At 59.8% G+C, this 449,143-nt stretch carries 431 protein-coding genes, 11 tRNA genes, 1 other RNA gene, 2 pseudogenes and 2 riboswitches (1 of these 447 running past the window's edge); of the genes and pseudogenes, 205 read left to right on the forward strand and 240 right to left on the reverse strand.

Annotated elements, in window-relative coordinates; genetic code table 11:
• Both SynA1560_RS00290 and SynA1560_RS00295 read left to right on the forward strand, forming a co-directional pair.
• Nucleotides 1-701, forward strand: the 3' portion of a protein-coding gene (locus SynA1560_RS00290; protein WP_186500840.1) for a SpoIID/LytB domain-containing protein. It extends 889 nt beyond the left edge of the window; only the last 701 of its 1,590 coding nucleotides appear in the window; the start codon falls outside the window, past its left edge; it ends in the stop codon at nt 699-701.
• Between the two features lie 30 nt (nt 702-731).
• Complete coding sequence (locus tag SynA1560_RS00295) at nt 732-2,066, forward strand: glycosyltransferase family 2 protein (protein WP_186500841.1); 1,335 nt, start codon at nt 732-734, stop codon at nt 2,064-2,066.
• 56 nt (nt 2,067-2,122) lie between these two features.
• Here SynA1560_RS00295 and SynA1560_RS00300 read toward each other — a convergent pair whose 3' ends face one another.
• The 6 genes from SynA1560_RS00300 to tig all read right to left on the reverse strand — a co-directional run bounded on the left by SynA1560_RS00300 (nt 2,123) and on the right by tig (nt 9,788).
• Nucleotides 2,123-4,027: a DNA polymerase III subunit gamma/tau gene (locus SynA1560_RS00300; RefSeq protein WP_186500842.1), complete on the reverse strand. Its 1,905-nt coding sequence runs from the start codon at nt 4,025-4,027 to the stop codon at nt 2,123-2,125.
• 23 nt (nt 4,028-4,050) lie between these two features.
• Nucleotides 4,051-4,755 (reverse strand): lecithin retinol acyltransferase family protein, encoded by a 705-nt coding sequence (locus SynA1560_RS00305; protein WP_186500843.1) that lies wholly within the window; start codon nt 4,753-4,755, stop codon nt 4,051-4,053.
• 92 nt (nt 4,756-4,847) lie between these two features.
• A complete protein-coding gene (locus SynA1560_RS00310) occupies nt 4,848-5,909 on the reverse strand; it encodes a hypothetical protein (protein WP_186500844.1) in 1,062 nt (353 codons plus the stop codon).
• Nucleotides 5,910-6,156: 247 nt separating this feature from the next.
• Entirely contained in the window at nt 6,157-7,512 is a 1,356-nt protein-coding gene (clpX, locus tag SynA1560_RS00315) for an ATP-dependent protease ATP-binding subunit ClpX (protein ID WP_186469795.1), read from the reverse strand.
• A gap of 88 nt (nt 7,513-7,600) precedes the next feature.
• Nucleotides 7,601-8,287 carry an ATP-dependent Clp endopeptidase proteolytic subunit ClpP gene (gene clpP / locus SynA1560_RS00320; RefSeq protein WP_186500845.1) on the reverse strand — a complete coding sequence of 229 codons (687 nt, stop codon included), beginning with the start codon at nt 8,285-8,287 and terminating at the stop codon, nt 7,601-7,603.
• A gap of 43 nt (nt 8,288-8,330) precedes the next feature.
• Nucleotides 8,331-9,788, reverse strand: coding sequence for a trigger factor (gene tig / locus SynA1560_RS00325; RefSeq protein ID WP_186501518.1), 1,458 nt, complete (start codon nt 9,786-9,788; stop codon nt 8,331-8,333).
• Nucleotides 9,789-9,952: 164 nt separating this feature from the next.
• On the opposite strand from tig, the gene SynA1560_RS00330 reads away from it, so the two are divergent.
• The 3 genes from SynA1560_RS00330 (at nt 9,953) to SynA1560_RS00340 (ending at nt 14,070) form a co-directional block, all read left to right on the forward strand.
• Nucleotides 9,953-10,996, forward strand: coding sequence for an aspartate-semialdehyde dehydrogenase (locus tag SynA1560_RS00330; protein WP_255477000.1), 1,044 nt, complete (start codon nt 9,953-9,955; stop codon nt 10,994-10,996).
• A gap of 5 nt (nt 10,997-11,001) precedes the next feature.
• Complete coding sequence (dapA, locus tag SynA1560_RS00335) at nt 11,002-11,910, forward strand: 4-hydroxy-tetrahydrodipicolinate synthase (RefSeq protein ID WP_186500846.1); 909 nt, start codon at nt 11,002-11,004, stop codon at nt 11,908-11,910.
• 69 nt (nt 11,911-11,979) lie between these two features.
• Nucleotides 11,980-14,070, forward strand: coding sequence for a ribonuclease J (locus SynA1560_RS00340; protein WP_186500847.1), 2,091 nt, complete (start codon nt 11,980-11,982; stop codon nt 14,068-14,070).
• Here SynA1560_RS00340 and SynA1560_RS00345 read toward each other — a convergent pair.
• Together SynA1560_RS00345 and tilS are read right to left on the reverse strand one after the other, a co-directional pair.
• The gene (locus tag SynA1560_RS00345; RefSeq protein WP_186500848.1) at nt 14,056-14,937 is read right to left on the reverse strand and encodes a tol-pal system YbgF family protein; all 882 of its coding nucleotides are present in this window, start codon (nt 14,935-14,937) and stop codon (nt 14,056-14,058) included. The two genes, SynA1560_RS00340 and SynA1560_RS00345, sit on opposite strands and share 15 nt — an antisense overlap.
• A 6-nt stretch (nt 14,938-14,943) precedes the next feature.
• The gene (gene tilS, locus SynA1560_RS00350) at nt 14,944-15,957 is read right to left on the reverse strand and encodes a tRNA lysidine(34) synthetase TilS (RefSeq protein ID WP_186500849.1); all 1,014 of its coding nucleotides are present in this window, start codon (nt 15,955-15,957) and stop codon (nt 14,944-14,946) included.
• A gap of 73 nt (nt 15,958-16,030) precedes the next feature.
• Here tilS and SynA1560_RS00355 point away from each other — a divergent pair, with 73 nt between their 5' ends.
• Together SynA1560_RS00355 and SynA1560_RS00360 are read left to right on the forward strand one after the other, a co-directional pair.
• Complete coding sequence (locus SynA1560_RS00355) at nt 16,031-16,804, forward strand: DUF561 domain-containing protein (protein ID WP_186500850.1); 774 nt, start codon at nt 16,031-16,033, stop codon at nt 16,802-16,804.
• Nucleotides 16,805-16,862: 58 nt separating this feature from the next.
• The gene (locus SynA1560_RS00360) at nt 16,863-17,393 is read left to right on the forward strand and encodes a hypothetical protein (RefSeq protein WP_186500851.1); all 531 of its coding nucleotides are present in this window, start codon (nt 16,863-16,865) and stop codon (nt 17,391-17,393) included.
• Between the two features lies 1 nt (nt 17,394).
• On the opposite strand, the gene SynA1560_RS00365 is transcribed toward SynA1560_RS00360, so the two are convergent.
• Both SynA1560_RS00365 and SynA1560_RS00370 read right to left on the reverse strand, forming a co-directional pair.
• Nucleotides 17,395-17,850: a GNAT family N-acetyltransferase gene (locus SynA1560_RS00365; RefSeq protein WP_186500852.1), complete on the reverse strand. Its 456-nt coding sequence runs from the start codon at nt 17,848-17,850 to the stop codon at nt 17,395-17,397.
• A 67-nt stretch (nt 17,851-17,917) separates the two neighbouring features.
• Entirely contained in the window at nt 17,918-20,020 is a 2,103-nt protein-coding gene (locus tag SynA1560_RS00370) for a S8/S53 family peptidase (protein ID WP_186500853.1), read from the reverse strand.
• A gap of 108 nt (nt 20,021-20,128) precedes the next feature.
• Between SynA1560_RS00370 and uvrB the strand changes: the two genes are divergently transcribed.
• Nucleotides 20,129-22,165: an excinuclease ABC subunit UvrB gene (gene uvrB / locus SynA1560_RS00375; protein WP_186500854.1), complete on the forward strand. Its 2,037-nt coding sequence runs from the start codon at nt 20,129-20,131 to the stop codon at nt 22,163-22,165.
• 3 nt (nt 22,166-22,168) lie between these two features.
• Here the strand turns inward: uvrB and SynA1560_RS00380 are convergent, their stop codons facing one another.
• Both SynA1560_RS00380 and holA read right to left on the reverse strand, forming a co-directional pair.
• Nucleotides 22,169-23,971, reverse strand: a complete 1,803-nt coding sequence (locus SynA1560_RS00380) for an aspartate kinase (RefSeq protein WP_186500855.1) — start codon at nt 23,969-23,971, stop codon at nt 22,169-22,171.
• Between the two features lie 81 nt (nt 23,972-24,052).
• The gene (holA, locus tag SynA1560_RS00385) at nt 24,053-25,033 is read right to left on the reverse strand and encodes a DNA polymerase III subunit delta (RefSeq protein WP_186500856.1); all 981 of its coding nucleotides are present in this window, start codon (nt 25,031-25,033) and stop codon (nt 24,053-24,055) included.
• Between the two features lie 50 nt (nt 25,034-25,083).
• On the opposite strand from holA, the gene SynA1560_RS00390 reads away from it, so the two are divergent.
• Nucleotides 25,084-25,734, forward strand: coding sequence for a precorrin-8X methylmutase (locus SynA1560_RS00390; protein ID WP_186500857.1), 651 nt, complete (start codon nt 25,084-25,086; stop codon nt 25,732-25,734).
• Between the two features lie 289 nt (nt 25,735-26,023).
• On the forward strand, nt 26,024-26,893 hold the full coding sequence (locus SynA1560_RS00395) for a hypothetical protein (RefSeq protein ID WP_222930216.1): 870 nt from the start codon (nt 26,024-26,026) through the stop codon (nt 26,891-26,893).
• Nucleotides 26,894-26,951: 58 nt separating this feature from the next.
• Here SynA1560_RS00395 and mutS read toward each other — a convergent pair whose 3' ends face one another.
• Complete coding sequence (gene mutS / locus SynA1560_RS00400; RefSeq protein ID WP_186500859.1) at nt 26,952-29,684, reverse strand: DNA mismatch repair protein MutS; 2,733 nt, start codon at nt 29,682-29,684, stop codon at nt 26,952-26,954.
• 134 nt (nt 29,685-29,818) lie between these two features.
• On the opposite strand from mutS, the gene psbZ reads away from it, so the two are divergent.
• On the forward strand, nt 29,819-30,007 hold the full coding sequence (gene psbZ / locus SynA1560_RS00405) for a photosystem II reaction center protein PsbZ (RefSeq protein ID WP_115071274.1): 189 nt from the start codon (nt 29,819-29,821) through the stop codon (nt 30,005-30,007).
• Nucleotides 30,008-30,083: 76 nt separating this feature from the next.
• A complete protein-coding gene (gene ribH / locus SynA1560_RS00410) occupies nt 30,084-30,572 on the forward strand; it encodes a 6,7-dimethyl-8-ribityllumazine synthase (RefSeq protein WP_186500860.1) in 489 nt (162 codons plus the stop codon).
• A 37-nt stretch (nt 30,573-30,609) separates the two neighbouring features.
• Here ribH and SynA1560_RS00415 read toward each other — a convergent pair whose 3' ends face one another.
• Entirely contained in the window at nt 30,610-31,503 is an 894-nt protein-coding gene (locus SynA1560_RS00415) for a glycosyltransferase (protein ID WP_186500861.1), read from the reverse strand.
• Between the two features lie 134 nt (nt 31,504-31,637).
• On the opposite strand from SynA1560_RS00415, the pseudogene SynA1560_RS00420 reads away from it, so the two are divergent.
• From SynA1560_RS00420 to SynA1560_RS00470, 11 genes and pseudogenes are all read left to right on the forward strand, one after another.
• Nucleotides 31,638-32,441 (forward strand): annotated as a pseudogene (locus tag SynA1560_RS00420) (helicase-related protein); the annotation flags it as partial.
• Between the two features lie 15 nt (nt 32,442-32,456).
• Nucleotides 32,457-33,476 carry a UDP-N-acetylglucosamine 4,6-dehydratase (inverting) gene (gene pseB, locus SynA1560_RS00425; protein ID WP_186500862.1) on the forward strand — a complete coding sequence of 340 codons (1,020 nt, stop codon included), beginning with the start codon at nt 32,457-32,459 and terminating at the stop codon, nt 33,474-33,476.
• Complete coding sequence (gene pseC / locus SynA1560_RS00430) at nt 33,473-34,672, forward strand: UDP-4-amino-4,6-dideoxy-N-acetyl-beta-L-altrosamine transaminase (RefSeq protein ID WP_186500863.1); 1,200 nt, start codon at nt 33,473-33,475, stop codon at nt 34,670-34,672. Before pseB ends, pseC begins: the two co-directional genes overlap by 4 nt.
• Complete coding sequence (gene pseF, locus SynA1560_RS00435) at nt 34,669-35,373, forward strand: pseudaminic acid cytidylyltransferase (protein WP_186500864.1); 705 nt, start codon at nt 34,669-34,671, stop codon at nt 35,371-35,373. Before pseC ends, pseF begins: the two co-directional genes overlap by 4 nt.
• A gap of 1 nt (nt 35,374) precedes the next feature.
• The gene (locus SynA1560_RS00440) at nt 35,375-36,061 is read left to right on the forward strand and encodes a PIG-L deacetylase family protein (RefSeq protein WP_186500865.1); all 687 of its coding nucleotides are present in this window, start codon (nt 35,375-35,377) and stop codon (nt 36,059-36,061) included.
• A complete protein-coding gene (gene pseG, locus SynA1560_RS00445) occupies nt 36,058-37,722 on the forward strand; it encodes a UDP-2,4-diacetamido-2,4,6-trideoxy-beta-L-altropyranose hydrolase (RefSeq protein ID WP_186500866.1) in 1,665 nt (554 codons plus the stop codon). Before SynA1560_RS00440 ends, pseG begins: the two co-directional genes overlap by 4 nt.
• A gap of 29 nt (nt 37,723-37,751) precedes the next feature.
• Nucleotides 37,752-38,315, forward strand: a complete 564-nt coding sequence (locus SynA1560_RS00450) for a formyltransferase family protein (protein ID WP_370523168.1) — start codon at nt 37,752-37,754, stop codon at nt 38,313-38,315.
• Nucleotides 38,316-38,377: 62 nt separating this feature from the next.
• Entirely contained in the window at nt 38,378-39,127 is a 750-nt protein-coding gene (locus SynA1560_RS00455) for a methionyl-tRNA formyltransferase (RefSeq protein ID WP_222930218.1), read from the forward strand.
• Entirely contained in the window at nt 39,124-40,173 is a 1,050-nt protein-coding gene (gene pseI / locus SynA1560_RS00460; RefSeq protein WP_186500867.1) for a pseudaminic acid synthase, read from the forward strand. Before SynA1560_RS00455 ends, pseI begins: the two co-directional genes overlap by 4 nt.
• A gap of 126 nt (nt 40,174-40,299) precedes the next feature.
• On the forward strand, nt 40,300-41,154 hold the full coding sequence (locus tag SynA1560_RS00465; protein WP_186500868.1) for an SGNH/GDSL hydrolase family protein: 855 nt from the start codon (nt 40,300-40,302) through the stop codon (nt 41,152-41,154).
• A gap of 156 nt (nt 41,155-41,310) precedes the next feature.
• Entirely contained in the window at nt 41,311-43,131 is a 1,821-nt protein-coding gene (locus SynA1560_RS00470; protein ID WP_186500869.1) for a carbamoyltransferase C-terminal domain-containing protein, read from the forward strand.
• Nucleotides 43,132-43,374: 243 nt separating this feature from the next.
• Here the strand turns inward: SynA1560_RS00470 and SynA1560_RS00475 are convergent, their stop codons facing one another.
• On the reverse strand, nt 43,375-44,835 hold the full coding sequence (locus tag SynA1560_RS00475; RefSeq protein WP_186500870.1) for a hypothetical protein: 1,461 nt from the start codon (nt 44,833-44,835) through the stop codon (nt 43,375-43,377).
• Nucleotides 44,836-44,936: 101 nt separating this feature from the next.
• Complete coding sequence (locus tag SynA1560_RS00480) at nt 44,937-46,481, reverse strand: DUF563 domain-containing protein (RefSeq protein ID WP_186500871.1); 1,545 nt, start codon at nt 46,479-46,481, stop codon at nt 44,937-44,939.
• Nucleotides 46,482-46,560: 79 nt separating this feature from the next.
• Between SynA1560_RS00480 and SynA1560_RS00485 the strand changes: the two genes are divergently transcribed.
• From SynA1560_RS00485 to SynA1560_RS00520, 8 genes are all read left to right on the forward strand, one after another.
• Complete coding sequence (locus SynA1560_RS00485; protein ID WP_186500872.1) at nt 46,561-48,036, forward strand: hypothetical protein; 1,476 nt, start codon at nt 46,561-46,563, stop codon at nt 48,034-48,036.
• A 296-nt stretch (nt 48,037-48,332) separates the two neighbouring features.
• A complete protein-coding gene (locus tag SynA1560_RS00490) occupies nt 48,333-48,518 on the forward strand; it encodes a hypothetical protein (RefSeq protein ID WP_186500873.1) in 186 nt (61 codons plus the stop codon).
• Between the two features lie 228 nt (nt 48,519-48,746).
• Nucleotides 48,747-48,818: transfer RNA gene (locus SynA1560_RS00495), tRNA-Gly, on the forward strand.
• Nucleotides 48,819-48,920: 102 nt separating this feature from the next.
• Nucleotides 48,921-49,862: a glucose-1-phosphate thymidylyltransferase RfbA gene (gene rfbA / locus SynA1560_RS00500; protein ID WP_186500874.1), complete on the forward strand. Its 942-nt coding sequence runs from the start codon at nt 48,921-48,923 to the stop codon at nt 49,860-49,862.
• Nucleotides 49,852-50,469, forward strand: coding sequence for a dTDP-4-dehydrorhamnose 3,5-epimerase (rfbC, locus tag SynA1560_RS00505; RefSeq protein ID WP_370523169.1), 618 nt, complete (start codon nt 49,852-49,854; stop codon nt 50,467-50,469). Before rfbA ends, rfbC begins: the two co-directional genes overlap by 11 nt.
• On the forward strand, nt 50,466-51,353 hold the full coding sequence (gene rfbD / locus SynA1560_RS00510; protein WP_186500875.1) for a dTDP-4-dehydrorhamnose reductase: 888 nt from the start codon (nt 50,466-50,468) through the stop codon (nt 51,351-51,353). The genes rfbC and rfbD overlap by 4 nt, the downstream gene beginning before the upstream one ends.
• Nucleotides 51,340-52,695 carry a sugar transferase gene (locus SynA1560_RS00515; RefSeq protein ID WP_186500876.1) on the forward strand — a complete coding sequence of 452 codons (1,356 nt, stop codon included), beginning with the start codon at nt 51,340-51,342 and terminating at the stop codon, nt 52,693-52,695. The genes rfbD and SynA1560_RS00515 overlap by 14 nt, the downstream gene beginning before the upstream one ends.
• 110 nt (nt 52,696-52,805) lie before the next feature.
• Nucleotides 52,806-54,317: a hypothetical protein gene (locus tag SynA1560_RS00520; protein ID WP_186500877.1), complete on the forward strand. Its 1,512-nt coding sequence runs from the start codon at nt 52,806-52,808 to the stop codon at nt 54,315-54,317.
• Nucleotides 54,318-54,346: 29 nt separating this feature from the next.
• Here SynA1560_RS00520 and SynA1560_RS00525 read toward each other — a convergent pair whose 3' ends face one another.
• Both SynA1560_RS00525 and gmd read right to left on the reverse strand, forming a co-directional pair.
• Nucleotides 54,347-55,360 carry a GDP-L-fucose synthase gene (locus SynA1560_RS00525; protein WP_186500878.1) on the reverse strand — a complete coding sequence of 338 codons (1,014 nt, stop codon included), beginning with the start codon at nt 55,358-55,360 and terminating at the stop codon, nt 54,347-54,349.
• A 14-nt stretch (nt 55,361-55,374) separates the two neighbouring features.
• On the reverse strand, nt 55,375-56,484 hold the full coding sequence (gmd, locus tag SynA1560_RS00530) for a GDP-mannose 4,6-dehydratase (RefSeq protein WP_186500879.1): 1,110 nt from the start codon (nt 56,482-56,484) through the stop codon (nt 55,375-55,377).
• A gap of 64 nt (nt 56,485-56,548) precedes the next feature.
• Between gmd and SynA1560_RS00535 the strand changes: the two genes are divergently transcribed.
• The gene (locus SynA1560_RS00535; RefSeq protein WP_186500880.1) at nt 56,549-57,295 is read left to right on the forward strand and encodes a glycosyltransferase family 25 protein; all 747 of its coding nucleotides are present in this window, start codon (nt 56,549-56,551) and stop codon (nt 57,293-57,295) included.
• Between the two features lie 6 nt (nt 57,296-57,301).
• On the forward strand, nt 57,302-58,453 hold the full coding sequence (locus SynA1560_RS00540) for a glycosyltransferase (protein WP_186500881.1): 1,152 nt from the start codon (nt 57,302-57,304) through the stop codon (nt 58,451-58,453).
• Here the strand turns inward: SynA1560_RS00540 and SynA1560_RS00545 are convergent.
• Nucleotides 58,450-59,379 (reverse strand): calcium-binding protein, encoded by a 930-nt coding sequence (locus SynA1560_RS00545; protein WP_186500882.1) that lies wholly within the window; start codon nt 59,377-59,379, stop codon nt 58,450-58,452. The genes SynA1560_RS00540 and SynA1560_RS00545 overlap by 4 nt on opposite strands.
• 161 nt (nt 59,380-59,540) lie before the next feature.
• Between SynA1560_RS00545 and SynA1560_RS00550 the strand changes: the two genes are divergently transcribed.
• Both SynA1560_RS00550 and SynA1560_RS00555 read left to right on the forward strand, forming a co-directional pair.
• Nucleotides 59,541-60,425: a hypothetical protein gene (locus SynA1560_RS00550; protein ID WP_186500883.1), complete on the forward strand. Its 885-nt coding sequence runs from the start codon at nt 59,541-59,543 to the stop codon at nt 60,423-60,425.
• A 5-nt stretch (nt 60,426-60,430) separates the two neighbouring features.
• On the forward strand, nt 60,431-61,300 hold the full coding sequence (locus tag SynA1560_RS00555) for a hypothetical protein (RefSeq protein ID WP_222930219.1): 870 nt from the start codon (nt 60,431-60,433) through the stop codon (nt 61,298-61,300).
• Here the strand turns inward: SynA1560_RS00555 and SynA1560_RS00560 are convergent.
• Both SynA1560_RS00560 and SynA1560_RS00565 read right to left on the reverse strand, forming a co-directional pair.
• Nucleotides 61,297-62,307 (reverse strand): glycosyl transferase family 90, encoded by a 1,011-nt coding sequence (locus SynA1560_RS00560; protein WP_186500885.1) that lies wholly within the window; start codon nt 62,305-62,307, stop codon nt 61,297-61,299. The genes SynA1560_RS00555 and SynA1560_RS00560 overlap by 4 nt on opposite strands.
• The gene (locus SynA1560_RS00565) at nt 62,297-63,436 is read right to left on the reverse strand and encodes a glycosyltransferase family 9 protein (protein WP_186500886.1); all 1,140 of its coding nucleotides are present in this window, start codon (nt 63,434-63,436) and stop codon (nt 62,297-62,299) included. Before SynA1560_RS00565 ends, SynA1560_RS00560 begins: the two co-directional genes overlap by 11 nt.
• A gap of 29 nt (nt 63,437-63,465) precedes the next feature.
• Here SynA1560_RS00565 and SynA1560_RS00570 point away from each other — a divergent pair, with 29 nt between their 5' ends.
• From SynA1560_RS00570 to SynA1560_RS00615, 10 genes are all read left to right on the forward strand, one after another.
• Nucleotides 63,466-64,512 (forward strand): hypothetical protein, encoded by a 1,047-nt coding sequence (locus SynA1560_RS00570; protein WP_186500887.1) that lies wholly within the window; start codon nt 63,466-63,468, stop codon nt 64,510-64,512.
• A gap of 2 nt (nt 64,513-64,514) precedes the next feature.
• A complete protein-coding gene (locus SynA1560_RS00575) occupies nt 64,515-65,654 on the forward strand; it encodes a hypothetical protein (protein ID WP_186500888.1) in 1,140 nt (379 codons plus the stop codon).
• 18 nt (nt 65,655-65,672) lie between these two features.
• Nucleotides 65,673-66,554 (forward strand): calcium-binding protein, encoded by an 882-nt coding sequence (locus SynA1560_RS00580; RefSeq protein WP_186500889.1) that lies wholly within the window; start codon nt 65,673-65,675, stop codon nt 66,552-66,554.
• A complete protein-coding gene (locus tag SynA1560_RS00585; RefSeq protein ID WP_186500890.1) occupies nt 66,551-67,768 on the forward strand; it encodes a glycosyltransferase in 1,218 nt (405 codons plus the stop codon). Before SynA1560_RS00580 ends, SynA1560_RS00585 begins: the two co-directional genes overlap by 4 nt.
• A gap of 75 nt (nt 67,769-67,843) precedes the next feature.
• On the forward strand, nt 67,844-69,025 hold the full coding sequence (locus SynA1560_RS00590; RefSeq protein ID WP_186500891.1) for a glycosyltransferase family 4 protein: 1,182 nt from the start codon (nt 67,844-67,846) through the stop codon (nt 69,023-69,025).
• A 266-nt stretch (nt 69,026-69,291) separates the two neighbouring features.
• Nucleotides 69,292-70,830: a glycosyltransferase family 4 protein gene (locus SynA1560_RS00595; protein ID WP_186500892.1), complete on the forward strand. Its 1,539-nt coding sequence runs from the start codon at nt 69,292-69,294 to the stop codon at nt 70,828-70,830.
• Between the two features lie 50 nt (nt 70,831-70,880).
• A complete protein-coding gene (locus tag SynA1560_RS00600) occupies nt 70,881-71,834 on the forward strand; it encodes a hypothetical protein (RefSeq protein WP_186500893.1) in 954 nt (317 codons plus the stop codon).
• The gene (locus tag SynA1560_RS00605; protein WP_186500894.1) at nt 71,835-73,070 is read left to right on the forward strand and encodes a glycosyltransferase; all 1,236 of its coding nucleotides are present in this window, start codon (nt 71,835-71,837) and stop codon (nt 73,068-73,070) included.
• A gap of 160 nt (nt 73,071-73,230) precedes the next feature.
• Nucleotides 73,231-74,862 (forward strand): calcium-binding protein, encoded by a 1,632-nt coding sequence (locus SynA1560_RS00610; protein ID WP_186500895.1) that lies wholly within the window; start codon nt 73,231-73,233, stop codon nt 74,860-74,862.
• Nucleotides 74,863-74,913: 51 nt separating this feature from the next.
• Nucleotides 74,914-77,061 (forward strand): hypothetical protein, encoded by a 2,148-nt coding sequence (locus tag SynA1560_RS00615; RefSeq protein ID WP_186500896.1) that lies wholly within the window; start codon nt 74,914-74,916, stop codon nt 77,059-77,061.
• Between the two features lie 10 nt (nt 77,062-77,071).
• Here SynA1560_RS00615 and SynA1560_RS00620 read toward each other — a convergent pair whose 3' ends face one another.
• Nucleotides 77,072-79,252, reverse strand: a complete 2,181-nt coding sequence (locus SynA1560_RS00620) for a tetratricopeptide repeat protein (RefSeq protein WP_186500897.1) — start codon at nt 79,250-79,252, stop codon at nt 77,072-77,074.
• Nucleotides 79,253-79,280: 28 nt separating this feature from the next.
• On the opposite strand from SynA1560_RS00620, the gene SynA1560_RS00625 reads away from it, so the two are divergent.
• The 4 genes from SynA1560_RS00625 to SynA1560_RS00640 are packed head-to-tail and all read left to right on the forward strand — an operon-like array spanning nt 79,281 to nt 86,053.
• Nucleotides 79,281-81,005, forward strand: coding sequence for a tetratricopeptide repeat protein (locus SynA1560_RS00625; protein ID WP_186500898.1), 1,725 nt, complete (start codon nt 79,281-79,283; stop codon nt 81,003-81,005).
• Entirely contained in the window at nt 81,002-81,760 is a 759-nt protein-coding gene (locus tag SynA1560_RS00630; RefSeq protein WP_186500899.1) for a peptidylprolyl isomerase, read from the forward strand. The genes SynA1560_RS00625 and SynA1560_RS00630 overlap by 4 nt, the downstream gene beginning before the upstream one ends.
• On the forward strand, nt 81,757-84,726 hold the full coding sequence (locus tag SynA1560_RS00635; protein WP_186500900.1) for a peptidase domain-containing ABC transporter: 2,970 nt from the start codon (nt 81,757-81,759) through the stop codon (nt 84,724-84,726). Before SynA1560_RS00630 ends, SynA1560_RS00635 begins: the two co-directional genes overlap by 4 nt.
• The gene (locus tag SynA1560_RS00640) at nt 84,719-86,053 is read left to right on the forward strand and encodes an HlyD family efflux transporter periplasmic adaptor subunit (protein ID WP_255477002.1); all 1,335 of its coding nucleotides are present in this window, start codon (nt 84,719-84,721) and stop codon (nt 86,051-86,053) included. The genes SynA1560_RS00635 and SynA1560_RS00640 overlap by 8 nt, the downstream gene beginning before the upstream one ends.
• On the opposite strand, the gene SynA1560_RS00645 is transcribed toward SynA1560_RS00640, so the two are convergent.
• Entirely contained in the window at nt 86,016-88,280 is a 2,265-nt protein-coding gene (locus tag SynA1560_RS00645) for a tetratricopeptide repeat protein (RefSeq protein ID WP_186500901.1), read from the reverse strand. The genes SynA1560_RS00640 and SynA1560_RS00645 overlap by 38 nt on opposite strands.
• Before the next feature lie 120 nt (nt 88,281-88,400).
• Here SynA1560_RS00645 and SynA1560_RS00650 point away from each other — a divergent pair, with 120 nt between their 5' ends.
• A complete protein-coding gene (locus SynA1560_RS00650) occupies nt 88,401-90,095 on the forward strand; it encodes a glycosyltransferase 61 family protein (RefSeq protein WP_186500902.1) in 1,695 nt (564 codons plus the stop codon).
• Between the two features lie 95 nt (nt 90,096-90,190).
• Complete coding sequence (locus SynA1560_RS00655) at nt 90,191-91,468, forward strand: glycosyltransferase (RefSeq protein WP_186500903.1); 1,278 nt, start codon at nt 90,191-90,193, stop codon at nt 91,466-91,468.
• A 4-nt stretch (nt 91,469-91,472) separates the two neighbouring features.
• Here the strand turns inward: SynA1560_RS00655 and SynA1560_RS00660 are convergent, their stop codons facing one another.
• Both SynA1560_RS00660 and SynA1560_RS00665 read right to left on the reverse strand, forming a co-directional pair.
• Nucleotides 91,473-92,312 (reverse strand): sulfotransferase domain-containing protein, encoded by an 840-nt coding sequence (locus tag SynA1560_RS00660; protein ID WP_186500904.1) that lies wholly within the window; start codon nt 92,310-92,312, stop codon nt 91,473-91,475.
• Nucleotides 92,312-94,606 (reverse strand): glycosyltransferase, encoded by a 2,295-nt coding sequence (locus SynA1560_RS00665; RefSeq protein ID WP_222930220.1) that lies wholly within the window; start codon nt 94,604-94,606, stop codon nt 92,312-92,314. The genes SynA1560_RS00660 and SynA1560_RS00665 overlap by 1 nt, the downstream gene beginning before the upstream one ends.
• A gap of 55 nt (nt 94,607-94,661) precedes the next feature.
• Here SynA1560_RS00665 and SynA1560_RS00670 point away from each other — a divergent pair, with 55 nt between their 5' ends.
• The 5 genes from SynA1560_RS00670 to SynA1560_RS00690 are packed head-to-tail and all read left to right on the forward strand — an operon-like array spanning nt 94,662 to nt 101,006.
• The gene (locus tag SynA1560_RS00670) at nt 94,662-97,109 is read left to right on the forward strand and encodes a glycosyltransferase (protein ID WP_186500906.1); all 2,448 of its coding nucleotides are present in this window, start codon (nt 94,662-94,664) and stop codon (nt 97,107-97,109) included.
• On the forward strand, nt 97,106-98,227 hold the full coding sequence (locus SynA1560_RS00675) for a glycosyltransferase family 4 protein (protein WP_186500907.1): 1,122 nt from the start codon (nt 97,106-97,108) through the stop codon (nt 98,225-98,227). The genes SynA1560_RS00670 and SynA1560_RS00675 overlap by 4 nt, the downstream gene beginning before the upstream one ends.
• Nucleotides 98,228-98,279: 52 nt before the next feature.
• Entirely contained in the window at nt 98,280-99,050 is a 771-nt protein-coding gene (locus tag SynA1560_RS00680; RefSeq protein ID WP_186500908.1) for an ABC transporter ATP-binding protein, read from the forward strand.
• Entirely contained in the window at nt 99,050-99,871 is an 822-nt protein-coding gene (locus SynA1560_RS00685) for an ABC transporter permease (protein ID WP_186500909.1), read from the forward strand. The genes SynA1560_RS00680 and SynA1560_RS00685 overlap by 1 nt, the downstream gene beginning before the upstream one ends.
• Nucleotides 99,872-99,899: 28 nt before the next feature.
• Nucleotides 99,900-101,006: a glycosyltransferase family 1 protein gene (locus SynA1560_RS00690; RefSeq protein ID WP_186500910.1), complete on the forward strand. Its 1,107-nt coding sequence runs from the start codon at nt 99,900-99,902 to the stop codon at nt 101,004-101,006.
• Between the two features lie 16 nt (nt 101,007-101,022).
• Here the strand turns inward: SynA1560_RS00690 and SynA1560_RS00695 are convergent, their stop codons facing one another.
• The 3 genes from SynA1560_RS00695 to SynA1560_RS00705 are packed head-to-tail and all read right to left on the reverse strand — an operon-like array spanning nt 101,023 to nt 104,810.
• Entirely contained in the window at nt 101,023-102,522 is a 1,500-nt protein-coding gene (locus SynA1560_RS00695; RefSeq protein WP_186500911.1) for a glycosyltransferase, read from the reverse strand.
• A 2-nt stretch (nt 102,523-102,524) separates the two neighbouring features.
• The gene (locus tag SynA1560_RS00700) at nt 102,525-103,490 is read right to left on the reverse strand and encodes a glycosyltransferase (RefSeq protein WP_186500912.1); all 966 of its coding nucleotides are present in this window, start codon (nt 103,488-103,490) and stop codon (nt 102,525-102,527) included.
• Between the two features lie 45 nt (nt 103,491-103,535).
• A complete protein-coding gene (locus SynA1560_RS00705; RefSeq protein WP_186500913.1) occupies nt 103,536-104,810 on the reverse strand; it encodes a rhamnan synthesis F family protein in 1,275 nt (424 codons plus the stop codon).
• A gap of 82 nt (nt 104,811-104,892) precedes the next feature.
• Here SynA1560_RS00705 and secA point away from each other — a divergent pair, with 82 nt between their 5' ends.
• On the forward strand, nt 104,893-107,757 hold the full coding sequence (gene secA, locus SynA1560_RS00710) for a preprotein translocase subunit SecA (RefSeq protein WP_186500914.1): 2,865 nt from the start codon (nt 104,893-104,895) through the stop codon (nt 107,755-107,757).
• 54 nt (nt 107,758-107,811) lie between these two features.
• Here secA and cysE read toward each other — a convergent pair whose 3' ends face one another.
• Both cysE and SynA1560_RS00720 read right to left on the reverse strand, forming a co-directional pair.
• Nucleotides 107,812-108,555, reverse strand: coding sequence for a serine O-acetyltransferase (gene cysE, locus SynA1560_RS00715; protein WP_186469841.1), 744 nt, complete (start codon nt 108,553-108,555; stop codon nt 107,812-107,814).
• A 55-nt stretch (nt 108,556-108,610) separates the two neighbouring features.
• Entirely contained in the window at nt 108,611-109,600 is a 990-nt protein-coding gene (locus SynA1560_RS00720; protein WP_186500915.1) for a GntR family transcriptional regulator, read from the reverse strand.
• Between the two features lie 79 nt (nt 109,601-109,679).
• Between SynA1560_RS00720 and SynA1560_RS00725 the strand changes: the two genes are divergently transcribed.
• Nucleotides 109,680-110,489, forward strand: a complete 810-nt coding sequence (locus tag SynA1560_RS00725; protein ID WP_186500916.1) for a dienelactone hydrolase family protein — start codon at nt 109,680-109,682, stop codon at nt 110,487-110,489.
• On the opposite strand, the gene infC is transcribed toward SynA1560_RS00725, so the two are convergent.
• Nucleotides 110,490-111,146 carry a translation initiation factor IF-3 gene (infC, locus tag SynA1560_RS00730; protein ID WP_186469844.1) on the reverse strand — a complete coding sequence of 219 codons (657 nt, stop codon included), beginning with the start codon at nt 111,144-111,146 and terminating at the stop codon, nt 110,490-110,492.
• A gap of 53 nt (nt 111,147-111,199) precedes the next feature.
• Nucleotides 111,200-112,132: a tRNA (adenosine(37)-N6)-dimethylallyltransferase MiaA gene (gene miaA / locus SynA1560_RS00735; RefSeq protein ID WP_186500917.1), complete on the reverse strand. Its 933-nt coding sequence runs from the start codon at nt 112,130-112,132 to the stop codon at nt 111,200-111,202.
• Between the two features lie 116 nt (nt 112,133-112,248).
• Between miaA and gyrB the strand changes: the two genes are divergently transcribed.
• From gyrB to SynA1560_RS00760, 5 genes are read left to right on the forward strand one after another with little or no spacing between them, the layout of a single operon-like run.
• Nucleotides 112,249-114,216, forward strand: a complete 1,968-nt coding sequence (gene gyrB / locus SynA1560_RS00740; protein ID WP_186500918.1) for a DNA topoisomerase (ATP-hydrolyzing) subunit B — start codon at nt 112,249-112,251, stop codon at nt 114,214-114,216.
• Nucleotides 114,216-114,554 carry an SH3 domain-containing protein gene (locus SynA1560_RS00745; RefSeq protein ID WP_186500919.1) on the forward strand — a complete coding sequence of 113 codons (339 nt, stop codon included), beginning with the start codon at nt 114,216-114,218 and terminating at the stop codon, nt 114,552-114,554. Before gyrB ends, SynA1560_RS00745 begins: the two co-directional genes overlap by 1 nt.
• Nucleotides 114,547-114,963, forward strand: coding sequence for a CrcB family protein (locus SynA1560_RS00750; protein WP_186500920.1), 417 nt, complete (start codon nt 114,547-114,549; stop codon nt 114,961-114,963). Before SynA1560_RS00745 ends, SynA1560_RS00750 begins: the two co-directional genes overlap by 8 nt.
• The gene (locus SynA1560_RS00755) at nt 114,956-115,348 is read left to right on the forward strand and encodes a CrcB family protein (RefSeq protein WP_186500921.1); all 393 of its coding nucleotides are present in this window, start codon (nt 114,956-114,958) and stop codon (nt 115,346-115,348) included. Before SynA1560_RS00750 ends, SynA1560_RS00755 begins: the two co-directional genes overlap by 8 nt.
• A 3-nt stretch (nt 115,349-115,351) precedes the next feature.
• The gene (locus tag SynA1560_RS00760) at nt 115,352-116,110 is read left to right on the forward strand and encodes a glycosyltransferase family 32 protein (protein ID WP_186500922.1); all 759 of its coding nucleotides are present in this window, start codon (nt 115,352-115,354) and stop codon (nt 116,108-116,110) included.
• A gap of 161 nt (nt 116,111-116,271) precedes the next feature.
• Here the strand turns inward: SynA1560_RS00760 and SynA1560_RS00765 are convergent, their stop codons facing one another.
• Nucleotides 116,272-116,751 (reverse strand): glutathione peroxidase, encoded by a 480-nt coding sequence (locus SynA1560_RS00765; RefSeq protein WP_186469850.1) that lies wholly within the window; start codon nt 116,749-116,751, stop codon nt 116,272-116,274.
• A 74-nt stretch (nt 116,752-116,825) separates the two neighbouring features.
• Between SynA1560_RS00765 and mgtE the strand changes: the two genes are divergently transcribed.
• Nucleotides 116,826-118,307: a magnesium transporter gene (mgtE, locus tag SynA1560_RS00770; RefSeq protein ID WP_255477003.1), complete on the forward strand. Its 1,482-nt coding sequence runs from the start codon at nt 116,826-116,828 to the stop codon at nt 118,305-118,307.
• Nucleotides 118,308-118,359: 52 nt separating this feature from the next.
• Nucleotides 118,360-119,448, forward strand: coding sequence for an RpoD/SigA family RNA polymerase sigma factor (locus SynA1560_RS00775; RefSeq protein WP_255477004.1), 1,089 nt, complete (start codon nt 118,360-118,362; stop codon nt 119,446-119,448).
• An 18-nt stretch (nt 119,449-119,466) separates the two neighbouring features.
• On the opposite strand, the gene SynA1560_RS00780 is transcribed toward SynA1560_RS00775, so the two are convergent.
• The 3 genes from SynA1560_RS00780 to SynA1560_RS00790 are packed head-to-tail and all read right to left on the reverse strand — an operon-like array spanning nt 119,467 to nt 124,869.
• Nucleotides 119,467-120,465, reverse strand: coding sequence for an alpha/beta fold hydrolase (locus SynA1560_RS00780; RefSeq protein ID WP_186500923.1), 999 nt, complete (start codon nt 120,463-120,465; stop codon nt 119,467-119,469).
• Nucleotides 120,428-123,718, reverse strand: coding sequence for an efflux RND transporter permease subunit (locus tag SynA1560_RS00785; protein ID WP_186500924.1), 3,291 nt, complete (start codon nt 123,716-123,718; stop codon nt 120,428-120,430). The genes SynA1560_RS00780 and SynA1560_RS00785 overlap by 38 nt, the downstream gene beginning before the upstream one ends.
• Before the next feature lie 8 nt (nt 123,719-123,726).
• Nucleotides 123,727-124,869: an efflux RND transporter periplasmic adaptor subunit gene (locus tag SynA1560_RS00790; protein ID WP_255477005.1), complete on the reverse strand. Its 1,143-nt coding sequence runs from the start codon at nt 124,867-124,869 to the stop codon at nt 123,727-123,729.
• Nucleotides 124,870-125,318: 449 nt separating this feature from the next.
• On the opposite strand from SynA1560_RS00790, the gene SynA1560_RS00795 reads away from it, so the two are divergent.
• The 3 genes from SynA1560_RS00795 to SynA1560_RS00805 all read left to right on the forward strand — a co-directional run bounded on the left by SynA1560_RS00795 (nt 125,319) and on the right by SynA1560_RS00805 (nt 127,042).
• Complete coding sequence (locus SynA1560_RS00795) at nt 125,319-125,546, forward strand: DUF2811 domain-containing protein (RefSeq protein ID WP_186501525.1); 228 nt, start codon at nt 125,319-125,321, stop codon at nt 125,544-125,546.
• 465 nt (nt 125,547-126,011) lie between these two features.
• Complete coding sequence (locus SynA1560_RS00800) at nt 126,012-126,179, forward strand: hypothetical protein (RefSeq protein ID WP_186469854.1); 168 nt, start codon at nt 126,012-126,014, stop codon at nt 126,177-126,179.
• Entirely contained in the window at nt 126,176-127,042 is an 867-nt protein-coding gene (locus tag SynA1560_RS00805; RefSeq protein WP_186500926.1) for a sugar phosphate isomerase/epimerase, read from the forward strand. Before SynA1560_RS00800 ends, SynA1560_RS00805 begins: the two co-directional genes overlap by 4 nt.
• On the opposite strand, the gene SynA1560_RS00810 is transcribed toward SynA1560_RS00805, so the two are convergent.
• The 7 genes from SynA1560_RS00810 to speB are packed head-to-tail and all read right to left on the reverse strand — an operon-like array spanning nt 126,964 to nt 132,988.
• Nucleotides 126,964-128,049 carry an aromatic ring-hydroxylating dioxygenase subunit alpha gene (locus SynA1560_RS00810; RefSeq protein ID WP_370523170.1) on the reverse strand — a complete coding sequence of 362 codons (1,086 nt, stop codon included), beginning with the start codon at nt 128,047-128,049 and terminating at the stop codon, nt 126,964-126,966. The two genes, SynA1560_RS00805 and SynA1560_RS00810, sit on opposite strands and share 79 nt — an antisense overlap.
• Entirely contained in the window at nt 128,043-128,798 is a 756-nt protein-coding gene (locus tag SynA1560_RS00815; RefSeq protein WP_186469856.1) for an ABC transporter ATP-binding protein, read from the reverse strand. The genes SynA1560_RS00810 and SynA1560_RS00815 overlap by 7 nt, the downstream gene beginning before the upstream one ends.
• A gap of 3 nt (nt 128,799-128,801) precedes the next feature.
• Nucleotides 128,802-129,629 carry an ABC transporter permease gene (locus tag SynA1560_RS00820; RefSeq protein ID WP_186500927.1) on the reverse strand — a complete coding sequence of 276 codons (828 nt, stop codon included), beginning with the start codon at nt 129,627-129,629 and terminating at the stop codon, nt 128,802-128,804.
• On the reverse strand, nt 129,629-130,630 hold the full coding sequence (locus SynA1560_RS00825) for an ABC transporter substrate-binding protein (protein ID WP_186469858.1): 1,002 nt from the start codon (nt 130,628-130,630) through the stop codon (nt 129,629-129,631). The genes SynA1560_RS00820 and SynA1560_RS00825 overlap by 1 nt, the downstream gene beginning before the upstream one ends.
• A 38-nt stretch (nt 130,631-130,668) precedes the next feature.
• Entirely contained in the window at nt 130,669-131,373 is a 705-nt protein-coding gene (hypB, locus tag SynA1560_RS00830; RefSeq protein ID WP_186501527.1) for a hydrogenase nickel incorporation protein HypB, read from the reverse strand.
• Nucleotides 131,374-131,395: 22 nt separating this feature from the next.
• The gene (locus SynA1560_RS00835; RefSeq protein WP_186500928.1) at nt 131,396-131,794 is read right to left on the reverse strand and encodes a hydrogenase maturation nickel metallochaperone HypA; all 399 of its coding nucleotides are present in this window, start codon (nt 131,792-131,794) and stop codon (nt 131,396-131,398) included.
• A 3-nt stretch (nt 131,795-131,797) separates the two neighbouring features.
• Nucleotides 131,798-132,988: an agmatinase gene (gene speB / locus SynA1560_RS00840; RefSeq protein WP_186500929.1), complete on the reverse strand. Its 1,191-nt coding sequence runs from the start codon at nt 132,986-132,988 to the stop codon at nt 131,798-131,800.
• Nucleotides 132,989-133,014: 26 nt separating this feature from the next.
• A riboswitch (guanidine-I (ykkC/yxkD leader) is annotated at nt 133,015-133,109 on the reverse strand.
• A gap of 593 nt (nt 133,110-133,702) precedes the next feature.
• Between speB and SynA1560_RS00845 the strand changes: the two genes are divergently transcribed.
• Nucleotides 133,703-133,957 carry a hypothetical protein gene (locus SynA1560_RS00845; protein ID WP_186469861.1) on the forward strand — a complete coding sequence of 85 codons (255 nt, stop codon included), beginning with the start codon at nt 133,703-133,705 and terminating at the stop codon, nt 133,955-133,957.
• Complete coding sequence (mutT, locus tag SynA1560_RS00850) at nt 133,954-135,147, forward strand: 8-oxo-dGTP diphosphatase MutT (RefSeq protein ID WP_186500930.1); 1,194 nt, start codon at nt 133,954-133,956, stop codon at nt 135,145-135,147. Before SynA1560_RS00845 ends, mutT begins: the two co-directional genes overlap by 4 nt.
• Before the next feature lie 53 nt (nt 135,148-135,200).
• Here the strand turns inward: mutT and SynA1560_RS00855 are convergent, their stop codons facing one another.
• Both SynA1560_RS00855 and SynA1560_RS00860 read right to left on the reverse strand, forming a co-directional pair.
• The gene (locus tag SynA1560_RS00855) at nt 135,201-136,796 is read right to left on the reverse strand and encodes an urea transporter (protein WP_186500931.1); all 1,596 of its coding nucleotides are present in this window, start codon (nt 136,794-136,796) and stop codon (nt 135,201-135,203) included.
• Nucleotides 136,786-138,294, reverse strand: a complete 1,509-nt coding sequence (locus tag SynA1560_RS00860; protein WP_186500932.1) for an arginase family protein — start codon at nt 138,292-138,294, stop codon at nt 136,786-136,788. Before SynA1560_RS00860 ends, SynA1560_RS00855 begins: the two co-directional genes overlap by 11 nt.
• Before the next feature lie 187 nt (nt 138,295-138,481).
• Here SynA1560_RS00860 and SynA1560_RS00865 point away from each other — a divergent pair, with 187 nt between their 5' ends.
• Both SynA1560_RS00865 and SynA1560_RS00870 read left to right on the forward strand, forming a co-directional pair.
• A complete protein-coding gene (locus SynA1560_RS00865; protein WP_186469865.1) occupies nt 138,482-138,724 on the forward strand; it encodes a hypothetical protein in 243 nt (80 codons plus the stop codon).
• Nucleotides 138,725-139,054: 330 nt separating this feature from the next.
• Complete coding sequence (locus tag SynA1560_RS00870; protein ID WP_186500933.1) at nt 139,055-140,098, forward strand: carbohydrate kinase; 1,044 nt, start codon at nt 139,055-139,057, stop codon at nt 140,096-140,098.
• A gap of 14 nt (nt 140,099-140,112) precedes the next feature.
• Here SynA1560_RS00870 and SynA1560_RS00875 read toward each other — a convergent pair whose 3' ends face one another.
• Entirely contained in the window at nt 140,113-141,060 is a 948-nt protein-coding gene (locus SynA1560_RS00875; protein WP_186500934.1) for a carbohydrate kinase family protein, read from the reverse strand.
• A gap of 2 nt (nt 141,061-141,062) precedes the next feature.
• Nucleotides 141,063-141,545, reverse strand: coding sequence for a tRNA (adenosine(37)-N6)-threonylcarbamoyltransferase complex ATPase subunit type 1 TsaE (gene tsaE, locus SynA1560_RS00880; protein ID WP_186500935.1), 483 nt, complete (start codon nt 141,543-141,545; stop codon nt 141,063-141,065).
• A gap of 24 nt (nt 141,546-141,569) precedes the next feature.
• Here tsaE and ahcY point away from each other — a divergent pair, with 24 nt between their 5' ends.
• Together ahcY and SynA1560_RS00890 are read left to right on the forward strand one after the other, a co-directional pair.
• Nucleotides 141,570-143,000 (forward strand): adenosylhomocysteinase, encoded by a 1,431-nt coding sequence (gene ahcY, locus SynA1560_RS00885; RefSeq protein WP_186500936.1) that lies wholly within the window; start codon nt 141,570-141,572, stop codon nt 142,998-143,000.
• A gap of 225 nt (nt 143,001-143,225) precedes the next feature.
• On the forward strand, nt 143,226-143,885 hold the full coding sequence (locus tag SynA1560_RS00890) for a DedA family protein (protein ID WP_186469870.1): 660 nt from the start codon (nt 143,226-143,228) through the stop codon (nt 143,883-143,885).
• Nucleotides 143,886-143,950: 65 nt separating this feature from the next.
• Here SynA1560_RS00890 and SynA1560_RS00895 read toward each other — a convergent pair whose 3' ends face one another.
• On the reverse strand, nt 143,951-144,346 hold the full coding sequence (locus SynA1560_RS00895) for a single-stranded DNA-binding protein (RefSeq protein WP_186469871.1): 396 nt from the start codon (nt 144,344-144,346) through the stop codon (nt 143,951-143,953).
• Nucleotides 144,347-144,499: 153 nt separating this feature from the next.
• Between SynA1560_RS00895 and SynA1560_RS00900 the strand changes: the two genes are divergently transcribed.
• The 7 genes from SynA1560_RS00900 to SynA1560_RS00930 all read left to right on the forward strand — a co-directional run bounded on the left by SynA1560_RS00900 (nt 144,500) and on the right by SynA1560_RS00930 (nt 150,941).
• The gene (locus tag SynA1560_RS00900) at nt 144,500-145,552 is read left to right on the forward strand and encodes a rod shape-determining protein (RefSeq protein ID WP_304623067.1); all 1,053 of its coding nucleotides are present in this window, start codon (nt 144,500-144,502) and stop codon (nt 145,550-145,552) included.
• 5 nt (nt 145,553-145,557) lie between these two features.
• The gene (gene mreC, locus SynA1560_RS00905; RefSeq protein ID WP_186469873.1) at nt 145,558-146,301 is read left to right on the forward strand and encodes a rod shape-determining protein MreC; all 744 of its coding nucleotides are present in this window, start codon (nt 145,558-145,560) and stop codon (nt 146,299-146,301) included.
• Nucleotides 146,302-146,304: 3 nt separating this feature from the next.
• Complete coding sequence (locus SynA1560_RS00910) at nt 146,305-146,808, forward strand: rod shape-determining protein MreD (protein WP_186500937.1); 504 nt, start codon at nt 146,305-146,307, stop codon at nt 146,806-146,808.
• The gene (locus SynA1560_RS00915; protein ID WP_186500938.1) at nt 146,805-148,112 is read left to right on the forward strand and encodes an ABC transporter substrate-binding protein; all 1,308 of its coding nucleotides are present in this window, start codon (nt 146,805-146,807) and stop codon (nt 148,110-148,112) included. Before SynA1560_RS00910 ends, SynA1560_RS00915 begins: the two co-directional genes overlap by 4 nt.
• Nucleotides 148,113-148,235: 123 nt before the next feature.
• Nucleotides 148,236-149,042 (forward strand): response regulator transcription factor RpaB, encoded by an 807-nt coding sequence (gene rpaB, locus SynA1560_RS00920; protein WP_255477007.1) that lies wholly within the window; start codon nt 148,236-148,238, stop codon nt 149,040-149,042.
• 87 nt (nt 149,043-149,129) lie between these two features.
• Nucleotides 149,130-150,599 carry a lysine--tRNA ligase gene (lysS, locus tag SynA1560_RS00925; RefSeq protein WP_186500939.1) on the forward strand — a complete coding sequence of 490 codons (1,470 nt, stop codon included), beginning with the start codon at nt 149,130-149,132 and terminating at the stop codon, nt 150,597-150,599.
• A 78-nt stretch (nt 150,600-150,677) separates the two neighbouring features.
• A complete protein-coding gene (locus SynA1560_RS00930; protein WP_006042532.1) occupies nt 150,678-150,941 on the forward strand; it encodes a hypothetical protein in 264 nt (87 codons plus the stop codon).
• Nucleotides 150,942-150,950: 9 nt separating this feature from the next.
• Here SynA1560_RS00930 and SynA1560_RS00935 read toward each other — a convergent pair whose 3' ends face one another.
• From SynA1560_RS00935 to egtB, 4 genes are read right to left on the reverse strand one after another with little or no spacing between them, the layout of a single operon-like run.
• Nucleotides 150,951-151,436, reverse strand: a complete 486-nt coding sequence (locus SynA1560_RS00935) for a hercynine metabolism protein (protein ID WP_186500940.1) — start codon at nt 151,434-151,436, stop codon at nt 150,951-150,953.
• Nucleotides 151,436-151,678 carry a hercynine metabolism small protein gene (locus tag SynA1560_RS00940; RefSeq protein WP_186500941.1) on the reverse strand — a complete coding sequence of 81 codons (243 nt, stop codon included), beginning with the start codon at nt 151,676-151,678 and terminating at the stop codon, nt 151,436-151,438. Before SynA1560_RS00940 ends, SynA1560_RS00935 begins: the two co-directional genes overlap by 1 nt.
• Nucleotides 151,679-151,703: 25 nt before the next feature.
• Nucleotides 151,704-152,675, reverse strand: coding sequence for an L-histidine N(alpha)-methyltransferase (gene egtD / locus SynA1560_RS00945; RefSeq protein ID WP_186500942.1), 972 nt, complete (start codon nt 152,673-152,675; stop codon nt 151,704-151,706).
• A gap of 9 nt (nt 152,676-152,684) precedes the next feature.
• Entirely contained in the window at nt 152,685-153,902 is a 1,218-nt protein-coding gene (gene egtB / locus SynA1560_RS00950) for an ergothioneine biosynthesis protein EgtB (RefSeq protein WP_186500943.1), read from the reverse strand.
• 93 nt (nt 153,903-153,995) lie between these two features.
• Here egtB and SynA1560_RS00955 point away from each other — a divergent pair, with 93 nt between their 5' ends.
• The gene (locus tag SynA1560_RS00955) at nt 153,996-156,065 is read left to right on the forward strand and encodes a protein kinase (RefSeq protein ID WP_255477111.1); all 2,070 of its coding nucleotides are present in this window, start codon (nt 153,996-153,998) and stop codon (nt 156,063-156,065) included.
• Between the two features lie 9 nt (nt 156,066-156,074).
• Here SynA1560_RS00955 and smpB read toward each other — a convergent pair whose 3' ends face one another.
• Complete coding sequence (gene smpB, locus SynA1560_RS00960; protein ID WP_186469880.1) at nt 156,075-156,569, reverse strand: SsrA-binding protein SmpB; 495 nt, start codon at nt 156,567-156,569, stop codon at nt 156,075-156,077.
• A 65-nt stretch (nt 156,570-156,634) separates the two neighbouring features.
• On the opposite strand from smpB, the gene ruvB reads away from it, so the two are divergent.
• The 6 genes from ruvB (at nt 156,635) to thiC (ending at nt 162,126) form a co-directional block, all read left to right on the forward strand.
• Nucleotides 156,635-157,717 (forward strand): Holliday junction branch migration DNA helicase RuvB, encoded by a 1,083-nt coding sequence (gene ruvB / locus SynA1560_RS00965; RefSeq protein ID WP_186500945.1) that lies wholly within the window; start codon nt 156,635-156,637, stop codon nt 157,715-157,717.
• Nucleotides 157,714-158,508 carry a tetratricopeptide repeat protein gene (locus SynA1560_RS00970; protein ID WP_186501528.1) on the forward strand — a complete coding sequence of 265 codons (795 nt, stop codon included), beginning with the start codon at nt 157,714-157,716 and terminating at the stop codon, nt 158,506-158,508. The genes ruvB and SynA1560_RS00970 overlap by 4 nt, the downstream gene beginning before the upstream one ends.
• On the forward strand, nt 158,505-159,680 hold the full coding sequence (locus tag SynA1560_RS00975; RefSeq protein WP_186500946.1) for an amidohydrolase: 1,176 nt from the start codon (nt 158,505-158,507) through the stop codon (nt 159,678-159,680). Before SynA1560_RS00970 ends, SynA1560_RS00975 begins: the two co-directional genes overlap by 4 nt.
• Nucleotides 159,677-159,907 (forward strand): DUF3188 domain-containing protein, encoded by a 231-nt coding sequence (locus tag SynA1560_RS00980; protein WP_186500947.1) that lies wholly within the window; start codon nt 159,677-159,679, stop codon nt 159,905-159,907. Before SynA1560_RS00975 ends, SynA1560_RS00980 begins: the two co-directional genes overlap by 4 nt.
• A 4-nt stretch (nt 159,908-159,911) precedes the next feature.
• Nucleotides 159,912-160,538, forward strand: a complete 627-nt coding sequence (locus SynA1560_RS00985; protein WP_186469884.1) for a HEAT repeat domain-containing protein — start codon at nt 159,912-159,914, stop codon at nt 160,536-160,538.
• 32 nt (nt 160,539-160,570) lie between these two features.
• Nucleotides 160,571-160,679: riboswitch (TPP riboswitch) on the forward strand.
• Between the two features lie 46 nt (nt 160,680-160,725).
• Nucleotides 160,726-162,126, forward strand: a complete 1,401-nt coding sequence (gene thiC, locus SynA1560_RS00990) for a phosphomethylpyrimidine synthase ThiC (protein ID WP_186500948.1) — start codon at nt 160,726-160,728, stop codon at nt 162,124-162,126.
• A 138-nt stretch (nt 162,127-162,264) separates the two neighbouring features.
• On the opposite strand, the gene SynA1560_RS00995 is transcribed toward thiC, so the two are convergent.
• The 8 genes from SynA1560_RS00995 to acpP form a co-directional block, all read right to left on the reverse strand.
• Complete coding sequence (locus SynA1560_RS00995) at nt 162,265-163,902, reverse strand: hypothetical protein (protein WP_186500949.1); 1,638 nt, start codon at nt 163,900-163,902, stop codon at nt 162,265-162,267.
• 14 nt (nt 163,903-163,916) lie between these two features.
• Nucleotides 163,917-165,929 carry a hypothetical protein gene (locus tag SynA1560_RS01000; protein ID WP_186500950.1) on the reverse strand — a complete coding sequence of 671 codons (2,013 nt, stop codon included), beginning with the start codon at nt 165,927-165,929 and terminating at the stop codon, nt 163,917-163,919.
• 8 nt (nt 165,930-165,937) lie between these two features.
• Entirely contained in the window at nt 165,938-166,876 is a 939-nt protein-coding gene (locus SynA1560_RS01005) for a UDP-glucuronic acid decarboxylase family protein (RefSeq protein WP_186500951.1), read from the reverse strand.
• Between the two features lie 8 nt (nt 166,877-166,884).
• Nucleotides 166,885-167,577: a glycosyltransferase family 2 protein gene (locus SynA1560_RS01010; protein ID WP_186500952.1), complete on the reverse strand. Its 693-nt coding sequence runs from the start codon at nt 167,575-167,577 to the stop codon at nt 166,885-166,887.
• Nucleotides 167,577-167,999, reverse strand: coding sequence for a GtrA family protein (locus SynA1560_RS01015; protein ID WP_186500953.1), 423 nt, complete (start codon nt 167,997-167,999; stop codon nt 167,577-167,579). Before SynA1560_RS01015 ends, SynA1560_RS01010 begins: the two co-directional genes overlap by 1 nt.
• A gap of 70 nt (nt 168,000-168,069) precedes the next feature.
• Nucleotides 168,070-170,079 (reverse strand): transketolase, encoded by a 2,010-nt coding sequence (tkt, locus tag SynA1560_RS01020; protein ID WP_186500954.1) that lies wholly within the window; start codon nt 170,077-170,079, stop codon nt 168,070-168,072.
• An 86-nt stretch (nt 170,080-170,165) separates the two neighbouring features.
• Nucleotides 170,166-171,413, reverse strand: coding sequence for a beta-ketoacyl-ACP synthase II (gene fabF, locus SynA1560_RS01025; protein WP_186500955.1), 1,248 nt, complete (start codon nt 171,411-171,413; stop codon nt 170,166-170,168).
• A gap of 11 nt (nt 171,414-171,424) precedes the next feature.
• Complete coding sequence (acpP, locus tag SynA1560_RS01030; protein WP_066910276.1) at nt 171,425-171,667, reverse strand: acyl carrier protein; 243 nt, start codon at nt 171,665-171,667, stop codon at nt 171,425-171,427.
• A gap of 151 nt (nt 171,668-171,818) precedes the next feature.
• Here acpP and psaC point away from each other — a divergent pair, with 151 nt between their 5' ends.
• Together psaC and glmS are read left to right on the forward strand one after the other, a co-directional pair.
• On the forward strand, nt 171,819-172,064 hold the full coding sequence (gene psaC / locus SynA1560_RS01035) for a photosystem I iron-sulfur center protein PsaC (RefSeq protein WP_006850103.1): 246 nt from the start codon (nt 171,819-171,821) through the stop codon (nt 172,062-172,064).
• 65 nt (nt 172,065-172,129) lie between these two features.
• A complete protein-coding gene (gene glmS, locus SynA1560_RS01040) occupies nt 172,130-174,034 on the forward strand; it encodes a glutamine--fructose-6-phosphate transaminase (isomerizing) (RefSeq protein ID WP_186500956.1) in 1,905 nt (634 codons plus the stop codon).
• Here the strand turns inward: glmS and rfbB are convergent.
• The 3 genes from rfbB to rimM all read right to left on the reverse strand — a co-directional run bounded on the left by rfbB (nt 174,021) and on the right by rimM (nt 177,213).
• On the reverse strand, nt 174,021-175,151 hold the full coding sequence (rfbB, locus tag SynA1560_RS01045) for a dTDP-glucose 4,6-dehydratase (protein WP_186500957.1): 1,131 nt from the start codon (nt 175,149-175,151) through the stop codon (nt 174,021-174,023). The two genes, glmS and rfbB, sit on opposite strands and share 14 nt — an antisense overlap.
• A complete protein-coding gene (locus tag SynA1560_RS01050; protein WP_186500958.1) occupies nt 175,151-176,620 on the reverse strand; it encodes a mannose-1-phosphate guanylyltransferase/mannose-6-phosphate isomerase in 1,470 nt (489 codons plus the stop codon). The genes rfbB and SynA1560_RS01050 overlap by 1 nt, the downstream gene beginning before the upstream one ends.
• A 65-nt stretch (nt 176,621-176,685) precedes the next feature.
• Complete coding sequence (rimM, locus tag SynA1560_RS01055) at nt 176,686-177,213, reverse strand: ribosome maturation factor RimM (RefSeq protein WP_186500959.1); 528 nt, start codon at nt 177,211-177,213, stop codon at nt 176,686-176,688.
• A 68-nt stretch (nt 177,214-177,281) separates the two neighbouring features.
• Between rimM and SynA1560_RS01060 the strand changes: the two genes are divergently transcribed.
• Nucleotides 177,282-177,464 carry an NAD(P)H dehydrogenase subunit NdhS gene (locus SynA1560_RS01060; RefSeq protein ID WP_186500960.1) on the forward strand — a complete coding sequence of 61 codons (183 nt, stop codon included), beginning with the start codon at nt 177,282-177,284 and terminating at the stop codon, nt 177,462-177,464.
• Nucleotides 177,465-177,469: 5 nt separating this feature from the next.
• Entirely contained in the window at nt 177,470-178,300 is an 831-nt protein-coding gene (locus SynA1560_RS01065) for an ion transporter (protein ID WP_186500961.1), read from the forward strand.
• Here the strand turns inward: SynA1560_RS01065 and SynA1560_RS01070 are convergent.
• On the reverse strand, nt 178,282-178,983 hold the full coding sequence (locus tag SynA1560_RS01070; RefSeq protein ID WP_186500962.1) for a ribonuclease III family protein: 702 nt from the start codon (nt 178,981-178,983) through the stop codon (nt 178,282-178,284). The genes SynA1560_RS01065 and SynA1560_RS01070 overlap by 19 nt on opposite strands.
• 98 nt (nt 178,984-179,081) lie before the next feature.
• Here SynA1560_RS01070 and SynA1560_RS01075 point away from each other — a divergent pair, with 98 nt between their 5' ends.
• Nucleotides 179,082-181,934 carry a M10 family metallopeptidase C-terminal domain-containing protein gene (locus SynA1560_RS01075; protein WP_186500963.1) on the forward strand — a complete coding sequence of 951 codons (2,853 nt, stop codon included), beginning with the start codon at nt 179,082-179,084 and terminating at the stop codon, nt 181,932-181,934.
• Here SynA1560_RS01075 and rnpB read toward each other — a convergent pair.
• Nucleotides 181,929-182,314: RNase P RNA component class A (rnpB, locus tag SynA1560_RS01080), an RNA gene on the reverse strand. The genes SynA1560_RS01075 and rnpB overlap by 6 nt on opposite strands.
• A gap of 23 nt (nt 182,315-182,337) precedes the next feature.
• On the opposite strand from rnpB, the gene SynA1560_RS01085 reads away from it, so the two are divergent.
• The 3 genes from SynA1560_RS01085 (at nt 182,338) to SynA1560_RS01095 (ending at nt 183,356) form a co-directional block, all read left to right on the forward strand.
• A tRNA-Arg gene (locus SynA1560_RS01085) sits at nt 182,338-182,411 on the forward strand.
• 95 nt (nt 182,412-182,506) lie between these two features.
• Complete coding sequence (locus SynA1560_RS01090) at nt 182,507-182,863, forward strand: hypothetical protein (RefSeq protein WP_186469900.1); 357 nt, start codon at nt 182,507-182,509, stop codon at nt 182,861-182,863.
• 37 nt (nt 182,864-182,900) lie between these two features.
• Nucleotides 182,901-183,356, forward strand: a complete 456-nt coding sequence (locus tag SynA1560_RS01095; protein WP_186500964.1) for a hypothetical protein — start codon at nt 182,901-182,903, stop codon at nt 183,354-183,356.
• A 78-nt stretch (nt 183,357-183,434) separates the two neighbouring features.
• Here the strand turns inward: SynA1560_RS01095 and SynA1560_RS01100 are convergent, their stop codons facing one another.
• Complete coding sequence (locus SynA1560_RS01100; RefSeq protein WP_186500965.1) at nt 183,435-185,957, reverse strand: glycogen/starch/alpha-glucan phosphorylase; 2,523 nt, start codon at nt 185,955-185,957, stop codon at nt 183,435-183,437.
• Between the two features lie 260 nt (nt 185,958-186,217).
• On the opposite strand from SynA1560_RS01100, the gene SynA1560_RS01105 reads away from it, so the two are divergent.
• Complete coding sequence (locus SynA1560_RS01105; RefSeq protein ID WP_186500966.1) at nt 186,218-187,612, forward strand: cation:proton antiporter; 1,395 nt, start codon at nt 186,218-186,220, stop codon at nt 187,610-187,612.
• Nucleotides 187,613-187,615: 3 nt separating this feature from the next.
• Here the strand turns inward: SynA1560_RS01105 and SynA1560_RS01110 are convergent, their stop codons facing one another.
• Entirely contained in the window at nt 187,616-187,924 is a 309-nt protein-coding gene (locus tag SynA1560_RS01110; RefSeq protein WP_186469904.1) for a hypothetical protein, read from the reverse strand.
• Nucleotides 187,925-187,997: 73 nt separating this feature from the next.
• Here SynA1560_RS01110 and SynA1560_RS01115 point away from each other — a divergent pair, with 73 nt between their 5' ends.
• A complete protein-coding gene (locus tag SynA1560_RS01115; RefSeq protein WP_370523171.1) occupies nt 187,998-188,927 on the forward strand; it encodes an alpha/beta fold hydrolase in 930 nt (309 codons plus the stop codon).
• A 36-nt stretch (nt 188,928-188,963) separates the two neighbouring features.
• On the forward strand, nt 188,964-189,821 hold the full coding sequence (locus SynA1560_RS01120) for a galactose mutarotase (RefSeq protein WP_186500968.1): 858 nt from the start codon (nt 188,964-188,966) through the stop codon (nt 189,819-189,821).
• Between the two features lie 7 nt (nt 189,822-189,828).
• Here the strand turns inward: SynA1560_RS01120 and SynA1560_RS01125 are convergent, their stop codons facing one another.
• Entirely contained in the window at nt 189,829-191,058 is a 1,230-nt protein-coding gene (locus SynA1560_RS01125) for an FAD-binding oxidoreductase (RefSeq protein WP_255477009.1), read from the reverse strand.
• A gap of 14 nt (nt 191,059-191,072) precedes the next feature.
• On the opposite strand from SynA1560_RS01125, the gene SynA1560_RS01130 reads away from it, so the two are divergent.
• Entirely contained in the window at nt 191,073-192,524 is a 1,452-nt protein-coding gene (locus SynA1560_RS01130) for a four-carbon acid sugar kinase family protein (RefSeq protein WP_186500969.1), read from the forward strand.
• A 27-nt stretch (nt 192,525-192,551) separates the two neighbouring features.
• Here the strand turns inward: SynA1560_RS01130 and SynA1560_RS01135 are convergent, their stop codons facing one another.
• Together SynA1560_RS01135 and SynA1560_RS01140 are read right to left on the reverse strand one after the other, a co-directional pair.
• Nucleotides 192,552-193,907 (reverse strand): (Fe-S)-binding protein, encoded by a 1,356-nt coding sequence (locus SynA1560_RS01135; RefSeq protein WP_186500970.1) that lies wholly within the window; start codon nt 193,905-193,907, stop codon nt 192,552-192,554.
• Nucleotides 193,908-193,952: 45 nt separating this feature from the next.
• Nucleotides 193,953-195,377 carry an NADP-dependent isocitrate dehydrogenase gene (locus tag SynA1560_RS01140; protein ID WP_186500971.1) on the reverse strand — a complete coding sequence of 475 codons (1,425 nt, stop codon included), beginning with the start codon at nt 195,375-195,377 and terminating at the stop codon, nt 193,953-193,955.
• Between the two features lie 88 nt (nt 195,378-195,465).
• On the opposite strand from SynA1560_RS01140, the gene SynA1560_RS01145 reads away from it, so the two are divergent.
• The gene (locus SynA1560_RS01145) at nt 195,466-196,404 is read left to right on the forward strand and encodes a glycosyltransferase family 2 protein (RefSeq protein WP_186500972.1); all 939 of its coding nucleotides are present in this window, start codon (nt 195,466-195,468) and stop codon (nt 196,402-196,404) included.
• Here the strand turns inward: SynA1560_RS01145 and SynA1560_RS01150 are convergent.
• Nucleotides 196,392-197,645 (reverse strand): ChbG/HpnK family deacetylase, encoded by a 1,254-nt coding sequence (locus SynA1560_RS01150; protein WP_186500973.1) that lies wholly within the window; start codon nt 197,643-197,645, stop codon nt 196,392-196,394. The genes SynA1560_RS01145 and SynA1560_RS01150 overlap by 13 nt on opposite strands.
• Nucleotides 197,636-198,391: a 5'-methylthioadenosine/adenosylhomocysteine nucleosidase gene (locus SynA1560_RS01155; protein ID WP_186500974.1), complete on the reverse strand. Its 756-nt coding sequence runs from the start codon at nt 198,389-198,391 to the stop codon at nt 197,636-197,638. The genes SynA1560_RS01150 and SynA1560_RS01155 overlap by 10 nt, the downstream gene beginning before the upstream one ends.
• A gap of 113 nt (nt 198,392-198,504) precedes the next feature.
• On the opposite strand from SynA1560_RS01155, the gene SynA1560_RS01160 reads away from it, so the two are divergent.
• The 9 genes from SynA1560_RS01160 to SynA1560_RS01200 all read left to right on the forward strand — a co-directional run bounded on the left by SynA1560_RS01160 (nt 198,505) and on the right by SynA1560_RS01200 (nt 208,701).
• Nucleotides 198,505-198,918, forward strand: coding sequence for a hypothetical protein (locus tag SynA1560_RS01160; RefSeq protein WP_255477113.1), 414 nt, complete (start codon nt 198,505-198,507; stop codon nt 198,916-198,918).
• A gap of 73 nt (nt 198,919-198,991) precedes the next feature.
• Nucleotides 198,992-199,705 carry a heme oxygenase (biliverdin-producing) gene (locus SynA1560_RS01165; protein ID WP_186469914.1) on the forward strand — a complete coding sequence of 238 codons (714 nt, stop codon included), beginning with the start codon at nt 198,992-198,994 and terminating at the stop codon, nt 199,703-199,705.
• Entirely contained in the window at nt 199,705-200,808 is a 1,104-nt protein-coding gene (locus tag SynA1560_RS01170; RefSeq protein WP_186500975.1) for a glycosyltransferase, read from the forward strand. Before SynA1560_RS01165 ends, SynA1560_RS01170 begins: the two co-directional genes overlap by 1 nt.
• A gap of 80 nt (nt 200,809-200,888) precedes the next feature.
• The gene (locus SynA1560_RS01175) at nt 200,889-202,706 is read left to right on the forward strand and encodes an ABC transporter ATP-binding protein (RefSeq protein ID WP_186501530.1); all 1,818 of its coding nucleotides are present in this window, start codon (nt 200,889-200,891) and stop codon (nt 202,704-202,706) included.
• Nucleotides 202,707-202,712: 6 nt separating this feature from the next.
• Nucleotides 202,713-204,923, forward strand: coding sequence for a glycosyltransferase (locus tag SynA1560_RS01180; RefSeq protein WP_186500976.1), 2,211 nt, complete (start codon nt 202,713-202,715; stop codon nt 204,921-204,923).
• Nucleotides 204,923-206,071, forward strand: a complete 1,149-nt coding sequence (locus SynA1560_RS01185; RefSeq protein ID WP_186469917.1) for a glycosyltransferase — start codon at nt 204,923-204,925, stop codon at nt 206,069-206,071. Before SynA1560_RS01180 ends, SynA1560_RS01185 begins: the two co-directional genes overlap by 1 nt.
• Before the next feature lie 334 nt (nt 206,072-206,405).
• Nucleotides 206,406-207,332, forward strand: coding sequence for a glycosyltransferase (locus SynA1560_RS01190; RefSeq protein WP_370523172.1), 927 nt, complete (start codon nt 206,406-206,408; stop codon nt 207,330-207,332).
• Nucleotides 207,329-208,510 (forward strand): glycosyltransferase, encoded by a 1,182-nt coding sequence (locus tag SynA1560_RS01195; RefSeq protein WP_186500978.1) that lies wholly within the window; start codon nt 207,329-207,331, stop codon nt 208,508-208,510. Before SynA1560_RS01190 ends, SynA1560_RS01195 begins: the two co-directional genes overlap by 4 nt.
• On the forward strand, nt 208,510-208,701 hold the full coding sequence (locus SynA1560_RS01200) for a hypothetical protein (RefSeq protein WP_370523173.1): 192 nt from the start codon (nt 208,510-208,512) through the stop codon (nt 208,699-208,701). The genes SynA1560_RS01195 and SynA1560_RS01200 overlap by 1 nt, the downstream gene beginning before the upstream one ends.
• Before the next feature lie 241 nt (nt 208,702-208,942).
• Here SynA1560_RS01200 and kdsA read toward each other — a convergent pair whose 3' ends face one another.
• Nucleotides 208,943-209,794 (reverse strand): 3-deoxy-8-phosphooctulonate synthase, encoded by an 852-nt coding sequence (kdsA, locus tag SynA1560_RS01205; protein WP_186500979.1) that lies wholly within the window; start codon nt 209,792-209,794, stop codon nt 208,943-208,945.
• Nucleotides 209,795-209,872: 78 nt separating this feature from the next.
• Between kdsA and SynA1560_RS01210 the strand changes: the two genes are divergently transcribed.
• From SynA1560_RS01210 to SynA1560_RS01220, 3 genes are read left to right on the forward strand one after another with little or no spacing between them, the layout of a single operon-like run.
• Nucleotides 209,873-210,589, forward strand: a complete 717-nt coding sequence (locus SynA1560_RS01210; RefSeq protein ID WP_186500980.1) for a hypothetical protein — start codon at nt 209,873-209,875, stop codon at nt 210,587-210,589.
• Nucleotides 210,590-210,594: 5 nt separating this feature from the next.
• The gene (gene kdsB / locus SynA1560_RS01215) at nt 210,595-211,437 is read left to right on the forward strand and encodes a 3-deoxy-manno-octulosonate cytidylyltransferase (protein ID WP_186500981.1); all 843 of its coding nucleotides are present in this window, start codon (nt 210,595-210,597) and stop codon (nt 211,435-211,437) included.
• A 7-nt stretch (nt 211,438-211,444) separates the two neighbouring features.
• Nucleotides 211,445-212,905: a hypothetical protein gene (locus SynA1560_RS01220; RefSeq protein ID WP_186500982.1), complete on the forward strand. Its 1,461-nt coding sequence runs from the start codon at nt 211,445-211,447 to the stop codon at nt 212,903-212,905.
• Between the two features lie 24 nt (nt 212,906-212,929).
• Here SynA1560_RS01220 and SynA1560_RS01225 read toward each other — a convergent pair whose 3' ends face one another.
• Nucleotides 212,930-214,096: a glycosyltransferase family 2 protein gene (locus SynA1560_RS01225; protein ID WP_255477011.1), complete on the reverse strand. Its 1,167-nt coding sequence runs from the start codon at nt 214,094-214,096 to the stop codon at nt 212,930-212,932.
• On the opposite strand from SynA1560_RS01225, the gene SynA1560_RS01230 reads away from it, so the two are divergent.
• Nucleotides 214,082-215,269 carry a CCA tRNA nucleotidyltransferase gene (locus SynA1560_RS01230; RefSeq protein ID WP_255477012.1) on the forward strand — a complete coding sequence of 396 codons (1,188 nt, stop codon included), beginning with the start codon at nt 214,082-214,084 and terminating at the stop codon, nt 215,267-215,269. The two genes, SynA1560_RS01225 and SynA1560_RS01230, sit on opposite strands and share 15 nt — an antisense overlap.
• A gap of 9 nt (nt 215,270-215,278) precedes the next feature.
• On the opposite strand, the gene SynA1560_RS01235 is transcribed toward SynA1560_RS01230, so the two are convergent.
• Nucleotides 215,279-215,842 (reverse strand): HAD family hydrolase, encoded by a 564-nt coding sequence (locus tag SynA1560_RS01235; RefSeq protein ID WP_186500984.1) that lies wholly within the window; start codon nt 215,840-215,842, stop codon nt 215,279-215,281.
• Nucleotides 215,843-215,859: 17 nt separating this feature from the next.
• Nucleotides 215,860-216,900, reverse strand: coding sequence for an SIS domain-containing protein (locus SynA1560_RS01240; protein WP_186500985.1), 1,041 nt, complete (start codon nt 216,898-216,900; stop codon nt 215,860-215,862).
• 39 nt (nt 216,901-216,939) lie between these two features.
• On the opposite strand from SynA1560_RS01240, the gene SynA1560_RS01245 reads away from it, so the two are divergent.
• Both SynA1560_RS01245 and SynA1560_RS01250 read left to right on the forward strand, forming a co-directional pair.
• Nucleotides 216,940-218,154: an O-antigen ligase gene (locus tag SynA1560_RS01245; protein WP_255477013.1), complete on the forward strand. Its 1,215-nt coding sequence runs from the start codon at nt 216,940-216,942 to the stop codon at nt 218,152-218,154.
• Nucleotides 218,151-220,547: a UvrD-helicase domain-containing protein gene (locus SynA1560_RS01250; protein ID WP_186500986.1), complete on the forward strand. Its 2,397-nt coding sequence runs from the start codon at nt 218,151-218,153 to the stop codon at nt 220,545-220,547. Before SynA1560_RS01245 ends, SynA1560_RS01250 begins: the two co-directional genes overlap by 4 nt.
• A 24-nt stretch (nt 220,548-220,571) precedes the next feature.
• Here the strand turns inward: SynA1560_RS01250 and selD are convergent, their stop codons facing one another.
• Together selD and galE are read right to left on the reverse strand one after the other, a co-directional pair.
• Complete coding sequence (selD, locus tag SynA1560_RS01255; protein ID WP_186500987.1) at nt 220,572-222,701, reverse strand: selenide, water dikinase SelD; 2,130 nt, start codon at nt 222,699-222,701, stop codon at nt 220,572-220,574.
• Entirely contained in the window at nt 222,698-223,765 is a 1,068-nt protein-coding gene (gene galE / locus SynA1560_RS01260; protein ID WP_186500988.1) for a UDP-glucose 4-epimerase GalE, read from the reverse strand. Before galE ends, selD begins: the two co-directional genes overlap by 4 nt.
• Before the next feature lie 75 nt (nt 223,766-223,840).
• On the opposite strand from galE, the gene hisS reads away from it, so the two are divergent.
• From hisS to SynA1560_RS01275, 3 genes are read left to right on the forward strand one after another with little or no spacing between them, the layout of a single operon-like run.
• Complete coding sequence (gene hisS / locus SynA1560_RS01265; RefSeq protein ID WP_186500989.1) at nt 223,841-225,166, forward strand: histidine--tRNA ligase; 1,326 nt, start codon at nt 223,841-223,843, stop codon at nt 225,164-225,166.
• Between the two features lie 36 nt (nt 225,167-225,202).
• Nucleotides 225,203-226,645, forward strand: a complete 1,443-nt coding sequence (locus SynA1560_RS01270; RefSeq protein WP_186500990.1) for a nucleotide sugar dehydrogenase — start codon at nt 225,203-225,205, stop codon at nt 226,643-226,645.
• Entirely contained in the window at nt 226,642-227,685 is a 1,044-nt protein-coding gene (locus SynA1560_RS01275; RefSeq protein ID WP_186500991.1) for an NAD-dependent epimerase, read from the forward strand. The genes SynA1560_RS01270 and SynA1560_RS01275 overlap by 4 nt, the downstream gene beginning before the upstream one ends.
• A 110-nt stretch (nt 227,686-227,795) precedes the next feature.
• Here the strand turns inward: SynA1560_RS01275 and SynA1560_RS01280 are convergent, their stop codons facing one another.
• The 6 genes from SynA1560_RS01280 to SynA1560_RS01305 all read right to left on the reverse strand — a co-directional run bounded on the left by SynA1560_RS01280 (nt 227,796) and on the right by SynA1560_RS01305 (nt 230,081).
• The gene (locus SynA1560_RS01280; protein ID WP_010312227.1) at nt 227,796-227,996 is read right to left on the reverse strand and encodes a photosystem II reaction center protein J; all 201 of its coding nucleotides are present in this window, start codon (nt 227,994-227,996) and stop codon (nt 227,796-227,798) included.
• A gap of 11 nt (nt 227,997-228,007) precedes the next feature.
• A complete protein-coding gene (locus tag SynA1560_RS01285; protein WP_066904825.1) occupies nt 228,008-228,127 on the reverse strand; it encodes a photosystem II reaction center protein L in 120 nt (39 codons plus the stop codon).
• Nucleotides 228,128-228,144: 17 nt separating this feature from the next.
• On the reverse strand, nt 228,145-228,282 hold the full coding sequence (psbF, locus tag SynA1560_RS01290; RefSeq protein WP_011932177.1) for a cytochrome b559 subunit beta: 138 nt from the start codon (nt 228,280-228,282) through the stop codon (nt 228,145-228,147).
• A gap of 8 nt (nt 228,283-228,290) precedes the next feature.
• Nucleotides 228,291-228,539 (reverse strand): cytochrome b559 subunit alpha, encoded by a 249-nt coding sequence (gene psbE, locus SynA1560_RS01295; protein WP_186469934.1) that lies wholly within the window; start codon nt 228,537-228,539, stop codon nt 228,291-228,293.
• Nucleotides 228,540-228,645: 106 nt separating this feature from the next.
• Nucleotides 228,646-229,656, reverse strand: coding sequence for a photosynthesis system II assembly factor Ycf48 (locus SynA1560_RS01300; protein WP_186500992.1), 1,011 nt, complete (start codon nt 229,654-229,656; stop codon nt 228,646-228,648).
• Nucleotides 229,657-229,697: 41 nt separating this feature from the next.
• Nucleotides 229,698-230,081: a rubredoxin gene (locus SynA1560_RS01305; protein WP_186470931.1), complete on the reverse strand. Its 384-nt coding sequence runs from the start codon at nt 230,079-230,081 to the stop codon at nt 229,698-229,700.
• Nucleotides 230,082-230,296: 215 nt separating this feature from the next.
• Between SynA1560_RS01305 and SynA1560_RS01310 the strand changes: the two genes are divergently transcribed.
• The 3 genes from SynA1560_RS01310 to SynA1560_RS01320 are packed head-to-tail and all read left to right on the forward strand — an operon-like array spanning nt 230,297 to nt 231,981.
• Nucleotides 230,297-230,659: an NAD(P)H-quinone oxidoreductase subunit 3 gene (locus SynA1560_RS01310; RefSeq protein WP_186469936.1), complete on the forward strand. Its 363-nt coding sequence runs from the start codon at nt 230,297-230,299 to the stop codon at nt 230,657-230,659.
• 30 nt (nt 230,660-230,689) lie between these two features.
• Nucleotides 230,690-231,436: an NADH-quinone oxidoreductase subunit NuoB gene (nuoB, locus tag SynA1560_RS01315; protein WP_186470932.1), complete on the forward strand. Its 747-nt coding sequence runs from the start codon at nt 230,690-230,692 to the stop codon at nt 231,434-231,436.
• Nucleotides 231,433-231,981 carry an NAD(P)H-quinone oxidoreductase subunit J gene (locus tag SynA1560_RS01320; protein ID WP_186469937.1) on the forward strand — a complete coding sequence of 183 codons (549 nt, stop codon included), beginning with the start codon at nt 231,433-231,435 and terminating at the stop codon, nt 231,979-231,981. The genes nuoB and SynA1560_RS01320 overlap by 4 nt, the downstream gene beginning before the upstream one ends.
• Nucleotides 231,982-232,025: 44 nt before the next feature.
• On the opposite strand, the gene yvcK is transcribed toward SynA1560_RS01320, so the two are convergent.
• On the reverse strand, nt 232,026-233,402 hold the full coding sequence (gene yvcK / locus SynA1560_RS01325) for a gluconeogenesis factor YvcK family protein (RefSeq protein ID WP_186501532.1): 1,377 nt from the start codon (nt 233,400-233,402) through the stop codon (nt 232,026-232,028).
• A 235-nt stretch (nt 233,403-233,637) separates the two neighbouring features.
• Between yvcK and SynA1560_RS01330 the strand changes: the two genes are divergently transcribed.
• Both SynA1560_RS01330 and SynA1560_RS01335 read left to right on the forward strand, forming a co-directional pair.
• The gene (locus tag SynA1560_RS01330; protein ID WP_186470934.1) at nt 233,638-234,381 is read left to right on the forward strand and encodes an ABC transporter ATP-binding protein; all 744 of its coding nucleotides are present in this window, start codon (nt 233,638-233,640) and stop codon (nt 234,379-234,381) included.
• A 3-nt stretch (nt 234,382-234,384) separates the two neighbouring features.
• Nucleotides 234,385-235,314 carry an MlaD family protein gene (locus SynA1560_RS01335; protein WP_186500993.1) on the forward strand — a complete coding sequence of 310 codons (930 nt, stop codon included), beginning with the start codon at nt 234,385-234,387 and terminating at the stop codon, nt 235,312-235,314.
• A 10-nt stretch (nt 235,315-235,324) separates the two neighbouring features.
• Here SynA1560_RS01335 and SynA1560_RS01340 read toward each other — a convergent pair whose 3' ends face one another.
• A complete protein-coding gene (locus tag SynA1560_RS01340) occupies nt 235,325-237,490 on the reverse strand; it encodes a magnesium chelatase subunit D family protein (RefSeq protein ID WP_255477014.1) in 2,166 nt (721 codons plus the stop codon).
• A 3-nt stretch (nt 237,491-237,493) separates the two neighbouring features.
• Between SynA1560_RS01340 and folK the strand changes: the two genes are divergently transcribed.
• Nucleotides 237,494-238,003, forward strand: coding sequence for a 2-amino-4-hydroxy-6-hydroxymethyldihydropteridine diphosphokinase (gene folK / locus SynA1560_RS01345; protein ID WP_186500994.1), 510 nt, complete (start codon nt 237,494-237,496; stop codon nt 238,001-238,003).
• Nucleotide 238,004: 1 nt separating this feature from the next.
• Here the strand turns inward: folK and SynA1560_RS01350 are convergent, their stop codons facing one another.
• The gene (locus tag SynA1560_RS01350) at nt 238,005-239,738 is read right to left on the reverse strand and encodes an ABC transporter ATP-binding protein (RefSeq protein WP_186500995.1); all 1,734 of its coding nucleotides are present in this window, start codon (nt 239,736-239,738) and stop codon (nt 238,005-238,007) included.
• Between the two features lie 78 nt (nt 239,739-239,816).
• Here SynA1560_RS01350 and SynA1560_RS01355 point away from each other — a divergent pair, with 78 nt between their 5' ends.
• Both SynA1560_RS01355 and SynA1560_RS01360 read left to right on the forward strand, forming a co-directional pair.
• On the forward strand, nt 239,817-240,377 hold the full coding sequence (locus tag SynA1560_RS01355) for an NUDIX hydrolase (RefSeq protein WP_186501534.1): 561 nt from the start codon (nt 239,817-239,819) through the stop codon (nt 240,375-240,377).
• A gap of 14 nt (nt 240,378-240,391) precedes the next feature.
• Complete coding sequence (locus tag SynA1560_RS01360; protein ID WP_186469942.1) at nt 240,392-241,870, forward strand: FAD-binding domain-containing protein; 1,479 nt, start codon at nt 240,392-240,394, stop codon at nt 241,868-241,870.
• 3 nt (nt 241,871-241,873) lie between these two features.
• Here SynA1560_RS01360 and SynA1560_RS01365 read toward each other — a convergent pair whose 3' ends face one another.
• Together SynA1560_RS01365 and SynA1560_RS01370 are read right to left on the reverse strand one after the other, a co-directional pair.
• The gene (locus SynA1560_RS01365; protein WP_186500996.1) at nt 241,874-243,097 is read right to left on the reverse strand and encodes a DegT/DnrJ/EryC1/StrS aminotransferase family protein; all 1,224 of its coding nucleotides are present in this window, start codon (nt 243,095-243,097) and stop codon (nt 241,874-241,876) included.
• Between the two features lie 9 nt (nt 243,098-243,106).
• Nucleotides 243,107-243,724: a thioredoxin family protein gene (locus tag SynA1560_RS01370; protein WP_186500997.1), complete on the reverse strand. Its 618-nt coding sequence runs from the start codon at nt 243,722-243,724 to the stop codon at nt 243,107-243,109.
• 93 nt (nt 243,725-243,817) lie between these two features.
• On the opposite strand from SynA1560_RS01370, the gene SynA1560_RS01375 reads away from it, so the two are divergent.
• Nucleotides 243,818-244,315, forward strand: coding sequence for a hypothetical protein (locus SynA1560_RS01375; protein ID WP_186501535.1), 498 nt, complete (start codon nt 243,818-243,820; stop codon nt 244,313-244,315).
• Here the strand turns inward: SynA1560_RS01375 and SynA1560_RS01380 are convergent.
• Complete coding sequence (locus SynA1560_RS01380) at nt 244,312-244,740, reverse strand: hypothetical protein (protein ID WP_186500998.1); 429 nt, start codon at nt 244,738-244,740, stop codon at nt 244,312-244,314. The genes SynA1560_RS01375 and SynA1560_RS01380 overlap by 4 nt on opposite strands.
• A 6-nt stretch (nt 244,741-244,746) precedes the next feature.
• Nucleotides 244,747-245,679 (reverse strand): FAD-binding domain-containing protein, encoded by a 933-nt coding sequence (locus tag SynA1560_RS01385; protein ID WP_186500999.1) that lies wholly within the window; start codon nt 245,677-245,679, stop codon nt 244,747-244,749.
• Between the two features lie 120 nt (nt 245,680-245,799).
• On the opposite strand from SynA1560_RS01385, the gene fabI reads away from it, so the two are divergent.
• Nucleotides 245,800-246,582, forward strand: coding sequence for an enoyl-ACP reductase FabI (gene fabI / locus SynA1560_RS01390; protein WP_186470937.1), 783 nt, complete (start codon nt 245,800-245,802; stop codon nt 246,580-246,582).
• Between the two features lie 956 nt (nt 246,583-247,538).
• Here the strand turns inward: fabI and SynA1560_RS13905 are convergent.
• Complete coding sequence (locus tag SynA1560_RS13905; RefSeq protein WP_370523204.1) at nt 247,539-247,712, reverse strand: NAD(P)/FAD-dependent oxidoreductase; 174 nt, start codon at nt 247,710-247,712, stop codon at nt 247,539-247,541.
• Between the two features lie 167 nt (nt 247,713-247,879).
• Here SynA1560_RS13905 and hisB point away from each other — a divergent pair, with 167 nt between their 5' ends.
• The 3 genes from hisB (at nt 247,880) to SynA1560_RS01410 (ending at nt 250,845) form a co-directional block, all read left to right on the forward strand.
• Complete coding sequence (hisB, locus tag SynA1560_RS01400; RefSeq protein ID WP_186469948.1) at nt 247,880-248,488, forward strand: imidazoleglycerol-phosphate dehydratase HisB; 609 nt, start codon at nt 247,880-247,882, stop codon at nt 248,486-248,488.
• Between the two features lie 57 nt (nt 248,489-248,545).
• Nucleotides 248,546-250,033, forward strand: coding sequence for a carotenoid oxygenase family protein (locus tag SynA1560_RS01405; protein ID WP_186501001.1), 1,488 nt, complete (start codon nt 248,546-248,548; stop codon nt 250,031-250,033).
• Between the two features lie 107 nt (nt 250,034-250,140).
• Complete coding sequence (locus SynA1560_RS01410) at nt 250,141-250,845, forward strand: SIMPL domain-containing protein (RefSeq protein WP_186501002.1); 705 nt, start codon at nt 250,141-250,143, stop codon at nt 250,843-250,845.
• A 36-nt stretch (nt 250,846-250,881) separates the two neighbouring features.
• On the opposite strand, the gene SynA1560_RS01415 is transcribed toward SynA1560_RS01410, so the two are convergent.
• The 6 genes from SynA1560_RS01415 to SynA1560_RS01440 form a co-directional block, all read right to left on the reverse strand.
• Nucleotides 250,882-252,420, reverse strand: coding sequence for a BCCT family transporter (locus SynA1560_RS01415; protein ID WP_186501003.1), 1,539 nt, complete (start codon nt 252,418-252,420; stop codon nt 250,882-250,884).
• Between the two features lie 18 nt (nt 252,421-252,438).
• On the reverse strand, nt 252,439-253,629 hold the full coding sequence (locus SynA1560_RS01420) for an FAD-dependent oxidoreductase (RefSeq protein WP_186501004.1): 1,191 nt from the start codon (nt 253,627-253,629) through the stop codon (nt 252,439-252,441).
• Complete coding sequence (locus SynA1560_RS01425; protein WP_186501005.1) at nt 253,626-254,681, reverse strand: Glu/Leu/Phe/Val dehydrogenase dimerization domain-containing protein; 1,056 nt, start codon at nt 254,679-254,681, stop codon at nt 253,626-253,628. The genes SynA1560_RS01420 and SynA1560_RS01425 overlap by 4 nt, the downstream gene beginning before the upstream one ends.
• Nucleotides 254,681-255,718, reverse strand: coding sequence for an SAM-dependent methyltransferase (locus tag SynA1560_RS01430; protein ID WP_186501536.1), 1,038 nt, complete (start codon nt 255,716-255,718; stop codon nt 254,681-254,683). The genes SynA1560_RS01425 and SynA1560_RS01430 overlap by 1 nt, the downstream gene beginning before the upstream one ends.
• A gap of 73 nt (nt 255,719-255,791) precedes the next feature.
• Nucleotides 255,792-256,379, reverse strand: a complete 588-nt coding sequence (gene rdgB / locus SynA1560_RS01435) for an RdgB/HAM1 family non-canonical purine NTP pyrophosphatase (RefSeq protein WP_186469954.1) — start codon at nt 256,377-256,379, stop codon at nt 255,792-255,794.
• A 2-nt stretch (nt 256,380-256,381) separates the two neighbouring features.
• Nucleotides 256,382-257,845, reverse strand: coding sequence for a phosphoglucomutase/phosphomannomutase family protein (locus tag SynA1560_RS01440; RefSeq protein WP_186501006.1), 1,464 nt, complete (start codon nt 257,843-257,845; stop codon nt 256,382-256,384).
• A 53-nt stretch (nt 257,846-257,898) separates the two neighbouring features.
• Between SynA1560_RS01440 and SynA1560_RS01445 the strand changes: the two genes are divergently transcribed.
• Complete coding sequence (locus SynA1560_RS01445; protein WP_186501007.1) at nt 257,899-259,410, forward strand: TM0106 family RecB-like putative nuclease; 1,512 nt, start codon at nt 257,899-257,901, stop codon at nt 259,408-259,410.
• On the opposite strand, the gene SynA1560_RS01450 is transcribed toward SynA1560_RS01445, so the two are convergent.
• Entirely contained in the window at nt 259,368-260,225 is an 858-nt protein-coding gene (locus tag SynA1560_RS01450) for a folate-binding protein YgfZ (RefSeq protein ID WP_186501008.1), read from the reverse strand. The two genes, SynA1560_RS01445 and SynA1560_RS01450, sit on opposite strands and share 43 nt — an antisense overlap.
• Nucleotides 260,225-260,806, reverse strand: a complete 582-nt coding sequence (gene pyrE / locus SynA1560_RS01455; protein ID WP_186501009.1) for an orotate phosphoribosyltransferase — start codon at nt 260,804-260,806, stop codon at nt 260,225-260,227. Before pyrE ends, SynA1560_RS01450 begins: the two co-directional genes overlap by 1 nt.
• Nucleotides 260,807-260,865: 59 nt before the next feature.
• Here pyrE and SynA1560_RS01460 point away from each other — a divergent pair, with 59 nt between their 5' ends.
• The 4 genes from SynA1560_RS01460 to SynA1560_RS01475 all read left to right on the forward strand — a co-directional run bounded on the left by SynA1560_RS01460 (nt 260,866) and on the right by SynA1560_RS01475 (nt 263,849).
• A complete protein-coding gene (locus SynA1560_RS01460) occupies nt 260,866-261,375 on the forward strand; it encodes an occludin/ELL family protein (RefSeq protein WP_255477016.1) in 510 nt (169 codons plus the stop codon).
• A gap of 14 nt (nt 261,376-261,389) precedes the next feature.
• Nucleotides 261,390-261,462, forward strand: a tRNA-Ile gene (locus SynA1560_RS01465).
• 13 nt (nt 261,463-261,475) lie between these two features.
• A complete protein-coding gene (locus SynA1560_RS01470) occupies nt 261,476-262,789 on the forward strand; it encodes a hemolysin family protein (protein WP_186501010.1) in 1,314 nt (437 codons plus the stop codon).
• 55 nt (nt 262,790-262,844) lie between these two features.
• Nucleotides 262,845-263,849: a Gfo/Idh/MocA family protein gene (locus tag SynA1560_RS01475; protein ID WP_186501011.1), complete on the forward strand. Its 1,005-nt coding sequence runs from the start codon at nt 262,845-262,847 to the stop codon at nt 263,847-263,849.
• A 10-nt stretch (nt 263,850-263,859) separates the two neighbouring features.
• Here the strand turns inward: SynA1560_RS01475 and SynA1560_RS01480 are convergent, their stop codons facing one another.
• On the reverse strand, nt 263,860-267,045 hold the full coding sequence (locus tag SynA1560_RS01480) for a glycoside hydrolase family 15 protein (RefSeq protein ID WP_186501012.1): 3,186 nt from the start codon (nt 267,043-267,045) through the stop codon (nt 263,860-263,862).
• Nucleotides 267,046-267,094: 49 nt separating this feature from the next.
• Here SynA1560_RS01480 and SynA1560_RS01485 point away from each other — a divergent pair, with 49 nt between their 5' ends.
• On the forward strand, nt 267,095-267,841 hold the full coding sequence (locus tag SynA1560_RS01485) for a WecB/TagA/CpsF family glycosyltransferase (protein WP_186501013.1): 747 nt from the start codon (nt 267,095-267,097) through the stop codon (nt 267,839-267,841).
• Between the two features lie 4 nt (nt 267,842-267,845).
• On the opposite strand, the gene SynA1560_RS01490 is transcribed toward SynA1560_RS01485, so the two are convergent.
• Both SynA1560_RS01490 and tgt read right to left on the reverse strand, forming a co-directional pair.
• Complete coding sequence (locus SynA1560_RS01490) at nt 267,846-267,989, reverse strand: photosystem II reaction center protein K (RefSeq protein ID WP_186469963.1); 144 nt, start codon at nt 267,987-267,989, stop codon at nt 267,846-267,848.
• Nucleotides 267,990-268,018: 29 nt separating this feature from the next.
• Nucleotides 268,019-269,137: a tRNA guanosine(34) transglycosylase Tgt gene (tgt, locus tag SynA1560_RS01495; protein ID WP_186501014.1), complete on the reverse strand. Its 1,119-nt coding sequence runs from the start codon at nt 269,135-269,137 to the stop codon at nt 268,019-268,021.
• 64 nt (nt 269,138-269,201) lie between these two features.
• On the opposite strand from tgt, the gene cobS reads away from it, so the two are divergent.
• Nucleotides 269,202-269,981: an adenosylcobinamide-GDP ribazoletransferase gene (gene cobS, locus SynA1560_RS01500; protein ID WP_186469965.1), complete on the forward strand. Its 780-nt coding sequence runs from the start codon at nt 269,202-269,204 to the stop codon at nt 269,979-269,981.
• On the opposite strand, the gene SynA1560_RS01505 is transcribed toward cobS, so the two are convergent.
• Nucleotides 269,938-271,074: a sensor histidine kinase KdpD gene (locus SynA1560_RS01505; RefSeq protein ID WP_186501015.1), complete on the reverse strand. Its 1,137-nt coding sequence runs from the start codon at nt 271,072-271,074 to the stop codon at nt 269,938-269,940. The two genes, cobS and SynA1560_RS01505, sit on opposite strands and share 44 nt — an antisense overlap.
• Before the next feature lie 394 nt (nt 271,075-271,468).
• Between SynA1560_RS01505 and SynA1560_RS01510 the strand changes: the two genes are divergently transcribed.
• Nucleotides 271,469-271,837: a DUF3155 domain-containing protein gene (locus SynA1560_RS01510; protein ID WP_186469967.1), complete on the forward strand. Its 369-nt coding sequence runs from the start codon at nt 271,469-271,471 to the stop codon at nt 271,835-271,837.
• A 51-nt stretch (nt 271,838-271,888) separates the two neighbouring features.
• Here the strand turns inward: SynA1560_RS01510 and SynA1560_RS01515 are convergent, their stop codons facing one another.
• Nucleotides 271,889-272,497, reverse strand: a complete 609-nt coding sequence (locus tag SynA1560_RS01515) for an alpha/beta hydrolase (RefSeq protein ID WP_186501016.1) — start codon at nt 272,495-272,497, stop codon at nt 271,889-271,891.
• A gap of 58 nt (nt 272,498-272,555) precedes the next feature.
• Between SynA1560_RS01515 and purH the strand changes: the two genes are divergently transcribed.
• The gene (gene purH / locus SynA1560_RS01520) at nt 272,556-274,142 is read left to right on the forward strand and encodes a bifunctional phosphoribosylaminoimidazolecarboxamide formyltransferase/IMP cyclohydrolase (protein ID WP_186501017.1); all 1,587 of its coding nucleotides are present in this window, start codon (nt 272,556-272,558) and stop codon (nt 274,140-274,142) included.
• A 79-nt stretch (nt 274,143-274,221) separates the two neighbouring features.
• Nucleotides 274,222-274,680 (forward strand): DUF4079 domain-containing protein, encoded by a 459-nt coding sequence (locus SynA1560_RS01525; protein ID WP_186469970.1) that lies wholly within the window; start codon nt 274,222-274,224, stop codon nt 274,678-274,680.
• Nucleotides 274,681-274,780: 100 nt separating this feature from the next.
• Here the strand turns inward: SynA1560_RS01525 and SynA1560_RS01530 are convergent, their stop codons facing one another.
• From SynA1560_RS01530 to sfsA, 5 genes are all read right to left on the reverse strand, one after another.
• Nucleotides 274,781-275,188, reverse strand: coding sequence for a hypothetical protein (locus SynA1560_RS01530; protein WP_186501018.1), 408 nt, complete (start codon nt 275,186-275,188; stop codon nt 274,781-274,783).
• Nucleotides 275,189-275,194: 6 nt separating this feature from the next.
• Complete coding sequence (locus SynA1560_RS01535) at nt 275,195-275,827, reverse strand: DUF1997 domain-containing protein (RefSeq protein WP_186469972.1); 633 nt, start codon at nt 275,825-275,827, stop codon at nt 275,195-275,197.
• Nucleotides 275,828-275,887: 60 nt separating this feature from the next.
• The gene (locus tag SynA1560_RS01540) at nt 275,888-277,087 is read right to left on the reverse strand and encodes a 4-hydroxy-3-methylbut-2-enyl diphosphate reductase (RefSeq protein WP_186469973.1); all 1,200 of its coding nucleotides are present in this window, start codon (nt 277,085-277,087) and stop codon (nt 275,888-275,890) included.
• 146 nt (nt 277,088-277,233) lie between these two features.
• Complete coding sequence (locus SynA1560_RS01545; RefSeq protein WP_186469974.1) at nt 277,234-278,697, reverse strand: ammonium transporter; 1,464 nt, start codon at nt 278,695-278,697, stop codon at nt 277,234-277,236.
• A 150-nt stretch (nt 278,698-278,847) separates the two neighbouring features.
• The gene (gene sfsA, locus SynA1560_RS01550; RefSeq protein ID WP_186501019.1) at nt 278,848-279,612 is read right to left on the reverse strand and encodes a DNA/RNA nuclease SfsA; all 765 of its coding nucleotides are present in this window, start codon (nt 279,610-279,612) and stop codon (nt 278,848-278,850) included.
• 82 nt (nt 279,613-279,694) lie between these two features.
• On the opposite strand from sfsA, the gene murJ reads away from it, so the two are divergent.
• The gene (murJ, locus tag SynA1560_RS01555; RefSeq protein ID WP_186501020.1) at nt 279,695-281,302 is read left to right on the forward strand and encodes a murein biosynthesis integral membrane protein MurJ; all 1,608 of its coding nucleotides are present in this window, start codon (nt 279,695-279,697) and stop codon (nt 281,300-281,302) included.
• On the opposite strand, the gene SynA1560_RS01560 is transcribed toward murJ, so the two are convergent.
• From SynA1560_RS01560 to SynA1560_RS01570, 3 genes are read right to left on the reverse strand one after another with little or no spacing between them, the layout of a single operon-like run.
• Nucleotides 281,289-281,552, reverse strand: a complete 264-nt coding sequence (locus SynA1560_RS01560; RefSeq protein ID WP_186469977.1) for a cytochrome-c oxidase — start codon at nt 281,550-281,552, stop codon at nt 281,289-281,291. The genes murJ and SynA1560_RS01560 overlap by 14 nt on opposite strands.
• A gap of 24 nt (nt 281,553-281,576) precedes the next feature.
• Nucleotides 281,577-281,867 (reverse strand): DUF3181 family protein, encoded by a 291-nt coding sequence (locus SynA1560_RS01565; protein ID WP_186501021.1) that lies wholly within the window; start codon nt 281,865-281,867, stop codon nt 281,577-281,579.
• A 30-nt stretch (nt 281,868-281,897) separates the two neighbouring features.
• Nucleotides 281,898-282,152, reverse strand: coding sequence for a hypothetical protein (locus SynA1560_RS01570; RefSeq protein ID WP_186501022.1), 255 nt, complete (start codon nt 282,150-282,152; stop codon nt 281,898-281,900).
• A 92-nt stretch (nt 282,153-282,244) separates the two neighbouring features.
• On the opposite strand from SynA1560_RS01570, the gene SynA1560_RS01575 reads away from it, so the two are divergent.
• The 7 genes from SynA1560_RS01575 (at nt 282,245) to SynA1560_RS01605 (ending at nt 288,867) form a co-directional block, all read left to right on the forward strand.
• Nucleotides 282,245-282,318: transfer RNA gene (locus SynA1560_RS01575), tRNA-Arg, on the forward strand.
• 90 nt (nt 282,319-282,408) lie between these two features.
• On the forward strand, nt 282,409-283,698 hold the full coding sequence (glyA, locus tag SynA1560_RS01580; protein ID WP_255477017.1) for a serine hydroxymethyltransferase: 1,290 nt from the start codon (nt 282,409-282,411) through the stop codon (nt 283,696-283,698).
• Between the two features lie 90 nt (nt 283,699-283,788).
• Nucleotides 283,789-284,946, forward strand: a complete 1,158-nt coding sequence (locus tag SynA1560_RS01585; protein WP_186501023.1) for a glycosyltransferase family 4 protein — start codon at nt 283,789-283,791, stop codon at nt 284,944-284,946.
• Nucleotides 284,939-286,213: a competence/damage-inducible protein A gene (locus SynA1560_RS01590; RefSeq protein WP_186469981.1), complete on the forward strand. Its 1,275-nt coding sequence runs from the start codon at nt 284,939-284,941 to the stop codon at nt 286,211-286,213. The genes SynA1560_RS01585 and SynA1560_RS01590 overlap by 8 nt, the downstream gene beginning before the upstream one ends.
• Before the next feature lie 41 nt (nt 286,214-286,254).
• A complete protein-coding gene (gene leuC / locus SynA1560_RS01595) occupies nt 286,255-287,658 on the forward strand; it encodes a 3-isopropylmalate dehydratase large subunit (RefSeq protein WP_186501024.1) in 1,404 nt (467 codons plus the stop codon).
• Nucleotides 287,659-287,726: 68 nt separating this feature from the next.
• Complete coding sequence (locus tag SynA1560_RS01600; RefSeq protein ID WP_186501025.1) at nt 287,727-288,341, forward strand: 3-isopropylmalate dehydratase small subunit 2; 615 nt, start codon at nt 287,727-287,729, stop codon at nt 288,339-288,341.
• A 55-nt stretch (nt 288,342-288,396) separates the two neighbouring features.
• Nucleotides 288,397-288,867, forward strand: a complete 471-nt coding sequence (locus SynA1560_RS01605; protein ID WP_186469984.1) for a pentapeptide repeat-containing protein — start codon at nt 288,397-288,399, stop codon at nt 288,865-288,867.
• 12 nt (nt 288,868-288,879) lie between these two features.
• Here the strand turns inward: SynA1560_RS01605 and SynA1560_RS01610 are convergent, their stop codons facing one another.
• Nucleotides 288,880-292,089, reverse strand: coding sequence for a DUF3769 domain-containing protein (locus SynA1560_RS01610; protein WP_186501026.1), 3,210 nt, complete (start codon nt 292,087-292,089; stop codon nt 288,880-288,882).
• A 129-nt stretch (nt 292,090-292,218) separates the two neighbouring features.
• Nucleotides 292,219-292,338 (reverse strand): photosystem II reaction center protein I, encoded by a 120-nt coding sequence (locus tag SynA1560_RS01615; RefSeq protein WP_006042333.1) that lies wholly within the window; start codon nt 292,336-292,338, stop codon nt 292,219-292,221.
• Between the two features lie 60 nt (nt 292,339-292,398).
• Between SynA1560_RS01615 and SynA1560_RS01620 the strand changes: the two genes are divergently transcribed.
• Entirely contained in the window at nt 292,399-295,368 is a 2,970-nt protein-coding gene (locus SynA1560_RS01620; protein WP_255477018.1) for a glycoside hydrolase family 38 C-terminal domain-containing protein, read from the forward strand.
• On the opposite strand, the gene psbN is transcribed toward SynA1560_RS01620, so the two are convergent.
• Nucleotides 295,356-295,496 carry a photosystem II reaction center protein PsbN gene (gene psbN / locus SynA1560_RS01625; RefSeq protein ID WP_011932239.1) on the reverse strand — a complete coding sequence of 47 codons (141 nt, stop codon included), beginning with the start codon at nt 295,494-295,496 and terminating at the stop codon, nt 295,356-295,358. The two genes, SynA1560_RS01620 and psbN, sit on opposite strands and share 13 nt — an antisense overlap.
• A gap of 86 nt (nt 295,497-295,582) precedes the next feature.
• On the opposite strand from psbN, the gene psbH reads away from it, so the two are divergent.
• From psbH to SynA1560_RS01645, 4 genes are read left to right on the forward strand one after another with little or no spacing between them, the layout of a single operon-like run.
• Nucleotides 295,583-295,783, forward strand: a complete 201-nt coding sequence (psbH, locus tag SynA1560_RS01630) for a photosystem II reaction center phosphoprotein PsbH (RefSeq protein ID WP_006042330.1) — start codon at nt 295,583-295,585, stop codon at nt 295,781-295,783.
• Nucleotides 295,784-295,805: 22 nt separating this feature from the next.
• Nucleotides 295,806-296,042, forward strand: coding sequence for a TatA/E family twin arginine-targeting protein translocase (locus SynA1560_RS01635; RefSeq protein WP_186501028.1), 237 nt, complete (start codon nt 295,806-295,808; stop codon nt 296,040-296,042).
• A 4-nt stretch (nt 296,043-296,046) separates the two neighbouring features.
• Nucleotides 296,047-296,679: an aminoacyl-tRNA hydrolase gene (gene pth / locus SynA1560_RS01640; protein ID WP_186469988.1), complete on the forward strand. Its 633-nt coding sequence runs from the start codon at nt 296,047-296,049 to the stop codon at nt 296,677-296,679.
• A complete protein-coding gene (locus SynA1560_RS01645) occupies nt 296,679-296,936 on the forward strand; it encodes a DUF3146 family protein (protein ID WP_186501029.1) in 258 nt (85 codons plus the stop codon). The genes pth and SynA1560_RS01645 overlap by 1 nt, the downstream gene beginning before the upstream one ends.
• Here SynA1560_RS01645 and SynA1560_RS01650 read toward each other — a convergent pair.
• The 4 genes from SynA1560_RS01650 to rph form a co-directional block, all read right to left on the reverse strand.
• On the reverse strand, nt 296,920-297,351 hold the full coding sequence (locus SynA1560_RS01650) for a RuvX/YqgF family protein (protein ID WP_186501030.1): 432 nt from the start codon (nt 297,349-297,351) through the stop codon (nt 296,920-296,922). The genes SynA1560_RS01645 and SynA1560_RS01650 overlap by 17 nt on opposite strands.
• On the reverse strand, nt 297,348-298,553 hold the full coding sequence (locus SynA1560_RS01655; protein ID WP_186501031.1) for a DUF3084 domain-containing protein: 1,206 nt from the start codon (nt 298,551-298,553) through the stop codon (nt 297,348-297,350). Before SynA1560_RS01655 ends, SynA1560_RS01650 begins: the two co-directional genes overlap by 4 nt.
• Nucleotides 298,554-298,611: 58 nt before the next feature.
• Nucleotides 298,612-299,346, reverse strand: a complete 735-nt coding sequence (ntcA, locus tag SynA1560_RS01660; RefSeq protein WP_255477019.1) for a global nitrogen regulator NtcA — start codon at nt 299,344-299,346, stop codon at nt 298,612-298,614.
• A gap of 78 nt (nt 299,347-299,424) precedes the next feature.
• Complete coding sequence (rph, locus tag SynA1560_RS01665) at nt 299,425-300,147, reverse strand: ribonuclease PH (RefSeq protein ID WP_186469992.1); 723 nt, start codon at nt 300,145-300,147, stop codon at nt 299,425-299,427.
• A 135-nt stretch (nt 300,148-300,282) separates the two neighbouring features.
• Here rph and SynA1560_RS01670 point away from each other — a divergent pair, with 135 nt between their 5' ends.
• Together SynA1560_RS01670 and dcd are read left to right on the forward strand one after the other, a co-directional pair.
• A complete protein-coding gene (locus tag SynA1560_RS01670; RefSeq protein ID WP_186501032.1) occupies nt 300,283-300,891 on the forward strand; it encodes a cob(I)yrinic acid a,c-diamide adenosyltransferase in 609 nt (202 codons plus the stop codon).
• Nucleotides 300,891-301,484: a dCTP deaminase gene (gene dcd, locus SynA1560_RS01675; RefSeq protein ID WP_186469994.1), complete on the forward strand. Its 594-nt coding sequence runs from the start codon at nt 300,891-300,893 to the stop codon at nt 301,482-301,484. Before SynA1560_RS01670 ends, dcd begins: the two co-directional genes overlap by 1 nt.
• A gap of 20 nt (nt 301,485-301,504) precedes the next feature.
• Here dcd and thyX read toward each other — a convergent pair whose 3' ends face one another.
• A complete protein-coding gene (thyX, locus tag SynA1560_RS01680) occupies nt 301,505-302,230 on the reverse strand; it encodes an FAD-dependent thymidylate synthase (RefSeq protein WP_186469995.1) in 726 nt (241 codons plus the stop codon).
• A gap of 69 nt (nt 302,231-302,299) precedes the next feature.
• The gene (locus SynA1560_RS01685) at nt 302,300-302,845 is read right to left on the reverse strand and encodes a thioredoxin domain-containing protein (protein WP_186501033.1); all 546 of its coding nucleotides are present in this window, start codon (nt 302,843-302,845) and stop codon (nt 302,300-302,302) included.
• Between the two features lie 121 nt (nt 302,846-302,966).
• Here SynA1560_RS01685 and SynA1560_RS01690 point away from each other — a divergent pair, with 121 nt between their 5' ends.
• Complete coding sequence (locus SynA1560_RS01690; protein ID WP_186469997.1) at nt 302,967-303,464, forward strand: hypothetical protein; 498 nt, start codon at nt 302,967-302,969, stop codon at nt 303,462-303,464.
• Here the strand turns inward: SynA1560_RS01690 and SynA1560_RS01695 are convergent.
• Nucleotides 303,438-305,492, reverse strand: coding sequence for a transglycosylase SLT domain-containing protein (locus tag SynA1560_RS01695; protein ID WP_370523174.1), 2,055 nt, complete (start codon nt 305,490-305,492; stop codon nt 303,438-303,440). The two genes, SynA1560_RS01690 and SynA1560_RS01695, sit on opposite strands and share 27 nt — an antisense overlap.
• Nucleotides 305,493-305,541: 49 nt before the next feature.
• On the opposite strand from SynA1560_RS01695, the gene SynA1560_RS01700 reads away from it, so the two are divergent.
• Together SynA1560_RS01700 and glmM are read left to right on the forward strand one after the other, a co-directional pair.
• Nucleotides 305,542-305,745, forward strand: coding sequence for a hypothetical protein (locus SynA1560_RS01700; protein WP_186501035.1), 204 nt, complete (start codon nt 305,542-305,544; stop codon nt 305,743-305,745).
• 86 nt (nt 305,746-305,831) lie between these two features.
• Nucleotides 305,832-307,220, forward strand: a complete 1,389-nt coding sequence (gene glmM, locus SynA1560_RS01705) for a phosphoglucosamine mutase (RefSeq protein WP_186501036.1) — start codon at nt 305,832-305,834, stop codon at nt 307,218-307,220.
• Here glmM and SynA1560_RS01710 read toward each other — a convergent pair.
• Genes SynA1560_RS01710 through SynA1560_RS01725 form a run of 4 tightly spaced genes read right to left on the reverse strand, consistent with a single transcriptional unit; the run spans nt 307,207 to nt 311,496 of the window.
• On the reverse strand, nt 307,207-308,190 hold the full coding sequence (locus tag SynA1560_RS01710; protein WP_186501037.1) for an N-acetylglucosamine kinase: 984 nt from the start codon (nt 308,188-308,190) through the stop codon (nt 307,207-307,209). The genes glmM and SynA1560_RS01710 overlap by 14 nt on opposite strands.
• A complete protein-coding gene (locus SynA1560_RS01715; RefSeq protein WP_186501038.1) occupies nt 308,187-309,485 on the reverse strand; it encodes an IctB family putative bicarbonate transporter in 1,299 nt (432 codons plus the stop codon). The genes SynA1560_RS01710 and SynA1560_RS01715 overlap by 4 nt, the downstream gene beginning before the upstream one ends.
• Nucleotides 309,485-310,192, reverse strand: coding sequence for a tRNA (guanosine(46)-N7)-methyltransferase TrmB (gene trmB, locus SynA1560_RS01720; protein ID WP_186501039.1), 708 nt, complete (start codon nt 310,190-310,192; stop codon nt 309,485-309,487). Before trmB ends, SynA1560_RS01715 begins: the two co-directional genes overlap by 1 nt.
• Nucleotides 310,192-311,496 (reverse strand): FIST N-terminal domain-containing protein, encoded by a 1,305-nt coding sequence (locus SynA1560_RS01725; protein WP_186501040.1) that lies wholly within the window; start codon nt 311,494-311,496, stop codon nt 310,192-310,194. The genes trmB and SynA1560_RS01725 overlap by 1 nt, the downstream gene beginning before the upstream one ends.
• A gap of 71 nt (nt 311,497-311,567) precedes the next feature.
• Between SynA1560_RS01725 and SynA1560_RS01730 the strand changes: the two genes are divergently transcribed.
• Both SynA1560_RS01730 and SynA1560_RS01735 read left to right on the forward strand, forming a co-directional pair.
• Entirely contained in the window at nt 311,568-312,179 is a 612-nt protein-coding gene (locus tag SynA1560_RS01730) for a DUF3177 family protein (protein ID WP_186501041.1), read from the forward strand.
• Nucleotide 312,180: 1 nt separating this feature from the next.
• Entirely contained in the window at nt 312,181-312,474 is a 294-nt protein-coding gene (locus SynA1560_RS01735; RefSeq protein WP_186501042.1) for a hypothetical protein, read from the forward strand.
• On the opposite strand, the gene ileS is transcribed toward SynA1560_RS01735, so the two are convergent.
• On the reverse strand, nt 312,459-315,383 hold the full coding sequence (ileS, locus tag SynA1560_RS01740; RefSeq protein ID WP_186501043.1) for an isoleucine--tRNA ligase: 2,925 nt from the start codon (nt 315,381-315,383) through the stop codon (nt 312,459-312,461). The two genes, SynA1560_RS01735 and ileS, sit on opposite strands and share 16 nt — an antisense overlap.
• Before the next feature lie 22 nt (nt 315,384-315,405).
• Nucleotides 315,406-315,942, reverse strand: coding sequence for a hypothetical protein (locus SynA1560_RS13725; protein ID WP_255477020.1), 537 nt, complete (start codon nt 315,940-315,942; stop codon nt 315,406-315,408).
• A 54-nt stretch (nt 315,943-315,996) separates the two neighbouring features.
• Here SynA1560_RS13725 and SynA1560_RS01750 point away from each other — a divergent pair.
• Nucleotides 315,997-316,078: transfer RNA gene (locus SynA1560_RS01750), tRNA-Leu, on the forward strand.
• Between the two features lie 54 nt (nt 316,079-316,132).
• Complete coding sequence (gene crtR / locus SynA1560_RS01755; RefSeq protein WP_186470008.1) at nt 316,133-317,161, forward strand: beta-carotene hydroxylase; 1,029 nt, start codon at nt 316,133-316,135, stop codon at nt 317,159-317,161.
• Here crtR and gatC read toward each other — a convergent pair whose 3' ends face one another.
• The 10 genes and pseudogenes from gatC to SynA1560_RS01805 all read right to left on the reverse strand — a co-directional run bounded on the left by gatC (nt 317,162) and on the right by SynA1560_RS01805 (nt 325,414).
• On the reverse strand, nt 317,162-317,455 hold the full coding sequence (gatC, locus tag SynA1560_RS01760; protein ID WP_186501044.1) for an Asp-tRNA(Asn)/Glu-tRNA(Gln) amidotransferase subunit GatC: 294 nt from the start codon (nt 317,453-317,455) through the stop codon (nt 317,162-317,164). It lies immediately after the preceding gene.
• On the reverse strand, nt 317,452-318,240 hold the full coding sequence (locus SynA1560_RS01765) for a creatininase family protein (RefSeq protein ID WP_186501045.1): 789 nt from the start codon (nt 318,238-318,240) through the stop codon (nt 317,452-317,454). The genes gatC and SynA1560_RS01765 overlap by 4 nt, the downstream gene beginning before the upstream one ends.
• 32 nt (nt 318,241-318,272) lie before the next feature.
• Nucleotides 318,273-318,416, reverse strand: coding sequence for a hypothetical protein (locus SynA1560_RS01770; protein WP_186470011.1), 144 nt, complete (start codon nt 318,414-318,416; stop codon nt 318,273-318,275).
• A 19-nt stretch (nt 318,417-318,435) separates the two neighbouring features.
• Nucleotides 318,436-319,212 carry a queuosine precursor transporter gene (locus SynA1560_RS01775; RefSeq protein ID WP_186501539.1) on the reverse strand — a complete coding sequence of 259 codons (777 nt, stop codon included), beginning with the start codon at nt 319,210-319,212 and terminating at the stop codon, nt 318,436-318,438.
• Between the two features lie 43 nt (nt 319,213-319,255).
• Nucleotides 319,256-319,846 carry a hypothetical protein gene (locus SynA1560_RS01780; protein ID WP_186501046.1) on the reverse strand — a complete coding sequence of 197 codons (591 nt, stop codon included), beginning with the start codon at nt 319,844-319,846 and terminating at the stop codon, nt 319,256-319,258.
• A 129-nt stretch (nt 319,847-319,975) separates the two neighbouring features.
• Entirely contained in the window at nt 319,976-320,392 is a 417-nt protein-coding gene (locus SynA1560_RS01785) for a hypothetical protein (protein WP_186501047.1), read from the reverse strand.
• Between the two features lie 414 nt (nt 320,393-320,806).
• Nucleotides 320,807-322,201 carry a SagB family peptide dehydrogenase gene (locus tag SynA1560_RS01790; protein WP_186501048.1) on the reverse strand — a complete coding sequence of 465 codons (1,395 nt, stop codon included), beginning with the start codon at nt 322,199-322,201 and terminating at the stop codon, nt 320,807-320,809.
• A 1-nt stretch (nt 322,202) separates the two neighbouring features.
• Nucleotides 322,203-324,500, reverse strand: coding sequence for a TOMM precursor leader peptide-binding protein (locus SynA1560_RS01795; RefSeq protein WP_186501049.1), 2,298 nt, complete (start codon nt 324,498-324,500; stop codon nt 322,203-322,205).
• A 407-nt stretch (nt 324,501-324,907) separates the two neighbouring features.
• Nucleotides 324,908-325,063: a Nif11-like leader peptide family RiPP precursor gene (locus SynA1560_RS01800; RefSeq protein WP_186501050.1), complete on the reverse strand. Its 156-nt coding sequence runs from the start codon at nt 325,061-325,063 to the stop codon at nt 324,908-324,910.
• A gap of 99 nt (nt 325,064-325,162) precedes the next feature.
• A pseudogene (locus SynA1560_RS01805) lies at nt 325,163-325,414 on the reverse strand (Nif11-like leader peptide family natural product precursor).
• 61 nt (nt 325,415-325,475) lie between these two features.
• Between SynA1560_RS01805 and SynA1560_RS01810 the strand changes: the two are divergent.
• Nucleotides 325,476-326,129, forward strand: a complete 654-nt coding sequence (locus SynA1560_RS01810; RefSeq protein ID WP_186501051.1) for a DNA-3-methyladenine glycosylase — start codon at nt 325,476-325,478, stop codon at nt 326,127-326,129.
• A gap of 57 nt (nt 326,130-326,186) precedes the next feature.
• A complete protein-coding gene (locus tag SynA1560_RS01815; protein ID WP_186470021.1) occupies nt 326,187-327,227 on the forward strand; it encodes an aspartate carbamoyltransferase catalytic subunit in 1,041 nt (346 codons plus the stop codon).
• Here SynA1560_RS01815 and SynA1560_RS01820 read toward each other — a convergent pair.
• The 6 genes from SynA1560_RS01820 to SynA1560_RS01845 form a co-directional block, all read right to left on the reverse strand.
• Nucleotides 327,176-328,681: an NAD(P)/FAD-dependent oxidoreductase gene (locus SynA1560_RS01820; RefSeq protein WP_186501052.1), complete on the reverse strand. Its 1,506-nt coding sequence runs from the start codon at nt 328,679-328,681 to the stop codon at nt 327,176-327,178. The genes SynA1560_RS01815 and SynA1560_RS01820 overlap by 52 nt on opposite strands.
• Before the next feature lie 80 nt (nt 328,682-328,761).
• The gene (locus tag SynA1560_RS01825) at nt 328,762-329,103 is read right to left on the reverse strand and encodes a DUF565 domain-containing protein (protein ID WP_186501053.1); all 342 of its coding nucleotides are present in this window, start codon (nt 329,101-329,103) and stop codon (nt 328,762-328,764) included.
• A gap of 227 nt (nt 329,104-329,330) precedes the next feature.
• Nucleotides 329,331-329,531, reverse strand: a complete 201-nt coding sequence (locus tag SynA1560_RS01830) for a hypothetical protein (protein ID WP_006042295.1) — start codon at nt 329,529-329,531, stop codon at nt 329,331-329,333.
• Between the two features lie 66 nt (nt 329,532-329,597).
• On the reverse strand, nt 329,598-329,750 hold the full coding sequence (locus tag SynA1560_RS01835) for a hypothetical protein (protein ID WP_186501054.1): 153 nt from the start codon (nt 329,748-329,750) through the stop codon (nt 329,598-329,600).
• A gap of 3 nt (nt 329,751-329,753) precedes the next feature.
• On the reverse strand, nt 329,754-329,915 hold the full coding sequence (locus SynA1560_RS01840) for a PCP reductase family protein (RefSeq protein ID WP_186480544.1): 162 nt from the start codon (nt 329,913-329,915) through the stop codon (nt 329,754-329,756).
• A gap of 20 nt (nt 329,916-329,935) precedes the next feature.
• Nucleotides 329,936-330,008 (reverse strand) — tRNA-Ala (locus SynA1560_RS01845).
• Between the two features lie 71 nt (nt 330,009-330,079).
• On the opposite strand from SynA1560_RS01845, the gene SynA1560_RS01850 reads away from it, so the two are divergent.
• Complete coding sequence (locus SynA1560_RS01850) at nt 330,080-330,283, forward strand: DUF2555 domain-containing protein (protein ID WP_186470025.1); 204 nt, start codon at nt 330,080-330,082, stop codon at nt 330,281-330,283.
• A 2-nt stretch (nt 330,284-330,285) separates the two neighbouring features.
• Nucleotides 330,286-331,548, forward strand: a complete 1,263-nt coding sequence (coaBC, locus tag SynA1560_RS01855; protein WP_186501055.1) for a bifunctional phosphopantothenoylcysteine decarboxylase/phosphopantothenate--cysteine ligase CoaBC — start codon at nt 330,286-330,288, stop codon at nt 331,546-331,548.
• On the opposite strand, the gene SynA1560_RS01860 is transcribed toward coaBC, so the two are convergent.
• Nucleotides 331,545-331,805: a hypothetical protein gene (locus tag SynA1560_RS01860; protein ID WP_186501540.1), complete on the reverse strand. Its 261-nt coding sequence runs from the start codon at nt 331,803-331,805 to the stop codon at nt 331,545-331,547. The two genes, coaBC and SynA1560_RS01860, sit on opposite strands and share 4 nt — an antisense overlap.
• 164 nt (nt 331,806-331,969) lie before the next feature.
• Between SynA1560_RS01860 and psbO the strand changes: the two genes are divergently transcribed.
• From psbO to SynA1560_RS01885, 5 genes are all read left to right on the forward strand, one after another.
• A complete protein-coding gene (gene psbO, locus SynA1560_RS01865; protein ID WP_186501541.1) occupies nt 331,970-332,791 on the forward strand; it encodes a photosystem II manganese-stabilizing polypeptide in 822 nt (273 codons plus the stop codon).
• Nucleotides 332,792-332,937: 146 nt separating this feature from the next.
• Nucleotides 332,938-334,104 carry a sulfate adenylyltransferase gene (sat, locus tag SynA1560_RS01870; RefSeq protein WP_186501542.1) on the forward strand — a complete coding sequence of 389 codons (1,167 nt, stop codon included), beginning with the start codon at nt 332,938-332,940 and terminating at the stop codon, nt 334,102-334,104.
• A gap of 46 nt (nt 334,105-334,150) precedes the next feature.
• Nucleotides 334,151-336,004, forward strand: a complete 1,854-nt coding sequence (ftsH, locus tag SynA1560_RS01875) for an ATP-dependent zinc metalloprotease FtsH (protein ID WP_186470027.1) — start codon at nt 334,151-334,153, stop codon at nt 336,002-336,004.
• Nucleotides 335,979-336,638, forward strand: coding sequence for a bifunctional 4-hydroxy-2-oxoglutarate aldolase/2-dehydro-3-deoxy-phosphogluconate aldolase (locus SynA1560_RS01880; protein WP_186470028.1), 660 nt, complete (start codon nt 335,979-335,981; stop codon nt 336,636-336,638). Before ftsH ends, SynA1560_RS01880 begins: the two co-directional genes overlap by 26 nt.
• 45 nt (nt 336,639-336,683) lie before the next feature.
• Complete coding sequence (locus SynA1560_RS01885; RefSeq protein WP_186501056.1) at nt 336,684-337,355, forward strand: hypothetical protein; 672 nt, start codon at nt 336,684-336,686, stop codon at nt 337,353-337,355.
• Nucleotides 337,356-337,376: 21 nt separating this feature from the next.
• Here the strand turns inward: SynA1560_RS01885 and aroC are convergent, their stop codons facing one another.
• From aroC to psbA, 5 genes are all read right to left on the reverse strand, one after another.
• Complete coding sequence (gene aroC / locus SynA1560_RS01890) at nt 337,377-338,465, reverse strand: chorismate synthase (protein WP_186470030.1); 1,089 nt, start codon at nt 338,463-338,465, stop codon at nt 337,377-337,379.
• Nucleotides 338,466-338,499: 34 nt separating this feature from the next.
• Nucleotides 338,500-339,003, reverse strand: a complete 504-nt coding sequence (locus SynA1560_RS01895) for a cupin domain-containing protein (protein WP_186501057.1) — start codon at nt 339,001-339,003, stop codon at nt 338,500-338,502.
• A gap of 187 nt (nt 339,004-339,190) precedes the next feature.
• A complete protein-coding gene (locus tag SynA1560_RS01900) occupies nt 339,191-340,147 on the reverse strand; it encodes a bile acid:sodium symporter family protein (RefSeq protein ID WP_186501543.1) in 957 nt (318 codons plus the stop codon).
• Between the two features lie 24 nt (nt 340,148-340,171).
• Complete coding sequence (locus SynA1560_RS01905) at nt 340,172-341,506, reverse strand: DUF2252 family protein (RefSeq protein ID WP_255477021.1); 1,335 nt, start codon at nt 341,504-341,506, stop codon at nt 340,172-340,174.
• A 139-nt stretch (nt 341,507-341,645) separates the two neighbouring features.
• Nucleotides 341,646-342,725, reverse strand: a complete 1,080-nt coding sequence (psbA, locus tag SynA1560_RS01910) for a photosystem II q(b) protein (RefSeq protein WP_006040880.1) — start codon at nt 342,723-342,725, stop codon at nt 341,646-341,648.
• Nucleotides 342,726-342,900: 175 nt separating this feature from the next.
• On the opposite strand from psbA, the gene SynA1560_RS01915 reads away from it, so the two are divergent.
• Nucleotides 342,901-344,517, forward strand: coding sequence for a photosystem II high light acclimation radical SAM protein (locus tag SynA1560_RS01915; RefSeq protein WP_186501059.1), 1,617 nt, complete (start codon nt 342,901-342,903; stop codon nt 344,515-344,517).
• On the opposite strand, the gene SynA1560_RS01920 is transcribed toward SynA1560_RS01915, so the two are convergent.
• From SynA1560_RS01920 to SynA1560_RS01930, 3 genes are read right to left on the reverse strand one after another with little or no spacing between them, the layout of a single operon-like run.
• Nucleotides 344,481-345,329, reverse strand: a complete 849-nt coding sequence (locus SynA1560_RS01920; protein ID WP_370523205.1) for a lysostaphin resistance A-like protein — start codon at nt 345,327-345,329, stop codon at nt 344,481-344,483. The genes SynA1560_RS01915 and SynA1560_RS01920 overlap by 37 nt on opposite strands.
• Before the next feature lie 11 nt (nt 345,330-345,340).
• Nucleotides 345,341-345,661, reverse strand: a complete 321-nt coding sequence (gene clpS, locus SynA1560_RS01925; protein ID WP_186501545.1) for an ATP-dependent Clp protease adapter ClpS — start codon at nt 345,659-345,661, stop codon at nt 345,341-345,343.
• Between the two features lie 46 nt (nt 345,662-345,707).
• Nucleotides 345,708-346,934, reverse strand: coding sequence for an LL-diaminopimelate aminotransferase (locus SynA1560_RS01930; protein WP_186470034.1), 1,227 nt, complete (start codon nt 346,932-346,934; stop codon nt 345,708-345,710).
• 147 nt (nt 346,935-347,081) lie between these two features.
• On the opposite strand from SynA1560_RS01930, the gene SynA1560_RS01935 reads away from it, so the two are divergent.
• The 3 genes from SynA1560_RS01935 to SynA1560_RS01945 all read left to right on the forward strand — a co-directional run bounded on the left by SynA1560_RS01935 (nt 347,082) and on the right by SynA1560_RS01945 (nt 352,429).
• Nucleotides 347,082-349,661, forward strand: a complete 2,580-nt coding sequence (locus SynA1560_RS01935; protein ID WP_370523206.1) for a TIGR03960 family B12-binding radical SAM protein — start codon at nt 347,082-347,084, stop codon at nt 349,659-349,661.
• 264 nt (nt 349,662-349,925) lie between these two features.
• The gene (locus SynA1560_RS01940) at nt 349,926-351,860 is read left to right on the forward strand and encodes an Rne/Rng family ribonuclease (RefSeq protein WP_186501061.1); all 1,935 of its coding nucleotides are present in this window, start codon (nt 349,926-349,928) and stop codon (nt 351,858-351,860) included.
• Nucleotides 351,857-352,429 (forward strand): ribonuclease HII, encoded by a 573-nt coding sequence (locus SynA1560_RS01945; protein WP_186501062.1) that lies wholly within the window; start codon nt 351,857-351,859, stop codon nt 352,427-352,429. Before SynA1560_RS01940 ends, SynA1560_RS01945 begins: the two co-directional genes overlap by 4 nt.
• Here SynA1560_RS01945 and SynA1560_RS01950 read toward each other — a convergent pair.
• Nucleotides 352,424-352,972 (reverse strand): DUF1997 domain-containing protein, encoded by a 549-nt coding sequence (locus SynA1560_RS01950; RefSeq protein ID WP_186501063.1) that lies wholly within the window; start codon nt 352,970-352,972, stop codon nt 352,424-352,426. The genes SynA1560_RS01945 and SynA1560_RS01950 overlap by 6 nt on opposite strands.
• 50 nt (nt 352,973-353,022) lie before the next feature.
• Here SynA1560_RS01950 and pheA point away from each other — a divergent pair, with 50 nt between their 5' ends.
• Nucleotides 353,023-353,862: a prephenate dehydratase gene (gene pheA / locus SynA1560_RS01955; protein WP_186470951.1), complete on the forward strand. Its 840-nt coding sequence runs from the start codon at nt 353,023-353,025 to the stop codon at nt 353,860-353,862.
• On the opposite strand, the gene SynA1560_RS01960 is transcribed toward pheA, so the two are convergent.
• The 9 genes from SynA1560_RS01960 to SynA1560_RS02000 form a co-directional block, all read right to left on the reverse strand.
• The gene (locus SynA1560_RS01960) at nt 353,838-354,803 is read right to left on the reverse strand and encodes a methyltransferase domain-containing protein (protein WP_186470039.1); all 966 of its coding nucleotides are present in this window, start codon (nt 354,801-354,803) and stop codon (nt 353,838-353,840) included. The two genes, pheA and SynA1560_RS01960, sit on opposite strands and share 25 nt — an antisense overlap.
• Nucleotides 354,803-355,468 carry an LON peptidase substrate-binding domain-containing protein gene (locus SynA1560_RS01965; protein ID WP_186470040.1) on the reverse strand — a complete coding sequence of 222 codons (666 nt, stop codon included), beginning with the start codon at nt 355,466-355,468 and terminating at the stop codon, nt 354,803-354,805. Before SynA1560_RS01965 ends, SynA1560_RS01960 begins: the two co-directional genes overlap by 1 nt.
• 57 nt (nt 355,469-355,525) lie before the next feature.
• A complete protein-coding gene (gene rpsJ / locus SynA1560_RS01970; protein ID WP_006042265.1) occupies nt 355,526-355,846 on the reverse strand; it encodes a 30S ribosomal protein S10 in 321 nt (106 codons plus the stop codon).
• Nucleotides 355,847-355,994: 148 nt separating this feature from the next.
• Nucleotides 355,995-357,194 (reverse strand): elongation factor Tu, encoded by a 1,200-nt coding sequence (gene tuf / locus SynA1560_RS01975; RefSeq protein WP_186470041.1) that lies wholly within the window; start codon nt 357,192-357,194, stop codon nt 355,995-355,997.
• 41 nt (nt 357,195-357,235) lie between these two features.
• A complete protein-coding gene (fusA, locus tag SynA1560_RS01980) occupies nt 357,236-359,311 on the reverse strand; it encodes an elongation factor G (RefSeq protein ID WP_186470042.1) in 2,076 nt (691 codons plus the stop codon).
• Nucleotides 359,312-359,400: 89 nt separating this feature from the next.
• Nucleotides 359,401-359,871 carry a 30S ribosomal protein S7 gene (rpsG, locus tag SynA1560_RS01985; protein WP_011932305.1) on the reverse strand — a complete coding sequence of 157 codons (471 nt, stop codon included), beginning with the start codon at nt 359,869-359,871 and terminating at the stop codon, nt 359,401-359,403.
• 77 nt (nt 359,872-359,948) lie between these two features.
• On the reverse strand, nt 359,949-360,323 hold the full coding sequence (rpsL, locus tag SynA1560_RS01990) for a 30S ribosomal protein S12 (protein WP_186470043.1): 375 nt from the start codon (nt 360,321-360,323) through the stop codon (nt 359,949-359,951).
• Nucleotides 360,324-360,400: 77 nt separating this feature from the next.
• Complete coding sequence (locus SynA1560_RS01995; protein ID WP_186470952.1) at nt 360,401-360,727, reverse strand: AIR synthase; 327 nt, start codon at nt 360,725-360,727, stop codon at nt 360,401-360,403.
• Between the two features lie 42 nt (nt 360,728-360,769).
• Nucleotides 360,770-362,467: a phosphodiester glycosidase family protein gene (locus SynA1560_RS02000; RefSeq protein ID WP_186501064.1), complete on the reverse strand. Its 1,698-nt coding sequence runs from the start codon at nt 362,465-362,467 to the stop codon at nt 360,770-360,772.
• 99 nt (nt 362,468-362,566) lie between these two features.
• Here SynA1560_RS02000 and gltB point away from each other — a divergent pair, with 99 nt between their 5' ends.
• Nucleotides 362,567-367,165: a glutamate synthase large subunit gene (gene gltB, locus SynA1560_RS02005; RefSeq protein WP_186501065.1), complete on the forward strand. Its 4,599-nt coding sequence runs from the start codon at nt 362,567-362,569 to the stop codon at nt 367,163-367,165.
• Between the two features lie 13 nt (nt 367,166-367,178).
• A complete protein-coding gene (locus tag SynA1560_RS02010) occupies nt 367,179-367,502 on the forward strand; it encodes a YciI family protein (RefSeq protein WP_186470046.1) in 324 nt (107 codons plus the stop codon).
• A 45-nt stretch (nt 367,503-367,547) separates the two neighbouring features.
• Here SynA1560_RS02010 and lipA read toward each other — a convergent pair whose 3' ends face one another.
• On the reverse strand, nt 367,548-368,426 hold the full coding sequence (gene lipA, locus SynA1560_RS02015; protein ID WP_186470047.1) for a lipoyl synthase: 879 nt from the start codon (nt 368,424-368,426) through the stop codon (nt 367,548-367,550).
• A gap of 18 nt (nt 368,427-368,444) precedes the next feature.
• Between lipA and SynA1560_RS02020 the strand changes: the two genes are divergently transcribed.
• Nucleotides 368,445-368,518: transfer RNA gene (locus tag SynA1560_RS02020), tRNA-Pro, on the forward strand.
• 15 nt (nt 368,519-368,533) lie between these two features.
• Here the strand turns inward: SynA1560_RS02020 and cobJ are convergent.
• Together cobJ and SynA1560_RS02030 are read right to left on the reverse strand one after the other, a co-directional pair.
• Nucleotides 368,534-370,288, reverse strand: coding sequence for a precorrin-3B C(17)-methyltransferase (cobJ, locus tag SynA1560_RS02025; RefSeq protein WP_186501546.1), 1,755 nt, complete (start codon nt 370,286-370,288; stop codon nt 368,534-368,536).
• A 117-nt stretch (nt 370,289-370,405) separates the two neighbouring features.
• Nucleotides 370,406-371,758 carry a hypothetical protein gene (locus SynA1560_RS02030; RefSeq protein ID WP_255477023.1) on the reverse strand — a complete coding sequence of 451 codons (1,353 nt, stop codon included), beginning with the start codon at nt 371,756-371,758 and terminating at the stop codon, nt 370,406-370,408.
• 394 nt (nt 371,759-372,152) lie between these two features.
• On the opposite strand from SynA1560_RS02030, the gene psaA reads away from it, so the two are divergent.
• Together psaA and psaB are read left to right on the forward strand one after the other, a co-directional pair.
• On the forward strand, nt 372,153-374,456 hold the full coding sequence (gene psaA / locus SynA1560_RS02035) for a photosystem I core protein PsaA (RefSeq protein ID WP_186470049.1): 2,304 nt from the start codon (nt 372,153-372,155) through the stop codon (nt 374,454-374,456).
• A 22-nt stretch (nt 374,457-374,478) separates the two neighbouring features.
• The gene (psaB, locus tag SynA1560_RS02040; protein ID WP_186501066.1) at nt 374,479-376,695 is read left to right on the forward strand and encodes a photosystem I core protein PsaB; all 2,217 of its coding nucleotides are present in this window, start codon (nt 374,479-374,481) and stop codon (nt 376,693-376,695) included.
• A 124-nt stretch (nt 376,696-376,819) separates the two neighbouring features.
• Here psaB and SynA1560_RS02045 read toward each other — a convergent pair whose 3' ends face one another.
• Complete coding sequence (locus SynA1560_RS02045) at nt 376,820-377,746, reverse strand: cupin (RefSeq protein ID WP_186501548.1); 927 nt, start codon at nt 377,744-377,746, stop codon at nt 376,820-376,822.
• A 158-nt stretch (nt 377,747-377,904) separates the two neighbouring features.
• Here SynA1560_RS02045 and SynA1560_RS02050 point away from each other — a divergent pair, with 158 nt between their 5' ends.
• Nucleotides 377,905-378,192, forward strand: a complete 288-nt coding sequence (locus SynA1560_RS02050) for a hypothetical protein (protein WP_186470051.1) — start codon at nt 377,905-377,907, stop codon at nt 378,190-378,192.
• A 43-nt stretch (nt 378,193-378,235) separates the two neighbouring features.
• On the opposite strand, the gene SynA1560_RS02055 is transcribed toward SynA1560_RS02050, so the two are convergent.
• From SynA1560_RS02055 to SynA1560_RS02065, 3 genes are all read right to left on the reverse strand, one after another.
• Nucleotides 378,236-381,373, reverse strand: a complete 3,138-nt coding sequence (locus SynA1560_RS02055) for an efflux RND transporter permease subunit (protein ID WP_186501067.1) — start codon at nt 381,371-381,373, stop codon at nt 378,236-378,238.
• A 110-nt stretch (nt 381,374-381,483) separates the two neighbouring features.
• Entirely contained in the window at nt 381,484-381,975 is a 492-nt protein-coding gene (locus SynA1560_RS02060) for a photosystem I reaction center protein subunit XI (RefSeq protein WP_186470053.1), read from the reverse strand.
• Nucleotides 381,976-382,015: 40 nt separating this feature from the next.
• Complete coding sequence (locus SynA1560_RS02065) at nt 382,016-382,132, reverse strand: photosystem I reaction center subunit VIII (protein ID WP_186470955.1); 117 nt, start codon at nt 382,130-382,132, stop codon at nt 382,016-382,018.
• A gap of 114 nt (nt 382,133-382,246) precedes the next feature.
• On the opposite strand from SynA1560_RS02065, the gene SynA1560_RS02070 reads away from it, so the two are divergent.
• On the forward strand, nt 382,247-382,741 hold the full coding sequence (locus tag SynA1560_RS02070) for a hypothetical protein (RefSeq protein WP_186501068.1): 495 nt from the start codon (nt 382,247-382,249) through the stop codon (nt 382,739-382,741).
• On the opposite strand, the gene SynA1560_RS02075 is transcribed toward SynA1560_RS02070, so the two are convergent.
• Nucleotides 382,699-383,661 carry a glycosyltransferase family 2 protein gene (locus tag SynA1560_RS02075; protein ID WP_186470055.1) on the reverse strand — a complete coding sequence of 321 codons (963 nt, stop codon included), beginning with the start codon at nt 383,659-383,661 and terminating at the stop codon, nt 382,699-382,701. The two genes, SynA1560_RS02070 and SynA1560_RS02075, sit on opposite strands and share 43 nt — an antisense overlap.
• An 82-nt stretch (nt 383,662-383,743) precedes the next feature.
• The gene (locus SynA1560_RS02080; protein WP_186501069.1) at nt 383,744-384,484 is read right to left on the reverse strand and encodes a C40 family peptidase; all 741 of its coding nucleotides are present in this window, start codon (nt 384,482-384,484) and stop codon (nt 383,744-383,746) included.
• A gap of 17 nt (nt 384,485-384,501) precedes the next feature.
• Here SynA1560_RS02080 and SynA1560_RS02085 point away from each other — a divergent pair, with 17 nt between their 5' ends.
• Nucleotides 384,502-385,398, forward strand: a complete 897-nt coding sequence (locus SynA1560_RS02085) for a serine hydrolase (RefSeq protein WP_186501070.1) — start codon at nt 384,502-384,504, stop codon at nt 385,396-385,398.
• A gap of 19 nt (nt 385,399-385,417) precedes the next feature.
• Here the strand turns inward: SynA1560_RS02085 and SynA1560_RS02090 are convergent.
• Together SynA1560_RS02090 and alr are read right to left on the reverse strand one after the other, a co-directional pair.
• Nucleotides 385,418-385,506, reverse strand: a tRNA-Ser gene (locus tag SynA1560_RS02090).
• A gap of 34 nt (nt 385,507-385,540) precedes the next feature.
• Nucleotides 385,541-386,722 carry an alanine racemase gene (gene alr / locus SynA1560_RS02095; RefSeq protein ID WP_186501071.1) on the reverse strand — a complete coding sequence of 394 codons (1,182 nt, stop codon included), beginning with the start codon at nt 386,720-386,722 and terminating at the stop codon, nt 385,541-385,543.
• 74 nt (nt 386,723-386,796) lie between these two features.
• On the opposite strand from alr, the gene SynA1560_RS02100 reads away from it, so the two are divergent.
• A complete protein-coding gene (locus SynA1560_RS02100) occupies nt 386,797-387,294 on the forward strand; it encodes an HNH endonuclease (RefSeq protein WP_186470059.1) in 498 nt (165 codons plus the stop codon).
• A gap of 11 nt (nt 387,295-387,305) precedes the next feature.
• On the opposite strand, the gene prfA is transcribed toward SynA1560_RS02100, so the two are convergent.
• The 30 genes from prfA to rplC all read right to left on the reverse strand — a co-directional run bounded on the left by prfA (nt 387,306) and on the right by rplC (nt 403,831).
• Nucleotides 387,306-388,403 (reverse strand): peptide chain release factor 1, encoded by a 1,098-nt coding sequence (gene prfA, locus SynA1560_RS02105; protein WP_186470060.1) that lies wholly within the window; start codon nt 388,401-388,403, stop codon nt 387,306-387,308.
• A 111-nt stretch (nt 388,404-388,514) separates the two neighbouring features.
• Nucleotides 388,515-388,772: a 50S ribosomal protein L31 gene (rpmE, locus tag SynA1560_RS02110; RefSeq protein ID WP_186470061.1), complete on the reverse strand. Its 258-nt coding sequence runs from the start codon at nt 388,770-388,772 to the stop codon at nt 388,515-388,517.
• A gap of 8 nt (nt 388,773-388,780) precedes the next feature.
• Nucleotides 388,781-389,185, reverse strand: a complete 405-nt coding sequence (rpsI, locus tag SynA1560_RS02115) for a 30S ribosomal protein S9 (RefSeq protein WP_186470062.1) — start codon at nt 389,183-389,185, stop codon at nt 388,781-388,783.
• Nucleotides 389,182-389,634 (reverse strand): 50S ribosomal protein L13, encoded by a 453-nt coding sequence (gene rplM / locus SynA1560_RS02120; protein WP_186470063.1) that lies wholly within the window; start codon nt 389,632-389,634, stop codon nt 389,182-389,184. Before rplM ends, rpsI begins: the two co-directional genes overlap by 4 nt.
• Before the next feature lie 153 nt (nt 389,635-389,787).
• The gene (truA, locus tag SynA1560_RS02125; RefSeq protein WP_186501072.1) at nt 389,788-390,657 is read right to left on the reverse strand and encodes a tRNA pseudouridine(38-40) synthase TruA; all 870 of its coding nucleotides are present in this window, start codon (nt 390,655-390,657) and stop codon (nt 389,788-389,790) included.
• Between the two features lie 44 nt (nt 390,658-390,701).
• Nucleotides 390,702-391,052, reverse strand: coding sequence for a 50S ribosomal protein L17 (rplQ, locus tag SynA1560_RS02130; protein WP_186470065.1), 351 nt, complete (start codon nt 391,050-391,052; stop codon nt 390,702-390,704).
• Between the two features lie 40 nt (nt 391,053-391,092).
• Nucleotides 391,093-392,031, reverse strand: coding sequence for a DNA-directed RNA polymerase subunit alpha (locus tag SynA1560_RS02135; RefSeq protein ID WP_186470066.1), 939 nt, complete (start codon nt 392,029-392,031; stop codon nt 391,093-391,095).
• 44 nt (nt 392,032-392,075) lie between these two features.
• Nucleotides 392,076-392,468, reverse strand: coding sequence for a 30S ribosomal protein S11 (gene rpsK / locus SynA1560_RS02140; protein WP_007099867.1), 393 nt, complete (start codon nt 392,466-392,468; stop codon nt 392,076-392,078).
• Between the two features lie 57 nt (nt 392,469-392,525).
• A complete protein-coding gene (rpsM, locus tag SynA1560_RS02145; protein ID WP_186470067.1) occupies nt 392,526-392,891 on the reverse strand; it encodes a 30S ribosomal protein S13 in 366 nt (121 codons plus the stop codon).
• 73 nt (nt 392,892-392,964) lie between these two features.
• Nucleotides 392,965-393,078 carry a 50S ribosomal protein L36 gene (gene rpmJ / locus SynA1560_RS02150; protein WP_186470068.1) on the reverse strand — a complete coding sequence of 38 codons (114 nt, stop codon included), beginning with the start codon at nt 393,076-393,078 and terminating at the stop codon, nt 392,965-392,967.
• Nucleotides 393,079-393,124: 46 nt separating this feature from the next.
• Nucleotides 393,125-393,676, reverse strand: coding sequence for an adenylate kinase (locus SynA1560_RS02155; RefSeq protein ID WP_186470069.1), 552 nt, complete (start codon nt 393,674-393,676; stop codon nt 393,125-393,127).
• A 42-nt stretch (nt 393,677-393,718) separates the two neighbouring features.
• On the reverse strand, nt 393,719-395,038 hold the full coding sequence (secY, locus tag SynA1560_RS02160) for a preprotein translocase subunit SecY (RefSeq protein ID WP_186470070.1): 1,320 nt from the start codon (nt 395,036-395,038) through the stop codon (nt 393,719-393,721).
• Nucleotides 395,039-395,144: 106 nt separating this feature from the next.
• The gene (gene rplO, locus SynA1560_RS02165; protein WP_186470071.1) at nt 395,145-395,597 is read right to left on the reverse strand and encodes a 50S ribosomal protein L15; all 453 of its coding nucleotides are present in this window, start codon (nt 395,595-395,597) and stop codon (nt 395,145-395,147) included.
• A 6-nt stretch (nt 395,598-395,603) separates the two neighbouring features.
• Nucleotides 395,604-396,245 carry a 30S ribosomal protein S5 gene (gene rpsE / locus SynA1560_RS02170; protein WP_186470072.1) on the reverse strand — a complete coding sequence of 214 codons (642 nt, stop codon included), beginning with the start codon at nt 396,243-396,245 and terminating at the stop codon, nt 395,604-395,606.
• 14 nt (nt 396,246-396,259) lie between these two features.
• A complete protein-coding gene (gene rplR / locus SynA1560_RS02175) occupies nt 396,260-396,628 on the reverse strand; it encodes a 50S ribosomal protein L18 (RefSeq protein ID WP_186470073.1) in 369 nt (122 codons plus the stop codon).
• A 33-nt stretch (nt 396,629-396,661) separates the two neighbouring features.
• Nucleotides 396,662-397,201 carry a 50S ribosomal protein L6 gene (gene rplF, locus SynA1560_RS02180; RefSeq protein ID WP_186470074.1) on the reverse strand — a complete coding sequence of 180 codons (540 nt, stop codon included), beginning with the start codon at nt 397,199-397,201 and terminating at the stop codon, nt 396,662-396,664.
• Nucleotides 397,202-397,216: 15 nt separating this feature from the next.
• Nucleotides 397,217-397,618, reverse strand: coding sequence for a 30S ribosomal protein S8 (gene rpsH / locus SynA1560_RS02185; protein WP_186470075.1), 402 nt, complete (start codon nt 397,616-397,618; stop codon nt 397,217-397,219).
• 19 nt (nt 397,619-397,637) lie between these two features.
• Nucleotides 397,638-398,177, reverse strand: a complete 540-nt coding sequence (gene rplE / locus SynA1560_RS02190; protein WP_186470076.1) for a 50S ribosomal protein L5 — start codon at nt 398,175-398,177, stop codon at nt 397,638-397,640.
• 49 nt (nt 398,178-398,226) lie between these two features.
• On the reverse strand, nt 398,227-398,583 hold the full coding sequence (gene rplX, locus SynA1560_RS02195) for a 50S ribosomal protein L24 (RefSeq protein WP_186470077.1): 357 nt from the start codon (nt 398,581-398,583) through the stop codon (nt 398,227-398,229).
• Between the two features lie 2 nt (nt 398,584-398,585).
• Entirely contained in the window at nt 398,586-398,951 is a 366-nt protein-coding gene (gene rplN / locus SynA1560_RS02200) for a 50S ribosomal protein L14 (RefSeq protein WP_038543134.1), read from the reverse strand.
• A complete protein-coding gene (gene rpsQ, locus SynA1560_RS02205) occupies nt 398,948-399,214 on the reverse strand; it encodes a 30S ribosomal protein S17 (protein WP_186470078.1) in 267 nt (88 codons plus the stop codon). The genes rplN and rpsQ overlap by 4 nt, the downstream gene beginning before the upstream one ends.
• A gap of 17 nt (nt 399,215-399,231) precedes the next feature.
• Entirely contained in the window at nt 399,232-399,441 is a 210-nt protein-coding gene (rpmC, locus tag SynA1560_RS02210) for a 50S ribosomal protein L29 (RefSeq protein ID WP_186470079.1), read from the reverse strand.
• 2 nt (nt 399,442-399,443) lie between these two features.
• Nucleotides 399,444-399,917, reverse strand: a complete 474-nt coding sequence (rplP, locus tag SynA1560_RS02215; RefSeq protein ID WP_186470080.1) for a 50S ribosomal protein L16 — start codon at nt 399,915-399,917, stop codon at nt 399,444-399,446.
• 16 nt (nt 399,918-399,933) lie between these two features.
• The gene (gene rpsC, locus SynA1560_RS02220) at nt 399,934-400,665 is read right to left on the reverse strand and encodes a 30S ribosomal protein S3 (protein WP_186470081.1); all 732 of its coding nucleotides are present in this window, start codon (nt 400,663-400,665) and stop codon (nt 399,934-399,936) included.
• 19 nt (nt 400,666-400,684) lie between these two features.
• Nucleotides 400,685-401,050 (reverse strand): 50S ribosomal protein L22, encoded by a 366-nt coding sequence (rplV, locus tag SynA1560_RS02225; RefSeq protein ID WP_186470082.1) that lies wholly within the window; start codon nt 401,048-401,050, stop codon nt 400,685-400,687.
• A gap of 4 nt (nt 401,051-401,054) precedes the next feature.
• Nucleotides 401,055-401,330, reverse strand: a complete 276-nt coding sequence (gene rpsS, locus SynA1560_RS02230) for a 30S ribosomal protein S19 (protein WP_006854824.1) — start codon at nt 401,328-401,330, stop codon at nt 401,055-401,057.
• A gap of 35 nt (nt 401,331-401,365) precedes the next feature.
• Nucleotides 401,366-402,229, reverse strand: coding sequence for a 50S ribosomal protein L2 (rplB, locus tag SynA1560_RS02235; protein ID WP_186470083.1), 864 nt, complete (start codon nt 402,227-402,229; stop codon nt 401,366-401,368).
• A 15-nt stretch (nt 402,230-402,244) separates the two neighbouring features.
• Nucleotides 402,245-402,547, reverse strand: a complete 303-nt coding sequence (locus tag SynA1560_RS02240; protein ID WP_186470084.1) for a 50S ribosomal protein L23 — start codon at nt 402,545-402,547, stop codon at nt 402,245-402,247.
• The gene (rplD, locus tag SynA1560_RS02245; protein WP_186470085.1) at nt 402,540-403,175 is read right to left on the reverse strand and encodes a 50S ribosomal protein L4; all 636 of its coding nucleotides are present in this window, start codon (nt 403,173-403,175) and stop codon (nt 402,540-402,542) included. Before rplD ends, SynA1560_RS02240 begins: the two co-directional genes overlap by 8 nt.
• Entirely contained in the window at nt 403,175-403,831 is a 657-nt protein-coding gene (gene rplC / locus SynA1560_RS02250) for a 50S ribosomal protein L3 (protein WP_186470086.1), read from the reverse strand. Before rplC ends, rplD begins: the two co-directional genes overlap by 1 nt.
• 397 nt (nt 403,832-404,228) lie before the next feature.
• Between rplC and SynA1560_RS02255 the strand changes: the two genes are divergently transcribed.
• The 6 genes from SynA1560_RS02255 (at nt 404,229) to recA (ending at nt 409,738) form a co-directional block, all read left to right on the forward strand.
• Complete coding sequence (locus tag SynA1560_RS02255; protein ID WP_186470087.1) at nt 404,229-404,690, forward strand: NAD(P)H-quinone oxidoreductase subunit N; 462 nt, start codon at nt 404,229-404,231, stop codon at nt 404,688-404,690.
• Between the two features lie 12 nt (nt 404,691-404,702).
• Entirely contained in the window at nt 404,703-405,767 is a 1,065-nt protein-coding gene (locus SynA1560_RS02260; RefSeq protein ID WP_255477024.1) for an LdpA C-terminal domain-containing domain, read from the forward strand.
• A 38-nt stretch (nt 405,768-405,805) separates the two neighbouring features.
• Nucleotides 405,806-407,488 (forward strand): AAA family ATPase, encoded by a 1,683-nt coding sequence (locus SynA1560_RS02265; protein WP_186470088.1) that lies wholly within the window; start codon nt 405,806-405,808, stop codon nt 407,486-407,488.
• A 105-nt stretch (nt 407,489-407,593) separates the two neighbouring features.
• Nucleotides 407,594-407,665 (forward strand) — tRNA-Gln (locus SynA1560_RS02270).
• Nucleotides 407,666-407,681: 16 nt separating this feature from the next.
• Nucleotides 407,682-408,446 carry an HAD family hydrolase gene (locus tag SynA1560_RS02275; RefSeq protein ID WP_255477025.1) on the forward strand — a complete coding sequence of 255 codons (765 nt, stop codon included), beginning with the start codon at nt 407,682-407,684 and terminating at the stop codon, nt 408,444-408,446.
• Between the two features lie 152 nt (nt 408,447-408,598).
• Nucleotides 408,599-409,738 carry a recombinase RecA gene (recA, locus tag SynA1560_RS02280; protein WP_186470090.1) on the forward strand — a complete coding sequence of 380 codons (1,140 nt, stop codon included), beginning with the start codon at nt 408,599-408,601 and terminating at the stop codon, nt 409,736-409,738.
• Here recA and SynA1560_RS02285 read toward each other — a convergent pair whose 3' ends face one another.
• The 3 genes from SynA1560_RS02285 to SynA1560_RS02295 all read right to left on the reverse strand — a co-directional run bounded on the left by SynA1560_RS02285 (nt 409,739) and on the right by SynA1560_RS02295 (nt 411,886).
• The gene (locus SynA1560_RS02285; RefSeq protein ID WP_186501550.1) at nt 409,739-410,089 is read right to left on the reverse strand and encodes a DUF1815 family protein; all 351 of its coding nucleotides are present in this window, start codon (nt 410,087-410,089) and stop codon (nt 409,739-409,741) included.
• Nucleotides 410,090-410,164: 75 nt separating this feature from the next.
• Nucleotides 410,165-410,404, reverse strand: coding sequence for a DUF2839 domain-containing protein (locus SynA1560_RS02290; RefSeq protein WP_186470091.1), 240 nt, complete (start codon nt 410,402-410,404; stop codon nt 410,165-410,167).
• A 39-nt stretch (nt 410,405-410,443) separates the two neighbouring features.
• Entirely contained in the window at nt 410,444-411,886 is a 1,443-nt protein-coding gene (locus tag SynA1560_RS02295; protein WP_186470092.1) for a helicase, read from the reverse strand.
• A gap of 101 nt (nt 411,887-411,987) precedes the next feature.
• Between SynA1560_RS02295 and SynA1560_RS02300 the strand changes: the two genes are divergently transcribed.
• A complete protein-coding gene (locus SynA1560_RS02300; RefSeq protein ID WP_186501073.1) occupies nt 411,988-412,890 on the forward strand; it encodes a prephenate/arogenate dehydrogenase in 903 nt (300 codons plus the stop codon).
• Here SynA1560_RS02300 and crtD read toward each other — a convergent pair.
• On the reverse strand, nt 412,874-414,388 hold the full coding sequence (crtD, locus tag SynA1560_RS02305; protein ID WP_186470094.1) for a C-3',4' desaturase CrtD: 1,515 nt from the start codon (nt 414,386-414,388) through the stop codon (nt 412,874-412,876). The genes SynA1560_RS02300 and crtD overlap by 17 nt on opposite strands.
• 64 nt (nt 414,389-414,452) lie before the next feature.
• On the opposite strand from crtD, the gene SynA1560_RS02310 reads away from it, so the two are divergent.
• A complete protein-coding gene (locus SynA1560_RS02310; RefSeq protein WP_186501074.1) occupies nt 414,453-415,322 on the forward strand; it encodes a fructosamine kinase family protein in 870 nt (289 codons plus the stop codon).
• 43 nt (nt 415,323-415,365) lie between these two features.
• On the opposite strand, the gene SynA1560_RS02315 is transcribed toward SynA1560_RS02310, so the two are convergent.
• Nucleotides 415,366-415,725 carry a CAAD domain-containing protein gene (locus SynA1560_RS02315; RefSeq protein WP_186470096.1) on the reverse strand — a complete coding sequence of 120 codons (360 nt, stop codon included), beginning with the start codon at nt 415,723-415,725 and terminating at the stop codon, nt 415,366-415,368.
• An 11-nt stretch (nt 415,726-415,736) separates the two neighbouring features.
• Between SynA1560_RS02315 and SynA1560_RS02320 the strand changes: the two genes are divergently transcribed.
• Entirely contained in the window at nt 415,737-416,333 is a 597-nt protein-coding gene (locus tag SynA1560_RS02320) for a M67 family metallopeptidase (protein ID WP_255477026.1), read from the forward strand.
• Nucleotides 416,293-417,456 carry a molybdopterin-synthase adenylyltransferase MoeB gene (moeB, locus tag SynA1560_RS02325; RefSeq protein WP_186501075.1) on the forward strand — a complete coding sequence of 388 codons (1,164 nt, stop codon included), beginning with the start codon at nt 416,293-416,295 and terminating at the stop codon, nt 417,454-417,456. Before SynA1560_RS02320 ends, moeB begins: the two co-directional genes overlap by 41 nt.
• Before the next feature lie 19 nt (nt 417,457-417,475).
• Here the strand turns inward: moeB and SynA1560_RS02330 are convergent, their stop codons facing one another.
• Nucleotides 417,476-418,672: a cob(I)yrinic acid a,c-diamide adenosyltransferase gene (locus SynA1560_RS02330; protein WP_186501076.1), complete on the reverse strand. Its 1,197-nt coding sequence runs from the start codon at nt 418,670-418,672 to the stop codon at nt 417,476-417,478.
• Between the two features lie 60 nt (nt 418,673-418,732).
• Between SynA1560_RS02330 and larE the strand changes: the two genes are divergently transcribed.
• Nucleotides 418,733-419,572, forward strand: coding sequence for an ATP-dependent sacrificial sulfur transferase LarE (gene larE, locus SynA1560_RS02335; RefSeq protein ID WP_186501077.1), 840 nt, complete (start codon nt 418,733-418,735; stop codon nt 419,570-419,572).
• A gap of 15 nt (nt 419,573-419,587) precedes the next feature.
• Here the strand turns inward: larE and speD are convergent, their stop codons facing one another.
• Both speD and recF read right to left on the reverse strand, forming a co-directional pair.
• The gene (gene speD, locus SynA1560_RS02340; protein WP_186470100.1) at nt 419,588-420,076 is read right to left on the reverse strand and encodes an adenosylmethionine decarboxylase; all 489 of its coding nucleotides are present in this window, start codon (nt 420,074-420,076) and stop codon (nt 419,588-419,590) included.
• Nucleotides 420,077-420,104: 28 nt separating this feature from the next.
• Entirely contained in the window at nt 420,105-421,202 is a 1,098-nt protein-coding gene (recF, locus tag SynA1560_RS02345) for a DNA replication/repair protein RecF (protein WP_255477116.1), read from the reverse strand.
• 82 nt (nt 421,203-421,284) lie between these two features.
• Here recF and SynA1560_RS02350 point away from each other — a divergent pair.
• Nucleotides 421,285-421,358, forward strand: a tRNA-Arg gene (locus SynA1560_RS02350).
• A 20-nt stretch (nt 421,359-421,378) separates the two neighbouring features.
• Here SynA1560_RS02350 and SynA1560_RS02355 read toward each other — a convergent pair.
• From SynA1560_RS02355 to SynA1560_RS02390, 8 genes are all read right to left on the reverse strand, one after another.
• Nucleotides 421,379-421,840: an N-acetyltransferase gene (locus SynA1560_RS02355; RefSeq protein WP_255477027.1), complete on the reverse strand. Its 462-nt coding sequence runs from the start codon at nt 421,838-421,840 to the stop codon at nt 421,379-421,381.
• A complete protein-coding gene (gene ppc, locus SynA1560_RS02360; RefSeq protein ID WP_186501078.1) occupies nt 421,841-424,852 on the reverse strand; it encodes a phosphoenolpyruvate carboxylase in 3,012 nt (1,003 codons plus the stop codon).
• Nucleotides 424,849-425,997 (reverse strand): glutamate--cysteine ligase, encoded by a 1,149-nt coding sequence (gene gshA / locus SynA1560_RS02365; protein WP_186501079.1) that lies wholly within the window; start codon nt 425,995-425,997, stop codon nt 424,849-424,851. The genes ppc and gshA overlap by 4 nt, the downstream gene beginning before the upstream one ends.
• Nucleotides 425,994-427,526 carry an anthranilate synthase component I family protein gene (locus SynA1560_RS02370; protein WP_186501080.1) on the reverse strand — a complete coding sequence of 511 codons (1,533 nt, stop codon included), beginning with the start codon at nt 427,524-427,526 and terminating at the stop codon, nt 425,994-425,996. Before SynA1560_RS02370 ends, gshA begins: the two co-directional genes overlap by 4 nt.
• Before the next feature lie 74 nt (nt 427,527-427,600).
• Nucleotides 427,601-428,032 carry a photosystem I reaction center subunit II PsaD gene (locus SynA1560_RS02375; RefSeq protein ID WP_186470104.1) on the reverse strand — a complete coding sequence of 144 codons (432 nt, stop codon included), beginning with the start codon at nt 428,030-428,032 and terminating at the stop codon, nt 427,601-427,603.
• Nucleotides 428,033-428,124: 92 nt separating this feature from the next.
• Nucleotides 428,125-429,486, reverse strand: coding sequence for a sensor histidine kinase (locus SynA1560_RS02380; protein ID WP_186501552.1), 1,362 nt, complete (start codon nt 429,484-429,486; stop codon nt 428,125-428,127).
• Nucleotides 429,487-429,524: 38 nt separating this feature from the next.
• Nucleotides 429,525-430,850, reverse strand: coding sequence for a rod shape-determining protein RodA (rodA, locus tag SynA1560_RS02385; RefSeq protein WP_186470105.1), 1,326 nt, complete (start codon nt 430,848-430,850; stop codon nt 429,525-429,527).
• Between the two features lies 1 nt (nt 430,851).
• Nucleotides 430,852-431,928 carry an Mrp/NBP35 family ATP-binding protein gene (locus tag SynA1560_RS02390; RefSeq protein ID WP_186470106.1) on the reverse strand — a complete coding sequence of 359 codons (1,077 nt, stop codon included), beginning with the start codon at nt 431,926-431,928 and terminating at the stop codon, nt 430,852-430,854.
• Between the two features lie 114 nt (nt 431,929-432,042).
• Between SynA1560_RS02390 and hemF the strand changes: the two genes are divergently transcribed.
• On the forward strand, nt 432,043-433,143 hold the full coding sequence (gene hemF, locus SynA1560_RS02395; protein WP_186501081.1) for an oxygen-dependent coproporphyrinogen oxidase: 1,101 nt from the start codon (nt 432,043-432,045) through the stop codon (nt 433,141-433,143).
• A 221-nt stretch (nt 433,144-433,364) separates the two neighbouring features.
• On the opposite strand, the gene SynA1560_RS02400 is transcribed toward hemF, so the two are convergent.
• Nucleotides 433,365-433,919 carry a cofactor assembly of complex C subunit B gene (locus SynA1560_RS02400; RefSeq protein WP_186470108.1) on the reverse strand — a complete coding sequence of 185 codons (555 nt, stop codon included), beginning with the start codon at nt 433,917-433,919 and terminating at the stop codon, nt 433,365-433,367.
• A 26-nt stretch (nt 433,920-433,945) separates the two neighbouring features.
• Nucleotides 433,946-434,329, reverse strand: coding sequence for a helix-turn-helix transcriptional regulator (locus SynA1560_RS02405; protein ID WP_186470109.1), 384 nt, complete (start codon nt 434,327-434,329; stop codon nt 433,946-433,948).
• Between the two features lie 129 nt (nt 434,330-434,458).
• Between SynA1560_RS02405 and SynA1560_RS02410 the strand changes: the two genes are divergently transcribed.
• Nucleotides 434,459-435,103 carry a ribonuclease D gene (locus SynA1560_RS02410; RefSeq protein WP_186501082.1) on the forward strand — a complete coding sequence of 215 codons (645 nt, stop codon included), beginning with the start codon at nt 434,459-434,461 and terminating at the stop codon, nt 435,101-435,103.
• 41 nt (nt 435,104-435,144) lie between these two features.
• Here SynA1560_RS02410 and SynA1560_RS02415 read toward each other — a convergent pair whose 3' ends face one another.
• Together SynA1560_RS02415 and SynA1560_RS02420 are read right to left on the reverse strand one after the other, a co-directional pair.
• A complete protein-coding gene (locus SynA1560_RS02415; protein ID WP_186470111.1) occupies nt 435,145-435,408 on the reverse strand; it encodes a hypothetical protein in 264 nt (87 codons plus the stop codon).
• Between the two features lie 42 nt (nt 435,409-435,450).
• A complete protein-coding gene (locus tag SynA1560_RS02420) occupies nt 435,451-436,668 on the reverse strand; it encodes a lipid-A-disaccharide synthase-related protein (RefSeq protein WP_370523175.1) in 1,218 nt (405 codons plus the stop codon).
• 60 nt (nt 436,669-436,728) lie between these two features.
• Between SynA1560_RS02420 and SynA1560_RS02425 the strand changes: the two genes are divergently transcribed.
• A tRNA-Cys gene (locus tag SynA1560_RS02425) sits at nt 436,729-436,799 on the forward strand.
• Between the two features lie 26 nt (nt 436,800-436,825).
• Here SynA1560_RS02425 and SynA1560_RS02430 read toward each other — a convergent pair.
• Both SynA1560_RS02430 and SynA1560_RS02435 read right to left on the reverse strand, forming a co-directional pair.
• Complete coding sequence (locus tag SynA1560_RS02430) at nt 436,826-437,338, reverse strand: hypothetical protein (RefSeq protein WP_186501083.1); 513 nt, start codon at nt 437,336-437,338, stop codon at nt 436,826-436,828.
• 4 nt (nt 437,339-437,342) lie between these two features.
• Nucleotides 437,343-437,501, reverse strand: a complete 159-nt coding sequence (locus tag SynA1560_RS02435) for a hypothetical protein (protein WP_186470113.1) — start codon at nt 437,499-437,501, stop codon at nt 437,343-437,345.
• Between the two features lie 49 nt (nt 437,502-437,550).
• On the opposite strand from SynA1560_RS02435, the gene SynA1560_RS02440 reads away from it, so the two are divergent.
• Nucleotides 437,551-438,510, forward strand: coding sequence for an aldo/keto reductase (locus SynA1560_RS02440; RefSeq protein WP_186470114.1), 960 nt, complete (start codon nt 437,551-437,553; stop codon nt 438,508-438,510).
• On the opposite strand, the gene SynA1560_RS02445 is transcribed toward SynA1560_RS02440, so the two are convergent.
• Nucleotides 438,498-439,118 carry a histidine phosphotransferase gene (locus SynA1560_RS02445; protein ID WP_186501084.1) on the reverse strand — a complete coding sequence of 207 codons (621 nt, stop codon included), beginning with the start codon at nt 439,116-439,118 and terminating at the stop codon, nt 438,498-438,500. The genes SynA1560_RS02440 and SynA1560_RS02445 overlap by 13 nt on opposite strands.
• 130 nt (nt 439,119-439,248) lie before the next feature.
• On the reverse strand, nt 439,249-440,286 hold the full coding sequence (gene purM / locus SynA1560_RS02450) for a phosphoribosylformylglycinamidine cyclo-ligase (RefSeq protein ID WP_186501085.1): 1,038 nt from the start codon (nt 440,284-440,286) through the stop codon (nt 439,249-439,251).
• Between the two features lie 346 nt (nt 440,287-440,632).
• Here purM and SynA1560_RS02455 point away from each other — a divergent pair, with 346 nt between their 5' ends.
• Nucleotides 440,633-441,199: a septal ring lytic transglycosylase RlpA family protein gene (locus SynA1560_RS02455; protein WP_186470117.1), complete on the forward strand. Its 567-nt coding sequence runs from the start codon at nt 440,633-440,635 to the stop codon at nt 441,197-441,199.
• 62 nt (nt 441,200-441,261) lie between these two features.
• Nucleotides 441,262-442,755, forward strand: coding sequence for a bifunctional pantoate--beta-alanine ligase/(d)CMP kinase (locus SynA1560_RS02460; RefSeq protein ID WP_370523207.1), 1,494 nt, complete (start codon nt 441,262-441,264; stop codon nt 442,753-442,755).
• 2 nt (nt 442,756-442,757) lie between these two features.
• On the opposite strand, the gene SynA1560_RS02465 is transcribed toward SynA1560_RS02460, so the two are convergent.
• From SynA1560_RS02465 to SynA1560_RS02510, 10 genes are all read right to left on the reverse strand, one after another.
• Complete coding sequence (locus SynA1560_RS02465; RefSeq protein ID WP_186470118.1) at nt 442,758-443,258, reverse strand: low molecular weight protein-tyrosine-phosphatase; 501 nt, start codon at nt 443,256-443,258, stop codon at nt 442,758-442,760.
• Nucleotides 443,255-443,881 (reverse strand): HEAT repeat domain-containing protein, encoded by a 627-nt coding sequence (locus tag SynA1560_RS02470; RefSeq protein WP_186470119.1) that lies wholly within the window; start codon nt 443,879-443,881, stop codon nt 443,255-443,257. Before SynA1560_RS02470 ends, SynA1560_RS02465 begins: the two co-directional genes overlap by 4 nt.
• A 5-nt stretch (nt 443,882-443,886) precedes the next feature.
• Nucleotides 443,887-444,657 (reverse strand): HEAT repeat domain-containing protein, encoded by a 771-nt coding sequence (locus tag SynA1560_RS02475; protein ID WP_186470120.1) that lies wholly within the window; start codon nt 444,655-444,657, stop codon nt 443,887-443,889.
• Entirely contained in the window at nt 444,657-445,247 is a 591-nt protein-coding gene (locus SynA1560_RS02480) for a chromophore lyase CpcT/CpeT (RefSeq protein WP_186501086.1), read from the reverse strand. Before SynA1560_RS02480 ends, SynA1560_RS02475 begins: the two co-directional genes overlap by 1 nt.
• Before the next feature lie 79 nt (nt 445,248-445,326).
• Entirely contained in the window at nt 445,327-445,815 is a 489-nt protein-coding gene (cpcA, locus tag SynA1560_RS02485; protein ID WP_186470122.1) for a phycocyanin subunit alpha, read from the reverse strand.
• A gap of 42 nt (nt 445,816-445,857) precedes the next feature.
• Nucleotides 445,858-446,376, reverse strand: a complete 519-nt coding sequence (locus SynA1560_RS02490) for a phycocyanin subunit beta (protein ID WP_186501087.1) — start codon at nt 446,374-446,376, stop codon at nt 445,858-445,860.
• A gap of 182 nt (nt 446,377-446,558) precedes the next feature.
• Nucleotides 446,559-447,326 carry a phycoerythrobilin:ferredoxin oxidoreductase gene (locus SynA1560_RS02495; RefSeq protein ID WP_370523176.1) on the reverse strand — a complete coding sequence of 256 codons (768 nt, stop codon included), beginning with the start codon at nt 447,324-447,326 and terminating at the stop codon, nt 446,559-446,561.
• 2 nt (nt 447,327-447,328) lie between these two features.
• Complete coding sequence (locus tag SynA1560_RS02500; RefSeq protein ID WP_186470125.1) at nt 447,329-448,036, reverse strand: 15,16-dihydrobiliverdin:ferredoxin oxidoreductase; 708 nt, start codon at nt 448,034-448,036, stop codon at nt 447,329-447,331.
• 4 nt (nt 448,037-448,040) lie between these two features.
• Nucleotides 448,041-448,652, reverse strand: a complete 612-nt coding sequence (locus tag SynA1560_RS02505) for a phycobiliprotein lyase (RefSeq protein WP_255477029.1) — start codon at nt 448,650-448,652, stop codon at nt 448,041-448,043.
• A gap of 45 nt (nt 448,653-448,697) precedes the next feature.
• Entirely contained in the window at nt 448,698-448,931 is a 234-nt protein-coding gene (locus tag SynA1560_RS02510) for a hypothetical protein (RefSeq protein WP_186470126.1), read from the reverse strand.
• Between the last annotated feature and the right edge of the window lie 212 nt (nt 448,932-449,143).

A 449,143-nucleotide genomic window follows, 5' to 3' on the forward strand; every position in this document is an offset into this window, starting at 1 on the left:
GCCAAGCCAGTGAATCGGTGCGGGAGGCCATCCGAGCCACCTCAGGCCAGGTTCTGCAATTGGATAGTCAACCCATCCAGGCGTGGTATCACGCCACCAACGGTGGTGTGAGCGCAGGGGCAGAGGAGGCCTGGTCGATGGATCCCTTGCCCTATGTGCAGGCGCGGGCCGATGGGTCATCGGATTGGGTGGGTTCGATCACCTTGCCCATCCAGAGCGCCGAGGATGTGAGGCTCCTGCTCAATCGTTGGGACGGTGCCTTCGGCGCAGGTCATCCACGCTTCCGCTGGAATCGCCTCTACACCGCTGGTCAGCTCAGTCGTGCGTTAGCGGCAGCGGGTCAGGGTGATGCCCTGCCCACGGCGCTGCGGGCGGTGTCCCGTGGCCCCAGCGGCAGGGTCTTGGCCCTCGAGATGGATCGAGAGGGTGGAGCGGCGCCGGTGACGCTGCGTCTAGATGCAATCCGTCGCACCCTGCGGCGGTTGCCCAGCACCTTGTTTGTGATCCAGCCGGAGGGTGCCGGTGCCTGGCGTTTCCAGGGGGGTGGCTTCGGTCACGGTGTGGGTCTGTCCCAGGCCGGTGCGATCGATCTCGCCGGTCGTGGCTGGAGTGCTGAGCGGATCCTGGATCACTACTACCCAGGAACCAAGCTGGCACCGCTGGCACCAGCACCTGAAACCACCCCTGCTCAGGCCCCCTAAAGTCCCCGTACTTCGTGGAATGGGAGGGTCGTGGCCGCAGGGACTGGTAACCACCGACGCGGCAAGACGGCTTTCTTCCTGGCGGCCTGCGGCTGTGCCGGTGCTGCGCCCCACTGGTTGGATCCTTCCCGCAGCCTGATCCCTGCCTTCACCCTCGCTGTGCTGTTGGGCGGCTACGGCCTGCGCACGCTGTTGCGCCGAGTGGATCCAGCCCTTGTTGGTAGTAACGATGATGGGACGTTGGCTTCCACACCGTTGGATGGGCAGTCCTGTCCCACGGTGGATGTCGTCGTGGCGGCTCGCGATGAGGAAGCAGTGGTCACCCGGCTGGTGGAGCGGCTTTCAGCACTCCGGTATCCCGATCGGCGGCTCACGTTGTGTGTGGTGGATGACGGCAGTGAAGATCACACGCCGGAGCGCCTGAGCGAGCTGCAGAGCCGGTTTCCTTCTCTCAAAGTAATCCGACGGCCTCGTAATGCAGGCGGTGGTAAGTCGGGGGCCCTCAACGCAGCTTTGAAGCAGACTCAGGGGGAATGGCTGTTGATCCTGGACGCGGATGCGCAGCTGGCGGAAGATCAACTGGAGCGACTGATCCCCTTCGCCACAGCAGGAGATTGGTCCGCTGTTCAGATGCGCAAAGCGGTCACGAACCCTGACACCAATTGGTTGACGCGGGTGCAGGCCATGGAGATGGCGTTTGATGCCCAGCTGCAGCAAGGTCGCCTTTGCGGGGGAGGCGTGGCCGAGTTGCGGGGCAATGGCGAGCTTCTGCGTCGCGACCTGCTCGAGGCATGCGGCGGCTTCAACGAAGACACCGTGACGGACGATCTCGATCTGAGTTTCCGGCTGCTCCTCGAGAATGCTCGTGTGGGCATCCTCTGGGATCCGCCAGTTCAAGAGGAAGCTGTTGAATCGGTTCCCGCGCTCTGGAAGCAGCGGCAGCGTTGGGCAGAGGGTGGCCTTCAACGGTTTCTGGATTATTGGCCGGGGTTGTTCTGCCGTCGCCTGACCCTCGCCCAACGCCGCGATCTGGCCTGTTTCTTTCTGCTGCAATACGCGCTGCCTGTGGTGTCTTGGGCGGATCTGCTCACCAGCGCCCTCAGTCGCACTGCTCCGCTCTACTGGCCTTTGTCGATTGTGGCGTTCAGTGTGTCTGGCGTGGCCTACTGGCGGGGTTGTCGCCGTCCAAGCGAGGGGCCTGAGTTACCGCCGCCGGATCTGTTCAATCTGCTGCTGGGGATTGCTTATCTCAGCCATTGGTTCGTGGTCATCCCTTGGGTCACCCTGCGCATGGCGTTGCTGCCCAAGCGTCTGGTCTGGGCGAAGACGAGCCATCGCGGCCAGGAAGAGACGCTTCAGGTCTAAGCACAGTCCCCTTCAGCACAGTTTTCAGTTGTCGGTCTGCTGAGAAGGTTTTGTGCTCAACCGTTCAGGTCCACGTCCAGCACTTGACCGTTAAAGAAGTCGGCGAAGCGCTTCACCTTTTCATCCATCACGGAGGGTTCGCTGCGCTGTTGAGCTTGTGCTTCTGGCGTCGCATCCGGAGCTGGAGAGGTTAGTCCTGGTTCTGAGGGGGCCTGTGGGACAGCCTGGGGTGCTGGCGCTGAAGGCGTGGGTCGCGGGGGCAGCTGGGCTCCTCCACCGCCGGATACCGATGGCGCGGTTGCGGTGGGTGCTGCTGTCGTTGTGGGTGTCGGGGCGGCGGGTCCACTTTTCGCGGGCATCGCGGCCGTCGGTGCGGGGCCGCTGTGGTTTTCCAGCACCAGTTGACGCGTTCCGCCCATGGTGCGGGCGATGGCCTGTTCCAGCAGGGCCACTCGGCTCTGCACCATGCCCATCCAGTTGCCCGCCACCTGCACGACGGCGCGCTGGTTGTCGATGCGCACGAGCTGTGCCTGCTGCGACAACAGCATCCTTGTGGAGGGCAGCTCCAGGCCGGCCAGGATCTGCTGCCACAGTTCCCCGAGATCGTCGGTGGATAGCGCCGGCATTGCCGGTTCGGCAACCTCTGCTTCAGGCGGCGTTGGGCTGGAGGTGTTGGGAAGGCTGATCGCCGTTGGGGCCGATGGGGCCGATGGGGCAGGTGGTGGCGATGCAGGAGGTGGCGGTGCGGAGGCTGCAGCTGTTGGTGCGATGGTTGTTGACGCAGCAGTTGTGGCGGAAACGTTCGCGGTTGCGACAGGCGTGGTGGTCGCTGGTGCGGTTGCAGGCCGGCTGACACTGGCCGTCATCGATTCAGCCAGCAGTCCCAGCAGCAGTACTTCAAGCCAGAGGCGGGGTTGCACGCTCTGGCGCAGTTGTTGCTCGCTTCCACGCAACTGGCCCTGCCACTGCAGCAACCGGGAGCGCCCGATGCTCTTGGCCAGAGGCGGTAGCTGATCACGGAACTGGGGAGAGACGCTGGTGAGCTCCGGCCGCTCAGGAGCAGCGGCCATCAGCACCAGATCCCGCAGGATTCCTGCCAGGCCCTGGAGCACGGATCCCGCATCCCGTCCGCGATCCAGCAATTGGCGCGTGGCCTCCAAGAGCGTCACCGGTTCGCTGGTGCTCATCGCTTTCACCAGTTCCAGCAGCTCCTGTTCAGGAACGGCACCCAGCAGATCCCAGACCGCATTGGCTTCGATGGGGCCGGGCAGCAGGCTCAGCTGATCCAAAAGGCTTTCGGCATCGCGCAGGCCGCCCTGAGCCCTCTGGGCCACCACATGCAGTGCGTCGGCTTCGATGGGAATCGCTTCCTGTTGGGCAATCCAGCTCAGGTGCTGTTCCAGCGCATCCAGGGGAATCCGTCGGAAGTCGAAACGCTGACAGCGGCTCAGAATGGTGGGCAGCACCCGTTGGGGATCGGTGGTCGCCAGCACGAACACCACCCGTGGCGGCGGTTCTTCCAGGGTCTTGAGCAGCGCATTGAATGCTGCGGTGGAGAGCATGTGGCATTCATCCACGACGTAGACCTTCCAGCGCGCCTGAACGGGCGCGAACCGGGAGCGTTCGATCAGGTCGCGGATGTTGTCGACGCCCGTGTTGGAGGCCGCGTCGATTTCGATCACATCCAGGGCAGTGCCCGCCGCGATCGTGGTGCAGAGCTCGCAGGTACCGCAGGGTTCTGGTGTCGGCCCCTCACTGCTTAGGCAATTCAGCGAGCGGGCCAAGATGCGAGCGCTGGAGGTCTTGCCGGTGCCGCGAGGTCCACTGAACAGATAAGCGGGGGCGATCCTGCTAGAGCGCAGGGCGTGGCCAAGGGTGGCGGCGATGGCTTCTTGCCCCACCAGCTGATCCAGGCGTTGGGGCCGGTATTTGTGATGCAGTGGCTGGTACGGCTGGCTCATGCACTGCCGGCAAGACGCTGAGGTTACCGGGGTTTGGGCTCAGCTTTGGTGCTCGTTGCGGGCGATGTGTTCTCCAGCAGGGCATTGAGCTTGGCTTCCATGTCCTCCACGGCCGCCAGCTCATCAGCGATGGTGCGGCCGGTCAACAGAAGCTGGCGGCTGTGGCGATTGACTCGATCATCCGCTCCCTGACCGGGCATGCCCTCTGTCCAGCTCTCAGCCTGTTCGAGGGTGCTTTCCAGCTTGTCGAGCAGACGCAGACGCAACTGCTGCAATTGGTCCAGGCCGCGTTGGGCCCGTTCCCGTGAGCGCTCATCGATCAGGCCCTTGCGCAGCAGCAGCCCCAGGCCTGTCAGGAGTGCCGCTGGCATCAGTTGCCCCAGTGCGAGAGCGCCGAGGCTGCCGGTGTGCAGCCAGTCTTCGACTTGACCGCTGCGGTGGCGACCGGTCTTGCACCAGTTCGCGAAATGCTCGCAGTTGTTGAACAACAGGTTGTAGTTCTGCTCGCCGATGCGGCTCATGGCCCGGCGCAGGGTCACGCTCGTGGGTGAGGCCCCCTCATGGCTGACCACGCTCAGCGCCTGGCCGCGGCGGAACTCATCCACGGGGCTGCGCAGGATTTCCCGGCCTTCCAGATAGTGGGCAACGGTGCCATCTCCCAGGTCAATGCCGTGATGCAGAAACAGCCCGTGCTGGCGTGGAACTTTCAGATGGTCTGCGGCGGCCATGGCCGTGATCAGCGGCTGGCTTCAGTCTGTCGCGCATAGCCATGAAAAAGCCCCGCTTAGGGCGGGGCGTTGTGATGGTTTGGTGGTTTGGATCAGATGCCCTGCGGGGCTTCGTTGCCGAAGTTGTAGGACCAGATCTGGTTATTCATGGCGGCATCGGAGTTGTCGCCAGTGGTCATGGATTGCAGTTCTTCCATGGTTAGGTTTCCGCCCGTGTAGAGGGCTTCTAGGGCACCGTCGGCATAGATGGCGATGCCTTCTTGGCCATGGGCGGAACCTTGAGCAAAGGTGATCTGCTCGGTGGAGACGCCGAGGAACTTGATCTTGTCAAAGGCATCCAGTCCCTCAATGATGTCGGCCTTTTCACCATTGGGGTTGTTGCCATCGGTGCCGTACCACCAGTTGGAGAGGTGTTGGTCGGATTTGATGACGACGAGATCGGTGGAGCCGTCGACCTGACTGGTGTAAGTGTTCCAGCCGAAATCACCGTGGAGTTCATCTTCTCCAACACCGCCGGAGATGATGTCGCGGCCGTTGCCGCCCCGCACAAGGTCGTTGCCGCCTTTGGCATCAATGACATCCCAGCCGCCAAGGCCGTGGAGGATGTCGGATTGCGAGGAGCCCTCGAGGATGGAGCCTGAGACCGTCACGTCCTGTGACGCCGGCAGAACGGAAGAATCAATGTCCATCTGCTTCGCTTGCAGATAGTCACCGTTGACGGATGCACGGGCGACACGGCTGATGGCGTAGGTGTCTTCCCAGGACGCCGCATCCACGGTCATTTCGGTGTTGCCGACGAGCGCATTGGGTGCGTCGCCGAAATCAACCGATTGGATCAGCTGGTTGCCATCGTTCAGCCAGCGGTCACTCAATGCAGTGGTGAAGGTGGGGACCTTGTAGGCGTTGTTGTCAATGGACACCGTGGTGGTGTCAAACAGGCCTGGAATGATTTCGAATTCAGGGGGGAGCAGGTTTTCCCAGTCGAAGTCGGGAATGATTTGATCGGGGGGAAGCAGATCTTCCCAAGGGAAATCGGGGAGGACGGGGAAATCGGGGATTTCGTTGCCGGGAAGTTCAGGAAGTTGAGGAATTTGAGGAAGCGGGACGGGAAGTTGAGGAAGTTCAGGCAGGTTCGGGAATCCAGGAATAGCCATGAGATTGAAGAGAGAAAGAGTGAAGGTGGAGGACGGATGTGCGCCTCCGGTAAACACAAGATCTCTGGAACTCAGGGTTCAGTTGTTGATGCATGTCTCATGGGCCTGTGAGTTTCATCACAGGTGCTGAAAAGCACTGCAAGGCGATGGATTTCGACTGCGTCGACCTGTTATTTCCACGCCAGTTGAGCATCAAAAAGCCCCGCCTGAAGCGGGGCAGAAGTGTTGTGTTGGGTCCGGATAGTTGTTATGCCGATTCCTGCTGACGGTCCGTGCCGGGCAGCGGCAGCACCTTGCCTCCCGTGTGCTCTTCCACCATGGCTCTGGTGATCGTGAAGGCATCGACATTTTTGCTGGAGGGAAGCTCGTACATCAGATCGAGCATCAGCTCTTCCACGATGCCGCGCAGGGCTCGTGCTCCGGTCTTACGCCGGTGAGCCTCCTGGGCAATGGCTTCGATGGCGCCTGCTTCAAAGTCCAGCTGGACGTTGTCCATGCTCAGGAGGGTGCGGAACTGTTTCACCAGAGCATCCCGCGGTTCGGTGAGGATCGACTCCAGGGCGTGCTCGTCGAGGGGATCAAGCACGGCGCTGACGGGCATGCGGCCGATGAATTCCGGGATCAGTCCGTACTTGACCAGATCATCGGGCTCCAGGTGCCGCAACACCTGTGAGGCCTGCAGGTCGCGGGTGGCCTTGCCGCGGCCGCGACTGTCGCTGGGCACAAAGCCGATGGCGTTGCGTCCCATGCGTTTTTGCACCACATCGTCGAGACCAACGAACGCCCCACCACAAATGAACAGGATCTGGCTGGTGTCGATCTGGATGCAGTCCTGGTAGGGATGCTTCCTGCCTCCCTGGGGCGGCACGTTGGCCACCGTGCCCTCGAGCATCTTCAACAGTGCTTGCTGCACACCCTCTCCGGACACATCCCGCGTGATCGAGGGGTTTTCGCTTTTGCGGGCGATCTTGTCGATTTCATCGATATAGATGATCCCGCGCTGGGCTAGATCCACATCCATGTCGGCCTTCTGCAGCAACCGCAGGAGGATGTTCTCCACGTCTTCACCCACGTAGCCCGCTTCGGTGAGAGTGGTGGCATCAGCCACGGCGAAGGGCACATCGAGCATCTCCGCCAGGGTCTGGGCCAAGAGGGTCTTACCGCAGCCGGTGGGACCGATCAGCAGGATGTTGCTCTTGTGTAGGCGTGTGGCGGTTTCCTCGGTCTCGCCGTTGCCATCGCCCTGCCAGGCCAAGCGTTTGTAGTGGTTGTAGACCGCCACGGACATCACTTTCTTGGCGGCGTCCTGGCCCACCACCTGTTGATCCAGGAACCCCTTGATGTCGTGGGGTTTGGGGATGGAGGCCAGGGTCGGAGCGGGTTTGCTGCTCTTCTTGGTCTGGGTTGCTGTTCCTTTACGGGTTGGCTCAGCTCCCTGGCGTGCGCTGCCCTGCGCGTCGATCAACTCTTCATCGAGGATCTCGTTGCAGAGATCGATGCACTCATCGCAGATGTACACGCCCGGGCCGGCGATCAGCTTGCGTACCTGCTCCTGGGACTTGCCGCAGAAGGAGCACTTCAGATGGGCGTCGAACTTGGCCATCAGGCGCGTCGCAGATCAGTCGGAGCAAGGAACCAGATCAAATGGATCCCAGCGTGAACACTGAGCATCGCGACGAAAAGGGTTGGTGTCAGCCCCCCGTAACGATTTCTCCGTCTCCGAAACTGTCCACCACCCGATCGATCAGCCCGTACTCCACGGCTTGGGCCGGCGACATGAAGTTGTCCCGGTCGGTATCTTCAGCAATCTTGTTTAAGGGTTGGCCTGTGTGCTCGGCCATCAGGCCGTTAAGGGTCTCCTTCAGGAAGAGGATTTCCTTGGCTTGGATCTCGATGTCCACCGCTTGACCCTGGGCTCCTCCAAGGGGTTGGTGGATCATGATCCGGGCGTTGGGCAAAGCCAGGCGCTTGCCTTTGGCGCCGCCAGTCAGCAGAAAGGCGCCCATGGACGCGGCCAGGCCATAACAGATGGTCACCACGTCAGGGGCCACCTGCTGCATGGTGTCGTAGATCGCCAGGCCTGCGGTTACGGAGCCACCGGGAGAATTGATGTACACCTGAATGTCTTTCTCAGGGTCCTCGGCTTCGAGAAACAGCATCTGGGCGACCAGGGCATCGGCAACGGCGTCATCCACACCGGTGCCCAGAAAGATGATCCGTTCCCGCAGCAGGCGTGAATAGATGTCGAAGGCCCGGTCACCGCGGCCGGATTGCTCGACCACCGTCGGCACCCCTGGCGAGGATTGGGGATGCATGGAGGTCGGCTGGATGCCCCGCCAGCGGTTCTGAATCGGATGGTGACTGCGGGCGTTGATCACGCTGCGACTGGGGGGCTGAATGAGAGCAATCTATGGGTGCCGATCAAGCATCGGCGTCCGCAGGGTCACTCTTCGCGGTTTTGGTCTTGGTGGTTGAGGCCTTCTTGGTGGTTGTTGCCTTAGCGGTGGTTTTCTTGGCTGCGCTTTTCTTGGCCGTTGGCTTGGCCTCGTCTTCAGCCGCTGCAGGCGCTTTTTCGGTGATGGTGCTGTTCTCTTCCAGCCAACCCAGCAGCTTGTCCTGGAGCAAGTCATCCAGCACCGCCTGACGCAGCCGCTCGGGATCGATGTCCCGTTCGCCGGACAGCTGCTGCTTCACTTCAGCGAGTTTGGCGTCCACATCGGCGTCCTCCACCACCAGCTTCTCGCTGTCGGCCAGGGCCGTGAGGGCCAGGCTGCGGCGCAGGCGTTCTTCGGCCTCGGGACGTGAAGACTCCATCAGGTTGCGCACCAGTTCAGGCGTGAACAGTGACTTCACATCCATGCCCTGCTGGGCGAATTGACCGGCGGTCTGTTCCACCAGATTGCGCACTTCCTGTTGGATCAGGCTTTCGGGCAGTTCCACCTCCAGTTGCTCCACCAGGGCACCCAGCAAGGCGTCGTGACGGTTGCTGCGGGAGCGGCGTTCCGCGTCGTCCTTCAGGCGCTTTTCAAGATCGCTGCGCAGGTCGGCCAGAGATTCCTGCTCACTGGCCTGCTTGGCGAATGCGTCATCCAGGGCCGGAAGTTCACGGGTCTTCAGATCTTTGAGCTCGATCTCGAAGTTGGCTTGGCGGCCCCGTGCGTCTTCTTTGGGGTAGTCGTCGGGAAACTGGCACTCCACGGTCTTGCAATCGCCGACAGCCATGCCCACCACGCCTTCGATGAAGCCGGGGATCATGCGGCCGTGCTCCAGATCCACATCCATCGAATCAGCAGTGCCGCCTTCGATTTCACTGCCGTCATCGCTGTAGGTGCCCTTGAATCCCACCACGGCGATGTCGCCTTTTTCAGCCTTGCGGCCTTCCACTGGAACCACAGTGGCCAGCTGACGTCTGGATTGCTCCAGCATCTCGTCGACGCGCGCCGGGTCATAGCTGACGCTTTCGGCCTCGGCCTTCAACCCTTTGGTGCTTTTCAGCTTCGGTGTGGGGGCCACATCCGTTTCCAGGGTCACGGTGAGGCCTTCACCCGGTTTGAAGCTCTCCAGCAGTTCTTCAAAGCCTCCGCTGAGTTCTGGCTGGCCGAGGGCTTCGATGGTTTCTTGCTCGAGGGCATCACGCCAGATGCTGTCCACCAAGGTTTCCAGTGCATTGGCGCGGATGCGAAGCGCACCCAGCTGCTGCACGAGCACGGTGCGGGGCACCTTGCCTTTGCGGAAGCCAGGGAGGTTCACGTTGCGGCTCAGCCGATTGATCGCTTCCTCGTAGCTGGCCTGACACCGCTCCGCGGGAACGGCGACCTCCACAGCCAGGCGGCTGCCGGGACGGGAGGAGGTGGAGACCTTCAGGCTGGCGGCACTCATTAGGGGACGCAGGGACAAGCAGCCCAATACCTTAATTAAGTGCCTGACCGTGGCCCTCCACGTAAGCTGAGGCCAAGTTTCAGCTGTGCCCCTGCCTCGAGGTTTTCAGGGTTGTCACGGCCGGTGGTTGCTCCACCCCGTATCTGTTGTTGAGTCCCGTCCGCTTGTCCACCGCGTCTTCTTCCTCTGCCTCACTGCCGAATCGACCGCTCACGGTGGCTGTGCTTGGGGCCAGTGGTGCTGTGGGTCAGGAGTTGCTTCAGCTGCTCGAGGAGCGTCGTTTTCCTGTTGGTGAACTGCGGCTGCTGGCTTCGGCACGCTCTGCAGGCCAGACCTGCCTTTGGAATGGTCAGTCCCTCACCTTTCAGGAAGTGACAGCTTCCGCCTTTCAGGGCGTGGATCTGGTGCTGGCTTCCGCCGGTGGATCGGTGTCCAAGATGTGGCGCCAAGCCATCGTGGCGGCCGGCGCTGTGATGGTGGATAACTCCAGTGCGTTCCGCATGGAGGACGGAGTGCCTTTGGTGGTGCCGGAGGTCAACCCGGATGCGGCGCTTGCGCACAGTGGTGTGATCGCTAATCCGAATTGCACCACGATCCTGCTTACCCTGGCGCTCGCTCCCCTGGCGGCCCAGCGTCCGATGCAACGGGTGGTGGTGAGCACCTATCAATCGGCCAGTGGTGCTGGAGCTCGGGCGATGGACGAGCTCAAGGACCTCTCCCGTGCGGTGCTGGACGGAGAGACACCAAAGAGTGAGGTGTTGCCCCATTCCTTGGCGTTCAACCTCTTCCTTCACAACTCGCCGCTTCAGCCCAACAGCTACTGCGAAGAGGAAATGAAGATGGTGAACGAAACCCGCAAGATCATGGGTTTGCCGGATCTGCGATTCACCGCCACCTGCGTGCGGGTGCCGGTGCTGCGTGCTCACTCGGAAGCGGTGAATGTGGAGTTCACAGAGCCCTTCCCTGTGCAGGAAGCCCGCGATCTGCTGGCGGTCGCTCCAGGGTTGGAACTTCTGGAGGATCCCATCAATAACCGTTTCCCTATGCCCACCGATGTCACGGGTCGTGATCCGGTGGTCGTGGGCCGTATCCGCCAAGACATCAGCGAAGACAAGGCACTTGAGTTCTGGCTCTGTGGCGATCAGATCCGCAAGGGTGCGGCCCTGAACGCCATCCAGATCGCTGAATTGCTGTTGCCCGCCGCCTGATCTTTATGAGCATCGCTGCAGAGCCATCTCCCACTCCCTTCGGTCGTCTGCTGACGGCGATGGTCACTCCCTTTGACGCCAACGGGTCCGTTGATCTCGAGCTCGCTGGTCGTCTGGCACTGCACCTTGTGGAAGAGGGGTCTGACGGGATCGTGGTCTGCGGTACCACTGGTGAATCGCCAACCCTCAGTTGGGAAGAACAGGGTCGCCTGCTGGTGGCCGTGCGTGAAGCCGTGGGATCACGCGCCAAGGTGCTCGCCGGCACCGGCAGCAACTGCACCTCGGAGGCGGTGGCGGCCACCGCCCATGCTGCAGACGCCGGTGCGGATGGTGCTCTCGTGGTGGTTCCTTACTACAACAAACCGCCCCAGGCCGGCCTTGAAGCCCATTTTCGAGCGGTCTCGGAGGCGGCTCCCTCGCTGCCGTTGATGCTCTACAACGTGCCAGGTCGCACCGGTTCCAGCCTGTCGCCAGCCACCGTTGCTCGCTTGATGGACTGCCCCAATGTGATCAGCTTCAAGGCTGCCAGCGGCACCACGGATGAAGTCACCCAGTTGCGGCTGACCTGCGGGTCAAGGCTCGCTGTTTACAGCGGTGATGATGCACTCACGCTGCCAATGCTGTCGGTTGGCGCGGTCGGTGTGGTCAGTGTCGTCAGCCATGTGGCCGGTCGTCAAATGAAAACCTTGATCGATGCTTTCCTGAGTGGCCGTCACTGCGAGGCTCTGGCCCAGCACGAAGCGCTGCTGCCCGTCTGTAAGGCCCTGTTTGCCACCACCAATCCCATCCCCGTGAAAGCAGCCCTTGAACTGAGTGGCTGGCCCGTTGGTGCGCCTCGTCTTCCCCTTGTTCCCCTGGACCCCGCCATGCGCGCTGCTCTCTCCGACACCCTCGCTGCCCTGCGTCCCACCTGACGCCACGGCTGCTGAGAGCGCTGCCATGCGCCGACCTGATCGATTTCTCTTTTTCTTCCAAGCAACCCCATGACTGTGAGCAACGCCAAAACCCAGCAACCCACTCTGCGGGTGATCCCCCTGGGTGGTCTGCACGAGATCGGCAAGAACACTTGCGTGTTCGAGTACGGCGACGACCTGATGCTGGTGGATGCCGGTCTGGCTTTCCCGAGCGACGGCATGCACGGCGTGAACGTGGTGCTGCCCGACACCAGCTTCCTGCGCGAGAACCAGAAGCGCATCCGCGGCATGATCGTGACCCATGGTCATGAAGACCACATCGGTGGCATTGCCCACCACCTCAAGCACTTCAACATTCCGGTGATCTACGGGCCGCGGCTGGCCCTCTCGATGCTCACCGGAAAGATGGATGAGGCCGGTGTCACCGATCGCACCACCCTCCAGACCGTTGGTCCCCGCGACGTGGTCAAGGTGGGTCAGCACTTCTCGGTGGAGTTCATCCGCAACACCCACTCGATGGCCGACAGCTTCTCGCTGGCCATCAGCACCCCAGTGGGCACGGTGATCTTCACGGGTGACTTCAAGTTCGATCACACCCCGGTGGATGGCGAGCACTTCGACCTGGCCCGCCTGGCCCATCACGGCGACAAAGGGGTGCTCTGCCTATTCAGTGACTCGACCAACGCGGAGGTCCCCGGCTTCTGCCCCCCTGAGCGGTCGGTGTTCCCCAACCTTGATCGTCACATTGCGGAAGCCGAAGGACGGGTGATCGTCACCACCTTCGCCAGCTCGATCCACCGGGTGTCGATGATTCTGGAGCTGGCGCTGAAGAATGGCCGCAAGGTGGGCCTGCTGGGCCGCTCCATGCTCAACGTGATCGCCAAAGCGCGGGAGCTGGGCTACATGCGTGCGCCCGATGAGTTGTTCGTGCCGATCAAGCAGATCAACCACGTGCCCGATCGCGAGACCTTGCTGCTGATGACCGGCAGTCAGGGTGAGCCGTTGGCGGCCCTGAGTCGCATCTCGCGCGGGGAACACCCGCAGGTGAAGGTGAAGAGCTCCGACACGATCATCTTCTCCGCCAGCCCGATCCCTGGAAACACCATCTCCGTGGTGAACACCATTGACCGGTTGATGATGCTGGGGGCCAAGGTGGTCTATGGAAAGGGCGAAGGCATTCACGTGTCAGGCCATGGCTTCCAGGAAGACCAGAAGCTGATGCTGGCACTCACCCGTCCAAAGTTCTTCGTGCCGGTGCACGGTGAGCACCGAATGCTGGTGCGTCACGCCCGCACCGGTCATTCCATGGGTGTGCCGGAAGACAACACCTTGATCATCGATAACGGTGATGTGGTGGAGCTCACTGAGGATTCGATCCGCAAGTCCGACCCCGTGAAGGCCGGTATCGAGCTGTTGGATCAGTCCCGCAACGGCATCGTTGACGCTCGCGTGCTCAAGGAACGTCAGCAGCTGGCGGAAGACGGCATCGTCACGATCCTGGCGGCCATCAGCACCGATGGCGCCATGGTGGCCCCCCCGCGCGTGAATCTTCGCGGGGTGGTCACCACCGCCGATGCCCGCAAGATGTCGCTCTGGACCGAGCGGGAAATCAAGTGGGTGCTGGAGAACCGCTGGAAGCAGCTCACCCGCAACACCGGTGGCAAGGCACCTGATGTGGACTGGATGGGCGTGCAGCGTGAGGTGGAAGTGGGCCTTGGCCGACGCATGCGCCGCGAATTGCAGGTGGAGCCCCTGATCCTTTGTCTGGTGCAACCGGCCCCTGCTGGGACCCCGGTTTACAAGGGTCGTGCCGATTCTGAACCCGACGATCGTCCGGCACCGCGCGGCCGTGGCGGTCGCCAGGGTGGTGGTCGTCACGGTGGCGGCGGCAATGGCGCTGGTCGCAACCGGGATGCCGGTCGCACTCGCGAGGCGGCCCCTGCACGGGTGATCACCACAACGCCTGGAGCGGGTGCGGCCTTAGCCGCAGCAGCCGCTGCGGCTAAGGCCGCTCCTGCACCGGCTGCTGCTGCGTCCTCCGCACCGGCCAAGGAACCTGCGCCTGCTGCTGCTGCCGCCACCACTGCTGCTTCGGCTGCCTCCGTCGATCAAGACATGCCAGCCGGTCGCACCCGTCGCCGTCGTTCAGCTGCGGCCTGAGCGTCTCTTTAGCCACGACCAGCGACTGCTGGTTTGACCGCTGTCTGAGCTGGGCTCAGATGGCGGTTTTTGTTGGGTTGGAAGGGTCACCTGAAGCCGTCCCTGCTCCAGCCGTTGCCGGATGGATGGGCTGACGACAAGTGCTGGCCCTTGCTCTGTCGGTTGCTCAGGCTCTGGGACGGGCTCTGGTCCTTGGATCACGTCCGCCTCGATCATGTCGTCCGGTTCAGGACGGGCTTGAACCTCAATCACGGGGGTTGGCTCGGCGTCAGCCTCGGCTACTGCATTCGCCACCTCTTCTTCTTCGACCACGTCCTCGTTGATGGCAACAGGAGCCGTGGTGAGTGGGGATTGGACTTGAGATGTGTCGGTGTCGGGGGCAGTGGGTGCATCCAGCCAGGGTGTTGCGGAGGCTTGTCTTGTTGTCTGTTGCGGGTCAAGACCACCCGTGAATCCAAAGGTGGTGGGCTGAGTCAGGAAGGGGTCCTGGATCAGCGTGGATGTCGGTGGTGATGCTGGTGTCGGTGGCGGAGCAACCGCCTTAGCGGGGTTTTCCTGTCGCCCATGGATCCGTTCCAACCCCTGCTCAGCCAGATCTTTCAGGGTGTCCTGGGGATGGCTGGCAAGCACTAGTTCAAAAAAACCACGGGCCTGGTCCGGCTCATTCAGGCCATAGAGGTGAATGTTGCCGGCTAGCAAGGCCACGAAGGCGCGCCAGGCCAGAAGCGCATCCCGGTCGGCGTCGGTCTCGGCCATGCCATTCAGTTGGCCGAGCAGATCAACTGTGATGGATTGGGCTGTGCGGAAGTCACCAGCGCCATAGGCCTGTTCAGCAGTGAGGTAGTGCGCCTGGAAATCGCTGTCCACGCCGGTTCAGTCCTGTTCATCCAGTTGTACCCAGTTCCTGCACCAATGAATCCGCCGGCCGCCGGCCAGATGGCGTTCGCCTGGGGGTTGGCCCGTGGCAATGGCAGCACTGAGTTCTTCCAGCTGCCGCGCTGACAGGGACCCCACACCTTGGCTCTGCAGCCAGTGCAGCAACAGTGTCCGCCGCACGGCTGCGGGTTGCTGCTGCAACGCCAGACGTTGCAGTTGCCCTGCCGTGGATTGGAGCTGTTGGACACTCAGCTCCACCAAGGCGAGCTGAGTGTCCCGCACCTGGGACATCCGCTCACTCAAGGCCGCCATGCGTTGGCTGCAGCCGGGGTGCAGGGCTTCCAGCACCGGCAGCACCTCCTGGCGGATGCGGTTGCGGTCAAAGTGAGGGTCGCTATTGCTGGGATCCAGCCACACCGGCAGTTGCAGGTCGTGGCAGATGCTTGCGGTCTCATCGCGGCTGAAGTCGAGCAGCGGACGACTCAATTGGATGCCATTGCCGGCATCGGCGTTGAGGGGGCGCTGGCGCCTGAGGCTGCCCAGGCCGGCCAGATCCGTGCCGCGGCTGAGCTGCATCAGCAGCGTTTCGGCCCGGTCGCTGGCGGTGTGACCGGTTACCACCGTGATGCGGGCCTCGCCATTGGTCTGCCGTTGCTGGCAAAGCCGCGTGAGTTCGGCGTAACGCCAGTCTCGGGCTTTGGATTCACTGCTGGTGATGCTGACATCGGCGCGGCTGAGGCTCAGCTCCAGCTGTTGGTCCTGGCACCACTTCTGCAGCTCGCGGGCGATCTGAGCCGAGCCCGGATGCCAGCCATGGTCGCCGTGCCAAAGCTGCAGCGTCCACTGGTGTCGGCGGCGGAGATCCCGCAGCAGTCCCAGCAGCGCCATCGAGTCCTGGCCGCCGGAGACCGCCAGAACGAGGGTGCTGCTCTTGGGCAGCCACTGCGGATCCTGCAGCAGCTGTCGGTGCAGCCGGTTGTGCCAGTTCAGCCACGGCGTGCCGGCTGTCATTGCGCTGCATCAACACCGCTTTGATCCTGCCCGCTCATGCGGTGGGAGGATGGATTGATCTGATCTCAGCTGGATGTCCCGCCTTTCTCTGCTGCCCGCCGCCCTTCGCCGCAGCCTGGAACAGCGTTCCGCGCTCAAGGTGATCGCCGGACTGATGAACTTTGAGGCTGACTCGGTCGCTTGCGTGGCGCGTGCCGCAGGCATGGGTGGTGCCGACCTGATCGATGTGGCCTGTGATCCCGCGCTGGTCAAGCTGGCCATCGAGGCCTCCGGGGGTGTGCCGGTGTGCGTGTCGTCGGTGGAGCCCGAGCAGTTCCCCGCTGCTGTTGCTGCCGGTGCCGTGATGGTGGAAATCGGCAACTTTGATGCCTTCTATCCCCAAGGCCGCATCTTCGGGGCTGAGGAAGTGCTGGAGCTCACGCGTCAAACCCGGGCGCTTCTTCCTGAGGTGGTGCTGAGCGTCACCGTGCCCCACGTGCTGCTCATGGATCAGCAGCAGCAGCTGGCGGTGGATCTGGTGGCGGCCGGTGCCGACCTGATCCAGACCGAGGGCGGCACCAGCGCCAAGCCCTTCAGCCCCGGCAGCCTTGGCCTGATTGAGAAAGCGGCTCCCACCCTGGCCGCTGCCCACAGCATCAGTGCTGCGCTGCAACAGGCCGGTGAAAGCACACCGGTGCTCTGCGCCTCTGGTTTGTCTGCGGTGACCCTGCCGATGGCGATTGCTGCCGGTGCGGCTGGTGTGGGCGTCGGTTCTGCTGTGAATCGCCTCAACGATGAGCTGGCGATGGTGGCTGTGGTGCGCGGACTGCGCGAGGTCCTCGGTTCGGTAGTGGTCAGCCAGGTCTGATTTCGGCGCCAGGCCATGAATCAAGGGCTTGAATCGATTCATCGCTGTTCGTTGGTTCATGCGCCGCTGGCTCCCCATGCTGTTTCCACTGGCGGTGTTGCTGATTGGCAGTTGGCGTCTGGCGAGTAACTCGTCAACGCCAACACCAGTGCCTGTGATGACGCGGCCTGATCTCAGCGTCAGTCCCCCAGGGACCTACGCCACGTGTACGCAGGATCCCGCATTGGATAAGTCTTTGCTCAGCGAAGGGCGACGTCTTGGCGTGGCCGTGAAGGCTGGTGAGCCGGAACTGCCGGGCAAGGATGCCACTTATCGCGCTGAGCCTGGACGGTTGGGCACCATCACCTTGAAGCAGCGGCCGATGAGCGATGAGGTGCGCTGCTTGCTGATCAGCCATGAATTCATCCATGTGCTCCAGCATTTGCATGGCGATCTCAAGGGGGTGTCACCGTTGGGATGGCCGGTGTCGCCGCAGGGCATTGAGCGTTTCGGCGCTGTCCAGGAAGCCGAGGCGTATCGCTACCAGAACAATGCGGGCTATGTGCTGATGCTGCTGCGTAACACCCCGACTCCAACAACAGCTGATTGAGTCAGCGGCGCAGCACCATCAGTTGTTGAGGGTCGGCGTCACGGAAGCCCAGTTGGCGGTAGAAACCAGCGCTGTTGGTGGTCATCAGATAGACCCGCTCCACACCCACCACGGCGGGGGCATGCAGCAGCTCCTCCAACACGCGCCGGCCGAGGCCATGGCCTTGAAGATCGCCGGCCACGACGATGTCCCAAAGAACGGCGCGACTGAAACCATCCGAGGTGGCGCGCCCGAAGCCCACCAGTCGTTTTCCGCGCCATAAGCTCACCACAGCATCACTGCCCGAGAGCAGGCGCCGTAGCTGTCCAAAGCTGCGTCCCCGGGCCCAGAAGGCGTGGCGATCAAATAAACGCTGCAACTTGAGCAGCGCCCGTGTGGGGCAGAGATTCGGACCGATGCCAAACCAGCGCAGACCTGGTGCGCCAGGCGCATGGTGAACCAGCTGGATCGGAGTCACGGGTTGCACCGCCAGAGGGTTTCATCTTGCCCGCTGGCGGCGGCTCTGCCGAGTGTCTTTCTGGCGGTTAGGCCAGGAAGGTGTCGTTGCCCCAGAACAGGGCCAGCTCGGGATTGGCATCCAGCGCATGGGCCCGCCGGATGGCGCTTTCGGCGTTCACCAGGCCATGGCCGAAGGTGGTGTCAAAGCCACCAGTGCCCAGATCCATGGCACTGCTGATCAGGATTTCGCGCAGTTCACCACCATCGATGTTGGTGTTCTCGCTCCAGACCAATGCCGCGACACCGGCCAGGTTGGGATTGGCGGCTGAGGTCCCATTCATCCATCGAAGTGTGCCGTCAACGTTCAAGGCCCAGCTATCGGTGGGGGCAACGAGGGTGAGGTTGCTGCCGCGATTGGAATAATCCGCCAGTTTGACGTCGGTGGCATTGATCAGTCCGTCAATCGGTTCTCGCGTTCCGCTTTCCAGCGCTCCAACGCTGGTGATGTGGTCGTAGCTGGTCGCAGCTTCTGCCACGCCTGAGACGGTCGTCAGGTAATCGTCTTCGACAAAGGTGGTGCTGCCGCCATTGCCGGCTGCGATCGCAAAGAAGCCCCAGGGCCTGCTGGCGGCGAATTCCGCTTCCAACTCCTCCCGCGTGTTGAGGTCATTCGAGGTCCAGGGCCAGTCGCCTTGGACGCCGCCTTGGAAAACGACGCGTTGCTGCCCTTCGCGTCGATCACGGGTTTGCTCGAGGGCTGCTTCGAAGCCGATGCCGTTCTGTGAGGCGGTTTTGGCGTTGAAGCTCCAGAGCGTGCTGTTGGGTGCGATCCCCGCTACACCGTTGCCGTCGTGGCGGGCTGCCATCAGGCTCATCGACCAATGGCCATGCTCGGAGCTGTAGCTGTTGACATCGGTCAAGTACTCGACATGACCGATGTCGGCGTTGATGGCCGCTGAACCGCTGCCGTCATCACGAAAGCCACTGTCCAGGGACACCAGCACCACATCCTTGGAGCCTGTGTTGAAACGCCAGGCCCCTGGCACATCCATCACGTGGGTCTGCCACTGGCGCCAGCTGGTGGAATCCAGGTTCGGGCTGAGATCGATTGTTGTATCGCGGAAGCGCAGCCGTTCGATGCCCTGCAGATACAGCTCATCGCCATTGCTCAGCGTGAGGCTGTCAAACACGGTTCCGCCATAGAAGGCCTGACGACCAAGATCGGCTGCACTGGCCTGATCAATGCCTGCGCGGCCGTTGAACGACACCACATCGCCACTGTTGATGTTCTCGAGATGGAGGAAATCGGTGCCGCCACGGCCTCGATAAATCCGTCCGGATCCGATGGCTGGACCCACGTTTCGATAGATCAAATCGTTGCCTGTCTCATCGCCAACGTGTTCTGAACCCCACTGCAGCGGTCTGATCAAGGTGATCGGTTCTTCGAAGGATTCAAAAACTTGCTTGTTGGATCCTGAGCCCAACGATGTTTCGACCTGGATCGCGTATTGATCACGCAGGCTCCAGCTGGAAAGCGCCTCCAGCTTGTCTTTGAGGTTCACCAGAACCGTTCCATTGAGCGGGTCGACAACGTCTGTTTCCAGGTTGACCACCTCCCCCGTTTCCATGTCGGTTGCGGTGATGGCGATGTCCACCTGGCTCAGCTGTTGGGAGCTGCGTCGGCCAAAGCGGTCGACGCTGATGCGGTTGAGATGGCGATAGGCATTGGTATCGAGGCTGATGGTCAGGGCGCCATCTTCAAAAACCTCCGCCAAGCTGCCGTCGCCTGCAGCATCAATGATGCGTCGTTGCTTAATCTCTGGAAGGGGAGGTTCAAACTCGATTCCGGGTTTGAGCCAGGCTGGATTGAATAGTTTGGGATCGATGCCACTGGCTTCGGTGATCAGTTGATCCAGTGGTTGGTCGATTTTGAAAACACGGTCATCGACGGCTTTGTCGGTGAGTGTCTCGGGTGTTTTGGAAAAGGGTTGCTGTTCAAAATCGCTGGCGGTGCTGATGCCCTTGCTTGGATCTTCGAGCTGTGCGTTGTGGTGCCTGGAGGGCGGTTGGCTGTACAGCGTTCTGAAATGGTCTTGGAAGTGGATGCGTGACATTGCGGAGCGTGCGAAGAGGGTTTGGCTCGTCTCACCGTCTCCAAGCCCTGGTGATCGTTGGGTGATCTGAGTCACGCCGTGTGGTGATGTTTCTCGTCACCCTTGCCCCCGCTGCTGATGGACCGGCATTCACTGGATCAAGCGCCTTAACCTGGCCCGACCGGCCGCAAGCACTGCTCTGACATGCCCGCTTACGACCTCTCCGCGCCCTACAGCCCCAAAGGGGATCAGCCGACGGCGATCAAGCAACTGGTGGAGGGTGTCAACGGCGGTGAGCGCTATCAGACGCTGCTGGGTGCCACGGGCACGGGCAAGACGTTCACGATGGCCAACGTGATTGCCCAGACCGGTCGTCCGGCCCTGGTGCTCGCCCACAACAAGACGCTGGCCGCGCAGCTTTGCAATGAGCTGAGGGAATTCTTCCCTCACAACGCCGTTGAATATTTCATCTCTTACTACGACTACTACCAGCCGGAGGCCTACGTTCCGGTCAGCGACACCTACATCGCCAAGACAGCATCGATCAATGAAGAGATCGATATGTTGCGCCACTCAGCGACACGTTCATTGTTTGAACGCCGCGATGTGATCGTCGTGGCCTCGATCAGCTGCATCTACGGCCTGGGCATTCCCAGCGAATACCTCAAGGCAGCGGTTGAGTTCCGCGTCGGTGAATCGCTCGACTTGCGCGGATCCCTGCGGGAGTTGGTGAACAACCAGTACAGCCGCAACGATCTCGACATCACCCGCGGTCGTTTCCGTGTCAAGGGGGATGTGCTGGAGATCGGCCCTGCCTATGAAGACCGTCTGGTGCGGGTGGAGTTGTTCGGCGATGAGGTGGAGGCGATCCGCTATGTCGACCCCACCACCGGAGAAATTCTCCAGAGCCTCGACAACATCAACATCTACCCGGCGAAGCACTTCGTCACCCCGAAGGATCGCCTGGATGCGGCGGTGAAGGACATCCGTGTGGAGCTCAGGGATCAGCTGGAGTTTTTGAACACCGAAGGCAAGCTCTTGGAGGCCCAGCGGCTGGAGCAGCGCACCACCTACGACCTGGAGATGTTGCAGCAGGTGGGCTACTGCAATGGCGTGGAGAACTACGCCAGGCATCTGGCGGGCCGTGAGCCCGGCTCAGCGCCCGAATGCTTGATCGACTACTTCCCCGATGACTGGCTGTTGATCGTGGACGAGAGCCACGTCACCTGTTCGCAGTTGCAGGCGATGTACAACGGCGACCAGGCGCGCAAGAAGGTGCTGATTGACCACGGGTTCCGCCTCCCCAGTGCTGCGGACAACCGTCCGCTCAAGGGCGAGGAGTTCTGGACCAAGGCGCGTCAGACCGTGTTTGTCAGTGCCACACCCGGCAACTGGGAGATGGAGGTGAGCGATGGTCAGGTGGCGGAGCAAGTGATCCGGCCCACAGGTGTGCTCGACCCGATTGTGGAAGTGAGGCCCACCACCGGACAGGTGGATGACCTGCTTGGGGAGATTCGTGATCGGGCCAAAAAGCAACAGCGGGTGCTGGTGACCACGCTGACCAAGCGGATGGCGGAAGACCTCACGGATTACTTGGCGGAGAACGAAGTGCGGGTGCGTTATCTGCATTCGGAAATCCATTCGATCGAGCGCATCGAGATCATTCAGGACCTGCGCCTCGGTGAATACGACGTGCTGGTGGGTGTGAACCTGCTGCGGGAAGGCCTGGATCTGCCCGAGGTGAGCCTGGTGGCGATCCTCGATGCCGACAAGGAGGGTTTCCTGCGGGCCGAGCGCTCACTGATCCAGACCATCGGCCGTGCTGCGCGTCATGTAGAGGGTGTGGCGCTGCTCTACGCCGACAACATGACCGACTCGATGGCTAAGGCGATCGAGGAGACCGAACGGCGTCGCAAGATCCAGCAGACCTACAACGAGAAGCACGGCATCGTGCCCACCGCGGCCGGTAAGAAAGCCAGCAATTCGATCCTGTCGTTCCTGGAGCTTTCGCGAAAACTCAAGACCGACGGCCCAGATGCCGACCTGGTGGAGGTGGCTGGCAAGGCGGTGAAGGCGCTGGAAGACGATGCCGATGGCATGGCTCTGGACGCGTTGCCTGAACTGATCGATCAGCTCGAATCCAAGATGAAAGATGCGGCCAAAAAGCTCGACTTCGAGGAAGCGGCCAACCTGCGGGACCGCATCAAGAAGCTGCGCCAGAAGTTGGTGGGGAACGTCTGAGGCTCAGACCGCCAAGGGTGATTCGCTTCCTTGAGCCTCGTGGCGAGTATCGCCCCCGAGTTGGAAACCAGCGTGAACAGCCTGCAAGGCGGCGATTCCGTCTGCTTCAGCCACCACACAGCTGGTGCGGATTTCACTGGTGGCGATCATTTCGATGTTGACGCCTGCATCTGCCAAAAAGCGGAACATCCGTCCCGCCGTCCCAGCGGTCGCGGGCATGCCCGCACCCACTGCACTCACCCGTGCGATGGCCGGGCCATCTTCCAGCAGGGCTCCGGGCCATTGCGCCAGCAGGGCACTGAGGGCGCGATCGGCCGCGGCACGGTCTTCACGCTTGAGCGTGAAGCTGATGTCTCGGCTGCCGTCCTCGTGCTGGCGTTCTGACTGCACGATGGCGTCGAGGCTGATGCCGGCATCAGCCAGGGCATTGCAAAGGGCTCCCGCCGTCCCAGGGATGTCGGGTACGCGTCGCACACTCACCTGGGCCTGGTCGCGGTCCAGAGCCACGCCGCGCACCTCTGGCTCGCCGTCGCCGCTAGCGGGGGGGTTGAGGTTGATCTGACCCGCTTCCAGCTCGAAGGCTTCCTGGGTGGCTTGAAGGGCTTTGCTGCCCACATCAGCCCCCACCACACAGCTCACCTTCACTTCGCTGGTCGCGATGAGGCGCAGGTTGATGCCGGCGCGCGAGAGGGTCTGGAACAAACTGGCAGCGATGCCGGGGCGCCCCATGATGCCGGCTCCGCTGATGCTCAGCTTGCTCATGCCCGGTTGCGCCACCAGCTCGCCGCCGAGGCTCTGGATCAAGGTTTGGCAGATGCTGCGCGCTTTTTCCAGATCGGCTTCCGCCACTGTGAAGGTGATGTCGTTGCTGTTGCCCTCGTGGGTGGACTGGATGATCAGATCCACGTTCACGTCCCCTGCGGAGAGGCTTTCGAACAGCTGGGCCGCCACACCGGGTTGATCAGACACATGGGAGAGGGCCAGCACGGCCTGATGCTCTACCAGTTCGGCACCATCAATGGATCGGCCCAGCTCAAGGCCGTCGCGACCGATCGGACGTGCGCTGCGGCTGGTGAGCGTGGTGCCCGGTTCATCGCTCCAGCTGGAGCGCACCACCATGGTGACCCCGTAGTTGCGGGCGATCTCCACCGCTCGGGGGTGCAGCACGGCCGCACCGAGGCTGGCTAGTTCCAGCATTTCGTCGCAGCTCACCTGTGACATCAGCTGCGCGTCATCCACCTTGCGAGGGTCGGTGGTGAGCACGCCGGGCACATCGGTGTAGATCTCGCAGGCGTCAGCGCCAAGGGCGGCGGCCAAGGCCACGGCGGAAGTGTCGGAGCCACCGCGGCCGAGGGTGGTGATTTCCGCGGTGCCGCCACTGCTCTGACTGGTGCCTTGGAAGCCAGCGACCACCACGACGCGGCCTTCCGCCAGTCGGCTGCGCAGCCGGTCGGTGCGCACATCGAGGATGCGCGCTTTGCCGTGGGCGGATTCGGTGACGATGCCCACCTGAGGGCCGGTCATGGAGATGGCCGGTACGCCCACCTCATGCAGGGCCATCGACAGCAAGGCGATCGACACTTGCTCGCCAGTGGCCAGCAGCATGTCCATTTCCCGTTGGGGCGGATTGCTGCTGATGGCGTTGGCCTTGGCCGTGAGTTCATCGGTGGTGTGACCCATGGCCGACACCACGATCACCAGCTCATGCCCTTCGTCCTTGCGGGCGGCAATACGCTGCGCCACGGCCTGGATGCGCTCCACGCTGCCGACGGAGGTGCCGCCGAACTTCTGCACCAGCAGGGCCATCCACGCCGCCTCAGGTCGCTGGCGATTGTCTCACTGAGCGTTCTGATTCAGCCAGGAAGCTTGTTCATCCCAGCAGCATCTTTATCCGAGCAGCCCGTCGCGGAAGGCATCACCCGGCTGTGCCCCACGCTTCACGGCTGCTTCGACATCCAGAAGCCGGCCCAGCAGGTTGAGGCAGCGCTGGGGTGAGCGGCCCTGCAGTTGCTTGCGCATCACGTAGATGCGCTTCGGGTTGCCTATGCCTGCTGCTTTGGCAATCACCGCCACATCCCGTTCTCCCTGCTGTTCGAGCAGCAGCACCCACAGCCATCCCCGGATCTGACCGGTGAGGGTGGCGACCACCCGCAGGGCCGGTTCGCCCGCATCGATCAGGGCATCGAGCAGGGCGATGGCTTGGCCGGGGTCGCCGGCCAGCAGGGCGTCACCCACCTGCAGGGCGTTGGTGCTCAGGCCACTGATCAGGGTCTCCACGGCTTTGGCGCTGATCCTGACCTCGCCACTGCTCTCGGCATGGAGGGCCAGCTTCTGCAGCTCCATGGTTAGCCGTGCACTGTCGCTGCCGATGGCATCGATCAGCGCATCAACGGCGGCGGGTTCGAGCTTGAGCTTGAGATCATCGGCGGTGCGTTCCACCAGTTGGCGCTGACCGGCGCCATCCCAGACGGCCGGCAACTTGAAGCTGCGTTCGCTGGCGGCGCCCGCCTTCACCCGCTTCATCAGCGCCTTAGTGGTGCGCAGGCGGCCGTCGGGCTTGGCGGGATTGCAGAGCAGCAGATGGGTGCTGTCTGGGATGCCGTCGAGAGCGCCTTCGAAGCGCTCCGCCAGTTCGCTGGGGCAGGCGTTGCAAAACGGCGAGCGCTGCAACAGCACCACCCGGGCGCCGCCACCGAAGGGCGGGGTGCTGGCCTCTTCCAGCGCCTGGCGGGCCTGACCAGACTCACTGCCGTCGAGGCGGCTCACATTGACGCTGGCCCAGCAGGGATCGACGTCCTTGTCGATCACGGCTTGGATGGCGCGCTCCAGAGCAGCGGAATCGTTGCCCCACAGCAACTGGATCGGCATCGCGGCAGGTCGTCGGAGAATGCCGAAGTCTGCCCTGATTGGCAGTCGCCGTGACAGGAGCACCTTTGGCTGATCACCCGATCTTCACCGAGAGCATTCGCCGCATCCGTGTTCTGCTCGGTGAGACGGGTCTGGATCCCCTCCAGCAGCAGGTGCTGGAGCGCTTGGTGCACAGCAGTGGGGACCCTGGCTTGGCATCGTTGCTGCGTTTTAGCCCCGGTGCCTGTGAGTGCGGGCTGGAGGCCCTGCGTCAGGGGGCCTTGGTGCTCACGGACACGGCGATGGCCGCGGCGGCGGTGTCGCCCATGGCCCGTCGCACGCTCGGCACCTCCGTGCGCTGTCTGCTGGATTGGGCACCGCCGCAGTCACCGGAGGGGTCCACGCGCTCGGCCGCGGCGATGCAGCGCTGCTGGCCTGAGCTCACCACTGCAGCCCAGACGGCCGGTCAGCCGATGCCGTTGCTGTTAGTGGGCAGTGCGCCAACGGCGTTGGAGCAGTTGTTGGATCAAGTGGATGAAGGGGCCCCCAGACCTTCGTTGGTGATCGGCATGCCGGTGGGTTTCGTGGGGGTGCCGGAGTGCAAGCGGCGGTTGGCGGCCACGTCCTTGGATCAGATCCGTCTGGAGGGCACCCGCGGCGGCGCTGGCTTGGTGGCCGCGGCGGCGAATGCGCTGCTCAGGGCTGCTCAGGTTGAAGATTGACTGGGAATTCAATTGGTTTGGCCGCTTGTAATATGTGTGCATAAGGATGCAGATAGCTCTTGCTGAAATCTTTGTCGGTCGTTGTTTCTTGTCTCGGATGCCTCTTTATCGCGGAAGAGTCCTTCTCTTCGTGATTGTTGAATACATTGTCTGTGACAAGGCTGCTGGCTGAGTTGTTTTTTGCAATGAATTTTCGTGATATGTTTCTAGGGACTGGTTGTTTGGTCTGTAATTGATTGTGGGCCCTCGAAATATGCCTCGCTTGTATTCCGAATGGCCTGAGCTTCCTTTGTGGCTTCAGGAGTTATTGCCAGAAGGCTTGGTTGTCAACCGCTGGATGAAAGGCGAAGAGATTAGTGATGATAATATTAGTGATTGTTCCATTCTTGTTTGCGGGGGTGGGGAGGAGAGTTTCGCTGCTCATTGTGAGCGTCGTGGATTTAGGTATGGGGTGATTTCATTGCATGATGAAACGCTGAAAAATTATATGGGTTATTCGGTTAGTCAGAATTGTCAATTTGTAGTGAGAGATTACTTGAATCCGCTTCTTGTTCAGATGTTATCAGGGGCTGGATTGAGTGGCAAGCTTCTGCACTTGTATCCGGGATTGTCAAACAGGATTTTTGCTGTATCTGCGGATAATGAGCCTGTGGATAATCCTGAGTACACTTGGTGTTTTGCAGGGCAGCCAAAATCAGATCGGCTTGAAATGTTGAAATGTTTTGATGGTTTGAAACGGGGCCAGGTAGTCTTGACCGATCAGGGCTTCAGTGAAGACCATAAAAAGGTCACTGCGTTAAATTCCAAAGAATATTTCTCTCTTCTGAGAAATTCTTTGTTTACCCCCTGTCCGCTTGGATGGGTCAATATCGAAACTTATCGATTTTATGAGGCGTTACAAGCTGGCTCGATTCCTGTGGTCTTGAAGAATGCCAGCCCCGATTTGTCTGATGTTAGTTATTGGGAGGCGAAATTCGAATGTCACCAAAAGCCCCCATTTGTTCAGGCAAGTACATGGGATGAAGCTCGAGAGCGTTGTCAGTATCTGATTGATTCTGGTAAGGCTCCTCAGGTAAGGCAGGAATGCATTATTTTTTGGCAGCTTTTAAAAGAGCACTGGAAAAGGAAGCTTACTAGCTACTTCTTTGATTCTTGGTAGATTTGACGATTTTTTTGTTCGTTTTTAAACAGGTTGGGGTGGGAATGATTTTTTCTTTTTACGCGGCTAACTGATCCAGCACCTGGCGGGCCCGTTGAACCACCGGTTGAGGCACGCCTGCCAAACGGGCGGCTTCAATGCCGTAGCTGCGGCTGGCACCGCCGGCCTGCACCTGATGCAAGAACACCAGGTCGTGGCCGGTTTCCTCCACCATCACCTGGAAGTTGGCCACGTTGGTGCGCTCGCTCGCCAGGTTGTTGAGCTCGTGATAGTGGGTTGCGAACACGGTGCGCGCCTGAAGGTCACCGGCCAGGTGCTCGCTGACGGCCCAGGCGATTGAGAGGCCATCAAAAGTGGCGGTGCCCCGGCCGATCTCATCGAGCAGCACCAGCGATCGCTCGCTGGCGTGGTGAAGGATGTTGGCGGTTTCGGCCATCTCCACCATGAAGGTGGACTGGCCGGCCGCCAGGTCATCCACGGCGCCGACACGGGTGAAGATACGATCAGCTAGTCCGATCTGAGCAGAGCTGGCCGGCACCCAGCTGCCGATCTGGGCCAGCAGCTGAATCACACCGATCTGGCGCAGGTAACAGCTTTTGCCGCTGGCATTGGGGCCGGTGAGGACGATCAGGTCAGTGCCGCTTCCCAGCTGCAGGTCGTTAGGGGTGAAGCTGGTTTCCACCAGCAGCTGCTCCACCACGGGGTGCCGGCCGTCCTCAATCAGCAGGGTGCGCGTGTCGTTCAACTCCGGTGCGCACCAGCCGCGGGTGGCGGCGGTGTCGGCTAAGGCCGCCAGGGCATCAAGGCTGGCGATGGCGCGGGCGGCTTCCCGGATCGGGGCTGCCATCAGGCCCACCTGTTCGCGCAGCTGGCAGAAAAGTTCGTATTCCCGCTGGCAGGCGCGCGCGCGCAGCTGGAAGATGCGGCCTTCGCGTTTTTTCAGTTCCGGGGTGATGAAGCGTTCTTCATTTGCCAAGGTCTGACGCCGGATCCAGTGATCCGGCACGGAGGAAGCCTTGGCTTTGCTTACGGCCAGGAAGTAGCCGAAGGTGCGGTGATACTGCAAGCGCAGGTTGCTGTTGCCGCTGCGCTCCCGTTCCAGGCGCTCCTGCTCGGCCAGCCAGGCGTTCTGGTCATCGAGCTGATTGCGCAGGCCATCCAGCAGGGGGTCCACCCCATCGTGGATCAGGCCGCCTTCACTGAGGGAGAGCGGTGGGGCGTCCACCAGGGCGTGGCGGATCTGGTTGGCCAGATCGCTGAGGTCGGGATTGGCGATCAGCAGCGCGTCCAGTCCCTGGGGCCAGTGCTCCAGGCTGTTGTCGAGCCGTGCTGAGAGCTGTGGCAACCGTTCCAGACCATCGGCGATGGCCACCAGGTCGCGGGCACCGGCATGCCCCGCGCCAGCCCGGCCCGCAAGCCGTTCCAGATCGCCCATGGGCCGCAGCAGTCGGCGCAGCGCTTGGCGCAAAGGCCGTTGCTGCACCAGCAGGCTGACCACCGCCTGGCGCAACAGGATTTCCTGCAGATCCATCAGGGGAGCTTCCAGCCAGCGACGCAGGCAGCGGCCGCCCATGGCGGTCAGGGTCTGATCAATGGCCCAGAGCAGCGAGCCCTGCAGTTGACCGTCCCGTTGGGTGGCGGTGAGCTCCAGGTTGCGGCGGGTCTGGGCATCTAGCACCAGGGCATCGCCGCTGTGCACGATCTGGGGCACTTCGAGAGGGACGCGCGTCTCCTCGTCGAGGGGCTGGGTGTCGTTGACGTAGTGGAGCAGTCCCCCGAAGGCACGCAGGGCCAGGGGCAGCTCTTGCAGGCCCAGGCCATCGAGACCCGCCAGGCGGTAATGGATTTTGAGGGCCTGTTCGGCCTCGGGGGCAGTGAAGGGGGTGCGTGCCATCGGGCTGAGCCGCAGCCGTTCGGGGCACCAAGCGGGTTTGCCTGTGCTGGCCTCGTCGCTGCTCTCGTCAGAGGCAGCCCACAGCAGTTCCGAGGCCTCCAGCTGGGCCAGTTGCTGATGCAGCGCGTCGCTGCCGTTGCGCTCCATCACCAGCACGTCGCCGGTGCTCACGTCAGCGCTGGCCAGTCCCCAACGCAGGGGGTGCCGAGCTGTGGCCGGCTCCACCACGACGGCTGCCAGCCAGTTGTTGCGTCGGGCCGCCAGCATTCCCTCTTCCAGGACCGTGCCTGGGGTGAGCACCCGGGTGATGCCGCGTTTGAGCAGGGCGCCCTTGGCGGGAGTGGTCTCCAGCTGATCGCAGAGCGCTACGGAGTAGCCGCGGCGGATCAGCTCGGTGCAGTAGCGCTCGGCGGCGTGGTGAGGGATGCCGGCCATGGGAACCCGGCCGATCGCCTTGCCCCCTTCCTTGCCGGTGAGTGTGAGCTCCAGCACCCGCGAAAGCTCGATGGCGTCTTCGAAGAAGCACTCAAAGAAGTCGCCGAGGCGGTAAAGCAGCACGCGGTCGGGATGCTCAGCCTTGAGCTCCACGTAGTGCCGCAACATCGGCGTCAGCAGGGTTTGATCCACCTCGCTGTGGTGGCACCAGGCCGGAGCATCGCTGTCGTCGTCGTTCTCGCTCTCGTTGCTGGCTTTCTCCGGCTGGTCGCTGGCGCTGATCTGCCGTTGCCTCGGGCGAGCCGCTGCATCGGCGCTGAGGCTGGCATCGCTGAGGTCCTCCAGCTCGGCTGTGATGCGGGCCGTCGCGGCGTTGGTGGTTGGCTTCTGCGTCGGATCGGGGCCGCCGAACAGATTGCCCTGCAGGGCCAGCTCCTCAGGTTGGGCAGCGGAGCGGGGCATCGGGCGATGGAGAGTGGCTGGATCGTACCGATGCCGTTCACCACAAGCTGTGAAGCTTGATGCGAGCCATGGCGCGGGACGCTTCCCCAGCGTGGGACAATCGTCGGGCACGACCAGGCGTCGACTGAACTCCCATGCAGATCCTTAACACCCTCACCGTTCTGGCCCTGGTGGTGATGTCTTTCGCTCTGATCGTTGCTGTGCCGGTGCTGTACGCCTCCAATGAGGACAGCGGCCGCTCGAATCGACTGATTCTTCTGGGCGGCATTGCCTGGGTGGCGCTGGTGCTGGTGAACTGGGGCGTCAGCTTCTTCGTGGTCTGAATCCACATCGTGCTTCGCTTGATTTCCTTGTTCTCTCCGATGGGGTGGGAGCATGGATTGAGAAAAAAGCTGCCCAATGGCCACTTTTGAAGGACGTTTTACCGATTTGCAGGGCTTGCGCATTGCCGTGGTCATTGCCCGCTTCAACGATCTGGTCACCGGCAAGCTGCTGAGTGGCTGCCTTGATTGTCTGGGTCGGCATGGTGTCGACACCAGTGCCGAGAGCACTCAGCTGGATGTGGCTTGGGTGCCGGGTTCCTTCGAGCTTCCCCTGGTGGCCCAGAAGCTGGCCGCCAGCGGTCGTTATCAAGTGGTGATCACCCTGGGTGCGGTGATCCGTGGTGACACCCCGCACTTCGATGTGGTGGTGGCGGAAGCCAGCAAAGGGATCGCCGCGGTGTCGCGTGACACCGGCGTGCCGGTGATCTTTGGTGTGCTCACCACCGACACGATGCAGCAGGCGCTGGAGCGGGCCGGCATTAAGAGCAATCTGGGTTGGAGCTATGGACTGCAGGCTCTTGAGATGGGGAGCTTGATGAGGGCGTTGCCCAAGGTGTCTGCCTGAAAACGGTTTTTCGCCTGATAGGGGTCACTAGGCTTGCTCATCTAGGGGCCAGGGATTGTTTCAGCAAGGCTTTGAGATCCCAGTACGGCGGAGGGTCTACAACGCTGGTTTGGAGTCTGGTGGGCTTGGAGAACAGTTGCTTCACCAATGCTTCCAAGTCCTCGATGGATTGTGCCCAAAACAGATCGGGTCGGTTGCTCAGTGGGCTGTGGTCTCCCAGCAGGCTGCGATCACCAAAAATCACCTGGGGAACTCCGGCGGCCATCACTTCAAACAGGCGGTGGTTGAGGTCCTGGTTCAAGGGCACATTCAGCACCAAGGCGTGCTGGGCGTAGAGCTGGGCTGCTTCTTCCGCGCTGCGGGTGGTGGCGTGGCGGAACGGAACCTGTTGTCGCTTGAGTAAGGCTTCCACGAGCTCACGGCGGCGGGGGTGATGGGGCCCGAGGCTGCCCACGTGCAGGAGCTCTAATCGCGGTGTTGGGCTGGGTGTGGCGTGCGGGTAGCGAAAGAAGGTGGGGGCCAGGCAGCGCACGGGCATTGGTAGTCGGTGTTGCACCTCCTGCAGCAGCGCCGGATTGAAGGTGAGCAGCACCGCGTCGTGTGGTTCAGCGTCGCAGTACTGCTGCAGGGTTCCGATTGGATCGGGTCCGTGATGGAGATCGCCGCAGGCGAGCAGGCGTGGTCCGGGCCATTGGCGGATGCCCCGCATCGGAGCAGCACGGAGCAGAAATGGATCGGTGTACTGAAGCAGCACCCCCTTAGCGGCCCAACCCCGGCGCTGTAGGGCATTTTTCAGCCCAACCACTGACAGCTCCATCAGCTGCAAACTCGCAGGTCCATCAGTGATCTGGGGCCCCACCTGGATCAACCCCGGTTGTTGCCAGAGCGGTTGGAACGCCCCGTGATGGACCAGCAAGGTGGGGGTTCGCATGGCATTGCTCGATCTAGCGATAATTGCGTTCCGTCGTTTGGCCTTGCAACCCATGCCCGCCTACGACCTCACGGCGCCCTATAGCCCCAAGGGCGACCAGCCCACGGCAATCAAGTAGCTGGTGAAGGGCGTGAATGGCGGGCAGCGTTACCAGACCCTGCTTGGGGCAACTGGAACGGGCAAGACCTTCACGATGGCCAACGTCATCGCCCAGACCGGCCGGCCAGCACTGGTGCTGGCCCGCAACAAGACGTTGGCCGCGCAGCTTTGCAACGAACTGCGGGAGTTCTTCCCCGAAAACGCCGTTGAGCACTTCATTTCCTATTACGACTACTACCAACGAGCGCATCGAGATCATTCAGGACCTGCGCCTCGGTGAATACGACGTGCTTGTGGGGGTGAACCTGCTGCGGGAAGGCCTGGATTTGCCGGAGGTGAGCCTGGTGGCGATCCTCGATGCCGACAAGGAGGGTTTCCTGCGGGCCGAGCGCTCACTGATCCAGACGATTGGCCGGGCTGCCCGACATGTGGAAGGTGTGGCGCTGCTCTACGCCGACAACATGACCGATTCGATGGCCAAGGTCATTTCTGAAACGGAGAGGCGCCGGGCGATCCAGCAGGCTTGCAACGAGAAGCACGGCGTGATGCCGACGGCAGCGGGCAAGAAGGCCAGCAACTCGATCCTTAGTTTTCTTGAGCTGAGCCGTAAGCTGAAGCAGGTCGGGCCTGATGCGGATCTGGTTGAGCTTGTGGGTAAGGAGGCACAGGCTCTGGAGAACGATCAGAATGCATGTCTAGCCCTTGAGGCCTGGCCGGATTTGATTGATCAGTTGGAGGGCAAAATGAAGGAGGCGGCGAAGAACCTTGACTCCGAGGAGGCGGCGAACCTGCGCGATCGCATGAAGCTACTTCGCCAGCAAATGGCCGGAACCATTTGATTTCACTTTCAACTCATGCACTTCAACTCTGCTTCTCGACTCCTGATCACTGGCGGCACGGGCAGTTTCGGCAAGGCATTCATTGCCAGCGTGTTGCAGCGTTTCCCAGATATCAGTCGCATTGTGGTTTACAGCCGGGATGAGCTGAAGCAGTGGGAGCTCCAGCAGCAATTTCCAGAATCGCAATATCCGCAACTACGTTTTTTTCTTGGAGATGTTCGCGATCAGGATCGCCTGCGCAGGGCGCTGGAGCAAGTTGACACTGTGGTGCATGCTGCGGCCCTTAAGCAGGTGCCGGCGGCTGAATACAATCCGATAGAGTTTGTTAAGACAAATGTTCTCGGTGCTGAAAATATTATCCAGGCATGCCTGGATACAGACGTGCAGCGTGTGGTGGCCCTAAGCACCGATAAGGCTGCCGCTCCGATTAATTTGTATGGTGCCACAAAGCTCTGCTCAGACAAACTTTTTGTTGCTGCCAATAACATCAAAGGTTCTCGTGATCTCCGATTTTCGGTGGTGCGTTATGGCAATGTGATGGGCTCGCGTGGTTCGGTGATTCCCTTCTTTCTTGATAAGGCAAATACAGGCATTCTGCCCATTACGGATCCGGAAATGACGAGGTTCAATATCTCTTTGAGAGAGGGTGTCGATATGGTGCTTTGGGCGTTGCAGAACGCTTTAGGTGGCGAATTGTTCGTGCCTAAAATTCCCAGCTACCGAATCACCGATATAGCTGAGGCGATCGGTCCCAGTTGTGAGAAGCCAATTACAGGTATCAGACCCGGCGAGAAAATTCACGAAGAAATGATTACGGCTTCTGATAGCTTCACGACGATTGATCTAGGTGCTTATTACGCCATCCTGCCCAGCGATGGCCGGGTGCAGCAGCGTTATCAGGATGCCGGAATTAGCAGCATCGCAGTGCCTCCAGGTTTTGCATACAACTCCGGTTCCAATCCTGATTTCCTCAGCGTGGAGCAGCTGCGGGCTTTGATCAGTGAGCACGTGGATCCTGCCTTCCAGCCTGTATGAGCAGCGATCCGCAGGCCTTTATTCCCTACGGCCGACAAACAATCTCAGAAGCAGACATCTCCGCGGTTAAATCTGTGCTGCGCAGTCCTTTCCTTACCAGTGGTCCTGCTGTTCCAGCCTTTGAGCAAGCTGTAGCTGCCAAGGTGGGCGCCCACCATGGCGTGGCCGTGAACAGCGCCACCAGCGCTTTGCATATTGCCTGCCTGGCTCTTGGATTGGGACCGGGCGATCGTCTCTGGACTTCACCCATCACCTTCGTGGCATCCGCCAACTGCGGCCGCTACTGCGGCGCGGAAGTCGATTTTGTCGATATCGATCCCGCCACTGGGTTGATGAGTGTGCAGGTACTGGAGCAGAAGCTGCAGCAGGCCCAGCAAGAGGGAACTCTGCCGAAGGTGGTGGTGCCGGTGCATCTCACGGGCAGCAGCTGCGATATGGCGGCGATTGGATCTCTGGCTGAGCGCTATGGATTTGAAGTTCTGGAGGATGCCAGCCATGCGATCGGCGGCCTCTATCAAGGTGCGCCGGTGGGCAACTGTCGCCATAGCGCTATCACGGTATTCAGTTTTCATCCGGTAAAGATCATCACCACCGGTGAGGGCGGGCTAGCCACAACCAATGATCCGGTTTTGTCCCAGCGCATGAGGGAGCTACGCAGTCACGGCATCGTGCGCGATGCCGAGCGCTTTGAGCAACCTGCTGCTGGCTCTTGGGTCTATGAGCAGCAGCAGCTGGGTTTCAACTACCGGATCACCGACATACAAGCGGCGCTGGGCTTAAGCCAGCTGCAACGGCTCGACGAGATCGTGGCCGAGCGCAACCGACAGTTGCAGCAGTACATGGAACTGCTGGCTGAACTGCCTGTTCAACTGCTTGAGGTTCCAAAGGATGTGCTCAGTTCAGTGCATCTGGCCGTGATCCGTCTGCAGCACGCCACAGGCAAGCAACATCGCCAGGTGTTTGAGGGGTTAAGAGCTGCAGGAGTAGGTGTGCAGTTGCACTACAGCGCAGTGCATCTCCAGCCTTACTACCGAAAGCTGGGGTTTGCGGAAGGGCAATTCCCAGAGGCTGAGGCTTATGCAAGTAGTGCAATCAGTCTCCCTTTGTTTCCTGGTCTCAGCGGTTTGGATCAACAGCGAGTGGCGGCTGAGTTAGCGAAGCAAATACGTGCTTTTGCCCCGGAGTTTGCGGTATGAAACTCTGCGTGATTCCGGCACGCGGTGGCAGTAAACGCATTCCACGTAAAAATATTCGTGGGTTTTCTGGCAAGCCGATGATCGCCTGGTCGATCGAAGCTGCCCAAGCAAGCGGTTGCTTCGATCAGATCATCGTCTCCACTGATGATTCAGAGATTTCTGATGTGGCAGAGCAGTGCGGTGCGAAAGTTCCCTTTAGGCGTCCAGCAAAGCTTGCTACTGATTTTGCAGGTACCACGCCGGTTATCGCTCATGCCGTCAAGTGGCATCAAGATCGTGGTCATGAGCTTGCAGCGGTCTGCTGCTTGTACGCCACTGCACCTTTCGTTGTCCCTAATGACATTAAAAGAGGACTGGACTTGCTTGCGGAATTAACTCCTGATCGCTTTGTGTTTACGGCCACTGACTATGCCTCACCAATTCAGCGAGCATTGAAGATCGACCTGGCTTCGGGAGTAGCTCGTATGTGGCAGCCAGAGCAATTCACCAAGCGGAGTCAGGATCTTGAGCCAGCCTTTCATGATGCTGGACAGTTTTATTGGGGGCGACCGCAGGCATGGCTGAACTCTCAAAACCTGTTCGAAGGCAGTAGACCTTTGCTTTTGCCCCGGTGGCGCGTTCAAGATATTGATACGGAAGACGACTGGAGCCGAGCCGAGTTGATGCGACGGGCTCTGGCGGAAGAGGGGGTTTGGTCCTGAAATGTCACGTGTCCTCGTTGTAGCCGCCCATCCCGATGACGAAGTGCTCGGTTGCGGCGGAACCATTGCTCGCCATGTCGATGCAGGCGATCAGGTGCAAGTATTAATCGTTGCGGAGGGCTCAACGTCACGCCAGCAAGAGCGCGATCGAGCCCAAGTTCGAGATGAACTTTCAGCCCTTGCTCAAGCTGCACAAACGGCTGGATCCATCCTTGGTGCAGCGGGGGTGGAGCTCCTCGATCTTCCTGATAACCGCTTGGATTCCTTGGATCGTCTGGCTCTCATTAAGCGCATTGAAGAATGCGTTGAGCGCCATCAACCCAAGTGTGTTTACGTTCACCATGCTGGTGATGTGAATGTCGACCATCGCCGATTGCATGAGGCGGTGGTGACGGCATGCAGGCCTACGCCGGGTCATGTGGTGAAGCGGTTGCTCAGTTTTGAAGTGGCGAGCAGCACGGAATGGCAGCCACCGGGCTCTGCCCCGGCCTTCCAGCCCAACTGGTTTGTGGACATTTCAGATCAATGGGAGCGCAAACGGGAAGCTCTGATGGCCTACTCAAGCGAAATGCGCGACTGGCCCCATGCCCGCTCCCTTGAGGCTATAGAGCACATAGCACGCTGGCGCGGCGCGCAGGTGGGAGTTGCGGCAGCAGAAGCGTTTTGCCTGCTTCGGCAGCTCGTATGACACGCATCCTCATCCGCTGCGATGCATCCCTGCTGATCGGCAGTGGTCATGTGATCCGCTGCCGCACATTGGCTCGTGAGCTGCAGCGCCGTGGTGCAGAGGTTTGTTTTTTATGTCGTCGCCAGCCCGGTGATCTGATTGGCCTGCTGGAGCAGGAGTTCCAGGTATTGGCCTTGCCAGAGCAGCCCTTGGTCGCCTGCGAAGGCTTGGAGGGAAGTGATCTTTATGGTGCCTGGCTTGGTTGTACTCAGGAGCAGGATGCCGCCCAGTGCCTTGAGGTTCTTGCTGTAGCCGGGATCAACCGCATTAGCTGGATCGTGGCAGACCACTACGGCCTGGATGTCAGCTGGGAAGAGCAACTGGTTGCGGGTTTGCCCGGGACCGATGCAGGCCCCCAGCTCCTGGTGATCGATGACTTGGCCGATCGGCCTCACCAGGCTGATCTGTTGCTGGATCAGAACTTCTTTGGTGAGGCCACGCATCAGCGTTATCAGGATCTGGTGCCGCCGCAGTGCCGCCAACTTCTTGGCCCCCATTACGCCCTGCTGGGGCCGGAATATGCCCAGCTGCATCCTCTGGTGGTGCCCCGCACCGAGCTGCGTCAGGTGTTGGTGTTCTTCGGGGGAGTGGATCCGTCCAATCTCACTGGTCGGGCGCTGGAGGCCTTGATGGATCCCCCGCTGGCTGATCTGGCGGTGGATGTGGTGCTAGGGCTTCAAAGCCCCCACCGCCAGCCGGTGGCCGAGCTAGTGGCCCGTAGGCCTCACACCACCCTGCACGGACCACTGCCGAGCTTGGCGGGGTTAATCGCCAGGGCAGATCTGGCGATCGGCGCAGGTGGTGCCACCACGTGGGAAAGATCCTGTCTTCGGCTTCCGACCTTAGTGGTGGCCATTGCTGCAAATCAGCTCCCTTTCGCGGAGGCCCTTGATCAGGCTGGTCATCTCCAGCTCTTGGGAGTTGGCGCCAGCGTGACGGCTGAGCAGATCCGCTCCGCGCTGTTGGCTCGAATGACCGAGTCGAAGCCTGAAAAAGCAGCTCCTGCGCTGACTGATGGCTGGGGTGCACTCCGCCTCTCGATGGCGATGCTGGGCCACCAGGGGGCAATCAGTCTGCGACCGGCTACAGCTGCCGACGAAGCCCTGCTGTTGCACTGGGCCAACGATCCTCAGGTGCGCGCCAACAGCTTCTCGTCGGAGCCAATTGCACCAAAGGATCACCACCACTGGTTTCAGAAAGGTCTGACAGACCCGAACCGACTATTGCTGATCGCCACGACAGTAGACGGGTGTCCCATCGGCCAGATCCGCTTTGATCGACAGTTCGGCAGCGCTCAAGCTGATGTCAGTGAGGCTGCTGTTGATCTTTCTCTCGATCGTTGTGCCCGTGGCCATGGTCTGGCTGCTGCGCTGGTGCGCTTAGGTCTTCAAGCACTGGAACAACACTGGGGTCCTTCTGTTGAGGCCGTGGCTGAGGTGCTCACGAGCAACATTGCCAGCAATGCCTGCTTTGCGCGCGCTGGCTTCACATCTGACTCAGAACTCCTTTCGGAGTCCTCCCTCCCCCGCTCTCGGGCGGTGAAGCGTTGGCATTGGCGCCCAGCCGCATTACTCTGCTCAGCGATCGTGGCAGTTGGCTCAATGCTTCTCTTCCAGATCTGATAACCGCGCTGTGGCAGCGGGGCCATGCAGTGCGCTGGATCCACACTCCGTCAGCTCTAGTCGCAGGCGATGTTTGCCTGTTGCTGAGCTGCGGTCGTTTGCTCAATGCTGATGAACTGGCGCTCCACCGCTACAACCTGGTGGTGCATGAGAGCGCCCTGCCTCAGGGTCAGGGCTGGAGTTCGATGACCTGGCAGATCCTGGAGGGGGCCAGCTCCATCCCAATCACCCTGTTTGAGGCTGTTGCTGATCTCGACGCCGGTCCCATCCACTTACAGCAGGAGATCACGCTCCACGGCCATGAGCTGGTGGATGAGTGGCGTGCCTTGCAAGCACGTGCCACTTTCGATCTCTGTTTGACCTGGTTTGATTGCCACCATGAGGTGGTCAAGGCAGCTCAGCCTCAGTGCGGCGAAGCCAGCTATTATCCCCACCGTCGGCCGGCTGACTCCAGGTTGGATCCAGAGCTTTCCCTAGCGGAGCAGTTCAATGTGTTGCGGGTGGTTGACAACCAGCGTTATCCGGCGTTTTTTTATGCGCACGGCCGGCGCTACATCCTGAATTTTCAATCTGATTGCGCTGATGAGGGGTAACGGAATCCCCCTGTTTGTCATGATGAGCAAATCGATTCCGTCGCTTGAGCATTGGGAATCACGTGCAACTGATAGGACACATTTCACCTCACCACCAATCCTCCTTGCTGCTGATCTCCAACCGTCCTTGGAACAGTGCATTGGCTGATCGACTTAGCCGACAACTCAGTCGTCCCGTTGAGAGCATTGCCGAACCCACCAAGCTCACCTCGGAAGCTGTAGCAGCGATCGATCCGCAGTGGATCTTCGTGCCACATTGGAGCCATCTGATCCCCGAATCGATCTGGGGCTCTTGGCCAACTGTCATCTTTCATATGACCGACCTGCCTTATGGGCGGGGCGGAAGTCCACTGCAGAACCTGATCGAGCGAGGCCACAGCAGCACCATGATTTCAGCCCTGCGCTGCGGCGCTGGCCTGGATACTGGTGACATTTACATTAAGCAGCCTTTGAGCCTTCATGGCAGCGCAGAAGAAATCTTTCTCAGGGCTGATGGGGTGATTGAGAAGATGATTGAAAAAATCGTGCGGGAGGAGCCTGTTGCCACACCCCAGCGGGGAGATCCAGTGCTGTTCAGCCGACGAACTCCATGCCAGAGCAACCTGGTGACCTGCTCAAAAGGCGACTTGAGTTCCTGGTACGACCAGATTCGTATGCTCGACGCCGAGGGTTATCCCCATGCATTTCTAGAAGCTCTCGGCATGCGGCTGGAGTTTCGTCGCGTGTCCCAGCGCACTGATGGTCTTTATGCCGATGTGAGGATCGTGCCAATGTCACCAGACCAATCTGTGAACCAAGACATCCCCTCATGACCATCGAGATAGCCGGTCGTCCTATCGGTGCTGACCATCCGCCATTTGTGATTGCTGAAATGAGTGGCAATCACAATCAGAGCCTTGAACGAGCTTTAGAGATTGTTGAGGCTGCCGCCCAAGCTGGGGCTCACGCCATCAAGTTGCAGACCTACACCGCCGATACGATGACACTCGATGTGCGTGGCGGCAGCTTCGAGATCAACGATCCCGATTCCCTTTGGTCAGGCAAGAACCTGCATGATCTCTACAAACAGGCCTACACCCCCTGGGAATGGCATGCCCCGATCATGGACCGGGCTCGCGAGCTGGGGCTGATCTGCTTCAGCTCACCCTTTGATGAGACGGCAGTCGACTTTCTGCTGGATCTCGATGTGCCTGCTTTCAAGATCGCCAGCTTCGAGAACAGCCACCTGCCGCTGATAGAAAAGGCTGCGTCGACGGGTAAACCACTCATTATCTCCACAGGTATGGCAACTCTTGGGGAGTTGGAGCAGGCTGTTACAACCGCTAGAGACGCAGGTTGTGAACAACTTATTCTTCTAAAGTGCACGAGTACTTATCCAGCGACTCCTGAAAACACAAATATTTCAACAATTCCCCATTTGAAACAGTTGTTTGGAGCTGAAGTGGGGTTGAGTGATCACACCATGGGAGTAGGTGTTTCTGTTGCTTCAGTTGCTCTCGGTGCATCCGTGATTGAAAAGCACTTCACCCTCTCGCGTGCTGATGGTGGTGTCGACAGTGCATTTTCCTTAGAGCCGGCTGAGCTTAAAAGTCTGGTTGTAGAATCAAATCGTGCTTGGCAATCGATGGGTGAGGTTGCTTACGGCCCGACGGACGCAGAGATGAAGAATCTGGTTTTTCGACGTTCTATTTATGTTGTTGCAGACATAGCAATGGGAGAAATGTTTACAAATGAAAATTTGCGGATCGTTCGTCCAGGTGATGGTGCACCACCCTGGATGCTAAATATGCTATTGGGCCATGCTTCAAAATACAATTTTAAAGCCGGCACTGCACTAAGTATTCATAAGTTGTTTTGATTTGTTTTGCACTCTTGGGATGCCCGATATAGTCCCTATGAATTTTAGTGTGGACAATAGTGAGCCATGGCTTCCGACAGCGCCAGAAAGTAATTCATGCTATGATTGTAATATTTAATTATGATTATGGACCCAATTCAAAAACAAAAGATATTGAATAACTGGGCTTACGATTGTTGCTGTACTTATGATCACAACTATCAGGACGAGTATGTTCAAGCTAATCATAAAACCATTGGCAACTATGTTGTACACGGCTCTCTTTCCTCTAGGCCGTGGATAATGACATTAGGTGGTTCGACGACCTCCGCGGTACAAGGCGCAATGTGGAGCGAATATTTATATAATATTTTCAAGAGTGAAAATACGGAATGTTGCATCTTCAATGGAGGTTGTGGAGGCTATAATTCTTGGAACGAGTTGAATAAACTTGCTAGAGATATCCCAACTTTTAGGCCTGACATTATTATTTCCTATTCCGGGATTAATGATTACTATCTTCAGATTCATCAAGACAATCCATTGATGAACCAAACTGGCTTAAAAGAAATTTCTTCTCTAGATCTATTCAGATCTACTAATATTCCCAAGACGTCACTGGATCATGCTGATGTTTTTTTAGCTAGAAGCATTCAAATGAATGCTATATCAAGTTCATTCGGTTCTAAGTTTCTGCGAATTCTTCAGCCTACATTGGGATATGGCAATTACAAATACGACATCTTTGATCCTTTGGATTATAGTTTCATGCAAGTTGTTAATGAAAATAGTCTTGAAAGAGTCAAAAGACTTAAGCCTTTTTATGAAAAAATTATAGATAAGCTTTCCTCTGAGCCAGAAAGGTATAGTTTCCTCAAAAATGAAACATCATTATTCGATGATCAATCACGTTTGTTTGCTGATTTTAGGCATCCAAACCCCAGTGGCTATAGAATAATTGCACAAAGAATTTATCAACTGATTAAGGAGCTGCCATGTTGACGCTCGGTGAGGCTAAAAAGAGAAACATGCTCAAATTTCTGATCATGTGTAGTATTGTACCATTGACAAATATTTTTAAAATATCAAATCTTTTTAATCGAACTAATTCTAAGACGATCAAAACTACTTCCCTTTCTTATCCAATCCATTAATACGATGTCTAACGAAGTTCTCCTCGGAATATCTTGTGGTTTTCATGATTCGTCTGCAGCGCTTGTCGGGATAGATGGCAAGCAGTTATTTGCAAGCAGTGAAGAACGTTTTACTAGAATAAAAGGTGACAAATCCTTCCCCACACAATCCATTGAATACTGTTTAAGACTTGCAGATTCTTATGCATTTAACGTTAAGACTATTTGTCTTCATGAAAATATATTCAATAGAATATACAGTAAAAATATAATGACTCCATTGGTTGCATTGAAGTCATTATATAAAACTCTAAAGGCCAGCAATACACATTTAGATCAAGTCCATTTGGTTGCTAATCGACTCGGTCTTAATGCTAATGACGATGTTTACTTTAGCTCTCATCATCATTCGCATGCTTATGCCGCGTACTCAGCTGGTGATGGAAATGATGGCATGGTAATTGTCAATGATGCCATTGGTGAGAGATCAAGCGGGTTAGTTGCTGAGATAGTCAATGGAAAGCTGCTTAACACTACTTTAACACCAGTAAATCGTAGTTTAGGCTTAATGTACAGCCTGATTACAGTTTATTGTGGCTTTAAAGTGTTGACCGGAGAATATAAACTTATGGGGCTTGCTCCATATGGTGATCCAGTTTATTTTGAAGAACTTTGTTCTCTTTTCGGAGAACCAGATCGCAATGACTCCCCTAATCTTGGTGAGCTTGACATTTACAGCGACGAGTTATTTTATAAACCTTTAACTGATAAATTGAAATTTTTACCTAGGCCTACAAATTCAAAAGCGCCGATCCATCAGCGTTTCGCCGACTTGGCTTCTAGCATGCAAAAATACCTTGAAATAAGCACAATAACTTTAATTGAATCTCAATTAAATAGATCCACCGTTAGCCCGTGCAATACACTTTATTTAGGCGGTGGGGTTGCTTTAAACTGCAAGTTAAATTACATAATAGCAACCACCTTCAAGAGCCAATTTAATAATATTTATGCTTATCCTGCGAGTGGTGATGCTGGCTCATCAATTGGTGCTTGTATTAATTATATAGCTAATGCATGCTCGAAAACAATAAGTTCTCGACTTCCTTCGGTTATGTTGGGAGTAGATTCAACAGATATATCTCAATCAAAATCTGCCGATCTATTAATACGCCGACCTAACATTAATGATCAACGTTCACTTGAGTACGTAATACAGTCTCTCCAAAAGGGAAGGGTAGGAGCCGTCTTTGAAGGCCGAAGCGAATTCGGTCCACGAGCTTTAGGTAATAGATCAATAATTGCTGATCCGAGAAATCCCAAAGCTCTTGAATTCATCAATAGCAATATTAAAAATCGCGAGGATTTTCGCCCTTTAGCACCTGTTGTATTAGAAAGTGATGCCAGCGATATTTTTGAAATGCAACCAAACTCCTCCCAGCTTTATAAATATATGCTCACTCTGGCTCTTTCAAAAAACTATTTGCCAGTTAATGATAAAAAAAATAAAAACAATGAATCACTTGTAAAGTATATTACTGACGATCTATATCCTGCGATAGTGCATCAAGATGGCACAGCACGTATCCAGATTGTAAGTGAAAATGACAATACAATTATCTCTTCTTTGCTCACAGCCTATAAATTAGAATGTCAGTGTCCAATCCTTATAAATACATCATTTAATGTTAGAGGCGAGCCGATCGTTAATTCAAAAGAAGAAGCCATCAATTGTTTTATCAATTCATCATTAGATTTCATCATATTTGATGATTCTCTTGTCGTTAGAGAAGATCAAAATCCGCTTTCTTTAATTAAAGACACTACCACATTTGCATTAGATTAATGCCTTACATCTGATCACTCCTTTATGTGATTGTGCATTTGAGGCTATATTTTTGAAATTACGGCTATAGTTGTTTGACGAGTTAACAATCTCACCTCTACTATCCCACTCTCCCCAAAAGTTATTTGTGACAAAGGATCCTCTCTTGATATCCCTGATGTTTTACTTTGAATCAAACTTTTTTTGGGTAGAGTTTTTATTATAAATAATCAAGCCACAACATGTATGACTATAAAATCATATTTATTCAATGCTGATATATCCTTTTGAGCACAAAGCCCTCCAAATGATATTATTAATCAATGAGATATCGTGTTCAGAGCTTACATTATTGCTATCAATAGTCTTTTTCAATTTTTCCATATCTGGAAGAAAAGGGTTGTTAGGGTCTGAGCCGATTCCTTCGAATTTTATTGATATATTCATCTCTGTATTCCAAAGTGAGTAAGCTATTTCTTCGTATTTGTATATATCTTTCTTCTTGTCTAAAAGCATTCTCTTTGATTTTATCTCATTTATAAACCTATAGGTATCACGACTTAAATTTTCTGCTATATAGTCTCCACATTCTTCATATAACGAGGTTTTAGCAACAAGCATATTAAGTCTTACTGTTTGTGTAGTTAAGCGAATATCGAGCGCGAGGGATGAGTTGGGTACGATGGCGGCATCAATATATTTGCATAGGTCAATAGAGTTAATTCCATTTTGTTCCACTATGTGGAAGTTCTGAACTGCCCTATTTCTTAGCTTTTGAATCATTCTAGTAACAATTAGATCTTTATTATGAACACCCATTCTTCGCCAAAAATTAGGATGTATCCTTACTATGATCGCTATGTCATTGTCCATACTTGCAAGTCTATTTAAATCAAATAATAACTTTAACTGCTGCATCGGCAGAACACTCTGTGTATATCCTTCATCAAAGGTAGATGGAAAATATCCAATTATTTTTACATGGTTTGCCCTCATTTTATTTAGCCAATGAGTGTCATTACTGCTTTCATTGGACTCATTCAAAAATGCATAATGTGATGTTTGCTTATGCCCTTGTGAAATTTTTTCTTTTAATTCATGCACATGAGATAGTATTTTCTTTTTATTGATAGTTTTTCTCATACTCCTCTCTTTATGTTTCAAGAGTTTGTTTATCTTGTCTTTATCTAATGAGCATGTATTTCCTATCAAGAACTTAAATGAATTAGCAGTTACTCCTTTTTCATGCAAAATACAAGGAATGCCTTCTTTTTTGCATAAATTAAAAAACATATTAGACGTCGAAAATCTGCCATTAAAACAAAAGCCAATGTCAAATTCTTGAGATTTAAGCGCTTCAACCATGTTGGGTAATATCTTTTGCAGTTCCTTTCTTGTAGACACATAGTATTCACTTATGTTGTGATCTATCAGTCCATATGATCCAGTTCGTTGAGCAGTAAAAGTAGTTTCAAGCGAGGCTAGATCTAGAATATCGCTATAAGTTTGATCTAAAGGATATGACTCATCCCGATCCCGAGTGGACAATTCATGTACATCTATTGAGTATTTCCTTTTCAACAAGTCTTTTATCCAGCCACCCTGTGCTTGACACTCAAGGCATACATTTAATTTCTTGTCATTTGGGGTTGATTCTAAAGCCGGACATTTTGAGTAATAAGACTTACACATTAATATCGAAACATTAAAGCCCATCTCCTTCATTATTATCGACATATATATGTCTAATTGTGAATGAATCAACCAAATTGGAAATGGGATGAAAATAAGGATTTTGATGTTCTTATGATTGCTTATCCTGCTCTTCATAATATATTCATAAGAGTCTGTTGAATTAAATCTAGGGGGGCTTCAATGTCCGCAGTTCTTACTATATCTTTTTTATAATGATCGGTTAGATCATCTGACCTCACGGGGGACTTACATTTTATTGGATAATAGTTGAATTTACAGTAGCAAGCCATTTGAGCCATAGTTAATCCTGAACCATGATGGCAATAGTCCGGATGGTGTAGTTCTATAAGTGATAGGTTATGTTTTGAATACAAACAATTAATCAATCCGGCTGAATGTGCGCCTACTACGATGCGAGCATTGGAAAAAAGGCTGATTTGTTCGAAAATTGTTAAATTTGATGCCTTTATTGTTTCAAAATTTAGTTGTTTTAGCAAGCGTTGTAACTCTTCTTCGTTAAGAACTTTTCTGTATTCTGCGTCATCTCTGGATAAATAAAGATAATGCCCGCCATGCTTTATTTTTTCTTCCTCTTTCTCTTCGGCTAGCTCCTGGAACCATTTTTCTGTCGTACTAAAAGATAATGTTTTGTCAAATTTTGGAGGTAAAACTATTCTATTGGCTTTTAAGATTATCGAAGGGGGAATTCTTAAAGAATTAATTATATTTTTTTTGTCGATATCCAGCATTTTTAATGTGTCAAGCTGATATTTCTTTTCTATATTGTCAAAAATAAAGTTGTTTATTTTGAATGATATTCCTTTTGCTTTAATATGGAGCAGCTTTGATAAAACATCTCTTGTCCAATGAGCATAATTAGGGGCATGTCGAACTGTACAGATTGCAGTCAGTCCCTCACAATTACTTATTTGGCTGCTATTTGTAATGTATCTGATTTTCAATGAGTAGCCTAAAAGTTTCGTTGAGTGATGAGAATGGCTTTCTATTACCGCATCTCTATCTATGTCATATATAACTATTCCATAGCCAGTAGATAAAATCAGAAAGTTCCCTTTTACATAGTAGGTATTTTGATCTTTGCAAGATTTACTTAGCTGGAGGCTATTCCGAAAATTAATGATGCTTCTGTCTATCTTATTCTCATTTTTGCTCTCAAAAATACCTTTCATTTCAAATTCATCCGTAGGAGATCTTAATTGTGGAAACAATGTGCTTTTTTTAAAGTCTTGAGCATTTACAGTCTTCGGCTCTAAGGATGTTTCCCATGCCGACCTAATAATATTAAAAGGAATATCAAGAATATCAAAAGATTGCCAATTGCTTATAAATTTTAGTTTCTGATTCAACAGGTAGGTTATTATTCTTAGCTCGGGATTGCAGGGGTCTAAAACAAGATTAATTGCGATAAGTCTATTTATGCATAATCTTGCCACCTCTTTGCCCCTTCGCGATCTTATCTCATAGTAATAATGCAGTGTTTGTTCCACATGTTGTAGATCTATATCTGTATGGCATTCACTTTTTGTATTAATCGCGTAACCGTATAAGTCCTTTACTCCTTCAATTGTTTCTTGACTGATCAGAGCTTCGATCTTTTGTATGGCTTCACTCTCCTTTGTTTCTGATTTTTGCTGTTGATCTCCGAAGATAGCCATCCTTTTACCAAAACACATTGTCTTGCAACCTTGGTGCGATATCTATATAATTTAATATTATACCTGGCGAGGTATCTGTATGCAAGCTGATCCTTTTTATGGTGAATATTTGCGACAGTATTATTTGATTTCTGACTTAATAACTACCCGTAGTATTGACGGATTGTGCCAATTTAGGTCATCTCCATTTGTTCGCTTAGACAAGCAGTGTTGGGGTTCGGCTGCAACGATTTTTTTCCCAGAAACTGTACTTCGCGTACTTATGTCTTTAAATAGTTTCAATTACAGCTCGTTTGATATTCACTCTCTGCATATATGTTTTCTGATTGTTATTCGAGATCGTTATCTCCGCTCGGCTTTTTGTGGCTGGCTGCACTCTTCTAGTATGCCTTCTCTCAGTCACTTCGCCAATTCGCTTGAGCTGTCTGATTTTGATGGCATAAGTTTGCATATCCATGCTCAGATTATGAAATATTATAGGGAGTGTGCTGACTTTTCCGGCTTCTTGGCCACCACTGTTTTACGGGATCCACTTGTTCTTGGTTATGATATTGAAGTTGTGGATTCTCGTAGATCTTGTTATTTAAATACCTACGAGCTTAGGTCAAAATTTGATTCGCAATCTAAAAAAGACGCTCCTGGAATTGATTGTTGCTTGTCGCCCTCAGTGGTTCACTGGCTGCGTGCCCATTCGATCGATTTTTGGAGTATTGAAGAGAGAAAAAATTTAAAAAATTTTCTTACACCCTCATTGTCTAATCACCTAACCTTGGTTCTGCCTGACGCCAATCTAGGTATTGGGGATTATGTCTGGGAGATATCCAAAATCTTATCTTGCAGCGCTTTCTCCGGATGCTATCAAATCGTGCCATTGAAACAATCTTATGCTCTTATTGATTTCATCAGCAAAAGATTTCGAGCCCGTAAAAGCAATTTTGAGATTTTAGCGCGATATCCTGCATGTCTCGATCGATACGATCGCATTACATCGCTTTATTATTTATGGTCAGACTTAATTCCCTATTTGCCACTTGAACCGGAATCAAATTTTTGCATCCCTTCCTTGGTTGAGAATACTACTCTTTGCCTCTCTGGGAGTTTGAAAATTGGTATCCATGCGTACTCCAGGAATAAAAATAAAAAAGGCCATTCTTATGGGATCTCTTGGGTAGATTGGATTCTTCAGAATACATTGCATTCTATTATCCTCCTCCATCCCGTTTTAGATAAAAATGATATTGATTTCTTTGCTCATGCTTTGGCAGCTTATCCAGGCAGAATATCTTTTCCCCCTAGACCAGTTGCCGCTAATCCAGACGAGCTTTTTCGATGTATTCAGGGCCTTGATGTTGTTATAGGTGTCTCCTCTACCTCGGTTTGCATCTCGTCTGTAATTGGCGTGCCTACTTATGTTCTTCTTCCCTCATCATTAATTATGAGCAAATGGTCCGCCATGCCTGAATATCTCCAATCTAATACTACGTTGATTTGCATTGCTAAGCGTGATAGTGCCGTTGAGTCAATTGGCCAAATTTTTTCTAAGGTTGATGCCTGATTTAATTGTTCAGAATTTATCTGCTTGTGTTAGCTCGGGTTGTTGTGCTTGTAATGTGTCGGGTGGTAGGTTTATGATTTCGGGCTGCTGTTGTTTATTCGTTTAGGTTTTTTGTTTTTGGACAAGATGGGTCTTAATACTTTAGGGCTCAATTTATATTGCCTGGGTGTGTATCTCCTTTAATGCTTTGTTTTTATAATTCAACTCTTTTGATTATTGCTGTCTTGGAAAAAACTTTTGCTTGTATTGCTTGCATGTTTTCTTCGTCGGTGTGTGTTTGAGCCTTGTCTGTAATTATGGCGAGTGATTACTTTTTCGGCGATACACCTTCCCTGGCCGTTTTGTCTTTGGCAAACGCAGCCTTGGCTCTGTCGATTCATTGCCGTTTTGTTGAAGTGTTGCTGAGCGGAATTTTGGGTCGGGGTTTGTATGGGGCTGCCGTTGTTGACTCAACCCTGTCTGCGCAACTGCGTGAGCTCTAATAGTTGGTCTTGGCTTCGGTCGGATCGTTTTGGTCCCCGTAAGCTCTCCGTGTCGTTAGCCATTGATGAGCTTGTGAGACTGAGGTTTTGGCTGACTCCCATGGTCCTCACTCGCTTTTTGGCCGCTCCCTGGAAGTCTTGTGCATCCCATTGCTGCCTCCCGCTTGACCCAGGGGCCCTCTGTGCTGCATCCTTTCCAAGTCGCGGGGGGTTGCCCAGGCGTCAACTGCGGATGTAGCTCAGTGGTAGAGCATCTCCTTGCCAAGGAGAGGGTCGAGAGTTCGAATCTCTTCATCCGCTTTTGAGTTCTCACTGTTTGTTCAGGCAGTATTTCTTAGAGGTAACAGCCGAGCGCAAGTGATCTTCATGCTGAAATAGCTCGGCTTACTGCCTATTCACTCGATGCGGCGCAAGGGGATCATCTTGGCTGGCGGCAGCGGAACCCGATTGGCACCGCTCACCACAGCGGTGAGCAAGCAGCTGATGCCGGTCTATGACAAGCCGATGATCCATTACCCGCTTAGCACGCTGATGCTGGCGGGCATCCGCGAGGTGCTGATCATCACCACCCCCCACGATCAGGCGGCGTTTCAGCGCCTGCTTGGGGATGGCAGCGCCTGGGGGATGACCATCGCCTACGCCGTGCAGCCGAGCCCGGATGGTCTGGCCCAGGCGTTTCTGATCGGTGCTGATTTTCTCGATGGTGCCTCTGCGGCTCTGGTTCTGGGCGATAACCTCTTCCATGGCCATGAACTGATCCCGCAGCTGCAGGCGGCCACAGCGCGTGACCAGGGGGGCACCGTGTTTGGCTATCCCGTGCGTGATCCCGAGCGTTACGGCGTGGTGGAGTTCGATGCCGACGGCTGCGCCCTGAGCATCGAGGAGAAACCGGCCCAGCCCCGCAGCCGTTACGCCGTCACCGGTTTGTATTTCTACGACGCTTCGGTGGTGGAGCGGGCCCGTGCGGTGCAGCCCTCGGCACGTGGTGAGCTGGAGATCACAAGCCTGAACCAGATGTATCTGGAGGAGCAGCAGCTCACGGTGGAACTGATGGGCCGTGGCATGGCCTGGCTCGACACCGGCACCTTTGACTCTCTGCACGAGGCGGGGTCCTACATCCGCACTCTTGAGCAACGGCAGGGGTTGAAGGTGGGCTGCCCGGAGGAGGTAGCCTGGCGCCAAGGTTGGATCGATGCCGATCAGTTGGAGCAGCTGGCCCAGCCGCTGCTCAAGAGCGGTTATGGCCGCTATCTGCAGCAGCTGCTGGAGGAGCCCAGCGGGGTGCATGCGTTGCTGCAGCGCAACCTGGAAGGCCGCACCTCGGAGATCAGCCGTGCCCGCTGAAACGCTGCTGATGGTCTCCGGTCAGCCCATGGCCGGCCCGCTGTTGATCACCCCCCAGGTGTTCGGTGATGACCGCGGCTTTTTCTACGAGAGCTGGAATGAGCGCCGCTTTCGCCAGGACCTGATCGCAGCCGGTGTGCCCGCCGCCGAGGCTGAGGGCCTGCAGTTCCGTCAGGACAACCATTCCCGCTCCAGCCGCGGCGTGTTGCGAGGGCTGCATTTCCAGTTGCCGCCTGAACCCCAGGGCAAGTTGGTGCGTTGCAGTGAGGGCAGCATTTTTGATGTGGCGGTGGATCTGCGCTGCACCTCCCCCAGTTACGGCCAATGGGTGGGGGCGACGCTGTCGTCAGAGAACCATCAGCAGTTGTGGGTGCCGGTGGGGTTCGCCCATGGCTTCCTCACTCTCAGCGATGTGGCCGAAGTGCAATACAAGGCCAGTGGCTTCTGGAACCGCGACTGCGAACGGTCCTTGCGTTGGGACGATCCATCGATGGCGATTGATTGGCCGTTGCCGCAGGCCGGTGTGAGCGAACCGCTCCTGGCCGCAAAGGATGCAGAGGCGCCTGATCTAGCGGCCTTGGTTGCTGCGGGTGAGGTTTTCCCTTGAAGGTTCTGCTTACTGGTGCCGGCGGACAGCTGGGTCAGGCGTTGTGCGACTCGGTGCCGTCAGGCCTTGAGTTGATCGCCACAGGCCGCCAGCAGCTGGATCTGGCCGATGCCCAGGCCTGCCGTGCAGCGGTGGCTCAGCACCGGCCGGATTGGGTGCTGAATGCCGGTGCGTACACCGCTGTGGATAAGGCGGAATCGGAACCCAAATTGGCGCAGGCGGTGAATGCTGGGGCACCGCGTGCTTTCGCTGAAGCGTTGGCGGAGCACGGCGGCCGCTTGCTGCAGGTCAGCACTGATTTTGTGTTCAACGGCCAGCAGGGTCACCCCTACTATCCCGACCAGCTACGCCAGCCCCTCGGCGTCTACGGCGCCAGCAAGGCTGCGGGGGAAGAGGCGGTAGCAGCGGTCCTGGGATGTGGCGACTCTGGCGTGGCCACGATTCTGCGCACCAGCTGGGCGTATGGCCCGGTGGGCCGCAATTTTCTGCTCACGATGCTGCGCTTGCATCGCCTCAAGGCTGAGGCGGGTGAACCGTTGTCGGTGGTGGCCGATCAGGTGGGGTGTCCTACGTCAACGCTGGGTTTGGCCCAGGCTTGCTGGGCGGTGATCCAGCAGCAGGTGGCGGGCATCCATCACTGGAGCGATGCCGGTGCGGCCAGTTGGTACGACTTCGCAGTCGCCATTGGTGAGCTGGCGTCCGCCCATGGCTTGATCGCCAAGGCCGCTCAGGTGCGGCCGATCATGGCAGCGCAGTACCCCACACCAGCCCAGCGTCCCGCTTATTCCCTGCTCGACTGCGCGGCCACGCGTCAGCAGCTCCACCTGCAGCCGCAGCACTGGCGCGTGGCCCTGGAGGAGGTCATCCATCATGTGGATGCATGATCCGCGCACGCTGATCCTGCGGGCGTTGCTGCTGGATGCGGCCGGTCAGCTGCTGATCCTGGGCTTGATCCTCTGGATTCCGTCCTTGCTCGGGTGGACGATTGGTGGCAGCAGCCTGGAGTGGCAGGGCGGCTGGCTGTTGTTCTCGCTGCTGCTCTATCCCCTGCTGGGCTGGCTGTTCGGTAGCTATACGGTTTTGCGCTGGCGTCGTCTCACCCTGCCGGTGCTGTTGCAGCGGCTGGTGATCACCGCTGCCGTGTTCGTGATGGTGGTGGCTTTCGCCCGCTGGCTGATCAATCCTGTCGATGCGGTGTGGCTGGTGTACCGGCGGGTGCAGTTGGTGTGGATGCTGGGCCTCACCGGCTGGGCTCTGCTGGTGCGCCTAGCGCTGCGGCGTGGGCTGCTGCTGCCTGACGCGCCCCGACTGTTGCTGTTGGCCCAGCCGAACGACATTCACACCGTGCTCACCGCCTGGCGGCGCGTGCCTCACCGCCAGCGCCTGTCGCCTGTGGATGCGCTGCGCTTGCAACGGCGCCTGGATCAACCCGAGCAACCGTTGCTGGTGGCCGTGAGTGCGGAGCTGCGACGGGATCCCAGCCAGCGTGCGTTGCTGGAGAGCCTGGAGATGCGCGATCCCCGCGTCGTCCGCAGCGTGTCGGTGCTCAGCCTGTTTGAACAGCAGCAGGAACGGCTGCCACCCGTGTTGATGGGGGACGTTCCCTTCACCTACGACGATCTGCCCTGGGCCGCCACCTTCAGCGTTCAGGCCCAGCTCAAGCGCATGGCTGATCTGGTGGTGGCACTGGTGTTGTTGCTGCTGACGGCGCCGTTCATCGCCGTGGCGGCCTTGCTGATTTGGCTTGAGGATCGAGGACCGATCTTTTATTCACAGCAGCGCAGCGGCTGGCTGGGGCGGCCCTTCACCGTCTTGAAGCTGCGCACCATGTCGGTGCAACCGGCCGATGCCCCGGCGGAGTGGACCCTGGTCGGCGACCAGCGCATCACCGCCATCGGTGGCGTCCTCCGCCGGGTGCGGCTGGACGAGCTACCGCAGCTGCTGAACGTGCTCAACGGCGAGATGAGCCTGATCGGTCCTCGGCCTGAGCGGCCGGAGCTGGAGCATCAACTGGAGCGCAGCATTCCCCATTACCGCAAGCGTCACTGGATGCGCCCTGGCCTCAGTGGTTGGGCCCAGGTGTGTGCTCCCTATGCCAGCAGCATCGAGGATTCAGACCTCAAGCTCTCTTACGACCTCTATTACCTGCGGCACTTCAGCACCTGGCTGGATCTGGTGATCCTGTTCCGCACGATCAAGACGGTGCTGAAGGCGGGAGGGCGCTGAGCTCTCAGCGCTTCCTCAGTAAGTCGTCACGGCTTGGACAGCATTCAGTCACATCTCGGCCATGCGCTTTCTGTACGTTGAACATGTAAAGCTTCGAGGTGGCGTCCGCCATGTGCCTGCTGTGTGATCAAGCACGCGGACAGCAGTTTCAGGCTAGTCAGCGTGCGGATGGACGGGCCTTGTACGGGCTTTCGATCGCGCCAGCTGAATTGCTTGACGATGGCAGTGTGGCGGTGACGCGCCAGTCGATAGCCACCGATAGCGTGCTCGATTACTACTTGCATACGCCTGGCGGTGCGGTGACCGTGTCCGGGGGCGGATTCGGCGAGCAAATCATCCAATCGGTGTCGATCTCAGCGGCGGATCAGCACTATTTCAACGCCATGGTGCGTCGACTCGACAGCCTTATTGAGTTGGATTTCCGTCAGGTGGGTTCTGCGGATGCGGCCGATGTTGATCTCTACTACGACACTGAGATTGATATTGGTGGTGGTGGCAACACGCTCGGATTAGCCACCACCAGTGGGTTTGGGGGTTGGGAGCTTTTCATCAACTATCCCGAGGTTGAATTTGACGAGGCTTATCGCCGCTATGTGCTGATCCATGAGTTCGGTCATGCTCTTGGCCTGGAGCACCCCTTTGAAGCCGGTGATGGCGACGTCTTGAACGGCATCACTGATCCTTGGCGCAGTGCCTACCCGGAAGACACGGTGATGGCCTACCGCAATCCGGCTACTGGGGTTTGGCCTGAGTTCTTTACCAGTAACGATCTACAGGCTTTGATTCAGATTTGGGGCTCGGAATCCTCCGATGGAGCCACCGACACTCGATTATTGGTGGTGAGTGGTGGCAGTGAGGTGTCCGATCTCACGAGTCAGTGGTTGGGGGCTAATGCTGGTGCTTTGGCGATTCAAGACGATGTGTCCCGCAGTGTGCAGGTAAGCACCAGCAGCTGGAGTGACACGCTGCTGGTGAATCGGGTTGCTCGCGCTGGTATTGGTGGTAACGACATCCAGGCCAAGCAGCTCATTTTTGACGCCTCCCGTTCGCCTGTGGAACAGGACATCACCGTCATGGCATCCGTATTGGAGGGCAGCGATCAGGCGGAAACCCTGCGTGGCCTGGCTGGTTGGGACATCCTGGATGCCAGAGGTGGTGATGACCTGGTGCATGGCGGCAACGGCCGCGACATCATTTCCGGTGGCACCGGTGCGGATGAGCTGCACGGTGATTTCGGTTGGAACACGTACACCGATCAGCGCGATGCGGCGGCAGATTTGATTGCGATCAAGTCGGATCAGTTCCTCGAGAATTACTGGTATGCCTCCGCTGGCAACAATCCATTAGGGCAGAAGGCAGACATCATCGAGGGCCTTGATGCCGTCGACCAGATCAAGATCCTGGGCGTGAGCACAGATCGTCTGTCCTTTGCCGATGCTTCAGTCCATGGACTCTCAGGGGTCGGCATCTTTGCCGATGGCATCCTCGAAGCGCTCTATACCGGCGGTGACTTGAACAGCGACCAACTCTCTGCCATGACAAGCGGCGATGCATCAGAAGCGATCTTGAACAATCAGTTCTGGAGCTACCGCTTTGGGCCGGAAGCGCCTGCCCTCACTTGATCGCTCGGCGCAGGCAGGTCCACAAATGATCACTGCCGCAGTTGACCGGTCGCCAGTGTTTGCTCGAAATCCTGAACTGCCAGGGGGAGCCCCGCCGCCAGGGGAATGCGTGCAGACCAGCCGAGATCGCGGAGCTGGCTCACATTCAGCTGTTTCTTTGGTGTGCCGTCGGGCTTGCTGGTGTCCCAGTGAATGGTTCCGCCGTAGCCGACAGCTTGGGACACCTGTTCGGCCAGTTCACGAATGCTGAGGTCGATGCCGGTGCCCACGTTGAGGAATGCAAGCGGTGCGCCCTGATCGTCTTTCGGTGCATCGGGGGCCAGAGCTGACCAATGCTCGAGGGCAAACACGCAGGCGTCTCCCAGATCATCGGCGTGGAGAAATTCGCGCAGGGGCGTGCCGCTGCCCCAGCAGGTCACTGATGGGGCGTTCGATAGTTTGGCTTCATGGATGCGGCGGATCAAGGCAGGCAGCACATGGCTGCCAGTGGGGTGATAGTTGTCGCCAGGCCCGTAGAGATTGGTGGGCATCAGGCTGATGGCATCAAAGCCGTGCTGGCGGCGCAGGGCCTCCGCGAGCTTGATCCCGGCGATTTTGGCGATGGCGTACCACTCGTTGGTGGGCTCCAGAGCGCCGGTGAGCAGTGCTTCCTCGCGGATCGGTTGCTTGGCAAATTTAGGGTAGATGCAACTGCTGCCGAGAAACAGCAGTCGGCGCGTGCCGGCTTGCCAGGCCGCTTCCATCACGTGGGTCTGGAGGCTGAGGTTTTGCAGCAGGAAATCGGCGGGTCGGCTGCGGTTGGCTTCGATGCCGCCGACGGTGGCGGCCGCCAGCACCACCACATCGGGTTGGTTGGTTTGCATCCAGGCGCTGACGGCCTGGCCATCGAGTAGATCGAGCTGCTGACGGGTGGGGGTGAGCAGCGCACCGCCGCGTGCTGGATCGCCATACCCCTTACGCGTCAGCGCGCGGCGAATAGCACTGCCGGCCATGCCGCGGGCACCAGCAATGAAGATGCTGTCACTGGGGCGGAGCAGAGACATAGCGGCAGCGTCCGTCATTCCCGAGTACTCACCACCTGAAAGCCTTTGGCCTGCAGGTAGGCCTCTTTGCGGGCTTCATCCTGGTCGACGGCGATCATGTCATTGACCAGTTCTTCCAGGGTGGTGGTGGGCGTCCAGCCCAGTTTCTCGTGAGCCTTGGTGGGATCTCCCAGCAGAGTCTCCACTTCCGCGGGGCGGAAATAACGGGGATCGATGCGCACCACGATGGCGCCGGTGTCGCTCCGGTGGCCTGTTTCTTCCAGTCCCGATCCCTCCCATTGGAGCTTTCCCCACCCAAGGGCCTGGGCAGCGAGCTCAATGAAGCGGCGCACCGATTCCTGACGGCCGGTGGCGATCACGAAGTCTTCCGGAGTGTCCTGCTGGAGCATGCGCCACTGCATCTCCACATAGTCGCGGGCGTGGCCCCAGTCGCGCAGGGAATCGAGGTTGCCCATGTAGAGGCACTGGTCGAGGCCGGCATCAATGCGGGCAAGGCCGCGGGTGATCTTGCGGGTGACAAAGGTTTCGCCGCGCCGGGGGCTTTCGTGATTAAACAGCAGGCCGTTGCAGGCATACATGCCGTAGGCCTCGCGGTAGTTGACGGTGATCCAGTAGGCGTAAAGCTTGGCGACGCCGTAGGGACTACGGGGGTGAAAGGGGGTGGTTTCCTTTTGCGGGACCTCTTGCACGAGGCCGTAGAGCTCGGAGGTGGAGGCTTGATAGATGCGGGTTTTTGGGGTGAGGCCGCAGATGCGCACGGCCTCAAGGATGCGCAGGGTGCCAAGGGCGTCGACGTTGGCGGTGTATTCAGGAGCCTCGAAACTCACCGCCACATGGCTCTGGGCGCCGAGGTTGTAGATCTCATCGGGCTGAACCTGCTCGATGATGCGTTGCAGGTTGCTTCCGTCAGACAAATCGCCGTAATGGAGGGTGAGGCGCGGAGGTTGCCCTGTGGGATCAGTCTCGTGGGGATCTTGATAGAGGTGATCGATGCGGGTGGTGTTGAAGGAGGAGGCGCGGCGTTTGATGCCGTGGACGGCGTAGCCCTTCTCTAGGAGGAGCTCAGCGAGATAGGAGCCGTCCTGGCCGGTAATCCCAGTGATGAGAGCGACGGGGCGGTCCATGCAAGCGATCGTGCAAAGGTCTGGCAGAGTCCCATCATCTCTTGAGCCGCGGGTCGGGTCTGTGATGGCAATGCGCCTAGAAGACCTGGATGCCTTGGTGATCAGTCTGGAGCGCACGCCCCAACGCCTCGATGCATTTCGCCGGCGGTTTGCGGGATACCCAGGCGAGATCACCCACCTACCCGGGGTGGATGGCGCTGAATTGAATCTCGCCCAGTTGCAGCAACAGGGTCTGATCGACCCGTCCGTTCTGACGTGGCCGCGCGGGCAGGTGGGTTGTGCCCTGAGCCATATCAAGGCGTTGATGCATTGTCGCCGTCATGGCCGTTCGCTGTTGATTTTTGAAGATGACGCGCTGCCGGCGCCTGAGTGGCCGGACCATCTCCAGGCCCAGTTGCAGCAGGCACCGGACGCCTGTGACCTGCTGCTGTTGGGTTGGAATCTGGATTCGTGTCTGCAGCTTGATTGGGCTCCGGGGCAGACCTTCACGAGTCTGTTTCAACCTCGTTTCCCCGATGAGCAGCAGCTCAGTGCAGCCTTGGCTGCCGTGGGGCAACGTCAGTGGCTGCGTCTCCAGAAGGGGCTTGGACTGGCGGGCTATGTGGTCACCCCGGCCGCAGCGGACACCATCCTCAACTGGGCATTTCCGCTGCGCACGCTGCCCATCCAAGTGCCCGAACTGCCGGAACGGCTTTGTTTCAGTTTCGACGGTCAGCTCAACAGCCTGTACCCCAGCTTGCAGGCCTGGGCTCTGTTCCCTCCTTTAGTGCTCGGCATTAACGACAAACGCAGCTCAGAAACGGCCGGTTGACGAGCGATGAAGGCGCCGATTTTCTATTACGTCGATCACACCAGTCGCTTTGCGCACAACAGTGGGATTCAACGTTGCGTGCGCCTGCTGGCCTCTGCCTTGATTGACGAGGGTCAAGGCTTGATCCCCGTGGTTTGGGATCGCCATGGGCAGCGGTTTGTTCCGCCTTCCACGCTGCGCTTGGCCCATCTTTCCCGCTGGAATGGACCGCCGCTGGAGGCTTGGCATCCCTGGCAAGACCCTGCAAGCGTCTCCAGCGGTTGGTTGTTGATCGTGGAGCTGGTCTGTGGACCGCGTAATCCATCCGCTCAGCAATTGAGGGTTGCGGCACCTGGCTTGAAGCTGGCCTGGCTGTTCCATGACGCGATTCCATGGCAGCAGGCGGTGGCTGCTGGTCAACCAGAAGCGCCCGCAGCCGTCGCCCACGCCAACTACATGCAAGCCATTGCGGCGGACGCCCGCGTGTTTTGCAATTCGTGCACCAGTCGCTTGGATTTGCTCTGCTTTCTGGCGGAGCACGGCGCTCACGCCTTGCCGCAGCTGCTCAACCGGATTATTCCGCTGCCTCTGGCGGAAACCTTCCCTTTCAAACGACTGCCGCCGCCGTCGAATGCGACCGGTCCTCTGCAATTGCTGATGGTGAGCACGCTGGAGCCGCGCAAGAACCACCAGGGACTGATCAAGGCTCTCGCTTGGCTCCACAGTCAGGGTGTGCACCAGTGGCAATTGGAGCTGATCGGTTGGGGTGCGGATGCGTCGATCATCGCCATGTTGCGGCGAGCACGGAAGCTGGGATTGCCCCTGGCGTGGCGAGGGGGCGTCTCGGATGAACGCCTGCAGGCTGCCTATGCCGATGCGGATGTGTGCGTCTACCCCTCATTTCAGGAGGGGTTTGGTTTGCCGGTGGCTGAAAGCTTGTGGCATCGCCGACCCTGCCTGTGCAACAACGCCGGTGCTTTGGCTGAGCTGTCCCGTGGCGGTGGCTGTGTTGCGGTGAACACCCATCAATGGCGCTCGATTGTTGAAGGATTGAGCCGATTAATCGAAGAACCCCAGTATCGCAAAGAGCTGGGGTTCGAGTTGGAGCAACGCTCTTACCGCACCTGGCATCAGGTGGCAAAAGAGTTGTTGTCAGATTTGGAGACTGGAATTAATTAAGCAACGTCAAAAATGTTGGGATTGTTCAGGAAGCTCGTGGGGTCATTGCCGTCCGCTGCATTGTAAGCAGTTGTTGCTTTGTCTCCAACAATGATATCTCTTTCAGGAACAACAATACCATCGGAATTGACTCTTCCAGCATATAGAACGCTAAAATCCTGCTGAATGATACCAACATAGTAATCATTTGCGGTTCCAGGGACTGCCTCTAGCTTGACCTCGTTTAACGTGCTGATTCCTGGTAGTAAAATGTAATCGTCCGCAATATTAAAGTCTGTAATAGTGTCGATGTCATTGGTGCTGCCGCTCAGATTGTTGAGATCGCCATTGCTATCAGTGCGTAGCACAAAATAGTCCTTGTTTAAGCCTCCGAAGAGGAAGTCAACGCCAAAGTCTCCGATCAGGAGGTCGATGCCGTTAGCTCCATTAAGACTGTCGCTTCCCTGCCCACCCCGTAAAATATTGTTTCCTGCAACCGATGCAAAGACTGTGTCGTCTTCAGCGTCTCCGAGAAGGAAGTCATCGCCACCGTCGGTTCCGCTTATAAAATCGGCTTCTCTTCCGCCGCGCAAAAAGTCGCGACTGAAAAGAGATCCGATGAGGTTGTCGACGCCTCGGTTTCCATTGGCAATATTGTCCCATCCAGGTGAGTTGAAGCTGGTTCCGGTGAAGATATCGTCTCCAGAATGGAGTAATATATATTTTCCACGGAGCGACTGTGGATAATTGAGGTTAGTGATCGTGTCGCTTTGGTTTGATAATTGCCCAATATCGTCAACGATGAGAAACGTATTTGCATTGTCAGTGGGTTGGTATTGACTTGGGAACGCAGGATTGAAACCCATGATGAGGACTGGATGAAGTGGGGAGGGTTTCTCTTCATGGCCAATGCATAGCCAAAGAGTGAAGAGATTCTCCTTGTCCATTCACCATGAGAATCGCTTTGGGTAGGTCCTTCGTTTTTGAGAATTTTTTAAGGAATCACTGGAAGTCGTTGTTGCTTGTGAGGCAGATCTGGTTTGTCCGTCAGCTCTGCTAGGAGCAATGGTCTGGTCGTGCAGACTGATCTTCTCTTGCAGAGCTCGTGTTGCGGCGTGCATTGATCACGGGATGCGTCCGCGACTCAGGCCGTCATCTGCCTGCGCTGTTCCGCAACATTGAGTTGTTGCGCTCGCTGTTTGAGCAAACAGACGTACTGCTCCTCGAAAACGACAGTTGCGACGACAGCGTTGCTGCGATTCGCGCCTATGCCGCCGAGGCACAAGCTGTGCATGCCATTGGCTTTCCTGGTCTTGCGGAGCAAATTCCGATCAAGACTGTGCGGCTGGCACACCTGCGTAATACGGCCCTGGCATGGCAGCAGCAACGCGGTGGTTGGTCTGACCTCGATGTGTTGGTGGTGCTGGACTGTGACAGCGTCAATGCGGATCCGTGGGATCTGCCGAGCTGTGCCGAGGCGTTGCGCTGGTGGTGGCAGCAGCCGGATGGGGCTGGCCTGTTTGCCAATCAGGATGGTCCCTATTACGACCTCTGGGCTTTGCGCCACCCTCAGCAATGTCCCGATGATGTCTGGGCTGCGATTGCTCAATTGCATGGCCAGCATCCGGACATGACGGATCTCCAGTTGCTGGAGGCGGTTTACACTCCGCGTCAATTCGTGTTGGATTCCGCCGCTGCGCCCCTGGAGGTGGAGAGCGCCTTTGGCGGATTGGGTTTCTATCGGGCCAGTTGGCTGCAGCGCGTGCAGCCGCGCTACTGCGGCGAGCAGCCGCTGGCGTGGGATGGCCCAGAGGGGCGACGTTGGTGGCGTTGGCAATGCTGCGAGCACGTGAGCTTCAACCAGGCCCTCAGCTGCGCCGGTGCCAAGCTCTGGATCCACCCAAGCCTGATCAACTGGAACACCCGGCGATTGCAGCAGCAGGGTGGTCTGCGGCCAAACCCGTCCGGGTGGCGCCATCTTCCGGTGTGTTGAACGCGATGCGTCTTGTCATTCATGCCGGTCCACGCAAAACGGCGACCACATCGTTTCAACGCGGTTGTGATTTAGCCCGCTCGGCCGGTGTGCTTCAGCAGGTGTTGTATCCCCGGTTAAGGGTTGAAGGCCTCCCGGTGTTTCAACACAGCCCATTGCTCTGGGCGTTGCAAGTGGGCCGGCATGAAGCGGTGCTTTCTGCACTCCGGATCATGCATCAAGACGCCTGTGAGGCCGGTTGCACGGCGGTGCTGCTGAGTGGAGAGGATTTTGAAAACTTCTTGATTGATGACGTCAATCATCGTCATTTTGAGCAGTTGCTGGTGCAAGCAGGTTTTCGTACTCCTGAGTGGATTTGGGTGGAACGCGATCCTGTGGATCGCTTGGAGTCGGTGTATTCCGAGGCTGCGAAACATGGTCTGGTGGCATCGATTCAGGCGTGGACGGCGAGTGTGCGTCGTACCGGCTGGTTTGCAATGAGCACTGAGGCTTGTCACAGCTTGATGGCCATCGACCTGCGGCGTTGTCTGCCGTCGTTTGCTGATCGCACGCTGGGCAGTGTGCAGCTGATCCCGTTTGAATCCTTTGTGGCGACTCAGCCTGTGGGATCAGACCTGCTAGTGCGGTGTTTCGGCGGTCACTGGCTTCAAGCTTCTGAACCCGACAATGTTCGACTCCGGCCTGAACAGATCGAGCGCAGGTATTTGGCTTCGTTTTTGAATTCGGGCTTGGTTTCCGAGGATGATCTATCTCATGTCGAAGAGAGTTTGGCTGCTTTGGCGACGATGTTTGAACGCATCGTGGCCAGTCGTCAGACACGGCTGAACAACGAACTCCAAGATCTGCGTGTTTTCTTTCGCGGTCGGCCCGGTTAAAGGGCCACCGATCGAATCGACGTCAACACGTCAGCGCCTAAGTCTTCGAGCACTTGGATGGCAAGTTGCTGGCCTTCGTATGCAATTTCTTCGCACTGTTGCGGGTGCTCCTGGCACCAGCTGAGCTTGTCTTCGAGATCGTTGAGGTCAGGTTGCACCGCAACCAAGTGCCGCCCTGGAATCAAACGGTGATGAAACCATTGCCCGCGGCTGCTGGTCACGCGGATCACGCAACAACCACTGAGCAGCTTCCAGAGTAGGCCCCAGGAATTGACGTTGCCATCGAGGTCAAGAAGCCAGCGGCATTGCGCCATGGCCCGTGGTTCGAGTCTTGGTGCCAGGAGGTGCTGCTCGTTTAGGTGCTGTTCCACCGCCTGTTGATCGCTTGCACTCGCGCACTGCACCACATTGCTGAAGCGGGCATCCAATAAATCCGGTCGGCGTCGCGACAGTTGGCAGAGCTGGTAGCGCCGACTGTTCCCCAAGGTTGTCAGCGTGATGTGTTTGCTGTCGGTGCTGGCGCCGCGCCAGCAGGCGATCGGCTTGCGCGCCTGCCATGGCGGTAAGGGATGTTTGACAAGTTGCTGACGCAAGAGCAGGAAGCCGTGGCTTCCTAGGCAATAGGCATCGGGGATGACACCGTGTTGTGGTTTGCATGCATAGCGCGGTGCATCCATCCGCAAGCTGCCCGGGCCTGGGTCTTCATCATGCAGTTGTACCACCAGCTGCCCATCGGGCTGGCGCCGGCGCAGCAGGGCGGCGCTCATCTGGGCCACCTGCAGTAGCGGATGAAGACGGCCCCCCATGCGCAGCGCAATCGGCGGCACCGCAAACTCTGGGAGTTGATTGGGTCTCCAGCGCACCGTGAGGTTGGCGTTCGCAGGGGCGCTGGCAACGGGCTCCGGTGCGGGACTGCTCCAAAGGCTGCGCAGCAGCGGCTCGCCGAGTCCATCGCCCAGTTCCGCTAGCCAGTGCGGCGGCAGCAACGGATCGTCGTCAGTGCGCATACCACCGTTCTTGCAAGCCGGGCACAGCGGAGAGCCAGTCGATCACTTGTTCCGGCAGTACGTCGCTCATGCAGGGGTGCCCCTCCACCAGACAGCCGTCGTTGCGGAAGCGGTTGCTGGCGCATCGGTCGCAGCTGTGGGGACTGACGGTGCGCGACAGGTTGCGCGTGCGTGGCAGCCACAGACGAATAGGGCTGGCGCCGGTGCCATCTGCATCATTTCCCACGAGGGCCAGGGTGGGGGTGCCCACGGCTGCGGCGATGTGCATTGGCCCCGCGTCCACACTCACCACAGCAGCGGTTTGGCGGCAGGCACCCGCGAGCTCCATCAGTGTGGTTTGGCCTCGCAGGTCGATCAACGCTGTGGTCTGCAGCAGCCAGTCTTCGCCGTCGCCAGCGTTGTAGGCCTCCTGCTGGGCTTTGGGGGGACTACCCACGAGTCCCACACTCAGGTCGCGGTGGTTGCAGGCATCGATCACGCTGCGCCAGTGCGCGAACGGCCACACCTTGGCGGCCCGAGCCGTGGTGCAGTGGATCAGTACATCGGGGACGCTGAAGTTCGGTGCCGTGCTGCTGAGTGCAATGGCATGCACGTCGGTGTCGATCCATGCCAGGCGGCAGAACAGTTCCGAGATGGAGTTCGTGCTGAGCCAGCTGCTGTGCCGTTTAAGGAAGGCAGGGCTGTCCCAGTCGGGCTCTTCAAGAAAGCGCTGTTGCGGCAGATCACCCCAAGGAAACGTCCGGCGTAGATCGTTTGTGAGCGTGCCACCAGCGATAAACAGCGGTCTTAGCCAACTGGCCACCACCTGGGTCACCGGATTGAATCCATCGAGATTGATAGCCAGACTCACAGGACCGCATTGGTTCTGGCGTTGTTCCAGTGTTTGCAACAGATCCAGGCCTGCGCTGGCCTCCCGGGAATCCCAGCTGCAGCGCCAGTCGATCCAGGGGCAGTTCGACTCGAAGTCGGCGGTGACTGCACTACCGATGAAGTCCATCGTTGCGTCAGGCCAGCGTTCCTTGAGGCCGCGCAGCAGTGGGGTGGACACAACGAAATTGCCCACCTTGCAGGAACCCAGCACAACGATTCGGGGGCTATCGCCCAGGGATTCACCGGCGTAACGCTGCACGAGGAGAATGGCGGTCGCCTCAGATTGCCATGACCGCGCGCATTCCCGTACTGAGGCCCATCGATGTGGTGGTGAACTCCGCTGGACCGTGGTCCACGGTGCGGGTGGAGCAGCCTTTCCGCGCCATGCAGCAGCATGGTTGGGATGTGTGCTTTGTGGCGACGCCCTTTGATCCAGTGCTCCAGATTCGAGACAGTGCGTTGGTGATCTGGCAGCGCCCACTGCCTGAGTCAGTGGAGCAGTGGCGCTCGGTTGTGGAAGGTTGGCGCCGTAGAGGCTGCCTGGTGTTAGTCGAGTGGGATGACCACCCCGACCTGTTCCGCTTGGCGATCCGAGAACAGTGCAAGGCTGTTGACCACATTCATCTGCGTTGCTGCCACGGTGTGCAGACCAGCAACCCGCTTCTTGCGGAAGTTCTGCGTCGCTTCAACCCGCATGTGTTTGAGCTCGAGAATGGCGTTCAGCCCATTCCTTCCTTGCGGCACGAGCAAAGTCAGCCATCAGCACGGGTGTTTCTGGGCAATTTCAACCGTGAACAGGAGCAGCGTCAGTTGGCTCCTGCTTTAAAGCGGTGGTTTCACGAATCAGAAGCCCCCCAGCTGGTCACGGTGGGTCCGTCGGGGTTGGAGGGGCTGTTGCCTCCCGAGCGACTTGAGAGCCATGCCCCTTTGGCATACCCCGACTATCGCGAGCTGTTGGCCAGTTGTCAGGTGGCCTTGTTGCCGTTGCAGTGCGGTGAGCCCCAGGCTTGCAAGACCCCGATTAAGTGGCTTGAGGCAGCCGCAGAGTCCGTGGCTGTGGTGGCGGGCCCGGAGCTCTACAAGCCTTGGTTGGAGCAGGGTCGGTATGGCCTGTTTGCCTCTGAGTTGTCAGCAATGGTGCCTTTGGCACGTCAGCTGGTGGAGCATCCGCAGCAACGAATGGAGCTGGTGGAGCGGGCCCATGCACGGTCCCATGATTTCCAGCTGGAGCGCTTGCTCCCATGGCGCATGGCGCTGTACCGCCACCTGAATCGCTTGGCACAGCCTTTGGAACGAGCGTTGGGGCGACGTTTTCCGATCCGGCAGGGCGTGTAGTGATGGTTGCTGCAAGGCACAGAGAACGTTGGTACCTCTATGGCGATGACGATGTGCTTGCCGACGATTTGCTGCGCCGCGATCTCGCCCGGGCCCAAAGCGCCTCGGAACGCGCATGGCTGCTGAAACATTGGCCCAGCCTGGGTGGCTTTGATGCGGCTGAGCAGTGGCTCGTTCAGAGGGAGCCGGCGCTCCTGGAGCACGTGCCCGGGCGAGCTGCGATGTTGCGTGTCTTGCAACACCATGGCGATCCCAATCCCTGGTTGGCTTTGATGCCCAAGACGGTGGAGCGCAGTTTTCAGGATCTTTGCCAGGTTACGACGGATGGACAAAGCGCATTAGAGCTTTGGTTGGGGGGTGGATTGGGGGATCAATTGGAATGCCTTGCACAGCTCCATGACCCGGTTCTGAAAGCTTGGATGCCACGATTGCTCGTACGCCTGCCGCTGCAGAGTCGACTTGCCTTGGGGCCATTTCTTCAAGAGTTCTGGCCTAAGCAGGCGCCTTCTTTGACCTTCTTGCCAGCTGCAGCTGAAGATAACGATCAACCTGTCTGGTTTAGTCAGATGGGCTGGTCATGTTTGTTGGGGCAGGCAGGTCTGCAACCAAAACCTCAGGTCCTCCAGCCTGCTGTTGTGGATGATTCGCAAGTCCCCAGCTTGCTGTGTTGTTGGCGCTCGAAGATCGATCCCGACGATCGCCACTGGGCGCATCTGCGCAGTTGGCCATTCCCTGAGATCGCCAGGCTGTATGGGCGTTTGGTGCCCTGGGCGCGATGCCGTGGCATTCGCCTGATCGATATCACCGCCTACCGATCTGATGAACGCCAGACGCTCCTGCGCCATATCCCTACCTTGGAGCTGGCTCAACCTGGAATCCGCAGTTTGTGCGATACGGCGGCTTTGCTGCGTGTAAGCCGAGGCGTGATCAGCGTGGATACGGCGCTGGTGCATTTGGCAGCTTGGTTTGGTTGGCCAACGTTGTTGCTGTTGCATCAGTACTTTGATTCGCGCTGGAATAATCGCCCTTTGGGGTTGAACCAGCCGCATCCGATCCAGGTATTGCGGCAAACGCGTTACAACAGCTGGCGAGAGGTCAGCGACACGTTGCTTTCATCTCTGGCAGATTGGCCTTGGCTTTGAGGCTGAGTGAGCCACAGAATGCGAATCCTGGTCACCATCGTCCATCACTGGAATCCGAGGGGTGCAGGTCGCCATGCCTCACTTCGGCCTGAGCTTGAGCCTCGTTTATACGCTCTTCAGGATCAATTACTGTCACTGCGCCGTCTGGACACGCGCCAGGGGGTACTGAACATCGCAACCAAAACGGTGGATGACGCCAATCATGCGTTGCGTCATCGGTTCACAATCAAAGTGGTAACCGATGGTCAGCACCACGTGCTCGACCACTTAGAGCCTTCTTACCGCGAATTGCTTGAGGAGGTGCCAACGACGCCTTTAGACCCTAAGCATCTGGGCTTCGAAGCGCAGAGAGTTCTTGCTGAACATCTAAATGATCAATACGACCTTTATGTGTATTTGGAAGATGATTTGTTAATTCACGATCCGCTCTTTTTTCGGAAGATCTTTTGGTTTCAGCTCAATGTTGGAGAGCATTGTGTGCTGATGCCTCACCGCTATGAGTCCTTCTGGAAGCCTTCTAACAGTGTGGATCGTTTTTTCATAGATGGGCCCATGATTGAACATGAGCTCAAGGCTCTGATTCCAGATCCGCCGCCGCCGCTCTCTACCCCATTGCCAGCAGGTCAAGTGACGTTTGAGAGTCCGAAAAATCCCCATAGTGGGTGTTTTGCTTTGACACATGCGCAGCTGCGTCATTGGAGCGAGCAGTCGTGGTTCTTGGATCGTGATTGCGGCTTAATCTCCCCCTTGGAGAGTGCGGCCACACTCGGCCTAGTGAAAACATTCACGCTCTACAAGCCGAGTTGGGCTTATGCCTCATTTCTGGAATTGCAGCACTGGGGCGTGAGCTTTCGCAACTTGATTGGTGGAGAGATTCGTGTGAAGGGTGCGGTTGGATGAAGCTTTTACTGCTGCATCAAAATTTCCCTGGCCAGTTCCGTCAGCTCACGCCTTGTTTGATCGAGCGAGGTCACCAGCTGCTTGCAATTTGCAGTCATCAACGCCCCTTGCCTGAAATTGAGGGGTTGCGGGTCTTGCGATATGACCAGCCCCCGCCAATGTCGGGTGAATGGCCCTATGGAACCCAGCTTTGGCATGAGGCCTTGCGACGGGCTGAATCAGTTGGAGGTTTCCTCCAGCAGCTTGCGTCTGAGGGTTGGCGACCGGATCGGGTGTTGGCTCATTGCGGCTGGGGTGAAGCCTTGCCGGTGAAGGAACAGTGGCCTGAGGTTCCACTGCTGGTATGGCCTGAGTTGTGGTTGCGGCCCGAGCATATGGGCTTCGGCAGTGACCCCCTCAAGGGGCCGGTCACGTCCGCATCATTATTGGCAAATGTGGGTCGCAACGCGCTAGCTGAAGCCTCCCTTGCACAAGCAACCGCATGGATTGTCCCCACGCGCCATCAGGCCAATAGTTTTCCAGCGGCTTATCAGAATGATCGAATGCATGTCGTGCATGAGGGAATTGATACGCAATTGGCGTGTCCCAACCCCGAAGTGAGTTACGAGGTGCGTGGGGTTCGAGTGAATCGTTCTGTGCCCACGATCACCTTCGTGAATCGCAATTTGGAGCGTTTGCGTGGCTTCGACACCTTCATGCGGGCCTTGCCCATCATCCAGCGCCAGCACCCAACCGTCCGGGTCGTCATTGTTGGTGACAACGAGGGGGGTTATGGAGGAGCTGATCCTTCAGGTTTGCCTCTTCGGGAGGTGATGTTAAAGGAGTTGCAGGGGCAGCTTGATCTCGAGCGGATTCATTTTCTTGGTCGTATCCCCCATCCCTATCTGATCTCCATGCTTCAGGCCAGTTGGGTGCATATTTATCTCAGTTACCCCTTTATTTTGGGTTGGAGTTTGCTCGAAGCCATGGGATGTGGCTGCTGCATTGTCGGCAGCCGTGGCATGCCGGTAGAGGAGGTCATTCACGACGGAGTGCAGGGAGTGTTGGTGCCGATGGACGATCATGAGCGCCTGGCGCAACGTGTGTTGGCTCTGATTGCTAATCCCCAGCTTCGCGATCAGTTAGGTAGGGCTGCGCGTCAAGCTTCACTGGCTTGGGATCAAAGTGTCACTCTTCCGAAATTGACAGCCTTGATTGAAGGGTTGACTGGCTAATAGGTGGTATTTTGAAATTATTTTTTCTCCCAATAAGCAGGATGATTTGAGATGCGTATATTGATTGTTTCAAACTTGTATCCGCCTCAGGAGTTGGGCGGCTATGGGCGTTCAATGGCCGATTTCGCTTGGGGGTTTTTGCAGCGTGGTCATCAGGTCACAGTGCTCACCAGCGATGCTCCTTACCTGCATGCCGATGCATGCCTCCCTTCAGATGTTGGGCCTAACGGCGAAGTGGTGGACCGCAGGCTGCAGCTCAAGGGCAGCTACCAAAGGGGCGTCACCTTGATGACAGACCTGGCTCAATGCTTGTCTGTAGACCGCGCCAATCAATTTGTTGTGCGGTCGATCATGGAGCAATCCTGGGATGGGGTTGTGGTCGGCAACATTGATTGTTTGGGGCCAGAATTACTGGGCATGTTGTTGCAGGGATCGATTCCTATACTTCACCATATCGGTTTCATGGATCCGCCCTTTTTGCTGCAACAGTGGCCTTCAAGCAGCCAATACATTCCTGTCGCCGCTAGTCACGCGGTTCGCTCTAATCTTCAACGCCATGGATTGCCGGTAGCCCATGCTCCGGTTGTGTATCCCGGAGTGAGAAGTGAATTGTTTGGTGATTCCAATCGTCCACTCACGCCTGCATTGCGTTTTGCGCAAAGGTTGCAGTCAGTGGGGCTACCTCTCGGCTCAAAGACCAACCCTTTGAAGGTGGGATTTGCAGGCTTGTTGATGGGTACTAAGGGTGTGCATACCTTGGCCGAGGCTCTTGTGATCTTGCATCAGCAAGGGATTGCAGTGCAAGCTTGTTTCGCTGGTGCTGAATTCCAGTTGGGCTATCTGCAGACACTTCAACAATATTTGGACCACGCCGGAATGCATGGGTTGGTGCATTTTGTTGGCCAACTCAGCCGTTCAGCTTTAAGTCGTTTTTGGAATCTTCATCATATCGGTGTGTTCACGTCGATATATCCAGAGGCGTTCGGCATTGTTGCGGCTGAAGTGATGGCTGCAGGGGCTACATTAGTTTCTAGCGCTGTTGGCGGTGCAGCGGAATTGGTGCCTTCGGATCTCACAGGGCGTCGTTACACTCCTGGAGAAGCCTCCGAACTTGCGTCGGTGTTGCGTTGTCTGGTGCGCGATCCTCAAGTCTTGTTTGAGTGTGCGCAGCAGGGCCAATCTCTGGTTCGCTCACGCTTTGATGTGCTTGCGTCCGTGGTGCAGCTGGAGCAGCTAGTTCTTCAGCAACGCAAATAACCATAAAATGGTTTTTGATTTTGATGAAAGACGGCGTCGATGCGCTTTAAGTCTTGGCAACGCCTTGTGATTCGTATGCGTTGGCGTCGCTGGCTCGGACCTGTCATCTGTGCAGTGCCTTACATCGCATCCATTGTCTGGCTCCTGAGTTTCAGCCAAACTTGGATCGCCTTGGTGATGCTTGTGCCTGCTGTTTTGATGCTGGTGTTGGGTTTGCTTACCTGGGTCCTCGCCAGGCTTGAGTTTTATGGTCGCCTGAGGCGTCGATGAGTTGGCCTGCTTTGATTTTCAGCAGCGATCTGCTGCCCGATCAAGGGCCGTTGAATGGGCGTCGTTGGGTATCTCAGTTGCTGTTGCGGCTTTGGCTTGAAGCCACTGAACAGGAAGGCTTGGATCTGTTGGCGGCAGATCCCCAATTGTTGGAACTAATGGGTTCTGCGCTGCCAGAGAGCTATCAGCAGCATTGCCTGCGTTATTGCTCGATCACCAACCCCAACAGTCTGGTTAAGAACGGTGCGCTGTTTGTCCCCGATCCGTCGCTGGGTTCTTGGGCTGCCTGGCGACAGTCGGTCGGGCATGAAGCGTTCTCTTTGATTGGTCAGATCCACACCCTCAGCACCACAGCGGTGATGACCATGCTCGATGCACTTGTGGTGGACCCGGTTCAGGAGTGGGATGCCCTGATCTGTAGTTCAAGGGCAGGGCGTGATGTAGTGGAGCAGGTGATGGAGGATCGCCGTGATCAGCTCAGGCAACGCTGCGGGGCTAGTCATTTCCCTGAGCTTCAATTGCCGGTGATCCCGCTTCCTCTTGATGAGAGTTGCTTTGGGGTAGCTGATGGCAGCCGACAGAAGGCCCGCTACCAGCTGAGTTTGCCCCCGGGTGACGGTGTGGTGCTTTGGTTAGGGCGCCGATCCATGCTGACCAAAACGGACCCCTGGCCGGCCTATCAGGTTTTGCAGCGCGTCGCCACGCGTTTGGGGAGACCGCTCTGGCTCGTGGAATGTGGACCCGATGACACACCTGAGCAAGCGGAGCATTTTCAGGCTCTGCAGAGCCACTGCCCTGATCTACATACGTTGCGTTTGGGTGGTGAGGGTCATGTGCCTGAGGCAGTCAAGAGACAGGCGTTATTAGCATGCGATTTGGTGCTGTCGTTGGTCGACAACATTCAGGAAACCTTTGGCCTTTCTATCGCTGAGGCCATGGCGGCGGGTCGGCCTGTGGTTGCATCCGACTGGGATGGATATCGCGATCTGGTGCGCAACGGCATCGATGGTTTTTTGATTCCTAGCCGCTGGGATGAGCAGGCGGATGCAGTGTCTTTTCCCTTGGGTTGGATGCAGAAGCTGGAAATCAGCAGCTTCCCCCACATCAGTGGCTCCCTGGCTCAGCTAGTCCAATTGGATTTAGCAGCAGCAGAAGCAGCTGTGTTTACGTTGCTGAGGGAGCCAGTGATGGCGCGCGCGATGGGGCGCGCTGCTCAGCAGCGTGCTCTTGAGCAGTTTGCGCCCCGTCAGGTGATGAGCCGTTTTGAGGAGCTGTTTGACCAGCTTGCTGCACGGCGTAGGGCAGCACAGAGGGGGTCTGATGATGCGAAGCCGCCGATGCGTTTCGACCCTGTGCGTTGTTTTGCTGGTTACGCCAGCCATCAGCAGCCTTTTGTGAAAGGGTCTTTTGGCTCGAAAGGCTTGCCAGACTCATTGGTGCAAGCGCGTCAACCCTTGGCCGATCAGCTCAGTCGCGCTCTTCCGGCGAATCGTGTTTTGGACTGGAACCAGTTGCTTCTGCGCAAGCATGTTTGACACTTGTGACCAGGAGTTGTGAAAGAATCTGGGGATGCCGCAGTCTCGTCGTGGGTTCCTCGTCAGTCGTTGAGTCTTGGTCGATCACATCGGCGGTACTGCGCGAGCAGCGCGATCAGCTCATCAGATTTTGGTTGGCATGTCCTGATGATGTTCTTGAACACCTCTGGGTTGGAACGGCAGGCCAAGTGACCCGTGAAATGGTGGCACAGCTCAATCTGACCTCGTACTTCTCAGAGCCTCAGTTGGCGTTACGCAATCGCTTGGGGGAGTTTTTGAGAGAGGGGTTTCAGCAGCCTGGCGCGGTGAAAGCAACAATCGCTACCTTCCTTCTCTCGCCCCCAGGTCAGTTTCGGATTGTGAATCCTGAGAGCCATCTTCCAGGCTGGTTGGTGCCCACATACCGCACTTTGTACGAGCAAGGTCAATCATCCTTCAATCAAGCTACTACTGTTGAACAATCGCCTGTTGCAGCATCTCCCCAGCCACCTGCAATCCCTTCGGCCACACCAAGTTCGCTTCCTACGCCTCAATTTGGTGAATTCCCAGCCACTTTGGCTGAGTTAATTAACAACCGTTTGCAGCTAAATAGGTTGCTTGGCCTGTCGAATTTGTATTACATTGATCCTGAGGATGAAGAAATCCGAGATGAGTTATTGCAGCTGCGCCAACATTTAGCTGAGGTCCTTCTTATTGCCGACGATACCACTTTGGAAGCTGCATTCACGTCGGACTTTTCTGACCGTTATTGGGCTTTAGTGCGATCCGGTATCCAATCGGTCCCTCTCAGCTCTGAGATGGAGCAGTTGAAAGAAAGGATCAAACATAAATTGAATCCACTCCAAGGTGGAGGTTTTGGTCAGCCTGGTGCAGCAGCAGCATTCGTGGTTGCCATGATGTTGTATCAGCCTGGCACTATGCAGGTGGATTCTGCTGAACAGAAATTGCCCTCTTGGTTGTTGCCGGGCTATCAGGAGATTTTTTCTTCAGCACTGAACGCCTGAGTGCGGATTCTCTTCTGCCATACCAATTTTCCAGCTCAGTTTCGCCGTTTGGCACCGTCTCTCGCTGAGCAAGGGCATGAGATTGTGTTTTTGCACAAGGGCATTGAGTGGCATGCGCAAGATGCTCGTGCAGTTAAGCGTCATATCTACAAAGTCTCCCGTTTATCGAGCTCGGTAAGTGGCGCTCTTCATCCCTATCTTGGGCGTTTTGAAGATGCCGTGCTTGAGGGTCAGGCGGCTGCCAGGGAAGCTATACGACTCAAGGATTCAGGATTCTATCCGGATGTGATTGTCAGTCACGCAGGGTTTGGAAATGGTCTTTATTTGAATGATGTATTCCCAAATGCGCGGCGTATTGGTTTTTTTGAGTGGTATTACACATCGGGAGTCGGTGGCGATGTTCACTTTTTGCATACTTTGCATGGTGAAGAAGTCCCCTTGGATCGAGCCATGCGCTTACGTACCTGGAATGCGGTGACGTTGTTGGAGCTGGCGCAATGCCATGAGCTGGTGACACCAACGCAATTTCAGTGCCAACAATTTCCCGAGCCCTTTCGTTCAAAATTTCACGTGATTCATGAGGGAATCGGTGCAAAGCACTTGCAGACGCTCAAGAGTCAAAGGCCTCCAAGGCCTTCATGTTTACCCAAAGACTCAAACATTCGGATTGTTACCCACGTTGCACGTGGCTTTGAGCTCTATCGCGGTTTTCCACAGTCCATAGCAGCTTTGGCAGCTCTACAACGTTCAATGCACGATGTACACGTACTGATTGCGGGTGTGGATCAAATCTGCTACGGCGGGCCAGGTCATGCTTCCACCGGTGAGACTTGGGGAGTCTGGGCAAAGCAATCATCGGGGCTGGATCCTAAACGCACTCATTGGCTTGGAGCGCTTGGTACCAACGACTATCAGGCTTTATTGGCACACAGCGAAGCACACCTCTATCTCACGATTCCGTTTGTTCTTAGCTGGAGTCTGCTGGAGGCCATGGCCATTGGAGCTCCTCTGGTTGCGAGCGACACGCAGCCGGTTCGCGAGGTGTTGACTCATGGGGTTGATGCGTTATTAGCGCCGTTTGATCAGCCAGAAAGCTTGGCTGCATCGTTGCAGGCATGTTTGCTCGATCGCGGGGCATCTCAGAACAGAGCCGCTCGGGCACAAGAGCGTTCCCTGCAATATGACGCCAGCCTTGGTATGGAGGGGTGGACGCGCCTCTTGACTTCGGCGAGGTGACAGTCAGCAAAGCGTGATCCCACCATTGACTTGCTGGCATCAGGACTGTAAAAAAGGTCCGTTGAATGGATAAAATTTCCTTCGGCAAGCTCTACTCCGACCCTCAGTGGGTCGGTTGTGAGGAGACCAAACCACCCACTGACCCACTGACCGTCCAGAAATGACGACCAGTTACAACACCATTCTCGGTACTGAGACTGCTGACTCTCTAGTCGGCACATCCGGTGCCGACTCCATCAGCGCCCTCCAGGGCAATGACACCATCGACGGCAAGGGAGGAGCTGACCTCCTGTTCGGTGGCCAAGAGAACGATGTTCTTACAACTTCTCTTGCTTCAAATGGAGCTACTTACTCCGGTAACAAGGGCAACGACACTCTCAGTATCGGTTCCCTGAGCTCCAACAGCACCACCTTCTTCGGCGGTGTCGGAAACGACTCTCTCATCATGGGAGGCACCTCCGTTACGGGTGCGGTTTTGTCAGGTGACGCTGGCTCCGACATTATCTCCGCCGCCATTCTGAGCAGTTCAACTGTCTATGGTGGCAATTCCACTGGGACCTACTCATCAGACAGTGATGGTAATGACACCATCACCCTGACATCAGTCCTCTCCAGTTCATTCATTAATGGCAACCAGGGCGCTGACACAATTAATGTCGCCACCTCGTTTGCTTCATCCACCATTCATGGTGGTGCTGGAGACGATTCTGTAAATGCAGCTATCACCACCAGTAGTTCAACCATTTTTGGTGACAAAGGTGCTGACACCATTTCCTATGGTGTTGCAGGGCAAACCATCGTCAGTGGCGCTGTTTACGGCGACGCAGCCGATACAACTGTCACCGATGGTGCTGGTAATGATTCCATTACAGTTACTGCTGGTACTTCTCTAATCAGCATCGCGACCATTTCCGGTGGTGCAGGCGAAGACACCATCGCCTTCACAGGTGGTGAAGTAATTAAAGCCACTCTTAACGGCAACCAAGGCAACGACACCATTACGGTTACTGCGTCACAGTCGTTCATTTCCTCTTCCGTTTACGGTGGTTCAGGTAACGACAGCATTTCCTTGGTTTCTGCTTCCTCCGGTTTCATTTATGGAGACAACGGAGCAGATTCAATCACTGGTGTTTTCACCAGTGCTGAAGTTCGTGGAGATGGTATTGGTCAGTCCAACGCTGACTCCTTCTCCTTCGCCACTGGTGCATCTACATCTGCAACCGTTTACGGCGGTGGTGGTAATGATGCGTTCACCATTGGCCAAGCTCTCCAAACTTCTACCCTTTACGGTGGCTCCGGTGCAGACACCTTCTCTGGAACTACACAGGTAACCTTGTCTCGTGTGATTGGTGAAGGTGGTGCTGACAGCATTGCATACACCAATCTCGACGCTTCCACTGTTCTTGGTGGAGATGGTGCTGACACGATCGGTACTACTGCTGCCTCTTATGTAGGTTCTTCTGTTGTTGGTGGTTCGGGTAACGATGATTTCCTTCTCCAAGGTGCCGCAACTAGCACAGGAAGTACTTTCTTCTTCGGCTTTGGTAGCGGTGCTGACACCCTCACAGCTGGGGCATTCACTGGTGCTGCGACCGTTACGGCTACTAAAAATGTCATCGCTGTGTCTGCCACTTACGGTGGTACTGGTTCTGTTTCCACTCAGTCCGGTGCGAACATTGTCACCTTTGGTACTGGAAACAGCCTGACCATTACTGGTCTTGCATCTGCAGGCTATGTGACAAACCTGTCTTTCGTCACTGTGAGCCAGGCTTCGATCGATGCCTTAGGTTGATCGAGTTCAGAAGTAAAACATCAAGGAGGGGCATATGCCCTTCCTTTTTTTATGCTTAATCAGCCTTCCTTGTGTTGTTCTCGCAAGCAAGCCGTCCAGGCTCTTGATAGCGAGAACCATCATTTTTTGTTTGAAGAGCGTTTTCTTCTTTTGCTTCGTGCAGCTCAATTCTCTCAGGCCGAGGCCGAGTTGTTGTCTTCTTCTCGACAGCCAGCTTTTGTGTCGATATTGTTGCTACGCATTTATCAAGGCCATCGTTCCGAAGTGGAGGCTTTGGTAGAGATTGCTCCGTCTTCCGGTGATGATGCAGGTTTACTTTGGTTTGCCAAGCAAGCGCTTTTGTTGTGGAAGGCGGAGTATCACAAAGTTATTGATCTTGGCTTGCCTCCAAACAACGAGTCGCTCTGCTCTCCTTGGCACCGTATGTTGTTAGCTAATGCCTTGGTTTGGCTTGGTAGGTTTTCTGATGCAGAGTGGCACAGGCAGAAATTGGGAAATGAGTTTCTGCCCCCAGAAAGAGTCGAATTAGATGCACGTTTGGCCTTTCATCGCGGGGAACCAGCCGCAGCCCTAATGATGCTTTCTCCACTGCTTGAGGCTGGTGATGCATCTTCGCTTGGTTGGGAGATGGCGTTTCATGCTCTCAACGCTACAGACCAGAAGTGGGCTGCTCAAACGGTGTTGACGCGTGCGCGCAGTCTGTTTCCAGATAGTGCTCGTTTAATTGGAAGAGCTGTGATTCATAGTATTAATGAGAGGCAGCCGATCAATGGAAGACGATTGGCTCTTTTAGAGCGCTCAAAGGTCAGTTCTGATGGTTGGTTTCAATTAGACCAGTTGCGAAGCCATCAAAACCTTGGTCATGCCTTTGAGACTGGAGGTCGCGCGGACTTACTCTGTTCGGTGCACCCTTCGACTCTGGCTGAAAGTCGAACTTGGGAGGCATTGGGTAATTATGCATTGCAAATGGCCTCGTTGGCTAGTCCCATGGCGCAACAGGCTTTGTTAGCGGCTCAAGAGTTACTGCCCCGAGAGAGTGACTCTTGGGATGTAAATCGAGTCCAGAGGGATAGAGATCCAGGGCGTCAGCTTCGTATCGGCTTGATCACTCCTGATGTCAGTTATCACCCTGTGTGTCGATTTCTGTTGATGCAACTCAATCGGTTCTCGCAAAAGAGTTGTGAATATTATTTTGTAAAATTAGCTGGTTTGGATGATTGGGCGACTGATGTCGCAAAAAATCTTGTTTTGCGATGTGGTGTTTGGAATGATTTAAGTGGGAAATCTTATTCTCATCAATTGGCTGCGATTCGAGAATTGAATCTTGATATTGCGGTTGATTTGGCAGGGTGGACTGGCAGTGCAGTTCCAGGTCTATTTGCGTCACGAATTGCGCCAATTCAAGTAAATTACCTCGGTTTCTTTGCTTCGACTGGTATCCCTGAAATGGATTATTGGCTTGGCGATTCAGCTTTGTTTCCGCAGACATTGCAGGAATGGAGTTCTGAATCAATCTGGCGTATGCCCCGTTGCTTTTTGGCGTGGCAACCCTTCGAGCAGTTGCCCGAAGGAAGAGTTGTTGTGCCGGCAGCGCCAGCGTCACCTGATCTGGTGTTTGGCAGTTTCAATCATGTTCGCAAGTTGGCAGACGCCACCTTGCGCCTCTGGGGCCGCATTCTTGAAGCTGTTCCAGGCAGCCGCCTGGCACTTAAGGCTTACACATCAGACGATCCAGGTACTGCCACGTTGTTGCGCAGGCGCATGAAGCGTTGTGGTTTGGACCCTGATCGGGTGACCTGGTTGCCCACTTGTGCTTCACCTGAAGACCATTTACGTCAATACGGTCTGGTGGATGTGGCGTTGGATCCTTTTCCCAATGGTGGCTGCACTACATCTTGCGAAGCGCTTTGGATGGGTGTCCCTGTGATAACTCTGGCAGGTGATCGCTATGTCAGTCGCATGACGACGGCAGTGCTAAGTGGCGCAAAACTGCCGGAATGGATTGCTTCATCCGAAGAGGATTATTTCAATAAAGCGGTTCAAGCTGCTTCCCAGCGTCAGCATGTTCGTCAGTCTCGCGAGCAGCTGCGTCGGCATTTGCAAGCCAGTCCACTCGGAGACGCAGCTGGATTGAACGCAGCGTTAGCCTCGGTTTGGCGGGCCATGGTCCAGCAGAAGTTTCAAGGTGATCCAGCATGAGCTCTTTTGTCTAGCCGCCTCCTAGCCATTGATGCCAGCATTTTCGATAGAGGGCTTCCATCGCCTCTGCAAGCCCTAATCCATCCATCAAGGTACTGCGTTGCAGTTGCTGTCTAATTGCAACGCGTTGTTTAGCGCTGCGCGGCCCAACTGAGGCGAGTCGCTGAGCGCGGGATACGTACCCCTGAAGATCGGGAGCGATGGCCGCATCCAGGCCTGCGCCGGCTAATACGGCCGCGGTGAGTCGTCCCACCATCCCTTCTCCTGCCAGGCAAATCACAGGAACGCCCATCCACAGGGCTTCGGCGCTGGTGGTTGCCCCGCCGTAGGGGATTGGGTCGAGGGCTGCATCCATGCGTCCGTAGAGGCTGAGATGGTGTTGAGCCTTATCACTGCGCTCCAGCAGTTCCAAGCGTTCCTTTGGAATTCCGCGGGCTTCGAGGCGGTTAGCGATTCGTTGTCGCTCTGCCGCTTCGCCAAAGGTCTGACTTTTTAGCACTAGTAGGCTTTGGGGGACGGCTTGGAGCACCGCGGCGAACAAATTCAGGCAGGGATCGCTCAATTTGCGGCTGTGGTTGAAGCACCCGAAGCGGAAGCGCTGGTCGGGTGCGGTCCTGACGAGATCAGGAGTGCGATCCGGCTGATAAGCCATGTAGCAGCGCGGCAATCGGTGCAGTGTTTGCCCTGGCGCCTCCTGCTCAAGGCCGTTGGGAAATACCACCGGATCGCCAATCCAGCCATCGAGGCATTCCAGATGGGTGCTGGCGAAAAAGCCCAGGTAACTCAGTTGGATCGGTGCCGGCCGGGCAGTGAGCAGCCGTAACCGCTGGCCGCCGGTGTACCCTCCCAGCTCCACCAGTAGATCAATTTCCAGCTCGGCAATCTGGCGGGCGGCGGCCAGATCCGTGCTTGGTCCCAGTTGCAACCAGCGATCACATAAGGCTTTTAATGTCTGACTGTGTGGGTCGTGGATCGATCCGCAGCTGATGCCCGTTATCTCTACCTGTTGGCGATTGTGGCCGCGAAGCAACGGTTCCAGAAAGCGTCCGACGGGGTGGTTGTGCAGATCCTGTGACAGGTAACCGATTCGCAGGCGACGATCCGGTGAGCGGTCTTTGATGTGGTCGCTCCACAGTGGTGCCGGTTTTAGGCTGCGGCTCGATTCCCACTCACGGGCTCGTGCTGCTAGCACATTCGATGGAAGGAGACGGTTGCCCGCAGCAGCGAATTGTAGGTTGAATTGCTGCACATCGCTGCTGTTGGCATAGCTGACGCTCCGCTGCATCAACGGCAGACCTTCATTCCAGCGACCGTGTTCGATCAAAACACTGCCAAGAGCTTGCAGAAGATCAGGTCGCTCTGGATGCAATTCCACAGCAGCTTGTAAAGTCTGAAATGGGCCCACCATCTGCTTGAGGGCTTTTTGGCAGGCCGCATGGTTGAGCCAATGATCGCCTTCTTGCGGTTCCAATTCGGTGAGCTGATCGAACAGCGGCAGGGCCTCTTGGTGGCGTTGATCTGCCATAAGCAGTACGGCTTTGGTGCGAAGCAGTTCTTTTTCAGTGAGGATGGTCTGTTCGCCAAGCAGTGCCCAAGCATCCTGGCTGCGTTGTAAGCGCTGCAGCAGAGTCAGATGTTGCAGCAGCAGCGTCGTGTCGTCTGGCTTGTGTTGACGCAGACTTTCCAGGGCCGAAAGCGCTTCTTTGCTGCGTCCACAACTCAGCAAGCAGGCCACTAACTCTTGTAGCAACAATGGACGCTCACCTTGTTCATGGATCAGTGCTTCCAGCTGCCTGAGGGCTTGCTCTGGTTGATCAGCGTGGTGAAGGCTGAGTACCAGCCCCCAGCGCAGATGCAGATCTTGGGGCCACTGCTCGAGACCCTTTTGAAGCCAGACCAGGCTCTCGCTGGCGAGTCCCTGCTCACGTAACCAATTGCAGGCGTTGCTCAGCAGAATCGGCGACCACCTGCAGTGCTCCAGGGCCCAGCGGTAGTGCAGACCTGCTTCCTTGTTAAAGCCGTTGCCGCGCAGCAAGGCCCCGAGGCCAGCTGCCGCATCGCCGGCATCATCAGCTCGGGGCGCCAGATTGAGCAGGGTCCTATACAGATGTTCGGCCTCAGCCACTCGCCCAGCCTGATGGGCGGCACGCGCCCGTTCTAACAGGGTTGCATCGGGTGAATACGCTGACATGCCAATTGTGTGATGGAGTTCTTCCCCCGTGGTCAAGTTGCTGGAGCCCGAACTTGCCCCCATCCTGAATGGTTCCGTCAGTTCTGAGGAAGCGATTGAAGCCTCCCGTCAACATCTGGAGCAGGACAACCCGAATCCCCGATGGTGCATACCTTGGGCTTATGTGCTCTGGCAACAGGGGGATTACAGCGGTGCCTATGCCTTGGCCGCTCGCTATCACACGCTTCTGCAAGACGATGGTGACTTCTTGCTGTTATTCGGGATGATTGCCCGGCAAGTCTCGAAACGCCGCGACGAAGCCGAAGCGGCGTTTCAGGCGGCAATTCGTTTGCAGCCGGATCGACACGATGCTTACTACAACCTTGGCAATCTTTATTTCGCGGAGGAGCGATTTGAGGAGGCGGCCCGGGAGTACCGACGCAGTCTGGATCGTTACCCTGATGGATCACTGAGTTGGCTCAACCTGGGCCTTGCGGCCCGTGCATTGGATCAACTGGAGCTGTCGCGTTCTGCGTTGCAACGGTGCCTGCAACTTGATCCGCGCAGTATCAGGGCATGGTGCAACTACGGCATCACCTGTCACCAGTTGGAGCGCTTTGATCAGGCGATCGAGGCCTATTACCAAGCCCTGAGTCTGGATCAGGACCATGGCCCCAGCTTGGTCAACCTAGCCCAATCGCTCAATGCCTCCAATCGCCACCCTGAAGCGGTGGGTTATCTCCAGGCGGCGTCGTCGCTGACCTTGCAAGAGGACTGTGGTGATGCGTTGTTCAACTTGGCCCTCACTCGCTTGCTCCTGGGTGAGTATGAGCTGGGGTGGGAGCTTTATGAGTGCCGTTTCAAAACCCGCCAACATGATTCCTACACACGCGTGCCCAAGGGCGAGTGGATTCAATCCCCTGAGCGCCTGCGCCAGCTGGCCGCTGATCAAGCAGAGATTCTTGTCTGGAGTGAGCAGGGCTTAGGCGACGCCATTCAGTTCGGCCGATATTTGCATCTGTTGCAAGCCATGGGTCTGCGTCCTGTGTTGGCCACGCGGCCGGTGCTGGTGCGTCTGTTTCAGGAATGGCTGCAGCCGAGTGTGCCTGTGATCGACGACAACCATGTCGACATCACCACCGAGATGCGCCCTCACACCGCCATGCTCAGTTTGCCCCACCTGTTTGGTACGACGCGTCACACGGTTCCTGCCTCGATGCCTTGTTTGCATCCCCCTGGCCCGCCGCCGGAGACTCTTCTGGTGCCTCCACCCCCCGGCGGCTTGGCCATTGGCTTGGTTTGGGCCTCTAACCCTGATAACAAAATGATGTATCGGCGTAAAAGTCTTCCTTTGCCGGAGTTGCTGGAGTCTCTTCTACCGGCCCTGCGCGAAGACCTCTTGGAGCTGCATTGCCTTCAAGTGGGTGAAGACGCCGATGCGTTGCAGCCCTATGCCGACCACCCCAACATTGTCGATTGGAATGGGCGATTGGGTGATTTTGCAGATACCGCTCACGTAGTGCGTCAGTTGGATCTGGTGATCAGCGTGGACACGGGCGTCGCCCATCTGGCGGGTTCCCTAGGTGTCCAAACATGGCTGATGCTCCACTACGACGCGGATTTCCGCTGGATGCGAAACTGCGAGACGTCTCCCTGGTACCCCGGGATGCGTTTGTTCCGTCAAAAAGCCTATGGCGATTGGTCAACTATTGTTCAACCCCTTATGGATGAATTGGGTCGGATCTACGGCTTGGATCTATTAGCTCTGCAATGAGTGATGTTCTTCTGAGCCATTGGTCCTTGCCAGACCCTGAGCTGCGTTCCCTGATCCGTCGCTGTGAGCTGGTGCCTGCCTTGCTGCGTCGTCAGGTTGAGGAGGAGATTGTGGCCTTGGTGGTACCTAATTTAGAGCCCTCCGAAGAACTCTGGACGGCGTTCCATAAGCAGCACAATTTTGAAAATGCCAACGATGCGGCGTTGGAAGAATGGCTGGAACAGCGTGGCTGGGACCACCGTGATCTTTGTCTGCACCTGCTTCGGCCGACGGTTTTAGAACGCTTCAAAGAGCAGCGCTATGGCCCTGGGGTGGAAGAGTTGTTTTTGGCGAAAAAAAATGAGCTCGACTCCGTGATCTATTCACTCTTGCGTGTGAAAGATACTGGCCTGGCTCGTGAGCTTTGGATCAGTCTCAGTGAAGGCGAAGTGGCCTTTGCCGAATTGGCCGCGCGCTACAGCGATGGGCCGGAGGCGCAAACCAAAGGAGTGATCGGTCCTCGACCGCTCGGCAGCATTGAACCGGCCATCGCGGAGCGTCTGCGTAGTCTTCGCGCAGGTCAGCTGCGTCCCCCGGAAGCACTTGGTGAGTGGCACGTGTTGCTTCGTCTGGAATCGCTCAACCCGGCACGGCTCGATCAGCCCACTCGCCAGAAGCTGCTGCAAGAGCAGTTTGAGCTTTGGATCTCACAGCGGGTTGATGCGATCCTGGCCGGTGAAGTCCCAGATCCTCTCCACTTCGATCCCGACGCATGACCTCCGCTTCCACTCTGCAGGGATTGTTGGCCCGTTTTGAGGCCTTTCGTGGTGTTGAGGAGGCGCTGCTGGCCGAAATCACACCCTTGGTACGTCCCTGCAGCTGTGCTGCCGGTCATGAGCTCTTGGTGGCTGATCAACTCCCCGATCAGGTCTACGCGGTGGTGGAGGGGCGCGCTCGCCTGCTCCACCATGATCCTGGTGTGAGCCGACCCCTCACCCTGGCCCTCAGCCACCCGGGTGATCTGGTGGGCTGGGCCGGCCTGGTGCGTCGTCACCCCTGTGAATGGCTCACCGCCTCCACCGATCTCAAGTTGATCGGCATCCCTTCTGAAGCTTTTTATCGCTTGGAGCGCGAATCGCCTGCCTTCCGCGCCTGGCTCGATCGCAGCAGCACCCCATCGGAATTGATACAGGTGCTGGAGCCCAGCTTGCGTCGCCGCCCCCATGCGGAGCCCGATGAGCGGGAAGTAATGCGGCGCCTATTGCCCCACATGCAAGTGTGCAGCTACCGCGACCAGCTGCCCAACCTCGACGCGAGTAGTCGGTGGTTCTGGAACTGCAGCGCTCAGGCTGTCGGTCAGGAGGTGCAGCCCGATCAGTGGGATCCGGCCTTGCTCCGCTCCGACCAGCCCCTGCGCCTAGTGCGCATCGACGCCAGTGCGTTTGAGAGTGCTATGGAGCCGCCGATCGAAGCACCTGAGGAGCTCGATCTCGCCGGTGGCACCGCACCCTGGCAGGGGGATCGCTATTCCGATCTGGGTCCCAATGATTCCGTCGCTCGAGGGGAAGCGCCAGTCACTCAGCTCACAGTTGATCTGGCACGCTTGCCGGTTGTCACCGGTGTGGGCCCGGTGGAGCAGGCGATGGCCTGCCTGGAGATGCTGGCAACCAGTTTCAACATCCCCTTCCGGCGCGATGTGATGGAGCGGATCTGCCGCCAGGAATTGCGTGATCGGCCCGCTAGCTTGGGTCAGATCGCAGGCATGGCTGCAGTGATGGGTTTTCAGCCCACCTTGCTGAATTTGCCTGCCGCTCAGCTGCCGAGGGCCCAGACGCCTTGTCTGGCCATTATTCGTGATCAACCTGCGATGGTTTATCGCATCGAGAAGGCGGAGGTGCTGGCAGTCCTGCCGGAGTTTGGGCGCGTTCGTCTCACCCTCGAAGAATGGATTTGCGAGCAGTCCGGTGTACAGCTGTTGGCGGTGGCCCCCGGCAGGGATGCGCAGCAGCGCAAACTCGGTTTCAGCTGGTTTTTGCCACAGCTGCGCAAATACCGCCGCAGTCTGATCGAGGTGCTGGTGGCCTCACTGGTCCTTCAGCTGCTCAGCCTGGCCAGCCCTCTGATTATTCAGCAGATCATCGACAAAGTGATCGCTCAGCAGAACTTCGACACCTTGTATGTGCTCGGTGCCTTGCTCTTAGCCGTGGCAGCATTTCAGGGCATTCTTTCGGCGGTGCGGACGTATCTGTTTGCCGATACCACCAACCGCATCGACATCGCCCTCGGCGGTGAGGTGATTCAGCATTTATTGCGCCTTCCCCTGCGTTATTTCGACAGGCGGCCTGTAGGTGAATTAACAACTCGGATTGCTGAGCTGGGCACCATTCGCAACTTCCTTACCGGCACGGCGATCACCCTTTTGCTGGATTCTGTGTTCTCGGTGGTTTACATCGCTGTGATGGTTTTCTACAGCGGCGTGCTCACTGTGGTGTCGCTTGGTGTGGTCCCCTTGTTCCTGGGCCTCACTCTGGTGGCGTCCCCATTGATCCGCGGCCAGTTGCGCAAGGCGGCCGAACGCAATGCAACCACCCAGAGCCAGTTGGTGGAAGCGCTCAATGGCGTCCAGACCATCAAGGCTCAGAACGCCGAAGTGAACATGCGTTGGCGTTGGCAACGCAACTACTCGGCCTTCATGACAGAGAACTTTCGCTCTCTGTTGATTGGGGTCAGCTCAGGTACCGTTGGCAACTTTCTCAATCAGTTGACAGGCTTGCTGACCCTCTGGGTTGGTGCGTTCCTGGTGATCAGCGGCGATCTCACCATCGGTCAACTGATCGCTTTTCGGATTATTTCCGGCTACGTCGTCAGCCCTCTGCTGCGGCTGGCAACGTCTTGGCAGAGCTTCCAGCAGGTGGCGCTCTCCATCGAGCGTCTTAGCGATGTGGTTGATGCCCGGGCGGAAGGGGAAAGCGATGCTGTGGATCTGTTACCCCTGCCGCCGGTGGCCGGTGAGGTCGCCTTCCAGGACGTTGATTTCCGCTTCAACGAGTCAGCACCGTTGGTGGCTAAAAATGTCAGCTTCAAGATCCCTTCAGGAGCTTTCGTTGGCATCGTTGGCCGCAGTGGTAGCGGCAAGAGCACAATCATGAAGTTGCTGCCGCGCCTCTATGAGCCCGAGAACGGTCGCATCCTTCTTGACGGCTACGACATCGCCAAGCTGGAGCTGGGGTCGGTGCGACGACAGATCGGCATCGTCCCTCAGGACAGTCTTCTGTTTGATGGCTCTGTGCGCGAGAACATCATCCTCACCTGCCCGGAAGCCACGCCGGAAGAAATCACTGCGGCCGCCAAGGTGGCTTGCGCCCATGACTTCATTATGGATTTGCCTCAGGGCTATGGCACTCGGGTGGGCGAGCGTGGTAGCGCCCTTTCTGGCGGTCAACGCCAGCGCATCGCCATTGCCAGGGCCGTGCTTCAGAAGCCTCGCCTGCTGATCCTGGATGAAGCCACCAGCGCCCTGGATTACATCACCGAACGTCAGGTGTGCCTCAATCTCAAAAAAGCCTTTGAAGGGAGCACAGTGTTCTTCATCACCCACCGCCTCTCCACCATCCGCTCGGCTGATCAGATCCTCATGATGGACCAGGGTTCGCTTGTGGAAATGGGCTCCCACAAGGAACTGATCGAGCAGCAAGGTCGTTATTTTGCCCTCTTCAGTCAGCAGGAGGTGGGTCTTGACTGACTCCAGCACCAAGTCTCAACAGCCTGCTGCAGCCTCCAAAGTGGAAACCCCTGCCAATAGCAGCTCCGGTTCTCAACCGCCAGAGGCTCCCTCCAACAACACGCTTCCTCAAGGATTTACCCCCTGGGAAGGGAGTTCGATGGCCGTGCGTCAGGGACGCCATTGGTCATCCAGCCTGATCTGGGTTAGTGCCGCCATCTTTGGGGGGGCCGTGATTTGGGCGTTCAGCGCCAAGGTGGATCAAACAATCACGGTGGCGGGCCGACTTGAGCCTCAGGGCAGTGTGGAAGAAGTGGATGCACCAGCCACCGGTGTGGTGAGCCAAGTGTTCGTGAAGGATGGCCAGAACGTCACAGCAGGCACGCCGTTGGTGGCCATCGAAGCCAAGGGCCTTGCAAGTAGGCGTCAGGCTGTGGAAACCACCATTGAATTGTTGCGGGCTCAAAACGACTCCCTGCAAAGGATTCTCTCTTCTGGCGGTACTTCGGATGCGATGCCACCGATTGCTTCGTTGCCCACTGGCATCGAGTCGTCCTTTCGCGACAAGCTTGCGACCGCTGTTGAGCAGACACGCCAGATCAGTTCACGCCTGCGGCAGATTGATGAGCGGATCGCCAGCAAGACCAAAACTTTGCAGTTGACGGAGCGTATTGCCGAGGATCTACGCCCGCTTTACGAGAACGGCGGTTATGCCCGTCTCCAGTACCTACAACAGCTCAACGCCATCCAGGAGCAGACGGCCGAACTGGCCACATTGAAAGAGGAGCGCAGCTCTACCTTGGGTGCCGTGGCTGGTCAGATCAACGCAAATAATCGGGAGCTGGAAGAATTGCAATCTGAGTTGATCAAGTTGCGAGAAGAGCTCTCTTACCGGTTGATCAAGGCTCCGATTGATGGCAAAGTTTTTGATATTCAGGCCACACCTTCTGCTCTGATTCCTGCAGATCAGGTAGTGCTGAAGCTGGTGCCGGATAGCCGACTGGTGGCCAATGTGAACATCACCAATCGCGACATTGGTTTTGTTAAAACTGGTCTGCCGGTGTCGGTGGGCGTTGATTCTTTTTCACCCGGTGAATTCGGCTACATCCGAGGCACGTTGGTGAGCATTGGTTCGGATGCACTGCCGCCCGATCAGGAGAATCCTTATTACCGCTTCCCCGCCACGGTGGAACTCAAGCAACAGACCGTGGAATCAGGTGGCAAGCTTCTGAATTTGCAAAGCGGCATGTCGGTGTCGGCCAACATCCGTTTGCGTTCTCGTCCGGTGATCAACATCATCAGCGACATGTTCACCAAGCAGCTGGAGGGGGTGAAGCGCTTCCGTTGATTGGCTGCCACCGCTGCCGACTCAGCAAAAGATCGGGATACCAATGGCTGCTGCTCTCAGTTATTCCCCAGCGCCAGTCGCAGGGGTTATTCAGCATCAGCACGGTGGGTAATCCCACCAGGCCCGCCAGGTGGGCTATTGCGGTGTCGACGCAGAGCAAGCCATCCAGCTTTGTGAGCTGCTTATAGGTGTCCAGCCAGCTGCTGCTGGTTGCAGCCTTGTGAAGATGCTCTCGTAGCAAGGGGTGGTTGGGCACCGGTCGGTCCTGCTGGAGATTCACCAGCTGGATCTGCCCTGTTTGCCAGCTGTTCCCCAGCTGTTGGTTCAGCACCGCTATCACCATCTCCGGCGGCAGGCTGCGCTGTTCGCTGCGGGTGCGGGCATCTGCATCCGGTTTGTGGCCTGCGGCCCACACCAAACCGATGCGCCCCTCGGTGGGAAGGCCTGGAGGTTGATCATCTGAGGGCTTTTGTTGAGCGCTGAGCGCTGCTGGTCCATCCAGCGCCAACGCCACAGGCAGGCTCATCAGCGGGCAGTGCGGCCTGTGGTGCTCCCATGGTTGGGGGCCCTTGTTCTCCATGGGTTGCATGTCCACGGCGTGCTCACCGTTGTGTTGGCTAAGCCAGTGCTTCACCAAAGAGATCAGTGAGGGCCGCAATAGCAGAGTGAGTCGCTTGCAACGCGGCAACAGCAGCGGCAGCCAGCGCAGACACTGCATCGCATCGCCGAAACCCTGCTCATCCCACACAAGCAGGCTGTCCACGGTTTCGCCTCGCCAAAGATGCTGCGCTGCAGCAGGGCCTTCGGATCCGGAACTCCATGCCCCTGGCAACACGCCCAGGCGGGCTTCCAGCAGTTGCCAGTGTTCAAGCTTCCAGGGGTCGCGTCGCAGCTGCTGTACGGCCAGGTTCTGCAGCAGACGATGTCGCTGGCTGCTGGCCGCTGGGCTGCCGGCGCTGGACCACAGCAGCTGTCTCGCGTCCTCATGGAGCTTCAGCCCAAGGGCCAGACGCTGGCAGCGTTCTGCGGCGGCGGGTTGGTTGTTATCACTAAGCGCGAGGGCCAGATTAGTCCAGCTGATCGCATCGGGGGCGAGTCGGGCCCGTTGCCGCCCCAGTTGTGTTGCGACGTCTGGCCGGTGCAGGCGCAACTGCAGTTGGCAGCAGGTGTTGAGCAGCAAGGCCTGCTCCTCTGGATCCTGGCTGTGTTGCTGCTCGGCTTCTGCCAGCAGGGAGGCGGCTTTCTGCAGATCGCCTTGTTGCATCACCAGAGCAGCCAGATTGTTGAGGCTGCGCACCAGACCGGGTTCCAGCCTCAATGCCTCTTGGTAGGCACTGGAAGCGCGCTCTAAATCCCCGGCCCGCTGGGCGGACAGGCCCCGCTGATGGGCGGCTTCGGCTGGGCTGTTCAGGATCACGCGGTCGCGGCAGTGCTTGTAGTGGGGGGTGGCCAGCTGCATGAGTTGGGCCCCGTTGGGGTAGCGCAAACTTCCCTGGAAGTCGATACCTGCTTGCACCAAGCCAGGGTCAGGACCTGCCTGCAGGTGTTGCTGAACGCTGTGGGTGAACAGGCCGGGTCCGGTGAAGCTGCGGATCGCTTCGCTGGGTTGATCAAAGCGCTGGCCTGCATAAACGTCGGCATGGGAGCAGATGGCATCAATCATCCTCGTCAGTAGTGGATGACCGGCCCGAAAACCAAAGCCCCACTGCACCACCAGACGGTCATGGTGCTGGAGTCGTGAAGCCGCAGCCGGTGGGGGTGGCAGGGGGCACCAGGTGCTCTCAAAACTGATCAGTCCGTCGCAGCCCTGATGCAGCAGTGAGCGCAGCGGCACGATCAGGATTTTGTTGATGTCGAGGTAAAAGCCGCCCCGGTCGTGAATCACGCAGTAGCGGAATAGATCCGCCTGCATCACGCCGAATTGGGCGCGCTGGTAAAGGTCGCCGATCGGATGGCTGCCCCAGCGCTCCTGCATGTAGCGATCGCGCCGCTGCCGATCCCAGAACTCGAAGCTCAGCTCCGGGTTGCGCTCGCGCAGGTCCAGCAGTGTGGTGTGGTGGTTGCGGCCAAAACGGTTCTGTTCGGCGGTTTGAATCAGCCTGGGGGGAATCGCACTGTCCCAGGGAGGGTTGGCAGGGGATCCGTGCCGATCTCCGATGGCGCGCAGTGGAAATTCGCCGTTGAGGCGACGGGCCAGCTCCAGGCGCTTCTCGAAAGACGGGGCCATCACCCTGGGTGCGATACCAGCAAATTAGGCGGCCTGCTGACAGCAAACGCTTCGGTGCGGGCTTCAGTCGTGTAAAGCGGTGCTTGTCAAAATGCAGGCAGTCATCGAGACGCTTCCGACATGCGGGTTTTGCATCTGCTCGCAGAGGACCGCGTCCTGTTTCATTTGTTCGCTCTCGAGTTGAAAGCGGTTCACGATCGCTTGACGCTCGAACCAGATCAGGATTGGGCTGCTTTGATCCCTGCTTCGTTTGCAGGGAGTTGGCGGCACCGTGCTTTGGAAGGTCTGCTTCCTGTCTTCACGGCAGCTGACGATTTGCCCCCAGGTCACCAGCCCATTCCTTTGGGCCCTGCTCAGCTCAATCCTCAGCTCGAGAGCAACTGGCTGGTCCCCTATCGGCGTTTTGCGGATTGTCAGCCCTGTCCCAAGGCGCGGGACATGGTGACCCGTATTCAGCGCCATCACCGGGTGTTGCCCGGGCCGGCTCGCGAGTGCGTGCTGATTCAGCGCAGGGAGAGCCGCGTGCTGCGCGTTGCAGAAACCAATGAATGCCTTGAGCAGTGGCTTGCGCCTCGGCTGGCCGAAGTGGGCATTTTTTTAAAAGTTGTTGTGTTCGAGGACCTTGATCCTTTGGATCAATGGCGTGCTGTCGGGCAAGCACGGGTTCTGATTGGTGCGCATGGGTCTGGATTGACCAACTTGGTCTTTACCCCAGTGGACTGTCAGGTTCTTGAAATTGACTTCCGGCGCCTTTGGAATTGTGATCCATTATGTGAAGCTCACCGGAGTGGTCGGCTGGCTTCTTGGGAGTCTTGTTCGAAGCATCCGCCTGAGTATCACAAGGCTGATTATCACAATCTTTGTGGCTTGTATGGCCGCTCTTATTGCGCACTATCAGCTCTGGACTCTACCGGCTATGTTGGCTCAAACCCGATTGATGTTTCGGCATTAATTGTTTCTGGAAATTCTTTGTTGGAGCAGGTCAAGTCTTGCATGGTTAGCGCAACCGCTTTTGGCCGTATTCGATCTTTAAGGCCGCGAATTGCTGTACTGAGTAGTTTTTATGGCCGCCCTTATTGGTCTCGAGACTCTCTTGCTAACCATCTTTTCTATTGCCTGCATCATGGCTATGACTACTTTCCCGCTTTGCAGAGGAGTTCGCCCGAATTGCACCATAGTTGGGAGAGGGTTGCAAGATTGCGCTCGCAATTGTTAGCGGGGCGTTATGAGGCTTTGTTTTGGATGGATGGTGATTCTTGGTTTTTAGATTCTGGCTTTCCACTCGAGTCATTCTTAGAGGGTTCGACGGCCTCGATTCAATTCACGGGTGATCAGAGTGATGTTATTAACACGGGACATTTGTTGTTTCGATGTGATGCTGCTGCACTCAGCTTTTTGGATGCTTGGTGGGCCATGCGTGGCCCTACTGATGCAAGGCTTGCAACAAGTCATTATTGGTCTGGTGGGCTCATGGATGGTCCAGCAGCGATTGCTCTCTTGGGGGGCGCTGATCCTCTGAAGTCAGACACGTGGGCAACTGGTTTCAACAACATCAATGGTTGTCCTGGCAATCCTTACCGGAGGCTCAAAAAGTTTCAAGCAACCCATTGCCCTGTCGATGTCGAACGTGCATCGTGTGCGGAGTCTGAAATTGCAGAGCCTTGGCGTTCAAAATGCAAGGTTTGGCCTCAAGGACGACTCAATGCATATCCATGGCAGATTCAAGAGGGCGATTTTATTGTTCATTTTGTTGGTGATGAGGCGAAGACGTGGATGAAGGCCTCTCGGCATCTTGTTAATCGCTATCCCAGTTAAAAATTAGCGATTGATTGCTTGAATTCTGCTTTCAGCAGCCAAGATCATGTGATCGTTTTCGGGCACATTGGGTTGGCTGACGTGGGCTTCGATCGGTGCTGACAAACGCGCTTGATGTTCTGCGTCTCCATGGTCCGATGGCTTGTCTGAATTGGCTCGATGACCAGAGGCGTCGTGGAGCGAACGAAGTAGGGCAGGGCGCTCACTTGCTTCATGAGCTTGAACGCCGCCTGCGCGGAGAGCCGGCACCCCATCTTTTGGTCGATGCACTCTGGTTACAGCGGCCGACTGGCGGGATCACCAGGGTCTGGGAGCAGATCCTCACCACCTGGAGCCTGCCGGGCCTGGTGTCTGCGGCTGCACCAATCACGCTGATTGATCGGGAGGCCCGCTCCGCGCTGCTCAGCCGCTTTGCCCTGGTGGAGCGGCCGCCTTTGGATCCCCTCGATATGGCCGCTGTGGCGGGCTGTTCCGATGCAAACGGGCGGCTGGCAACGGAACTGGGTGCCCAGGTGTTTCTCTCCTCCTGGATCACGGTGTGCGGTGAGGGGCAGCCGGTCTGCCCGGAACTAGCACTGGTGCATGACTGCATGCCCGAACGCAGCCAGACGCCCGAGCCGTTGCGCCGTCAGCGACGCCGTTGGCTGACGGGCGCCTCGGCCCACCTCGCGGTGTCGTCAGCCACGGCGACAGATCTGGAGGGCCTGCTGCAGCGGCCCGCAGGCAGCATCTCTTGGTGGCATCCAGCAGTGGCCACCTGCTTTCTGGAGCGGCCGGAGCCGGCGGCCCGGGAACGCTTGTGGGCGAACGTGCAGCGCGCATCCGGTTTGACCACGCCGCTGGTGGTGTTGCCCGCCAGTTCCTCCATCGGCAGCTACAAGAACCCCGAACTGGTGGCAGTGGCCCTGGGTGAGCCTGGGTTGGAGTCGGTTCAGTTGGTGGTGTGTGGTGCAGCCGCCGATCACCATGCCCATGCCTTGGAACAGGCCTATCCCTTCCTGCAGGGCCGCGTGGTCAGTGCTGGCTTCACCGACCTCGAGCTGGCCGAGGTGTACCGGCGCGCTCTGGCGGTGGTGGTGCCCAGCCGCATTGAAGGCTTTGGTCTGCCGGTGGTGGAAGCCTTGGCGGCAGGAGGGATGGTGATCCGTGCCGATGCCCGTGGCTTGCGTGAGGCGGGTGCTGGAGCGGCCCCCTGCGTGGATGTGGACGATCACGCTGCCTTGGCCCGGTGGTTGCTGCTGCTGATGGATTCCCCGTCGCAGGCCTGGCTGCAACCCCACTTGCACCGGCGCTGGAGGCAGCGTCAACGACGACTGAAACCCGACCGCCTGGGCCTGGCATTGTTGGCCCAGGCGCGCACCCTGGCGGGTTAGGCGATCACCAGCGGATGTCGAGGGTCTGATCCAGCCACGCAAAGGTGGGTTCCAGTTGTGCCTTCAGACGTTGGCGCACCTCCTCGGGCACCTGTGCGGCTTCCCCAGCACCTTTGTTTTCAGCTGGGATCGGCGTGTCGTCTGGGAAGGGGCGGATGTTCAGAAACTGCTGAATCCTCTCCAGTGCCTGGCGGTCGCCGCTGAACAGATCATCGCTGCGCAGCACCAACACCCTGTTCCGGCCAAACAGCTCGAAGAAGCGCGGCAGCTGTTCGTCGTAGCGGCTGCGGGCCAGATAGCTGTGCTCCTGATAGCTGAGGTGGGTGCCGCCAGGCTTGTGGATCACCTCCAGTGCTCCCTCCAGCCGTTCGGGTTCAGCAGCTAAGGCGTCGTCCAGTGGCAGTGTTTCCAGCTTCCAGCGGCAGGAGTGGAAGTACTGCGACAGCGTGCGCTCCACCGGATGACGCAGCAGGGCGATGATTTTCATGTCGGATCGCAGGGCGTGGATCCGCTGGGGCACTGCTGCGTGGAACAGGTAGTAGGGCGTGATTTCACCCCGTAGTTGTCCCGCTGGGGCTGGTTCGAATTTCTCGCGATACCAGGCATCACCGCGTTCGTAGAACTTGGTGAAATAGTGAATTTCCTTGTTGTCCGGCAGGTAGATGTCCGGATGGCCTTTCAGCAGTTGGTAGAGGCTGGTGGTACCACCTTTCTGCGTTCCCACGCCCAGGAAATGGGGGCGTGGATGACGTTCGCGCAGTCCTAGTTCAGCGCGTGCGGCGCGCCAGCGGCGGCAGCCGGCATCGCTGAGCTGCTGGAGAGCGGAGGGGGGGAAGGATGCCATCAGCGCCGAGTCACCAAGGCGTTCAGTTTGCGTCGGATCCGGCCGGCGCCACGCTTGGCTTTGCCCGCAGCCCGTCGCCACAGCGGCTTGGCTGGTGCTGCCGGGGTGTGCACCTCCACCTCTTGAGATTTCGGCACCTCCGATTCCAGCTCTGGTTCCACATGCAGCCGCGGCAGTCGTTCGTGAAACGCTTGCCAGCTCTGCTGGATACGCCAGCTGGGCAGGGTACAGCCCAGTTGGTAAGCCTCCGATTTCTGCTGGCGATCCCTGAGAGCGGCATCAAGATGACGGGAGAGATCGTCGCTGTCGGCGTGGCTCAGCCACTGGCGGTCTGGGGCGCGCACCAGTTCCGCGGTTCCACCCACATCGGTCACAACCATGGCGAGACCGCTGTCGAGCAGCTCCTCCACCACGCAGGGGCTGTTTTCAATCAGTGATGGGATCACCACCACGGCATCGAGCTCCAGCAGACGTTGCAAGGCGGCGTCCCGCAGCAGATCCTGTTCGTGTTGCACCGCGATGCCGCTGCCCTGCAGCGTCTGAGCGATCAGCTCCTTCCCCCAGAGCGGCTCGCCGTTGCTGTGGCGCCCCACCACGCAATCACTGCCCAGAAACAGCACCCGTTGGGGGCGTGTGTTCATCTTCAGTAGGGCCTCCAAAAACAGCGCCAGACCTTTGCGTTGTTCCAGGCGCCCGAAATACACCAGATCCAAGCCTTCTGGGCTGCCCGTGTTGTTCCGTTCAGGGCGCTGGAGGCGCTGCGCCAGTGGGCAATTGCGGTTCACCAGCAGGTGCTCAGGCCTGTGGCCATTGAGCAGGTTGTCGCTCACCCAGGTCGCCATCGCTGCAGAGGGAGACACCAGCCAATCGGCCTGCAATAGGCCATCCAGTTCCAGGGCCCTCACCACGCCTTCGTCGAAGAGCTGGTCTTCCTCTGCGAGCAGTCCGCCTTGCGCGTCCCTGGGCCAGGGATTGCCGTGGCGGGCCCAGGCGCTCGGCCCGTGAATCCCCACCACCAGTTGGGGTGGATGCGGTTGCAAGGCCTCCTTAAGTCCGCTGGCCAGGCCAAGCCAGTCGTGCAGATGCACCACGTCGGTGCGGTGATCCCTGAGCCATGCGGCCACCCGGCGCACCAAGGCCAGACGACTGCACCCACTGCTGTCCAGGTGATGCACGGCCAACCCCTCCAGGGCCGGGCCATCGGCCGCGGCTCCCGGTTGCACCAGCAGCACCGTCACGGGGTGTCCTGCCGATCGCAGCGTCACGGCCAGTTCCCGCATCGCCGATCCGATGCCCCCACCCGGTCCCCAGCCCTGCAGCTCGCTGGTCACCAGCGTCACGGACACCTTCGGCAGCAGGGTTTGCTGCTCCCGCTGAAATCGGTTCAGTTCCAGGGGGGCGGCGGACTGGTTCGCGGCTTGCTCCAGTTCATCCGCCAGCAGTGTTGGCAACCCGGCGCAGTCAGGGACGCCGTTCTGCAGGCGGACTTGCAGCGCCTCGGTGCCGGGATGCAGCTCAGCCACAGAGCCAGCGCCGCTGAGGTTGTCCTTGGCCTGCGTTGGCAGGTTGCGGTCCACGCGGCTGGAGAGGAGGGTTTCGGCCTCGGCGCTCAGCGGTCGTTCCAGCCAGTCGCACAGGCGCTTGATCTCCTGGGCTGGTTTCCCCATCAGCGCATCAAAGCTCGTGAAGGCCGTGTTCCCCTGCGGCACTGTTGAGGCCGCCAGCAGCGCTTCGGCGTAAGTGCGTTGCCACAGCGCTTCCGCCCAGAGTGCCGGCACCTGCCCCTTGCTGCTGAAGGAGCGGATGTTGCTGGCCGGATCGCGGTGAACGATCAGCGGCCGTGCTTCAACGTTCAGGGTCTTCAGCACCTCCAGCCAGTCCTCCACCAGCACGGCGCTGCGCGGGTCTTTCACCAGCCACATCGCGTCCTTCTGCAAGCGCAGGGGAATCAGCTTGGCCAGCTTCTGGCGGAATTGCTCCCGGGCGGGATGCTGCCGCTCCGGCAGGCGGAAGGCACTGCGGTAGCTGCTCCAGTGGCGCTGCAGGTCCAGCAGGCAGGCATCCTGCAGTTGCACGATGGCTTCATCTTCGAAGTAGTCGTAACGGGGCCGTTTCTCTTCCGGGATGCGTTCGCGCAGCAGGAGGTCGGGCCCGAGTGGGATGCCGGCGGTGTGCATCAGATTGCCCAGCAGGCTGGTGCCGCTGTTGTGCATGCCCAGCACCAGGACGCAGCGTTGAACCGTTGATCTCGCCACGCCAGAGCCCCGCCGGATGTCAGTGGCACATGCTGACATCACTGCAACGGAGTGGATCGCGATAACGTCGCGCCGTTCATCGACCGCGCAGGCATTGCCGAAGCCTCCTCTAGTTCTGGTGGTGGGGATGCCTCGCAGTGGTCTCTCTCTGCTTCGTGACCTGCTGGCTGGTCTGGGCCTGTCGGTGATGGATGCCGGCTTCGCTGAGCAGCTGGTGACTATCCAGGATCGGTTGCTGATTGATTTGGAGCGCTGGTGGCCCTCCAGGCAAGCCACCCAGGCCCTTCCAGTGGACTGGCTCGAGCAGCCAGCCACGGCCCAGGCCCGCGAACGCCTCCAAGCCCTGCTGACGCAGGACGCTGAGCAACAAGCACAGGCTTGGGTGATCACCGATCCCCGCGGCTCTCGACTGCTGCCTCTGTGGATTCAGTTGGCTCAGGCATTGCAGCGTCCGCTTCAACTGTTGTTGTGCGTGCGCGACCCTGCTGAGCTGCAGGCTTCATTGCAGCGATCGGGTGGGGATGCGGCGGGGATCAGCCTCAATCACGCCCAGCAGCTCTGGTGGCGCCACAACCTGGAGCTGATTCAGGACGCCCGAACGGCTGGGGTACCGCTGGAGGTGATCCATTTCGGGGCGTGGTTCACGCAACCCCAGGCTGCGCTGGAGCAGCTCTGCTGCCTGTTGCCGTGCAGCGAACCTTCGTCCACGCAGCGACAGCAGGCGCTGGCCCTGATCCAACCGGAGCGTCGCGGACCACAACTGGAGCACGCCCGACGTGCGCTTGACCCGGCCGTGCGTCGGCTGCATCGGCGTCTTCTGCGTCGGCCTCTCCCAAAACGATGGCCAGCCAGCACCCCCCCAAGCCGCCTGGATCAGGGCGAGGATCCGCTGCTGCAGGGAGAGGCCTTGGCCTCCCAGCCCCAGTGCTGGCCTCAGTGGTTGGAGCGTCATCGCGATCACCCGGCCCCGCAGCTGGCTGAGCTGCCGCCGCTGGCGGAGGCGTTTCGCGTGGAGCTTTGCGGCGCTAACTGGATGGAGTGGGAGCCCCATCTACTGATGCAGCGCCTGCCGTTGTCAGGCCTGGAGCAGCTGGTGCTAGACCGCCAACACAGCGCCGGCCATCAGCTGGTGTTTCACAGGCCAGAGGGCACAGGCCCCTTGCAGCAGCTGCTACTCAATCTGGAGTTGCCGCCGCTGGAACGCCGCGCCCAGTGGCTGGGGCATCTGCAGGCGCAGCCCTTGGTGCTGGACCCGGATCCTGCACGGGTGTTGCTGCTGAGAGCTTGTGGTCTGTCTGTCGGTTGGCTCGATCCGGATGGTCCCGTTAACGGTTGGCTGCAGCAGTCTGCGGCGCTCGACCGTGGCGCCTGGGCCCAGCATTTGGGGCTGGCAGCACCGCAGCCGCAGGCTCTCATCGTTCTCGGCCATGCTGGTTCTGTGTTTGATCGCGCCCTGGCCATGGAGTCACAGCGGGGTGCTTCGCTGCAACCGGCCATTCATTACGCCCCGGGTTGGCCGCAGCTCACACCGGTCGATGCCCCCTCCGGTTTGGCCCGTGCTGGTTGGTTGCAGGCGGCTGCACGCGTGGGTGCACGGCTTGTGCATGCTGCGGATGGTCCAGTGCCGGAGCTGTGGAGCCGGCTCGCGCAGGGGCAAGCAGAGCCTTGCAGCCTCCCCCCATCGGCGGCTCCGGCCGATCTTCGTGCCATGCATCAAGGCACGCCGCTGCGCGCCTTGGCTCAGGACAGGACCTCTCCTCCCCAGGAGACCGCATTTCACTGGTGCAACGATCGAGCACCGGCCGCGGCTGTGGTCGTCAGCCTGTTCAACTACGCCGATCGCATCACGGCGGCACTAGACAGCGTTGTTGCCCAGACCTGCCAGCAATTGGAACTGATCGTGGTGGATGACGCCTCGACCGATGCCGGTGTCGAGCAGGTGAAGGGTTGGATGCAGGCCCAGCTGCAGAGCGCTGGCCATGGTTTTGTGCGTCTGTTGTTGCTCAGCCATCAAGCGAATGCAGGCCTGGCTGCGGCGCGCAACACCGCCTTCCGTGCCGCAAGAGCGCCCTGGTGTTTTGTGCTCGATGCCGATAACGCCCTATATCCCGAGGCGGTGTCGGCCTGTTTAGGCCTGGCACAAGCCGGTGGTGATGCCTTGGCGGTGGTGCATCCGCTTCTGGCCGTCGAAGCGGAGCCCGGGCGTGCTGATGATGCCCGGAGCCTGGTGGGCACGCTCAGTTGGCTCCGGGAGCATTTTCTGGCTGGCAATGTGGTGGATGCCATGGCCATGGTGCGTCGAAGTGCCTGGGAGACGGCTGGCGGCTACACCCACATCGAAGGCGGTTGGGAAGACTTCGATTTCTGGTGCAAGTTGCTCGAGGCCGGCTTTCACGGGGTGCAGTGTCCGCGCATCCTGGCCGTGTATCGCAGCCACGATCAGTCGATGAGTCACACCGCCACCAACAGCCACTGGCGGGCCCTGTCGCGCACCCTGCAGGATCGGCATCCCTGGTTGGCGTTGCCCCTGGCCAGTCCATGATTCTTCAACTGCTGCGGGAGTGGCCGCCGGGTTACGGCGGGGTGGAGCGCGTGGCCCATGAATTGGCACTGGTGTGGGGCGGTGCGGTGTATAGCTTTGATGCCCAGCCGCAGCGGCGGTGCGAGCCGGATCCTTTGCCGGTGTCCTATTCCCGCATCCGCCTGCCGCGGCTGACCGTTGGGCGCCTGCTCATTCCTTTGCCCTCCAGGCGTTGGTGGACGCTGCTGTTGTCATCACAGCCGCTGCATGGCCACTTGCCCTCGCCGGGGGTGTTGGCGCTGCTGCTGCTGGCGCGCTTGCTGCGGCCCAGACGCCGTGTCACTGCCCACTGGCATTGTTTCTTGGAGCGTTCGCCAGGCCTCAGCGGCCGTTTGTTTGCCTTGTACCAATGGCTGGCCCAGGCGACGCTGCCCTGGTTGTCGGCCGTCATCACCACCTCACCGGTGCTGGCGGCCGAGTTGGCGCGTTGCGGCTGCAAGACGGACCGCATTCATGTGCTGCCCTGCTGCCTCAGTGCCGAACAGGAATCGGTGGCCCTGGCGCTGCCAGAGCGGCAGCCCGCAGGGAACGCCGCGATGGCCGTGCTGTTCATCGGTCGGCTGGACAGTTACAAGCGCGTGGATTGGCTGCTGGAGGCCCTTGCGCAGCTGCCCCAGCCCTGGCGCCTGGATGTGGTGGGGGATGGTCCCAAGCGCGCAGCCCTGGCGGCCCAGGCCCAAGCGCTGGTGGGCTCCGGCGCTGCGGTCTGTTTTCACGGTCGCCTGGATGAAGCGGCCAAGCTGCAGTGTCTGGCGCGGGCGGATCTGCTGGTGCTTCCGTCGGATCGCTGCAATGAAGCCTTCGGCATCGTCCAGCTGGAGGCAATGGCGGCGGGGATGGCGTCTCTGGCCTTTCAGCGCCAGCGGTCCGGTATGGGATGGGTGGGGCAGTTGGAGCAGTTCCCCTGGTCGCAACAGCCGGCGGCTCTGGCGGAGGTCCTGCGCCAGTTGCAGGCGGACCCTGAGAATCGGGCGGCCCTAGGCCGCTTATCCCGCCAGCGTTATCGGCGCTTGTTTCATCGTTCGGTCTGGTCTCGGCAGTTGGAGTTGTGGAACTGCGCGGGATCAATTCAGGCCTAAACCGGTACTCTCGTGTGGGTTTTTGACATGTGGAGTGCTGGCTGCCAGTTCAATGACAGATCCAGGCTCCAGGCTCTCGGCACCAGTGGCGCTGCACCTCGAGGGTGTGCGCCTTGATATTCCGGTGTTCACCAATGAGACCCGCAGTCTCAAGGCGTCGTTGATCCGCTCGGTCACGGGCGGATCGCTGCGGCGTCAGCGCGGTGGGGCGGTGGTGACCGCTCTGCAGGACATCAACTGCACCATTCATGAGGGGGAGCGGATTGCCCTGATTGGTCACAACGGTGCGGGCAAGAGCACGTTTCTGCGCTTGATTTCGGGCATCTATCAACCCACGGCCGGTCTGTTTCAGGCTCAGGTGCCGGTATTCCCAATGATTCACAAGAGTTTCATCACCAGCGATGAACTCAGTGGCCTGCAGGCTGTGAAGGCCCACTATCTGCTGGTGCATGGCAACCTGCGCGGCTTTGAGGCCTTTCAGGAGGATGTGGTGGCCTTTGCCGGTCTGGGCGATTTCATTCATCTGCCGGTGAAGACCTTCAGCCAGGGCATGGCAGCCCGGCTGCTGTTTGCGGTGCTCACCAGCGGCAGCCATGACTGTCTGGCCATGGACGAGGGCTTCGGTGCCGGGGACAACAACTTTTACGACCGGGCTCAGGAGCGTCTGGAGCGTTTCCTCGATACCGCGGGGACGTTGCTGCTTGCGTCCCACACCGAGGCCCTGCTGGAGCGTTTCTGTAGCCGCGGTTTGGTGTTCAGGGAAGGTCGCATCGTCTTCGATGGACCGCTGAACGAAGCCCTGGCCTTCTACAACCAAACCTAATGACGTCAACGCTTCTGCCTGGTTCTGCCAAGAGCGCTCGCCGCAGTGTGCGCAGCACCCTCAGGGAAGCCTGGCGCATGCGTCGCGTCTGGTGGTTCACCGCCACGGCCCGCACCCGAGCCCGTTTTGTGCGCACCTATTTCGGCAGCTTCTGGCTCGGTCTCTCCAACCTGTTTTCGGTGGCGGTGCTGTCGGCCGTCTACGGCACCGTGTTCAAGGTGCAGGATTTTCAGACCTACGTGGTGTATTTAGGCCTGGGGCTGGTGGTGTGGAACACGATGGCCGCTGCGATTTCTTCGGCACCCACCCTGTTTGAGCACAACCATTCGCACGTGCACAACACCAACCTCAATCCGGTGTTTTACACCTTGGAGGAATGGTCGTTCCAGCTGCAGACCTTTCTGATGTCCTTCCTTCTGGTGGTGGGCGTTCTCAGCTTTTTCCAGCTCAGTTTGATTCCTTATCTGTTTGTCGGTTGGCTGCCGATTCTCAATCTGCTGCTGTTTCTCTACTGGTTTCCGGTGTTGATCTGCTTGCTGGGAACCCGCTTTCGCGACCTGTATCAACTGGTGCCCGTGGCCCTGCAGTTGATCTTTCTGTTGTCGCCAATTCTTTACGAGAAGAAGAATCTGGGTGCGATGCAATGGACGGCCAATTTCAATCCGCTGTATCGCGTGCTCAGTCCAGTGCGTCACACCCTGATGACCGGAGAGGTGGTCTGGTCGCAAAACGCGCTAATCCTGCTGGCCAATGTGGTGGGCATCTGGTTGGCCATCCGCCTGATCAACCGCGAGCGCCCCAACCTTCCCTTCCTGATCTGATCGAAGCCTGCTTCCAACTGCAAATGTCATGACCCGGCTGATCAATCTGCTCTCCTGGTTGCCGGGGCATTCCGGTTTCGGCAGTTATGTGCAGCGGGTGGTGCCTCAGCTGGATGGCCTGCGCTTGCAGTTAGGGGGGGAGGGTCAAGGCCAGTTGGTGCCGGCCAGTGAATGGACGACGGACTCACCGCCCTGGGCGCCGGCGCGGTCCATGCGTTTCCTGCAGCGTTACAGCCTGGTGCAGCACGGCCTGGACCTGCCGTCCCTGCTGCAACGCCATGGGCTTGCCGTGGATCAGCTGGAGGGGATCTATTCGCCCTTTTTTGATGCGCTGCTGGTGTGGCCGCAGGTTCCCCAGCTGATCACCTGCCACGACCTCACACCGTTAGTGGCCTCCAACAGCCGCAAAGCCTGGCTGCGCTACCGCTTCTGGCAGCCCCGCCATTGCCGCACCGCCACCCGGTTGATTGCCATCAGCCGGTATGTGGCCGATCAGCTGGTGGCCTTCGGTGTGCAGGCGGATCGGATCGAGGTGATTCCCAATGGCATCACCATCCAGCGCCCACCGGTGCAGAGCCCGGCCAGCGAAGACCTGCTGGCCCTGGCTCGCCATGACGTGAACAAGAATCTGCCGGCTCTGTTTCGTGGCGTCGACCAGCTGCAGCGCCGTCGGCCCCAGTGGCGGGGCGTGTTGCGCATCGTGGGGCGGGGCGGGCGCCAGTCGGCCCTGGTGCAACGCCTGCATCGCCAGTTGCCTCGGCCAGAGCAGGTGCAGTTGATGGATGCACTGCCACAAGCGCAGCTGTTGCAGCATCTGCGCTCCAGCCTGGCGCTGCTGTCCGCCAGCACCGAGGAGGGATTTGACTATCCCGTTCTGGAGGCCAAGGCGGAGGGCACACCCACGCTGATCAGCGACATTCCCGTCCACCGGGAATTCCATCAGGACTCATCGCTGTTTTTTCCGGTGGAGGACGACGGTGCTGCCTTGGCCGATCACGTGATCGCCTGCCTGCAGGATCGCAGCCTGTGGACGCAGCTGTCGCAGGCCGGCTATGCCCTGGCACAGACCTTGAGCGTGAAGGCCCAGGTGGCCAGCATCGAGGATCAGTTCCGCCAGCTCTGCAGAACCACTTGAGCGGGCGACAACCAGCTCAGCTCAGCATCAGCTGGGCGATCTGGTCTTCGAAACGCTCTTCGATCTGGCGGCTCATGCGCAGGTAGCGGCGGAGACGCTGCATGCGTTCCTGTTCCGGTGCATCCGCAAGGTGCTCGTGCAAGGAGGCGGTGGCTTGCATGGCGACAGCCCAGTCGCGGGTTTCCAGGATGGAGATCGGCAGCACGTAGTTGCGGAAGTCGAACAGATCGTGGATTTCGCGGTGGGCATCGCAGGAGCTGGCCAGAGCAGGCAGCCCCAGGCAGGCGGCATCCAGCACGGGAATCCCGAAGCCCTCTACCAGGGAGGGGCTCAGCAGTGCCAGGGCATTGAGGTAGAGGTCCAGTTTGGTGGCTTCATCCACATAACCGGTGAGCAGGATGGCCGGCTCATTCGCCACCACCTCCTTCACGGCTTTGCTGTAGGCATCGGATTTCAGTTTTCCAGTGACGCACAGGCGAACTCCCTCACGGCCCAGGCCTGACTGGGCGAAGGCTTTGACCAGGAACAACAGGTTTTTGCGCGCCTCCACCGAGGAGTTGAACAGCAGGTAGCGGAAGGGTTGCAAGGCCGACGGCTTGCTTTTGCGTTGTGAGCGCTGATCGTGCAGCAGGTAGCTGGAGGGCGGCAGGTCATTGGCCTGATCGCCAGCGTTGCGCTGCAGGGGAGGCAGATACAGCGAGGGAGGTTGCACCACGGTGTCTTCCCCACCCAGCGGCCCCTGGCCCCCGTTCACATTGATGTGGTCATGAAATTTGCGGCAGGTGGAGGTGGAGACATGGATGCGCTGTGCCGGCAGACAGGCCTGCAGGCGATGGGTGAACTGGCGCATGTTCTCGTTGTGAGGCGCATATTCCAGCGCGATCAGATCGTGCACGGTTTGCACGAACACCGGCGTGTTGCGCGGTTGCAGATTGAGCGGACAGCAGGTGATGAACGCATCAAATCCCTGTAGATCAATGCTCACGGGTTTGCGTTGCTTGCGTAAAGCAGCCAGTTGGCTCGCTTCATAAACATCATCCAGACTGACGATTCCTGCCACATCTTGGAGGTAATCCAGTCGATTGATGCGCAGATTGGGGTTGTCGCTGAGTTCACTCAGGCGGAAGCTTTTCAGTTCCTTCAGGTGGAAGGATGTTTTGCCGAAGATCCGATTCAGGCCCTTGCGAATGCGCCGGTATCGGTTGCCGAATTTGGCGAGAAACGGAAAGAGGAGCTCCAGTTTTGGCGTGTGAACCGTTTTGCCATGCACCAGTTCATTGAGAGTTCGGGCGCTGTAGATGATGCGCTGTGTTTCCTTGGGCAGCGAACGCAGATCTGAGGTGATCGGTTGGAATTGAGTCAGCAGCCAAACCTCGGCTCCCATTTGCCTGAGATGGCGGATGAGGGCTTTGGAATACACGGCAATGCCGCGGTGTTCCCGTTGCTCCAGGTCAAGCGCCGTGACCAGTACACGCTTGCCTTGCAGGGGTTGAGGGCGAGGAGAAGTGGTGGTCATGCTCAAACTCCGCTCCCGCGTTGCAAGGAGTCCTGCAGTCGCAGGGCTTCGAGTTGAAGGGTTTGCGCTTGTCGCTTCCAGTAATCGCGGTCGATCTGCAGCCTTTCGATCTCCAGATCTGCTCGCTGTTGTTCGAGCTCGGCGCGATCTCGCTCTAATTCTGCAAGTCTTTGTTGGAGCAAGTGTCTGGCAAGTGTCCGTTCGCGTGCGGCCATCGCCAACTCGACGCGCAGCTGGTCAGCGCTCGCCTGTTCAACAAAGTGTCGTCGCCGCGTCCTTAATTTGACCTGATCTTCCGAGGTGTTTCCTGTTTCTCCCTGTTCGGCACGCGTTGCGCTTTCGGCGTGGACGCCACTGAATCCAGGGCAAAGAAAAACGTGGCCATTTAACTTTTGGCGCAGGTCCAGATTGAATTCCACGTCTTCACCACAGCGTTGGTAGTTTTCATTCAGGCCCAACTGCAGAAAGGTTTGCCGCGGAATTAACGCCACAGCTGCTGTGACGGCCGGTACCTCAAAGGGTGTCTGATCGTTGACGAAATTTTCCGCTGCAATCATGCCCTCCAGGATGTGATAGGGGTTGTGATTCAGCTCAAAGGAAAATCCGGCGTGCTGCAATTGTTCGTCCGGAGTGCGTAGCAAGCCTCCAACAATGGTGGCCGGCGATTGTTCGGATAAGCATGCGAGTCCGGCATCTAGGCTGCCTGGGTCGAGCACAACGTCGTCGTTCACCAAGGCCACCACATCTCCGCTGGCATGGTTGGCCAATTGATTGATGTTGGATGCAAAGTGATAGGGCTTGCGTTGCGCAATAAAAAATTCGTAGCCCGAGTGATTCTCAATCAATTGTTCATCGTCTTCGCTTCCATTCCAAGAGCAAAGGATTTCCACGTCTTGGGCGCTGAGACTGGTGGCCGCTGAGATCGAGCTCAGCAGTGTTGAGAGCCGCTCAGCAGTTCTGGAAACCACGAGAACAGAAAGCTGCAAAGTCTTATCTGGCGATGCCGGACTCTATCAAGCCTTTAGGAATCGCGATTGCAGCAGTCGCTTCAGGTCTTGTTCAAGCTGCTTGTTGCTTGTGTTCAGCTGGTCGGCCAATTCGCTTAGGGGAATGGGTCCGGAGAGCACCTTGGGTGGATCAAAGAGCAGGTGTTTCTTGATCAGTGGAAAGCCTTGTTTGAGAAGTGTTTTCCATCCCATCAGCGTTGGATTGATGCTGTTTGGGTGGTCTAATCCGTGGCAATCCAGCTCGCTGCGCAGGTCAGCGCTGTTGAGCAGCATGGCGGTGAGTGAATAGCTGGGCTGCAGGCTCACGTCATGCTTGATCAGCCACTGCGACAGGCCGATTTCCCCACGTTGAATCAGATCGTCTTTCGATCCAAAAGGATTGAACTGTTGCCAGAACTGCTCCCAGCTTGGATCCTTCAACAAGGCGTGGTTGGCCGCGATGCAATAGGTCTGCAGGTGATAGGCATCGGTCTCGATGGAATCGGTGAGGCCGGTCAGTTCTGGGGCCTGTTCCGTTCTATTGCTGGTGAGTCGTTCCATTTCCCTGCAGAAGGGTTCAGGTCCTCCCACTGGAAGCGTGCTGTCGTTGCAAAGCACCAGTGATTGCAATGGATTACGAAGATCTGGGTTCTCGCTGATCAGACAACAGAAGTCTTTGTAGGCGCCCAAGCAGAGGCCTTGGTTGTCGCGCCAGCTGACGATGCAGCCGCAGGCCTCCAGTTGTTGGTTGGCCTCGTCGCTGAGGGTCGAGCTGGACACCACCACGACCCAGCCTTGCTGATTGAGGGCCTGAAGCACCTCTCTCCAGCTGATGGGCACATAGCCGAGAGCATCAAAGTGATGCCAGAAGAAAATGCGGTGGCCGCCGCTTTGCTGCAGCCGGCCTCGCAAGTTGTTGAGCACTTGAGCAACATTTTGAAGTCGTGCTTGGTAATTCCAAGGTTGTTGCGCCAGGGATTCCTGGTGATGCAGGGCGGCATCGCAGGCCTGCGTCCAGGCAGCCGTTTGTTGGACGGTGCTCAGCAGATCATTGAACTGCCTGGCATTGGCTTGCGCGGGTCTGGCAAGAGCTGCCCAAAGATTCAGTTTGGAGTGATTGATCTTGCGAGCGGTTCGGCAGACCAGGCCTTGGCGCAGGCTGGCGACGATGCGCGGTCGCGAGCGCAGCAGCTTCGTCATCGATGCAAACACCACGCTTGTGTCCAGACCCTGGTCTGGGTTGGAAGCGACCAACCGCTGAGCCAGCTGTCGCAGTTGCAGGGCCTGCTCCAGACGTGCCATGGCGGTTTCGCGGTACGGATGGCCGCAGTATCACCGCTGAGCAGGCTCAGTAGGCTGTCGCGCAGACGATTCGGCGCCTTCCATGCTCAAGCTGCTGTTGGGTGACCCCAATGCCCGCAAGCTGAAGCGCTATCAGCCGATCGTTTCAGACATCAATCTGCTCGAAGAGGAGATTGCCCCCCTCAGCGACGACGACCTACGTCGGCGCACCGCCGAGTTCCGGCAGCGTCTCGAGAATGCCGGCACGCTCGACAAGCAGCGTCCGGTGCTGGATGAGCTGTTGCCGGAAGCGTTTGCAGTGGTGCGTGAAGCCGGCAAGCGGGTTCTGGGCATGCGCCACTTCGACGTGCAGCTGATCGGCGGCATGGTGCTGCATGAGGGGCAGATCGCCGAGATGAAGACCGGCGAAGGCAAGACCCTGGTGGCCACCCTTCCCAGCTACCTCAATGCGCTCACCGGCCGCGGCGTTCACGTGGTGACCGTGAACGACTATCTGGCCCGCCGCGACGCGGAGTGGATGGGTCAGGTGCATCGTTTCCTCGGCCTGTCCGTCGGTTTGATCCAGCAGGACATGGCGCCGGCGGAGCGGCGCAGCAACTACGGCTGCGACATCACCTATGCCACCAACTCAGAGCTGGGGTTCGATTACCTGCGCGACAACATGGCTGCTGACATCACTGAGGTGGTGCAGCGGGAGTTCCAGTTCTGTGTGATCGACGAGGTCGATTCGATCCTGATCGATGAGGCCCGCACACCTCTGATCATTTCCGGTCAGGTGGAACGGCCCCAGGAGAAATACCAGAAAGCAGCAGAGGTGGCCTCCTATCTCACCCGGGCCGAAGAAATGGGTAAGGACGGCATCGATCCCGAAGGCGACTACGAGGTGGATGAAAAGCAGCGCAGCTGCACACTCACCGATGAAGGCTTCGCCAAGGCTGAGCAGATGATTGGCGTTAGCGATCTCTACGACCCCCAGGACCCTTGGGCCCACTACATCACCAATGCTCTCAAGGCCAAAGACCTGTTCACCCGGGATGTGAACTACATCGTCCGCAATGGCGAAGCGGTGATCGTCGATGAGTTCACCGGCCGGGTGATGCCGGGGCGCCGCTGGAGTGATGGCCAGCACCAGGCTATTGAAGCCAAAGAGCAGCTGCCCATCCAGCCGGAAACCCAGACGCTGGCCTCGATCACCTATCAAAACTTCTTTCTGCTCTACCCGCGTCTGGCCGGCATGACCGGCACGGCCAAGACCGAGGAAACCGAATTCGAGAAGACCTACAAGCTCGAGACCACCATCGTGCCCACCAACCGGGTGCGCGCCCGTCAGGACTGGGTGGATCAGGTGTACAAAACCGAAGAAGCCAAATGGCGTGCGGTGGCCAAGGAAACCGCCGACATCCACCAGCAGGGTCGGCCGGTGCTGGTGGGTACCACCAGCGTGGAGAAGAGTGAGCTGCTCAGCGCCCTGCTGGCGGAGCAGAACATTCCCCACAACCTGCTGAACGCCAAGCCCGAAAACGTGGAGCGTGAGGCCGAGATCGTCGCCCAAGCGGGGCGTTCCGGTGCCGTCACCATCGCCACCAACATGGCTGGTCGTGGCACCGACATCATTCTTGGGGGCAACAGCGATTACATGGCCCGTCTGAAGTTGCGAGAAGTGCTGCTGTCGCGTCTGGTGCGCCCCGAGGAGGGCCATCGTCCGCCGGTGCCTTTGCAGCGCAGCGCGGAGGCGGCCAGTGGTTTTGCAGCCAAGCCAGCCCCTTCAACCGGACCGCATGGCAATGCCCCCAGCGAGGCCCGCGCTATCGGCAATCTCTATCCCTGCCAGCTCACGGACGGCACCGATCAAGCCCTGGTGGATCTGGCCCGTGATCTGGTCAAGGCTTGGGGGGATCGCGCCCTTTCGGTGATTGAACTGGAAGACCGCATTGCCACCGCTGCGGAGAAGGCCCCCACCGAGGATCCGCAGATTGCAGCTTTGCGCACGGCCATCGCCCGAGTGAAGGGGGAATACGACGTGGTGGTGAAGCAGGAGGATGAACGGGTGCGTGACGCCGGCGGTCTGCACGTGATCGGCACCGAGCGCCACGAATCCCGCCGGGTCGACAACCAGCTGCGCGGTCGTGCCGGCCGTCAGGGCGACCCGGGCTCCACGCGTTTCTTCCTGTCACTGGGCGACAACCTGCTGCGCATTTTCGGCGGTGATCGTGTGGCCGGACTGATGAATGCGTTCCGGGTGGAGGAAGACATGCCGATTGAATCCGGCATGCTCACCCGCTCTTTGGAAGGGGCTCAGAAAAAGGTGGAGACGTATTACTACGACATCCGCAAGCAGGTGTTTGAGTACGACGAGGTGATGAACAACCAGCGCAAGGCGGTGTATTCCGAGCGTCGCCGAGTACTCGATGGCCGAGAGCTCAAGAAGCAGGTGGTGGGCTACGGCGAACGCACCATGAACGAAATCGTGGAGGCCTATGTGAATCCCGATCTGCCGCCGGAAGAGTGGGATGTGGCGCAACTGGTGAGCAAGGTTCAGGAGTTTGTCTATCTGCTGGAAGACCTCAAGCCCGAACAGCTGCAGGGTCTGTCGATGGAGGAGCTCAAGGCGTTCCTGCAGGAGCAACTGCGCAATGCCTACGACCTCAAGGAGGGTCAGATTGAGCAGCAGCGTCCTGGCTTGATGCGAGAGGCGGAACGCTTCTTCATCCTTCAGCAGATCGATACGCTCTGGCGTGAACATCTGCAGGCGATGGATGCCCTGCGTGAATCCGTGGGCCTGCGTGGTTACGGTCAGAAAGATCCCTTGATTGAATACAAGAATGAGGGCTACGACATGTTCCTCGACATGATGACCAACATGCGTCGCAACGTGATCTATTCGATGTTCATGTTCCAGCCCGCCCCTCCTGCTGGTCAGACAAAGGGGCAGACCGCAACGGCCTGATTTGGTTTTGTGAGCGGGGTATGTGATGAGGCCCCGCTCACCAAACCGATTGGCTCAGTCCCCCAAAAACTCCAGGATCTCCCGGTCTTTGAGGTTCTGGGCTTTGCCGCTTCGCACTTCGCGCAGGGTGCTGCCGTTGGCAGCGGCCATTGTTCTGAGGTTGTCCTGCAGGCTGCGCACCTGGCCCTCTAGCTGATCGATCCGCTCCATCAGGTTGCGGATCACGTTGGCTTCAGCATCGGGCAGCGCTGAGTGGGCCAGAGGATTGATGCGCACGCCGCTTTGGTGGACCACCCGGCCGGGGATACCCACCACCGTGCAGTCAGCTGCCACGTTGCGCACCACCACGGATCCCGCGCCGACGCGAGTGTTGGCGCCCACTTCAATAGCGCCAAGCACCTTGGCGCCGGCACCGATCACCACGTTGTTGGCAAGCGTGGGGTGCCGTTTGCCGTGATCTTTGCCCGTACCGCCCAGGGTGACGCCCTGATACAGCAGGCAGCGGTCGCCCACCTCGGCGGTTTCGCCGATCACGACGCCCATGCCATGGTCGATGAACACCCCGTGGCCGATGGTGGCGCCCGGGTGGATCTCCACGCCGGTGAGTCCCCGCCCCAGTTGGCTGAGCAGGCGGGCGGGCAGCTTAAGAGGCAGCCTTGAGCGCCACAGCCGGTGGCTGAGGCGGTGCAGCGTCAGGGCTTGGAAGCCTGGATAGCAGAGCAGGATTTCCAGCGGCCCACGCGCTGCGGGGTCCCGTTCACGGATGATCGCCAGGTCGGCGCGGAGGTGGTTAAGCATGCCTGGGCGCCGCGCTTTCAGCACTGAAGGGCGTCATTGTGGCAGCTGGCAGTGCTCAGCTGGTTTGGAGACCAATCTCCTTGCGCAGCTGCTCGATCGTGTCGCTGCTCAGGTAGCTCTCGGCGCAGTGCACTTGGGGCATGCGCATCAGCTGGGAGCGGTTTTGGCGCAGGCTCTGCTCCACTAGGGGCATGCTCGGGCGATCGCACAGCACGTGACTGGAGGCCCGCAGTAGGGCCAGCAGGCGGCTCTGCACATCGGGTGTTGCGGTCATTAGCAGCAGTTCGTTGCCGCGCATGCTGTGCAGGATCACCTCCGCAGCGCGCAGGATGCCGGGGCTGATGCTCACCAGGCCTACGCAGCTGCCTTGGCGCAGCTCCTTGAGCATGGCCAACTCGCCGCGGAAGTCGTTGAGGTCGACGGCCACAGCTCGCACGCCGTGTTTTTTGGCCAGTTCCTCCACGGGTTGCAGGAAGTAGCGGCTGGTCACAACCGTGCCGTTGCTGGCGCTGTCCAGCACGCTTTCCAGCTCCTCCATTGGCACCACCTCCACAGGCACGTCCAGGCAGGGCTCCAGCTCTTCGGCGATCAACATCGAGGCACCGATGTCTTCCCGGGGGGTGCTCACCAGCACGCGGGCGCCGCAGCGCAGGCGCCAGTCGATTTCACGGGTGAGCAGGTCGCGGGTCTGCTGCAGGGTGCAGCCGGCATTTAGGAGTCCATCCACGCACTTGCGCACCTCCCGGTCGATGTCGGTGACCCCGCGGTTGCGCATGGTCATCGGCGAGCGGATCTCCCGCGGCTTCTGCTGGTCGCGCACGTAGATGCCCGAGCCGGCCATGGCTTCCACCACGCCATCGGTTTCCAGCTGGCGGTACACCTTGCTGATCGTGTTGCGGTGCAGTCCGGTCTGCATCGCCAGCTGACGGGTGCTAGGCAGGCGATGACCCGGGGGGTAGTGCCTGGCGGCAATGGCGAAACAGATCTGGTTGTACAGCTGGGTCGACGCGGGGATATCGCTTTCCTGCTGGATGTGGAATCGCACGCCGGTGGGCCGGATCAAGATGCGGCCACCATAAGGAGTGAACGGCTCGGTGACAATTGGCTGGGTGGTCAGTGTCCCTATGCCAGTTCCCGTCACACCGGAAATCGAGTCCCGTTGGTGCGTGGTGGATGGGGGGCCAGTGCCCTTGCGCTGCTGGTGGTCGCTGCCCAAGTCGTTGCGTGGCGATAAGGTGATGACGAGACGAAATAGTAACCAGAGCGGTACGAGAAAGGAACATAAACGTGCCGTCTTGGTGCTTCCCGAAGTGTTTGGTGTGAATGCTTGGGTGCGCTCCGTGGCCGATCGCTTCGCGTCCATGGGCGTACCTGCCCTGGCGATGCCCCTGTTCGCACGCACGGCTCCTCAGCTCGATCTCGGTTATGGCGAGATGCAACTCGCGCAGGGGCGGGAGCACAAAAACGCCACCCAGGCCGATGAACTTCTGGCCGACCTGCAGACGGCGATCGCTTGGCTCCGGCGCACCCTGGAGGCTCCGAATCTGGAGATCACCGTGGTGGGGTTCTGTTTCGGGGGGCATGCAACTTGGCTGGCCGCCACCCTGCCGGAGGTGGCCCGCAGCTTTGCGTTTTACGGAGCTGGTGTGGTGCAGGGGCGGCCCGGTGGTGGCGCTCCCACCCTCGAGCTCTTGCCGCAGGTCACAGGCGCGTTCACTTGCTTATTCGGCCTCGACGATCCGCTGATTCCCGCCAGCGATCGCGCCGCGATTGAAGCGGCCTTGCAGGTTGCCGATCCAGAAGGACGACGCCTGCGCGCAATCAGCTTTGCCGGCGCTGATCACGGCTTCATGTGTGACGCCCGCGCTGCCTTTCACGACAAAGCCGCCAGCGCGGGCTGGCGGCTGTTGAAGGACGCACTTGGGGTGGCCTGATCAGCCGTTGTTGCTGGGTTTGCCCACGGTGCGCACGGCGCGTGGGGGTGCGGTGATCGTGCGCACCGCTTTGTTCGCCACGTCGTCTTTGTCGTCTTTTTTCACCAGAGGCGTTTTGCGAGGTGTGAGGAACATGATCATGTTGCGGCCTTCCCGTTTGGGAGGCTGCTGGATCTCGGCCGGTTCCTCCAGGTCTTTGGCCATGCGGCGCAGCAGCGTTTCAGCCAAAGCGGTGTGCTGAATCTCGCGGCCGCGGAAAATCACTGTGCACTTCACCTTGTCGCCAGCCTTGAGAAAGCGCTGGGCCTGACCGATCCGCACGTCGTAGTCGTGCTGGTCGATCTTGTAGCGCATCTTGACCTCCTTCACTTCGGTCTGGTGCGACTTCTTCTTGGCCTCCTTGGCTTTCTTTTCCTGTTCGAATTTGTATTTGCCGTAATCCATGATCCGGCACACCGGCGGATCGGCCTTCTCGCTCACCAACACCAGGTCGAGCTCTCGCTCCTGTGCCACGGCCAGAGCCTGTTCCCGGTCGATCACCCCGAGCTGGGTGCCATCAGCATCGACCACCCGCAATTGGGGGTAATTGATGCGTTCGTTGATGTTGGGAAGCTCCCGGACGGGAGCGCGGCGGTCAAAACGAGGACGTGGTGGCATTCAGTGGGAGCAAGGGCGGCTTGGCCACAATCAGCCAAGCAATGTTGTAAGCATCACCCTAGACCCGCCTCGATCAGCTGGGTGGCTTCCTTAAGGGCATCAGCATCTCCCAGCCAATGCGGTTGGTGCTGACGCCGGAACCAGGTGCGCTGGCGTTTGGCGAATTGCTGGGTGCGTTGGGTGGTCTGATGAATGGCCCGGTCCTGATTGAGGCGGCCATCCAGCACTTGCAGGGCTTCGCCGTAGCCGATGGTTTGCAGCAATGGCAGCGCGGCGCCGTAGCGCTCCTTGAGTTGACGGGTCTCCTCCAGCAGGCCACCCGCATACAGCTGTTCAGTGCGCTGGCTGATGCGCTGGCGCAGATCCGCCGGGTTCAGGCCCAGTTCCAGCACCCGCCAGGGTGGTGGCTCGGCGCTGGTCTGCTTGCTCATCGGCTGGCCTGTCGCATAAAGCACCTCCAGGGCTCGCTGGGTGCGCACGGCATCCGCCGCGGCGATGCGTTGGCCGGCGGCGGGGTCGGCTTCCTGCAGCAATTGATGGCAGACCGATTGGCCCAGGTTGGCCAGCTGCTGTCGCAGCGCGGGCTGGGGTGGAACGGCCGGAGGGCGCAGGCCACTGGTGAGAGCCTTCAAATACAAACCGCTGCCCCCCACCAGGAAGGCCATGCCGCGTTGTTGCAGGCTGCCGTTGATCGCTTCATTGGCTTCCTGCTGGAACTCCTGCAGGGTGATCGGTTGATCGGGGCGTCGCAGATCCAGCAGGTGATGGGGGACGCGCGCCTGCTGGGCGGCGGTGGGCTTGGCTGTGCCCACATCCATCTCGGCGTAAAGCTGGCGTGAATCGATGTTGAGGATCTCCAGTTCGAAGCGTTCCGCCAGCTCCAGGGCCAATGCCGTCTTGCCGCTGGCGGTGGGTCCGAGCAGCACCACCACCAGTGGTGGATCCAGCGCTGCATCGGGCGCTGCAGGTGGGCTGGAGTCGGGCATCGAGTGAAAAGGGGGTGCACCCCTGCAAAAAATGACGTCTGAGAGGCCTCTGTGAGCGCCTCTGTTGCGCCGGTGGTAAATTCAGCCTGACAGGAAGCCTGGCCGACCGAAAGCGCATGAGCGAAGCCGCGAAAGTACAGGCGGCCTACGGTGCCGAACAGATTCAGGTGCTGGAGGGTCTTGAGCCCGTCCGCAAACGCCCTGGGATGTACATCGGCTCCACGGGGCCGAGGGGTTTGCATCACCTGGTGTACGAGGTGGTGGATAACTCCGTCGATGAAGCGTTGGCGGGGCACTGCAACGAAATCCAGGTGGTGCTGGCTCAGGACGGCTCTGCCTGCATCACTGACAATGGTCGTGGTATTCCCACCGATGTGCACCCGCGCACGGGCAAAAGTGCGCTGGAAACGGTGCTCACCGTGCTGCACGCCGGCGGCAAGTTCGGCGCCGGTGGTTACAAGGTGTCTGGCGGCCTGCACGGCGTTGGCGTTTCGGTGGTGAATGCCTTGAGTGAATGGGTAGAAGTCACCGTTCGCCGGCAGTCGAAGCTGCATCGCCAGCGCTTTGAGCGGGGTGCTCCGATCGGCAGCTTGGCCTCGGAAGACCAACCGGCCGATGAAGGCGGGCGCACTGGCACCAGTGTGCGCTTCAAGCCCGATATTGAGATCTTCACGGGCGGCATCGTTTTTGATTACGCCACTCTTTCGGCCCGATTGCGCGAGCTGGCTTACCTCAACGGTGGGGTTCGCATCGTGTTCCGCGATGAGCGCGAGTCGGCACGCGATGCCGAAGGCAACGCCCACGAGGAGGTCTACTTCTACGAAGGCGGCATCAAGGAATATGTCGCTTACATGAATGCCGAGAAAGATGCTCTGCATCCCGAGATCATTTATGTGAACGCCGAAAAGGATGGCGTTTCCGTCGAAGCGGCACTGCAGTGGTGCGTGGATGCTTACTCCGACAGCATCCTCGGCTTTGCTAACAACATCCGCACCGTCGATGGCGGCACTCACATCGAGGGTCTGAAGACCGTGCTCACCCGCACGCTCAACACCTTTGCCCGCAAGCGCGGCAAGCGCAAGGATTCCGATTCCAATCTCGCTGGAGAGAACATCCGCGAGGGCCTTACCGCCGTGCTCTCGGTCAAGGTGCCGGAGCCTGAATTTGAAGGCCAGACCAAAACGAAGCTGGGCAACACCGAGGTTCGCGGCATCGTCGACAGCCTGGTGGGTGAGGCTTTGAGCCAATACCTGGAATTCAATCCGGGCGTGATCGACATGATCCTGGAGAAGGCGATCCAGGCCTTCAACGCCGCTGAAGCTGCTCGCCGTGCCCGCGAGCTGGTGCGCCGCAAGAGCGTGCTGGAAAGTTCAACTTTGCCAGGCAAATTGGCCGATTGCAGCTCACGCGATCCGTCCGAATCCGAGATCTACATCGTGGAGGGCGACTCCGCTGGTGGATCCGCCAAACAGGGTCGGGATCGGCGTTTCCAGGCAATCCTTCCTTTGCGCGGCAAGATCCTCAACATCGAGAAAACCGATGACGCTAAGATCTACAAGAATACCGAGATTCAGGCGCTCATTACAGCTCTTGGTTTGGGCATCAAAGGAGAAGACTTTGATGTGAAGAATCTGCGTTATCACCGCGTCGTGATCATGACCGACGCCGATGTGGATGGCGCGCACATTCGCACCCTGCTGCTCACATTCTTCTATCGCTATCAAAAGGAGTTGGTGGAAGGTGGCTACATCTATATTGCTTGTCCGCCCCTCTACAAAGTGGAGCGAGGTAAGAAGCACAATTACTGCTACAACGAATCCGAGTTGCAGAAAACCATCGACGGGTTCGGTGAGAAAGCCAACTACAACATCCAGCGATTTAAGGGTCTGGGTGAAATGATGCCCCAGCAATTGTGGGAAACTACGATGGATCCCACTACCCGCACCATGAAGCGGGTGGAGATCGAAGACGCTCTGGAAGCGGATCGCATCTTCACGATCCTGATGGGCGACAAGGTGGCTCCCCGCCGCGAGTTCATCGAAACCCACAGCGCTGAGCTCGACATGACAGCGCTCGACATTTGATGAATCGCTCAGCTGCCGCGATGCTGCGCTGGAGCTGGTTGCTTGGCGTAGCGCTGCTCGGTCCTGCTGCTCTTCCGGCGGGCGGTGCGGAGCGCCGCTTGCCGCAGGTGCGTCGTCACCAGGCCGGTGGGTCGCTACTCAGCGGTGATCGTTGGGTGTTGCAGGCCAGCCCGCGCGTGGCGGCCCCGGCATTGCGTCGCCTTGAGGTGGGCACACCTCTGCATTTGCTGCGCCACTGGCGCAGCGATGATGGCCGTGACTGGATTCAGGTGAAAGTATCCAGTGGCTCAGCTTTGCCCATGGCTGTGGATGGGCAGCGCGGATGGATCCATGGCTGAGCTCGCTGCGGTGGATGCCACCTTCCGTCAGGCGGTGTTGGTCGGGATCGGAGCGATTCCCGGAGCCTGGTTGCGTCTGCGGGTGGTCAACCACCTCGAGCCGATGGTGCCGCGCAAGCACTGGGGCACGTTGTTGGTCAATCTCACCGCCGCCTTCGCTTTGGGGTTGGTGCTGGGTCTTCAACGGTCCGGCCGCTGCGTTCCTTCGGCTGGTATCTCCCCGTTGATCCTGCTGATCGGTGTGGGTTTCTTCGGCAGCCTCAGCACCTTCTCCACCTTTGCCGTGGATGTGCTCAATACCCTGCGCGATCGCCGCTGGGGGGAAGCCCTGCTGCTTGGGGCTGGTTCGGTGATGGGCGGTTTGCTCGTTGCGGCAGCGGGCTATGGATTGGGGCTGACCGATGGCTGACAAGACCCTGTCGATGCGCGACGAGTTGCAGCAGCTGCTGTTGGTCGCCGCCGGTGCCGTGCCGGGGGCGCTGTTGCGCTGGCAGCTTGGTGCTGCGCTTCACGATCGCGACGTGCTGGCCAATGTGCTCGGGGCCTTGATTCTTGGACTGCTGTTGGGTTTGCCCAGTGGGCCCCGCCTGCAGCTGCTGATTGGCGTTGGTTTTTGCGGCGCCTTCACCACTTTCAGCAGCTGGATGGTGAACAGCGTTGATCTGATCAGCACAGGTCAGCCTTGGGCGGCTGTTGGTTTGATCGGGCTCACCTTTGGGCTGGGCCTCGGCGGCGCAGCCCTTGGCTTCTGGGTTGGACGCTTGCTGGGTGGCTTTCAGCGTGATCGTGCGTGATCCATGGTGATTCCTGAAAATCGCGCCTTTCATCAGATTTTTCTGTCTCTCGATGTCCGAGAAGAGTTGCCGATTGCATTGCATCGGGTGTCGACTGAAGCAAGAGATCTGTTTGGTGACTACCAGTACTGCCTTTGGCGCGGTGACGCGATTCATCAATTTCTCGCCGATCACTATGGGCAGGATGTGCTCCAGGCTTACGACTTGCTCAAGCCATTGGCGTTTAAGGCTGATTTGGCTCGGTACTGCATCCTTCATCGTTACGGCGGATGGTATGCCGATCTATCGCTCAAGATTCTTGAGTTTGTGCCTTTGGACCAGTCGATCGAAATGGTTTATTTCCACGATTTTGGTCTAGGTCCTCCAGCGCCCTCAAGCTTTTTAGCGGCTTGCCAGAACGGGTTTTTCTTTGCCAAAGCGGGGCATCCAGTTTTGGAGCAATGCATTAAGGCAGTTCTCGAGAACTGTCGCCAGCGCTTTTACGGTCTTAATTCCACCTGCCCGACGGGGCCCATGGTGTTTGGCAAAGCGATTCTTGCTCATACCCCAAGTCCAAATCTGATGCCGGGATATTTCATGCCCTTGACGCCCATGCACAGTCAAAGAAACCTTGCCTATGTGATGCCCCACGGAAATATCGTTGCTTTTCACAAGACGACCTGGCATCCGTTGTCGCCACGAGGAGGTAATTTTTCGGCCTTTGGATTGCAAGGAACCAACAACTACAACCGTATGTGGGAAAGAAGAGAGGTTTATGGATAGCTGCTCACTTTGCTGATGACTGACTTGTCAGCTGATGAGTGGAGGCCAGTGAAAAATCGGATTTATTGCTGTTCCATCGGTCACTAAAAAGCTCCGGCAATAAGAATGCCGGAGCGATGAGCCCAAAGAGTGACGCTTGATCGAGCTTGGGCGCCTAACGCTCAGGCCTTAAGAGCTGCCTCGATTGCGCCGGTGAGTTCGGCGTCTTCCGGTGCCACACCGCTTTTGAAGCGGTTGATCACGGTGCCATCCTTGCCCACGAGGAACTTCTCAAAGTTCCAGGCCACATCGCCGGCGGGCTCGGTGGTGTTGAGGGTGGTGTAAGGCTCTGTGGTACTGCCGCTGGCATGCACCTTGTCGAACAACTCGAAGCTGGCACCAAAAGTAGTGGAGCAGAACGTTTTGATTTCGTCCAGAGTGCCAGGCTCCTGGGCGCCGAAGTCGTTGCAGGGGAAGCCGAGAACGCACAGGCCTTCAGGGCCGTACTTGTCCTGCAGGGCCTGGAGCCCGGAATACTGCTTGGTGTAACCGCAGCGGCTCGCCACATTCACGATCAGCAGCACTTTGCCGGCGTAAGCGCCAAGGGACTTTTCGCTGCCATCGGGGGTGCGCACGGACACGGAGCTGATGCTGGGAGCCATGACGGTCGGGAACGTTCGGCGCAGACGATAACTGGCTTGGGTCGAACTACACTTTGGTGCGCTGGAGACGGGGCATGGATCAGGCACCGGACTCCCGTGAGAGTGCACTGCTCACTGAGGCTTCGGGCAGCGCAGCGTCGGCGCAGCAGGTGGTGGAGGTGGTGGCGCGTCAGCTGGAATCCATGCTGAGTGTCAGCAATTACGACGGCGTCAAGCTGTTGCTGGCTCCGGTCCAGCCTGTGGACGTCGCCGAAGCGATCGGCAGCCTTCCTCGCACCCTGCAGGCGCTGGCCTTCCGCTTGCTGCCCAAAGACGAGGCCATTGAGGTGTACGAGTATCTCGAGCCTCCGGTGCAGCAGAGCCTGCTGGAGCGGCTGCGGTCCAGCGAGGTGCTGGAGTTGGTGGAGGAGATGTCTCCGGATGATCGGGTGCGCTTGTTCGATGAGCTTCCCGCCAAGGTGGTGCGCCGGTTGCTCGCGGAGCTCAGCCCGGCGGAGCGCCGAGTGACGGCTCAGCTGCTGGGGTACGCCAGTGAGACCGCTGGTCGCCTGATGACGACCGAATTCATCGATCTCAAAGAATTCCACAGCGCGGCGCAGGCGCTGGCAATAGTGCGCCGCCGGGCCCGCGACACCGAGACGATCTACAGCCTCTATGTCACCGATGCTGAGCGGCATCTTACCGGCATTTTGTCGTTGCGAGATCTGGTCACCGCGGACCCGGAGGACCATATCGGTGATGTGATGACCCGGGATGTGGTGAGCATCAACACCGACACCGACCAGGAGGAGGTGGCCCGGGCAATTCAGCGTTACGACTTTCTGGCTGTGCCGGTGGTGGATCGCGAGATGCGCCTCGTGGGCATCGTTACCGTCGATGACGTGATTGACGTGATCGAGCAGGAAGCCACCCGTGACCTCTACGCCGCTGGTGCTGTGGAAGCGGGCGATGAAGACGACTACTTCCAGAGCAATCTGTTCACCGTGGCGCGCCGCCGGGTGGTGTGGCTGTCGGTTTTGGTGGTGGCCAGCTTGGTCACCTCCGAGGTGATCGCCGTCAACGAAGACGTTCTTAAAGAAGTGGTGTTGCTGGCCGCCTTCATCCCACTGCTAGCGGGAACCGGCGGCAACGTCGGCGCCCAGAGCTCCACGGTCGTCATCCGTGGTCTCAGCACCCAGAGCATCTCCTCTCTGGGGCAGCTCAAGGCTGTGGCCCGTGAAGCCATGGCCGGTCTGCTGCTGGGTCTGCTGATGATGCTGCTGGTGGTGCCGTTCGCTTGGTGGCGGGGCCAGAGTCCGTTGGTGGGCTTGTCCGTGGGCACCAGCCTCCTGGCGATCACCACCCTGGCAGCCACGGCGGGCGCAGGCTTCCCGTTGCTGTTCAACCGCATGGGGCTGGACCCGGCCTTGATGTCGACGCCCTTCATCACCACCTGCACCGACGTGGTGGGCACGCTGATTTACCTGAAGACGGCGCAGTGGCTTCTGGTGCATTGGCCCCAGCTTCTGCAGGGGGCAGGTATTTCTACCCATTTCTTCGCTGCGACCCTTTTCTGAGAGGACGTTTACGTTTCTTAGGAGTACGCTTCACACAACTCAAAGAAGCGATATGGCTCCCGCTCTCGCCGCTGCTTCCGTTGCGAACGCTGCCAAGATTTCAGCCAAGGGTGTGGCATCCGCCAAGGCCTCCACGGCTAAGACCTCCCCCTCCAAAGGGTCGTCGTCCAAGTCTGTTGCCGTCCGTCCTTCCGGCACCGACGTGGACCTGGTGCGCTCTTATCTGCGGGACATCGGCCGTGTGCCGCTGCTGAGCCATCAACAGGAGATCACTCTGGGCCGTCAGGTGCAGGAGCTGATGGATCTGGAAGCGCAGGAAGCGGAATTGAGCGATCAGCGTGGCGGTGACCCGGTGCCTGCGGCCGAGTTGGCCAAGGCGGCGGGATTGAGCCCAGTGCAACTGAAGCGCAAACTGCAGGCGGGCCGGCGTGCCAAGGAGCGGATGGTGGCCGCGAATTTGCGCCTGGTGGTGAGCGTCGCCAAGAAATACACCAAGCGGAACATGGAACTGCTGGATCTGATCCAGGAGGGAACGATTGGTTTGGTGCGGGGAGTGGAGAAGTTCGACCCGACTCGGGGCTACAAGTTCAGCACCTATGCGTACTGGTGGATCCGTCAGGGGATCACGCGCGCGATTGCGGAGAAGAGCCGCACGATCCGGCTACCGATTCACATCACCGAGATGCTGAACAAGCTGAAGAAAGGCCAGCGTGAGTTAAGTCAGGAGCTGGGCCGCACACCATCGGTGACGGAATTGGCGGCGTTTGTGGAACTGCCGGAAGACGACGTGAAGGATCTGATGTGCCGGGCGCGTCAGCCGGTGAGCTTGGAGATGAAGGTGGGCGACGGTGATGACACCGAGCTGCTGGATCTGCTGGCGGGTGAAGGCGAGCTGCCAAGCGAACAGGTGGAGGGTGAGTGCTTGAAGGGCGACCTGCGGGATCTGCTGGGTCAGCTGCCGGAACTGCAGGAGCGTGTGCTGCGGATGCGTTACGGGATGGACGGCGAGGACCCGATGAGTCTTACCGGCATCGGTCGTGTGATTGGCATCAGCCGTGATCGAGTGCGCAACCTGGAGCGTGACGGTCTGGCTGGTTTGCGTCGTCTCAGCGATCAAGTGGAGGCTTACGTCGCCTGCTGAACCGACAGTTTTCAGGCGTCAGAGCGATTTCACTTCGTGCATGGCTTCGAGAAGGTCCAGAAGCCGGGCATTCACCAGATCAGGAGCTTCGTCATGGGGACAGTGCCCAACGTTTGGCAACACCCGTAACGATTGGATGCAGCGGAAGCGGTCAGCCCAAGCGCGTGCTTCCGCTACCGGTTCCCATGGATCCCGTTCGCCCCAGATCAGATGGACCGGTTGCTGGAGAGTCTCCAGCAGTTCAGGGGCCAGGTGGTCGTCAAACAGATTGATGAAACCGCGAAAGGCCTCTGCTGCTCCCGATCGCTGCGTCGGTTGATAGAGCAGTTCAACAAGTTCATCATCGATGTTGGCGCCACTGGGATAGGCCTGGCCGAGCACGCTGCGGATCACTCGCGGTCGGGCTGCGTTGCGGAAGAGGGCGGTGCTCAACCAGCGCTGGCTCACCAGCGTTTTGAGCAGGGGCCGGATCCAGGCCATCCAGGCCGGTTGGGTGGCGAGTTGCTTGTCATCCATGAGCCGCTGGGCGCAGTCGATCAGCACAACACCCCGGCAGCGTTGCTCCAGCAGCTGCGCCGCCCGCAGAGCCACCACGCCACCGATGGAGTTGCCCACCAGCAGCACAGGGCCTTGCACCACCTGCTGGCAGAAGTCGGCCACCTGCTGCCCCCAGAGATCAAAGCCGTAGCTCAGGGCGCTGCTGCGTGATGGAGGCTCGGTTGGATCTGATTCTCCTGCGAGCAAGGCCCGGGGCTGGCAGCTGGCGCCGAAGCCGATCAGGTCGAGCGCGTAGGTGTTGGTGCAGCCTCCCAGCACCGGCAAGGCGTGGCGCCAGTGACCGCTGCTCGCACCAAAGCCGTGCACCAGCACAACCGAAGGGGTGGATCCAGACGACTGCGAAGCTGCGACGCCATGGCCTGCATGGCGCCAGGCGACGCTCAGCTCACTGCCATCGGCTTGCGCCCAAGACCAGAACAATTCAGCTGGCACCAGCGATTGCTGCGTCGTCGCACTCATCTTGCTGGTTGGGACCGAACCACCGTGCCTCCAGCCCCTTGATCACCACATAAAAGGGCGGCACGACCCCGAGTGAAAGCACCGTGGCCACCACCAGACCGCCGAAGATCACCGTGCCCAGTGATTGCTGGCTCTGGGCACCAGCGCCGTTGGCGACCACCAGGGGCAGAAATCCCGCGAGGGCGGCGATGGCGGTCATCAGGATGGGGCGCAAGCGTGATTCAGCCGAGGCCACGACCGCTTCGGTGGGCGACAGTCCCTCTTCCAGATGTTGTTCGGCCACTTCCACGATCAGGATGCCGTTTTTGGCGGCCAGACCGATCAGCGTCACCAGACCCACCTGGGCGTAGATATTCAGGTCGATCGAGCGGATGGCCAGAAATGCCAGGGCACCGAGCATGGCCAGGGGCACGGTGGCCAGGATGATCACCGGCGTGATGTAGCTCTCGTACTGGGCCGACAGCACTAGATACACGATCACGATGCCCAGGCCAAACACCAGCACGCTGGCATTGCCTGCCGACAGCTGCAGCAACGCCAAACCGGTGAAGGCCGAGCCGATGTTGTTAAACGACTGCTGGCTGAACAGCGACTGGATCGTCTGCAGCGCTTGTCCGGAGCTCTTGCCCACGGCTTGCGCGCCCTGGATTAGCACCGTTCGGTAGAGGTTGTAGTGGCTGATGATCGGTGGTGCGCTGGACAGCTCCACCTGCGCGAACTGAGACACCTGCACCAGGTCGCCATCGCGACTGGTGACGTAGTAGCTGAGGATGTCGTTCACGTCGGCCCGTTGCTCGGCGCCGGCCTGCAGATAGACGTTGCGGACCTGACCGTTCTCGTAGGTGAGGCCCGTGTAGCTGCCACCGGCCAGGGTGGCGACGGTGGTCATCGCCTCTTTGTAGTCGACATTCAGGGCACCCATCACGGCGCGGTTGATGGTCAACTCTAAGGCCGGCGCGCTGGGGATGAACTGGGTATAGAGCGTGGAGAACATGCCGCTTTCACGCCCCGCTTTGATCAGTTTCTGGGCTTCATCGTTCAGCTCGTTGAAGCTGTAACTGCCGGTGAGGTCGTTGAACTGGAAGTAGAACCCCCCCTGGGCGGAGAAGCCGGGCACCGCCGGGGGCTGTCCCACCACCGCCATGCCGCTGCTGAGCTGGGAGAGCTTGGCGTTCAGCCGGTCGGCGATGGCGAAGGAGCTGTTCTTGGCTCCGGGGCGTTCACTCAACGCTTTCAGGCCGATCAGAATCGTGCCTTGGTCAGGGCTAGAGCCATTGAAGCCATAGCCGCTGATCACATTGGCGTTCAGGATGTCGTCCTCTTGTTTGAGGATGGCGGCGATCTCTGCACCCATCGCTTCGGTCTCGTTTAAGGAGGCGCCGTTCTGAAGCTGATAAATCCCTGCGAGATAGCCCTGGTCTTCATCAGGAATGAACGCGGAGGGGAGGGCGGTGAAGGCGAGCGCCGTGATAACGATGCCGCTGCCGAGGGCCACCATCACCCAGCGTCGCGCGCCGATCAGGGTGTGGACCAAGCGGGCATAGGCGCTTTGCAGACGATTGAACTGTTGGTTGAACACTCGGAAGATCAAGGGCAGATTGGCGCCGGCCAGGCCCCCAACCACAACGCCGAGTAGATAGGTCCAGCTGCCGAAGGAGGCGGCGCTGAAGCGTCCGAAGGCCAGGCCCACGATCACGCCGGCCACTGGCCACACCCAGCCTTTCGGTGTGGGTGCTTCACCACTTTTCAGGATCAGGCCCGACAGCATCGGCGAGAAGGTAAGTGCATTGAAGGCGGAGATGGCGATTGAAAAGGCGATCGTCAGCGCGAATTGCTGATAAATGATGCCGATGCTGCCGGGGTAGAAGGCCACTGGCACGAACACGGCCATCAGCACCAACGCCGTGGCTACTAGTGCGCCGAACAGTTCACCCATGCAGGCCAGGGCCGCTTGCCGAGGCTTCATGCCCGCTTCGATGTTCTTGGAGACGGCCTCGATCACCACGATGGCGTCATCCACCACGAGGCCCGTGGCCAATACCAGTCCCAGCAGGGTGAGTTGATTGATCGAAAACCCGAACACCTTGATAAAGGCGAAGGTGCCCACCAGTGAGATGGGAATCGCCAGGCTGGGCACCACGGTGGCGCGCCAGTTCTGCAGGAACAGAAACAGGATCAGCAGCACCAGAACGATCGCCAGGCCCAGGGCATCGATCACGCCATCCACTGAGGATTCGATGAACTGGCCGATGTTGTAAATCTGCTTGACCGTGACGCCCGGCGGCACATTGGCGGCGAACGACTCCAGCTGCTGCACCACCGCTTCGGCCACATCCAGCGCATTGCTGTCCGGTGTTTGGAACACTGCGACGGAGACCGTGTCGTGGTTTGACGCGTCGACGGCGGAGCTGGTGTAGTTGTTGAAGCCGTAGCGCACTTCACCCACATCCTTCAGCAGAAGCAGGTTGCCGGTTTCGCTGCGACCGACGATCAGATTGTTGAACGCCTCGATCGAGAGCAGGTTGCCGTTGTCCTCCACCAGCAAGGGATAGGTGTAGGCCTGATCGCCTGCCGCGGGGGGACCGCCCACCAAGCCACCGATGGAGGTGCTGTTCTGCGCCTGCACGGCGTCCACCACCTCACTGGCGGTCAGTTGATTGGCTGCCAGTTTGTTGGGGTCGACGAAGAGCCAGTAAGCGGGGGTGCTGCCGCCCAGGATGTTCACATTGGCAACCCCTGGCACCCGCTCCAGGGGGTAGTAGAGCTCTTCGTAGACGAGACCATTCAGATAAGCGGCGTCGTATTGGCCTTCGGTCGACGACACCTGGTAGGCCAGCAGGATCGATGGTGTCGACTGCTTGACCGAAACGCCAGTGTTGGACACTTGCGGCGGCAGCTGCGGCATCGCCAGGGAGACGCGGTTCTGCACGTTCACCTGGTTGATGTCGATGTCAGTGGTCTCGTCGAAGTAGACCTGAATGATGCTCTGCCCCTCCATGTTGCTGGTGGAGGCGATGTAGGAGGCGCCCGGTACGCCATTGATCTGCGCTTCGATGGGGTTGGTGACCGCTTGCTCGGTGACCAGAGAATTGGCACCGCCGTAAGTCGCTGTCACTGAGATCAGCGGTGGCGCGATGTTGGGCAGGTTGGCGATCGGCAGCGTGGGGATGGCAATCACCCCCATCAACACAATCAGGATGCTGCAGACGGTGGTGAGCACCGGCCGCTTGATGAAGTTGTCGGAAAACGCCATGGCTGCCCTCAGTTGCTGGCGCCCTTGCTGGAGTCCGTGGCGATTTTCACCGGAACGCCATTGCTGAGTAGAGCGGTGTTGCTCACCACCACCCGGTCACCACGTTGCAACCCTGACTGAATCGGATAAAGATTGTTCTGCAGGTCGCCCAGGGTGACGGCGCGCTGCACCACGATCGGCGTGGTGCCGGGCAATTTGGCCAGTTTCTGCTTCTGGACTTCGGGCACGGAAGCCGATGCCTTGATTTTGGGTAGGGCACGGCTCAACGGCACCGTCACGTAGACGAAGGGTTGCTGGGCTTGCATGAACACCGCCTGCACCGGCACCGCCAAGGCCTGCTTTTCGCCGATCACGATTTCACTTTTCACAAACTGACCGGTCTTCAACTGGCCGCTGAGGTTGGGGAAGGTGGCTTTCACCATCAGCGTGTTCGGCGACTGGTTGTTGCCACTGATGCCGAAGTAGGGAGAGATGAAACTCACGGAGCCTTCACCCGTCACAGGTGGGTTGGTCTGGGAGGACACCTTCACCGTTTGACCGATCGCCACCTCGCTGGCGCGGGTGGCGGGCACCTGCATCAGGGTCCACAGGGTGGAATTGTTGACGATGCCCGTGATCGCCTGGCCGGTCTTCACGTAGTCACCCAGCCTCACCGTGTCGAGATCGCCGATGACGCCATCGATGGGAGAGCGCACGAATTTGTAGCCGAGGTTGGCCGCGGCGGTGCGCGCCTGATCGCGAGAGGCAATCGCCTGAGTGGCGTATCGGTCCCGTTGCTTGGCGGAAGCGGCGCCGTTTTCGTACAGAAACTGATAACGCTCGGCGTTGAGTTGGTCGGTCCGGGCTTGCGCTAGGGCTGAATCCAGTGCTGCGCTCAGCTGCACATTGTCGAGCACCAGAATCGGCTGACCGGCCTTCACCTGCTGCCCATCCTTGGCCAGCACTTTCACCACGCGGCCGTCGGTTTCCGGTCGCAACGACACCGTGGTGGTCGATTCCAGCAGACTGATGGCCTGGATGCTTGGCTGGAAGGTGGCCTCACCAATCGTGGCGGTCTGCACCGTCATGATTTTGGGCGCTGCTTTGGGTTGGCCGCAGCTGGTGAGCAGAGCTGTGGCGGCCAGAACGGAAAGCAGGAGCGGTCGCCGCACGGAAGCCCTCGCAAGTTGGCCGGACGTTACTGGGTTTTTCAGGGCGAAACCGGTCCGGTCGTGGTTCCGTCGCAGGGGGCGATGGGTTGGATGTCCTAATGGTGCGGATGGGCGACTGATCAGGAGCTGTAAAAGCGCGTCAATCCACGGTGATCGCCGCATTTTTCACAGGTTTTCCACAGATCGGTGATCTCGGATCCCATCACTGATCGGGGCTTTAGCCAAGGCACGGGGAAAAGTGGTTCTCCCCTTGACGCCGAGGCTGTTGGTTGTCGCCGATTCCGGGGCGGGCGTCCCACCGGAAACTCAGAAGCCTTGCAGGCACTGGGTTTTTGTTTTTGGCTGCTTGCAAGACGGAGTGATTCCGTTGTTTGACACCGTTTCCGTCTTCATGGCCTGATGGACACGTTGACAGCGAGTGGCTTGAGTTGCGCGAGACGCCTGATGCGATTCCGATTCACGTGAGTGTGGAAAATCAGATGCCGGAAGACCTCCATCGCGCCATGGCGGCATTCATTGCCGACCATCCCCAGTGGGATCAATACCGGCTCGTGCAATCCGCGATCGCTGGTTTTTTGTTTCAGCAGGGATGCAAGGACCCTTCGGTGATTCGCCATTATTTGGGTGGACTGTTCCGCCGGGAGCCCTTCTCCAAGGGCGGGAGCGTTCTGCAGTGATACCCACGACCAGCCAAGCTTGGGAGGACGCCAACATCGAGGATGTGAACCGTGATGGACTCCCGCTTGATTCAATGACATCGAGTTTCGTAACACTTGAGCTTCGTTTCAGCATTCACAGTCGTGTCAAAATCGTTGGTTTTTAAATTTGAAAATCATCCGTCTTGATACTCTCCATCACTTCTGTATTGATCCAACGGTCTGGTTTGCAGTAAGAACACCAGCCAAGGCACTCATTTGACTGCGGTGTCCACAATCATGGCTGGTTCATCTTGACGATTTTGAAGCTTAAATCTTTCGTATTCCTGCGATCAAATGGAAGCATGGTTGTGCTTGTTGCACCTCCATGCCGTCGCCGGCCATTGGGGGATGGAAGCCAGCAGGGATGCGCTGAGGTGCGTTGGTCTTCACTGCTTGGCAGCCTTTCAGGCGCCGTATGCTGAGTTCCAAGAATTGCGTTTTGTCTTGGACAACAGTCCTGTTGTGGATGCTCGGCGGCAGCAGTTGATTGCATCGCTCCGCCAACGCTTTCGTTTGGCGCAGGACCGGGACGATTCTCGCGCCAAGCAGGAGTTGTTCCGCGAAGCGATTTATCTCGGCATCCAGCCTCACCTGTTCACCGACGGCCTTTGACCTCCGCCCTACTGCTGTTCAAGACCCTCTGGGGTTGGACGGATTCCCTGGATCAGGCCTGTGAATGCTCCCAGCGGGACGGGTTTGACGGGTTGGAAGTCAATTTGGACCACCCCTGCCTGGAGGCTTTGCCAGCCGCTGCGATCCGGCGTCGGTTGGATCGGTCGCAGCAGCACTTGATTCTTGAGATCGTTACCGGTGGTGATTACACCCCGTCGCTGCAGTGGAGCCCTGCTGATCACCTGGCGCAGTTGGACCAAGATCTGCAGCGAGCCGCAGGCCTCGAACCCCTGAAGATCAACCTGATCACCGGCAGCGACAGTTGGTCGGATGCCGTTCAGGACGATTTTCTGGACGCCCTGCTCGATCGACTCGATGCAGTGCCGGTGGCGGTGATGCTGGAAACCCACCGCAGCAGGAGCCTGTTTGACCCTTGGCGTCTGCCAACCCAGCTGCAGCGGTTCCCGCGGCTGCGTCTAACGGCTGACCTCAGCCACTGGTGCACGGTGAGCGAACGTCTGATGACCCCCGAGCTTTCGCCGGTGCAGGCGATGGCCCCTCGGGTTGATCACATCCATGCTCGGGTCGGTCATGCCCAAGGCCCCTCTGTAAGTCATCCCTTCGCACCGGAATGGGCTGAGGCCTTGGAAGCCCATCGCCGCTGTTGGCAATTGTTTCTGGATCAATCCGCCCGGCTGGATCAACCCTTCACGATCACGCCGGAGTTTGGGCCTGATGGCTACATGCCGCAACTTCCCTTCAGCGCGAAGCCGTTGGCTGATGTTCAGGCTCTTAATGCTGAGATGGCCTCTTGGCTGCGGTCCAGCTTGAGCATGCCCGTTTCCGATAGCTGTTCGCTGTAGAGGCTTTGCCAATGCAGGATGCGCTGTTCGAGTTGATGAGCTGGTCCTGGCTGGAAGTTCTCGTCGTACCCCCGTTGAGCAGCCTCCACGAGGGCTTTGTCCTCGTCTAAAAAAATCAGCAATTGCTCCAACCAGGCTTCAGCCTCCACGGTGTTGACGGCCCCAGTCGGTGCGAGGAGCTGAAGCTGCATCGTGCATTGCAGAGGCTGCTCCGGCAGAAACTCCAGCAGGGCGATCCGTCCGTCAGGCCAGATCAGCACATGGGTCCAGGGCGGCAGGCCAAAGGTCTGAAACGGTCCCCCATCGGGGTGTGGCGTTTCGAGCAGGTTGACGTAGCGACTGAAGTGATGGACGTAATCGCGAACTGGTCCCTGTTCGCGGTGCAGGGTCGTTGGATGGGCAATCGCGACGTGGTAGTCGTCGAGTGTGTTGTCGTGGGCGATCTTCCAATTGCAATTCAGGCTGCGTCGCGTCCGCCCGCAGGCTTCCACGGCTCGGCTCCAAGCGGCTGCGGCCGTGGTTTGGATCAGGGCCAGTTGCTGCTCCAGCGGGATCGGTTCTTCAGCGAGGGCGACCCAGATGAAGGGTCCTTGGATCCGACATGACAGTTCGCTCAACCCCCAGGCCTGGCGATCAAACCCGGTCTCAAACCCCGACTCTCTGGCCGCCGATTGCAGAGTGCCATCCAGGTTGTAGGTCCACCCGTGATACGGGCAGATCAGTCGTCGGCATGACCGAGCGGTTTCTCGATCCGCTTGAAAGGCGACTCCGCGATGGGGGCAGCGATTACGAAAAGCCCGGGGTTTGCCGTTGTCCGGCCAGGTGAGCAGCAGAGGTTGTTGCAGCAGCGTGATGGCCAGGGTCTGCCCGGGACGGAGAGCGGTGGCTGCTGCAACTGGATGCCAGAAGCGGTTGGCATAGACACGGCAATCCCACCGATGCATCGCTTCGTGGCGATACATCCATCCCGGCAGAAACGGCTGATTCAGCCTCGGGCTCTTCAACACAGTGAAGGCTCCAGCTCACGCATGGTTCCCGATAGGGATTGCCGTAGGGCCAGAAAGTCGCTGCTCACGCGGAGCTGATCGAGATCACTTTTGTTCAAGTCAACATCGATGGATCGGATGATCCGCCCCGGGTTGGGGGCCAGCACGTGAACGCGCTGGGCAAGCACCAAAGCCTCCTCCACGTCATGGGTAATCAGCAGAACTGTGAGGCCTGTTCGTTGCCAAAGCTTGAGCAGGAAGTCCTGCATCGATTCCCGGATCTGCAGATCCAGAGCGCCAAAGGGTTCATCCAGCAGCAGGACGCTGGGGTTGGTGGCGAGGGCGCGAGCGATGGCCACCCGCTGCTGCATGCCGCCCGATAGTTCGCGCGGCAATTTGGTCGCGGCGTCACTGAGCCCGACGACTTCCAGGAAATAGGCGGTACGCGCCTTGATCTCTGCTGCTTTCATCCGTTGAAGACGCATGCCGAAGGCGACGTTGTCAGCGGCGTTCAGCCAGGGAAAGAGGCTGTACTTCTGAAACACCATGCCCCTGTCTGGCCCAGGGCCAGAAACGGGGGTGCCGTCGACAGCGATGCTGCCGCTGCTCGGTTGATCCAGGCCAGCAATCAGCCGCAGAATGGTACTTTTTCCGGATCCAGAGCTGCCGACTAGGGCCATGAAGTCTCCGGATTGCATGGAAAACGACAAGTGATCGAGGATTAATTTTTCCCCGAAACGTTTGCTGAGGTTGTTCACAATCAGCTCCATGGCTCACACCGCCCATTTGCAGCTGAGGCGAAGCAGGAGCCGGAATCCCATGTCGATGGCGAAGCCGATCAAGCCCAGCACGATCAACTCGGCGAAGATCTGATCGGTGCGGAAAAAGCGCTGAGCCAGCTGGATGCGTTTTCCAAGGCCCACTTCCGCGGCCACCAGCTCCGCCACCACCACGAGGTTCCAGGAGGTGGCGATGTTGATTCGCAAGGTGTCGATGATGCTGGGCAGGCTGAAGCGGGCGACGACTTGCACCAGCACCTGCCGGCTGCGACCACCCAGGGTGAGTGTGGTTTCAATGAGTTCTTTGGGAACGAACTTCACCGCATCCATCACCATCAGGATGTTGAAGTAGATCGTGCCGAGAAAAATCAGAGCGATCTTGGGTTCCTCCCCGATGCCGAGGTAGATGATCAGCAGAGGGATGAAGGCCGCTGCAGGCATGTAACGCAGCATGGCGATCAGCGGCTCGCAGATGGCGCAGATCGCCGGGTAGACCCCCATGCAGATGCCAATCGGCACCGCCAGAAGTGTGGCGAGAAGAAATCCTGCGAACACACGGCCGGTGCTCGCCACAATGTCTTGAAAAAGAATTCCGCTCTCCGCCATGGAGGCCAGGGAGCGGAACACGGCCTGCGGCGAGGGCAGGAATTTTTCATCCACCAAGCTGAGGGAGGCGATGGTGGTCCACAGCAGGAGTGGCACCAGCAGTGATGCCACCTGCAGACCGCCCCGCACGGCCTTGGATGGCATGGCACCCAGGGTGAACAGGGAGAGAAGTCCAGTGCTTCTCTCCTTGTTGGCAGCGGCGGCCGTCGCAGTCATCAGGAGGCGGCGACCTTCTTGATGAAGCTGTCATCAAACAGCGAACTCATGTCGGGTTTCTCGGGAATGAAGCCCACCGAGACCATGAAGTCAGCCATCGACTCCGCTGCGTAGGGCATGAACTTCATGCCCTCACCATCGCTGAACGCTTGGAGGTTCTCCTCGATGGAGAAGAAGCGGGTGCCGTCTTTGTACTGCTCGTATTCTTCGGTCGGAATGCCGGCACGCTTGGCCATGATGGCCTCAGACTTTTCGGGGTTCTTCTCCATGAACTCGCGAACGTCCCACCAGGTCTTCACAATCTTCTGCACATCGTCGGGACGCTCCTTGATCAGATCAGCGCTGACGGTGAGCAGATCAGGGATCGCGCCGGGGTACTCCTTTGAGCTGGCAATCACCTGAGCACCTTCACGCTGCATGGCGGTGCCGGTGTAGGGAGGGAAGGCGCCAACGGCATCCACCTGACCAGCCGCGAAGGCTGTGGCTGCCTGATCGGTGGGCATGCCTTTAATCACCACGTCATCGCGGCTCAGGCCCGCATCTTGGAGGGCCAGGCTGAGCAGGTAGTCGTCCACGACGCCTTCCTCGACAGCCACGGTCTTGCCTTTGAGATCGGCGATGGAGGAGATGGATGCGTCAGCAATGATCTGGTCATTGCCGGCCGAGTTGTCGTTCACCAAAACCACCACTTCACCGCCGTTCTCGCCCGGCAGGAAGGAAATGGTGTCGTTCAGGGTTTGGGAGTTGCCGTCGATTTTGCCGGCGGCGAAGGTTTCCATCGACTGCACATAACCGTCGAACCACTTCATCTCCACATTCACGCCGTTCTTTTCAAACAGCTTTTCTTCCACGGCGATGGCCCAGGGCCACCATCCGGCCCAGTTGCTGTAGCCCAAAACGATCGGTGGGCCCTCCACTACTGGGGTGGAGGGCTTGGAGCAGGCGACGGCCAGCACGATGGCGAGGCCGGCGAACAGAAGGTTGCGCAGTTGTTTGGTCATGGCATGGGCGGGAGGGAGGAGATGTTGGATTGATCTGCTCAGGCGGTGGCCAGAGCAGGGGCTGTGGTTGTCCGGCTGGCGAGGGCTTGCCGCACCCAGATGTGCCAGGCATCGAGGCCCTCGCCTGTCAGGGCGGAGACCTCGATCACCGTGGCGTTGGGGTTGATGCTGTGGATGTTGCGGCGGATCACCGCCACATCCACTGGCAGGTGGGGGAGGAGATCCACCTTGGTGATCAGCACCACATCTGCGTTGCGGAACATCAGGGGGTATTTGAGCGGCTTGTCGTCGCCCTCGGTGACGCTGAGCAACGCCACTTTGTGATGTTCCCCGACGTCAAATTCCGCTGGGCAGACGAGGTTGCCTACGTTCTCCACAAGCAAGAGATCGAGCGCGGAAGGGTCGAGCCGCTGTCGCAGCAACGTCAGGCCACCACTCACCATGGCCGCATCAAGGTGGCAGGCTCTGCCGGTGGTGATGGGCACGACCGGAATGCCAACGGCTTCCAACCGGTCGGCATCCAGTTGGGTGGTCATGTCGCCCTCCAGCACGGCCATGCTCAGCTCGCGAGACAAGACGGGGAGGGACCGTTCGAGCAAGGCTGTTTTGCCTGCGCCTGGGCTGCTCATCAGGTTGAGGCACAGCAGATCCCAGCTCTGGAAGTGCGCGTTGTTGTGCTCGGCTTGATGGGTGTTGGCTGCAAGCAGATTGAGGCTGAGGTTGTCCTCGAGAGGCATATGCATGGCAAAAGGGGAGGTATTGGTTTCAGCGCTGACGCTGGATTGGAACGGACTCAAGGGCAGCGGCGGCATCGCTGCGGTAATCAATGCTGCGGATGCGTAATTCCCTGCCGCTGACGATCTCTTCAAGCGGGTGATCGCAGCAGGGAGAGCGGTAAGCGTTTTCGGGCACGGGGTCGTAGGTGCCGTTGCAGGTCAAGCAGCGGCCCACAAAGGGGATCTCCGTGATCGTGAGCCGGGATCCATCCAGCCAGGTGCCCTGCACCGCAGCGTTGTAGGTGGTCACCAGCTGATCGGGTTCAACGCAGGTGAATCGCCCCACATCGAGATGAACGGTCTCGACCATTGCAGAGGTGTCTTCGCGACGGTCGCGCCATTCATTCAGGGAGATCAGCAGGCATTTGGTCATATCAACTTCATGCATGGTTTATCTCCACTTCTGATCAACGGTCATGTTGCAGCTGTCGCTGATCCACTCCGGCTTCTCTTTGCGGGGCAACTGACCGCTCACCACGAGGTGGGCCATGGTGTCGCAGATCACCCGGGTGGCCATCAACGAGGTCATGTCACTGATGTCGTAAGGCGGTGACACCTCAACGATCTCTAAACCGCAAACGGGAACGTTGCGCACGATCAGTTCCAGCAGCTTGAGCGCCTCACGGGGCATCAGGCCGCCGGGCTCCGGCCAGCCAGTTCCCGGTACGAACCCGGCATCGATGCAGTCAATGTCGAAGGAGATGTAAACGCAGTCCGTGCCATCGGTGGCTCGTTCAATGGCGTATTGGGCGGCGGCCTCCAGCCCCATTTCGGTGATGTCGGTCACCGTGAGCACATTGGTGCCCCGTTCTCGGCAGATCTTGACGCCTTCCCGAGGCACTTGCCAGCCACCGATGCCCAGCTGCACCAGGTTTTCAGCCGGAGCGTTGGCCATGTTGGTGGCATGGAACCACGGGCAGGTGTGCATCCGCTCGTCCAGATCGATCTCCTGGGTGTCGACATGGCGATCGAAATGGATGATTCCCACCTTTTTGTCGCCGAGATGGCGACAGACCCCGCGCACCGTGGGAAAACCGATCGAGTGGTCGCCACCGAGAATGATCGGGAAGGCACCGCTTGAGAACACGTGGGCGATGCCTTTGGAGATCTGATCGAAGCTCTTTTCGTTGTTGGCGGGGATCGTGAAGATGTCACCCACATCGCAGAGGGTGATTTGTTCGCGGAGGTCCACCCCCATCTCGTAGTTGTAAGGGGTGTAAAGCGCTGAAATGCGTCGGATGCCCTGAGGCCCAAAGCGTGTTCCGGGCCGGTAGGTGGTGCCGCAGTCGTGGGGAACGCCAACGATGGCGACGTCGTAGTTGCTCACGTGATTGACGTCTTCCAGGTAAGGAGCCTTCATAAAGGTGTTAATGCCGGCGAAATGCGGCAATTCACCCCGGGAGAAGGTGGAGATGTTGCGGTCGACGATGCTGGCCGCCGCCTCAAGGCCGAAGCGCTTGGCTTGATCGACTTCTTGTTGCCAACCGGTGAGGGGAAGTTTGCGTTCTTTTTCCAGGGCATCCATGCCTTCGCTGGGGTGCGAACGCTGGAATGCCCCTGAGGAATCAGTCGTCGATGCCATAAAACGAGGGAGTGGGCATGGGGGCGGTCTCCCGGGCTTTTATCCCTCCGTGCGCCGGCGAGCCGGCTGAAACCTCTTGGACCAGTCGTCCCGAAGGACCGGAACCCTAGATCTCTTCCGCGGACTCACTCTCCGATTCCGCCTGGTGCACCGGTGTGTCAGCTGCTACGGAATCTTGATGTCGAAGTTGATGGTCAATTCATCCTGGTGTGAATCAAGCTGTTGACATCATTCAGCGCCATTGTGGTGTCGATTTCGGTTATTGAGACCTTTGAAAGTGAGGTAATTTTTTGGTCCTATGTCATGCATTCTTCGAACAGGTGGTTGATATGTTTGTCCCTTTGCTCGTGTTTAGATCGGGTCTAGATTTTGATCGACATTGTTCGATTGGCTGATGCCAAACGGATACATTTGTGTTCTGCTGAGACTCTATTGAAACGGCTCAACGTTGCCCCTGAGTCCTGTTGGTGGCGATTTCTTGATCAGGAGGGCGTTGAGGCCATGGCCAGTTCATCGCTCTTCACACGGCTGAACACGTGGTTTGATGCAGGTTGTCTTCACCTGATCATTTCTTGATTCAGGTTGGTTTGCGCGCTTTTGACCGCACTAAGACAAACTGCCAACGACTACAAACTGCCAACGACTGCACGCACTCGATCTTGAAGCGCAACGGGCCGCAGTGGAAATCATCACCTCTGCGCGGGGGCTGTCGTCGTGACTGAATTCCTGGAATCCAAAAGTGATCCCAAACCCAATCGACCCCAGTTCGCTGCGGTCCTGGCGCAGGCTCGTCATGCAAGTGTCGTTTTGAAGCTCGCCAAGGAGGCCCAGAAGAACGGGCTGGGTGGCGTTGTTGGTTGCCACTGGTTGGATAGGAATGCCACCACCGGTGGTGGTCGGCTCCTCCGATGCTTCGGTTTGTCTGGACAGCTGTTGGGCCGTGACCGGGTTTGGGTCGCTGCGACATGAGTCAACAAAGCAACGTCGAACATCCCGACCTCAGCGCACTAGCGCCTGAGCTCTCTCTGTCGCTGTTGGCCTGGTGGGACGTCAATGGCCGCAAGAATCCTGCGCTCAAGCCATGGATGTTCACCAAGGATGGACGGTGGCCCGAGCCTCATGAACAACTCTCTGCGCTGCAGTGCTGGATTGCGGAGGTGATGCTCCAGCAAACTCAGCTGCAGGTGGTGTTGCCCTATTGGCAGCGTTGGATGCAAGCTTTCCCCACCCTCGTCGCTCTGGCTGAGGCTGATGAGCAGTCGGTGTTGTTGCGCTGGCAAGGCCTCGGTTATTACTCCCGCGCGCGCCGCCTGCATGGCACGGCTCGGTTGCTTTTGGCTCAAATCGATGGAGATCCTTCGAAGGTTGAGCTCTGGCCCCAGGATCTCGACAGTTGGCTGGCCTTGCCGGGGATTGGCCGCAGCACGGCGGGCGGCATCTTGTCGTCGGCGTTCAACAGTCCGCTGGCGATTCTTGATGGCAATGTCCGTCGTGTGCTGGCGCGTTTGATGGCCCATTGGCGCCCGCCCATGCGAGATCAGGCGTTGTTCTGGACATGGAGTGAGACGCTGATTGCGGCCCTTCCTCAGCGCAGTCGCGATCTCAACCAGGCTCTGATGGATCTGGGCGCCACGCTGTGCACGCCGCGTAATCCTTCCTGCGACGATTGTCCCTGGCAGACCAGCTGCGCTGCGTACGCTGCTGGCAGTCCAGAGTTCTATCCCGTGAAAGAGGCGCCTCGCAGCATTCCCTTCCAGGTGATCGGTGTCGGCGTGGTGCGCAATGGGGATGGTGAGGTGTTGATCGATCAGCGGCTCAATGAAGGTTTGCTGGGAGGACTTTGGGAATTTCCCGGGGGAAAGCAGGAGCCTGGTGAGGCCATTAACGACACCATCCGCCGCGAGTTGCGCGAGGAGTTGGCGATTGAGGTGGAGGTTGAGGAGGAACTCATCACCGTGCAGCATGCCTACAGCCACAAAAAGCTTCGCTTTGTGGTGCATCTCTGCCGTTGGCTTTCGGGTGAACCCCAGCCCCTGGCCAGTCAGCAGGTGCGCTGGGTGCAGCTCGAGGAGCTTGGCAACTTTCCTTTCCCTGCCGCCAACGCCCGGATGATTGCAGCACTGATGGATCACCTAGGGCTGCCATCTATTCACGCTTGAGTCGTGCACCTTCGCCTGGCAGTGGGGTTCTAACCACTGGCCTCATTTTTCATTCATGCCAACAACAGTTGGTCGATCCACTGTCGCCAGCTCAGGCCTTCTGGATGATCGGCATAAACAAGATTGGTTTCTGCGCTGGTCAAGTTGGTCTGGCCCAAGCTGCGCAGCAGCCGATCGAGCTCGTTCGGCTCAAGGTGATCATCGCCATTGGCATCCATGGGGATCAGGTAAAGCCGCAGCCGGTCTTCTCCGTCCCGTAACCGCCGCAGGTGCTGGATGAAGTGGCCGAATTCCATCCGGTTGATTCGACCATCCTGGTTGAGATCCATCGCTGCCAGGACCGTGTTCAGTTGATCGTCCAGCAATGGATCGTTGTTTTCGGCCTGCCTATGAATGAGGTTGCTCATGAGGGCATGGCGTAGTTCAGCAATGCTGAGACGTCCATCCTGGTCGCGATCAAGTTCGGCAAATAGCTTTTGGGTTTGGCGATTGAGTGGTTCTTCCAACACAGGTGGTGCGCTGATAGTTGGGATGCCGGCCAGTCGTTCTTGCAGGTGACGACGGAACCTCTCCAGGAGCACACGGGTGACGTAATAGCGATGGCGATGTTCTTCAGGGCTGACCACAGCGTGCAAGCAGACAGGAATCAGGGCTGGCAGCCTGCGCTTCGCGAGGCCTTGCAGGCACCAGGTCGTGATCACGAAGCTCAGGGTGAGTGGCGGCAGGATTCCGATCATGCGGATCTGCAGCACCTGAAGCAGTGTGGCCAGGCTGGCTCCGAGCATGGCCAGCAGAATGCTTCTGCTGCTGGGAGTGTGGAAAATGCCGCCGAGGGCTATGGCGGTCAGCACGCTGTTGTATCCCCAGAGGCCTTGGGCGACGGCGCTGGCGTCAGCACCTTGGATCAGGCTGCTCGTCATGCCGATGATCGCGCCGATGACACCCAACCCAGCCGCCATGGGGCTGGCGATGACAACAGCGATGGCCACCAGGCACCCACTGGTGAGACTTGAGCAAAGAAACACCTGCCCAAAACTGTGCGGGATTCCGAGCAGCAGCGTTTCAAGCGGTGTCGTCGCGGCAGCGGGCTGAATGGCTTCGAGTGGTGTGGTGAGCGAAGGAGGAACGACAGCGAGCAGAACCCAGGTGATCAAACAAAACGGAAGGGTGAGCACCGGCGGATCGCCTCGACGGTGAAAACGCAGCCGCCAGAGTTCAATCATCCAGGTGGTCAATCCACCACCGATCGCCACCAGCAGCGTCAGTTGTGCCGCGTTTGCGGCTGATGGCATTGGGGTGTTCGCCAATACTGCGGTGGCGCATCCCACCAACACACCGTTGAAGCCATGAATGCCCTGGTTACGCAACTCCGGGGACAACCGCATCCAATGGGAGACGCCATTGGCTGCAGTCATCCCCACTAAGGCCCATCCCGCCATCCAGGGCGAGCTGAGCCAGAACGCCAGCAGCAGCAAAGCGCCGCTGAGGGGATGGTTGATGAAAATCACCTGGGACACACTGCGCAGCCCGCGCGCCCAAGGACCCTCGAGGGCCCGTGCTCGATTCAGCCAACCCGTTGGTTCGATCGGTTTCGGCGCAGGCAACAGGGTCTGCAGCCTCTCGTAAACCGATGGGGACTCAGCCTGCATGCTTTGCTGAGGTGGGCGTGAAGCGTTCCGCGAGCACTTCCATGCCGGCCCGATAGAGGCTTAGAGACATTTCGGCCAGGGTGTTAAGCACATCCAGATGGGGATTGATCTCACAGATTTCCCAGCAACACACCCGTGGGTCCGTCAGCAGGGTTTTGATCAGCAGCATCACTTCATGGGCCCAGAGCCCATTAGGAACCGGAGTTCCGGTTCCTTTGCAAATGGTGGAGTCCAGTGAATCCACATCCAGGCTCACGTAGATCAGGTCCACATCGGAGAGATGTGTCAGGCATTGTTTGGCGGCCTGTGTGGCGCCATTCTTCCGCACCTCTGCGGTGGTGATCACCGGGATTCCATGCTGGGCCAACGTGATGTCTTCAGCGGCCTCCGTGTCTCGAACGCCGACATAAATCAGGTCACGCAGGGAGATGGCTGGTGATGCAGAGCCATGCAGTTGCTTGAGGCTGTTCCAGAGCGAGCGTGTTGTCGCGTCGGGATCATTGATGGCTTCTGGCAGGTTGTCGTGCTGCGCAGCAATGGCCAGCGGCATCCCGTGCATGTTTCCAGAGGGTGTAGTGAAGGGCGAATGAATGTCGGCATGCGCATCGATCCAGATCACCCCCAGTCGTTGCTCAGGGTGTGCCCGTCGAATTCCCGCGATGGTGGAGGCAGCCGTTGAATGGTCTCCGGCCAACACCAGTGGGAAGCTCCCCTGTTCAAGGGTTGTGGCCACAAGGTCGGCCGCTTCCTGCATCACCTTGGTGATCTTTTCGATATGACGGGCGTGGGGTGTGGTGGTCGTTGCAGCGTTGTCATCTGCGCGGGCCATGGGAGAGCGTTCGTCGTGAATCTCTTTGATTAAGCCCTCGCTGAGTTGGCTCAAATCGTGTTGCCGCTGGACCGCGTTTTTGAGAAGTTCAATGCCTGAGCCTGCTCCAGGGATGCCTGCGCCGAGGTCACAGTCCACCTCCACCAAAGTCACGCCGTCCAGGCGTGCCGCACTCTGAACCTGAACCAAATTCTTTTTCAGGCGTTTGAGATCGGCCAAGGAAAATGGCAGTTGCAGGGTTTCGTCCAGAAGGTCAAGAAACTCATTGGCGCTGATCTGAGCATCACCGTTGCGATCCAGTTGTGTCGTCAGTGTTTGCGCGTCGTGAGGGGACTTGGCTGAACACAGCATGCGCATCATGCGATCGAGCTCTTCTCGACTGAGCCAACCGTTGTGGTCGGCATCCACCAGATCAAACAGGTCCCGCAGCAGTTGATGCCGTCCAAGTTTGGGCTGCTGTTGCGCCCACTGCAGAAAATCATCACGTCGGATGCAGTGTTTCTCGTGCAGCAATTGTTTGAGGGCGTCCGCTTCCTCGGGGGCAATCACCGCTGCCATGGATGTCAGCACTTGCTCGACCTCTTGTGCTGTGATCGACCCATCACCATTGACCTCAAACTGTGCAAAGAGCGAGGACAGCTCGTTCATCAGCAGAGGCGTGGTTGTCATGGTTGGACGGCAGGTGATGGGGGTTGTGAGGAGGTCGAGTTGCGGTGGTTGATGACATTCCGAAGAAAAGTCGTTCCTCTATGGCGTGTTTTGAGTGGCGTTGCTATGGGGCATTCTTGTCACTATTTCAGCTCTTGCGACACGGTCTCATTGTTTTACTAGCATGAGAATCAGGCGCTTCATTGTCATGCAATTCAAGGGAAGCCTGATGGCTTTGCAGGTCCTTGTTGAGCGACTGGGTGTCCCCTGTCATTGGCAGCATCGCGGCCCATTTGAAATGGCGGTGTTTGACGACGGCGTTAGTAATTTGAAGCTCAATTGGTGGCCTGAGACCGGTGAATTAAGGCTTGTGGGAGATCCCGAGGTGCGTGATGAGTTGGCCAAGCGCCTTGAAGCATTGTTGGCAGAGCATGCTTCAAGCGCGTCTTGATGGTTTGTTGATGGGGTTGGGGTGTTGACGTCATCGTCTGCTGGCTCCGGGGCCCATTTGGTGTGAACCATGTCGCGTGCCGATTGTTTGGGATTGGGTTTCAGACATTGAGAGATGGTGGTCAGACGAGTCAGCCCTAGAGAGTGGTTGTTGCTCGTCTGTTGGTTGACCGGTCGGGAATCGTTGAGTCCGCTCGTTGGATGTCATCTAACGGGTGATGTCATCGCGATGGGCTGATGGGCTTCGGCCATGGGCCTGATCGGTTAAGTGGTTTCCTTGGTTGGCAGTTTTGGTGCTGCTGGCCACGCTGCAGTCAGTTGATCCGGCCCAATGGCCATATCTGCAGGCGGTGCTCCCCTGGTGCTCTGTTTGGGTGAGGCTCTGGTGGATCGATTGGGTCCCCTGGGTGGTGACCCCGCCACAGCGGCGCCGGCGGACTGCGACGACCGACTGGGGGGAGCTCCGGCCAATGTGGCCTGTGCCCTGGCGCGACTGGGCACGCCGGTGGGCTTCATCGGCCGTCTGGGTCTGGATGGCATCGGCGACAGTTTTCGCGAGCTCCTTGCAGATCGCGGCGTCGATCTGCGCGGCTTGCAAAGTGACCGTCACCGGCCCAGCCGCGTGGTGTTGGTGCGACGGGACGCCACCGGTGAGCGGGTGTTTCAGGGTTTCACCGGGGATCTGGGTGAGGGCTTCGCGGATCAGGCCCTTGATGCCCAGAGCCTTGGGCTGGTGTGGTCTGCCTTGGCGGATCAGGCGTTGTGGCTGTTGGTCGGCACCATTCCCCTGGCCACAGAGGCCTCGGCGCTGGCATTGCAGGCGGCGGTGCAGCAGGCCGCGGCATTCGGGGTACGTCTTGCGCTGGATGTGAACTGGCGCCCCACCTTCTGGGATGCCGCTGCCGATCCCGCTGCCGGCCCCGGGCCTGTTGAATTGACGCAGATGCGTCCGCTGCTGGAGCAGGCGGCCCTGATCAAGCTGGCGCGTGAGGAAGCCGAGTGGCTGTTCAGCAGCAGCGATCCTGTGGTGATCAGTGCAGGTCTGCCTCAGAGACCCGATGTGCTGGTCACCGATGGTGGTCAGCCGGTGCGTTGGTGCATGGCGGGCCATGGCGGTTCGATGCCGGTGTTGGCGCCGCCACGGGTGGTGGACACCACTGGTGCCGGTGATGCCTTCACTGCAGGGCTGCTGCATCAGCTGGTGGCACTGACGCCATCGGCCTGGCAGCCGCTGCGGCTTAGCGAGGCGGTGGTGGAGCAGGTGGTGCGTTACGCGGCCGCCTGTGGTGCGCTGGTGTGTGCGGGTCCCGGTGGGATTGACCCCCAGCCCTTGCCCCACCGCGTGATGCAGTTTCTCAACCAGCTCAACGACTGAAGCGCAGGTCCGTTTCAGAACGCTTCCACAGGGAGCGGGTGGCAGGCCATGAATTGCAGAGCTTCCTCGCGGTTGAACACGCTCGCGGTGGCTGAGTTGCTGCGCACGCAGCTGGCGCCAAGGGCGCTGCCCCAGCGCAGGCAGGTCGGCAGGTCTTGGTTGTCCAAGAGCGCCGCGATGAAGCCGGCATCGAAGGCATCGCCCGCACCGGTGCTGCCGACAACATCCGTGCTGTAAGCACCGATGCGTAAACGCGTGGTGTCGCTCACCAGGTGAGCGCCATATTGTCCTGAGGTGATCACCACCGTGTGAGCGCCTGCGGCCCGAAAGGCATCGGCTTGCTCCCAGGGGTGGCGGCAGCCCGTCAGTTCGGCGGCTTCGTCGTTGTTGGGCAGAAACACGTCCACGTTGGGAAGGATGGCGCTGAGCCGCGCCATGGCGTTCGCATCCGCGACTTGCACCACATCCAGCACGATGCGCGTGCCGGCTGATCGGGCCAGTGCCAGTCGCTCAAGCATGTCCGGGCTCTCCAGACCATTCAGCATCAGAAATCCGCCGATGTAGAGCACGGCCACCGTCTCGATCAAATCCTCCGGGATCAGGGCGGGCGACAACAGCCTGTTGGCGCCGGCGTGGGCGATAAAGCGTCGGTCCTCTCCGCGCACGTTGATCACGGCTGCCGTTGCGCTGGAGGCGTCCGTTGCGTGCACTAAGCCAGCGGTGTCGACACCTCTGTCTTCCAGCGTTTGTCGGATGAAAGTACCGAAGAGATCCTTCCCAATACAGGCGGCGATGCCCGTGCTCACATCCAACCGGGCCAGATTGAAGGCGGTGTTGGCGGCGCAGCCGCCGAGGCTGAGTTCGATCCCGTTGGTTTCGACCAACTGCCCCTGAGCCGGCAACGCCGGGATGGGCTGGCAGACCAGGTCAGCGCAGACACCGCCAAGGCAGAGGCAATCCATCGTCAGCGCATCAGCGTGGCGCGCCGGCCCCCATCGCTGCGATGGGCCAGTGTCAGCGTCCAGGCCTCCGGCAACGGCAGGCTGAGCCGTTCCGGCCACTCCACCACCAGAAGGGCTCCCATGCTCAGCGCTTCCTCTTCCTCCTGCAGAAACAGATCGTTGGCGGCCGCCGGTATCTCCAGCCGGTAGAGATCGAGATGCACCAGCGGCGGTGAACCCTGTGGGTAGTGCTGGGAGAGGGCGAAGGTGGGGCTAGTGATCGGTTCATCAATGCCCAGCGCGGCTGCGATGCCTTGGACGAGTGAGGTTTTTCCAGCGCCGAGCGGACCCTCCAGCATCAGCAGGCACGGTCGATCCGGCTGTTCCACCAACCAGCGGCCCAACGTGCGGGTGGCCTCAAGGTCCGCTAACACCCAGGACCGATCGGTAGATTGCGTGTCAAGCGAGCCCGAAGCCTCGGCGTCTCTGCAGAGATTCAACTCCACGTTTTTTTAGGGAGCACCGAAACCATGGTGGCAGCGCCCACGTCCGCGGCTGAACTGAAGCTTGATGTCGATTGCGTCATCGCCGATCTCAACCAGGCCGACTTCGGCCGCAAAGAGCTCGACATTGCCGAGACCGAGATGCCTGGTCTGATGGCGCTGCGAGAGAAGTACGGCAGTGAGAAGCCGCTGAAGGGTGCCCGCATCGCCGGCTCTTTGCACATGACCATTCAGACGGCCGTTCTGATCGAAACCCTGGTGGAGCTGGGCGCTGAAGTGCGCTGGGCGTCTTGCAACATCTTCTCCACTCAGGATCACGCCGCCGCGGCCATCGCTGCTCGGGGCATTCCCGTGTTCGCTGTGAAGGGCGAGACCCTGGAGGAGTATTGGGACTACACCCACCGCATCCTCGAGTGGGGCGATGGTGGTTCTCCCAACATGATCCTGGATGACGGCGGCGATGCCACCGGTCTGGTGATGCTGGGTAGCAAGGCCGAGCAAGACATCACCGTTCTCGACAACCCCGGCAACGAAGAGGAGACCTTCCTGTTCGCTTCGATCAAAAAGAAGCTGGCGCAGGACCCCAGCTTCTATTCGCGTACCAAGGCCCAGATCCAGGGTGTGACCGAGGAGACCACCACCGGTGTGGCGCGTCTCTACAAGATGCAGAAGAGCGGAGAGCTTCCCTTCCCCGCCATCAACGTCAACGACTCGGTCACCAAGAGCAAGTTCGACAACCTCTACGGCTGCCGTGAGTCCTTGGTGGACAGCATCAAGCGCGCCACGGACGTGATGGTGGCGGGCAAGCAGGCCCTGGTGATCGGCTATGGCGATGTGGGCAAGGGTTCAGCCCAGTCTTTGCGCGGCCTCGGCGCCACGGTCTGCATCGCGGAAGTGGATCCGATCTGCGCTCTGCAGGCGGCCATGGAGGGCTACCGCGTGGTGCGTCTGGAGGACGTGGTCGAGGAGATGGACATCTTTGTGACCGCGACCGGCAACTTCCAGGTGATCCGCAACGAGCACCTCGAGAAAATGAAGGACGAGGCCATCGTCTGCAACATCGGTCACTTCGACAACGAGATCGATGTCGCCTCCCTCAAGAACTACGAGTGGGAAAACATCAAGCCGCAGGTGGATCACATCACCTTGCCCAGCGGCAACAAGATCATCCTGCTGGCGGAAGGCCGTCTGGTGAATCTTGGCTGCGCCACCGGCCACCCCAGTTTTGTGATGAGCAACTCCTTCACCAACCAGGTGCTGGCTCAGATCGAGCTGTTCACCAAGGGCGATGAGTACGGCAAAGAGGTGTACGTGCTGCCCAAGCATCTCGATGAGATGGTGGCCCGCCTGCACCTTGGCCGCATTGGCGCCAAGCTCACTGAGCTCAGCCAGGAACAGGCTGACTACATCAACGTGCCGGTGGAAGGTCCCTTTAAGCCTGACCACTACCGCTACTGATCGGTTGACGGTCAGCCAGGTCGCTTCGGCGGCCTGGCTTTTTTGATGCCCATTTTCAGCAGTGGCAGAACGGCTGATGACTCAGCGGTGGTTGGGTCTTTTGGGGCATCCGGTGTCTGACGCAGTTGCTGCGGCTCTCCGGCGACCCGGCTAGCTCGCTTCCTCGCACCTGAGTGTCATTCATGGTCTCTTCATGGAAGACTTGCCCGGTCTTCCAGTGCACGCATGGGGCTCACCGAATTTGTCACTCAGCTGCCGGATTGGATCGGTGAGGCGGTAAAGGCCAATCCCTGGGCTGGGTATGCCGCCATCTTCGCGGCGATGTTCTTGGAGAATCTGTTTCCGCCCATTCCTTCAGAGCTGATCATGCCCCTAGGTGGCTTCTACGTGCAGCAGGGGCAGCTGCAGTTAATTCCGGTCGTTCTGGCTGGCTTGCTGGGCACCGTCCTTGGCGCGCTGCCCTGGTACGGGATCGGTCGTCTGATCAATGAGGAGCGAATTGAGCATTGGCTCAGTCGTCATGGGCGTTGGATCGGCATCAGCCCGGAAGAACTGGGGCGCAGCCGGCGCTGGTTCAACCGTTACGGCACGGCCCTGGTGTTCTGGGGGCGCCTTGTGCCCGGCATCCGCACCTTGATCTCGGTGCCGGCAGGGATTGAGCTGATGCCGATTACCCCGTTCCTCATTTGGACCACGGCCGGCAGCCTGATCTGGACCTTGCTGCTCACTGTTGCCGGCATGGTGCTGGGTGAGGGTTACAGCAATGTGGAGACTCTGATCGATCCGATCAGCAAAGGGATCAAGGTGGTGCTGGTGATTGCAGTGCTCGCCGGCGGAATCTGGCTTGGCCTGCGCATCTGGCGTCGTCGCAATGCCGCCGATTAATCCTTCGAACCCTCCGCCAAGATGCTGGCGTTGCCATCCGGTAACGCCAGCGCCCTAACGGCTGATCAGAAGGGCACTTCCTCCTCGCTGGGGGCGCCGCCGCCGAAGTTTCCGCCACCGAAATTGCCGGAGCCGGCCTCGTTGTCGCGCTTGGATCCCAACAGTTCCAGACGATCCACCCGCACCACCGGCTTGCTGCGCTCTTCGCCGCTGTTGCGGTCCGTCCAGCGATCCAGCTTGAAGCTGCCGATGATGCCGAGCAGCGAGCCTTTTTTCACGTAATCGGCAGCGACCTGTGCTTGCTTGCCCCAGATCTCGAGATTGAACCAATCGGGTTCGTCATCGCGGCTGCGTCGGTTCACGGCGATCGTGAGGTTGGCCACCATGCTTCCGGATTCGAAGTAGCGCACTTCGGGGTCTCGGCCTGCCCGGCCGACGAGGGTCACGGAATTGACTCCCATTGAATTGCTCCTGTTAGTTGGGTTCATGATGCGCCACGGTTGCCGGAATTGACCGTTGTCGTGGCTGCTTTCAAGGAGTTCCCCCGTCGTGGCCAGACGTAACAGATGGGTCTGGAAACTGCTCCTATGATTCGCCGAAATGTGGTTCCGCCAGTGCTCTTCCGCCGCTTCCAGTTGTCCCGCGACATCGGCATTGACCTGGGCACGGCTAACACCCTGATTTACGTCTCCGGCAAGGGGATTGTGCTGCAGGAGCCCTCGGTGGTCGCCCTCGATCTTGAGCGCGGCGTCACCATGGCGGTGGGTGATGAAGCGAAGTTGATGCTGGGGCGGACGCCCGGCAACATCCGCGCAGTGCGTCCCTTGCGCGATGGCGTGATTGCTGATTTCGATGCCGCAGAGCAGATGCTCAAGACCTTTATTCAGAAGGGCAATGAGGGCCGCGGCATTGTTGCGCCAAGGTTGGTGGTGGGTATTCCTAGTGGTGTGACCGGGGTGGAACGGCGGGCCGTGCGCGAAGCCGGTCTAGCCGGCGCCCGCGAAGTGCACCTCATCGATGAGCCGGTGGCAGCTGCCATTGGTGCCGGTCTGCCGGTGACCGAACCGGTCGGAACGATGATTGTTGATATTGGTGGTGGCACCACCGAGGTCGCTGTGCTCAGTCTTGGTGGCACGGTGCTCAGCGAGTCGGTGCGGGTCGCAGGCGATGAAATCAGCGATTCCATCGGTGTGTATCTCAAGAAAGTGCACAACCTGGTGGTGGGCGAACGCACCGCAGAAGAGATCAAGATCCGCATCGGCTCTGCCTTCCCCGATAACGAGTTCGACCAGACTGTGATGGACGTGCGCGGCCTGCACTTGCTGTCCGGTCTGCCTCGCACCATTCAGCTCCAGGCCGGCGACCTCAGAGAGGCCATCGCCGAGCCGCTCAATGTGATTGTGGAAGCGGTGAAGCGCACCCTGGAACGCACGCCGCCCGAACTGGCCGCCGACATCGTCGACCGCGGGATCATGCTGGCTGGAGGTGGTGCCCTGGTGCGGGGCCTTAGCGACTTGATCAGCCATGAGACCGGCATTTTCACGCACATTGCTGAAGACCCTCTGCTCTGCGTGGTCAAGGGATGCGGTCAGGTGCTTGAGGATTACAAACGTCTCCAGCGGGTGCTTGACACCCCTGAATTCGTTCGAGCCGCGGCTGCCGTCTAACCGCTATGGGTTCTTCCCAGTGGCCGCAGGGGTCGCGGCTGCGTTCGGTTCAGCGCCTGTGGCCCTGGTTGCTGCTGCTCGTGGCGCTTGGCTTGGTGCGATTCAGTAAAGGTGCCGGTTTCGCCGATGCCTTTGCGTTGATCAGCCGCCCGTTCTGGCCCGGTACGGCGCAGCGCGAATGGGTTCAATCCGCCACAAAGCAGGAAGAGGCTGCTCGACTGATGCTGCTGGAGGAAGACAACGCTCGCCTTCGGGGCCTGTTGAAACTGAACCAGCAGTCGTCTGGCGATTGGCTTCAAGCCGCTGTGATTTCGCGTGCCGCGTCCGGTTGGTGGCAGCAGCTGGAGCTCGGCACGGGATCGATCCAGGGTGTGGCCAAAGACGATGCGGTGGTGGGTCCCGGTGGTCTGGTCGGTCGTGTGCAGAGTGTGACGCCCACCACCAGTCGCGTGCGTTTGCTCACGGCTCCTGGTAGCCGGATCGGCGTCTGGTTGCCCCGCACCCGTCAGCATGGCCTGCTGTTGGGGCTGGGCACGGCTCGGCCTCAGTTGCAGTTTCTCGACAAGGAAGTTCGGGTGAAGGAAGGGGATCTGGTCAGCACCTCTCCTGCTAGCACTCTCTTGCCCCCCAATCTGCCGGTGGCGGTGGTGCAATCGATCAACCTGCGGGCTGTTCCAGCTCCCACGGCTCTGGTGCAATTGATTGCTGCTCCTGATGCCATCGACTGGGTTCAGGTGAAGGTGCGCTGATCCATGACCCCACTGCATCGCCAGCCCACTTGTGTGGCCTCCGTGTTGCTGGTGCCTCTGCTTCAGCTCGCAGGACCGTCCTGGCTCACTTTGGAGGGCGTCCCTCCCAGCTGGGCCATGCTCTGGTTGCTGCCCTGGTCTTTGGTGGATGGACCCGTCCCCGGTTTGATTGCTGGAGCCGGCCTGGGGATGGTGTTGGACGGGCTCAGCCTGGGCGACACCACGCAGGTGCCGGGATTGATGTTGATGGGCTGGTGGTGGGGACGACTGGGACGTCGCGGGCCACCGATTCAGCGCAGCCTCAATCTCGGTTTACTGGCCTGGATCGGCACGGTGGTGCTTGGGTTGAGCCTCTGGCTGCAGTGGCTGGTGCTGGGGGTACCGGAAGCGATGATCCAGGCTTGGGCACTGCACACCACCGTGGCGCAGTCGCTGATCACTGGACTGCTGGCCCCGATGGTCGGATCCTGGCAACTGCTCCTCTGGCGACGCCGGGCCCCTGCATGACTGAATTCAAACGACGGCGGTTGGTCCTGGTCGGTCTGGCGGTTGCAGGCCTGGCGACCATTGGCTGGGGCTGTCGTAGACCCGCAGCTCCGGAGAGCACGCTGCAGCTCTGGACTCTGGAGCTAGCGCCCAAATTCAACCCCTATATGACATCGGTGATTGAGGCCTGGGAGACCCGTTATCCAGATGTCCCGGTGCGTTGGACCGATCTCCTCTGGGGGACTGTGGAACGCAAGCTGCTGGCCGCGGTGTTTGCCCGCACGGCACCGGATCTGGTGAATCTCAATCCTCCTTTTGCTGCCAACTTGGCCAGTAAGGGAGGACTGACGGATCTCACCCCGCTGTTGCCCGATGGTGCCTCCGAGCGCTACTTGCCTTCGGTCTGGGATGCAGCTCGGGACCCAAAGGGCGGGCAGATTGCGATTCCCTGGTACCTCACGGTGCGTCTGAGCCTGGTGAACCGCGATCTGCTTCGCGGTGCTGGGCTCGAGCAGGCTCCTCAGCGCTGGGAGGACGTGCCCGCTTTTGCCAGACAAATCCGCGAACGCACCGGGCACTACGGAGTGTTTGTGACTGTGGTGCCGGATGACTCCGCTGAACTGCTGGAGTCGATGGTGCAGATGGGTGTGACCTTGCTCGATGACCGCCAGAGGGCTGCCTTCAATACCCCGGCCGGTCGCAAGGCTTTCGCCTTCTGGACCAATCTTTACCGGGAGGGTCTCTTGCCGCGGGAAGTGGTCAGCCAGGGACAGCGGCGGGCAGTCGAGCTGTTTCAAAGCGGTGAGCTGGCCTTGCTAGCCAGTGGTGCGAAGTTCCTGGGCAACATCCAGACCAATGCACCCGGGGTGGCGGCGGTCACCGAGCCACGACCGCCGCTCACCGGGACTGATGGAGTGGCCAATGTGGCTTTGATGACCCTGGTGGTCCCGCGGCAAAGCGACAACGCTGCGGATGCGGTGCTGTTTGCTCTCTTCCTCACCAATGGCGAGAACCAGGCCCGCTTCGCGCGCGAGGCGCTGGTACTGCCCTCGTCGACGCAGGCCCTGGCGGCGGTGAGGGCGGAGTTGGAGGCAGAGCGTCCCTCGGATCCAGGCGCCGCTCAGATTCGTGAGGCACGGTTGCTGTCTGCTGAAACCCTGGAGCGGGCACGGGTGCTTGTGCCGGCTACACAAGGTGTGAAGCGGCTTCAAAGCATCATTTACACCCAGTTGCAGCGGGCGATGCTGGGCCAGATCAGCAGTGATCAGGCCGTGCGTGAGGCTGAAGAGCAGTGGAATCGCTACGCACGCTCACGCTGGCCTTGAAAGACTCGGATTTGGCGAGATCTAATCCTTAAGAGAAGGCAAAGTCTGCGCTCCTTAGCCAATCAAAAGTCTCGATCTGCTCACCCCGAACGGTAGGGTTGCGATTCTTCAAGTAGGGAGCGCATGCCAGAAGGGCCATCACAAACCAGAGGTGATGGGCCGCTTCAGCTGGCTCCTGAGCCCCACAAAGCCACCGTGCTGGTGGTCGACGATGAGCCTGCAGTTCGTCGCGTTTTGGTGATGCGGCTCCAGTTGGCTGGTTACCGCGTGGTCTGTGCCGAAGATGGCGAGCAGGCCTTGGAAATGTTCCACAGCGAGTCACCGGACCTGGTGGTGCTCGATGTGATGCTGCCCAAGCTCGATGGTTTCGCTGTTTGCCGTCGCTTGCGCGCCGAGTCTTGTGTACCAATCATTTTCCTCTCAGCGCTGGAAGCCATTTCCGAGCGGGTGGCGGGACTTGATCTTGGGGCTGACGATTACCTTCCGAAACCCTTCAGCCCGAAGGAGCTGGAAGCGCGTATCGCCACCATTCTGCGCCGGGTGGGCCGCGGCTCTGCCACCGCCGAACCCAGGGAGCTGCCAACCGGTCAGGGCGTGGTGCGCGTCGGTGATCTGGTGGTGGACACCAACCGTCGACAGGTGACGCGTGGTAACGAACGCATCTCGCTCACCTACACAGAGTTCAGCCTTCTCGAGCTGTTGTTCCGCGAGCCCGGCCGTGTGGTGCCTCGTGCCGAAATCCTGGAACAACTCTGGGGTTACCCACCCCGCCGTGCCGCTGATCTGCGTGTGGTGGACGTGTATGTGGCCCGCTTGCGTGGCAAGTTAGAACCCGACCCTCGCAACCCGGAGCTGATTCTCACCGTCCGTGGCATTGGCTATTCCTCTCAGCGCATGGGCGATGGTGCTCCTGCTGCTGCAGCTGGCTAGGCCTTTGCAGGGTGTGTTTGATTGTTGAGGGTCGCCTTCGGGTCCCATCGACCGGCAGAGTGGCGCCCGACTGCATCCCGCTCCCCTGTGTCTGAACTGCGTGAGACCCGCCTCGAGAAGGCGAATGCACTCAGAGATCAGGGCCGTGAGCCCTACGCCTTGCTGTTTGAGCCGACCCATCGGATGGCTGCGCTGCAGGCGAACCATGCTGATTTGCCCAATGGTGAGGAGCGGGACTGCACTGTGGCGGTGGCCGGCCGGGTGATGACCCGTCGGGTTATGGGCAAGCTCGCCTTCTTCACTCTGGCGGATGAAACCGGCACGATTCAGCTGTTTCTCGAGAAAGCTGCCCTGGGGGAGGCTTTTGCCCAGATCACGTCCCTAGTGGATTCAGGGGATCTAATCGGGGTCCAGGGCATCCTGCGCCGCACCGACCGCGGCGAATTGTCGGTGAAGGTGAGTGAGTGGACGATGCTCACCAAGGCTTTGCAGCCGTTGCCAGACAAGTGGCATGGCCTGGCGGATGTGGAGAAGCGCTACCGCCAGCGTTACCTCGACCTGATCGTGACGCCCCAGTCCAGAGAGACCTTCAGGCGCCGGGCGAACACGGTGAGTGCTATTCGCCGCTGGTTGGATGACCGTGCGTTTCTGGAGATCGAGACTCCGGTGCTCCAGAGCCAGCCCGGTGGTGCCGATGCCCGTCCCTTCGAGACCCATCACAACGCTCTGGACCTGCCGCTGACGTTGCGGATTGCCACGGAGCTGCACCTCAAGCGTCTCGTGGTCGGTGGATTTGAACGGGTTTACGAGCTGGGGCGCATCTTCCGCAACGAGGGCGTCAGCACCCGCCATAACCCTGAATTCACCTCGGTGGAGATTTACCAGGCCTACAGCGATTACATCGGGATGATGGAGCTCACCGAGCAGATGGTGAGCTCGGTCTGTCGGGAGGTCTGCGGCACCACCACCCTCACCTATCAGGGAACCGAGATTGATCTGGCCCCGCCTTGGCGTCGCGCCACCATGCATGAGCTGGTGGAGGACGCCACCGGACTGGATTTCAACAGCTTTACTCGCCGTGATGACGCAGCGACCGCGATGCAGGCGAAAGGCCTGCATGCACCTGAGCTGGCTGATTCGGTGGGTCGATTGCTGAACGAAGCCTTTGAGCAGTCGGTGGAGTCGACGCTGATCCAGCCCACATTCGTGATCGATTACCCGGTGGAGATTTCACCCCTGGCGCGCCCGCATCGCAGCAAGCCTGGACTGGTCGAACGCTTTGAGCTGTTCATTGTGGGTCGTGAACATGCCAATGCGTTCAGTGAGCTCACCGATCCTGTGGATCAGCGCCAGCGCCTGGAAGCGCAGCAGGAGCGCAAGGCTGCCGGCGATCTCGAGGCCCAGGGTCTGGATGAGGATTTCGTCACGGCCTTAGAAGTGGGCATGCCGCCGACGGGCGGGCTTGGCATCGGCATTGATCGGCTGGTGATGCTGCTTACCGACAGTCCTTCGATCCGCGATGTGATCGCCTTCCCGCTGCTGCGGCCCGACGCTTAAAGCAGTCCTTCAAGCCGGAATTGGCCACCCTGAACCCTCAGGGTGGATAATGGTTCACAGTGGCATGGTCCCTTTCCCATGAGTGGTGAGCGCGTAGGTTTCCGCTTCAAGCACGCCGATGCGGTGGTCAAGCGCAATCCCCAGGGGCGCTCCCGCCGCGGCTGGGTGATGGAGCCGGTGGAGCAGACCACCAGCCGAGGCACCAAAATGCCTGCCTATCGCATCCGCTGGCGAGACAGTGAGCGTCCTGAGATCGTGTTGCAGCACATGCTGATTGCCGATCCTGACCCCACGCCTCCACCCGAAAATGTGAGTCTCGAGCCCCCTGCCCCCAAGGCTTGAGGGTCGCTTTCAGCTGAAGCCCTGACGGCGCCTCAGCTCCTCCAGCTCCTGGTGGGCCTCGAACAAGGCCCAGTCTTCATCCAAGCTGCGTTGTCCCGATTGTTGACTGGCCTGCTGGTTGAGGTCAGAGATCTGACCGTCGAGGTCCTTGAAGCTCTGTCCGAGCCGATCCAGCTCTGTCCAGAGAACCCTGCCTTGATTCATCAAGGTGCTGACGTGGTCTTTGGCCCTCTGCGCCAGGTCATCGGCACCGGCATCGCGGGCTTTGTCGCTGCGTGCACCCCAGGCCTGCACCTGTTCGGCAAGCGACAGCAACTGGCGACGTAGGTCCCGGGCTTGCAGCTGCATCTGATCGCGTCTTCGGCAGAGATCGCGTTGCCGGTCCTGCAGGTGCTGCTCCTGGAGCAGACGATCTTGATCGGGATTGGAACGCAGAAACGCGTCCAGGCGCTCTTCCAGATTGCGCTCCAGTTGATCCAGCCAGGTGGGGGCCATCAGTTGGTCTGGCCGGTCTGGTCCGGTGCTCGGGTGATTAATGGTGCTTCGATCTCCTCCTGGAGCGGCGTGATCGCTGCTTCGCGGGAACGCAGCATCAGCTGCGTCAGCCGCGCCACCGCCCCTTCCCCCATTTCGAGTTGGCCGATCCGCTCGAACGCTCCCATGTAAATCGCCTCCAGTTCGCTGATCAGCTGCTCACGCTGGGCCTTGATCGTCTGACGTCGTTCTTCAAGTCCCATGGCTGTGCTTCAGCGGCTCTGATGTTCAGTCTGCCGGTTCCAGCCAGTGCAGGGAGAGGTCGTCGGCCGGGTCGTGCCAGCGGCGACACCAGCGCCAACCTGCGGCTTCAGCCAGATCACAGGCCATCTCGGGTGAATACTTGACGCTGTATTCCGTCACCAGCGGTTCACCAGCGGCAAAGCGCCAGGAGCTGGAACCGATGGAGACGGTCTGTTCGCAGTCGCTCACCAGAACCATCTGCACGCGGCTGTGCGCCGCTTGCCATTGCGCCTGATAAGAGAATCGTTGGGGCTGAAAATCGGCGCTCAGGTCCCGGTTCAGGCGCTGCAGCAGATTGCGGGCGAAGGCGGCGGAGATGCCTGCCGCATCGTCGTAGGCGGCTTCCAGCCTTGTCTGCGATTTGGGCTGATCCAAACCGAGCAGCAGGGGGCCGCCATCCAGCAGCAGGCGGAAGCGCCGCAACAGCCGAACTGCTTCCTCCTGCGTGAAGTTGCCGAGGGAGCTGCCAGGGAAAAAGCCCAGACGTCGCTGCCCTTGCAGCAGCGGGTGGTCAGGCAGGACCTCCAGCCGGCTGTGATCGCAGCAGATGCCCAGCATCGGCACCCCGGGGTGCGCAGCTTGCAGTGCGGCTGTGGCCTGCTGGAGATGGGCTGCACTGATGTCGAGTGCCACATAGGCCGTGGGTTGCATCGCGTTCAGCAATGGCCCCACCTTGCGGGCGCTGCCGGCACCGAATTCAACAATCACGCCAGAGCCCATGGCGGTGGCGATCTCCTCGGCTGACTGCTCCAGCAGGGCAATTTCCGTGCGCGTGAGGCTGTATTCCGGTTGTTGGCAGATTTGATCGAACAGCTGCGAGCCCTCAGCGTCGTAGAGGAACCAGGCGGGGAGCTGTCGGGGTTCCCGTTCCAGGCCTTCTTTCACCAATCGCTGCATGTCCGCCGCGGGCGGATGCAGGTCGATCAAGGTTGGCCGTGTGGGGGTGGTAACTGTCATGGGGGGTGGTCATCGCGCCAGACGTAGACCTGCGGCCATCCACCGGCTCACTGGGGGGAAGAAGTTTCGGTAGGTGTCGCGGGCATGTCCAGGGGGGGTGAGCCGGCTGCTGCCACGCAGCACGAACTGGGAGGTCATGAATTTGCCGTTGTATTCGCCAACAGCCCCGGCCGCGGGATGAAACCCGGGATAGGGCCGATAGGGGCTGGCGGTCCATTGCCATAGCTGGCCATGGCTCTGGAGCAGGTTTTCTCCATGCTGAACCCTGGCGAATTCCCATTCTGCTTCGTTGGGTAACCGTGCCCCGGCCCAACGGGCAAAGGCATCAGCTTCGAACCAGCTGAGGTGACGCACTGGCCGGTGATCCTCTAGTGGGCGTCGGCTTCCCAGAGTGAATTCCCAGCGCCAGGGCCCCTCTCCATTGCGATCCCGCCGCCAGTAGCGGGGTGCTTGCCAGCCCCGGCGTTGGCACTCCGCCCACCCCTCGCTCATCCACAGGTCTGGGCGGCGGTAACCACCGTCGTCGATGAAGCGGCGATAGGCCCCGTTGCTCACCAGCCGATCGGCGATGGCAAAGGGGTCGAGCCAGGTGCGGTGGCGTGGTCCTTCGTTATCGAAATGGAAGCTATCCCCTTGGTGGCCCACCTCCACCAGCCCTCCCCGGCAGTGCAGCCAGGGACCATGGAGGTCGTCGGCGCAGGTCGGGCCGCTGTCAGGCAGATCCTCATCTTGCTCACACCAGTCGTCGCGATAGGCGGGCTCCAGGGGTTGCCGGCTGAAGCCATCGAGTAGATCCATCAGGAGCAACTCCTGATGCTGCTGCTCGTGCTGCAGTCCCAGCTCCACCAGCTCCCGCCAGGGGCCATCGGCGTGATGCACTAGCAGCGTCTCCAGGGCCTGGGTAACCCGTTGTCTCCAGGCCGCAACGTCGGCCATGGGTGGTCGGCTGAGGAGGCCTCGCTGCGGCCGCGGCTGGCGAGGACCGACCGTGTCGTAATAGGAATTGAACAGGTAGCTCCAGCGGGGATCTGCCGGTGTGTAATCCGGCTGATGGGGCTTCAACACGAAGGTTTCAAAAAACCAGGTGGTGTGGGCTAGGTGCCATTTAGGCGGGCTGGCATCGGCCATGCCCTGCAGATTGAGGTCCTCTGCGTCGAGCGGAGCGATCAAGGCTTCGCTGGCCTGACGCACCTCCAACAGTCGATCCAGGAGGGAGCCAGCGGCCATGGGATGGAGTCGTACCCGAGTGACCCTAGGGAGATCCTCAGCAAGTTCAGCGAGACACTGCCCTTAGCATCAGCCATCTCTGCAGCCCCATTCGTGATCGGCACGTTGTTGGCTGAGCGGTATCGCCTGGATCGGTGTTGCTCCAACGATCCTGATCGATCGGATGCTGTGCTCTGGCGTGCTGCCGACCAGATGGCCGGGGATACGGCTGTGGCACTCAGGCAGTTGAAAACTGATGCGGCTCAGCAGCGATTTCGCCAGTTGTGGCCAGCGATCCAGTCGGTGCTGCATCCTCAGATTCCTCGCTTTGGAGGGCTGATCGAGTCCCACGACAGCTTCTGGCTGGTGCGCGAGTGGCAGGAGGGGTCGACCCTCCACCAGATCCAGGAGCAGCGGCTTCAGCGCCAGCTGGTGTTTGGTGCTGGTGAGGTGCTGCTCTTGATGCGTCAACTGCTCTCACCTCTGGCGGTGCTTCACGGCCATGCGCTGGTGCACGGCGACATCAATCCCCGCAATCTCCTGCGCCGCGATCAGGACGGGTTGCCGGTGCTGCTCGATTTCGGACTGTTGCAGCGCTCTGGAGCCCAGCCCCTCGAGGGTGCCTCAGCGAGCTACGCCCCGCGAGCGCAAGGCCGGCGGGAACCGGCTGCGGCCTGGATGGATCTTCATGGGCTCGGGGTGACGGCGCTCACCATGCTCACCGGGCGGCCGCCGGAGCAGTTATTGGATGCCGAAGGTCTCCACTGGAGCGCGCCCGCTGATCTTGAACTGGACCCCCCCTACCGCCAAGTGCTGGAGCGTTTGCTGTCGGAGCAGCCGGACCAGCGCTTTGATGAAGCCTCTGAAGCCCTCCGCGCTCTCCAGACGGTAACGATGCCTGAATCGACGGGGCCGCAGCCCCGCGCCGATCGCACCGTGGTGTTGGCCCCTGTGGTGGCGGCCGATCCCGACCCTGAATCCATCGCAGCCCACTCACCGGATCTGCCGACGTTCACGCCGCCAGCCAGGCAGGCCTCGCGCCGCCGCCCGCGGGCGGAGGAACGTCAACAGGCAGCGGAAGGACGCCTCTGGCCTGTGGTGGCTGCCTTGCTGATCTCGGCTTTGTTGGGGACGGCCATTGGTTGGTTTCTGCTCAGCAGGGGTAAATCACCGGCTGAGGCGCCTTCCACCGATCGTGATCTGATCGGTCGTGGGGCCACCAGCCTGCCCCCCGCTGAGGTGGATCAACGACAGCAGTTGCTCAGTCGTCTGCGGGCGTTGCAGGTGGATCGCAGTTGGTTCCTGCAACTGGTGGATGCCAGCCTGATGGCCCGTTTCCCCGAGCGTGGTGGTCGCCTGCCCAGTGATTCCCTCGACGATGCCCCACTTCGGCGGGTCTGGAATGACCTGGCCGATGAGTGGCTGGCTCGGGTGGAACAACTGCCGCCCGCCCTGCGCAGTCGCCTGGGTCAGCTCAAACCTGCCGACTGGCAAAGTCAGCGACAGGCCTTGGTCGATCAAGGGGTGAACGCCAGGGTGGTGGAGCAACTTGTGAGTGCTTCAGCCCAAGCGCTGTTGCCGGGTGCACCGGCAGGGGTCAAACCGCCGGAGCCTTACCGGCAGCTCTGGATTGCTGCGGCGTTGCGCAGCCTGGAGGACGTGCAGATTGAAACCGTGAAGGCCCGGCAGCTCACGCCCACGGTGCTCACCAGCCGGGTGCCTGCAGGTGGGGCACGATTGATTTCAATTGCGGTGCCGGCCGGGCGCCGTCTGGTGCTTGGCATCAATGGCACCCCACTGATGCAGATGACGGTCTTTGCAGCCGACGGTGCAGTGATGGCGGACCGTGGACCGCTTCGGGTGGTCACCCTTCCGGTCGAGGCGGGATCACCGGTGCAGGTGCTCGTCACCAACGACGGTGTGTCCTCGGGACTGCTGACGCTGTCTTGTCGTGCCGATCTGCCGGGATCACAACCGTTGCCGGAGGTGGACCTGGATCCGATTCCAGACCCGGCCACCGGCGTGCAGGGCCCTGTCGAGGCGCTTCCGGAACCGCCCGGTCCGAAGCCGGCGGGTGTGGAGGAGCCTCCGACTCAGTCCGATGCATCTGGCGAAGCTGTAGAGCCCAGTGCACCTCAGACTCTGCCGGCACCGGCTGGCATCGCTTCACCGCCGCCGCCCTAAGCGCATCGCTTAGTAACGGGCGATGGCGGCCCGGGTTTCTTTCTTAATCTGCTTGTCTTTTTCGGCGGCGCGCTTGTCGTGCAGCTTGCGGCCTTTACCAAGGCCAATTGTCAGCTTGATCCAGGAGCCCTGCAGGTGCATGTTCAGCGGGATCAGCGTTAACCCCTTCTGATCCAGCTGACCGCGCAATTTGTCGATCTCCCGGCGATGCGCCAGCAGCCGCCGCACTCGGAGGGGGTCGTGGTTGTAGTAGCCGCTGGCGTGGGTGTGAGGGGAGATATGCACGTTGTGCAGTTGCAGCTGGCCGTTGCGGATCAGACAAAAGCCATCGCGCAGGTTGGCCTGACCGGCCCGGATCGACTTCACCTCGGTCCCCACCAGCTCAATGCCGGTTTCTAGGGTTTCGAGGATGTCGTATTGGTGCCTGGCCAGCCGGTTGTCCGCCAGTAGGCGATTGGCGGCAGCCCGCGCTGCTGCGTTCTTTTTGCCTCCACCCTTGGCCATGGACCGTTCGGCTCCTCAGCCGCTTGATTCCCCGACCCTATCCAGGGCTCGGTACCCTTCCAACCATGGCGATCGTTTCTTCCAACGCCGCAGCCCCACGCCCCCGGCCGGAACGGCCGACTAGCCGGGTCGTGGATGGTGCCCGGCAAGCCGGAGACGATCTGGATCCAACGGCGGCCCCCGGTCGCGATGACGGCCTCAGACCACGCCGTTTGGACGATTACATCGGTCAGCGCGAGCTCAAGCAGGTGCTCGGTATCGCCGTGCAGGCGGCCCTCGGTCGTGGTGATGCGCTTGATCACGTGCTGCTCTACGGACCGCCGGGTCTCGGCAAAACCACCATGGCCATGGTGTTGGCCGAAGAATTGGGGGTGAACTGCCGCATCACCAGTGCTCCTGCTCTGGAGCGCCCCCGTGACATCGTTGGCTTGCTGGTGAATTTGCAGCCTCAGGAGCTGTTGTTCATCGATGAGATTCACCGGCTCAGTCGGGTGGCAGAAGAACTGCTCTATCCCGCGATGGAAGATCGGCGCTTGGATCTCACCGTGGGTAAGGGCAGCACCGCCCGAACCCGTGCCCTTGAGCTGCCTCCCTTCACTCTGGTGGGAGCCACCACCCGGGCCGGTGCGCTCAGCTCGCCGCTGCGCGATCGCTTCGGTTTGATTCAGCGGTTGGAGTTCTACGGATTGGACGACCTGCAGGCAATTGTGGAGCGGGCTGCGGGACTGCTGGAGTTAGACCTCAGCCCTGAGGCCTGTGCTGAGATCGCCCGCCGCTGCCGGGGCACGCCGCGGATTGCCAATCGTTTGCTTCGGCGGGTCCGTGACGTGGCCTGTGTGCGTGAGTGCACCGGCTGCATCGATCGCGACCTGGTGGATGAGGCCCTCACACTGCACCGGGTGGATCAAAAGGGCCTGGATGCCAGTGATCGCAGGCTGCTCGAGCTGCTGATCCAGTCCCATGGCGGTGGCCCTGCAGGGTTAGACACCCTGGCGGCAGCCCTCGGAGAAGATCCCACCACGTTGGAATCCGTGGTGGAGCCCTATCTGCTTCAGCTCGGCTTTCTGCAGCGCACACCGCGCGGACGGGTGGTGACGGACGCGGGGCGATGTCATCTTGGCTGGCCGGATCAGGAGGCAGCGGCATGAACTGGCGGAGACAGCTGATCGCATGGTTTCTGCCGGTGCTGCTGCTGGCGTCCTGGCCTCCAACGGCGGCCTGGGCGGCAGCGGACGATCTGCCAACCCTGTTCGATCGCGCCCTGGCCCTCAGCCGACAAGGCGATCCTGAGCAGGCGCTGCCGATCTGGGATCAGGTGCTCGACCTCGCTCCCAGGGATGCGGCGGCCTGGAGCAATCGCGGCAATGTGCGCTTGATGCTCGGGGATCCGGAGGGGGCGATTGCAGATCAGACCCGCTCCATTGAATTGGCTCCCGATGACGCTGACCCGCATCTGAACCGCGGGACCGCGGAAGAAGCCCTGCAGCGCTGGCCCGAGGCCGCGGCGGATTACGACTGGATTCTCAATCGTGATCCGAGCGATGCGTCGGCGCTTTACAACCTTGGCAATGTGCGTGGTTCGGAAGGCGACTGGCGGGAAGCCCAGCGTCTCTACCGCCTGGCTGCCGATGCCAGGCCGGGTTTTGCCATGGCCCGTTCCAGTGATGCCTTGGCTCTGTATCAGCTGGAGGATCTTCAGGAAGCCGAACGCCAGCTGCGCAATCTGATCCGTCGGTATCCCCTGTTTGCCGATGCCCGCGCTGCCCTTAGTGCTCTGCTCTGGCGCGTGGGTTCCCGCGGTGAAGCCGAAAGTCATTGGGCGGCAGCTGCTGGATTGGATCCCAGCTACCGCGATGCTTCCTGGCTGGCACAGGTGCGCCGCTGGCCGCCAGGCCCGATTGCGGATCTTGAGCGCTTTCTTGCGCTGGAGGAGGCATGACGACCCTCGCTCCGTCTTGGTCCGAGCGACTGACCCAGCTGCTGCCGGAGTTGATCGAGTTCCGGCGTCATCTGCATGCCCATCCGGAACTCAGCGGTGAGGAACATCAGACAGCAGCGCTGATTGCCGGTGAGCTGCGCGAGGCCGGTTGGCGAGTGCGTGAGGGGGTGGGACGAACCGGTGTTGTGGCGGAGCTGGGGCCTGGGCAAGGGCCAACAGTCGGCCTGCGGGTCGACATGGATGCGTTACCGATTGAGGAACGCACCAAACTTCCTTATGCATCCGTTCGCCAGGGCGTGATGCACGCCTGTGGGCACGACCTGCACAGCACCGTTGGCGTGGGTGTGGCGCGACTGCTGGCTGCTGAAGCGTCGTTGCCCTTTGGTATCCGTCTGCTGTTTCAACCGGCGGAGGAGATTGCCCAGGGTGCGCGCTGGATGCGTGAAGCCGGAGCCGCGGATGGTCTGGCCGGCCTGTTCGGGGTGCACGTGTTCCCCTCGTTGCCTGTGGGCAACATCGGCGTGCGCTGCGGCAGCCTCACTGCCGCTGCCGGTGAACTGGAGATTGAAGTGATCGGTGAAGGCGGCCACGGAGCACGACCGCATCAGTCGGTGGATGCGATCTGGATTGCATCCCGAGTGGTTACTGGTTTGCAGGAGGCGATCAGCCGCCGGCTGGATGCCCTGCACCCGGTGGTGGTGAGTTTCGGCCGGATCGAAGGGGGCAAGGCTTACAACGTGATTGCCGATCGCGTCACCCTGCTGGGCACCGTTCGCTGTCTCTGCAGCGATCTGCACGATCGATTGCCCGGCTGGATTGAGGACACGGTGCAGGCCATTTGCTCGACCTTTGGGGCGACGGCCGTGGTGCGTTACCGCTGCATCGCGCCGCCTGTGCACAACGACCCTCGGCTCACGGCGCTGTTGGAACGATGTGCCATCGAGCAGCTGGGATCGGATCAGGTGCTGCGGTTGGAGCATCCATCGCTCGGAGCGGAAGATTTTGCTGAGCTGATTCGCGATGTGCCGGGAATGATGTTCCGCCTGGGAGTGGCAGGTCCCGACGGATGCGCTCCCCTGCACAACGGTCATTTCCTGCCGGATGAGCGTTGTTTGGAGACAGGTATCCGGGTGTTGACCGCTGCGATCCTGGCTTGGGAGCCGGCGTTATGACCCGCCCATCGCGTTTGCCCGTGTCTGTGTTGCTGTCTTTGGCAGCACCGTTGCTTGTGTTGTTGGGCTTGGTTGGCCTGGTTCAGAGGGAGGGGACCGATCGTTGGCAGGCTGTACCTGCCATCCTTGTGGGCTCTGGCCTGGTGATCCATGCGGTCGTGGGTCGCCGGCGCCGGCGCCACAAACTGCTGGTGGCTTTGCGCAGCAGTCGATTCGAGGAGCACTGAGTCCATGGCATCCACACCGCCATCGCCTGCGGATGACGCTCCCGATCTCGACGCGCTGCGCACAGCGATCGGTTCTGGAGACCCCACCCTGGCGATGCCGGCTCTCACCCAGCTGCGCTTCTGCACCGACGAGGAGGCGGTGCCTTTGTTGGTGTTGGGTAGTGAGCAGGAGGCCTTCCTGGTGCGTTCCCTGAGTTGCAGCGGGCTGGGTTACAAGCGCACGGAGCAGGGTTGGTCGGTGCTGGAGAAGCTGCTGCGCAATGACAATGACAGCAACGTGCGAGCTGAAGCCGCCAATTCCTTAGCCAGTTATGGCGTGGAGCGGGCCTGGCCGCTGCTGAAGGCGGCGTTCCTGGCCGATGACGCTTGGCTGGTGCGCTGCAGCATCCTCTCGGCTCTAGCGGAGCAGCCCCAGATCAACCTGGGTTGGTTGTTGGACCTTGCCTCCGTCGCCATCACCGATGCCGATGGCACCGTGCGGGTCAGTGGCGCCGAGATCCTGGGCCGGATTGTGCGTGAGGGCCGGGATCAACCGGTCGGTGAGCAGGCGCGGACGTTGTTGCGGCCCTTGCAGCAGGACGGCGACCATCGGGTGGTGGCGGCGGCACTGAACGGCTTGCAAGCGACCTGACCCCTCCACTGTCGGAACGCTTGCTACGGTTCAAACACCACTAGGGGTGCCTGAGGTCGTTCGCGGCCGGAAGGGCTGAGATCACACCCTCCGAACCTGATCCGGGTCATGCCGGCGCCAGGGAAGTGACCACATGTGATCCGCGGCTGATCGGCCGGCTCCTGGCAGTCCATTTGCTGAACGGATCATGCGTACTTCCTGGGTTGAGTCCCGTCGTGGACAAGCCAACGTGTCGCAGATGCACTTCGCCCGGCAGGGTGTGGTGACCGAGGAAATGGCCTTTGTGGCCCATCGGGAGAACCTGCCTGAATCGCTGGTGATGGAGGAGGTGGCTCGGGGCCGGATGGTGATCCCCGCCAACATCAACCACGGCAATCTGGAACCGATGGCGATCGGCATCGCCAGCAAGTGCAAGGTGAACGCCAACATCGGTGCCTCCCCTAATGCCTCTGACGCCGAGGAGGAGGTAAAGAAGCTGAAGTTGGCGGTGAAGTACGGCGCGGACACGGTGATGGATCTCTCCACCGGCGGTGTGAATTTGGATGAGGTGCGCACTGCGATCATCAACGCCTCCCCGGTGCCCATCGGCACCGTGCCCGTGTATCAAGCACTCGAGAGCGTGCATGGTTCGATCGAACGTCTGTCGGAAGACGACTTCCTGCACATCATCGAGAAGCACTGCCAACAGGGCGTCGACTACCAGACCATCCATGCGGGTCTGCTGATTGAGCACCTGCCCAAAGTGAAGGGCCGGATCACCGGCATCGTCAGCCGTGGCGGCGGCATCTTGGCCCAATGGATGCTGTATCACCACAAGCAGAATCCGCTCTACACCCGCTTCGACGACATCTGCGAGATCTTCAAGCGCTACGACTGCACCTTCTCGTTGGGTGATTCCCTTCGTCCTGGCTGTCAGCACGATGCCTCCGATGCTGCACAGCTGGCTGAGCTGCACACCTTGGGTGAGCTGACGCGCCGCGCTTGGAAGCACGACGTGCAGGTGATGGTGGAGGGCCCTGGCCATGTGCCCATGGATCAGATCGAGTTCAACGTGAAGAAGCAGATGGAGGAGTGCAGCGAAGCACCCTTCTATGTGCTGGGCCCCCTGGTGACCGACATCGCGCCTGGTTACGACCACATCACCTCCGCCATCGGTGCCGCCATGGCCGGCTGGCATGGCACAGCGATGCTCTGCTACGTGACGCCCAAGGAGCACCTGGGTCTGCCCAATGCCGACGATGTGCGTGAAGGACTGATCGCTTACAAGATTGCCGCTCATGCGGCTGATATCGCCCGTCATCGCCCTGGTGCGCGGGATCGTGACGATGAGCTGAGCCGTGCCCGCTACGCCTTCGACTGGAACAAGCAGTTCGAGCTGTCCTTGGATCCAGAGCGGGCTAAGGAGTATCACGACGAGACTCTGCCGGCCGACATCTATAAGCAGGCGGAGTTCTGCTCGATGTGTGGTCCCAAGCACTGTCCGATGCAGACCAAGATCACCGATGAAGATCTTGAAGGTCTGGAGAAGGTGCTGGAGACCAAGGGTGGTGCCGAGCTTGCCGGCGTGAAGATGGACAAGGCTGATTAATTAGCCTTTGATGCTCACGATTCGCCTCTCATCAACAGCCGGAGTGAGTCTTGGCGGCTTCACTCTCAAAATCTACGCTTATGAGAGATTTTGTGATTGCCAATGGCCTTGCACATTGATTGTTCCGAGGCGAATTGATTAAGGCTCCAGCAAATAGATGGACTTCTGTCGAAACTCGCCAACTTTTTTGAGCTGTCGTTTGCCTGGTTTAAGCAATTGAACAAGCTCAGGGATTTTGTATTCGTCAATAAAGTACTGGTTGATGCCTTCCCTTTGGAGATACTCAATCGCTTGGTTTTGGGATTCCGAATTAGCGTCGAGTAGTTTTGCGGTAGGCAATCCATAGTAATAGAAAAAATATGACCCAATGTCTGCTGCCCAGATAACACTATTTTCTCTGTCAATTCCTACCAGCGGATTGTCCGTTGGTTGTGTAATGTTTGATTGAGAAAAGGTTTGGAGCATAATGATGATGCTCGATAACGCCATCACCATGGTTCTGATGTGATCACTCCACTGGGCGAGGGCCTTATGGCGCGAGACTTGACCGAGAGGAGTAGTGTTCACTTTATCAACATCGCTGCAGCAGACAAGTGTTGATGTGAAGATCACTTGGCAAGCCAGGTAGTGAGGCAGAAAGACGATCTTCGCGGTTGAGAGAAGCAGTAGAAGGATAAGGCTTCCCCAACCTGTGAACATGATCGCTGACAACTTCAAGCAGGCATGATTGTGTTTCGAGAGTCGTCCACTGCCCATCAGTTTGATGAGCGTGATCCCGACCAGACCGCTACAGATGAGCAGGAGGATGAGCCCATCTCCGTTGCCGAGCTTGCTGTAATTGGAGAGGATGATCTCCGGATTGTCCGTGAGCCGAGTGTCTTTGGGTGTGTAGGTGGTGACGAAAGCTGAGCCTGTATTCACCGCATTGAAGTAGAAGTTTGCCAGCGTTCCGGGTAAGAGACTGAGGGTGCCCCATCCGATTGTGCGAATGAGTGCTCTTGGTGGAACTGGCTTAGAGAGCGCTATAAGTCCAATGGCTAGAAATCCTGCAAACCAGAAAAAGAGATTGCCTGGCCTAATCGTGATTGAAAAACCGAGAAGAAGGCCCAGAATGGTGCTTAGAATTGATAGGTTTCGAGTTTTTGTCTCTGGGCTTTTGGCATAAGCCAAGGCCATCTCTGCGGATATATAAGCGATCAAGATGCTGGGTGCTAGGGAATCACTTCTTGGCCAGAAGATTTGGATGGTGTTGATCAGAATGAGTGTGTTGAAAGTTCTGAAGACTTGAACCAGTGGACTCTTCTCTCGGTTGAGCTTGAAAATTCCCAGAGTCGTTGCAATGGAAAGACTCCCAATCGCCAGCCATCGCCGTTCGTATTCCTCAGGAAAGAGGCTCATCAGCCAGCCGGTTCCGAAGGGGTATTGAATAATCAGCTTGTTACTGGATGGTCTGTAGTGATGGCAATGGGGTGCCACCATCTGGAACCAATCCTTCGGATTTAATTCGGTGGATTGTGCCCAGCGTTTGAGATGTTGGTATGCCTTATCTTGTAGATCAGTATTAAAGCCATCTAGCGGATGGTTGGCCTGTCGAAAGAGCCTCGCTTGTCTGGCGTAACCAAATGGATCGCAACCTCCAATTTCGTACTGACTGCTTCCGATACTCGTGCAGGCATGGAACTGAACCAAAAGAAGTATGACTGAACAAGTGATTCCAAAAATATGAGAAACGGATTTATGTTTAGCAAAATTATGGATTATTTCGGATGCCACCATGCCTCTTTGTGTTGTTATTGAACAAGATTTGTCACGCTTTGGCCTTCAAAGACTCCATTGTCTAAGTTGATTGTCCAGGTGTACCGTATTCTTTCGATTGGATTTGTATCATCGATCAACAGTTTGTTTTTCTTGATTCTTGCGTCTGTTATGGAATAATTTGCACGCTCTGCTGGTATTGGTTTTCCGTCTCTAGTCAACAGACGCCATGCTGAGTCGCTCTCATCGCCTTTCGAAATTTGAACCCTGAAAAGCAGATAATTGTTGTCGACTGCGATTTTGACTTGATCATTCGAATAAATGATTTCGCCGGGGCTAAAATTGATGTCTAGATTAATTGGTTTTCCGTCTCGAAATTCTATTTGTCTTAATTTCGATGTGTTTGATATTGTATCAACACTTACAATGCAGCGATTAAGCTCATCAGTCTGAGGTCTTAAGTTATGATATTTACCCGGATTATATAGCGACATCCATGCATAAGCACCGTCTCCTGATGGGTTGCTGTAGGGCCAGTTTTGTTTTGGAAAATGACCACTGTAGCCATTCGCTGTGGAGATTCCAGTGCTGAGTTGGGCGTGCATGGCTAGAACATGGCTGCGCCATTCTGGTCCATTTTCCCATTCCATCCAGAACACATCGCAAGTGCTGTTTGATAGCGCGTCCTGAACTAATCTTTGTTCTTTGCGCCACTCTTTCAGAGAAAAGAATGGTTGATCCACAGCCGTGATGCTGCTGAAGGCAGCTCCATAGCCAAAGAGGAGTGTGAGCGTCCGTCCGGCTAGCGTTTGTATGGTGATCCAGTATGTGCTTGCCAATGCAATGCTTGGTGCTGCAAATAGAACAATCACCATTCCAACGCGGCTTGAAGCTCGAAGTGAGCTTGCTCCTGGCAATGCCTTACTGATGAAAGGCCACAGTGTGAAATCCATGATAGAGATGGATCCAATAATTAAAATGCTCAATGTGAGCATCCAGAGCTTTAGTTCGTGAGAAGTTTTTGCTTTTTTGGTAATAGCTGTAATAGCTGTTGCAACGATCAGAATGATCAAAAGCCATCCTGGGAAAAGTTCTTGCTCTGCACCAGAAATCCACCCTTCTGGTGATTGCCCATGGCTCAAGAGGGGTGGTATGAGCCATTGATCTCTGCTAAAAATCCAACTTGCTGGCTTCGGTAAGTTCGCAAGTATCAGTTCTGACGGGCGTTCGCCAAACGTTTCAAGTGAGTTTAGGTAGGGAGTATAGATAATTAAGTTAAGCGCTATAACTGTCAGAAACGCTGTTGCTGCTCTTTGTAATCGGATTCCTTTTTTGATTCTGAAAGACTTTTTACGTAATCTTCTGGCAACGTGAATGCTGGCACACGCTAATGCGCCATAGCATCCATACACAAAGATATAGATGTTGAAGATTCCGTTGCATAGCAGCCAGAAACCCAGCATCAACCAATCGCTGATGCTGAAATTTTCTGATGGATCTTGGGTGAGCAGATGGTTGCAGAGGACCAGAATTGGACCCATCAGAAACAGGCTTAGCAATTGAGGATGGCTAAGCTGAATTGTTATGGCAGGACTGAAAACGGTGATTAAGGAAACCAGGCTTAGCCAAGCAGGAGTCGTTGCAGGGCTGATGGCCATCAATGCCCGTCGCATCGCTACATAGTTCAGTCCCAGGGTTAAAGACAACCAACCCGCATAGGCTTGATAGGGGTCACGTATGAAAGTACGTAATAGCCCATAAAGCACAGCAGGGCCGATCAGATGGTCGCTCCAAGCGAGAGTGTCTTTCACGGGCCAGAAAAAATTTGGCGACCAAAAATTTTCTGGATTCAATATCTGTCCGTCACGAATATGTTGATAGGCGTGCTCTAGAAAGTAGTGATTCAGAAGCGTGTCTCCTGGATCGGTCTGTAAAAACTCGAGGCCACTTGAGAGCGTTGGCCACAGTGTGATAAGGATCGCTGCAACCGGAATTAACAGCCAATGAACCGTTGTCTTGGCTGGCTTGATCAAAAATTTCAGGGTCATGATGCCGATTAGGCGTTGAGGCTTTTTCGAAACCATTCGATGGTCGGCTTAAGTCCATCTTGGAGTGCGATTTTGGGTTCCCATCCCAGTTCTTTTTGGGCACGCGCGATGATCGGTTGCCGTTGTAATGGGTCGTCCTGCGGAAGTGGCTGGGTAATCAGCTCTAGGTTGGGATTGATCTGATCTCGCACCAGTTCAGCCAGTTGGCGGATGGTGAATTCGCCAGGGTTGCCAATGTTGATGGGACCTGTGTGCTCACCGTTCATCAGGCGAATCATGCCCTCGATCAGATCATCGACATAACAGAAGGATCGGGTCTGGCTGCCATCGCCGTACAGCGTCAGGGGTTGACCTTGGAGAGCTTGCACGATGAAGTTGCTGACCACCCTGCCATCGTCCGGCAGCATCCGAGGCCCGTAGGTGTTGAAAATTCGCATGACACGGATTTCCGTGTCATGCATGCGTTGATAGTCGAAGCAGAGGGTTTCAGCGATGCGTTTCCCCTCGTCGTAACAGCTGCGAATGCCAATGGTGTTGACGCAGCCGCGATAGCTCTCAGGTTGAGGGTGCACCTCAGGATCGCCATAAACTTCGCTGGTGCTGGCCAGCAGCAGACGCGCGCCAACGCGGCGTGCCAGCCCCAGCATGTTGTAGGTGCCAAGGAAACTGGTTTTGGCGGTTTTGATCGGGTTGAACTGGTAGTGCACCGGCGAAGCGGGGCAGGCGAGATGCCAGATCCGATCCACCTCGAGGCGGATCGGATCGGTGACGTCGTGCCGAATCAGTTCAAATCTCGGATGGCCAATCCATGGGGCAATATTGCTTTTTCGTCCTGTGAAATAGTTGTCGAGGCAAATCACTTCTTCGCCTGCTTCCATCAGGCGATCGGTGAGGTGAGAGCCAAGGAAGCCAGCGCCACCAGTGATCAAATTGCGGGTGAGACGCATGGAGGAATTCAACGTTTAGACCAAAGATTGTATTTGAGAATGCAGTAAATCGCCCTGAAGCCGTCTCTCCATCCAATCTTTTTGCCTTCGTCGTAAGTGCGGCCGTAGTAAGAGATGCCCACTTCGTAGATTCGAAGATTCATCTTCGCAACTTTGGCGGTTACTTCAGGCTCGAAACCAAAGCGATTTTCGCGAATATTGATCGATTGAATGACTTCGCGACGGAATGCTTTGTAGCAAGTCTCCATGTCGGAGAGGTTCAGGTCCGTGAAAAAATTGCTCATTAGCGTCAGCACCCCGTTGCCGATGCGGTGCCAAAAATACACGACGCGATGTGGTCTTCCGCTTTGGAAACGGCTTCCGAAAACGACGTCGGCTTTGCCTTCCAGAATTGGCTGGATGACCACCGGAAATTCCTGGGGGTCGTATTCAAGGTCGGCATCCTGCACGATGCAAATGTCTCCCGTTGCTTCCTGAAACCCGGTCCTAAGAGCAGCGCCTTTGCCTTGATTTGCTTTGTGAAAAATAACGCGGACTTCAGGATCGCTTAGTTCACCAAGAATGTCGCGGGTTCCGTCTTTGGAGCCGTCGTCGACAATGATGATTTCTCTATCTTTAACCGGTGATTGTTTAACAGCTGCAATCAACGATAGAATGGTGCTCGACTCGTTGTAGCAAGGGATAATGATGCTTAGCTTCATTATCTGAACACCCAGTATTTTTGTGCGATGAACGATAACACGGCCAGACAGGGGATCAGCCCAGCTGCCACAAGGTTTTTATTGAGTCCAACTGTGGCTCCGAATTCAATCCCGACGGTGTTCAGCAGCCACATGGCTGTCATTAGCAAGATGTAGCGGAGCAGCGGTCGATGGTGGCGGAGCCCTTGGGCTTTGAAAACGATCTTCCCGTATATGGCGTACCCAAGGCAGGTGTTAATCAGCTGGCTGATCAAAGTGGCGGCAGTCACGCTCACGATGCTGCTGGCCAGTAGCACTTGCAATACCAGGTTGGTCAGCAAGACATTGATAATTCCGGCAGCCCCGAAGCGTCGTTTCTGACCATGTTGACGCTTCGGAGTGGATACAAAAGTCCCCCCCTGCTCGATCACAGAAGAGGACATTGATGATGCGTCATCCAAGGTCTGTGAACGAGACGGCAGGGGCTGCTGACTGTTCACAGGCATGTCGTCTTCATCCAAGAAGCGCCTTGGATTTTGCCACAACATTTTCAACGGTGAACCCGAACTCTTTGAGGCAAGTGCCCCCCGGGGCGGAGGCGCCGAAGCGATTCATGGTGACGCTGTCACCATCGAGGCCGATGAAACGGTGCCAGCCGAAGGATTCAGCGGCTTCCACCACGAGGCGCTTGCGCACGGCATTGGGAAGCACGTCTTCCTTGTAGGTGTCGCTCTGCTCGTCGAACAGTTCCACACAGGGCATTGAGACTACGCGGACCTTTTTGCCTTCGGCAGTCAATTGCTTGGCGGCTTGCACGCAAAGGTCGAGCTCGGTGCCGGTGCCGATCAGGATCAGCTCAGGTGTGCCTTCGCAGTCTTCGAGCACGTAGCCGCCCAGGGCCACCTTGTCGATGGAGGAATTGGCTTGGTTGACCATGCCTTGACGGCTGAGGCAAAGGGAGCTGGGGCGCTTGCGGTTCTGGATCGCGAGCTTGTAAGCACCACTGGTCTCGTTGCCGTCGCCAGGACGGAACACCAGCATGTTGGGCATCGCCCGCAGGGAGGGGATGGTCTCGATTGGCTGGTGAGTGGGGCCGTCTTCACCGACGCCGATGGAGTCGTGGGTGAGCACATAGATCACGCCGAGCTCGCTTAGAGCCGAGAGGCGCATGGAGCCACGCATGTAATCGGCGAAGACCAGGAAGGTGCCGCCATAGGGGATCAAGCCGCTGTTGTGATAAGCGATGCCGTTGAGGATGGCCGCCATGGCGTGCTCGCGCACTCCAAAGTGCAGGTAGCGCTTCTCGGGACTGATGGCTTGGTAGGAGCCAGTTTCGCCCTTGATGTCGGTGTAGTTGGAGTGGGTGAGGTCGGCGGAGCCACCGATCAGCTCAGGCAGGTTGGGGCCCAGGGCGCCTAAGCAGATCTGGGAGTGCTTGCGAGTGGCCAGCCCACCGTCTTCGGGGGTGTAGGTGGGCAGATCCTTGTCCCACCCCTCTGGCAGCTCACCGCGCAGCATCCGCTCGAATTCGGCGGCTTCGGAGGGGTATTTGGTGCGGTAAGCAGCGAGAGTTTGGTTCCACTCCGCTTCGAGGCTGGCGCCACGCTCGATGGCCTGACGGAACTGGTCGTAGGCCTCTTGGGGCACCTCGAAGGGACCGTAGTTCCAGTTGAGCTGCTGACGGGTGAGCGCTGCTTCCTCCTCACCCAGGGCGGCACCGTGCACGCCAGCGGTGTCAGCCTTGTTGGGGGAGCCGTAGCCGATGGTGGTCGTCACTTTGATGATCGACGGCTTGTCGGTGACAGCTTTGGCCGCTTCGATCGCCTTGGCGATGGCGTCCACGTCAGTATTGCCCTCGGCCACGTGCTGGACGTGCCAGCCGTAGGCCTCGTAGCGCTTCAACACATCCTCGGTGAAGGACACATCGGTGCGACCGTCAATGGTGATGCTGTTGTCGTCGTAAAGGGCAATCAGCTTGCCCAGTTTCAGGTGGCCAGCTAGGGAAGCAGCCTCAGAGGACACGCCTTCCTGGTTGCAGCCATCACCCATCACCACATAGGTGTAGTGATCCACCACGGTGGCGTCGGCCTTGTTGAACTTGGCGGCCAGGTGGGATTCGGCGATAGCCAAGCCCACAGCGTTGGAGATACCGGCACCGAGGGGTCCTGTGGTCACCTCAACACCAGGGGTTTCGAAGGTTTCGGGGTGACCGGGAGTCTTGGAGCCCCACTGACGGAACTGCTTGATGTCGTCGATGGTCACGGAGTCGTAACCAGTGAGGTGCAGCAGCGCATAGAGCAGCATGCAGCCGTGACCGGCCGACAGCACGAAGCGGTCGCGGTTGAACCACTTGGGATTCTTGGGATTGTGCTTCAGGAACTTGTCCCAAAGGGCGTAACCCATCGGAGCGCAGCCCATCGGCAGGCCGGGGTGGCCACTGTTGGATTTGTTGATGGCATCAACCGCCAGCATGCGGATGCTGTTGATGCAAAGGGTGTCGACAGAAGCGGGCGCAGCGACCATGACGTGGAGGGTGTAATTCGGTAAGGAGTACGAGCAGTCTGAAACAACGGGTCAAGGGCCCTAAGAAACGGGCCAGACCGAAAGATTCAGCTCATGCGTCGGAAGGCGAGGCAGACGTTGTGGCCGCCGAAGCCGAAGGAGTTGGACAACACCGTGCCTAGCTTGAGCTCACGGGCGGTGTTGGGCACGACATCCAGATCACATTCGGGATCGGGATTGGTGTGATTAATCGTGGGGGGCACCACGTGATGCTGGAGAGCCAGCACACAGGCCACCGCCTCGATGCCGCCGGATCCACCCAGCAAGTGACCGGTCATTGATTTGGTCGAGCTCACCGGGATCTGCTGGGCGCGACTGCCGAGAGCGCTTTTGATGGCTGCTGTTTCGTTGCTGTCGTTGGCCGGGGTGCTGGTGCCGTGCGCATTGACGTAGTCGATGCTGTCGGCGCTCAAGCCGCCGTCCTCCAAGGCAAGTCGCATGGCTGTGGCTCCGCCCACGCCACCGGGGGTTGGTGATGTGATGTGGTGGGCATCGCAGGTGGTGCCGTAGCCCACCATTTCAGCCAGGATCGTGGCGCCGCGTGCTTTGGCGTGCTCCAGGGTTTCCAGCACCAGCACGCCGGACCCCTCACCAATCACGAAGCCATCTCGCTCCCTGTCGAAGGGGCGACTGGCGGTAGCGGGATCGTCGTTTCGGAACGACAGGGCTTTGGCACTTGCGAAACCGGCCACGCCCAGCGGGGTGATGGCGGATTCCGCGCCGCCGCAGATCATCACGTCGGCTTTGCCCATCTGCAGCAGACGGAAGGCATCGCCAATGGCATTGGATCCTGCGGCGCAGGCTGTGGCCACCGCGGAGCTGGGACCTTTGGCTCCGAGAGCGATTGCTGCCAGGCCGGTGGCCATGTTGGGGATCATCATCGGCACAGTGAAAGGGCTCACTCGGCCCGGACCCTTACCGTCCAGTACGTGGGCCTGGGTCTCCATGGTGAGCAGTCCGCCCACCCCGGAGCCGATGCTGACGCCAATCCGATCGGCGTTGGCATCGGTGATCGCGAGGCCAGCATCGGCTAGGGCCTGTTTGGCGGCGACGACACCGAACTTGCAGAACCGATCCCAGCGTTTGGCCTCCTTGGGTTCAAGGACGCCACTGGGATCGAAATCCTTGACCTCGGCGGCAAAACGGCAGGCGTGTTGTTCCGCGTCGAACAGGGTGATCGGCGCGACGCCATTGCGGCCTGAGGTGAGGCCAGACCAGTACTCGGCAACGCTGTTGCCGATCGGTGTCACCGCGCCGAGGCCAGTGACCACGACGCGTTGGAGACCCTCCACCATGCTGCCGATCCTCAGGCCTGCTTGTCTTCGATGTACTTGACGGCGTCGCCAACAGTGGCAATGCCTTCAGCGGCTTCGTCGGGGATTTCGATGTCGAAGGCTTCTTCCAGGGCCATCACCAGCTCGACTGTGTCAAGCGAGTCAGCGCCCAGATCGTTCTGAAAATTCGACTCCGGCTTCACTTCGCCGGCGTCAACACTGAGTTGCTCCGCCACGATCGAACGGACTTTTTCGAGGATCGCTTCCTGGGACATGGCCGTGAAGACGGGACGCCGCATCTTACGGGCTGGCCTTATCCCCACCACCTCTCGTCGTTAACAACAGTGACGGCAAAGCGCGAGCTTGGCCTCAGAAGCATTCACCCCGGGTACGTTGACCCCAAGTCCTCTGCACCGAGACGGGTACATGTCCCACGCCGTCAAGATCTACGACACCTGCATCGGCTGCACCCAGTGTGTGCGCGCATGCCCTCTCGACGTTCTCGAGATGGTTCCCTGGGACGGTTGCAAAGCCGGCCAGATTGCGTCTTCGCCCCGCACCGAAGATTGCGTGGGATGCAAGCGCTGTGAAACCGCTTGCCCTACGGACTTTCTCAGCATCCGCGTTTACCTGGGCGACGAAACCACCCGCAGCATGGGTCTGGCGTATTGATCACGCCAATCGGTTTCCTATCCAACAACTCATAAGCTCAGCCCGGCATTGCCGGGCTTTTTTGTATGTGCGGAATCGTTGCGGTGATCGGTTCGCGGGAAGCGGCACCGCTGCTGTTGGAGGGCCTGCGCCAGCTGGAATATCGCGGTTATGACTCCGCAGGCATTGCCACGGTTGATGTTTTAGGGGCCGATGGCTCTAGTGCGCTCCACTGCGTGCGTGCCAAGGGCAAGCTGGTAAATCTCACCGCCAGGGTGGATCAGGAGGGGGCTCCTGGCTTCTGCGGCATTGGCCACACCCGTTGGGCCACCCATGGCAAGCCGGAGGAGCACAATGCCCACCCCCATCGGGATGGATCGGGTCGTGTGGCGGTGGTGCAGAACGGCATCATTGAAAATCACCGGCTGCTCCGCGATGAGCTCACCGCGACGGGGGTCACGTTTCGCTCCGACACCGACACCGAGGTCATTCCGCATCTGGTGTCGGCTGAACTGGAGCGTCGGAGTACCGCCGGAGAGCCTGCGGATGGCAGCACCCTGTTGGCGGCTGTGCAGGCGGTGCTGCCGCGCTTGCAGGGGGCATACGCCCTGGCGGTGCTCTGGGCAGAGGTTCCTGGAGCGTTAGTGGTGGCGCGCAAGGCAGCCCCGCTGCTGATTGGCCTCGGCGAAGGCGAGTTTCTTTGCGCCAGCGATACGCCCGCCCTGGCGGGCTTCACCCGCACCATCCTGCCGATGGAGGACGGCGAAGTGGCGCTGCTGGGGCCGTTGGGCATCGAGCTCTACAACGCTGATGGTGCCCGTCAGCAACGCAGCCCCACACTGCTGAGCGGTCAGGAGCATGTGGCGGACAAGCGGGAGTTCCGTCACTTCATGCTCAAGGAGATTCATGAGCAGCCCGAGACGGCACGGCTGTGGGTGGAACGCCATCTGCCGGAAAGCCTGCCGGCATCCAAGCCCGTGGCGCTGCCCTTCGACGAAGGCTTCTACGCCAATGTTGATCGCATCCAGATTCTCGCTTGCGGCACCAGCCGCCATGCGGCCCAGGTTGGCGCCTATTTACTGGAGCAATTCGCCGGTGTGCCCACCAGCGTGGATTACGCCAGTGAATTCCGCTATGCCCCACCGCCGCTGGCTCCGAACACACTCACCATCGGCGTCACTCAGTCGGGAGAAACCGCCGACACACTGGCGGCCCTGGCCATGGACGCCGAACGACGCCAGGCCCATGGGGATCCGGCCTATGCCCCTCGTCAGCTGGGGGTCACCAATCGTCCGGAAAGCTCCCTGGCACGGCAGGTGACGCACCTGCTCGACATCGGTGCCGGCATTGAAGTGGGAGTGGCTGCCACCAAGACTTTCTTAGGCCAACTGCTGGCCTTCTATGCGTTGGCCCTGGCCTTCGCCGCAAGACGAGGGTCTCGCAGCGGTGCCGAGATCGCTGCCTTAGTGGCGGAGCTGCGTGGTTTGCCTGAGGAGCTCAGCGCCCTGGTGCAGCAGCACGATCAGCGCTCGGAGGCCATGGCCCATCGCTTCGCGGAAACCCAGGATGTGATCTTCTTGGGGCGGGGCATCAACTACCCCATCGCTTTGGAAGGGGCGCTGAAGCTCAAGGAGATCAGTTATATCCATGCCGAGGGTTATCCCGCCGGCGAGATGAAGCACGGGCCGATCGCTCTGCTCGATACTCACGTGCCAGTGATTTCGATCGCTGTGCCGGGCGTGGTGTTCGAGAAGGTGCTGAGCAATGCCCAGGAAGCGAAGGCTCGCGATGCTCAGTTGATCGGCGTGGCACCGATCTGCGCTGACACGGAGCTGTTTGACGAACTGCTGCCGGTGCCGGAGGTGAGCGAGTGGATCAGCCCACTGCTTACCGTAGTGCCAATGCAACTTTTGAGTTACCACATCGCTGCTCACCGGGGCCTTGATGTGGATCAGCCCCGCAATCTCGCTAAGAGCGTCACTGTGGAGTGAGACCTAACCGTTCTCCGGAATAACGAGCGCGTTCTCGGACCTGTTGGCACCAATGCTGATGGTCCACGTACCAGCTGACTGTGGCGGCAAGCCCCTCTTCCATGCTGTGTCGAGGCTGCCAGCCGAGTTCTGAGGTGATGCGGGAGGGGTCTATGGCATATCGCCGATCGTGACCCGGTCGGTCGGTGACTGGCGTGATGAGTTCTGCGTGTGGAGCGTTGTCGGCCTGGAGTTGGTCGAGCTGCTTACAGATTTGGCTCACTACTTGTTTGTTCGTGGCTTCACCGTGTCCGCCGACGCAGTAGCTTCGACCTGATTCGCCTCGACACGCTGCAAGCAGAAGGGCATCGACGTGGTCCTCCACATACAGCCAGTCGCGCACGTTGAGGCCATCTCCATACAAGGGAATGGGCTCTCTTGCTGCTGCTTTGAGTGTGACCACTGGGATCAGTTTCTCTGGGAACTGCCAAGGGCCGTAATTGTTGGAGCAGTTGGTGAGTACGACGGGCAGTCCATAGGTGTGATGCCAGGCTTGCACCAGATGGTCGCTTGCAGCTTTGCTGGCCGAGTAGGGACTGCGAGGGTCATACGGCGTGGTTTCTGAAAAACGACCTTCGGTTCCGAGAGATCCAAAGACCTCGTCCGTGCTGATGTGATGCAGCCGGAAATGGTCTCTGCGCGACCCTCTCAAGCTCTCGTAATGCACGCGCACTGCCTGGAGCAGATTGAAGGTTCCCGTGACGTTGCTTTCAAGAAACACTCCCGGCCCAGAGATCGAGCGGTCGACATGGCTTTCCGCAGCCAAATGCATCACAAGATCTGGGTCTGCTTCGCGGACTGCTCTGTTCACCGCTGCTGCGTTACTGAGATCAACTTGCTGAAATTGATGCCTCCCGGCACCGCCTTTGGGCAGATCGGCCAGCACGCCGTCGATGGAGGTGAGATCGCTCGCGTACCCCATCTTGTCGAGGTTGAAAACGATTGCATCGCTCTCCTGCAGCAGTCGGCGCACGACTGCGCCCCCGATGAAGCCCGCTCCGCCCGTCACCAGAATCCGCTGGCGATGGCCCAACAGCGCTGTTGCGCTGGGGCCGGTTGGTGTTGCCGCAGGATTCATCAGGCGATGTTGAGAGATGGTTCGACCAGGTTGTGATCGCTGCGTCCGTACACATCGTCGAAGCGAACGATGTCGTCTTCGCCGAGGTAAGCACCGCTCTGGACTTCGATCAGTTCCACGGGAATGCGGCCGGGGTTGGTGAGCCGGTGCTTGCAGCCCAGGGGGATGTAGGTGCTCTGGTTCTCGCCGATCAGCTGTGACTCGCCGTCGCGTTCCACCATCGCGGTGCCCTTGACCACAATCCAGTGCTCGGCGCGGTGGTGGTGCATCTGCAAGGACAAACTGGCGCCGGGTTTGACGGAAATGCGTTTCACCTGCCAGCGGCTGTCTTCCACCACGCCGGTGTAGTGGCCCCAGGGTCGGTAGATCTTGCGGTGTGCTTTGCCTTCTGGGCTGCCGTCGGCTTCGAGCTGTTTGACGACGGTCTTCACGTTCTGCGCCTGGCTGCGGTCGGCAATCAGCACAGCATCGTCGGTTTCCACCACCACCAGGTTCTCCACTCCCAGACCCACCACTAGACGGTGCTCACTGCGCAGGTAGCAGTTGCGGCTGCCCTCGCTAATTACACGGCCGCGCAAGACGTTCCCGTCATGGTCGCGATCAGCTGTGTCCCAGAGGGCGCTCCAGCTGCCTACGTCGCTCCAGCCGGCCGAAAGCGGCAAGACCGAGCCCAATTGGGTCTGCTCCATCACGGCCACATCGATGGCCACGTTGGGGCATTTGGCGAAGGCTTCTCGCTCCAGGCGCAGGAAATCAAGATCGGCCATGTCCTGTTCCAGGGCGGCGCGGCAGCAGCTCACCACCTCTGGCGCCAGACGCTCTAATTCCGCAAGCATGGCGCTGGCCTTGAACAGGAACATGCCGCTGTTCCAGGTGAAGCGGCCGCTCTCCAGAAACTGCTCGGCGGTGGCGCGGTCGGGCTTCTCCACAAAGCGAGCGATCGGCACCGGGGTGAGGTCTCCGGCCTCCATGGGGTTGGCGGCTTCGATGTAGCCGTAGCCAGTTTCCGGTGCGGTGGGCACGATGCCGAAGGTCACCAGTCGTCCAGCTTCGGCGGCGCTGCGTCCGGCATCGATGGCGGCTCGGAAGTGCTCCCTATCACGGATGACGTGGTCGGCGGCCAGCACGAGCAGCAGCGGGTCTTCGCCACGGGCTGTGGCTTGCAGAGCGGCGACAGCAACAGCGGGAGCGGTGTTGCGCCCCATGGGTTCCAGCAAGATGGCACCAGGCTCGACGCCGATCTGGCGCATCTGTTCGGCCACGATGAAGCGATGGTCGTCGTTGCAGATCAGCAGTGGTGCTCCAAGGGCCTCGATGCCTTCCAGGCGCTGCTGGGTCTGCTGCAGGAGGGTTTCCTCACCATTGCCGCCCAAGGGCCAATACTGTTTGGGATAGCTGGCGCGTGAGAGGGGCCAAAGGCGTGTGCCGGTGCCGCCGCAAAGAATCACCGGAATCAGAGGGCTCGTCACAGCACGCGCTGGATACAGTGCGTGCCATTCTCCCTCAACTGATCTCCGGCGGCTACTTGGGGGAATCAGAGCTCCAGCAACCCCGGCGGTGGGGTGACAAGCAGCCAGCCGTCGTCGAGGTGCACCTCCGGCACAATCGCCTCGACGAACGGCACCATCAGCGTGCGGCCGTCAGGAGTTTTGATCTCCAGCAGTTCGTTGCCGCCACTGATCAGGTCGCTCACGCTGCCGATCGCTTCCCCATCGGCGCTGAGGCGGGCCTCCAAGCCCACTAAGTCGAGCAGGTGGAACTCGCCCTCCTCCAGTTCGGGCCGATCGTCCGCCGGCACCATCAAACTTTGGCCCACTAAGGCTTCGGCCGCGTCGCGGCTGTCGATTCCGGCGAAGCGCACCACAAACACGCTCTTGCCCGGCAGCTGACGGCCGCTTGTCAGCTCGATTTCCTTCGGCGCCTTGCCCCGGGCTTTCAGCCAGCGGGTGCCGGGCTCCGTGAACCGCTCCGGGAATTCACTGGCGGGGTTGATGCGCAGCTCGCCTTTGAGCCCCTGCACGGCCACCACCTTGCCCACTGGCAGCCAGTCGTCAGCGGTCATGGAAGCAGGAGCAGTCGCCACGTCATCATCCTTCCGCGCGATACTGAGTTCTTGACCGATCCTTTGCCATGGCTTCCGACGTTCCGATCCTGCCTGGTGCCACGGTGAAGGTGGTGGATCCCCGCTCCATCTACAACGGCTACACCGGCTTTGTGCAACGCATCAGCGATGACCGAGCCGCCGTGCTGTTTGAAGGCGGTAATTGGGACAAGCTCGTGACCCTGCGCCTGCGCGATCTCAGCGCCGACTGACGCCCATGGCGGAATCCCTGCGTCTGCAGCTCCGGCGCGTGGTGCTGGAGTCCGGCACCCCTGCCGGGCGGATCTACAACCTGGTGATCTTCGGGACGATCCTGCTCAGCGTGATCGGTTTGCTGGTGCAACCCCATCCGATGCGGGTGGCGTCTCCCGGTGAGATTCCCCTCTGGGTGGAGGAGCTGGAGCGGGCCTGCCTTTTGGTGTTCATGGCCGACTACCTGCTGCATCTGTGGGTGTCGCCGAAGCCGCTGGCCTATGCGCGCAGTTTCTTTGGTCTGATCGACCTTTCAGCGGTGCTGTTCTTCTTTGTGCCCCAGATCAACAGCGGCTTGATCCTCTGGATCTTCAAGTTCGGCAGGGTGCTGCGGGTGTTCAAGCTGCTGCGCTTCATGGATGAAGCTCAGCAGCTCGGCCGTGCCCTGAAGGCCAGCGCCCGCCGCATCGGCGTGTTCCTGTTCTTTGTGGTGATGGCCCAGGTGGTGCTGGGTTACCTAATGGTGGTCTTTGAAAGCAATCATCCCGACACTCAGTTCCAGACCGTGGGGCAGGGGGTGTACTGGGCGATCGTCACCATGACCACGGTGGGTTACGGCGACTTTGTGCCTCAGACGGTGCAGGGGCAGTTGCTGGCGGCGGTGGTGATGCTGCTGGGTTTTGGGATCATTGCCATCCCCACCGGCATCGTCACCGTGGAGTCGATTCAGCAGGCCCGTCAAGACCGGCTGCGCGTCTGCAGCCAGTGCGGCCACCAGGAGCACCGCCGCGGGGCGGTGCACTGTGATCAGTGCGGTGCGCCGTTGCCGGCGTTGCCTCACTCGCCCTCCAGCTGATCCAGGACCGTTCGGGCCGCCTGTTGTTCAGCGTCGCGTCGGGAGCTGCCCCAGCCTTCAGCTTTGAGGTCGGGCGGCAGGGACACCGTGCAGTGGAAGCGGCGCGGATCGCCGTGCCGTTGGCTGATCTCGTTGCTGCTGTAAGTCGGCAGGCCAAGACCCTGCCCCTGGCTCCATTCCTGCAAGGCGGATTTGCTGTTGCCGCGGTGGGGGTCTGTCAGCACCGCTTCAGCGCTGCGGGTCCAGTGGGGCGTCAACCAGTGCTGCACTGCAGCGGTGCCAGCAATCCGGTACACCGCACCGATCAGCGCTTCGCTGAGTTCGGCGCGGATGGTGGCGGCCGCCGTGCTGTCGCCGCTGGCCTTAGGGCCGATGCGCCACCAGCGTTCGATCTCCAGGATGGCGCCTAGCTCCGCCAGCCAGCGATCGCTCACCAGTTGAGCCCTAAGGCTGGAGCGCTCACCCACGGGCATCGTGGGGTAGGCGGCGGCGATGAATTCGCTGGCCGTAAGCCGCAGTACCGCATCTCCCAGGAACTCCAGCTGCTCGTGGTGGGGATTCAGTCCGCTGGAGGTGTGGGTGACGGCCTCTTGCAGCCATGCCTCCTGTTCGGAACTCAAAGCGTTGGGTTCGAGAGCCATGCCTTGCCAAAGCGTCGCAACCGGTTCGGGGGATGGAGGCATGCCAGCTGGATTTGTGCTTTTTTGTTGGATTAATGCTTATTCATAACTGAGTCACATCTGATTGTTATCAATGAATTGACTGAGAGCATTTCTCTTGCATGACCCTCGAGCCTGCGATTGGCAGCGATCAGACCCAGGGTGATGCGACCCCAGTGGCGGTTGCCGAGGCTCCTGCCGGGGCTGTCAGCGTTAGCCAAGTTGCTCTTAATACGGCTTGGTCTGAGTCGGAGCAGGTTGAGTCTTCCGAGCCGGTTGAGGTGTCAGGCCCAGCGGAGGTGGACCCTGCTGGCACCGCACCCGAGCAGGCCCCGCCAGAGGAGGCAGAGGCGAGTGCACTGTCAGACGACGGTGCTGCTGAGAAGGTTTCATCTGAGGTCGTTCCATCCGATCCGCACCAGCCTGAAGCCGTTCTTGCGGATCCGGTCCAGCCTGACCTTGTTGAGCGCGTGTTGCATGCGGCGGGTTGCGCTTGCGCCGCGTGTGGTGGTGTTCCGTCGTCACAATCGCAACAGGGATCGGGCGGGGAGGTGTTGGCGGCCGCTTCGTTGGGGACTCTCGACCAACTGGCGGATTATCTGGAAACACAATTCTGGACTGACTCGGACACGACCAATCGCAATTTCAACCTGTCGGAGTCAGGAACCCATGCCAAGTCTGGGGTACTGACTTACAACAGCAGTGGAAATACGTTCGATGCCAACGGTCTGACGACTGGCCGCGCCAGCATGGTGGATGAGGCCTTCAAGATTTTTGAGGCCACGCTCGGAATTGACTTTCAAGAAACAAATGCCTTTGACGCAGATTTCGATTTTAGTGATAACGATTCTGGGGCCTTTGCTGTCGCCGATTTTTCAGGCACTGCGATCAATTATTCTTGGATCAATGTTGCATCAAGTTGGTTTTACGGCAGCGAAGTTTTAGGCGATTACGCCTTTCAAACGATCCTGCACGAGATTGGCCACGGCCTCGGTTTAGGGCATCAAGGTCTTTACAACGGCTCAGGCAGTTATGCCACGGATGCCGATTTCACGAACGACTCGTGGCAAGCCTCGATGATGTCGTACTTCGATCAAACGTCGAACACATCGATCGATGCCAGTTTTGCTTATCTGAGCACCCCGATGGTGGTGGATTGGATCGCATTGGACGATCTGTATGGACCGCAGGGCTACGGCATTAGCAATGCCTTCCGGGGGGACACCACCTATGGCTTCAACACCACGATTACTGCCAGCGCCAGTGCGGTGTTCAATCAGCTCAAAGATTGGATCCCCACCACCGCCTTCACCGTGGTGGATGGAGGCGGTGATGACACGCTGGATTTCAGTGGCTTTTCCGCCACGCAGCTGATTGATCTCAGACCGTCCGATGCGTTGGCCACCAATGTGTATGCCTCCAATATCGGCGGCAAAACCGGCAACCTCACTTTCGCTCCCGGAACGCTGATTGAAACGGCCATCGGTGGTTCTGGTGCCGACACCTTCCGCGGCAACAGCCAAGACAACAGTTTCGATGGCGGACTGGGCACCGACACCCTGCTGGTCAGCGGCGCCCTCAGTGATTATCTGCTCGCCCTCTCCGGCAGCAGCCTCGTGCTGCGGGATTTGCGCAGCGGCAGCCCTGATGGCACCGACACGCTCGCCAACATTGAGTTTGTGGACTTTAACGGCGACTCCCGAGGCTGGTCGTCGTTGCTGGGGTTGGTGGACACCACCGCCCCCGCTATCAGCGGTCCTTCGGGGAGCGCCGGTGCTGCCACCGCCGTGGCATCGATCAATGAAAACAGCACTGCGGTGGCGACTTTTACGGCAGATGAAAGTGTGAGCTGGAGCTTGTCTGGTGGTGTGGATCAATCCCTGTTCGCCATCAACAGCTCCAGCGGTGCATTGCGCTTTGCCAGCGCTCCGGATTACGAGTCGCCGCAAGATTCGGATGCTGATAACAGTTACGTGGTCACGGTGCGTGCCACGGATCCGTCAGCCAATACCGCTGATCAGACGGTGACGGTGACGGTTCAGGATGTCGCCGAATCCTTGAGCAGCAGTGGTAGTGGCGGCGGCGGCGGAGGCGGCGGCGGTGGAGGCGGCGGCGGTGGAGGCGGCGGCGGTGGCGGCGGCGGTGGTGTTGGCTCTGGTGGAGGCAGCTTGAGTGCTGGTGGTAATTCCTCGGCATTCGCTTGGACTAAGCCATCGATCTCGATGCCCCTCGGTGGAGGTGCGGACGATGTGGCCTCTCGCTTGCTGGCAGGCGCTGGCAGTCAGGATTTGTCCGGTCAGCCCATGACCGTGAATGCCAAGGGATGGAGCCGCACGTTGGCGGTGAACAGGGTGGTGCGTGCCACAACTGGTGGCACCACCTTGGAGGCGAAGCAGCTTGATTATGTGGAGGGGATTCTTCCGGCTGATCAGGCGGATGTTCAGATTGCGGGCTCTGTTTTATGCGGAAGTGATCAGACGGATCGGGCGCAGGGTCTAGCCGGTTGGGATCTGATTGATACCAACGGTGGCAACGATCACATTCGTGCTGGCAACGGACGCGATGTCATCAACGGCGGCGATGGACGTGATCAGATCTGGGGGGATTTTGGATGGAATACCTACAACGGCAATCGCGATGGCCAGGAGGATTTGATCGTGATTAAGTCCGATCAGCATCTGGAGAATTGGTGGTACGGGAAAGATGGCAACAATCCCAATGGTGAAAAAGCCGATGTGATTGAAGACCTCGATGCCATTGACCGCGTCCGCATCCTTGGTGTGACAACCGAGCAGATTTCGGTGTCCCAGGCATCGGCTCATGGCTTGGAGGGTTTGGGGATTTTTGCGGACGGTTTTCTGGAGGCGCTTTACATCGGCAATGACCTGAATCTGGAGCAGTTGCTTGGTCAGGTGGATGGCGATGCCTCTGAGGCTGTGATGAACAACACGCAGGGCTTCTATGAGTGGGGTTGAAAGCAGGACGTAAGCCGGGTTCTGTTCTCCCTTCCGAGGAAGGGGGGTGATCATCTATCTGGGACCACCGTTGCCGGTGGCCTCGAGCGGCTCACAAAGGCGAAACGAGGCAGATGGCCAACCGTCGTTCCTAGGCCTTGCTCCCGGCCGGGGTTTACCGAGCCAGCACCTCTCGATGCTGCTGGTGCGCTCTTACCGCACCCTTGCACCCTTGCCTGTGCCGGCGAACCGGCCATCGGCGGTGTGTTTCTGTGGCACTCTCCTCACGGTCACCCGCACTGGGCGTTACCCAGCAAGCCTGGCCATCGGGGAGCCCGGACTTTCCTCAACCGACGCCGACACGAAGAGGGCGTGCGATCGCGATCACCTCGCCTACTTTCAGCCCCCATAATGACGCTTGATGGGGGCTGTAGCTCAGCTGGATAGAGCGACGGTTTCCTAAACCGTAGGTCGTGGGTTCGAGTCCCGCCAGCCCCGTGCCAACCAAGACGTCAGCCGGTATCCGCTACTACATTTGGTGGGGTGGTCAGGCGCAACGCTCTCGCTAGCGTTGTTGTAGTGGAACCGGCGCCATGACCCAGCTTCACGATCTCCGGTTGCGGCTTCTTGTTCAGCAGGAAAGCGAGCGCATCGCTGACTCGCAGCCTGCCGAGCTCGACCTCTCGGTTGTTCAGGCGCGCTGCCTCTGCTGGTTGGCCTTGCTGGCCGAAGCACATGAGGACCAAGCTAGTGACGCAGAGCGCCGTGGTGATACGGAGCAGGCCATGGGTTGGTTCGCCGACTCCATGCGCTTGCGCGATGTGATCCAGGTGGTCACTTCGATTGAAATTCCGCTGCCTGCTGTCACCGACAGCGATGACGACGATCGCCCTGGTGAGGGTGGGAACGGCGATGGGGGGATTTCCCCCGAACCGCCGCTCGCAGCCTGATCGGATGTCATGATGGGGCCTGAGCTACGGGTTGCTGGTGCCAGAAGAGCCTTGTCAGTGTCCTGACTGTCAACGCTTCTATCGGGAGCACGATCGGCTCATTCGTGAGAACCCAACTCTGCGTCAGCAACAAGAGTTGAGTTGGGCTGCGCTTCAGTCTTTCCGCACCCTCTCCGGTCGGGTGTTGGAAGACTTGCAAAAGCTGCATGGCCCTCGCGCCGCTGAAGGTCAGGTGCATGCCACCCCCAGTGGCGGTGTTGATGAACCTGCCGATGCCCTTCAGCAGGCAATGGCTGATCTGGAAAACATCAACGCGCACCTGTTTTCCATCGAAGCGCTGATGGAGCGCATTTTTGATGTGCGTGTGCCGGACGACATCGAGCAGAAATTCCGCGAGCTCGCCGGTGAGCTCGCACCTGACCCTCTCAATGCCGACCGATTGCGCTTGAACCGTCTTCTGCATCAGACACCCGATCTTCCTGATCGCAGCTGAGGTCTGCAGATCACTCAATAAGGCCACTAAAAAGCCCCAGTGAATTTCACCGGGGCTTCGCTGTCGATGCTGAGGTTCTCAGCGCACGTCGCAGGTGATCTCCACGGGCATTGGCTCCACGTCCCAAATGTCGCGGCAGTAGTCGCGGATCGAGCGATCAGAGGAGAAGAAGCCGGTGCGGGCCACGTTCAGGAGGCTCATGCGGTTCCAGTGCATGCGATCGGTCCAGGCGCGGCTCACCGCATCCTGCGCACGCACGTAGTCGGCGAAGTCAGCCATGACGAAAAAGGGATCGTTGCCAGTGAGGTTGTCGAGCAGCGGCCGGAACAGTTCACCATCGCCGTTGCTGAAATGCCCCATCTCGATCAATCGGATCGCTTCCGCCAGCTCGGGCATCGCTGCAATGAGCTCCCAAGGCCGGTAGCCGCCCTGCTTGAGGGCCGCAATCTCTTCCACGGTTTTGCCAAACAGGAAGAAGTTCTCGTCGCCCACCCGCTCGCGGATTTCCACGTTGGCACCATCGAGGGTTCCGATCGTGAGTGCACCGTTCATGGCGAATTTCATGTTGCCGGTGCCGGAGGCTTCCTTGCCGGCTGTGGAGATCTGCTCGGAGAGATCCGAAGCCGGATACACCTGCTCGCCCAACTTCACGTTGTAGTCCGGCAGGAACACCACCCGTAGTCGCCCGTCCATGTCTGGATCGGCGTTCACTGTTTCGGCGATGCCATTGAGGAAGCGAATGATCAGCTTGGCCATGTAGTAGCCAGGCGCGGCCTTGCCTCCGAAGATCACGGTGCGTGGCGCTAGGCCATCGGCCTTACCGTTCTTGATCCGAAGGTATTGGGTGATTACCTGCAAGGCGTTCAGATGCTGGCGCTTGTATTCATGAATCCGCTTCACCTGCACGTCGAACAGGCTGGAGGGATCCACCAGTACCCCAGTGTTGCGGTGGATATAGCTGGAAAGCTTGCGCTTCACCGACAGCTTGGTGCTGCCCCAGTGCTCCAGGAAGCCATGGTCGTGCTGACGCTCTTCCAGGCCGCGTAGCTGTTCCATGTTGGTGATCCAGCCCGGACCAACGTGCTCATCAAGCAAGGTGGCCAGTTCGGGATTGGAGAGGGCCATCCAGCGGCGTGGGGTGACGCCGTTGGTGACGTTGGTGAATTTCTCCGGCCACAGTGCCGCGAATTCCGGCATCAATTGCTGTTTCACCAGGTCTGAGTGCAGCGCCGCTACGCCGTTCACATGGTGGGCGCCGATGGTGGCCAGATGGGCCATGCGCACCGCCTTTCCACCTTCTTCATCAATGATCGATAGCTTGCGCTGAATGGCGTCATTGCCGGGGTAGCGCAGACGCACCTGTTGCAGGAAGCGACGATTGATTTCGTAGATCAGTTCCAGGTGGCGTGGCAGCAGGCTGCTGAACAGCTTGAGGTCCCATTTCTCCAGCGCTTCCGGCAGCAGGGTGTGGTTGGTGTACGCCACCGAGCGGGTGGTGATGTCCCAGGCCTTCTCCCACTCCAGATGGCGGTCGTCGATCAGCAGACGCATCAGTTCCGCCACGGCGATGGCGGGGTGGGTGTCATTCAGCTGCACCGTCCAGTGCAGGGGGAAATCTTCCACCGAGAGGCCGCGCTCATCCAGGCTGCGCAGCATGTCTTGCAAGGAGCAGCTCACGAAGAAGTGCTGTTGCTTGAGGCGTAGGCGTCGCCCTTCATCGGTGCCGTCATTCGGATAGAGCACCTTGGAGAGGGTCTCGCTGCCCACCTTCTCTTCCACGGCGCCGTAGTAATCGCCGATGTTGAAGGCGTAGAAGTCGAAGCTCTCGGTGGCATCCGCGCGCCACAGGCGCAGCCGGTCGCAGGTGTTCACGCGGTAGCCGAGCACCGGCACATCATGCGGCACACCGATCGCGTGTTCGGAGGGAATCCAGCGCGAGCGGTAGTTGCCCTTGTCGTCGATGTAGCTCTCGGTGCGGCCGCCAAAGCCCACGAAGCAGGCCTGGTCGGGTTGAGGCAGTTCCCAGGGCCAGCCTCCCTTGAGCCATTTGTCGGTGACCTCCACCTGCCAGCCGTCGCGGATCAGCTGATCGAAGATTCCGAACTCGTAGCGGATGCCGTAGCCGGTGGCCGGGACTTCCAGGCTCGCCAGTGATTCCATGTAACAGGCCGCCAGCCGACCGAGGCCGCCGTTGCCCAGACCCGGTTCCTCCTCCACTTCCAGGATCTGCTGCAGGGATTCGACGCCAAACCGCTTCAGCGCTTCTTCGGCTTCCTCCTGAATTCCCAGGTTCAGCAGGTTGTTGGCCAGTTGAGGGCCAATCAGAAATTCAGCTGAGAGGTAGGCCACGGTTTTCTGCGGTCTTGCCCTGATGGCCTCCCGGCTGGCCAGGAATCGGGCCATCAACCGGTCGCGTACCGCATAACTCAGGGCCATGTAGAGGTCATGGCGGCTAGCGGAGGGCGCCAATTTGCCCAGCGTGAAGAACAGGTGCTCCGTCATGCCGTCAAACACGGCATCAGCATCGAGGCCTGCGCGTTTCGGGTCGATGCTGCACCCGGGGGTAGGCAAACGCAGGTCGAGGGGCTCGGAGATGCTCATCGTGTTCCTGGAGATGGTTTGAGCTTGGCCAGGATTCGGTGGTCCGGGGCACTCCTTGTGGGTTTCCGGTCAGACCGATTCGTCCTGGACTGAAGGGGATACGCCGAACGTAGCCATCACATCGAGGTCTGAACCGTCTGTCGCCATCGATTCAAAACAAAGGCTCCAGTGGCGGAGCGAGGCGCTGTCGGAAGCGTCCTGATGAGCAGTGCGGAAACCCGTTTGCCGATAAGGTCCCGCGAGAGGACTCGAAGTTTGTAATGCTCGCTGCTGCGATGTCGCCGCTGCTCACGCCGTTGCTGGCTGAGATCTCAGCCCACGATTTTGAGATGGCAGAAACCCTGATCGGGGTGGCCCGTTTCGTGTTGATCTTCGTGGCGGCCCGAGTGCTGGCTGAGGTGCTGGTGCGGCTTCAGTTGCCAACGATCCTGGGTGAGCTGCTAGCGGGTGTGATCATTGGTGCCTCCGGCTTGCACCTGCTGGTGCCCCCGGACACCCATGCCCAGCTCAGTGAAGGGTTGTTGACCCTGGTGAGTGGGTTGGTGAGCATCCCGCCCGACTCCGTGGCCGAGATCTATAACGAGAGCTTCCCTTCCTTAGAAGCCGTCGCTGAAATCGGTCTCTATGCCTTGTTGTTCCTCACCGGTTTGGAGAGTGAGCTAGAGGAATTGGTCGCCGTGGGTGGTCAGGCCTTCACGGTCGCTGTGGCGGGCGTGGTGCTGCCCTTCGCGCTGGGCACCTGGGGGCTGATGGCCCTGTTCCATGTGGATGCGATCCCGGCGATTTTCGCGGGTGCGTCGATGACCGCCACCAGCATCGGCATCACGGCGAGTGTGTTTGGGGAGCTGGGCTACCTCAAGACCCGCGAAGGCCATATCGTGATCGGGGCAGCCGTGCTCGACGACATCCTCGGCATTGTGATCCTGGCGGTGGTCGTGTCCCTCGCCTCCGGCGGATCTCTGGAAATCGCTCCGATTGTGAAGCTGGTGGCTGCTGCTGCTGTGTTCGTCGTGGCGGCCATCGGCCTCAGTCGCACCGCCGCTCCGGCCTTCGATTGGCTGATCGACAAGCTCAAGGCTCCTGGCGAAGTGCTGGTGGCCTCCTTTGTCATCCTGGCGCTGAGCTGCTTCGCTGCCACAGCCATTGGGCTGGAGGCGGCTCTGGGTGCCTTTGCTGCTGGTTTGATCCTCAGCAGCTCTAAGCACAACCACGCCATTCAGCAGGCAGTGCTGCCGATCGTGACCCTGTTCGCCACGATCTTCTTCGTGCTGGTGGGTGCCGGCATGGATCTGTCTGTGATCAACCCCTCCGATCCCTCCAGTCGCTCGGCGCTGATCGTGGCCGGCTTCCTGCTGGTGGTGGCGATCGTCGGCAAGATCGCTGCAGGTTGGGCCTTCGTCAGCAAGGAAAGCACCCGTCGCCTGGTGGTGGGTCTGGGCATGATGCCCCGCGGGGAGGTGGGCCTGATCTTTCTCGGTCTGGGCACCAGCGCCAAGCTTCTGTCGCCTTCGCTTGAAGCGGCGATTTTGTTGATGGTAATTGGCACCACCTTCCTGGCACCGGTGCTGCTGCGGCTGGTGATCGGCGGCGACAAGCCCGACGACGACGACAAGGTGAATGACGACGTTGCCGCCAACCCGGTGGGTCTGCTCTGAGGATTACTGCTTTTGAGCCAGGGTGAGGAACAGGCTCCAGCCGATGGTGATCAGGGCCAGGCTCGACGCCCAACCGGGGCCGAGGGCCCAGCCCAGCAGCAGCTGGATCACCAACCCCACCGCCAGGGCCAGCAGCAGGCTGCTGATCACCAGGGCGATCTGTCGCCAGGTTTCGTTCAGGGGCCCACTCTCGAGGCTGGCTTCAAAGCGGCCGAGCGGTGCGCTCAATGGCAAATAGAGGGCAATGGCCCAGAACAACCCACCGCTGAGTGTCGCTCCCTGCAGCAGCAGGCCTGGAGTCTCATCGAACATCGAAGCACTGTCGGCCCGGCAGGGCGAAAGGAGGTTGAACTGCCTAGCATCGCGCCCCAAAGAAGCAGTTGTGGTGCGCGACGCTCAGCAGTCCTGGTGGACGTTCCAAGGGCATGCGGTGCATGGCCTCCGCGAAACGCCAGAAACCGGCCACCTGCAGCGTCCCGCGTTGCTGCTGGTGCATGGTTTTGGGGCTTCCACGGATCACTGGCGCCACAACATTCCGGTGCTGGCGCGCACCCATGAGGTGCATGCCATCGATCTGCTCGGATTCGGACGCAGTGCCAAACCCGCTGGCCTGGCCTACGGCGGAGCACTCTGGCGTGACCAGCTGGTGGCCTATGTGCGCGAATGCATTGGCCGCCCCACAGTGATCGCGGGCAACTCCCTGGGGGGCTTTGCGGCCTTGGCGGCGGGGGCGGCCCTGGGGGATCACGCCGCTGGCGTGGTGTTGCTCAATGCCGCAGGTCCCTTTAGTGATGAGCAGTCGGCAACGCCGGAGGGATGGGGGGCGATCGCCCGCCGCACCATCGGCAGCGCGCTGCTGAAAAGCCCGGTGCTGCAGCGGCTGCTGTTTGAGAACCTGCGCCGTCCGTCCACGATCCGGCGCACACTTAATCAGGTGTATGTCGACAAGACCAACATCGACGATTGGTTGGTGGAGTCGATCCGGCGGCCGTCGCTCGATCCCGGTGCCTTTGGCGTGTTCCGCACCGTGTTCGACATTCCCCGGGGCCAGCCCCTCGACGAACTCTTCGCCAGCCTCTCCACGCCGCTTCTGTTGCTCTGGGGCATTCGCGATCCCTGGATCAACGCCGCCGGGCGCCGTGCCAGCTTCCAGCGCCATGCACCAGAGGCCACCACGGAGGTGGTGCTTGAGGCGGGCCACTGTCCCCACGACGAAGTGCCTGAGCAGGTGAATGCCGCGCTGCTGTCCTGGTTGGAGTCTTTGGCGGCAACGCCCGTCAGCCCGAACACATCCAATTTCGAGCCGTCCCTGTAAGTTCCGGCCAGTCTCGGGATAGCCGGTCCTGTGGCCATGACCTTCCGCCAGCAGTCAGCTCCTTACGCTCACTGGGAGTTTGTGCATCCCACCAGAGGTGATCGCCTGCGGGTGGTGCCTGAGCGTGGTGGCCTGGTGACGGAGTGGCGCTGCAACGAGCGCGAGATTCTGTATCTCGACCAGGAGCGCTTTGCGGATCCCAGCAAGAGCGTTCGCGGTGGCATCCCTGTGCTATTCCCGATCTGCGGAAACCTTCCCGGTGACCGTTTGCCGCTGGCCAGCGGTGATGTCACCCTCAAGCAGCACGGGTTTGCCCGCGACTTGCCCTGGACCATCGCTTTGCTCGACGACCAGAGCGGTGTTCAGCTCACCCTGAAGGCCACCTCTGAGACGCTGGCGGCCTACCCCTTCCACTTTCAGGTGGGGATGGCCATCCGCCCCCTGAGCGGTGCTCTGGAGATCGTTACCACCATCCACAACCAGTCCGAGGCTGGTGGCGAGCCGATGCCGTTCAGCTTCGGTTTGCATCCTTACTTCGAGGTGTCGGATTTGGGCCGGACCCGCTTCGAGGGGCTGCCCCCCCGCTGCCTGAACCATCTGAAGATGGCCGAGGCGGACACCAGCGTTCAGCTGGGTCGCTTGCCGGAGGGCGTTGATTTTCTGACCCGTCCAGCGGGTCCGGTGACACTGGTGGATGAACTCGCTGGCACGAGCCTGCAGCTGGACCATCAAGCGCCCATGGATCTCACCGTGGTCTGGACCGAGCCGCCGCGCGCCATGGTCTGTCTCGAGCCGTGGACCGGCCCGCGTCAGGCGTTGATCAGTGGTGATCGCAAGTTGGAGCTGGCCGCCGGTCAGAGCACCACGCTCCGTTGCCGCTACGTGGTCAGCTGAGGGTCTCTCAGCACAAGGGGGCTGCGACGCCGGGCAGACGACCACGGGCTAGTTGATGCTGGGGATCAAACTGGTGTTTGACCGCTTCGATCACCGGTTTCGATGGTGCGTCGAGCCACGCCGGTAGCCGTTGGTGATCAGGGGTGTTCGCAGGTTGCTTCAGCACGATCATTTCACCGCCCAGGTTGAGCACCTGTTGGCGCAGGGCCTTCACCTGATCCGCGGGACTAACCACATCGCCGCTCTGCCAGGCCTCTCCACTGCCCCGGCCTGCCGCCAGTCGCCAGTGCCAGCCGTGCAGTTGCTGGCAGGCTTCACTGGTCAGCAATGCAACGCAGCGTGCTGGGGGCAGGCAGAGGCGCAACAACCACGGCGTTGGCTGATCAATGCTGATCGGGTCGGGGACCGCTTCAACCCAGTTCTGCGGGCTGGTTTCAAGGCCGGCTTCGGCGGCTAGGCGAGCGATTGGATCGAGCTGATCCTGCACGGCCTTATCGCTGATGCTGGCGACTCCCAGTTGCAGGCAGCAGTCGCCGTTGGCAGTGCGTTCCCAGTCGATCCAGTCGGGCGTGAAGCCGCTTCCCACCACCGTGGCGCGCACAGGTTCCAGCTGACGGGCTTCCCCGCGAATCAACAGAGCACGGCGGTGGTAGCGCAACGGCTGCACCCGCAGGGTCATCTCAGTGATCAGCGCCAGACTGCCCCAGCTTCCGCACAGCAGGCGCATCAGGTCATAGCCCGCCACGTTCTTCACCACCCGGCCGCCGGCATGGGCCGCGACTCCGTCGCTGCGCAGCAGGCCAATGCCGATCAGCTGATCGCGCACACCCATGTGGCGCTGCCTCAGGCTTCCGGAGAGTCCACGGGCTATCAGCCCGCCCACCGTCCCGGCACTGGTGGGAGCTTGGAGGCTGCTTCCCCAGGGCCAGTCCACCGGCAGCCACTGCTGCTGCTCCGCCAGGAGGCCCTGCAGCTCCATCAGCGGCAGACCGGCCTGCACTGTGATCGTCAGGTCATCCACAGCATGGTCGATGACCCCTTTCAGACGTTGAACGCTGAGGTTCGGGCCCGTGTTCTGGAGTGGGGCGCTCCAGTCCAGGCGTGTGGTCAGTCCTGCCGGGGTCCAGGCTTGGCCATCGCTGTGCAGTTGTCGCGCCAATGCTCTGAGCTCGGCGACACTGTCGGGCAGCAACAGCGTTTCGGCGTGGGCGTCAGCGATGGTGGGCAGGGGATGCACGAGATGATCGTGCCATGACCATTGTTGTGATCGACGACGATCCCACCGGATCGCAGACGGTGCACAGCTGCCCACTGCTGCTGCGTTGGGATGTGAACGCCCTGCAGCGGGGACTGCGCCACCCCTCACCGCTGCTGTTTGTGCTCGCCAACACCCGGGCCCTGCCGCCGGAGGCTGCCGCGGCCCGCAACCGCGAAATCGTGGCGGCACTGGAGCAGGCGCTTCAGCGCGAAGATCTTGATCCCAGCGAACTGGTGCTGGTGAGTCGGGGTGATTCGACCTTGCGTGGTCATGGTGTGCTGGAGCCGCAGGTGCTGGCGCAGGAATTGGCCGATCGCTTCGGCTCTGTGCAAGCCACGCTGCATGTCCCGGCGTTTCTCCCCGGCGGCCGCACCACCGTGGATGGCGAGCATCGGCTCCATGGCCAACCGGTGCACACCACACCCTTCGCCCGCGATGGCAATTTCGGCTACAGCACCAGTCACCTGGATGCCTGGCTTGAGGAGAAAAGCGCTGGAGCGATTCCGGCCGGTTCGGTGCTGCGGCTGACAGGCGAGCAGCTCTCGCGAGCTGCCGCGTCACGTCGCCAGGATTCGGGAGCAGGTCAAGGACCCTTTCGGGCCTTGGTGTCCTGGTTGCAAGCACTGGATGGCAATCAGCCGGTGGTGGTGGATGCGGAGCACCAGGAGCAGCTGAATGCCTTGGGGGCGGCCGTGTCGGTGTTGCAGGGCCAGCGACGTTTCCTGTTTCGTTCCGCTGCGAGCCTGATCAATGGTTTGGTGGATGGCGGGGGGGAGCCCCTCGGCCCCCAGCCGTTGGATGCTGAAGGGCTGTCGGCTCTGCGGCGTTGTGATCCCTCGGGTCAGCCTCTCCCCGGGCTGGTGCTGGTGGGATCCCATGTGGCCCTGGCCGATCAACAGCTGGAGTTGCTGTTGGAGGATCCTCGTTGCGAGGGGCTGGAGCTGCCCGTGCCCCGCATCGCCCGGGTGCTGGAGGGCGGTACCCCGGATTTGCTGCTGGCTGACCTGGAGCGTGAATGGCAGGCGCGCCTGCAGCGGCTGCTGGCCGATGGCCGGACGCCGGTGCTCTACACCAGCCGGGGTGAGCTGCGCTTCGGGGAGGGCGCCCATGCGGATCGCCGCCGTCTGGCCTTCGGCATGGACCTGGCTCGACTCACGGCTCGGCTCGCTGCCCCTTGCGTGCCACAGCTTGGTTATCTGATCAGCAAAGGGGGCATCACCACCGGAACAGTTCTCGCAGAGGGGCTTGGCCTAGAAGCGGTGCAGCTGGAGGGCCAATTGCTGCCGGGGTTGTCGTTGGTGCGGCCGCTGATCTGCGGAGAGTTGTTGGCGGACCCCTCGGCGGCAGCGGATGTCGCGGGTCTGCCGATCATCACCTTCCCGGGGAATCTCGGTGATGCCTCGACCTTGACGCAAGCCTGGCGCTGGATGGAGCGAGGCGTCTGATGGTGTTGTGCCTTGACTGGACTCGGCTTAGGCCGAAATCAGCTGGGCGCTTTGGGCCAGCAGTTCCATGGGGTGTCGTACCAATGCCGCATTGGGGCTGCCATCCAGATGCCGGCGCAGCTGCAGGGTGCAACCGATGTTGGCGCTTGCGATCAGCTCGGCACCGGTGCCGGTGAGGTCGTCGATCTTGATGCGCCCCAGCTCCGCTGCTTCGTCTGGCTGCACCAGGTTGTAGATGCCGGCGCTGCCGCAGCAGACCCCGGCCTCTGTGGCTTCCCGAAGCCGCAGATGAGGGATGGCCTGGAGCAACTGCCGAGGCTGGCCAGTGATGCCCTGGCCGTGAATCATGTGACAGGCATCGTGATAAGCCACGGCAAGGGGGCGAGCGGCTGATGCTGGGCTTCCATCGTCATGTTGGAGCGGCTGTAGAGAGGCCTGGAAGCCTGGATTGAGGCCTTGTTCTGCGAGGAATTCGTGCACGTCCTGTACGGGGCAGGCGAACGAATGGCTGCGGTCGCCCAGGATCTCGCCATAGGCCTTAAGCGTGTGGCCGCAGCCGGAGGCCGCCACCAGCACGGCATCGAGTGGTTCTGCACCGCCATCGTGTTGGAAACGGTGCACCAGGTCTGCTGCCAGCTCCCGGGTCTGTTCCATCTGCCCCTGGTGATGGCTTGCGGCTCCGCAGCAACCCTGATCGCTTGGAATCACCACTTCAAAGCCATTGGCCTGCAGCACCGCCACTGTGGCTGCATTCACCGCCGGGTCAAAACAGCGCTGCACGCAGCCGAGCACCAGCCCCACCCGGCCGCGGTGCGCACCGATGGCCGGGTTGACGGGGGCGTAGCGATCGGAGAATCCTTCCGGCGCCAGTGGTGGCAGCAGCGCCTCCATCGCTTCTAGCTGGGGGCCAAGCAGCCTCAGAGCACCGCTGCTGCGGGCCAGCTTCTGCAGCGGAGTTCCGGCGTAGGCGCGCAGGGGGGTGAGCAGAGCGCGCAGTCGCTTGGGATAGGGCAACACCGCCAGTAGCAGCTTGCGGAAGCTGTTCTGCCAGGGCGTGCGCAGTTCGGGCTGATTCAGACGGGGCCGGGTGGCTTCGATCAGCTGGTCGTAACGCACGCCGGAGGGGCAGGCGCTGACGCAGGCGAAGCAGCCAAGGCAGCTGTCGAAATGACCCGCCACCGTAGCGTTCATCTCCAGCTCGCCAGCTGCGATGGCCTTGAGAGTGTGGATGCGGCCGCGGGGGGAATCCATCTCTGTGCCCAACACGCGGTAGCTGGCACAGGTGGGGAGGCAGAAGCCGCAGTGCACGCAGGGATCGGTGACTCCCTCCGGCAAGCCGGGGAGGCAGCTATCACTTGACGTTGGGCTGACCGGCGGATGCATTCACCGATTCTGACGTCTGCGAACGCGACGCGTCCGCGTCCTGTTTCAAAAGCGCTGAACGATCGCTTCGGCGAAACCACTGCAGCTCACCGGTTCCACCTTTGGCTCCATGAGGCGAGCCAGGTCGTAGGTGACCTGTTTGTCGGCGATGGCGGCGCTCAGACCCTTGGTCACCAGGTCGGCGGCCTCCTGCCAGCCCAGGAACTCCAGCATCATGACGCCACTGAGGATCACCGAACCGGGGTTAATGCGATCAAGGCCGGCGTGTTTCGGGGCGGTGCCGTGGGTGGCTTCGAAGATGGCGGCGTTCTCGCCGATGTTGGCGCCGGGGGCCATGCCCAGACCGCCCACCATCGCGGCGGCGGCATCGGAGATGTAGTCGCCGTTGAGGTTGAGGGTGGCCAGGATCGAATACTCCTGTGGCCGGGTCTGGATCTGCTGGAAGATGCTGTCGGCGATGCGGTCGTCGACCAGCACCATTTCCTTCCACTTGCCGCCACCGTGGCTGTTGCCGATGGTGTCGATCACCGCTTGCACCTCGGCATCGATGTCGGCCTTTTTCTCAGGAGTGAGGCTGTCGTAGCCAGGCTCGATCATGCGGGCGTTGGCTTGCACGCTGAGATTGGCGTCTGTCTCGAGGTTGCCGAGGATCCAACTCTCCCGCTCGGTGATGCACACGTCGCGGAATTCTGTGGTGGCCAGTTCATAGCCCCAGTCACGGAAGGCTCCTTCCGTGAATTTCATGATGTTGCCCTTGTGCACCAGGGTCACGTGACGCTTGTCGCCCTCTAGGCGTAGGGCGTGCTGGATCGCCTTGCGGATGTGGCGCTGGCTGCCGTGCTTGCTCACGGGTTTGATGCCGATGCCAGATCCTTCGGGGATCTGGCGCTTGCCCAGCTTGCCGTTGGCGGGAATCACCACCTCGTTCAGATGCTTGCGCAACTCCTGGCCGACGGCGTCATCGGCTTCCCACTCCACACCCATATAAATGTCTTCGGTGTTCTCCCGGTAGACGATCACGTCGAGATCCTGGGGTCGCTTGTGGGGGCTGGGGGTGCCCTCGTAGTAGCGGCAGGGACGCACGCAGGAATACAGATCAAAGATCTGGCGCAAGGCCACGTTCAGCGAACGGATGCCGCCGCCCACAGGAGTGGTGAGAGGGCCTTTGATGGCGACGCCATAGGCGCGAATCGCTTCGAGGGTGTCCTCCGGCAGGTATTGATACGTGCCGTAGAGGTCGCAAGCTTCATCACCGGCATAGACCTTGAACCACTCGATGGTTTTGCTGCCGCCGTAGGCCTTCGCGACGGCAGCATCGAGCACCTTCTGGGTGGCGGGCCAGATGTCCACGCCCGTGCCGTCCCCGCGGATGAAGGGAATGATCGGATGGTCGGTCACGACGGGCTGTCCGTTCTCGAAGCGGATCGGTGTTCCCTGGCTGGGGGCGGTGAGCTTCTCGAACTGAGCCATTGCAGGGTTGCCGCGGAACGGGATCACACTTGGCGAGCCTATGACTCAATGGGGGATCCTTAAAGCCAAGCTGCCCGTTGCCTGACCCATGCCCAGTCCTGTAGGTGTGTGGGTTGTGGCTGCCTGCTTCAACGAGCAGGACGTGATTGCCCGTTTCATAGACCGCACCTTGGTGGTGCCGGGTGTGGATCATTTGGTGTTGATCGATGACGGATCTGCCGATGCCACGGCTCAACGGATCAAGGCCTGGATGGAGGATCATCCAGGCGCGCCGCTGATACTCCTCGAACTAACGCGCAACTTCGGCAAGGAGGCGGCCATGCTGGCCGGGCTGGACCATGTCAATGGCCGCTGTGCGGCGGCGGTGCTGATTGATTCCGATCTTCAGCATCCGCCTGAGTTGATTGAAGCAATGGTGCGGGAGTGGCACGCTGGCGCCGAAGTGGTCACCGCCGTGCGCAACGACCAAGACCAGGAATCCCGTCTGAAGGTGGCCAGTGCCCACTGGTTCTATCGGGTGTTCAACAAGGTGGTGGACTCCATCGAGCTTCGGGAGGGGGCCGGAGATTTCCGCTTGCTGGATGCCTCCGTGCTAAACGCTGTGACGCAGCTGCGTGAATCGAGTCGCTTTTCCAAAGGTCTGCTGCCCTGGACGGGCTATCGCAGCGTGGATTTGCCTTATCAGCGCATCAGCAGGGTAGGAGGGCGGACCTCTTGGAGCCCTCTGCAGCTGTTCGGCTACGCCTTCGATGGAATTTTTTCGTTCTCTTTGCTGCCGTTGAAAGTTTGGACCGGCATTGGGGTCATGGTGTCGTCCCTCAGCCTTCTCTATGCCCTGGTGGTGGTGCTGCGCACGATCCTGTACGGCGTGGATGTGGAGGGCTACGCCTCTTTGATGGTGGCGGTGCTGTTCTTGGGTGGGATCCAGCTCATCGGCATCGGCGTGCTTGGCGAATACGTGGGCCGGATTTATGTGGAGTCGAAGTCACGTCCTCACTACTTCATCCGTCGCATTCACAACGCCTGAAGCGCTTGCCATTCCCGCTGTCTCCAGGGTGAGGCGGCAAAAGGAGCCGACACGGCGAAACCGGCTTGGGCCAGATCGGTGTCGAGGGGCGCAGCCGGATGGGCCAGCAGCAGTGGTGGTGTGCCAGACGCATCGTTGCTGGTGCTGCGCAGGGTGGACCATGCCGCGCGCAGTGGGGCGCCGGCCATGTGACCGGTGAACAGCACGCCGGCGAAGCTCTGGTTGCTAACGATGCCATGGCGGCGCATGGCGGGATGGGCGCGTCGGCTGAGCCATTGGAGCACAACCCACTTGAGCAGGCCTGCGTCCCGAATCGCTCGCCACCAGTCGGAGATCGGTAGCCCTGTCGGCAGAGGCTCATCGGTGCGACGCAGCCAGGTGATCTGTTGCGTGGTGGCCCGCTTCAGCAACGCATCGAGCACCACCGGCACTAAATGGATGTGTTGATGCCCGTCCAGATGGATCGGTCCATTCCCGCAGAGCCTCCGGAATTGCCGGATCTGCGCCTCCACCTCCAGTCCCAGCTGCCGTTCCAGTCGGCGCCGCGACGGATGCCTCGGCGGCCAGAGCGAGAGCAGCAGCCATTGACCGAAGGAACGGCGGAGGTGCCCCCTTGCATTCACCAGATCCGGCACCAGCTCAGGCGGGGCACAGCAGGGCCCTTCGGTGAGGCAGAGGTGGAGCACCAATTGCAGGTGCGGTTGGGCAGCGACCAGTGCGGTCCAGGCCGTGACGCCTTCAGCCGCCACGGGGCCATTCACCAACACGCTTGTGCCATCGAGCTGGCCACTGGCGGCCAGCCTGAGGATGGCCTCGTTGGTGGCCGGGCTGAGGCCCAGATCATCGGCGTGGCGCAGGGGAATGACGGTGTCGACCCTGCGACGCAGGCTGAATCGCGCAGCCTGCGACCAGATCAGGGCATTCAGCACCGTGGGGGTGAACACCAGCACCAAGGTCGGTGCCTTGAGCAGTGGCAGCAGGGCGCAGACACTGATGTTGACCACGTACTGCAGCAGCAGCCAGCGCCTGGCGAACTGTTTACCACCAGTCTCTTCCCGGAAGGTGAGCAAGGCGTGGCCGAGATAGCCCGCGATCGAGGCGGCCAGGAAGGCGATCGGGTTGGCCAGGCTGAGGCTGATCCATTGGCCCAGCAGCAGCAGCACGCCAAGGTGCACGGCCGCTGCAGTGCCCCCCACCACGCCATACCGCAGCACGCGGTTGAGCAGAAGCTTTAGGCGCATCGTCGGGGAGCCACGTTGCAGCGCTGCAGAAGGGCCTCAATCAGACGCCAGGCCTGTTGTTCATAGCGTTGAAGGAAGTCTTCGAAGCTCTGAGCCGCCGCCTCATCAGCACCATCAGAAATCACCCGCAAAACCAACCAGGGGATGCCCTCCTGCTCAGCTACCTGCGCCACCGCCGCCCCTTCCATCTCAACGGCCCGCAGGCCTGGGAGATCGTCCCGCAGCGTCTGCAGCACTGCGGCATCGCCGATGAATCGGTCCCCCGTGGCAATCAGGCCGCTGCTGGGCCGTGCGAACCCCTCGAGCCCTCCCGCGTCATAGGCCTCCAGCAGAGCGGTCTTGGCCCAGTTGAACCAGTCCTGCTGCGGTTGCAATCGGTCCTGGTTCAGGGCTGGCAGCGTGAACCTTGGGAATAGGGGCCGGGCATCCATATCGTGCTGCACCATTGCATCGGCTAACACCACGTCCCATTGACGCAGAGTCGGATCCGCTGCGCCGGCGACACCGGTGAACACCAACAGATCGATGTTGGGATCGCTGGCGAGCAGGCGTGTGGCCGCTCGTGCAGCGCTCACCTTGCCCCAGCCGCTCCAGGCCAGGCTGAGCTGGACCGTGTCGCCCAGGGATCCCTTGTGAATGGTGAGGTCTCCGTGGTTGCTGCAGCTCAGATCCTTGAGGTGGCTGAGATCGGAGCCGATCTCTTCCGGCATGGCGCCCAGCAGGCCAAAGTGCAGCGGTCGCGTCATGGTTTTGTGAAACTGGGGCAACCGTAACGGCGGCGTCCCATGTCCCCCATCACACTGGGTGGAATGGGGAGGTTGTAGTGAACGCGGGCGAATCAGTCCACAGCGTGGACCGGATGCAAGCACTGGCGTCGACCATCACGCTGGTGCGCCGCCAGTTTCCTGCTGCGCAGGCCAGCCTGAGTCCCTGGCGTGACGATGCGCAGACCAGACGCTGGCAGGAGACTGAAAGCCTTGATCTTGCCTTCCATTTCCCCGGCTGGAGTCCGCGGCTTGAGTGCCGCAGTCTGTTGCTGCAGTTGCGTCTGAAACCCCAGGTGGCTGGTGATGCTGCTGTTCCAGAGCTGCTGGGCGTTTTGATGCGCGGCATGACCTTCGATGGTGAGCGCTGGCGCTTGGCCACGATGGGCGACTGGCAGCCGGAAGGCACCCATCTCCCCCAGCCCGCGCAGACTGAGCAACTGCGTGGCATCTGCAGAGACCTGTTCGATCTGTTCGCGGACCCCGCAGCAACGGATACAGCGGCGTAACCCTTCGCAACCCTTTGGGCGCGGAGCATGAGATCAATTTTATGGTTGCTTTTACCGATTACGTCTCCATTCCATGTCCGTCGCATTGGCCGCTCAGCTCCGCGAAGGCACCAAAAAGGCTCACACCATGGCCGAGAACACTGGTTTCGTCAGCTGCTTCCTGAAAGGCGTCGTCGACAAGTCCAGTTACCGCAAGCTGGTGGCTGATCTCTATTTCGTCTATTCCGCGATGGAAGACGAAATGGGCCAGCTGACCGATCACCCTGTCGTGGGTCCGGTGAGTATGGAGCAGCTCAACCGCCGTCAGTCCTTGGAGCAGGATCTGGCCTACTACTTCGGTGACAACTGGAAGGACCAGATCCAGCCTTCCCCGTCCGCTGCTGCTTACGTGGAGCGCATTCATGCCCTGGCCAAGGAATCTCCTGAGCTGTTGGTGGGCCATCACTACACCCGTTACATGGGTGATCTCTCTGGTGGACAGATCCTCAAGAACATCGCCCAGAAAGCGATGAACATGGACGGTGACGACGGCCTGCGCTTTTACGTTTTTGATGACATTGCTGACGAAAAGGCCTTCAAAACCACCTACCGCTCCACCATGGACACGTTGCCAATCGATCAAGCCACGGCTGATCGCATCGTTGAAGAGGCCAACAACGCGTTCCACTTGAACATGAACATGTTTAAGGAGCTCGAGGGCAACCTCGTGGCTGCCATCGGCAAGGTGCTCTTTGGATTCCTCACCCGCCGTCAGCGAGCGGGCAGCACGGAAGCGGCTGCCGCTTGATGACACCAACGGAACCCTCCTCCGTGAGGTTCAATTCCATTCGGGTTCTGGTGCCTGGCACCGGAACCCGTTTTCGTTGTGGTGGTCTCCGTGTGGCGCTGCAGACCGCTCGCTTGCTGTCCACGCTGCGGCCTACGCAGGTGGTCACCTATCGGGAACGCAGTGACGAGCACCCCTTCCTCGACGATCTGCTGCGCGCTGAGTCGGCGCCAAGTGATGCCCTTTGGATCGTGAGCTGGGGGTTTGATGTTCCCCGCTCCCTGGAACGTTTGCGCGGGCGCCCTGTGGTCTATCAGGCCCATAGCAGCGGCTATCGATTTGATCTGCCGCCTGGGGTCCCGGTGGTTGCGGTCAGTCGCAACACCCTGGGCTACTGGGCCGATCGTGCGCCACGGAATCCCTTGTTTCTGGTGCCCAATGCCCTCGAACCCCACTGGGTCGAGAGGGGGTTGCGCCCCAGTTCTGTCGCGGGAAGCACTCGGTCTGAGCGGTCGATTGATGTGCTGGTCCAGCGTCGCAAAAGCAGCCCCTATGTGCTGAATCAACTGGTGCCGGCCTTGCAAGCGCAAGGTTTGCGAGTGGAGGTCCAGAGCGGCTGGGTTGACGATCTGGTGGCGTTGTTCAACCACTCCAAGGTTTACCTCTATGACTCGGCCGAGTATTGGCGTGGTCGTGGGGTGAGTGAGGGTTTCGGTTTGCCGCCGCTGGAGGCGCTGGCCTGCGGCTGCGTGGTGTTCAGCAGCTTTAATCACGCTCTGGCGGACATGCTGACCCCCGGGGCCACAGCCCATCAGATCGGTCAGGGCACGCTGGCGAACGACCAAGCGCGCATTGTTGCTGCGGTCGCCAACCCTGATGCATGGTTGCCGGATGCGGTCACGCTCGACGGTCTTCTTTCCGAAGTGGCGGAGCGGCGCTGGTGTGAGCGATGGAGCCATGTTCTGACGCAATTGGAGGATCTCCAGGTCCATGGCGCCTCGGGAGTGTCAACCGCGGCGGCTTTGCGTTCGCCTTCGACACGCCGCTTGCGTTGGAGGCAGCGTTGGGATCGACTCCAGAGCAGGGTGGCCAATCGGTTGCCCGGCTGGCTGCCATCGCCCTGACCCAGCGGGCTTGCAGTCTTTAATACGCATTGTCAGGACTGGTGTTGGCCACCGAAGCACTGGCGCCAGAACCTTCGTCCATGCAACTGAAAAGCCAGACCTGGAATGAACTGAAGCTGCTGCTGCAGGAACTGTCTCCCAAGCGTCTGCGCTTCCTCGGCTTGGTGCTGATGGCCTCGTTTGTTCAAGGTCTGATTGATATTTTCTTGGTGGGCTTGCTGGCCCGTCTGGTAGGTCTACTGGCAGGCGCCAAGCTCGGAGATCAAATCCCCGGGATCCGTTTTTTCGGTGGCGGACTGCTGGATCAAGCGGGATGGATTGTTGTTCTGCTGATCTCTGCGTACTGGCTGGCTTCAGGGATTCGCTTCGGCGTGGCGCTTCTCGAATCACTCTTGACGGCTGAAATATGGGCGGATCTTGTGAATAAGGTTTATCGAAACCTGATGTTGCAGCGGTATGAGTTTTTCATGCATAAGCGAACGTCTGTCCTCTCTGAGCGTTTCAATCGAATTTTAAACAGAGTGACGGGCGCTGTGATCACACCAATGATTGCAATTGCGGGAAGTTTATTATCAGTCATTTCTTTAATCGTTGGAGTTGTATTTGTTCTGGGTGGATCAACTCTACTCGTTTTTTTATTAATGCTAGCGGCCTATGCGCTTTCTTCGAAAATTATCACCCCTTACTTGCGGCTTGCATTAAGGCAAAAGAATAGATATTCGCGGCGTTTGAAAATCATATTTTCTGAATCCATCCAGTCAATGAGAGACATTCAGCTTTACTCTTCTCATAATTATTTTGTATCTCGATTTTCTCGTGAAGGAGTCGCTGCTAAGCGAAATGAAAGAATCTCAACATTGCTCCCTAATGTTCCTCGGTTTGTGATTGAACCAGCTGGGATTACTATTTTATTTGCTGTTGGCCTGGCTCCTGTTATTGCTTCAGGCAACAACGAAAGTTTGAGGGATGTTCTCCCTGAATTAGCTACTACCATGGTTGTTCTTTTGAGAATTGCTGGTCCTTTGCAAGCTGTGTTTCGCAACATTAATAAGTTGCGTGGGGGTCTGCCAGAGGTTAAAGATGCGCTTGAGCTATTGAGAATGTCACCCCAGAGATTGTCGCTTGGTGATCCAGGAGTTCCTTCTCCGCAGGGGGTGATGCCAAGGCGCCTTATTCAATTAAATAATGTTAATTTTAGCTATCTTGGTAGCGATGTAAAAGTTCTTCGGTCAATCTCTCTAACAATACCTGTGGGGTCTCGCGTCGCCCTTGTTGGTCGGACGGGAAGCGGGAAGACAACGTTGGCCCAAATTTTGCTTGGTCTCTACACTCCGACAAGCGGCAGGTTGTTGCTCGACGGAGTGCCAGTTTCTGACGAAGAGATGCCTGCTTGGCAGGCCAATTGCGCTTTCGTTCCTCAGAACATTCGGCTGCTCGATGCAAGCGTTCGCGAGAATGTGGCTTTCTGCGAAGACCCCGACACCATCGATGACGATCAGGTTTGGGCCGCTCTTGAAGCAGCCCAATTTTCAGAATATGTCGCGCAGATGCCCTATGGGTTATTCACGATGTGTGGAGAAAATGGCATCAAGCTTTCAGGTGGCCAGCGTCAGCGATTGTCGCTGGCAAGAGCTTTCTATCGGCGTGCTCGCTTGATGGTGCTTGATGAGGCGACTAGTGCTCTCGATAACAAAACAGAGCACGATGTGATGCAGGCCTTGGATCTCGTGGGGCGGCGCTGCACCAAGGTGGTCATCGCACATCGACTCTCCACTGTGAAAAAGTGCGATTGCATCTATGAGGTGGATCAGGGGCGAATTATTGCCTCTGGAGACTTCCAGACTCTGACGAAGACTTCAGCAAGCTTCCGTGAAATGACCATGTTGGATGCGGTTTAGTTAGTCGTGGCCGATATCGTTCTTCTGGCCACCTCAGACTGGGATCATCCGCTCTGGACCAATAAGCAGCACGTGGCTTGTGCGCTGGCTGAGCTGGGTCATCGCGTGCTGTATGTGGATTCTCTGGGGGTCCGCGGCCCCCGGGTTGATCGCTCTGATTCGGGCCGCATCCTGAGACGATTGTTGCGGGGATTGTGTGGGCCGCGCAAGGTGAGGCCGGGAGTTTGGGTTCTGTCTCCTTTGGTGCTGCCGGGCCGGACCCGCGGATGGGCTGGATTCCTCAACCACTGGAGTTTCAATCTCAGCTTGTTGGTGGCCGATTGTCTTCTTGACCTGCGCCGTCCGTTGCTCTGGACCTTTAATCCCCTCACCCGCGCCTATTTGCGCTTAAGCCGGTTTCATGCCGTGGTGTATCTCTGCGTGGATCGCATTCAGGCGCAGCCCGGGATGCCGGTGCAGGCACTGGAGGCGGCCGAGCGTGATCTCTGCACTGTCGCCAATGCGCTCTTCACCACCTCACCGCAACTTCAGGCGTCGCTTGGGCCGCTGAATGCCGGCAGCCATGGTTTCGGCAATGTGGCGGACGCTGCCCATTTCGGTCAGGCTCTCCTGGAGGATCTTCCCCGACCCGTGGATTGGCCAGCCACTAAGGGGCCAGTGCTCATTTTTATCGGTGCGATCGATGCCTACAAGCTCGATCTCCACATGCTCGAGGCCTTGATGGAGCGAACCCCTCATTGGACCTATTTGTTTATTGGTCCAGTGGGTGAGACCGATCCCAGTACTGACGTCAGCAGCTGGCAGCGGTTCCCGCATGTGCATCAAGTGGGCCCGAGGGCTTATGCAAGCCTCCCCGCCTATCTCGCCCATGCCGATGTGGCCTTGTTGCCGCTGCAGCTCAACGACTACACCCGTCATATGTACCCGATGAAATTCTTCGAGTACCTGTCGGCCGGTCGTCCGGTGGTGGCGACGGCGATCCCCTCCTTACGTGATCAGGGGGATGTGGCGTTGCTTTGTCAGCCTGAAGTGTCTGCGTTTGAAGCCGCGATTCAGCAGGCGCTGGCTGGAGAGGGGCCGGCCCTGGAGCGCCGGCTTGAGCGTGCGCAGCGACATACCTACCAAACGCGGACCAAGGCGATGCTCGATCGCCTCAGTCAGCACGGACTGATGCCTGATGAGCCGTTCGCTCCACAGGCTCCTCCCTACCATCGTTTCCGTCATCAGTGGAGTCGGGCCCAGGTTTTTGCTCAGCTACGCCTCGCTCTGCTGGGTGTGCTGGAGCGGCTGGATCAAACGGCACGGGCTGAAGGTTGGCTGCGTCGCTGGCTCGTGCGGGAACCATCCAACATCGTGTTGCTGAGTGATCTGGCCCGGCGTCGGTTCGCCCAGGGCGACAACTGCGAAGGCTGTCGTCTCATTGAACGGATCTGGGAGGAAGACGGTAAAGCCGAAGTACTGCATCAGCTGCTGTTCCGCCGCGGGTCTCGACCGGGCAGTCGCATCGATCAGCTGGCCATGTTCGATGTACTGGCGTCCAGCACAGCTTTGCCGATGCATTACGCCGGATATTGCCGGGTGGTGCGCACCTATCGGGCCATCGACGCCAAGGATGTGGCGGCGTTGCGTCGGGGGGTCCAGGGGCTGGAGATGATTTTGTCTGAGCTGGAGGCTGATCCCGACACTTACCGCTGCCTCAAGCCCAATCGGGAGAACCGGGCCAAGCTGCTGATCTCAGCTCAACTCACGCGTCTTCGGGCCTTGATGGCGTTGAAAGATACGGTGGCTTTGCAACAGGCCTCGCTTGAACTGTTGGCCAGCGCGCGACGGTATGACCCGTTCGCCATTGATCGCACCACGGCCACGCGCATGACCCGCAACATCATGCGCAGCCTCACCATTGCAGCGGTGATGGCATGGCATGCCGACGATCCGCAGTGTTTTGATGTCGTGGTCAATGAGATGGAGCGTCTGCGCCAGGCTTGCCATGCCGATCGCTTTGATGTGATCTCTGCGAAAACCCACGAAGATCACAGGGGCTTTGCCGATGAAGTAGTGACGATGCTCAACGCTTGCCGCTGGTCTTCAGCTCAGCGATTGAGTCGTCCATCGCTGGAACAACTGGTGGATCCTGTTCTCCTTGTTTATTTCCCCAACCTGCTTCGTGCACGCGCTGAGAAGGCCGAGAGCTTTCTTCAGTCGCTTGGGTCGGTTTGATGACCCCGTTGCGGGTGGTGTTCATGATTGATTCGCTCAAGCTTGGCGGCGCAGAACGAGTATTGCTGCGCTGGGCCTGCTGGGGCCGCAATGAAGGTTGGCAGGTGTTGGTGATTACGCGGCATGGATCCGGCCGTGATGCCTACCCCGTGCCGGAAGGGGTGGAACGGTGGGTGGAGCCCAGGCTGTCACCCCTACTGGAGCGGCTGGGTTGGTTCGCTTTCCCCTGGCGGCTGCTTGCCTTGCGTCAGATGTTGTGTGATTACCGCACCGATGTGGTGGTGGGTGTGACCACGCTGCCTGCGGTGAAAGTGCTCTTGGCCAGTATGGGTTTGCGGGTGCGAACCGTTGTCTCAGAGCGCAACTACCCCCCGGCCAAGCCTCCTTCACTGCCTTGGCGTTGGTTGCGGCGCTTCACCTACCCAAAAGCTGATTTGCATTTCGTGCAAACCAAGCCTGTCGGTTCATGGCTCAGACAGCATTGTGGTGTGACACGGCAAAGGTTGTTGCCCAATCCGGTGTCTTGGCCGCTCCCCGACCGAGAACCTGTGCTGTCTCCAGACGACTGTCTGCCTCCCGAAGTGCCCCTGATCCTTGCGGCGGGCACGAAGTCACATCAGAAGGGATTTGATCGCTTGATGCCGGTGTTTGCTGAGCTGGGGCAGCGGACACCCAACCTGCATTTGGCTTTGCTTGGACTCGCTCCAGGCAGTTACCACGGCCGAGACCAACAAGCAGAGTTACGTCAACTCCTGGGCGACAGCGTTGATTTGCAACGCAGGTTGCTGTTGCCCGGTGTCAGCGGCAGCATGGCAGGTTGGTATGAGCGGGCAACGGTCTTCGTGTTGCCATCGCGCTTCGAGGGATTCCCCAATGTGTTGCTCGAGGCGATGGCCGCTGGGTGTGCCTGCATTGCCAGTGATTGTCTGACAGGACCATCGGATCTCATCCGGCATGGAGAGAACGGTTTGTTGCTGTCCGCTCAGGCTGCGACTGGTGATTGGGTGGACGCGATTGATGGTTTGCTCCAGGATCCTGAGCGTTGCCATCAGCTCGGTGCAAGAGCTGCAGCAGTGCGCGAGCGTTATGCCTCAGAGCGCCTGCGGCGTGATTTTCTGGAAGCCATGAGTTCCTTCCGCCATGGATGATTTATGGGTTGTTTTGCCCCATATCGGAGCTGGTGGAGCTCAAAAAGTTGGTCTTCTAGCGGCTGAGCATTTCGCGACACAAGGTTTCACAGTGAGGATCCTTTCGCTCCGCCATGAGCATCCGATTAAGCATCAACTTCCTGCTGGAGTGGAGGTTTTTGATCTGGGACCGTTGCGAGACAACTGGAATCGTTCCTTGTTGGCCCGAGGACGTCGCTTTACTTTTGCTCAGGTTTTACGTCTTAGGAGGTATGTAAGCCGAGTCGGTTTATGGCTCATTGAATTGACTTGGCCTTGGTGCGAACACAAGGTCCACCCAGGCTCTGATTCTTTTGTGACGCAGCTGCTGTGTTGGTGTATGGAGGGCATTGGAGGCCTTCGTTACGTCCGGCTTCGGAAGCTGATGCAGAAAGAGAGGCCAAGGCGGGTTTTGGCTTTGCTAACCAAAACCAACATCCTTTGTGCTGCTGCGGTTTGGGATCTGCCAGTGCATTTGGTGGTTTCTGAGCGGAATGACCCTCGACGCCAGCGACTCGATCATCTGTGGAGCCACTTGCGCCGTATTTTTTACCGCCGTGCCGATGTGGTGACTGCCAACACCGAGGGGGTGTTGAAGGCTTTGCAGGCCATGGGGCCATGGAAACGTCTGGACCTGTTGCCGAATCCACTTCCTGGTGGACTGAGCGTTGTCGAGCGAGAAGAACAGTCCAACGATCGGCAGCGAGAGGTGCTGGCGGTGGCGCGGCTGGTGCCCCAGAAGGGCCTGGATGTGCTGATCCGTGCCTTCGCATCCCTGCCGCCGTCGGTTCGCGAAGGTTGGCGCGTCACCCTGGTTGGCGATGGACCGGAGCGCCAGGCCCTGGAAGCACTGGCCAGCGATGCGGGGCTCAGGGAGTCGATTCGCTTCGAGGGGTTCCGTTCGGATCCCTTGGTGTTCATGCGCCGCGCGTCGATCTTTGCGCTTCCGTCGCGCTTTGAAGGCATGCCCAATGCGTTGCTTGAGGCCATGGCCGCAGGGCTGCCATCGGTGGTGAGTGATGCCTCCCCTGGTCCGTTGGAGATGGTGACTGATGGCCGGCAGGGGCTGGTGGTGCCCTGTGACGACGTGAGCGCGTTCGCGACGGCTCTGCAGCAGCTGATGCGCGATGGCGATCTGCGCGATCGCTACGGCGCTGCCGCCCGCACCACCCTGCGCTCACTCGACTGGGATGTGGTGGAGCTCCACTGGCGTTCGGTGCTGGCCCTGCCAGCGCAGCCATGAGTCGGGTTGCCTCCGCTCGCAGCGACGGCCGCGAGCGGGTGCTTGTGCTGGCCCCCACAGCCCGCGCCGCCAGTGAAACCTTCATTCGCGCCAATCTCAGTGGGTTGTCGTTGACCTTGACGGCCTACTTCGGCGACGAACGACCGCTGAAGGCCCCGTGGCGACTGGCTTACGGCAGTTCGATCCTGCTCAGCAAGCTGTTCACGCGTTTGCATTGGCTGCGTCTGGCAGGGCTGCCGGCAGCCTGCGTGGCCTTGGCCCTGATCCGTCGCCATCAACCGGATGTGGTGATGGTGGAGTTCGGTTTTGAAGCGGTGCGGGTGATGGAGGCCTGCGCCTGGTCCGGTGTGCCCCTGGTGGTGCATTTCCGCGGTTCCGATGCCTCGGCGGAGCGTCGCTTGGGTTTGCTGAAGGGGCGTTACCGGCGTCTGCTGGCCATGGCCGCCGGCGTGATCGTTAAATCCAGACCGATGGCCGACACCCTGTTGGCGCTGGGTGCACCAGCGGATCGCTTGCTGATCAGTCCCTCCGGTGCCAATGCCGCTTTGTTTCAGGGCAGCGACCCGGCCGCGGCGCCACCAGTGCTGTTGGCGGTGGGGCGTTTTGTGGCCAAGAAAGGTCCGCTGCAGACGCTGCGAGCCTTTGCTTTGCTCTGCCGTGATCCCGCTGTGGCCAGGCTGAAGCCCGAGCTGTGGATGGTGGGAGAGGGCCCGCTGCTGGCCTCGGCACGGTCGTTGGTGGTGGAGCTTGGCCTCCAGGAGCAGGTGCGATTTCTGGGCGTGCGTTCCCAGGACCGGGTGGCGCAGCTGATGCGTGAGGTGCGGGGGTTCGTGCAGCACTCGATGGTGGCCCCGGATGGTGACAGCGAGGGCAATCCTGTGGCGGTGATGGAAGCCCAACTCAGTGGTCTGCCGGTGGTGGCGACCCGTCATGCCGGTATCCCTGAGGTGGTGCTGGAGGGACAGACAGGGCTGCTGGTGGAGGAAGGTGACGAAGCCGGCATGGCGCGGGCGATGGCACGTCTGCTGATGGAGCCGGATCTGGCGGCACGTCTGGGAGACTGCGGGCGCCGGCGCATTCAGGAGCAGTTCACCATCGAGCATCACCTCCGGCAGGTTGAGCAGCTGCTGCGTCAAGTCATCGACGACTGCGAGGTACATCGCGGGGCACGGCTGTGATGACAGGTGCTTTGCCAGCCAGGCCCAGGCTTCTGCTGATCCGTGGCCTCGGGCATAGCGGCACCACGATTCTGGATCTGGCCCTGGGGGCTTACCCCCAACTTGTTGGCCTGGGAGAGACCGCCCGGATTCTGGAACGGCCTGCAGCCGGAGAAGAGCACCGCGGACTTGCTCAGCTGCGCTGGTCTTGAGGATGCAACGAATCAGCAGTGCTGCGAGAACAACCAAAACAGCGATGAATCCCCTATCGGCGATGTCGTTGGAATGGCTCCGCAGTGACTCCCGGGTGTGTTCAAGAAGTGCGCTGAACCCGCTAGCACCGGACTGAATTCAAACTGCCAGCCCCGCGCTGATGATCAAGGTGATCCCGGTCAGGGCGGACAGCCAGAGGCTCCAGCACTGTTCAAACACCGTTGTCCTTTTTCGCATTAATTAGCGAATGTCGAGCTCGGGCATGGCTTTGACCACGTCGTCGATGGCTTTCACCTGGCTTAGGAATGCTTCCAGCTGTTGCAGTGGCAGGGCGCTCGGTCCGTCACAGAGGGCCTGATCCGGGTTTGGGTGTGACTCCAAAAACAAGCCCGCCAGTCCAACGGCCATGCCAGCCCGCGCCAGGTCCACCACTTGGCTGCGACGGCCGCCTGAGGCGGCACCTCCAGGATCACGGCACTGAAGCGCGTGGGTGACATCGAAAATCAGCGGCAGCTGATCGCAGCAGCGCTTCATCACGCCAAAGCCCAGCATGTCGACCACGAGATTGTCGTAGCCGAAGTTGCTGCCTCGTTCGCAGATCAACAGTTGTTCGTTGCCGCATTCGCGGAATTTCTCCACCAGGTTGCCCATCTGCGATGGACTGAGGAATTGCGGCTTTTTGATGTTGATCACTGATCCTGTTCGGGCCATCGCCTCCACCAGATCGGTCTGACGGGCAAGAAAGGCAGGCAATTGAATGATGTCGCAGACGGCCGCGGCTGGTGCGGCTTGCTCCGGTGTGTGCACATCGGTGATCACCGGAATGTTGTAGGTGTCTTTCACCGCCTGCAGGATCGTCAGGCCCTCGTCCAGTCCTGGCCCTCGATAGGAATGAATCGATGAGCGATTGGCCTTGTCGAAGGAGGCCTTGAACACCAGCGGGATGTTGAGTCGTTTGCAGACGTCGCTGTACTGCCCAGCGGCATCCAACGCAAACTGGCGCGACTCCAGCACATTGACGCCACCGATCAACACGAAGGGAGCGTTATTGGCGAAGGTGATGGATCCCAAGGAGACCTGCCGCGCGCTCATGCTGTGACTGCTTCGGGGCGAAAGCTTAAGGCTGATGTCTGGACTGGCCGTAATCTGCGCTCCAGCAGAGGCGACACCGTGGTGACTGTGAGTCCTATTCCGATTTTCATCGGCTACGACCCACGGGAGCGGGCCGCGACCAATGTGCTGATTGACAGCTTGTATCAGTACAGCAGTGCGCCTTTGGCGATCACCCCGCTGGTGACGCCTCAGTTGGAAGCCCAGGGGCTGTATCGCCGTGAACGTGATCCGAAACAGAGCACCGCTTTTTCCTTCACTCGTTTTTTGGTGCCCTATTTGATGGGTTACGAGGGCTGGGCGCTGTTCATGGACTGCGACATGCTCTGCCGAGCCGACATCAACCTGCTATGGCAGCAACGGGATGACCGCTATGGGGCGATGTGCGTTCAGCACGAGCATGTGCCCGGTGAAACGGTGAAATTTCTGGGGGAAATGCAGAGCGCCTATCCCAAGAAAAACTGGAGCTCCTTGATGCTGCTCAACTGCAAGCGCTGCAGCAAGCTCACGGTCGACTATGTGAACACGGCCACCGGGCTGGAGTTGCATCGCTTTCACTGGCTGGAAGGCGACCATGAAATTGGTGCCTTGGATGCCGGTTGGAATCATCTGGTTGACGTGCAGGATGCTCCGACGGCTTCACCAGAGGACGGCGGTCCGACATTGCTCCACTGGACCCTGGGGGGACCTTGGTTTCGCGAGCAGCGCACCATGGGGGGGGTGCTCGCTGCCGAATGGTTCGGCGCCCGCGATGACGCCATGAAGCTTTGGGATTGATGGTCATGACCGCTTCGATCCCGCAGCGACCGACGATTCAGCGTTCTGTGGTGGCTGTGCCGGCGCGCCTGGCCTCATCACGGCTACCCGACAAGGTGCTGGCCGACATCGGCGGTCAGCCCATGATTCAACGTGTGCTGAATCGTTGTGCTGAGGCTGAGGGGCCGGAGTCGGTGGTGCTCTGCACCGACAGTGAGCGTTTGCAGGAGCTGGCATCGGCTTGGGGCTTTCCCGTGTTGATGACGTCTGAGGCCTGCAGCTCCGGCAGCGAGCGCATTGCCTCTGTGGCGGATCAATTGGTGGCGTTGGCCTGGGGAGAGGCCGCGGATGCCTGGGATGACGCGCAACGGCAGCAACGGTTGCTAAAAACCGCCGTGATCAATGTGCAGGGAGATCAGCCTTTTTTGGATTCCACTGTGGTGACGCAGATGGTGACGGAGTTCGGCAAGCGTGATCCGGTTCCTGCCGTGGTGACGCCCGTGTACCGCCTGTCTGCTGCCACCATCCACAACCCAGCGGTGGTCAAGACATTGCTGGCCCACGACGGTAGGGCGCTTTATTTTTCCCGCTCCGCGGTACCCCATGTGCGTGATGTGGACCCTGCGGAATGGCATCAGCACGCCTCTTACTGGGGCCATGTGGGGATGTACGGCTTCCGTGGCGATGTGCTTGCGGGTTGGGATCAGTTGCCCGCCTCACCGCTCGAAGATCTGGAGCGTTTAGAGCAATTGCGTTTGATTGAAGCGGGGCACACGATTGCCACCTTCAGCGTTGAAGGAACATCTCTCTCCGTCGATACGCCTGAGCAGTTGAACGAAGCCCGTCGTTTGGCGAATTGTTCCGTTTGAGATTGGCATGGCATCTACGCACCTCCGACGTCTGACGACTTTTGCAGCAGCAGCGGTTGTTCTTTTAATCCTTTGGATGTTGATCCAGGATTTTCATGCGATCAGCGCAAGCTCATTGGGTGGTGATGCCTCTCAGAATGTTCGATCCAGTGTCAATCTGGCGAAGTATGGGGTTTACAGCAATCAGATGATTTCGCCAGATGTGACTCCCGGTTTTCGACGGGAGCCTCTGCCGAACTTCTTGTTGGCATTTTACTTGAGGATGGCTGATCTTTGGTCTCCTGGTTTGCTCGATCAAACAGGACAACCCTTTACAGAAGCCTTTCTAGTCGTCATCAAACAGATCAATCTGGTTTGGGCTGCCGCTCTCTTTACGGGTCTCTGGTTGACGTCACAACTGGTCTTCGCTCCCTTGCTCGCTGCCCATGGGCTGGCTGTGTTCCAGATCGTCGTGGTCAACCGTTTCTTCGTGCTCAAGGCGGTCGACAGAATGAATACAGAGTTAATTGCTGGCACGGTTCTGGTGTGGCTGGGTGTTGTGTTGTTGATGGCATCGCGGTCGAGAACGTGGCAATGGCTTTTGGGCTCTGGTGTGGTTTTTGGATTGATGGCTTTAACGAAGGCAACTGGGGCTTATGTGGCGTTGATTCTGTTGCCGCTGATGGCATTGGTGATCGGGGGACTCGGTAAGCGTTTCTGGCTTTCCTTTGTTGCGATTTCGTTTGGGTTTTTGATCACTGTGTCACCTTGGTTAGTGAGGAATCAAGTTGAATTTTCCAAGCTCGTCATTGCTCAGGGAGGGGGTGATGTGCTGTTGATTCGGTCGGTTTTCAATCAGATGAGCTGGCAGCAGTTTGGTGATGCTTTCTACGCCTATGCTCCCAGAGATCTACGTCATGACCTTCTGGGCCCATGGATGGGCCTTTCCGATGATGATTTTTCTTGTGGAGGCAGACTGTCGGTTTTCACGCGAGATCTTGACTGCGACCAAGAAGCTTTGGAGGAAAAGCGCTATGGCGATGTTCAATCGTTTTATCAGCGGGGAAAGAGGGGCATTCCTCGTGAGCTAGGACTCAAGAGTGATGAGCAGAAAAATTTTGCTCTTCAGCAATTCCGGCGCGAACCGCTGCAAGCCCTGATGACGGGTCTCCCCATTGGTTGGAGAGGCTTCTGGGGATTTCGTGCGAGGGAGTGGAAATACATTGCCTTGAATGCTGCGGCTTATTTGGCTTTGCTTGCGGCTCCGTTGTTGTCGTTAATTGAGCGGAAGTCGTCTTGGCTGATGGTATCAATTGCGCCAGTTTCATTTTTTATTTTTTACAGCTTCTTGAGCCATTTTTTGCCTCGCTATTCTACTCCTTTCATTCCAGCTTCTCTCGTTTGCCTGAGTATGCTATTCGTTGATTTTGCAGCAAAGCTATCTAGGCACATTGCTCCAGGTAGGTTGCCCTCTGTCAGGCTTACATGAGTCTTGAGTTTGGCCGCTGGATGGTTAGCGTGACCGCTTGTCGATCATGTCAGCCAGCAGCGCAAACATGAACACATTTAGGCTCGCAAAGCCCAGCAAGACTGTTTTGTCGGTGAGGTTATTGAGTGCGATCAAGTCATAAAGCGCGCTCGCGCAGAATAGGGCGGCGAGACCAACGATCAGCGGAGAAAGAAGTCGAAGTGGGGCGAAATACATGCCCGTGCGCAGAATTAATTGGGTGAAGCGCAGCGTGTCGCGAATGGGTTTGATGTGACTCTTGCCGATTCGCTTTGCATAGCTAATGGGCGTGAATTCAACGGCATAACGATTGCGTAGCAAGCAGATGGTAATGGTGGTTGTAAAGCTGAAGCCGTCCGGTAGAAGTTTGAGGAAATCCAGTGACCGATCGCGTCTGAAAATTCTCAGTCCTGAGTTCATGTCAGGGACATCGGTGCCACATAGAAATGACACCCATGGCACCAAGATCATCTTGGGGATGGAGCGGATCTTGGAGTAGTCAACGTTGGGGCCAATTCGAGCTCCAACTACCATGTCGAGGTCCTTCCTGGTGATCTGCTCGATCAGCTCTGGAATGCGTTCGTTCGGATAGGTTCCGTCAGCATCGGTAATACAGATGTAGTCACTCTGACTTCGTCGGATCCCTGTTTTAAGAGCGGCTCCGTAGCCCTGATTGCGCTTGTGATGCACCACAAGCAGATTGCCGCTCAGGCTTTCAGCGGCCAGGGCATTCAGAACATGCTCGGATCCATCGGTGGACCCATCATTGACAGCAATAATTTCAACGTCGTTGAGTTTCGCTTCCTGAATGACCGAGCCAATGCCTTCGATTGTCTCGCGAATGGCATTTTTTTCGTTGTAGCAGGGAATGATGATCGATGTCTTCATTGCCTGCACCATCTTGATTGACTCTAATTCACGGTCATGGCTTGATTGTCTCCATGCATTGGTTGAGTGATCGCTGGCTTTGGCGTCGCTTTTTTGGTGCCATTGGCCTGTTGGGTGTCGTTGCGTGATCATCCGGGGGGCAGCCGTGGTTCTGGTGCGTTTGCTGCTCTTGCCCTTGAAGGGTCCTTCTGACCGCCGGATCAGGCCGATATGACAGACCAGATTTCTATTGATGGCTCTGGCCTCCCCAAGGCTCTGCTCGCTGCACTGATGGATCAGGCGCAACGTTCGGGTGTGAGACGGATGGCTCTGGTAGGCGGTGTTGTTCGCGACGTCATGCTTCATCACGTGCACCGTGATCCCTGGCGTGACCCGCCGGATCTGGATTTTGTGCTGGAAGGGTCATGCGTGGATTTCGTCCAGCATCTGCGCGAACAGTTCGGTGATGAGCGCGTGCCCGAGCTGCATCTGCATCCTCAGTTCGGTACAGCCGAATTGGTGGTTGATGGAGTGCTGCTTGATGTGGCCTGCGCTCGTATGGAGATTTACCCCGCACCCGGAGAGAACCCGGTGGTGCAGCTGGGAAGCATCGAGCAGGATCTAGCGCGTCGTGACTTCACGGTGAATGCCATGGCTCTGTTGCTCCAGGCTGATGGATCCCATCTGCTCTGCGACCCCCACAGCGGCCGGGAGCATCTGGCCAGGCGTCAACTGGCTTTTCTTCATGCCAACAGCGTCGCGGACGACCCGACGCGCATTCTTCGCGGTGCTCGTTATGGCGCCCGCCTGGGGTTTCATCTGGCCCCCGATGCCTTGGTGCAGATTCAATCCACACTGGCTCAATGGCCCTGGGCCTGGCGTCCTGGGGATTCGTTGGAGGCTGTGCCGCCAGCGTTAGGCACACGGTTACGGATGGAATTGGAGTTGCTGCTCGATCGCGAGCCATGGGATCAAGCGCTTCAGCTCTTGCATCAGTGGTCAGCTTTGTCAGTCCTTGATGCTGGGTTGCAGCAGGACTCACGATTGCATCGGCGGCTGTTTCAGGGCAGGCGTCTCTGCCTCCCCGCGCTGGTGGTTCTGGTAGCGGCGGCCACTGATCCGGTATCGCTGGGTTCGCGTTTGCAAATTCCTCGCCAGCAGCAGGTCTGGCTCGGTGAGTTGGTCAAGTGCCGTCGATGGCTCGACCTTGAAGTGAACCGGGACACCTGGAGCGGCTGGGATGCGTTGGAGTGGACGCAGCGCTTGGAGCAGCAGCGCTGGTCGCCGGAAGCGGTGGCTCTTGCGGTGCTCGACAACACGTCATTCCGGCGACCGTTGCTGCGTTGGTGGGGGCGCTGGCGCCATGTGACCTCACCGGTCAGTGCACGGGAGCTCATCGCTCAGGGCATGCGTCCTGGGCCGGAGCTCGGTGAAGCTCTGCGACGACGTCGTGATCGGGTGCTGCGTCAGATGGGCTGATGTTGCGTTTCAGTCATTGCGGTCGCGCCAGCCCTGTTGCGCCAGCTCGCCCCAGTCACCTCGTGCCTTGAGGATCCGCTCGGCCAGTTCGCGCACGGCGCCATGGCCTCCCCGGTGATGCAGCACGGCATTGGCCTGACGGCGCAGCGGCCTGGCGCCATCGCGAGGCGAGAGAAGCAGTCCCACACAGCTGCGCACGGCCAGATCGTTGAGGTCATCGCCGAGATAAGCGGTGCGTTGTGTTGTGACTCCCACGCGTTCTTGCAAGGCTCTAAGGGCCGGTGGTTTGTCTTTGATCCCCACTAGGCAGTGCTCGATTCCCAGCTGGCGTGCCCGAACGTCTGTGGCGCCGCCATGGCCACCACTAAGAAAGGCCAGATGGAGCCCCGACTTCTGCAGCAGTTTCAGCCCCAGCCCATCACGAACATCGAAGCGTTTCTGCAGGCGTCCCTCTTGATCCAGCCAGAGGCCTCCATCCGTCAGCACGCCATCCACATCCAGCACAAGGAGCTCCACCTGGGTCAGTGAGGTGGTCAGCCGTTGCCAGCGCCATTCCCGCAGCAGTCGTCGCATTCGCTTGAGCCTCCGGTTCAGGCCAATCCGGCCTGGACGAGATCATGCAGGCGCAGTAGGCCATGGACCTGGCCGTTGTGATCCACCACCGGCAACACGGAGATCGGTTTGCGTCGGTTGTGTTCCATGCGCTGAATTGCTTCAACCGCCAACAGGTCTGCGTTGATGGTGATTGGGTCAGGGGTCATCAGGTCTTCCGCAGTCAGCATTGGCCAGCGCTCAGGGCCGTGAGCACGCAGCGCGCGCCGCAGGTCGCCATCGGTGATCAGACCCAGCAAGCCTCCGGGATGTGTGGGATTTTCCACCCAGCTGCTGCCGATCGCGCCCTGCGTGAGCGTGCTGATCACATCTGGAAGGGATGTTTGTGGGTGAATCGGGTGGAGATTGGCTGCTGGGACCATCAGATCGGCCACGGTCATCGTGAGCTGCTTGCCCAAGGCGCCAGCTGGGTGATTAAGAGCGAAATCGGCAGGAGAGATGCCCCGCCGTTCCATCCAGACGGCGGCCAGCGCATCGCCAATGGCCATGGCCACGGATGTGCTGGCTGTGGGCGCGAGATTCAGGGGGCACACCTCCCGGTCAACGGAGGCCTCCAACACCACGTCACTGCCATGGGCGAGTGAGGAGTCGGCTCTTCCCACCAGAGCGATCCGTGCGGTTCCTCGGCGTGTCAAGTGGGGAAGAATGGCCAGCAGTTCGCTGGTTTCGCCACTGTTGGAGAGCAGCAGGCACACATCTTCGGGGGCCACTACGCCCAGGTCGCCATGCAACGCATCGAGCGGGTTGAGAAACAGGGCCATCAAACCGATGGAGGAGAAGGTCGCAGCGATCTTGCGAGCCACGATGCCGCTTTTGCCCACCCCTGTGATCACCAGCTTGGCTTTGCAGTCGGCACAGCGCTCCAACAGGCTCAGGGCCCCCTCGACCTCCTCGCTGCTGAGCCGTTCCGCCGCCGCGGCAATGGCGGCCGCTTCCTCCTGCAGGCAGCGGGTAAGTGCGGACACGCTGGATCGATCACAACTCACCGCATTCTCGTTCACGCCAAACGTTCCGCTCATTCGCTTCTGGCAGGCTGAGTGGCCTTCCTATGAGCTCCCTTGGCAGGTTTGATCCACAAGCTGCAATCACCCTGGCTGGATCTGCTGCTTCCGCTTTCGCTGATGGGCTTGCTGTGGGAGCGCAGCGGCAATCCCGCGGGCATGGTCTGGATCCTTGCTCTCTGGTGTTGTCTCAAGTTGGTGCGCTGGCTGCCTTCGCAGCCGGTGTATGGCGTGCTGATCGGCGTTCTCGCCGTCATCCTCAGCGCTGTCATTCATCCCGTCAGCGGGTCGGCACCCACAGACCTGTTGCTGGTGCTGCTGGCTTTCGCCGCGGGTCTTCAGCAAACCAAAGATCAGTGGCGGATCGCGCTTTGGCTGGTGTTGGCGACGGTGGTTATCTCGCTGCCATTTGTGGAGTTCTCTCGTTTCAACGGCAACCTGGATGCCATCCCCTGGTCGACCCTTCGCGATGCGTTGCCCCAGGGAGCGGTCCGCATTCAGAAGATCACCATCAATCGTTCTGCCTATCTCTACGGCTTGTTCGCTCTGATTGGTTACGGGCTTTGGCGTTCTGAGCGGCATTTCTGGCGATCGGTGCTTGCAGCAGTGCTCGGGTCTGTGAGCTTTGTGCTCGCTTTCGGATCGGGCTCCAGAGCGGCGCTCTTTTTCCCTTTGGCAACAGTCGTTGTGACTGAGTTGTGCTGGCGTCATCGCTACTGGGTGGCCAAGCGAGCCCGGCTTCTGGCAGCTTCGGTGCTGCTGCTCTCGTTGCTGTTCAACCTGACGTTGTATTGGCCGTCTGGGCCTGTTGCTGCCCAAGACCCGAGTGATGTGGGACGAGCCCAGATTGTCCAGTGTTTTTTGCACCAGGCGTTTCAATCGCTGCCTGATTTGGCATCGGGTCAGGGATACGACAGGGTGTCGGATTATTGCGCCGCCAGAGTTTTTCTGCCGGGTTACACCAAGGGAATTCCCCATGCCCACAACGCCTTTGTGCAGGCTTTGGCCGATCAGGGCCTGGTGACGCTGGCGCTGATGGTGATCGCGCTGGCGTTGATTTTTCAACGCCTGTTGGTGGGTCTTGGTAGTGATGCCGCACCGCTCTGCCGGACAGGTCTGGCTTGTGCTCTCTACATCCTGGCCTCCTCCCTGGTGGAGTCGACGCTGCTCCAAACATCTCTGCAGCAGGTGGTCAGTGGCTATTTGCTGGCCATCGCCTGCGTAGCTCCACCGGCGCCGATGCAGGAGAACCCCCGTACCATCAGCCCATGAGCTTTCTCGCCGGCCTCAACGACGCCCAGCGCCTGGCGGTCGATCACCATGAAGGCCCGTTGCTGGTGGTGGCAGGGGCCGGCAGCGGAAAGACTCGGGCTCTCACCCATCGCATCGCGCACCTGATCGGTGAGCACGGTGTGGATCCCGCACAGATTCTCGCGGTGACCTTCACCAACAAGGCCGCGCGCGAGATGAAGGAGCGATTGGAATTGCTTCTGGCTCAGCGACTGGCGCAAAGTCAGTACGGCCAGCCCTGGAGCACCCTGCCGCCAGTGGAGCAGCGGCAACTGCGATCGCGCATCTATCGAGACGTCACCAAAGAGCTGTGGATCGGCACGTTTCACGCGTTGTTTGCGCGGCTGCTGCGTTACGACATCGACAAATTCAAGGACGCCGAAGGTCTGAGCTGGACCAAGCAGTTTTCCATCTATGACGAGGCCGATGCTCAGAGCCTCGTCAAGGAGATTGTCACCCAGGAACTTCAGCTCGACCCCAAGCGCTTCGAGCCCAAGAAGGTGCGCTGGGCCATCAGCAATGCCAAAAACCAGGGTTGGTTGCCGGAGGAGCTGGAAGCGAATGCAGAGGGGCAACGCGGCAAGCTCACTGCCGACGTCTATCGCCGTTATCGCAGGGCCCTGGCCGCCAACAACGCCCTTGATTTTGATGATCTGCTGCTCCTACCGGTGCAGCTGCTTCAGCAGAACGAACAAGTGCGTGGCTATTGGCACCGCCGCTTCGCGCACGTGTTGGTGGATGAATACCAAGACACCAACCGCACCCAGTACGAGTTGATCAAGCTGCTTGTGACGGGTGGCAAGGATCCCCAGCATTACGACAACTGGTCGGGTCGTTCCGTGTTTGTGGTGGGCGATGCTGACCAAAGCATCTACAGCTTCAGGGCCGCCGACTTCACGATCCTGATGGGTTTTCAGGACGATTTTGGCGATCAGGCCCCCGATGGGGCCACTCGCACCATGGTGAAGCTGGAGGAGAACTACCGCTCCACCGCCACGATCCTGGAGGCGGCCAACGCCTTGATTTCCAATAACAGTGAACGGATCGATAAGGTGCTGCGCCCCACCCGCGGTGAGGGTGAATTGATCTCTCTGACGCGCTGCGACGATGAAATCGCGGAAGCCGAAGCCGTTGTGCACAGGCTGCGGATGATGGAAGCCGCCAACCCTGAGCTGAGCTGGGGTGACATGGCATGCCTCTATCGCACCAATGCCCAGTCGCGTGCGATTGAGGAATCCCTGGTGCGCTGGCGCATTCCCTACGTCGTGGTGGGTGGTCTGCGCTTTTACGACCGGCGTGAGATCAAGGATGTGCTCGGCTACCTGCGTCTGCTGATCAACCCCGCCGACACCGTCAGCCTATTGCGGGTGATCAATGTGCCCAAGCGGGGCATTGGCAAGACCACCATTCAGCGGCTCACTGATGCCGCCAACCAGCTGGGGATTCCGCTCTGGGATGTGGTGTGTGACCCAGAAGCGGTGCGTTCCCTCGGAGGACGTTCAGCCAAAGGTTTGCTGCAGTTCTGTGAACTGATTCACGGTCTGCGGGAGCGGCTGCATGACACGCCGCCGTCTGAGCTGATCCAACAGGTGATGGAGAAGAGCGGTTACGTCAGTGAGCTGATCACCGAAGGCACGGACGAGGCCGAGGAGCGCCGTCGCAACCTCCAGGAGCTGGTCAACGCCGGCTTGCAGTATCAGGAGGAGAACGACGAAGGCGACCTGGAAGGGTTTCTGGCATCGGCTGCGCTCGCCAGTGATGCCGACAGCAAGGACACCGCTGCGGATCGGGTCACCTTGATGACCCTGCACAGCAGCAAGGGTCTGGAGTTTCCGGTGGTCTGTCTGGTGGGCATGGAACAGGGACTGTTCCCCAGTTATCGCTCCCTCGATGACCCAGCATCGCTGGAGGAAGAGCGCCGCCTTTGCTACGTCGGCATCACCAGGGCTAAGGAGCGTTTGTTCCTTTCCCATGCCAGTGAACGGCGTCTCTGGGGCGGGATGCGTGAACCGGCTGTGCCCAGCGTGTTCCTGTCAGAACTGCCGGAAGCCTTGGTGCAAGGCGACATTCCCCGTTCCGGGGGAGCCGCGATCCGCCGTGAGCAGCGCCTTGAGCGACTCACGCGCATCGATCGCGACCAACCCAGCGCATCTGCGGGGGCACCGGCCAACGCCGTGCGGCGCCGTCAGGCCGGGCCGGCTCCTGGCAAGAGCTGGTCGGTGGGTGATCGGGTGATGCACAGCAATTTTGGGGAGGGTCAAATCACCCACACCTTTGGTAGTGGCGAAAAGGTTTCGATCGCTGTGAAATTCGCCGGCATGGGGCCCAAGATCCTGGATCCGCGTCTGGCTCCGATTGAGCCCGTCGACAGCTAGGAACCCTGATGAACCAGATCCGGTTCAGCGCGTTGTCACCCAGCCGATCTCACCCCAGGCCGTGCCGTCTTCGTTCAGCAAAACCGCGGCACTGTCTTCGGGCACGCTGATCAGCAGGGGCCCGCAGGTTTGAGGATCCACCAACAGCTCCAGCAGGGCCTGGTGGCGCGGACTTCCACTGCGGATCCCGCTCAAGTTCAGATTGACGCTTCCGTCATCCAGTTGAGCCCAGGCGCGCCGGTTGGCAGGGGCCATGGTGCTGGCTTGACCACTTTCCAGCAAGTCGAGGGTTTGGGGTAAAGCGGGAATCGCTAGGCCGTCGAGCACCACGCGCAGCGATCGGTTGCGCAGCATTTCTCCCAGGTGGCCCAGCAGTCCGAAGCCGGTGATATCGGTGGCAGCGTGAACTGAGCCAGGCTGCTGGCTGTCGAGGGTCTGAAGCGCCTCCACCAATGGGTGCTGACTAGTGGCCATCTGATCGAGGGCTGCATCCAAGGCAGCTGGCTTTGCTGCGCTGCGCATGGCCGCGGCGAACAGCACGCCGGTTCCTAGTGGGCGGCTGAGCAGCAACCGGTCTCCGGCTTGCAATCCGGCTTTGGGCCAGGGCGCATTCCTGGGCTGACCGCTCACGTTCAGGATCACCTGCACCGCTCGGCTGAGTGGTGGGGGAGCCGCGCCGTCTCGGGCTTCCAGGGTGTGCCCTCCGATCAGCTGGGCGCCTTGAGGTTCAAGGGCTGAGCGGATGCCTGCAAGGGTCTGCGCCAGCAGCATTTCCTGGGTGTGTGCTGCGGTTTCTGGAAGGGTGATCACGGCCTGTGCCGCCGTGACCAGAGCGCCGCAGGCCCACAGATCGGAGCAGGCATGCAGGGCGCTGAGGCGTCCATTCAGCCAGGGATCACTGATCAGGGCTGGGAAGCCATCCACGCTCTGCAGCACTGGCGCCATCTCACCGGCAGCGCGCACGGGCAGCACAGCCGCATCCTCCGGTTCAGAGCCCAGGCTGCCGATCCCGGCTTGTTTCAGGGCCCGCTCCAACGGCGCTCCAGGCAATTTGGCCGCACAACCTCGGCAGGTCATCTCCGCGGTGTCATCCATCGCTTCGCTGCTTTCGAACATGGCCATGAAGCGGGCGTCAATCGAGCGTTTCCAGCGCCACAGCAGCGGATGGGGACCAAAGAGATGGGATCCCCGCAGGCCCCAGGCCGTTGGCTGCCCGTTCTGGAAGCCCCCTAGCAGTTGCAAGGCCTGGCGCTGTGGCGTCCAGTGCTTCAACGGCTCCCCTTTGACCGCCGCTTCCAGATTGCGTGCAAGGGGCACAGCGGCTCGGACGGCCCAGACGCCCGATGGAGCGCGGGGATGGGCATCCAAAACGGCGCAGTCTCCCGCGGCGAGCACCTGGGTTTGTCCGAGCACTTGAAGGGTGGCCCTCGTGCGCAGGCGGCCAGTATTGGGGCAGCAGGTCAGTCCGCTCTCCGGCAGCCAGGTCGGCGCCTGGCTGCCGGTGCAAAGCAGACCCGCTTCCGGTTGGGTCTGCGTCGGGGTCTGGTGTTCCACCAGTTCAATCTGGGCTTGGCGGAGCGCTCTCTGGAACGCTGCTGGCAAGCGATCGCTGATGGCCTGGAGTTTTAACGGGCGCTGCGGCCAGCGCTGCCGCAGGGCGAGGACCGTTTCCATGGCCGCCAGGCCGCTGCCCACCACCCAGAAGGGTGCGCTCGCCACTGCTGGAGAGGTCATGGCTAGGTCCTGTTGCTGCAGGTATGCCAGTGCGGGTTCCAGGGGTTTGATCGGTACGAGGCCATCCACCGCAGCCGGAGTGGTACGCGTCACGGCACCCAGGTTGAGACTGAGCCAGTCGTAGGGCAGGTCGAGACGTCCGAGCAGCTGCAGGTGCCTGGCGGCGATGTCGAGTCCGGTGATCTCTGCAATCACCAGTGCGACTCCGGCCTGGTCAGCGAGATTCCTGAGGTCGACCTCCACCTGATTGCGTTGATAGAGACCTGCGATCAGCCCTGGCACCATGCCCGAATACAGCGCTGTGCTGGACCGGCTCACCAGGGTGATCAGGCCCTGGGGACGTTTCTGGGGACGCATGGACCACCGGCGCAACAGCAGGGCGTGGCTGTGACCTCCTCCCGCCAGCAGGAGACCACTCATTCGCGTTGGCCATAACCCGCTGGATTCGCCGATTGCCAGGCCCAGCCGTCACGGCAGATGTCATCGAGGGAACGCTCGGTTCTCCACCCGAGTCGCCGCAGTGCCAACGATGGATCGGCGACGGTGATGGCGGCATCGCCAGGTCGGCGATCAACAATGGTGTGGGGGATCGGTTGCCCGCAGGCATGGCCGAAGGCGTTCACCACCTCCAGCACTGAGATGCCCCGACCGCTGCCGAGGTTGACTGTGAGCACCTGGGGCGCTTCCGACAGCAGGCAGTCGAGGGCTGCCTTGTGCCCCTCCGCCAGGTCCATGACATGGATGTAATCCCGCACGCAGGTGCCATCCGGGGTGGACCAGTCGCCTCCAAAGATTTGCAGACGCTCGCGGCGTCCCACGGCTACCTGGCTCACAAAGGGAAAGAGGTTGTTCGGAATTCCCAACGGGTCTTCCCCGATCAGGCCGCTGGCATGAGCACCGACAGGGTTGAAGTAGCGCAGACAGGCGATGCGCCAGCGGTCCGGTGCGCTGGCGGCGAGGTCACGGAGCAGACGTTCCACGGCGGCTTTGGTGTGGCCGTAAGGGTTGATGGGCTGTACCGAAGCTGTTTCCTGGATCGGCACCCGCTCCGGATAGCCGTAGAGGGTTGCACTGCTGCTGAACACCAGCGTGCGGCACGCGAAGGTGTCCATCACCCGCATCAGCGTCATGGATCCACCCACATTCACGCTCCAATAACGCAGCGGGTCTTGGACCGATTCTCCGACGGCCTTGAGTCCTGCAAAGTGCACCACGGCTTCGATGGGATGGCCGCTGTCGAGCGCCTGCTGAAAGATTCTGTCGAGACACTGACGGTCGTTCACATCGCCCGTCACTGTGCGCAGCCGCCGTGACGCGGCATCACCAGGAGGCAGGTGGCTCAGCGTCGCGACACGTTCGAGGGCATGAGCGGAGCTGTTGCTGAAGTCATCGAGCACGATCAGGTCATGACCCGCTTCGAGCAGCACCACACAGGTGTGGCTGCCGATGAAGCCGGCCCCTCCAGTGATCAGTAGCTGCGTCATCATTTGACCCTATGGCAAGGATCCTGGGTTGAGCGTCGGCTGAGGGGCAGACTGGTCAGCGGTCTCGAGGATTGCGTGAGTCAGCTGCAGAGCCTGCGCGGCATGGTGGATCTGCTGCCCGCCCAGACACATCGTTGGCAGGCGGTAGAGGCCGTGGCCCGTGCACACTTCGGCCGCTCCGGGTTCGAAGAAATCCGCACACCGCTGCTCGAGGTCACCGAACTGTTCGCTCGCGGCATTGGTGAGGCCACCGATGTTGTCGGGAAGGAGATGTATAGCTTTCAGGATCGTGGTGATCGGTCTTGCACGCTGCGTCCTGAAGGCACGGCGTCGGTGGTTCGATCCGCCGTTCAGCATGGCCTTCTCAGCCAAGGCGCTCAAAAGCTTTGGTACGGCGGGCCGATGTTCCGGTACGAACGTCCTCAGGCCGGTCGTCAGCGTCAGTTTCACCAGATTGGCGTGGAGTGGCTGGGCGTCAGTTCCGCCCGCAGTGATGCGGAAGTGATTGCTCTGGCCTGGGACCTGCTCGATGCCCTCGGTGTACGCGGCCTGGAACTGCAGATCAACAGTCTCGGCACGCCGGACGATCGCCAGCGTTACCGCGATCAGTTGGTGTCTTGGCTCGAAGCCCGTTTTGATCAGCTGGATCCTGACTCCCAGCAACGCCTCACCACCAATCCCCTGCGCATCCTCGACAGCAAGAGCACGACGACTCAGGAGCTGTTGAGTAACGCTCCCACCCTGTTGGATGCCCTTTGCGTCGAGAGCGCTGCGCGGTTTGAGGCCGTGCAGCGTTTTCTGAGCGCTCTGGGAATTCCCTATCGAGTGAACACGCGCCTGGTCCGAGGACTTGACTACTACGGTCACACCGCCTTCGAAATCACCAGCGATCAGCTGGGTGCGCAGGCCACCGTCTGTGGTGGTGGCCGCTACGACGGACTTGTTCAGCAACTGGGTGGTGCCGCCACCCCCGCCGTCGGCTGGGCCCTGGGAATGGAGCGGTTGCTTTTGGTGTTGGAGGCCGCTGCTGCTGCCGATCCGCAAGGGCCCGCGGCACGTCTGACGGCGGCAACGCCTCCAGACCTCTATCTCGTGAATCGAGGGGACCAGGCGGAAGCCTGTGCGCTGGTGCTGGCCCGCCAACTGCGTAGTGAAGGCATTGCCGTGGAACTGGACGGGTCTGGGGCCGCTTTCGGCAAGCAGTTCAAACGCGCTGACCGCAGTGGAGCGGCCTGGGCGGTCGTGATCGGCGATCAGGAGGCGGAAGCCGGATCGCTGCGCTTAAAGCCTCTGCTCGGTCAGGGTGCAGAGCAGACCTTGCCGTTGGCCTCTCCGGATGCTCTGGTTGCCATCCTTCAGGCCGGCAACGCGATCCTTAGCAGCGACCAGGATCAGCGATAACCTTCCCCGATCCGTCGGCTCTGCCACAGCTACTCGATGTCTGCTGCCCCTATCCGCTCCATCTGCTGCATCGGTGCTGGTTACGTGGGTGGCCCAACCATGGCGGTGATCGCTGATCGCTGTCCGGATGTGCAGGTGACGGTGGTTGACATCAACCAGACCCGCATCGACGCCTGGAATGACAGCGATCTCAGCAAGCTTCCGGTTTATGAACCTGGCTTGGATGCCGTGGTGGGACGCGCTAGGGGCCGCAATCTTCACTTCTCCACGTCGGTGGACGACGCTATCGCCGCGGCGGACATGGTGTTCATTTCCGTGAACACCCCTACCAAGACCAAGGGCCTGGGAGCTGGGCAGGCCAGTGATCTGCGCTGGGTGGAAGCCTGTGCGCGGCAAGTGGCCAAGTCGGCCACTGGTCACACCATCGTGGTGGAAAAGAGCACCCTGCCGGTGCGTACGGCCGAAGCGGTCAAAGCGATCCTGTCTGCCGCAGAACAGTCCACTAGCGGCGCTCAGCGCAGTTTTGCGGTCCTTTCCAACCCCGAATTCCTCGCGGAAGGCACCGCGATTCCTGATCTCGAATCACCGGACCGTGTGTTGATCGGGGGTGAGCACCCCGACGCCATCGATGCACTGGCTTCGGTGTATGGGCAATGGGTGCCCCAGGAGCGCATCCTGCGCACCAATCTCTGGAGCAGTGAGCTTTCCAAGCTCACGGCCAATGCCTTCCTGGCGCAACGAATCAGCTCGATCAACAGTGTGGGGGCCCTCTGTGAGGCCACCGGTGCCGACGTGCGCGAGGTGGCCAAAGCGATTGGCACCGACAGCCGCATCGGCCCCAAATTTCTGCAGGCTGGCCCTGGCTTTGGCGGCAGCTGCTTCCAGAAAGACATCCTCAATCTGGTTTATCTCTGCCGACATTTCGGTTTGCCAGATGTGGCCGACTACTGGGAATCGGTGGTGACGGTCAACACCTGGCAGCAGCACCGCATTGCGCGCACGGTGGTGCAGAAGCTGTTCGGAACGGTGACCGGCAAGCGATTGGCGATTCTCGGTTTCGCCTTCAAAGCCGACACCAACGACACGCGCGAAGCCCCGGCCATCCGGATTGCCCAGGATCTTCTCGAGGAAGGGGCACAGCTAGCAATCCATGATCCGAAGGTGGATTCCGAGCAGATCGCCCGTGATCTCAAGCTTCCGGCTAGTTCCGCTCCCGATGCTGAATCCGGTCCCACGCGAGCAGCTCTGAGTGGTGAAGGTACCTGGTGGGCTAGTGACGAAATCGCTGCGGCAGTGAGTGGTGCTGACGCGGTGCTGATCCTCACTGAATGGCAGCAGTATCGAGATCTCGACTGGTGTCAGTTGGCGCCTCTGATGCGTCAGCCCGCCTGGGTGTTTGATGCCCGTTCGGTGGTGAAGCCCGCCGACGTGCTGGCGGCTGGGTTGCAGCTCTGGCGCGTGGGTGAAGGCCAGCCATGAGTGCTGATCGCACCTCCATAACCCGCCCCGTTTTGATCACAGGAGCCGCCGGTTTTATCGGTGCTGCTCTGGCGTTACGTCTGCTTGAACGCGGGGAGCGTGTTGTGGGGATCGACAACCTCAACACCTATTACGACCCTGCGCTCAAGCGAGCCCGGCTGGCCCGAGTGGAAGCGGCGGCTTCTCCTGGCGCCTGGCGTTTCGAGCCATTGGCGTTGGAGGATGGTTCGGCACTGATGGCTCTGTTCGCTGAAGAGCAGCCCCGGGTGGTGGTGAATCTGGCCGCTCAGGCCGGGGTTCGCTACTCCCTCGAGAATCCGTCTGCCTACATCCAGAGCAACCTTGTTGGCTTCGGCCACATTCTCGAGGGCTGTCGCCACCACGGCGTGGAGAATCTGGTGTACGCCTCAAGCAGTTCGGTCTACGGGGGCAATCGGAATCTCCCCTTTCATGAGCGACAGCCGGTGAATCATCCGGTGAGCTTGTATGCCGCCAGCAAGAAGGCTAATGAGCTGATGGCCCACACCTACAGCCATCTCTATGGATTGCCGGCGACCGGTCTTCGTTTCTTCACGGTGTATGGCCCCTGGGGACGTCCGGATATGGCTCCCATGCTGTTTGCCAAAGCGATCCTGGCCGGTGAACCCATCAAGGTGTTCAACCACGGAAAGATGCAGCGTGATTTCACCTATATCGATGACATCGTCGAAGGGGTGCTGCGCTGTTGCGACAAGCCAGCAACGGCTAATCCAGCGTTCGATCCTCTGGCCCCCGATCCTGCAACGGCGGAGGCGCCCCACAGGGTGTTCAACATCGGCAACAGTCAGCCCACAGAGTTGCTGCGCTTCATTGAGGTGATGGAACAAGCGCTGGGACGCGATGCGGTGAAGGATTTTCAGCCCATGCAACCCGGCGATGTGGTGGCGACGGCTGCGGACACCCAGGCATTGGAGGATTGGGTCGGATTTAGGCCCAGAACCCCGATTGAAACCGGAGTGGATCGTTTTGCCCATTGGTACCGCGAGTTCTACGCGGTCTGAAGGGATTGGCTTGTTGCGTTCCTTTTGGCTCGATCCGTCTTAACCCCAGGCATTAAAAAACCGACCCAAGGCCGGTTTTCTTGGCGGATGCTGATGAAGAAGGCCTTGACTCAGGCGGAACCCACACCTGTGTAAGAGCCGTAAAAGAACAGGCCCACAACGAAGATCACTGCCATTCCCCCGGCTGTTGCCACCAGCCACAGAGGCAGAGTTCCCTCGGTCCAGCGGGAACGCCAAGCAACGGCCGGTCGGCCGTCGGGAAGGCGATCGGGGATGCGACCGTCAGGAAGACCTGATTTCTTACCACTCATGATTCAAGTCCTCAGTTGAAGAAGTAGCTGGAGAACAAAATGCCGGTCACGAATACGAACAGCAGACCTAGATAGAGACTGGTTCTGTTGAGTTCAACGGGCAGAGTATTGGGGTTTTTGTTGCGCTCCATGGTGTTCGGTGGGGTGATCAGCGGCGAATGAACTGCATGGCGGCCAGGGCGCCAAGGAAAAATACCGTGGGGACCCCCAGGGTGTGAACTGCAAGCCAACGCACCGTGAAGATCGGATAGTTGCGCGGCGTGGACGTGGCGGGAGACTGTGTCATGGATCGAGTTATTTCAGGCGCAGGTCGAGGTCGGACTTGCCTTCGTAGCGCTGGCTGACGACAGGTGCTTTGCTTTCGCTGGCCTGGAAGTAAGCGTCAGGGCGAGGAGTTCCAAAAGCGTCGTAGGCAAGGCCCGTCGACACGAACAGGAACCCGGCCAAGAAGATGGAGGGAAGTGTGATGGCGTGGATCACCCAGTAGCGAATGCTGGTGATGATCTCGAAAAACGGGCGTTCCCCGGTGGAGCCGGCAGCCATGGCTTCGGGTGTATCAGCTCGGTGATCCTAGGGGTAGGGCTTCGACCACTGCGCCAGCCCCCCGGTCTTGGTTACAGAGCGTTGTTTGCCGGAGGCTTGATTGGTCTCAGCTGGTAGCAGACCATCGCAACATCAGGCCGCGTTCGCCCAGAAGAAAGGCGTGGCGTTGGTTGGCGCTGTCGTCGAAGACAAAGCGGGTGAAATTGGTCGGGGCTTGAGCGCTTTCGGGATCCCGTTCCCAGCTGTCACCGCCATCGCGGCTGACAAGCAGGGTTCCATTGCCGCCGCCGGCCCAGATGGCGCCATCGTCCGACCAGGCCATGTCGAGGTAGCCGTAGCCATTGGTGATCGGGATGATCGGCTTGCTCCAGCTTTCGTTGTCGCTGGCGTTGTCGTTCAGGCGGATCTGTGCACCGCGGGCCACCATCCAGAGGCGTCCATCCGGTTGATAGCCAATGCTCTGCAGCCGTTGGCTGCTGACCCGCTGGTGCACCTGCCACACGTCCTGGCCTTTGTCCCAGGTGGCATAAAAGTTGCCAAGGCTGCTCACACTCACGTAGGAGCCATCAGCGCTGCGACGCAGGTCGCGCACGGCCCCTGCCGCATCACTCACCTCGGCGTCCCAGCTGCCGCCTCCGTCGCTGGTGCGATAAACGGCGCCCACGTTGGTGGCGAGCTCGGCGCTGTTGGGGCCGAGGGCGGTGATCAGATAAGGCTCCCCGGGCAGCTTCGTGTCCAGGAACAAGCGGGTCCAGTTCTGTCCACCGTCGGTGGTGTGCATCAGCAGTCCCGGTTGGCCGGCAATCCAGCCATCGTCACCGTCGAACGCAATGCTGATCAGGCGGAAGTTCTCCTCATCCGGCAGATCGAGGCTGCGCTCACTCCAGTTGGCGCCGCCATCGTTGGTTTCCAGAATCAAACGGTTGCTGCCGACCAGGAAGCCGTGGTTGGCATCAGTAAACGCCACATCCAGGGGATTGGCCTCGGTGTTCAGGTCCACCACTTGCCACGGGCTGGTGGTGGCCGTCGGGACGCGCGTCGTGACGCAGCCGCTCAAGCCGAAGCCGATGAAGGCCACCAAGACCAATTGAGCAAGAGTTTTGAAGAGGGATTTCATTCCGGGATGGGGGATGGCAGGCGTGGGGCCAGTGTCCGTGCTTAGCGCAGGGAATAAAGGGAGAGAAAGAAGGCGAAGCCCAGGGCAAGGCTCCCGAAGATCAACACATTCTTCTGCCCCGGGGTTAAACGGTTCACGCCCAATCCGAAATTGAGATTCTCTTCGAAGCCGCTCGCCTTAGAGCGGGGGCCAATGTCCCGGAAGGCGCCCACCTTGCTGCGGCACACCGGGCATCGGAAGGTGATCGTGTCCAGATCCTCGAAGGCCGTGCCGACAGGGATGTTCTGTTTTTTTACCCCCTCCTCGGGGTCATACACATAGCCGCAGCTCCGGCACTCAAATCGGTGGGTCCGCGGGTCGCTCGCCTCGTCCGGGACATCCTCGGTGACTGCTTCCCCCTCGGATGAGCTGGTATCAACGGCAATGTCCTCAGCCGACTCGCTTGCCACTGCGCTGTCGTTGTGGCTGCCTTCGAGAGCTTGGCCCTTCGCAGTCGACTCTTCAATTGCTGTGTCCTGAGAGGCTTGTATCTCTTCGCTCACCACGATTGGGCAGGGAAGGTCACTCTATCGACGCTGCCGTGGCAAACGTCAGCCCGTGGCTGCAAATGCCAGACTGCCCGCAAATCGGATCGGCCCAGATGTTTGTGCTTCCGGGGTATGACGCTTTCCTCGGCTTTTTGCTGATTGCTGGAGCCGTGCCGGTGCTGGCATTGGTCACGAACAAGCTGCTGTCGCCCAGCAGCCAACTCGGAGAGAGGGAGCTCACATACGAATCCGGGATGGAACCAATTGGTGGCGCCTGGATTCAATTCAATATTCGCTATTACATGTTTGCGCTGGTCTTCGTCATCTTCGATGTGGAGACCGTCTTTCTCTATCCCTGGGCAGTGGCGTTTCACCGTCTCGGGTTGTTGGCCTTCATCGAGGCACTGGTGTTCATCACCATCCTTGTTGTCGCCTTGGCCTATGCCTGGCGCAAGGGCGCGCTGGAGTGGAGCTGATTCATGACCTCATCCATTGACCGTTCCGACATGGCAGGTGATTCCCCTTCCATTCAGGCGTTGCGCGATCTGCGCGAAGCCAGTTGTGGACCAGTTGCTGGCGCTGCAGAAGGTGCCCCCACCGTCACACAGGACCTTAGTGAGAATGTGATTCTCACCAGTCTTGACGACTTGCACAACTGGGCCAGGCTGAGCAGTCTTTGGCCACTGCTTTACGGAACGGCGTGCTGCTTCATCGAGTTTGCTGCTCTGATCGGCTCCCGTTTCGATTTCGACCGTTTCGGCCTGGTTCCTCGAAGCTCGCCGCGTCAGGCAGACCTGCTCATCGTGGCCGGCACGGTGACAATGAAAATGGCCCCAGCGCTGGTGCGCCTTTACGAGCAGATGCCTGCTCCAAAATATGTGATTGCCATGGGCGCTTGCACCATCACCGGCGGCATGTTCAGCGCGGATTCAACCACCGCTGTTCGGGGTGTGGACAAATTGATCCCTGTAGACCTCTACCTTCCCGGGTGTCCTCCACGCCCGGAAGCCATCTTTGATGCTGTGATCAAGTTGCGTAAGAAGGTTGGCAACGAATCCGTCGCAGATCGTCGTCAGCTCCTCCAAACCCATCGTTATTGCACCGTCGAGCATGCGATGACGGCAGTCGAGCCGATCGTCACGGGTGCTTACCTCAATGCTGAAACGCAGATCGCTGCTCTGAAACCTGGAGCGGGTCTGCCCATGCCTGCGCTCGAAACCGCCGAAGCTGTCACCACCCCTGACCCGTCATGAGTGCAACTCCCGATAAGCCGTCAAAAGCTGACTCACCTGTTGTCACGGCCCCTCAACCTGGTCCCGTGAGTCAGTGGTTGACCCAGCAGGGCTTCGAGCATGAGGTGCTCGAGCCTGATCATCTCAACATCGAGCAGATTGGCGTTGAATCCCTTTTCTTGCCTGTGATTGCGGCCGCGCTAAAGAGTCACGGCTTTGATTATTTGCAGTGTCAAGGGGGCTACGACGAAGGGCCAGGTGCACGTCTCGTCAGCTTTTATCACTTGGTCGCCATGGCTGAAGTGGCCGACGGTCATTCCGATGCCGTTCGCGAAGTTCGCTTGAAAGTGTTTCTTTCCCGTGAAGGCCAGCCCAGCGTGCCAACGCTGTATGGGTTGTTCCGTGGTGCGGACTGGCAGGAGCGTGAAACCTTCGACATGTACGGGGTCAATTTTGAGGGTCACCCCCATCCCAAGCGTCTGCTCATGCCTGAAGATTGGACCGGCTGGCCGCTTCGCAAGGATTATGTGCAGCCTGATTTCTACGAAATGCAAGACGCCTATTGATGCATCCTGGTCATGGGTCAGATCTTGATCTGAGTGATCTGTGTCTAGTGCATCACATGTGAGCCGGCTGATGAAGCCGGCTCTTTTTTGTGTCTGCGATAAAAGCGCATGACGGCCAGGGCCAGGCTGCGAGGATCGTGTCGCAATGTGGCTGTGGGCCTGCTGCCCTGCAAGGGGGCTTCCATCACGTCGTATCCCTCGCCTTGCAGTGAACGTCGGTCACAACGCACCGGTTCAGCCCCACGGGAGCGGTAGTGGCTGATCAATGGAGAGTCGCCGATCGGTTCCTGGGCCAGCACGGAATCAAACAGGCGCTGGCTGATGCCAAGCGATGCGAGCTGGGCTTCGATCGCTCGCAGATGCCCGCTCACATCGAGCCCATCGGTTTCACCGGGCTGGGTCATCAGGTTGCAGATGTAAAGGCGCGGTGCGCGGCTGCGTTGAATGGCCGTCACCAGTTCAGGCACGAGAAGGTTGGGCAGAAGCGAGGTGTAAAGACTGCCCGGGCCGAGGAGAATCAAATCAGCATTGGCAATCGCTTCCAGTGCTCTTGGCAGTGCCGGCGGGCGTTCTGGAATGCAGCCCAGGCGCACGATCGGGCTCGGCGCCTTGCCGATGGAGGATTCCCCTTCAATGCGACGGCCGTCCTCCAGCTCCGCCCATAGCTTCACGTCCACATTGGTGGCTGGCACCACCTGTCCCTGAACGGCAAGCACTCGGCTGGAGGCCGTGATTGCCGTTTCCATGCTCCCCGTAATGGCCGTGAGCGCCGAGAGAAACAGATTGCCGAAACTGTGTCCCTCTAGGCCTCCGCCTGATGAAAAGCGGTACTGAAACAGGCGGGTGAGCAGCGGTTCTTCGGTTGACAGTGCAGCAATGCAATTGCGGATGTCGCCCGGTGGCTGCACGCCCAGTTCCCGCCGCAGCACGCCACTGCTGCCGCCGTCATCCGCCACCGTGACGATGGCTGTGATGTGGCTGCTGTAGCGCTTCAGGCCGCTCAGAAGGGTCGAGAGTCCGGTGCCGCCGCCGATGGCAACGATGTTCGGCCCTCGGTTGAGACGGCTTTTGGCTCGCAGGGCATCCACCAGAACGGTGTCTTTCTCCGGAGCCAGGGCCTGCTGGATCGAGCCAAAGCTCCGGCCCTGGCCCCATAGCAAGAGCCCGATGCCGATCACCAGCACCAGAGGGCCGGTGATGCCACGTGGCAGCACCCGGGTGATCCAGCTCAAGGCTTCTTGGATCGCCCACAAAGTCCAGTAGATCGGCTGCAAGTCGGCCCAAACGGCTGCGCCGAGAAGGGCGAGCACAAGGCCGATGCCGGAGGTGAGCAGCCAGCGTTTCACCACCAGACCAGGCTGCAGCCAACGCATGGCCCGCCGCGAACGCATCATCAGATCGCGCTGCCGCTGTGCCTGCATGGCTCGGATGCGTTGACGTTGTCCGCGGCGGATGGGGGTGGTCAAGTGCGATCCAGGCTGAGGGCGTCAGTTCGCTTGCGATGAGCGAACTGTACGGAAGTTGTCCTTAAAGGCCATCCCATCGTTTCAGACACGGCAGGATGGACGCAACATGCATTGCGGCCCTGTGCAGACCCGGCCGGACTTCACACCAAAATCCTCCGCGTCTCCTGTCGTAGAGATGCGAAACCTCACCATGCAGTGGGGTCCGAAGCCTGTACTCGACAAAGTGTCCCTGACGATGCAACCGGGAGAGCGCATCGCGGTTGTTGGGCCCTCCGGTGCCGGCAAGTCCACGGTTTTGCGTCTGCTGGCGGGGTTGCAGCTCCCCAATGCGGGGGAACTGCGGTTGTTTGGGGAGCCGCAGACTTATCTGCGCCTGGACCAGCGTCGCCCGCCGGATGTGCGCCTCGTGTTTCAGAACCCCGCCCTACTCGCCTCACTCACGGTGGAGGAGAACGTTGGCTTCTTGCTGATGCGCTTGGGCAGGTTCAAGCCGCAGCAGATCCGCGAGCGTGTTCTGCAATGTTTGGAAGCCGTTGGTTTGAACGATGTGGCGGATAAGTACCCCGGTCAGCTCAGCGGCGGCATGCAAAAGCGCGTCAGTTTTGCAAGAGCTTTGATTGATGACCCCGACCGGGAGGAAGGGGCGATGCCATTGCTGCTCTATGACGAGCCCACCGCTGGCCTTGATCCCGTGGCATCCACCAGGATTGAAGATCTGATCGTGAAGACCACCACGGTGGCGCGGGGCTGCTCTGTGGTTGTGAGTCATGTGCGAAGCACCATCGAGCGTTCAGCGGAGCGGATTGTGATGCTGTACGGCGGCCGTTTCCAGTGGGACGGAACGGTTGAGGAATACCGCGTCACCGATAACCCCTATGTCGTTCAGTTCAGGACGGGTAACCTGCGCGGACCGATGCAACCCTCCGACCACTGAGCCATGCGCCGTAGTGTCCGCGAAGCCATCGTTGGGTTCTCGATCGTTGGAGCGATCGCTGGGTTTGCCGGCACGATGCTGTGGTTAAGAGGCGTTCGGCTCGGCTCTGAAACCTGGACTGTGACGGCTGACTTTCAGAACGCCGGCGGGTTAGCGGCACGATCTCCAGTGACGTTCCGGGGAATCATGGTGGGAACAGTGCGCTCGATTCAGGTCACGCCAATGGCGGTGCGAGCCATTTTGGAAATCAATGATGAATCCCTGCAGCTTCCCCTTCCCGTCAAGGCTGCGGTGTCGTCCGCTTCCTTGCTGGGCGGCGACTCTCAGGTGGAACTCGTGACGACGGGTGTCCCTTTACCCAAAGGGGCACCAGGGCCGAAGTCACGTCGTTGCAAGGGCAGTGAAATCCTCTGCGATGGAGCGACCATTCGCGGTGAATCCGCTGCGAGTCTCGCCACGATCACCGCCACCCTGGAACAGCTGTTGAGTGAGGCGCAAAACGCCAACCTGATTCCTGCGTTGGTGGAATCCACCAAGCAGTTCGGCATTACCAGCCAAGATGCCTCCACGTTCTTGAACACCGCCGATGAGGCGGCTGGGAATGTTGATGCGCTGGTACAGGAGCTGCGCGAAGAATTGGCTCGGGCCCAACCCACGGTTGACAATCTCAACCGCGCTACGGCTGAGGCTGCCGCCGCCGCTGCCAATATCAACGCGCTGGCTGAAGCGTTCAACAATCCTCAGACCGTCGGCGACCTCAAGCAAACGGTGACCAATGCCCGTGATCTCACCGCTCGGCTGGATTCCGTCAGCGGTGACCTCGAGCAACTCACCGACGATCAGCGCTTCATGACGGGTCTGCGCAACGTGATGATTGGTTTGGGGGCCTTCTTTGAGGAGGTCTATCCCGCGAAGACCGGACCATCGAATTAGCCCTCGCCTCTCACGTCACAGAGTTGATGGCATCCATGGCCACCGCGGCAATGGCCTGATCGCTCGCCTTCGGCAGCTGCACGTATTTGCCGCCCGCTGCTTCGGCAAGGTCTTTGCCCATACCACTGCCAATGAATTTGCGCTCGGTGTCGATCACCAGCAGCTTGATTCCGAGCATGCGGTAGCGGCTGGCGACATCCAGCACCTCCTGCTTGAGGTCGGGCTTGTCCTCGCCCTCCAGTTCGGGTTGTCCTAAGGAGGTGCTGAGGGGCACATTGCCGCGTCCGTCGGTGATGGCGACCACAACCACCTGACCCAGATCACCGGTGGCGAGCGCATTGGCGCCGACCCGGGCCGCCTGGGTGAGACCGTGGGCCAGCGGTGAACCGCCCCCACAGGGCATCGACTCCAGCCGTCGGCGGGCTGCGGTGATTGAGCGTGTTGGCGGCAGCAGCACCTCAGCCTGATCGCCGCGGAAGGGGATCAGAGCCACTTCATCGCGATTTTCGTAGGCCTCCGTTAACAGACGGATGACCGCCCCCTTGGCGCTTTGCATTCGGTTCAGTGCCATCGAGCCACTGGCATCCACCAGAAAGATCACCAGCGCTCCAGCCTGACGCTGCAGAAGCTTGGCCCGCAGATCGGCTTCCTCGACAATCACGGTGCGGTCCGGTTGCCGTTCGCGTCTCGCCTTCTGATAAGGCGCTGCAGCACGAAGGGTGGCGTCGACAGCGATCCGACGCACCGGGCCGCGGGGCAGCATCGGCTTCACATAGCGGCCGCGGCTGTCGCTGAGCACAACGGAACGGCTGCCGCTGTTGCCGCTTTTGCTCTTGGCGGCGTTGAACAGCAGCAGGTCGGAGTCGATAGCAACGGCTTCGGGATCGAGCATGAATTCCTCAGGCACTGCCGGTGGTGCCTGGTCTTCATCCGAGTCGTCGTCGTCAGGGTTGTCGTCGCTGTTGTCTTCAGGTTGATCGTCCTGGTCCTGGTCAGACCCTTCCGGCGGGGGTGGCTGGTCCTCCGTGTTCTGTTCGCCGGCGTCCGGTGGCGGTGGTGGCGTCTCGTCTTGGGGCGGCTCCGGCGGCGGCGGCGGCTCAATCTGCTGATCCGGGGGCGGCAGCTGTGATGCCCTTGGTGCGATCACCAGGGCCACCGCCACCTGCAGATCCTCGGCGTCAACTTGATCCCGACCGCTTAGCGCGGCGTGGGCCTTGGCCACGCGCACGGCGTAGAGCTCGGAGCGATGCCCTTCAACACCGCCGCGGATCGCTTCGGTGACCAGATATTCAATTTGCTCACGGCTGATCGAGACATCCGGCAGCCATTGGCGGGCCAGCAGCAGCTGGGTGGCGAGTGCGTCGGTGTCCTCCTTCCAGCGTTCCGCAAAACTGCGGCTGCACTGGCCATGACTCAGTACAGCGTTGGTGATCTCCACACGCTGTTCGGTGCTCACCAGCTGATCGGCCGACAGGGCGATGGCAAAGCGGTCCAGCAGGTGATCGCGGACGTTGCCTTCCTCGGGGTTGTAGGTCGCGATCAGCAGTGGTCTGCAGGGATGGCTGAGGCTCAAACCTTCCCGTTCCACCTGGTTCTCGCCTGCTCCAACGGCTGCGAGCAGCAGGTTCACGATTCCGTCGTCCAGCAAGTTCAGCTCGTCGACGTAGAGCACCCCTCGGTGAGCTTCCGCCAGCAGGCCTGGCTGGAACACGGGGCTGCCGCTCGCCAACGATGCCGTCACATCGACGGCTCCGACGAGACGATCTTCTGTGATGCCAAGGGGGACCTGGACAAAAGGAGCGGGAATCACCGCGGATGGTGGTTCAGCACCGAGCTTGTCCCTGAGGCTGCTTCCCCATTCTTCCGGCCGTTTCGGATCCAAATTGCGTCCCGGTCCAATTGGCACCGGGGCATGGGCTGGGTCAAGAATTTCAATGGGTGGGAGTAAGGCATGCAGCCCCCTTGCGAGCACCGATTTGCCGGTGCCTCGTCCTCCGGCGATGATCACACCTCCAAGCCCTGGATCCACAGCAGCCAGCATCAGGGCGAGCTTCAGCGTTCCATGGCCGGTGATCGCCGCCAACGGAAAGGCGCGGTTGGCTTGATCCATCGCTGCTGTGCTGGCCACGCCGCTGGCGATCCCTCCACCTGAAACCATGAACGTTTGCCGGCCCATCGCGTGAGCGCCAGTCTCGCTGATCAAGCTTGTTCTTTGGCAGTGGCGTTGGGGGCCAACCGTCCGAGTGTTGCGGGCAGCCCTCGACAGACGCTGATCCACGTGCGTCCGGAGCTCGAAGCGTTGGTGTGCGACTGGACTCAGACCAGCCCGATTCGCCTCAGCTGCTCCTGGTCGCCCCTGCTTGAAACACTTCCGGAAGGAGGGCCGCCTGGTCAGCCGATGTTTTGCAACGCTGTATTCTTGATCCGCGGTGTGCCAGGCACTCCAGGTTTGGAGGCGGCACTGGCGTTGCTGGATCGTCTCCAAGCGTTGGAGGCGAAGTACGGCCGTGATCGCGACCGGGAAGAGCGTTGGGGGCCCCGGTCGCTTGATCTGGATCTGCTCTTCTGGGGCGATTGGCGGTTGGAGCATCCTCGACTGGTGTTGCCGCATCCACGCCTGCATCTCCGCTCGTTTGTGATGGAACCCCTGCTCGCGGCCATGCAGCGATCCACGCCCTGGCGCCCCTGAATCAGCTCTCAGATGCAACGGTTCCGAGGTCGATCACGACATCGGCCAGGCGTAACAACTCAGGGTCGTGGCTGCTCAGCAGCACCAGCCGCTGCCTGGACCGTTCCTGAATCACCTCGCGCACTTGGGCTGCGGCGAGGGCATCCAGAAACGCTGTCGGTTCATCCAGCACGTCCACCGGCCGGTCCCGTAGCCAGGCGCGCAACAGTCCGAGTCGGTGAATCTCGCCCCCAGAAAAGGGGCTCTGGGCCAAGGCCATGGGGGCATCCAGGCTGTCCGGACGATCCAGTAAGTGCTGCAATCCCAGGCGGTGCAGCCAGCTTGCGATCGTGGCGTCCGGCAGGTCGTGGCCCAGGAGAAGGTTGTCGCGCAAGCTGGCTTCAAACAACGCTGCATGCTGGGGCGCGCAGGCCATCAATGCATGCAGTTGCCTGGCGCCCGCTGATCCTGAGAGCTGCCAGCGCTCGCCGCTGCAGGTGATGGTCCAGGCACTGTGTTCTTCCTCCTGCAACCCGCTGATCTGATCCAGAAGGGTGGTCTTGCCGCAACCTGAGGGCCCTGTTACTGCGACCAGCTGGTTGGGGAGCAGGCGCAGGCTGAGGGTTCGGCTGCCGCGCGTTGATGCGCTGCACCAGTCCAGCTGCGTCCAACGGTTGCGGTCTAGTGTTGTCAGTGCAGGACCGTCCAAAATCATGCCTTTGCTCTGCTCAGGGCCTGGGCGCAGTTGCTCGCGGCGCAGGCAGAGGGCTTCATAGCCGGGGAGGTTGCCCAGGCACAGGCGCCGGGCCTGGACCACGCCACTGAGTGAGGATCCGGCTCGGTATGCGAGCACCAGGGTGGTGGTGAGTACCTCAGGAGTCAGGGCGTCACCTTGCAGGAGCAGCCAGAGGCTGGCGATCGCCACTACGAGCGTGTCGCGCCAGGCGTTGTAGCCCGCGCGGCGGCGCACCCGTTCGCGCAGCAGCCAGCGCCCTTTGGATGTTTCCTGGGCAAACCGATCCAGGAGCCAGTGTTCGGCTGCCGCTGCGCGAACCGCCTTGAGACCATGCAGGCCATCGCCCACGGTGCGCTGCAGTGCCGCATTCAGGCGGCTCTGGATGCGACCCAGACTCCAGCTTCCGGACCGCTGCAAGAGTGCGGCAATGGCGGTGGCCATCAGGGCCAGCAGCAGCGGCCAGGCGGCGGTTCGTCCCACCAGCAGCACGCTGGCCAGATAGATCACCATCGCCAGTAGAGCCTGAAGCATGCGCACCGCCTGGTCCATCCCGAGTGCGGTGCGGTTGATGTCGGCCATGAGCAACGCCAGCAAATCACCGCGGCCGAGTTGATCCAGCTGGTTCGACGATGCTGAGAACACCTGTTGCAGCAGTTGCTGACGCAGGCGATCCGTGAAACCGGAGCGCAGGCGTTCCCGGCTCACAGCCACGCGTCCCTGGATCAGTCCACGCAGGAGGATCAAAGCCACCAGCAGGGCAAGGCTTGCGGTCAGCGGCAGGCTGACGTTCAGCTCCCGGATCGCGTTGGCGTTGGATCCATTGCCAAGCAGCAACGTGATGGCCAGACCCAGCCCTGCGATGTCCAGCACACTGCTGACCACACTCAATCCGGCCAGGCGGCTCAGATGCCCCCATCCGGCTTCTTGGGCCAGCGCCTTAAGCAGCTGAAGCTGTCGCCGCCGGGGCAGCACGGTGGGGGCAGCTGTTGGGGTAGCGGTGGTTCGCGCGTGATCGTGCAAGGACAGACAGCCCGGCCGGTGATGTGCTGACGATCCTGCCGCGCAACCGCCATGCTGGTGCCCGCTTTGCTCTCTCTCATGGCACCACTGCCGGCCCCGGAGCCCTATGAGCTTCTGGAGACCATCGAAGCTCTGGATGCCCGCAAGGTGCGCTTTGAGCGCAATCGCATCAAGTTGCCGATGGGCGTAGAGGGCACCTTCGGGATCATCCGCCATCCCGGTGCATCACTCGCTGTGCCGATCACCAATGACGGACAGGTGGTGGTGCTGCGTCAGTATCGCTTCGCCGTTCAGGCGCGTTTGCTGGAATTCCCAGCAGGCACCCTGGAGGAGGGGGAAGACCCGCTGGAGTCCATGCAGCGGGAACTTGGGGAAGAGGCCGGCTATGGCGCGGCCCGCTGGGATGCCCTCGGACCGATGCTTCCCTGTCCCGGGTATTCCGACGAGGTGATCCATTGCTTCCTCGCTAGGGATCTCACGGCCTTAGAGAACCCTCCTGCAGGCGATGACGATGAAGACCTGGAGGTCGTGCTTATGCATCCAGCGGAGCTGGATGCCCGACTGGCCTCCGGAGAAGAGTGGCTGGATGGCAAGAGCGTCACCGCCTGGTATCGCGCCAAACAACTGCTCAATCTCTGATCAAGACCACGTCGATGACCGCTTCTCGCACGCTCTTCTGGCACCGCCGCGATCTTCGCCTGGCGGACAACACAGGACTACAAGCAGCTGCAGCCCTTGGGCCTGCGGTCACCGGGGTGTATGTGCTGGACCCCGCCATCCTCAGTCCTCCCCCTCAGCTGCCGCCGATGGCACCGGCGCGTCTGTGGTTTCTGGTGGAGAGCTTGATGGAACTGCAGCAACGTTGGCAGGAGGCTGGCAGTCGTCTGCTGGTGGTGGCTGGGGATCCGGTACAGCGCTTGCCGCAGCTGGCATCGCTTCTGGAGGCCGCGGCGGTGGTTTGGAGCCGAGATGTGGAGCCCTATGCGCGTGAGCGCGACCGTCAGGTGGCGCGGGCCCTGCAGGCCTCCGGCCACAAGGTGCTGGTCGATTGGGATCAGCTGCTGGTGGCTCCGGAGCTGCTCAAGACCGGAGGCGGTGATCCCTACCGCGTGTATGGCCCCTTCTTGCGCAACTGGCGGGGACAGGTGGAGCGCAGCAATCCCTGCACCGTCGATGCTCCGACGGGGCTGATCGATTTAGATGCTGGCTGTCTTGACGCGTTGCAGACGCCTGAGGGTGAGCTTGGTCGCCTTTGTGCTGAAGGGCAGCGAGAACTGGAGCAGCTCCGCTCCTGCCATGGCTTCCAGGGTGCAGATCTCTGCCCTTGCCGTCCCGGTGAAGCCGCAGCATCGGAGCAGTTGGCTGTTTTTGTCGCTGGTCCGCTCCTGGGTTACGAGCCGGATCGCAATTTCCCCGGGATGCCCGGCACGTCGTTTCTGAGTGCTGCCTTGAGTGTGGGCACCGTTAGTCCTCGTCAGGCTTGGTGCGCTGCGCAGGAGATGAAGGGCGTTGCGCGCAGTGATGAGCAGCGTCAGGCCATCACGGTGTGGGAACAAGAGTTGGGTTGGCGCGAGTTCTACCAGCAGGCGCTGTTTCACTTTCCCGAATTGGCGGATGGGCCCTATCGGGAGCAATGGCGTCGCTTCCCCTGGGACAACAACGAGGACTGGTTTGATTTCTGGAAGGACGGTCAGACCGGCATGCCGATCATTGATGCGGCAATGCGTCAGCTCAACCAGACCGGCTGGATGCACAATCGCTGCCGCATGATCGTGGCCTCCTTTCTGGTCAAAGACCTGATCTGCGACTGGCGCTGGGGAGAGCGCGCCTTCATGGAACTGGAGGTGGATGGTGACCTGGCAGCGAACAATGGTGGCTGGCAGTGGAGCGCCAGCAGCGGCATGGATCCCAAACCTCTGCGCATTTTCAACCCCGCGACGCAGTCATCGAAGTTTGATGCGGATGGTGAGTACATCCGGCGTTGGTTGCCGGAGCTTCGCCATGTGAACACCAAGGATCTGCTCAGCGGTGACATCGGCGCTCTGGAACGTCGCGGTTACCCCGAACCGCTGATCGATCACAAGAAACAGCAGGCCCGCTTTAAAGCCCTCTACGCCACGATCCGATCGTGATGCTCAGGCAGCGATCCGGCAGGCCTGATCGCTGGTGGTGGGACTCTGCTTCAGCAGGCTGCGCAGAACGGAGATCACGCGGTTCTGCTGGTCTTCAGACAGTTCGGGGAAGATTGGCAGGCTCAGCACTTCACTGCAGAGCTGTTCGGTCACTGGGAAACTTCCGGCCGTGAGATTCAAACCCGCATAAGCCGGTTGCCGGTGAATCGGAATCGGGTAATAGATAATCGTGTTCACCCCCTGCTCCTGGAGGCTCTGTTTCAGCCAGTCCCGGCAACGGCTGCTGGGAAGACCGAACTCACTGGGTGTGTCGCTGCATTGACCAGCGCAAAGGGTTTGCCCGTCCGGACAAAGGCTCACGCGCACCACGAATTGGTTCCAGCCATGGCCGCAGCCTTCCGCTGGGTCCGGCAGCTGCAGTCCATCGAGATCAGCAAGTGCTTCGTGGTAACGCGCTGCGATGGCTGAGCGTTTGGAGACCCATGCATTCAAGCGCGGCAACTTCACGTTCAGCACGGCGGCCTGCAGCGCATCGAGGCGGCTGTTGTAGCCGAGCTCGGTATGCAGATAGCGGCGTGGCATGCCGTGCACCGCCAGCTCTCGCATGCTCTGGGCGATGGCAGCGTCGTGACAGGTCACAGCGCCGCCATCACCGGCAGCGCCGAGGTTTTTGGTGGGAAAGAAGCTGAAGCAACCCACATCTCCCCAGCTGCCGACGGGGCGCTGATCCCACGATGCACCGGTGGCCTGGGCGCAATCCTCCACGACTTTCAGATGGTGTTTCTGCGCAATGGCCGTCAGACGCGTCATGTCCACCGGACGTCCGAACAGATGCACGGGGATCAGCACTTTCGTTGCTGATGTGATGGCTGATTCGATCAGCTCCAGATCAATCAAATAGGTACTCGGGTCTACATCCACAAACACCGGAGTAGCCCCCACCGCACTGATCGCCTCGGCGGTGGCAAAGAAGCTGAAGGAGGCGGTAATCACCTCATCGCCAGGTCCAATACCCAGACCTCTGAGGGCCAGAATCAGCGCGTCGGTGCCGCTGTTGCAGCCCACGGCATGGGGCGTGCCTACAGCCGCGGCGAAAGCGGTTTCAAATGATTGGATGTCGGGGCCACCGATGTACTGGCCGCTGTGCAGCACCCGCAGCACGGCTTCATCGAGTTCCGGTCCCAGATCGGCAAGTTGCTGGCTGAGACTGAAGGGAGGCACCTGCATGGGGGCACCTTAAGCCGGTGTCCCGAACCACGGGGGTTCCTGTCCTGGATGCCACTTGATGTTGCAGCCGATGGAGGGCTGCTGAACTTCACTGACGGCCTCTCCTTTCAGGACGGCATCGAGGGCGGCTCGCAGATCGCGACCATCCAGGGGAACCTCGTTGCCAGGACGACTGCCATCGAGTTGGCCGCGATAGCGAAGGGTCTGACGGTTGCTGAGGTCGGGGGCGAACAGAAAAAACTCAGGTGTGCAAGCGCCCTGGAGTTCCTTGGCCAGGGTCTGCTGCTCATCCAGTAGGTAAGGGAACGTCCAATGGTGTCGCATGGCTTGCTGACGTAGACCCTCAGGGCCGTCCTGGGGGTGTGTGTTGATGCTGTTGCTGGCGATGCCGAGCAGTGTCACCGCGCTGCCGAAGTCGCGTTCGAGCCGGCTCAGTTCTGGTTCCACGTGCATCACAAAGGGGCAGTGGGCGCAGAGGAGCATGAACAGCACGGGCCTTGATGGCAGTGCCACGTGGCTCAATGTTTCTGGCGACGATCCACCTGAAAGGCAGCCGCTCACCCGGGTCAACTGGAACGCCGGCAGAGCCGTGCCAAGCGGAAGCATCGTGGAGGGAGTGAGAGCCATGACACCCAGCTGAGAATTGCTGCATTGGTGGTCATCCTCCGCCAGACTCCGCCTCAGCGGGTCAGTGTTCGCGTGCGCAGGCGTGCTCTGGTGATGGGACTCCCAGGCCTGACCATGGTTCTGGTGCTGGTGGGCTGTTCAGCCAGGACTGGTCCCAGTTGGAAGGTGTTCCCGCTCTCCAGACGAAGTCCCCATGACGGCCTGGCAGTGGTCAGTCAGCCCGACGGCTTTGGACTTCATCTTTTTCTGGAGACAGATACCAGCGATCCGGAGCGATGCGAACCCCGCTGGTTCCCAGACGCCGCCCGGCTGTTCAACGGCAATGGCACAGCTCCATTCAGTGCTGGCTTGGCCCCTCGAGACGAATTCTTCGCAGTGGTGCGCCGCGAGGACGTGCTCGCGGCGCTGCGGACTGAATTAAAAGCGCTTTGTAAGCAACGGGCCCCGCAAGCCCTTTGGCAGTGGACTGATCCTCCGACCCAGGCCTCCGAAGTGATTCCGGTGCTGTTGCCGGCCTACGAGGGCGAAGATTTGCTTACCGATCCGGCCGAGGAACAGCGACGTGAAGAGGCGTTGCTGAGGGAGGGTTAGAACCCTTCCCAGACCACCGGCTCCGCTTCACGCCAGTAGCGACTGAACCTGCCGAGGCGCGGAGGCCTTGGAAGTTGCACGAAGGGTTCTGGTTCCAGGAGGTCCAGGTCGATCTGCCCATCAATCGCAGCGGCGATGCGTTCCAGGCGCGGATCCACCGGCAGGCTGCTGATCACACCGTCGGCGTTGTGGCGTTTGGCGAATGCGATCACCTCTTCGGCGACGTCGCCTTTGCGCAACGTGAGTGGAAGGTCAAGGGCGCTCTCATAGAGAAAACCAAGGCGCTTGCGACTGATGCTGGCTGTACGGATCCAGTGGGAGTCGAACACGAACAGTGCCGGAGCGCCCGGGTGGGCCATCAGAGCGGGATTGCTGGGGCCCAGAGCTTCCTCATGCACCCAGAGAATCGGTTGTTGAAAGGTCATCACGGGTTATCGCTGGGGGCGGGCCATGGCGGCACGGGCACTGTTGCCGCGTCCCTGCGGGCTGCGGCGGTTGTTGCTGCGACGGGTGTTGGGCACATCACGGATTGCGGTCTGTGCCGCGAAGAGTTGTGATTCCAGCTGGTCGTAGCTGCCCTCAAAGGGGCACTGATTGGCCTTAGAGCAGCGTTCGCAGAAGCGCCCGTCACTGAAACGCTCAAGGTTGCCCCTGTTGAAGAAGTAGGGCTTATGGCTGAAGCTGCTGGCCACCCATTGCCAGCTGAGGTGGTTGCTGGCGGGATCGCCGTCGATCAAATGCTGAAGAAACCAGTCCGCTCCGGCTTTCCAATGCACTCGACGCCAGTGCACCACGTAAGCGGCCATCCACATGCGGGCATGGTTGTGCAGCCAGCCTGTGCTGACCAGCTCGTTCTGGAAAGCGTCCATGCAGGCCAGGTTGGTGCGGCCATCGTGGATGTCTTCTGGGAGTTCCTGCTGGTATGACGCCGGGTCGTGTCCGGTTTTGAGATCCTCCTGGCTGTCATGGATGCCGTCACCAAGGTCGGCCCACATCCGCTGCCAGAAGTCACGCCAACCCAGCTCATTGATCAGTTTCGTGCCTTCATCGCGGTTGCGGATGCGCTGAAACACGGCGTCTCGCACTTCGCTGAGAGTGAGCACGCCGTGGCGGATGTAAGGGGAGAGGCCGGTCACCGCACCCCTGAGATGGTTGCGGCTCTTGGCGTAGCGACGCGGATCGACCTTGTTGAGACGCTCTTCAGCGGCCCGGCGCCCTCCTTCCATGGGGCTGAGTGAGCCTTCAGCTTCAGGGAAGTGCTCGGCCAACAGCTGGTCGAGGGATGTTCGGCCGTGGAGTGCCCTGGGCAGATCGTCAGGTCGATCCGGCCATGGCAATGGGGCTGGGGCAGGCTGCGGCGTCACCGGTTTGGACGAGATCGTGCGGCCATCCTGTCGATCCGATCGTTCAACCGCGACTGTCTCTGGCGAGGCAGGGGCCGGGATGGGTGAGAATCCCTGGATACTTCAGTGGATTCCGGTCCGATGCTTCTCGATCTCACGGGCAAGAAGATTCTCGTCACCGGTATCGCCAACAACCGATCCATTGCCTGGGGCATTGCTCAGCAGCTCAGGGCCGCGGGGGCTGAGCTGGGGATCACCTACCTCCCCGATGACAAGGGTCGCTTCGAGGCCAAGGTGCGTGAACTCACTGCACCTCTCGAGCCTTCGCTCTTCCTGCCTCTGAATGTTCAGGATGCGGCCCAGATGGAGTCGGTATTCAGTGAAATTGAGGAGAAATGGGGGGTTCTCGATGGCCTGGTGCATTGCCTGGCTTTCGCGGGGAAGGAAGAGCTGATCGGGGATTACAGCGCCACCACCGCTCAAGGGTTTGCCCGGGCACTTGAGATCAGTGCCTATTCCCTGGCTCCCCTGTGTCGTCATGCCAAGCCCTTGTTCAGTGAGAAAGCCGGGGTGGTCACGCTCACTTACCTGGGCGCTGAACGCGCGATTCCCAACTACAACGTGATGGGTGTGGCCAAGGCCGCTCTGGAAGCGTCCGTTCGCTATCTCTCCGCCGAGCTCGGTCCCGACAAGCAGGTTCGGGTGAATGCCATCAGTGCCGGTCCGATCCGCACTCTGGCCAGTTCGGCGATCGGTGGCATCCTCGACATGATCCACAACGTGGAAGAGAAGGCACCGTTGCGCCGCACCGTCACGCAGACCGAAGTGGGCAACACAGCCGCTTTCCTATTGAGCGATCTTTCAAGCGGTATTTCCGGACAGACCATCTATGTGGACGCTGGCTACTGCATCAACGGCATGTGATTTCGTTGTGTTGTGAGATTAGGTCCGACGCATTCAGGCCTGGGTTGTTCAACGCAACATCACCGATCTGAGCAGACTTCTGACGAACCGCTCGGCGCTGCGATCGATTCCCCCGATCATGTTGTCCATTGTCTTGAAGCTTCTTCGCCATTCAACGCAGCGACATTCGAGGTTGTTCTCGTAGGTGCGTGTGATGTGTCAATAGTGCAGTCGATTTGAAATCCTTTGCTCAGGATCTGGCCGGCCAGCCCTCCGCTGTGAATGGCGCGGTCGATCCCACGCCCGATCATGGGATCCACCCGTGAGGCTGCATCACCCGTGAGCAGAATCCCAGATGGGGATTGGGGCCGCGGATCGTCTGTCAACACCGCTATTCCCCAGGTTCTGATGGCGTCACCTCTTGGAGCATGCTGACGGGTGAGCGCCAGGAGATCGCAACCGCTGAGGGGTGGAATGTCGCGGTGATGAGACCAGTAGATGCCAGCGTTTGTTCCGCCAGTCACTGAAAAACGCCAGGCGTAGGAGGGGTTGCTAGGCCACTGATAATCCATCAGTGAAACGTCCGGATTTTCAACTTCGTCACGCCTGGAATATCTGCGGCTCGCCAATGCAATCGGACGTGGAGCGTGTTGTTTACGCGTCAGGTTTTGCACAACTGAGGACACACCGTCACACCCAACCACCACCTTGTCAGTGACTTCGAATCGTTCCTGCACCTGCCCTTTGCGGCTGCGAATTGTGCCTGCAACACACCAGGGATCAGAGGCTGAGAGACGGTGGAGCGATTGCATCTGCCAACCGAATTCGATTGGCAATCCAGCCCTCGAACAGCACTCAACCAGCCAGTTGTCGAGGTCGATGCGGCGAATGCTGTGAAAGGACGCTGTCTTCTGCCGCTGGGCAGTGCCCTGCAGAAAGTAGCCACTGGCTTCGGCGAGGGCGGGCGTCAGCTCTGCTTAGCTGGGTTTGCGGGTCTCGCTGACCGATCTCTGAATGATCTTGGAGGGGAGGTTGTTCTCTCTCAGGAAACGAAGCGCATCGCCTGTCAGGGCATCACCGCAGATGTTGTCTCTTGGGAAGTGGGCACGGTCAATCGCCAGCACGTCAAGTCCACTTTTCGCTGATTCCATTCCGCAGGCTGTGCCTGCAGGGCCGAGACCCACGATCAGAACCTGAACCTTGTTGTTGGACTTGTGCCCTGCTCGCCTTCCGGTCGGTGTCAAGGGCGGGGAATGCAACCGCTGTGGTGTCTGAATGCTTGCTAATGCGGCACGATGAACTCATTGGAAGCAATGGGATGACGCGACTAGGTGAGATCCATCGAGTGACCGGTGAAACCGATGTGAAGGTGCGGCTAGGGCTGGATGGCACCGGCCAATGCCAAGCCAGCACTGGTGTGCCGTTCCTGGATCACATGCTGCATCAGATCAGCAGTCATGGTTTGATCGATCTGGAGATCAATGCGGTAGGCGACACCCACATCGACGATCACCACACCAATGAAGATGTGGGGATCGCCGTGGGACAGGCCCTGGCGCAAGCCCTTGGAGACCGTCGCGGTATTCATCGCTTCGGTCACTTCGTGGCACCCCTCGATGAGGCTCTGGTTCAGGTGGCGCTCGATTGTTCTGGTCGTCCGCATCTCAGTTACAGCCTGAGCATTCCCGGTCAGAAGATCGGCACCTACGACACCGAACTGGTGAAGGAGTTCTTCGTTGCTGTGGTCAACAACAGCGGCCTGACGCTGCACATCCGTCAGCTGGATGGTGTCAACTCGCACCACATCGTGGAGGCCTGTTTCAAGGCCTTCGCTCGGGCCTTGCGACTGGCGACAGAACTGGATCCGCGTCGTGCCGGTGCTGTTCCCAGCAGCAAGGGGGTGCTGGAGCAGGCGGGTGCCAACTGAACGGCGTCCGCGCTTCACAGTCCGTTACGAGAGGATGGTGGTCGCTGCCACTGCTCCGTGACTGTTGCTCCTGCTGCTGAACGCTTCAAACGAGCGGAGTGGGCCAGCGCCTTTCGCAATGTGGAGCATGAGCTCAGCGCGGTGCCGGTCAAGCCCTCCCGGGGCACGGTGCCTGCGGAGCTGTTAGGCACGCTGTATCGCAACGGACCTGGTCGCCTCGAGCGTGCTGGCCAGCGCGTGCATCACCCCTTCGATGGGGACGGCATGATCACTGCCCTGCGGTTCGACGCAGGTGGTGTGTCTCTCACCAACCGCTTCGTGCGCACTGCTGGCTGGCAGGCGGAAGAAGCGGCTGGCAAGGTGCTTTATCGCGGTGTGTTCGGCAGCCAGAAGCCCGGTGGTCGTCTGGCCAATGCTTTTGACCTGCGCCTGAAAAACATCGCCAACACAGGCGTGATCAGGCTCGGTGATCAGCTGCTCGCTCTTTGGGAGGCGGCTGAACCCCATGCGCTTGACCCTCACAGCCTGGATACCCATGGCATTTGCCTGCTGGGTGGCGTGCTGAAAAAGGGTGAGGCGTTCAGTGCCCATCCCCGCTTCGATCCAGGTCATCACGACCGTCCCCGTATGGTCACCTTTGGTGTGAATACGGGGCCGCGCAGCACCATCCGGCTGATGGAATTCGCCACGGAGGATGACGCTGCAGCCGGCATCAAGGCCGGTGATCTGCTCGATGACCGCCGCGATACTTTCGGCGGTTTTGCCTTTCTGCATGATTTTGCGATCACGCCCAATTGGGCGGTGTTCCTTCAGAACGCGGTCGACTTCAACCCCCTGCCGTTTGTGCTCGGAGAAAAAGGAGCCGCGCAATGTCTCCGCTCGAATCCCAACGGTCAGGCCAAGTTCTGGTTGATTCCCCGTGATAGCGGCGCATTTGCTGGGCAAGCGCCACGCATTATCGATGCTCCTGATGGGTTCGTGTTCCATCACCTCAATGCCTGGGAAGAGGGAAGTGATGTGGTGGTGGACAGCATCTATTACAGCGATTTCCCCTCGATTGGCCCGGACGTGGACTTTGCGGCTGTGGATTTCGACCTGATCCCCGAAGGTCTGCTGGAGCAGTGCCGAATCCATCTCGACCGCGGCGCGGTGGAGACCACGCGCCTCAGCGAGCGCTGCTGCGAGTTCGCCATGGTGAACCCTGAGCGGGAAGGTCTGCCCTGTCGCTTTGCCTGGATGGCCGCAGCGGCGCGCAAGCAGGGCAATGATCCCTTGCAGGTGATCAAGAAGCTAAACCTCAGTACGGGTGAGCATCAGATCTGGAGTGCAGCACCGCATGGGTTTGTCAGTGAGCCCCTGATGGTTCCCAGGCCCGGTGCGTCCAGCGAAGACGACGGATGGATTCTGGAACTGGTGTGGAACGGTGCCAGGGATGGCTCCGATCTCGTGATCCTTGATGCGTCTGACCTGCGGGAACTGGCTGTGCTGGAGCTGCCTTTGGCCATCCCTCATGGCTTGCATGGCAGCTGGGTAGCCGCTGGCTGACCAGACGGATCCGTTGATCACTTTGCGGTGATCAGTCACGCGTCAGTTACCTCTTGGCTCGCCAGTGGACCTAGACATCGGGCCTTGCTCTAATTCCCCTTTTGTCGATGTGCTCCAGGCTTGTCTCTGCTCCCTGTCTGGTCCTGGCAGCGCCACTGCTGGCTGGCGTCGTTGTTCCCTCTCCTTTGCGAGCGATGAGCCATGAGCCTCAGTGTCGTGGCACGTTGCTGCAGCTGCTGGTTCAGGAGCAAGGTCAAGCCCGCTCCGAACGCTTTCGCTTCAACCTGCGCTTGGAAGCTGAGGCCGCCAGCGCTGCGGCTGCGCTGGATCAGCTCAACAGTCGACTCGATGCCCTGCGCCAAGCTTTCAATCCCTTGGTGCAAGACAGCCTGGTGGTTTCGGCTCCCAGCACCTTTCCGATCGGATCGGCCGTTCCTGACAGCCGTACGCGTGCTGCGACGACAATCAGCGGCCAGGTCCGCCGTAGCGACTACGACACCTTGATTCAGCGGGCCGGTCGCTTGCCAGGGGTGCGGCTACAGGGCATGACCTCGCTGGCCTCCGCTAGCGGACAGCAGGTACTGGAAGAGCGTTTGCTGAAGCGTGCGTTGGAGCGTGGTCAGCGCCAAGCCGACCGCACTGCCTCCGCGCTGGGGCTTCGCCGCACGTCGCTGTTGCGAATTGACCAGCGCAGCAGGCCGCCGGTACGCGCACTGGCGATGGCTGCGGATGCCTCCTCTCGCTTCAGGCCTGAAGAAGCCCCATTGCCGATTGGAAGCATCAATTTGGCTCTGGATTACTGCCTGAGCTGATGTTCTGACCACACCAGGGCTCTTGCGCTGTTGGGGCTAGTGATGGCGCCATTCCTTCCAGGCCAGGCGCGGAGCTGTCCAGAGTGTGAAGAGCACCAGGGGGGTGACCGGCACGGCGGTGATCACGATGAAGGCCTGGAGGGCGTCAATGGAGGTGCTGTCCCCAAGGCCCGTGCCGATGCGCAGCAGCACCAGGGTGAGACTGCCGATCATCAGGGCCCAGAACAGCCGCAGCAGAGCCGGGGGCTGCTTGCGACCGCTCACCACCATGGCCGCGGCGTAACTCATCGAGTCGGCGCTGGTGCACATGAACAGCACCACCAGCACCAGGCCGATGGGGATCAGAACGCTTGCCAGGGGTAACTGACTGAGGATGGTGAGCAGGGCAGCGGCGGCTCCGTTCTGGGCCAGGGCTTCGCTGATGCCGCCCCCCGCCAACTGCAGATACAGCCCCGTGCCCCCCAGCAGGGTGAACCAAAGGTTGGTCACGATCGGGCAGAGGATGGCCACCGCCAGCACCAGTTCACGGATGCTGCGGCCGCGGCTGACGCCCGCGGTGAACAGCCCCATCAAGGGCGCATAGCCGAGGAACCACCCCCAATAGAACACCGTCCAGCCGTTCACCCAGTTCGGCGGCACGGTGTTGGGGGTTAGGGCCATCTGCGGCAGATGGATCAGGTAGGTGATGAAGCCGCTGAAGAAGTGTTGGATCAGCCAGAGGCCCGGGCCCAGGAGAAGCAGACCCGTCGCCAGGACCAGGGTGAGCCACACGTTGAGCTCGGAGAGCCACTTAATGCCTTTTTGAATGCCGCTAACGGTGGAGGCCGCGAAAACGGCGGTCAGCAGCACCACCACCAGGGATTGCAGTTCTGCACTGTCGCTGAGCCAGGGCAGTCGACCTGCGGCGTTGCTGAGTTGCAGGGACAAGAACCCTAGGGGGCCAACCGTGCCGGCGATCGCGGCCACGACCGACAAGCCATCGGCCAGGTCACCGATCGGGCCATCCACCCAGCTTCGCGGCACGATGCTCACCAGCAGCGTGCGGGGACGCAGGGGTTCACCGCGTCGCTCCTGGATTGAAAAGGTGATCGTGGTGGTGGTGGCCACCAGGGCCCAGGCCAGAAAGCCCCAGTGCAAAAAACTCACCGCCAGGGCTGGGTCGACTGCGGCCGGTGTGCTGCCTTCGACCCCTGCAAACACCGGTGATGGGGTTTGGAAGTGATACAGCGGTTCGGCTGCCGACCAGAACACACCACCCCCCGCCAGCAGGGTGCAGATCAGCACCGCGCACCAATCAAAGAATTTGAGACTTGGCTTGGCGTCCGCTCCACCCAGCCGGAGTGTTCCGATCGGGCTGATGGCCAGGGATAGCGCGATCAACAACAGCACCACCACCATCCACTGCCAGACCCCCCCAAGGGCATCACTGACCACGGCTTTGCCGTTGTCGGTGAACTGCTTGGCCAGGGCCAGGTCGATCGCCGACACCAGCAGAAAGATCAGCAGAGGAATGGCGCCGATCCAAAGAGGAGGCTGGCGCCACCAGGAGCGCTGGCTCGCGGGGATGTCAGACATCGGTTGAGGGTTGAGGGGTCAGGCGCGGACGGCGTCGCGTTGGTGGCTCCAGCAGGAGAGATCGACGGCGGGTTGTTCTCCGCTGGCGAGGCGTGCCAGCGAATCACCGATCAGGGGAGCAAACTTGAAGGCCTGGCCGGAGCCACCTGCGAACAGGCTCAACTTCGGGGTGAGCCGATCCAGCACGAAGTTCACATCGCTGGCCATGGAGTAGGGGCTGATGACGGTCTCCACCCGCTCCTGGACACCCTCCAGTCCGTTGAACAGAAAGCTGTCGAGTAACTCCACCAATCGGGCCGGTGGTTCGGTGACCATCGCGTTGGGAGCGGCGACGCGCAGGCCGCGCGGGGCCCAGTCGATGCCGGCCTTGATTCGGGGGCGGCCATCCGGCGTATGGCTCAGCACCGGGAAGCCGTAATACAGCCCACCGTCATCGCCCCGCTCCTGCTGGAAGCAGAACCACTGGGGGTAGCGATCGGCCAGCGCCGGGTCGACGGTGTAGTGGGCCCAGAGCATCGGCCACACCTCCAGCTTTGGAGCCAATCCAAGGGGAGCCAGCAACAGCTGGCTCCAGATGCCGCAGGCCACCACCAACTGTCCGGCAGCAAGGTGGTGGCCGCTCTCGAGGGTGACGCCTCCGCCGTCGGGATCGAGGCCCGCCACAGGGCAGTGCTCGATCAGCTGATGGCCAGCGTTGCGAGCGGTGTTGATCCAGTGGGCCACCACCTTGTCGCTGCGCACGGCACCAGCGGTGGGCTCGAACAGGCCGGTGAAGTCCGCCTTGGGCTTCAGCGGGAAGCGGGCCGCGATCTGGTCGGCATCGAGGGCTTCGTAGGGGATGCCCTGATCGTCCATCACCCGTCGGGCCCCGGGGATCGACCCCTCGATCGTTTCCTCATCCCAGCTTTCGCCGTAAAACAGCAAGCCATGGGTCTCTCGCAGTTTTGCGTCGGCGTGGAGTTCCTCGTCCCGCCAGAGGCGGTTGGCCTCCTGGGCCAGACGGCAGAGCATCGGGTCGGAGTACATCTCCCGGAACATCCGGGTTTCGCCGTAGCTGCTGGCCTTGGCGTGGGCCAGAGTCTGGGCTTCCAGCAACACCACATCGTGCACGCCGCGGCGGGCCAGGGATGCAGCACAGCTGAGGCCGGCCATGCCGCCGCCAACAATGATGACTGCCGCTTGGGTCGGTAGGGATTGGAGGGGGGTCATTGGCTGTCTCCGAAGCTCAGTCCGATGGGGTTGCGTTCGCGTTTAGCTGCTACTTCCTCGAGGGCTGCACCCACTGATAAGCCCTGATCGCGTTGATTGAGGTATTCACTGGCCCGCTGCCGCACTTTGCTGCGCACAAAGGCGTACACATCCTCAGCACTAGCGTGCTTCCAGGCTTCGGGGGAGAAGCGTTCGATGGAGTCGGTGATCACGGCACCGGCATTCACCAGCGGATCCGGCAGCACGCGAATGCCGCGGCGACGCAGATCACTGGCGAGTTGTGGCGTCTGAAATGGGGCATTCGCTGCCGGAACTACAGACTTCACCCGCAGGGCTGAAGCGATCTCGGCCGTGATCAGCCCTGAAATGGAGCAAGGGAGAAGCAGATCCAGTGTCAGCTCCCACCACGGACAGTTCAGTGGCAAGGGGGTTGCACCGTCGAAGCCGGCGCGTTCGCGGTTGACATCCACGGTGAAGACTGTCCAGCCGTGATCGACGAGATGACGGGCCACCGTCCCGCCGACAGCTCCGCAGCCGTGCACGAGGGCCCGGCCGGGGTTGGCGTCTTTGAGTTCCTTCTCCATCACGGCCTCCACGGCGCCGAGGGTGCCGTGGGCCGTGGTGGCACTGGCATCCACCGGGCTGCCGACCGCCGCTAGCACGTGGGGGGTGAGCGCCATCAGACGCTCCATATCCTCCAGGCTGGTGTTGAGGTCGCAGCCGGTGATCATGGCGCCATCGAGCGACTCCAGCAGCTCGGCGGTGACGTGGATCAATTCATCTTTCACCGCTTGCGGCTTGGCGGCTCGGGCCACGATCTTGCCCCCGGCAAAACCGGTGCCATAGAGATCGTGCTTGTGGGTCATCAACCCCGCCAGCCGCTGTCCGTCGGCGATGCAGGCTTCGTCGCTGGGGTAGTTGAGCAGGCGCAGGCCCCCGTTGGCGGGACGTCTGGCATCAGTGTCTTCCGCCACCACGAATACCGAAAGGTGGTCGGAGACATGTTCCGCCAGCACCGACACAATCGGCGCTGTTGTCATGCCATTGCCCATCAGGCCACCTTTTCCATCATTTGGTGGTGCTCGACATAATCGAGACTCCAGTCGCTTGGAGCGTCAGCGATGCGCTGTTGCAGCCGCTCGAACAGGGTGTCTGCAGCGGCCTCTCCGGCGGCACCGATGAAGCTGTGGCGGCTCCAGCTGCGGATCGTTGCCATCAATCCTGCGGCGAAGGTCGCCGTGTCGCCGTTCTCGTTCCAGCGGCGGCGGTAAGGGCACTTCACATACACCGTGCGTTCATCCACCAGGCGCAGGCCGTTGCGGTAGGGCGCCGAGCTGCTGTCGTTCAAGGGCGCCATGAACTCCTGAGGGGACTTGTAGAAGTTCAAAACGGTTCCGTTGCGGTACTGCTCATCGCTGATCAGGCCCTCGTCCGCCATGCCACGCCAGATCTGGTGCAGTTGGTCATGCACGTTGTGGGTTTCTCCGCCGTTGTGGCCGAGATAGAGGCCTGCTTCATCACGGGAGAGATTCACGGTCAGTAGTCGGCCGCCCACCTTCAGCTCACGGCTGCGTAGCTCAAGAATGTGGTTCCAATCCCTCATCGCCTGGGCAGTGAAGCGCTGGAGGGCCTCGGCATCACTGGAGGCCAGCACATGGGTGTGGCTGTCGAGGGGGCCAGGGGAGGTGCTCAGCCAGTGCATGGCGGTGGCGGAGAAGCCGAAACTCACGGAGTTCGGTGCCACGGTGGGCTCATAGAAGCTGCACGTACTCACCAGCACCGTTGGCTTTGGATCTCGGGGAGTTTGCAACGCCAGGTTCTTCGCCAACGCCACGTTGTCGTTGCTCGGCAGGTCGTTGCCGATCAGCGTCAGGTGCGCTTTTGGCTGGTTGGTGTGCAGGCGATCCAGCACCTGATTCCAAAGCCCGACAGCGGTGCCGCCATCGGCCGCTCCGTAATCGATCAGAACATGGCTGTCAGCAACAGCCAGTTGATTCACACAAGTCAGGGCCCAGTCGGAGGCGGCTTCGATGCAGAGGAGAGCGCCTTCGGTCTGCGCGCTGTAACCCGTGGTCATGGCAATGGCCATGGACCTCGTCAGCGTCAAGGTCCACCGTAAGACCGAGCTTGATCAGGCGCGTGATTCGCCTGGGCGGTTGGGTTCAGTGCACCGTCAGCAGTTGGCGCAGCTGCGGTTCCAGCAAGACGAAAGCTCGCCCTCGATGGCCATGACTTTTCTTCTCGATAAGTGACATCTCAGCAAAGGTGCGACCGGTGCCGTCGACTTCGAAAATCGGGTCGTAGCCAAAACCCTGGTCTCCACGTGCTGCGTGCGTGATGCGTCCTTCACAGCGGCCCTCCACCTCCAGCAGCACTGAGCCGTCGGGGGCCGCCACGCAGAGCGCTGCACAGAAGTGGGCTGCACGCGCCTGCTGGTCACCCAGAGCCTTCAGCAATCGCGCAATTCGTTCGGGGTCGCTCGGGGCATAGCGAGCCGAATGCACGCCAGGCGCCCCATCGAGGGCGTCGACACTGAGGCCCGAGTCATCCGCCAGTGCCCACTCACCCGTTGCAGTTGCAACGGCTAACGCTTTGATCCGAGCGTTGGCCGCAAAGGTGCTGCCGGTTTCCTCCACTTCCAAGCCTTGCGGTTGCGGTCGCACCAGCAGGGGCAGATCGCTGAGCAGACCTTCGAATTCCCGGATCTTGCCCTGGTTTCCGCTGGCGATGACCAATGTGCGCTTGCTCATGCTCAGGCGGCCTCCGCAAAACGGCGCGCCCAGGTCAGCACCGTTGCCACCCGCTCAGCATCGGGCGCTTCGCAGTAGAGCCGCAGCAGCGGCTCGGTGCCGGAGAAGCGCAGCATCAGCCAGTGACTGGCTCCCAGCCTCAGTTTCACGCCGTCGGTGGTGATCACCTCCTGCACCGGCATGCCTGCGATTTCCTGAGGCGGTGTGGTGGCCAGCAGCGATTCCAGACGGCGACGGGACTCCATGTCGGCCAGCCGCAGATCGAGACGGTCGTAATGGCTTGCGCCGCCGCATCGCTGCCGCAGCGCTTCCATTCGAGCGCCGAGCGGTTGACCGCCCTGCACTAGGGCTTCCAGCACCAGCATCGCTGCAAACAGGGCATCCCGTTCTGGGAGGTGCATGCCAAAGCCCACCCCTCCGGATTCCTCACCGCCAATCAGCACCTCTCCGGCGAGCATTTCAGAGGCGATGTATTTGAAGCCGACGGGCAGTTCCAGCACCTCACGGCCCAGATCCTCAGCCACAAGGCGCATCAGATCGGAACCGCTAACGGTTTTGACCACCGATCCCGGCAGGTTGCGGGTGCCTGCAAGGTGATCGATCAGCAGGGGCATCAGCTGCTGGGTGCTGCAGAAGCGGCCTTGCTCGTCCACAGCGGCGATACGGTCACCATCACCGTCAAACACCAGGCCCACAGCAGGCTGGCCCTGTTGGCTGCAGGCCCGAATGGCTGCGATCAGCTCTTTCAGATAAGGGGCAAGCGGTTCCGGAGGGCAGCCACCAAACAATGGATCTCGATTGCCGCGGATCTCCGACACCAGACCGTCCACGTCGGTGCCCAGCAGGTCTTGCACACACCCCGCTGCAGAGCCGTGCATCGGATCCACAATCACCCGCAGCCCCATCGCTTTCAGCCCGGCGCGGATTGCATCCAGATCCAGCTTGCGCCGCAGGCCTTCGAGATGCTCGCTGCGGGCATCGAAGCGCTCCAATTCCCCAGCGACCGGGACGTTGAGCGCTCCAGCGGCCAGGCGCTGTTCCACAGCTGCGGTGAAGTCTCCCTCAACCGACCCTCCGAACGGACCCTTGATCTTCAAGCCAAGCCATTCCGGTGGGTTGTGGCTGGCGGTGATCACCAGGGCCCCGAGGGCTTGGCGTTCCACCGCAGTCCAGCTGCAGGCTGGCGTTGGAACGGCTGAGCTCGTTAGCAGGGGTGTGAGGCCGACACCGCGGACGGCGGATGCAATCGCTTCAGCCAGTTCCGGGGCCAGGAAGCGACGGTCGTAGCCGATCACCACGGTGCGGCTCGTCAGGCCTTCTGGTGCCTGATGGGCGAGTTCTTGCGCGGAGGCTGCCGCAACGGGCAGCAGCCGTTCAATGGTGATGTCCACGCCAAGGATTCCGCGCCATCCGTCAGTCCCGAAGCGGATGGGTGCTGCAGCCAGAGGGAGGGGAGCCGACGCCATGGGATGCCTGTGCTGCATGTGGATCTAGCAGCCGGCCGCCGTAACGTCGGCGGATGGGTGACACCCCTCCCGCTGACAAGCCGCTCAATGACCGACTGCTGCGCAGTTGGACCCGTTGTCGCCGCCGGGCCTGGCTGGACCGCTACGGCGACCCCGCGCTGCGCGTTTATACGGCTCATAGGACGCTTCAGCTTGACGATCAGCAGCGCAGCTTCGTGGCCTTGCTGCCCCGCAAGCCAGGTCATGGCATCGATGCCTGTGCACGCGGGGATGTGGGGGTGGTTGGCCTGCGATTGAAGGGCTTGACCGTGGATGGCCGCCGTCTTGAAGCCCATCCTGTGTTGTTGCAGCGTCAGTCAGGCCAGAGCCGATGGGGCGACCACAGCTATCGGCCGGTGCTGGCCCGCCAGGGGCGACGCCTCACACGCGAACATCGCCTGCAGTTGGCGCTCTCCGCCCGTCTGCTGTCGGATTTTCAGCAAACTCCGGTCACCCATGGTTTGGCCCTCGCTGGAGCGGGTCGGCGGTTGGAGAAGGAAACGGTTGCTCTAGGTGACAGCTTGCAACGCCAGTTGGATGACTCCCTGCGCAAGCTGGCGGCCGACCTGGACCGGCCTACACCTCCTCCGCTCGCGGCTGATCGGCGCAAATGCACCCTCTGCAGTTGGCGGGGTGTCTGCAATGCCGAAGCCCATCGGGAGGGACATCTCAGTGAGGTCAGTGGCATCGGGGCCAAGCGTCGGGAGATGCTTCTTGATCTCGGCATCGACAGCTTGAACGCGCTGGCCGATGCGGACCCCGTTGTACTGGAAGACCAGCTGAAGCACTTCGGCGAACAGCACGGCGCGGTGGCGGCGCCGCTGGTGGCTCAGGCTCGGGTGCAACGGGATGGACTGGTGGAGTCTCTGCTTCCGACGTCTCCCTCACTGCCGGAACTGGTGGATGCTCCAGGGGTATTGCTCTATGACATCGAATCCGACCCGGATGCCCGCGACGACTTTCTGCATGGATTCGTGCGTCTGCCTCGGGATGTGAATGGCAGCTGGGCCCTGGACCGCGCCACCTATCACCCCTTGCTGGTGCTGCAGGAGCATGGTGAAGCCCGGTGCTGGAAACGTCTTAGCTGCTTCCTGGCCCGTTATCCCGATTGGCCGGTGCTCCACTACGGGGAGACGGAATCATTGGCGCTGCGCAAGATGGCGCAGCGCCAGAGTGTGCCCGAGGCGGATCAACAGGCGTTGCGGCATCGTTTGGTGGATGTGCACGCCCGGCTGCGTCTTCACTGGCGGATGCCTCTGAACAGCTACGGATTGAAAACTGTGGCGGATTGGCTGGGGTTTCGCTGGAGCCAAATCGGTGTGGACGGCGCTCGGGCTCTGCTCTGGTGGAGGCAGTGGCGGGGGACCGGTTGTCGCGATCGAGGACCGGTTCAAGCCCTGCGCTGGATTTTCTCCTACAACCGCGATGACGGCATGGCCACATGGGCGGTGGCCGCCTGGATGCTGGCTAAAGATCGCTCCCTTCAGTCCCCCATCGGTGGATCGCAGAACCCCCCGGGCCGTTGAAGATTGAGAGGGATCGCCTCGGTGCCTGCATCCAGTTTTTCAACATCAAGAGCCTGGCGTCGCACTAGGGCCAGACCAAACCATTGGCCTGACTGCGGGTCGCGCGCTGCGCTGGTGATCACACCGGCTCGCTCGGCCTTCAGGCTCAACCGGTCACCGCTCTCTAGTCGAGGCTCCTCAAAGGCTGTGGTGCTGCGCCAGCTGCGCAGTTGCTGTTTCACGCCACCTCTGGACGCCAGCTTGGCCACGGTCTCCTGCCCGAGATAACAGCCCTTGTCGAGTTTCACCCAGTGGGCCAGGCCCAGTTCAAAGGGGTTGGTGTCTCCGTTCAGCTCGGCATCGCTTAGCGGCCAGCCTTCCCGCATTCGCCAGGCTTCCAGCAACTGCGCTGAAGAAGACGTCGGTGCCTCCCAGGTCGTCGGGGGTTCGGCGCCATCATCCAGCCAAAGCACCGCATCCGTTGCTGGCAACTGTCCTTGTTGGAGGCGCTGTAGCCGGCGCTGTTCTCGTTTCGGGCCCAGTCGCACCCGATCGGCCGGAAAGATCACCCGATCGAAGCCAAGTATCACGAGATCGGCATCGCCATGCAGCACCAGCACATCGGCGCCTGCGTCATCCAGCCGAATCTCCAGCAGAGCTTGCACGCGACCCGTGGCATTCAGCCAGCACGCCGGAATCAGTTTTCCTTCGCTGGCACCGTTCACGCTTGCGCTGGTCTGGCCGTGCAAAAAGCCGGCGCAGCCGCTTCCCTCGAGCCGGAGGAGTGGGAAGGTGGCGTCCCAGATCAGGCTGTCCATCGGTGGCATCGCTGTCATCACTGAACCAGTTCTGAGGCTCGGGCCGCGATCTCGCTCAGGCGAAACAGGCTCTTCAACTCAAGGCCTGCGGCCTCCATCGCTTCGGCTCCACCTTCTTCACGATCGACGATCGTCACCACCCGCTCCACGCTGTAACCGGCCTCCTTGAGTTGGTTGACAGCCTTGATGGACGACCCGCCCGTCGTAACCACGTCTTCAAGTACCGTCACCCGCGCCCCCGCTGCTGGCAACGGACCTTCGAGCCAAGCGCCGGTGCCGTGGCCCTTCGCTTCCTTGCGAACGATCAGGGCATCCAAAGCGCGGCCCTGTTGGGCAGCGGCCATGGCGACACCGCTCACCAGTGGATCCGCACCCAAGGTGAGCCCGCCGACAGCCGCGGCGTCCGCTTCCACCAGCGCCAGCATGGCAGGGCTGAGCAACGCCAGGCCACTGCCGCTGAGGGCCACGGGTTTGCAGTTCACGTAGTGGTCGCTGCTGCGGCCGGACGCGAGGGTGAACTGTCCATGCCGATAGGCCTCCTGGGCCAGGCGGTTGAGCAGAACATCGCGATCCATGGTCGTGTCGGAACGATCGGACATGGGGACTGGTGCACAGCGGATCCTCTGCCTAGTTTGCGCGCAGTGGTGACAGATCCCCTGTGAATCGGCAACGGCTGGCAGTGCCGCTCGTGTTGCTCACGCTGGGTGCAGTCCCGGCTGCGCAGTCACGACCGGTGATCTGTTCAACGACTCTTGAAGCGCCTCCATCTGCCGAGGAGCCCGGAATGCCGGTGGAGGTGACCCGTTGCGCAGCGGTGGAGACCACAACGGCTCTTGTTGAGCGGCGTTTTTACACGTGGACAGCCCCTTTCTCAGCTGGTGTTGACCTCTTGCATCAGGTCACCGATGTGCTCGGTATCGCTGTCGGAGGGGTCCAGGGCAACCGCTTGATGGGCTTCGGCTTCCCCGATCAGACGATCATCTGGGACGGCACGGCGCTTCAGAACACCTATGCGGTTCTGCTTGAGGAGCAAAGCGACCCCGTGCCCTGGCGCACCGTCGACATCTACAACGGTTTTGATGGCAGCCTTGCGGGTGAGACTCGCAGTTCCGTTCTGGTGGAAGCAATGGCTGACACCACCTTCCCGCCGGTGCGTGCCCTGTGGTAAGACCACCCATCAAGGGGGGTCTAGCAATCTGGTGAATGCAGCGAACTCATAATTCGCCTAAGGCGGGTTCGATCCCCGCGACCCCCATCATTTTGGATTGATGCGCACCCTGCTGCTGTTCGCGCTGCTGGTTCTTCCGGCTCTGTTCGCAGCAGCCGAGGTGGCGCTGCTGCGACTCCGTCCCAGCCAGGTGCAGGAGCTCACGGACGAGGGTCGCCCCGGTGCCCAGTCGGTGCAGCGCCTGCAGCGGCGACTGCGCATCGCGCTGTTGATGACGCAGTTCGGAGCCTGCCTGTCTCTGGTGGCTCTGGGCTGGATCGGTCGAGGGTTCGGTCAGCGCTGGTGGCCTCTGGGGATGCCCTCCGGTCGCTGGTGGGATCTGGTCTGGTTTCTCTTGCTGGTCGTGCTGGCGACGCTGGTGGCGGGGTTGTTGCCCAGAGCTTGGGTGCTCAGTCGTCCAGAAATGGCCGCCCTGCAACTCGGTCCGGTGTTGGAGGGCGCTATCCGGGTGATGCGCCCGGTGCTCTCAGCGTTGAATGCCCTGGCCTCGTTGCTGTTGCGATTGGCCGGTCTGACCCAACGCTGGGATGAACCGGTGCCTGCTCTCACAGCGGGTGAGTTGGAGTCGCTGATTGAGAGCGGTGCTGTGACCGGTCTCAAGCCGGATGAACGCAACATCTTGGAAGGTGCGTTTGCTCTTCGCGACACCCAGGTGCGGGAGGTGATGGTGCCGCGCTCGGGCATGGTCACGCTGCCAGTGGAAGTGCGCTTCGCGGAGTTAATGGAAGCGGTTCATCGAACCCGTCATGCCCGATTCCCTGTGATCGGTCAGTCGCTGGATGATGTGCGCGGTGTGCTGGATCTGCGCCATCTGGCCGAACCCATCGCTCGCGGGGAGCTGCGTGAAGACTCATGGCTAGAGCCTTATCTCACACCGGTGGAGACCGTTTCCGAGACCAGCAACCTTGCTGATCTGCTCGCGATCATTCGGTCCGGACATCCCTTCCTCCTCGTGGTGGATGAGCACGGCGGCACCGAAGGTCTTGTGACGGCGGCAGACCTGACCGGTGAGATCGTTGGCGATGAACCCGAAGATGAGACGGATGAGCCCGACTTGCTGCCGGTGGCGGAGCAGCCAGGAACCTGGTCAGTGGCTGGGGATCTTGAAATTGTCGAACTGAACCGGCAGCTGCAGCTGGATCTGCCGGAAGCCGACGACCATCACACGCTGGCAGGTTTTCTGCTGGAACGCCTTCAGCACATTCCATCCCCGGGTGAAGCACTCAGTCACGGTGGCCTCCAGTTCGAGATCGTGTCGATGGCCGGTCCAAGGATTGCACGGGTCTATCTCGTGCAAACGGAGGAATCCGAAGCGCCTCTGGATCCTCACAATCGGGCACAGGGCTCGACGTAAACCGCTGGGTTTCGCTGCGATCACCGATAATCAGCCGGTTCGCGTAGCCGCACTGATGACCGACCCCATGGTTCCGGTGAAGGTCGGCGTGATCGGGATTGGCAACATGGGCTGGCATCACGCCCGTGTGCTCAGCCTTCTCAAGGATGCGGAGCTTGTCGGTGTTGCTGACCCAGATGCGCAACGCGGGTCCCTGGCTACCGAACAATTCGGATGCCGCTGGTTCGCTGACTACCGCGACATGCTCAGCGAGGTGGAGGCGGTGTGCATCGCGGTGCCGACGCTTTTGCATCATCCAGTTGGTTTGGCCTGCCTAGAAGCGGGACTGCACGTCCTCATCGAAAAGCCGATTGCCGCTTGTCAGGAGGAAGCTGCGGCCCTCAGTGAGGCCGCCAGTCGGGTCGGCAGGCTGCTTCAGGTGGGACACATCGAGCGTTTCAACCCCGCCTTCCGCGAGCTCACCAAGGTGGTAGCCAATGAGGAAGTGGTGGTGCTCGAGGCGCGTCGTCACAGTCCCCACGCGGACCGTGCCAACGATGTATCAGTGGTGCTCGACCTCATGATTCACGACTTGGATCTTGTGCTCGAACTCGCCGGTTCGTCGGTGGTGCATCTGGCCGCGGCAGGAGGCCGCAGCGCTGAAGGGCCGATCGATTACGTCAACGCAACTCTGGGCTTCGAGAACGGTGTGGTGGCCAGCCTCACGGCCAGCAAGATGAGTCATCGCAAGATCCGAACCCTCAGTGCGCACTGCCGCTCAAGCTTGGTGGAAACCGATTTCCTCAACCACAATCTGCACATCCATCGCAGGGCCCATGAGTGGTATTCCGCTGATCATGGGGAGCTGCTGTACCGCAATGATGGATTCATCGAAGAGGTGAGCACCACCTCCATCGAGCCGCTGTATGCAGAGCTTGAGCATTTTCTCCAGTGCGTGAGGGGCCGGGAGACCCCAGCTGTGGATGGGCAGCAGGCCTCGCGCGCATTGAAGCTGGCCGATCTGATCGAACAGGCTGTTGAGCAACCCGGCGTCGGTGTACCAATTCAGGCCCCAATCTGATCCGGATCCGTCAGTTCAGTCCTGATTGTTCGGCCAGCTCTCGTAAAGCCTGGATCTGCCACTGACGACAGTCCGCTGGGGAGGATCGGTAGAACTGTTTCCACGCCGCCGCCTTGTGGAGGGGATAGTCCTCCGTTTTTTGCTCAGGATGCGTGTTTCGCCAGCCCACCCGCACAGCATGTCCGATCACCACATCCAGGGCGATGTCGTCGTCGAAGCGCGTGGTCGGATTGGCCGTGGCGAAGGCCATCAGGGAGAGCAGGCTTTCGGTGCAGAGCTGGCGATATTCCGGAGCTCCGATGCGGCTGAGCAGGTGCTCCACCTGGATGGCGAAGTTTCGTTCTCCAGGGGTTTTTTCCAGTAGCAGAGCACTGGTTAGACGGTTTCGGCGTTCCAGCTTGTCGCCAATCACCAGACCTCGGCAGTGGTGGAGGAGTGACCAGATCCCGGCATAGAACTCTTTGGGCACCTGTTGGAGGGACCCCAGTCGAATGCGGTGCTGCAGCCAGTCGCTGCCGCCGGGGCGTTCGTCCAGGGGTTCCGGAATGTTCCATTGCACCTGTCCGCTCAGGTGAAGCAGCTCACGGCGTTGCAGTGCTGCACGGGCGTGATCGACATCAGCAAGCACCGTTCTCAAGCGCAGGCTGATTTGGTGAGGTGGCTCATCACACAGGGCCTCAAAGGCTTCGTCTTGGCTGAGCTGGCGTTCGCTGGCCAGCTCCGAGGTCAACAACAACATCAGCTGACCGAGCTGGAATGTCAGCGATCCCCGGATCATGTCGGGTTCGCGTCGCGCGATGCCGTCAAGGGCGAGCAGCAGCTCTTGCTGCAACATCCGCTCTCGGCTGTCGAGGCCGCAGGTGCGATCGATCAGGGCGGCAATGGCCTGGTTTGAGATGGGACTGACAAGCCGTGAGTCGCTGGTGTAATTGCGCCCCACCACCACTTGTTTCTGGCGGCTCAGCAGATCAATCACGGAATCTTCCAGCTGTGGATGGATCAGGCCCATCGCGCCGGCGCAGCGGCGGGCCACGTTCCAGTCCTCCTGGCTCAGTCCGCGCCGGTAGATCTCCTCCACAAGCGTGATCAGTCCGACAGGAGTGCCCTGAGGGCCCGTGAGGATGGCTTGATGCCCCAGCCGACGGGTGAGCAGTTCCAACACCTCCGCCTGTTCGCGCAGCGAGTGACTGCTCCACAGCCTGCGTCGAAGCTCCTTCAGTGGAACGTCGTCCAATTCCTGTTCCTGCGCTGCCGTGAGGTCGCTGAAGTCGGTGGAGTCCTGCAGTAGCTCTGCAGCCTGGCCTTCAGCAGTCGGGCTGAAACGTTCAAGGTCAGTGGGTAGCTTCTGCCACTGGGCCTGTTGCGCCAGGGTCGCTAGGTCGCCGAACTGCACAGGCACTCCTTCCACGCAGCCGCTCTGCAGCCTTCCGATCAGCTCCAGTAGCAGGTTGCTGCTCCGCTCCAGCAGAGCGGCCTGCACGGGAATCAGCAGCAGCGGTGCGCCAGGACCTTGCCAGTGCCGTTGCAGCAGATGCAATTCATTGACGACCGTGTCCACGAAATGGCATGGGTCATGACTCAGGAAGAAGGTGCCTTCCTCCAGCACGGCAGGTAAAAACCCGAGTGACATGTCGCCTTGGCGATAGAGGCGGGCCGTGACAGTGGTTTCAGGTCGGAGTGGAGGGTGTCCCGTCAGGCCGAGTGCGGCATCAGCGCCGACGCGTTCCAGCCGTTCCCTCAGGGCATCGGAGGGCAACACCTGCAGACCGGCATGCTCTGGCTGACTTACAGGCAGCCCCAGGTTCAGCAGGCGCTGGGCGACATCTGCGTTGGCGGGGACTAGGGCCACCAGCACGGCAGGGCTCCCTAAGGCTCCTTGATGTCGCCGTCCGCACGGGTCAAGATCCTCGGCTTCGATCAACCCTTCTAGAAGCATCTCTCCAAGCCATGCCAGGCTTTGGGTCCAGAGCAGTGGAACGTTCTCATTGGCAACCCTCCGCTGGCTGCCGGGGTTGCGCCGTTCCAGTGCCAGCAGCTCTTCAGGAACGAGATACAGCTCTGGGAAGAGTCGCTCACCATCGCGATCCACCTGGAGCGATTCCAGGCGATGCCGCCACTGCCTGGCGTCGTCCCAGCGTTGCTCGCAGCACGCGGTCATCAATTCATAAGCCAGGAACAGGGGCCATTCCGATTCGATCCCTTCGAACTTGGCCAGTTCCTCCCGCTCGTAGTGCAGACGGCTGATGTCTTCCACCACGGTCTGATGGCCGTCGCGGCGGAAGCGCTTGTAGCCGTAAGCGCCACCGAGTTCGCGCCGGATGCGTGCGTTGGTGCGCTCGATCAGGCCTGGGTCTTCGACGGCCCAGGCCGGGTAGCCGATTACCGAGAGGCAGGCGCTGTCGACTTCCTTGCTGGCGGATTCTCTCGGTAGCAGGCCCTGGAGAGCGCGTCGCAGACGCACCACGGCGCCATGGGGGATCAACACCTCGGTGCTGCCATTGCCGTGTTGGCCATAGAGATCGATGCCATCAAGGGCTTCGAGCGCCGCCTTGGCCATGCCGATGGAGCTGGCATTGCGCTCTGGCAGACCGTGATTGCCCTTGTCGCCTCGTTCCCAGATGCCGTAGTCCGGCACCCGGTAAGCCCGGGATACGTAGTACACCAGGTTCTGAACGAATGCCGCTTCGTGGCGGTTGTGGATCAAGGTGACGCCGCTGCGGGTCAGTTGCGCCAGCTGCAGCAGGAATAGGGATGTGGCATCGATCTGAAGATGCCCCCAGCCGTCATCCGGAACCACAGGCTCCCCGCTGGCGCTGTCGTATTTGGCATGTAGGGCATCGAGTGGATTCAGGCTGCGCTTAAAGCGTTCCACCTTCTCGGCCTGGCGCATCATTGCGTTGAGCAATCCGCGCATCAGGTCCACCACGCGCTGCTCCAGCTCCCAGCTGCGCTGGCAGGGGCCCTTCATTCGGCGATGCGCCATCGCCAGCCCCCACACACACTGGATGGAGTAAACACAGTCCCGGACCCAGGCATCGCCGTAATTGCCATGCACGGTGTGGGCCGTGCTGGCCGGCAGCAGTCCGCTGATCGGGTTTTGGCGCTGCAACACCACGGCTTCAATCGCCCGATCCAGGCTGTTCAGCTTCTCCAGTTGTTGGGCTTGGTCTTCAGCTGTCGGCTGCGACAGAACCATGGCGTCAAGCGCGACCAGACCTAGATTCTCTCGTGCTGGCGGTCCCTGGATGGAAGCAATCACCACTGGTCCTCGTGATCGGCGCCGGTGCCGCGTGCTCGGTATCCCCATTGATGTTTGCCGGGATGTTGCCTCCGCTGCCATCGCCCTGCACAGCGATGGCGGTGGTCAGATCGTCACCCTTAATGCCGAGATGACGATGCGTGCTCGTCGGGACAGCGATTTGGGTTCTGTCATCGAAGCTGCAGACCTTGTGGTGCCTGATGGTGCTGGCGTGGTCTGGGCTCTGGGACGGCAGGGCGTGAAGGTGCGCCGCAGTCCAGGGATTGAGCTGGCCTGGTCACTGCTTACCTTTGCCGCTGCCCATGGTTGGCGTGTCGCGCTTGTGGGAGCTTCTCCTGACGTGATGGAGCGTCTGTTGGATCGCCTCCGTGCCCAGTTTTCTGACCTGCAGCTGGTGTTTGCAGAACACGGGTATCAGCAGCCCACCGACTGGCCGACGCTGGAAACACGGCTGCAAACCCTCAGGCCAGATCTTGTCCTGGTGGCACTCGGGGTGCCCAAGCAGGAGCTGTGGTCTTGCTCCCAGAGGCAGGGGTTACCAGGCATCTGGATGGGTGTTGGAGGCAGTTTCGATGTTTGGTCCGGCCTCAAGCAACGTGCACCCGAATGGACCAGTCAACTCCAGCTGGAGTGGTTGTATCGCCTCCTCCAAGAACCAAGTCGCTGGCGTCGCTACCTCGTGCTCCCACGGTTTGTTTGGGCCGTATTGCGCTGCGGAGAACAGCGCCGCTAAAGACTTAGCGGAAGCCCACCGAGGCCTGCCAAACAAAGGCGAGCAGTAGGAAGAACACCGGGATGATCGGCAGGATATCGATCAGCGGACCGAAAGCTTGATAAGCCTCAGGAAGCTGGGCCAGCAGATCGAGGGAGAGTGCAGCCATCCCGGGAAACAACAGTCAGTCTGCGGACGCTACCACGTGTGATGAGCAGGCGAGGCCTCGTCCCAGGGAGCGAAATCCTCTGAAAAACAGCCATCCCGAATCGCCTGGCCCATTGCCGTCGTGAAACGGATCAGATGCGTGAGGTTATGCAGGCTCAGCAGGGTTAGCCCAAGCAACTCCTCACTGCGAATTAGGTGATGCAGGTAGGCACGGCTGTGCTGGCTGCAGGCCGGACAGGGGCAGGTTGGATCGAGGGGCGTGTGGTCATGGCGGAAACGGGCATTACGCAGGTTCCAGCGTTCTCCGCCCACCATGGCGGTGCCGTGACGCCCCAGTCGCGTGGGCAGCACGCAGTCGAAGAGATCAATGCCGTTGGCGACAGCCACGCTCATCTCCCGAAGTGTGCCGATCCCCATCAGGTATCGGGGACGATCATCGGGAAGCAGCGGCGTCACCTGGCGCACGATTTTGTGCATCTCTTCTACGGGTTCCCCGACGCTGACACCTCCGATGGCGATGCCTGGAAGATCAAAGCTGGCGACGGCGTGGGCGCTGCGTTCGCGCAGGTGAGGGAAGCAACCGCCCTGAACAATGCCAAACAGAGCCTGATCATCTCGCTGGTGCGCCTGAGCGCAGCGCTCGAGCCAGGCATGGGTGCGACGGCTCGCTTCCTCCACGTCGTTTTCTGAAGCCGGATAAGGGGGACACTGGTCGAAGGCCATGGCTATATCCGCCCCGAGCGCCATCTGAATCTCCATCGAGCGTTCGGGTGTCAGCAGAATGCGGCTGCCATCGCGTGGGTTGCGGAAGTCCACGCCGTGGTCATCGATTCGATTGAGGTCGCCCAGGCTGAACACTTGGAAGCCACCGGAATCGGTGAGCATTGGCCCGTTCCAATTCATGAAGCGGTGCAACCCTCCAGCGGCTTCGACCACCCCTTCTCCCGGTTGTAGATGCAGGTGATAGGTGTTGGAGAGCACCATCTGAGCGCCCGTGGCCGCGAGCTGATCCGTGGTCACGCCTTTCACCGTGGCCAGAGTGCCCACAGGCATAAAGCGTGGTGTGTTGACGGTTCCGTGGGGCGTTGAAAAGCTGCCGCACCGCGCGGCCGTGCGCTGGCACTGATTTGTGATTGTGAAGTCGAACACCCGCTTCTCCGACCAACCTCTGAACCTACGGTGAGCGCATCCCCGTGCGGTCAACGTCCTGCGGTTGAGCTCTCCTTCCTGGCTGCGTGATCTGGCCGGTGCCTGGGTCTTCTATACCGTCCTGCCCGGCTGGATCTGGCCGGCGCCCCGCTTTGAGCGCATCGCTCGGTTTGCCCCCTGGATTGGTGTGGTCATCGGAGGATTAATGGCGGGTCTTTGGTTTCTGCTTTCAGCCCTGAGTTGGAATCCTCTGTCGGTGGCGCCGGTCGTTTTGGCCTTTGGCTTATGGCTCACTGGGGGATTGCATCTCGATGGCCTGATGGACACAGCAGATGGTCTGGCAGCGGGGTCGGCTCGCGTGTTGGAGGCGATGGATGACAGTCGCGTCGGTGCCAGTGGCGTGCAGGCTCTCGTAATGGTGCTGCTGCTGCAATTCGCCGCCCTCGTGCGCTTGGACGCGTGGGCGCCGGCGGTGTTGATCCTCGCTGCTGTGGCGGGGCGAGTCGCGCCGCTTTGGGCGATGGCACGCTTCCGCTACCTGCGCAGTGAGGGCACAGCTGGGTTTCATCGTCGCCATCACCGGGGACTGCGGGAAGGCCGGCCAACGCTCCTGTTGCTGGCGGTGGTGATGGGGATGGCCCTGGTTCTGCAGCCAGCTCTGCTGCCGATGCTGCTGTTGGTTGTGCTGTTGGCCCTGGGTGCTGCCGTGTTGGTGGCGGAATGGCTGGGGCGTCGCCTAGGGGGACACACCGGAGACACCTATGGCGCCAGCCTGATGGTGACGGAAACTCTGATCCTGCTCATTGCAGCTGTGTTGTTGCCTGGGATGACCGCGGCAGTCTGAGCACAAAGGCATTGCCCACGGCAGGCAATGAAGCATCCAGAGTTTTTGGGGCGGTCTGCAGTGTGAGCGAGCCGCCAAGGTTGTCCGCCAGTTGTCGTGCCAGTGCCAGACCAAGTCCGGACCCTGGCCGGTCGGTGCTGCTGCTCCCTCGCTCCCCTTTCGCGAAGATGTGTTCTCTTTCTTCAGCCGGGATGGCCGGTCCTGCATCCCAAATGCAGATGTCGTGATCGAGCAGCGTCAGGCCCAGCTCGCATCCTGGTGGGCTGTAACGGAAGGCGTTTTCCAGCAGGTTGGCAACGATTTCCGCCACCACGGCATCGGGTGCGGCGCGGGGTGTCTGAGTCCATTCGGGCCACTGCGATGGCCCATTCCAGGGTCGGCTCTGCAGTGTTGCGGTGGCTGATGCCCTCTGAATCAGTGGAGATAACAGCTCCGCGATGGTGAGATCAGGAGCATCCGCTGGCACGGGCGGAAGCAGCAGAGGTGTCGCGTTGTCGGCTCCTAGACGTGGATCCGTCTGGCCGAGGCGATCGAGAGACTGCAGGTATAGGTTGAGCTGGGCCTGCTCCTGCATCAGGCTTTCCACCAGCGAACGATGCTGGTCGTCCGGCCCAAGGCGACGCAGCAACAGCTGGGCGTAGGTGCGCAGGGCCGTCAACGGGTTGCGCAGCTGGTGCACCACTAAATTCAGCTGATTCCGTTGCTGATCCAGCTGATCGTGCAGTCGTTGCCGGTCCAGCTCGAGGCCAAGGATGCAGGCGAGGGTGTCTGCGCAGGCCTGCAGACGCGGCGCCTCGTGGGCTTCTCGGCTGGGCAAGGCATGCTGCTCGGCACGCAAGACGCCCAGCAGGTTCTGGTCGTAGCGCAGTGGGTACCAGCGGCGTTCCGGTGCTGCGCTGCGCAGGCTGGGATCATCTGAAATCGCAGGGGGCAGGCTCTTGTCGTGAGGCCATTGCGCCACCAGGGTCAGCGTGGGCGTCTCATGCTGATCCCGTTCAGTGATGTAGAGCGCCAGGCGTGCGAGATCAGCATCAGCGGCCAGGAACTTCAGTTGCTGCTGCGCGAGTCCCAGAAACCGATCGGAGAGATGCATCGGCGGAACCGTGTTGCTGAATACAGACGAGAGGTCGGCAACTGACCCGACCTGCTTGCCAATTTTGGAAAAAGTCTTAAGATCAGATGAACGACAACAAGCACGCCCCTTGGGCGGCCGTGCTTCTTCGTTGCTCCAATTGAGGTTGCGCTTTGCGCTCAACCGAGGTTACAGCAGAGGTTGATGTATCCCCTGTTGACGTCGATGTCACGTCGGCGTGAGCCATGGAGTGTGTCCATATGCGATTCAGTGCCCCTGGATCCCTTCGATTCCAGTGCTGATGATTGCCGACGCTCGTCGCGAGGTGGTCACTGAAGAGCTGTGAGCAACAGCTCTGACGTTCAGCGCTCCCCCGTCCTCTTTCTTCACTCCCGTACGCGGGAACTTTTTTCTCATGTCCAAGAAGCGCAAGCGGATCAGTCGTCGTCGCCTCGCCGGCCAGCGTGTTCTCGCGCATGTGCCCACCTTCAATTTGGAAACCGGCGAACATAAGCCCGTGACGGCTGCACGCCGTTTCATTGCTGAGGGTGCCCTCGTTCCTCCGGCGCTACTGTTCGTACGTCGTAATGAGCACACCACCGACCGTTTCTTCTGGGGAGAGAAAGGTCTGTTCAGCGCTCAATACGCCGAAGAGAACCACTTCTTGTTCCCCTCGCTCCGCAGCATTGTCGACAAGGTGGGTGAAGAGGTCATCTTCGAAGGTCTGGAGCTTGCTTCCGATGACTGGGAAGAGATGGAAGAGTACGAATACGCTTTCGTTTGACCCAGAAACTCTGTCACTGACGAATCCTGTTGGGATCCCCTCCAGGCTGATCTAACTCAGCCAGGAGGAGATCATCCAGACCATCGCCTGCTCCGCTTGCTGCGGGATCGCATGGCCTCCAGGAAAGTTCATCAAGCGACAGTCGACGGACGATCCCTCCTTCAGTTCCGCCTGCAGATTCGCGGATGCTTCTGGTGGAACCACCTCGTCATTCAGACCGTGCAAGAGCAGCACAGGGGGGCGCCATTGGGGAGCCTTCCAGTTCGGATGGCCGTAGGCGCTGCAACCAATCACGCCGGCCAACGGCAAGTTGCAGCCTGCGTGAACGGCCATGGCGCCTCCCTGTGAAAAACCGATCAACACTGTTCTGGATAGTGGAATCGGTGTTTGCTCGAGTGCCTCAAGACGTTGCTGTAGCTGCTCAACGGCTGGTGATACAGCCTGCCAATCGCCAGGGAACAATCCGTACCACTGTCGCCCCATGCCACCGGGATGCGGCTCGGGAGCAGGCAAGCCCAGGCAATCAATCGAGAATGGCAGTTGTGCGCTCAGTGCAGCGCCGAGGGGCATCAGATCATCGGCATCGGCACCCCATCCATGCAGAAGCACCAGTCGTGCCGTGGCTGGAGGCATGGTGGCCTGAAGCACGGAATCGGGCATGGGGGCGTGTCCTGTTGCTGCGTAGGTTGGCCCAAGGTCTGTTCCGTGTCCTGCTGCCATGGCTCCCATTGCGCTGCTGAGCGTTTCCGACAAGCGCGGGCTGGTGCCGCTTGCCGAAGCTCTGCATCACCGTTTTGGTTATCAGCTGTTGTCCAGCGGTGGCACGGCCAAGGTGCTTCAAGATGTCGGACTTCCCGTCACGAAGGTGGCTGATCACACTGGTGCACCTGAAATTCTGGGTGGCCGCGTCAAGACCCTCCATCCCCGTATCCATGGCGGAATCCTGGCCCGACGCGGCGATGCAGCCCATGAGGCTGATCTGGTCGCACAGAAGATCGATCCAATCGATGTGGTGGTCGTCAACCTTTATCCATTTCGCGAAACTGTCGCTGATCTCGCCGTCAGCTGGGATAAGGCCATCGAGAACATCGACATCGGCGGCCCCACCATGGTTCGCTCAGCTGCCAAGAACCATGAGCATGTGGCAGTGCTCACCGATCCTGATCAGTACGACAGGGTCCTGGCAGCGTTAGAGGCTTCAGGCGGCGTTCTTAGTCCCTCCGTCCGCCGGCAACTGGCGCTTGAGGCGTTTGCGCATACAGCGGCCTACGACGCGGCCATCACCCGCTGGATGCAAGCCCGACCGGAACTGGATCTGGAGCCAGAGACGTCGGACGCGGCTCTGCCCTGGCTGGAGGCGCTGCCTTTGCGTCAACAGCTGCGCTATGGCGAAAACCCACATCAGAAAGCCGGCTGGTTTAGCGCTGAGACATCAGGCTGGGGTGGTGCTGTTCAGCTGCAGGGCAAGGAGCTGAGCACCAACAATCTGCTGGATCTGGAGGCCGCTCTGGCCACCGTGCGTGAGTTCGGTTACGGCAGCGGGGGGCTCCATCCCGCTAGGCGTCCAGCGGCGGTGGTGGTTAAGCACACCAATCCGTGCGGCGTGGCCATCGGCGATGGCACAGCCATCGCGCTCACCCGTGCGTTGGATGCCGATCGTGTCAGTGCCTTCGGCGGCATCGTTGCATTGAACGGATGTGTGGATGCTGCTGCAGCCAAGGAGCTCACCAGTCTGTTCCTGGAGTGCGTCGTTGCTCCTTCATTTGCACCTGAAGCCCGCGAGATTCTCTCTACCAAGGGCAATCTGCGCTTGTTGGAGTTAGCTCCCGAAGCCATTGATGTAGCTGGGCGCGATCAGGTTCGCAGCATCCTCGGTGGGGTGCTTGTGCAGGATCTCGATGATGAACTGGTCACACCTGACGACTGGACCGTGGCCACTGACCGGGCACCCACTGCGACGGAGCGGGATGATCTCTGCTTCGCCTGGCAGCTGGTTCGACATGTGCGCTCCAATGCCATCGTCGTGGCGCGCGATGGACAAAGTCTGGGGGTGGGAGCCGGCCAGATGAATCGGGTGGGCTCGGCCCGGATTGCCCTGGAGGCCGCTGGCGATCGGGCCCAAGGTGCGGTCTTGGCTAGTGACGGTTTCTTCCCGTTCGATGACACGGTTCGCCTGGCCGCTGAAAACGGCATTACCGCTGTGATTCATCCCGGTGGCAGCAAGCGAGATGACGATTCAATTCGGGCCTGCAATGAACTGGGGGTGGCAATGCTCCTGACGGGACGACGCCATTTCCTGCATTGATGAAACCGTTGCTGTGTTGCCCCGGGCATCAGTCCGGGGTGCTGCAGTTCTAGGGTCATTGGAATCCATGTGATTTTTGATGCCTGCGACTCTGTCTTTTGGCCTCAACTTCGTCCATCCCTTGATGATGTGGTCGCTGCTTGCCGCAGGCGGTTATGCCATGTATCTGGGCATCAAGGCCAAGAAGGTCCGGACCGGGACGGCCGAACAACGCAAGGCGCTGCTGCCCGGAAAGTTTGCCCAGCGCCACTACCTCTGGGGGAGTGCCCTGCTTGCTTTCATGGTGTTCGGCACCCTCGGGGGCATGGCCGTCACCTACCTGAATAACGGCAAGCTCTTTGTCGGCCCCCACCTCTTGGTGGGTCTGGCGATGACCGCCATGATCGCTGCCGCAGCGGCTCTCTCTCCCTTGATGCAACGCGGCAATCTGATTGCCCGCAAGGCCCACGTCGGTCTGAATATGGGCATGCTCACCTTGTTTCTCTGGCAAGCCGTCAGCGGCATGGAGATTCTCAACCGCATCTGGGAAAACCGCTGATCGAGGCCATTTGCAGAACGTTGTTGCAAAAGCCTTTTCTTCGGAAAAGGGCTTTTGGATGGCGTTCATGGTGCATGAATGGACCCGATTCACGGCTCCGCTAACTGGACTCGAGGCCGTTGAAGAGTTCGCGATGCACCGCAAAGGTGTGATACAGCGAGGTGCCATCTTCGGGCTGGAGTTTGCGGCCATCACAGGTGTAAGCGATGGAACAAATGAGATTTCCGTGCCAGGCGATTTGATCGTCACTTTGTGTTTGAGACCAAGACATCATTTCTGAAAAATCATTCGCAATGTGCGCCCCGATTTTTGTACAGGCTTTGCAGAGTTTGTAAAGAGCAGGAGGCTTGGAGGCCAGTGATAGTGACTGCCTTAAAGACAATTCATTGAACACACCGATGTAGCGAATGTGATCAATGATTTCCGCTTCATCCTCGCTGAGTTCTGCCTTCAGCAATGCCGTTTCAAAACGCTCTGGATCGAGTGCGGGTCTTGATGCGACTGACATGGGCAATCAGAAGGCGGACCGACGGCGGGGAGGGCATGCCAATCCATGGCTGGCATGAAAGTCTTCTTGGACTTTCCAGGTGAGGCGACGTGAAATTTGTCGCACAATTTGGCGCAGCAAATGATCGCCGCTGGATTGGACTAGACGGTCGGGGAGCATGGTGATCACGCGAGGCAAGGCCACCCAGACCGTGAGATCCAGAGTCCAGCTCACCCATGTCTGCGTGAGGCCTGAAGGATTCAGTTGATCGTTCACCAGTCCAAGGCTGGCTTGGAAATCAACGTCATAGAGCTTGGCAAGGCTGGCATCCAGATTCGGCAGTGCCACCGTCTCGATGGCGTATTGGTCGTCGTTTCGTGGCAGGAGGCGCAAGCCGATGGTCGGCTCTACCTCGAATCCAAAGTTGCCGAAACGTCCCAGAGTCAGCGCATAGGCCTGAGCGTCGATGGCGTCCACCTCCATGGGAGCTGCACAACGACGAAACCAGCCTTCATGTTGATCGAGATAGGCCGAGACCGTCCGGGGATCAGCACGCATTTCCATGCGGTCACTGAAGTGGCTGCGGTAGCAGCGCACCTGGGGATCTTGGTCCTGGCAGGAGCGCAGGGTATCGGCTGATGGTCTCGACAAGAGCAGCACGGATGGGAGTCCCTGGCGGGTCAGTCGCACAAGGTGAACCAATGTAAAGCGCTTGGGTTGTTAGTTTTCATCGCTGAGAGCAATCAAGCGTTGAATCACGTGTTCAACCACGCGATCGGGAGTGGAAGCGCCTGAAGTGATCCCCACGCTGATGGGGCCACTGGGCAAGAAATTGTGGTCGCGGGTCAGGTCTTCGCCCAACGGTTTGTGCTCAATGCTGTTGTCTTCGCCGATCCGTTCTGGCGTGTCGATATGGAAAGAGCGGATGCCCCGACTGATCGCAATCTCCTGCAGGTGGGTGGTGTTCGAGGAGTTGTAGCCGCCGATGACGACCATGAGGTCTAGGGGTTCATCCACAAGCGAGAACATGGCGTCTTGGCGCTCTTGCGTCGCATCGCAGATGGTGTTGAAGGCCAGGAAGTGTTCGTTCAGCTGGGTCGGGCCGAACTTGCTGAGCATGGTTCGTTCGAACAGCCTGCCGATTTCCTCGGTTTCACGCTTGAGCATCGTCGTCTGGTTGGCCACACCCAATCGCTCCAAATCGCGATCGGGGTCAAACCCAGGCGAGCAGGCCTTGGAGAAGCGGGCCATGAAATTGGCGCGGTTGCCCTTCCCAACGATGTAGTCGGCAACGATTTGGGCTTCCTCTAAATCAAGAACCACCAAATAAGTCCCGGCAAATGAGCTGGTGGCCAGCGTTTCCTCATGCTTCACCTTGCCGTGAATGATGGAGGTGAAGGTGTGCTTCTTGTGTTTCTCGACGGTGTTCCACACCTTCGACACCCAAGGACAGGTGGTGTCGACAATGTGGCATCCCCGCTCGTTGAGCAACTGCATCTCCTGCACCGTGGCGCCGAAGGCGGGAAGGATTACCACGTCGCCGTTGGTGACGCCTGAGAAATCCTTGACGCCATCTTCAACAGGAATGAACTGAACGTTCATCTCGCGAAGATGATCATTCACCGAAGGGTTGTGGATGATCTCATTGGTGATCCATAGGCGCTCGCTGGGGTAGTGCTTGCGGGTTTCGTACGCCATGGCGACGGCGCGTTCAACGCCCCAGCAAAAGCCGAAGGCTTCGGCGAGGCGCACACTGAGGCGGCCATGGCTGAGTTTGTAGCCGTTTTCGCGGATGGACCCGATCAGACCGCTCTGATAGGCCTGTTCAAGGCTTCCAGCCACTTCTTCGGCACGCCCGAATCCGCGTCGGTTGTAACGGTCGGAATGATGCAAGGAGCGCTTGAAGGCGTGGGTATCCATGGGCGCGGCGGCAATCCAGTGACTCTATGGGCTATCGGCCATGGTCGTCTTCATGGAACGACCAGAGCAGGTCATTGCCCTTAGGCGTGACCAAAAGAAAACCCCGACCCATGAGGGCCGGGGTTGATGGGTTCTCGTGATGAACCTCAGTTGCCGGCAGAGGCGAAGTCGGGATAAGCCTCCATGCCGTGCTCGCCGATGTCGAGTCCATTGAGCTCCTCTTCTTCGGTGACACGAATGCCTCCAAACAGAGCGCCAATGATGCTCCACGCAATCCAGCAGGTGATCAGCGTCCAGATGGCGTAAGCAGCACAACCGACGGCTTGGATACCGAGCTGGCTGATACCACCACCGTTGAACAGGCCCAGGCCGGCTGCGCCGGGATCCATACCGTCAACGCCCCAAAGGCCGATCACCAGGGTGCCCCAGACACCGCACACACCGTGCACGGAGAAAGCACCAACGGGATCGTCAATGCCGGAGGCATCCAGAGCGGCCACTGCAAACACAACGATCACGCCGCCCACAGCACCAGCGACCCAGGAACCGACCAGAGTCATGTTTCCGCAACCTGCGGTGATGCTCACCAAACCGGCCAGGATGCCGTTGATGATCATTGTCAGATCAGGCTTTCCGGAGGTGATGGTGGAAACGATGGTGGCAGCGATGGCGCCACCTGCAGCGGCCAAAGTGGTGGTAACAGCCACGTAAGGCACGTACTGGTCCATGGCCAGCTCGGAACCGGGGTTAAAGCCATACCAGCCAATCCACAGGATCAGAGCACCCAGGGTGGCGATCGCCATGTTGTGACCGGGAATGGCTTGGGTGGTGCCATTCACATACTTGCCAATCCGGGGACCAAGAAGCATGGCGCCAACCAGGCCAGCCCATGCGCCGACAGAGTGAACGATGGACGAGCCGGCAAAGTCGATGAAACCGAGTTCGCTCAACCAACCACCATTCCATTGCCAGGAGCCGGAGATCGGATAGATGAAAGCGGTGAGGACGAGTGCAAAAATTACGAACTCACCGAACTTGACACGTTCAGCCACCAGACCGGAAACGATGGTTGCTGCGGTGCCAGCGAAGGCAGCCTGGAAGAGGAAATCAACCGTTGGAACGAGAGCGCCATCGGTGATCATCTCGGCGGTGACAGCTGGATCAAAGAACAGACCCTTGAAGAAGAACCATCCGTTGTCGCCGTTGCCGTACATCAGCGAGTAGCCGATGAACCAGTAGGCCGTCACGGCCAGGGCAAACACAAAAAGGTTTTTGGCGAGGATGTTGACTGCGTTTTTCTGACGGCACATCCCTGCTTCGACCATGGCGAAGCCGGCGTTCATGAAGATCACCAGGATCGTTGCGATGAACAGCCAAAGGTTGTTGGCCAGAAATACAGCGTTGAGTTCTGGAAGTTCAGCTGCGTGAACGGTCAGGTTGAAGAGGCCGAGACCCATGAGGGCGACGGGCACGCAAGCAAGCCAGGTGAGCGAGCGGTTGGTGCGGAAACCGCGAATGCTTTTCAGGAGAAGCATCGGTCCGTTCAGGAGGCTGGCCTCCTGAAGCCTTGACTTGCTCCGCCTGAAAGGCGAATGCAGAGCAGTTGTCATGAATGAAGAGCAGGGCTGCAGACACAGTGAGGATTCCCTCACCGCTTAATTAGCAATGTGCCAATCGGCGACCACCTGGCAAGTGTCTGTTGTTACACAATTGCTGCTGGATGTTGCCAAATGTGCATGGCTAGTAACGGACGCTGCATTTCAGTTGTTAAGCGGTTTTGGAAGCCACACATCCCTTCCTCCTTCCCAAAGAACGCGATCGGCCTCAAACCGGAAACAGCAGGGGAGCACTTCAACGCCGCAAGCCATTGCTTCGCGAAAAAGCTCTCCATAGCGCGCGTCGGCGCTGTCGCCCGGGGCGAAAGCCGTCACATCCGGCCGGCTTAGGCACGGCACCAGCACGCCGCGGGCATCTGGCAGCACATGCATCAGCTCCTGCAAGTGCTTCTGACCCCGTTCTGTGACCGTGTCAGGGAAGAGGGCCAAGGGGCCATCGCTCCACGTGGTGTTTTTGACCTCGAGGTAGATCGGACGCTGATCCTTGGCGCTGGCATCCGGTGTGAGTAATAGGTCGATGCGGCTGCGGCGGTTCTCGCCGTAGGCCACCTCAGCCCGGATTTCGGCGATCGCACCGAGCTGCTCCTCCAAGCAGCCGGCTTCGATCGTTGCTCGGATCAAACGGTTGGGTAGAGCGGTGTTGATGCCCACCCAGCAAGGCGTCCCATCGGCACCGGGAACTTCCGCCTGCTCCCAGGTCCAGGCCAGCTTGCGCTTGGGGGAGGGGGAGTAGCGAAGCCTTACCTTGCCACCCGGATGTAGGACACCAGTCATGGGGCCGGTATTGGCGCAGTGAGCCGTCACCACGGTCCCGTCTTCGAGTTCAATGTCTGCCAGAAAGCGCTTGTAGCGCTTGATCAGCACTCCCTCCGTCAAGGGTTCAAACGAGAGCAGCTGGGTGACGGTCATTGGGGCGTGCTGGCTGCCGCCATCGTGCCTTGTGCATGCACCGAGAATCTCCGCATGTAATGGAGGAGGTCTGCGGGCGTCGATGGCGAGATCTCTCAAGCGCATTGCCCTGGTGGTCACGTTCGGCACCCTTCTGAGCAAAGGGGGTGGGTTGATTCGCCAACTGGTGATCGCTGCTGCCTTTGGCGTTGGTGCGGCTTATGACGCCTACAACTATGCCTACGTGCTGCCCGGATTCCTGTTGATTCTCCTTGGAGGCATCAATGGGCCTTTCCACAGCGCCATGGTCAGCGTGCTGAGCCGTCGCCCTCGGGAAGAGGGAGCCCATATCCTTGCCGCGCTTAACACCACGGTGAGTGCCCTATTGCTCGCGGTGACGGCGGTTCTGGTGCTGGCGGCAGATCCGCTGATCACGCTTGTGGGACCTGGACTGTCACCCGAGCTGCATGGCATTGCCGTGGAGCAGTTGAAGGTGATGGCTCCGATGGCTTTGCTGGCCGGCTTGATCGGCCTCGGGTTTGGATCTTTAAACGCTGCAGATGAATTCTGGATTCCTGCCATTTCTCCTTTGATGTCGAGCCTCGCTCTCATCGTCGGGGTAGGTCTGCTCTGGTGGCAGCTGGGTGCCTCGATCGCCGAACCCATGCATGCGCTTTGGGGTGGAGTGGTGTTGGCATTGGCCACCCTTGTGGGTGCACTGTTGCAGTGGTTGCTGCAGCTGCCGGCGCTGGCCCGACAGGGCTTGGCTCGTCTGCGCCTGGAGTGGGACTGGCGTCATCCCGGTGTCCGCGAAGTCTGGCGCGTGATGGGTCCGGCAACCCTCTCGTCGGGGATGCTTCAAATCAACGTCTTTACGGATTTGTTTTTTGCGTCGGGAATCATCGGCGCAGCAGCAGGACTCGGCTACGCGAATCTCCTGGTCCAGACCCCCCTGGGCTTGATCTCTAATGCCTTGCTGGTACCGCTTTTGCCGACGTTTTCGCGCCTGACGGCTTTAGAGGATCGTCCTCAGCTGATTGCCAGAATTCGTCAAGGGGTGATGTTGTCAACAGCTTCAATGCTGCCCCTCGGAGCATTGTTTCTGGCGCTGGCGGCGCCAATCGTGGCGTTGGTCTATGAGCGTGGCGCCTTCGACCAGCAAGCGGTGCAGCTGGTGACTGGGTTGCTGATGGCCTATGGCATCGGCATGCCGGCTTATCTCGGTCGGGATGTGCTCGTGCGAGTGTTTTATGCCCTGGGTGATGCGACAACACCCTTCCGTCTTTCCGTGGCGGGGATAGGTCTGAATGTGCTCTTTGACTGGGCTCTGGTGGGCGGCCCAACGCCTTGGGGGTCGCAGCTGCCTATCAATCTTGGGGCGCCAGGTCTTGTGTTGGCCACCGTTTTAATCAATCTGCTCACCTGTGTGGTGCTGTTGCTGGCGCTTCAGGTGCGTCTCGGTGGGCTGCCGCTCAGGGAATGGGGCTTGGACACGATCAAGCTGATTCTGGCTGCGATCGGGGCTGGTCTTCTCGCTTGGCTACTCAGTGTTGGCCTCGCATGGCCGGAGGATCTGATCGGACGTGGTCTCCAGGTGGGTTTATCCGGGAGCCTGGGGCTGCTGCTCTTCGTCGGTTTTGGTCAGGCTCTGGCCGTTCCGGAAGTGAGCCAGATCAGTGGCGGTTTGCGACGCAGACTCATTCGTCGCTGAGCCGCACCGCCCGTTCCTCGCGCACGTGGATCGGTAGTTCGAGGTGTTGGCGTCCAATCACTTGCGGACCTTCTACAGAGAGAATCCGCGCCTCGATTCCGAATTCGCGGAAGGCAGTATCGATCTCCTGAATTAAGGCTTTTTCCACCTGCGCTTCGGGATCGACAACTTTTCCAATCAGCCGTTCACCCAGCCGACCAATTCTCTGGCGCACCACCTCTCTGGCGTTGGTGACCTCGATGATGAGCACGAGAACTCCAGGTACCCAGCAACTTTATCGGCAGTGGTCCTCAAGAATCTGCTCGAGTTCGCAAAGTTGAGAGGACGGCAACAGGCGTGCCAGGGGCAGACGGCTGCTGCCACCTCCAATCGGAACCTGGACGGCTTCAAGAGCACGCCTTGCACAGACGGCGGCGCCCTGGTCGAGGAAGGCGCTGCATTCAATGGCAAGGCTTTCGGCAAGCCCAGCGTCACCCAGATACAGATGCCAGCCCGCCACCTGTAAATAAAGACGGTCGCCCAGGGCAGCGGTGAGGTCCTGCAGATCAGCAGCGTCCAGGGTCATGGCGATGGCGAGGTTGCCGTCATGTTGCTCTCAGGATGCGGAGTTGTCCGCATCTCCGCTTGGACGCAATCGCAGAACAATGACCAGATGGGTCATCAGTCCGGCGAGCCAGAGCTCGCTGAACAGGTCGAGATGATCCCAGGGGTGGCGCATTTGCTGGATGAACCACAGCCCACTGTTCAACGCTGCGAACACCATGGCGTGTAGGACGAAATTCACCACTCGGTTGAAGTGGCGATAGGTGGGATCGGCCGGGTCAGCGGGGCCGTACCAGCGGATGGGCATGGGGATGGGCCATTGCAGTGAAGTGATTGTGGCGTGGGGATGGACCCCAGTTGACGAAGGGCACCTCCGTGGGGTCAGATGGTCTTACGCAAGCGCTTGTAGCTCAGCGGATTAGAGCATCTGACTACGGATCAGAGGGTCGGGAGTTCGAATCTCTCCAGGCGCGCTTTGAAACTGCCTTTTGGCAGTTTTTTTTTGACTTTTTCGACAGTCAGAGCCTGTTGCCTACGATTCAGGCAACGCAACGTTGCAAGGCATGACGGATTTCGCTTCGGCCCCGATCAATGCATCCTTGGCCGCCAAGGATCCGGCCATCGCAGGCCTGATCGATCAGGAGCAGAGGCGGCAGGAAACCCACCTTGAGCTGATCGCTTCTGAAAATTTTGCTTCCCGCGCTGTGATGGAAGCTCAGGGTTCCGTCCTCACGAATAAGTATGCCGAAGGTCTGCCCAGCAAGCGGTACTACGGCGGTTGCGAGCACGTTGATGCCATCGAAGAGTTGGCGATCGGGCGAGCGAAAGAGCTCTTTGGTGCTGCCTGGGCCAATGTGCAGCCCCATAGTGGTGCACAGGCCAATTTCGCGGTGTTCCTGGCTCTGTTGCAGCCGGGCGACACGATCATGGGCCTCGATCTCTCCCATGGTGGTCACCTCACCCACGGCTCACCGGTCAACGTCAGTGGCAAGTGGTTCAACGTTGTCCAGTACGGCGTCGACAAGGACTCCCAGCGCCTCGACATGGAGGCGATCCGCCAGCTCGCGCTAAAGCACAAGCCAAACCTGATTGTCTGCGGATACTCCGCTTATCCCCGCATCATCGATTTCGCCGCCTTCCGTGCCATCGCTGATGAGGTCGGTGCCTATTTGCTGGCCGACATGGCACACATCGCCGGTCTGGTAGCGGCTGGTGTGCATCCCAGCCCCGTGCCCCACTGCGATGTGGTCACGACCACCACGCACAAAACGCTCCGGGGGCCTCGCGGAGGTTTGATCCTCTGCCGCGATGCCGAATTCGCCAAGAAGTTTGACAAGGCTGTATTCCCCGGCAGCCAAGGTGGCCCTCTTGAGCATGTGATTGCAGCCAAAGCCGTTGCCTTCGGTGAGGCTCTGCAGCCGGCGTTCAAGCAGTACAGCCAGCAGGTGGTCGCTAATGCCTCTGCTCTTGCGGACCGTCTGGTGGCCCGCGGCATCGATGTGGTGAGCGGTGGCACTGACAACCATGTGGTGCTGCTCGACCTGCGAGGCATCGGCATGACTGGCAAAGTTGCCGATCTCCTGGTCAGTGATGTGCACATCACGGCCAACAAGAACACTGTGCCCTTCGACCCTGAATCCCCCTTTGTAACCAGCGGTCTACGCCTCGGCACCGCCGCGTTGACAACGCGTGGTTTCGATGTCGAGGCCTTCCGGGAAGTGGCCGATGTGATTGCTGATCGCCTGCTCAACCCTGAGGATGATGCGATTCAGAGCCGCTGCTTGGAGCGGGTGGCAAGCCTCTGCAGCCGTTTTCCTCTGTACGCCACGGCAGCTGAGCCAGCGCTTGTCTGACTGGACCACGGCCCCTTGGATCCCCTCCAAGGAGCTGCCTAGGATTGCCTCAACACGGTCCGTAACGGGCTGACACCTCCGGAGTTTGGCGTGACTCTCGCGAGCACTCCCCTCGCAGTCGCCATTGGGATCTTCGTCGTTTCGGCGATGATCACCATGGTGATTGCGCCGGTGGTGCGACGGCTCGGATTGCGCCATGGATTCACCGATACGCCTGATCCTCGCAAGCAGCACAGCGTTCCCATGGTGCGTCTTGGTGGAGTGGCCATGGTGCTGGGGTTTTGTTTGGCCCTGGGATTGACATGGCTGTTTGGTGGATTCGGACTGCTGTCGCCAGCCCGCGATCAATTGATCTGGACGACGCTCGCGGGTTCGCTCTGTTTTTTTGTGATCGGCCTGGCTGACGATCTCTTTTCGCTCTCGCCATGGCCTCGGCTTGCCGGTCAAGTGGCTGTGGCTGTGGTGGTTTGGTCGCAGGGGGTTCAGATCGGCGCGATCGATCTTCCCTGGTTGTCGAGCAGCGCAGAGGCGGTGGTGCTGCCTGACATGATCAGTCTCCTGGCAACGGTGATCTGGCTTGTTGGCATTACCAACGCCATCAACTGGCTGGATGGGTTGGATGGACTTGCCGCTGGAGTTGCAGGCATCGCGGCCATTGGCCTCGTCTCGGTTAGCTTCTCTCTGCATCAAGTTGCCGCAGCTTTTCTCGCTGCTGCGCTCGCCGGATCCTGCTTGGGCTTTCTCCGGCATAACTTCAATCCCGCCCGCATCTTTATGGGAGATGGGGGGTCTTATTTCCTTGGTTTCAGCCTGGCTGCCATCAGCATCGTGGGCCCAGCTAAAGGGCTCACCACTGTCAGTCTGCTGCTGCCGCTGCTGATCCTCTCTCTGCCACTGGCCGACATGTCGGCCGTAATCATGGGTCGGCTTCGCTCAGGTCGGTCTCCTTTTTATCCCGATCGCCGCCATCTCCATCACCGGCTGCTGAGGGCGGGCTTCAGTCATCGCCGCACCGTTTTGCTGATCTATGTGTTCACCCAGTGGCTGGCAGCCATCGCGATGGTGGTGGCCAACGTGGAAATGCGTTTTCTCTGGCTCGGTTTGGCTACTGCGATTCTGGTCGGAACCGTGGTGGTGATTCAGCGTCAACGGAGCAATGATCGCGACCCTGAAGCGGAGCTCTCAGCGAGCGATTCATCAGTTCCGGAGGATTGTTCCCAGTCCTGCTGTTCCGACCCTCATGGCTGAGACCTCGCAGCCCTCCGGTGTGGAAATCCTCTGCATCGGCACGGAGCTTCTGCTGGGCAACATCCTTAATGGCAACGCCCGCTGGCTGGCTGAAGAACTGTCGGCTCTTGGTCTGCCGCATTACCGGCAGACCGTGATCGGTGATAACCGAGAGCGCTTGATCGATCAGGTTCAAGACATCGCTGGACGCTCTCGGGTGTTGATCACCACCGGTGGCTTGGGCCCCACTCCGGATGACCTCACCACTGAAGCGATCGCCGCGGCGTTCTCAACGCCCCTGGAGGAGCGGCCGGAGGTCTGGGCCGATATCACCGCGAAATCACGCAGTCGTGGTCGAGAGCCCAGTGCTGAGACCCGCCGTCAGGCCTTGTTGCCTCGAGGAGCTGAGGTGCTGCCCAATCCCACCGGAACCGCTGCAGGAATGATCTGGTCACCTGTTGAAGGATTCACGCTGCTCACCTTCCCTGGTGTCCCGAGCGAGATGCGGGCGATGTGGCAACAGACAGCAGCGCCTTGGTTCCGTCAGTCCGGACTGTCCCATGGCGCTTACGTCAGCCGCATGCTTCGGTTCTGGGGGATTGGCGAATCGGCGCTGGCTGCGCAGGTCGGCGATCTGCTCGATCAGTCCAATCCAACGGTGGCACCGTATGCAGGCCGCGGAGAGGTGAAACTGCGCATTACGGCACAGGCTGCGTCTCAAGCCGAGGCGCAACGTTTGGTGATGGCCACGGAAGACGATCTGCGCCGACGCACCGGCCAGCTCTGTTTCGGGGTTGATGATCAATCGTTGGCCACCGTGGTGCTTGAGCACTTGCGTCGACGCGGTCAAACTTTGTCAGTGGCCGAGTCCTGCACCGGTGGGGGGTTGGGTGCTGAGCTCACCGCTGTACCTGGATCGTCGGATGTTCTTCTAGGCGGGGTGATTGCCTATTCCAATGCCATCAAGAACAAGGTGCTGGGTGTGCCGGAAGCTTTGCTTGAGCAGGTTGGCGCCGTCAGTGATCCCGTTGCTGAGGCCATGGCGGAGGGCGTTCGACGCCTGACAGGCAGTGACTGGTCTCTGGCCATCACAGGGATTGCAGGCCCAGGTGGTGGAACCGAGTCCAAACCGGTGGGTTTGGTGCATCTCGCGGTTGCAGGCCCGGACGGATGTGAGAGTCATCCCATCCGGCTCGGATCCAGCCGCGGTCGTGACTGGATCCGCATGGTCAGTTCCGGTGAGGCGCTCAACCGGCTGCGGCTGCAGCTGATGGCCACCGGATCCTGACGGCTGGCCATCTAGGGTTGGCTGTTCACAGCTGACCTGGAATGAGCAGCGGAACCCTCTACGACAAGGTCTGGGATCTGCATCGTGTCGCAGATCTGCCTGGCGGTGCCACACAGCTGTTCATCGGTTTGCACCTGATTCATGAGGTAACCAGCCCCCAGGCTTTTGCCGCTCTCGACGAGAAAGGTCTGCCGGTGCGCTGTCCTGAGCGCACGTTGGCCACCGTCGACCACATCGTTCCCACCCTCAGCCAGGCTCGGCCATTCGCGGATCCTCTTGCAGAGGAAATGCTCAGCACCTTGGAGCGGAATTGCCAACGGCATGGCATCACACTCAACGGCCTCGGTAGTGGTCGCCAAGGGATCGTGCATGTGATTGCTCCCGAGCTTGGCCTGACCCAGCCAGGAATGACCGTGGCTTGCGGTGACTCCCACACCTCCACCCATGGCGCCTTCGGGGCGATTGCCTTTGGGATCGGAACCAGCCAGGTGAGAGATGTGCTCGCTAGCCAGAGCCTGACGATGAACAAGCTCAAGGTGCGCCGAATCTGGGTGGAGAACCGTCTAAGCGAGGGTGTGTTCGCCAAGGATCTGATCCTCCACATCATCCGCACTCTGGGGGTGAAGGCAGGGGTTGGTTATGCCTATGAATTCGCGGGACCCGCGATTGAGGCCCTGTCGATGGAGGAGCGCATGACCCTCTGCAACATGGCCATTGAAGGAGGTGCACGCTGTGGCTATGTGAATCCCGACCAGGTCACGTTCGACTATCTCAAGGGCCGCGCTGAGGCGCCTGCTGAGGAGATTTGGGATCGTGCAGTGACCTGGTGGCGCTCGCTCGCTTCCGATTCGAATGCCTGCTTTGACGACGAGATCCGTTTCGACGCTGGCACCATTGCGCCCACGGTGACCTGGGGGATCACCCCCGGCCAGGGCATTGGTGTGGATGAGTGTGTTCCGGTCTCCGACGAGCTCGAAGTTGCTGATCGCCCCATCGCTGAAGAGGCTTATCGCTACATGGAACTCGCCCCCGGTCAGCCCATCGAGGGTGTTCCGGTGGACGTGTGCTTCATCGGCAGCTGCACCAATGGACGACTCAGTGATCTGCAGGCTGCAGCCGCTGTGGCCCGCGGTCGCCATGTGGCGCATGGCATCAAGGCGTTTGTGGTGCCTGGCTCAGAACAGGTGGCTCAGGCTGCGGTTGCTGAGGGATTGGATCAGGTGTTCCGTGAAGCCGGTTTCGAGTGGCGGGAACCAGGCTGCTCCATGTGTCTTGCCATGAACCCCGATCGGCTGGAGGGTCGTCAAATTAGTGCCAGCTCCAGCAACCGCAACTTCAAAGGACGTCAGGGTTCTCCCAGCGGTCGTACGTTGCTGATGAGTCCGGCCATGGTTGCTGCCGCTGCGATCGCAGGCCGAGTCAGCGATGTGCGTCAGCTGAACTGAGCCCAGGGCTGTCCAAATCCCATCGTTTTTTCAATCCCGCTTTTTCGATCCCGTTGTCTGTTTCATTCATGACTGAAACCAGTGCCTTCCCCCAGGGTCAGATTTTGCGGGTGTCAGGCCGTGGACTGGTGCTACGGGGTGATGACATCGATACCGACCGGATCATTCCGGCCCGTTTTCTGAAATGCGTGAGCTTTGACGCCCTAGGTGAGCAGGCGTTTGCGGATGACCGCACGGAGCTCGCCGGCGACCACCCCTTTGATCAAGAAGCGCATCAAGGTGCCTCGATCCTTGTGGTGAACGACAACTTTGGTTGTGGCTCCAGCCGTGAGCATGCTCCTCAGGCCTTGATGCGTTGGGGCATCCGAGCCGTGATCGGTGTGAGCTTTGCTGAAATTTTCTATGGAAACTGCCTGGCACTGGGCATTCCCTGCGCCACTGCTGGCGTGGAGGATATCCGCAAGCTTCAGGATGCTGTGGAGTCTGATCCGGCAGCTGAGTGGACTCTTGATTTGGAATCACTGACAGTCAGTGATGGGACAACGACGCAAGCAATGGCATTGGCCGGTGGTGCCCTCGACATGCTGCGCAGCGGTCAATGGGATGCCACCGGGCAGTTACTTGCCAGGGATTTGGAGCTCAGCCGCACCATGGCAGCGCTGCCCTACCTGCATGGCTTCTGATTTCACGGCCGATCGTTGAGTGATTGTCTATGACTGAGATAGAGGCTCCTTAGCCATGACTCAGTTCAGCTTTGTTTCTTTGGCCGCTGCTGTGCTGGTGAACGGTCTTTCTCCTGTTCAACTGCGTGCCGGAACGGTCGAGCCCCTGCTGGTTGAGCCCTATGGATCGCCTCAGGAGCGCTTGATTCAGTCCGGTGCTTGTGCGGGCTGTGATCTTCGTGGTGCTCCTCTGGGAGGCGCGCATCTCATTGGTGCTGATCTGCGCGACGCCGATCTCCGCGGAGCCGATCTGCGAGAAGCCAATCTTGAAGGCGCTGATCTCAGCGGAGCCCGCCTAAAGGGGGCTGATCTACAGGGCGCAAGCCTGAGCAATGCCGATCTGTCCGGAACAGATCTTCGACAGGCTGATCTAAGAGGGGCCGTGGTGATCAATGCCTATGCACCTGATGTGCGCACGGAGGGGATGCGTTTTGCAGGAGCTGACCTCACCGGCAGTCATCTGATTTATGGAGGTGGCACGGATTGATGCTCTCAGGCATCAGAACGGTCGTTCCTCGAGTTCATTAGGCAGATTTCTGGGTGTGTAAGGAATGAAGGGTTGCCCAGTTCCTGTGAAGTTGAAATCATTCAGGCGAAAGCGGAAGCCGCCGATGCCTTCGTAGGGATTGAAGTAGAACCCGAGGTCGTAGCTGCGCCGTTGCCAGCGCAGTTCAATGTTGGAGTTGATCACGTTGCCGTAGAACTCCGAGCCAGGGTCGATGTTGACTCCCACGCCTGCATTCAGCAGCAATGGACCGGCAATTTGTTGTGTAATGCCGATGCCGAGGGTGGCGAGATCCACCGGCTGATCGAACTTGAAGGGGCTTTCGCCCTGCTTGAGGGTGCCGCCCCCTGAAACGGAGAGCTGGGTGTAGTCGAAGAATGGCTTGCTGAAGGTGCCCAGAGTCAGGGTCGGTCCACCGGTCAGGCTGATGGTGCCCTGGCTTCTTCCGTCACCGAAAGCCGCCATGGTGGTGTTGATATTGGTGCGGAAGGTGAGGCCAGGAACGATCGCCACCGGTGAGTAGCGATAGGCTGCTTCCGGTGTGAGTGCGGCAGGCCGTCCCCGCCAGAGCGGGTAGCTGCTGTTCATCGATCCATAGAAATTGGCCCGCATGGTGTCGATGAGCGGATTGTCACTTTGGTTGGTGGCAGTGAAGCTTTCGGCCTGATAGTTGCCGACCCCGATACGCCAGATGTAGTCGTTGCTGAGCTTGCCCCAGTTCCAATTGCCTTTCTGCTCTCCGAACACACCAAGAGCGCTGTAAACGTCGGTTTCACCCAGCGAGCCGTTCCAGGTGCGATAGCGGTAGGCACTGAAGAGACGGGCTTCCACTGCTCCCAGAAGGGGAAGCTCCACAAACCGAGTCACATCGCCCCAGAACCGACTGCCATTCAAGAAATTGCTGGGATTGAGCGTGCTGATGTCGGCTTCTGCCGATGCCGACCAGCCCATGACCTCAGCACTCAGCTCAGCTTCCAGGCCAAACAGGTCACCGAGGCTGTTCGCCTGGGTCACTTTGCCGCTGTCGATGGATGTGCCTGGGGCCACGTAGCTGGAGTTGTCTCCTTCAATGGCTCGCTGCAGCATGAATTGCGGTTCCAGCTCCAGGGTGACATCGCTGGAGAGTTCGATTGGACGGAGTAGTCGTCCGATATAGAAGCCACTGCGGTCTTCGTCATCGATGCCAAACACCCAGCGGTTCTCCACCTCTTCTTCTTGCTGGATGCGTTGCGTCCTCGAGACGGGGATCGGCAATCGTTCCTCGACGATCAGTCGGTTGCGTGCGCTCTTAATCAGGATGTCGCCATTTTCCACTTCCGTGGCAACCACGTCTTCGGCATCGATGCGTGTCTGTGCTGGCGTGAAGGGATCATTGGTGAACCCCATCCGATCGCTCGTCCAACCCTCAGGGGTGAGTTGCACGCGGGCGGCCTGAATGCGCCAGCGACTGATTTCACCCGTGACCAACTTTGTGTCTCCACGCTTTTTCAGTTGGGTGGGCTTCACACCGCCGTAGCGATTGGCCGCTAGCACCTCGCTGTTGCGGAGGTCGTCGGAACCTCCTTGGCTTTGTTCAATCACGAACCGTTGTTGCAACTGAATGCTGGTGATGCGTTGATCAAGGGCTGCGATGGCTTCGCTGCGCAGGCGTTCCTGTTCACGGGGTGACAAACGCGATTCGCGGGTTTGGGCGAGCGGTTCCGAAGCATTGGCTGTGGTCGCCCTGTGTGATTCCCGCACCGGGTTGCCAAGGGTCACATCCTCGAGCTGTTCGCTGAGCGTCTGTGGTGCCAGCCTCGACTCCCGATCGGGATCAGGACAGCCCAGCGGAGGCGGCACCTCCGTGCCGACCGAAGCTGGTTGGTCCTGACCCCAGCGGTATCGCACACCCACGAGGTAGGCGTTGCTGCCTTCCTTCACGCCGTTGTAGGTGCCGAAAGCTCCGGAGCGATGGTGGATGCGTCCCACCACTGAAAGCTGCTGTGAAACGGTGGCTTCGAGTTCGAAGCCGAGATAGTTGAGCAGTTGTGAGAAATTCTCTCGGTAGGTTTTTTCGTAGTTGCTGACGGAGGTGTTGTAGCTGATGCCTTCGACGAATCCAAAGCTCAGCCAAGGCTGCAGCCACAGGCGGGCGCCGATGCCCAGGATTCCTTCTCCAAAGATCTGTCCTGGGGTGTCAGCGTTGGGGACGTCCTGGTTGAACGGTCCACCCTGTTGCGGGTAGGCCTGGTGCCCAAAGAAATCCGCTTCGAGTTCCAGCTGCAGCGGCCCTGCCCGCCAGATGCGTTTCTGCAGGCTGACGCCAAGCAAATACTCCGGTCGCATCCTGCCGTTGAACAGAAACGTGTCGCCGAAATTCGAGTCGATCATCTGCCCGCCCCAGGCGGTGATGGCCCAGGGATGCGGATGCCAATCGGGAATCGATGGCAGCACAGCCGGGCAGACCATGGAGTCGTTAGGCGCTGGAGTGACTTCAGGCTTGTCGGGTACCGCCCACTCCGTTGCCGGCATGGGTAGCTCGGCTTCCCAGAAGTTGGCACCGTCTCCCTGGGGACTGATGCGATTGGCCGTGCTGGATTCCAGCTCGATGTCGATCGATGTGGGGAAACCAAGCCCCGTGCTTTCGATGACCGGCAGCAGTGTGTTGGGATCCCGGCTGGGGTTCTGAGATCGACCCCCTCCCGGGCTCACGGAATCGCCCCGGTTGGTGTCGCCTGGCCCCGGATTGTTGGGGAATGGGTTGAAATCAGCTGCCGCTGAGTCGAGGTCGAGAATGCCATAGACGTCCTCCATGGCGCCGCTGCGGTGCACCAGGCTGAACCGCAATGTGCTCGCTTGGAAATATTGAACGCCTTTGCGATAGCGAACGCTGCCTCGGGCAAAAAGGCTGTTGAAGTCACTGTCGAACTCCAGCCGATCAGCCTGTAAAAGGCCGCCATTCAGCAGAAGACGCACATTGCCTTCAGCGATGAACAGCTGTCGCCTCACGTCGTAACTCTGACGATCGGACTTCAGCCGTAATTCGAGGGGCGGCTGAGGAATGGCATCTGGAGCGAGTTCAGCTTGTGGAACTGATCTCGCTAAGGAAGCACTGTCTGCTGCGTTTCCAAGTCGAGTGACCTCACTCGAACGGCAGGGGGACCCCAGAACTGCAGCAACCGCCAGGAGGCCGGTGAGCGTGATCGAAGTCCGGGACGCTGACAAACCTGCGGCGCAGTGGCCGGTGATCCTCACATGGTCACCAGCAGCAATGGGCTGGAGATGACCAGTGCGCGTCGTGACCCTTCAACACTGAGTTGAACAGATCCGTCTTGGATCAGATCCGATCGTGAATCAATCTTCCAAATCTTTCCGACTGGGTGTTCGGCTGGGATCACTCGCCAGGAATCCGAACACGAAGATCCCGAGAAAGAAGAAGACGACCGAGTAAACGGAGATCTTGAGGGCGAGCATGGAGACCGACCGGCGTCTTTACAGCGCCATCATCTTATGGGTCAAGGTTGGGAAATCACGATGCAGGCCCCTCCGCAAGCCCGACGATTGGCGTGGATTGAAACGTTTCGACGTCGCAGCCGGGTGGATCTGCTGTCGTTTTGGCATCGCCATGGCGATCGGCAGCAACGGGCGGTTGTGCGGGAGCCATGGGGGCAAAGCAACCGTCCTGACTGGGCTGAGAGGGGTCTGTTGATCTGGCCCCGCGGAGGTGTCTGGCTGCAGATCGAGCAGAGGATCACCTGGCCTGAGCACTGGAGTGCTTGTCCTGATAGCTGTGAACGTCTCGAATTGAGCTGGTGGGCCGATCAGGTGCGTCTTTGGGTAGACGGCGATCTGGTTCATGAAGGAGATCTCTTCGATACCCGCTGTCGGTGGGCGTTGCCGGACCACTGGGGTGAGGGGCCGGGAGTGCATGTGTTGCTGGAGCTGCGCAGTCCTTGCCACGACGATGGTGCGCTGATCACCAGTGCGCTAACGCGTGAGCCGAGGCATCCCGATCGGGATCCCCAGGGATGCCTGCTTCCTGAGGCTTTCCGCTTGGCTGGCACGGATGTTGATGCCATGCCTGAGAGCTGGTTGGCGTGCCATCCAGAATCCGAGGAAGCCGTGGAGCTGGTGCGACAGCACCTCGCTCTCCAGCCCAAACCCGTTGGTGGTTTGCATTGGGTCGGACACGCCCATCTCGATCTGGCTTGGTTGTGGCCTGTGGCCGATACCTGGCAGGCGGCGGAACGGACCTTCCGTTCCGCCTTGCAACTGATGGGGCAAGCCCCTGAATTGCATTTCGCTCATTCCACCCCAGCCCTCTACAGCTGGATGGAGCTCCATCGTCCTGAGCTGTTCGCACGGATTCAGGAAGCCAGTCGTCAGGGACGTTGGGAACCCATCAATGGACCTTGGGTTGAAACCGACTGTGTGCTGGTCAGCGCAGCGTCGCTCTGGAGGCAGTTTTTGCTGGGCCAGCAGGCCAGTCGCCGACAGTTTCCGGAATGGCGCCATGACTTGGCTTGGCTCCCCGACAGCTTCGGTTTCGGGGCTGGATTGCCAGCGGTCGCTCAGGCCACGGGTGTGCGTTGGTTTTGCACTCACAAGCTGGCCTGGAATGCGGAGAATTCCTTCCCCCATCGTTTGTTTCGCTGGCGCAGCCGGGGCGATGGTGAGGTGTTAGCGCTGATGCTTCCTGCGATCGGGACCAATGCCGACCCAGTGGCGATGCAGCAGGAACAGCGTTGCTTTAAGCGGGCCACCGGCGTGGATCAAGCGTTGTGGCTGCCTGGTGTTGGTGATCACGGTGGTGGGCCAACGCAGGAGATGCTCGATCAGTTGCAGCTCTGGAACCACCACCCCCAGTCGGTGTCGCGCAGTGGCGGAACGGTGCGTGGCTATCTGCAAGTGTTGGAGCCGTGGACCGCGTCGATGCCGATCTGGCGAGACGAGCTTTATCTGGAGTTGCATCGCGGGTGTGCCACCTCGCGTCCGGATCAAAAACGCCACAACCGCACTTTGGAAAGGCTGCTACGCGAAGCGGATCTCCTTGAGGCGCTTGGGGCTGAGGCGATTCCCGCCAGGGATTGGTCCACGCTTCTGTTTCAGCAGTTTCATGACATCCTTCCTGGCACCTCGATTCCTGAGGTTTTCGATCAGGCGGAGTCACAGTGGCGTCGTGCACGCCGTCAGACGGCAGCTGCACGGACGGAGGGTCTGCGCTGCTTGCTCGATGGCAGGGCTTCTGATGCGGCGCAAGCCCCCGCAGGTGTTGAACGTTGGGCCTGGTGTGGCCTGCAACCGCTGCGGCGTTGGTCCCCGCTTCTGAGGCTGCCGAGCGGCGATTGGCGTTGTCAGGGACGCGATCTGCCGGTGCAGCAGGCTTCCGGTGGCGGCATGTGGGTCCAGCTTCCAGAAGCCGCAGGCGTCGTTGCCCTGCCGCTCGAGCGCAGGATGGCTGCGATCGCCAGCTGTCCTGCGCCGAACGCGATACGCCATCCCGTCTGGGTGAAGACCCTTGCCGAGCAGCATTGGCGTCTAGGCAATGGCTGTCTTGCGCTTGAGGTGGATGAGCGCGGTCTGATTCGTTTGCAGGATGCCCAGGGCGTGGATCAGCTCTCTTCTCCTGTGCAGATCAAGCGCTATCAGGACCATGGCGAGTTCTGGGATGCCTGGGATCTGGCGGGCGACTATCAGCAGCATCCGCTGCCGCTACCCCAGCGATGGCAGGTGGAAGCGCAGGAACAGGGGCCCCTATTGGCGCGGATGGTTCTGCGTGGTTCCTTCGGTAACAGCACGCTTCGGATGGATTTGATCCTGCGCGCTGACACGCCGTGGCTTGAGCTGCAGCTCACGATCGATTGGCGTCAGACCCATGAACTACTCCGGATGATCTGCCCGCTGGCGGCCCCAATCGTGCGCTGGGCGGCTGATACCAGTGGAGGGGTGATCGAACGACCTGCCGTCGCCATAACGCCTCGTGAACAGGCGCGATGGGAGGTGCCGGTGATTTCCTGGATGGCCAGTGAGGCGCCAGCTCCAGGTGGCGGTCTGGGGTTGCTGCTTGATGGGCCCCAGGGTGCGGATACCGGACCTCATCATCTTGGAGTGTCCTTGCTGCGTGGTCCGACTTGGCCGGATCCGTCGGCCGATCAGGGGCGACATCGGCAGCGATTGGCCCTGATGCCAACGCCGCAGGGTTGGACGCGGGAGGGTGTGCCCCAGGCCGCCATCGCTTTTCGTGAACCGGGCTGGCAAGGGCCAATGAACTTGGCGGAGTGTTGGCAGGGCTTCCCGGCATTGCCCCAATCGCTCACGACGGTCTCCATGCGCTCCGATCCTGAGCGGGCTGGGACAGTGCTGCTGCAGTTACATAACCCTGGGGCGTCCCGCGTGGTCTGGTCACTCCGCGACGTCGGCTGGGAACTTGAGGGAGGGGCCGATGCAGGCTGCATCCCTCCGGGTGCCTTGCGTGAGCTCAGGCTGGTGCGTCAGTCTTCGTGATCATCAAAGGGATCGTCCAGTCGCTTGGATGGCGGGCCGAAGGCTGTGTAGACCCCAAAACCGGTGAGTCCAAGCAGGGCAGCCAGAACCGCAATCGCCACGGACAGGGCCGGGGAGGAGCTTTCCATCACATCTCTCGACAGGATTGACCCTCTTCTGGGCCAGGACCTCTACAGTATCCAGACTGAACTTCACCCGAGACCTCAGCGCCGCTATGGCTCAACGCACCCGTCTGGGCGATCTGCTCCGTCCCCTCAACTCCGAGTACGGCAAGGTTGTCCCCGGCTGGGGTACCACCCCAGTCATGGGCATCTTCATGGTGCTGTTCTTGGTCTTTCTTCTGGTGATCCTCCAGCTGTACAACCAGTCGCTGATCCTGGAAGGCATCAATGTGAACTGGAACGGTGCCGGCTGATCCGGCTGCATAGGTTCCTTTCATGAACATCTTTGGTATCGGCCTGCCTGAAATGGCGGTCATCGGCGCTGTTGCGCTGCTGGTGTTCGGACCCAAGCGTTTGCCGGAACTCGGTAAAACGCTTGGGAAAACATTGAAAGGTTTTCAAACGGCCTCCAAAGAGTTCGAACGGGAGATCAGCAAGGCCATGGCTGAGCCTGAAGAATTACCTGGATCGCAGTCAGAGACTGAGTCTTCGTCCAAGGATCACGAGGACTGAACCCTTGACTCAAAGCGGAGAGCTCCGATTGGTGGTCGGGTTAGGCAATCCCGGCGAGAAGTACGCCTCCACACGCCACAACGTTGGGTTCATGGCTCTGGAGCAGTTGGCTTCTCGCGAGGGAGGCCGCTTCAAAGTGATGGGCAAACTACAGGGCGAACTGGCGGATGTCGGTACCGGTGACGCCCGGCTCCGCTTGTTAATGCCGCAGACCTTCATGAATGAAAGCGGCCGCTCGATCCGTGCGGCTCTCGACTGGTTCGGTTTCGACATCCATCAGCTGATCGTCCTTGTGGATGACATGGATCTACCGCTGGGTCGGCTGCGGCTGCGTGCTGGCGGTGGAGCAGGAGGCCATAACGGCTTGAAAAGCACCATTCAGCATCTGGGAACGCAGCAATTCGCCCGGTTGCGCATCGGGATTGGAGCCCCTGGCCGCACCCCGGAGGAGCGTCGTGCCCGCACTGTGTCCCACGTACTCGGTCAGTTCAATCGGGACGAAGAGCCGCTTCTCAAGGATGTGCTGAACGAGGTTCTTCGAGGACTGGAACGCATCCAGCGCCAAGGTCTGGATCGTGCTGGAAATCACCTCAACGGGTTGAATCTGGCTCCGTTGACTGAAGATGAAGCGGTCTGATGGCGCGGTTGCCAGCTACCACAGCTCACTTGCGTGTGCTTCATCAGAGCTTTCGCGATCAATGCCTTCAGGGTGAAGTCCAGGCGGGTGGATTCATCTGGGAATTTCAGTGGTTCTTCGATCGCGGTGAACTTTGCGTTGAACCTTCACTGGGTAGAGCCCTGATTCAGGACGCTCTTCAGCGCTTTTTGGTGAAGTCGGATTATCGGTTGGAGGCCGGTGGGGATTACAGCTTTACGGTCAGGGCCCGGTTTTGATGGAAGGTGGTTCCGGCCAATCCAGCGGAAACCCGAGGGTTTTTTCCAGTATCACCAGCGCTGCAAGCGCGTCCAGTTCACCCGGGGGCAGTTGCAGTCCGAGAGGCACCAGCCTGCGCCAACCTCGCGGTGGCCACAGCTGCCAATAGCGGGTTCGTGCCGTCAGCGTCGTGCCCCGTTCATCCACCAAAGTCACTGGCAGAACATTGGAGAGTTGCGCTGTCCAGTGAGCACTTGAGGTGCCGTTGCCCACGATCAATCGTTCCGGCGGTGTGGAGCGTTGCCAGCGTTCCAGGGTGTTCAGCACAGCATCGGCAGGCAGCACATGCCCTTCGATCACGCAGCGTTGATCCAGGGACGCGAGCACCAGCCCGCACTTGCTTCGACCAGGATCAAGGGCGGCAATCCAGCTCATGGGCTCGCAGCATTGGAATTGGATCCGGAGCTTCGCTTGATTCTGAGCTCGATCGCCACCGGATCGGCCGTTTCGCTGCGGCGTGCCGCTACCGCCTCGAGTTCAACGCGTCCCTCTCCCTGTTCGATCAGTTCCTTTGCGAGGCTGTTGAGGGAGTTGCCATCAAATTGAAGGCCCTGGCTGAGGGAGCCGCGGCGCTGAGCCTCTGCCAGCGTCGATGCCAGCAGCAGATTGAGGCGGTTGCGGATGGCTTGCGGATCGCGTTCGTTGCTGTTGATCGCTGTTGTGGCCAGCACTTCACCTTCGATGGTGACAGTGACATTGGGTCGGACATCCGGGAAGGCATAGACCACGCGTTCACCGCGAAGCACATTGGCGGCGGAGCGCAGGAGAACCACCCAGGTGCCGGGCTTGCGAATGGCCTGTTCGAGCCGGTTGATGTCCTGTCGCGGCACCAAGAGAATCTGACGATCCGGGGCTTCCCCCGGCAACACCTGTTGATAGGCCAGTTGATTGGCTTCTCTGAGAATTTGGTCGATGACCTGGCGTGCCTGATCCGGTCGATCGAGTTTGAGGGTGACCGTGGCAAGGGGCTGGCCGCTGCTGATCGCCACGTTGCCCCGTCTTAGGGCCAGGAGATTTTTCTCCAGTTGCAGCAGTTCGTTTTCACCAGCGCGAATTTGTTGACGAACAGCCTGGAGCTCTGCATCCGTGCGTCGGATTTCGGCATCACGATTGCTGACGTCTTGGCTGAGGCGCTGACGTTCCGCTTCTAGGCGAAGGGTCTGTTCCTGCAGTGGTTGCAGCGTGCTTCGTAATTCGCTGGCGCGGGCTTGCGCGTCAGCCAGAGTCTGTCGAGCTGCGATTTCATCGCTGCGAGCCTGCTCGAGCTGCTCGCGTGACTCCTGCTGCGCCTCTCGACTGGCCTTCAAGGCGGTGCGGCTGCTGCGTAGACGCGCCTGGAGTTCATCGAGTTCGAAGAGACCGACCCGCAGTTGGCGACTCACCAGCAGCATCAGCCCGAGCGATAGAACACTGATGAGGCTTCCCGTGAGCACAGTGATCACCACGGCGGTCTGTCGGGGGCGTAGGCCAAACAGACTCAATCGGGCTTTGCCCACCTTTGAGCCCAGGCGATCTCCAAGCGTTGAAAGCACCCCTCCCAGGATGAGGAGGCTCAACAGCAGCAGCCAGCCTGTCACGTGCTTTCAACCCTGCGGCAGGCCGCTGAAGTGGTGCCCATCTTCACCCGTCGAGCGCTCAGCTGAAGCGCTTGGCCAGGGCGATGGGGTCAAGAACGGTGATCTTTTTGCGGTCGATCTCCACTAAGCCGGAGTTGCGCAGGTCTCCGAGCAAACGGGTGATTGTGACCCGCGTGGAGCCGATGGCTTCGGCAATGGCTTGGTGGGACAAACGCAGGTCGATCGTGATGCCCTGCGTGCTGGGAATGCCGAAATCGCGGCAAAGCACCAACAGAAAACTCACCAGCCGCGACGACATGTCGCGGTGTGTGAGCGTTTCGATCATGGTTTCGGTCTGGAGGATGCGGCTGGACAGACCCTGCAAGAGGAGAAGACCGACGCTGGTGTCGGCTTCGATTGCTTGCCTCACAGAGCTCGCCGGAGCTGTCACCATCTCCACCCGCGTAAAAGCAACGGAGTGATAGAAGCGATCGGAACGATGACCAGTGAGCAGTGAGAGCACCCCGAAGAGACTGTTTTCTCGCAGCAGCGCCACGGTGATTTCTTCGCCGGACTCATAGACCCTGGAAAGACGCACGGCGCCGCGGCGAATTAAGTAAACGCGTTCCGCCGGGTCGCCAGGGAAAAAGATCGTTTTGTTGCGCTCCACCAGTTCGGTACTGGCGCCCTCCAGATCACGAATCACCTCCAGCAGCGTGCGGCTGGAGGGCGTGGGAGCGTTAGTCAGGCTGGTTTCAGGCAACCGACCAACGTGTGGGACGGTCCGGCTGAATCCGCGTATCGCTTCTGCCATCTCCAGCCATCTGATGGAGGGAAGTTACGGAGCGATGCGGGGTCACCCTGTAGCAATCAACACGTTTCAGGCTGCTGGTCAGTTCTGGAGTGCTTGCCCTTGGCATGCCATCAGCTGCTTGAGGCCAGGTTCGGCTAAGTCCAGCAGGCTGTTCAGCTGTTTGCGGCTGAAGGCTGCACCTTCAGCTGTGCCCTGCAGCTCCAGAAGATCTCCGGCGTCGTTCATCACGACATTCAGATCCACATCGGCACGGCTGTCTTCGCTGTAGTCGAGATCCAGTTGAGGGGCGCCATCGATCAGACCCACAGACACGGCGGCCACCTGTGCTTGCACGGGACTATCGCTGAGGAGGCCTTGCTCGACTAAGCGTTCGCAGCCTTTCTGCAAGGCCAGCCAGGAGCCGGTGATCGCCGCGGTTCGGGTGCCCGCATCAGCCTGAATCACGTCGCAGTCCACGAGCAGGGTGTTTTCCCCAAGCACGTCCATGTTGAGGCACGCCCGCAGGCTGCGACCGATCAAGCGCTGAATCTCCTGCGTGCGGCCGGAGAGTTTCATCAATTCGCGCCGCTGACGTTCTGGAGTGGATCCCGGCAGCAATCGATATTCAGCACTCAGCCACCCCAGACCTTGATCCCGACGCCAGCGGGGGACCCCCTCTTCGTGGCAAACGCTGCAGAGCACTGCGGTTCGGCCGGTGCGCACGATCACGGAGCTCAGGGCAAAGCCCATGGGGTCCCATTCCACGGAGAACGCCCTCAGGTCGGCGGGCGAGCGGCCATCGTTGCGAGCGGTTTCGCCCATCAGTTATTTGCGGATGTTGATGAGCCTGACATTCGGCATGAGACACCAGGGATGGTGTCGAAGATCTTGTGGATCGCGTTTTCACCGCTAGATTCGAAGTCCGCTGGCTGTTGTGGGCCAGCCAAGACGAACGCGATGACCGCAAGCCTGAGCTCCAGCCATCGATCCCGCGACACACGCGGTGCCGATCATGGAGTCGTGGAGCGCTCGCGTCTCCAGCCTTTACCAGCACTCGACCCCCGTCCGCCACTGCATCTGGTGGCTCCCGAAGGCCAGCTTCAGGTCCACACCGCGCCCTACCGCGGCAGTTTTGGCACTGTGCTGAGTCAGGCGTTGCGCAGTGCTGGTCTGGGAAGCCGCGTTGGCGTGGCGCAGTTTCTCAAGGGCGGTGTTGCCCAGGGCCCTGAGGCTGCGCTCACTTTGTGTGACCGCATGACCTGGATGCGACCAGCGGTGATGGAATGTTTGTCGCAGCCCGCCAGCGCATCCCTGCCCTCCACCATTGAGGCGGTCGAAGCGATCTGGTTGGTGTGCCGTGCTCATCTCGCCTGCGGCGATCTTGATCAGCTGGTGCTTGATGAGCTGGGTTTGGCGATTGCGCTTGGATACCTCGATGAAGAGGATGTGCGTGCGAGTTTGGAAGCCCGTCCAGGATCCATGGATGTGATCATCACAGGGACTTCCATTCCTGAGTCTCTGATGGGGCTCGCGGATCAGGTCACCGAACTGCGCCGGGGTTTCTGATGCTTAAGAACGACCGCTGGATCACGGAACAGGCTGCCTCCGGCATGCTGGAACCTTTTCAGGGTGGCTTGGTTCGTCACCTCGATCCCGATCACCGACAGCATCCTGTTCTGAGTTTCGGATGTTCGTCCTATGGCTACGACCTGCGGCTGTCGCCTCAGGAGTTTCTGATTTTCAAACACGTGCCCGGCACGGTGATGAATCCCAAGCGATTCAACCCCGCCAACCTCGAACCCACGGAACTGCACCGGGATGAGGACGGTGAGTATTTCATTCTTCCTGCCCATTCCTACGGGCTTGGTGTGGCGCTGGAAAAAATGAAAGTGCCGCCGAACATCACCGTGATTTGCCTTGGCAAAAGCACCTATGCGCGCTTGGGCATCATTGTGAACACCACGCCGGCGGAAGCCAGCTGGGAAGGTCATCTCACGCTGGAATTCAGCAACAGTTCCGGAGCTGACTGCCGGATCTATGCCAATGAAGGGATCTGCCAGCTGTTGTTTTTTGAGGGTGATCCCTGCGACACCACGTACAGCGATCGTCAAGGCAAATATCAACATCAGCCTGAGCGGGTGACCCTCGCCAAGGTCTGAATGTCTTCAGGTCTGAAATCTCAGGGCGCCAGCCTTGCCCTGTGAAGCCTGGTTTTTTCATACCAAGCGGCAAATTCTGGAGCCCACTGCTGCAGATGCGGCCACATCAGATCACAGAGTTCGCGGATCTCCTGCTGGGCGTCGAGTTTTGCCCTGAGATCCATGAAGTGGAGAAAGGCTCGAAGGCTGAAACTCACCACAAAGTGCTGCCGGTAGTCGAACGGCAAGATGCCGCGGGCGTGCTCTTCGGCAAATCCTGAACGCAGCAGGTCCCGGTAGCGCTCCGCGGCCTGCCGGCACAGTGTCAGGTCGTTGTCTCTGAGGGTGTCGCTGTAGGTGTACTTCTTCCCCTGGCGATCGCTGTAGTCCCCAACGGGGCGCAAGTAGAACACCTCCTCTAGGTCCAGCTCCCCGTCAGCGGCACGGCAGATGCGTTCGCCTGTGTACCGCATCGACTGCACATCAAAGCTCACTCCCACGCGGTGCGTGCGTGCCTGCTGCATCACGGAGTGAGGGAACCAACCCACATTCAGCACGATCTGGGCGTGTTCCAAAGGGCCATAGTGCCCACGTTCACCAGCCAGGAGACGTTTCACGCAGATTTCGCCAGCCCGGGTCTCGTCTGGCCATTCCTCCCGGTCACCGGCGACGAATCCTTCGCTGTAGTCCTGATGCATGCCTGCGTAGACACACTGCTGGGGGTTGGGTGTGGCGGAGATCAGGTCAACCCTGAAGCGGGAGTCCATGGCAGCGGTCAGGTCGAGGGGACGGGATGTCGGCTGATCATGGCCGCATCGAATGGCAACAGGCGGACTCTATGCATGGCTTCGTGGTCCGGTGGCATCAAACGCGGCGGCTTCCGGCACGGGACTGGTGCTCCCGATCCCTGCGATCACAGGCAAAGGGGCGTCGTCGAGCAGTGCGCTTGCGATGGCATTCAGCTCATCAGCCTTGCGGCCGCCGAGTGACCGTCCCCGCATGCTGCCATCGGCAGCAAACAGATTCAGCTGGGGAATCCCGGTGACGTCGTAGCGGTCGGTCAGATCCAGCCAGCGAGGGTTATCGATGTTGACCAACACCACATCCAGTGCTGAGCCGTGCTGCTGTTCCATCGCGAGCATGGCTGGTGCCATCTCGCGGCAAACCTCACACCAATCGGCGTAAAACTCCAGCACGGTGGGGCGACCATTGCTGAGCGCTACTTCTGGAGGCAGGGATCGACGCGCCAATTGATCCAACGGTGATTCCAGGCTTCCACCATTGCGAAGCAGGAAGAGACTCACGGCCAAGGCGATGGCTGCCACCAGCAACAGCCCCTTCTGCAGAGGGGAAAGTCCAGCGTTTGGAGAGCTGTCGGTCATGGTCGACTGACATCAGGATTCCCACTCTGACAGGACAAACCGCTTGCTGTTGCTAGCGTCTTAGCGCAGAAGACGAAGCCGAATTACGGCATGAGTCCGCCGCCAGTCCGCCATCAAGCTGATGTCCGTTCTGCGATTTTTGTTGCTGCCGTTACGGGCGCCCTTGCTGCTCGTGTTGTTCGGTGTGTCGCTGTTTCTCGGGCATCACTGGGCCATTCAGGAAACTTGGCTGGCGGAGGCGCACTCCATTTCGGTGAATGCGTTCTGGGCCATTGAGCTGATTCAGGCCCTGGTGGTTGTGATCATCTGCACGATGCCCGATCTGCTGCTGCGCCAGCTCTCGCTGCTGATGGCCTCAAGTCGGGTGCTCAGCCTTGTGGTCACGCTGACCCTGGTGATCACGGTGGGGCTTTATGTGTTGAGCCTCAGCCTGTTGTCGGATGTGCTCATCCTGGCGTCCGCCACCTTGTTGGCCCGACTTGACCTGAGTCGCATCAAGGTGGTTCCTCCTCCGCAGCTGTTGGCCTTCTGGTTGGCAGTGGTTGTGGTCACGGGTATCTGGGTCGGTCATGGCCTACCCAATCCCGACACCTCACTCAGTGCAGCGATCGCCGCTTGACGTCAGCTGGTGATAGGCCCAGAGATTGCCAAGCACTTTCTTGGTGTACAGACGTGTCTCCGGATAGGGGATGCGCTCGGTCCAAAGCTCAGGGTCTTCCTCCAGTTCCGGGCTTACCCATGACCCTGCAGCACCAGGGCCAGCGTTGTAGCTGGCGGCGACCAGCCACGGGTTGCCATCCCATTTCTGCAGTAGGAACGCCAGGTAGCGGGCGCCCAGCACAGCATTGAGATCCGGCTGGCGCAGTTGCTCGGTGCTGAGCTCCTTTCCTGCCATTTCAGCGGCCGTTGAGGGCATCAGCTGCAGCAGCCCCTGGGCGCCGACGGGGGAGACCACGGCTGGCGAGAAGCGTGATTCCTGGCGAGCGATCGCCAGGAGTAGATCAAGGTTGACCTGCTCCTGTTGGGCTGCGTCCTGGAACTGCGTCAGCAGCGGTTTGGGATGTTGGCTGTTGTGCAGGAGGAAACGGGTTGGGCAGTCGGGATCCACCAGGCGCAAGCTGGATTTCCAAAGCCGACTAAGGCCGTTCCAATAGTCGTTCACGCTCATCAGCAGCCGACCTTCCACCAGGAGGTTCTGTGGGGATGGATCGCCCGCAGGGTCGCGGCTTTGCCAAGTTTCCAAGGCTTCGCGGTTCCAACCCAAGCGCCACAGCTGATCGACCAAGGGATCCCCGCTGTCTAGTGCCGTCCAGGGTTGGGTGCGATCCGCTGTCGTGCCATCCGCCTCCAGCCCGTTGGTGGCCTGTTTGCCAGATAGCTCCGGAAGGTCGGTGCCCTCCAGCCGTGCACTGGCCCTCCAGGTGTAGTACCCGGGTGGTTGCGTGGTGACCAATGTTTGCCAGATCTGCTGGGCGTCGTCGTCATTGCCGCGTTTGAAGGCGCTGAAGCCTCGCCAGAATTGCTGGCGGGCCCTCAGGGGGTCGGGCAATTGCTCCTCGGGGATGGCGCCGAGCCACGTGTCTGCTTCATCCCATCGGCCTGCGAGTAAGGCCTCACGCGCCAGATCCCACTGCAGTTGCCAGCCACTTGGATCGTCGGGCCAGCGTTGCAGCACTTCCAATCCACCTTCGCCGCCGGCCAGGCGGACCCGCGCTGCGGCCACATCCACGGAGGCCGTTTGCACGAACTTGGGCAGCGCATCCAGCAAAACGGGGTCGGGACGCAGCGGCTCGCTCAAGAGTGCGGCGGCAGCTAGGGCTTCCGGGCTGTCTGGATGGTCGTGAGCGAGTTCCAGCAGGATTCCCTCCCCGCGGCCTTGCTGTTGACGATTGCCCCGCAGCAGGCTGCGCCCAATCGTGAGGGCTTGCTCAGGAGCAAGGGGGGTGCCCTGCAGGCAGAGCTCCGCAGCATTGCTATCACCGAGTTCCGCCAGAGCGCCGGCCAGTTGAAGGCGCTCTTGTTGCGTCATACCTTGGCCGGTGATCGCCCCGCAGGCCTCACGCAGTAAGGATTGCGCCCCTGGCCATTGGGGACCCCAGCGGGCGAGGTGCAGGGCGCTTGTGAGAATGCGCTGCTGATCGGCATCTTTCGGCAATTCCGCTGCAGCGGCCAGGGCCGCGGCATGACGGGGTTGTTGGCGCAGCAGCTCACGGTGCAGTTCGGCATGGTCTTGGCCGAGGTGATATCTGGCATCAGCACTGGCTGCCGTGGCCGGAAAGCGTTGCAGCAGCGCCAGCCAGAGCTCCTGCTCCTGCTCCTCCAACCCCAGCGCACGCGCCGTCAGCGCTTGCTGTTTCAGCGCGACAGCTGCGAGTGGATCAGGTCCCCATCCCTGGCCGCCCAGGAGACGCCATCGACGGTCGGGGGACGCGCTGCTGCGGCTGGCGAGCAGGAGGGCTGCTTCCCGTCGTTGCTGGGGGTCGCCAGACCAGCGGTAGTGCTGCCAGAGTTCAGCGCTGCTCAGCTGGGGTGTGATCTGAAACTCCTGGCGCAGCAGTTGTCGGCCCCCTGTGATTGCCAGCACGGCAGACAGGGAGGTGCCCCCGAGCAGCAGCAGGCCGCGGATGCGGGTGAGTCGAGCGCCCAAGCCAAGGCTCTGTACTGCTGGCATTCTGTGGCCAGCGAGGCTGATCTGGATGGTTGCGCAGCGACGGAGGCCTCGACCGGTCCAGCATCAGCAAGTGCGTTGTGTCGTGATCTGTGGGCTGGCTCTGCTGCTTTGGGGCTTTCGGTGGCTCTGGCCCCTGCTATGGCTGCCTGGCTGGTTGCTGTTGCTGGTCGTTGCCTGGGCCCTGCTCGAATTGACTGCTCTGATGCTGATTCCAAGGCGTTGGCGCTGATCACCATCGTGCAGCTGAGGGCCTGGCACCGATCGAACGGACCGGTGTCTCAGGGCTCTTAAGGTTCTGTCCACAAATGAGACCTCATGGCCTCCTCTGCTGCCCATCCGCTCGGTTCCCTTCCGTCGCCTCAGATCAGTTTCGGAACGGATGGCCTGCGTGGTCGGGTCGGCGATGCCATCACGCCAGCCCTCGCTTTGCAGGTGGGCTTCTGGTGTGGCCGTGTGCTGCCGGCTGATGGTCCTGTGCTGATCGGGATGGATTCGCGTTGCAGCGGATCCATGGTGGTGGCTGCACTGACTGCAGGCCTCACATCAGCGGGACGGGACGTGTGGACCCTCGGGCTGTGCCCGACGCCTGCCGTTCCTGGGCTGATTCGTCACCTTCAAGCTGCAGGTGGTCTGATGGTTTCTGCAAGCCATAACCCCCCGGAAGACAACGGCATCAAGGTGTTCGGTGCTGACGGGAGCAAGCTTGGCACTGATCTGCAATGCCGGATTGAATCCGGTCTGAAGGGTGAAGTGGAGACCGTTCCTCCGCTGGGTGCCTGCGGTGCTGCCCTCCATCGCTCAGAGCTTCTGGAGCATTACCGCGACAGTCTTCTGAGCAGCGTTCAGCATCAGAGTCTGGCGGGTGTCCCCATCGTTCTCGATCTTTGCTGGGGCTCCGCGACAGCCTGTGGTGCTGAGGTGTTCCGCGCTCTTGGTGCTGACCTCACCGTGCTCCATGGTGCTGCCGATGGAAAGCGCATCAATGTGGGCTGCGGGTCCACCCATCTCGAGCCGCTGCGTCGTGCGGTGGTCGAGCGAGGGGCCTCCATGGGCTTCGCGTTTGATGGCGATGCCGATCGCATGCTCGCGGTGGATGGGCGTGGCCGCATCGTCGATGGCGATCACGTTCTTTACCTCTGGGGATCAGCGCTTCAGGAGAATCACGCGCTCCCGGATCACCGTCTGGTGGCCACGGTGATGTCCAACCTGGGGTTTGAACGGGCTTGGCAGGCACGGGGCGGGCAGCTGGAGCGCACACCCGTGGGCGACCAGCACGTGCACGCCGCGATGGTGAGTAGTGGTGCTGCACTGGGCGGTGAGCAATCGGGCCACATCCTGTCGTCTGCCCATGGCCTCGCCGGGGATGGAGTGCTGACAGCGCTCCAGCTCGCCACCCTCTGCCATTCCCAGCAGATCTCTCTCGCCGATTGGTTGGACCGCAGCTTTCAGGCCTATCCGCAGAAGCTGGTGAATGTTCGCGTGCCCGATCTGGCGCGACGCAAGGGCTGGACCGATTGCGAGCCGTTGCGCGAGTTGGTGGAGAAAGCCGAGCAGGCGATGGCTGACGAGGGCCGGGTGCTCGTGCGTGCCAGTGGCACAGAGCCGTTGTTGCGGGTGATGGTGGAAGCGGCGGATGCCACGGTGGTGGACCGCTGGACATCACGGCTTGCCGAGGCTGCCGATCAGCACCTCAACGCGGCCTGAGGCCGGAACGGTCTAAGGCGAAGACCAAAGCGCCATGGCAGGCATCACCGCCAGTGGCCTGCCAATGACAGTCGGGGAGCTGTTCGCGCAGCGATGTTTCCACCAGTTGGCGGAACAGTGGCATGTGCTCCAGGGCTCCGCCTCGGGCCTCCAGACAGGGGGCCTGGAGATCCAAAGCGTGCGCGGTGGCCACGGCTGCTTCGGCTAACGCTGTGGCGGAGCGTTGCAGGATCATGCGGGCGGCCGGGTCTCCACTCACGGCGGCGTCAGTCACCAGGCTTGCAAGTTTGGCTTCGTCGGCAACAGCGTGGCTTTCGCGCACCACACGCGCTTTGAGCTCGGCAGCAGTGCAGCACTCAAGCGCAGTCCAAAGCTTGTGGCGCAAGGGCCCGTCAGGAACCCGGCCATCGGCCATGCGCACGCTCAGTTGCAGGGCTTGATGCCCGATGTCGAAGGCGGATCCAGCGCCATCCAGTCGCCAGCCCCAGCCCCCACAGCGATGTTCTCGCCCGGTGGCATCGCGGCCCACCACAATCATTCCGGTGCCGCTGATTATTACGATGCCGGCGCGATCTGGGAAGGCCCCACGCAACGCTGTGCGTTCATCGCCGGTGGCCAGGCAACGGTGCTCAGGGAGTGCCAAGGCACTGGCGAGCAAGGCAACGCCGCGTGTCTGCAAATCCGTGTCGGCTTCGATACCGCTGGCCCCGATCGCGGCTGCAGACAGATGCTCCCTGCCGAGAGATTGTTCTTGGGATTTAGCTCTGCTTTGTTCCAGGGCAGACGCCAAGCTGGTGCCAACGGCACGCCGGAAGCGTTCTTCACCATCAGGGGCATCCAGATGAGACACGCCGCTGCCACGTCCCTCGCCCACCACCTGCAAATGCTCGCCGTCCCAGCGACTCAGCCGACAGCGGCATGTGGTTTGTCCGGCATCGAAGCCAGCCAGTAGGAACGGCTCTTGGTTCACGGCGTGCGGGTCATCAGACTGAGGGTGGCCAGGCAGAACCACCCGCTGATCTGCACTTCCGGTCGAAAAAAGATCGTGTCTGCAGCACCTTGCATCATCAGGCCGGCGATCGCCGCCAGGCAGCCCAAACAGGGCAGCGCCAGATCACTGTCGGTGCTGAGCGCCCGCACACCGCGACGCAAGCTGGCGATGGCCAGACCGACGCAGGCCAGTAGGCCTGGAATGCCAGTTTCCACGAGGATTTCCAGGGGTAAGGAGTAGGCGCTGAGTGCGTTGAATTTCGGTTGCTGATACAGCGGATAGATGCTGTTGAAGGCGGCGTTGCCAGGCCCGATGCCCAGCCAGGGGCGGTCCTGGATCATGTCGATCGCCGCCAGCCAGACGTTGATGCGGAAGTTGTTGGAGCTGTCACCGCGTCCTGCCAAAAGGCTGGCCACGCGGGTTCGGATGGGCTCCACTTGCGTGGCGGCGAAGGCGATCGCCACACCCGCCAGCACGAGTAGGGCGAGTGGCAGTAGGCGTCGCCAGAGGAGCGGCCAGTGGCGGATCTTCCGCAGCACCAGAAGCAGCATCAGCACGCCGAGGGCTGCCAGCATTCCCAGCCAGCCGCCACGGCTGTAACTGAAGAGGGTTGATGCAGTGCCAAGCACCAATGCAGCGGCGGCATAGAGCTTGGATCCCCAGCCGTGCCACCGGAGCATTGCCACCATCGCAATCGGCAGGATCGGCACCAGGTATCCAGCCAGCAGATTGGGATTGCCCAGAGGGCCATAGATGCGGATCGTGCCCTCCGCTACGGAATTGGGATCCGCCCAGCGCGCCAGTTCTTCCGTGGGGCCGTAGAGCTGACGCAAGGCCAGCACGCTGCTCAGCAGAGACCCGCCCAGCAGGGCTGCCACCAGGCGATCCCACCACTGCGGGGCTTCAGCCAGCAGCTGCCGCATCAGGGCGTAGACACCCAGATAGCTGATCAGTTTCACGAGACCCTTGGCTGCGGCAACCGGAACGGGGGAGACGCCCGTGGCCAGCACCGCAACGGCAAGAAACAGCAGCACCCAGCCGCTGATCGGACCGATCCGTCCTGGTGCCCGCGTCAGTGACCACAGCACCCACAGGGCTCCGCAGGCGAGAACAATCAGTCCGAGCCCAGCTCGGGTGAGCACCGGCAGAAATCCCAGCAGCAAGATCAGCACCAGGCCAGCAAGCGTGCTCAGGCGGTGCTGCTGCGCGGACGATCCCCCCAAAAGCCCCTGCCAGCGCAGCAACCATGGAGTCGGGGCCGAAGCCTCAGGCATCAGGAGATGAGAGCGGTTTCAGCGGGATTATCGACCCGTTGCCAAGCCTCCTCCAGGGCTCCTAGCTCCGGCACCGACCGATTGTTGCGTCTGTACAAAACGCGATAGGCCGGCAGGCCCTGCTCCTGCACGTAGCGCTCGCGCTCGGTTGGCACGGGCAGTGGATTCTCTGCCCGCCAGGGACGGGCGTCTTCGTCTGGGCGTTCAAAGCAGTCGCTCAGTTCTGTGAGCGCCACCATCGGTTCGATGACTTCAAGCACATCGCTCTGCAGGAACAGCTCCCGTCCAGGGGTGAGGGCTGTGGCGATGGCTCGCAGCAGCGACGGTTGCATCACCCGGCGCTTGCGATGGCGTCGTTTGAACCAGGGATCAGGGAACTGAATGCTCACGAGTCGCAGTTGATCCTCGGGAAGAGCAGCCAGCCAGCCCTCAACACTGATGTTTGCGTTGCAGAACAGGTAATGCAGGTTGTGGCGTTCAAGCCGATCACGATCGCGCTGTGCCGCCAACACCAAAGGACGTCGGATCTCCACACCGAGATGATTCCAGTCGGGCCTTAGGGCCGACAGTTCCAGCAGGCAAAGGCCGCGCGCGCAGCCGATATCCAGGTGAAGGGGTCGCTTGGGGTCATCGAACAACTGGTCGGGTCTTGGCAGCTCCAGGGGCAGCTGGAAGAAGCGGCTCAGAGGATTGACGTGCTGACGCATCAGGACTGGCTGTCGCTTTCAAGGGGATCGCGTCGCAACAGGCCCCAGCAGGCGGTGTAGCCGTGCAGATGAGTGGCGCCGCCAAGCGGGCCGAGCTCGCCGTTGCAGAAGCTGCCGGTGACGGGTAGGTCGGGAAAGACGTCGCGGGCGATGCTGATGTCGCCGTCTGGGCCGCCGAATAGGCCGCTTCCACGTCCCAAGCAGGCGAACAGTATGCCCATGAAGGGTGCGGAAGCCGGATCACGATCTCGACTGTCGGCCAGCAGCTGTCGGGCTTCCTGCCGGGAGGCCTGGGCTTCACGCAGTTGGAACTGCACGTTCTGACCCGCGCGCACTCGATCTGCCACGGCGACGGCCCCATTGCGGGGATCCACGCCGATCAGGTTGCGCACCAGGAATGCGCGCTCAGGCTGCTTAATGGAACGCGCGCGGGATTGGAGCCCCGCGAGCGCAGCACCTGCGTTGAGCTCCTGCCGTTCCACACCGAGGAACAGTGAATGCTGCACGAGTTCGCGGTCTGCATCGCTCAGGTCGGCCAGCACTCGTTGTAAGCAAGCCACGGGGCTGGCGCGGCGATCACCATCACTGAGTTCGAGCAACACATTTCTCTGGGCTTGCTCGATGGCAAATACGGGGCCGATTGGGCGGCACCCCTGCGCCACCACCGGATCGAGACGCCAGCTGCCGCCAATGCTCAGTCCCACTGCGCCACTGACCACTTGATCGCCCAGGAGCAGCGAGCCGTGGGCGGCGTTGTGGGGCACTGCGATGCCGCCGACTTTGGCGAGACCTGGATAGGCGTAATCCAAACCGCTCACCAGATCATTGATGTTGTTGCAGCTTGGGTCCATCAGCAGCAGCAAGGAGCGGCTTCGCGATGGTTCAACGCCTACCCAGTCCTGCCAGTGTTTGGCAGCTCCGTCGAGATCTGGGAGCTCGGTGCTGTCGAGGCGGAAACTGGTGAGTTCAGCACCAGGAAGATTGAGCAGGCTGACGCTAAGGGCCGCTGAGCGCTCCAGTTCATGGGCCTGACCCGCGCTGGTCGTGCCCACCACGCCGCCGCCGAGGCATCCAACCCAGTGCTTGGCCTTCAGGCGTCTCTGCAAGAGCGGCAGCAGGCGAGTCAGATCGCTGGCGAAATGGCTGGATACAAACACCAGTGCCAAGTCAGATTCACCGAAACCAAGGCCGCCGATCACCTCGCGCGCCGCCTCTTCCATCGACGACTTGCTGGAGAGCGCATGGCGGCAGCGCGCCTCTTGCCCGCGGCTCCTGAACCAGTCGAGGGGATTGAGCGGAACCATGAACTGGACCCTACCAATCCTGTGAACCTGACGGAGGACCGTGATAATGAGCCTTCCATCGACCCTGGCCGGTGCCCGACCTCACGACTCGCACCCTGGTGTGGCTGACTTATCGCTTGGGAGCTGCCATCGCTCTCGGGTTGCCTTTGGTGCTGCTGATCTGGTCAGGCATGAAACGGGAACCGGCTTTGATGCGGCTGCTCGGCATTTATTGGAAGGTGGCCAGCCTGCTGGCCATCAGTGTTCTGCTGCTCACGGATCAGAGGCCCATCGGTTATGTCACGGCGTTCCTCGCGCCTTTGCTGATGGCGGCCTCGCTCTGGTTCTGGGTTGATCTCAACGAGGAACTGGCCGATAGCCCTCCCGGTCGGGCACTGCCCATGACCGTTCGGATCTGGCGCTGGGCACTCACCTTTTTTGCAGTGTTCGCGGCGGTGATGTCGGCTTCAGCTCTCGGATGCATGCGCCAGCTGGAGGCGCAAAGTTGCCGGATCTGGTTGGAAGCGCCGCAGGGACTGCATCGTGTTGTGGAACGGGTGTTTGATTTTGTTTTTGGCGGTGAATGGACCATGGCCGTGGCCGCCTTCATCGGCTACGTGGCATTGGTGGCTTACGCCGTGGGATTGCTGCAGTGGGCGTTGGTCCGCCTTCCCCGTCAGGGTCGGGTGGCCGGCGATTTTTGAGATGGAGCCATTGGTCTTGGTGCAGAAGCTGGAAGAACGCACCCGGCTCCAGCCCGATCGGGTGGTCCGTCTGCATGGAGCGGTTGGCACCGAGCCCTTTGAGTTGCTGATTTTCCGTGGCTTCAGCAGCAGCACGACCCATCCAACGGCCTTTGATCCAGATGCCACCGTGTTGCCGGATGGCATCCACTTGCAGAGCGCCGAGCTGCTCCAGGGTCCGCTCAACCCGGAAGCAGAGATTGTCCTTTCCGGGCCGATCTCTCCAGGTGAATTGCTGGCTCAGACCAGCTGGTGAGTCCGGCGCTCCAGCACGCCAACGCAGCGACCACAAATGTGGGGATGATCGGCATGCCGACCCACATCGCCTTCGTAGTGCCAGCAACGCTCGCACTTGCTGCCGCGTGCGCGGCTCACTTCGATCACAGCAAGTTCGTCGTCCTGGCTGGCCAGCAGCTCGGCCCAGGGTTCGCCACCGATTTGCAGTTGCGAGACCAGTAGCCAGTCCCGCAGGCCATCCACTTCTGGATCGCCGTTTTCGCTGAGCCAAGTGAGGGCGGTTTGCAGCTCAGGACTGCGGGCTTCCAAGCGAACCGAGGCTTCCAGTGATGCGCCGAGCTCCTGACGGCCGCGGCAGTCTTCCAGCACTTTGTTGACGGCGGCGCGCAACTCACGCAGTTGCTGAATCGGAGCGCTGAGCTCGGTATTGCGCCAATCGGATGGCACTGTGGGCCAGCCGCGGTGGAAGACGGAGGTTTCCTTCACTTGGTAAGGCAGGTTCTGCCAGATGTCCTCGGCCATGTGACATAACACCGGTGCGATCAGCCCGGCCAAGCGTTCAATGATCAGGGCCATCACGGTTTGACAGCTGCGCCGGCGCCGGTCGGCCGGGGCGCTCACATACAGCCGGTCCTTGGCGATGTCGAGGTAGAAGTTCGACAGATCAGTGACGCAGAAGTTCTGCAGCAACTGGAAGAAGCGGAAGAATTCGAAGCTTTCGAAGGCTTCAGTGATCTCATCCATCACCTCGGCTGTGCGCTGCAGCATCCAGCGGTCGAGCAACGGCAGTTCCGCTACGGGGATGGCGTCGGACGCTGGATTGAAGTCGTGCAGGTTGCCCAACAGATAGCGGCTGGTGTTGCGCACCTTGCGGTACACATCGGCCAGTTGGCGCAGGATTCCGGCTCCGATTGGCACATCGGCGGAGTAATCCACCGAGCTCACCCACAGCCGCAGCACATCGGCGCCGTAAGGAGGTTCCTGTTTCTGGTTCTTGCCCCCCTCGATGATCACCATCGGGTCGACCACATTGCCGAGGGATTTGCTCATCTTTCGGCCTTTCTCATCCAGGGCGAAGCCATGGGTGAGCACCCGCTTGTAGGGGGCGTGGCCATTGACGGCGACCGAGGTGAGCAGTGAACTTTGGAACCAACCGCGGTGCTGGTCAGATCCCTCCAGGTACAGATCGGCGGGATAGCTCAGGTTGTCGCGCTGACTGGCGACAGCGGCCCAGCTTGAGCCGGAGTCGAACCACACATCCATGGTGTCTGTGCCCTTGCGCCACTGGTCAGCCTGGTCGGCATAGGCGGGCGGGAGCAGATCCGCTTCGTCGTTCTCCCACCAGACATCGGCACCGTGTTCGGTGATCAACGCTTGGATGTGCTCCAGGGTGTCGGCATTCAGCAGCACATCGCCATTGTTGCGGTGATAAAACACGGGGATCGGCACACCCCAGGTGCGTTGCCGGGAGATGCACCAGTCGCCCCGCTCCTTGACCATCGATTCGATGCGGTTGCGCCCGGTGGCAGGAGTCCACTCCACTGCGGCGATTGCATCGAGTGCCTGTTGGCGGAACCCTTCCACGGAGGCAAACCACTGTTCGGTGGCTCGGAAGATCGTGGGTTTCTTGGTGCGCCAGTCGTAGGGATAGCGGTGGCTGTAAGCCTCCTGCTTGAGCAGGGCCCCAGCGGACGCCAGTGCCTCAATGATTGTGGGGTTGGCGTCTTTGAGCACATTCAGGCCCGCGAACGGCCCGGCTTCGTCGGTGAGATTGCCGGCTTCGTCCACGGGGCAGAGCACCGGCAGGCCGTTCTTCTGGCCGGTGTGGAAGTCGTCGACGCCGTGACCCGGCGCGGTGTGCACGAGCCCAGTGCCCGATTCGGTGGTGATGTAGTCGCCGCCGATCACCACCGGACTGGTGCGATCCAGCAACGGGTGGCGGTAGGTCAGACCGGCGAGCAGAGCGCCTTTGACCGTGGCGCGCCGGCTCAGCGGTCGTTCCAGGGTGCTGCTCAGCGTTTCGATCAGATCGGCTGCCACCAGCAGCAGGCGACCGTTGCCGTCGTCGGCCAGGGCGTAATCAAGCCGTTCATTCACCGACACCGCCAGGTTGGCGGGCAACGTCCAGGGGGTTGTGGTCCAGATCGCCACTTGCAGGGCCTGGCCCAGGGCGTCTGTCTCGGTGGGCAGCTCTACGCCCTCCGCTTCGAGTGCATCTCGCAACGCTGCCGGCAGCTGCATTGCGGGGAAGGCCGCGTAGACGCTAGGGCTGGTGTGGCCGTCGGGATATTCCAGTTCCGCCTCAGCCAAGGCGGTGCGTGAGCTCGGGCTCCAGTGCACCGGTTTGAGCCCCCTGTAGATGTGCCCCTTGAGCACCATCTCGCCAAACACGCGGATCTGGGCGGATTCGTACTCCTTTTGCAGGGTCAGATAGGGCTGTTCCCAGTCCGCCCAGATGCCCCAGCGCTGGAAGCCTTTCATCTGGCCTTCTACCTGTTTACGGGCGTAGGCGGCGGCCTTTTTGCGCAGCTTGACGGGTGTCAGGGCCTTGCGCTGCTCCTGATCCATCGACTGCAGCACCTTGAGTTCGATCGGCAGGCCATGGCAGTCCCATCCCGGCACGTAACGCACCCGCCGCCCGTTCAGCACCTGATATTTGTTGATGACGTCCTTCAACACCTTGTTGAGGGCATGCCCCATGTGCAGGGCGCCATTGGCGTAGGGGGGGCCGTCGTGGAGTGTGAAGGTTGGACCGGTGTTGTCGAGGCCCAGCTCGCCATCAATTCCCTGGTCTTTCCAAAAGGCCTGCAGTTCAGGCTCACGCTTCACGGCATTGGCACGCATGCCGAAGCCCGTCTGCAGCAGATTGAGTGTGTCCTTGTAGGAGGGGCGTCCTTCGGCAGTGGCGTCGCGCGTCTCCTTGCTCACATTGGGGCAGCTGCAGAGGAAATTATCCGTCCTCGTTGGCCGAAGTGGTGATGACGTTGCTCACTGGGCTTTCGCTCTTGCCGCTGGAGTCATGGTCAGAGGCTGCTTGAGGCTCGGATTCTTCCGGACGAACCCAGCGCTTGCCACTGCGGCTGCTGCCCTCCGGTTTCTCGGCGGCGGGCGCCGGAGAGCGCAGGCTGCCGATGGCTTGGCCGGTGTTGCTGATGAGGGTGTTGAAGGCGGTTCCGAGCTGCTGAACGCTGGTGGACCAGCGTTCCCGTGAACGAAGACGTTGTTGCTCTTCCGGGCTGAGGCGCTGCCAGCGGGATTGCGCCACTTCCGCGGTGAGGCGACTGATCAGCAAGCCCCCACAGACGACGGCGAGCATCGGGGCACCGCGCAGTCGATCGCTGCTGGTGACCAGCACCAGGCCAAGCAGCAGCACCACTCCGCCCCAGGCACCATCTCTTGGCCGACTGAGTTCCGTGGCCAGCAACGGCAGCAGCAGCACTGCCAGGCCCAGTAGCAGGCAGACGTCTCCAGCAAAAGTGGCCAGCATCAGCACACAGGGATGTCTGAGTTCATTGTGGGTCGCTGCCTAAAGTTGTGGCTTGCCCATCTGGCGGAATTGGTAGACGCGCTGGTTTTAGGTACCAGTGGCTTCGGTCGTGGGGGTTCAAGTCCCCCGGTGGGCATTCATTTACCTAATTTGGTATCGATTTCTGTCAACGGCCAACGCGCTTCGCTGAATGACCCAGGCTTTTGCACAACCCGCAACGCCGCCCAGTGAGGGGCGTCTGCGTTCGGTGCCGAAGCGCTTCGTGGATCCACCTGCGGCGTTGAACCCCACGGTGGGTCTGTTCCTTGGGGGCTATGCCCTGGCAGCACTGACGATCTGGGGCTGGTTTGTCGCCGATTGGCCGTTGCTGGTGCTGCTCTGCACAGGGTTTTTAGCGCTGCATCTTGAAGGCACCGTTGTTCATGACGCTTGCCACAAGTCGGCCCATCCCGTGCCCTGGATCAACCAGGCCATGGGCCACGGTTCGGCCCTACTGCTCGGTTTCAGTTTTCCGGTGTTCACGCGGGTGCACTTGGAGCATCACGCCCATGTGAACGATCCGAAGAATGACCCGGATCACATCGTCAGCACATTCGGCCCCCTCTGGCTGATCGCGCCACGATTTTTTTATCACGAGGTTTTCTTCTTTCAGCGCAAACTCTGGAAGCGCTGGGAATTGATGCAGTGGGGATTGGAGCGTGCTGTGTTCTTCACGATCATCGCCGCTGCCGTGAGCTTCGATTTCCTGTCGTTCATCTTCAACTGTTGGTTTGCACCGGCGCTGATGGTGGGTGTCACTCTCGGCTTGTTTTTCGACTACTTGCCTCACCGGCCCTTCACGTCCCGCAACCGCTGGACGAACGCACGCATTTATCCCGGCAGGATGATGAACTGGCTAATCATGGGCCAGAACTACCACCTGGTGCATCACCTCTGGCCATCGGTGCCTTGGTTTGAGTACAAACCGGCCTACGAAGCCACCAAGCCTCTGCTGGATGCCAAGGGTTCACCGCAACGTCTGGGCATCTTCGAAACACGCGCTGACAGCGCCAATTTTCTTTACGACATCTTGGTCGGCGTGCGCAGTCATAAACGCCGCAGCGGCAAGATGCGCCGTGCGGCACGCTTCATTCCTGGACGCTCCTTGCAGCGCAGCTGGCTGGGTTTCGTCGACCGCATCGCGATCAAAACCCAGCCACGCCGGCCCCATCAGCGTTGATCACTCAGCCAGGATCTTCGGCACACGGAAGAAATCGCCTTCCCGCAGAGGGGCTTGATCCAGAAGTTCCTCTCTGACTTCGGTCGCCACCACCTTGTCTTGACGCGTCACGTTGACCACCTCCACAGCGCGCGTGGTGGGTGGCACTCCATCGGTGTTGACTCCCTGCAACTGATCGACGTAGTCGAGGATGCGCTCGAGTTGACCGGTGTACGTCGTGATTTTGGCTTCGGGGAGATCCAGACGCGCCAGATGGGCCACTTTGCGTACGTCGTCGGCCGTGATCTTGCTCATGCGGCGTTGAGAAATGTGCTCAGATCTTCGCGCAACGCCTCCGCTGCTGTGTGGAGCAGCTCCTCACCGTGTTCCGGTTGGGCAAGAAAAGGATCTGATCCCATGCGTCCGTCGGGGTAACGGCGGCGGAAATCGGCTGGTCCATGAATCGATCCGCAGGGGGCCGCCTCAGGCAGCGGGCGCTGTTTGCCGATGAGGCTGTCGTGCAGGTGGAGCGTGACGGCGATTTCGCTGGGTGTGGCGTGCTGGCCCTCGCGATCGCCGTAGAGCTCACGGGCCCGCCGCATGACGGGGCCCGCCATGAACCAATTAGAGAGCCTGCAGCGCAGTCGGGGTGCAACTTCGAGGCCGCGGCTGGCAGCTGTGCCGTAGGCCTGGGCAAAAGCGGCTCTCGCCGTGGCGATGTTGCCTCCATGACCATTCACCACCAGGATCCGCTCGAATCCATGGGTGGCTAAAGACAGCACCAGGTCATGGAGCACGGCTAGCAGTGTGGCCGGCTGCAAGCTCATCGTCCCTGAAAAGCCGAGATGATGTTCGGCCATGCCGAAGGCCTGAACGGGGGTCACCAGAACGCCGCTCCTGCGGCCCAGTTCCAATGCGACGGCTTCGGCGGTTAAAGCATCGGTGCCGATGGCACCGGTCGGGCCATGCTGCTCGGTGGATCCCAGTGGAATGATCACGCCTTTGCAGGTTTCGAGGTAGCGATCCACATCCGGCCAGCTCTGCAAAGCAAGGCGGATGGCATCCGTGCTGGCGACAGGTCCTGGGAGCGAAGCGGTCATGTCCACATTCGGGCGGATCCTGATGATGGCGCTCAGTGCGCTGTGCCGTTGCCGTCGTACTTGTCGGTGTTGTAGTAACCGCCGCGGGTGCCGAAGAACGCTGTGGCCAGCACGAACAGGCCGCTGCCGAAAAGAAGCACGGTGCCCAGGTTGAATCCAGAGAGTGCGGCGTCCATGGCAATGCTCGATGTCTTATCAGCCTGGCAGGGACGAGCCCGTTGTCATCGCCTGCATGAGCGGATCGTCATCGCCGCCGATCTCACTGCCGGTGCTGGGGATGTTCAGCCACTGCCGTAAGGCCCGGGTGATCCAGATGAAGGGCAGGGTGTCGGCCAGGGCCGCGACCGCTTTAAACAAATAGCCGCTGGCAATGAAAGCCAGCAGTTGCGGCGCCACCGGCTCGTCGGGCCTGACGGGAAGCACACCTGCGGCATAGTGGCTGATCAGCACCACGGCACTGGTGTCCACCAGTTGACTGACCAGGGTGGAGCCGTTGTTGCGCAGCCAAAGCGCCCGTCCATGGCTGAATTGCTTCCAGAAATGGAACATGCGCACGTCCACAAACTGCGCGGCGAGATAGGCCGCCATGGAGGCGAGTACAGCTCCAAATGCCAGCCGCTGGATCTCAAAAAAAGTGTCGTCTGGAGCCCCTTCCAGGCCCGGAAGCAGACCCCCAAGCCAGAGAATCAGCACCACCCAGCCATTGAGCAGCAGGCCCACCCACACCACTTGGGCGGCGCGCTCTTCTCCCCAGATCTCGCTGATCAGATCCGTGCACAGGAATGTGATCGGGTACGGAAGCGCTCCGACCGCCACCACAATCGGCCAGGAGCCGATGTGCCCTAAAGCCAGAAACCGGGTCAGCCCAAGGATGTTGAGCATGGCCAACGTTCCTAAGAACAGTCCTGCCAGCACCAGAAAGGCCAGATCACGCCTGGCCTGTAAGGCCTTGGCTTGCTGAGCATCGAGCATCAGTGGGGGCAGCACGGTTGGCCGTGGCCAATCAAACGTTGTTTTAAGACAGATCCACGACGAAGCTCAGTGGATCAACTGAATCATCACCATCGGGATAGTTGGCGAAGCCCACCACTTGATCGGCGTAGATCGAATTGGCTGTGCTGAAGACACTTTCAATGTCGGTTCCGCTTTTCATGATGTCGAGGGTGTTCCACTCCGCTGCTTCCTTGAAGGAACCGCTGCGATCGCGTTCAATGGTTGCCACTGATGCGATGGCTAGCCCTTCGTCACCGTTCAGATCAACCGACGTCGCAGGCAGGTGGTAAGCCCCATCGTCGTCTCGATAGATTCCTTCGAAGTGAGTGATTAGATCGGCGCAGTCTTCCCCATTGTTGTAAGAAAAAGTTTGATAATTAAAAAACCGACCGGTGATTGAGTCGTAATCAATCAAGTAGCCATTACCAATGGTGAGTGTGTCGTCTTTTGAGTCGAGGACTGAGCCGCTTCCTCCGGCAATTGTGTAAAACCGGTTGTTGTTCTGCCAGATGCCATAAGCGGTATGCGTGACCAGAGGATTGCGATCTCCAGGGAAGCGAATGAATGACTGTTTTCCGCTTTGAAGGTCAACGAGAAAAGCTGTGGATTTCAAGCTGAAATATCCTGTTCTTCCGTCGCGATCCGCCTCGTCGGCATTGCCAACGGCCAAGCCGCCGTCCACGGAGTGGACAAAGGTGTAGGTCGCGCGTTGTCTGGACTTGGTAATGCCTTGGATGGCGTTCTAGCCACGGGTGGTGGAGCCGTCCGAGCGTCCGGTATGCGTGAAGCCCACAACCGCCGGGTCGAAGGGGGTCGGGCTGCCCTCGGTATCTCTGGTGAAAGCGCCCACGTAATTGACGCGGTCAACCCCCGGCAGCCGATCAGGTCCGTACACGCTGGTGCCAGCTGCTTCGAATCGCTCAGGGATGGAAACAATGGACCAACTCCCTGATTCGCTGACGCCATTGGATTGCACCGCGTCCAAGGGGCCTTGATAAACCAGGCCGACGGGATTGGGGCCGGACGAGTTATTCGCGCCGACCAGCAAATAGCTGTTGTCTGTCTCGCCGCCTTTAATTCCCTGCAGGTAAGTGATGACCTTGGGCGAAGATTCTGGGTTGTACTGAAAGGGCGAGATGGTTGATTCAGGCTTGGTCATTGCAACCCATTTCCTATTCATCAATTCTGGCGTCTGCTGCAGGTAGGCATGCGTTGCTCAATGTTTTTTAAAATCTTCCAAGATAAAGTTGCTTGATCTGTTGCGGCTGGATATTTAGCGTTGATGAATGATATGCTGGCTTTTGTGACTGTTGCTTTGCTTGAAAATTCTCTCTAGTCGATATGCAGTCTCCTGTAAATGATTTTATTGTTTTATTTTGTTCGAATTTGATTTGAGTTCTGGGTTCGTTTGCGGACGCTGAAGTGATGAGGCTGGGCCAAGAAAAGCGCCACCTTTAGCATCAATGGCGTGCGCCATTGGCCTTTTAATGGAAGTTTCTTCAGTGCACGCTGTCGATGCGGTTTTGGAGAGAATTATCAGCCGTAACCATATCTTGCTGAGCTTGAGTTGCCGTCAATCACCTTCTGAATAAGAAGAGAGCATCAACTCGCCGACACAGGCATCCGTCCACGGATCCAATGATGTGGCACGAGCAAAGAGTTCGGAATGACCACTTCCGATGCTGCAAGGGGCAAGATTCAATGCCGTGGCAACCAGATAGAGCTGCTGCATGATGCCCCCCACATGTTTGAGGATTAAGGCGTAAACAATTCCCTCATATTTCCAGCTCAAGCGCCCGTAACGAGCAGCGAATTGAAACAGCACATCGGGTGACTGCTCTGCGCCTGTCGCGTGACAAGCATTCTGGAGAAGCTGCTCACAAGCGTTATTCAGCGCATCGAGGCGCAACAATTGATGCCCTTGAGGGTCATAGCGATACACCCCGGACGCCACCCCATCGCAGCGTTGAATCAGCAGATAGGTATCAATCTCTTGCATGCCACCACCGCAGGCCACCGGTCGTGAAGCCCCTTCATAGGAGTGGGCCATCCCTGGCTTGGCAGGAACGACCTCTCGAATACGCAGGGATGCCCAAAGCAGTTGGCCGAGCTGCTGCAGGGTCGGCGGCTGCCGGCCAGGACGACGATGCGAACGGCGTTGTTCGAGAACGCTGAAGAAACCGGGGTCTGGAGCATCGGGTTCCGGTCGAGGCAGGCGAACAGCATCCAGACTTGAGCCCTGATGAAGTAGAGGAGGAGCAGGGCCGCGCACAGCACCAGGAAACGTGGCCCCCAGATTGCGGTCGGCCCACCCGTCTCGGGATCGATGATGAAGGCTTAGATCCTCCCTTGACCAACGCTGCTGATTCGCTTGGTGATCGCAGCTTGGCGTGCCATCAGCCTCCACAACTCCCGCCACGCCAGCGGTGAGCAAGAGCATCAACAGATCATTCCTCAGCTCTTGAAACTCTTGCGGCAAGCCTCGGACTGTGTCGATCCAGTCGCTTGGATCAGCCAGCTCCCAAATCAAAGGCAACAGGCCGGCGTGTTGCAGCAACAGTCGGGTCCCTTGGAGCGGCCCCTCCAACAGCACGCCATCAGTCTCTGGCGTGATCTGAATCAAGCGCGACCAGCGGATAGACACTGCGCCAGCAGGGGGGTAACAGCGTTCCAGAACCGTCGACTGCGGCTCCAGGGTGACAAGCGACTTCTCCCCGCTGACCAGTTCCAGTGCTAGCCAACCCCGCTGCTCCAACTGCTGCAGGGTGAAAAATGGAGCAAGAGATGACATCCCCTGCATCAAAGACAGAAGCGTTCCGCCCCCCTCGCCCAAGCGCCGCAGCATGGTGACCAAAGGCTGTGACGGTGCCGTGAGCTGCAAGGTGCGCCCCCGTTGATCGACCAGCCGCAGATCGTCCGCATCGCGGTGCTCCTCCACGCCGTGCTTGAAACGAAGTTGCAGCGCCATCTCAGAAAAAGATCGGGATCGGATTGAGTTGGTCTTCAGTCAGGGGCTGAGGTAGCTGTCCCATTCGCACCGGCACGTCGTAGAGACGCCCAGGGGCAAAACGGGCCCAGAAATGGCGCAGGCCAGGAACCACCACCTTCACCACCGGCAACCCCACCAGCTCACGGGTTTGATCCAGCACCAGCACCTCAAAACCATGCGCTTCCACGCAAGCGCAACAGTGCTGGATGTCTTGCAGCAAATCACCACTGTGGTGATCGGCGAGCGTGTCCACTTGGCGCAGTGGGGATTCCGAATCAGGCAGCAGATAGGGCTGATTCACCACGCTGGCCGTCTGGAGCCATTCGAGGGTCTCCCAGTCATCAAGCCTGTTTGCAGGATCTTCGAGATTGGCGTCAGCAATGCCAAGCATCTGATTCATTTCAGCTAGGGCTCGCTGCACGGCAATGCGGGGGTCGAGGTGAGAGCCCAACCCCATCAGAATGCGATCAGCATCCCCCTCGCGATCGCGGGAGACGGCCACCACGGTGGTGATGCCTAGGTCACTGGTGAGATCCAGGGCCCAAACGTCGCGGCCGATGGTGTTGTAGTCCTGAATCAGGCGCGTGATCCAGGCATCTCCGCAGCTGGTGAGATCAATTCCTGGACGCTTCAGGCGGTTGTACCACCAGATCGCCACCGCGTCGCGTTCCACCAACTCCAAAAACCCCTGCAACACCGCTTCTTCGAGGGTGTTGCCGGCGGCATTGCCATTGGAACAGCCCATGGCGATCCAGGGGTCGGCGTTGTCGCCGTTGCAATCAGGCTTGCGCCCTCGAACCATCATCAAGAACTGCGTGGGTAGGAAGCAGCGGCGTTGTCGACTGATCGACCAGATCGGTGTCCAGTCGATCTCCTGGTCATGATCCAGCGGTCTTGGTACGCAGTTGAAACGGCTGCCTTTGGCATTCCACTGATCACGATCAGCGAACTGTTGTTCACTGAAGTGCATGACGTCATTGGGAACGATCACGGCATCGCCATAACGCCGCTGCATCTCGTGCACACTGCCCCTTTCACGCGGAACACCAGGGTGATCTTCTGCGCAGAAGCGCTCCAGCGCTTCTGCCAACGCACTGGCCCTGGCCTGCTCCAAGGACGCCCCTTTCCCCGCCGCGGAACTGCGGAGGTTGCGGCGTAGATCGTTCAAACTCTCCACCTCTAGCCCCTGCGCAGGGTTATGGCCGGCCACCACCACGTGCGCAGACGTCAAGGAGCTGGGAATAGACCGCAACTCCGTCACGATCCCAGTGATGGGACTGATCAAGCCGCTAAAGCGTTCCAACGTCTCTGCGGCTGAGACATGTCGATGACCTCCGTCGTGGTCGAAGCGAACCTTGCAAGGCTGCAACGCGATCGGTTCACTGCGAGGCTCAACGGGGCATCCACAGGCTGGGCAATGGGGATCCACCACCAGGGCATGCCGCCCACTGCTGTAGTCGACCAGATTGAAGGTGACGACATGGTTGGTGGTTTGCGGCGAAACACCCGCCAGGATCCGAGCCACCTCGAGCGCCGACCAGTGACAAGCCGCCACAGCACCACCGGGGGCCTGCATAGGTCTAGAGATCTGATCTAACGACGTCTTCGTAACAACAGCAGCAAACCGCTCCACCTGACGTTGGCGCACGAGCAAGCGCTGCAGGCAAGCCCAACACCCCGGTTGCTTGGGATCGAAGAATGGGCCCAACCAGAGCTCACGTCCGTGGGGTTTGACCAGGAGCCAGCGTCGCCCCTGCCGGCGATAGCTCTGATTCAGAGCATCCAGATCCGGATGCAGGTAGTTCTCACACACCACCACGGTGAGATCAGCCTCCGCATCAACATCCACCACGGCCAGTCCCAGGTTGACCAAGGCCTGGACCATCTGCTGCACGGAGGCATGGTGGTGCGGCAAACCCACCGGCTTTAGTGCCACGCGCGACGCCTGGATCAGACCAACCGCCTGCTCTGGATCAAGACCAAGATCAGCCCAGTACGCCGCCGCCTCCGGAGACAGGGTCGTGAGGGCTTGACAGAGATAGTTTCGAGATTGGAGCGAAATGAGCGTGAAGTACACCTGCGCCGCGGAAAACTCCGGGGTCAGCGTCTGGACCAGCTGATCGGCGGAGCGGGTCCCATCGAGCAAGGGGATCAAACGCTCATAGAGATCGCCACGCAGCACACGCGCCGCTCTTTCATTCAGCAGTAAGACGCCCTCTCCGGGGCTGATCACAGGGACGAAGTGCGGCTGAAGGCGTGGATGACGAAGCACAGCCATCGAGGCCATCACTATTGAATGTGCAACCTAGGCGTGATGAAACAATCTGGCATAAACTTTGTGAAATCAAAGAGCCACGATTGGTGGGTAGTTGAAACCAAATTGTTCTAATTCAAGGCAATCTCACCGGCGCTTGATTTGAGTGTAAAGGCTGGCTCCACCGTTGAATTTCAGCATACTGATCAGTGCCGAAGCCCCGACGAAAGATCCTCAGGTAGATCGTCGTCGATGTCTGCATTGATACCCATCAAAGGCTTGCAGCGTTGCTCGCTTTCGGTGTACAAATGCATGATTCATCCACTCAATCGTGCCAGGTATCGGATGCTATTTGGGTCTGATTGATGGTGGGTATGGGGTGATTGAAGAAATAAAAACCCCTGCCGTTGCAGGGGCTTTGATGAGTAGGCTCATTGTAGCCAACCTCCTGCTGTTCTCGTCCAACATCCCGCGCCAGCCACGCCTTCCAGCTCCTCTTCACTGAGTTCAGCGACATCATCAGCGGTGAATTCGTGGCCGTGTTCTTTAGCGATCCCTACGACGTCTTCAGGAGTCTTTGCTGCCATCGTGCCAGGTATTGAAGGCTGATTGATGGGGTTAGTCAGACGATTGAAGCAATAAAAACCCCGGTCAATGCAGGGGCTTTGGGAGCGTAGGATGACCCCTCAACATCCCAGTATTGACCCGAACATGCAATGAGAATATGGAGAGCCACCAGATGCGCCTTCCAGCTCCTCGTCTGAAACTTCTTCCGTTGCCGATTGCATTGATTGAATATCTTCTGCGGTAATTGAAAATCCAGCTTCTTTGGCGATTTGAAGAGCAGCTTCATTGGAGCCTGCAGCTTTGAGCTTCTCCTGAAGGCTGGTGTCAGCTTTTACTTTTTAGAGGAAGGCTTTGAGTTGCTCTTCTGACATCTGAAAGAAAGGGCTTCATTCATTTCATTGTCCCTCCTCCAAGCAGCGTTGTCAGACTTGGGTGAAGAAGGTTGTTGCTCCAGCCACGCCCATAGCCACCCAGCGCATCGCCAAGGATTTCCCCGCTCTGCCTCAATCCTTCTTCTGCCGACCAGCAGAGGTTGTTGGACCAGACTTGGTGGGCTGCAGGTTGGTGAAACGCCAAGCGGACGGCAGTTTGCTTTGGGGTGTGATTGTGGAAACGGAGGCGTATTCCCAGGACGACCCCGCTTGTCACGGTTATCGCCGGCGCTCACCGCAAAACGAAACCCTTTTTGGCGAGCCAGGGCGGTTTTATGTGTATGTGAGCTATGGCATCCACCACTGCGTGAATGTGGTGACGGATCGCGCTGAATGGGCGAACGGCGTGTTGCTGCGTGCGGTGGCGCTCCCGGATGAACCCGAACGGGTGGCTGCTGGCCCGGGTCTGCTGGCGCGCCGTTTTGGCATCGATCGCCAGCGTGATGCCTGCTCAGTCTGTGATGAACATGGCCTGTGGCTGGCGCCGCGCTCCGCCGGATTGATCGATCCAGTGTTGATCACCACCACCCGCATTGGCATTTCCCAGGGTCAAGATCTGCTTTGGCGCTGGTATCTGCAGGCCAGCCGCAGTGTGAGCAAGCGCGCGCGCGGCGATCGCTCCCCCAAGCCGGTTGATGCCATTCGACCTGGTTGAGCTGTGGGCGGATGCACGGTGTGCCTCTACGGTGATGGATAGTGATCGGCCGCCCAGTTGAGCGCCTGGACCCACCGTCACATCCTTGATCTTGCGGACTTTTCCCGCGAGGACTTCACCATGGTGCTGGAGCTGGCTCATCGCTTCAGCTCGATGCCAGCGACGGGCGCCCGGAGGCTGCCGGCCCTGCAGGGACGTCTCGTAGCCACATTGTTTTTCGAGCCCAGCACCCGCACGCGTAGCAGCTTTGAATTAGCCGCCAAGAGGCTTTCGGCGGATGTCTCCACGTTTTCGCCGTCCAGCAGTTCACTAAGCAAGGGTGAGTCGCTGCTGGACACTGCTCGCACCTACGTGGCGATGGGTGCGGATGTGCTCGTGGTGCGGCATCGCTGCACGGGTGTTCCCCGTCAGCTGGCTGAAGCGTTAGAGCGCACCGGTGAACGCACGGTGGTGCTCAATGCCGGTGATGGTCTGCACAGCCACCCCAGCCAGGGTCTGCTGGACCTCTACACACTCGCTCATTACTTCGATCCGAACAATCCTTTGCCCGAGGCCCTGCGGGGACGTCGCATCGTGATCGTGGGTGATGTACTCCACTCCCGTGTCGCGCGTTCCAATCTCTGGGCGCTCACCGCTTGTGGCGCGGATGTGGTGCTTTGCGGTCCCCCCAGTCTGGTGCCGGAGGCGTTCGCTCATTTTCTCGATGCTCCACCACCGGGTCAGCGGCAAGACCCGGTGTCGCAACGCGGTTCGCTCACGCTCAGCCGGGATCTCGATGCCGCTTTGGAGGGAGCAGATGCCGTAATGACATTGCGCTTGCAGAAAGAACGCATGCGCCAGAACATGCTCACCGATCTCGATCGTTACCACCGCGATTACGGACTCAGCCATGAACGGCTAAGGCGGAATCGATGCAGCATCCCAGTGCTGCACCCAGGGCCTGTGAATCGGGGCATCGAGATGAGCGGCGCTCTGCTCGACGACCTGAACGCCAATCTTGTGGAACGCCAGGTGACCAACGGCATCCCGATCCGCATGGCCCTCCTCTACTGGATGGCGGCGGCTGAATCCGCATTGGATCCGCCGTCGTTGGTCTGAGTGGGTTGGCCTGACACCTGGTTGGAGTAGTAATCCATCGCTGCGCGGAGCGCCGCCCCGGGTTCGGCAATTGAAGGACCTGTCTCAGGAGCCATCGGGAATGCAGCATCCGGTGAATCAAGCCCCATGTGCTGGCTGGGCATGCCTGTGAGAAGCATGGAGGCGCGAGCCTGTGACACCACAGCAAACATCCACTTCACCAAGAGTGTGACTCGGTTTTCACGGGTGGGCATGAAGGCCAGGTGGGCTGCGGCCCAAAGCAGCCAGCCGATGCCGCCTTTGAATTTCAAGCCTCGCAGGTCAGCGACGGCATCGATGCGGTCGAGCACTGCCATGCTGCCGAAATCAAACCAACTGAAGCTGGGCCGTGTCGTCCCGGCCACGATGGCGGCGATGTCTTTGCCGACGAATCCACCAGCCTGGGTGGCCGGTCCTGCCATGCCTGGCAGCGGCTTGCCGTTTCGGGTGTGCTTGTAGCTGCAGAGGTCTCCCACCACGCGAATTTCGGGATGGCCAGCCACTGAGAAGTCGGGTTCGACCACGACGCGCCCGGCTCGATCGGTCTCACAGCCGATGGCATCGGCCAGCTTGCGTCCCAGATGAGAGGGGCGCACACCTGCGGTCCAGATCACCGTGGCGGCCTGCAGGCGCTGTTCACCATTGGGTGTCCCCACAATCACCTCGCCGGGTTTCATGGCTTGCACCCGGCCTTTGAAGAGAAATTCAACGCCAAGATCGCTAAGTGAAGACTGTGCCGCTTCGGAGAGTTCTTCCGGCATTGCGCGAAGCACTCTTTCGCCCGGATCCACCACCACGATGCGGGTGTCGGCTAGATCGAGCTGTCGGAATTCCTTGCGCATGGCATTGCGCATCAATTCCGATGTGGCACCAGCCATCTCGCAGCCTGTAGGGCCAGCACCAACAATCACGACGGTTTGCAGGAAGCGCCGGGCCTGCGGATCGGGAGTTTGTTCGGCCTGTTCCATGGCCATCAGCAGACGACGGCGAATCTCTTCGGCGTGCTCAAGGATTTTCATCGGTGGCGCAAAGGTGCGCCAGTCCTCGTGACCGAAATAAGTGCTGCCCGACCCCGTGGCCATCACCAGGTGGTCGTAGCTGTAGGTTTTGCCGTTGAAAACGATCTGTTGGCTGTCGGCTTTGATCTCGGTGACTTCACCAAGCAGGACCTGCACATTGCGCTGACGTCCCACCAGCTGGCGGAGCGGTGTGGCGACATCACCTCGCGACACCAGCCCTGTTGCCACTTGATACAACAGCGGCTGGAAAAGGTTGAAATTGCGCTTGTCGACCAGGGTGACGCGCACGTCAGCTCGCGCTAGTGCTTTGCAAGCCCGGACGCCTGCAAAGCCACCACCAACCACCACCACATGGGGAGCTTTGCGCAGGCGCTCTTCGGGTGGCTCCAGCTCGAGGAAGAAATGCTCTCCAGCCATGGATGCAACGGCGGCAGGTTCGTTTGCAGCGTATGGATGCCAATCCGATTTGTCTGCGCTTTTCGCAGCACTTTCGACTTTCAGAGAAGTTTGAAACCTTCCAGCAGTAGCCCGTAAAGCAGACCCATTCGCGTCATGTCGAGCAGTTGCCGGCCAAGGTGACTGCGCTTGTCACGTGCCCAATGGCGCCGCACTCGCACCATTACTTCCATCAACCCCACGCTGAGCATGGCGGCCACGGGATCCATCAGACCCAGGCTGCCTGAGATTGAGGCAATCCCGTTTCCAACCATGAAACTGCCGGTCAGTGCAATCAGCAGTAAAGACGCGCGTCTCCAGGGATTGGTGGCCCACTGATCCAATCGGGTCAACGCGTCGCCGACGCTGCGCTGCAGACGGGTGGATTGGAGGCGTGCTGTCACTCGAAATCTCCCCCACGAAAGGGGCAGGGAGGACGACCGATGATCCCCATCACCCGGCCCGCGACCCTGCCTCCAAATGTATACACCATTTGTGGCGTGTTTGCCTTTATCAAGCGCTACATATTGGGGCTTTTTATGAAAAAAGCTCGGAGAATGTCCGAGCCGGATGATGGGGACTGGCGAAGGAAAGCCTGAACAGTCCTCTCTTGCAAGGGGTTATTTCCGGATCAGTCAGATTCGGCCTTGGCTTTGCGGGAGCTCTTGCCTTCAAGAAGTTCAAGTAACGCCTCCATCTGCGCCATCACACCACGCACCTCTCCGGCTTCTGGCAGCAGACCGTCTTCCATCACGCCTTGATGCATTTCGCGCAGTTCCTGGCGGATGTAACGCAGGTGGCTGACCACCTGTTCGCGTTTCGACTGAGACATCAATCGTGGCTTTCTCAACCTCTCTTTTACCGCATGGCCTGAACCTGAGGCCTCATCGGCTGAACATCAGCGGCGCGCCAGCCCTCCAGCCAGCAGAATCAGCCCGTAGGTGAGCAGTGCCGACGGGCGCATCAGCACAGACAAAAAGGTGGTGATCGTCAACGCGCTCAGCAGCACCGGTCGGATCGAACGTCGGTAGCCGTTCAGAAAGCGTGCCATCACTCAGCGTTGTGCAAATTGTGCGCGTGCTTCGGCGTAAAAAGCAGCATCGATGCATTCGAGCTGACGTTCTTTTGCCATGGATTCGATTCTCCGCCGTACGGCGGGACGCACGAAGAAAGGAACTTCTTTGAGTGATTTTTCCGCTTCAGCACTCCAGTTCACTCAATTTCAGTCAACCACGATGGAGAATAGGGGATTCGAACCCCTGACCTCTGCGGTGCGATCGCAGCGCTCTACCAACTGAGCTAATTCCCCGCGCTGCGCAACTTAGCGCCTGTGTTCGTGATCTTCTGGAGGCAGGATGGACACAAGTTCCAACGTTTTGGATGCCAATTTCACCGGAGCGACTGGCCGCATTTGATGAAGCCTCGGTGGCCACGTTGGCCCGTCGTCTTGAAGATGACGACTATCCGACGCCGTTTGAGGGTCTCGGTGATTGGCATCTGCTGAGGGCGCTTGCGATTCACCGTCCGGAACTCACGGCTCCTTATGTCCATCTGATTGATCAGGAGCCCTTCGACGAGGACTGAAAATGGAGGGTCTGCTCAAGGGGCGAAGGGTTCTGGTAGCGGCCAGTGGGAGCATTGCCGCCGTGAAGACGCCGCTGCTGGTCAGCGCGCTGGTGAAGGCCGGTGCTGAGGTGCGTTGTGTCGTCACTAAAAGCGCTGCCGAGCTGGTTAGCCCACTGGCCTTGGCCACCCTCAGCCGTCAGCCCTGCTTGCAGGATTCCGACCAGTGGGATGCCGCCAGACCCCGGCCTCTGCACATCGAATTGGCGGAATGGTCCGAGCTGGTGATCGTTGCTCCTCTGAGTGCGTCATCGCTGGCCCGTTGGGTTCATGGGGATGGCGAGGGCTTGCTGGCCAGTCTTTTGTTGGCCTGTGAATGCCCCGTGCTGGCTGCAGCCGCCATGAACACCGCGATGTGGCAGCACCCTGCCGTGCAGCGCAACTGGCATCTATTGCAACAGGACCCTCGCGTGTTGCCTCTGCAGCCTGAGGGTGGGTTGCTGGCGTGTGATCGGATTGGCACCGGCCGGATGGCGGATCCAGGTCAGATCGAATTGGCTGCAGCCAGTGTCCTTCTTCAGACGGATGCGGTGGGCAGCATCGCCCGAGATTGGCAAGGACGCCACGTGTTGGTGAGTGCCGGTCCAACGCAAGAAGGCCTGGATGGCGTTCGTGTGTTGTCCAATCGCAGCAGTGGCCGAATGGGGGTTCTGATGGCTCAGGCCGCTCGCCTGCGGGGTGCCAGCGTTGATTTGGTGCACGGCCCGCTGCAAGTGCCTGTCTCCTGGCTGGAGGGGTTGCGATGCCAACCGGTGCAGTCGAGCGCGGCGATGGGTGACTGCCTGGATCAGCTACAGCCCTCCGCAGATGCCGTGTTGATGTGTGCGGCTGTTGCGGATCTTCGACGTGTTGAGCCCGAGGGGAGCGTTGATCCCAAGATGTCCAAAGATCAGCTCCTGCAAGCGATGGAGAGTGGCTGGGAGCTGGTCCCTGATCTGCTCGGGCAGTTGGCGGGCAGGCGCCCCGAAGGTCAGCTCGTGCTGGGTTTCGCTGCTTTGGCTGGTTCCGAAGAGCACTTGCTGTCCCGTGGTCGTGAAAAGTTGCTCTCGAAAGGGTGTGATTTGTTGATGGTCAATCCAATCGATCGTCCCGGCCAGGGCCTTGAGAGTTCTCAAAACGGTGGCTGGCTGCTCGGACCTGCCGAGGAGATCGAGGCGTGCCCGCCACAACACAAGCTCGAGCTTGCACACCATTTGCTGAATTGCCTGCGGAGATTGGCGGCTTAGGCAGCCATATCGGCGGGACCTTGATCAAGAAGATCAATAAACGTTCGCAACTGCAGCCGCGGGATGTAAGGCCACCCTCCGCTGCGTTCCATGGTCTGTAGCAGTCCGAACAGCTTCTGGCGATCTTCTGGAAGGCTGGCCCGGAAAGCACCGTCTTGAATCTCCCGATGCAGTGCTTCGAGATTCCGCAGCAGCATCAGCAATGTTTCTGGATCACCCCGGTGCTCTTCAGACAGATCGCGCAGCTGATCCAGCATTGGCTGCAGCGTGTCGTGAATGGATTGGGCGCCGTTGCTCTCCACTAGAGAACGCTTCACGTTGTTGAGACGTACGAAAGGCTAGCCGGTACGGCCGTTTGCCCCTTGTAGGATCCGCAAAACCGGTGGATACCGACATCGTCTGGCCTTTGGGCTTCTCCTCCATGCGCTTCCGTCCTTTGCTGGCCCTGGTGCTGGCTTTCTGTCTCACCTTCGTGACCGCCTGCAGTGGCGGTGCCAAGGCTGTTGAACGTTCCAACGTCACGTACGACGACATCCGCAACACAGGCAAGGCCAATGATTGCCCCACCCTGTCTGAATCGGCGCGTGGCTCGATCGCTCTGACCCCTGGCAGCGCTTACGAGTTGCGTGGCATTTGCATGCATCCAACCCAAGTGTTCGTGAAGGGTGAGCCTGCCAACAAGCGTCAAGAAGCCCAGTTCGTTGAGGGCAAAATCCTGACGCGCTACACCTCCAGCCTTGATGAGGTCTATGGCTCGCTCGTCGTGGGCGAGAACGGCATCGCCTTCCAGGAAGAGGGTGGCATCGATTTCCAGCCCATCACGGTTCTGGTTCCCGGCGGTGAGGAGTATCCCTTCACCTTCTCCAGCAAGAATTTGCAGGCTGCAGCTGAAGGTGCTGCGATCACCACCAGCACAGACTTCGAGGGCACTTACCGCACCCCCAGTTATCGCACCAGCAACTTCATCGATCCCAAGGGACGTGCCCTGACCACAGGCGTTGACTACCCCCAGGGTCTGATTGGCCTGGGTGGTGACTACAAGGAGCTTGAGACTGAAAACGTCAAGCGCTACATCGATGGCCAGGGCGTGATGAGTCTGTCCATCACCAAAGTGGATCCAGAAACCGGAGAATTTGCCGGTGTGTTCTCAGCCATTCAGCCTTCCGACTCCGACATGGGTGGTCGTGAAATCGTTGACGTGAAGATCAACGGTGAGCTGTTTGGTCGTCTGGAAGAGGCCTAATCGCACGCCGAGTTGATCCATCCCAAGTGATGGGTTTTCGGCAGAGGGGGGCATGGCCCCCCTTTTTTAATGTCTTGGTGTCGGATGTCAGCCTTCACGCTGCGGTCTGGGAGAATCGCGCCGATATCCATCCGCTCCGGCCTGCCATGACCGCCAGCACCTCTGCTTCAAAGACCGGTGTGATCGCCCCCTACGGCGGCACGCTCGTTGATCTCATGGTGCCGGAGGCTGACCGGACCGTCGTGAAGGCCTCGGCGACCAAAACCATGGAGTGTTCTGATCGCAATGCCTGCGACGTGGAGCTGCTGACGGTCGGTGGTTTCTCGCCCCTGCGTGGGTTCATGCACGAGGAGGACTATGACGCGGTGGTCAGCGGCCATCGTCTGGCCTCAGGTCAGCTGTTTGGTTTGCCGATCGTCATGGACACCGACCGCGAGGACGTGGGCGTGGGCGACAAGCTGCTGCTTACCTACAAGGGTCAGGATCTCGCTGTTCTTTGCGTGGAGGACAAATGGGAGCCCAACAAGGTCGCTGAAGCACAGGGGTGTTACGGCACAACGTCGATCGAACATCCGGCGGTGCGAATGATCACGATGGAGCGCAAGCGTTTCTATCTCGGAGGCAGCGTTCAAGGTCTTGAGCTTCCCCAACGCGTTTTCCCTTGCAAAACCCCTGCTGAAGTGCGTGCCGGTCTTCCTGATGGCGAAGACGTTGTGGCGTTCCAGTGCCGCAACCCCATTCACCGCGCCCACTACGAACTCTTTACGCGTGCGCTGCACGCCCAGAACGTCAGTGAGAACGCCGTTGTGCTGGTGCACCCCACCTGTGGTCCCACCCAGCAGGACGACATCCCTGGCGCTGTTCGCTTCCAGACCTATGAGCGCCTTGCAGCGGAAGTGAATAACGACAGCATCCGCTGGGCCTATCTGCCCTACGCGATGCACATGGCAGGTCCGCGTGAGGCTCTGCAGCACATGATCATCCGCCGCAACTATGGCTGCACGCACTTCATCATCGGCCGAGACATGGCCGGCTGTAAGTCGTCCCTCAGCGGCGACGACTTCTATGGCCCCTACGACGCGCAGAACTTCGCCAAGGAGTGTGCGCCTGAGCTCACCATGGAGACCGTGCCTTCGCTCAACCTCGTGTACACCGAGGAGGAGGGATACGTCACCGCTGAGCACGCTGAAGCCCGTGGGCTGCATGTGAAAAAACTCAGCGGTACCCAGTTCCGCAAGATGCTGCGTGGTGGTGAGGAGATTCCTGAGTGGTTTGCCTTCCGCAGCGTTGTTGAAGTGCTTCGGTCCGCCTGAGCTCTCAGGTTCCTATTAACATTCCTTCACCAGAGGCGGTAGACCCTTGAACAAGCGTTGGCGGAACATTGGCCTCGGGGCCTTGCTGGTGCTGGCGATCGTTGTGATCGCTCCGGCTTTCTTTGGAGGTGGCAGCGGTCCTCAACCTGAGGCTCGCTCGCTGCGCTACAGCGATTTCGTTGAGCGCGTGCAGGAGGATCAGGTCAGCAGAGTGCTGCTCTCCCCTGATCGCGGCACTGCCCAGATCGTGGAGACCGACGGTCGCCGAGCAGAGGTGAATCTTGCTCCCGACAAAGACCTCCTGAAGCTGCTCACCGACCACAACGTCGACATCGCCGTTCAGCCCTCCCGTCAGCCTGGAGCTTGGCAGCAAGCTGCCACCAGCTTGATCTTCCCCTTGCTCCTCCTTGGGGGGCTGTTCTTCCTCTTCCGTCGTGCCCAGGGCGGCGGAGGTGGCGGCAATCCCGCCATGAACTTCGGCAAGAGCAAGGCACGCGTTCAAATGGAGCCCTCAACACAAATCACCTTCGGTGATGTGGCCGGGATCGAGGGTGCCAAACTCGAACTCACGGAAGTCGTTGACTTCCTCAAAAATCCGGATCGCTTCACCGCCGTCGGAGCCAAGATTCCCAAGGGTGTGTTGTTGGTTGGCCCTCCAGGAACCGGTAAAACTCTTCTCGCCAAAGCTGTTGCAGGAGAAGCTGGAGTTCCGTTCTTCTCCATCTCGGGTTCTGAATTCGTCGAGATGTTCGTCGGTGTTGGCGCGAGCCGCGTTCGGGATCTGTTCGAGCAAGCCAAGAAAAATGCGCCCTGCATCGTCTTCATCGACGAAATCGATGCTGTCGGTCGTCAGCGTGGTGCTGGTCTCGGCGGTGGCAACGATGAGCGTGAGCAAACCCTCAACCAGCTCCTAACTGAGATGGATGGTTTCGAGGGCAACACCGGCATCATCATCGTTGCAGCCACGAACCGTCCAGACGTTCTTGATGCAGCACTGATGCGTCCCGGTCGTTTTGACCGTCAAGTGACAGTGGATCGTCCCGACTACGCCGGACGCCTCCAAATTCTCGGCGTTCATGCCCGAGGCAAAACCCTTGCCAAGGACGTGGATCTCGACAAGGTGGCGCGGCGGACGCCTGGCTACACCGGCGCCGATTTGTCCAATCTGCTCAACGAAGCGGCCATCCTGGCGGCGCGCCGGGATCTCAGCGAAGTCAGCAACGACGAGATCAGCGATGCCATTGAGCGTGTGATGGCCGGCCCGGAGAAAAAAGACTCCGTCATGAGTGATCGCCGCAAGCGTTTGGTTGCCTATCACGAGGCCGGCCATGCCCTTGTTGGTGCCTTGATGCCCGACTACGACCCGGTTCAGAAGATCTCCATCATTCCCCGCGGCAATGCGGGAGGCCTCACGTTCTTCACTCCCAGCGAAGAACGGATGGAGTCAGGCTTGTATTCACGAACCTATCTGCAGAATCAGATGGCCGTGGCGCTCGGCGGCCGTGTGGCTGAGGAGATCGTCTATGGCGAAGATGAAGTCACCACCGGTGCTTCCAATGACCTGCAGCAGGTGGCGTCCACGGCACGGCAGATGATCACGCGGTTTGGAATGAGCGACAAACTCGGTCCGGTAGCACTTGGTCGCTCCCAGGGAGGCATGTTCTTGGGCCGCGATATCGCCGCTGAACGTGATTTCTCGGAAGACACCGCCGCCACCATTGATGAGGAAGTCTCTGAGTTGGTCGCCGTTGCCCACAAGCGTGCCACCAAGGTCCTGCTAGACAACCGCTCGGTGCTCGACGAGCTTGCCGAAATGCTCGTGGACCAAGAAACCGTCGATGCTGAGGAGTTCCAAGAGCTTCTGATTCGCAGCGATGTCCGCATTGCCGAATACGTCTGATCGATCAGAGAGGTTGATTCGCAGCCTGCGTGTTCAACCTCTCTTGGTCGTTCTGCGTCCTGACGCCAACGACTTTCAATCTGCTTTGCCTCACACCCGTCTCTGTCGTCAGCTGGATCAGCTGGCCGAGGCGGGTGTTCTTCATGTTGAGTTGGCCTGGACGGCTGATCCTGGCTGGGCCGATCTGGTGATGGATTTGAAGTGTCGTCATCCTCAGTTGCAGCTTGGTGCCGCGTCGATCACAGAGCTGTCTGCTCTCGAGCAGGTAGCCGAGCTCGACATCAGCTACGCCATGTCTCCTTTGCTGGATCCAGCGCTTCAAGACAGAGCCGTTGCGCTGGATTGCTTGCTGGTGCCAGGTGTGATGACGCCATCCGAGATTCGCCAGGCGGCCAAGCTCGGTTGTCGTTTGGTCAAGTTGTTTCCAGCCAGCGTGCTGGGTTGTGCGTTTCGTCAGCAGATTGCTGTTCCGATGGGTGCGCTTCCGTTCTTGATTGCAGCAGGAGGGCTGCGTGCCAAGGATCTATCTCCTTGGCTTTGCGCTGGTTATGACGCCATCGCTCTGGGGCGAACGGTGTTTGAAGACGATCAACTGGATCCTTCGCTGGCCGCGTGGCTCAGCGATCAGTGGTGATTGTGAGACTCATCTGCTACACCTGAGATAGATATTGCGTTGCTGATGTCTCAGCTCTCCATCAAGTTGAGCGATAAGGCTGATGCCTTAATCGCTCAGTTGCAGAAGGAGATCTTCAATCGACGCCGAAAGAAGGTCACCGCTGCTGGTGTTGTCGAGTCTCTCGTTGAGAGTGGTGCTCGCTCCCAATCCGACAAGCGTTTCGCCACCTCTTGGGTCAATCTGATCAAAGACATTGAAAAGGCGGCCAAGCTGGCGAATGCGCATGGCAGCAAGCCGTCTTCACTAACCGATGAAGAGTGGGTGATGGTGCTCAGCCATCGCAACCGCCAGGCTGCTGCGAAGCCAGCGCGCCAATCAGCCGCCAAGCAGCGCACGGCCATCACGAAGTCAGCTGCAAAGGCGGCAGCGTCTCGCAAGACGGCTGCCAAGACAACGGCTGCTAAGACAACGGCTGCCAAAACGACGGCAGCTCGCGCCACCAGGAAGGCTGCGAAAACCAGCACCTCGAAGGTTGCTGCTGCCAAGAGCGCCCCAGCGAAGACCACGTCCGCCAAAACCACTGCGTCGGTGGCATCCGCTGGCAAGTCGCGACCCGCACGGAGAGCGCGCAAAGCCACCAAGTCTGCGTCGGTCGGATCAGCAGCCGGTCGCATGGCCAAGGCTGCCGCTCAGCTTGCGAGCGCCAACGGGTTCAGTTCCCCCGCACGCAGCTGATGAGTTGCATGCAGCCTTCTGCTACCAGAGGCTGCATTGACCCTGCTGTCTCAGCAGGTGATCGGCCAGGACGAGGTTCACCATCGCTTCCACCATCGGCACGGCCCTTGGCAGCACGCAGGGGTCGTGACGTCCTTTGGCGGCGAGGGTCGTCGCTTCCCCCTTGTCGTTGATGGTCTGCTGCTCCTTGCGGATCGTGGCGGTGGGTTTGAAAGCCACGCGAATCACAATCGGCTCACCGTTGCTGATGCCGCCCTGAATGCCGCCGGAATTGTTGGTGGCTGTGCGCAGTCGACCGTCTTCGCTGGGGAGGAAGGCATCGTTGTGCTCGCTGCCTTTTAGCTGTGTTCCGGCGAAGCCAGAACCAATCTCGAATCCTTTGGTCGCCGGCAGTGACATCACTGCCTTCGCCAGATCGGCTTCCAGCTTGTCAAACACCGGCATGCCAAGACCCACCGGTGGACGATGGACCACGCATTCGATCAGGCCACCGCAGGAATCTCCCTCCCGGCCAATGGCTTCGATGCGCTCGATCATCCGGTCTGCCATGACGGGATCAGGACAACGCACGATGGTCGCTTCCACGTCATCTCTGCTGACACTGTGAATGTCGATGCTGGCCTCCAGATCGTGAATGCGTTTCACCCAGGCAACCACCTCGGTGCCATGGGCCTTGAGCAGCATCTGTCGGGCAATGGCCCCGGCCGCTACCCGTCCAATCGTTTCGCGCGCTGAGGCGCGACCTCCGCCGCTGCGTGCCTGAATGCCGTATTTGGCCTGATAAGTGGCATCCGCATGGGATGGCCGGAAGGCCACTTCCACCTCCTTGTAATCCTGCGGCCGCTGGTCTTTGTTGCGCACCACCATGGCGATCGGTGTTCCCAGCGTCATGCCGTCCATCACGCCGCTGAGGATTTCCACTTGATCGGCTTCCTTGCGTGGTGTCGTAATGCGACTTTGGCCAGGCTTGCGTCGGTCCAGTTCGGCTTGGATGGCCTCTCGACTGATCTCCAGCCGTGGTGGACAACCCTCCAGGATCACGCCAACCCCGCCCCCGTGGGATTCCCCAAAGGTGCTGATACGGAAGAGGGTGCCGAAACTGCTGCCCAACGGAATGCCTTCGCTGGCACGAGCGTAAGAGAGCTCAGATCAGCGTGTTCAACGCACCAGGTGGGTGCTGGTCAGAGGAGCGGTCTCGCAGCATCTCGAAGTCATCAAAGTCGAAGCCAGGCCCGACGCAGCAGCTCACTAAGGAGTACTGACCTTCCGCCCGGGCCGCCATCCAAGTCCCGGCAGGCACCACATGAACTGGTTGATGCAGGGACAACACCGTCTGTTGGGCCACGCCACCCTCTGGTTGCAGGGTCCAGAGGCTCAGGGGTGAGCCTTGAAGGTGTGTCCAGACTTCGTTAGCGTGGTGAACGGCATGCCATCGGCTGAGGGACCCTGCATCCAGTAGATAAAGAATCGTGGTGATGGCTGGGCGTTGCTGCCCATCGTCTCGCTGAACCGACAGCGCGCTGCGGTGCAACTCCTTAAACCAGCCGCCTTCCGGATGAGGGGTCAATTGCCACTCTCGGATCAGTTGATCCACCACTTGTTGGGGGGATCGCGTCGATGAGGGGGTGTCCGGGGGCGAGTCAGGCATCAGTTCTGAGCTTTCACGAGGCGCAGCTGTCCCCAGAAGAACCTGAGCTCATCGTGAGCGCAACCCACGGATCCATCAGCGTCACGGGCGGCTTCCCCCGAGAGAGTGGTTCAAGAGCCGCAGGTCACGCTGTTGGCATCGCTGCTGAAAGTGATGGTGATCGTGGCGGTCTGTTTCGGCTGTCGACTCAGCCCGCCGCGGGTATTGCCGGCTTGTTGGAGTGCAGGCCTCGCCGCCAAAGGATGAAGGGAAGGATGGTGACCGTCATCAGCACGCCGTAGACCGCTGAAGGAAGGCTGAAGCCGTTCAGTTCTCCCTGCGTCAGTGCGGGGCCAATCAGCGAGCCGACGACGATGCCGATGGTGCCGTTTTGAAAGCCCGCTTCAATCGACAGGGTTGTGGTCTGAGCCGTGGGTAGCTGTAGCAACGCACCGAGCGCAAGGCCGATGGCCAGCATGAGCACATTGAGACTTAGCAGGGTGGGTCCGATGATCGAAAGATTGGAGGTGAACACGCTCCATTGACTGATCAGGGTTCCAACCACGATGAGCAGGAACAGCAGATTGGCCAGCCGACTGGCTGTCGGTTCCACACGTTCACAGAACTGTGGCGCGAGCTGTTTGAGCCACACGCCAATCAGCACCGGCACGGTGGCGATTGAAAACACCTTCAGGCTGAGTGGAAGGATCGAGAGCTGCATGGTTTGATTCGGCACGAACACTGGTGCTGTGACGCCAAGAATCAGCGGCAGGCTGATGGCCGTTAACAAACTGGCCAGCGCGGTGTAGGAGATCGACAGGGCAACATCACCACGTGACAGGCGTGTCATCACATTGGAGGTAATGCCACCCGGGCAGCAGCTCAGCAGCATCACGCCGACGGCCAGTTGACCATCGAGACCGAACAGGCGGAGCAGCAGGAACGCCACCACTGGTAGCACGATCACCTGAGCGAGCGAACCGGCCAGCAGTGCTCGTGGTTGTCGAAAGGCGCGGGTGAAGTCTTCCAGTTGGAGCGACAAACCCAGGCTCAGCATGATGAAAGCCAGGCCGACGGAGAGAACGAGTTCGATCAAGGGCGATCCAGCCGCACAAAAAACTTCGGCAAGACTATTGGCAAAACTAACTGTGGCCCTCCAGGCAATCGTTGAGGCTCGCGACCAAAGTTTTTATTGCATCATCAGTGCGTCTGAATGCACATGAAAATCATTCCAGTCGCGACGCACTTGCTCTGCATAAGGTTGTGACACTGAGCGCACGAAATATTGGAACTCTGAGGGCTGATCGTAAGCAATGAGATTGAGCTTGTCCTCGAAAGGGGATGTTGCTTGATTGTTGGCGAGACGCCGCGCTGCGCGTCGATGTTTGAGAGCAAGCACTTCTCCCCACTGCTTCGCCATCAGGAGAAATGCTTTGGAAGAAAGTTGTGTTGTATCAAAGTCGCGCTTGTAAGGACAGCGCTCGCGTATCGAGTAACTTTCATGTTCGAGGTTGAGCCATCCCAGATGATGATCTGGGAAATCAGAGAGTGCCCTGTAAGCATCAGCATGACGAATAGCATGACTAGAGAAGTTCTGGTTGTATTCGTCTGTCTCCTCTTGGCTCATGTATCCATAGGCTGTGGGTTGATGTTGGAGTTTGATATCTAGGATGAGGTCATGCTCTTCTGAACCATGATCCCTTTCGCGGATCAGAGCATAAAAGCGTTGATTGCCCAATGAGCCTGTGCCTGCCCCGATTCGCTCAACAACATCAAGAATTTGCATGGGGCTTTCTGTAAGTTCGAGACCTAACGATTCATCGCGACGTTTTCGATAGCTGTTGAGAGCAGCCCTTAATTGTTCACTCCGCTGGGCGTCCAGTGGCTTAACTTTACTTGGGTTATCCCTGAAAAGACGTTTTTCTGAACCGATTGTCCATTTTTCGAGCATTCTTCTCCTGGAGCTTTTCTTTTCAGTTTTTTTTAGAAATTCCGAGAGTGGTTTGCAGGTGTTGTTGGAGGTGAATGTGGCGGCGAATAGTTTTTCTGCTTTGATTGTTTTCTTAAAACTCTTTAAGTAAGAGCTGGAAAATGTATCTAGCGCGGTGCTGATTGTTTCTGCGTCAAAGAGGTGGCGTTCCCAGCAGTCGAGAACGATGCTCGTTGAGAATCGCCAAATGTCGTACTGATAGTCGGCAACAAGCGAATCGTCGAAATCGTCAAAGCCAAAACAGACACTTTCGCCTTGATGCTTGAAGGCGCCCATGTTGTAAACATGAGAATCGCCTTGAAGCCATGTTCTAGACCATGCAGCTCCTCCGAATTGATGGAGTCTCCAGGATCCTGCAAAATCCGCCCAGAACAAATGGTTGGTTCCGCGATAAAAAATATAAGGGGATTGAGCCATCTTTTGGAATTTGATCCGTTTTGGCTCCTGTGGCAGATACGAATTTTGGCCCCGAATCGCTTCTAAGATTTTGCCGTTCCGGTCATAGCTTTTTGATTCGCCAATCAGGTCTCTCATGCTGGTGGCGCCTCTCCCTTTTCTGCTGTTGTTCTAGCTAGGAGCGTTCCACCGATTCGTCTTTAAGCCAACAAAAAGCCCCCTCGCGAGAGGGGGCTTTCCGATTCAACCGAAGCTGAATCTTTTGCAGACTTCAGCCTCAGCCGATGGCGGGAGCTTGCAGAGCCACAGGAGTGGACTCAGCAGCAGCCAGGTCGAGGGGGAAGTTGTGAGCGTTGCGCTCGTGCATCACTTCCATGCCGAGGTTGGCGCGGTTCAGCACATCAGCCCAGGTGTTCAGGACGCGGCCCTGACCATCAAGGATGGACTGGTTGAAGTTGAAACCGTTCAGGTTGAAAGCCATGGTGCTGACGCCCAGGGCAGTGAACCAGATGCCGACAACGGGCCAGGCAGCCAGGAAGAAGTGCAGGCTGCGGCTGTTGTTGAAGGAGGCGTATTGGAAGATCAGGCGACCGAAGTAACCGTGGGCAGCCACGATGTTGTAGGTCTCTTCCTCTTGGCCGAACTTGTAGCCGTAGTTCTGGGACTCGCTCTCGGTGGTTTCACGCACCAAGGAGGAGGTCACCAGGGAGCCGTGCATGGCGGAGAACAGGGATCCACCGAACACACCTGCGACGCCCATCATGTGGAAGGGGTGCATCAGGATGTTGTGCTCAGCCTGGAACACCAACATGAAGTTGAAGGTGCCAGAGATGCCCAGGGGCATGCCGTCAGAGAAGGAACCCTGACCGAAGGGGTACACCAGGAACACGGCGGAGGCAGCAGCCACAGGTGCGCTGTAAGCAACGCAGATCCAGGGGCGCATGCCGAGGCGGTAGGAGAGTTCCCACTCGCGGCCCATGTAGCAGAAGATGCCGATCAGGAAGTGGAAGACAACCAGCTGGTAAGGACCGCCGTTGTACAGCCACTCGTCGAGAGAGGCAGCTTCCCAGATGGGATAGAAGTGAAGGCCGATGGCGTTCGAGGAGGGCACAACAGCACCGGAGATGATGTTGTTGCCATAGATCAGGGAGCCAGCAACGGGCTCACGGATGCCGTCGATGTCGACGGGGGGTGCTGCGATGAACGCAACGATGAAGCAGGTGGTGGCAGCCAGCAGGGTGGGGATCATCAGCACACCAAACCAGCCCACATACAGGCGGTTGTTGGTGGAGGTGACCCACTCGCAGAAGGACTGCCAGCCATTGGCGCCGGAGCGCTGCTGAATGGTGGTGGTCATGAGAACGGGAAAGAATGTCTCCGAAGAGACGGGTTATGGAAGGGCAGGAAGCCCTGCCGAGCCAGAGTGTAAAGCAACATTGCGCAACGTGTAGGCACGTTCATGAAGCTGACATGAAGAACCGTTGAGCTGGTGGTTCGGCGCTCCAGCAGAGGTGCTTGTTAGCGTCCGATCCATGCAGGGAATCACTCAACAGCCAGCGTTATCAGCTCTGAATGATCCGTCAGACGAACGGGTGCTTCTTGTTCGCCTGCCTTGCAACCCCATCTTTCCGATCGGCCCGATCTATTTGGCTGATCATCTGCACAAGTGTTTTCCCGGCATGCCACAGCGCATCCTGGATCTCGCGGCGTTGCCGGTGCTGGATGTGCACCGCGTGCTGCGCATCACCATCGATCAGTTCCGTCCCACGCTTCTGATCTTCTCCTGGCGAGACATCCAGATTTATGCACCGGTGGATGGGCGTGGTGGTAACCCGCTGCAGAATTCTTTTGAAGTGTTCTATGCACGCAATCCGCTGAAACGGATGCATGGGGCCCTCGGTGGTTTGCGGCTGATGACCAGCCACTACGGAGAGTTATTCCGCAATCAAGCGCTGGTGCGCCAGGGAGTGAAACGAGCGCGGCGCCACCATCCCAAAGCTCGCGCTGTGCTCGGTGGTGGTGCCGTCAGTGTGTTCTATGAGCAGCTGGGGCGTTCACTGCCGAAGGGAACCATCGTCTCCATCGGAGAGGGAGAGCCTTTGCTCGAAAAGCTGATCCGCGGTCAGTCACTTCAAGACGAGCGCTGTTTTGTTGTTGGAGAAGCCATCCGACCAGGGTTGATTCATGAGCAGCCGGAAAGTCGTCCCAAGACAGCCTGCGATTACGACTACATCGCTTCAATTTGGCCCCAGCTCGACTGGTACCTCGAAGGTGGTGATTTCTACGTTGGCGTGCAGACCAAGCGCGGTTGTCCTCACAACTGCTGCTACTGCGTCTACACCGTGGTTGAGGGCAAGCAGGTGCGCCTTAATCCCGTGCAGGAAGTGGTGAAGGAGATGCGACAGCTCTACGACCGCGGTGTGCGCGGGTTCTGGTTCACCGATGCGCAGTTCATCCCCGCTCGGCGTTACATCGAAGACGCCAAGGAGCTTCTCCGTGCCATCAAAGCTGAGGGGCTGACCGGCATCCGTTGGGCGGCCTACATCCGTGCCGACAATCTTGATCCCGAGTTGGCTCAGCTGATGGTCGAGACCGGCATGAGCTACTTCGAAATTGGTATCACCTCGGGTTCGCAGGAGCTCGTCCGCAAAATGCGCATGGGATACAACCTGCGCACAGTGCTCGAGAGCTGTCAGATGCTTGCGGAGGCCGGATTCCGTGACCACGTCTCGGTCAACTACTCGTTCAACGTCATTGATGAGCGCCCAGACACGATCCGTCAGACGATCGCTTATCACCGAGAACTGGAACGCATCTTCGGCGCCGAGCAGGTGGAGCCGGCCATCTTTTTTATCGGCTTACAGCCCCACACACACCTGGAGCAATACGGATTTGAACAAGGGCTGATTAAGCCTGGCTACAACCCGATGAGCATGATGCCCTGGACGGCACGCAAGCTGCTCTGGAATCCTGAGCCCATGGGGAGCACCTTCGGCCAGGTATGTCTTGAGGCCTTTGATCGCAACCCCTCCGACTTCGGGCGCACGGTCATGAATCTGCTTGAACGTGATTACGGCGAAGCCCCACTGAACGAAGCACTCCGTGCCTCACTTCATGGTCGCGCTGCCCTTGCTAAAGCCGTCAGTTGACGCTGAAGCAGCAGGCTGAGGGCCGCGATGCCGATAAGTCCACCCAGGGGGTTTGCATGAGGTCCCCCCGGACCAATGAGCCACTCCGGTGCACTAGGCGAGATCTGCAGCAGTCCGGCCCTCAGGGCGAACCAGCCGCCAACTAGGCCACCGTGAAGTCCAACGCATCCCCATAAGGACCCTCCATCCAGTCGGCGTTGCACGGCAAGCACCAGCCCAAGCAGCATCAGACCTGTCAGCAACCCGATCATCGGCAGGACTCCTTGATCGAAGCGGGTGTGCGCCAAGCTGAAAATGACCGCCTGAGCGATCACCGCGAGACGGCTGCCGGCGAGCTCATGCAACTCTCCCCAGAGCCAGCCGCGGAAGAGCAGCTCTTCCGCCAGGCCCACGCCGAAGCAGAGCAAAATCGCATTGAGGACGTCTCCGCTGGTGAGCTCTCCCAGCCATCGTCCCCATGACCCAAAGATGAGTGGGAAGCAGATCAGCGCCAACAGACCTACGGAGCGCAGCAATCCGTAGCCCAGGCAAACAACGCCAGCGGGCTCTCCCCTGCGACTGCGAAGCCCCAGTGTCAACCAGGGGTGGCGACTGTTCCAGCGCTGCCGTACCCAGCTCGGCAGCAAAAGAATGAATAGCAGCAGGCTCCCGATCGTGCCGATCAACGACAGCCGTGCCGCCGAGGCCTCGGGCAGCACTTGGGCCAGCGGTTGCGCCAGGAGCCACCCCAGCCCATAGAGCACCGGAATCAGCAAGGTGGTTGTGATCCAGCGCGGATGTGCCTGGAGCAGACGTCTCCAGGTCTTCACGATGACGTGAACGATCAGTTTTCCGGCTCGATACTGCTAGTGAGGCCCTTGCCCTTCAGCGTTTCGCAGTAGAACTCGGCTGGCTCAAGGTCGCAGACGATGACGAGCCCGACCCCCGTGTTGTGAGCTTCGAGCATCACTGCCATGCAGTCCTGTTCACTCAACTGCGGGACCACCTGACGCAGGGTGGCGACCACGTACTCCATGGAGTTCACGGGGTCGTTGTGAAGCAGCACCTTGTAGCGGGGTGAGCGCTTGCGCACCCGCTCCGTTTCTTGATCTAGAACCGCAGCACCACCGGGTTTTGAGCTGGGAGACTCCACTGCCATCGCCATGGTTTTCAGCTGATTGAAATGTAAAGCGACCGAGGTCAAGGTGGGATCAGAGGGCCTTGATCCGAGCCATCGCCATGTCGACATTTTCGCGACTGTTGAATGCCGACAGTCGGAAGTACCCCTCTCCGGCTGCACCGAAACCACTTCCTGGCGTGCCCACAACATTCGCCTGATTGAGCAGGTGGTCGAAGAATCCCCAGGAATCCATGCCGTTGGGGGTTTTGATCCAGACATAGGGAGCATGTTCACCGCCATAGGTGGTGAGACCCGCGGCATTGAGTTCACGGCGAATGATCGCGGCGTTCTCCATGTAGAAGCCCACCAGGGCCCTCACCTCCTGTTGTCCCTCTTCGGAATACACCGCTTCAGCACCGCGCTGAATGATGTAGCTGACGCCATTAAATTTGGTGCTCTGGCGGCGATTCCAGAGTCCCCAGAGTTCCACGGATTCGCCGTTGGCGGCCTTGCCTTTCAACCCTTTGGGCACCACCGTGAAGGCGCAACGGGTGCCTGTGAAACCTGCGTTTTTGGAGAACGAGCGGAATTCAATAGCGCACTCCCGCGCTCCTTCGATTTCAAAGATCGAACGGGGCAGGCTCGGATCCTGAATGAACGCTTCATAAGCAGCATCAAAAAGGATCAGAGCACCGTTGCTGCGCGCGTAATCCACCCAGGCCTTGAGCTGCTCCCGTGTGGCCACTGCACCGGTGGGGTTGTTAGGGAAGCAGAGATAGATCAGATCGACCGGCTCATTGGGGATCTGAGCAGCGAAGCCATTGTCAGCGCTGATCGGTAGATAGCTCAGGCCCGCGTAGCGCCCCTCATCGCCGGCATCACCAGTGCGTCCGGCCATCACATTGCTATCGACATACACGGGATAAACAGGATCGGTCACCGCGATGCGATTGCCTTTGCCGAGAATGTCGAGGATGTTGCTGCTATCGCACTTGGAGCCATCAGAGACAAAGATCTCCTCAGCGCTGATCTCGCAGCCTCGGGCTTGAAAGTCGTGCTTGGCGATCGCATCGCGCAGCCAGCCGTATCCCTGCTCAGGGCCGTAGCCGTGGAAGCCCTCCGCAGTCCCCATTTCATCGATGGCCGCTTTCATGGCCTCTCGGCATGCCAGCGGCAGCGGCTCGGTTACATCACCAATGCCGAGGCGAATCAGAGCCGCGTCGGGATTGGCAGTGCTGAAGGCTTTCACTCGACGGCCGATCTCGGGGAATAGATATCCCGCCTTGAGTTTGAGGTAGTTGCCGTTGACCTGAACCACGGAAAAGCCGCTGTGTTGCGGGCATCCTCCTACATACGATGCAGTGAGCCGGGTCGGCACAACGTGACCGTCGCTCTGAACCCATCCATCGCACCGGTCGCGTTCGACGCCCTTGTGGATGCCGGCATCAACCGGCCAGCCCGCTACATGGGCCATGAACTCGGTGTGGAGCCCCGTGACTGGCAAGGAGCACGCGTGCGCTGGGCGCTCACCTACCCCGAGATCTACGAGGTGGGCTCCAGCAACCTCGGGCACATCATTCTCTATTCGATCCTCAATGCCCTTCCCGGCCAAGTGTGTGATCGGGCCTATCTCCCTGCCGCCGATCTGGCTCAACGTTTGAAGGAGCGTGATCAAGCACTCTTCGGTGTGGAAAGCCGTTGGCCGTTGAATGCCTTCGACATCCTGGGCTTCAGCCTCAGTTATGAGCTGGGTGCCACCAACATCCTGCAGATGCTGGATCTCTGCAGGGTGCCGATTCGTGCCGCGGATCGCGGTGATCGACCTTTGGGTGACCCTGACGCTCCGCCGCTGATCTTCGCTGGGGGCCCCACGGCCACCAGCAATCCGGAGCCCTATGCCGCGTTCTTCGATTTCATCGTGCTTGGTGACGGTGAAGAACTGCTGCCTGAGATTGGGCTTGTGCTGGCGGAGGGGAAAGAGGCGGGGCTGAGTCGCTCGGACTTGTTGCGCGACCTTGCTTTGGTGCCAGGGGTCTATGTGCCCTCGCTCTATGCCCCCGGGGCGGACGGAGTCACCATCGAACCCTTGGAACCAGGCCTGCCTCCGAGGGTGTTGCGGCGGGTGGCAACGCCGATGCCCCATTACGCCATGGGTCTTGTGCCTCATGTGGAGACGGTGCATGACCGGCTCACCGTGGAGATCCGTCGCGGCTGCACCCGTGGCTGCCGGTTCTGTCAGCCAGGAATGCTGACCCGCCCTGCCCGCGATGTGGAGCCGGAGGCGGTGATCGAGGCCGTGGAGACCGGTATGCGCAAAACCGGCTACAGCGATTTCTCGCTGCTGTCGCTCAGCTGCAGTGATTACCTGGCCCTGCCTGCCGTTGGTGTTGAGCTCCGCAACAGACTTGCGGACCGCAATGTCACCCTGCAGCTGCCTAGCCAACGGGTGGATCGCTTTGATCAAGACATTGCCCATATTCTTGGTGGCGCGCGTCAGGCAGGGCTGACCTTTGCGCCCGAAGCAGGCACGCAACGCCTCCGCGACATCGTCAACAAGGGCCTCACCGATGACGACCTGTTGCAGGGGATCCGAACGGCGATGCAGAACGGATTTCGCAAGGTCAAGCTCTATTTCATGATCGGCCTTCCCGGGGAAACGGATGCCGATGTGCTGGGTATTGCAGAGACCTGCCGGATGCTGCAAGAGCGGTGCAGGGATCTGGGGCGCCTGAGCCTCAACATCACCATCAGCAACTTCACACCAAAGCCGCATACGCCATTTCAGTGGCACAGCGTGTCGACGGCGGAATTCATCCGGCGCCAGCAGTTGCTCAGGGACGCCGGACGGCGATTGCGGGGTGTGCGCTTCAACTTCACCGATGTCCGTCTCTCGGCCATGGAGGATTTCATCGGGCGCGGTGACCGACGTCTGGCGCCCGTGATCGAGGCCGCCTGGCGCGCAGGTGCCGGAATGGACGCCTGGTTCGAGGCGCTCGATCGCACCTATGAAGCTTGGACAGGTGCCATCGCAGCGGCCGGTTTGGACGGGCGTTATCGCCAGATGGAGCTGGGTGGCTGGGCTGCTGTGGCTGCTCTGGAACGAGAGGATCTCAAAGGATTCTGTGCTCAGCCTCTGCCCTGGGATCACATCAACAGCGGCATCGACAAGGCCTGGCTGGCGGAGGATCTTCAGCAGGCTCTAGCGGCCACTGTGGTGCCTGACTGCTCCTTCGAAGGATGCAGCAGTTGTGGGGTTTGTGGGTCTGATCTGGGGCACAACGTGGTGGTGCCTCCACCTCCGGTGCCCGGTGCTGTTGCCCAGCAAGCCCCTCCGAGTGAACGGGTCTGCCGTCTACGTTTTCGCTTCAGCAAAACTGGGGCCATGGCCCTGCTGAGTCACCTCGATCTGGTGCGATTGCTGGAACGCGCCCTGCGTCGCAGTGAATTACCGGTGAGCTTCACCGGTGGCTTCCACCCCTTGCCCCGCCTGCAGTTGGCCCTGGCTTTGCCTTTGGGTGTTGAGGCGGAAGGGGAATGGATGGACCTTGAGTTCCTCGAGCCCATGCCTCCCGCCGAGGTGATGGAACGTTGGCAAAAGGCACTGCCGCCAGGACTGCGCCTGCTGGAGGTTCAGGAGGTGCCGGTGTCGTCACCCAAGCTCTCGCAGCAGCTCCAGGCCAGTCGGTGGCGCTTTGTGCTCAGCGGCACTCTCAATGCGCCGTCGGATGGGGGTTCTCTCTGGCAGCAGGCCATCCGTGATCTGCTCGATCTGCGGGAGCTGATCTGGGAGGACACCGATAAGAAAGGACGACCGCGTCGCCGCGACATGCGGGGGCTGCTCCAAAGCCTCAGCCTCGTGGAACTGATCGCTGACAACCCTGCTGCTGAGCCATGCGCTGCCGAGCTCGAGTTGATCGCTGCCATTGATTCTCAGGGCCGCAGCCTCAAACCAGCGCAGCTGCAAAGCTGGTTGGCTTGCCAGCTGGGTTTTGAGTTGTCACTGTCGCGCGTGCGACGGATGGAGCTCACCCTGCTGCAATGTTAAATTCGGGTCAGGACTTCAATCCAGAGGCTTGAGCCATGGATGCGTCCCGGTCTTCTTGTCCCATTCATTGTTTGGAACGAGAGGTCTGAGCCTTCGTTCCAGCCGGCGTCACAGCGCTGCAGCGGATCGACCATAGGAGTGTTTCACTCCGTGCCATTGCGACCTGCGGGTCCTTTCCAGAAGCAATTTCAATTTCCTCCGTTTAACGGCCCAGTTGGTCCGTTGAACGGCATTTGTCCTGACGGGCTGCGTCAGTTCCTGTTTATGCCCCAACAAATCGTCATCGCCGAGCAGCTGCGCATCGCGGCAGTTCTGTCTGATGACCGCGTTGATGAACTGATCGTGGCGCAGGGCCGCTATCAAATCGGCGATGTGTATCTCGGCACAGTGGAGAACGTTCTGCCGGGCATCGACGCCGCTTTCGTGAACATCGGCGAGAGTGAAAAGAACGGTTTTATTCACGTCACGGATCTCGGTCCGCTGCGTCTCAGGAAAGGGGCGGCAGGAATTACAGAACTGCTGGAGCCTCGCCAGAAGGTGCTGGTTCAGGTGATGAAGGAGCCCACCGGCACCAAGGGCCCGCGTCTGACCGGCAATCTTGCTCTGCCGGGGCGCTACCTCGTGCTGCAACCGAGCGGACAGGGCGTGAACATCTCCCGTCGGATTGGTGCTGAGGGGGAGCGCAACCGTTTGCGTGCCCTCGGTGTTCTGATCAAGCCACCGGGCGCAGGCCTCCTGATTCGCACCGAAGCTGAGGGAATCAGCGAAGATCTGCTGATCGACGACCTGGAGTCACTGCTTCGTCAGTGGGAAGCCATCCAGAAAGCAGCGGAAACGGCATCCCCCCCTGTTCTGCTCAACCGAGATGAGGATTTCATTCACCGCATCCTTCGGGACCACATTGGTCCTGATCTGGTGCGCGTGGTGGTCGATGAAGCGGATGCCGTTGAGCGGGTGACCAGCTTCCTCGGTCAGGAAGGCGCCAACGTGTTAGTGGAAGCGCACAGCGAATCCGATGAGCTGCTGGAGCACTTCAAGGTGAACGCCGCGATCCGTGATGCGCTCAAGCCGCGGGTTGATCTCCCTTCAGGCGGCTACGTGATCATCGAGCCCACCGAGGCGCTCACGGTGATCGATGTCAATTCGGGATCGTTCACCCGGTCCGCGAATGCGCGTGAGACGGTTCTTTGGACCAACTGTGAGGCGGCTGCTGAGATCGGCCGGCAGCTGAAGCTCCGCAATATCGGTGGGGTGATCATCGTCGACTTCATCGATATGGATTCCCGCCGGGATCAGCTCCAGCTTTTGGAGCATTTCACGACCGCGATCCGTGATGATTCCGCGCGCCCTCAAATTGCGCAGCTTACGGAGCTGGGGCTTGTGGAGCTGACACGCAAGCGCCAGGGTCAGAACATTTATGAGCTGTTTGGGCGCGCGTGCCCGAGCTGCGGCGGACTGGGCCACGTGGCGGTGCTGCCCGGTAAAGATCTCCTGCAGCCTCTGGCGACCGCGACCGGCTTGGTGCGGTCGGCAGCCTCTGCACGAGCGGAGGTCTCTGCTCCATCTGAGACCGGTGGAGGGCGCCGTCGTCGCGGTGGCCGTGGTCGTGTAGGAGCTGCGTCTGAAGCAGTGAGCCCAGCGGAAGCACCCCTGGACGCTCAGGTTGCTGGCGAATCCAGCACGGAGGCGACGGAACCCGCAGCTGCCACCCGTCGCCAGGATCCAGAACTGGTGGCCGTTCCGATGGATGACGATCAGGAAAAGGTGTACGGCTGGCTCGGCCTGAATCCTATGTTGCTTCTGGATCCCCCGCCAGAGAACGACAACTTGATGGTTCGCGTTGTGCGACCTGGGGAGGATGCCGACACTGTGCTTGAAGATGCGCGTCAGCAACTGGCCGCAGGTTCTGGGCGTCGCCGGCGTCGCGGCAATCGTGGTGGTCGAGGCAGCGCGCGCACTGCTTCTGCATCCCCCACGTCAGCACCTGAACCCATCGCTGCGCGCGCGGACGAGAAGCCGTTGTTGGTGGAGATCACACCCCTGGAAGTGGCCCCCCTCATCGAGCTGCCACCGGAACCCACTCCGGCGGCTGTTGCGGCCCAGGAACCTGTCGCCGTGGCTGTTGCAGAGCCCGAGATGCCTCCAGCTGAAGCGCGTCCTGGTCGCCGCCGGCGTCGCTCTTCGGCCGTCATGGAGTGATCGTTGGTGTTGATGAGGTTGGTCGTGGCTGTTGGTTCGGTCCCGTCTTTGCTGGCGCGGTGTGCCTCACCCCTAAAGCCGCCGAAGCGCTTTCTGATCTTGGACTGACCGACAGCAAAGCGCTGTCTCCGAAACGACGTGCGGCACTGGTTCCGGAAATTCAAGCCCGGGCCATGGTTTGGGCCCTTGGTCAAGCATCAGCGCGTGAAGTGGATGCCCGTGGCATTCGTGTCGCGACGGAGCTGGCGATGTTGCGGGCCCTCCAACGCCTTCCGAAAGCGCCGGATCTGGTGCTCGTCGATGGTGTTCTCCCCCTGCGCCTCTGGCCTGGTGCACAGCGCACCATTGTCCGTGGAGACAGCAAAGAAGCCTCAATCGCTGCAGCCAGTGTGCTGGCCAAAGAAGCGCGCGATGCCCTGATCCGCCGCATGGCGCTGCGTTTTCCCGGGTATGGGTTGGAGCGTCATGCTGGTTATGGCACAGCCCGCCACCGGGCGGCGCTGCTCGAGGCAGGGCCGACGCCGATGCATCGCCAAAGCTTTCTCAGCAAAGTCTTGCCGGCTTCATGACCGGGCCTCATTGAGCCCCGCCTCTTGATGCGGAGATTGGGCACACCAATCTTGAAAATCTCTGACCAGTTGCCGGCCCACCCGGCCCTTGATCGTTACCAGGATGCCGTTGAGAATCGACTCACCGGTGCTCTCCAAAACACGTTTTGGAATCAGTTTCAGCAGCGGTGGCTGGCTCACGGTGACGCCCAGTCGGGCTTCACCCTGCAACCCCTGATCGCTGACTTCCAGCACGGCTTCCAAGCTCAGCTGAAAATCGTCCACCAGACCCAACCCCTGCAATGTGGCGTCTAACGCCTGAATGGAAATCGATCCGTCTCCGCACTCAGTTTTCAGGGAGACCACGGGTGCGACCTGAAGTTGAAACACCTGCAGGGTCGTCACCGTGTAGCGATACCGCGAGGGGCCGGTTGCTTCCAGTTGCTGGGGATCCAGCAAGGCCTTGATCACGCGGTCCTCTTCCTGCAGGTAGCGGCGCAGGCGGTCCGTCTGATTCGCAACCGGCAGATCGAGATGCTGTCTGGCGCGGAAGGCCAGGCTCATGCCCCTTGTGCTGACACGGCATGATCCTATCGATGCGAGTGCAGGGATCCATGCCGATGCGGGTGGCGTTTCTAGGGCCGAAGGGCACCTATGGCGAGCGGGCTGCCAAAGCAATGCTGCAGTTGGAGCAGCTCGGCGATGCTGATCTTGTGGCTTGCACCGGATTGCGGGCGGTGGTGGAGCACGTGGCAGATGGCCGCTGCGAGGCCGCCGTCGTGCCTGTTGAGAACTCGGTCGAGGGAGGGGTTACTGCCAGCTTGGATGCGCTCTGGACCCATCGTGAGCTCTGCATCCGCCGCGCTCTGGTGTTGCCCATTCGTCATGCGCTGCTGAGCAGTGGCACTCTGGAGGGCATTAGCGAAGTGCTGTCGCACCCACAGGCTTTGGCGCAATGCAGCGGTTGGCTGGCCACGCATCTGCCACAGGCGCTGCAGTTGCCCACCACTTCGACAGCCGAAGCCGCCCGGATGGTGAAGGGCAGTCGCTTCAGAGCGGCGATTGCGGATCGAGCGGTGGGCGAGCATCAGGAGCTCGATCAACTCGCCTTCCCCATCAACGATGTGGCAGGCAATTGCACACGGTTTTTGCTCCTCTTCCGAGGAGAGCCACTACGGGAGGGACAAGTCGCAAGTTTGGCGTTCTCGCTGCATCGGAATGCGCCTGGTGCTCTCATTGAGGCACTCCAGGCCATCGCGGGTTTAGGGCTCAATATGAGCCGGATCGAGTCACGTCCCTCGAAGCGTGAACTTGGTGAGTACGTATTTTTCGTTGATGTGGAACTTCCAGCCGAGAACTCTGCAGCAGCGCTGACCCAACTGGCGAGCCGCCTTGAACCGCTCTGCGAGCACCTGGCGGATTTTGGTGCTTACCCCAGCTCTGAGCTCAGTTGATCAGGGTTGAGGCGGAACACCCCGAACTGCATCATCCCCCGCGCGAAGGCCCAGCGCATCAGCATCAGGGTCGGTGTTTCCCGCAATCCCTGCAGCACGGCGGGTGGTCCGAGTCTGAGCACGGCCGCCGGTCGGCGAAAACCTTCAAGGATGGAATCATTCCAGGATGGCAGCGTGGATTCCGTCCAGTCGCTGGTGTCGACCAGGCCGCGACGTTGATCACTGCATTCCAGGTTGTGCTGGAACCCAGGGATGCTGGCAAATTCCGGATGAGCCCATTGGGTCAGCAACTGATGCATCACCCAGCGTTCCCGTGAATCAAGGGCACCGTCGCGAGGGTCGCGGCGGTTCCAGTCGGCGACGGCCAATGCCCCTCCGGGCTTGAGCACTCGGAGCAACTCATCGGCGAAGCGTTGTTTGTCAGGCATGTGAGGACCTGCTTCAACACTCCAAACGCCATCGAATTCGCCATCGGCGAGGTTCAGATCCAGGGCATCCATCACGGCGAAGCGGCAGGACAGCCCCTCCGGAGTCAATTCGGTGGCTCGTCGGATTTGGGCCGGGCTGATGCTGATGCCGAGCACATCAAAGCCATAGTCGCGAGCCAGGATTCTGGCGCTGCCGCCAATGCCACAGCCCACGTCCACCACCTTGGAACCCGGCGGCAGCCGATCCAATCCACTCCAGTGCACGAGTTCATGCACGAAATCAGCCTTGGCACGCCTGAAATCACGACGTCTCGGCGGATTGCCGTAATGCCCGAGATGGACATGCTCACCCCAGAGGGTTTCCAGTAATCGATCGTCGGTCCAGGCGTCGTAGGCGGAGGCCACGCTTTCGCTGGAGTGGTAGGCCCGGTTGCGGCGCGTCCAGAGTGCGTATATGCCGGCAGCTGCAGCAATCCCAACGGCAGTTGGGGCAAGGAAAGTGGGGAAAGACATCAACCGTCGTTGCCGGAATCGGCGGAGGAAAGGGTGTCGCGCAGCACCGTGCGAGCCGCGAGCTGACGCCGCGTTTCATCGAGCATTTCGAACTCCTGTTCGAGCCTGGTGCGGGTGCAAGTGAGTTCCAGCAGTTCCTGCTGTTGATCGGCCACGGGGCCGCCGAGATGTGCACCGATCCAGAACGACAATTCCCGAGGTAGATCAGGAAGGTCTTCCGGCAGTGCGGTGGGAGAGTCGGTGAGCTTGCCTGTGAGCTCGACCACATCACGGAGGGCGGTGGTCACCGATTCAGTGAGCGTGTGCAAAGCATCGATGTTGTCTTCCGGATCGTCTTCGATCCAGCTGACCATGGCACTTCGGAACGGAGTTTCACGGGTGACGTTCAGCACTCTGAATCGCTGTTGGCCCAGCGTGATGATGTTGCTCCGGCCGTCCTCGCCGGTCTGGTGTTGAATCACTTCCGCGCAGCAGCCGATCGGGGCCATGCTCTGGCTGCGGGGATCCCAACGCACCACTCCAAAACGTCGATCGGTTTCGAGGACGCTCTGCAGCATCATTCGGTAGCGCGACTCGAAGATGTGCAGCGGCAGAACGTCGCTTGGAAATAGAACGACATCCGGCAGAGGAAAGAGAGGCAGTTCTCTGACGGACAGATCAGCCACGCAGGAAACAATCGAAGGGAGAGATCCTAGGCAGCTGATCGGGGCTTTGTGCTCGGCTCAGAGCTTCACTTCGATGTCAACGCCACTGGGCAGATCCAGCTTCATCAGGGCATCAATCGTCTTGGCAGACGGGCTGTAGATGTCGATGATGCGGCGGTGGGTGCGCGTCTCGAAGTGCTCACGGGAGTCTTTGTCGACGTGGGGGGAGCGGAGCACGCAGTAGATCTTGCGCTTCGTGGGAAGAGGGATCGGGCCGATAGCAGTCGCTGCTGTGTTGTCAGCCGTTTCAATGATTTTGTCGCAGGACAGATCCAGCATGCGGCGGTCAAACGCTTTGAGGCGGATGCGGATCTTCTGCTGAGCGATGGCAGTGGACATGAAGCGCGAAGAAATCTCCGAAGGAGATGACGAAAGGTGGATTGTCGAGGTGCAGATCGAATGTCAATCAGACAGTTCGACTCGATCAAAAAATAGTAAGGGATGGCCCGGCCGGAACCGGACCACCCTCAGAGATCTGGGACTCAGATCACTCGATGATCTTGGAGACCACGCCGGCACCAATGGTGCGGCCGCCCTCGCGGATGGCGAAGCGCATGCCTTGCTCGATGGCTACGGGGCAGATCAGTTCGCCGGTCATCTGGATGTTGTCACCAGGCATCACCATTTCAACGTTGCTGCCGTCTTCGGCAGTGAAGGCGGTGATCTGACCGGTCACGTCCGTTGTACGGATGTAGAACTGCGGGCGGTAACCAGCGAAGAAGGGGGTGTGGCGACCACCCTCTTCCTTCTTCAGCACGTACACCTGACCCTCGAACTTGGTGTGAGGTGTGATGGAGCCGGGCTTCACGAGCACCATGCCGCGCTCGATGTCTTCCTTCTGGATGCCGCGGAGCAGGAGACCAACATTGTCGCCAGCCATACCCTCGTCGAGCAGCTTGCGGAACATCTCAACACCGGTGACGGTGGTCTTGCGGGTGTCCTTGATGCCGACGATTTCGATTTCTTCGCCGACCTTGACGATGCCACGCTCGATCCGGCCGGTGGCCACGGTGCCCCGACCGGTGATGGAGAAGACGTCTTCAACGGCCATCAGGAAAGGCTTGTCAACCTCACGCTCGGGCTCGGGGATGTTGGCGTCAACAGCCGCCATCAGCTCTTCGATCTTGGCTTCCCACTCGGCTTCGCCTTCGATGGCCTTCAGGCCGGAGACCTGCACCACGGGGATGTCATCGCCGGGGAAGTCGTAGCTGGAGAGCAGCTCGCGGATCTCCATTTCCACCAGCTCGATGATCTCCTCGTCATCGACCATGTCGCACTTGTTCAGTGCAACCACCAGTGCGGGAACACCCACCTGCTTGGCCAGAAGGATGTGCTCCTTGGTTTGAGCCATGGGGCCGTCGGTGGCGGCACACACCAGGATCGCGCCGTCCATCTGGGCGGCACCGGTGATCATGTTTTTCACGTAGTCCGCGTGACCGGGGCAGTCAACGTGGGCGTAATGACGGCTATCGGTTTCGTACTCAACGTGGGCGGTGTTGATGGTGATGCCGCGCTCACGCTCCTCAGGAGCACCGTCGATGTCGGCGTAATTTTGCACTTCTGCCTGACCCTTCTTGGCGAGCACGTTGGTGATCGCAGCGGTGAGGGTGGTTTTGCCGTGGTCAACGTGGCCGATGGTGCCGATGTTGACGTGGGGCTTGTTCCTTTCAAACTTCTCGCGTGCCATTTGTGTAAAGAATCGAGGGGTGAATTAAGGGTGTTTAGAGATCAGGAATTGCCCTGATTCTTGGAGATGATGGCCTCGGCCACATTGCGAGGAACATCCTCATAGTGGCTGAATTCCATCGAGAAAATACCCCGACCCTGGGTCATGGATCGGAGCTCGGTGGCGTAGCCGAACATCTCGGCCAGGGGCACCTTGGCCGAGACTTTCGACGTGCCATCGTCAATTGCCTGACCTTCAACCTGTCCTCGACGGGAGGACAGGTCACCGATGATCGAGCCGAGGAAATCCTCGGGGACCTCGACCTCAACTTTCATCATCGGTTCAAGAAGCACAGGATTGCACTTCTTGACCGCATCTTTGAAAGCCATGGAGCCGGCGATCTTGAACGCCATCTCCGACGAGTCCACATCGTGGTATGAGCCATCGACCATGGTGACTTTCACGTCGATCATGGGGAATCCGGCAATCACGCCGGACTCGCAGGTTTCCTTCATGCCCATTTCAGAGGGCTTGATGAATTCCTTGGGGACCACGCCGCCAACAATTTTGTTGACGAATTCGAAGCCGGATTCAGGCTCGCCGGGCTCCATTTCGATCACAACGTGACCGTACTGACCCTTACCACCGGTCTGACGGGAGAACTTGCCTTCACCACCAGCAGAGCTGCGGATGGTTTCGCGATAGGACACCTGAGGAGCGCCGATGTTGGCTTCCACTTTGAATTCCCGCAGCATGCGGTCCACGAGAATCTCGAGGTGCAGCTCGCCCATGCCGGCGATCACGGTCTGACCAGTTTCCGCATCGGTGTTGACGCGGAAGGTGGGATCTTCCTCAGCCAGTGCAACCAGCGCTTTGGAGAGCTTCTCCATGTCGCCCTTGGTCTTGGGCTCAACAGCCACAGAGATCACAGGCTCAGGGATGAACAGGGTCTCCAGGACGATCGGAGCGTCAGAGGAACACAGGGTGTCACCTGTGGTGGTGTTCTTCAGTCCGAGCACGGCACCAAGATCGCCGGCGCGCAGGGCGTCAACTTCCTCGCGGTCATCCGCCTTGAGCACCACGAGGCGGGAGATGCGCTCCTTCTCACCCTTGGTGGAGTTGAGCACATAGCTGCCTTTCTCGAGCACGCCGGAATACATCCGGACGAAAGTGAGCTTGCCATAGGGGTCGGCCATGACTTTGAACGCCAGAGCGCTAAAGGGTGCGCTGTCGTCGGACGGACGGACGGCTTCCTTGCCATCGGGCAGCACGCCTTGGATGGGAGGAACGTCGATCGGCGCAGGCAGGTAATCGACAACGGCATCGAGAACCAGCTGGACGCCCTTGTTCTTGAAGGCGGAACCGCAGAGAACCGGCACCAAACCATGCTTCAGCACGCCTTCACGGATGCCTTTCTTCAGCTCTTCAGTGCTGAGTTCGCCAGATTCCAGGAACGTCTCGATCAGGGCCTCATCGGTCTCGGCGACGGCTTCCATCAGGAAGTTGCGCCATTCCTCAACCTGATCCTTCATGTCTTCAGGAACATCGGTCACTTCGATGTCCTGTCCAAGGTCATCTTTATAGATGTGTGCCTTGTTCTCGACGAGGTCGATGATGCCGCTGAGTTCCCCTTCAGCTCCGATGGGGAGCTGTATCGGTGCTGCGTTGGCCTTAAGGCGATCTTTGATTTGGCCGTGGACCTTAAGAAAATCCGCACCGGTGCGGTCCATTTTGTTGACGAACACCATCCGGGGAACGGAATAGCGATCGGCTTGCCTCCAAACGGTTTCCGATTGGGGCTGAACACCGCCCACAGCACAGAACACGGCGATCACTCCATCGAGCACACGCATCGAGCGCTCCACCTCAATGGTGAAGTCAACGTGCCCAGGCGTGTCGATGATGTTGATGCGGTGATCCTTCCAGCTGGTGGAGATGGCTGCAGCTGTGATGGTGATGCCACGCTCACGCTCCTGGGCCATCCAGTCGGTCACTGCGGCGCCATCGTGCACCTCGCCGATCTTGTGAACCACACCCGAATAAAACAGGATCCGTTCTGTCGTGGTGGTTTTGCCAGCATCAATATGCGCGGCGATACCGATATTTCTGACGCGTTCCAGGGGGAAGTCGCGGGCCACAGGAATTCTCCGGGGTGGGGCGTGAAAAGGCGGGTGAGACTCTACAGGTCAGCCATGAACATTCGTGTTGATGGCTGTCCTGTAAGGAATCAGTAGCGGTAGTGGGCGAAAGCCTTGTTGGCCTCGGCCATTTTGTGGGTTTCTTCGCGCTTGCGAACGGCGCTGCCCGCTTCGTTGGCAGCGTCCATCAGTTCACCAGCCAGTTTCTGGGCCATGCTCCGGCCGTTGCGTGCACGGGAGAAGCTCACCAGCCAACGCAGAGCCATGGCTGTGCCCCGCTCCTGGCGCACTTCCATGGGCACCTGGTAGGTCGCACCACCAACACGACGTGCACGCACCTCAACCAAAGGAGTGGCGTTCTTGACAGCGGTTTCGAATAGTTCGATGGGGTCACCGCCGGTCCGCTCGCCGATCAGGCTGAACGCATCGGAAAGAATCCGCTGTGCGGTCGACTTCTTGCCGTGCTTCATCAACCGAGCCACCAGCATGGTGGCGAGGCGGTTGTTGAACTGAGGATCAGGAAGAACCGGGCGCTTAACGGCGGCGTTACGGCGTGACATGGACTGTCAAATCTGGATAAAGAACAGGGTGTTGGGGGTGACGGTTACGGGGCGGTCCCGATGAGGACCGCATGGCATCACTCCTTGGGAGTCTTGGCTCCGTACTTCGAGCGGGACTGGCGACGGTCCTTCACACCGGCGGTGTCAAGCGTTCCGCGAATGATGTGGTAACGCACGCCAGGCAAATCTTTGACACGACCACCGCGGATCAGCACCACCGAGTGCTCCTGAAGGTTGTGGCCAATGCCGCCGATGTAAGCGGTCACCTCGAATCCGGAGGTGAGGCGCACACGGGCCACCTTGCGAAGGGCCGAATTGGGCTTTTTGGGTGTGGAGGTGTACACGCGGGTGCACACGCCACGGCGCTCGGGGCAGGCCTTCAGGGCGGGTGATTTGGTTTTCGCCTTAGAGCTCTGGCGCTCAGTGCGGATCAGTTGCTGGATGGTTGGCATCGACGGTCGCGTGGCGGCCGGAGATCCGACCTGGTTCGACAATCCATCACCTTACCGGGTCGCCTTCCCTGTCCCTTTCAGATCCGGCTGAAGGCGCTTCCGCAGGCGCAGCAGCGCACTTGATCACTGCTGAGGATCAAAAAGCCTCCCCCGCTGATGTCGCTTCGGTAGTCGAGGGTCAGCCCTTCAAGCAATTTGAGCTGCGCTTCGGGGGCGTGGAGTGTCACGCCATCAGCCCGGGCAACGGGAGTGCCAGCGAGATGCCCTGGCTGCAGGCGAATCACGTTCTGTTCGCAGTGCCCCTTGGTGAGATCGAGGTGCATCAAACCTGGGGTGCCAGCAACCGCGGCCTGGCGGCCCAACTCAGCGGCGGCGGTTGCGGTGATCTGCAGCACGGCTCCCATGGTCTGCGGCACGACGGTGTATTGAGTTTCGCAGCATCGCGTTCAGGGGCGGACAAAGCCAAGCCCGTTCTGAATGCGGGGTGTGACGCCGCGACCGGTCATCAAGGTGTGGTTGGCCGCCACCAAGGTGGTGGAGCTGCCGCCATCAAGATTGAGGGCGTCGCTAATCCCCAGCTGCTGCAAGGCCAGTGTGGTCTCCAACAACGTGGGATCGCTGCCGGAACGACCTCGCAGGGTGAACAGCCACACGCGTTTGTCGTCCTGTCCCACCACAGTGCGAGGGGCTGATTGGGAAAGGAACCCTTGACTGAAGCCTTCCTGACGTCCTTTCAGCACCACCTGGCCCCCCCTCAACAGCAAGGGGCCTCCCCCAAGAATCTGAGGTTGTTGGCCGACTGGGCTTGAGGGTCGAAGGTTGATGCTGACCTGATCCCCTGGCTTTGCGGGCAGTGCTACTCCCGCCCGCGACACAATCAAGGAGCTGCCGGCGGCGAGAGGCACGCCGCGTATCAATGCGGCTCCATCATGCAAACCGATGACCTTCCCAGCGCGGATGGAGATGGCTTTCTCCTCGCCACTGAGCGCTGTGTAAACCGGCCCCCAGGCGCGGGTGTAACGACTCAGCCCCCGCTGTACATAGCCGCTGTTGAGCTGGCCGAGATCCCATCGACGTCCTCCAGCGACCTCGAGGGTCTGATCCAGCTGCAAGCGGTCGAAGAGCAGGGGCTGGCCGATGGACCAGCCGACCGCACCGCGGTTGAGAATCGGGCCTGAGACCCAGGTGCCATCGACGCGAATGGCACCCAGCGGGAGTTGACGCACGCGATTGAAAAACCCACCGTTCACAGCGGTGAGAGCCCGTTCCTGCTGCGCCAACTGCGTCAGATAGCGGAGTCCGGTCTGGGATCCCTGGGCTGCCAGCGGACGCAGGCTGAGGTTGTTGCTGTCAAAGCGCGTGCCAGCGCGGTAGATGAGCAGCGGTTTGACACCAACGCGCACGGTTCGCACATCGAGCACCAGTCCCTGAGCTTGCGCGGTCTTGATCGCAGGGCTCATCAATGCCGCATGCAACGGGTTGCCTTGGGCCAAAGGGCTTGGACTCTGTGTCGCGTTCAGGCCATCGATCACGATCCGCCAAGGCCCCGCCAACGTGAGCGTTGGCTGTTCGCTTTTGCCCATCAAAACCAACGATTCAGACTGGCGTCGCGTGGTCAGTCCGATCCGCTTGAGCTGCGCGTTCTGTGCAGGGGTTGTCCTCACTCCGAGGAGCAGGTCATCATCCCTGCGTTGCATCAGCGCCGGGCCACTGAGGTCAAGCACCAGGCGTCCTGCTGTGCTGCCTTTGCCTTGACGCAGTGCGAGCACGCGTGGCGAGGGGAGTGTGAGCGATAAAACCTCGCCGTTTCTGCTGCTGCTCACATTCAGAGATCTGAACCAGGGTGCGGCATCCACGGCGACCTCATCGTCCAAGATGCGCGTCGGTAGTGATGCCAGCAGGCGCCGCTCTCCGAACCATTCGAGCGCCTCGCCCGCTCGCTCCTGGACTCGGTGGAATCCCAGCCTGCCGATGAGGATGTCGAGGGGAATCCAAAGCTGTCGAGGGGATCGTTGGTTGCCACCGATCCAGGACCAAGCTCCCTCGGTGGTGATCCCACCGATGCGAATCGCATCGCCTTGGCTCTGCTCCGCTTCCCGAATCTCAATGGTGGGAGGAGGGGGAGGAGGAGGTGGTAAAGGCATGCGAAAACGCTAGCCGGGGTGGTCAATCCTTAGGATTTGATAGTGCGGCGTATGGATGAGGCATCCAGCTGCGGCGTTCGTCCGACTTTTCTGCAGGTCATGACTCACCTTCCCGGTTCCCATTGGCCCTACAGCGACAGTGCTGCGCCTGAGGCCGTGGCCGGTGAAAAGGATGCTTGCGGCGTGGGATTCCTCGCGAATCTTCAGGGTGAGACCAGTCATTGGGTTTTGCAGCAGGCCTTGCGTGGTCTGGGTTGTATGGAGCACCGGGGGGGATGTGGCGGCGATGGGGACTCGGGCGACGGTGCCGGTGTGCTCTGTCAGATCCCCTGGGCTTATCTACGAGAGGTCTGGCCGGAAGCCGCTGCAGCGAAAGGTCTCGGCATGATGTTCATGCCCACGGATGCAAGCTGCCGGGCGGATGTTCGCCGCGTCTGTGACGCGGAGGCCAGTGCTTTGGGGTTGCGTCCGCTGGGGTGGCGAACCGTTCCTGTGGATCCAACCGTGCTGGGTCCCATGGCGCGAGCAACGGCGCCTGTGATCGAGCAGTGGGTGCTTGATGGCCACGCGGATGACTCGGCTTTCGAAGGTCAGCTGCTGCGTTTGCGCCGCAGGATTGGAGCTCGCATCCGCGCCGAATTTGGCACCTCTGGTGGTTACGACCTCTATGTGGCGTCCTTGAGCAGCCGCACGGTTGTTTACAAAGGCATGGTGCGTTCTGAAGTCTTGGCGCAGTACTACGCCGACCTCAAGGATCCGCGCTTTGCCGTCAGTTTCGCGGTTTATCACCGTCGTTTCAGCACCAATACCCTGCCGCGCTGGCCCCTGGCGCAGCCGATGCGGCTTCTGGGCCACAACGGTGAAATCAACACCCTGCTGGGCAACCTCAACTGGGCCAAGGCGTCAGAAGCCAGCCTCGAGAACGTCTGGGGGGAAGCTGCCGACGATCTGATTCCGGTGGTGAACCCTGCCTTCAGTGATTCCGCCAACCTTGATGCCACTTTGGAGCTGATGGTGCGCAGCGGGCGTTCGATCACCGACAGCCTGATCACGCTGGTGCCCGAAGCCTTCCGCAATCAGCCCGACCTCGACAGCCGTCCCGATGTGACGGCGATGTACGAGTTCAATGCGGGCATTCAGGAACCCTGGGATGGTCCGGCCCTGTTGGTCTTTGCCGACGGCAAGCGGGTGGGTGCCACGTTGGATCGCAATGGGTTGCGCCCGGCGCGTTGGTGCACCACCGATGACGGCTTCGTGATCATGGGATCGGAGACCGGTGTGGTGGATCTCAGCGGCAAGACCATCGTCAGGAAAGGGCGACTTGGACCTGGACAGATGGTGGCCGTGGATCTGGAACGCGGCGAGTTGCTGGACAACTGGTCTGTCAAGGAGGACGCGGCGCGTCGATTCCCTTATGCCGAATGGCTGAAGCAGCACCGCCGCAGCGTGGCCCCGCAGCCTTGGATCCAGGATCAACAGGTGAGTGAACTCGATCTGCTGCGCTTGCAGACCGCCATGGGTTTCACCGCCGAGGATTTCGATCTGATCATTGAAGACATGGCGGCCCTCGGCAAAGAGCCGACCTACTGCATGGGGGATGACATTCCACTGGCGGTGCTCTCCGAGAAGCCACACCTGTTGTTCGACTATTTCAAGCAGCGCTTCGCCCAGGTCACCAATCCGCCGATCGACCCGCTCCGGGAAAAGCTAGTGATGAGCTTGGAGATGCATCTCGGTGAACGACGACCGGCCCTGAAGCCCCAGGCCGAGGCTGCCGCCGTGATTCATCTAGAGACCCCGGTGTTGAACGAGGCCGAGTTGGCGGCCATCAGCCAGCAGGGGCTGCCGGTGCAGACCTTGTCCACGCAAGTCGCGGTTGAAGCTTGTGCCGGCGGGTTGCAGCCTGCGCTCGAAGCTCTCTGCCACGCCGCAGAACGAGCAGTCCGCGGTGGTGCTCAGGTGTTGGTGCTTTCCGACCGTGTCGATGCGTCAGGGGTCGCTACTCCGCTCACCCCCACCACTGTGGCCATGCCATCGCTGTTGTCCGTAGGGGCGGTGCACCATCACCTGCTGCGACAAAAGCTGAGGCTGCAGTGCTCCTTGGTGGTGGATACCGCGCAGTGCTGGAGCACGCATCACTTGGCTTGCCTGATCGGTTACGGCGCTAGTGCCGTCTGCCCTTGGCTCACCTGGGAGACCACCCGTCACTGGCTGGAGCACCCCAAAACCAAAAAACGCATTGAGCAGGGCAAGCTTCCGGCCCTCGACGCTGATCAGGTGCAGGCCAATGTGCGCGAGTCCCTTGAAAACGGCCTTCGCAAAATTCTGTCCAAGATCGGAATTTCTCTGCTGGCCAGCTACCACGGCGCTCAAATCTTTGAGGCGATTGGTCTTGGTGCCGATGTAATCGAGATCGCCTTCAGCGGTACCACCAGCCGGGTGGCAGGCATGACCCTTGCCGAATTGGCCAATGAAACCCTGTCGATGCATGCCAAAGCTTTCCCCGAGCTGAACCGCAGCAAGCTGGAGTTCATGGGTTTTGTTCAGTACCGCAGTGGTGCGGAATACCACCGCAACAACCCTGAACTCTCCAAGGCGCTGCACAAGGCCGTGGCACAGGGCCCCGGCTACGACCATTTCTCCACTTACAAGGCCTTGTTGGAGAACCGACCGGTCATGGCCCTCAGGGACCTGCTCGAGTTCAAGTTGGCGCCCACCCCGCTTCCCCTCGATCAGGTGGAGAGTGTGGAGAGCATCTGCACCCGCTTCTGCACGGGTGGGATGAGCCTCGGCGCCCTGTCTCGTGAAGCCCATGAAGTCCTGGCCGTGGCGATGAATCGCATCGGCGGCAAGAGCAACAGCGGCGAAGGCGGTGAAGACCCAGCCCGTTTCCAGGTGTTGAAGGACGTCGATGGGGAGGGGCGATCGGCGTCCTTCCCCAGCATCGGCGGACTGCGCAACGGCGACACCGCCTGCTCCGCGATCAAGCAAGTGGCTTCAGGGCGCTTCGGAGTGACGGCTGAATATCTGCGCAGTGGTAAGCAGCTGGAGATCAAGGTGGCGCAAGGGGCCAAGCCCGGTGAGGGCGGCCAGTTGCCAGGTCCGAAGGTGGACGAGTACATCGCCTGGCTGCGCAACAGCAAGCCAGGTGTGGCCTTGATTTCGCCGCCCCCGCACCATGACATCTACTCGATCGAAGATCTCGCCCAGTTGATCCACGATCTCCACCAGGTCCATCCAGCAGCACCTGTCAGCGTGAAGTTGGTAGCTGAAATCGGCATCGGCACCATCGCTGCTGGTGTGGCGAAAGCCAACGCCGATGTGATTCAGATTTCGGGCCACGACGGCGGCACTGGAGCCTCACCGCTGAGCTCGATCAAGCATGCCGGCGGCCCCTGGGAGTTGGGCCTGACTGAGGTCCACCGAGCCCTCTTGGAGAACGGTCTTCGTGATCGGGTTCTGTTGCGGGCCGATGGTGGCCTTAAAACCGGCTGGGATGTGGTGATCGCCGCGCTCCTCGGCGCGGAGGAGTACGGCTTCGGTTCGATTGCGATGATTGCCGAAGGCTGCGTGATGGCCCGCGTTTGCCACACCAACAACTGCCCAGTCGGTGTGGCCACACAAAAGGAGAACCTGCGCAAGCGCTTCACCGGGGTCCCCGAGCACGTCGTCAACTTTTTCTGGTACGTGGCTGAGGAAGTGCGCCAGCTCATGAGCTTGCTGGGTGTGAGCAGTTTTGAAGATCTGATCGGACGCACGGATCTGCTCAAGGCCCGATCGATTGAGCTGGCCAAGACCAAGTGTGTGGATCTCTCCAGCCTGCTCGCTCCAGTCCATGGTGCTGAGGATCGCTCTTGGCTTCGCCACAGCGCTCAGGCCCATGGCAATGGCCCGATCCTCGAAGACCGATTGTTGGCTGATGTGGAGCTGATGGCTGCGGTGGAAAGCCATGGTTCGCTCAGCCGCAGTGTGGAGATCATCAACACCGATCGCAGTGTCTGCGCTCGACTGGCGGGTGAAATTGCCCAACGCCACGGCAACCGTGGTTTCAACGGACAGCTTGATCTGACCTTCCGTGGCGCGTCCGGGCAGAGCTTCGGTGCTTTCCTGGTGCAAGGGATGAATGTTCGGCTCGAGGGTGAGGCGAATGATTACGTCGGCAAGAGCATGAACAGCGGCAGGATCGCTTTGGTGCCCGCTGATGCCACCGCCAACCCTGGTGATCAGGTAATTCTCGGCAACACCTGTCTCTACGGAGCGACCGGTGGTGAACTGTTTGCCCTTGGTCGTGCCGGTGAGCGCTTTGGTGTTCGCAACAGTGGAGCCCGTGCGGTTGTGGAGGGTGCTGGAGATCACTGCTGTGAGTACATGACTGGTGGTGTTGTGGTGGTGCTCGGCAGCACTGGACGCAACGTCGGTGCTGGCATGACTGGTGGCGTGACCTTCCTGCTCGACGATGGCGAACGGGTTACTCCCCGCGTCAATCCTGAGATCGTGGAGGTGTGCAGCATTACTACCGATGAGCAGGCCTCATTGCTGAAGCAACTGCTCGAGTTGCATGTGGCTGCCACAGGTAGCGAGAAGGCCTCATCGCTGCTGGCGGATTGGTCAGCGGCCAAGGCAGGGTTCAAGGTGCTCATTCCTCCCAGCGAACGTGAGGCCATGGGCTTGCTGGATCGGGCTGCCGTGGCGGTCTGATCGCTGCCGATCCATGCCTTGGTTCGTCAAGCAGGAGGTGTTTACTCCATCCATGCGGGCACTTTCAGCAGATGAGCGTCGCTCCCACTGCGATGCTCATCGCACCTGGTTGAATGCTGAGCGCGAGAAAGGCTGGAGGCTCTACAGCGGTTTTCTCGTGGATGGCCAGGAGCAGCCCGGAGGCGGTGGCTTGATGATTTTTGAGGCCCCCTCCTACCAAAGCGCCCATGATTGGGTGACGCGTGATCCAATGATTCTCCGCGGCCTGGTGACCTGGTCGCTTTATGCCTGGCGCCCGGTCTGTGCCGATGCCTTGCCTGTGTCACAGGCTTGGTGAGCCTGAGCCGAAACCATCCTTGTCTTCGCCCTGGCTGGCGTCTGGTCAGCGGGGATGGCTGAGCATCAGCTTTTGCACTTCTCCGGCGTGGTAACTGCTGCGCGTCAGCGGTGTGCTCACCACCTGGAGGAACCCCAGATCACCCTCCCCCAGCTCGCGGTAGTGGTCGAACTGCTCTGGTGTGACGAAACGGTCCACCGCTAGGTGCTTCGGCCCGGGTGAGAGGTATTGGCCGATCGTGACGATGTCAACGTGATGGGCACGCAGGTCGCGCAACACCTGGATCACTTCCGCATCGTTTTCCCCGAGCCCCACCATCAGTCCTGATTTGCTGTATGCCTTGGGCCAGCCTTCACGCACACGCTTCAACAGTTCCAGCGATCGCTCGTACTCACCCTGTGGTCTGGCTTGTCGGTACAAGCGAGGCACGGTTTCGATGTTGTGGTTCAGCACATGGGGTCCTGCCTCCATCACGGTGGCGAGGGCATCCCAGTTGCCGCAGAAGTCTGGGATCAGCAATTCGATGGTGGTGAGCGGTGAGCGCTGTTTGACCTGTTCGATGCAGGCCACGAACTGGGAGGCGCCACCGTCGTCAAGGTCATCGCGGTTCACTGAGGTGATCACCACGTGCTTCAGGCCGAGCCTGGCTACAGCCTCCCCCAGGCGTTCAGGTTCCGTGGGATCGAGCTGCCGAACGCTTTTGTCGAAATCGATGTCGCAGTAAGGGCAGGCGCGCGTGCAACCGGGTCCCATGATCAGGAATGTGGCCGTCCCTCCGGCGAAGCATTCCCCGATGTTGGGGCAGCTGGCTTCCTGGCAGACCGTATTCAGCTTCAGGTCAAGCAGCATGTCCGCAACGGCTCCGATGCGTTCCCGTTGAGGAGCTTTGACGCGGAGCCAATCAGGTTTCAGGACGGAGGTCATCTTCTAGAGTCGGGCCTTCGGGATGTAGCGCAGCTTGGTAGCGCACTTCGTTCGGGACGAAGGGGCCGCAGGTTCGAATCCTGTCATCCCGACTGCAATGGCCGGCATCAACTGAGCGCGGCTCCGGGATAACCACGGGGGGTCACCATGCGGCCACCCATGACCCGACTGCTGCTGTTGCCGACCACCAGCACGGTGAGCATGTCAACGTCCTCCGGTTGGAGGTTAGCCAGCTGAAACAGGCTCACGTTCTCCTCCCGTCGTCCGAGTTGGCGGGCCATCACCACCGGTGTTGTGGCAGGTCGATCCTTGAGCAGGATCTCAATAGCTCGCTGCAGCTGCCAGTCGCGGCCTTTGGAGCGTGGGTTGTAGAGCGCCACCACAAAATCTCCTTCTGCAGCAGCGTGCAGCCGTCGTTCAATCACCTCCCAGGGTGTGAGCCTGTCACTCAAGCTGATGGTGCAGAAGTCATGCATGAGCGGTGCTCCGGCCTTGGCCGCCGCCAGTTGCAGGGCTGAGAGGCCTGGGTGAACTTGGAACAGCGGTCGATGACTCTCGGGAAGGTCCATCCACAATTCCAGGGCGAGTCCGGCCATGCCGTAAATCCCGCTGTCGCCCGATGACACCAGTGCAACCTTGGTGCCCTCACGGGCCATCTCCAAGGCCTGCTGGCACCGGTCGCGTTCCCGTGTGAGCTGTCCATCCACGCGCACCTGATCATGGCGGCGCAGGGGCTCAAGCAGATCCAGATACAGCCCATAACCAACCCAGGACACACACCGACTGAGGGCCTGTCTGGCATCGGGGGTGAGCAGATCCAAGGCCCCTGGCCCACTGCCGATCAGATGCAGTTCGCCCCGTTGAGGTGCAAAGGCCTGGCTTGCCTCAGCGATGGCGACCGTGACGGCACCCTGTTCGCCTGGATCGGCATGAAGGATTTGCTTGGGATGACGTAACTGCGCGCCGTCTCCTGCTGCCAGCAGAGCCGCTGCTTCCGCAACCGATGCTGTTCCCATCTCCGCTTTGACCACCTCTGAAGGCGTGGGCACGGCAACCGCCGCCAAACTGGAAGCGCAGTGCAGCCGAAAGGGCCATTCGTGCTGTTCGCTCAGGCGAATGAGTGCTGGCTCATTGGCCTTGACGTCGATGCTGCTGATTCCGGCCACCGCTTCCCGGGCCAGTGATGCTTGAGCAAGAGCCGATGCGACGGCACGTTCGACCAGGCCAAGGCTGGTGTTGCGCTCGCAACCGATGCCGATCCAGAGGGTGGGGGGATGCCAACGACAGGCTGCAGCATCGGTTTTAGCCCCGATGCTCAAGGCGGGAGATTGATGGGAGCCATCCCGATGATGGAGTCGTTGGCTGCCGGCACTGGTTGACCAGAGCGTTGTTCCGCTTTGCTGCGTCAGGCTCAGCGGTTGCTCCATGGCCTGGGATTGCATCAGCTGATGCCAGGCGCTCGCTTCGCCTCCGCGCTTCCAACCCCATGCCTCGCCAAAGGCATCCAGTGCCAGGCGACCTTGTGTGCTGGCATCACCGGTGAGAACGGCTCGACTTCCAAGTGCGGCGGCAAGATCTCGTGCCAGCTGCTCTGCCCCAGCGGAATGACCGCCCAAGAGCGGCACCACATGCTCGCCCCGCGCATCCATCACCACAACCGCAGGATCGGAGTGCTTGTCTTGCACCAGGGGAGCAATCAGCCTTGTAACCGCTCCAATGGCGCCAATCACCAGCAGGTTGCCCCCGCGGGTCCAGTTGGCTTTCAGCAGTTGCGACGCTGGACCAATCCGCAGATCCGCGGGCATGTCCTTCAGCGTGGTTGCAGCACCGGGCGTCAATCCGATTGCCTTGATGCGCTCCATCTGCTGCAGGCGCTGCAGGAGCGGCCAGGCACTGGCTGAAAGGCCAAGAGCCAGCGTCACGGTGTCGGCCTGGTGCGTGTTGGTGGTGTCAGCGTTCAGGGCAAAAGCCTCGGAAGATCAGCGCTGGGTGCCATTGGCGTTCAACAGCTCCCTGGCTGATCCTCCCAGGCTGCTGGTGGGGGCATTGGTGTTGGCCCCCTCCGGAGGCGTGGGTGGCGAGGCGATTGCCTGGGGTTGACGGTCGCTCGGGGTTTTGGCGGGGTCGTTCTCTGAAGGTCTTGCCTTGGATGGGTCTGGCGGCTCAGGCGCCTCGTCGCTGGCTGGTGCGGGCTGCGATTCCAGCTGGATCGGGTCCTTGTCGACCTCCATGGACTGTGGGTCTGGTGTTGATGTCGTGTCTTCGGCGGGGGTGGGGGTGGCTGGTTGAGGCTCAGGGTCATCTGATTGCTCTAATTGGACGGGCTGCTCCGTCGTGACAGCACCCGCTGGCTTGGCTGGTGGCGTGGGTTCTGGAACGGCCTCTCCCAGCAGTCGTGCGATCTGCTGATCGGAGAGCTTGGATTGCATCCAAATCGGCCGCTCCCCTGATAAGGAGTCTTGGGAGCGGAATTGATTGTTGAAGACCGGAGTGATCGGGTCTCCCATGCCATCCAGGAGTTCCATCTGAACACCGCCATTGCCGGCACCCTTCAACCAAAGGGCGTCCTGGCGGTCGACCAGAAAGCTGTCGCCGTTCACGCTGATGCGCAGCCTCCAACGTCCATCGCCTTCGCGAAGGTTTTGCAAGGGCGCATTCCAGATGAGCCAGTCGATCAGCAGCGGCTCGCCGCGTCCCAGCTCTGCAGGACTGACAACGGCAAGCCAGGGAGCATCCTGATCGGGTTGGGTGCCAATCAGTTCCTGAAGAAGGTCCAGTCGCCACTGAAGACTCGCCCCAGGCGATTTCACGGCTTCTCCCCAGGGCATGGCTGCATAGGCGCTGAAGCGATGACTTCCAGGGGAGAGGTCAGGCAGGTCAACGGTCAGTCGACCCTGGCTGGCCTGGCTGAATCGCAACGGCGGCTGATCGTCAATTTGCAGAGCCACGTGGGCCCCTAGCCCCAGTTGTGGGTCTTCGGTCAGTGGCCAGTCCTCGATTTGAAGTTCAATTGATGTGCGGCGAGTCTTCAGCAGGCTTCCATCGCGCGGACTGATCAGGGTTAGGCGCGGCTGGTAATGGTTGAGGGCCTGTTGCAGTTGTTGCACGGCGCCGGGCGGGCTCACTTCCTGCAGGCGACCCGTTGGCGCGCTGGCATCGACGATGTGATGTCCGCGCGCTTTTGAACTGGTCTGATCGCCTCCCCAAGACCAGGCCTGAACAGGCGCGGCCGGCCAGAAGCTGATCAAAAGCACCAGCACGGCTGCCAGCCAGCGTTGGAGGAAGTGGTTTCGGCCTGATGCCGTCATGGAGCCGAGCTTGAATGCAGTCATTCTGGTCATCGACGCCAGGTCGCAACTCGCTGGGAAAATTTGCATTATTTAGGCGAATATTTTTTGTCTTTCGGTGATGTTTACTCCCTTGAATCAATCTTGCTTCGCTGATATTCAGTCTCGGGAAAATCCTAGGTGCAGACAGGCCAGCAGCCGGATTGAACCTTTGTAACTCCCTTGGGTGTGATGCGGGTCTGCGCTCCTATGCTTCCGCCAGCGGTCCCCTCATCAGGGGCCCCAGCTCCAGTGGCTGTCAGGGATCTTGATCCTTGAAAGCCATTGGTGCCCGGCCGTAGTGAGGCTCGTCCGAGCTTCGGCCGGGGCCCCGGTGAATCTCCGGATTTGCTGGAGGGGTGTCCCACCACCTCGATCCCGTCCCTCGAGGAACGACTCGATGACCATCAGCCCACCAGAGCGTGGGAACACCGCGAAGACTCAGGTCGAGAAGGTCGACAATCCAGCGACCTTCGAGCTGTTCGGCAAGCCCGGACACTTTGACCGAGCCCTCGCGAAAGGTCCCAAAACCACTACCTGGGTTTGGAATCTCCACGCCAACGCTCACGACTTTGACAGCCACACGAGTGACCTTGAGGAGGTTTCTCGGAAGATCTTTAGTGCTCACTTCGGCCATCTGGCCGTGATCTTCATCTGGCTGAGCGGTGCCTTTTTCCATGGCGCTCGCTTCTCCAACTTCTCCGGCTGGCTCGCCGACCCCACCCACGTGAAGCCCAGTGCTCAAGTGGTGTGGCCGGTGTTCGGCCAAGAAATCCTCAACGGCGATATGGGTGCCGGTTTCCAGGGCATCCAAATCACTTCAGGCCTGTTCCACATGTGGCGGGCTTGGGGCATCACCAATGAGACACAACTGATGTCTCTGGCCATTGGCGCCCTGGTGATGGCCGGTCTGATGCTGAATGCAGGCGTCTTTCACTATCACAAGGCAGCTCCGAAGCTCGAGTGGTTCCAGAACGTTGAGTCGATGCTCAACCACCACTTGGCTGGTCTGTTCGGTTTGGGATCTCTTTCCTGGACCGGTCACCTGCTGCATGTGTCCCTGCCCACTACCAAGTTGATGGATGCCATCGACGCCGGCCAGCCGCTGGTGCTCAATGGCAAGACCATTGCTTCTGTGGCGGACATTCCCCTTCCTCACGAATTCTTCAACCAGGATCTCCTGGCTCAGCTCTACCCAGGTTTCAGCGCCGGTATTGGCGCTTTCTTCCGCGGTGACTGGGCTGCCTACAGCGATTTCCTCACCTTCAAAGGTGGTTTGAATCCGGTGACCGGAAGCATGTGGATGAGCGACATCGCTCATCACCACCTGGCCATCGCGGTGATGTTCATCGTGGCCGGTCACATGTACCGCACCAATTGGGGCATCGGTCACTCCATTAAGGAGATCCTCGAGGGTCAGAAGGGTGATCCTCTCCTCTTCCCTGCAACCAAGGGCCACGACGGTCTGTTCGAGTTCATGACCAACAGCTGGCATGCTCAGCTGGCCGTGAACCTGGCCATCGGTGGTTCCGTGAGCATCATCGTTGCTCAGCACATGTACGCGATGCCTCCGTATCCGTACATGGCGATCGATTACCCGACACAGATCGGTCTGTTCACCCACCACATGTGGATCGGTGGCTTCTTAATCGTTGGCGCTTCCGCTCACGCGGCCATCGCCATGATCCGCGACTACGACCCCGCCAAGCACGTCGATAACGTGCTCGACCGGGTGCTCAAAGCACGCGATGCCATCATCAGCCATCTGAACTGGGTCTGCATCTGGCTGGGTGCCCACAGCTTCGGTCTGTACATCCACAACGACACCATGCGTGCTCTGGGGCGTCCCCAGGACATGTTCAGCGACTCCGCCATCCAGCTGAAGCCGATTTTCGCTCAGTGGATTCAGGGTCTGCACGCCTCCGCTGCCGGCAGCACTGCACCCAACGCTCTCGCCAGCGTCAGTGAAGTGTTCAACGGTTCAGTGGTTGCCGTCGGCGGCAAGGTTGCTGCTGCGCCGATTCCCCTCGGCACCGCTGACTTCATGGTGCACCACATTCACGCCTTCACGATTCACGTGACGGTGCTGATCCTTCTCAAGGGTGTCCTGTACGCCCGTAATTCCCGTCTCATCCCCGATAAGGCCAACCTCGGCTTCCGCTTCTCCTGCGATGGCCCTGGTCGTGGCGGCACCTGTCAGGTGTCTGCTTGGGACCACGTGTTCCTTGGTCTGTTCTGGATGTACAACTCCCTGTCCGTTGTGATCTTCCACTTCTCCTGGAAGATGCAGAGCGACGTGTGGGGAACGGTGAGGCCTGACGGTTCCGTCCAGTACCTCTCCAACGGCAACTTTGCCAACAGCGCCATCACCATCAATGGCTGGCTGCGCGACTACCTGTGGGCTCAAGCCGCACAGGTGATCAACAGCTATGGATCCAACACGGCCGGCTACGGAATCATGTTCCTTGCAGGCCACTTCGTTTGGGCCTTCAGCCTGATGTTCCTGTTCAGCGGCCGCGGCTACTGGCAGGAGCTGATTGAGTCCATCGTCTGGGCTCACAACAAGCTGAAAGTGGCTCCGGCCATCCAGCCCCGTGCGCTGTCCATCATCCAGGGCCGTGCCGTGGGTGTTGCCCATTACCTCCTGGGTGGCATCACGGTGACGTGGGCCTTCTTCCACGCCCACATCCTTGCGGTGGGCTGACCTTTCCTGACCTTTCCCTCTAATGGCAACGAAATTTCCTTCGTTCAGCCAGGGTCTGGCACAGGACCCGACAACCCGCCGTATCTGGTACGGGATCGCCACGGCTCACGACTTCGAGAGCCATGACGGAATGACGGAGGAGAAGCTTTACCAAAAGCTCTTCTCCACCCATTTCGGTCATCTCGCGATCATCGGCCTGTGGGTTTCGGGCAACCTGTTCCACATCGCCTGGCAGGGCAACTTCGAGCAGTGGGTCGCAGATCCTCTGCACGTAAGCCCAATCGCTCACGCAATCTGGGATCCCCACTTCGGTGAAGGCGCCATCACGGCATTCACCCAGGCGGGAGCGTCCTCACCGGTGAACATTGCCTACTCAGGCTTGTATCACTGGTTCTACACAATCGGCATGACCACCAATGCCGAGCTGTACCAGGGATCCATCTTCATGATGATCCTGTCAGCTTGGGCTCTCTTCGCCGGTTGGCTGCACCTTCAGCCCAAGTTCCGTCCTTCCCTGGCTTGGTTCAAGAACGCTGAATCGCGCCTGAATCACCACCTGGCTGTGCTCTTCGGCTTCAGCTCGATCGCCTGGACCGGTCACCTGGTTCACGTGGCCATTCCTGAATCCCGCGGTCAGCACGTCGGTTGGGACAACTTCCTCAGCGTGATGCCTCACCCCGCTGGTTTGGGTCCCTTCTTTACCGGCAACTGGGGTGTGTATGCCCAGGACCCAGACACCATGGGTCAGGTGTTCGGCACTGCTGAAGGATCCGGCACCGCGATCCTCACCTTCCTCGGTGGTTTCCACCCTCAGACCGAAGCCCTCTGGCTGACCGACATTGCCCACCACCATCTGGCCATCGGTTGCATCTTCGTGATCGCCGGCCATATGTACCGGACCAATTTCGGCATCGGTCACTCCATCAAGGAGATCCTGGAAGCCCACAACCCTCCGAAGGGCACTCCTGGAAACCTCGGTGCAGGTCACAGCGGTCTGTACGACACCCTGAACAACAGCCTGCACATGCAGCTGGGTCTGGCTCTCGCCTCCCTCGGTGTGGTCACCTCCCTTGTTGCTCAGCACATGTACGCCATGCCGTCGTATGCCTTCATCGCGAAGGCCTACACAACGCAGGCTGCTCTCTACACCCACCACCAGTACATCGCCATCTTCCTGATGTGCGGTGCCTTCGCCCACGGTGCGATCTTCTTCATCCGTGACTACGACCCCGAAGCCAATAAGGACAACGTCCTGGGCCGGATGCTCGAGCACAAAGAAGCGGTCATCAGCCACCTGAGCTGGGTCACTCTGTTCCTCGGCTTCCACACCCTGGGTCTTTACGTCCACAACGACGTGGTCGTGGCCTTCGGTACCCCCGAAAAGCAGATTCTGGTTGAGCCCGTCTTCGCCCAGTTCGTTCAAGCCGCTTCCGGCAAGGCGATCTACGGCTTCGATGTGCTGCTGGCCAACGCTGGCGGTGCTGCCGCCAATGCCAACGCTGCTTACATGGGTGGTTGGATGGACGCCATCAACGGCGCCCGTGGCAGCAACGATCTGTTCCTGCCCATCGGCCCTGGTGACTTCCTGGTTCACCACGCCATCGCACTGGGTCTCCACACCACCACCCTGATCCTTGTTAAGGGTGCTCTGGATGCCCGCGGCTCCAAGCTGATGCCCGACAAGAAGGACTTCGGCTACTCCTTCCCCTGCGACGGCCCCGGCCGTGGCGGCACCTGTGACATCTCCGCTTGGGACGCCTTCTACCTGGCAGTCTTCTGGGCGCTGAACACAGTGGGTTGGGTCACCTTCTACTGGCACTGGAAGCACCTCGCCATCTGGCAGGGCAATGTTGCTCAGTTCAATGAGTCCAGCACCTACTTGATGGGTTGGTTCCGCGACTACCTGTGGCTGAACTCCTCCCAGCTGATCAACGGATACAACCCCTTCGGCAGCAACAACCTTGCTGTTTGGGCTTGGATGTTCCTCTTCGGTCACCTGGTGTGGGCCACCGGCTTCATGTTCCTCATCTCCTGGCGTGGCTACTGGCAGGAGCTGATCGAGACCATCGTTTGGGCTCATCAGCGCAGCCCCATTGCCAACATGATGGGTTGGCGTGATAAGCCTGTGGCACTGTCCATCGTTCAGGCTCGTGTTGTTGGCCTGGCTCACTTCACAGTGGGTTACGTCCTCACTTACGCGGCATTCCTGATCGCCTCGACCTCAGGCAAGTTCGGCTGATCCAGCAGATGCTGCTTTGATCAACTAGTCGTTTCTCGAAATCTCCCCCGCCCGGGTTTGCCGGGCGGGGTTTTTTTCTTGCTTGTGGCGTCTCAGCCGACCACCGAGTCAGCTGATTGCTGGATCAGTTGCTGAACAGAATGTCGAGGGTGCGCAGATAGGTGTGCAGTCCCGCGTCTTGGATGGGAAGCACATAGGCATCAGCGCCGGACTCGTTGTGATGGGAATGCCAATACCCCGGTGGCGTGACGAATGCGGCACCTGCCACCCAGTCTTCTCGATGGGGATTGAGGATTCGACCCTGGTCGTCTAGCTCGGTGCCGATCAGGGTGTAGCAACCGGGTTCGCAGTCCACGGCGAAATCCAGGGCAATCGACTGGTGGCGGTGAGGTTTCTGCTCTTGGCCGGCGGGGAGAATTCCGAGCATCGCCCAGAGTGTGTGGGTCACCGTGCGGGTCTGCGGAAACGCGGCATTGCCCAGCAGCACGCTGACACGATTGGCGCGGGCTCCGCTCGGGCTCGCTGCGATGTCCGCCAAGCGCCCCTGGCTGTCGAGATGGCTGTAAAAGGTTGGCTCAAAGCGGGATTCACTGGGCGTGACGCCCAGATGGCGCAGCAGTGGCGCGTCGTGCACCCAATAGAGAGCTCCCTTGCTGCGACTGGTGTGAATGGCATCACCGCCTGCGGGCAAGACGAGCATGTCGCCTTTGCTCCAGCTGAAATGCTCGCCGCAGGCTTCGGTTTCTCCTTCCCCATCGGCGACGAAAAACAGCTGGCTTGTGGCTACAGCGGCTGTACGCAGTTCGGTGTCGTGCACGCGAATAAAGTTCGCGCAAAGTGAGGGACCGGTGGCTGGTCCGTTGCAGTTGAGCTCTGCACTGAGGTCGAGCGCCAGCACGGCACTGCCAGTGTCATCGAAGAATGTCGGTGAGAAGCTGCGATAGGGCACCAATGAGGTCAGCCCGCTGCGGATCGGATTCGCCGCCTCGCCGTAGGAAAAGAACTGCGCTTGTTCCGAAGAAGCCCGACTGTGCGTCGTGCTGATCACCATGGCGCGGCCTCTTCGAACAAACAGGGCACCCACATTACGAATCGCTGCATCCAGGGGTTGTATGCATTGCGTCATGGTTCTCACTGGAGTCAGTCACGGGCTGGTTGCATTCATGGTTTGGACTGAGAACCCTCCAGCGTCGTTCTCCTTCCATGTCCATGGCTTCATTACCCCCAAGGCTTGAGCTCGTCGTGCTGCTTGCAGGGGCTGTGGTCGGTTACAACCTCACAATGCAATACCTGCCAAGTCAGCGCATCAACCTGGGGCAGATCGAGGCTCAAGATCGACTCGATCGTGGAGAATCCTGGCCCGCGAGTGCCGCCAAGAGCTCCCAGCCGGCCGCCCCATCCGATGCGATGTCTACAGCACTGGCCTTGAGTTCAGGCGTCTGCACCGTTCCAGCGGGCGGCGGGCCTGCCTTGAACGAACGCTTCGAACCCTGCTAGTCGGAGTCCTGGCCGCGGTGTTCGAGCCAATGACGACCGTGGTTCAACCATCCAGCTCTGGCATCGCTGGTCCCACACCACGCCAGCGTTTGATTGAGAAGTAAATAGCTGGCACCACAAAGAGGGACAGCAGAGTTGATGCCAGAAGACCACTGAACACCACAGTGCCAATGCTGATCCGGCTTGCTGAACCGCTCCCTGTGGCAAGCAGCAAGGGCAAAAAGCCTGCCAACGAAGTCACGGCGGTGAGCAGGATCGGCCGCATTCTGTTGATTGCAGCTCCTTCAATGGCCTCGAGTAGACCAATGCCCTGTTTCAAGCGTTGATTGGCGAACTCCACGATCAGGATGCCGTTCTTCGCCGCCAGGCTGACCAGCACCAGCAGACCCATCTGAGCGTAAACATCAAGGCTGAGACCACGCAGTTTTAGACCGATCAGTGCTCCCAGGAGTGCCATGGGCACGGTGAGCAGGATGATCAAAGGATCCACGAAACTCTCGTACAGGCCTGACAGCAGCAGATACACCACCGTGAGGCCGAGGGCGAACAGCACCCACGACACTGACTCGGCGCGGGTTTCTTCTTTGGCCAGGCCCGTGAAGGCCAGGTCCAGGTTGTTTCCGCCGGTCCGTTCGCTGAGTGCTTTCAGCAGATCGATGGCCTGGCCGCTGCTGATGGTGTCTTCGGGTACGGCCGTGATGCTGATCGATCGGTCTTGGTTGAAATGGTTGATCGTGTTGGCGCCGCTGTCACGGGTCAGGCGTGCCACATTGGCGAGGGAGACCAGCTCACCGCTGCGGTTGCGCACCATCAGGCCGGTTAGGTCGCTGGGTGTGCTGCGATCCCGTCCTTCCAGCTGGATGTAAATGCTGCGGATCTCCCCGCCTTCAAAGGTGTCGTCGATGTAGCGGCCGCCGATGGCCGTGCCGATGTCTCTCAGCGTTGGTCCCACTGGCAAGTCCAGCGCTGCCATCAAGCTGCGGTCAACGTCCAGGCGCCATCGCGGTGAACTGGCATCGAAACGGGTGCTGACCCGTTGGAAGCTCCCGGTGGCTTCTGCGGCCTCAATGAATTGCTGAGCCTGTGCCTCAAAGGCTTGCAGGCTGAGTTGGCCCCCGCTTCGGTCGAGTAACTCCAGTTGGAGACCCGACTCACTGCTGAATCCCCGCACAGTAGGGGGCGTGGTCACGATCACTCGGGCATCGCTGATGCGCTGACGCAATGCACGGTTCAGCCGTTGTTTCACGGCTTCACTGCTGTTCTCGCGTCCCGATCTGTCCTTGAGTGGTGTGAGACGCAGGTAAAAGGAACCCGAATTCTCTCCGCTCTGTCCGAAGGAGCTTCCGGCATAGAAATTGCCGCTCCGCACCAGTGGTTCTTCTGCGACCACCGAGCGGATGCGCTTCATGATGGCTTCGGTGCGCTCCAGGCTGGCTCCGTCCTGAAGGGTGAAATAGCCACGAATCTGTCCTTGGTCCTCATTGGGGATGAAGGCTGTGGGAATGGTGGCTAGGCCAATCCCTGTGATGATTAGACCAGACAGCAACAAGGCGATCACCAGGCGACCGCGTGGGAGCCACACCCCAAGCAATCGGCTGTAGGTCTGTTGGAGCTGGGTCATTCCACGGCGTAGTCCGCGACTGAGTTTCTGCACCGGTCCTGGCAACCGTCCGCCACCGGGCCCAAGCACGCGCGCGCAGGCCATTGGAGTGAAGGTGAGGGCATTGAAGGTGGAGAACAGAATCGCGCCACAAATGGCGAGAGCGATCGGTTCATAGAGACGGCCGATGGATCCTGGGATGAGCAGGACTGGCAAAAACACAGCTGCCAACACCAACGAAGTGGCGACCACGGCGCCACCCAGTTCAGCCATGGCATCTTCGGCGGCCCCTTGGGGTTCGGCACCGGCTTCAATGCGGCCGGCAATGTCTTCACTCACCACGATCGCGTCGTCCACCACGATGCCCGTGGCCAGCACGAGTCCGAACAGGATCAGGCTGTTCAGATTGGAACCGCTCAGCCGAACGACAGCAAGACTGCCGATCAAGGCGACGGGCACACTCAGACCAGGGATCATGGCCAGTCGCCAGCGCCCTAGGAACAGCACCAGCACAACGAGCACCAGCACCACCGAATCGCGAAGCGTTGCGGTGGTGCGATCGAGGTTGGCTTGAATGTTGTCCGCTACATCGACGATGACTTGCATTGTCAGGCCCGGCGGGAAGCTGCTTTCCATCCGCTTCAGCGCATCCCTGACCGCCCGGCTCACCGCAAGAGCATTGGTGCCGTCACGTTGATAGATCCCCATTGCGACCGAGCTTTCTCCCTGCAGGTTCAGGGCTCTGCTCCCGTAGTTGCGCTGTCCAAGCTCTACGCGACCGACATCCTGCAGCCGCACCAACCCTCCGTTCTCCGTTCGCTTCACAACCATTTCTTCGAAGTCGCGAATGCTGCGCAAGCGCCCCTCTGCATCCACCGGAAGGCTGAATAACTGACCACCTGGTGCCGGTGCTTTGCCGAGGTTGCCAACCGCAGCCAGAACGTTCTGTTCGGATAACGCAGCGCTGATGTCGCTGGTGGAGAGGTTGAACTGTTCCAGTCGGTTGGGATCCAGCCAGAGGCGGAATGCCAGTTCGCTGCTGCCGAACACCCGGACGTCACCCACTCCAGATGCGGAGCGCAGGCTTTCGCTCAGGTTTTGATCCAGCCATCCACCGAGAAAGATCGGCTCATACATCCCGGCTGGAGCGCTGAAGCCAAGAATTAACAGCAAATCATTGCTGGATTGGCTGACGGTCAGCCCCTGACGGGTCACGGCCTGGGGCAGCCGGCGGCTGGCGAGGTTCACCTCGTTCTGCACCTTGATGGCGTTGAGCTCGGGGTCCCCGGATGCAAATCGCAAACTGATGCTGGCGCTTCCTTGCCGGCTGCTGGAGGTCATGCTCTCCAGTCCGTCGAGACCGTTGAGCTGTTGTTCCAGCACGGTGGTAACGCTCTGCTCCACCACCTCAGCCCCCGCCGCCGGAAAATTGGCGCGCACACTGACGCGTGTTGGCGCCAGTGGCGGCAGATCCTCGAGTCCGAGTCCCACCAAGGACACGACACCCGCTAGCAACACCAATAGGCTGCAGACGATCGTGAAGACGGGCCGTCTCAGGAATGGCTGGGAGATGGACCGCACTGCTTCGATCTCAAACGCAGTGGCAGACCGACAATAAAGATCCCCTCCAACATTCGCCGATGGTTGGAGGGGATGAAAGGGGGATTGAGTTCAGAAACGCCCCCAGTTGCTCAGCCGACGCTCCAGACGCCTGCAGCAATCTTGAACAGGTCCTGAACGTGGACGGTGTTGCACAGGAACCAGGCGAACACAGCACCACCACAGCCGCCAAGCCAGAAACCACTGGTGAAATCAGCCCAACCCATCCGGGTGAACAAATCAGCCGGAGGATTCGCCACGGTGGGGTCCGAAGGTGGGACGTTCGGTTGAGCACCCGGCTGGTTGTAGAGCAGGAACAGCAGGGTCAGGATGTGCACAGCACCGATGGCAGCAAGCAGGCCTGCCGTCTCGGCATAGTCTGTGTTGCGAAGTGGTCCACAGATCGTGAAGGGTCCGTAGAGCAGATAGCCGAACGCAGCGCCGGTTTCGATGCCACGGAAGTTGGCTGAAATTCCTGGTCGATATAGAGGCAGGTTGTTGATCAGCGCCTTGATGAAATAGCCACTGTTGACGGGGGTCGCCAGGTTCCCAACACAGGGATCAGACGCTGGAGTGACGGTCATTGGATGAAAAAGCCGAGGTTGAAGGGTTTGCAGCCAGCGATCACTCAGCTGCTGTAATCACACGTCCAACGAGAACGATGAAAACTGCGGGGAAAACAATTCCGATGATCGGAACAAAGATCACCGGCAGCCATGCGGCTGCAAATTCTCCAGTCATGGCAGCGGCCAAAAGGTCCGCCGTTACTGTAGGGACTGCCTTTCTGCCGGTCTCAGACCAGGCGGATCGGCGACATAAAAGTTCAATCCATTCGGCCTTCGCCTTTCAGTGCCCATGACTCAGCTCCTTGCAGGTGGTGCCGCACTCGTGCTGATGGCTGTGCTTTGGGGGCTGGGCCGTCGCCCTGGAAAAGTCCTCTTGCGCAGCACGGATGCAGCGTCGGTGGCGGCGATCAATCGGGCACAGCTGGGGGTGGTTGAAACCGTGCTGATTCAGGAGAACGATGCCTCCCCAGTTGAGTCAGCCAGCGCCGAGGTCGCAGCGGATCAGTTCCGGCCTCCATCGGGTGTGTCGGAGCGCATCGCCTTGGAACGTCACTTGCGCCAAGCCATGGAACAAGGCGATCCCCTGCTCAGACTTGACGCCATCGTTGAAGCCGGTGTCTGGGGGCATAGGAATGCCTTGCCACTGCTGCGCCGTGGTTTGCGTGACGCGGACAGCCGTGTTGTTGAAGCAGCTGCAGCGGCGATTGCTCGTCACCGAGGGGCCATGAGGGTGCCCGCGGTTCAAGTGGCTCGACCACCTCGCAACGTGGCGCGGATGCGGTAAATCGGCCGTCCTTGGCTTTCGTGATACGTGCGAATCAGGAGCTCCGCGAGCAGTCCGAAGCAGAACAACTGGATCCCCGCAAGCCCAAGCACCACGGCCATCGTCAACAAAGGACGGTTGCCGATGTCCGCGCCCATTAGCTTGATCACCAACAGGTAAGAGCTCGCGACAAGGCTGGTGGCAATGGCAATCAGTCCCCCGAATCCGAACACATACATGGGTCGGGTGAGAAAGCGCTTCATAAACCACACCGTGAGCAGATCCATCAGCACGCGGAAGGTGCGGTCAATGCCGTACTTGCTGGTTCCGTATTGGCGGGCCCGGTGATTCACCTTCACCTCGGTAATGCGAGCCCCCTCGATGAAGGCCAGTGCGGGGAGAAAGCGATGCAGTTCCCCGTAGAGCCGCATGTCAGAGAGCACATCGCGGTCGTAGGCCTTCAGTGAACAGCCGTAATCGTGGAGCCGCACGCCGGTCACGCGGCCGATCAGTCGATTGGCCAGCCGGGAAGGGAGTTTGCGCTGGAGCTCCGCATCCTGGCGATCGAAGCGCCAGCCACTCACCAGGTCGAAGCCCTCACGCAGCTTGTTCAGCAGCTGTGGAATGTCGGCGGGATCGTTTTGAAGATCCCCATCCAGACTCACGATCACTTGCCCCTGAGCGACATCGAAACCGGCGGCCATGGCTGCGGTCTGGCCGTAGTTCTTGCGCAGCAACACGCCGACCAGTTCGGGAACCTCGGCACTGATGCGCTCCAGAACATGGGAGGTTCCATCGGTCGACCCGTCGTTCACGAGCACCAGCTCGAAGCGTTCACCAGTCGGTCGAAGCGCTGTCAGGAGCTGCTCCACCAGCTCCGGCAGGCTTTCCTCTTCGTTGTAAAGGGGAACCACGACCGAAAGGTCCAGCCCAGCCGTCATCGAGATCCGATCGATTTCAGAGCAACTTAATCGGCGTCAGTGAACACACCTGCAGGCCAGAGCTTGATGGCCTGTTTTGCTCTCAGGGCAAGGTGCTCCCGTCATGGCAGCGAGTAACCCGCCCCGCCCCGCGTAGTTCCGCTCTGTAGTGGCTGGCCACGGGATGACCATCAGCAGGATCAAGGCTGTCGATGCCAATGCCATTGCGGCCATGGTCACGGCCAGAGCTGTGTAGGTACCGACCATCTCCCAGATGGATCCCCACATGGGTGCAGCGCTCCGGCTGGCCGAAGAAAATCAGATCACCCGGTCGCAGTTGGCCCGCATCCTGTGGGCTTACAGCCACCGGACGGCAGAACCGTTCCTGCTGGTAGGCATCACGAGGAAGCCAGATCCCGGCACTGGCGAAGGCGGTCTGAACCAGGCCGGAACAGTCGAGATCAGGACCGATGGTCCCTCCCCAGAGATAGGTGTTGCGGCGCTTCGAGGCCATGGTCAGCCAGGCGAGAACGTCGCTGAGGCGAGCGCTGATGGCATCGGCGCTGAGCAGATGGGGTTCCCAGGCAGAGCAGGCAACGGCCTGTCCATCCAGCTCGCTGAGGGACAGCCAACAGGGATAACCGTCCTCCATCAGCACCACCCGCATCCGGTCGTGCGCGTCGGGCTCCAATGGTTCGATCACCTTGCAACGTCGACCTGCTGCTGCCTGGGTGGCCAGGCCCTCTCCATGGTTTTGGGCGTAACCATTGAGGTCACGACCCAGACTCCAGCAGCTGCCGACGCGGATGAGGTCCGGTGCGATCGGGGTGCCTAGGGTCGGCATTGCCACAAGCCATTGCCATGGCGTTCTACCGCCCCGAGCAGGGGATGCAGAGTCATCTCGCTGCGTTGATCGATCGGTTGGCGGATGATGGCCGTCCCGGCCTTCATGACCAGATCTCTGTCACCTGGGTCCGTTATGACGGCTCTTCACCCACCAGTGGCAGTGGGATGGGTGCTGGATGGTCGGATCAAAAACAGCGTTATCCCGCCAGTGTCGTCAAGTTGATCTACGCGGTTGCCGCGGAGCATTGGCTGCAGCGAGATCTCATTCCCGACAGCGAAGAGCTTCGCCGCGCGCTTCTCGACATGCTCGCTGATTCGAGCAATGACGCCACCGGGCTCATTGTCGATCTGCTGACCGGGACCACCAGCGGTCCGACGCTGCGCTCGCCGTTTCGAGAGCAATGGGAACAGCAACGCTTCGTCGTCAATGACTGGCTGCAAACCTTCGGATGGCCTGAGTTGGAGCACATCAACTGTTGTCAGAAAACCTGGGGAGATGGTCCCTATGGCCGTGAGAAAGCGTTCTACCGGGGTGACAACAGCAATCGCAATGCACTGTGCACAGCTGCGGTCGGACGCATGCTCGAGGCGGTCATGACCGATGCGGTGCTGTCACCCCCCGCTTGCCAGCGCTTGCGTGATCGTCTTCTGCGTTCCCTGGATCTCACCGCACGCGCTGCGGATCCTGAGAATCAGGTGGATGGATTTCTTGGAGGTGGTCTGCCGCCAAAGTCTCTCCTCTGGAGCAAAGCCGGGTGGATGAGTGAGGCCAGGCATGACGCGGCCTGGTGGATGGTGGAGGATCAACCCCCGACGCTTCTCATCGTCTTCTCTGAAGGCAGAAAACAAGCGGCAGACGAAGCGTTGCTGCCCAAAATCGCCAAAGCACTTGTTGCTTATCAGGCCATTTAAGAGCTTCTGTTCAATTCAACGGAGAGGGAGGGATTCGAACCCTCGACAGAAGTTGCCTCCTGTAACTCCTTAGCAGGGAGCCGCTTTCAACCACTCAGCCACCTCTCCAGCGGCCCGCCCACCCTATCAAGCTGACGTCCGATCAGACCACCAGTCGCGGGAGGCGATGTTTGAAGCTGCATAGCACTTCCCAGGGGATGGACTGTGCCAGCTCCGCCCAATCCTGAGGGCGAATCACGTCCTGACCGTCTTGCCCCAGAAGTGTGACTACATCGCCAATCTCGACATCCGGATGGTCGGTGACATCGAGCACCAGTTGATCCATGGTGATCGACCCCACCTGAGCCAGGCTGCGACCACGGTGCAGCGCATGAATGCGTCCTGACAAACAACGACTAACGCCATCGGCGTAGCCGATCCCAACCACAGCCAATCGACTCGGTCGGTCGGTGATGAAGCGGTGGCCGTAACTCACGCCAACGCCGGCATCCACCTCCCGGATCAGGCTCACGCGCGCTTTCACAGCCATGGCCGGCTGCAGATCCAAGCTCTTTTCCAGGTGGGCACTAGGCGCATGGCCATAAAGGGCCAGCCCGACCCGCACCTGATCGTGATGCAGCGAGGCATGGCGGAGCGTTCCTGCTGAGTTGGCGAGATGGCGTTCCAGACCTTGAGCTCGGTGGGCACGCGTGACCGCCTCGAAGCGCTCTTGTTGCAAGCGGGTGATGCGCTCAGCATCACCGTTCAGTTCTCCATCAGCCAGTGCCAGATGGCTGTAGACCGCACAGAGGTGCAATTGGTCAAGCTGAAGGATGGCGTCGGTCAGACGTTCGCCGTCCTCCCAGTTGCAGCCAAGGCGGGTCATGCCTGTATCAATCTTGAGCTGCACTGTGAAGCGGCGACCGCTACCGCTGGCGAGGTTCTGACAAAGCAGTGCTTCACGCATGCTGCTCAACGTTGGCATCAGTTGCCAGTTCAGACAGGCGCGCAGCTCCTCCGCCTGAGTCAGGTTGCCAAGCACCAGCACAGGTTGTTCCAGTCCCGCTCGGCGCAGTTCAATGCCTTCCTGCAGGGTGGCGACACCGAGGCTGCTGGCTCCACCGCAGATGGCTGCACGGGCCACGGTTTCAGCCCCATGGCCGTAGCCGTCTGCCTTCACCACTGCCATAAGAGCGCAGTCATCCGCCAGCAATCGTTTGATGGCCCGTGCATTGGCCTCCACGGCCGCGACTGACACCTCCATCCAGGCACGCTGGCGAGGATCTGCCCCAACAACGCGTTCCGGGCCTGAAGCGCTGTTGGGTTCGGCGGACAAATCAGGCATGCGGGCCAGAGTAGTGAAGGTCACAAAGCTGACTTGGTGACCCCGTTAGCATGACGTGGATTCTTGGGGCTGGCATGGGACAGGTTCTCGTCCTCAATGCGTCCTATGAACCGCTGAACATCACCACCTGGCGCCGTGCCGTCGTGATGATGATTAAAGGCAAGGCTGAAGGTCTTGAGCATGATTCGCAGCGACTGGTGCGCTCCGACCTGCATGTGCCCACCGTCATCCGTTTGCGTCAGTTCGTGCGGGTGCCGTTTCGTCGAATTCCTCTCACCCGCCGCAACCTCTTTCAGCGGGACAACCACACCTGTCAGTACTGCGGCAGTCGCGAGCAGCTTTCGATCGATCATGTGATTCCACGCAGTCGCGGGGGCCAAGACATCTGGGAGAACGTCACCACCGCCTGCACCAGTTGCAATGTCCGTAAGGGCAGTCGAACGCCAGACGAAGCGAACATGCCCCTGCAGCGTCCCCCGCGTCGGCCGTTGAGCAGTCTGAGTTTCGAGGCGGTTCGTCAGATCGATTCAGGTCGCCACCGTGAATGGGCGAAGTACGTCATTGGTGTCTGATGGCTGCGAGGTCAATCGTCGGACTGTTCGCTCAATGCTTCCAGTTTGCTGCGTTGTTCTTCCGCGACGCAGGCTTCGATCACGTCCTCCATCTGTCCTTGAAGCACTGGATCAAGGCTGAAATTGCGACCTAGGCGATGGTCGGTGACGCGGTTGTCTTTCGCGTTGTATGTGCGGATTTTTTCGCTGCGATCCCCTGTGCCCACCTGGGCGCGACGGGCTGAACTCTCGCGTTCATTAGCTTCGGCTAATTGCCGCTCGTAGAGCTTGGCCCGGAGGATCTCCATGGCCCGCTCCCTGTTCTGCAGCTGTGACCGCTCCTGCGTGCAGAACACCCGGATGCCGGTCGGCTTGTGCAGCAAGTCAACCGCGGTCTCCACCTTGTTCACGTTCTGTCCTCCGGCACCGCCTGAACGGGCTGTGCTGATGTCCAGGTCACCGGGATCGATCTGGACTTCCACAGGATCCGCTTCCGGCATCACGGCCACGGTTGCCGTCGAGGTGTGAACGCGTCCTTGAGATTCCGTTGCGGGAACCCGCTGCACCCGGTGCACGCCGGCTTCAAATTTCAGTGCGCTGAACACGGCGTCACCCTTCACGGACAGAATCAGCTCGCGATACCCCCCCAGGTCTGCTTCGCTGGCGCTGACAGGTTGCACACTCCAGCCCCGACGGCTGCTGAACCGCTCATACATTCGTGCTAAGTCACCCGCCCAAAGACAGGCTTCGTCGCCACCGGCACCCGCTCGGATTTCGAGCATGACACTGCGTTCATCACGGGGGTCCCTTGGTAGCAATGCCAGTGTCAGTTGTTGAATCAAGGCGTCGTGGCGGGCATCCAGAGCCTCCAGCTCCTGCTGAGCGAGCTCCTCCATCTCTGAGTCCCCGCGGCTTTCGCGGAGCAATGACCGCGCCTGGTCCCGTTCATGAATCACGGTTTGCAGAGCTGCGTAGTCGAGCACCAGGGGTTCCAGCCGCGAACGCTCTTTGGCGATTGTCTGCAGACGTTCAGGATCCGCTGCCACATCAGGGTCAGCGAGCTGACGTTCCAGGTTCTGGAAACTGCTGGTGGCCGCGTCGAGGCGACTATTCAGGGTTGAAGGATCCATCGCCACAGGGGCACTGTCTTGAGCGGGAATGGACAGGAAAGTTCAAACAGAAAAAAGCCCCGAAAGCAGAGAAGAATCTGCTTTCGGGGTTCTGAATCAAGAGACTCCAATTCAGGAATCGGCCTTGGTGTCGCTGGTCTTGTCGTTGGATGTGGCGCTGGTGCTGCCCATTCCGTATTTGCGCATGAAGCGATCCACACGTCCTTCGGTATCCAGAATTTTCTGGGTGCCGGTGAAGAACGGATGGTTGCCGCTCCAGACGTCGACGTGGATTTCGGGTTGGGTGGAGCCAGTGGTCATCACCACTTCCCCGTTGCAGATCACCTTGGCATCGGGATACCAGGTGGGATGGATGTCGGACTTGGGCATGACAGAGATCAGCGCTTGGAGAACTGGGGAGCCTTGCGAGCTTTCTTGAGGCCGTACTTGCGACGTTCCTTGGCCCGGGGGTCACGGCTGAGGTGTCCTTCCGTCTTGAGAGGCTTGCGATTGTCAGCGGATAGCTCGCACAGCGCGCGGGCGGCACCTTGCTTGATGGCGTCGGCTTGGCCGGTGAGTCCACCGCCACGAACGTTCACCAGAACGTCGTATTCAGCGATGAGCCCAAGGGTCTGCAGCGGAGCCTTGACGGCTGCGATGTAAGCAGGGTTGTAATTGAGGTAGTTATCGCCCGGACGACCATTGATGGTGATCGTGCCGTTGCCGGGGACGAGGCGAACACGAGCAACGGAGGTCTTGCGGCGACCGGTGCCCCAGTAGACGACAGAATTGGAAGTGCTCATTGGGCGGAAGCGGCGGGATCGAGCTGCAGGGGCTGGGGCTGCTGGGCGGCGTGGGGATGCTCGGCACCCTTGTACACCTTGAGCTTGCGGAACATCTGGCGTCCCAGAGCATTGTGGGGAAGCATGCCTTTAATGGCTTTCTCCACAATGCGCTCGGGGAGTCGCTCTTGGAGGTGGGCGAAAGTCTCAACCTTCATGCCACCGGGACGACCGGAGTGACGGCGATACAGCTTCTGCTGTGACTTGTTGCCACTGACGCGCACCTTGTCGGCATTCACGACAACGACGAAATCGCCGGTGTCCAGGTGGGGGGTGTAACTGGCTTTGTTCTTGCCGCGAAGCACGGAAGCCACTTCGGTCGCGAGGCGGCCGAGGGTTTGATTCTCAGCGTCCACCAGATACCACTGGCGTTCGATCGAATCGATGGAAGGGACGGAGGTCTTGTTCATCGCGCCGGCACGCCGGTTCGGTTATGCCCCGTCGCATGACGACGAAGCTGGGCAGGGAGCATCAGTGACGCCGTGGCGTTCTGACCAGAGCTCAAAGATCGACTTTACCTGTCCGAGGGGCTCCCCTTGATCAATCAAGGAAGAATCGTTCGTTCAGGCATGGTGTGGCCAAGGTGGTGGATCCGGGGGCGGATCTTCCGAGGCCAAAAAATACGTCGGTTGACAATCGTACCAGCCGCCCTTGCTAAAGATCTCCTCGGGGTACCCAGCGCGCAGCAGGCACAGACCCTGGGCCGGTGCTCCATCTTTCACTTCATGCCGTCGACGTTCACGCCAGCGTTGCTCGAAGTGTCGCAGGGTCAGTCGGTGTTCTCCCACAGCCACCAGTTGGCCCATGAGCAAGCGAACCATGCCATACAGGAATCCACTGGCCTGGATCTCGACATGAATTAGATCTCCCGCGCGCTGAATGCAAACGTCTTGAATCGTGGTGCGGGAGTGTGCGCGTCGACTGCCGGCGCGCTGAAACGCTGCGAAGTCGTGGCTGCCAAGCAGGCCTTGCAGCGCCTGCTTCATCACCTGTTCATCAAGCCGCGCCTGGTAGCGATGCCAGCTCCACGGTGCAAGAAACAGGTTGGGGCGACGACCGTTGTAAACGGTGTAGCGATAGCGCCTGTAACTCGCGGAATAGCAGGCATGCCAGTCGAGCGGTCGCTCCACTGCCTCACGCACTCGGATCGAACCAGGCAGTCGCCCGTTCAACGCTGGTGCCCATCGGCTCGCGGGGATGGGACCACTGCAATCGAAGTGGACCACCTGTCCAGCGGCATGAACTCCGGAATCGGTGCGACCGGCGGCCACGCTGTGCACAGGCCGGAGGGGATCCAGGGCTGCGATCGCGTCATCAAGGACGCCTTGAACGCTGGTGCCCTGACGCTGCCGTTGCCAACCGCAAAAAAAAGACCCCTCGTACTGAAGACTGAGGGCAATGCGTCGTGGACGATTGCCCTCAAGTTCAGTCAAGAAGTCAGTTGCGGATCGCTTGGAAATGCTGATACCAGTCAGTCTCAGACCAGTTCAATGATGGCCATCTCGGCATTGTCACCACGGCGACGAACCGTTCGAGTGATGCGGGTGTAACCGCCCTTGCGATCGCTATAACGCTCTGGAGCCTTTTCAAACAGGGCGTGCACCAGCTGTTTGTCGTACACATAGCCCAGTACCCGGCGACGGGAGGCGAGGCTGCCTTCCTTGGCAAGGGTGATCATCCGTTCTGCCTCATCACGAAGCGCCTTGGCACGCGCTTTGGTGGTGGTGACGCGACCTTCGCGGATCAGCTGCGTGGTCAGGCCACGCAACATGGCCTTGCGTTGGTCAGCGGGGCGACCCAGCTGCGGGACTCGGCATTGGTGACGCATGGTTCTGTCGGGACTGGAGGCGTATGAAAGGGGAATGAAATCAGGCGCTGGTGCGGCTCTGAGGAATCTGGATGCCGATGCGCTCGAGAGCCTCGATCACTTCGTCAGCAGACTTGGAACCGAAGTTCTTGATTTCCAACAGGTCCTCGTAGCTGAAGCCCATCAGATCGGAAACCGAATTGACCTGCGCGCGCTTCAGGCAGTTGTAAGCACGCACTGACAGATTCAGCTCCTCGAGAGGAATTTGAGCTTCTGCTGTGGGTTCGGGTTCTGCCGGAACCTCTTCCACCATGGTCACGGTGGCCAGGGGTTGGAAGAGTTCAATCAGCTGATTGGCCGATTGAGCAATGGCGTCATCGGGTGTGATGGAGCCATCGGTCACCACCTCCATCCGCAGACGCTCGCGAGCGGATCCCCCTTCTGCGACAGCGGTTTCATCAATGGTGAAATTCACCCGGTGGACGGGCATGAACACCGCATCGATCTGGAGAAGATCGATGGCGCTGGTGTCTTCGCTATGGCGATCCACTGGGCGATAGCCCACGCCGCGCTCAACGTGGACTTCCAGCTCCAAGCTGTAGCCCTCACTGACGGTGGCGATCACGCGCTCTCCGTCAACAACTTGAACTTGAGAGGAGAACTGCAGGTCCTTGGCTTTCACCGTGGCGGGCCCGGCAACGATCAAGCGACCGATTTCCAGTTCGCTGGTGCGGCTGTTAACCGTGATCTGCTTGCAGTTCAGCAAAATGTCGAGCACATCTTCCCGAACTCCGGGGATGGTGGCGTACTCATGATTGACACCGGCGATGCGCACGGCCGTCACGGCTGTGCCCTCGAGGTTGCCCATCAGCACCCGACGAAGCGAATTGCCAAGCGTCGTGGCTTGACCACGTTCCAGCGGGCCGATGAGAAACACACCGGTCTGGGAGCGATCGTCAGCGATCTGATGCTCGATACGGTCGATCTGGTATTGCAGCACGGTCTGAGGCGGGGGAGAGAGGGACCTGAACAGGGACGCGTTGATCAGACGCGACGACGCTTGGAACGACGGCAGCCGTTGTGGGGCAGCGGAGTCACGTCGCGGATCAGCGTGATTTCAAGACCTGCAACTTGAAGGGCTCGAATGGCGGTTTCGCGACCTGAACCAGGTCCACGCACCAACACTTCGATCTGACGCATGCCCTGTTCGAGCGCACGTCGGGCAGCCGCTTCAGCTGCGGTTTGGGCGGCGAAGGGAGTGCCTTTGCGAGCACCCTTGAAGCCACTTGCACCAGCCGACGACCAGGAAATGACTTCTCCGGTGGTGTCGGTGATCGACACGATCGTGTTGTTGAAGGTGCTCTGGATGTGAGCAACGCCGTTGGGGACGTTGCGCTTGGCCTTCTTAGGACCTGATTTCTTGACGGTTTTGGCCATGGGCCTGCAGTTAGAGAGGGCTTATGGAACAGAAAGATTCGATCTGCCGAGGAAGGCTTACTTCTTCTTGCCGGCCACGGTTTTGCGGGCGCCGCGGCGGGTGCGGGCATTGGTACGGGTCCGCTGACCGCGCACGGGGAGGCTCATGCGGTGACGACGTCCACGCAGGCAACCGATGTCTTGCAAACGCTTGAGGGCCATGCCCTCTTGGCGACGCAGATCACCTTCAATGGTGAAAGCTTCGGTGGCACCGCGCAGTTTCTGCACATCGCCATCCTCGAGATCCTTGACGCGCGTGTCGGGGTTGACACCGGTTTTGGAGAGGATGGTTTTGGCCCGTGTGGGACCAATTCCGTAGATGTAGGTGAGGGCGACTTCGATCCGCTTGTCGCGGGGGATGTCGACACCAGCAATCCGAGCCACTGAGCTAACAATCGAGGGGGAACAGGTGCCGCCGTGAGGCGGCGGGGGGGCGATCAGAATCAGTCGTCCAGGGTCAACCCTGGCGCTGCTTGTGCTTGGGGTTTTCGCAAATCACCAAGACGCGGCCGTGGCGACGAATCACCCGGCACTTGTCACACATTTTCTTGACCGAGGCACGCACCTTCATGGTGTGGCTCTCCAAAAATTCCAAACAGCTACCGTATCACAGAGGGTCAAGCAACAACGGCTTCGATGCGCTCCGTGATGGCTTCGACGCTTCCATGGGCTTCGACCGACACCAGCAGGTTTTTCTCGCGGTAGTAGTTGATCAGCGGGGCTGTTTGCTCTTCGTAGACCGCGAGTCGGTTGCGAATGACGGCTTCGTTGTCATCCGCACGGCCACGGCCCAGAAGGCGCTCGATCAGCACCGCATCGTCGAGTTCCAACAAGACCACGCTTTCAATGCTCTGGTTGAGCTCTTGAAGGAGCGGTTCGAGCGCTTCGGCCTGAGCCACATTGCGAGGGAAGCCATCCAGAAGCCAGCCCTGGCCATTCAGGGCGGAAAGCTGGGATTTCACAATTGCCAGCACCAGGCTGTCGCTCACCAGCTCTCCACGATTCATCACCGCTTCGGCTTCTTTACCCAGTTCGCTGCCGGCGGCCACTTCAGCGCGCAGTAGGTCGCCTGTGGAGAGGTGTCGGAGATCGTGGGCCTCGCAGAGCCGGGCTGCCTGGGTGCCTTTGCCGGCACCGGGGGGGCCAACGAAGAGGAGGCGTTGCTTCATGGAATTCAGAGACTGGTCGGAAAGGGTCTGTGGTTGTCGGATCTATTGGCGCACGAGGCCTTCGTAGCGCTGAGAGATCACGTAGGTCTGCACCTGCTTGGCCGTGTCGATCGCGACACCGACGAGGATCAGCAATGAGGTGGCACCCAATCCCTGAAAGGTGGTCACGCCAGTGGCGCGCTCCACGGCTGAGGGAATGATGGCCACAGCTCCGAGGAATAAGCCTCCAAGCAGGGTGAGCCTGTTTTTCACACCCTCCAGGTAAGTCGCGGTTGCGGTGCCTGGGCGTACACCCGGGATGGCCACACCTCCACGCTTGAGATTGCTGGCCACGTCCACGGGGTTGAACGTCAGCGAGGCGTAGAAATAGGAGAAGCCAAGAATCAGCGAAAAGAACACGAGGGCATAAATCCACGCATTGGGGCCGCCGGGGTTCAAGGCGCTGGCCGCTTTGATCAGGAACGGGTTGTTGCTGACATTGGCGAGGGTGAGAGGCAGGAAAATGAGTGCCGACGCGAAAATGATTGGCATCACGCCGCCAGCGTTCAACTTGAGCGGCAGATAGCTCTGACGATTGGGAAGAACAGCACCACCCCCGACCTGGCGCTTGGCGCTCACGATCGGTAGACGTCGCTGCCCCTCCTGCACAAAGATGATCCCCACGATGGTGATCAGGAACACCAGCACAAGAATCACGATGCCGAAAACGTCGTTCCGATCGCCTGTCTGCGCTTTTTCGATGGTTGAACCGAGGGCTTTGGGCAAGGTCGCAACGATGTTCAGGAAAATCACCAAGGACGCGCCCTGACCAATTCCCCGCTCGGTGATCACTTCACTGAGCCACATCACGACCATGGATCCCGTCACCAGAGCCAAAGCAGTCTGGGCCACAAACACCAATTCAGACAGGCCTTCCACGGCATAGGGCCGCAGGATCATCGCGAAGATGATGCTTTGAATCAGACCCCAGCCAAGCGCGACGTAGCGCGTGATCTGAGCCAGTTTGCGCCGGCCTGCTTCCCCTTCATTTTTCTGCAGGTCTTCCAGCTGTGGCAGCGAAGCCGTCAGTAGCTGCAGGATGATCGAGGCATTGATGAACGGCAGGATGCCGAGGGCGAAAACACCGAGCGTCGAAATGCCTCCGCCGGTGAAGATGTCGAGGAAGCCGATCAGCTGTCCACCTTGTTCGATGAACGACTGAAAGGCGATGCGGTCGATCCCCGGCATCGGGATGTAGATGCCGAGACGAATCAACATCAGCAATCCCAGCGTGGTGAGAACCCGGCCTCTCAGCTCTGGGTTCTGAACCAGCTGGGTAATGACTTCAGCAGCGCTGGGGTTGCGTCCCCGACTGACGAGCATGGAACAGAGATTGTGTGGGTTGGGCTTGATGCAGCAAAGCCGTCCGCGGAGGGGACCCAGCGGACGGCTTTGACCTTAGATCTGTGGAGATTGATCAGTGTGGATCTCAGTCCAGCAGTTCGCAGGTGCCACCAGCTGCTTCGATCTTGGTCCGTGCGGAGGCCGTGAAGGCAGCGGCTTGAACGGTCAGCTTGGCCTTGAGTTCCCCGTTGCCGAGGATTTTCAAGGGGTGCTTGGGGCTGGTGACAATGCCGTCTTTCACGAGTGAATCGAGATTGACGGTGCTTCCAGCCTTGAGTTCACTTAGAGCTGAAACATTCACCACGGTGAAGTTCTTGGGGTTCACCAGCGGAAAATGCTTCAGCTTCGGCACGCGCCGATAGAGAGGCATCTGGCCACCCTCGAAGCCGGGGCGGGTCGGACGGCCCGAGCGGGACTTTTGTCCGCGCATGCCGAAGCCGCAGCTCGCACCTTGGCCAGCGGCAATGCCGCGACCCTTACGCAGTTTGCGACGACGGGCACCTTGATTGGCCTTGAGAGAGTCGAGTCGGAGAGTCATGGGGAATCAGGAGTAGATCTGCTCGAGGGAGATCCCCCGTTCCTTGGCGGTCTCCTTGTGCGTGCGGAGACTGTCCAGGGCCACCATGGCAGCCCGGGCGTTATTGAGGGGTGTCTTACTGCCGAGGCGCTTGGCCAGCACGTTTTTGATGCCAGCCAGTTCGAGCACGGTGCGGATGGAGCCACCCGCGATCACACCGGTACCAGGAGCTGCAGGGCGAATCAGCACGCTGGCAGCACCGTCACGCCCGTTGGACAGCGTCGGAATGGAGTTGTGACGGGTAAGAGGCACTTTCACGAGGTGCTTCTTGCCATCAGCAACGCCTTTGCGCACGGCACCGATCACGTCACCGGCTTTGCCGACGCCGACGCCGACCTGACCGCGTTCGTTGCCGACAACAACGATGGCGCGGAAGCTCATCTTCTTACCGCCTTTCACGGTTTTGGAGACACGTCGGATCTGCACCACCCGTTCTTGCCATTCGGAGTCACGCTCCTGGTTTCGGCGGTCTCCGCGACGTCCGCCACGGCGGTCACCACGGTCGCGACCACCACGACGCTGCTCCTGCTGCTGACCTTCGGCCGCTGCAGGGACGTCGGACGCTGCCGGGACGGCGTTGGAGTTGGATTGAGGGTTGGAATCGGTCATGGGTTAAGCAGGAATCAGAACTGAAGGCCCGCTTCCCGGGCGGCGTCGGCAAGGGCTTTCACCCGGCCGTGATACAGGTTGCCGCCGCGATCGAAGACCACCTGTTGGATGCCCTTGGCCAGGGCACGTTTGGCGAGCAGTTCACCGACGGCAACAGAGGCGGTGCAGGTGCTGCTGGTGTCTTTGAGACTGGTGCGCAGGTCTTTGTCGAGGGTCGATGCCGAGCACAGAGTGCTCTGCGCATCGTCGTCGATGACCTGGGCGTAGATGTGACTGTTGGAGCGGAACACAGCCAGACGGGGACGCGCGGCTGTGCCACTGAGGTGACGACGCAGGCGCCGGTGGCGCTTCTGTGTCTGTTGTTTGCGGGAAAGGGTCGACATGGTGGGTAATGCGGAAGGGTGTCTGGCAGTGGATTACTTCTTGCCTGACTTGCCTGCCTTGCGCAGGATGCGCTCGCCCGCGTATTTGATGCCCTTGCCCTTGTAAGGCTCGGGGGGGCGGATCGCGCGGATCTTGGCGGCTTCATTGCCCACCAGCTCCTTATCGATGCCGGAGACCGTGACGTTGGTGTTGTTCTCCACCGCGAAGGTGATGCCTTCAGGCGCCAACATTTCGATCTGGTGGCTGTAGCCAGCGCTGACGACGAGCGTCTTGCCTTTCACCTGAGCTCTGGAGCCCACGCCGACGATTTCCAATTTCTTGGAGTAGCCGTTGTTGACACCTTCGATCATGTTGGCCACCAGCGTGCGGCAAAGGCCGTGACGCTCCCGAGAGGTGCGCTTGGTGCTGGTGGGGGCCACCACGATGGTGTTGTCCACCTGATTGACACTCACGCCATCGGGGAGTGTGCGCTTCAGTTCGCCCTTGGGTCCCTTCACGGTCACGGCGAGGCCATCGAGGCTCACGGTCACCTTGTCGGGAACTGGAATGGGGGATTTACCGATACGAGACATGATTGCGGCTCCGGATCAATAGACGTAGCAGAGCACTTCACCGCCGACGCCTTGTTTGCGGGCGTCGCGGTCGCTCATCACACCCTTGGAGGTGGAGATGATGGCCACCCCCAGTCCGCCGAGGACCTTGGGAAGGCCGCGGGTGTTCTTGTAGATGCGCAGGCCAGGCTTGCTCACGCGCTGCATCGAGCGGATGGTGGGCTGGCGGTGCTTGCCGCTGTACTTCAGCTCCAGCACCAGACTGGTGTGGACGCCTTCGCCTTCTTCACTGATTTCGGCAATGAAGCCTTCCTGCTGCAGCACTTTGGCGATGCTGCGCGACATGCGGGAAGCGGGAACTTTCGTGTTTTGGTGACGTTTCTCACTCGCATTACGAATGCGGGTGAGCATGTCGGAAATAGGGTCGTGATTGGCCATGGTGGTTTCCGAGGAGGGCTCAGTTGCTGCGGAATGGCATTCCCATCTCGCGGAGGAGGGCCCGGCCCTCTTCATCCGTGCGGGCAGTGGTCACAATTGTGATGTCCATGCCCCTGATGGCGTCGATCTGGTCGAAGGAGATTTCAGGGAAGATGATTTGCTCTCTCACCCCCAGGGTGTAGTTGCCGCGTCCGTCAAAGCTCTTGGGGCTCACGCCGCGGAAATCGCGGATGCGGGGCAGTGCCAGGTTGATCAGGCGCTCCAGGAAGGCATACATGCGATCGCCACGCAGGGTGACGGCGCAGCCGATGGGCATGCCTTGGCGGATCTTGAAGCCGGCGATGGCTTTTTTGGCGCGGGTCACAACGACCTTCTGGCCGGTGATCTGCGCGAGCTCGTTCACCGAAGCCTCGAGAGACTTCGCATTGGCGGCGGCTTCGCCGAGTCCCCGGTTCACGGTGACTTTCAACACCTTGGGAACTTCGTGGACGTTGGAGAGACTCAGATCTTTCAGCAACTTGGGCTGAATGGTCTCCCTGTAGCGCTGTTTCAGTGACATGGCTGGGGGATGAAACTTCTGGACTTGGTCAGAAGGCGGTTCGAGATGATCAGTCGATCACTTCGCCGGTTTTCTTGAGGCGGCGCTTCTTGCTGCCGTCTTTGTCAGTGATCAGCTCGACTCGGCTGGCCACTTTCTTGTCGGTGGAATAGAGCATCACGTTGGAGGCGTGCAGGGAAGCCTCTTCCGTGACGATCCGACCGCTTTCACCTTCCTGGGTGGGCTTCACATGCCGGGTGCGCATGTTGATGCCTTGGACGATGACGCGGTTTTCGGTGGGAAGGGTGCGGAGAACTTCTCCGGTCTTGCCCTTGTCCTTGCCGGTGATCACCTGAACGGTGTCGCCCTTGCGCAGGCGCATCTTGAGGCGCTGCGAGGAGCCGGATTTGGGGGTTGCAGTTGCCATTTTCAGATCACCTCCGGTGCGAGGGAGACGATTTTGGTGAAGTTGCGATCACGCAGTTCACGAGCGACTGGACCGAACACGCGAGTGCCCTTGGGGTTTTTGTCGTCGTTAATGATCACAGCTGCGTTGTCGTCGAACCGGATCGAGTTACCGGTGTCGCGACGCAGGGTGGCCTTGGTGCGGACCACCACGGCCTTCACCACATCAGACTTTTTCACGCCCATGTTGGGCATGGCGTCTTTGACGGCGGCCACGATCACATCGCCCACGTGGGCGTAGCGACGGTTGGTGCCCAGCACACGGATGCACTGAATGCGCTTGGCGCCGCTGTTGTCAGCGACGGTGAGGAACGATTCCTGTTGGATCACTTGGCGACCTCCTCAGCTTTCGGGCTGTGGCTGAGAACTTCGGCCACGGCCCAGCGCTTGTGGCGGCTGAGCGGACGTGTTTCGGTGATGCGAACACGGTCACCGACGCGAACGCTGTTGTTCTCGTCATGAGCCTTGTAGCGGGTGGTGCGGCTCACCGTCTTTTGATAGATGGGATGGGGGAAGCGGTTTTCCACCGCCACCACCACCGTTTTGTCCATCTTGTCGCTGACGACGGTGCCGACCCTTTCCTTGAGTGCCATGGGAATGAAACGGAGGATCAGGAGGCGGTGGAGCTTTGACGCTCCTTCTGCACCGTCAGGAGCTGGGCCAGCTTGAGGCGGCTTTCCTTAAAACGGTGAGTGTTGGCCAGCTGCCGGGTGGCTTGCTGGAAGCGCAGGTCAAACAGCTCGCGACGGAGTCCGTTGATCTGGTCGGTGATGTCTGCATCAGAGAGTTGACGCAGCTCGGAAGCGTTGGAACGGGCCATGGTCAGGACTCCACGGTGGCGGCAGCAGCTGCCGGGGCCTTGGCACCGGAGGACTGCTCCTGTTCATCAAGGGTGATGAACTTGGTCTTCACAGGGAGCTTGTATTGCGCGAGGCGCATGGCTTCCTTGGCGATTTCGGGGGTGATTTCATCACCGCCCATCTCGAACAGAATCCGACCGGGCTTAATCACCGCAACCCAGAATTCAGGGTTGCCCTTACCGGAACCCATCCGGGTTTCAGCAGGGCGCATGGTGACGGGCTTATCCGGGAAGATTCGGATCCAGATCTTTCCGCCACGCTTGACGTAGCGGGTCATGGCACGACGGCTGGCCTCAATTTGGCGGGAGGTGATCCAGCCGCACTCTTGGGCCTGCAGAGCGAATTGACCGAAGGCGATGGTGTTGCCACGAGTGGCGACACCGCGCATGCGGCCGCGCTGCTGCTTACGGAATTTGACGCGTTTTGGACTCAGCATGGTTCAGGCCTCCTGTTCACCCCTCGTTGGAGCGGTCTTCGAACTGTTGGGGCCTGCGACCGGCCCGTCGACGCGGGGTTGCCCCCACAGGCAGCTGCTGCTGGGCGTCATCACCCAGCACTTCGCCTTTGAACACCCAAACCTTGATGCCCAGCACGCCGTAGGTCGTGCTGGCCACCTTGGTGGCGTAATCGATGTCGGCGCGAAGGGTGTGCAGAGGCACACGACCTTCTCGCGTCCATTCGGTTCGTGCGATCTCTGCACCGTTCAGACGTCCTGAGACCTGGATCTTCAGGCCGAGAACGCCGGCGCGCTGAGCGCGCTGAACGGCCATGCGGATGGTGCGACGGAAGGCGACGCGCTTCTCAAGCTGCTGAGCGATGTACTCAGCAAGCAGGAAGGCATCAGCGTCCACACGCTCCACCTCGACCACATTGATCCGCACCTGACGGTTGCGGTCGCCGACGGTCTTCTGAATGCCAGAGCGCAGCTCTTCGATGCCACTGCCCTGGCGGCCCACGAGGACGCCGGGACGTGCAGTCTTGAGCTCCACTTCAAGTTGATCGGCTTTCCGAGCAATCAGCACGTCGCTGATGCCGGCGGAGCCGTACTTCTTGTGGATGAACTTGCGGATCCGGTCATCCTCTTGGAGGAGGCTCGGATAGCTCTTGCTGGGTGCGTACCAGCGGGACCGGTGCTCCTGGGTAATCCCCAGGCGTAAGCCGGTTGGATGGATTTTGTGTCCCATCAGTCGGTGTGCTCGGGGGTCAGGAGTCGGTCTTGGCTGCCACAGCAATGCTGATGTGGCAGGTCTGCTTTTTGATCTGGTAAGCCCGGCCTTGGGCACGGGGCCGATAGCGCTTCATGGCAGGGCCCATGTCGGCGCTCGCTTCAGAGATCACCAGGGTGGAGGGATCAAGACCGAGGTTGTGCTCGGCATTGGCCACTGCAGAGCGCAGAACCTTGGTGATGGGACCAGTGGAGCGATAGGGCATGAACTCGAGCATGATCAGCGCGTCGCGATAGCTGCAACCGCGGATCTGATCGAGCACCCGCCGCACCTTGGACACGGAACCGCGGATGTAGCGGCCGTGGGCCTGGGCAGTGGTTGCCGTTGGGGATGACGTTGTCATGGTCTCAGCGGCCTCCTTTTTTGTCTTTGATGTGGCCCTTGAAGGTGCGGGTGGGCGCGAATTCGCCCAGTTTGTGACCCACCATCTGCTCGGTCACGAACACGGGCACGTGGGTGCGTCCGTTGTGAACGGCGATGGTGTGGCCGATCATCATCGGCAGGATCGTGGAGGCCCTGGACCACGTTTTGATCACCGACTTGTCGTCGGCTGCATTTTGCTTTTCAACCTTGCGAAGCAGGCTGTCAGCGATGAAAGGGCCTTTTTTAAGTGAACGTCCCATGGCGGATTAGGCGAACGGCAGAACAGTGATGAACATCAGGAGTCGCGTCCGCCTCTGCTCCGCTTGGACGTCTTGCGACGCTTCCGGAGGACGAACTTGTTGCTCGGCTTGTTGCGCTTGCGGGTCTTCAGACCCAAGGCAGGTTTGCCCCAGGGGGTCACCGGGCCAGATCGGCCGATGGGTGCCCGACCCTCACCACCACCATGGGGGTGATCGCAGGGGTTCATCACGCTGCCTCGCACCTGAGGACGGCGGCCGAGCCAACGACGTCGACCCGCTTTGCCCAGGCTGGTGTTGCGGATCTCTGAGTTGCCGACCTCGCCGAGCGTGGCGTAGCACTCACGACGAACGAGGCGTACCTCGGTTGAGGGCAGCTTGAGAGCGACGTAATCACCCTCTTTTGCCATCACCTGAGCGCTGGCGCCTGCCGTTCGCACCATTTGTCCACCGCGTCCGGCATACAGCTCGACGCAATGAACGCTGGAACCGAGAGGCACGGACGAGAGCGGCATTGCATTGCCAACTTCGATCGGTGCTTCAGGACCGGACACTACGGTTTGACCAACGGCCACTCCTGCAGGAGCAAGGATGTAGCGCTTCTCGCCATCGGCGTAGAAGAGCAGGGCCAGACGCGCATTGCGATGCGGGTCGTAGTGAATGGCTGCCACCTTGGCGGGGACGCCGTGCTTGTTGCGCCGGAAATCGACGATGCGGTATTGCCGCTTGTGACCGCCACCACGATGGCGGCAGGTGATCACGCCGCGGTTGTTACGCCCTTTGCGGCGGTGCTTGGCCACCACGAGGGAACGTTCCGGCTTGCGGCCGGTGACTTCACTGAAGTCGGTGACCACCCGGGTGCGGGTTCCGGGGGTGTAGGGGCGGAAGGTACGGATTGCCATGACGTTTCAGACCCCTCAGGACTCAGGGAAGAGTTGGATGGAGTTGCCCTCGGCTAGGCGCACCACGGCCTTCTTCACCTGAGCACGCTTGCCGGCGAAACGGCCGACCCGGCGACTGCGGCGGGGAGGATTCATGGTGCTAACGCCGATGACCTTGACGTCGAACAGCTGTTCGACAGCCGCTTTGATGTCAGGCTTGGCGGCCCGAGGGTCCACCTCGAATGTGTACTGGTTCTGTTCCAGTGCACGGGTGGCTTTTTCTGTGATCAGAGGCCTGCGGATCACATCCGCGAGGCGTGCGGTGAAGCGCTCAGTCATCTCCGTAAACCTCCTGGATGGTTGCAAGTGCCTCTTCGCCAAGCACCAGTGCGTTGGCGTGGAGCAGATCGAAGACGTTGAGCTGATCAGCAGCGATCAGTTTCACCTTCTCAAGGTTGCGCACAGAGCGGCGAACCGCTTCAGACGGTGATGTGAGAACGATCAGCACCTTGGCGTCAGCCGCAATGCCCAGGCGACCCAATGCGTCGAGGACTTCGCGAGTCTTGGGGGCTTCGAGGGACGTGCCGAAATCCTTCACCACGGTGACGTCATCCAGGCGAGCCATCAGCGCTGTGCGCAGGGCCAGACGACGCTCCTTGCGATTCATCGCAAGGTTGTAGCTGCGGGGTTTCGGACCGAACACGATGCCGCCACCGGGACGCAAGGGGGTGCGGATCGAACCCTGACGAGCGCGGCCGGTGCCCTTCTGCTTGTAGGGCTTGCGACCGCCACCGCGCACTTCCGAGCGGGTGAGGGTGCTGGCAGTGCCCTGACGGCTGTGAGCCTGCTGACGCAGAACAGCGCGATGCATCAGGTCGAGGGCGGTGGATTCTTTGGCCACCTTCAGGTCCAGGGAAGCTTTGCCCGCTTCCTTTCCCTGCCAATCACGAACAACACAATTGGCCATCACTTACCTCCTTTGGCGGGCTTGGCACCCACGCGATTGGCGGGACGGATGTTCAGCAGTGAGCCGGGCTTGCCGGGCACAGAGCCTTTGACCACGAGCAGATTGCGATCACTGTCCACTTTGAGGATGGTCAGAGCGCGTGTGGTGGTCTTCTTTCCGCCGTAGCGGCCTGCCATCCGCTTGCCGGGATAGATCCGTCCAGGCGTGGTGCCTGCACCGGTCGAACCAGGTTCGCGGTGGTTCTTTGAACCGTGCGTCATCGGGCCACGGCTGAAACCGTGGCGCTTCTGATAACCAGCGAAGCCTCGGCCCATGGTGTCGCCACTGACGTCAACCTTCTGGCCGGCTTCGAAATCACCAACGGTGATGGCGCCACCCAGCTCGAGACCACTCAGGTCGTCGACGCGGTACTCACGCAAATGACGGAGCACCCCATCACCTGACTTGGCGAGGTGACCCTTAGCGGGCTTGTTGACCAGCTTGTCGCGCGTTTCGCCAAAGCCGATCTGGACGGCCTCATAGCCGTCAGTTTCTGTTGTCTTGAGTTGGGTGATCCGGCAAGGGCCCGCCTCGATCAAGGTGACCGGGACGGCTTTGCCTTGCTCATCGAAGAACTGGGACATACCCAGCTTCTTCCCAAGGATGCCGATGGACATGGGAGGTAATGACGCCAGCGTGGACAACCTTCATTGCTGCGGCTGAACGCTGCAGAAATGACGGCCTGAAGGGCGCTGATCGATTGGACGCAGTCATGACCGAAATCGCAGAACGAAGCCGTTCTGGCGTTTCGGATTGGGGCTAGCGAGCGAATCAGCTGGCTGGGACTTGCCCGATCAGGAGGATCGGTAGTTTCCCGGCAGCGCATCGAACAAGTTCGTTGAGCTGCTCTGGCCTGTGGATCCGGCGCAATCGCCGGACCTGCTCGTCGTACTGGAGGCCCGGCTAGCGGACGGGCACAGATCGACAGAGCAAACAAAAACACTACACCACGGGGTTCCTGATTCCCTAGCCCTCGCTTCTACTGCCAGACTCCCCACCATCTGAATTAAATCCATGCCGTTGTTGCTTTCAGGTCGGGGCTTCCGCCGTGAACTGGAGTCGGCTGGAGTGATGGCGGTTCATGCCCCCCTTGAAGGCGGTGCGGAGACACGACTGCTGCGACGCCTTCGTGCCGCCGGTTATCGCACGCAGATCACCTCCGCTCGAGGCCTTGGTGATCCTGAGGTCTTCCTCCTCCAGAAGCACGGCATCCGACCGCCCCATCTTGGTCATCAGAGCGTTGGCCGAGGTGCCGCCGTCGGGGAAGTTCAAGAGGTGATCCCTCAGCTCGGCGAAGTGTTGCTCGGGGACAAGCCTGTAGTTCTCTGGTTGTTGGAGGGTCAGGTGCTGTCGCGTTCGGAGCTGCTGTCGCTGTGCGATCTCTGTCGCCGTGAGCCTCGTTTAAAGATTGTGGTGGAGATGGGTGGGGCCAGAAGTCTTCGTTGGCAACCTCTGAGTCAGCTTCTCGGGGTCTGACCCTCCTTTTCATTGACAACCAGCGGTACCTGCCTTTCTGGTGATGACGCTCTGGCGCAGGGGCGATGGGTCAAGTTGATTTGCGGCGCCAGCAATCAAGACCTGGCTTCCATTGCCGATCTCTGTGCCCTCTATGCCGTTGCTGGTGTCCACTGTGTAGATGTGGCGGCAGATGTTGCCGTGGTGCGAGCGGCGCGCCTCGGTCTCCAATGGGCTTTGGAGCGCACCGGCCACCGTCCATGGTTGATGGTCAGCGTCAGTGATGGTGCTGATGCCCATTTCCGTAAAGCTGCGTTTGACCCTTCTCTCTGTCCTTTGGATTGCCCGAGGCCCTGCGAGGCGGTGTGTCCTGCGGACGCCATTGATGCGAACACGGGAGTGGTTCGGAATCGTTGCTATGGCTGCGGGCGCTGTCTCCCCGCCTGCCCGCTCGGGCTAATCGGCACCTCGGATCATCGCGTCGGTCTTCAGGACCTTGGGTCCGTGTTGGAGCAGTTGCGTCCGGATGCCTTGGAGATCCACACCGCTCCTGGGCGTTTGGATGACTTTCAACGCACGGTGGATCAAGTCGTCGCTGCTTCGATTCCGTTGCGACGGCTCGCTGTGAGTTGTGGACTCGAGGGGCATGGCTTGAAACCCGACGACTTGATTCGAGAGCTTTGGGGGCGCCATCAGGTTCTGCGACGGTTGGCTTTGAAACCCCTCTGGCAACTGGATGGGCGCCCGATGAGCGGTGATGTCGGCCTCGGTACTGCGAGGGCTGCTCTGCGGCTTTGGCAACAGGTGCGCACCAGCGCGCCGCCAGGGCCTCTTCAGCTTGCGGGAGGAACCAATGCAGCCACACTCGCGTTGTTGGATGGTCTTGGCATTCCGCGCAGCCATGGTCCTGCCGGCATTGCTTTTGGTGGCCGGGCACGTGCACTGGTGCAGCCTCTTCTGCAGGAGGCAGAGGTGCGTCGATGCAGTCTCCGTGACTGGCCTGAGGGATGGTCCAAGGCTCTCAAGCTGGCCCGCAGCCTGGTGGATCCCTGGCTGGCCCGTGGCTTGACACCTCAGCAGCAGCCTGAGTCCTGCTAGAAGGCGGAGGTGATCCGATTTGCCATGGGCCTTCGACCATGAGCACCGAGCGAATTACCGATGACCTGAAGCGCCTGCTGGAGCTGTTGCCAGCCATGGTGCAGGACGCGCTTGAACCTGAGGAGCGGCGCGATCAGCTCCTCGAGGTGGTGCTGGATCTGGGCCGGGTTCCTGAGGCGCGTTATCCCGGACGCTCGATTGAGCTGGGCAGCCGTTGTCTTGAGCGTCAGGATCTGGAGGAGGTGGTGAATCGTGTCGGTCAGTTCGGTGCCGATAACCGTGCTGGCATTGAGAGAACCCTGCATCGCATCAGTGCGATGCGCAATCGCCGTGGTGAGGTGATCGGCCTCACCTGCAGGGTTGGTCGTGCTGTGTTCGGCACGGTTGCCATGGTCCGGGATCTGTTGGACACCGGACGTTCGCTTTTGCTGATGGGTCGCCCGGGGGTAGGCAAGACCACGGCATTACGCGAAATCGCCAGGGTGCTTGCGGATGACCTGCAGAAACGCGTGGTGGTGATCGACACCAGCAATGAGATCGCCGGCGATGGTGATATTCCGCATCCCGCCATCGGCCGCGCACGCCGGATGCAGGTAGCCAGACCCGAGCTTCAACATCAGGTGATGATCGAAGCGGTGGAAAACCACATGCCTGAGGTCATCGTCATTGATGAAATCGGCACGGAACTGGAAGCCCAAGCAGCCCGCACCATCGCTGAGCGCGGCGTGATGTTGGTGGCCACAGCCCATGGCAATGCGCTCGCCAATTTGATCAAGAACCCAACGCTTTGCGATTTGATCGGGGGAATTGAGTCCGTGACGCTTGGTGATGAGGAGGCCCGGCGCCGTCGGACTCAGAAGACTGTGCTTGAGCGAGCCGCAGAGCCGACCTTCCCTCTGGCGGTGGAGATGCACAGTCGTGACCGCTGGGCTGTGCATGAGGACGTGGGACGCACGGTGGATTTGCTGTTGCGTGGCCAGAATCCCAGGCCTCAGCAGCGTGAACTCCTTGAGAACGGCCAAGTGCGCTTGGTGGTGTCTGATCCGTCCGAGCTCCGGCCGCCGCAGCGCCGTCCAGCCCTCGCTGTGGTTCCAATGCCCGACCCCAGGCAAGGTCGCAACAGCACCGGTCGCGCAGGTGAATCGCCTGCAGTTGAAGGTGCCGCTCAGCCAACGGCCCGCGACGCTGTTGCGACTGAGCCCCCAACCAAGATGGCCGCTGACCTGCAGGTGCTCTGCTGTGGGCTCAGTCGACAGCGCCTCGAGGAAGCTGTGCGCTGCCATCGATGGCCCGTGCTGGCGGTGGACGATCTGGCCGATGCAGACGTGCTCCTCAGCGTCCGACAGGGGCTCGGTCGTCAGCCCGCCCTGCGGCGTCAGGCTCGAGAGGCCGGTGTGCCGATCTTGGTGATTAAGTCGGATTCGCTCGCCCAGGTGGAACGGGCTCTGGAGCGTTTGCTCAGTCGTCGGCTCAGCGCCACCTCCGATCAAGATCCTGCATCCGCAGCCGCCTCATCGGATCATGGTGATGCCTTGGCGGCGCTTGAGGAATGCCGTCTGGCGGTTGAGCAGATTGTGATGCCGGAGGGACGACCTGTGGAGTTGCTCCCACGCAGCGAAGCCGTCTTGCAGATGCAGGCAGACCTGGTGTCTCGCTACAGCTTGAGCAGTGATGTTTATGGTCCCTCGGATCAGCGCAGGCTCAGGGTTTTTCCCCCCTGACTCTTCCGTTGTTGGCTACTGCGGATTGACGAAGGTCACTCTGCTGTGGGTAACTATTTGAACCCCGGTTTTGCGCTCCGCAGGGAGCCGCAAATCTGGAATCAATGGGCCGTCGCCAAGTGGTAAGGCAGCGGGTTTTGGTCCCGCCATTCCTAGGTTCGAATCCTAGCGGCCCAGTTTTTTCTTTCTCACGGTGCTCTCTGCCGAACTCCTGGTCTTTGATTTTGACGGGGTGATTGTGGATGGCATGCAGGAATACTGGTGGAGTGCCAGGCGGGCGTTGTTGACGCTGCAGCCCCAAGCATCCCTCCAAGAGAGCATTCCTGAGTCGTTCCGCCAGCTCAGGCCCTGGATCCATCAGGGCTGGGAGATGGTGCTGATGGCTGCACTGATCTCGGAAGCGGATGGGCCCCTGCAGCAACGCGGTGTGATGGCGTTCGTGGGTGATTACAACCGACAGTGCAAAGCCGCACTTGCTCGATTCGGCTGGGAGCCTTCATTGCTGCAAACAACCCTGGAAGTTGTGCGCGCCAATGCGGTTCGGGCTGATCGCGACGGCTGGCTTGCTCTGCATCGGCCGTATCCCAATGTTCCCGAGCGTTTGAAGGCCCTGGCTGAAGAGGGCATTGCTTGGTCCGTGCTCACCACGAAGGGAAAGGCGTTCACCGCGGAGCTACTGGCCGGAATGGGGCTCGTGCCTGCCCGTCTCGATGGTCATGAGTCGGGCCCGAAGCCTCAGGTGCTGTTGCGCCTGGCTGAGGAGTGGCATCTGCGCGGCTTTGTGGAAGATCGTCGTCCCACCCTGGAGACCGTCCGTGCCACCGAGGGTCTGGAGGCGCTTCCGTGCTGGCTTGTCAGCTGGGGTTATCTGCAGCCCACCGATTCTCAACTGCTTCCCAACGGCATTCGCCTGCTGAGCCGAGATTGCTTCGCGTCCCCCTTGGCGGAATGGCACTGATTCGATAACGTACATCTGTACTACGTGAGACGGATGGCCTGAGTCAGGGCACTGGATGGTTTGTCCGGTGTCTGATCTCACCGCGACGTCGGTTCCACCGCCGTCCCGATCAGCTGCTTGCGACGTCCTTCTGCTCTTTAACTGTCTAAGCCATGCCTGCCGACGTGAAAACCTCCCAATCCTCCGGCGGAGATGTCCGCCCGGGTGAGCGCGATAAAGCGCTCAACCTTGTGCTCGGTCAGATCGAACGCAACTTCGGCAAGGGCTCAATCATGCGCCTTGGAGATGCCTCCAGGATGCGGGTTGAAACCATCTCCACCGGTGCCCTCACGCTTGATCTTGCTTTGGGTGGTGGGTATCCCAAAGGCCGTGTGGTCGAGGTGTATGGCCCCGAGAGCTCCGGTAAAACGACGCTCACTCTTCATGCCATCGCTGAGGTGCAGCGCAGGGGTGGTGTTGCGGCCTTCGTCGACGCCGAGCATGCGCTCGATCCGGTTTATGCAGCGTCGCTCGGCGTTGATATTGAAAATCTGCTGGTCTCGCAGCCTGACACCGGCGAGATGGCTCTGGAGATCGTTGATCAGCTCGTGCGTTCTGCTGCCGTCGACATCGTGGTGGTCGACTCCGTTGCGGCTCTCACGCCCCGGGCCGAGATTGAAGGAGAAATGGGTGATCTGGCGGTGGGCAGTCAGGCCCGCCTGATGAGCCAGGCGATGCGGAAGATCACCGGCAACATCGGTAAATCCGGTTGCACCGTGATCTTCCTCAACCAGTTGCGCCTGAAGATCGGTGTGACCTACGGCAACCCAGAGACCACCACCGGTGGCAACGCGCTCAAGTTCTACGCCTCGGTACGTCTTGATATCCGCCGCATTCAGACGCTCAAGCGTGGAACAGAGGAATACGGCATCCGGGCCAAGGTGAAGGTGGCCAAAAACAAGGTGGCCCCGCCCTTCCGCATCGCAGAATTCGACATTCTCTTCGGCCGGGGGATCAGCACGCTTGGCTGTCTGCTCGACCTCGCTGAAGAAACCGGTGTCGTCACCCGTAAAGGCGCCTGGTACAGCTATGAAGGCGACAACATTGGTCAGGGTCGTGACAACACGATCGGCTGGCTGGAGCAAAACCCTGAGGCCAAGGAGGCCATTGAAGTGGTGGTGCGTCAGAAGTTGACGGAAGGCTCGGAAGTTACCTCCAACTCCATGCGACCACTGGCAGCGGCTGCGCGCTCTGCAGCATCCAAGCCTGCAGCCAAGTTAGACACTGCTCCGTCAGTCAAGGGTGCCGCCTAATCACCCTTGAAGGGACTGAGGGGAGCTGGTGGTTCGGCGGCTTCCCTGGAGATTGCTGGCAATGCGTTGAAGTTCCTGAATGGCTTCTGCGCCTTCGAATTTCACCAGCTCTCGTCCATTGCGTGATTCAACCCAGCTGATGCCGAAATCGGACACCAGGAATCGCACCATGTGTTGGTCGCCGAGCTCAGCCATGAACGAGGCGCCGCTCCCATTGCGGCCCTCACCGTCGTCGCAGACGTAACACGTTGCTGTGATTCCTTCTTTCTTCAGGCTGGAAGCCAAAGCCTGCAGGCTCATCACCAAGTCTTGAACGACCGAGCGGTACTGCTCGGATAGTCGGAGAAACACGGACAGCGGCCCCCAGAACAAACAAACTCTAAAGGTTTTCTTTTGATTTTCAGCGTTCAGTGGTGTTTGGCCGCTTCAGGGCATGTCAGCCAAAGTCCACCAGCCTGCAGCAGGACCGATAAAGCGCACCACGATCCAAAGCACCACCAGTGCACCAATGCCGATCCAGGCGCCTCGTGTGGTGATGTCGACGAACTGAGCGCCCTGGGCGCGGGTGAGGGGTAGCCAGGCGATAAAACGTTCGGCCTCTTTTGGGTCTGGTTTGCGTTGCCGCGGGGGGAGTCCTTGGCTTGCACGACGGCGGGCTTCACCCATCACATGAGATCCATCTCAAGAGCAGCCTAGAAGTGATGCTTACTCCGGTCGCAATCTCTGCAACGGCTCCCAGGGTTCCATGGCACGCAAAACCTGTTCTCCCCAGCTGCGTCCACGAACACGTCCATCGAGCATGGCCAGCCGGCCACCGCTTTGCCGGAGCGGGGCAATGGCGGGTGTGAGTTTCGTCAAGGCTTCCGGGAGCAGCAGGGTCCTGAACCAGTCCTTGCCTTGACGCTTGAGCGACTCCACGCGAGCAGCTGTTAGTGGTTCTTCCAGGCTGGCAATCGGAAGCATCGCAGCGATCAGTTGATCCGGGGCCGGAAGTTGTTGCTGATGGTCGAGCCACCAACTCCAGCGGCAGCAGATCACCCCATTCACTTCGGGTGCGGTGCTTTCCAGAGTGACTCGACTGCCGAACTCCGCCGCAAGTTCACTGCAAAGGCGCTGGCGCATCCCTGGCGGGTCGAGCAGCACAACAGTGACACCTGTGCGACCGAGGATTAAACGTCGACTTTGTTCCAGCAGGTGGCTGGAATAAATCTCTGTGTTGGGGAGTGGCTGACGTCTCGGCAAATAGAGCGGGATCGGTTCAGCTCGCGGGGCGTCGCGAAGATCGATGTGCAGTGCATCGTCAGACGTTTCAGTGGAGTCGCCATGGCGGCGACAGCCTCCGTCTCCATGCAGCAATGTCCAGGGATGAGTGTTGAACATCCGCTCGAGAGATTGCAGCGGTTCCAGGGGTTGAAGATGCCAGCTCCACTGCAGAGTTTTTGCATTCCAGCTGGCCCAGCTGGCGCAGGACGACTGGTCAAGTGCCATCAGGTCGCACCAGGGTGCGGGCGTGGAACCCAACAACTGCAGGAGATCCCGCACCAGCGTCAGAGCGCTCTCAGGCATGACGACATCACGGTCTGCACCTGTTCCGCAGGAGACCACCTGGCGGGTGAGACGTTCGTGCAGTTCCAATAAGCCTTCCCTTGCTGCGGGAAAGGCTGTGCGCAATTGTTCCCAGTGCATGGAGTCGATCTGCATGGCCATGGCCAGGCGAAGTCGCGACGCCAGGGTTTCTGCCGCCGGGATGACCAGATGGTCTTCGGGCCTCAGCCTGCCGGCGCCATGCAGGTTGACCAGCTGCTGCGGGGTCACCAGCCAGAGCTGATCTCCTGGCGGCGGAGCATCGTCGGTCCAGCAACTCATTCGGATGCCGCTCTCCATCAGTCGAGGGCGTTCAACCTGAAGCAATCGCTGTTGTTGCAGGGTGTCCAGCACCAACACCGTGTGACGGCTTTGCAGGGCCAGGGGCACCATCAAGGCCAGCCACCAACGATCGTTGCTGCCAGCTGATAGTTGGATCCGGGTTCGATCCCCGCGGCGCAGGCTGCGTCCCACCAGGCGGCTGAGCGTCAGCTCGTGTTCCCAGTGCCCTTCGCTCCCCCTGAGGAGGTGCTTCAGCTGCTGATGGGCCTGAACTTCCAGCATGCGCGCCACCCTAAGAAGCGTTTACCTGCTGGTTGGTTCACGCTGAGCTGTTCCTTCACGGTTGACGGCCAAGCAACATGGATGGCTTGTGCAGGGTGGGCATGAACGACGGGCGGGTTCGATCACTGAACATCAGCCGTGTGGGTGTGGTCGGTCTTGGTTTGATCGGCGGTTCGATCGCCCTTGATTTGCGCGCTCTTGGTGTGCCTGTGCAGGGACTCGTTCATCGCGCCAGCACCGCCGAGAGGGCAATGGCAAGGGGTCTAGTTGATGCCGTCAGTTGCGATCCCGCCTGCCTACAAGGTTGTGATGTGGTGGTACTGGCGCTTCCCATGGAGGCTCTCTTGGACCCTCCGCAGTTGCTGGTGAAGGCGCTGCCGGACGCCGCCGCCGTGACCGATGTGGGGTCTGTGAAAGGCCCGGTGCTTGATGTCTGGAGAAATCGGCATCCCCGGTTTGTGGCGTCGCATCCGATGGCTGGAACCGCGGAGTCCGGTGTGGAATCCGGTTGCGCCGGGCTGTTTCGTGGACGTCCTTGGGTTGGAACCCCCGAGGCCGGCACGGATATGGATGCTGCGCAGCACATTCAGCGGCTGGCTGAGGCCCTTGGCGCGCATTGGATTCAGGCTGATCCGCTCATCCATGACCAGGCCGTTGCTCTGATTTCGCATCTGCCCGTGATGGTGAGTGCTGCTTTGTTGCGTGCTGTCGGCGAGGAACGAGACCCGCGCGTGCGGGAGCTCGCCAAGCAGTTGGCGTCCAGCGGCTTTGCGGACACCACCCGGGTGGGTGGCGGTAATCCCGCTCTGGGAACGGCCATGGCTTCACGCAACACTGACGCTTTGCTCAAGGCACTCGCGGCTTATCGCTGGAGTCTGGAACAGTTGGAGGAAGCGATCCTCAACGGTCACTGGGCCCAGTTGGAGCAGGAACTCCAGAACACGCGAGCATTGCGACCGCAGTTCCTGAACGGTCCGTCGCCGTCCTCTAGTGCGTCAGGCTGAGTTCCCGTCCGCGCGCTGCCATCATCTGCCGGCAGGCCATCAGTGCGGACAGGCTCACGCCCGCGGTCCCCTCGCCAGGGTGAATGGAATCTCCGCACAGCCAGAGATTGGCCACCGGTGTTCGGCTGGCCAGGCCAAAGGGGCCGAAACGGTCAGGACTTTGCCCAAGGCCACCCACGATGCCCTGCGGTCGACCGGTCCATCGGGCGAAGCCGCGGGGTGTGGCCAGTTCTTGATGCAGCCAGGCTTGATCGGGCAGATCAAGCGCTGCGTTAACCCCCTTTCGAATGGTGGCGAGCAGATTCTGTTTACGGCTCTGATAGGCCTCCTCGTCCATGGTGTGCCATCCCTGCGGGGAGGTAAACACGCTGGCGATCACGGTGGCTCGACCTGCTGGGGCTCGGCCGTCACCGTCATGGCTCACGGAAAGAAACAGAGAACCAGGTGAGGCTTGATCGCGCTGCAGATGGCCTGGACAGTTTGAAGGCAGGTGTCGACGCTCCAGTGCTCCGTAAAAAACAATGGCGCCACTGGGTGCGTCGAGAGTCTCCAGGTGGCGTCGGTAGGTTTCCGGCATCAGGCCGGGGTCAGGTAAGAGAGCCGGCAGGCTCTGGGGAGGCAGGCTGCAGATCACATCGCTGGCGTGGAGGCTTGGCTTGGATCCATCCGGCAGGTCCACATGGACACTCCATCCGGGACCCTCTGGATGGCGTCGTAATCCCGTGACTCGATGGCGCAGCAGCACCTTGCCACCGTCGCGTTCGATGGCGCTTTGGAGGCTTTCGCTGAGACTCTGCATGGAACCCTGCAGGTGCCAGAGTCCCAGTGGGGCCTGACACATCTGCAGCACCGTGGCGCCGTAGAGCGCTGCCGTGCGGTCACAGGGCTGCTGGGAATAAAGGCGCAGCTGCAGGTCGAGAAAGCGGCGCAGCCGTTGGTTCTCGCCGCAACCTGTTAATCGCAAGAGGTCGCCCACCGTTAGCAGGCCGAGAGGGGCGCTGATCAGATTCCCCAGCCGCAGCGCTGCGAGCGTTCGATTGAGATCCCAGCCGCTGCGTACGGGAAGCACAGGATCAGCGGCGGCGAACTGCCAGTTCTGCTGATGAATCCAGCTGCAAAGCTGCCAGAACCGTTCAGTGCCGGGGAACTGCGCTTCACGCTCCTGATGCCAGCGCTGAGGGTCGTGCCAGAGATGGATGGCCGCTGAGCCGTCGTTCAGGTCCACCACGCAACCTGGGTCGAGTCGCTTGGCTACTGGGGGGGTGATGTTCAGGTGGTGGAACAATCGAGCGTGGCTGCCACCCGGTTCCAGTCCGGCCACCTGCGTGGCGCCGACATCGAAGGTGTAGGGCCCCCGTCGGAAGGTGCCCGCACATCCACCCAGCTGATGGTGGGACTCCAGCAAGGTGACTCCGATCCCCTCATGGGCAAGAAGGGCTGCGGCCGTGAGGCCGGCAATCCCCCCGCCGATCACGATCACATCCTGGCTGGCGTCCATCCGCGGCAGCCTCCGTCATTGTTTTTGATCGCGTCATGCTGGCAGCAGCGACCGATCAGCGTGGATGCGGGACGAGCTGGAGCAGGCCCTCATGGCGGCAGGCGATCTGCTGGCCGGTCGGCAGATCATGGATCTCAGTCCTGTGGGTGGTGGAAGTGTCGGCACCAGTTGGCGCGTGATGCTCAGTGATGGCGAGGCACTGTTCGTCAAGCTGGCGCGGCCAGACCAGCTGATTGCTGAGCAGTCGGGATTGGCGGCGTTGCGGCAATGGGCCGATCCCAAGTTGATTGAAGTTCCTCAAGTGCTTGCTTGTCTGCGCTTGGGTTCACGCTCCGCCCTCGTGATGGCCTGGTGGCCTTCAGGGCGCGGTGATCAGTTTCAGCTTGGTCGTGGCTTGGCTCGACTGCATCGCAGATCAGCCCAATCGAATCCCCGTCGCTTCGGCTGGGCTCAGGACGGTTTCATTGGCCTTGGGCCTCAACCGGGTGGCTGGTGTGAGTCCTGGGGAGAGGCCTTCACACAATTGCGTCTGCGCCCTCAGTTGGAATTGGCGCGTGATTGGGGTCTCGTTGAAACGGATTGGGAGTCGTTGCTCTCACCTGTGATGGATTGGTTGAACCGGCATGCGCCACAACCGTGCCTAGTGCATGGAGACCTCTGGGCCGGCAATGCAGCAGTCCTTGAAGACGGCCGTGGACTCTTGATTGATCCAGCAAGTTGGTGGGCCGACCGTGAGGTCGATCTGGCCATGACACAACTGTTTGGTGGATTCACTCGTCGGTTTTGGGAGGGATATCAGCAGGAATGGCCTCTGGATGACGGGGCTGAGCAGCGGATTGAGGTGTTGAACCTCTACCACGTGCTGAATCACGCCAATCTGTTTGGTGGCGGGTACCAACAACAAAGCCGCAACACTCAAGGAGTTGCGGCGTGATTGGCTCTGAGCGAACGCGATGCGTTCTCATCAGCGCAGGGATTCAGCCCAGATACTCTTGACGCAGGGATTGGATCCGGGTGACCAGAGCACTGCGCTTGTCGCTTGTGGTGAGGTTTTTCCAGCTCCACTGACCGACGACCACCACGCCGAGCAGCTCGAGTAGGCCGGGCACAACCGGAAGCAAATTGATGGTGTCAAGAATGCCTTTGATCAGGATCTGAGCAACGATCACCGCGGCAAAAATCCCGACAACTTTGCCAATGCGTCCAGCTTGACTCCAGTCGACCTTGTCAAGGGTTTCATTCACCTTGCCGAGAATGTCCTTGTAGCGTTCAGCAAAATCGACGGTGTCAGTGCTACCGGTGGTCTCGGTCGCCTGAGTGGTGGTTTCGTCGCTCATGACGCCTTGGCATGGATTTAATACTCCGAGACAATATCGGCAAGCTCAGTCGAATGCCATGGCAGCTCTGCATCGATGTGGAGTGTCTGATGATTCTCAGGTCTTCTCTTGAGGCCGTAGCACCCGAGGAAGGTTGCGCCCTCCTGATCGGCGAGTCGTCTTCAGAGTGGTCGGTTCGTCAGGTGTGGCCTTGTTGCAACGTGTGGATCCCTGGGCTTTTTGGCTTTTCGGAACTGGACTGCAACGGTGCTGCCGATTCCCAAGCGGTGCCATCACGATGCTCGCGATTTGCGCTCGATCCACGTGAGCAAATCGCAGCACAACGCTGGGCAAGAGCCCGTGGTTGGCAGGTGCTGGGCAGTGCGCATTCCCATCCAGGCGGTGAGCCGGTGCCCAGTGCCGTCGATCGTCGATGGGCTGCTGCCGCTGGTGTGATGCTGATCGATGCCGGCAGGGGCGGTCTCGCGGCATGGTGGCTCCAGGGACCTTCACCGGATGCTGTGCACGCACTGCCGCTGGTGACCTGCCAGACCATCCCCGCTCAGCCCAATTCCTCTTGCCTTGGTGATGACGGAACCTCAAGTCCAAGTCGATCTCAGCTCAGATGAGCGGGGGCGGTATGCCAGGCACCTCACCTTGCCGGAATTGGGTGTTGAGGGTCAGAAACGATTGAAAGCTGCATCGGTGCTCTGTGTCGGCGCCGGTGGACTTGGCTCTCCACTGCTTCTGTATCTCGCGGCAGCGGGCATCGGCAGGATCGCCATCGTCGATGACGACTGTGTGGAGGTGTCCAATCTGCAACGTCAGGTGATTCATGGTGAGGGAACGGTTGGTCAGTCGAAAGCACAATCGGCCAGTCAGCGGTTGCTTGATCTCAACCCTCATTGCCGGGTGGTCGAGCATCGCTGCCGGATCACCGCCATGAATGCCCTGGATCTGATCACGGACCATGACTTGGTGGTCGATGGTTCCGACAACTTCCCTACGCGTTACTTGATTAGCGATGCCTGCGCTCTGCTGAACAAACCATGGGTCTATGGCTCGGTGCAACGCTTCGAAGGGCAGGTGAGCGTGTTCAACCTTGGACCCGCGTCACCTGACTATCGCGATCTGGTGCCCGAACCACCTCCACCGGATCTCGTCCCCTCTTGCGCTGATGGTGGTGTGATGGGCGTGATGCCTGGGCTGATCGGCCTGATTCAGGCCACTGAAGTGATCAAGGTTCTTGCCGAGATCGGTGACCCTTTGGATGGACGTCTTCTGTTAGTGGATGGCTTGTCGATGCGCTTCCGGGAGCTTCGGCTCCAGCGCCGACCGGCCCGGTCACCGATCACCGGCCTGGTTGACTATCAAGCGTTCTGCAATGCCGCTAGGACCAAGCGCGGCAAGGAGTCGACAGCGGTGAACAGCATTTCCGTGCGCGAGCTCAGTGCCCTGATGGCCCAGAGTTCCGAGTGGGTTTTGATCGATGTTCGCAATCCCGCTGAAGCCGATGTGGCGGTGATCGAAGGTGCGCACTTGGTGCCCCTCGCCAGGATTGAAAGCGGTGAAGGTGTGGAGACAGTGCGCAGCCTTGCCGGCACAAGAGCGATCTATGTGCACTGCAAATTGGGTGGCCGTTCAGCCCGTGCGGTGGAGTTGCTGGCGCAACAAGGGATTGACGCCATCAATGTGACCGGAGGCATCAATGCCTGGTCCCAGGAGGTGGATGCCAGCGTTCCGGTTTACTAAGGGCCTTCGCAGCCGGCCGTCAGTAGTCCACACCACGCTTCAGATCCACCCCCTGTTCGGCGTAGTGCTTGTGGCAGACCATTTCGGAATGGACGCTGGCTAAATCGAAATAGGCCGGGGGATGTTTGCAGCGGCCCGTGATGATTACTTCAGTTTCAGCTGGCTTGCGAACCAGGGATTGGACGATCGGCTCCACTGGTAGCAACTCCAGATCCACGGTGGGATTGAGTTCATCGAGGATTACGGTCTTGTAGAGGCCGCTGGCGATGGCCGCCCGGGCAATCTCCCAGGCCCGTTCAGCCTCCACGTAGTCAATCGGCTCTTGCTGGCCTCTCCACACGATTGCGTCACGCCCCGAGCGCAGATGGTCGACGAGATGCGGGTAGCTCTCACGAAGGGCAGCGATTGCAGCATCCTCGGTGTAGCCGCTCCCCCCTTTCAGCCACTGCAGGATCAACACGCGGTGGCTTTTGTCCTGACTGATGCCGCGACCGATGGCTTGCAGTGCTTTGCCGAGGGCGCTGGTGGATTTGCCTTTGCCTTCTCCGGTGTAGATCTCGATTGCACCAGGAGAGGTGAAAGGAAGGAAGGTGTCGTCAGCAGGTTCAATCCTGCGATGGGCGCGCATCTCTGAGTGAAGATCGGCGATCTGAATCAAGGGCTGTGGTGCAGCCCGCCCCGTCACGATGATCTCCATGCCTTCCGGGCGCGCAGAGAGGGTCTTCACCACATCGTCAACATTCAGCAGTCCCAGATCGAGCAAGGGGTTGAGCTCGTCGAGAACCACGACCGAGTACAGCGCGCTGGCGATGGCTCCACGGGCGATATCCCATCCGCGTTGCGCTTCTTGTTGGTCGAACTTTGTGGCTTCTTCGGCATTGAAGTAATCGGCCCGTCCCGTGCGTACCTGGTCGATCAGGTGCGGGAAGCCTTGCTGGAGCGCCTCGATGGCCGCGTCTTCGTCGTATGCGCGCCCTGGTCCTTTGAGGAACCGCAGCAGCAGCACGCGCGTACGCCGCTGCTCGCAGATGCCAAGACCGATCGTTCGCAACACTACGCCAAGTGCCGCTTGACTTTTGCCCTTGCCTTCTCCGTCGTAGACATGCAGCTGACCGAGGCTGCGCTCTCGGCTGTCGGCAGCGGTGACGATGCCAATGTCTCGCTTGCTGCGATGTCGTGATCCGCTCGAACTGCCGGATGACCGGGTTGCGTCCATCGTCAGGACCTGGATGGCGCTTCGTACGATCGGAGCATACCCAGATTCCCGCGTTCAGCAGTGGCTTTACAGACTTTTCGCCTGCTGGAACGCCTGTCATCTGAGGATGCTCAGCAGCTCGGGGATTTGCGGACATGGATCCACGACTGTGACCAGGTCTGCGTGGCTTATTCCGGTGGCGTTGACAGCACCCTGGTTGCCGCCATTGCCAAGGAGCAGCTGGATGAGCGCGCTTGGGCGATCACGGGTGTTTCCCCCGCTTTGGCACCTCACCTGCTCGCTGAAGCCCGTCAGCAGGCGGATTGGTTAGAGATGCAGCATCGCGAGGTGGAAACTCGTGAATTAGAGGATCCTGCCTACAACAGCAATCCCACGGATCGCTGTTACGCCTGCAAACGGGAGTTGCACAGTCAGCTCGGGACGATTGCGCAGGCAGCGCAGGGAGCTCAGGTCCTGGATGGGGTCAATCTGGATGATCTCAGTGACCACCGTCCTGGTATTCAGGCTGCTCGGGATGCCGGTGTGCGCTCTCCTCTTGCGGAGTTGAAGATCGACAAGGCTGGAGTGCGTCGTCTCTCAAAGGCACTCGGTTTTCCGTGGTGGGACAAGCCAGCTCAGCCTTGTCTTGCCTCGCGTTTTCCCTATGGCGAGGCGATCAGCCACAGCCGTTTGCAGCAGGTGGGCCAGGCCGAGGCCTGGTTGATTCAACAGGGTTTCCCACGGGTGAGAGTGCGCTCACAGGGACTGTCGGCCCGGATTGAAGTGCCCCAAGAGCGATTGCCAGAACTGTTGGATCCCGCTCGACGCACCGCGGTGGTTGAGGCGCTGATGCAACTTGGTTTCACTAGCGTCAGCCTGGATCTTGAAGGATTGGTGAGCGGCAAGCTCAACAGAATTTGAGGAGCCAAGACTTGCTCAGCCGCGCTCTGGGCAAGGTGTGCGTTCAGCCTCCGCAATGGCTGCAGGGGTCTCCCGCAGAAAACTACGGAGCGCATGCTTGCGGGCGCCCAATTCGATTCTGAGGTGTTCACAAGCTGATTCCGGCATGGTGTGGTCTCCGCAAGTGAAAACATCAACTGCGGCGTAGCCGTTTTCGGGCCAGGTGTGAATCGAGATGTGTGATTCCGCCAGCAAGGCCAGACCGGTGACCCCTTGGGGCTCAAAACGGTGGGTGATGAGGTTGAGAAGCGTTGCACCAGCACGTTTCGCTGCTGTTGTGATGGTGGTTCTCAAAAAAGCTTCGTCGTCGAGCTTGCTGTGATCGCACTCGTAAAGCTCGAGGATGCAGTGCTTGCCCACCATGTCGGTGGCACTGGTGTTGGCAGGGCTGGAACTGGAAACGGGATTGATCTGGGCGTCGCCCCATCCTGGGTTGGGATGCAGGCAAGGCAGGGATTGCTCCATCAGTGGACGCAACAAAGGGTTGCTGAATTTAGCTTTTTCTCATCCCGTTCCTCAAGTGATCGGCCTTGAGAATCTGGGAGTGTTGACGCCAGCCTCCTTCGAATGCATCCAGGTGGGTTGCACTCACAAGGCACTGATGGGTATCCCCAACGGCTTCCAGCAGGGCAAGCTGCCGGCGTGGATCCAGTTCGGCCAGCACGTCATCTAGCAGCAGCAGTGGAGGGTGTCCGCATAATTCACCCACCAGTTCCAGCTCTGCCAGCTTGAGGGCCAGCACGATCGTTCTCTGCTGACCGGCAGAACCAAAGCGGCGCGCAGCCGTGCCGTTCAGCACTAGTTCCACTTCATCGCGGTGGGGGCCCACCCTGCAGCTGCCGAGTCGTTCTTCTTCCGGGCGCTGTTGTCGTAACTGCTCTTCGATTGAGAGACGCCAGGGTTCTTCCGCCTCTTCACCGTCCAAGCGGCTGCCTGGCGCATAGCGGAGCTCCAGCTGCTCCTGCCCTTCACTGAGGTGATCCTGCCAGGCTGCCGCCAGGGGTTCAAGCCTGGCCAGTGCGCGGCGCCGGCGCCGGTGGATGCGCGTGCAGACCAACGCCATTTGGGTATCGAAGCTGTCCAGCAAGACCTGCTGTTCCGATGAGGATCCGAGCCCACCGCGGCGCCAGAACTGACTGCGTTGACGCAGGAGCCGGTTGTAGCGACCGATCAGATCGGCATAAATCGGCTCCAGCTGCAGCACCACTCGGTCCAACCATTGCCGTCTGAGGGCGGGTTCGCCTCGCACCAGATGCAGATCGAGGGCACTGAATCCCACACAGCGCAGCGGACCCACCAGGTCCATCTGGCGCTGCAGCACCTTGCCGTTGCGTTTGGCCTGGCGTCCGCCTTTCCGCCTGAGTTCCAGTTCCACCTGCTCATCGTCAGGACAGGTGGCCTTCAGCAGAGCACGCGAGGCATCCCAGTGGATCAGATCGGCGTCCTGGCTGGAGCGATGGGAGCGAAGACTTCCAAGCAGTTCTACGGATTCGAGCAGGTTGGATTTCCCGATGCCGTTGCTACCGATCACAAGCAAACGCGGAGCACCAATCTCCAGCTGCAGTTGGCAGTGGTTGCGGAACGCCTGCAGTTCGAGCCGGAGAAGCCGAATGAGTCCGGTTGCGGCGTGTCGCTAAGGTAACTGTCTCGCGGTTGATCTCACAGCCAAGCGGGGGCATGTAGCTCAGTTGGATAGAGCATCAGATTCCGGTTCTGAGGGTCGGGGGTTCGAGTCCCTCCATGCTCGTGTTCAGACAGGTTGTTCGCTCAGCGGAGCCTCAGCCCCATGGCTCTGATCCCTCCGGGATCGAGCAAAAATCCTTGTGACTTGATCGCATCCAGGGCTTGGGCTGGTGCAGCGATGGAAATGCTGCATCCCGGTAGGTCTCGACGCAGGCAGGCCAGAGAACGATGCACGAGTGCCTTGAGCAGCTTGGGTTGATCCTCGCCGGGGGCTGCGGCGAGATTCCAGAGGTTGGCATTGAGTGCCTGGTCGCTGGTGGCTCGGACGAATCCGACCAGTCGCTGCTCCTCTTGATCAAGGATGCAGAGATGCCAGAGGCTGCGTTGCAGCGCGAGAGGCCAGCGCTCGACTGGATGCGGTTGATCGCCGCACGCCTGCAACAGGGCGTTGATACATTCGCCATCAGGAACATGCTCCATGCTGAAGCAGTAGCGCTCAGGCAGGCGTGGAATTGCAGCTTGTTGGCGAAAAGGAAGCAGTCCCACTTAGCCGGTATTACGCATGCCTGCAGCAATGCCATTGATGGTTAGCAGAGCGCCGCGAAGCAATTCGCTTCGGCTGTAGGTGCGACCGTCTCCATCACTGGATGACTCACTCATGGGCGGCTGGCGGTTCTGATCCCTGAGGCGCTTGAGCAAAGCCACCTGAAGGAAGCCGAGCGGCACGATCGTGCGGTTGCGCAGTCCAACGGAGAGCTGTAAGGCGGGATCGGCATCGAGCAGCCTTTCCTGCCGGGTGATCTCCAGCACCAGCCGCCGGGTCAGGCTGTATTCCTCAGCGATGGTGGTGTAGATGCGCTCGAAGGCCTCTCGATGTTCGGCGCTGCCGAGGCTGCTCACATAGTGGCGGGCCAGGTCGAGATCCACTTTGGAGAGGGTCATCTCCACTTTGGAGATCAACATTCGGAAGAAGGGCCAGCGCTGATGAAGCGTGCGCAGCAACGACAGCTGATCCGGATCAGCCTCCAGTTCTTCGCTGAGGGCGGTGCCAACTCCGAACCAGCTGGGAAGTAGGAAGCGGCTTTGGGTCCAGCCGAACACCCAGGGAATGGCGCGGAGGCTCGAGAGGTCTCTGGCCCCTGATTTCCGTCGTGCGGGTCGACTAGAGATCTGCAACTTGCTGATCTCTTCGATAGGGGTCACTTGTTCAAAGAAGGCCACCAAATCGGGGTTGTCGTGCACCAGGGCTCTGTAGTGACGCCGGGAACATTGGGCCAACCGTGCCATCAGTTCATTCCAACTGGGCGTGGCATCCAATTGGTTGGTCACCAGGCTGTTCTGCACCACCGCGGTGGTGACAGTTTCAAGGTTGTAGAGCGCCAGTTCTGGCAGGCTGTATTTCGAAGCCAGCACCTCTCCCTGCTCGGTAATCTTGATCCGACCCTGGAGGGTTCCACTGGGTTGAGCCAGGATCGCTTGGTAAGCCGGGCCACCGCCGCGGCCGACGGAACCGCCACGTCCGTGGAATAGTCGGAGGGCCACGCCGTTGTGGGACGCCAAATCCTGAAGCGCGATCTGGGCTTTGTGGATCTCCCAATTACTGGAGAGGAAGCCGGAGTCTTTGTTGCTGTCGGAATAGCCCAGCATCAATTCCTGCAGGGGCAGGCCTAGGCCACCCACCCGTGGCAACAGATCTCGGTAGAGCGGGGTCTGGAACAACTGCTCCATTACTTCAGGGGCCCGCTGGAGATCCTCAACGGTCTCGAAGAGGGGAACCACCAACAAATCCGCATGACCGGCTGAGGGATCCACCAAGCCGGCCTCCTTGGCCAGTAGAAGGACTTCCAGCAGGTCAGACACGCTGTGACTCATCGAGATCACGTAAGTGCGACAGATGCGGCTGCCGAACTCGTCCTGAAGACGATGCAGCATCCGGAACACATCCACGGTTTCGGCAGTGTTGGCGGACCAGTCCACGGAGGGGGGGATCAGTGGCCGTCTTGTCTGCAACTCCTGGAGCAACCAGGCGACCTTCTCGTCTTCGTTGAGATCTCCGTAGGCCTGATCAGGAGTCAGGTAGCGACTCAGTTCATCGAGGGCATCGCTGTGCCGGGTGCTTTCTTGACGGATGTCGAGGCCCGCAAGAGAGAACCCGTAGATATGCACCTGGGTGAGCAGGGTGTCGAGGGGTTCACAGGTGAGATCTGTACTCACGAGGCTGGTGCGGATCAGCTCGAGTTCGCTGCGGAATTCAGCGATCGATCCGTAATGAAGGGCTTCACTGGGTTGCGCATCCGGTGGGCAGGGCGCTATGCCATCCGCAGGGGCTCGCCAGCCAGCCTCCGCCAGCTGATCGTTACGCAGTTGTGTGAGACGCAGCCGTTCCAGCATGAAGCTGAGCTTCAGTCGGTAGGGCTCCAGGCGGTAGCGGGTTGCGCGTTCTTCATAGACCTCTGGAAAGCGCAGTCGGTCCATTTCAAGGGATTCCAGCAGCGGTGCACTCACCTGGCTCCATTGCATGGAGATGCTCAGCTGGTCGCGGAGGTTTTGGACCGCGTTGATGTAGCGGTCAAGCATTAATTGACGTTGGTAACACGCAGTGCGCCAGGTGATGTCCGTGGTCACGGAGGGGTTCCCGTCCCGATCGGATCCAACCCAGGAGCCAAAGGTGCAGAACGAAGAAGGCGGCAACTGCACATCTGGATAGCTGCTGGACAGTGCTGTTGAGAGGCGCCGTCGCAGCTGAGGCATGGCTTCAAACAACACCTGCTGGAAGTAGTGCAAGGCGTAATCCACCTCATCCAGCACCGAGGGTTTGAATTGGTGCAGCTCATCGGTTCTCCACCAAAGCCGGATTTCTTCTTCCAGCTGCAGACGGATGCCAGAGGCTTCGGACGGGCTGGTGTCGGTTTTGGATTCCAGTTGCTGCAGCAGGCTGGCTACACGTCTTTGCTTGTGGCGCACCGTGTGGCGCACGATCTCGGTGGGGTGGGCTGTGAACACCAGTCGAATGTCCAGCTCCTGGAGAAGTGTCTCCAGATGCTTCGGTGGAACGTTCAGTCGGCGCAAACGTTCGAATAGCTCGCAGAACGTTGCCGGTTCGGTCTGGGTCGCGAGCGGTGGAGCAAAAGGGTCGATCTGGTCAATCAGTTCTTGGGAGCGGACGATGCTCTCCAGGTAGCTGTCTTCCTCGATGCGTTGCTCGAGGATGTTGACCAGCTGGAAATAAAGCGAGAACGCACGGGCCGCTGCAATCGCTTCGGACAGATCCATGTCGCGGATGAGCGACGCCACGCCACCGCTGCTCTGGTCGCTGCTGTCCGCAACGCCAGGATCGCTGAGTTGCTTCATGCGCAGTAGCCGTTCGGCTTGATCCGCAGGACATTCGCTGCGCAGCACCGTCTGCCAGAGATCCTCGACCAGGGCCAGTCGCTGCTGAAGCAGCTGGCCGTTACCGCGACACTCCGAGACCTCCGCCCTGGGCTGATCGCTCGCAGGAATCGTTGTGGAGGAGGAGGACATGGACAGCGGGCCGGGATCGGAAGTCGTCATGATCATCCCAAAGCGCGTTCAGCTGAGACACAAACACCACGCATCTCTTCGTCCTGCATGGCACTAATGCTGCTTCGCAGCATGGCTTCGATTGTGTCGCCCCGATCGATGCCATCCAGCCAGCGCATGGCCTGATTGCCATGCATCAGGATGGATTGGAGGGGCTTTAGCTGCTCATGCAATCCCAGCTCATGAGCGAGTGGGACGACGGAGTCGATCAGTTGCTTGAGCCAGTCGCGGCAGGAACGCTCATGGCCGTCATGCCAGTCACAAAGCGTGGCATCGAGGCTTGACTGAGCCGCGGCTCGATCGTTGTTCATGCTCAAGATCTCCAGCTCTTCAAGGCTGAGGCTGCTGCTGTGCAGAGGGTCGTGGGACTGAGGGTCACGCAACACCTGCTGCACTCTCAGTTCAAGCAGAGCGGTCACTGCCAGCAGCATGTCTGGATCCGTGATCAGATCGCAGATGCGCAGCTCAAGCCGATTCAGTCGATGGGGGCGATCCGGTCCGTTGGCACGGACCGACGTCCACAGGTGTCGCACGTTGTGCATGGTGCCGGCATCGATCTGGGCTTCGGTCCACGTGATGAAGTGCTGGTGATCGCGGAACAACGGCACGCGTGATGGCGTCAGGGGGAATTGCAGCCATCGCTGGGAATGGGCGCCTGTGACCTTGCCGTTCAGGAATGGCGAGCTGGCACTGAGCGAGAGCAACAGTGCGGCTTCACAACGCACGAGACGCAAAGCAGCGAATAGGTCTTCTGGGTCGTCAATGCCCAGATTGACGTGGACGCTGGCCGTCACCACCGCGGTTCCATAGGTGGCTTCAATCAGGGAGTGGTACGGATTGTTGGGGTCAGAGCGTTCGAAATGCTGCGTGTCGCCGAGACTGAGCGTGCTGCCTGGCAACAGCGTGAGGTTCTGGTCCATTAGCCAGCGACGAAGCCTGCGTCGTGGTGACAACAAGGCTTCCGACAGCCCCTCGTAATCGGCTTGGGGAGCGGTGACATACTCCAGATTGCGATGGTCCGGTTCGGTGACGAACCCTGTCAGCTCCTGTTTGGCACGTGCCGCAACGCCGACGTTGCGCCCATCTTCACGGCCGGTAAACAGCTCCACTTCGAACCCCTTCAACAGGCGATCGCTGCTCATGCCGGGGAAGCCTCGAGGCAGGCCAGTGCTGTCAGCATTCCTCTGGCTTTGTTCAGGGTCTCTTGAAACTCCGATTCTGGTTGGGAGTCGGCAACAATTCCGGCACCAGCCTGCACATGCAGTGTCCAGCCACCACTCTGCTTAGGTTCAACCACCATGGTTCGGATCGTGATGGCGGTGTTCAGGGCACCGGCGAGGTCAACGGAGCCATAGACGCCGGAATAAGGACCTCTGGCATCGGGCTCCAGCTCGTGGATCAACTGCATGGCACGGATCTTCGGAGCGCCGCTCACGGTGCCGGCAGGGAAGGACGCCATCAGCAGATCCCAGATGTCCTTGCCTGGAGCCAAGCGTCCTTCCACTTCACTAACGATGTGCATCACATGGGAATAGCGTTCGATCACCATCAGGTCGCCGACTGAGACCGAGCCTGGTGAGCAGACTCTGCCGAGATCGTTGCGACCCAGATCCACGAGCATCACGTGTTCGGCTCGTTCTTTGGGATCGGCGAGTAAGTCGGCTTCGAACTTGCGGTCTTCCACCGGGTTGGCACCACGCGGGCGCGTGCCTGCAATCGGCCGGAGCACAGCGCGAATCCCGCCTTGATCCGGCTCTGCCTTGACCATCACTTCCGGGCTGGAGCCAATCAGCTGCCAGTCGCCGAAATCGAAAAAGGCCATATACGGCGATGGATTGATCATCCGCAGACTGCGGTAAAGATCCAGTGGAGGGTGGCTGACATCCGCACTCAAGCGCTGGCTGATCACCAGTTGGAAGGCATCCCCTGCAGCGATGTGTTCTTTGGCGGTGTCGACAGCCTCGTGAAAGTCCTCTCGTGTTCTGTTGCTCGACGTCGTTGGCGTGTTCCCACGATCCGGCAACCAGTTCAAGGGACGCACGGGTGGCAATGGTGCCGCCATGCGCTCACGCAGGTCGTCGATTCGCGCCATTGCACTGCTCCAGGCCAGTTCCGGACTGGATGATGCGCCCCGTTCGGCACTCAAATCGCCATAGGCAACGGCGGTGATCAAGCGTTTGACCTGATCGAAGATCAAGATGCTGTCCATCAGCATCCAGACGCCATTCGGGGGAGATCCCTGCTCCGGTTGGTGAACGGGAACGGAGGGCTCAATCCAGTGGATCAGTTCATAGCCCCACATTCCATACAGCTGGCCGAGGGGCGGCAGGCCGGGCAATGAAGTTGGGATATAGGGCTTAAGGCAAGCGCGCAGGCAGTCGAAGGGGTTGCCCGTGAAGGCCTCCTGATGACCATCTCGCCAGACACGCTGCAAGCCTTGAGACCCTGCTGAAAGGGTCCAAAGTGGATTACAGGCGACAACACTCCATCGGCCCAGCGTTTCCCCGCCTTCAACAGACTCGAGCAGAACACCTGGCGGCCGTCCATTTCCCACCTTGAGCCAGGTGGTGAGCGGTGTTTCGAGATCCGCTGGCCAGCTACAGGCAACAGGAATCAAGGTGGAACCCGATTCGGCGGATTTCAGGAAAGCTTTGCGGTCGGGGCTGAGCATGTCGAAATCGTCAAACCGACCGCAGACCATCATGCCGGGTGATTGCCCGGCGTGATGGCTGGGTGATCAGGCGATCAGGAGTCGAACGTGTTGCGGCCGCTGAATTTGATTTTGGCCGGGTCGGTGTTCTGACCGATGCGGCGAGCATTGTGACCCACCATGGACCGTCCTTCGTTCACTTTTTCAGGGAAAACGCCGTCTGCAGGATGAAGGAACTCGGTGTCACCGCCAGGGAAGATCCGGTAGATCTTGTAATCCTCAATCCGAGGCTTGAACTTGGTGCGCAGCTGGGTTCCAAGCGCCAGGCACTGCTCCTTGCGAGCGAAATACATGATGTTTTCGCCTGAATTCATCATGGCTGCGCCGCCTGTAGGGAGTTCGAACGCCTGATCGGCATTGCTGCTCCAGGTGATCGCGTACTTCTCCTCCGTTTCAGCGGAGTTGAGAAGGCCGCCGGTGCTGCCAATGAACTGTGGAAGCTGTCCTGTCAACGCCGTTGATGCCATGGCTGTCCTCGGGAGATCGGAGTGCCGATATGGCTGGAAAGTAGCAAATGATTTGGGACGAATTCCTCTTCTGGCAAGGACCTTCACACCCGTCAACATTGGCCTGCAATGGGAAAGAAAACAGTTAGTCCCCGATCACGGCGCTGGGTGAGGCGCCCGCCCAGTCGTTCGAGTAAATCCCGGGTGGCGTTTTGGCTGAGTTGCAGGCCTCCTGTGCTCGTGTTCCAGCTAAGAACGGGACCCAGTTGCTCTTGTGAGAGGTTGTCGCTGTCGAGGCTCTCGGGTTGGTCGGGAGTGCGATTGAGCAGCTGAAGTTTGAGCTTGGCGCCAGCAGGCTGCAGGGTGAGTGTCAAGCTGCTCCCCGTGGGCAGACCGCGGCTGCAGCGATCAATCAGGCCGCCCAGCATCGGTTCCAAGCGTCCAGGGTCACTGAGGACTGGAGACAGGTCCTGCTCAAGCCTGAGTTCCAGAGTCAGTCCGCGGCGCTGAAGTTGTTGTTCCCAGCCTGGGGCGAGTGCCTGCAGCATCGCTCCAAGGTCGGTGCGCGCTAAGGCTGAGGGGCTTTCGGGCTGGCGCTGAAGTTCGGCAGCCTGAAAGATCAGACCGAAGCGGTCGATCTGTTCGCTGCATTCGGTGTCGATCTGGGAGAGACGATCCAGCACCTGCTCTGGCAGGTCGCGTCGTCTCAACAGGGAACGAATCAAGGTGCGAATCGTGGCCAGAGGGGTGCGCACCTCATGGGTGATCGCTTCCAGCAACGACAGTTCCGCATCAGCCTTGTCCGTGTTGGATTGAGGCTGCGGCTGCTCGTCAGAGAGATTGGTGTCGCGGACTGCCTGAAGCGTGACGGTGGGAACCATGCTGGCCAGTCGCTCGGCAAGCTGCGGCCAGAACTGCATGGCAAGGTCACTGCTGCTTTGCAGCGGTCCCAGCAGGCGGATCGCCCTCTGTAGATCGTTGGCTTGGTCTGGGGCGTCGCGGCGAAGACGCTGCTCCACGAGAGTCAGCACTTGTCCGAGGATGTCCGGCTCACTGCGCATCAGCAGCTGACGCTGGCCTTCAGGGCCGTAGAGGGCCAGGGCAACCTGCAGCTTCCCGGTGATCACGATCAGAAGCGGGTCTTGACTGTCGGAGTTTTGAAGCGGCAAACGCTGAAATCGGTTGCACTCGGTCGCTTCCGCATCCAGATCAGGTGTGCGTCTTCGATCGGGAGGAAGCAGCGTTGACCGCTCAGCGGCGTGCAATGCATCGAGGGCTTGCGGTGCCCAGACCCACCCCTGAAACCGTTGCAGCAGGTCCGGCGCATAGAGGGCTGGAAGTGGGGCTGCCAGCCAGACCCCTCCACTGGCATCCTCATCGGACCCCAGCAGATCCTGCAGAACTTCTAGGGCCGCCCACCAGAGCCGGCGAGCATGGGCATCGTTGGCGTGTCCCTCTGGAACGCCCGCGGCCATGCAGGCATGGATCGACTGCAGAAGCGGTGTGGAATCTTTCAACGGATCGAGGCTCGCCTGGATCGTCTCGCCACCGAGAGGCACAGGCCAAGAGCAATGAAATTGACGACCATGGCGCTACGTCCGTAGCTCATAAAGGGAAGCGGGATTCCTGTGACAGGGCCAAGTCCAATTGTCATGAAGATGTTCACCACAATCTGAAACATCAACATCGTCGCAACTCCAATCACTGCAAGGGATTCGAAGTCGGTGCGAGCTTTCCCTGAAATCTGCAGTAAACGCCCCATCAGCAGGGCGAAGCTAACAACGACCAAAATCGTCCCAAAAAAGCCCATTTCTTCGCCAAGTGCGCTGAAGATGAAATCAGTGTGTTGTTCGGGAATGAAGCGAAGTTTTGTGAGTTGTCCTTGCAGCAGGCCGGTCCCGAACAGCTCTCCGGAACCAATTCCCACTGTGCTTTGCAGGAGGTGATAGCCACCACCCAAAGGGTCCTTGGTCGGGTCAAGAAAGAGAACCAGTCGATCGCGCTGATAATCCTGCAAGCCGTTTTCCCAGAGCCATGGGGTCACGACCGCAGCTGCACTTTGAACCGCTAGGACCAGCGCCAGCGCTGTTTTTTTCCAGGGAAGCGATCGGTAAGCGACAGCGAGAGTGAGAGGAATCCACAGGGCCAGGCCCCAGGGAAACAGTCCAGCCAGCAGCGCTGTAATCAGGGGAGAGAGCAGCAGCACAAGCCACTCAAACGGCATCCCTGACCAATAGAGCATCGTGAGCAGCAAGGCTCCGAAAACCAAAGAGGTGCCCAGGTCGGGTTGGATGAATACCAGCATCCAGGGAATTGAGATGATTCCCAAGGGACGCAGCAGATCGATCGGTCTTTCGACAGGGTGCCGATCAAGCACAGCTGCCAGTAGAAGAATGGCTGACAACTTTGCAAATTCCGAGGGCTGAACATTGAAGGGTCCGATGCTGATCCAGCGCTGTGCGCCCAGTGCAGTGACCCCGATAAATCGAACAGCGATCAGACTGATCACTGTGAAGATGTAAATAGGAAGTAATAAAGGTTTTAAACGTTGGAGCCTTAATTTGGCGATAAAAAGAGCAATAAGGATGCCAAAAAAGGCTGTCACAAGCTGCGATAACCACAGCTGGGTGTTCATGAATCGAAGAAGGCCTGTGAAGCTAAGAGAGAACGAAGAAAGCCCTTCCAATGCTTCTTGACGCTCGATGCTGAGAATTAAAAAGCTGGAAATTGTCACCATGATGAGTGGCACGCCCCAGAGAATCCAGTCGCGCTCTCGACCCTGCCGTTGTCCTGGCCGTCTGACCAAGGGCTGTCCGTTGAGGCCAACTCCGGACACCATCTCAGTGTTTCTGGATGACCGTTGGTGAGAGTCGCTCAGCTAGATCGAGGAAGGTACGAGCACTCGCCGAGTCGGGATGAGCGAGGGTGATGGGCTGGCCCCGGTCGCCTCCTTGTTGCACAGGCATTTCCATCGGGATTTGAGCGAGCAAGGGAACCTCGAAGGCGTCGGCAAGGGTTTGGCCGCCGCCGCTGCCAAACAAGGCATAGCGCTTGTCGGGCTGATCCGGGGGAATGAAGGCACTCATGTTCTCGACAACGCCCAGCACCGGAATGCTCATCTGGCGGAACATCGCCAGGCCGCGGCGCGCATCCTGAAGAGCCACTTGCTGCGGTGTGGTGACGATCACCACACCTGCCATCGGGACGGCTTGCGCCAAAGAAAGTTGGGCATCGCCTGTACCTGGCGGCAGATCCACCACCAGAACATCCCGCTCGCCCCAATTCACTTGATATAGGAATTGGCGAATGATGCCGTTGAGCATCGGACCTCTCCAGATGACGGGCTGGTTTTCTTCGATCAGCAGACCCATCGACACCATGGCCACACCACAGGTTTCGATCGGCTGCATGGTCTGGTTTTCGCCACTGCCGCTCACTTCAGGGGTGCGATCGGCGACGCCGAGCATGGTCGGAGCGTTGGGCCCATAGATGTCCGCATCCAGCAAGCCCACGCGGAGACCTTGGGCCGCCAAAGCGCACGCCAGATTGACGGCAACGGTGCTTTTGCCAACGCCGCCCTTGCCGCTGCTCACAGCGATCACATGGCGAACGCCGGGAATGGATTGCCGCTCGGCTACCTGGCCGTGTCCGGCCTGACCAATGCCGCCCTGTGACGGCGGTTGACCGAGCTCAAACTGAACATCATCGATGCCTTCCAGCTGCAACAACCGTTGTTTGGCTGCGTTCACGATCTGATCGCGCTGGCTCTGGGCAAAACCAGGCAGGTTCAGTCGGATCACGGCTCGAGGGGGCGCCACTCTGACCTGATCAAGCCAGCCAAGTTCCAGCAGTGAGCGCTCGCTTCCAGCATCGCGGAGGTCGCTGAGGGCCTGCGTCGCCTGTTCTGCTGTGGTCATGTATCCCTTTCGATGGGCTGGATCCTAGGGGCGCTTCCCATGACAGTCCTTCACACCCACTTGTCGGAGGTGGGTCTGTGCTGAAAAGGTCAGAAGAATTCTGTCCTTCTCAAAATGGTCCGTTCCTTGCTGAAGCGTGTGAAGGGCCGAGTGCTGAGTGGTGGTTCGTCGTCCCCTGCCGTCGCTGTTGGCGAGCGTCCGCCGGCTGGCTCGCGCGAGCGCGCTCGCGCTCTCGTGATGGGACTGCAGGACGAGATCTGTGCCGGCTTGGAACAGCTCGATGGTGTCGGCCGTTTCCAGGAGGAGAGCTGGGATCGTCCTGAAGGAGGCGGTGGCCGTTCCCGTGTGATGCGTGAAGGCCGGATCTTTGAGCAAGGCGGCGTGAACTTTTCGGAAGTTCATGGCGAGGAACTGCCTCCTTCCATTCTCAAGCAGCGCCCAGAGGCGAAGGGGCATCCATGGTTTGCCACCGGTACCTCGATGGTGCTGCATCCCAGGAATCCCTACGTCCCCACAGTGCACCTGAACTACCGCTACTTCGAGGCTGGTCCTGTGTGGTGGTTTGGAGGAGGAGCGGATCTCACGCCCTTCTATCCGTTTCTCGATGATGCACGCCATTTTCACCGCACCCACAAGCAGGCCTGTGACACGGTGGATCAGCGCCTTTATCAGGTGTTCAAGCCTTGGTGTGATGAATACTTTTTTCTGAAGCACCGCCAGGAAACCCGGGGGATCGGCGGAATTTTCTACGACTACCAGGATGGTTCAGGGCGGCTGTATCGCGGACAGGATCCTGATGGTCCAGCAGCCACCAAGGCTGGTGACATCGGACCCGTGAGCCTGAGCTGGGAACAGCTCTTCGCTCTCGCCCAGGCCAACGGCAAAGCATTCCTGCCGGCCTACACCCCGATCGTTGAGAAGCGCAACGGCCTTGCCTATGGCGATCGTGAGAGGAACTTCCAGCTCTACCGGCGCGGACGGTATGTGGAGTTCAACTTGGTGTGGGATCGGGGAACGATCTTTGGCCTCCAGACCAATGGACGGACGGAATCCATCCTGATGTCGCTTCCCCCTCTGGCTCGCTGGGAGTACGGCTATCAGGCTCAGGAAGGATCCCGTGAGGCCTTGCTGACGGATCTGTTCACCCGTCCTCAGCACTGGTTTGATGACCCATTGCTGGAGGAGCGCTGCCGTCCGCATCAGGCGGTGAACTGATGGCTAGCCGCGGTTGATCGGGTTCGACCCCAAGTTGGATCGCTTCAACAGTCCGATGCGCCAATGCTGTCACCACAGCGTCACGGCTCATCGGATCGCGCAGTTTTGCCTCCAAGGCTCTCTCTAGCTTCCCGATTTCCAAGATGCTGATGCCCAGCTTGGGGCGCCATGCCCGCAGCGCTTAGAGCGATGATCGGAGCCCGCCGCTGCTTTCTGCATGGTCAGATCGGCGAGGAGAGCAGTGCCCCGTCGCTGGCTAGTTCCAGCGATTCGGCCAGGGCCAACTCAAGGGCAATCAGCTCATCGCGATGGGCGCGAAGACGCAGGGTGCTGCCGTCGTGGGGTGCGGGCTCAATCAGCCGGATCTGAATTTCTTCGGTGCGCTTTGATCGGCGGGTGTAAATCAAGCCCGCCAGCGGTCCGAGTGCAGCAAGAAGCAGGGGCCACCAGCTCAGTGCGGGATTCACTTGGCGGACGACAAGGCCGAGGCTGCTTGCGCCCACGGTTCCCAGCAGTGAAAGCAGCACCGCCAGAGGGAGGCTGCTGTCCACCTGGCCCCTGTATTCCAGGACGCAGCGTTCAGCATCGCCGCCCTGCTGGCTCCAGCCACGCTCCTTGAGCCATGCATCCAACCCCTCGAGCACTTCAACGGGTGGACGAGGGGAGTGCACCTCCACGATGGTGGTGCGGTCTTTGCTGGCTGCTCTCAGGAAAAAGACGAGTCCGATGCCCAAAAGCACGGTGAGCAGCAGCGTGGATGTCTGAGGCGATGGCATCCGATGCTGCTAAAGGCCTGACCGTTCTAGTTGGTCAGTGGGCCATGCTCGTGCAGCCAGTGTTGCCAGGGCTTCATCAGACGTTCTGCTTGGTCTCTGGCGTCTTGGTGCAAGTGCAGCATGCGCCGTGGCCGGCCTCGGCTCGGGCAGCGCTTGGTGTATGAATCGAGCATCTCCTGGCGCTCGAGGAAATCGACCGCCTGATGCAGCACTGTCTCGGAGAGCCTTAGCTGCGGATGATCGGTCTGCAGGCGATGGAGCAGTCCAGAGGGGTAGTTGTCGTCCTGCAGGAGGCAGGCCAGCACCCAGCAGACGGCCAGCTCGAGATCCAGGAACAACGGGGGCGGCTGCTGGAAGTAGTGCTCAATGTCTGCAAGGCAGGCGCGCGCGGGTTTCCGTTGGGTGAGCATAAGGATCTGCTGTCTCAATTGTGTCTAACTCCGTCTCATTCTGATTTTCAAGCGTCCAGTTAAAACTCGTTTGCTGGGGGCTGTGGCGTCAGAGTGGGCCTTGGTTGGCCTGCTCCCTGCTTCTCTCCAATGGCTGAGATTCCCAATGAACCGCGTGCCTTCGCCGTCTTTGACGGCGATCTTGATCAGGATTGGTTTGATCGGTACGCGGGGGCTCAGGCCCTCGCGGTCGACACTGAGGCGATGGGCCTGATTCATGGTCGGGATCGGCTCTGTCTGGTGCAGATCTGCGACGAGAACGATCAGGTGGCCTGCATTCGCATCGCTCGCGGTCAGGCTGATGCGCCACGGTTGAAGGCCTTGATGGAATCCAGCTCGATTGAGAAGGTGTTCCACTTCGCCCGTTTCGATGTGGCGGCCCTCGCCACCGGTCTTGGGATTCGGGTCAACCCCATTTTCTGCACGAAGGTGGGAAGCCGCTTGGCGCGCACCTACACCCCCCGCCACGGTTTGAAAGACCTTGTTAACGAGCTCGTGGGGGTGGAGTTGGACAAACAAGCCCAAAGCAGTGACTGGGGCCGCGTCGACGAATTGAGCGATATGCAGCTGGCTTATGCCGCCAACGACGCCCGTTATCTGCTGCCAGCTCGGCAGCAACTGGAGATGATGCTTCGGCGTGAGGGGCGCTGGGAACTGGCAGAGCGCTGTTTTGCGTGCATCCCTGTCATGTCGGATCTGGATCGCTTTCGCTTCATCAACACCTTTGAGCACTGAGCGTGGCCGCCGAGAGCCCAGCATGCGGGCTCTCGGCGGTCTCAGTCCTCAAGCATGAAGTGCTGGTCTTTCGGTTCTGCTTCGAGCAAGCGATCCAGATTGATACCGGCTGGGGTCTCCGCTTGATCCGCGCGGGCTTCATCCAACAGCTTTTGCGCCATGGCTCGTCGGCTTTCCACATCCCTGGCTCCGTCTCGAGCAGCTTGCTGATCCACCCGGCGTCGGGCCGAGGCCTGGCTGATGCTCAGCAGACTGGCCAGTTCCGCGCAAAGCCTCAGATAGTCGCGGTCCTGGATGGCAGCCATGGCGATGGGAAGGTGAGGAGTCTTTGGGATCCATCTCCAGTATCAGCGTTCGGGTGCGAGCTGTTGGATGACCTGCTTTGCGATGGCATCGCTGCCACCGGCCGGGCCCATGCGTTGGCGCCCCACGCGTCCCATTTCATGCTGCAGCTGTGGGTTGTTCAAGAGTTGGTCCAGGCGGCGACCCAGCTCTTCCTCGGAGTTGCAGATGCGGACGGCGCCTCCCAGCAAGCGGCTCTGGCGTTGGGCAAATCCTTGGGTGAACTGCGGCCCGCGACCTGGCAGGGAGAGGGCGGGAATTCCCAGTCCCACCAGTTGTTCTGTGGCGGTGCCGGCGGTGGCGACGCCGGCTTCGCCCCAGCTTGCCCACTGGCCAAACCGCCCTGGGCCAAGCAGCAGCAGCAGCGGTCCACGAACCCAGCATTCCGTGGCTCCTAAATCGGCACTCGGAGGAGGACAGTGGCGAAAACCCAGCTCTTCGAGGAGCGGTCTCAGCTCGTGGTGCGCAGGTGCCGAGCCCATGGCGGCCAACACAGCCACGGGAACAGGACTCTGCAATTGGACCAATGCGCTCATCAGTCTGCGAAAGTTGCTCAGTGCCTCCGGCATCCGGCTTCCGCAGAGCAACAAGATGCGCCGACAGCGTTCAAGGCTCTGGGGTGCAGATGTCCGACAGAGTCCGTCCATCATCGGGTTGCCAGGACTGTCCGCTTTCACGCCGTGGCGACGCAGCCCTCGGGCAGTGAGCCTGTCGCGGGCAGAAACCAGCCTGCAGAGACGATGCTTCATTAGGTGCCACTCCCAGGGATCCCATTCACTGCCTTTGAGCGCGTGGTAGCGATCGCTGAGCGCGCGCCCAGGCCCGCTAGTCCAGGTGTAATCACTCTTTGGGGTGCCGATGAAGCCATAGGGCAGACGTGAATTCCAGGCCATCAGCAGCGGAAGCAGATCACCCACGGCAAGAATTCCTGCGAGGTCATGGCGCGTTTTGCGCAGGCTTCGCCACTGTCGCCAGGTGAGGAGTGGAAGCCCGGCCAGTAGGTCCGAGAGCAGTGCTTTGAAGCTTTGATTACTGAATCCCCCACTCGGCAGGTGGGCGCCTGGGCCGATCCGCTGCAGCCACCCTTCCCTCTCTGCTGTTTGAAAGCAGCGCCCTTCTCCCACCAGAGGCAACACTTTGAGCCTCCAGGCGGGCTGCCGTCGATGCAGGGCCTCGAGAATTTTGAGGGCGATTAAATCCTCTCCGTGTCCGTTGCTGATCACCAGCAGGGCCGGGGCGGTCTCGCTGATACGATCCGCCAGTGGGGCGTCAGCGCTCCGGACGGCGGCATGGCCAAGTGGTAAGGCAGAGGATTGCAAATCCTTTATCCCCAGTTCGAATCTGGGTGCCGCCTTCGTCATTTTCTGATCCTTTGCGAGTTCAGAGGGTTGCTTCAGCAAGAATCTGCCCTCCGTTGGGTCCTACGGCCAAACAGCGGATCGTGTTGTCAGCGCGTGTGCATTGGCCCGACTTGGCCGGCCAGGCGTTTGGAACGCTGACGGCCAGGCCATCGTTGCCATAGCGAGCGATGGCAACGCTGTTCACTCGGCCAGCCCAGCTTGGAGCTTCCAGCTCACAGCGCCCGTTCTGACAGCGCAGGGGAACGCTCGGATCTGACAGGGACACCACGAAGGTCAGTGTCTCGATGGAGCCTTGCTCCTCTCCATCGCCAAAAAACCGAATGGTGAGAACGGAGTCCGTGCGTCCATCAATCTCGACTCGCCAGCAGCGTTTGCTCACTCCTCCGAAATTCGTTTTCAGACAGTTTTGGCTCGCGATTGCGAAGCGACCCGTGAACGACTCGAGCTCGGGTTGTGCCATGGCCGGAAGCATGAGCCCTTGTCCAAGGCTTAGGGCGACGGCCATTCGCCGGAGCAGGTTGCTTAAACGCATGGGCTCAGTATTCGTTATCGGCCACGCACATGCCCATGCAGCGAATCCCGTTGTTGGCCGTTCGTTGGCAATGCGGACAGAGCACGCGATCGCCAGGGCTCAATGCATCATCGGTCTTGTCATCGACGGGAGTCGGTGCTGATTCGGCAGCGGAGACAGACATCGTTTGAGCCGTTCTGCAGCGATCATGGCGTGCAGCGATCCAGGCCGGTGTGACAGGAATCGGATTTGGCACGTGGTCGTGGGGCAATCAATTGCTGTGGGGATATCGCCCGGAGCGAGATGATCCAGATCTGAAGGCCACGTTTTCAGCAGCTGTTGCAGCCGGTCTTCATCTCGTGGATACGGCGGATTCCTATGGGACAGGGCATCTGAATGGACGCAGTGAGGCCTTGCTTGGTCAGTTTCTGGCCGAGATGGAGCCATCCGCGTGCCAGCAGATGATCGTCGCCACCAAGCTCGCGCCATTCCCCTGGCGCCTGGGACGTCGAGGTTTGTTGAAGGCATTTGAGGCCAGCCGCCAACGTCTGCAGGGCCGCCTCGACAGGGTCCAACTGCACTGGAGTACGGCGCGCTATGCCCCTTGGCAAGAGCTGCCCCTGCTCGATGGTCTTGCCGACCTGGTGGAGCGGGGTGAGGTGCATGAACTTGGGCTTTCCAACGTGGGGCCCCGTCGTCTTGGTGTTCTGCATCGCAGGCTTGCGCAACGTGGCATCAAGCTGGCCAGCGTTCAGGTGCAGTTTTCGCTGTTGGCTCCGGAACCGTCACAACCGGGTGGCATCCTCGAAGTGTCACGGGATCTCGGCGTTGAGGTACTCGCTTACAGCCCTCTTGCACTGGGCATTCTGGCCAGGCCGCCAGGTTGGGCCCCCCAGCGCGACACGGCCTTGCGTTCAAGCCTTTACCGACGGTTGCTGCCTGGTAGCGAGGCTCTGCGTCAGGCCATGGCGGCGATCGGAGCGGCGAGAGGAGTCACCCAGATGCAGGTAGCTCTTAACTGGTGCCGTTCCCATGGAGCCAGTCCGATTCCAGGTTTTCGCCGTCCATGCCAGGTTATTGACGCTAGTCAGGCTCTCAACTGGACGCTCACAGAGGAAGAGCGAGGTCAGTTGGATCAGCTCAGTGTCGAGTCAGCGGTGAGAATGCCCAACAATCCCTTTCAGAGCGCCTGATCGCTGGGATCAGGATCAGGACTCACGACCACCGGCAGGCTTGAGGCTTGCGGCTGCAGGGAAATCACTTTGAGCGGGGGCTTTTCATCCTTGATCGGCTGATCTCCGCTGTTTTCGCAGGCAGTTAGCGCTTCTTGCAGCAGGGAGTCGAAGGTGGCTCCAGGTAGACGGTGTCGCGCGATCTCAAGAAAAGTCCGGGGCAGGGATTCGCCAGCTGCCATGCGGATGGCTGGATTGTCGCGACGCTGTTGTTGTTCATCTTCAATCGCCCTGAGAAAGCGATGGGTGACGTCTCGTTTGGTGCAGGCTTTGATCAGGGTGTCCCGGTCACCTTGAATCTGCTCCAGTTCGCTGATGCGACGTTCCAGGCTGGTTAGCACCTCTGACGCCTCTTTGCTGATGTTGGCAAGCTGCCCATCGGCCAGAAAGGGCATATCAGCGACGAATACCTTGCCGTGATCTTTGAGGGCTAGGAATGTGGGCCTAGGACCACTTTGTCGTTGGGATCCGTTCTTGTCGTAACCGATGGGGGTTGGACGCCGAGGAGGCGTTGGGCCCGCCGATGAACGGCGTCGAGTTGTGCGCTGCTGCGGCCTATCAAATGGCATGTCTCTAAGACGTATGTGACGACGCTTGGATCGACGGCATGTCGATCAGTCTGTGTCGACGATACCGAGCGCACTCGATCCCAGGGCGTTTTCTCTCGAGGCTGTTGGAGATTGTTGGATCAAAGTTCTCTCAGGCTGGCAACCCGATCACAGGGGCGTGTTCAGAGCCATCTGCCTCGCTGATGCTGCCGATGGTCCAAGCCTGGAAACCCTTGCTTTCGCAGTGTTGGAGAGCGCCTGCCACGTCCGTTTCGGGGAGCACAAGGCAGTAGCCAATCCCGAGATTGAAGGTGTGCCAGAGATCTCGTTCCTGAATCTCGCCGGCGCGTTGAAGCCATTGAAACAGCTCCGGGCGGGGCCAGCACTCAGCGTCCACCGTGGCGATGAGTCCAGAAGGTAGGCACCGCGGCAGGTTTTCAGGAATCCCTCCCCCTGTGATGTGAGCCATGGCATGAATGGAGGCTCCCTTGCCCAGCAGGTCCTTCACCAGGCCTCCATAAAGATGTGTCGGACGCAGGAGGGAGTCGATCAGCAGCGTGTTGTCTTGGCCGAAGCGAGTGTCTGCGGTCGCGCCACTGGCCTCAAGAACTTTTCGCACCAAGCTGAAGCCATTGCTGTGGACGCCGCTGCTGCTGACGCCAACAATGCGATCGCCGGCTTTGACGCTTGCCCCGTTGATGACGGCGTCCTCGTCGACAACCGCAACGCAGAATCCAGCCAGGTCGTAGCGCCCTGGCGGATAAAAACCGGGCATTTCAGCGGTTTCTCCGCCGAGCAGCGCGCAACCGCTTTGGCGGCAGCCATCGGCAATCCCCTCCACCACGGTGGCCATGGCGTCCGGGCTCAGGGCGCCGGTGGCCATGTAGTCGAGGAAGAACAGCGGTTCGGCACCGCTGGTGATCACATCGTTCACACACATCGCCACCAGGTCGATGCCGACGTTGTGATGAGCCTGGTGCTCTTGAGCTAACTCCAGCTTGGTGCCCACGCCATCGGTTCCGGACACCAACAAAGGCCGTTTGATCCCTGAAGGCAACCGGATCATGCCGCCGAAGCCGCCGAGGCCTCCCACCACTTCCGGTCGGTGGGTCGCTTCCACCCCGGCTTTAATCCGGTTCACGAAGGCACGCCCCGCTTCAACGTCCACACCGGCGGCTCGGTAGTCCATTCGCTGCAACAGTTCACACCTGATCCTCTCCCCTCGCGGGCGCCGTGGCTTGATCCGGGGCTGTGGCGGTCGATCAGCCGGCCTTGGCCTGATTAGCAGGGCTTGTTGGTTGGATTGTGTTGACTGATGGTTTTGGCTTGTTCCTTTTAAGCGCGCATCCCAGTGGCAGCCAGCGCTGGGACCATGCATTCACTTCAAATCTCAGAGCACTTTGCTCATCAGTTCGCGTTTAAGAGCAGGGGTAGGCATTTTTACGGTCACATCACCTTGGTTTGTTCAGGTCTGCGGCTAGGCGACTCCAACGTGACGTCACCTCGACCCGATGATCGCCGTCCGACCGCTATTTATGGCTCGACACTTTCGCTCAGCCGCTGTACTGACCGCAGTTTCACTTTCTGCTGTGGCTCTGTTCCCTGTGTTCGCACGGGACCTAGAGGGTTCTGAGTTCACAGACCCACTGGATCTGGTGCTCCCATCCGAACCTGCTGCTGCCATCGAACCCTCCGCGTCCGCCCTTGAGCCTGCCGATCAATCGGACTTGGCCATCGTCGAGCCTCGGGAGGCTTCGCCAGAGCCCGTGCTGCCACCACCGCCGCCTCTCCCGACAGGGCCTGTTGTGATCTCGACGCATTCAGGAGAAGCCAGTTGGTATGGCCCTGGCTTCTACGGCAACCGCACTGCCAGCGGCGAGGTTTACCGGAAAGGGACCATGACAGCGGCCCACAGGACACTTCCATTTGGTACCCGCGTTCGCGTGACCAATCTCTGGAATGGTCGGATCGCTGTGGTTCGTATCAACGACCGAGGGCCGTTTGTTGGTCACAGAGTCATTGATTTAGGCCACGGCGCCGCCCATGAGCTGGGTTTGGTGAACAGCGGCATTGCCCAAGTCCGTCTTGAGGTGCTCCGCTGAGTCTTCAAGTGCTTCGCAACCTCGCTGAGCTTCGTGCTTGGCGGGCTTCACGGCAGGGGAAAGTGGATTTCGTGCCCACCATGGGTGGTCTCCATCATGGCCATGCCTGCTTGATTCGATCAGCACAGATCGACAGCCCAGCGGTGGGGTCAGTGCTGGTCAGCGTGTACGTGAATCCTCTTCAGTTCGGAGAGAGTGAGGATTTTGATCGCTACCCCCGCTCATTGGCGTCGGATTGTGATCTGGCCGATCGCTCTGGGGCGGATGCGATCTGGTGTCCTGATGATGGCCAGATTTATCCCGAGGGTCTCAACAATGGCTGGAGGCTGAAGGCCCCATCAGCGCTGCAATCGAGCCTCTGTGGACCTCGGCGACCGGGCCACTTCGATGGTGTTGTCACCGTCGTTTGCCGTTTGCTTGCTTTGGTACGTCCTGATCAGATTTGGCTGGGAGAAAAGGACTGGCAGCAGCTGACCATCCTGCGTCGGATGGTGGCTGATCTCGCTCTGCCAGTGCGTGTGAGGGGGTGCGCCACAGTGCGAGAGGTTGATGGTGTCGCAGCCAGTTCGCGCAATCAATATCTCTCTCCTGCGGATCGCTTGAAGGCCTGCGAACTGTCAGCAGTACTGCGGGAGACTTCGATCGACCTTCGCAATGGAGATCAAGCTCTGGATGTCGTGCTGTCAGAGCGCAAGCGGCAACTCCATCAGGTCGGTTTCAAGGTGGAGTATGTAGAGGTCGTTCATCCAGCCACGCTGAAGCCGTTGCCTTCCCCTCGGTCGCTGCGTCTCCTTGCTGCTGCGGTCCAGTGCGGTTCAACCCGACTGATTGATCACGTCTTCGTTATGACCCGTTCTCCCATCGTTGCCATTGATGGTCCTGCCGGTGCTGGCAAAAGCACGGTCACCCGCGCGTTTGCTGAACGCTTGGGTCTGCTCTATCTCGATACTGGTGCGATGTATCGGGCGGTGACTTGGTGGGTCCAGGAGCAGGGGGCTGATCCTGCCGATGAACCTGCAGTGAACGCCCTGCTCGATGGTCTGGAGGTTGATCTCTCGCCTCTAAAGAACGGTGTGCAGTCCGTTCGCGTCAATGGCAAAGATGTGACCGATGCCATCCGAGATCCCAAGGTCACCGGGTCGGTTTCGCTGGTGGCGGCTCATCCCTGTGTTCGGCAGCTGCTGACCCAACAGCAGCAAAGGCTCGGCGAACGAGGTGGGCTTGTGGCCGAAGGCCGCGACATCGGGACGGCTGTGTTTCCTGACGCCGAGTTAAAAGTGTTTCTGACGGCAACGCCTGAAGAACGAGCCCGCCGCCGTGCCAAGGATCTTGTGGCTCGCGGTCATGCAGTTCCCGATCTCGTTGAGCTCAAAGCGCAGATCGTCGAACGCGACAGGCTCGATAGCACCCGCGCGGTGGCGCCACTTGTTCAAGCGAAGGATGCAACAGAAGTGATCACCGATGGCATGTCCATCGAAGCGGTGATCGATGCTCTGGAAGATCTTTTCCGGTTCCAAGTGGCTGAAGAGGTTTGGCCAACGCCGACGCGGGATTGATCTCAGGGTTGAGCGTCTCTGCCTGTGCTAGTGGACATCAGCTCGTCAAGCAATGCTGTGCAGGCATCGTCGAGGAGGTCGAGCACATGCTCAAATCCCTCCTCTCCTCCGTAATACGGATCAGGCACTTCCGTCTCGTTGAAACGCTTGGCGTAGCTCAGCATTGGACGAATCTCTGCACAGGCTCGAGCTCCTGCTTCCTTGGCCAGGCTGGTGACAGCAGCAAGGTTTGCATCGTCCATGGTGAGCACCAGGTCAAACTCCTCCAGATCGCTGAGCTGGATCTGGCGGGCACGGCTGGGCAAGTCGATGCCGCGCCGATGGGCTGCGGCCTGCATCCGTCGATCGGCTGGGTTGCCGACGTGCCAGCTGCCGGTCCCGGCGGAGTCGACCACGAACCGGTCACTCAGGCCTCGTTCCCGCAGATGATGCAGAAACACTCCCTCGGCAGCGGGAGAACGGCAAATGTTGCCGAGACACACGAACAGCAGCTTCTGAGTCATCGCTTTGACACGCGGAGCAGAGCTAAATCAGCCCTCTGGCGCACCACCTTGACAGGCTCCTGAACCGATGCCAGTTGGCTCAGAACAGTCATCGCCTTGGTTTGAAGCGATGGTGTGAGGTCTCTGGACACCAGACGTTGTTCAAGGCCATAGGCCGCGGCATAGCGAACCACCCATTCGTCATCAACACCTGCTTGAAGCAGGCCCTCACAGCAACGGACGAGTTCATCGGTTTGATCCGGCAGGTCAAGGTCCAACTCGGCCAGGCCCCGCGCGGCGGATCGACGCACGCTGGGAGCAATGTCGGCACGCAGCGCGTGATCGAGCAGGTCAAGACCACGTGGATCTCGCAGTGCAGCCAGTGCCTTCACCACCCATGCCCGCGCTCCGTAATTGCCTGTGTTCATGCTCGACAGCAGCTCGGGCACGACCACTCGGCCCAGAGCAATCAGTCCTTGCGTCGCAATCGCTGCCACAGCAGGGTTGTTGTAACTCAGCACCTTGATCAACGTGGGTGCAGCGTCGGCGTCGTTCAAGGCACAGATGGCCCGTGTTGCCTGAACAAGTTCGGGAGTTGATGTGGCCCGATCGAGTTCCAGCACTGCAGTGCTTAAGTCGTTCATGTCCTCTAGAGCAGGGAATCCATGGCGTCCAGCACCGTGCTGTCATCACTGGATTCCGCCAGGCCACGCAGGGCCACCAGCTTGAGACTGGCTTCGACGCTGGCGTCTTGAATCGCCGGGAGTGCTCCTGTCCAGCCAGTAGCGCCCAGATCAAGCAGCGCTCCCCTCCGCACCAGTGGTTCCGGGTGCTGAAGCAGGCGGATTAGTTCCTCACCGAAGTGGGCCTCCTGGGTCAATTGCAGCAGCGCACGGCAGGCAGCTGCCCGCACCAGTGGCCTGGGGTGGTGCTGGAAGGGGTGGAGTGTGGTGGTCACCTGAGCAGTGTTCAAGCCGATGTCGCCCAGAGCCTCCAGCAAGGCTTCACAGGGTTCGCGCAGACGAGGGCTTCCGTTCTGTTCGGCTCCTGCTTGTTCGATGCCACTGCTGAGGCGATTGCAGATGGGCTGGATAGCAGCTTCGGCTCGGATCGAGCCCAGGCTGCGGGCCGCTTCTTCCCGCACGGTGTAATCATCGGACTGCAAGAGCTGGATCAGTGCATCACTGGCTGCATCGTCCTGAAGCAATCCAAGGGCGCGAATTGCATTCAAGGCCACACCGCGCTGGTCAGCATGCGTGCCGTTTTGCTTGAGATAAGCAAGACACTGGAGCAGCAGAGGGAGTGCGTCGGGATGCCGTGAACGCTTTTTCCCCAGCCACCATGCTGCGTAATATTGCGCCGAACAATCCTGTTGCTGGCGAAGATTCTTGAGAATCTGTTGTTCGCTCAGAGGTTCCATCACGTCCAGTTGGCTGGAATGTGGGTTGCCCAGCTCGCTGTTTTTTGGAATTTGAACTCACCGGCAATGGATCCCCAGCAGCGTTCGTTGGTTTCGGGATCATGTCCTCGATCCAGGGTCTGCAAGGAATCACCTTCCAGTCGAAAGGTGCTCACCAAGACGGTGTCTTTGCCGTTGCGGTGCACAATGCAGCGGCAGTTGGGTTCCATTGACCCCTCATACACACCACTGTGTTCAATGACCTGGTAGTGGCATTGGTCAAGACAGATGAGGTCGCCGTCTTGAATCGTGTTGCGACAGTCATCGTCAAAGATGGCAGTGCTGAACCGTGTCGGATCTCGAAACGTGTGGTTCCAGAGTTTGATCACGCCCTCCTGTTGCTCTTCGGCACGGATCACCCGCAGGCGGTAAGGATTCTTCGGATCAACGGCATAGGTCTGTTCCAGCAGGATTGAGCCTGCTGGAAGATGCGCAATCGGCCGATAGCGCAGAAGAATATGGGCGAACAGAGGCGGATTGTCGAAGGCCTGCTTTTGATTGCTGTATTCCCCGCAGAGCAGAGACAGAAAGCGCCCGACGGTCGACGTCATCAAGAGTTCTTCCCGCGTCAGAGTCTGAACATTAAAAAAGCCCTCCGGAGGAGGGCTGGGACTCAAGCTCGCTGATCGATCAGATCAGGGCGTTGATGGCGTAATCGATGTAGCTGTTGGCTTCGGTTGCTGCGTCGCCGCTCAGACCGTGGTTGGCCTTGATGTGCTTCAGAGCTTCCACGTACCAGGAAGGGGAGAGCTCGAAGGTGCGGTTGATCTCGTCGAGACCGGCGATCAGATAGTCATCCATGGGGCCGGTGCCGCCAGCCACCAGGCAGTAGGTGACCATGCGCAGGTAGTAGCCCACGTCACGGGAGCACTTGGCCTTGCCCTCAGCGGTGGTGGAATAGTTGGACCCCTCCATCTGAGTGGTGTAGGGGAACTTGGTGTACACAGCCTGTGCAGCACCGTTCACCAGGGAATCAGCCTTGGCGGACAGAGCTTTGGCAGCTTCGAGGCTGGCCTTGGCGCGGTTGAAGCGGCCGGATGCGGCCTGCACCTCAGTGTTGCTCAGGAAGCGGCCCTGGGAGTCGGCAGCTGCGACGGCTTCGGTCAGGGGGGTTTTCATTGATCGTTAATGGTGAAGAGAACGACTGATCCGAGGGGTCGATCAGGCGACAGCGGCTGCAGCGCGGTCGAAGTAGGTGCCGATTTCGCTGCTCAGGGAAGCGCAATCGCCAGAGGTAATGCCAGCTTTGTCATTCACGATGGCCAGGGCGGCATCCTTCATCAGGTTCACGCCAGCGGCAACGGAAGCGCCGGGGGTGCCTAGAGCCAGGTAGGTCTCGCGCAGGCCGTTCAGGCAGCGGTCTTCGAGTACGGAAGCATCGCCAGCGAAGCTTGCGTAGGTGACGTAGCGGAGGATGATCTCCATATCACGCAGGCAGGCAGCCATGCGGCGGGAGGTGTAAGCGTTGCCGCCGGGGGCGATCAGCGCAGGCTGCTGAGCGAACAGCTGGCGAGCTGCTGCTGCAACAATGCTGGAAGCATTGCTGGAAATGCGATTGACAGCATCCAGGCGCTTGTTGCTATCAGCCACCATTGCGGCCAAGGCGTCGATTTCGCCGGCGCTGATGAACTGTCCCCGGGCATCGGCCTGGGCGACAACCTTGGTGAAGGCGTCGAACATGAGTGAACTCCTCTTGCAGCGTCTAATGAAGGGGCTTCAAGACCTAAGGGGACTTGTCAAAAAGACCCTTTGGGCTCGGTGCAGATTCTCGCGAAATGCTCCTTGCACATTCGAAGGCTGTTCATAATGCTTAACTCCTGCACCTGCCTGGAAGTATTGAATGCAGGCGAGGTTTGAAAGCGCTAAAGGTCGAAAAGAACTTTATGAATGTAATCCTCTGTCCATTGGCTTCCATAGAATCGAGATAACATTCCTCTGGCAGGATCTTTCTCGGCTCGGTACTCCGTATACCTTTTTTGACCAGCCAGTAGAAATTCGCTTCGATTTTTATCGACTGCTTTTGATTTAGAAGTTAATTCAAGATAAAGGGAAAGATAATCGTTGAAAGCTGGTCTAACTACATTTTCGATGATTTCATCGCCTTCGTCACCCAAGGGTAGTCTTGTCCATAAAAAACCAGGTGAGAAAAAAGGCTGAGCTTCTTCTGGAATCGGACCACCGCTCGGTAGCTTGGCGCTCCAATATTCAAATTTTGGAAGTAACTGATCCCAGACGTGTTGTGTATGTTGAGGGTCTGATTTGCAAGCTGGTTGCAAATCGAGTGCTAAGAGATGCCCTGAAGGAAGAGTGACTAAGTCACCTCCAAAAAAAGGTAAGTCGAAGGACGTTGAAGGATTTATAACAAAGTTTAGAACAGATGCCGAGGCGCCTGCGCTGACACAGGCTGCTCGCACTTGTCGGAATTTCTCTGTCTGGCAAGCCCAGGTCGCAGTTGTAACGGGAATGGGCTTGGATTTCGATCCGGTGATTCCCTCTTTGAGAAGAAAGTCTTTTTCTACTGGATAAGGTGTGATCTCAAAGGCTTGCAGAGCACGAATGGCATCATCAAGGAAAGGCTGCCAACTCCAGCCTGGAATTTCTATTGGATCTGTGCTTGTAGATCGGCTCATGCTCAAGATTTAGATGATGAAGGGAACAAAAATTCATGTAAGAATCGATCCGACCACTCCTTGCCAAAGTGACTGGTGAATAGGCCGTGAGCGGGATCTCGTTCAGCGCTATACACGTCGTACTGCTCTTGGAGCTGTTTAACCTCATCAGGAGCAATGGTCGATGGGGTCAGCGAGGCGTCATCGTGGAGTTTCCAATAAGCATCAAGAAAAGAGCTAAATGCTGGCGGTAATGATGTTTCAGCTTGCTCGGCACCTCCTCTGCAGAAGAGCAACCAGGATGAAAAATATTGGTTTGGATCAAACGAGCGCATTGTTTCCTCACCGTTCAATTCCGGATATTCTTTGTGTAATGCCTTGAGTCCATCAAAATAACGATCTAAATAGCTATTGTCTTGTATTAAGGGTTGAAAATCAAGGACTGCCACAAGTTTTTTTCGTGCTCCGAACCATAGGAGATCAACGCCCATCAAAGGATGATCAAGTTCATAATTTGGATACGCCACGGAATTAAGAACCTGAAGTTGTTCTCCTGCATCAAGTCTGGTGACTCTCCAGCGACGAAAGCCAGGTACATTCCATAGCCAACTACGGATCGTGCTTGTGCCCTTGGCAGAATGATTAACTTCTAAGCCTTCGGGTACATCAATGGTGGTGCCTCCACGGGCTTTGATCCCTTTAGTTAGCTGGTGGAGAAATGGATCAAACATTCGATTAGATAACGGGTGGATTGTTTGTGGCTAGTTTTCGTGCTTCATTCGCGGTTCTCAGGATCTCCTCATCGGTGGGACATTTGAATTCAGTGCAATAAGTCGTCATGGCAACACCGTTGAGGCATTGGACAGAGCTGACACGCATTCGAATTTGATCTGTCACGAACCAGCATCGTTCAATTCCCATGTTCGTGTCATATCGAGTTGTGATTGTTACAACTCCATCGTCGGCAAAATAATAGGTGCTGAGGACGGGTTGTTTCTCGACGTAGCCAACGTCTCTTAGTAAGAATCCTTTGCGTGGATCATCTTGATTTGGAATGTCAATGACGACAGCTGCGTAATCATCGTTACGCACTCCTTTCTTATTGTTGCTTTCCCACCAAAATCTTGCCCCACCTCTGCAGTCTTCAGACTTGATGTTGAGATCAGCGCAAACAGAATCGACGACAGAGTCTGAAGCGTTGAAAGGTTCGATGATCAGATTTGAATCGGCTGCTTCATCATCTTGGTGGTCATGATGGTGGACAGCACGCCGATTGAGCCAAGTTCCACGGCTTGCTTCGAAAAAATCCACCATGTTCATTGGTGTCGTTAACAATGGATTGGCCATAAGCAGCTCTCTTGTAATAAACGTGTTTTGGCTCCGAGCGTTAGATTATTTTGCTTCTTCAGATTTTTTTTGATTCACCAATTGAATCATGATTTCGTCCAGCCGTTGAAGTTCCGGATGAGCGGCAATGGTGGCGTCGATTTTCTTCTGGGAAAGTCGTAATTTTTTCCCAAGATTAACAACATCCTGGTACAACCTTTCCCTGTAAGTTGCTAGCTCATCAATGGACTCTTGTAATTCCTTAAGAGAGGGCTTTTCGGCAGGTTGTGGTTCGGTCATCATAAGAAAAAATACTGAGTCACCTTAGGTTATTGAGAATAACTTGGCGAGTTGATCGTCCTTAATTTGCATAATGCTCTAAGCACTGTCCCGCTGCAACTGCTGCAGTTCTACATATATGTTGATCAAATGCTGCGCTTGACGTCGCAAGATGACAAACCCTTGCGTGATCAACGCCCTTTTTGGCCCCCCCCCTTGCCAAGGGCTTAGCT

This window comes from Synechococcus sp. A15-60, assembly GCF_014280095.1.
GTDB lineage: Bacteria > Cyanobacteriota > Cyanobacteriia > PCC-6307 > Cyanobiaceae > Synechococcus_C.

Excerpts from the sequence above, each read along its gene's own strand:
- SynA1560_RS00300 (WP_186500842.1), bottom strand. The coding sequence starts at position 4,027 with ATGAGCCAGCCGTACCAGCCACTGCATCACAAATACCGGCCCCAACGC.
- SynA1560_RS00305 (WP_186500843.1), bottom strand. The coding sequence starts at position 4,755 with ATGGCCGCCGCAGACCATCTGAAAGTTCCACGCCAGCACGGGCTGTTT.
- SynA1560_RS00310 (WP_186500844.1), bottom strand. The coding sequence starts at position 5,909 with ATGGCTATTCCTGGATTCCCGAACCTGCCTGAACTTCCTCAACTTCCC.
- clpX (WP_186469795.1), bottom strand. The coding sequence starts at position 7,512 with ATGGCCAAGTTCGACGCCCATCTGAAGTGCTCCTTCTGCGGCAAGTCC.
- tig (WP_186501518.1), bottom strand. The coding sequence starts at position 9,788 with ATGAGTGCCGCCAGCCTGAAGGTCTCCACCTCCTCCCGTCCCGGCAGC.
- dapA (WP_186500846.1), top strand. The coding sequence starts at position 11,002 with ATGAGCATCGCTGCAGAGCCATCTCCCACTCCCTTCGGTCGTCTGCTG.
- SynA1560_RS00340 (WP_186500847.1), top strand. The coding sequence starts at position 11,980 with ATGACTGTGAGCAACGCCAAAACCCAGCAACCCACTCTGCGGGTGATC.
- tilS (WP_186500849.1), bottom strand. The coding sequence starts at position 15,957 with ATGACAGCCGGCACGCCGTGGCTGAACTGGCACAACCGGCTGCACCGA.
- SynA1560_RS00355 (WP_186500850.1), top strand. The coding sequence starts at position 16,031 with ATGTCCCGCCTTTCTCTGCTGCCCGCCGCCCTTCGCCGCAGCCTGGAA.
- SynA1560_RS00360 (WP_186500851.1), top strand. The coding sequence starts at position 16,863 with ATGCGCCGCTGGCTCCCCATGCTGTTTCCACTGGCGGTGTTGCTGATT.
- uvrB (WP_186500854.1), top strand. The coding sequence starts at position 20,129 with ATGCCCGCTTACGACCTCTCCGCGCCCTACAGCCCCAAAGGGGATCAG.
- SynA1560_RS00380 (WP_186500855.1), bottom strand. The coding sequence starts at position 23,971 with ATGGCCCTGCTGGTGCAGAAGTTCGGCGGCACCTCCGTCGGCAGCGTG.
- holA (WP_186500856.1), bottom strand. The coding sequence starts at position 25,033 with ATGCCGATCCAGTTGCTGTGGGGCAACGATTCCGCTGCTCTGGAGCGC.
- mutS (WP_186500859.1), bottom strand. The coding sequence starts at position 29,684 with ATGCCCCGCTCCGCTGCCCAACCTGAGGAGCTGGCCCTGCAGGGCAAT.
- psbZ (WP_115071274.1), top strand. The coding sequence starts at position 29,819 with ATGCAGATCCTTAACACCCTCACCGTTCTGGCCCTGGTGGTGATGTCT.
- ribH (WP_186500860.1), top strand. The coding sequence starts at position 30,084 with ATGGCCACTTTTGAAGGACGTTTTACCGATTTGCAGGGCTTGCGCATT.
- SynA1560_RS00415 (WP_186500861.1), bottom strand. The coding sequence starts at position 31,503 with ATGCGAACCCCCACCTTGCTGGTCCATCACGGGGCGTTCCAACCGCTC.
- pseB (WP_186500862.1), top strand. The coding sequence starts at position 32,457 with ATGCACTTCAACTCTGCTTCTCGACTCCTGATCACTGGCGGCACGGGC.
- pseC (WP_186500863.1), top strand. The coding sequence starts at position 33,473 with ATGAGCAGCGATCCGCAGGCCTTTATTCCCTACGGCCGACAAACAATC.
- pseF (WP_186500864.1), top strand. The coding sequence starts at position 34,669 with ATGAAACTCTGCGTGATTCCGGCACGCGGTGGCAGTAAACGCATTCCA.
- SynA1560_RS00440 (WP_186500865.1), top strand. The coding sequence starts at position 35,375 with ATGTCACGTGTCCTCGTTGTAGCCGCCCATCCCGATGACGAAGTGCTC.
- pseG (WP_186500866.1), top strand. The coding sequence starts at position 36,058 with ATGACACGCATCCTCATCCGCTGCGATGCATCCCTGCTGATCGGCAGT.
- pseI (WP_186500867.1), top strand. The coding sequence starts at position 39,124 with ATGACCATCGAGATAGCCGGTCGTCCTATCGGTGCTGACCATCCGCCA.
- SynA1560_RS00465 (WP_186500868.1), top strand. The coding sequence starts at position 40,300 with ATGGACCCAATTCAAAAACAAAAGATATTGAATAACTGGGCTTACGAT.
- SynA1560_RS00470 (WP_186500869.1), top strand. The coding sequence starts at position 41,311 with ATGTCTAACGAAGTTCTCCTCGGAATATCTTGTGGTTTTCATGATTCG.
- SynA1560_RS00475 (WP_186500870.1), bottom strand. The coding sequence starts at position 44,835 with ATGAAGGAGATGGGCTTTAATGTTTCGATATTAATGTGTAAGTCTTAT.
- SynA1560_RS00480 (WP_186500871.1), bottom strand. The coding sequence starts at position 46,481 with ATGGCTATCTTCGGAGATCAACAGCAAAAATCAGAAACAAAGGAGAGT.
- SynA1560_RS00485 (WP_186500872.1), top strand. The coding sequence starts at position 46,561 with ATGCAAGCTGATCCTTTTTATGGTGAATATTTGCGACAGTATTATTTG.
- SynA1560_RS00490 (WP_186500873.1), top strand. The coding sequence starts at position 48,333 with ATGGCGAGTGATTACTTTTTCGGCGATACACCTTCCCTGGCCGTTTTG.
- rfbA (WP_186500874.1), top strand. The coding sequence starts at position 48,921 with ATGCGGCGCAAGGGGATCATCTTGGCTGGCGGCAGCGGAACCCGATTG.
- SynA1560_RS00515 (WP_186500876.1), top strand. The coding sequence starts at position 51,340 with ATGTGGATGCATGATCCGCGCACGCTGATCCTGCGGGCGTTGCTGCTG.
- SynA1560_RS00520 (WP_186500877.1), top strand. The coding sequence starts at position 52,806 with ATGTGCCTGCTGTGTGATCAAGCACGCGGACAGCAGTTTCAGGCTAGT.
- SynA1560_RS00525 (WP_186500878.1), bottom strand. The coding sequence starts at position 55,360 with ATGTCTCTGCTCCGCCCCAGTGACAGCATCTTCATTGCTGGTGCCCGC.
- gmd (WP_186500879.1), bottom strand. The coding sequence starts at position 56,484 with ATGGACCGCCCCGTCGCTCTCATCACTGGGATTACCGGCCAGGACGGC.
- SynA1560_RS00535 (WP_186500880.1), top strand. The coding sequence starts at position 56,549 with ATGGCAATGCGCCTAGAAGACCTGGATGCCTTGGTGATCAGTCTGGAG.
- SynA1560_RS00540 (WP_186500881.1), top strand. The coding sequence starts at position 57,302 with ATGAAGGCGCCGATTTTCTATTACGTCGATCACACCAGTCGCTTTGCG.
- SynA1560_RS00545 (WP_186500882.1), bottom strand. The coding sequence starts at position 59,379 with ATGGACAAGGAGAATCTCTTCACTCTTTGGCTATGCATTGGCCATGAA.
- SynA1560_RS00555 (WP_222930219.1), top strand. The coding sequence starts at position 60,431 with ATGCGTCTTGTCATTCATGCCGGTCCACGCAAAACGGCGACCACATCG.
- SynA1560_RS00560 (WP_186500885.1), bottom strand. The coding sequence starts at position 62,307 with ATGCGCACTGACGACGATCCGTTGCTGCCGCCGCACTGGCTAGCGGAA.
- SynA1560_RS00570 (WP_186500887.1), top strand. The coding sequence starts at position 63,466 with ATGACCGCGCGCATTCCCGTACTGAGGCCCATCGATGTGGTGGTGAAC.
- SynA1560_RS00575 (WP_186500888.1), top strand. The coding sequence starts at position 64,515 with ATGGTTGCTGCAAGGCACAGAGAACGTTGGTACCTCTATGGCGATGAC.
- SynA1560_RS00580 (WP_186500889.1), top strand. The coding sequence starts at position 65,673 with ATGCGAATCCTGGTCACCATCGTCCATCACTGGAATCCGAGGGGTGCA.
- SynA1560_RS00585 (WP_186500890.1), top strand. The coding sequence starts at position 66,551 with ATGAAGCTTTTACTGCTGCATCAAAATTTCCCTGGCCAGTTCCGTCAG.
- SynA1560_RS00595 (WP_186500892.1), top strand. The coding sequence starts at position 69,292 with ATGAGTTGGCCTGCTTTGATTTTCAGCAGCGATCTGCTGCCCGATCAA.
- SynA1560_RS00610 (WP_186500895.1), top strand. The coding sequence starts at position 73,231 with ATGACGACCAGTTACAACACCATTCTCGGTACTGAGACTGCTGACTCT.
- SynA1560_RS00615 (WP_186500896.1), top strand. The coding sequence starts at position 74,914 with ATGCTTAATCAGCCTTCCTTGTGTTGTTCTCGCAAGCAAGCCGTCCAG.
- SynA1560_RS00620 (WP_186500897.1), bottom strand. The coding sequence starts at position 79,252 with ATGTCAGCGTATTCACCCGATGCAACCCTGTTAGAACGGGCGCGTGCC.
- SynA1560_RS00630 (WP_186500899.1), top strand. The coding sequence starts at position 81,002 with ATGAGTGATGTTCTTCTGAGCCATTGGTCCTTGCCAGACCCTGAGCTG.
- SynA1560_RS00635 (WP_186500900.1), top strand. The coding sequence starts at position 81,757 with ATGACCTCCGCTTCCACTCTGCAGGGATTGTTGGCCCGTTTTGAGGCC.
- SynA1560_RS00645 (WP_186500901.1), bottom strand. The coding sequence starts at position 88,280 with ATGGCCCCGTCTTTCGAGAAGCGCCTGGAGCTGGCCCGTCGCCTCAAC.
- SynA1560_RS00650 (WP_186500902.1), top strand. The coding sequence starts at position 88,401 with ATGCGGGTTTTGCATCTGCTCGCAGAGGACCGCGTCCTGTTTCATTTG.
- SynA1560_RS00660 (WP_186500904.1), bottom strand. The coding sequence starts at position 92,312 with ATGGCATCCTTCCCCCCCTCCGCTCTCCAGCAGCTCAGCGATGCCGGC.
- SynA1560_RS00665 (WP_222930220.1), bottom strand. The coding sequence starts at position 94,606 with ATGTCAGCATGTGCCACTGACATCCGGCGGGGCTCTGGCGTGGCGAGA.
- SynA1560_RS00675 (WP_186500907.1), top strand. The coding sequence starts at position 97,106 with ATGATTCTTCAACTGCTGCGGGAGTGGCCGCCGGGTTACGGCGGGGTG.
- SynA1560_RS00680 (WP_186500908.1), top strand. The coding sequence starts at position 98,280 with ATGACAGATCCAGGCTCCAGGCTCTCGGCACCAGTGGCGCTGCACCTC.
- SynA1560_RS00685 (WP_186500909.1), top strand. The coding sequence starts at position 99,050 with ATGACGTCAACGCTTCTGCCTGGTTCTGCCAAGAGCGCTCGCCGCAGT.
- SynA1560_RS00690 (WP_186500910.1), top strand. The coding sequence starts at position 99,900 with ATGACCCGGCTGATCAATCTGCTCTCCTGGTTGCCGGGGCATTCCGGT.
- SynA1560_RS00695 (WP_186500911.1), bottom strand. The coding sequence starts at position 102,522 with ATGACCACCACTTCTCCTCGCCCTCAACCCCTGCAAGGCAAGCGTGTA.
- SynA1560_RS00705 (WP_186500913.1), bottom strand. The coding sequence starts at position 104,810 with ATGGCACGTCTGGAGCAGGCCCTGCAACTGCGACAGCTGGCTCAGCGG.
- secA (WP_186500914.1), top strand. The coding sequence starts at position 104,893 with ATGCTCAAGCTGCTGTTGGGTGACCCCAATGCCCGCAAGCTGAAGCGC.
- cysE (WP_186469841.1), bottom strand. The coding sequence starts at position 108,555 with ATGCTTAACCACCTCCGCGCCGACCTGGCGATCATCCGTGAACGGGAC.
- SynA1560_RS00725 (WP_186500916.1), top strand. The coding sequence starts at position 109,680 with ATGCCAGTTCCCGTCACACCGGAAATCGAGTCCCGTTGGTGCGTGGTG.
- infC (WP_186469844.1), bottom strand. The coding sequence starts at position 111,146 with ATGCCACCACGTCCTCGTTTTGACCGCCGCGCTCCCGTCCGGGAGCTT.
- miaA (WP_186500917.1), bottom strand. The coding sequence starts at position 112,132 with ATGCCCGACTCCAGCCCACCTGCAGCGCCCGATGCAGCGCTGGATCCA.
- gyrB (WP_186500918.1), top strand. The coding sequence starts at position 112,249 with ATGAGCGAAGCCGCGAAAGTACAGGCGGCCTACGGTGCCGAACAGATT.
- SynA1560_RS00745 (WP_186500919.1), top strand. The coding sequence starts at position 114,216 with ATGAATCGCTCAGCTGCCGCGATGCTGCGCTGGAGCTGGTTGCTTGGC.
- SynA1560_RS00750 (WP_186500920.1), top strand. The coding sequence starts at position 114,547 with ATGGCTGAGCTCGCTGCGGTGGATGCCACCTTCCGTCAGGCGGTGTTG.
- SynA1560_RS00755 (WP_186500921.1), top strand. The coding sequence starts at position 114,956 with ATGGCTGACAAGACCCTGTCGATGCGCGACGAGTTGCAGCAGCTGCTG.
- SynA1560_RS00760 (WP_186500922.1), top strand. The coding sequence starts at position 115,352 with ATGGTGATTCCTGAAAATCGCGCCTTTCATCAGATTTTTCTGTCTCTC.
- SynA1560_RS00765 (WP_186469850.1), bottom strand. The coding sequence starts at position 116,751 with ATGGCTCCCAGCATCAGCTCCGTGTCCGTGCGCACCCCCGATGGCAGC.
- mgtE (WP_255477003.1), top strand. The coding sequence starts at position 116,826 with ATGGATCAGGCACCGGACTCCCGTGAGAGTGCACTGCTCACTGAGGCT.
- SynA1560_RS00775 (WP_255477004.1), top strand. The coding sequence starts at position 118,360 with ATGGCTCCCGCTCTCGCCGCTGCTTCCGTTGCGAACGCTGCCAAGATT.
- SynA1560_RS00780 (WP_186500923.1), bottom strand. The coding sequence starts at position 120,465 with ATGAGTGCGACGACGCAGCAATCGCTGGTGCCAGCTGAATTGTTCTGG.
- SynA1560_RS00785 (WP_186500924.1), bottom strand. The coding sequence starts at position 123,718 with ATGGCGTTTTCCGACAACTTCATCAAGCGGCCGGTGCTCACCACCGTC.
- SynA1560_RS00815 (WP_186469856.1), bottom strand. The coding sequence starts at position 128,798 with ATGGAGCTGATTGTGAACAACCTCAGCAAACGTTTCGGGGAAAAATTA.
- SynA1560_RS00820 (WP_186500927.1), bottom strand. The coding sequence starts at position 129,629 with ATGACTGCGACGGCCGCCGCTGCCAACAAGGAGAGAAGCACTGGACTT.
- SynA1560_RS00825 (WP_186469858.1), bottom strand. The coding sequence starts at position 130,630 with ATGACCAAACAACTGCGCAACCTTCTGTTCGCCGGCCTCGCCATCGTG.
- hypB (WP_186501527.1), bottom strand. The coding sequence starts at position 131,373 with ATGCATATGCCTCTCGAGGACAACCTCAGCCTCAATCTGCTTGCAGCC.
- SynA1560_RS00835 (WP_186500928.1), bottom strand. The coding sequence starts at position 131,794 with ATGCATGAAGTTGATATGACCAAATGCCTGCTGATCTCCCTGAATGAA.
- speB (WP_186500929.1), bottom strand. The coding sequence starts at position 132,988 with ATGGCATCGACGACTGATTCCTCAGGGGCATTCCAGCGTTCGCACCCC.
- mutT (WP_186500930.1), top strand. The coding sequence starts at position 133,954 with ATGAGTCAACAAAGCAACGTCGAACATCCCGACCTCAGCGCACTAGCG.
- SynA1560_RS00855 (WP_186500931.1), bottom strand. The coding sequence starts at position 136,796 with ATGCAGGCTGAGTCCCCATCGGTTTACGAGAGGCTGCAGACCCTGTTG.
- SynA1560_RS00860 (WP_186500932.1), bottom strand. The coding sequence starts at position 138,294 with ATGACAACCACGCCTCTGCTGATGAACGAGCTGTCCTCGCTCTTTGCA.
- SynA1560_RS00865 (WP_186469865.1), top strand. The coding sequence starts at position 138,482 with ATGCAATTCAAGGGAAGCCTGATGGCTTTGCAGGTCCTTGTTGAGCGA.
- SynA1560_RS00870 (WP_186500933.1), top strand. The coding sequence starts at position 139,055 with ATGGCCATATCTGCAGGCGGTGCTCCCCTGGTGCTCTGTTTGGGTGAG.
- SynA1560_RS00875 (WP_186500934.1), bottom strand. The coding sequence starts at position 141,060 with ATGGATTGCCTCTGCCTTGGCGGTGTCTGCGCTGACCTGGTCTGCCAG.
- ahcY (WP_186500936.1), top strand. The coding sequence starts at position 141,570 with ATGGTGGCAGCGCCCACGTCCGCGGCTGAACTGAAGCTTGATGTCGAT.
- SynA1560_RS00890 (WP_186469870.1), top strand. The coding sequence starts at position 143,226 with ATGGGGCTCACCGAATTTGTCACTCAGCTGCCGGATTGGATCGGTGAG.
- SynA1560_RS00895 (WP_186469871.1), bottom strand. The coding sequence starts at position 144,346 with ATGGGAGTCAATTCCGTGACCCTCGTCGGCCGGGCAGGCCGAGACCCC.
- mreC (WP_186469873.1), top strand. The coding sequence starts at position 145,558 with ATGGGTTCTTCCCAGTGGCCGCAGGGGTCGCGGCTGCGTTCGGTTCAG.
- SynA1560_RS00910 (WP_186500937.1), top strand. The coding sequence starts at position 146,305 with ATGACCCCACTGCATCGCCAGCCCACTTGTGTGGCCTCCGTGTTGCTG.
- SynA1560_RS00915 (WP_186500938.1), top strand. The coding sequence starts at position 146,805 with ATGACTGAATTCAAACGACGGCGGTTGGTCCTGGTCGGTCTGGCGGTT.
- rpaB (WP_255477007.1), top strand. The coding sequence starts at position 148,236 with ATGCCAGAAGGGCCATCACAAACCAGAGGTGATGGGCCGCTTCAGCTG.
- SynA1560_RS00930 (WP_006042532.1), top strand. The coding sequence starts at position 150,678 with ATGAGTGGTGAGCGCGTAGGTTTCCGCTTCAAGCACGCCGATGCGGTG.
- SynA1560_RS00935 (WP_186500940.1), bottom strand. The coding sequence starts at position 151,436 with ATGGCCCCCACCTGGCTGGATCAACTGGAGCGCAATCTGGAAGAGCGC.
- SynA1560_RS00940 (WP_186500941.1), bottom strand. The coding sequence starts at position 151,678 with ATGGGACTTGAAGAACGACGTCAGACGATCAAGGCCCAGCGTGAGCAG.
- egtD (WP_186500942.1), bottom strand. The coding sequence starts at position 152,675 with ATGACAGTTACCACCCCCACACGGCCAACCTTGATCGACCTGCATCCG.
- egtB (WP_186500943.1), bottom strand. The coding sequence starts at position 153,902 with ATGGCCGCTGGCTCCCTCCTGGATCGACTGTTGGAGGTGCGTCAGGCC.
- smpB (WP_186469880.1), bottom strand. The coding sequence starts at position 156,569 with ATGGCCAAGGGTGGAGGCAAAAAGAACGCAGCAGCGCGGGCTGCCGCC.
- ruvB (WP_186500945.1), top strand. The coding sequence starts at position 156,635 with ATGGCGATCGTTTCTTCCAACGCCGCAGCCCCACGCCCCCGGCCGGAA.
- SynA1560_RS00970 (WP_186501528.1), top strand. The coding sequence starts at position 157,714 with ATGAACTGGCGGAGACAGCTGATCGCATGGTTTCTGCCGGTGCTGCTG.
- SynA1560_RS00975 (WP_186500946.1), top strand. The coding sequence starts at position 158,505 with ATGACGACCCTCGCTCCGTCTTGGTCCGAGCGACTGACCCAGCTGCTG.
- SynA1560_RS00980 (WP_186500947.1), top strand. The coding sequence starts at position 159,677 with ATGACCCGCCCATCGCGTTTGCCCGTGTCTGTGTTGCTGTCTTTGGCA.
- SynA1560_RS00985 (WP_186469884.1), top strand. The coding sequence starts at position 159,912 with ATGGCATCCACACCGCCATCGCCTGCGGATGACGCTCCCGATCTCGAC.
- thiC (WP_186500948.1), top strand. The coding sequence starts at position 160,726 with ATGCGTACTTCCTGGGTTGAGTCCCGTCGTGGACAAGCCAACGTGTCG.
- SynA1560_RS00995 (WP_186500949.1), bottom strand. The coding sequence starts at position 163,902 with ATGGTGGCATCCGAAATAATCCATAATTTTGCTAAACATAAATCCGTT.
- SynA1560_RS01000 (WP_186500950.1), bottom strand. The coding sequence starts at position 165,929 with ATGACCCTGAAATTTTTGATCAAGCCAGCCAAGACAACGGTTCATTGG.
- SynA1560_RS01005 (WP_186500951.1), bottom strand. The coding sequence starts at position 166,876 with ATGCGTCTCACCCGCAATTTGATCACTGGTGGCGCTGGCTTCCTTGGC.
- SynA1560_RS01010 (WP_186500952.1), bottom strand. The coding sequence starts at position 167,577 with ATGAAGCTAAGCATCATTATCCCTTGCTACAACGAGTCGAGCACCATT.
- SynA1560_RS01015 (WP_186500953.1), bottom strand. The coding sequence starts at position 167,999 with ATGTCCTCTTCTGTGATCGAGCAGGGGGGGACTTTTGTATCCACTCCG.
- tkt (WP_186500954.1), bottom strand. The coding sequence starts at position 170,079 with ATGGTCGCTGCGCCCGCTTCTGTCGACACCCTTTGCATCAACAGCATC.
- fabF (WP_186500955.1), bottom strand. The coding sequence starts at position 171,413 with ATGGTGGAGGGTCTCCAACGCGTCGTGGTCACTGGCCTCGGCGCGGTG.
- acpP (WP_066910276.1), bottom strand. The coding sequence starts at position 171,667 with ATGTCCCAGGAAGCGATCCTCGAAAAAGTCCGTTCGATCGTGGCGGAG.
- psaC (WP_006850103.1), top strand. The coding sequence starts at position 171,819 with ATGTCCCACGCCGTCAAGATCTACGACACCTGCATCGGCTGCACCCAG.
- glmS (WP_186500956.1), top strand. The coding sequence starts at position 172,130 with ATGTGCGGAATCGTTGCGGTGATCGGTTCGCGGGAAGCGGCACCGCTG.
- rfbB (WP_186500957.1), bottom strand. The coding sequence starts at position 175,151 with ATGAATCCTGCGGCAACACCAACCGGCCCCAGCGCAACAGCGCTGTTG.
- rimM (WP_186500959.1), bottom strand. The coding sequence starts at position 177,213 with ATGACCGCTGACGACTGGCTGCCAGTGGGCAAGGTGGTGGCCGTGCAG.
- SynA1560_RS01060 (WP_186500960.1), top strand. The coding sequence starts at position 177,282 with ATGGCTTCCGACGTTCCGATCCTGCCTGGTGCCACGGTGAAGGTGGTG.
- SynA1560_RS01065 (WP_186500961.1), top strand. The coding sequence starts at position 177,470 with ATGGCGGAATCCCTGCGTCTGCAGCTCCGGCGCGTGGTGCTGGAGTCC.
- SynA1560_RS01070 (WP_186500962.1), bottom strand. The coding sequence starts at position 178,983 with ATGCCTCCATCCCCCGAACCGGTTGCGACGCTTTGGCAAGGCATGGCT.
- SynA1560_RS01075 (WP_186500963.1), top strand. The coding sequence starts at position 179,082 with ATGACCCTCGAGCCTGCGATTGGCAGCGATCAGACCCAGGGTGATGCG.
- SynA1560_RS01090 (WP_186469900.1), top strand. The coding sequence starts at position 182,507 with ATGACCCAGCTTCACGATCTCCGGTTGCGGCTTCTTGTTCAGCAGGAA.
- SynA1560_RS01100 (WP_186500965.1), bottom strand. The coding sequence starts at position 185,957 with ATGAGCATCTCCGAGCCCCTCGACCTGCGTTTGCCTACCCCCGGGTGC.
- SynA1560_RS01105 (WP_186500966.1), top strand. The coding sequence starts at position 186,218 with ATGCTCGCTGCTGCGATGTCGCCGCTGCTCACGCCGTTGCTGGCTGAG.
- SynA1560_RS01110 (WP_186469904.1), bottom strand. The coding sequence starts at position 187,924 with ATGTTCGATGAGACTCCAGGCCTGCTGCTGCAGGGAGCGACACTCAGC.
- SynA1560_RS01120 (WP_186500968.1), top strand. The coding sequence starts at position 188,964 with ATGACCTTCCGCCAGCAGTCAGCTCCTTACGCTCACTGGGAGTTTGTG.
- SynA1560_RS01130 (WP_186500969.1), top strand. The coding sequence starts at position 191,073 with ATGACCATTGTTGTGATCGACGACGATCCCACCGGATCGCAGACGGTG.
- SynA1560_RS01135 (WP_186500970.1), bottom strand. The coding sequence starts at position 193,907 with ATGCATCCGCCGGTCAGCCCAACGTCAAGTGATAGCTGCCTCCCCGGC.
- SynA1560_RS01140 (WP_186500971.1), bottom strand. The coding sequence starts at position 195,377 with ATGGCTCAGTTCGAGAAGCTCACCGCCCCCAGCCAGGGAACACCGATC.
- SynA1560_RS01145 (WP_186500972.1), top strand. The coding sequence starts at position 195,466 with ATGCCCAGTCCTGTAGGTGTGTGGGTTGTGGCTGCCTGCTTCAACGAG.
- SynA1560_RS01150 (WP_186500973.1), bottom strand. The coding sequence starts at position 197,645 with ATGCGCCTAAAGCTTCTGCTCAACCGCGTGCTGCGGTATGGCGTGGTG.
- SynA1560_RS01155 (WP_186500974.1), bottom strand. The coding sequence starts at position 198,391 with ATGACGCGACCGCTGCACTTTGGCCTGCTGGGCGCCATGCCGGAAGAG.
- SynA1560_RS01160 (WP_255477113.1), top strand. The coding sequence starts at position 198,505 with ATGCAAGCACTGGCGTCGACCATCACGCTGGTGCGCCGCCAGTTTCCT.
- SynA1560_RS01165 (WP_186469914.1), top strand. The coding sequence starts at position 198,992 with ATGTCCGTCGCATTGGCCGCTCAGCTCCGCGAAGGCACCAAAAAGGCT.
- SynA1560_RS01170 (WP_186500975.1), top strand. The coding sequence starts at position 199,705 with ATGACACCAACGGAACCCTCCTCCGTGAGGTTCAATTCCATTCGGGTT.
- SynA1560_RS01175 (WP_186501530.1), top strand. The coding sequence starts at position 200,889 with ATGCAACTGAAAAGCCAGACCTGGAATGAACTGAAGCTGCTGCTGCAG.
- SynA1560_RS01185 (WP_186469917.1), top strand. The coding sequence starts at position 204,923 with ATGACCCCGTTGCGGGTGGTGTTCATGATTGATTCGCTCAAGCTTGGC.
- SynA1560_RS01195 (WP_186500978.1), top strand. The coding sequence starts at position 207,329 with ATGAGTCGGGTTGCCTCCGCTCGCAGCGACGGCCGCGAGCGGGTGCTT.
- SynA1560_RS01200 (WP_370523173.1), top strand. The coding sequence starts at position 208,510 with ATGACAGGTGCTTTGCCAGCCAGGCCCAGGCTTCTGCTGATCCGTGGC.
- kdsA (WP_186500979.1), bottom strand. The coding sequence starts at position 209,794 with ATGAGCGCGCGGCAGGTCTCCTTGGGATCCATCACCTTCGCCAATAAC.
- kdsB (WP_186500981.1), top strand. The coding sequence starts at position 210,595 with ATGACCGCTTCGATCCCGCAGCGACCGACGATTCAGCGTTCTGTGGTG.
- SynA1560_RS01220 (WP_186500982.1), top strand. The coding sequence starts at position 211,445 with ATGGCATCTACGCACCTCCGACGTCTGACGACTTTTGCAGCAGCAGCG.
- SynA1560_RS01230 (WP_255477012.1), top strand. The coding sequence starts at position 214,082 with ATGGATCAGGCGCAACGTTCGGGTGTGAGACGGATGGCTCTGGTAGGC.
- SynA1560_RS01235 (WP_186500984.1), bottom strand. The coding sequence starts at position 215,842 with ATGCGACGACTGCTGCGGGAATGGCGCTGGCAACGGCTGACCACCTCA.
- SynA1560_RS01240 (WP_186500985.1), bottom strand. The coding sequence starts at position 216,900 with ATGAGCGGAACGTTTGGCGTGAACGAGAATGCGGTGAGTTGTGATCGA.
- SynA1560_RS01250 (WP_186500986.1), top strand. The coding sequence starts at position 218,151 with ATGAGCTTTCTCGCCGGCCTCAACGACGCCCAGCGCCTGGCGGTCGAT.
- selD (WP_186500987.1), bottom strand. The coding sequence starts at position 222,701 with ATGAGTGGTCTCCTGCTGGCGGGAGGAGGTCACAGCCACGCCCTGCTG.
- galE (WP_186500988.1), bottom strand. The coding sequence starts at position 223,765 with ATGACGCAGCTACTGATCACTGGAGGGGCCGGCTTCATCGGCAGCCAC.
- SynA1560_RS01270 (WP_186500990.1), top strand. The coding sequence starts at position 225,203 with ATGTCTGCTGCCCCTATCCGCTCCATCTGCTGCATCGGTGCTGGTTAC.
- SynA1560_RS01275 (WP_186500991.1), top strand. The coding sequence starts at position 226,642 with ATGAGTGCTGATCGCACCTCCATAACCCGCCCCGTTTTGATCACAGGA.
- SynA1560_RS01280 (WP_010312227.1), bottom strand. The coding sequence starts at position 227,996 with ATGAGTGGTAAGAAATCAGGTCTTCCTGACGGTCGCATCCCCGATCGC.
- SynA1560_RS01285 (WP_066904825.1), bottom strand. The coding sequence starts at position 228,127 with ATGGAGCGCAACAAAAACCCCAATACTCTGCCCGTTGAACTCAACAGA.
- psbF (WP_011932177.1), bottom strand. The coding sequence starts at position 228,282 with ATGACACAGTCTCCCGCCACGTCCACGCCGCGCAACTATCCGATCTTC.
- psbE (WP_186469934.1), bottom strand. The coding sequence starts at position 228,539 with ATGGCTGCCGGCTCCACCGGGGAACGCCCGTTTTTCGAGATCATCACC.
- SynA1560_RS01300 (WP_186500992.1), bottom strand. The coding sequence starts at position 229,656 with ATGAAATCCCTCTTCAAAACTCTTGCTCAATTGGTCTTGGTGGCCTTC.
- SynA1560_RS01310 (WP_186469936.1), top strand. The coding sequence starts at position 230,297 with ATGTTTGTGCTTCCGGGGTATGACGCTTTCCTCGGCTTTTTGCTGATT.
- nuoB (WP_186470932.1), top strand. The coding sequence starts at position 230,690 with ATGGCAGGTGATTCCCCTTCCATTCAGGCGTTGCGCGATCTGCGCGAA.
- SynA1560_RS01320 (WP_186469937.1), top strand. The coding sequence starts at position 231,433 with ATGAGTGCAACTCCCGATAAGCCGTCAAAAGCTGACTCACCTGTTGTC.
- yvcK (WP_186501532.1), bottom strand. The coding sequence starts at position 233,402 with ATGCAGGCACAGCGGCAGCGCGATCTGATGATGCGTTCGCGGCGGGCC.
- SynA1560_RS01330 (WP_186470934.1), top strand. The coding sequence starts at position 233,638 with ATGCAGTGGGGTCCGAAGCCTGTACTCGACAAAGTGTCCCTGACGATG.
- SynA1560_RS01335 (WP_186500993.1), top strand. The coding sequence starts at position 234,385 with ATGCGCCGTAGTGTCCGCGAAGCCATCGTTGGGTTCTCGATCGTTGGA.
- SynA1560_RS01340 (WP_255477014.1), bottom strand. The coding sequence starts at position 237,490 with ATGGGCCGGCAAACGTTCATGGTTTCAGGTGGAGGGATCGCCAGCGGC.
- SynA1560_RS01355 (WP_186501534.1), top strand. The coding sequence starts at position 239,817 with ATGGCACCACTGCCGGCCCCGGAGCCCTATGAGCTTCTGGAGACCATC.
- SynA1560_RS01360 (WP_186469942.1), top strand. The coding sequence starts at position 240,392 with ATGACCGCTTCTCGCACGCTCTTCTGGCACCGCCGCGATCTTCGCCTG.
- SynA1560_RS01365 (WP_186500996.1), bottom strand. The coding sequence starts at position 243,097 with ATGCAGGTGCCTCCCTTCAGTCTCAGCCAGCAACTTGCCGATCTGGGA.
- SynA1560_RS01370 (WP_186500997.1), bottom strand. The coding sequence starts at position 243,724 with ATGGCTCTCACTCCCTCCACGATGCTTCCGCTTGGCACGGCTCTGCCG.
- SynA1560_RS01375 (WP_186501535.1), top strand. The coding sequence starts at position 243,818 with ATGGGACTCCCAGGCCTGACCATGGTTCTGGTGCTGGTGGGCTGTTCA.
- SynA1560_RS01380 (WP_186500998.1), bottom strand. The coding sequence starts at position 244,740 with ATGACCTTTCAACAACCGATTCTCTGGGTGCATGAGGAAGCTCTGGGC.
- fabI (WP_186470937.1), top strand. The coding sequence starts at position 245,800 with ATGCTTCTCGATCTCACGGGCAAGAAGATTCTCGTCACCGGTATCGCC.
- SynA1560_RS13905 (WP_370523204.1), bottom strand. The coding sequence starts at position 247,712 with ATGGAATCAGCGAAAAGTGGACTTGACGTGCTGGCGATTGACCGTGCC.
- hisB (WP_186469948.1), top strand. The coding sequence starts at position 247,880 with ATGACGCGACTAGGTGAGATCCATCGAGTGACCGGTGAAACCGATGTG.
- SynA1560_RS01410 (WP_186501002.1), top strand. The coding sequence starts at position 250,141 with ATGTGCTCCAGGCTTGTCTCTGCTCCCTGTCTGGTCCTGGCAGCGCCA.
- SynA1560_RS01415 (WP_186501003.1), bottom strand. The coding sequence starts at position 252,420 with ATGTCTGACATCCCCGCGAGCCAGCGCTCCTGGTGGCGCCAGCCTCCT.
- SynA1560_RS01420 (WP_186501004.1), bottom strand. The coding sequence starts at position 253,629 with ATGACCCCCCTCCAATCCCTACCGACCCAAGCGGCAGTCATCATTGTT.
- SynA1560_RS01425 (WP_186501005.1), bottom strand. The coding sequence starts at position 254,681 with ATGGGCAATGGCATGACAACAGCGCCGATTGTGTCGGTGCTGGCGGAA.
- SynA1560_RS01430 (WP_186501536.1), bottom strand. The coding sequence starts at position 255,718 with ATGGCCATTGCCATGACCACGGGTTACAGCGCGCAGACCGAAGGCGCT.
- rdgB (WP_186469954.1), bottom strand. The coding sequence starts at position 256,379 with ATGAGCAAGCGCACATTGGTCATCGCCAGCGGAAACCAGGGCAAGATC.
- SynA1560_RS01440 (WP_186501006.1), bottom strand. The coding sequence starts at position 257,845 with ATGGCGTCGGCTCCCCTCCCTCTGGCTGCAGCACCCATCCGCTTCGGG.
- SynA1560_RS01445 (WP_186501007.1), top strand. The coding sequence starts at position 257,899 with ATGGGTGACACCCCTCCCGCTGACAAGCCGCTCAATGACCGACTGCTG.
- SynA1560_RS01450 (WP_186501008.1), bottom strand. The coding sequence starts at position 260,225 with ATGACAGCGATGCCACCGATGGACAGCCTGATCTGGGACGCCACCTTC.
- pyrE (WP_186501009.1), bottom strand. The coding sequence starts at position 260,806 with ATGTCCGATCGTTCCGACACGACCATGGATCGCGATGTTCTGCTCAAC.
- SynA1560_RS01470 (WP_186501010.1), top strand. The coding sequence starts at position 261,476 with ATGCGCACCCTGCTGCTGTTCGCGCTGCTGGTTCTTCCGGCTCTGTTC.
- SynA1560_RS01475 (WP_186501011.1), top strand. The coding sequence starts at position 262,845 with ATGACCGACCCCATGGTTCCGGTGAAGGTCGGCGTGATCGGGATTGGC.
- SynA1560_RS01480 (WP_186501012.1), bottom strand. The coding sequence starts at position 267,045 with ATGGTTCTGTCGCAGCCGACAGCTGAAGACCAAGCCCAACAACTGGAG.
- SynA1560_RS01485 (WP_186501013.1), top strand. The coding sequence starts at position 267,095 with ATGGAAGCAATCACCACTGGTCCTCGTGATCGGCGCCGGTGCCGCGTG.
- SynA1560_RS01490 (WP_186469963.1), bottom strand. The coding sequence starts at position 267,989 with ATGGCTGCACTCTCCCTCGATCTGCTGGCCCAGCTTCCTGAGGCTTAT.
- SynA1560_RS01505 (WP_186501015.1), bottom strand. The coding sequence starts at position 271,074 with ATGCATCTCTCCGATCGGTTTCTGGGACTCGCGCAGCAGCAACTGAAG.
- SynA1560_RS01510 (WP_186469967.1), top strand. The coding sequence starts at position 271,469 with ATGTCCAAGAAGCGCAAGCGGATCAGTCGTCGTCGCCTCGCCGGCCAG.
- SynA1560_RS01515 (WP_186501016.1), bottom strand. The coding sequence starts at position 272,497 with ATGCCCGATTCCGTGCTTCAGGCCACCATGCCTCCAGCCACGGCACGA.
- purH (WP_186501017.1), top strand. The coding sequence starts at position 272,556 with ATGGCTCCCATTGCGCTGCTGAGCGTTTCCGACAAGCGCGGGCTGGTG.
- SynA1560_RS01525 (WP_186469970.1), top strand. The coding sequence starts at position 274,222 with ATGCCTGCGACTCTGTCTTTTGGCCTCAACTTCGTCCATCCCTTGATG.
- SynA1560_RS01530 (WP_186501018.1), bottom strand. The coding sequence starts at position 275,188 with ATGTCAGTCGCATCAAGACCCGCACTCGATCCAGAGCGTTTTGAAACG.
- SynA1560_RS01540 (WP_186469973.1), bottom strand. The coding sequence starts at position 277,087 with ATGGATACCCACGCCTTCAAGCGCTCCTTGCATCATTCCGACCGTTAC.
- SynA1560_RS01545 (WP_186469974.1), bottom strand. The coding sequence starts at position 278,697 with ATGACAACTGCTCTGCATTCGCCTTTCAGGCGGAGCAAGTCAAGGCTT.
- sfsA (WP_186501019.1), bottom strand. The coding sequence starts at position 279,612 with ATGACCGTCACCCAGCTGCTCTCGTTTGAACCCTTGACGGAGGGAGTG.
- murJ (WP_186501020.1), top strand. The coding sequence starts at position 279,695 with ATGGCGAGATCTCTCAAGCGCATTGCCCTGGTGGTCACGTTCGGCACC.
- SynA1560_RS01565 (WP_186501021.1), bottom strand. The coding sequence starts at position 281,867 with ATGACCCTGGACGCTGCTGATCTGCAGGACCTCACCGCTGCCCTGGGC.
- SynA1560_RS01570 (WP_186501022.1), bottom strand. The coding sequence starts at position 282,152 with ATGCCCATCCGCTGGTACGGCCCCGCTGACCCGGCCGATCCCACCTAT.
- glyA (WP_255477017.1), top strand. The coding sequence starts at position 282,409 with ATGACGGATTTCGCTTCGGCCCCGATCAATGCATCCTTGGCCGCCAAG.
- SynA1560_RS01590 (WP_186469981.1), top strand. The coding sequence starts at position 284,939 with ATGGCTGAGACCTCGCAGCCCTCCGGTGTGGAAATCCTCTGCATCGGC.
- leuC (WP_186501024.1), top strand. The coding sequence starts at position 286,255 with ATGAGCAGCGGAACCCTCTACGACAAGGTCTGGGATCTGCATCGTGTC.
- SynA1560_RS01600 (WP_186501025.1), top strand. The coding sequence starts at position 287,727 with ATGACTGAAACCAGTGCCTTCCCCCAGGGTCAGATTTTGCGGGTGTCA.
- SynA1560_RS01605 (WP_186469984.1), top strand. The coding sequence starts at position 288,397 with ATGACTCAGTTCAGCTTTGTTTCTTTGGCCGCTGCTGTGCTGGTGAAC.
- SynA1560_RS01615 (WP_006042333.1), bottom strand. The coding sequence starts at position 292,338 with ATGCTCGCCCTCAAGATCTCCGTTTACTCGGTCGTCTTCTTCTTTCTC.
- SynA1560_RS01620 (WP_255477018.1), top strand. The coding sequence starts at position 292,399 with ATGCAGGCCCCTCCGCAAGCCCGACGATTGGCGTGGATTGAAACGTTT.
- psbN (WP_011932239.1), bottom strand. The coding sequence starts at position 295,496 with ATGGAAAGCTCCTCCCCGGCCCTGTCCGTGGCGATTGCGGTTCTGGCT.
- psbH (WP_006042330.1), top strand. The coding sequence starts at position 295,583 with ATGGCTCAACGCACCCGTCTGGGCGATCTGCTCCGTCCCCTCAACTCC.
- SynA1560_RS01635 (WP_186501028.1), top strand. The coding sequence starts at position 295,806 with ATGAACATCTTTGGTATCGGCCTGCCTGAAATGGCGGTCATCGGCGCT.
- SynA1560_RS01645 (WP_186501029.1), top strand. The coding sequence starts at position 296,679 with ATGGCGCGGTTGCCAGCTACCACAGCTCACTTGCGTGTGCTTCATCAG.
- SynA1560_RS01650 (WP_186501030.1), bottom strand. The coding sequence starts at position 297,351 with ATGAGCTGGATTGCCGCCCTTGATCCTGGTCGAAGCAAGTGCGGGCTG.
- ntcA (WP_255477019.1), bottom strand. The coding sequence starts at position 299,346 with ATGGCAGAAGCGATACGCGGATTCAGCCGGACCGTCCCACACGTTGGT.
- rph (WP_186469992.1), bottom strand. The coding sequence starts at position 300,147 with ATGGGCGAAACCGCTCGCAACGATGGCCGCTCGCCCGCCGACCTGAGG.
- SynA1560_RS01670 (WP_186501032.1), top strand. The coding sequence starts at position 300,283 with ATGACCGCAAGCCTGAGCTCCAGCCATCGATCCCGCGACACACGCGGT.
- dcd (WP_186469994.1), top strand. The coding sequence starts at position 300,891 with ATGCTTAAGAACGACCGCTGGATCACGGAACAGGCTGCCTCCGGCATG.
- thyX (WP_186469995.1), bottom strand. The coding sequence starts at position 302,230 with ATGGACTCCCGCTTCAGGGTTGACCTGATCTCCGCCACACCCAACCCC.
- SynA1560_RS01685 (WP_186501033.1), bottom strand. The coding sequence starts at position 302,845 with ATGACCGACAGCTCTCCAAACGCTGGACTTTCCCCTCTGCAGAAGGGG.
- SynA1560_RS01690 (WP_186469997.1), top strand. The coding sequence starts at position 302,967 with ATGTCCGTTCTGCGATTTTTGTTGCTGCCGTTACGGGCGCCCTTGCTG.
- SynA1560_RS01700 (WP_186501035.1), top strand. The coding sequence starts at position 305,542 with ATGGTTGCGCAGCGACGGAGGCCTCGACCGGTCCAGCATCAGCAAGTG.
- glmM (WP_186501036.1), top strand. The coding sequence starts at position 305,832 with ATGGCCTCCTCTGCTGCCCATCCGCTCGGTTCCCTTCCGTCGCCTCAG.
- SynA1560_RS01715 (WP_186501038.1), bottom strand. The coding sequence starts at position 309,485 with ATGCCTGAGGCTTCGGCCCCGACTCCATGGTTGCTGCGCTGGCAGGGG.
- trmB (WP_186501039.1), bottom strand. The coding sequence starts at position 310,192 with ATGCGTCAGCACGTCAATCCTCTGAGCCGCTTCTTCCAGCTGCCCCTG.
- SynA1560_RS01725 (WP_186501040.1), bottom strand. The coding sequence starts at position 311,496 with ATGGTTCCGCTCAATCCCCTCGACTGGTTCAGGAGCCGCGGGCAAGAG.
- SynA1560_RS01735 (WP_186501042.1), top strand. The coding sequence starts at position 312,181 with ATGGAGCCATTGGTCTTGGTGCAGAAGCTGGAAGAACGCACCCGGCTC.
- SynA1560_RS13725 (WP_255477020.1), bottom strand. The coding sequence starts at position 315,942 with ATGCTGGCCACTTTTGCTGGAGACGTCTGCCTGCTACTGGGCCTGGCA.
- crtR (WP_186470008.1), top strand. The coding sequence starts at position 316,133 with ATGACCCAGGCTTTTGCACAACCCGCAACGCCGCCCAGTGAGGGGCGT.
- gatC (WP_186501044.1), bottom strand. The coding sequence starts at position 317,455 with ATGAGCAAGATCACGGCCGACGACGTACGCAAAGTGGCCCATCTGGCG.
- SynA1560_RS01765 (WP_186501045.1), bottom strand. The coding sequence starts at position 318,240 with ATGACCGCTTCGCTCCCAGGACCTGTCGCCAGCACGGATGCCATCCGC.
- SynA1560_RS01770 (WP_186470011.1), bottom strand. The coding sequence starts at position 318,416 with ATGGACGCCGCACTCTCTGGATTCAACCTGGGCACCGTGCTTCTTTTC.
- SynA1560_RS01775 (WP_186501539.1), bottom strand. The coding sequence starts at position 319,212 with ATGCTCGATGCTCAGCAAGCCAAGGCCTTACAGGCCAGGCGTGATCTG.
- SynA1560_RS01785 (WP_186501047.1), bottom strand. The coding sequence starts at position 320,392 with ATGACCAAGCCTGAATCAACCATCTCGCCCTTTCAGTACAACCCAGAA.
- SynA1560_RS01790 (WP_186501048.1), bottom strand. The coding sequence starts at position 322,201 with ATGGCGCTGCAACTTCGTTTCAAGCACGGCGTGGAGGAGCACCGCGAT.
- SynA1560_RS01795 (WP_186501049.1), bottom strand. The coding sequence starts at position 324,500 with ATGGCTGTGCTTCGTCATCCACGCCTTCAGCCGCACTTCGTCCCTGTG.
- SynA1560_RS01800 (WP_186501050.1), bottom strand. The coding sequence starts at position 325,063 with ATGGCAGCAAAGACTCCTGAAGACGTCGTAGGGATCGCTAAAGAACAC.
- SynA1560_RS01820 (WP_186501052.1), bottom strand. The coding sequence starts at position 328,681 with ATGGCTGGAGAGCATTTCTTCCTCGAGCTGGAGCCACCCGAAGAGCGC.
- SynA1560_RS01830 (WP_006042295.1), bottom strand. The coding sequence starts at position 329,531 with ATGTCTCAGTCGAAACGCGAACAGGTGGTCAGCCACCTGCGTTACATC.
- SynA1560_RS01835 (WP_186501054.1), bottom strand. The coding sequence starts at position 329,750 with ATGGCACGCTTTCTGAACGGCTACCGACGTTCGATCCGACCGGTGCTG.
- SynA1560_RS01850 (WP_186470025.1), top strand. The coding sequence starts at position 330,080 with ATGCCAATTTCACCGGAGCGACTGGCCGCATTTGATGAAGCCTCGGTG.
- coaBC (WP_186501055.1), top strand. The coding sequence starts at position 330,286 with ATGGAGGGTCTGCTCAAGGGGCGAAGGGTTCTGGTAGCGGCCAGTGGG.
- SynA1560_RS01860 (WP_186501540.1), bottom strand. The coding sequence starts at position 331,805 with ATGCTGGATCAGCTGCGCGATCTGTCTGAAGAGCACCGGGGTGATCCA.
- psbO (WP_186501541.1), top strand. The coding sequence starts at position 331,970 with ATGCGCTTCCGTCCTTTGCTGGCCCTGGTGCTGGCTTTCTGTCTCACC.
- sat (WP_186501542.1), top strand. The coding sequence starts at position 332,938 with ATGACCGCCAGCACCTCTGCTTCAAAGACCGGTGTGATCGCCCCCTAC.
- SynA1560_RS01880 (WP_186470028.1), top strand. The coding sequence starts at position 335,979 with ATGTCCGCATTGCCGAATACGTCTGATCGATCAGAGAGGTTGATTCGC.
- SynA1560_RS01885 (WP_186501056.1), top strand. The coding sequence starts at position 336,684 with ATGTCTCAGCTCTCCATCAAGTTGAGCGATAAGGCTGATGCCTTAATC.
- SynA1560_RS01895 (WP_186501057.1), bottom strand. The coding sequence starts at position 339,003 with ATGCCTGACTCGCCCCCGGACACCCCCTCATCGACGCGATCCCCCCAA.
- SynA1560_RS01905 (WP_255477021.1), bottom strand. The coding sequence starts at position 341,506 with ATGAGAGACCTGATTGGCGAATCAAAAAGCTATGACCGGAACGGCAAA.
- psbA (WP_006040880.1), bottom strand. The coding sequence starts at position 342,725 with ATGACCACCACCATTCAGCAGCGCTCCGGCGCCAATGGCTGGCAGTCC.
- SynA1560_RS01915 (WP_186501059.1), top strand. The coding sequence starts at position 342,901 with ATGCAGGGAATCACTCAACAGCCAGCGTTATCAGCTCTGAATGATCCG.
- clpS (WP_186501545.1), bottom strand. The coding sequence starts at position 345,661 with ATGGCGATGGCAGTGGAGTCTCCCAGCTCAAAACCCGGTGGTGCTGCG.
- SynA1560_RS01935 (WP_370523206.1), top strand. The coding sequence starts at position 347,082 with ATGGGCCATGAACTCGGTGTGGAGCCCCGTGACTGGCAAGGAGCACGC.
- SynA1560_RS01940 (WP_186501061.1), top strand. The coding sequence starts at position 349,926 with ATGCCCCAACAAATCGTCATCGCCGAGCAGCTGCGCATCGCGGCAGTT.
- SynA1560_RS01950 (WP_186501063.1), bottom strand. The coding sequence starts at position 352,972 with ATGAGCCTGGCCTTCCGCGCCAGACAGCATCTCGATCTGCCGGTTGCG.
- pheA (WP_186470951.1), top strand. The coding sequence starts at position 353,023 with ATGCCGATGCGGGTGGCGTTTCTAGGGCCGAAGGGCACCTATGGCGAG.
- SynA1560_RS01960 (WP_186470039.1), bottom strand. The coding sequence starts at position 354,803 with ATGTCTTTCCCCACTTTCCTTGCCCCAACTGCCGTTGGGATTGCTGCA.
- rpsJ (WP_006042265.1), bottom strand. The coding sequence starts at position 355,846 with ATGTCCACTGCCATCGCTCAGCAGAAGATCCGCATCCGCCTCAAAGCG.
- tuf (WP_186470041.1), bottom strand. The coding sequence starts at position 357,194 with ATGGCACGCGAGAAGTTTGAAAGGAACAAGCCCCACGTCAACATCGGC.
- rpsG (WP_011932305.1), bottom strand. The coding sequence starts at position 359,871 with ATGTCACGCCGTAACGCCGCCGTTAAGCGCCCGGTTCTTCCTGATCCT.
- rpsL (WP_186470043.1), bottom strand. The coding sequence starts at position 360,323 with ATGCCAACCATCCAGCAACTGATCCGCACTGAGCGCCAGAGCTCTAAG.
- SynA1560_RS01995 (WP_186470952.1), bottom strand. The coding sequence starts at position 360,727 with ATGGGAGCCGTGCTGCAGATCACCGCAACCGCCGCCGCTGAGTTGGGC.
- SynA1560_RS02000 (WP_186501064.1), bottom strand. The coding sequence starts at position 362,467 with ATGCCTTTACCACCTCCTCCTCCCCCTCCTCCCACCATTGAGATTCGG.
- gltB (WP_186501065.1), top strand. The coding sequence starts at position 362,567 with ATGACTCACCTTCCCGGTTCCCATTGGCCCTACAGCGACAGTGCTGCG.
- SynA1560_RS02010 (WP_186470046.1), top strand. The coding sequence starts at position 367,179 with ATGCCTTGGTTCGTCAAGCAGGAGGTGTTTACTCCATCCATGCGGGCA.
- lipA (WP_186470047.1), bottom strand. The coding sequence starts at position 368,426 with ATGACCTCCGTCCTGAAACCTGATTGGCTCCGCGTCAAAGCTCCTCAA.
- cobJ (WP_186501546.1), bottom strand. The coding sequence starts at position 370,288 with ATGGAGCGCATCAAGGCAATCGGATTGACGCCCGGTGCTGCAACCACG.
- SynA1560_RS02030 (WP_255477023.1), bottom strand. The coding sequence starts at position 371,758 with ATGACTGCATTCAAGCTCGGCTCCATGACGGCATCAGGCCGAAACCAC.
- psaA (WP_186470049.1), top strand. The coding sequence starts at position 372,153 with ATGACCATCAGCCCACCAGAGCGTGGGAACACCGCGAAGACTCAGGTC.
- psaB (WP_186501066.1), top strand. The coding sequence starts at position 374,479 with ATGGCAACGAAATTTCCTTCGTTCAGCCAGGGTCTGGCACAGGACCCG.
- SynA1560_RS02045 (WP_186501548.1), bottom strand. The coding sequence starts at position 377,746 with ATGGTGATCAGCACGACGCACAGTCGGGCTTCTTCGGAACAAGCGCAG.
- SynA1560_RS02050 (WP_186470051.1), top strand. The coding sequence starts at position 377,905 with ATGGCTTCATTACCCCCAAGGCTTGAGCTCGTCGTGCTGCTTGCAGGG.
- SynA1560_RS02060 (WP_186470053.1), bottom strand. The coding sequence starts at position 381,975 with ATGACCGTCACTCCAGCGTCTGATCCCTGTGTTGGGAACCTGGCGACC.
- SynA1560_RS02065 (WP_186470955.1), bottom strand. The coding sequence starts at position 382,132 with ATGACTGGAGAATTTGCAGCCGCATGGCTGCCGGTGATCTTTGTTCCG.
- SynA1560_RS02070 (WP_186501068.1), top strand. The coding sequence starts at position 382,247 with ATGACTCAGCTCCTTGCAGGTGGTGCCGCACTCGTGCTGATGGCTGTG.
- SynA1560_RS02075 (WP_186470055.1), bottom strand. The coding sequence starts at position 383,661 with ATGACGGCTGGGCTGGACCTTTCGGTCGTGGTTCCCCTTTACAACGAA.
- SynA1560_RS02080 (WP_186501069.1), bottom strand. The coding sequence starts at position 384,484 with ATGCCGACCCTAGGCACCCCGATCGCACCGGACCTCATCCGCGTCGGC.
- SynA1560_RS02085 (WP_186501070.1), top strand. The coding sequence starts at position 384,502 with ATGGCGTTCTACCGCCCCGAGCAGGGGATGCAGAGTCATCTCGCTGCG.
- alr (WP_186501071.1), bottom strand. The coding sequence starts at position 386,722 with ATGCCTGATTTGTCCGCCGAACCCAACAGCGCTTCAGGCCCGGAACGC.
- SynA1560_RS02100 (WP_186470059.1), top strand. The coding sequence starts at position 386,797 with ATGGGACAGGTTCTCGTCCTCAATGCGTCCTATGAACCGCTGAACATC.
- prfA (WP_186470060.1), bottom strand. The coding sequence starts at position 388,403 with ATGGATCCTTCAACCCTGAATAGTCGCCTCGACGCGGCCACCAGCAGT.
- rpmE (WP_186470061.1), bottom strand. The coding sequence starts at position 388,772 with ATGCCCAAGTCCGACATCCATCCCACCTGGTATCCCGATGCCAAGGTG.
- rpsI (WP_186470062.1), bottom strand. The coding sequence starts at position 389,185 with ATGAGCACTTCCAATTCTGTCGTCTACTGGGGCACCGGTCGCCGCAAG.
- rplM (WP_186470063.1), bottom strand. The coding sequence starts at position 389,634 with ATGAACAAGACCTCCGTCCCTTCCATCGATTCGATCGAACGCCAGTGG.
- rplQ (WP_186470065.1), bottom strand. The coding sequence starts at position 391,052 with ATGCGTCACCAATGCCGAGTCCCGCAGCTGGGTCGCCCCGCTGACCAA.
- rpsK (WP_007099867.1), bottom strand. The coding sequence starts at position 392,468 with ATGGCCAAAACCGTCAAGAAATCAGGTCCTAAGAAGGCCAAGCGCAAC.
- rpmJ (WP_186470068.1), bottom strand. The coding sequence starts at position 393,078 with ATGAAGGTGCGTGCCTCGGTCAAGAAAATGTGTGACAAGTGCCGGGTG.
- SynA1560_RS02155 (WP_186470069.1), bottom strand. The coding sequence starts at position 393,676 with ATGAAGCAACGCCTCCTCTTCGTTGGCCCCCCCGGTGCCGGCAAAGGC.
- secY (WP_186470070.1), bottom strand. The coding sequence starts at position 395,038 with ATGCTCGTCAGTCGGGGACGCAACCCCAGCGCTGCTGAAGTCATTACC.
- rplO (WP_186470071.1), bottom strand. The coding sequence starts at position 395,597 with ATGACTCTCCGACTCGACTCTCTCAAGGCCAATCAAGGTGCCCGTCGT.
- rpsE (WP_186470072.1), bottom strand. The coding sequence starts at position 396,245 with ATGACCGATTCCAACCCTCAATCCAACTCCAACGCCGTCCCGGCAGCG.
- rplR (WP_186470073.1), bottom strand. The coding sequence starts at position 396,628 with ATGTCGACCCTTTCCCGCAAACAACAGACACAGAAGCGCCACCGGCGC.
- rplF (WP_186470074.1), bottom strand. The coding sequence starts at position 397,201 with ATGTCTCGTATCGGTAAATCCCCCATTCCAGTTCCCGACAAGGTGACC.
- rpsH (WP_186470075.1), bottom strand. The coding sequence starts at position 397,618 with ATGGCCAATCACGACCCTATTTCCGACATGCTCACCCGCATTCGTAAT.
- rplE (WP_186470076.1), bottom strand. The coding sequence starts at position 398,177 with ATGTCACTGAAACAGCGCTACAGGGAGACCATTCAGCCCAAGTTGCTG.
- rplX (WP_186470077.1), bottom strand. The coding sequence starts at position 398,583 with ATGGCAACTGCAACCCCCAAATCCGGCTCCTCGCAGCGCCTCAAGATG.
- rpsQ (WP_186470078.1), bottom strand. The coding sequence starts at position 399,214 with ATGGCACTCAAGGAAAGGGTCGGCACCGTCGTCAGCGACAAGATGGAC.
- rpmC (WP_186470079.1), bottom strand. The coding sequence starts at position 399,441 with ATGGCCCGTTCCAACGCTTCCGAGCTGCGTCAACTCTCTGATGCAGAC.
- rplP (WP_186470080.1), bottom strand. The coding sequence starts at position 399,917 with ATGCTGAGTCCAAAACGCGTCAAATTCCGTAAGCAGCAGCGCGGCCGC.
- rpsC (WP_186470081.1), bottom strand. The coding sequence starts at position 400,665 with ATGGGACACAAAATCCATCCAACCGGCTTACGCCTGGGGATTACCCAG.
- rplV (WP_186470082.1), bottom strand. The coding sequence starts at position 401,050 with ATGACAACGTCATCCCCAACGGCAACCACTGCCCAGGCCCACGGCCGC.
- rpsS (WP_006854824.1), bottom strand. The coding sequence starts at position 401,330 with ATGGGACGTTCACTTAAAAAAGGCCCTTTCATCGCTGACAGCCTGCTT.
- rplB (WP_186470083.1), bottom strand. The coding sequence starts at position 402,229 with ATGGCAATCCGTACCTTCCGCCCCTACACCCCCGGAACCCGCACCCGG.
- SynA1560_RS02240 (WP_186470084.1), bottom strand. The coding sequence starts at position 402,547 with ATGACTGAGCGCTTCACCGCACGCCTCGCGGATGTGATCCGCAGGCCT.
- rplD (WP_186470085.1), bottom strand. The coding sequence starts at position 403,175 with ATGGCCAATTGTGTTGTTCGTGATTGGCAGGGAAAGGAAGCGGGCAAA.
- rplC (WP_186470086.1), bottom strand. The coding sequence starts at position 403,831 with ATGTCCATCGGCATCCTTGGGAAGAAGCTGGGTATGTCCCAGTTCTTC.
- SynA1560_RS02255 (WP_186470087.1), top strand. The coding sequence starts at position 404,229 with ATGCCGTTGTTGCTTTCAGGTCGGGGCTTCCGCCGTGAACTGGAGTCG.
- SynA1560_RS02265 (WP_186470088.1), top strand. The coding sequence starts at position 405,806 with ATGAGCACCGAGCGAATTACCGATGACCTGAAGCGCCTGCTGGAGCTG.
- recA (WP_186470090.1), top strand. The coding sequence starts at position 408,599 with ATGCCTGCCGACGTGAAAACCTCCCAATCCTCCGGCGGAGATGTCCGC.
- SynA1560_RS02290 (WP_186470091.1), bottom strand. The coding sequence starts at position 410,404 with ATGGGTGAAGCCCGCCGTCGTGCAAGCCAAGGACTCCCCCCGCGGCAA.
- SynA1560_RS02295 (WP_186470092.1), bottom strand. The coding sequence starts at position 411,886 with ATGCTGGAAGTTCAGGCCCATCAGCAGCTGAAGCACCTCCTCAGGGGG.
- SynA1560_RS02300 (WP_186501073.1), top strand. The coding sequence starts at position 411,988 with ATGAACGACGGGCGGGTTCGATCACTGAACATCAGCCGTGTGGGTGTG.
- crtD (WP_186470094.1), bottom strand. The coding sequence starts at position 414,388 with ATGGACGCCAGCCAGGATGTGATCGTGATCGGCGGGGGGATTGCCGGC.
- SynA1560_RS02310 (WP_186501074.1), top strand. The coding sequence starts at position 414,453 with ATGCGGGACGAGCTGGAGCAGGCCCTCATGGCGGCAGGCGATCTGCTG.
- SynA1560_RS02315 (WP_186470096.1), bottom strand. The coding sequence starts at position 415,725 with ATGAGCGACGAAACCACCACTCAGGCGACCGAGACCACCGGTAGCACT.
- SynA1560_RS02320 (WP_255477026.1), top strand. The coding sequence starts at position 415,737 with ATGGATTTAATACTCCGAGACAATATCGGCAAGCTCAGTCGAATGCCA.
- moeB (WP_186501075.1), top strand. The coding sequence starts at position 416,293 with ATGACGGAACCTCAAGTCCAAGTCGATCTCAGCTCAGATGAGCGGGGG.
- SynA1560_RS02330 (WP_186501076.1), bottom strand. The coding sequence starts at position 418,672 with ATGGACGCAACCCGGTCATCCGGCAGTTCGAGCGGATCACGACATCGC.
- speD (WP_186470100.1), bottom strand. The coding sequence starts at position 420,076 with ATGGAGCAATCCCTGCCTTGCCTGCATCCCAACCCAGGATGGGGCGAC.
- ppc (WP_186501078.1), bottom strand. The coding sequence starts at position 424,852 with ATGATCATGACGACTTCCGATCCCGGCCCGCTGTCCATGTCCTCCTCC.
- gshA (WP_186501079.1), bottom strand. The coding sequence starts at position 425,997 with ATGAGCAGCGATCGCCTGTTGAAGGGGTTCGAAGTGGAGCTGTTTACC.
- SynA1560_RS02370 (WP_186501080.1), bottom strand. The coding sequence starts at position 427,526 with ATGCTCAGCCCCGACCGCAAAGCTTTCCTGAAATCCGCCGAATCGGGT.
- SynA1560_RS02375 (WP_186470104.1), bottom strand. The coding sequence starts at position 428,032 with ATGGCATCAACGGCGTTGACAGGACAGCTTCCACAGTTCATTGGCAGC.
- SynA1560_RS02380 (WP_186501552.1), bottom strand. The coding sequence starts at position 429,486 with ATGGCCGCGGGCGTTCCAGAGGGACACGCCAACGATGCCCATGCTCGC.
- rodA (WP_186470105.1), bottom strand. The coding sequence starts at position 430,850 with ATGGTGTCCGGAGTTGGCCTCAACGGACAGCCCTTGGTCAGACGGCCA.
- SynA1560_RS02390 (WP_186470106.1), bottom strand. The coding sequence starts at position 431,928 with ATGACCACAGCAGAACAGGCGACGCAGGCCCTCAGCGACCTCCGCGAT.
- hemF (WP_186501081.1), top strand. The coding sequence starts at position 432,043 with ATGGTCCGTTCCTTGCTGAAGCGTGTGAAGGGCCGAGTGCTGAGTGGT.
- SynA1560_RS02400 (WP_186470108.1), bottom strand. The coding sequence starts at position 433,919 with ATGCCATCGCCTCAGACATCCACGCTGCTGCTCACCGTGCTTTTGGGC.
- SynA1560_RS02405 (WP_186470109.1), bottom strand. The coding sequence starts at position 434,329 with ATGCTCACCCAACGGAAACCCGCGCGCGCCTGCCTTGCAGACATTGAG.
- SynA1560_RS02410 (WP_186501082.1), top strand. The coding sequence starts at position 434,459 with ATGGCTGAGATTCCCAATGAACCGCGTGCCTTCGCCGTCTTTGACGGC.
- SynA1560_RS02415 (WP_186470111.1), bottom strand. The coding sequence starts at position 435,408 with ATGGCTGCCATCCAGGACCGCGACTATCTGAGGCTTTGCGCGGAACTG.
- SynA1560_RS02430 (WP_186501083.1), bottom strand. The coding sequence starts at position 437,338 with ATGCGTTTAAGCAACCTGCTCCGGCGAATGGCCGTCGCCCTAAGCCTT.
- SynA1560_RS02435 (WP_186470113.1), bottom strand. The coding sequence starts at position 437,501 with ATGTCTGTCTCCGCTGCCGAATCAGCACCGACTCCCGTCGATGACAAG.
- SynA1560_RS02445 (WP_186501084.1), bottom strand. The coding sequence starts at position 439,118 with ATGCCATTTGATAGGCCGCAGCAGCGCACAACTCGACGCCGTTCATCG.
- purM (WP_186501085.1), bottom strand. The coding sequence starts at position 440,286 with ATGGACTACCGAGCCGCCGGTGTGGACGTTGAAGCGGGGCGTGCCTTC.
- SynA1560_RS02455 (WP_186470117.1), top strand. The coding sequence starts at position 440,633 with ATGGCTCGACACTTTCGCTCAGCCGCTGTACTGACCGCAGTTTCACTT.
- SynA1560_RS02465 (WP_186470118.1), bottom strand. The coding sequence starts at position 443,258 with ATGACTCAGAAGCTGCTGTTCGTGTGTCTCGGCAACATTTGCCGTTCT.
- SynA1560_RS02470 (WP_186470119.1), bottom strand. The coding sequence starts at position 443,881 with ATGAACGACTTAAGCACTGCAGTGCTGGAACTCGATCGGGCCACATCA.
- SynA1560_RS02475 (WP_186470120.1), bottom strand. The coding sequence starts at position 444,657 with ATGGAACCTCTGAGCGAACAACAGATTCTCAAGAATCTTCGCCAGCAA.
- SynA1560_RS02480 (WP_186501086.1), bottom strand. The coding sequence starts at position 445,247 with ATGACGTCGACCGTCGGGCGCTTTCTGTCTCTGCTCTGCGGGGAATAC.
- cpcA (WP_186470122.1), bottom strand. The coding sequence starts at position 445,815 with ATGAAAACCCCCCTGACCGAAGCCGTCGCAGCTGCCGACTCCCAGGGC.
- SynA1560_RS02490 (WP_186501087.1), bottom strand. The coding sequence starts at position 446,376 with ATGTTCGACGCCTTCACCAAGGTTGTCGCCCAGGCCGATGCCCGGGGA.
- SynA1560_RS02495 (WP_370523176.1), bottom strand. The coding sequence starts at position 447,326 with ATGAGCCGATCTACAAGCACAGATCCAATAGAAATTCCAGGCTGGAGT.
- SynA1560_RS02500 (WP_186470125.1), bottom strand. The coding sequence starts at position 448,036 with ATGTTTGATCCATTTCTCCACCAGCTAACTAAAGGGATCAAAGCCCGT.
- SynA1560_RS02505 (WP_255477029.1), bottom strand. The coding sequence starts at position 448,652 with ATGGCCAATCCATTGTTAACGACACCAATGAACATGGTGGATTTTTTC.
- SynA1560_RS02510 (WP_186470126.1), bottom strand. The coding sequence starts at position 448,931 with ATGACCGAACCACAACCTGCCGAAAAGCCCTCTCTTAAGGAATTACAA.